Below are 454,067 nucleotides of genomic sequence, written 5' to 3'. Positions count from 1 at the left end.
GCCGTTCGGCAAGCCTGTCGATCGCTGCCCAAATCTGCTCGTGTGACAGCATCTTGCCTGATCCTGCGCCCGGCGCCGCTCTCCAATTGGCAGGAAGACTAACGCTAGGCTTTCTCATAGTAAAGGAAAAAGAGGAATAAAATCCTGTCCTGGAGTCAGGCGACCATCGCCATGTTGATCTTGCCGAGCTGGATGACGGCCTGCGTCCGGCTGTCGACGTTGAGCTTCAGGAGGATGGCTGAGACATGCGCCTTGATCGTCGCTTCGGAAACGCCGAGTTCGTAGGCGATCTGTTTGTTGAGCAGACCTTCACCGAGCATGGTAAGGACGCGGCTTTGCTGCGGCGTCAGCGTGTGCAGGCGGTGAATGAGATCGGCTACGTCCGGATCCTGTTCATGGCCGTCGCGATAATTCTCCGGCGTCGCAATGTCGCCGGCAAGCACCGTCTGGATGCTGCTGCGGATATCTTCGATGCCGGACGATTTGGAAATGAAGCCGGAAGCGCCGAGTTCCAGCGCGCGGCGGATTGTCGTCGCGTCGTCGGTTGCGGAAATGATGACGATCGGCAGGCTGGCGAATTCGGCACGCAGAGCCATCAGCCCGGAAAAGCCGCTGACGCCCGGCATGGCAAGATCGAGAAGCATGATATCGGCGTCCGGATGATCGGTTGCGGCAGCACGCGCGGCCGAGAAATCGCCGGCTTCCACGATCGCGTGCTGCCCCTCCATGCCGGTCACGGCCTGGCGCAGCGCATCCCGGAAAAGCGGATGGTCGTCCGCAATGATGATCGTCTGTTCCTGCATCGAAAACTCCCTCCCAAGAGCTCGATTTCATCCCCTCATGTGCGAGGCTTCGCGACACACATGCCTTCCGCTTCATATTACTACATCAAATCAGGTCTTCTGCGGAAGAGGCGCGGACTTTTCTTCCTCTTGGAATTGCTTCACCATGCCCATGAAGCTTTTCATCATTCGCTCCATGATGCTGATCGAGCGGTCGATCTCGGCATCGGTGGGCAGCGCCTTGTTGACGATGCTCTTGTTTTCGAGCGCAGTCACGCGGTCGGAAAGCCGGTCGAGTTCGTCGTCATAGGCTGCGCGCTCGTCCGCCGCCATGCGGCATACCAGCGAACCGTCCTTTTCCTCGCAAAGCGCCATCGCGCCCGTTTGCTTGTCGAGGCGGACGAAATGGTCGCCGCTTCGCTCGAGCTGGAAGCGCGCCGGGTCCGGCTCGGCCGCGAGCGCTGTCAGCGGCAGAAGAATTGCGGCAATCCCGATTGCGATCGTCTTCATGATATGATCCTCCGGATTTCTGTTGCGGCTATCCTGTTTTTGATGGGGGAGCCGTGGACATCGCCGTTCCTTTCCGGCAAAGCGCTCACCAACAGCATCAGCCATTGCATGAGGCCATCATGAGCGTGACACCCGTCGTTTACAAGATCGTGACCGAGGCTCTCTGGCAAGAAGCCAGGCAAAGCGGCGTTTTTCGCGGCGCAGGCATCGACCTTAAGGACAATTTCATTCATCTTTCGACGGAAAAGCAGGTGCGGCAGACCGTGGCGCTGTTTTTCGCAGGCCAGCCGGGTCTGCTGCTCGTTGCCATTGATGGCGGCAAGCTCGGCGACAAGCTGATCTTCGAGCCTTCCAGGGACGGCGATCTTTTCCCGCATCTTTATGCCGAACTGCCGCTTTCGGCAGTTATCTGGGAAAGGCCGCTGCCGCTCGATGATGCCGGACAGCATATCTTCCCGGAACTCCTGTCATGATTGGCGCCTTCAAGCACACGGCCCGCAAGGGGCTCTTCCTCTTCGATCCCGAAACGGCGCACGGCATGTCAATCGCTGCGCTGAAATCCGGCCTGGTTCCCGCCTGCCGTATTTCTCCCGATCCGCGGCTGGTGCAGACGGTCGCCGGCCTCACCTTCGAAAATCCGCTCGGCATGGCAGCCGGTTACGACAAGAATGCCGACGTGCCGGAGGCCCTCTTGAAGCTCGGTTTCGGCTTCACCGAGATCGGCACGGTGACGCCCAAGCCGCAATCAGGCAATCCGCGGCCGCGCATCTTCCGCCTGGTGGACGACGAAGGGGTTATCAACCGCCTTGGCTTCAACAACGAGGGCCATGACGCGGCCTTCCGGCGCCTGTCGGCGATCCGCGGCCAAGGCATTATCGGCGTCAACATCGGCGCCAACAAGGACAGCGAAGACCGCATCGGCGACTATGTGGCCGGCATCCGCCGCTTCTATTCGGTGGCGCGCTATTTCACCGCCAACATCTCCTCGCCGAATACGCCGGGCCTGCGTGACCTGCAGGCACGCGAGAGCCTGGCCGCTCTTCTGACCGCCGTGCTTGCCGCCCGCGATGAAGAGGCCGCGAGATCGGGCCGGAAAATCCCGCTCTTCCTCAAGATTGCGCCCGATCTCACCGAGGAGGGCATGGACGATATCGCCGCCGAAGCGCTCTCCCATGGGCTGGAGGGCCTGATCGTCTCGAACACGACGCTCGCCCGCGACGGTCTGAAGGATCAGCTGCAGGCTAAGGAAGCGGGCGGTCTTTCCGGCAAGCCGCTTTTCGAGAAGTCGACCGCGGTTCTCGCGAAAATGCGCAAGCGCGTAGGCGCAGCGCTCCCGATCATCGGCGTCGGCGGCGTCTCCTCGGCGGAGACGGCGCTGGAAAAGATCAGGGCAGGGGCCGATCTGGTGCAGCTTTATTCCGGCATGGTCTATGAGGGTCCGGGTCTTCCGGGCGAGATCGTGCGCGGCCTTTCAAAGCTCCTCGACCGTGAGCAGGTCTCGTCGATCCGCGAACTGCGAGACACGCGCGCTGATCACTGGGCGACCCGAAGCCTCGGATAGGCCCGCCGCTTTGCCAGCATGGACCAGGAAGAAGCCGCGAAGAGCTGGAAGGCGTACATCGACAGACACGGCCCGCAAGGTGCGGATCAGAATGTCAAGATTGAGCGCGAAGAGACCCGCCAGTCAATGCTGCGAGAAGATTTCCGCGCGACTTGGCCGATCGGCGGCTTTGCACCTTCTGAGAACGGGGAAGGGCCGGCCAGCGCACCGGCCGTCACGCCCACCATCGTGTCCCGGGCCACGCCGGCCGTTGGTCAGCACCTGCAGGAAAAACACGATTCCGCCTTGCCAGCGCCCGAGCACGAAACCGGGGATCGCGTAGTTCGCGAGAGCTGAAGGGGCGGCAAGGATCCGGATGGCGAAATAGATGCACGTTAGCTGCGCGACCGCCGATTCTGGCCACATGAACTTGAGCCCGGCCGAAATGAACAGGGATCAGCTTTCGATTGACAGCGATGGCTGCCTTGGGGCGAGGTGCTCGGATCCTTCCTTTGAGCTCGGCAAACTCGTCGCCGCCTTCACGGAGGCACGCTTGGATTTTCCGGTTATATTCGCCACCCCGACGGCAATATGGACTTATGCTATCTCTAGGGTGGCAACCTGTGCCTCTGCCTTCGTCAGGGACGACTTTCGCTGCTCGGAACTTACGTTGACCCCGTCGGCAGCGATGACCTCAGGATTGGCGATGCCGATGAAAGCCAGCACGCTCTTCAGATAGCTCAGCGTGTGCTCGAAGTTCTCGGCTGGTGAGCCCGGTCCGTAGAAGCCGCCGCGCGCCAACGCTATGATGACGCGCTTGTTGCCCACCAAGCCTTCGGGTCCCTTTTCGGTGTACCGGAAGGTCTTGCCGGGGACCGCGATGCGATCGATCCACGCTTTGAGTTGGCTAGGCACGCTCAAGTTATACTGGGCTACGCCGAGAACGACTGTGTCGGCTGCTAGAAACTCTTCCAGAACGGCTTCGCCAAGCGCAAGGTCGGCCTGAAGTGCGGCATCGTGGCCGGCTTTCAAGCCTCCCCTGACCACGGCCGTGTAGCTGCCCGAGAGGTGCGGGATGGGCTGAGCTGCAAGGTCTCGGTAGACCAAGTCAATGGTCGGATCGAGACTCTTGAGCCGTGCGACCACTGCCGCCGAAAGCGCGCGGCTGACGGAGTTTCCGCCGAGAATGCTGGAATCGAGATGCAGAAGGGATGGCATCGATGAACCTCACATTTGGGATTAGCAGGGATGAAAATGAACGAGCCGGGAGCCTCGATCGATCTCAAAGTGAGATAAAAGTCATTTCGACGATATAGTCAAGATGGTATATGGTATTCGCCTAAAATGGGCTCGCGCCCGCTTTCGATGGCCTCAACGGGTGAGAGAGCTAATTTTCAGAACGGCTCGGCCGGCGGCATTTCTCGATTAAAATGTTCGCCCCTACGGGAGGGGTGGAGCGAGTCAAGGCCAACCCGCAATTGCGCTATAAAGTCAAAACGACTATATAGTCATAACGACCCGAGTGGTTTGCGGAACAGGTTGACGAATGGCGAAGATAAATCTGGAGCGCAGGGCGAAGATCGGGCGCGAAAGGCGGGCGAAGACGCGCGCGCAAATCGTCGAAGCGGGAGCGATGTTGCTTGCGGAAGGGCCTACCAAGGCCCTCACGGTGGATGCCGTTGCAGAGGCAGCAGGGGTCGCCAAGGGGACTTTCTACTATCACTTCCAGAACATTGAGGAGTTGGTTGCTGCGGTAAGCGTGCAACTCGGCCAGAGCTTCGACGACGTGCTGACGCCCGCCCGGACCGAGCTGCGGGACCCGATCGCGCGCCTGTCCTTCGCCTTCACGCAATCCCTGGAAAAAGCGATTTCAGATACCGGCTGGGCGCGGCTGGTAGTCCAGACGTCGAAAACCCCGAACGAGTTCGGCCGCAGTGTTCGCGACAATCTCAAAGCCGAGATTGCCGAGGCGATTGCCCAAGGGCGCGTGACAGTGCAGGACCCGGAGCTGGCTGCCGACATTTTCGTGGGAATTTGGCTGCAGGTGACACGTGGCATTCTCGAGCGAGTCGCCCCACCTGAATTGTCCAACCAGGCTCTTGAGGCGGCACTTCGGGCCATCGGGGGTGCCCAACTTAAGAGCCGGAGTCTATGAGGATTCTGGTGAAGCTGTCCGTGTCGGCATGATGGAGTGCGGACTATGCTACGCGCCGCCGGGTTTGCCCTCGCAAAACAGTCCGAAAACGCGAAGTTTGGTCCGCACCGTATACTCGTTACTTCGTCGAGCTTCGAGAGGAGCTTTCCAACATAGGAGCGGCTGGCAAGCGCACGAGCACCGACTTTGCCTCCTCAGCATTGAGGCCGATCGCGCGCAGCATCGCGCCGATGGCCGCCTCACGGTCGAGCGAGGACAGCCTGCCTTCGCCGAGCGCGCGCAGGATCTGGAGCATGATCCCCACGACAATCTCCATTTTCAGCTCCGCAGACACTCCGTCGTCCGGCAACGCCTTCGAGAACTGCTGCAGGTCTTCGAACAGGCGGCGGCGGGCCATCTCGCCACCCTTCGGAGCCACCGCCGCCAGTCTTGCGACGACACTGGCCCATCGAGGGTCGTTGAGAGCCTTGTCGATGAACGAACAACACCCGAAGGCAATCCTTAGAGCAGGCTCGGCGAGGGAGACCCGGCCCGGCTGCAGCAGTTCGTCGAAGGAATGCACCAGTTCTTCGGCAACCGCTGCGGTCACTGCCTCCAGGCTGTCGAAATGAACGTAGAAGGTTCCCTTGGCGACGCCGGCCTCCTTGACGACGTCATCCACTGTAACAGATTCCACCGCCTGCCTAGCAAACAGCGAATTGGCAGCAGCAATAAGCTGCGCGCGAGTTCTCGCGCGCTTTTCGCGCCCGATTTCGGCGCGTCGGATCGGATTGACTTTGGCCATGGTACAGACAACCTCAAACTGGATCATGCAAATAGGTCATATTGACCAGAATGTCCAGTTACGAACCGATGCGCCGCTGTGAGCCAAACCCGGCGCCGTCTACGCAAACGCACTGCGTCATATTTCATCCGCGACCACCATCATTCGAAGACTACGGATGCTGGTGGCAGGCTGGTCCGTGAGAGCTTCGGCCATGTTTTTTGCCTGCACAAATGCACGACGTTCATATTGACAATATAGTCGAGTTGACTTATTAGTCATATTGAGATGGAGGCCACTCAACAGGCCGGGCTTCCTATTGATCAAACCCCTACAACCTCGATCCTTTCGAGCGGAGGCTTTCATGCGCCCGTCATCCGGTCAGTTCCTTTGTGTCTGTGTTGCCAGCCTTTGTCTCTCTGGCCGTTGCGAAGTCGGCGGGCTTGCAGTGGCGGCCACTCTCACCCTGGTCTTCCTACCGGCCTTCTATGTCGCCGTGAATCACTTCCGGGAGACGGGCGAGCCGGCGACAGATCCTGGTCGGCTCGCGGCGCCTTCTCTCGCACTCCTGCACTGAGGGAGCAGAGCCATGCCGGAGATCCAAACGTCTCTCCTTGACCGCTTTCTTCGATCGGATGCCCCGATCTACGCTGCGCCAGGTGAGAACAAGCGCGACTATGTAGACAAGATGCTGCTTGCCGCGTTGCAGGAAGCGCAAGTGACGGCGCGCTCCTATGACACAAAAGCGCAGATCGTTGGCGCCGGCTATATCCTGGCGCTCAATCTGGTGCTGCACTTCGGCGATCTCCTGCCGACACGTGCACCGCTCGGCCCCCTGTTCTACGCCGTGGTCTGGGGTGTCGTCATTCTGCCGATCCTGCAGTTCGGGCACGTGCTCTATCCGAGCCGGACTCGCGCGGAAAAGGAACTGCTCGCAAAAACCTCGGGTGCTTCCCATCAGCGCGTCTACTATGTCGATCCCGACACTTTCGCCGATCTCCAAGATCTAGTCCAACAGGCCCTGAGGTCCGACTGGACCTCGGTGCTCGGCGCCGAATTGCTCAAGACATCTCGCGTCAGGATCATCAAGCAATTGCGCTTTCGGCGGGGCCTTATGATGGCAGTCGTGTCTTTCATCGTCCTCGGCGGCGAGCAATTTATTCGAAGCCTCGCCATCGCCTGACAAGGAGCGGCAGGCGGGGACGAGCATCTGCGGTGATAGGTCCCGCGTGGCTCGGGATCGATGACACGAGCATAGTGAATTCATCATCATGCCATCGGCGTCGAGCGCCATGATGTCGGAAGCGCCGGCACGGATCGCCGCATCGAGGGCAGTCCCCGGCTGGCTGTCGGACTTGATCTGCGCGCTCAGGCCGATGGCGCAGAGTTCGCCCACAAGCTCCTTCAGGTCGGTGCCGGGCCTGAGCTGGAAGCCGAGATCGCCCAACGCCTTTTGCTCGGCGTGCCGAAGAACGATGTTGTGGTGCTCATAGCCGATAGACAGATAGCGTTCGCCATCATGACCGGTCGCGGTTTCGCTCATGCCGATAGTTTCGGCATAGTGATCCTTAGCGCACAGGATATCGGGTGTTTCCAGCGCGATTCATCCCAGCTGGAACACTCTACGGGCGAATTGTTTCTGCAGAAATTCGCTCCCAAGCAGAAGCCGTGGTAGGCAACGCGAACTGCGTTTCCGGCAGCGAGGGTTAAAACGAATACCCCACTTTGACGGCGGCGCTGACCAGATCGTTGTCCGTAAAAATTCCGAACGAACCCGAAGCATCCCCGAACTGGCGGTAGCTGATGGCGGTGGTTATTTTCACCTGATCCTTCGTGTAGATCGCGCCAAGCGTGGCGCCCCACAAACCGTCAGTCGCATCGAGCGGCCCGTCAGCCGATACGTCAGTTGAGGGCTCGTATGTCAGAGTTGTGAATCCCGACCATTGTTCGCTGAACATCTGTGCCACGCCGAGCGTGTAGGTCGTCGTGTCGTTGAAGTGGACGAGCGATCCCAATGGATAGCCCGGCGGATTGATCTTGTGTTCGCTCCAATCGGCCCAGCGAACCGTCGCGAAGAGCAGGGTGCTAAGGCTGATCGGAGCCTGGAGATGGAGGTTGACCGATTGCGGGGTCTCGACTTCTGTAGCCCCTTCATAGGCGCCTGAGGTGTCGAAATCGTAATCGATCGCGGAATTGTATGTGACTGCGACCCGGACATGGCTCTGCGGGATTTCAAAGGCCGCCCCGACCACGTAGCCCGCCGCCCAGGTGTCGTCAAAAGTGACGTTGCCAAAACCGGCGGGCACGCCGCCTACGAAAACAGCAACATCGGTGTCGCCGCCCATACGTTGCAGTCTGGGTCCGCCGAAGACACTGAAACGTTCTGTGAACTTGTAACGCAGCAAGCCTGTGACTGCGATCGACTCAACCTTTCCAGACAGGCCGGACAGCGGCCCGCTATCGTAGTCGAGTCTGCGCCCATAAGGATTGTCTACGATGACCGCTCCTGAGAATTGTTCGTTGATATCGGCCTTGAAGGCGCCATTGTAGAATGGAACCGTGGGCGCCGTATCGCCCGAAGCAAACGGGGGCCCGACGGCAATGATCTGCCCTCCCACGTTCGGACTGCCAAAGCCGAGCCCGAATTCGACGTAGCGTCCCGTCTCGAAAAGGGCTTCATTCGGCTGCCCCAGAAGATCGAAGCCTCCTCCCGTCGCCGGTGTGACGAAAAGACAGCTGAAAAATCCGGTCAACAAATTAGTAGTTCTCATGCGGGTCTCCCTCCTCCGAGACGTCTCGCCTTCCCAAAGCCCAAGCAAATGGGCATTTCTCATTTTGCCTGCAGCACCGGCGCCTTGCCTCCAACCAGCCGACCGCTCCAGATCAAGGGGCTAGACCAGGAGGCGACCCTCAAGCCCTTCACACCTTCGCCGATCGGGCTGTGGTCGGGCGGCGACTGGGTGCGCGTCCTGGTCCCGCCGAGATCACGCGTCCACGACTTCGAGCAACTGCCTGCCAAAATCGACGGCGCGGTCATCGGTGCGCATTTCGGCGCGCAAAATGTCGCCGGGCGCGAGGTAGCGTGTGTGGGCAGTCGCTTCTTCGACGATCGCATCCTTCCGCTCCGAATCCTTGAAGAGCTTGGTCGTCAGAATCTGGGCCAGGGCGGCATTCGCTTGCAGGATCACGCCGCCCGGCGTCCCGGTCAGGACGAGATCGCCCGCAGACAGGTCCATCAGAGACCCAATGTCGTTGAGGCAGGTTTCCGGGCGAAAGACGAAGTCCCGAGTATGGGCCGACTGCCGCAGTTCGTCGTTCAGCCAGAGACGGATCTCAATCCTGTCGAGGAGATCCGCTACCTCGTCCGCTTCCGGAATGACCAGCCAAGGACCACAGGGGCACAACGTACGGGCGCTTTTGCCGCGGAACCACTGCAAGAAGGCTTCGCCGAACATGACGTCGCGGGCTGACACGTCGTTACACAGGACGAGTCCGCCGATGAAATCGCCGAGCGTCTCGCGGGTGACGTGGTCGCCTGCACCTAATGGTCGCTTCAGGACAAGCCCGAGTTCCACTTCGTAGTCGAGCATCTGACATCCGGCCGGCCGGATAACGGGATCGAACGCTCCCGACAGCGAGGAGGCGGCCTTCATGAAGAGCAGATTCTTCTGTCGTGGCGCATGCCCCGATTGATCCGCGTGATCTGCATAGTTCAGACCCTGGCAGATGATCTGCGCCGGCGCTGTGACGGGGCTCAGAATGTTTGCAGAGCTGATCGGGAACCGTTCAGCGCCTGCCAGCATCCTGAGCTCTGCCGGAGGAAGGCGCAGGATGTCGGCGGTCGACACGAAGGTGCCCTCGAGCGGGGCGATCTCTTCTCCGTCCAAAAATCCCCACAAGGGTTCTCCGCCGATCGTAAATCGGGTCACTTTAACTACCATTTCATTTCCTTTCTTTGGAGGGGCCGCTTCTAAAGCGGCTCGAATGTCCGCTCGCAGCGCCATTTGAAGGGCGTAGCGCGGTCAAGCGCGGTCCTTGCCGTTAAGGTCTCCGTATCGCTCGCGATAATTCTCGATCGTATCCATCGCACCGCAGAATTCGACATTGTGCCAGTCGGGATCGTAGAGGTAACAGGCCACGTTGCCGCCGGTCTCACCATCACCCAAAGGCGGTTCGCTGTTGTGGCGGACTGGACCGTAGTTCAGGGGGAATCCTTCGGCCTGCTGTTGCTGGGCAAAGGCCAGGACATCCTCCAGTCGGTTTCCTTTTACCTCGAGCGCGAAATGGAAGAAGCTCATGCCCGAAGGTACGGTAACCATGCCTGAGGGATCGTATTCCTCGACGAGTACAAGGCATTCCTCGTGGTCAGTTGCACTCATGTAGCAGCAGCTAATGCGCCAGCCCTCCTTGAACGGATGCGGTTCCGGCTTACAGGTGCGGCTGTGGATCATGCCGGCAACTTGCTCGTACCAGGCCCGGCTTTGCGCGATGTCGCGCACGTAGATGGAGAGCTGCCCGATATGAGAAACGAGGGAAGGCTTGAAGACGCCGTAGTCCTCAGTCTTGTTGGAGAACCGCCGCTTCGTCAGCGTCGGCCACAACAGCACCATTTCGCGAAACCATTTCCGCTTCAGGAGGCCCGAGAAGCGTAGCTTGAATGGGGGTAGGACGTTCGGCGGAACAAAAGCGGTGTTGCTCATCTGCTGGGCTCCTCAATAATCTCAATCCAGTGCTTGTCGGGGTCCCGGAGGCAAAAGGCAGACGAGGCCGGGCGCGCGGAGGCGAGCATGCGCCCCTCTCGGATCGGCAAGCCCATCTCTCGTGCGCGCCGTTTGACGTCGTCGAATGCCTCTGCGTCCTTCACTGCCAGCGTGAAGTGCAGCATGGAATTGTTGTCCATCTTCAGCTTGTGATGCTTCACCAGGCAGATGTCGTGATGGTAGAAGCCGAACGAGAAGAAATGCATTTCCTGCTGCGACAAACGCATTGCGGCGCTGCTGTCTGGATGGTTGAGAGCGGAGAACTGCAGGTCGAAGAGCTTGATATAGAAAGCCTTTGAGCGTTCCAGGTCGGTAACGTAGAAGACGTGGTGTTGAAGGTTGGTGACGGGGATCCGAGTTGGAGCATTCATGATTGGGCTCCTGACTGCTGGTTTGACCAAGAGAATGCTGGCGCGCCGATCTCGTAACGGGCATGATTGATCGCCATGATTGATGTCCTTTTCTTCTCGCGAACTTTCAGAGGAATTGCGCCTTAAAGGCGTAGTGACCCAGTTTTTCGCGGAGGGGGCCTGGATCGCCCTCGGTTGCAATTCTTGCCAGCAGCCCGAGCCGGACGTCTTGAACGACCGAAAGCGATTCGAGCTTCACGCCGGACGACGCCGCCTCCTGACGTACGACATCCTCGATCTCCAGCATCGACAGTGCTGGTTTGAAGATCTTGCCGACGGGTGTGACGGGCAGCGCGGCCAGGATCCGGACCGATTTGGGATGCGCAGCACGCTCGGGAATACGCTCGACGGCATGGGCAAGCAGGTCCGCCTCCGATGCCGTCGTCGCCGGCTTCAACTGAACATAGAGGACCGGGAGTTCTCCGGCGCGCTCATCGGGCCGTCCCACCGCTGCGGCGAGTTGCACCGCCGGGTGATCCTGCATTGCATTTTCGATCAGCTTGGGATCGATGTTATGGCCGCCCCGGATAATGAGCTCCTTCTTGCGACCCGTCAGCCAGAAGTAGCCGTCCGTGTCCTGGCGTGCGAGATCGCCGGTATTCAGCCAGCGCTCGCCACCAATCTCGAGCCAGAGCCCCTTGTTGTGTTGGGCATTGATGTAACCGGCAAAGACATTCGGCCCGCGGATCGCGAGCACGCCGACCTCTTCCGTCCCCGCAAATCCGGTGAAGCAGCCAGAATCGTCAAGTCTGACCACCGCCATTTTCTGGTAGGGAAGACGCAGGCCGATCGAACCGATGCGTCGCTCGCCTTCCGGCGGATTGACGCTGGAAACACACGCGCCTTCCGTCAGGCCGTAGGCCTCCAGAATGCGGATTCCGATCGTCTTTTCGAAATTGCGGAACAGTTCCACGGGCATCGGAGCCGCGCCGCAAAAACCGTAGCCGACGCTCGAAATGTCGCGGTCGCCGACCGGCACCTGCAGCAGTTCCGAATATACAGTCGGAACGCCCGAGAAGGCCGCGACCCGATAGTGTTCGACGATCTCCCAAAAGGACGGAATAACGCCCTCTCCGCGATAGCCATGCGGCGTGCCCATGAGGACATGTCCGCCTTGCGACCACGGGATGAGGCCCGTCACCAGCTGTCCGTTGACGTGGAAGAGCGGTAGGCCGCAGAAGATCGTCTTGCCCGGTGCGAACACACTCCCGATAAAGGCTTGGGTGGACCAGGCGTCGAACACTTCCGACAAATGGGCACGCGCGGCGATCTTGGGCAGTCCGGTCGTGCCGCCTGTGCAGAAGTATGAAGAGATCTCTCCGGGACGGGGCATTTCGAAGGTCAACCCGTCGCCGCGTTCCGCGGCAATTTCCTGACGCAGGCTGAGAACGGGGATGGAGCGGCCGTCGACACGTAGAGCCTGCGAGCGTACCTTCGTCGCTTCCTCGGCGGTGCCGTGGAGATACGGTTCGAAACTGACGGTCAGAATTCCTTGCAGGTCCGGCACATTCGCCGCGGCCTTGATCGCCTTCTGCCAGATGTCGGTTCCCGGAAAGGGGGCCAGAGTAACGAGCCATTTTGCCTTCCCGGCTATGAGGAGCTCGGAGATCTGTCCCGCTTCAAGCAGAGGATTGATCGCGAAGGCGATGCCCGCCGCCTCGCCGCCCCAGATCACGAAATGCGCTTCGGGCAGATTGGGCAGCATGAAGGCCACGACGTCGTCGCGGCCGATTCCCAGCCGCCGCAGGGCATTAGCTGTCCTCGTGATGTCAGCGAGGAGCTCGCCATGCGTCCAGACGAAGGGATCACGAAAGTTGTCGGAGCGCAGAAAGAAGGACAGGGCAAGCTGATCCGGCGCGATAGCGGCGCCGCGCGCAAGCATCTCGTAGGTGCTTGCCGGGAGGTTACGCTCCGGCAGCGGGATTTGCTCGAATGCCTCGACATCGGGCAATGCGACAATGGGGCGACCATCGCCACCAGGGGTTGTTGCGAGCATAGTGATCTTCCTCCCTATAGGTCCGCGCCGGCTCTCTTGGACAGCGGCAGCAACTCCAAATTAGCGATGCGACGAGCTTCCTCCGGCTCGATCTCAAGTGCCCGGAGCACGAACTCCGCCGCGTCGGATCCGGCGCCAGGTCTTATGGCCCTGCAACACCAGAAACACTGCAGAGAGACCTGTGCCGGCAATTATCGAAAGCATTGAGAGGGCCCGTTCCGCAGGGCCTCAACACTGAAGGAAATCAAGTCTTCGGGCGTAATGAGCGAGCGCCTGGAATGGAAGTTCTTGATAGCTTTCGGCTCCCAGAGTGCCGCAGTTGACCCGCAAAGGCATTCGGCGGCCCGTAGACTGTCCTGTTGTCGAAATTCCCGTGCACGGACACCCTCTTCGACAAGTTCAGCGACGACGTCCACTACGCGTCTTGCGTGTACCTCGAAAGCGGGCCAGCGCTCGTCATCGGCGACCGTGAGCAGCTCGAATATCTTTTCCTCATCCCGCATGAGAGCAAGAACACGTCTATGCAGCCCCAGCATGAACTCTCGGAGCGTTTCTGCACTGGTAAATCTTCCCGAGTCCGGTTGCATGACGGGAAAATTGTTTTCGAGCACTTGCGCAACAAGCTCGTCGTACAACGCCAGTTTGGACGGGAAGAACCTGTAGACATTTGCTGGCGACATTTTGAGGTAGCTCGCGATGTCGCGCACGTTCGTTTTCCCGGATCCATAGATCGCGCACAAAGTCTCTGCCGCACTGAGAATGCGGGCAACGTTCGTTCCCTGGCTCTCCTGCCGGCTTGTTCGCCGGTGGGTCATGTCCGAGCGGCAATGATCGCTATCAAGCATCGGCGTCCCTCCGCGCGTCTGCGGCGCCGGGGCGGGTCACCCTCAGTTCGCCCAGATAGACGCTCTCGGACAGGACGCAGTCACGCCAGACGCTGCCATGGGCATGGGATACTTCGACACGATATGTGGCGTCATCCCCGGCCAGATTGTCGAAGCGAAAGTCTCCGAAGCCGTCGGTGACTGTCTTCGTGAGAACCTTGCCTCTCTGAGACAGGGTGACCTCCGCCCCTTCAAGACATTCCACCGCCCCGGCGATGTCGACGCTGACGCTGCCGCCGATGAAGCATGTCTCCCACCGTTCCAAACCCCGGTACCAGACGCGCGGCTTGGTCCCAAGCTCGGGCTTTTGCACCTTGAGCCCCTCGGTGGCCGCCATCCGCTCCATGGCGGCGTCACTGAGCTTCACCGCCTCGAAGACCTCCGTCGGACAACTCTGCTGGCAGCGAGGCTGCTGCCAGCCCTGATCGAGCAGGTGGGCGTCGAAGATCCAGGTCTGCGGCACCTGCTGCTCCTCGTTCCAGACGATTGCCCGGTACGGGCACGAGCCGAGAATGTCCTTGCGGCCCCGAGCCTTCTCCGGATCAATAATAACGATGCCGTCGTCGCGTTTGCGAATGGCGTCGCCCGCATATTGCATGCAAGGCGCGTCATCGCAGTGGTTGCACATCACCGGCAAATAGGTGGTCTCCACCATGGGCACACTGCCCTGCGCTCGGCGCAGGATGCGGATCGTGCTCTCACCCACGGCAGCGGCCGGCGCCGAATAGCCGGGAAACTCGTTGCCGACATGTTCGTCCCGGTCCGCGATCACGCAATTATAGCAGTTCTCGCAGCGGCCGACGTTGATGATCAGGTTCCACTTGCTCAAGACTTCCTCCTACGCCGCGCAGCCATCTTGAAGGCGTCCGCGTTCTGCCACTTCTCGATTTGCACAAGGCAGGAATTGGGAGCCATGCTGCTGGTTCCGCGGGTCTGCGATCGGTCCGAGGTAAGGACGTTCAGGCAGCCGCCGATCTCGATGGTCTCTCCCGCAAGTTCGATAAGCTGGAACTCGGCGCTGGCCTCATAGGACTTGACGACGCCTGGTGTCACGAGGGGCGAAATGTCCGCGGCGCAGATCACGGCGCCGCGGTCGTTGAAGATTTTCACCAGGTCACGATGGGCAATGCCCCGGGCGGCGGCATCGGTCGGGTTGAGACGCAGCAACCAGAAGCGATGGCCAGCAATCTGGGCACGATGGTCCTCCACCTGATTGACCGCGCTGTTCTTGCCGTCCATGCTGGTATGGAAGCTGTAGCGGCTGTGCGTGGCGATCATCTGCAGCGGATAGCGCTCCGTCAGCTCGGTGGTGCGCAGCCCTTCCCAGGAGTGAATGTAGCGATTGACCGGTGGCCGGTCCGGATTGTCCGCCGTGTTCCGCTTGAGGACCTCGGGCACGAATTCCAGCTTGCCGCTCGGCGTCTGCAGGCCCATGCCGAACTCTTCGGCATACTGGGATGGCATCGGAAGCGGTTCCGGCAGATCCTTGCGCCTGCCCTCGGCGAACCAGCGCATGTCGACGGGCTGGCGCAGCTCCGGCTTTTCGGGCGGCACGACGTAGTAGCCCTTGCGACAGAATTTCTTCCAGGCAATTTCGCCGGGCAGATCCGACGAATCGAACACCCGCTTGACCCAGTCGAGCTCGCTGCAGCCCTCGGTGAAGACGGCGCCAAGGCCAAGCCGGGTCAGGATGGCAGTGAATATCTCGTAGTCAGACTTCGACTCGCCCAAGGGCTCGATGCACTTATGCTGGAGTGTGATGACGCGATGGTTGACGACATTGACGCCGTGATGGGCGTAGCCTCCAGAATTCGCCCATTCTCCGATGTCCCAGCGCTCCAGTGAAGTGCAGGCCGGCAGAATGATATCGGCAAACTGGGCCTCGCCCTCCATCCAGATGGACTGGTTAACCACGCACTCGATGCTCTCGTGCCGATAGGCGTCTACCCAGCGCCCCGATCGAGTCACGGTGCTCAGGGACGATCCGCCGTAGCGGTAGATCATGTGAATCGGCGAGTAGCCCGGCATGGGATAGGTGAAGGGCGCGAACTGGGCCTCCTGGGCCATGCCGTCCCAGAGATAGCCGGTGGCCTCGCCGTTGATGATCGCGTCGGGCAGTTGCTGGCGCGGCACCATCTGCTTGACGGGATTCATCGTCAGGATGTGCGGCATGCGCTGATAGTTGTTCACCGCATTGCCGGTCCACGCCAGGTCACCGGAGATCCCTCCGTCGGCATAGCCCGGAAAATAGAAATGCAGGTCGTGGGGGACCCCGATCTGGAGACCGCCGAAATTGACGCCCGGCTTGCCCCAGCCCTGCATCGCCATCATCATGATCATGCAACGCGCCCATTGCGCACCGGTCGCCCCGCGGCTTGCACCGCCGAAGCCAGTGCCCGTCATGCCGACGGCAAGATAGACCTTCTTGCGGCCCCACTTGCGCGCGAGGGCGCGCACATCCCTGGCAGGGATGCCGGTCTCGGCCTCCTGCCATTCGGGGCTCTTGGAAACGCCATCGGTTTCGCCCAGCAGGTACGCCTTCCATTCCTCAAAGCCGGTGGTGCGATTGGCGACGTACTCCTCGTCATAAAGGCCTTCCGTGATCCAGACATACATGATCGCATGGGCCAAGGCTGCGTCGGTCTGAGGTCGGACGGGAAACCAGCGTCCGCCCAGCAACTGGGCTGTCGGATTGCAATGCGGGTCGATATGAACGAACTCGATTCCGAGTTCCTTGGCCCATAGACGACGCGTTGTGCCCTCAAACCCCGCATAGGCTCCATTGGTGCTTTCGGGATCGCAGGACCAGAAGACGATCATCTCGGCTTCCTTGAGGCAATCCTCCACCCCGCCATAGCCCGCAGGCACGCCGACCCGCATTGAGTTGCCGAAATGGTGCATTGCGCCCCAGTACCAGCCCTCCCAGCTGTCCGGGTTGGCGGCAACCCGGGTGAAGCCGATCAGGTTGGCGAACCGCATCAGCGAGCTCAGGTAATAGCCCACATTGCCCCACTGGTGGTGGGACGACATCGGGAACGTGATGGAACCCGGCCCATGAACGCGCTTCTGCCGATTGATCTCCGTGGCGACGATGTCCAGCGCCTCCTCCCAGCTGATCCGCACGTAGCCGGATTTGCCGCGGTTTTGGGGATTGCGTTCGCCATTGGGATCGAAATCCATCCGCTTCATCGGGTGGAGGATACGCTTGTCCGAATAGACCAGGGATTTCATCGTCAGGGCGTGCGGCGCCACCAGCGCCCGGCGGGGCGGACTGAACTTGCGGCCGCGAGCCTCGATCACCCAGGTGGATGGATCGGTTACGTCGAACTCGATGGGCGTAACCCGCAGGATGCGGCCATCCTTGACGTAAACGAACAGGGGACCACCGTTGGTGCAGGTGGTGTAGCGGAGGCTGCCATCGGGCATCGGCGTTCCCATGGACAGGCCGGCGGTCTCGCTCATGTTGAGCGTCTGCGTGAACCAAACAACGAGCTCGTCCGGCCCGGTGGTCACCACCTTGAAGTTCTTGGCCGCGTGGATGATCTCGCCCTGATCACGATTGGGAAGCAGCAGTTTCAGGGCCGTCGATACGTCCTTGAACGTCATGTTCACTTGCGCCTCGGCCGCCGCGCCCGGACGGGACCGGAATTTGCCGCTCCGGACCTCGACGATGCGACCGATGCTCCCGTCCTGGAGGCCGATCCATGCGACGATGTCGCGCTGTCTCAGCCGCTCCCGGAACGCAGGGACGCAGGAGGCTGTGCGGTTCAGCACTTTGGGCAGGGCAACAAGGATGGTCCTCAGAACCTGCCGGTTCATTCTAGATTTTAAGGCTAGCATGTCGTGGCGGTCCGCGAGCCGAAATGTTCGATTGGGGGGCCGCAGAAAAACGGTCTGATCGCGGCATCGCGCGAGGCTTGCAGCTTCATTGATGGTTCTCCTCCCAAACCCATTCCTCAATATTGACTATAAAATCATAATGACGATCTAGTCAATTCGAAAAAAGAGGGAACCGAACGGATTGGAGGAATGACGGCATGAGCAGGCCAAAGAGACGCCCGCGTCAATACAGCCCCAGCGTCGAGCGCGCCAATGTCTCGTCCGCGGTCGCACCGCTCAGCCCTATCTCCGCCTAAGCGCCAAATCGACTTTTGCCAGTGCCCATTTTTGCATTCCACCATTGCGTGACTCTCATATTGACGATATAGTCGTTTTGACTTATTTATTCAAATTGAAATCCAGCCGGTCCCATGCAGGCGGCGAACGCCACGTGGTCACGCTCAATGAAAGGGAAAGCATTCGATGAACTTTCAGCCCCAGAAGGAATTCCGAACGGCAGAACGGCGTCTCCCTTTCGAATGCATTGCGTTGGTGTTGCAAGGCGGCGGTGCGCTCGGAGCCTACCAGGCCGGCGTCTACGAAGCCCTTTCGGAAGCCGACATTCATCCAGATTGGGTTGCCGGCGTCTCCATTGGAGCCATCAACTCCGCGATCATCGCGGGAAACGAGCCGTCTGAACGGGTTGAAAAGCTGCGGACCTTCTGGCGCGAGATCACTGCCAATCCACTTCTCGACTGGACTGCTGCCGCAGACGCTCTCGCTCCCAGAGGCAATCTGCCGCGCGCGCTCTTCAATCAATTCAGTGCCGCCTGCGCGCTCGTCGCCGGTGCCCCGGGCTTCTTCAGCCTGCGACAGCCTGTTCCCTGGCTGTACCCGGATGGCGCCACCGGGGGCACGAGTTTCTACGAAACCAAGCATCTGAAGAGCACTCTCGAGCGGCTTGTCGACTTCGACCGCATCAATGCTGGCGGTATGCGCTTCAGCGTCGGCGCCGTGAACGTTCGAACAGGAAATCTCGTCTACTTCGACAATGAGACGCATACGATCCGGCCCGAGCACGTGATGGCCAGCGGATCGCTTCCGCCCGGCTTCCCTGCCGTTGAGATCGAGGGCGAGTTCTACTGGGACGGCGGCCTCGTTTCCAACACGCCGCTGCAGTGGGTGGTCGAGCAAGGGCCGCGGCAGGACACGATTGCCTTCCAGGTCGACCTCTGGAGCGCGCGCGGTGAGATTCCCTTCAACCTTGCCGACGTCGCGGCGCGGCAAAAGGAAATCCAGTATTCGAGCCGTACGCGCGCCCATACCGACCAGTTTAAGCAATACCAGCGCGCCCGACACACGCTCGCGAACCTTCTTGCAAAACTGCCCGCAGACCTCGTCGGCGGTGAGGAGGCGAGGATGCTGAGCTCAATTGCAGACCACAAGGTCTACAAGCTAGTCCATCTGATCTACAACTCGAAGCAGCATGAAACGCACTCGAAGGATTACGAGTTCTCGCGGCTGTCCATGGAAGAGCATTGGCGGGCTGGTTACTTCGACGCTGTGCGCACTTTGCGCCATCCAGAGGCGCTCCGTCGGCCGGACAATCAGGACGGGGTTGGCACCTACGACCTTGGTTTCGACGGGCAGGAATAGAGGTCAGCCACCGCAAAGCGACTGACGATCCCCGTCGCGCCCCCTGAACGCAAACGAGCCGCTTGATCCAAAGGAATTTCAGCCATGCACGAAGACACTGTCCGGGCGAGAGCTTTCGCCATGCCCCTGACCAGCCCGGCCTATCCGGCCGGCCCTTATCGCTTCCGAAATCGGGAGTATCTGATCATCACATATCGCACCGATCCGCAGAAACTGCGCGACCTCGTGCCGGAGCCGCTTCAGGTGTGCGAGCCTCTCGTCAAATTCGAGTTCATTCGCATGCCGGATTCGACCGGCTTCGGCGATTACACGGAAAGCGGACAGGTCATCCCGGTCTCGTTCCGCGGACGCAAGGGCAGCTACACCCATTGCATGTTTCTCAACGACCATCCGCCGATTGCCGGCGGACGCGAGTTGTGGGGCTTTCCCAAGAAGCTCGCGAGTCCGACTCTTCGCACCGAGACCGACACGTTGGTGGGCACGCTCGACTACGGCCCGGTCCGCGTTGCGACCGCTACAATGGGCTACAAGCATGGAGCCGCCGATCTTTCAGCGGTGAAGACCTCACTCGGCGAACCGAACTTCCTCCTCAAGGTCATCCCTCATGTCGACGGCACGCCGCGCATCTGCGAACTCGTGGAATACCACCTGGAGGAAATCAATCTGCAGGGCGCCTGGACCGGCCCGGCGGCCCTGAACCTCTGGTCCCACGCACTGGCCCCTGTGGCCGAGCTGCCGGTGCTGGAAGTGGTATCGGCGGTCCATATCATCGCAGATCTCACGCTCGCGCTCGGGAGGGTCGTGCATGACTACCTCGCGGAAGCCGAGCCTCGATATCGGAAAGGAAGAGCCTATGAACTCGCAGAATGAAACGTCATCGAACAAGCGCGCCGAGTGTGCCGGGGGCCGGCTTCTGGACAAGGTCGCAGTGATCACCGGAGCCGCGAGCGGCATCGGCAAGGAGATTGCGCTCACTTTCGCTCGCGAGGGCGCAAGAGTGGTCATTGCGGATCTTGATCAGAGCGCGGCCCAACAAACGGCGTCCGCGATCGATCCGACAGGCAAACGCGCGCTCGGGGTAGGCATGGATGTCAGCAACGAGGAGCAGGTGGAAAGCGGAATGGCACGGGCGATCGAAGCCTTCGGACGGCTCGACGTCCTGGTCAGTAACGCCGGCGTGCAGATCGTCGCGCCGCTCGTCGAGTTCGAGTTCGAGAAGTGGAGGAAGTTGCTTTCCATCCATCTGGACGGAGCCTTCCTGACCACCCGTACCGCATTGCGGCAAATGTACAGGCAGAAGAGCGGCAGCATCATCTATATGGGGTCCGTGCATGCCAAGGAGGCATCGCCGCTAAAGGCTCCTTACGTTACCGCCAAGCACGGTCTCATCGGGCTGGCCAAGGTCGTGGCCAAGGAAGGGGCCGCTCATGGTGTCCGCGCCAACGTGATCTGCCCCGGCTTCGTACGCACGCCGCTTGTCGAGAAGCAGATCCCCGAGCAGGCGCGCGAGCTCGGAATTTCTGAGGCGGACGTGGTCAAGACCGTGATGCTGAAGGAGACGGTCGACGGCGAGTTTACGACGGTGCAGGACGTTGCCGAAGCAGCGCTGTTTCTAGCGGCCTTCCCATCGAACGCGCTGACCGGTCAGTCGATGGTGGTCAGCCACGGATGGTTCATGCAGTAGCGGGTTCGCAGACGAGCATCGAGCGCGCCTATCGCGCCCGTCCTCCTGGGAGAATCGACCTCGCTAGTCGCACTGTTTTGCATGCACAAATACGCGCCTGCGAGGCATTCAATTTTCCTTCGATTGCGGGCGCCGATATCGCTGCAGAAACATCCGAATCGTCTCGTCAACGACCTCGTCGGCCGCCAAGGGTAGGCCTTCGCGACCGATCATCCAGGGCCACAGCGATATCTCGTTCAGCATCCCCATGAACTGGTGAGCCGCAAGCATCGGATTGCGGCAGTCCAGGATCTCCAGTGCGGTCAGATGGGCGAGGTAGTGCACAAGTCTCTCAGTCCGAGGCTCCATCACCGCGGCGAACTCCTCGGCGATCCAAGGAAACTGCCGGGAGTCGGCCACCACCATTCGAAGAAACCCGCAGTATTCCGGCTTCTTGTGAAACTCCAGAATCGCGCGCGCGATGACACGTAGCACGTCCTCGACGTCGCCGTCAGGTTCGATGCCGGACGGAAACGCATCCTCGAGCTGTCCCGATACCCTGAGGAGCATCTCCCGGAAGATTTCCTCCTTTGTTTCGAACTGGTTGTAGAGCGTCCGCCGCGCTACGCCTGAGGCTTTAGCCAAGTCGTCCATGCTCACTGAACCGAACCCCCGGTCCAGAAATAGCCGCCCGGCCGCCTCGATGATCGCCTCCCTCGACCCGCCCTGCCGGGCTTTCGCGCCGGCTTCGTTTGAACCAGTGTGAGTATCCATAACAATCCCCTAGCACAATGAGTGCATTCACAATGTACTGCACGGTCTAGTGCATCTCAAGGGCCGGATGCGTCGCCGATCCGGCCCATCGCGCTGAACCTGTGCCGTCACCATTTCGAACAGGCTCTAGTTCCCGCCCGGCGCGGTGCTGTAATCAGACGGCGGAGTTTCGCCCGTGACCACGATATTTTCCGGGATCTTGTATGCGATCCGCAGGTTGGCCGCGGCTGCCTGAAGCCAACCGACCGCACCTTCCATGGTCCATGCCGTGCCATCCGGCGGCAGGCTCTCAAACAGGCCCACCATCAGCAGATTCACAGACGGCGCGCTCCCGTTGCCGCCCTGATTCGATGTGCCTTGCCGACCGCCAACGGATGCCTCGGAGCTGCCCTGATTATAAGAACCTGAAGAAGTCCCGCCGGAAGAACCCGAGGCGGTGGCGTAAGACGCACCCGACGAGGTGCCGTCAGACGAACCCGAAGAGGACGAATTCGAGTAAGTTGAGCGGGAGGAACCCGACGACGTGCCGCCGGACGATCCTGAAGAGGACGAACTGGAGTAAGTTGAGGGAGAGGAGCCCGTGTAAGAAGACCCCGACTGAGATCCGTAATCATATGTGTTTCCGCTACCGCCCGAAGCGATCGCGGCACCAGTGGTCACTCCGACCGCGTATCCGCCGAGGGCGTAGGCTGCGCGGCGATAGTATCCACGACCATAATGGTCTCCGTCTCCATAGTCTCCGCCGCCATAGCCTCCGCCGCCATAGTCTCCGCGGCTATAGAGTCCACGGCCAAAGTATCCGTTGCCGTTACCAGAGACTTTGATATCGCCAGAACTGTTCACCGTGAGATTGCCTGAGTCCTTTGCGATGATATTGCCTCCCGTGTTGGCGAAGGTGCGGTTCGCCTTGATGTTACCTCCGGAGTGCAGCGTGTTGCGGCTGATATTCCCGGGTAAACCGTTCCCTCCGCGGCCAGCCCCTTCCGCCAATCGCCCCTTTGCGCCACCGACATTTGGCGCATGGGTGGGGCGATTCACCGGCGGACGGTTGTGGGCGCTCACCGGCGGACGGCCGTGGCTGGCCACCGGTGGACGGTGCGGGCGCTCCACCGGCGGGCGGTGCAGGCGCTCCATGGGCGGGCGCGGTGGCCCACCCATCGGCGGACGCGGCGGGCCCCCCGGCGGCGGACCGAACTGGGCAAACGCGACGCCCGAATTTGCCGCCGTTACTGCAAGAAGAGCGACGAAGGTTCGTTTCAGATGGTTCATCACTGGGTCCTCTTAGTTGCCGGCGCAGCGGCCGCAGTCAGCTCGATCTTTTTTGCACCGGCGGGCGGTTGAAAGGAGAATTCGGACTCGGATGGGCGGGCTTTGGTGCTCCAGCTGGTGAATTCCGCGATGAAACTGGGTTGGCCCGGGAGCAGCCGGTAGGTGACAGCGAGGCGACGTGGTGTGGCAGCGCTATTCTTCTCGACCCACAACTCCAGATCGATGCCAGACTTCTGATGGAAAAACAGATGCCGACATTCTACTCCGTCGACATTGGCCGTCCCGACCTGCCAGGCGGAGACAGCATCGCTCAACAGCAGTTTGTCCGGAGAGTCCACAAAGAAGCCGCCGAGCGGAAAATCAACGTTGATCTTGTCTACCACCTCATTGAGTGCCGACGGTATATCGCCGGACGCGGCAATCACCGCGTACTCCTTGCTGTCGGGGAAAAAGATTGAGGCCGCCTTGCCGTTGTAGAATAGATTGTGCTTGCCGTCGTCGCCGGCAACCTCGACGGCGATTCGATTAGGACGACGCACGACGATCTTCATCGTGTGGAAGACGTGAAGCGGCTGTCCGGATTCGCCTAGATAGACCCTGATGGTTCTCGCCGTAATCGACTGTTCCTTGGCCAGGAGCGTCTTTCCCATCTGCGACACGGCGGTGGCTGCTTCATCGCTGATCGCCGGCTTGAGCGGCGGAGCCGGTTCAGCTGCTCGGGCTATCGGCAACGCGGCGAACCCTACAAAGACGCCGACCGCAGCGGCCCGACTGGCATTCCCAAAGATCATCGTCTTCAGCGCTGGCCACCGCGGGGACAGACCAGTCGGCGCGCTGCTGGCGTGCCGCGCAGGTGTCCGGGCCTTCAGGAAGACCTCGTCTGAACCATTGCAAACTTTCATTCCCAATACCTTTCTATTGCTATCGTTTGCACTACAAAGTGCATAATGTGTGCTATACTGCACAGTGCAGTGCATTGCAAGGGGCAGTTTTTGCTGGCAAGTCGATCCGGCCCGCAAGCCGAGCCTCCCGTCATTTCCTGCGGAAGGCAGTGCTAGTGCGGTATCCGATCATGCTGCGTCACGTCAGGCGTTTGCGAAGAAATTGGCGCATTCGTCGGGTGTGAATTGATCGATGATGAGGCCGATGGCGCGCTTCAGACTTTAATCAATTGATATAATGAAAGAATTTTATTGCGGGGCAAGATTCGAACGTGCTGCCTTCAGGTTGGTGGACCACGATGGCCCGGCCTGAACCACCCGGGGGCGAAGTTATGTCGGCACGAGATACCAGTATGCAAGCGATGTCCCGGATCGTCAGTGGGAGTATATAGCACCTTTCATGCCCGCGCCCCGACCGCACAAGACGGACTTGCGTGAGGTTGGAACGCTCTCCTTTATACGCGTCGACAGGCTGCCAGTGCCGGATGCTGCCGGCGATTTTCCGCCCTGCTCAACGGTCCAGCGGTATTTCTATGATGGCGTGCGATGGGCCTGTGGTTCCGGATCAACGATCATCGCGATATGGAGACGCGAGAACTGGAAGGCTAGCAAGCCTCTCCGACGACCGGCGCAATCGACAGCAGAGTACCAAAACCGCGCAAAGCGCCGGCATCTGTGGTTTTGATGGGGCAGGAAGATCAAGGGCCGCAACCGCTACATGCATTCAGAGCACGCGGAGGCTGATGAACCGGCGGTTGGCTTCGACGCGGTCAAGCAGGGCGACGGCAGCCAGCGTGGCAATTGCGATGAGGCAGGAACCCAATCCAAGGACAATCATTGCTGTATCCTTAACGACATCATCTCATACCTGAAGGTACGTTTCATGGCGTCTTCATCGCTGATCGCCGACCTGGACGGCGGGAACCGGCAGGTCCTTCAAAGCAGCATTGTCGAGCATGGCTTCCGCCAGGAGCCGCTTCAGCTTCGTGTTGGACGGTGGAACCGGTTCCTCTGCTCGGCCTATCGGCAACCCGGCAAATTCCACAAGAACGCCGAGCGTAGCGGTCTGAACAGCATTCGGTAAGATGATAGTCGTCAGCGCCGGCCACCGCGGCAACGAGCCGCGATCGACGGCCGGATCCGAGGCGATTGCACGGCGCCGGGCCTTCAGGGCGGCCTCGTCTGGACCATTGCAAACTTTCATGCCGATACCTTTTCAACTTCTATCAGTTGCACTATCAAGTGCACGGCAAGTGATATACTGCACGGTGCAGTGCAATGCAAGGCGTATTCGCTGACATTAAGCGGTCATGCGCTACAACGGGTCGAGCTCCCAGGGACCGGACAAGCCGTTGGCCGTCATCGCGGCTGGCCGGGCTTCATTTCCGTAGGGCACGATGGTGACGCCGGTCGCGCTTATGTCCATGGCCCGGCGGAACTCGCGGGATTCGAAAGCGCCGCTTTCATAATGTCGCTCCGGCTCGCTTTAGATCAGCGGCGTGTCGGTGGTGTGCCGGGCTCGTACTTCATTAATTGTGGTAGATCTCGGTGCCAAGAACCCTAAGGCATTCCCGCAAGAAAGCGGCAAGGGCTGTCCAGCCCTTTGGTGACATGCTCGCTTGCGACGCTTTATTCCAGGCCCGCAGCCTTCAGCCGAACTTGAGGCCAAACTCCTTGCGAACGTCCGACGCGGGCCTAGGCGCGAACCAGAGAGATATTCCCGTTCTATGCTCGAAAATCGATAATGTATCAACGGGAACATCGGCCGTCGGCCGGCAGCTCTTACCCGTCGCTAGGGGCTCGCTACAACTTTCAGCGCGATCGCGACGATGTCTTCGGCGAAGCTCGCGTCGAGTGGGCGATGTCCGACCAGCAACCGGTAGAAAACAGGTCCGTACATCATATCGAGCAGCACCTCGAGGTTTTGCGGCAGCATGATTTCTCCTCGAGCGGCTGCCTCGATCAACAAGGCGCGACCCGCCTCGCGGCTCGAGAGAATGACCTGGTTGCGGAAGGCCTTGGTGAATTCGCTTTCGGGGTCGGCGGCCGCGAGCGTCATGGCGATTTGGCGCCCTCTGGTGGTCGCAAAAGCCTGGATCAGCGATCGCATTTGCACAGTCAGCGCCGATCGCAAATTTGTGGCGTCTTCTTCGATGGCGCCCGAATCTCCGGACATCAGCGCAGCCATAGCGAGTTCGCAAGCGTTCGCCCATTGCCTATAGATCGTCGGCTTGCCTACGCCGGACTTCGAGGCAACCGCCTCGACGGTGAGACGGCCGAATCCATCCTCGATCAGTATGTCGTGCGCGGCTTTCAGGATTCTCGCCCGGGCCAATTGGCTTGGCGGTCTTCCACGCCGTTTCGGTAGGCTCATGTGCTCTTGACTCAATTAATTATGAAACGTAACGTAATGTAATCATATGCCAGCGGCAAGGGGCCCGGCCATGTCCACCTCGATCCAATCCCTGACGCCTTATCTCATCGTCAAGAATGCTCGGGAAGCGATTGCTTTCTATGGCCGCGCCTTCGGGGCCGAGGAGCTTTTCCGGCTGACCGACCCACATGACGGTCGGATCGGCCACGCGGAGCTCAAGCTCGGCGAAAACATGGTCATGATTGCCGACGAGTATCCAGACTTCGGCGCACTGAGCCCCGATACGATCGGAGGCTCTCCCGTAACCTTCCACCTCGCAACTTTGACGGTCGACGCAAATCTTGCCCGGGCCGTCGGAGCGGGGGCCGTCGTTCTGCGTGCCGCCGCAGATCAGGCCTATGGCGAGCGCGTCGCCATGGTCGTCGATCCATTCGGTCACCGGTGGATGCTCTCGCAGAAGATCGAAGTTGTGGCGCCTGAAGAAATGCAGCGCCGCTGGGACGAGGAGACCGGGGCGTGAACGCGGCCGACGGAAATCGAAGCGAAGGAGGCGGCGGAGCGGGGTGTGGCAGTCCGTCGCACCGCTGCTGCGACGTGATCCTTCTCGAGCCGGGAGAGGGGCGGCGCTACGAGCTCGGCCCGCTCACGGGCGTGTTCAAGGCCGATGAAGCCGAGACGGAGGCCGCCTATTCCGTGTCCGAGTGGATTCTCGAGACTGGCCTGAAAGGTGTCGGCGGACACAGCCATGCAGCAAATGACGAGGTTTTCTACGTGCTTGAAGGTGTGCCGGAAATCCTCGTCGGCGACTGCTGGCGGCGGTGCACACCGGGCACTTTCCTGCGAATCCCGGCCGGCGTCGTCCACGATTTCCGAAACCCCGGCGAGACGACCGCCAGGCTGCTCAATCTTTTCATACCCGGTGGATTTGAACGCAATATGCCCGAGATCTCCACTTGGTTCGTCGCTCAGGAACCGGTTTAGGGCGGCTGAAAAGGGGCCCATTTCTCCTTTCGCGGGGCGACCATGCGGAACCTTCGCTTCAACTTCCTGCATGCGGCTTTAGATCCTGTTGCAGTTAGTCAGCGATTTCCTAAGTGCGCGGAGTGGCTCAACTGGTTCCACCACGTGCATGGCGTGCCGTCCGCGATATTCCTGCCACAACAGCGTCAGCCACGCCCTTTCGCTTCAGTTCACTGGCGATCTTTCCCCAGTCAGGCCCGTGCATGTCCTGGGGCGGGCGGCCGCGACGATGAAACAGGCGACGCTGCAAAAAAGCGTCCTCGTCAAGCCCAGGCGGCAACGGCCAGCCCGTCAGCCCGGCCTCACGCGCCTGCAACAGATCGGTCGAAATGGTCGTTTTGGCGAATTTCAGCCGTTCCGATCTCGCACGAACGGAAAACCCTATCCTTGCGACGGTCTCAGCATCTATCGAATGTCCTTTACACTCGTAAGCCTCGCCAGCTTCCGTCTCGCCATTCACTGGCCCCTCTGGACCAAGAATGGCAAAACGGCGCGTGCGAGAGTCGATCTCTTTATCGCCAAAAGACTGTCCGGGATTTAATGGAATTCCTGTCCGCGAAATACCGAAACCCGCATTCGGCGACGATCTGCGCGAGAAGCAGCTGGTCCGGGTACTGCCTAGCTACTGCATGGTCGATATCGGCGTCGTGGCCGTCTATCCCGGCCGGCGGCATCTCAACGCGAAGGAGCGGGTGATGTTCGACTTTCCAGCGGAAACATCACGAGGGTTGCCAGCCTCGGATCAAGGACTTCTAAACCCCCGTATAAGTCATCCCCTCCTCTTCGCTACCCGATCCTTCCTCCCGATCAATAGGCAGGTCGGGCAGCGTCCTGCTAGGGTCAGGGTACTTCCTCCCGCAGGGCCGCAAGCTATGAAAGGGCGCTTCGGGACGTGGAGCCGCCCGGACAGACGGAGACGCTATTCGTAGCGGAACTCGATCGAAGGGAAAGCTTCGAATCGAGGTGCGGATCATGGGCAAGGCAGCGGCTATTTTCTTTGCAGTCGTGAACGCTGGCTCCGGCAGTGGCGCATGATGCGACGCCAACGGCGGCACAGCCGCACGGATGGACGTATCCGTTTTCGTGCTGCAGCGGATGGATTGCCGCGAGATCCACGATCAAGGGGTTCTCGAAGGCCCGGCTGGCACGTCGCCACCACGCACGAACCATCGCTTACAATGACAAACGTATTGGGCAATCGCCCGATGGCGAATTCCACCAATGTGCGAAGGGCGCCAAGTTTGAGCTAGGCGACCATACGCTTTGCCTATTCGTTCCGAACAAGGAGCGTGATCATGACCGCGCCTTTGAGAATAACAGAAGCTCAGGAAACCTTCCTTGCTTATATGTCGTCATGGGGGCCAATCGGCACGGACATAGCCTTTAGCATCGAAGACGCAGCTACGGACCTCGGCTACCGTCATCGCCGCTCGATCTATTACCTCTACTACCAGCTTCGCGACATGGGCTTGGCCCAGATGCTGAAGGGCGAGGGCTATAACGGCAAGACGGCGTTCCGATGCTATGCGAGGCCGGAAGACTGCGAAGTCGTCATTATCGCGCGCAAGGGCAGGGCGAAGGGATCAACCAATCCCGTTCAAGCCGGCAAGCCCAAGAAGCTGAAGGCAAAAGCCCGCAAGGTCAAGACTAAGCCCGCTCCCAAGCCATCGCGTCCAAAACTCATCTCATATGTTGGTTGCGTCGGCCAGCCGGAATGGAACCGCATATGATCCGGCTTCATCTTCCGTTTCCGCCATCCGTGAACCCGCTGGAGGCCAACGGCGGCGCTCGTCGCGGGGGGCATAAGACCAAAGCCCGTGACGACTGGGTAAAGCTCGCCTCGACCGCGATCAAGGAAGGCCATCGGCTTCGGTCTGGCCCCTACAGCCTGTATATCTGCCTAGAGGCTCCGGATAAGCGCGCTAGGGTGTCCGTTTCTCATTTCGCCCGACAACAATGGCGCGTCATGACTATGAATCAGCTTCGGCCCGCCTCAGTCGTCTCGCGGTGGAGAGGGTCCAGGCCGACGGCCTTCACTCTTCGCAGAGACCTGCACTAGATGCGAGAGGTTCAGCCAGCCGTTCGCCCCATTAGTTTCCCAACATTGCCATTTGGTCGGCATGCCTTGCGCCAGCGGGTTCGTCTCGTTCGAGAGGCAGAGTGAACAGAAACACTGCCCCACGAGGTTTATTCGCGGTGGCCCATAGCCGGCCCCCGTGAGCCTCGATGATCGAACGGCAGATCGCCAGGCCCATACCCATACCGGTGGATTTGGTCGTGTAGAAGGCCTCAAAAAGGCGGTCCATACTTTGCGGGTCCAGGCCTGGACCCGAGTCGCGCACCCCGACGACCACGCCTCCTGAGGCCTCTGTCTCGGTGCTGATCAGCAACTCGCGCTCTTCCTCATTAATGCCGCTCATCGCCTCAATGGCGTTCATGATCAGGTTTAGGATCACCTGTTGCAGCTGAACGCGATCCCCTTCCACGGACGGGAGGCTCGCCGCGAATTCGGTCTGCAGCGTGACGCCTTGCCGGAGCACTTCGCTGCCGGTCAAGGCAATCACGTGACCAATGGCTTCATTGAGGTCGAACTGCCCCTTGCGAGGGGGCTCCTTCTTGACCAAGGCGCGGATCCGGCCAATGACATCGCCGGCCCGATTGGCGTTCTCGACGATCCGGCCGAGCGCCTGAGCCACCTCATCCAGATTCGGCGGATAGGTACCGAGCCAGCGCAAGGCCGCCTGCGCGTTGGTAAGCGACGCGGCGAGCGGCTGGTTGACTTCATGGGCGATGGAGGCTGTGAGCTGCCCCATGGTGGCGACGCGGTTTGCGTGGGCCAGTTGCCCCTGCGCCTCGCGCAAGGCTTCCTCGCTCTTGCGTAACGCCTCTTCCGCCTGCCGGCGCTCCGTCAAATCGAGGACGAAAGAGACACCTTCATTCCTGCTTCCTTCCAACATTGCACCGCCGATCAGCACGGGCAGACGGCTGCCATCTTTCCGAAAGTACTCCTTCTCGAACGGTTGGACTGCCCCGATCAGCTTCAGCTCTGCGACGGTCCGTGCGTCGCGGTCGCGCCATTCGGAGGGCGTCAGGTCCGTCCAGCATAGCCGACCCGAGGCAAGATCCTCTCGGTCGTATCCCACCATGCGGAGGAACGCGTCGTTAGCCTCAAGAATGCGACCTTCGATATCCCAGATGACGATCCCGATGATGTTGGCCTTGACGAGGCGACGGATCCTGGCTTCGCGTTCAGCGAGATCGCGGTAAAGCCGGGTATTCTCCAGTGAGATCGCTGCCTGAGAGGCGAGCAGCTTCAGCACCGCGATCCGGGCCGGCGCGAAGACCCGAGGGGCGAGGTTGTTCTCAAGGTAGAGTACTCCGGTCAGTTGGCCCTGGTTGAGCAACGGCACACAGAGAATGGAACGAGCTTGGTGCTGACAGATGTAGGGGTCCGCGGAAAATGAATTCTGAGCTGTGGCGTCGCTGAGAACCACGCTTTCGTTTGTGCGCAAGACATAATGAAGGAGCGATTCCGGCAGCGTGATCGCAGTCACGATCTCGTCGCGCAGCTGCACCGCGACCGTGTCGCCGACGGTCGTGGCCTCCGCCGTGATCCGTGACTCACCGCCACGCGGCAGGATCAACAGGCCGCGCTCGGCGCCCGCCTGCTCAACGGCGGTGCGCAAGATCGTGTCGATCAGCTTTTGAAGGACAATCTCGCCCGACACGGCTTGCGAAATCTTGATAACGGTTGCGAGATCGAGTTGCTCGATCGGTGCACCAATGGTGCTGGTTGGAGCAGGAGCGCGTTCTTCCCCTCTCAGGTCAGGATAAAGTTGGTCGAGTTGCCGCACCTTACCGTCGGCGCCCCAGCGCAGATAGCAGCCTCGCGCGTTGCGCAGATAGAGACGAGTGAAGTCCTCGAAACCTCCCTGCGCATAAAAGCGGGCGGCGAGTTCATATGCGAGGGCTTCATGATGAATGAAGCCGTTGGCACGCGCCGAGCGGATCGCTTGTTCGTAAAGCCGCACGGCGTCGATTTCGCGGCCTTCAAGGCGTGCTATCTCGGCGCCGACCAGCGCGGCTCGGTTCTCGAAGTTCTCCGGGCAATTCTTCGCATAGATCTGTAGCTGTCGGTGGTGGGCGACCAGAGCCTCCGTGTGCCGCGCCCGCTGGTCAGCCACAGCAGAGTCGCAGCATGCGGCGCGGGCCAAGGCACCATAGAAATGATGTTCTGGCGTTTCTTCGAAATGAGACACCGATGTCCATGGTAGCCTCTGCGCCCGCAATGACGCATCGACGGCCGCCTCATAGTCGCCCGCAAAGAACCGCGCCTGGAGTTTTCTGACGAAGTAGCAGGTTTCCGCAAGAATCAAATTCGGATCGTCGGAAAACCGGCGTTCGATCTCAACTTCGTCAAATCCGTCGTCGTCGAAGGAGCCGAATTTCCGGGTCAACCCGCGCAGCGTCCGGACGAGGCCGAGTTGCGCGCTGGCGAGGTCTATGACGAACTGGAACCGCACCTTCTGCGCAAACGCAAGGCCAATCTCCGCTTGGCGTTGCACTTCCATAAGCGGATCTCCCGCCGCCAGCAGGTTGGAATTCAAACTGGCATAGCTGTATCCGGCAAACGTGAGGTCGCCGCTCTGGTTGGCAATTTCAAGCGCTCGCCGCAAGATGTCGCGGCCGGTTCGGACATGTTTCGTCCACGGTATGACGTGGGCCCCGAAGTCTTTATAAGTCCTGGCTTGGAAGCGCTTCAGCTCGCGCTCGTCGACCAGTTGGCAGCCAACCCGACCGAATCGATATCCGGCCGCATAGTCGCCAAAGCGGGGCCCGGCAATATAGCCAAGCGACACATAATGGTAGCAGGAGCCGTCGCTGTTGCCTCGCTCGAGGCTCAGATTAACCGCCAGGCAGATCGCCATGCATGCAAGATTCGCATCAGTATGCCATACCGCCCCAACGAGCCGGGTGAGGATATCCAGCGCCGCGGAGGATGCCGGGTCGCTCATCAACGGCAGATCAACGAGCTCCTCGATCGCGCGGTTCCCGAGCTGCGACCAGATCCGGCCGTATTCTCGTTGCACTTCCTCGTCGACCGGATGCGGCGACCAGTCGATGCCGAGATGCTGCCTCAAGTAGTCGAGACCGACGGCGGCGGAGCGACTGGTCTGACCGAGCGCAGCATAGAGGTCGATGCGCAGGCAGGCGACAGCAGCCTGATCGTCGGAGCAGACAGCACAATTGGAAAGCTGTGCCAGCCGCTCCTCCGCGTCCGCCAGCGCGCCAATGAGGAACTCGCATTCGGCTCGGTTCAGCTCAAGCGCGAACACCAGTTCGTGCTGGCGCTCCCAGGCGTCTTCCGGCAGCAGTGTCGTGCCGGCGACAAAATAGTTGAGCGCCGAGGCGTATGCCGTCGAGGCCTTGGCGCGCTTGCCGGCCAGCAGATTGAACTTTGCCAGTTGCTCGCGCTCCTCAGCCGAGGTGATCAGTGCGGCTCCGCGATTGAGTTGGCTGACAATCTCGAAAACATAATCCTCAATCAGCTCCGGCGCAGTGTTCGCGGCAAGCAGTCTGCCTATGCGAAGGTGCAACTCGCCGCGTCGCTCCTCCGGGATCAGCGAATAGGCAGCTTCCTGAACGCGATCGTGGACGAACCGGTAGGCGCCTGCCAGACGCTCGAGCAGTTCATGAGCGACGGCAGGCCACAGGGCCTCGGGGACTTGCTCCTCCGGGGTTTCGAGGACGAGTGAAAGCCTCGTGGCATCTGCGATGTTTCCGAGACAGGCGAACTGCTGCAACGCCTTTCGCGTTTCGGGCGGCAGGCGCGCGAGCTTGCCGACCATGAGGTGCACGACGTTGTCGGTGTATCCCTTAGCGTGAATGCGCTCTAGATCCCAGGACCAGCATGCCGCGTCATGATCGAAGGTGAGCATTCCCTCTTCGGCGAGCGAAAACAGGAACTGACGGACGAAGAACGGATTGCCGCCGGTTTTGTCGAGCATCATCTGTGCGAGCGGGGCTGCACGCTCGGGCTGACAGTGGAGCGCATCCGCAATCAACTGCCGGAGATAGTCTTCAGTAAGCGGCGCAAGCGTGATTTCCGCGACCTTGCCGCCGGCGGTCTTGATCGCGTCAAGCTTCCGCATCAAAGGATGGGCGGCGGTGACTTCGTTGTCGCGATAGGCACCGATCAGCATGAGCTGCTGCAGATCCGACCGGGTCAGCAGATCCTCCAGCAGGTCGAGTGTCGCTGCGTCGAGCCATTGGAGATCGTCGAGGAACAGCGCTAGCGGATGTTCGGGCCGGGCAAAGACGCTGATGAACCGCCGGAATATCAGCTGGAATCGCCGTTGCGCGTCCTGTGGCGGAAGTTCAGCGACCGGCGGCTGGTCGCCGATGATGAGCTTCAGTTCGGGGACGAGATCGACCATCAGCTGTCCGTTGGGGCCTAGCGTCTCGCTCAGCGCCTCGCGCCACGGTGCCAACTCGGCCTCGCTCTTGGCGAGGAGCCCCTTGAGCAGGCCCTGAAAGGCCTGCGCCAGGGTCGCATAAGGGATGTCGTGCTTGTACTGGTCGAATTTGCCGGACGCGAACAGCCCCCGCGGCGGCACCAGTACTTTGTGGAGTTCATTGACCACCGCCGACTTGCCGATGCCGGAATAGCCAGAGACGAGCACCAACTCCGGCGCCCCGCTCAACACCACGCGGTCGAAGGCAGCGAGCAAGGTCTCGACCTCGCGTTCTCGCCCGTATAGCCTCTCGGGGATCAGCAGGCGGTCCGGGATGTCGCGTTCGCCGAGCGGGAATGCATCAATCCGGCACTGCATTTCCCATTGGCTGAGACAGCGGCTCAGATCGTGCTCGACGCCGCCTGCCGTCTGGTATCGCTCCTCGGCCGTCTTGGCGAGCAGCTTCATGACGATGGCCGAGACTGCCGGTGAAACATCCGCCGTCCGCTCGTTGGGCGGCATCGCCTGCCGTGCAATGTGGCAATGCACCCATTCCATCGGGTCGGAAGCGGCGAAGGGCAGGCTCCCGGTCAGCATTTCGTAGAGGGTCACGCCGAGCGCATAAAGGTCGCTGCGGGAATCGATCGAGCGGTTCATGCGCCCGGTCTGCTCGGGGGCCATATAGGCAAGCGTTCCGGCGATCACTTCGGGCGGCTCGGGCGCCTGCCGTTCGCGGGAGAGGCGCGAGGCGATGCCGAAGCCTGTGAGCCGCACCTCGGCGCCCGAGCCCGTTACCAGGATATTGGCCGGTTTGATATCTTTGTGGACCAGGCCGCGCTGGTGGGCCTTGCCGAGCGCAGCGGCGATGCTAATCGCGAGGCGCAGGAAAAGCTCCGGTTCCATTGCCGTTCCGAGCCGCCGGGCAAGCGGCTCGCCGCCCAGATCTTCAAGCACCAGCATGGTCCGGTCGCCTTCGCGCACCAACTCAAGCGGTCGCACCGCCCATGTGCTATCGAGCTCATCCTTCAATCCATATTCATGGTCGAGGCGTTCGAGGCTTGAGAGTGTCGGGTGCTCGAGGGCCGGAAGCACGACCAGTACCGGGTTCCACTTGCCGTCGGCGCCTCTGCGCCGTTCCCGGTGGAACACGCGATCACCATCCTCCCAAAGAACCTCCAAACTGCTATCTCCACCAACGCCGAAGAAAGAGGATGTGCTTAGTTGCCGACTTCGTTACCTCGCCTGTCTCATTGCACTGCCACTCTCGTTTCGGAGATCCGTCCACTCACATTGGCCAAAGTGAGCACATATGATGAACCGTAACCACTTCCCTGCCTTCTTACCACATCTCGCCTGTTCGTCCCAGCGGATCAACCGAGCGGCTATCACCCACCCCTTCGATGCATGGTCCGCGTCTGCTGACGAAAGACCGCCCAGCGGCGGCTGGACGGCCGGGCGGATCGTGGACCCGCAGAGCTTCGGAGGAGAGCGCGCCGTAGCTTGTTGGTAGCACGGGAGAAATTCGCTACCTGCCTGTCGTGAGGCAACGACTAGAGACTAGCGATTAAGAAGTCGACGGAAAATTATACCGTGGTTTCTTCTTGCGATACTTTGGAATACCGGCATCGAGCCATCCGCGAACTTCTGCACGGCGAGTGACATGTTCGTGGATCGGCAATACCACTCCTCGCTCCAGACGCGTCAGCAAGCTCAAGCAGGCACTGTCAACAACCATGGGCTACTGAAAACTATCCAAGCGTATAATGTCGTCTCCAGCCGCCTTGTCCTAGACTCGAACCTGAAACAAGGAGCGGTCATGATGGTATCCCCATACTGTGTCCCCCACGCGTCCTCGGCATCCAACACCAGGAAAGCCAGTGTATTGGTAGCGGATCCGGAAATCGACGTTTTTTCCCCTCTTGTTGCACGTCTCCTTTCTGAGGGATTGGCGGTTCGGCTGGCCACGAGCGTTGCAGGAGCCAAGGCGCAGCTTGAAAGCGACGTGCCCGATTTCGCATTGATTGAACTCAAATATGCTGACGGCAATGGTTTCGAGATCATCGAAGCGTTGGCAAATCGGGGCACTACACGCGTCGTGGTCCAAAGTATCTACTGCAACATCAGCACGGCGGTCCGCGCCGTCAGAGAGGGAGCCAGTGACGTTTTGCCGAAACCGATGGAGGTCGATATCGTGCTGGCCGTGCTGCTTGGACGAAATCTCGAATCTGCGCCGATACCCGAGACGATTTCGCGGCCCGAGGCCGTTCGCATCGAGCATATTAAGAGAATTTACGCCATGTGCGGGGCAAACGTATCGCGCACTGCGCGCACGCTTTGTATGCATCGAAGAAGTCTACAACGCATCATGGCGCGGGATTCCTTCTCACTAGAGACACCTTGAGTTTGGCTACCACCCCATGCGGAGATCGTGTTCGTCGTCAGCACGGGCCCCCCCACCGCCTAGAGGAAATCCAGGAAAAGTGTAGATCGCTTCGGTCCGGAATTGCATAAAAACAAAAGGATTAGTGCCGTTGTGGCAACTCCGTTTTGGCCGAAGCTGCGCTCGCGATGGCGCTCCGGCACCTCTCTGCGCTCATATTCCATCCGGCCGCCCGTATCGTTGACGAGGGTTGGTCCCCGGAATCGCACGGCATTCTCCCCCGACATCGCCATTGTTGATCACTCGCCTGCCATCTGCTCCTTCAGGTTTGTCTTTAACAACCCGAACTTGGCATGCTTGTAACCGTGAACCCCGCCAGCCCCACATGCCGTGGCGCGATCTTATAGGCAAATCCACTCGGTCGGTCTCGAGCGCGCCTTGTCCGCCATGCGAGAGGTCCAAAAAGAAGCCTCCCGGGGGTTGGGAGGCTCAAGGCGGGCCGATCGGGGGCGATACGGCCTGGGAGGCGGAAAGGAACCCCTACCATAGAGGAGGGCTCCAGCCCGGGCTATTGGCCGCCAGGAAGGATCGATTACCAATGAGGAGGGGGTGACCTATACGCGCGGCCAAGACCTTTATGAGTGCGTTTGCGGCTTTCCCTGCGCGATCATCAGCTTGTCAGCCATACGCGCGAGTTCGGGCAAGGACCTGGTACCCATCTTCTGCATGACCTGGCTGCGGTGAACCTTAACGGTAATCTCGCTCACGCCCAGATCGCCGGCAATCTGCTTGTTGAGCCGTCCGGTCACCACCAAAGCCATCACCTCGCGCTCCCGCGGGGTCAGGCTATCGAAACGCGCGCGCACCGTCGCCAACGCCTTTTCATTTTCAAGCCACACGCGGTCGCGCTCCAGGCCGACGTGAACGGCGTCGAGCAAATCCTGGTCTCGGAACGGTTTCGTCAGGAACTCAATCGCGCCCCCCTTCATCGCCTGGACAGACATGGGAATGTCGCCATGCCCGGTGATGAAGACGATCGGCAGCTGAATATTTTCTCGCGACAGCTCGAGCTGAAAATCAAGACCGCTTTGTCCCGGAAGCCGGACATCGAGCACGAGACAGGTCGGTCCGTTGGGGCGTCCAGACCTGAGGAAGTCGTCCACAGAGGCGAGGAGTTTCACGTCAAAACCGACGGAACGCAGCAGACTGCCAAGCGCCTCGCGGATATCCGGGTCATCATCGATAACAATGACGGTTGCCTCGGTCATCGCCAGCGCCTTCCAAGGTCAACCGAAAGTTTGGGACGTGCAGGATCTGCACCCACTGTAGCCGCAGCGGGCAAAGCCCAACCAGCAGAGCGCCAATGACGCGATGAGAACACTCCTCCTCTCTCCTTCGTCGCTGCCGAAACGGAGTTTTTTCACACACCAGAATGCGCGCTAATTACTTCGGCCACAAGGCTAAATGCGGGCTTCCCAAGAGCGCGCTTGGGCGTCCTGCGGTCTGCCATGGCGCGCCGATGCGCCACATGGCCGGCGTCTGCCGTCACAAGGGGACACGGGTGCAGCAAGTATCAGGGCGGCGCGAAGCAAGCAAACTCAAGCACTAGCGGCGCTGTGCCGCGTGAATCCGGCATATTAATGAGACGTCAGCGATGAGTTCGACCAGGCGCCGCACCGGGCCAAGCCGCAGCCAAAGCGCCTGGTGGTCGCGCCGCTATCCGACCATTTCGTCACCCTTCCACGCGGCGCAGTCGAGATCTTCCTCCCACTCACCTCCTGCATTACCGACTGGCCCGACGCGCCTGGTGCCGCTTTCGCAGGGCGCGTCGATCTCAAAATTACCTCGACTGTCTCATCTCCACGTTCCGGGCGCTGCTGGGCAGATGCCCCCACGTTGCCGCGAATCTTAGACAGCTATACTATCGTATAGCTTGCGATGCCTTTGTCGCCGTTGGATATTCAATCCATCCAGTCAAGCGCGCCACAACGCTAGTTCGGCAGACGCCGATCGGCGAAGTCGGGAGGCGGCAGTGCCAACCAAGAGACCTCTGATTGCGATCGTCGATGACGACGAGTCGATGCGCGAGGCTATCAAGGGGCTCATAAGGTCGATGGGATTTGATGCCGAGACCTTTTCATCCGCGGATGATTTCTTGAGGTTCCCACATATCCGCCGCACGGCTTGCCTGGTGACGGACATCAATATGCCCGGGATGAGCGGGGTCGATCTGCACCGCCGGCTCGTCGCGCTGGGCAAGAGCATTCCGACTGTTCTGATCACGGCCTTTCCGGAAAAGAATGTGCGCGCGTCTGCGTTGGGCGCGGACGTCGTCGGCTGCCTGACAAAACCGTTTGGCGAACAGGTCTTGCTTGATTGCATCCGTTCTGCGCTGGCTCTCAGTGGCGAGGGCGAAAGCGGTTCATGAGGTCGCAAAGACCTCTCCTAGGCAAAGCGCGCTGCACCTCCACTTCAATCCCTGCGGCGCCGACTTTGACCTTTCCAATCCTATCAGCCGGGTCTCCAAACTGGAATACCACTTTGACCTTCCGCCAAAGCCTCGCACAGCAAGGCTTCCTGCGCATCTGTAATCCCCCAGCCGAGGAAGCTTAAGCTCGATGGATTCCGACGATCTGGTGGAGCGGGTTAAACCAAAGGCGCAAATGAGCATGCCTAGAATTCAGAAAGTCTTCCGCAAGTATTATGGACCGAGATAACGCTTGGGACTAGCCTCTAACGTGCCAACTGAAGGGGAATGCCTGCAACCAAAGGAAGCGCAGTATGACTGACACGCTGGAGCAGAATGATCCTGCCATCGAAGAACTGATGAAAGACGCAATAACCAGCTACATGCTGGACAGTTTCGAAGTCGAGGATCGGTTGAAGGCGGCCGTCCAGAAGCTCGCCGTGGAACTGCTTGCTGAAGAGCTGGCTGCTCTGAGAAAGAAGGTTGCGAAGGCCAAGTCGTCGTATATTCAGGCCGCAGATGTGTTGACAGCGGCTTAAGGCTAAGGTCGGTCGAATATTTCCAGCCTCGGGCAGGAAGGTGTTTTACGAGCGCTGCACCCCAATCCTGGGCAATGTTGATTTGAGTGCGGAAATCACCCCTCGGTCGCCAGCAAAACATCACCCCAATACAAGCATCCTCGTCACAATGTCAGCAGGTCGCCGAGCGCGAGGCTTGGGACGTTTTATTAGGCACGCGGAGGACCTATCCAAACGCCTTCTGGCACCGTGGGAATACAATTCGCCAATCCGTCGAGCATGCCTTGCAAGACGTTCTCGCTCAGCTCCTCCATCTTTTCGCCGGGGCCGACGAGGCGGTCCACCAGCAGCAAAGTGAGTCCGTGCATTTGCGACCAGAATATTAGAATGGCCCCCTCAATCTTGCGTGTGTTTGCCGCGGTGTTTGGAATGAGACGCCCGAGCGCACCGTCGCATATCGCGCCTACAACGAGGTCTTTCATGTTGTTAGCGGCCGTTCTTTCGATTGCAGGGCGCCCATTGTCCTGACCGGCAAGATAACCGCCGAACATCAATCTGTAGAGCGCAGGATTGTTGACGCCGCCGCGAACATAGGCGCGCGCTATAGCTGCCAGCCGCTCGCGCGGACTGTCGAGTTCCTTCGTCGCATCGCTCATCTGCTTTGCTAGGAGCTCGAACCCTACCGCCGAGACGGCCGCCAGCAATTCACGCTTGTCGGCGAAGTGTTTGTAAGGGGCGTTATGACTGACGCCCGCTCGACGGGCGAGCTCCCGAAGCGAGAACTCTGTGCTTTGGGATTCGCTAAGGACATCGAGTGCTGCCCCTACGATCGCCCTGTGCAGGTCACCATGGTGGTAGGGGCGCTGCTCTGTGCTGGAAATGTCTTTGGTCATGACTGTCCATTTAGGTTTTCAAGTTGCGCGTGTCAACTTTCTTTCCCAAGTGATGTTGACAATGCCCACTCTTGTCCTTAAGTGGGCGTTGTCAACATCGGGCGATGCCCATTAACGCATCAGATTGGAGACTGCGAACGAACAACGCAGCTCTCTTTTGGTCGCAAACCCTACCGGAGCGAAACATGCAGTCCTTTCGATTGCTGGGAATTGGTCTCGCCTGCGCAGTACTGGCTGCCTGCGAAGACAAAGCTGAAGTGGCGCCGCCGCAGCAGCAGGTCCGCGTTGTTGCGGCGTCGGCGGCTCAGTATCAACCGGGTGCGGAGATCACCGGGGAGATGAAGGCACGGGTCCAGACCGAACTCTCCTTTCGCGTCAGCGGTCGAGTTCTCGACAGAAAGGTCGACGTCGGATCGCACGTCCACGCCGGCGACGTGCTTGCAAGGCTCAACGACACGGAACAGCAGGCGGACGTGAGCGTCGCCCGCGCCGCGTTGGAGTCGGCACAGGCCGTCGTTGCACAGAAGACGCTGGCGTTCGAACGGTCGAGGTCGCTCCTACAGTCGCAAGCGGTTCCTCGGGCGATCTTTGATGACGCCCAAAAAGAACTCTTGAGTGCGCAGGCTTCCCTCGAGGCCGCTGAGGCCGCGCTCGCGACGGCCGAGGACGCGCTGTCCTACACCGAGCTGAAGGCCGCCGCGGACGGCATCATCACGTCGCGCGGCATTGAAGCGGGGCAGGTGGTATCAGCGGCGCAGTCTGCCTTCACGCTCGCCCACGACGGCCCAAGAGATGCGGTGTTCGATGTCTTCGAGGCGTTCTTTCTGGATGGCCGGCCGCTGAAGGACGTCGAGGTCGCACCAGTCTCCGACCCCTCGCTGGACGTCCATGCCGCCATACGCGAGGTCTCGCCCGTCATAGACGCGAAGGCAGGCACGATCCGGATCAAGGTGGGGCTCCAGGAAGGTACGCCATGGCCGCTTGGAACGCCTGTAGTGGGCAAGCTGCGGGCCTCGCCGCGCGACGGAATCGTGCTGCCGTACACCGCGATAGCATCAGCCGAGGGCAAACCCGCCGTGTGGCTCGTCAACGCCCGAAACCAATCCGTTTCGCTCCGGAAGATCTCTGTCGGTCGGTACCGCCAAAGCGATTTCGTCGTCACGGGCGGCGTCGCCCCGCACGACCTGGTCGTGACCGAAGGCGGAAAGTTCCTCAAGGAAGGCCAGGCGGTCGCCTGGGATGGCAAGTGAGATGACCCTTAATCGCATATGCGCCTCTCTCCCGCTTCTTGTGTCGGTCTCGCTGCTTGTAGGCTGTGATCAAAACTCCGTCGCAGGAGAGGAGCCAGCTCCCCGTCCGGTCAAAGTCGTCATAGCCGCGGCCGAACGAAACCAGGCGGCAAGCTTGCCCGGGGTCGTACGAGCCCGTATCGAAACCGATCTGGCGTTCCGGACGCTCGGAAAAATGGTGTCTCGCAAGGTCGACGTCGGCGACCTGGTCCACAAGGGCGATGTCCTCGCGCAGATCGATCCTCTCAGTCTGCAGCTCGCGGTCAAGAGCGCGGAAGCCGATCTGCGCAACGCCCAGGCGCAGTTGGAGAACGCCGCGACGACGGAAACGCGCAAGCGAAGGCTCATGCAGAGCAATGCGGCAAGCATTGCCGATCACGATCTTGCCGAACAGCAGCTCAAGTCGGCTGCAGCCAATGCTGCGAAAGCAACGGCCAGCCTTGCCAAGTCGCGTGAGCAGCTAGGCTACGCCGAGCTGAGGGCCGAGTTCGATGGCGTCGTCACGGCCACGTCCGCGGAAATGGGCCAGACCGTCTCGGCGGGCCAGCCGGTCTTGAAACTGGCACGCCTCGAGCAGCGCGACGTGGTCGTCGACGTTCCGGAAGCGCAGTTCAGTAACATTCGTCTGGACGACCGGTTCAACGTCGCCCTTCAGCTCGACAGCACGATTCAAACCATTGGCGTCGTCCGCGAGATCGCGCCTCAGGCCGATCCCAACACCCGCACCTATCGGCTGAAGATCGCCATCGATCATGCGCCGGAGATCTTCCGTCTTGGCGCAGTGGCCACCGCGACACCGTTTGCCGAAGAAAGGAAGCAGGCGATCGCTCTGCCGGTCTCCGCCATCCGCGCCGAAGGTGGCGCCAGCCACGTGTGGGTGGTGGATCGATCGACAGCAAAAGTCACGCCGAGATCGGTTCAGCTCGATGGCCGGCCGTCCAACGCCCGTTCCGTCCGGGTCCTGTCCGGTCTGCGGGAAGGAGAAGAAGTCGTCATCGCCGGAGTCAACGAGCTCGTCGATGGACAAAAAGTGAAACTGGGACAGGAGCTACGCCCGTGAATAAATTCAACCTTTCGGACTGGGCGCTCGAGCATCGTTCTCTCGTCTGGTATTTCATGATCATGTTCGCAGTGGCGGGCGCCTTTGCCTACCTGTCGCTCGGCCGCGAGGAGGATCCATCCTTCACGATCAAGACGATGGTGATCCAGGCCCAATGGCCCGGCGCTTCTGCCGAGGAAGTGACACAGCAGGTTACGGACCGCATCGAAAAGAAGCTCCAGGAACTCGACAAGCTGGAACATACCCGCAGTATCACGACCGCTGGTCAGACGATCGTCTTCGTCGACCTGTTGCCGGATACAAACGCGCGGGACGTAAAGCCCACCTGGTCGCGTGTCCGCAACTTGATCGACGATATCAAACACGAATTCCCCCAAGGCGTGGTCGGACCCTTCTTCGACGATCAGTTCGGCGACGTCTATGGCAATATCTTTGCCTTCACGGGCGACGGCCTTAGTCAGAGAGACCTGCGCGATTTCGCCGAAGGTGCCCGAACGCAGATTCTCAAGATCCAGGACGTCGGCAAGGTCGACATCGTCGGTGCGCAGGATGAGGTGATCTATCTCGAGTTCTCCACCCGCAAGATCGCCGCCCTCGGCATCGACCGCGCCGCCATCATTGCCACGCTACAGGCGCAAAACGCCGTCACCCAGTCCGGTTTTGTCGAAACCGGGCCGGAGCGGGTCGCTTTGCGGGTCGGCGGACGCTTCATCTCCGAAGAGACCTTGCGTGGGATCAATCTTCGGGTAAACGACCGCTTTTTCCCGCTGACCGACGTCGCAACGATCACCCGCGGCTACGTCGATCCGCCGACGTCGCTCTTCCGCTTCAACGGAAAGCCCGCGATCGGGCTTGCGATTGGTATGAAGACGGGCGGCAATCTGCTTGCCTTCGGCGAAACGCTCGAAAAGACGATGAGCAAGATCGTACAGGATCTTCCGGTCGGCGTCTCCGTTGAACAGGTCTCTGACCAGCCGAAAGTGGTTGACGAGGCAGTGGGTGGCTTCACGAAGGCCCTGTTCGAGGCGGTCGCGATCGTGCTCGCGATCAGTTTCATCAGCCTCGGGTTCCGGGCCGGCCTCGTCGTGGCAATCGCGATCCCGCTCGTTCTCGGCATCACCTTTATGGTGATGCTCTATACAGGCATATCCCTGCAGCGCATCTCGCTCGGAGCGCTGATCATTGCGCTCGGCCTCCTCGTCGACGACGCCATGATCGCCGTTGAGATGATGGTGGCACGGCTGGAAATGGGTGACAGTCTCAAGAAGGCCGCCACTTACGTCTACACGTCCACGGCCTTTCCGATGCTGACCGGCACGCTCGTGACTGTCGCGGGATTCATCCCCGTCGCATTCAACAAGAGCAGCGCGGGCGAGTTCACTTTCACCCTCTTCGTCGTTATCGCCGTATCGCTTGTCGTCTCCTGGATCGTTGCCGTCCTGTTCACGCCTCTCATCGGCGTGACCTTGCTGCCGAAGACGATGAAGAAGCATGCCGAGCACAAGGGCCGGGTTGCGAAAGCATTCTCGAGCATGCTGCAATTGTGCCTGCGCTGGCGCTGGATAACGATCTTCGCAACAGTCGTTTTCTTCGCAGGATCGATCGTGGGCCTGACGATGGTGCAACAGCAGTTCTTCCCGAGTTCGGATCGGCCGGAACTGATCGTTGACTGGAATCTGCCGCAGAACAGCTCAATTGCCGAAACGAGCCGTCAAATGGCTCAGTTCGAACACGAGATGCTGGCCGGCAACCCTACGGTCGAGCACTGGTCGACATATGTCGGGAGAGGCGCGCCGCGCTTCATCCTTTCCTTCGACGTGCAGCCGGCTGACGTTTCCTTCGGTCAGACGATCATCGTTGCCAAGGGACTCGACGCCCGCGACAAGCTGAAGCAAGAAGCGGAAGCTTACCTTCAGAAAACCTTTCCCGGAACGGATGCCTATGTGAAGCTGCTGGAAATCGGACCGCCGGTCGGCAAGCCGATTCAGTACCGTGTGTCCGGCGAAAATCTGCAGACGGTGCGCGACTTGGCACAGAAGCTTGGATCGATCGTCGGCACTGATCCTTCCCTAAGGAACCTGGCCTTCGACTGGAACGAGCCGGCCCGCGTCGTGAAGATAGACGTGCTACAGGACAAGGCCCGACAGCTCGGCGTCTCGTCCCAGGATATCGCAATGGCGCTCAACACCGTCGTACAGGGAAACGCGGTGACGCAGGTCCGGGACAACATCTATCTGGTCGATGTCATCGGCCGTGCCGCAGAAAAGGAGCGCGGCTCGATCGACACCCTGCTTGATCTGCAATTGCAGAGCAGCAGTGGTCAATCCGTCCCACTGTCATCGGTCGCAACCTTCCACTATGAGCTCGAACAGCCGACGATCTGGCGGCGCGACAGAGCTCCGACCATCACGATCAAGGCCGGGATCGGCGATGCAACCCAGCCAGCGACCGTCGTGAAGGCGCTCTCCGACAAGGTTGCGGCCTTCGAAAAGACGCTGCCGGTTGGGTATTCCGTTGCAGTCGGCGGCGCAGTCGAAGAAAGCGCCAAGTCCCAGGGTCCCATTGCAAACGCGGCACCGGCCATGTTCGTCATCATGGCGACGCTCCTGATGATCCAGCTCCAGAGTTTCCACAGGCTCTTCCTGGTCTTCTCGGTTGCCCCGCTGGCGCTGATCGGCGTCGTCGTTGCGCTGCTTGCAAGCCATGCGCCGCTCGGCTTCGTCGCACTCCTGGGCGTGCTCGCGCTCGTCGGCATCCTCATCCGCAACTCCGTGATCCTGATTGTGGAGATCGAGGAATTGCAAGCCGCGGGAATGTCGCCCTGGAAGGCGGTGGTGGAGGCGACCGAACACCGCATGCGGCCGATCATGCTCACCGCAGCAGCCGCTACCCTGGCGCTCATCCCGATCTCGCACGAGATATTCTGGGGACCCATGGCCTATGCGATGATGGGGGGTATCGTCGTGGGCACGGCACTGACGCTCCTCTTCTTGCCGGCGCTCTACGTTGCCTGGTTCCGGATACCCCGTGAAATCGAGCAGCCCTGAAATGACAACAGCGCACTCGCTCCCTGGGCGCAATGCCCAGGGTCTCACCCTGCTTGGGTTCGCTCAGACGATCGCTGCCATCCGTCGCGCGTGCATCGGGCGAACCGTACCCCTTCTTCTAACCCTATGTCTCGTTGCATCGGGTTGCGCCAACCGGGTGCAGGATGTTCTTCAGCCTCTCGCCGTAGCCCCGACGGACACGAACCGGGTCACCATGCTTGTCGCCACGACGCGCAAACCGTCGCAAGATCCTGGCAAGCTCTATTCCGGCGACCGCGGGACGGCGATTTCCCTCAACAGCGTCGATGTGTCCATACCTCCCGACCGCAACCGCAAGATCGGGGAGGTGCAGTGGCCTTCACGAATGCCACCCAAGCCGGAAAGGGAGTTTGCGGTCACGGAGGTCGCGAAAGTCCAGTCCGAAGGCCAGGCCCTGGACTGGTACCGCAAGAACCGAAACTCCAGGCGCCAGGTCATCATCTTCGTACATGGATTCAACAATACCTATGCCGACGCGGTCTCCGCTTCGCGCAGATTGTCCATGACTCCGGAACCGATGCCGCGCCGATCCTCTTCACCTGGCCGTCACGGGGGCGCGCGTTCGACTACCTCTATGACAAGGAGAGCGCCAACTACTCGCGTCGGGCTCTTGAGGATCTCATCCTTCAGACCGCAAGAAGTCCTGATGTTCAAGACGTGACGATTCTCGCTCATTCCATGGGAGGCTGGCTTGCGGCAGAGGCGCTGCGCGGCGTCGCCATGCGCGAGAAATCAATCCCGGCGAAGGTCAAGAATGTCATACTGGCCTCGCCGGACATCGATATCGACGTGTTTCGTCGTCAATTCGTTGAAATGGGGCCAAAACGGCCGCATTTTGCAATCCTGACGTCGACACGCGACAAGGCCCTGGAGGTCTCCAGTTGGCTGTCGGGCGGGGTCGACCGCGTCGGTGGATCCGATCTCAGGCCCTATGCACCGTTGCTCGAAGAACTCGGCGTTTCCGTCATCGACACGACCGCCATCGCAACGAGCGATCCGCTCGGCCACAATGCCTTTGCCGACACTCCCGAGATCGTGCGCCTGCTCGGGCGGCGGCTGGCGGGACAGAGCCTGGATGGGGGAAAGGCGAGCGTGACGAACCAGATCGGAATGACTGCGGCCAATTTCGCCGGTTCGGCAGCGCGCGTAGCCGTTGCGGCTCCAGTCGCGGTCATCAATCCGGAGGCGCGCGAGGTCTTGAAGCGCGAGGTCTTGAAGCGGGAGGTTTCCTCGGGCGGAGAACAGATTGTGGACGGGCAGATTTCCTACTGAACCGTCGAGCCGCCTCCTCAGCTAGAAAGAACCATGGCCCAATAAGGTATGTTGCGGGAAGACGTATTGTGCGCAACGGCCACGCCGAGCCCGTTATAGCGTCCCAGCATGTTTTCGAGGTGGTGCTGCGAGTTGATCCAGGCCGTCACCACGGCCTCGACGCTCTGTTGGCCGGCGGCGATGTTTTCGGCCGCTGGAAGCTGCACGCCGCTTTTCGTCACGCGTGCGCCGAAACTGTCGGTCATGCCGATCAGGTGCTTCATCTTGCCGGCGCTTGCCATTCGCTTTGCCTGGTAGATTGCCGCAGCGCTTGCCGCCGGATCGACGCGAAGCGCCGTCAGGCCGTTTTTGGCACGAAGCTGGTTGACAAGCGGCAGCGCCGCCGCCGTCTCGTCCTCCCCGTCCGAAGGCGTGGAGGACATTCTGGGTGCGGTCGTGCAGCTTGCGACACCCGTCAGGAGGACAAGGCCCGAAATGCGCAGCAGATTGCGCCTGGAAAGATCGATGGATGTCATGTTTACCGGCGGAAGTTGAAAAGTCGGATGATAATGAAGATCGGAATGACGACCGTTGCGCCAAGCAGCAGATAATCGCCGATGCGGCCGAGAGCCGAAAAACCCCGGTACCAGATCTCGCGGATAAAATCGCGGATGCTATAGACGAGGTCCAGCGGCGCCCATCCGAAAACGGTCATCACGAAACCGACAATCAGTGAAACGACCAAGAGCTTCACCAATGTGCGGCCGAGCGAGTCGCCCAGAAATTTGTTTACCTGATCGGACATGCGCCATCTCCTGTTTGCCCTGAAATACGGTTGCGGCGCGTCGCCCGCAAGCCTTTTCCGGAACTGGCCGTTCCGCCTCTGAAATAGGACTTGAGTTTTTTTGTGGCCGCCGCCAAATGCGCAGGCATTCAACGGGCCACATCATGCAGCAAAGCCAGCTTTCCTCCGGCGACGTCATCGCCGACCGCCGCGCCGACTATGCGAAAATGCTTAACGAGGGCGGCGAGCCGGATGCGGCCGCTGAACTGATGGAGCAGGCGCTGGAACTGACGCCCTTCTGGGCTGCCGGCTGGTATCGCCTTGCGAGCTACCGGGAGACGGCCGGCAAAGTGGAATCCGCGATCGAAGCCTATCGCAAGACGCTGGCGCTCGATCCCGAGGATATTTTCGGCGCAAGCCTAAAGCTCGCCGTGCTCGGTGATTCCGAAACGCCGGACCGGCCCCCGAGCCGCTATGTCGAGCGGCTGTTTGATGATTATGCCGCCCGTTTCGAAACCTCGCTCGTCGAAAAGCTGGACTACAGCGTTCCGCAGAAACTCGCAGCACTTGTCGCCGCCACCGGCCGCAAATATTCGGTGGCCGTTGATCTCGGCTGCGGCACCGGCCTGCTCGGTGCGGAAATTTGCGCCCGTGCCGGGCGGCTTGAAGGCTACGACCTCTCGCAGAACATGCTCGCCAAGGCCGAGGAGAAAGCAACCTACGATCACTTGGCCCAAGCCGACCTTTCTCTTGCGCCAGAAGGCTCAGGCATCTTTGCGGATGGCGCAGAATATCGCGCTGATCTGATCGCGGCTGCCGATGTGCTCATGTATCTCGGCAATCTCGAAAGCGCCTTCGCAATCGTCGATCGCCTCGCCGCATCCGGTGCGGATTTCGCCTTCTCGGTCGAAGACGCGGGCGAGGGAGACGGTTTTCATCTCGCGCCGTCGCTGCGCTACGCTCACACGGAAGCCTATGTTCGCAGCCTTTGTCGCCGTTACGGTTTCGAAATCATCGAAACCGTCAGAACCACGATTCGAAAGGATGGCGGCAAACCGGTCGCCGGCATTCTATTCCTTGCACGGCGATAGCCTTTCGCGCATAAATATTGCGATTTGAAAATAGGTCAGCATTGCTTACATATTTCGCTTGCTCGCAAGTGCGAAAAGCTCGATAATTCCCTTCATTAGCTGACCGGCGCCGCGGAAGAACAAGCAGGAACGCCTCAGCCTGATCACCATCCACAATCCGTCGCGCGGGGACTTCTCCGGCGATTTGACCTCTTCTGCTGTTGGAGATTGCCGCCATGGCTCAACGCATCGGTGCCCTTGGTTTCTGGAACACCAGCGCAACGCGCCATACGCCGCTCGAAGATGTGCAGGGCATATTCTCCGGCAGCCTCGTGTCTGCGCTCGGCCTTTACGTGCTCGCCAGTGCCGGGCTTCTCACCGGCAGTACGGCCGGCATAGCCTTCCTGCTGCACTATACTTTCGGCGTGAATTTCGGCCTTGCCTTCTTCCTGCTCAACCTGCCGTTTTTTTATCTCTCCTGGAAGCGTCTCGGTATCGCCTTCACGATAAAGACCTTTGTCGCCATCGGTCTCACATCGGTGCTTGCCGATGTTCAGTCGCGTTTTTTTGAGATTTCCAGCATCCATCCAGCCTGGGCAGCGCTACTGGGCGGCCTGCTGCTCGGCTTCGGCCTCCTTGCGCTTTACCGCCACCGCGCCAGTCTCGGCGGCGTCGGCATTCTCGGCATCTACATGCAGGAGCGTTTCGGCATCCGTGCCGGTCTCGTGCAGCTTTCCGTCGACATGTGTGTTCTTGCCGCCGCTTTTTTCGTCACCACGCCGCCGGTGGTCGTCTATTCCGTTCTCGGCGCTGTCGTCCTCAATCTTTTCCTGACCATCAACCACCGCGCGGATCGTTACATCGCGCTGTAGGCCCCGAAGCGGCAGTTCAATCATAAACAAATCGTAACTTGCCTCCTCTCAGGCTGAGAGCGACACTCGCCCCGCGCCGGATAGATGAGGTGAAGACATGTCAGAGTTGGAAAAACTTATCAGACGCCGCATGAACGAGGAGTACGCCAAGGGCTCCTCGGCGGAAAAGATCGCCCAAGTCATCCGTGAGATTATCAATAACTTCGATGGATCAGGTGCGCGTAGCAGCTGATCGACATTTTTGCCGACCCGATTTTCATCGGGTCGGTCGCTTCAAGCAGTGCCTCAAGCTTTTTGCTGTGGGCAAAATTCCTCACGCAGCCTTCGCCGGCTGATCGATCGGATGCTGGCTGCGGAAGCCGACGGCCAGCCGGTTCCAGACGTTGATCGTGCCGATCGCCACCGTGATCTTGGTGATTTCCTCCTCGCTGAAATGCGCCTTGAGGGCTTCGAAGTCCGCATCCGGTGCGCCGGTCTCCGCGATCTTCGTGACGGCATCGACCCAGCCGAGCAGGACGCGTTCCTTCGCGTCGTAGACCGGCGATTCCTTCCAGGCGCAGATCAGGTTGATCCACTGTTCGCCAAGGCCATCATGGCGGGCTTCCTTGACATGCATGTCGACGCAGTAGGCGCAGCCGTTGATCTGCGAGGCGCGCAGCTTGATGAGGTGGATGAAGCGGCGCTCGAGGCCGGAGCTCTGGACATATTGCTCCAGGGCGGCAACCGCCTTGTAGGCTTCCGGCGAGGCCTTTGCGAAGTTGAAACGTGCCTGCATTAATTTTCTCCTTTGGGTTATGGCTCAGTAAGCCTTTTTGCGTTCGTGGGTCTCAAGGAATGCGCAGCCGCGTGCGGCGATCCCGCCATCATCTGCGGCGGAGAGCTCGGTCAGGATGTCGGCGACACTGATCTTGGCGAGTTCGGTGCGGTAGGCGCGCTCGGCTTTCTGCATCGCAGCGCTGATCTGGCAGGGCTTGGCGAAATAGCGCTGCGGCAGCGGGTTTGGCCCGCGCTTTCGGATTTCAGCACAGCGGAAAGCCGGTGCCGGCCCTTCAACGGCAAGCACGATATCGAGCAGGGAAATGTCCTCTGGCACTTTCGCAAGCTTATATCCGCCCTTCGGCCCCGGCACCGTGTCGAGAATGCCCGCGCCGGATAGCGCCTGCAGGTGCTTCAGCAGGTAACTCGTCGAAACGCCATGAAACTCTGCGATCGCAGCCGCCGACAGCACGCCGCCTTCCGAAAGCCCGGAGAGCATCGCGACGCTGTGGATCGCCTGTTCGACGCCGTCACCCATTTTCATGCGGGGTCCTCTTCAATTCGTGGATAAAAAATATCCACGATTAGTAGATGTGTCAACAGCCGATCGAAATCCTGCTTGCCAAGCCCGAATGGCCGGATAGAACAACCGAAATACCAAGGGGAAACCAATGGCAGAAAAAGCCGCTCTCGCCGGACTCGTGAACTCGTCGTCGGACAGGCACTCGCTTTTCGATGACGCACAGGGACTTGTGGCGGGCAGCATGCTCGCTGTGCTCGGCGTCTCGCTTCTCTCCAGCGCTGGCCTTCTGGCAGGCGGCACGGCGGGCATGGCATTCCTGTTGCACTACGCGACGGGCTGGAGCTTCGGCCTCTGCTTCTTTGCGGTGAACCTGCCGTTCTATTATCTCGCCTTCCGCCGTCTCGGCCCCGCCTTCACAGTCAAGACTTTTGTGGCGATTGCACTGACCTCCGTGCTTTCGGAAATCGCGCCACGTTTCATCGGGCTCTCGCACGTCGATCCCGTCGCCGGTGCTCTCTTCGGCGGCCTTGTCATCGGCGCGGGCATGCTGGCGCTTTTCCGCCATCGCGCAAGCCTCGGTGGCATCGGCATCCTGGCGCTTTACATCCAGGACCGCTTCGGCTGGCGCGCGGGCTTGGTACAGCTCGGTTTCGATGGCCTTGTCCTGGCGCTCTCCTTCTTCGTCGCCAGCCCCTTCATCATCGCCTGCTCGGTGCTCGGCGCCGTGGTGCTCAACCTCACGCTCGCCATCAACCATCGCAAGGACCGCTATATCGCCATGTGAAGCGCGGCCGCTCTTCTATTTCACGTCGGTTTCATTACCTTTGTCCCGTGGACCAGATCGATACCGAAGCCCGCGCCGCCTTGCCCGCCCCCTTTATCCGCTGGTTCGCGGAAAAGGCTTGGCGGCCGCGCGCTCATCAGCTGGAATTGCTGGCCCGCGCCGAAGCAGGCGAGAGCACGCTGCTGATCGCGCCGACCGGTGCCGGCAAGACGCTTGCCGGTTTCTTGCCGGCGCTGACCGATCTCACCCGCCGCGGCAAGCGCCGGCCGGGTGCCGGCTTTAAAGGCATCCACACGCTCTATGTTTCGCCACTGAAGGCACTTGCCGTCGATATCGAGCGCAACCTCATGAAGCCGGTAGGGGAGATGGGCCTGCCCGTCACCGTGGAGAACCGCACCGGAGATACGCCGAACGCCAAGCGACAGCGCCAGAAGCTCAATCCGCCCGATATCCTGCTGACGACACCGGAGCAGGTCGCGCTTTTGCTTGCCAACAAGGAAGCCGAACGCTTCTTCAAGGACTTGAAATATGTCGTTTTCGACGAGCTCCATTCGCTGGTCACGTCAAAGCGTGGCCACATGCTCTCCCTTGGTCTTGCCCGGCTACGCCGCCTCGCGCCGGGCCTCAGCACCATCGGCCTCTCCGCCACGGTTGCCGAACCGATCGACCTTCAAAAATGGCTGGTTGCGCAGGAGGAGGGCAGGGAACGACACGCCGGTCTCGTGACCGTCGAAGGTGGCGCCCAACCGGATATCTCGATCCTTTCGACGGATGAGCACATCCCCTGGGCCGGCCATTCCGCCAGATACGCGATCCCCGATATCTACAGGCAGCTGACCGAGCACCAAACGACGCTGCTTTTCGTCAACACGCGATCGCAGGCCGAAATGCTTTTCCAGGAACTCTGGACGGTCAACGAGGAAAACCTGCCGATCGCGTTGCATCACGGCTCGCTCGATGTCGCCCAGCGCCGCAAGGTGGAGGCCGCGATGGCGGCCAACAGGCTGCGTGCTGTCGTCGCCACCTCGACGCTCGATCTCGGGATCGACTGGGGCGATGTCGATCTCGTCATCCATGTCGGTGCGCCGAAGGGTGCCTCGCGCCTTGCCCAGCGCATCGGCCGTGCCAATCACCGCATGGACGAGCCCTCCAAGGCGATTCTCGTTCCCGCCAACCGTTTCGAGGTCATGGAATGCCAGGCAGCCCTCGACGCCAATTATATCGGCGCACAGGACACCCCGCCCGTCGGCCGCGGCGCGCTCGATGCGCTTGCCCAGCACGTGCTCGGCATGGCCTGCGCCGAACCATTCGATATGCTGGAACTCTACGATGAGGTGAGGAGCGCTTCGCCCTATGCCGATCTCTCTTGGGAAACCTTCGAGCAGATCGTCGATTTCGTCGCGACCGGCGGCTATGCGCTGCGCACCTACGAACGATATGCGCGCATCCGCAAAACGAAGGAGGGCCTCTGGCGTGTTTCCAATGCGCAGGTTGCCCAGCAGTACCGCTTGAATCTTGGCACCATCGTCGAAAGCCCGATGCTGAACATCCGGATGGTGAAGCGCGGCGAGACAGGCAAGATTGGCCGCGGCGGCGGCACCCTCGGCAAGGTGGAGGAATATTTCCTCGAACAGCTTTCTGCGGGCGACACCTTCATCTTCTCCGGCAAGGTGCTCCGCTTCGAAGGCATCCGCGAAAACGAGGCGCTTGTCTCGCAAGCCTTCTCCTTTGATCCGAAAATCCCGTCCTATGCCGGCGGCAAGTTTCCGCTTTCGACCTATCTTGCCGATCAGGTGCGATCGATGCTCGCCGATCCCGACCGTTGGCACCATCTTCCGGATCAGGTCCGCGACTGGCTGTCGCTGCAGAAGGACAAGTCGATGCTCCCGGAGCGCGACGAACTGCTGATCGAGACTTTTCCGCGCGGCAGCCGCGCCTACATGGTGGCCTATCCATTCGAGGGCCGCCTCGCGCATCAGACGCTCGGCATGCTGCTCACCCGGCGCCTGGAGCGGGCCGGCGCCAAGCCGCTCGGTTTCGTCGCAACGGACTATTCGCTCGGCATCTGGGGGCTGGAAGACATGGGCCTGATGATCCGCAACGACCGTCTCAGCCTTTCCGATCTCTTCGATGAGGATATGCTCGGTGACGATCTTGAAGCCTGGCTCGACGAATCTTTCCTCTTGAAGCGCACCTTCCGCAATTGTGCCGTGATTGCAGGCTTGATCGAGCGCCGTCACCCTGGCAAGGAAAAGACCGGACGGCAGGTTACGGTGTCGGCCGATCTGATCTACGACGTGCTGCGCAGCCACGAGCCGGACCATATCCTGCTACAGGCGACGCGCCAGGATGCTGCGAGCGGCCTTTTGGATATTTCCCGGCTTGGCGATATGCTGAGACGAATCAAGGGCCACATTACGCATCGCGCGCTGGATCATATTTCCCCGCTCGCAGTGCCGGTGATGCTGGAGATCGGCAAGGAGCCTGTTCACGGCGAGGCCCACGATGCCGTGCTCGCCGAAGCGGCCGGGGATCTGATCGCCGAAGCTATGGCTTGATAATGCAGGGTAGACGAAATTGATGAACCGCCTGGCGCTTGCGCGTGAATTGAACGGATTGGTTCCGATGCCGGGCGTCGAAACCAGTGTTCATGGCGTTGCGGCCGTCTGCGATCCGCTCGGCGCGCTCTACCTGCCGGATGCCGGCATCCTCGTCGTTTCCGACCTGCATCTCGAAAAGGGTGCCGCCTTCGCCCGTCGCGGCATGCTACTGCCGCCCTACGACACGCTGGCGACGCTGACCGTGCTCTGCGCCGTCATCACCCGCTACAATCCGAAGCTTGTCGTCTCCCTCGGCGACAATTTCCACGACCGCGTCGGCTCAGCGCATCTACCGGATACTTTCCGCTCCCTGATCGACAACATGGCCCGCGGCCGCGAATGGATCTGGATCAACGGCAATCACGACCCCGACGGCACGGTCGATCTGCCCGGCTCTTCGGTCGATGAAATGCACTATGCCGGCCTGACCTTCCGTCATGAGCCGAAAGGCGGGCTGCAGAGCGGTGAAATCGCCGGTCACCTGCACCCCGCAGCCACCGTCCGCCGCCGGGAAAAAGCCGTCCGCCGCCCCTGCTTTGCCACCGACGGGGCCCGCCTCCTCATGCCCGCCTTCGGCGTCTTGACCGGCGGACTGGATCTCGGCCACAAGGCGTTGACGGGCCTGTTCGACAGGTCGTCCCTAGTCGCTCATCTCCTGGGGCGGGATCGGATTTATTCGGTGAGATTCGGGAATTTGCGCAGCTGAAGTTGAGCGCCCGCCCTCGTCCATCGAGGCCCCTTCTGGCACCTCAGGATAAGGGCTCTCGCCGCCGTTGCTTTTCGATAGACAATGCTGCGCTTACTCCAAGGGCGAAGCCCCGAAAGACGACAATGGCCACCACGCCATAGAAATCGGAGCTCAATTACAGCCCTGCAACTGCCGCTGATAGGTCGCTGCCATATCGGCGAACCTTTGTGCCGTCTTCTGCAACTGCGCATTCGAGCGCCAGTCGCCGCGCTTGTAACCCTTCGGCCCCGAATAGTAAGCGATGTAGAGCCTATAGGCGTCGTTGAGCTGGATGCCCGTCGCCTGGCTGTTGCTGTAGTGGTACCAGCCGATGAAGTCGATCGCGTCGGCGAAATTGGTGCGCCGCGCAGCCCAATTGCCGGTCGCCGACTGATAGTGGTCCCAGGTGCCGTCGAGCGCCTGCGAATAGCCGTAGGCGGTCGACGGACGCGTCCAGGGAATGAAGCCAAAAAGCTTCGTGCGCGGCGGGCGGGCGTTCGGCTGGAAACCGGATTCCACATACATCGTCGCCATCAGGATCGGCACCGGCACGGCGTATTTCTTCTCGGCGCGCTCGGCCGCGTGCTGCCAGTTGCTGAAGAAGCCGTTGCGCTGTTCGAAGACAGCGCAGATGTTTCTGGTCTGGCGAGGCGCCGTGGCGCAGCCAGCAGCGAGCGCCAGCAACACCAGGGCGAGAAGAGTACGGGTACGCAAAACAGAACCTCTCGTTTTCGAGAGATTACTAACTCGTAAATCTTAACACTCGGTTTTTAGTCAAAGGCGAACAAGCACTCCGCACCGAGGCTTGCCCCGCTGCCGCAAGCGCCGGGTCTCATCAGCGGTAGACCAGAACCGGGGTCTTTGAATGGGCGAGCACCTTCATCGTCACGCTGCCGACCATGAATGCGGTGAAGCCTTCGCGTCCGTGCGATGCCATGGCGATCAGGTCGCAGCCGCGCTGCGCGGCTGTGTCGATGATGGCCTTCGCGGGTTCGTGGCTGGTCACCTGGGTCGTATGGCAATCGACGCCATGCGTACTGGCCCGGGCACCCGCATCCGCCAGGATCCGGTCTGCTGCTTGCTGGCTGTGCCGGCCATATTCTTCGCGCGTGGATTCCAGCTGATCGATATTCGTGGAAAAGATATGGAACGGTTCGACGACGGTCAGGACCGTTGCCTTGGCGCCGATCTCCTTGGCAAAGGCAAGCGCCTTTTCAAGCGCATCGGTGGAAAGCTGCGAACCTTCGGTCGGGATGAGAATGTGTTTGTGCATGGGCTGGCTCCTCCTTCAACGCTCGCATATTGACGGAGGAACCAGCCTAACACGTTGATCTGCATCAAACTGTCGCGAATGTCGGCGTCAGGCTGCGCTCGCCGGTTCGTAACGCAAGATCACCGCGCCGGTCTTCAACGGTGTCGCTTCCAGCAGCCTCAGCGGTCGTTGCGCCGTCGCCGCCTTGAAGTGCGGATTGCCCGCGCCGAGAACCACCGGCACCAGGCAGATGCGGATCTCGTCGACAAGACCGGCCTTCAGCATCGCGTCGCAGAGTTCGGCGCTGCCGAAGATGAAAATCGTTTTGCCGTCCTGCTCCTTGAGCCTTTGAAGCTCGCAAACCGGATCGCTGACGATGCGGGCATTGTTCCAGCCCGGCTCTTTCATCGTCCGCGACACGGCGATCTTTGCGGTGTTGTTCATGTATTGCTTGATGTTGTCATCGTCTTCCGCCGTCGGCCAATAGGCGGCCATGCCCTCGTAGGTCTTCCGACCGAATACGAGCAGGTCGCCTTCCTCGCCCAATTGTTCGGAGTATTTCCGCAGTTCCGGCCCCCAGACCAGATTGTGGAAGTCGATGTCCCACGGCTTCGTGCCTTCGAAGTAGCCGTCGAGTGTCATCAGATTCCAGACAACAAGCTTTCTCATGTCGATTTCCTCCATCCGATAGTCAATCCATACCAACAGCACCGGTTGCAATCAGCAACTGGTTGAAAGTTAGATAAACCGATGGCAAAATGCAAGTGGTTTTTTTAGGAGAATGAGAAATGGACGACCTTCACCGCTCCGGCTGCCCGATCAATCTGACGCTGGAAATCCTCGGCGACCGATGGAGCCTGATCGTCATTCGCGACATCATGTTCGGCAATCGCCGTCACTTCCGCGAGCTGCTGCAGAATTCGCAGGAGCGCATCGCCTCGAACATCCTTGCCGACCGCTTGCGCCGCCTCGTGGACAAGGGCTTGCTCACCCGGGAGGACGATCCCACGCATAAGCAGAAAGCCATCTATAGTCTCACCGAAATGGCGATCGACCTCGTGCCGCTCTTTGCCCATATGGGCGCGTGGGGCCGCAGGCATCTGCCGGTGTCTGAAGAGCTCTCCATTCGCGCCGAGTTGTTGGAAAATGGCGGCCTGAGCCTTTGGGAGGATTTCATGGATGAATTGCGGGCCAAACACCTGGGCAAGCAACTGCCACCGGGAACGCCCTCGGTGCTCGGCCGTCTGACCGAAGCCTATCTCGACGTCCTTGCAAAAAAGAAAAAGTCCGCCTGATCAATCCTTGCGGAAGACGATGCTTGCGCCCCAGCCGGTCACGATCGCCAGGAACACGGCGAACATGCCGTAGGGAATCGGCTGTTCATGAGCCGCATCGGTGAGCATCTGCTCGATACCGGTCTTGATGACGCGCAGCGGCACCGACTTTTGCGTCACGAACACGCCGCTCTTGAAGAGATAGGCACGCACCGTATGCACGCCGTTCGGAATGTTGGCCGGCAGGCGAAGGCTTGCCTTGAAAAGATTGGAACTGACGAAGCGCACGCCGGTCGGGTCGCGCTCGTAGAGCCCGCCGGTCTGCTGCAGCCGCCGGAATGCGGTGCGGAACTCGCCGAGGCTGCTGCCGTCTCCGACGAAGCCGACGGGCGTCAGTGGAATATGGTCGATGCCGATCCCCTGATCGGTGAGGTCGAGCGGGGTCACGACGTCGTCGATCGAGCGCGAGCTCGACATCGAATAGGAATGCGGCACGCCCTCGAACGTCATCGAGTCGGTATTGATCCAGATGCCGAAGACGCGTTCCTTCTTGCGCACCGTCGCATCTTCGCGCGGCCCCTCCAGAACGACGACGACGTCGTATTGGCCAACAGCAAGCAAAAGGTTGTCGGTATTGGTCAGCGCCCCGAAGATCGTCAGGTCCGCGCCGCGGAAATCGGACGTGATGGCGATTTCGCTACTGGACGTGCCGATCTCCAGCCCCTCGCGCTCTTCTTCGGAATTCTGTCCCGGCAGCAGCATCTGCGCTGCGGCAATCCCCGGCAGCAGGCAGAAGAGACCGAAAAGGCAAAGGCGCAGCCGCTTCATCAGTACGCCCCCATCACGACGGAATAGATGTCCGCGGGCGTCACGACCAGCGCCACCGCCAGGCGGATGCCAACGGCGAGAACCAGTAGCCCGAGCAGCGCCCGCAATTGTTCGCCGCGCAGTTTCTGGCCGACGCGCACGCCGTATTGCGCGCCGACGACACCGGCCACCATCAGGATGAAGGCAAGCACGATATCGACGGAAAAGTTCGTCGCAGCCTGCACCACGGTTGTGTAGGCGGTCACGAAGATGATCTGGAACAGCGATGTGCCGACGACGACATTGGTCGGGATGCGCAGCAGGTAGATCATCGCCGGCACCATGATGAAGCCGCCGCCGACGCCCATGATGGAGGTCAGGATGCCGATCCCAAAGCCGAGCGCGACGATCGGGATGACGCTGAGGAAAATCTTCGATTTCTTGAACCGCACCTTCAGCGGCAGGCGGTGAACCCAGTGGTGATGTCCGGGCCTGCGCGGTGTCGGCGGTACGTTCTTGGCCGCCCGACGCATGGCGTTGATGCTTTCGAGTAGCATCAGCCCGCCGACGGCGCCGAGGAAGATGACGTACATCAACGAGATGATGAGATCGAGCTGACCGACCCGTCTCAACAGCGAGAAGATCCAGATGCCGATCGTCGCCCCCGCAAGACCGCCGACAAGCAATACACTCCCGAGCTTGACGTCCAGCGTCCCGCGCCTGAAATGCGTGATCGCGCCGGAGATCGAGGAAGCGACAACCTGGTTTGCGCCGGTCGCCACGGCAACCACGGGCGGAATGTTATAGAAGATGAGGAGCGGCGTGATCAGAAAGCCGCCGCCGACCCCGAACATGCCGGACAGGAAGCCGACGGCCGCACCCATGCCGAGGATGATGAAGATGTTCACCGACAATTCTGCGATGGGCAGATAGATTGTCACAGCCGACCCCGAATTATGAACTGCCCCGCCGGGCAGGTATCTTGCGTCCCGTTCGAATGGCGCATCATACGGTGAAATCGTTGCCAGAGGCTTTCGATAAACGACATGCGATCCGCGCATTACGCGAGCGATAAGTTCCGATTAATTGGGCTTTTTTCAGATTTTTTGACGATGGCGCGCGAGGAGTTTTGTTCGCCGGAGAATACTTAGCCATTACGCTAAGTATTCTCCGGCGATACTTAGCCTCAGGGATCAGCATTCAGAACAGCTGAGCGGCATCTTTCTCGCGCTTGCGGACCCGACACCCCGTGCAGTGCTCGGCCGTTCAGGCGAAGGCCGGGTCAGCATCAGTGACCTCGCGGAGCCGTTCGACATGGCTCTCTCGTCCTTCAGACAGCGCCGACCGCAACATGCACGCCGAAATGGGCTCCCACGATGGCTGGGGCACGGTTATCGAGCAGCTTGCAAGGCAAGTCGACAACCGCGCCTGAGGGCTATCGCATCGTCACTGCCCGGCCCGTGCCAGCCCGTGCGCCACGAGCCGGTCGATGATTTCGGCATAACTCACGCCGCTTACCGCCATTGCCTTGGAATACATGCTGATATCGGTGAAGCCGGGGATGGTGTTGATCTCGTTGACGAGGAATTGCATGTCCGGTGTCAGGAAAAAGTCGACACGCGCCATGCTGTCGCAGCCGACGGCCCTGAAGGCCCTTGCGGCCATATCCCGCATGCCGGCCTCGACCTCCAGCGGCAGTTCTGCCGGTATTTTCAGCGCTGCGCCGTTCTCATCGATATATTTCGCATTGTAGCTGTAGAAGCCATGGCTCTCCCCCGGCACGATCTCGCCCGGCCGTGATACGAAGAGGTTGCCTGCCGTATCCTCCAGCACGCTAAATTCGATCTCGCGCCCACGAACGAACTCCTCCGCAAGCAGTTTGCGGTCGTGCCGGAAGCCTTCCGCAAGCGCCCCGTCGAATTCCTGGCTGGCATGGACCTTCCTGACGCCGACCGATGAACCCTGCCGCGCCGGCTTGATGAAGAGCGGCAGGCCGAGTTCGTTTTCCAGCGCGGCGAAGGGAGGCTGTGCGCCCTCGTGAATTGTCACGGAGCGGGCGATCGGCACCCCGGCCGCCTTCATAAGTTGCTTGGCGATGTCCTTGTCCAGCGCGGTCGCCGATCCGAGAATGCCGCAGCCGGCAAGGGGCACGCGGGCAACCTGCGCAAGGCCCTGCACGGATCCGTCCTCGCCATGCAGGCCGTGAAGGACCGGAAAGAGGATGTCGATCGTTGGCAGTTCGTAAGCCGATCCGCCAGCGGGAATTGCAAACATACGTCCGCGTCCGCCCGGTACGAGGCAGACCTCGGCTCCCCTTTCCGGTTTCGCAAGCGCACCATCGTCGAAGCTGCTCAACAGCCATTGTCCTTCGCGGGTGACGAAGACAGGAATGGCGTCGTATTTTTGAGGCTCCAGCGCGCGCATCACATTCGTAGCCGAAAGCACCGAGACATCGTGCTCGCTCGAGCGTCCGCCGAAGAGCACGGCAATGCGCAGTCTGTTTGAGGCCTCGATCATGTAAATTCTCCGGCATGACTTGGTGTTGAAAAGGCTCAGAAGCCGACGGCGATGCCGCGGTTGGCGAAGAAGCGGTCGAAGACGGCAAGCGGCAGCGTCACATGCGCCTGGCTTTCGGGATTGTGTCCTGAAGGATTGTGGAAGCGGATGACCTCGGGCGAGGCGGCCGTCACCAGCACCAGATGGCCGCCCTTCGATGGCGGCTCACGTTCTGGCCAGCGGATTGCGTGATGCACCGAGGCGATGAAGAACTGCCGCTTCGAAAGAAGTTCGGGAATGGCGCCCGTATCGACATTCGTCATTGTCTCCGCGCATAGCCCGAAACGTTCGGTGACGAACTTGACGAAAGGCGCATAGATCAGCCCCTTGATCGAGGCATCGGCCTCATTGACGACATAGCCGCCATAGGCCGCGCAGCTGCGGGCAAGATCGAGCGTCGGATGGTGTTCACCGCGCGCGGCAAGGATCATCTTCAGGCAGGCCATCCCGCAGACATTGACGGCCCAGCGGGCATATTCCTCGATCGTCTGCGCGCCGGAATGCCGCCACAACGGATCGCGCATGAGCGCCGCAGAGCCCTCCGCCATGACCGGCAGCGTCATCTCGGGCGTTTCCCATTGGCTGAAATAGGGCACTTCGGCCCGCTGAATATTCACGAATCCCCCATTGGTGATCAAATCGCGCCGGGAAATTCCACAAGCAAAACGACCCTTTTGCGGCGGACGCAAAGGGTCGTTCAAAATTGCGGTATAGGAAAATGCCACAAGAGCCGCAGTTCTTCGCCGACGTCAGGGAGAATCTTGTTAACGTCCGGTTGCCTCAGCCGGATTTGTTCAGGCAAATATCTGACGCGTATCACGCTCCTTGGCGATTGCTCTCGATCGACGGCCCCGTGAGCTGACGGACGTAGAAGCAGTGCTCAATCCCGATCAGTTTCGAACGCTTTCGTTGTCCTTCCGTCAAGCTTTTGTCGTGTTCTTGGCGTTGCGCTCCAGGAGCGCCTTTACCGTGTCGTCGTTGATCCTGCCGCTCGGCTCCTGGCCGACCGACTTCTGGAAGCTCTTGATCGCGGCGGTCGTCTTCGCGCCTATCTCGCCGTCCGGCGGGCCGGCGTCGAAACCGTTGTTGTTGAGGATCGCCTGAATGTTGCGGATCGCCTTCTTCATATCGACGGTCGAGGTCTTCGTGCCGTTGCTCGCCCAGCCGTCCGGGATTTCGATGCCGTTGGCCTTGTTGTCGAGCGGCTGCGGCTTCCAGGCGCTCGTTGCAGCCCGTGCCCTTTCAAGGTCGGCGGGCTTCATCGCCTTTGCCACTTCGTCGCGCTTGGCGCTGGCGTCCTTGTCGCCGCCCTGGGCGGCGATGGCGAACCACTTGTAGCTTTCGCCGAGGTCCTGCGCCACGCCGTTGCCGCGGGCGCAAAGGATCGCCAGGTTGAATTGGCTGTCGGTGATACCAAGATCGGCGGCCTTGGTGAACCATTTTGCTGCGGCCGTGTAATCCTGCTCGCCGAGCGCGCCGGAGGCGTAGAGCACGGCCAGATTGTGCATGGCGCTGGCATTGCCCTGATTGGCGGCCTGCTCGTAGAAGGCCTTGGCCTTGCCGATATCGCGCGAGACGCCGGTCCCCTTCTCGTACATGCTGCCGAGACGGTACTGCGCCGGAGCAAAGCCCTTGTCGGCGGCAAGCTGATACCAGTTTGCGGCCTGCGCCTGGTCGGCCGCCAGGCCGTTACGGCCCTCGGTATAGCGTGCGCCGATCTCGAAGAGCGCGAGCTGGTCGCCGTTGCGGGCGGCGTCTGCAAGCGCCTGCGGCTGAATAGTGTCCGGCACCGATATGGAAGGTACCGCGGGCGAGGCATTCGTGGAAGCGGGAACATCTTTGGGCGAAAACGCTGCAGCGTCCTGTGCCGGTGCGCCTGGCGTCAGCGTCGAGGCACCTTCGCCGTCGAGCGGTACGACGTCGGTCAGGTGACCGGCTGGTGCGGGCTGCATGGCTTCGGGCTCGGTCTGTGCCGTCCCTAAGGCGGGCGGCGTTGCGGCCTCGGTTTCTGCGGATTCCGTCAAAGTGGCGGCTGCGGTTGCTTCCACACTCTGTTCCGGCATGGCCGAACTATTGGCTGCAACGGGGTTCTGCGCTGCATCCGAAAGCACCGAGACTTCGGCCGGAGGCGCCTGTTCACCGCTGGTCAGCGTGCGGGCAAGGGGAAACGCCATGATGGCGAGCAGCACGGCGCCTGCAGCAAGTAGAAGTGGACGGCGGAAGCGGCTGAAGGCGCTGGCGCCGCCGGCAGGCTTTGGCGCCTTGGATTTCTTCTCCGCCTTGACCGGCTGGGCCTTTGGATCGGCTTCCATGGCGGCGGCCTGGGCTGCGCGGCGGGCGGCGGCGATATAGTCGGCGCGCTCGTTTTCCGTTGCCGGTTTCGGATTGTTGCGTGCCGCGGCCTGGCTGGCGCGCACTCGCTCCAGGATCTTCTTCACGTCCGGTGCGCCCGAGCCTGGCTCCAGCGGCTCGTTCGATGCTTCCTCGCCAGGCATCAGGTCGACCGGATCGATCGACGGCGCGGGATCGATGACGGTCCGCTCGACAGCCTTGGCCTTCTCCGTCTTCTTGCCCGGAATCAGCCGCTTGCCGAGTGCTGCAAGCAGGCTGCCTTTTGCGGTCGTGGCGGCTCGAGCGGGATTGGTTGCGGCTTCGATTGCGCTCGCGCTCGTATCGGCCGTAGGCACAACATGCGCAGGCACGGCAGGCTCGTTGACGCTTTCCGCCGTGCGCAGGAGCGGCGAGGTACCCTTCTGGCCGAACACGGCCTGCGTCTCGCTTTCCTCGGCACCGGCGGGGACCAGCGCGTAAGGATCGATCTCGAAATCGGCATTTGCGGCGGGCATTCGTGCGGTCGGACGGCTGCGGGTTTCCATGTCGTCCAGCCGGTCGGCGATCTGCACCAGCGTCTCGTGCAGCGCCTGGAACGTCTTGTGCGTGCGTTCATCGCTGCTGCGGCTAAGCTCTTCCAGATGCCGCAGGTCTTCGGCGAGTGCGTTTAGCGCCGACATATCGGCGGCTGGAACTCCGCCGACCTGAAGACCGCCGTTGCGGGAATAGGCCTCGACGACGGCTTCGGCCGCCTGGCGGGCCGCCTCGATGATGTATTCGTCGCTGGTCGCCATATAGTCTTCGATCGCGCCCATGCGGCGGTCGAGCTCGACGGGAATGCCGTCACCGCCGGCGCGCGGCGTGTTCATCAGCGCTGAAAGACCGGCAATCTGGTCTTCGAGGTTCTTCAGGGCTCGCGAATCCGTCGGCGGCGCCGCCGTGCTTTCCTCGAGGCGTGCCGCGATGTCGCTGAGGCGCCCCTCGATGCGGCGGAATGCGCCGTCATCGGTAGCCGCGCCAGGCGCAGGCTGCACGTCCATCTGGTCGATGCGGCGCGCAAGATAGTCCAGCCGTTCCGCCAGCGCGTCGTTGACTGCGCCGCTTTCCAGGGCGTCGATCTTGCGGGAGATGTCGGCGAGCGTGCCGTTGAGATCTGCCTGCGGAACCGTCTTGTGGGCCCGCTCGAGCATGAAGGAAAGCTGCTCGAGCCGCTCGTCGAGGCGTGCCGTCGCCTTGGTATTGGCGAGTTCCTCGACGCGCCGCGTCAGCATTTCCAGCCGGTCGGCAAGGCCCTCGGCGGGCAGGGCGTGGCTTTCCGCACTGCGGCCCACCATATCGATCTGCTCGGCCAGCGCATTCAGCCGGCCTTCGAGGCGATGCATCAGCGCCGGGTCGCCGCTTGCCGCGCTGCGCCCGCTTGCCGCGATCGCACGGCTGATCTCGTCAAGGCGCATATCCATAGCGGCAAACTGCTCGGCCATGGCGCGGTCATGTGGCTGGATCATGCTGCCGAATTGCTCCATCGCGGTGGCGATCGCAATCAGCTTGTCTTCCAGGGCGCGCACTGCCGGGCTCTCGCCCATGCCGCCGATATGGCGCTTGATATCGTCGAGCCGATAGGCGAGCGACACCAGCTCTTCCTGCAGGCCTGCCGTGTCCAGCGCATGCAGCTGGTTCTCGAAGCCGTCCCAGCGGTGTTCCATGTGGCGGATGGAATCCTCGCGGGCAAGCCCGTCCATCAGTGAGCGCAGCTCTTCGAATTCATTTCGCAGGCCCGCAGCCTCCGGGCCAGCCGAACGGCTGGAGAGCTGGTTGATGCTCTGGGCGAGCCGGCCCATGTCTTCGCGGATGTCGTCGGCGAAATGCCGGTCCTGCGCGCTCGTCTTGATCTCGCGCAGTTCCGTGCGCAGCGCATCCATCTCGCGCGCTACGCCATCCGAAATGTCGCGCTTCAGGTCCTGGCGCAGGTTGACGAGCGCCTGGGCAATCTCGGTCATCGTGTCGGGCGAGGTACCGTAAGCAGGTGCAGCCTGCGGTGACGGCATGCGCGGGGCCGATGCCGGTTCGCGGTAAAGTGCACGTTCGGCGGCTGCGCGTTCACGACCGGCATCGAGCGTGCGCTGGCGCTCGCGAATTTCTGCGAGCGGGTCAGGCCGCGCTTCCGGCCTCATGTAAGCCGGTTCGTAAGGTCTGCCGTAGGTTTCGCGCTCCGCGGCGGCCGGCTGCTGTCTCGGCTCGCGGCTTCCCTTGCCCATCAGCCCTTCGATGCGTGCCTCAAGCCCCTCGATCGTGCGGTTCAGCGCATCGAGCGACGCTCTGTCGGAATGCCGGGGGATATTGGATCGCGATCCGTTCATCTTCCTGCTCGCTTCGTCTGCTCGGGACCCTCGTCAGGGCCAGGCCTTTGGCTTGAGAGACCGTTCACCGGAGAGCAGTTTATTAGACTTTTCTCAACTTGAACGGCGTAGCGGCACTCCAAGTAAACGCGAGACTTGAAAAAGGAATGCGGATCACCACTGCTCACCCCGCACCTTTCACGAAACGTGGTAAACAAGCCGTTAACTTCCGTGAGAATTTTTTAATCTTTCGGTAAATCGGCACACATTTCGAGCTAGATGCGCCGCTCCTTGATGGTGTTCATCACAAAGCTGGTCTCAATCGTATCGACGCATTTCAACCGCGCGATCTTCTCCTTGATGAAGCGCTCGTATTGATCCAGCCCCGCGCTCATCACCTTCAGGACATAGTCGCGCGAGCCGGTGACGAGATGGCACTCGAGCACTTCGTCCCAGCTGCGTACGGCAGTCTCGAACATCTGGATCTCGTCCTCGTGCTGGCGGCTGAGCCGTACGGAGGCGATTGCGGTCATCGTCCAGCCTTCCGCGGTCGGATCGACCAACGCCGTGTAGCCCTTTATGACGCCCGTCTCCTCCAGCCGCCGCAGCCGTCGAAGACATGCGGAAGCTGAAAGCCCCACGCGCTCGGCAAGCTCGTTGTTGGTGATCCGCGCATCGGCCGTCAGTTCCTTCAGGATACGCCGGTCCATCTCATCGGCAATTTTCTGCGCCATATTTCAGATTGCTCCGCAGGAAGTTGCTTCCAAAGACATCCTCCTGCGCCAAATAGCAAGAACGTGCCTCCGCATTTGATATAATTTGCTGTTTCAGTTCCAATCCATCGGCCTGAGGAGACCGTCAATGACCGCGCCGCACCCTTCGAGAACCCATATCGGCAATCACGCGCTGCATCCGGAAACACTGATGCTGAACTACGGGTACGATCCGGAGCTTTCCGAAGGCGCGGTCAAGCCGCCGGTCTTCCTGACCTCGACCTTCGTCTTCAACACCGCCGAGGATGGCCGCGATTTCTTCGATTATGTGTCGGGCCGCCGCGAACCGCCGGCAGGCAAGGGTGCCGGCCTTGTCTATTCGCGCTTCAACCACCCGAACAGCGAGATCGTCGAAGACAGGCTCGCCGTCTATGAGCGGACGGAAAGCGGCGCGCTCTTTTCCTCCGGCATGGCGGCGATTGCGACCACGCTGCTTGCCTTCGTCCGGCCCGGCGATGCGATCCTTCATTCGCAGCCGCTCTATGGCGGCACCGAGACGCTGCTGGCGAAGACCTTCCTCAATCTTAGCGTTTCCGCCGTCGGCTTTGCCGATGGCGTCAGCGAGGCTTCGGTAAAAGCGGCTGCAGAAGAAGCTATGTCGAAGGGCAGGGTATCGGTGATCCTCGTCGAAACGCCCGCCAATCCCACCAACAGCCTCGTCGATGTCGCCATGATCCGCCGCATCGCCGATGCGATTGGAAAAACGCAGGACCACAAGCCAATCCTCGTCTGCGACAACACGCTGCTCGGCCCGGTCTTCCAGCGCCCGATCGAACATGGCGCGGATATCTCGCTCTATTCGCTGACCAAATATGTGGGCGGCCATTCGGACCTCATCGCCGGCGCCGTCCTCGGCCCCAAGGCGGTGATCAAACAGGTGAAGGCGCTTCGCGGCTCGATCGGCACGCAGCTCGATCCTCATTCCTGCTGGATGCTCGGGCGCTCGCTGGAAACGCTGCAGATCCGTATGGAGCGGGCTAACAGCAATGCGCGCGCCGTTGCCGATTTTCTCCGCGACCACCCGAAGGTCGACAAGATCCACTATCTGCCCTACCACGATCCGGAATCGCCGCTCGGCCGCACCTTTGCCGCGCAGTGCACGGGCGGCGGCTCCACCTTCTCTTTCGATATCAAGGGTGGTCAGCCGGCCTCCTTCAAGTTCCTGAACGCGCTGAAGATCTTCAAGCTTGCCGTTAGCCTCGGCGGCACGGAATCGCTCGCCAGCCATCCGGCCGCGATGACCCATTCCGGCGTTCCGGCAGATGTGCGCCAGCGCATCGGCGTTCTGGAATCGACCATCCGGCTGTCGATCGGCATCGAGCATCCGGACGATCTGATCGCCGATCTGGCGCTCGCTCTGGACGAAGCTTAAGGGGCGGCGTCAGGCGGCCGCCGTCTCGCGCACATCATCGAGCAGGAAATGCGCGACGATGTAATTCGTCCTGTAGTGCCTGCCACTATCGGAGGTGTTCTCGATACTGCCGCCGTCAGCCGGGTGCCAGGCATGGTAGTGCGGATTGGTGGTGATCAGCGTGATCGCCTTGCCGGCGAATTTTCCGCCGAGCCGGTAGCGGGCTTCCGCCAATGGCCAGATGCGCTCGTAATCCTCCATCGGAATGCGGACTTTCAGGGCCTGCCTGCTGATCGCCTCGCTGGGCGATCCGTCCTCATGGACGACCGCCGGCAGCGTCAGCGTCACTTCCTCTGCGCCGTCCAGGATGGAATTGAACTCCTCAGGCCACATCCGTCTCATGAAATCGCTCCTCCCAGGGCTCTCTTCGGTTAGCCAGCGAAATGTAGCGTGTTCGCCCGCAGAAGCAAACGCTGCTTTCAGCCAGCGATTGCCAGCCAGCGATTGCCAGTCAGCGATTGCCAGTCAGCAGGCCAGGGCTGCGCGCCGCATTCTTCAGCGCCCTCTCCAGCGACCGGAATATCCTCGGATCATCCGACTGGGCGACATTGAAGCGAAGGAAACTGCGTGCTGTCTGCGACAGACTGAAGGCATTGCCCGGCGCTAAGACGACGTTGTCGGCAAGGCAGGCTTGCGCGATATCGGCAGCGTCTATGCCGTCCGGCAACTTACACCAGACAAACATGCCCGCCTGCGGCCTTATCCATGGCGTGATGCCGAGCGGCGCAAGGCGCGCTGCCGTCTCGTCCATCGCTCTTGAAAGGCGAACGCGCAGTGCATCCAGATGTTTGCGGTAGCTGCCATCCTTCAAAAGCAGCAGGATCAATTCGGACGAGAGCCGCCCGCCGCCGATGCTTGTCGCCATCTTGAGGTCGGTGAGCGGCTCGATCCAGTCCGGTCTCGTGGCTATGAAGCCGCAACGGACAGAGGCAGAAAGCGTCTTGGAGAAGCTGCCGATATGGACCACACGCTCCAGCCCGTCGAATGCGGCGAGACGAGGAGCCGGCTCATGCTCGAGATCGGCGAAGATATCGTCTTCGATGATTGTCAGGCCGGCGCGTTCGGCAAGCTTCAGCAGGCGGTGTGCCACAACAGGTGAACAGGTGGCGCCTGTCGGGTTATGGATTGATGAGTTGGTGATGTAGAGCCGCGGCCGGTGCTCGTCGATCGCCCGCTCGAATGCCTCGATATCCGGCCCGCTGGGCGTCATCGGAACGCCAATGGCGTTTGCCCGGTGAGCGCGCAACAGTGCATGGAAATTGAAATAGCAAGGGTCGTCCACCAATACGCCGTCACCCGGCTCGATCAGAAAACGGCACAGAAGGTCGATCGCCTGCGTGCCCGATTCCGTAAGAATGATGTGGTCGGGAGCTGCTGCAATGCCGCGCTCGCCCATGCGGCGCGAGAGCAGTTGCCTTAGCTGCGGCAGCCCAAGCGGCGTTCCATAATCTGCGAGTACCCGCCCTTCGCCGCGGGAGATCGCGCGAAGCGCCTTCCGTATTGCTACCTCCGGCATCCAGCTTGCCGGCAGCCAGCCGCATCCCGGCTTCAGCAGTTCGGGTGCGTCTTCAAGTGACTGTCGGTAGACCCACAATGGATCGATCACCCGATCGAGCTTCGGCCCGATCTCGGAAAGCGTAAGCGGCGCAAGCGGGCTCGAAACGTAGAAGCCGGAACCCGGCCGCGAACGGATCAGGCCTTCGCCGGCCAGCCGTTCATAGGCTTCCACGACAGTCGAAGGCGAGACCTGCATCGTCTTTGCGAAGGCGCGCACCGAGGGCAGGCGGGATCCCGGCACGAGCCCGCGAGCTGCGATCCGGCTGCGGATTTCCGCCATGACGCCTTCTATGCGCTTGCCGCCGCTCTCGCGCTTCGCCGACTGTTGATCCATCTGTACTGCATCCGTATCCATAACAGTTTGTGGTGATTGTATAGCACTGTCTCTGGCGGTTCCAGCTCTTGCGGTCGATAGCGATGAAAACGCGGGAGCATGGCGATGGACAGGACAGGCGGCTGGGTCAACGGGTTTTTGGGAGTATTGATCTTCAGCGGATCGCTTCCGGCGACGCGCGTTGCGGTTGCGAATTTCGATCCGCTCTTCCTTACCGTCGCCCGCGCCGCGATCGCTGGCATACTTGCCTTATGCTTGCTGCTCGCCTTTCGCGAAAAGCGTCCTGACCGCACCGATCTTGTCTCGCTCCTTGTGGTGTCTCTGGGCGTGGTCATCGGCTTTCCGCTGCTCACCGCATTTGCGCTGAAGCATATCACTTCGGCCCACTCGACAGTTTTCATCGGCCTTCTGCCACTGGCGACCGCCGTCTTTGGCGTGCTGCGCGGGGGCGAGCGCCCACGTCCGGTCTTCTGGCTGTTTTCCTGTCTCGGCAGCGCCATTGTCGCCGGCTTTGCGCTGATGCGCGAGGATGCCGCATCCTCGGTCGGCGATCTCTTGATGCTTGCGGCGATCATCGTCTGCGGCCTGGGATATGCGGAAGGGGGCCGGCTGTCGCGCAAGCTGGGCGGCTGGCAGGTTATTTCCTGGGCGCTCGTTTTCTCGCTGCCGGTCATGCTCGTGCTGTCACTCGTCGTCATGCCGCCGTCCTTCCCGGATGCAGCAAGCACGTCTTGGATCGGTCTTGCCTATGTCTCCCTCTTCAGCATGCTGATCGGCTTCATATTCTGGTATCGCGGCCTTGCGCTCGGCGGTATAGCGGCCGTCGGCCAACTGCAATTGCTGCAGCCCTTCTTCAGCCTGGCACTTGCGGCTGCGCTGCTTCATGAGAAGGTGAGCCTAAGCATGTTTGCTGTCACGCTGGCGGTCGTGGCCTGCGTTGCTGGCGCGAAGAAATTTGCGCGATAGGGCAGCGGGCGGAACTACGGCTGGCCGCACTCATCCGGCATCCCGCTAGCCGCGGAATGCCGCTTCAAGCTTCGCGACATCGAGCTTGACCATCTGCAGCATGACTTCGGTCATGCGTCGCGCCTTGGCCCGGTCCGGGTCGGCCATCATCTCGCCGAGCACGCGCGGCACGACCTGCCAGGAAAGCCCCCAGCGGTCCTTAAGCCAGCCGCATGCCTCCTCTACGCCGCCGTTTTGCAGGAAGCCATCCCAGAGCCGGTCGATCTCGGCCTGCGTCTCGCATGCGACGACGATCGAAAAGGAATGGTTGAGCGGATCGAGCGGCCCGGCTTCCAGCGCCGTGAACTCCTGATCGCCAAGTCTGAACTCGATCACCTTGCAGCTGCCCTCCGGCCCGCTGGGCGTATCTGCAGGAACCACGGTCGTGCGCTGAATGGAAGAATTAGGCACCATAGAGACATAAAATTCGACGGCTTCCTTTGCGTCCTTTTCGAACCAGATATTCGTGCTGACCTTGGTCATTGGAGAGTCTCCTCGTCTATTTGCTGACACTGTTTGACAGCCGAAGGACGTTTCACGCCGAGGTCATGCGACAGCTGTAAAGATTCTTTCCCACTAATTTGCCCGAATGCAGAATTTGACGTTTACGCAAACGTCAATATTTTGTATGAGACTCTCAAATGCCGGTCCCGTCCGGTTGCCGAATTGGAGGAATTCGAACAATGCCAGTCTATAAGGCTCCGGTTAACGACACGCTGTTCGTGCTGAACGACGTGCTAGGCATCGAGCGCTACAACAATCTGCCGGGTTTTGCCGATGCGACGCCGGATATGATCGAGGCCATTCTGGGCGAGGCGGCAAAGGTGGCAGAGGAAGTGCTCTTCCCGCTGAATTATTCCGGCGATCAGGAAGGCTGCAGGCGGGCGGACGACGGCTCGGTCACGACGCCGAAGGGCTTCAGGCAGGCTTACAAGACCTATTGCGAAGGCGGCTGGACCGGTCTTGCCGTGCCGGAGGAATTCGGCGGCCAGGGCCTTCCCTACACGCTGCATGCCGCAGTCGGCGAATATACCTCCGCGGCGAACATGTCGCTGATGATGTATCCGGGGCTGACGCAGGGCGCCATTGCGGCGATCGTCGTCCACGGGTCGGACGAACAGAAGCAGACCTATCTGCCAAAGATGGTTGCCGGCGAATGGTCGGGCACCATGAACCTCACCGAACCGCATTGCGGCACCGATCTCGGCCTGCTCCGCACCAAGGCCGTGCCGCAGCGTGACGGCAGCTACAAGATCTCCGGCCAGAAGATCTTCATCTCCGCCGGCGAGCACGACATGACGGACAATATCGTTCATCTCGTGCTCGCCCGCATCGAGGGCGCGCCGGAAGGCACCAAGGGCATCTCGCTCTTCATCGTGCCGAAGTTCCTGGTCACTGCCGACGGCACGCCGGGTGAGCGCAACGCCGTGTCCTGCGGCGCGATCGAGCACAAAATGGGCATTCACGGCAATGCGACCTGCGTCATGAACTACGACGAGGCGACCGGCTTCCTGATCGGGGAAGAAAACCGCGGCCTGAACGCCATGTTCGTGATGATGAACGAGGCTCGCCTCGGCGTCGGCCTGCAGGGCCTCTCGATCTCGGAAATCGCCTATCAGAACGCCGTGAACTACGCCCGCGAGCGCATCCAGGGCCGTTCGCTCTCCGGCCCGAAGGCGCCGGACAAAAAGGCCGATCCGATCATCGTTCATCCAGATATCCGCCGCACGCTGATGACCATCCGCGCCTTCAACGAGGCCGGCCGCGCGTTCCTCCTCTGGACAGCGCTGAAATCCGACATCGCCCACCGCTCCGCGAGCGATGCCGAGCGCCAGACGGCGGATGACATCCTCGGCCTCGTCACCCCGATCCTCAAGGGCGTGATGACCGACAAGGGCTTCGATCACGCCGTCATGGCCCAGCAGATCTTCGGCGGTCACGGCTATATCGAAGAGCATGGCATGAGCCAGTACGTGCGCGACGCCCGCATCGCGATGATTTACGAAGGTGCCAACGGCATTCAGGCGCTCGATCTCGTCGGCCGCAAGCTGGGTCTCAACGGCGGCCGCGCCGTCATGGCGCTCTTCAAGGAGATCGGCGATTTCTGCGAGGAGAACCGCAACGACGAGAAGATGACCTTCTTCACCAAGAACCTCAAGAAGGGCTTGAACGACGTGCAGGCGGCGACCATGTGGTTCATGCAGCATGCGATGGCAAAGCCTGACAATGCCGGCGCCGGCTCGACGGATTACATGCATCTCTTCGGTCTGGTCGTTCTGGGCTATATGTGGGCGAAGATGGCGAAAGCCGCAGAGGATGGCCTTGCGAGCGGCGATACGCCGCGCGAAAGCTATCTCAGGAACAAGCTTGTGACCGCCCGCTTCTTCATGGAGCGCATCATGCCGGAAACCGCGCTGCGCAGGGCCCGCATCGAGACAGGCGCCGAGACGATGATGACCTTGCCCGCCGAAGCGTTTTGATTTGAGTTGCCGCTTCTCCCCGCCGGGGAGATGGTAGCCCGAAGGACCGGCTGAGGGGGCGCGCCGCAGGCGTGGCTTCCTTCAGGCTCCGGCTTTGCCGGAGACCCTTATCGCCTCGCTTTGTTCGGCACTTCTCCCGGCTGGGGAGAAGGGAAGAGAAAGAATTCAACGGCCACCCGGCCGATAGGGAGATGAGACTATGACCGAGGTTTTCATTTACGATCACGTCCGCACGCCGCGCGGCCGCGGCAAGAAGGATGGCTCGCTGCACGAGGTGCCCTCCGTGCGCCTCGCCGCCAAGACCCTGGAGGCGATCCGCGACCGCAACGGGCTCGACACGAAGACGGTCGACGACATCATCATGGGCTGTGTCGACCCGGTGATGGATGCCGGCGCCGTCATTCCCAAGGCCGCAGCCTTCGAGGCCGGTTATTCGACGCACGCCCCCGGCATCCAGATCTCCCGCTTCTGCGCCTCCGGCCTAGATGCCGTAAACCTTGCGGCGGGTAAGATTTCGCAAGGGGCCGATGACATCGTGATTTCCGGCGGCGTCGAAAGCATGTCACGCGTCGGTCTTGGCATGTCTGGCGGCGCCTGGTTCATGGACCCGTCGGTTAATTTCCCCGCCTATTTCATGCCGCAGGGCGTCTCGGCCGATCTCATCGCCACCAAATACGGCTTCTCCCGCGACGACGTCGACGCCTATGCCGTCGAAAGCCAGAAGCGCGCCGCCAATGCCTGGGAAAAGGGCTACTTCAAGAATTCCGTCATTCCGGTGACGGACCAGAACGGCCTGACGATCCTTGCCCATGACGAACATATGCGCCCCGGCACCGATATGCAGGCGCTGGCCTCCCTCAATCCGTCATTCCAGATGCCCGGCGAAATGGGCGGTTTCGAGGCTGTCGGCATCCAGGCCCATCCGGAGGTCGAGCGCATCAACTACGTCCATCACGCCGGCAATTCCTCGGGTATCGTCGATGGCGCCGCTGCCGTGCTGCTCGGCTCCAAGGCCGGCGGCGAAACGATGGGCCTCAAACCCCGCGGCCGCATCAAGGCCTTCGCCAATATCGGCTCCGACCCGGCGCTGATGCTGACCGGCCCCGTCGACGTCACGGAAAAGCTGCTGAAGCGCACCGGCATGCAGCTTTCCGACATCGATCTCTTCGAACTTAACGAAGCCTTCGCCGCCGTCGTGCTGCGCTACATGCAGGCCTTCGACATTTCGCACGACCGGATGAACGTCAATGGCGGCGCCATCGCCATGGGCCACCCGCTCGGCGCCACGGGCGCGATGATCCTCGGGACCGTGTTGGACGAGCTCGAACGCCGCGATCTCAATACCGCGCTCGTCACGCTGTGCATCGGCGCCGGCATGGGCACGGCGACGGTGGTCGAAAGAGTTTAGCCGCGGCCTTTCGGGCGGCCCGCTCGCTTATGTCCGTCATCCTCGGGCTTGACCCGAGGATCCACCGCCCAGGGGCTGGAGGGTCGGGTCAAGTTCGACCATGACGGAAGAGAAAGGCGCCGTACAAGGCCGCACTACTGGAAGAGATTTCAAGGGAGAGGAGTCCCGCCATGAATACCTACAAGAACTTCACCGTCAGAACCGACGCCGACGGCATTGCGCTTGTCACCTGGGATATGCCCGGCAAGTCCATGAACGTCTTCACCGAGGAGGTGATGGACGAGCTGAACGCCATCGTCGATGCCACGGTTGCCGATACCGCCGTCAAGGGCGTCGTCATCACCTCCGGCAAGTCCACCTTCTCCGGCGGCGCGGACCTGTCGATGATCAAGTCGATGTTTACCCTCTACCAGCAGGAGAAGGCCGCAAATCCGCAGACCGCTGCGCAGAAACTCTTCGATCTCGTCGGCCGCATGACCGGCCTCTTCCGCAAGCTCGAAACCTGCGGCAAGCCCTGGGTCTCGGCGATCAACGGCACTTGCATGGGCGGCGCCTTGGAAATGTCGCTCGCCTGCCATGGCCGCGTTGCCTCCAATGCCAAATCGGTGAAGATCGCGCTGCCCGAGGTCAAGGTTGGCATCTTCCCGGGGGCCGGCGGCACGCAGCGCGTCGCGCGCCTGGCCGATGCCCAGTCCGCCCTGCAGATGATGACAACCGGCCAGTCGCTCTCTGCCTCCCGCGCCAAGGCCATAAATCTCGTGCATCAGGTGGTCGAGCCGGACCAGCTCATCCCGGCTGCCAAGCAGATGATCAAGGACGGCCTGAAGCCCGTCGCTCCTTGGGATGAGAAAGGCTTCAAGGCGCCCGGCGGCGGCATCTGGACGCCTGCTTCCGCACAGCTCTGGCCGGCCGCTCCCGCGATCCTGCGCCGCGAGACTGCCGGGAATTATCCAGGCGCGCTTGCCATCCTCAAATGCGTCTATGAAGGCCTGCAGGTGCCTTTCGATACGGCGCTGAAGATCGAGCAGCGCTATTTCACGCAGGTGCTGCAGACCACCGAAGCCTTCTCGATGATCCGCTCGCTCTTCATATCGATGCAGGAGCTCGGCAAGGGAGCCCGCCGCCCGGCAGACGTGCCCAAGACCGAGCTGCAGAAAGTCGGTGTCGTCGGCGCCGGCTTCATGGGCGCCTCGATCGCCTATGTTACCGCCGCCGCCGGTATCGACGTCATCCTGATCGATCGCGACATGGACGCGGCCAACAAGGGCAAGGCGACCGGCGAAGGCCTGGTAAAGGAGTCCATTGGTAAGGGACGTCTTACGCAAGAAGAGGGTGCCGCCATCCTCTCCCGCATCACCCCGTCTGCCGATTACGCCGATCTGAAGGACGCCAATCTCGTCATCGAAGCCGTCTTCGAAGATCGCGAGGTCAAGAAGGACGTCATCGAAGCGGTCGAGGAAGTGCTTCCTGAAGGCGCGATCTTCGCCTCCAACACCTCGACCCTGCCGATCACCGGCCTAGCGAAAAATTCCAAACGCCCTGAAGATTTCATCGGCATCCACTTTTTCTCGCCGGTCGAAAAGATGATGCTGACCGAAGTCATTCTCGGCAAGGAAACCGCTGACAAGGCGCTCGCCGTGGCGCTGGATTATGTCGCCGCCATCAAGAAGACGCCGATCGTCGTCAACGACACCCGCGGCTTCTTCGTCAATCGCTGCGTGCTGCGCTACATGGCCGAAAGCTATGACATGCTCATCGAAGGCGTGCCGCCTGCGATGATCGAGAACGCCGCCAAGATGGCCGGCATGCCGGTCGGCCCCTTGGCGCTGAACGACGAGGTCGCCATCGACTTGTCGCTGAAGATCCTCAGGGCCACGGTTGCGGACCTGGGAGAAAAGGCGATCGACCCCCGCCACATGGAGCTCGTTTCCCGCATGGTGGAAAAGGAAGGCCGCTTCGGCCGCAAGAACTCCAAGGGCTTCTACGATTACCCTCCGAAGCCCGCCAAGAAGTTTCTCTGGCCCGAACTCAAATCCTTCTACCCGCAGAAGAAGGCAGAGGACGTGGACGTCAACACCCTCAAGCAGCGCTTCCTGGTCACCATCGCGCTGGAAGCCGCCCGCACGGTCGAAGAAGGCATTGTCACCGACCCCCGCGAAGCCGACGTCGGCTCCATCCTCGGCTTCGGCTTCGCGCCTTATACTGGCGGCGCGCTCAGCTACATCGACGGCATGGGCGCCAAGAAGTTCGTGGAATTGTGCGAAACGTTAGCCGTTTCTTACGGACTGCATTTCAAGCCGACATCGCTGCTGAAGGATATGGCCGCGAAGGGCGAGACGTTTTATGGGCGGTTTGATCCGTATGCAAAGGGGAAGGAGGCGGCGTAAGCCGCCTCAATGGCTTGCGCTTGGTTTGTTAAGCCTCAGGGTGACGAAGCAAGGGACGCCGCCCTGCCCAGGAGACTTTTCATGGCCACTATCGCCGAAATCGTCGTCGAAGCTGAGACCCCCTCGCGCCTCGCCGCCTTCTGGGCGGCAATTCTCGATGGCTATCAGGTCCGTCCCTATGACGACGCCGAAATCGGCCGGCTGGCGAAGCTTGGGTTTGCGCCGGAGACGGACCCGACGGTGATGGTGGACGGTCCCGGCCCGTCGCTCTGTTTCCAGCGCGTCCCGCTGCGCGACTACAGCAACAACCGGATCCATCTGGATATTGCCGTCGATGATGTTCCAGCCGCAATCGAACGCATCACCGCGCTCGGCGGCAGCCTCCAGCGAAGGGAACCAGGCTATACGGTGATGAAGGACCCGGAAGGCAATCAATTCTGCATCGTGCCTGCGAGATAAAACGAGCCTTGCGCAGATCAGCAAAGGCCGTGTGCGCGATGCAAAGGAATGGAAAGCCGGCGCATGAAATGTCGGACGAAGTGAGGAACGCCGATGCGGGAGGACTGCGCATAAGGAACGAAAATTGCGCTCCGTCTCGTTCCGTCTTGCACTGGAGACAATTTTCGCGTAGAAGCGCGCACATCGATCTTGCTAGATGGACTTTGTTTCGGCCATTTGTGCCGTTCCTGGCGAACTTCCTCCAAAATCGGTCTTCATCGCGCGTCGGCCTTGGTCGGTGCGTTATCTTCTACGTACGATTTTTAAAGGATATCGTCATGAACACAGGTACCGTTAAGTGGTTCAACGCAACCAAGGGCTTCGGCTTCATTCAGCCGGATGACGGCGCAGCCGACGTTTTCGTCCACATCTCCGCTGTCGAGCGCGCCGGAATGCGCGACCTCCAGGAAGGCCAGAAGCTTTCCTACGAGCTCGTTTCCGACAAGCGTTCGGGCAAGATGTCGGCAGACCGTCTTCAGGCGGCCTGAGCCTCGCAAGGCATGAGAATATCATCTCCGGAACGTGACCACGGATGTACTGGCACGTTTCGTCGAGGTGGCAGGAAGGTCGGGTTAGCCCGGCCTTTTTTCGTTTGCGCGAAGCGTCCTGGATATCACTCCGCCGCGGCGCGCTTCAGCCCGGAAATCTGCGTGATGAAGGCGCGAAGGGCAGCCGGGCGCACCGGCTTGTGCTGGATGGCGATGCCGTGGCGCTCTGCCTCCGCCCTGACCTCGGGCGTCCGGTCGGCGGTCACCAGCAGCGCCGGCAGATCGGTCCCGAAGCATTCCCGCAAATTCAGGATCGCGGAGATTCCGGTCCCGTCGCCGAGGTGATAGTCCGCGATGATGAGATCGGGCGCGGGCTGACGCGTGTCGAAACCCGAAGCCGCGGCCAGGGAGTCGATAGCCTCCACCTCGCAACCCCAGCCGGAAATTAAGAGCCGCATGCCTTCGAGGATCTTCGGCTCGTTGTCGATGCAAAGGATTCTTAATCCCTTGAGCGGTTGCGGCAACCGATCGCTCGGCGCTGCGGAGGGCGCTGCGGCGCCGGCCTTGGAAACATCGAGCGGCATGACGATGCGGAAATCCGTGCCCTTGCCGTGCGTCGAATGCAGCTCTACCGGATGGTTGAGGACGCGGGCGATGCGGTCGACGATCGAAAGGCCGAGGCCGAGGCCGGAGGCCGTTTTGGCGCCTTCGTCGAGCCGCGCGAATTCCTTAAAGACCGTGCGGAATTTCGAAGGCGGGATGCCGATGCCGGAATCCATCACCTGGATCACCACCTGGTTTCCCCGCCGCCGGGCGCCGACCAGCACCTTGCCGGTCAACGTATATTTGATGGCGTTGGAAACAAGGTTCTGCACGAGGCGCCGCAGCAGGTTGGGATCGGAACGGACCCGTAGCGATGTCGGCATCACGACAAGCTTGAGCTTCTTTGCCCGGGCAATCGGCGCAAAATCGGTCTCGATGCGCTCCAGCAGGCCGGCCAGGGGCACGGATGTCAGCCGCGGCCGCATCGCACCCGTGTCAAGCCGCGAGATGTCGAGAACGGCCCCCAGAATGGTTTCGACCGATTCCAGTGCGGAATCGATATTGCGCACGATCGGCCCGTTTTCGGACTGCGCGATACGTTCGACGAGGGCGGAGGAGTAAAGCCGCGCCGCATTCAGCGGCTGCAGGATGTCGTGGCCGGCAGCGGCAAAGAAGCGGGTCTTGCCGATATTTGCTTCATCGGCGGCCGCTCGCGCCTCGCCGAGTTCGCGGTTCACCCGCGTCAGCTCCGCCGTTCGCTCGGCAACGCGCTGCTCCAGCGTCTCGTTTGCCTGCTTCAGCGCCTGGTCGGCCGCAACACGCTGGGTAATGTCGGTAAAGGTCGCCACGATGCCCTTGTCGGGCATGGCGTTGGACCGCACTTCGATGATCCGTTCGCCGCCGCCGAGAACGAGCGAGAAGGGTTTGTCGAGCGTCAGGAAATGCCGCACCGTCTGGCTGAGTTCGGCGGGTGGAACGTCACCGCGCTGGCTCAAGATCGCCACGATTTCCGAAAGCGGAAAGCCGACACGGCCGACATCCTCCGGCAGGTCGAGAAGCTGGCGGAAGCGCCGGTTCCAGATCGTCAGCTGGTTGGAGCTGTCGAAGACGGCAATGCCCTGGTCCATCTGCGAGAGCGCCGTCTGCAGCATGTCCTGGTTATATTGCAGCGCCTCGCTTGCCTGGTCGAGCAGCCATGCCGTGTCGGCGGAAGCGTCCTCGGTCTTCTGCAGGATCAGCGAAAGCACCAACCGCGCGGAGGAGGATCCGATGGCGCTGCCGAGCAGTTGTTCGGTGAAGTGGATGAGCGCCATGTCGGCCGGCTGGTCGTCCTCCAGCTTGCGGCCGGAATTCTGTTCGTATGTCGCAAGCGATCGCTGCATGCGCTCTTCGCCGAGATAGCGCGAGATTGCCGTTTTCAGGTCGCCGACGCTGATGCGGGTCTTCCATCCGCGGGTCGCAAATTGCGAGCGCGACTGCCCCTTCACGAAGATGCCTGCCTGGATGCGCTCTAGCGGACGGGCGTTGCGCGTCATCGAGCCGACGATGAAGAAGGCGGTATTGATAAGCAGGCTCATCGCTGTGGCGTTGACGAGCGGATCGGCATCCGCTGCTGCAAAAAGCGCCGTGCCCGGGAAGATGAAGCTGAGGAAAGCGGTCGCGACATAGGAATAATCCGGCCCGCCGAGCGAAGGCAGAAAGAGCAGGTAGAACCAGATGACGAAACCCGACGTAAGGCCGAGAATGGCGCCGCGTGCATTCGCACGCCGCCAGATAAGACCGCCGAAGAAGGCGGGTGCGATCTGTGCGATCGCTGCGAAGGACAAAAGGCCGATCGAGGCAAGGCCGGCCGTGCTGTCGGTCGAGCGATAATAGGCATAGCCGAGCAGCAGGACGGCGAAGATCGCGCTGCGGCGGATGTTGAGCAGGCTTTTCGCGAAGTCATCGCGCTGGCCGGCACGTCCGGCAAGCTTCCGGCGCAGGAAGATCGGCATGATGATGTCGTTCGACACCATGATCGAAAGCGCAACGGAATCGACGATGACCATTGCAGTGGCCGCCGAAAAGCCGCCGATGAAGGTGATCAGCGAAACGATCTGCATCTGCCCCGCAAGCGGCAGGGACAGTACGTAAAAGTCGGCATTGCCCGCGCCGCCGAAGGTCAGCAGGCCGCCGATCGCCACTGGCAGCACGAAGAGATTGATGGCGATGAGATAGAGCGGGAAGAGATAGCCGGCGAGCCGCAGCTGTTTTGCCGAGCGGTTTTCGACGACGGTGACGTGAAACTGGCGCGGTAGCATGATGATTGCGATGGCCGACAGCAGTATCAGCGTGATCCAGCGGCTGATCGGCGTCTTGTAGTCGAGGGTTGCGTTGACCAACTGGTTGTCCACGCTTTTCCGCCAAAGGTCGGCGGGCCCATCGAACAAGAACCAGATGACGCAGATGCCGGCGGTCAGGAAGGCGACGAGCTTGACCAGCGATTCCATCGAAACGGCGAGGATCAGGCCGTCCTGGTGCTCTGTCGCATCGGTATGCCGCGTTCCAAACATCACGGCGAAGCAGGCAAGCACCAGGGTTGCGATCAGCGGCAGGTCGAGGAAGTAGAGGTTGCCGCTGCCGATGCCATAATCCGAAGGATTGACCATCGCGGTGACCGTGCTGCTGATCGCCTTCAGCTGCAGTGCGATGTAAGGAATTGTGCCAATCAGCGAGATCAGCGCCACGATCGTTGCGACAGTGGGATTCTTCCCATAGCGGGCGGCGAGGAAGTCCGCGACGGAGGTAAGCTTTTCGGCCTTGGCAAGTTCGATGATCCGCCGCAGCACTGGCATGCCGAGCGTGAAGACGAGGATCGGGCCGATATAGATCCCGGCAAATTCAAGGCCGCGCTGCGAGGCGAGCCCGACGCCGCCGAAATAGGTCCAGGAGGTGCAGTAGATCGCAAGGCTCAGCGCATAGACGATCGGCCAGCCGCCGTCCGGTATGCCCAGCCTCTGGCTTCTACGGTCGCCGTAGCTTGCGACCGCAAACAATAGCAGCAGATAGCCGAAGGCAAACGCAATGATGACCCAGCCTTGAAGCATCGACCCTCCACCGGCGCACTCACCGCCGGTTCTCCCAAAAGACATCAAGACTAAGGGAAATCGTCTGTCTTGGAAATTGCGATGATCTAGGCATTAAGTCCAAGGCGCAGGAAGGTCCTGGTTGTTTCACTTTTGCATTTGAATAATCAATCAAGAGATGTAGCTATTTAAAACAACGGACTGTCCGTGAGAGCGCATCAGAGGGAGACAGATCGAATGCTCAACGAGTTCAAGGCCTTTATCGCCCGAGGCAACGTCATGGACCTTGCCGTCGGCGTCATCATCGGCGGTGCTTTCGGCGGCATCGTCAAATCGCTGGTCGACGATATCATCATGCCGATCGTCGGTGCCCTTTTCGGTGGTTTCGATTTTTCCAACTACTTCTTCGGTCTTTCGTCCGCGGTCAACGCGCCGACGCTTGCTGCAGCCCGCGCGCAGGGTGCTGTCTTCGCCTATGGCAATTTCATCACCGTGGTCATCAATTTCCTGATCCTTGCCTGGATCATCTTCCTGATGATCAAGGGCGTGAATATGCTGCGCAGGCAGGTCGAGCGCAACGAGCAGAAGGCCGCCGAAGAGGCGCCCCCGCCGGCCGATGTCGCGCTCCTCACCGAAATCCGCGATCTGCTGGCCAAGCGTCCGGCGGTCTGATCAAGGCATCGCAGCCCCGTATTTTGCGAGGTTGATTCATAACGAAAATCGATACGGCATCACGCATTCTCATGGGATTTGCGCCCGGTTTTGTTTTATGAAAGCGAAAACCGGAGATCTGCATGTCGATTATGAACAGCCTCAGCCCGCGCGCCGTTTCGGCGCCAGAAAGCGGGATCGTCGAAGTCGTCAATTATGCCCGGGGCCGCGATGGCCTGCTGCCGCTCTGGGTCGGCGAGGGCGATCTTCCGACACCGGATTTCATCAGCCGGGCGGCCATGGACGCGCTGACAGCGGGAGAGACCTTCTATACCTGGCAGCGCGGCATTCCGCAGCTTCGTGACGCGCTATCCGACTATTACGCCCGGCATTTCGGCATCAGCCTGCCGGCGGAGCATTTCTATGTCACCGGCTCGGGCATGCAGGCGATCCAGATTGCGGTGCAGGCATTGACGTCGCCGGGCGACGAACTGGTCTATCTGACGCCCGCCTGGCCAAATATCGCCGCTGCGCTGGAAATTGCCGGTGCCTGCTCGGTCGGGGTTGAGCTTCAGTTCGAAGGCGGCAAATGGGCGGTCGATCTCAACCGCATCGAAGCAGCAATCACCCCGAAGACAAGAGCGCTGTTCATCAATACGCCATCCAATCCGACTGGGTGGACCGCGACGAAGAGGGATCTCGCTGACATCCTTGAACTTGCCCGAAAGCACGATCTCTGGATCATGGCGGATGAAATTTACGCGCGCTATTTCTACGCCGGCACCCGTGCGCCTTCTTTCCTTGATATCATGGTAGCGGGCGACAAGGTCATGTTCGTCAATTCCTTCTCGAAGAACTGGTCGATGACCGGCTGGCGTGTCGGCTGGATCGTGGCGCCGCCGGAAACGGGGCAGGTGCTCGAAAACCTGATCCAATATTCGACCTCGGGCGTTGCGCAATTCATGCAGAAGGGTGCGGTGGCAGCCCTCAACGAGGGCGATGGGTTCGTCGAGGCCAATATCCGGAAGGCGGCTCTTTCGCGCGACATCCTCTGCGATGCGCTGATTGCCACGAACCGCGTCGAGACGTTGAAGCCGGACGGTGCGCTCTACGCCTTTCTGAAGGTTGACGGCGTCACCGACAGCCGCAAAGCAGCGCTGGATATCGTCGACAAGACGGGTGTCGGCCTGGCGCCCGGAACCGCCTTCGGCGCAGGCGGCGAGCTTTTCCTGCGAGCCTGTTTCCTGCGCGATCCGCTACAGGTCAAAGCAGCAGCCGACAAGCTCTGCGATTACATTCTGAAGCTTTGACGCTCAAGGCCCGGCCGTCGCAGCCGGGCCATTTTGACGTCGGAAACGGTCGTTCGCTAAAATTGTAGCAAAGGCGGAAATCAGCTTCTAACCACAGCAGCAAACTTACCGGTTCAAAGGCGTCCGAACGGGTGCCTGATAAGAATATCTGAAAGGAAAAACCGCGTCAGATGCCCTGTCCGATTAAACAGGGAACGGGACATGGCAATTTTGGTGACAGGCGGCGCCGGCTACATCGGCAGCCACATGGTTTGGGCACTGCTCGATGCAGGCGAGAACGTCGTCGTGCTCGATCGCCTTTCCACCGGCTTTCGCTGGGCGGTCGCGCCTGCTGCGCGCTTCTATCTTGGGGATATCGCCGACGCCGAGCTCCTGAAGACGATCTTCATCGAGAACGACATCGAGGCGATCATCCATTTTGCAGGCTCCGCGGTGGTTCCGGCTTCGGTTGCCGATCCGCTTTCCTATTACGACAACAATTCCGGCAAGACGCGTGCGCTCTTGAGCGCGGCGATCGCTGCCGGTGTGCGCCATTTCGTCTTCTCTTCGACGGCGGCGGTCTACGGTCCGCAGAAGACTTCCGATCCGGTCAAGGAAACCGCGCCGCTCAACCCGGAAAATCCTTATGGCCAGTCGAAGCTGATGACGGAGTTCATGCTGCGCGACGCTGCTGCAGCCTATGATTTCGACTATGTGGCGCTTCGCTACTTCAACGTTGCAGGTGCCGATCCGCGTGGCCGTGCCGGACAATCCACGAGCGGCGCGACGCACCTCATCAAGGTCGCCTGCGAGGCAGCCTTCGGCAAGCGCGACAGCGTGCATGTCTACGGCATCGACTATCCGACGCATGACGGCACTGGCGTGCGCGACTATATCCATGTCACTGATCTTGCCGAGGCTCACCTCAAGGCGCTGCAGCATCTGCGCAAGGGCAAGGGATCGTTGGTTGCGAATTGTGGCTATGGTTCCGGCTATACGGTGCTCGACGTGCTGAACATGGTGGTGCGCCTGCACGGCCACGCGTTCAAGATTCATATGGCGCCACGCCGCCCGGGCGATGCCGCAAGCGTCGTCGCCGACGCCACCTTGGCGCACCGCGTCCTGGACTGGACACCGAAATACGATTCGCTGGAGACGATCGTCCGCAGTGCACTGGACTGGGAGCTGGCGCTGATCAACCGCAGGGTCGGGGATCTGCACGGAGTGCACCGTGCCCTTGCCGCGGCTTCCTTCTAAACGCGATTACCCCTGTTTTTCGACGCAAAGTCCACTGGAACGAAGCGCTCCCTCTGTTTATTGATGGGAGGTCAATCGAGGGTGGACGAAGGACATGCAGAACAATCACGAACGGGAAGTCATTATCGAACGGCGCGGCACGGCGGGGATCATCCGCCTCAATCGGCCGAAGGCGCTGAACAGCCTGACGCTCGGCATGGTGCGCATGATCGATGCGGCGCTCGACGAATTCGCGGATGATGACGGCGTTGCAAGCGTGGTGGTGACGGGTGAGGGCGATCGCGGCTTCTGCGCCGGTGGCGATATTCGCAGACTTCACGAAAGCGGGTGCTCGGGTTCTGAGCTTGCGGAGTCGTTCTGGCGCGAGGAATTCACCCTCAACCACCGCATCGCAAGCTACGCTAAACCCTATGTCGCCCTGATGGATGGTATCACCATGGGCGGCGGCGTCGGCCTTTCCGCACACGGGCGGCACCGCATCGTGACGGAGCGGACGAGGCTTGCGATGCCGGAAACCGGCATCGGCTATTTCCCGGATGTCGGAGCGACCTGGCTGCTGCCGCGCATGCCCGGCGAGACGGGAACATGGGCAGGATTGACCGGCCAAGAGCTGAATGCGGCGGATGCCATCTATGCCGGCCTTGCCGATTTTGAGATCTCGTCGTCGCGGCTGCCGGATGTCATCGACGCGTTGGCTCGGCTGCCGGTCGGGTCATCGCCGGTCGCTTGCGAGGCTCTGCTGAAGCATCTTGGCGGCAAGGCGAGCGAAAGCCGCCTGCAGGCCGTTCGGCCGTTGATCGACCGGGCCTTCTGTTTCGATCGCATCGAAGAGATTCTGGACGCGCTCGCCGCTGTCGAAGGCGAATTCTCCGCCAAGACACGCAAGACCCTGCAGACGCGCTCGCCGACGAGCCTGAAATTGACTCTGCGTCTGCTGAGGGAAGGACGCCAGAGCGTCAATCTCGCCGCCTGCCTGAACCGCGAGTTAGCGGCCTGTATGCAGATACTGAAATGCGCCGACTTTTACGAGGGCGTGCGGGCGGCAGTGATCGACAAGGATCGGAATCCGAAATGGTCGCCTTCGACCATCGAGGCGGTGAACGCAGAGGTGCTCGCGCCGTTCTTCAAACCGGCCGATCGCCCTCTTGTCCTCTAGCGCCACATACCGCGCATGCGGGCGCCGACATCGATTCGGACTTGGCGCGCCTGTTGCGCTGAGGCGCTTTCGCTCTTGACCTGCGGCCAGCCGCAGACCTCGAAAAATTGCAGCAGCGTCGCCGGGATGAAGCGGGTGCGCGAGGCATAGACATGGCGGTCGCCCTGCGCATTCTGCCCGTGCGTGAAGAAGCGCTGCGGAACGACGAGATCGAGATTGTCCCTGGCGCGCGTCATCGCGACATAAAGCAGGCGCCGCTCCTCCTCTATTTCCGCGCTGGTGCCAACGCCGAGGTCCGACGGAATGCAGCCGTCGACAACGTTCAACATGAAGACCTTGGTCCACTCCTGACCCTTGGCCGAATGGATAGTCGAGAGGATCAGGTAGTCCTCGTCGAGCAACGGCACGCCCGCCTGGTCGCTGGTCGCATCCGGCGGATCGAGCGTCAGTTCGGTCAGGAAGCGTTCGCGCGACGGATAACCGCCGGCGATTTGCTCGAGCTGCAGGAGATCGGCCTGACGCGTTGCGGCATCCTCGTGCAGCCGCTCGAGATGCGGCTGATACCATTCTCGGACCAGGCCGATTTCGGCGGGCCAGCCGGCTTTCCCGGATCTCAGTTCCTGCATGACCGAAACGAAGGAGGTCCAATCCTCGCCGGCGCGTGGCGGGGTGGGCATGGCCGCGAGGGCCTGCAAGGGGCTTGGATCCTCCGCCATCTGGTCGAGTGCCCGCTGGGCCGTCGAAGGTCCGACGCCCGGCAGGATCTGCATCAGCCGGAAGCCGGCGACCCTGTCGCGCGGATTGAGCGCAAAGCGCAGGGCGGCCAGCATATCCTTGACATGCGCGCTGTCGAGAAATTTCAGACCGCCGAACTTCACGAAGGGAATGTTGCGGCGGGTGAGCTCGACCTCGAGCGCGCCGCTGTGGTGCGAGGCGCGGAAAAGCACCGCCTGGTTCTTCAGCCGCGTACCCTCTTCGCGGTTCTCCAGCACCTTGTCGGCAACATACCGGGCCTGGTCGGCCTCCTCGCGCACGGTGACGAGGCGCGGACGCTCGCCCGATTGCCGCTCCGTCCATAGGTTCTTGGTGAAGCGCTCCGAGGCAAGATCAATGACCGCATTGGCCGCAGCGAGAATAGGTTGCGTCGAACGGTAGTTGCGATCGAGCGTGACAATATTGGCTGCCGGGCTGAACGAGGCCGGGAAATCGAGGATGTTGCGGACTGTGGCGGCGCGGAAAGAATAGATCGACTGTGCATCGTCGCCGACGACGGTCAGCCCCTGTCCCTCGGGCTTCAAAGCAAGCAGGATGGAGGCCTGCAGGCGGTTCGTATCCTGATATTCGTCGACGAGCACATGATCGAAGCGGCCGCCGATATCCTCGGCGATCAGCGGTTCGGCAACCATCTGCGCCCAGTAGAGGAGCAGGTCGTCATAGTCGAGAACGTTCTGGGTCTGCTTGGCCTCGACATAGGCGGCGAAAAGTTCGCGGAGCTGCTTTTCCCATGCGCCACACCAGGGGAAGGCGTCACGCAGGACCACAGGCAGTTCCGTCTCCGAATTCACGGCCCGGGAATAGATCGCAAGGCAGGTACCCTTGGTCGGGAAACGGCTCTCCATTTTCGAGAAGCCGAGCTCGTGACGAATGAGGTTCATGAGGTCGGCGCTGTCTTCCCGATCATGGATGGTGAAGGCGGGGTCAACCCCGATCTGCTCGGCATAATCGCGAAGCAGCCGCGCGCCGATCCCATGGAAGGTACCGCTCCAGGCCAGCGCATCGGCCATGATGCCGGAATTGCTGCCAAGGACCTCAGCGCAAATCCGCTCGACGCGGCGAGCCATCTCGGAAGCCGCCCGGCGGGAGAAGGTCATCAGCAGGATGCGGCGCGGATCCGCACCCTGAACGATCAGATGCGCAACGCGGTGCGCCAGCGTATTGGTCTTTCCGGAACCCGCGCCGGCGATCACCAGAAGCGGGCCTGCAATATGGCTGCCGCCGGCAAGCGTGCCGTGTTCGACCGCCATGCGCTGCTGTGGATTGAGCTTTTCGAGATACATCCAGCCATCCGGTTGGCGCCCGCACGCAATGACGGCGCGGACAGATTAGGCGTTCCTTGAATGTTCTCGATAATGATTCCTGTCAAGCGCAAGCTTTAGTGAACGGCGGACACCACTTCCTGCCGCATGAGTTTCAAGCTCCGATCTGGCTGGAGAATGTAGGTTTCCCGCACCCGGTTGCCGCTTGAATTGTAGAAATTGTTGTAAACGGCGCTGCCGACGGGTGATTTAGTCAGTTTTGTTCGCGGCTGCCCGCCATAGGTCAAGCTGTCCGGGAATGGGCGTGGGCTCCGATGCGCCGGAGGATGTGCAGGCACAGAGCACAACCGCCGCGAGAATTGCCGAAACGATCACTTTCATTGAACTACTCGGCTGTCGATCCATTGCATATGGGCCACCTGCTGCCACACGCAAGAGTGGTTTCAAAGACAATGCTTGACGTCCCCATCAGCTCGTCGTGCCGGTATGCAACGGAAGACCGATTTGGAGCATCAAAGCCGCTGCTAGTGCGGCGACCGGTCAGTTCGGTTCTGGCTGCTGGATCGTCTCCGGTGGCGTGTCGTCTTTTCCCCCGCCCTTGTCGAAAGGTTTGACCACCAGGATACTGAGAATCGAGGCGATCATCGCTGCAATAATGATAAGCATCAGTGTTCTCATGGAAATTTCTACTTCGAGTAACGTGATTTGGGACAATTCAATTAAACTTTTTCAAGCGAAAAGAAAGTTCCAAAAGATTCGCGCGAGCATGCACAAGAAAAAGCGGGAACAAAAATTGCGTCTCACGTGTTTGATCGTCTGAATTCAACGTCGGAGACTGTTATGAGGACGACATTCCGTCTGGGCGCTGCCACCCTTCTTGTTGCATCCGCCGCATTTGCCACACCTGCATCCGCCTCACTTAAAACCGATATCGATTATTATTCGGCATTGCCGCAGGATCAGATTGCGCTCAATGAGTATACCAGCGCGCCTGCCTGTGAGCCGGCCGACGACGCGCATTATCTGCCATCCTTCATCCGTGCTCCGGACGGCACCATCATCGGCGTCGGCTATCTCGAGATAGAAAGCGACAGCAGCTGCTGAAGAGCAACAAAATGGGGTTCCGCCTGGACGAGGCTCGCCTGCGCATGGCTGAGGGAACGAGACTCTGACCATCATCATGATGGCTGGGGTGTTGATGAGTAGCGAGCGCTGGTGTGCAACGAGTTTAGAAAGGTTTCCAGCCTGTCCTGCTTCAACAGTTAAATGAAAATGAACAACCTTGCCTGAACGGCACAGGGCAGCAATTTCCGATTACAGTCAGCCGCACCCGTCAGTGCAGCTTCAGCTTAGCTTCTTCCGCCGCCGCCAGAAACTCGGCGCGGGCCTCCTCGGCGGTCTTGCGTCCATCGAGCGCCGCGCGGCAAACACTGCGGGCCTTAAGATAACGAAGCCCGCGGTTTGCGGGCCAAAGATCGGTAAGGCATTTCAGTGCATCGAACGGGCCGTTCACAGTTCGCGCATCGGCATTTTCGAAGCCGACCTTGACCGGATTTCCCCATCTTTCCGTTGCCATAGGCGTATTCCTCCAGCGTTTACGCCAAAACGCGCATCCAGCCCTTTGCGTTCCCCTAGCAAGGACCCTGCACAGGGATATATTAGCGGGATATTTGTCGCCGGCAATCGGGTTTGATATGGCAGATGCGGGAGTTGCGACGGAGAATTGAATTCTTTGGCAGAAATGATGCCGCCGGACCGGTCACGCCTGAAGGGTGACCGCTCGCTTTTTTGCAATCAGGGCGCTCTTAAAGCCGGATTGGCGTCTCGCGACCTTAGCGAGGAAGAGGCGGGCAGCCGAGCCCGGAGGTCCCGCTGGCCGCGTCGTCCTGCTGGCCCGTTACATTCGCGCAGCCAGGCGATGACGGGATCGCAGGGTTGACGCCGCTTGGGTTGATGGTACTGCCGCTCCTGTTCAGATCGACGGCACCGGAATTGATCGTGCTGTTGGTAATGCCGGGATCCGTTCGGGTCGTGCCCGAGCCGGTATTGTTGGGAGTGGGAGCTATTGTGGTTCCGCTATCCGCCAGAAGTGACGTAGCTCTCGGCCGCCTCGTCGAAGGTGATCATGGCGTGCTTGCCATGCACGCTTTCGTCTAGGAGGCGCGCTTCCGCCTTGATGCGGATTTCTTCTGCCGTTCTTCGATCGCTCGTGCCAGTAGACTCGAAAACGCTTTGTCCGCGGATCGTGTCACGGATGTAGTAGTTTTCAGAGCCGGGCCGGGTGATGAGCTTGAGAGGCTTCGTTTCTTGTTCCAGATCTCGACGAGATCGCTATCCGTGAAAAGGAAGTCGCGGCCCGATATGGTGCACAAACCCGCCGCGCGCGCAACTTTGGCGACGGCGCGCGGCGTCATATGCAGTCTCTCCGCCGCTTCGTGAAGGTCGTAGATGATTCCGAGGCGACCGGGTGTCATATTTTCACGCCTCCTCGCACACCATTTTCAGGCCACCGTTGTGCCCGGCCCCAGTTCGGTCTTTCATCCAAGCCGAACCAATAACCACAATTGGCGCATCTGTGCCATGGCGGCAGTCGGCCCTAATCGGGCAGCCTCCGCGAGTTGTATTTGACTGCTCCCTGGGGTTTCATGCGGCAAGCATCCGTTTTCTGCCTGCAGCAAAATTCCGATGTCCCTTGCCTGCAACAGCCATCGTATAGGAGGCTAACCAGTATGAAAGATGTCGTCGCGTTGGTTACGGGCGCAAGCCGCGGTGTCGGCCGCGGGATTGCGCTGTCGCTGCTCGCCGAGGGAGCCACGGTCCACGTTACCGGCAGGACGCGTTCCGAGGCGGAAGCAAGCCTGGGAGGTAAACGCGCGGGATCGCTGGAGGGGCTTGCGCTTGAGGCTGCGGCATTATCCGGACGACTAGTCGTTCATCATTGCGACCACAGCAACGACGCCGAAACCGAGCGCGTGGCTGAAGAGATCAGGGCCGCCAACAGGCTGGACATTCTGGTGAACAATGCATGGCCCGGGTATGAAAACATGGTCGAGGATGGCGATTTTACCTGGCCGCGCCCTTTCTGGGAGCAGCCCGTCTGGCGGTGGGACGCAATGATCGGCACCGCCCTGAGGGCTGCTTTCATGATGTCGCGCGCAGTGGCGCCGACGATGATCTCGACGCAGCGCGGTCTGATCGTCAATATTTCATTCTGGGCAGCTCAATTCTACGACGGCAACGCGATCTACGGCATGGCCAAAGCCGCCGCCGACAAGATGGCCGCGGACTTCGCACATGAATTGCGTCCACATAAAGTCGCCGCCGTCGCACTCTATCCCGGGCTGGTACGCACCGAAGCCGTCATGCAGAACGCCGAATATTTCGACTTGTCCAACTCCGAGTCCCCGAGGTTCATCGGCCATGTCATCGCCGGACTTTGGCGGGACCCTGCGCTGATGTCGAAATCCGGGCGTGTCCTGGTCGCGGCAGAGCTGGGTCGGGAGTATGACATTGCCGACGTCGACGGCTACAGACCTGTTCCCCTCAGCGCGGCGGACTTTGTGAAAAGCTGAAATCCTGTCGGTCTTTTCAACGACCCGGTTAGTCGGCTGATCTTTCAAACAGTTCGTGGAAAACCTTGACGCTCCGCCGAGGCGATCTTGCACGTCTATTTTCTCCTGGCTCCGTCTGCCGCGGCCTGGAGCGACGCTCTGGCCTTATACCGCCTTCTTCGCGATCAGTAGCAATTGACGTGAGGAAACTTCCACAGCACCGATATCAAATCCGAGGCTTCTGGTGGCTCTACTATGGGCCTAAATGAAGCCTTTAATTCCAGTGCAGCATGGCGCAAATTGTGGGACATTCGGAACCAAAAGTATAATAGTTTCGTTGACGAAAAAATTGTCCCACGTTTCTGCAAGTCTATGATTTCTCGCGCTTGCCGGACACCTCTTCTGACTCCCATACGGCGTTTCAAACCTCGCCGGACGCTACCCGGCGAGGGGACTTCTTAGTGAAACGCCGCCTTGATTTTGCTCAAGGTTCTCGAAGCTTCCCAAGCTGCTGCTTGTCGGCGTTCGGCCAAAGCGGCCAATCACTCAGCTAAATATAGTGTCGGCTTCGCGCCTTGTCGGCCGTTCGAGGCGGCGATAGACATTCTCAGAAGCCGACGTTCGTTCAGCTTTGCTAAGATTATCCGTTACGTCATCGTGTCGGTCGCTCGAAACAATGATTTTGTCTTCACTTTCCGGAGAACGGAGGTTTTAATTTTATGGGAGCTGCTTCGAAGTCGGTCCTGGATCGCGGAAGGGGACGTGACATGGTGGATTCTGATCGGATCGACAACCTGATCGCAGCGGTGCCCCCCGCCTTGGCGCTTGGCGCCGGGCTAGACCTTGGCATCTTCACCCAACTTGGTGGCAGCGCGGTGACTGCTGACAGCCTTGGGGCCGTGCTCAAAGTCGAGCCCGACCGTCTGTCGCGGCTCCTCTACGCGCTCGCCAGCATCGGTCTCCTCGAAGTCAAGGATGGCCAATTTCGCAACGGAGCCGAAGCGTCCGCCTTCCTCGACGCGTCCAAGCCGACCTATCGCGGCGGCGATCATGCGCTCCTGCGCGAGCTTTGGGGAGCCGATCTGCTAACCGCAGAGTCGCTGCGACAGAACCGGCCGGCTGCGCTGCACGACTTTTCCGAAGCGGGGCCTGAGGCCGCGGCGGCGTTCAGCCGCATGCTCGCACCGGGTGGGGTGATTTTCGGCCGACATCTGGCCCAGGAGATAGACCTCTCGGCGATCGGTTCGGTGATCGACATCGGTGGGGGGCCCGGGACCATTCTCGTTGGCCTTCGCGAGCGGCGGCCGCAGATTGCGGCGACGCTGATGGAACTCCCAACGGTCGCAGCGGTCGCGCCAGATATCCTGTCAGAATACGGTGCCAACGACGTGGTTGTCGAAGAGGGGGACATAACTGTCGCGCCATCGAACGGTCGGCACGATCTGGCGATCCTGAAGGCCGTCGTCCAGGTCCTTCCGCCGGACCAGGCGCGCAGTTCGATCCTGAACGCGGCGCGTTGCCTCACACCCGGAGGCGAGATCGCAATTGCGGGGTGGGGTGTTGTCGATGACGACCGCCTTGGCCCGCCTGAGGGTGTCTTTCTGAATCTCACCTTCTTGAACCTCTATCGCCACGGCGAATCGTACACCGAAGGTCAGTATCGTGCGTGGATGACCGAGGCTGGATTGCGGGATATCTCCAGGTCGCGCCTGACGGACGGCTCCACGTTGTTTCGTGCGCGCCTCACGGGCTGATCGTGGCTGAATGGTTGGTTTCGGACGCAAGGCACTCCGAGGCGCGAAGCTAACTTTACCACACCAAACGCCCCATTCCCGTTCCCAGTGAGATCAAGACGGACGGCACCGACGCACTCATTGCCATCGACAAAAATCAGCGGAAGATGCTCCGGCTTTCTGTCGTCAGGATGGTGATCGTCGTATCCAGACAATCCGGGCAGATCGAACAGCACATGCCGTCGAATCTGATGATACGCCTCCCATTCAGATTCGCTCGATACCCGTACTAGCTTCAAATCAGCAGCCTCTCGCAGTAGAACGATTATAGGGGCGGTCCATCGGGGCGCAATGACCGCAATTGGCGCGCGAAGCCGCCAAGGTACCAAGGCCTTCTATCACCCCTTGGTCGGCTGGGACCTCAAACTATCGCGGGAGGGAACCAGCCTCGTACATCTCCCCGTACTGGTCGCTCGGGGGGATCGGCTTGATGATATCGATAAGGACCCCATTCGGGTCGGCTGTTATAAAATGCCTCTGGCCAAATTCCTCATCCCGAAGCTCAAGACGGATGGGCAGGCCCGCTTTCAACAGCCTCTGATATGATCCGTCTACGTCCTCAACCTCGAAATTGAGTAGCAACCCCGACGCTTTGCCTCGAGCCCCTTCTGGGATCGTGCTGTGACTGCCGTCGAGCACAGCCAGGGCCACATGTTCGCTGTCTTTGGACTGCAGATGAACATACCAATCTGCTGAAAACTGCGCTTCGAAGCCAAAGTGTTCGATGTAGAAGGCTGCTGTCGCGGCGACGTCATCCGTCATAATGACCGGGTAGTAGCTCGTTGTCTTCATGGCTTTCGCTCCTGATCAACATCAATTACATTCAATCTGCATGTTTATAGAAACATTCTGCCTGTATGTAAAGGAATGCCGATGGCACGCAACAATCGAGAACGGACAGATGCCACTCGGACAGCACTGCTGGATGCCGCCAGAGCCCTCTTCGTGGATAGAGGCTATGCCGAAACCGCGACTCCGAATATCGTCGCTGCAGCGAACGTGACGCGCGGCGCACTCTACCACCACTTCCCGGACAAGAAGGCACTGTTCACCGCAGTGGTCGAAAGGGAAGGCGCTGCCGTAGCTTCCGAAATAGAGAAGCGCTCGTCGGCAACGTCCTCTGCGCGTGATGCAATCCTCGCTGGGGCGGCCGCATACTTCGACGCGATGGCCGTGCCAGGGCGGACCAGGCTTCTGCTGCTGCAGGCTCCGGCTCTCGTCAACGAGGATCAGGTCGAGAGCACTCTCAGGAGCGGGCTCTCGGCACTCTTGGCAACTTCAGGGTCGCTGGGCCTCGTCGACCCACTGACGGTCCTTCTTTCGGCCGCGTTCGACCGGGCGGCACTCGAAATTGATAGGGGCCGGAAGAGGTCGGACTACGAGGAGGCGATCGTAACGTTGATCGACGGCCTCGTGGATTGAACGTCCGCGTACGGGTCGAGACGTTCGTCTGCAGTCGGCCAAGAGCGGCCATTCCTGTCAAAGGAGTCATCGTCGAAATGCGCTTGACTTTGTTATACGCATCTTGTATGCAACATGCTTATGACAACCAATTCAGCCAGCGGCGCTGCCGCGCTCCAGCGAGGTGATGCAGCGCAGGATGTCGTTTATGCCTGGCTGAAGCAGCATGTGCTGACACTGCCGCGCCATGAGACGACGTTCCTCACAGAGGCGCAGGTCTGTCGGGAAACAGGCGTCTCGCGAACCCCGGTCAGGGAGGCGTTTCTGCGACTGGAGGCCGATGGCTTATTGCGGATTTTGCCCAAGAAGGGGGCATATATCGCGCCGATCACCGAGATTGAGGTTGACGCGATCATGCAGGCACGCGGCCTAGTCGAGGAATGGTGCGCACAGCAGGCAAGCCGCTTCGGGGTGGACTTGGCCGCTGAGTTGGACCGCCTGATCGCTCAGCAGGAGAAGGTCCGAAACGATCGCGTCGCGTTCATCGAAAGCGACCGAGAATTTCACCGGGCGATCGTGAGGGCTGCGGGCAATCCTGTTCTGGCGACCTTCTATGAGAGCCTTCGCGATAAACAGGTTCGAATGGGGGTCCATGCGATCTCTGTCGGCAGACGCGTTGACGAGGTGCTGTCGGAGCATCGGGCAATAGCGCAGGCTATTCGGACCTCTCAAGCGGACGAGGCCGCCGCGGCGGTCGGGGTGCATTTGGCTCGGACTTTGGCAGCATTGCGGGCACCTACACTCGGCGACTGGTCGCCCGGCTCGCGCGCGGTGGTATAGGCTCGCAGCTTGCGGCCAGGTTAGCAAAGAACGCAGAAATTACAGGATTGGCAATCAGATAGATCAAATCGACATCGGGGGAAGCCATGGAACCGGTCATGGACGTGCGTTCATTCAGGCAGGCTTTAGGGCAGTTCCCGACTGGGGTATGCGTGGTCACCAGCACGATCGGCGCGGAAAAACTCGGCGTCACGATCAGTTCGTTCAACTCGCTGTCGCTCAACCCGCCGCTGATCCTTTTCTCCATTGATCGCCGGGCCGCCAGCCTTTCCCAGTGGGCGCAGGCGGAGGGCTACGCGATCAACGTGTTGTCTGAGAACCAGGCGGATTTGTCGAGCCGATTTTCCAAGCCGCTTTCCAACAAATGGGAAGGGATCGCCTGCGAGACGATAGTCGGGCATGGTATCGTCCTTCCAGGAGCTGCAGCAGTGTTCCACTGCGCGCCTTGGGCTGCCCATGACGGTGGCGACCATCTGCTGTTCATTGGCAGAGTGACATCATTCCAATCGTTTTGGGACCGCCGGCCGCTCGTGTTCAGCAAGGGCCGATATGCCGCGCTAGAAAGTGAGAGGCACAACGAAGCGTCCTGGCCACTAGCCATGCACTATTGAGGGGGATGACATGTTGAAAACGGGTTCAGAGCATATCGAAACCCTGCGGGATGGCAGGCACGTGCTCATCAACGGAAAGCCCGCCGACGATGTCACGATCCATCCGGCCTTTTGCCAATCCATACAATCAGTGGCGCGGCTCTACGATTTCCAAAGCGCCGAGCAGAATCGCTCCCTCATGACATACGAGGTGAACGGCGTCGGCACTGCAAGCCGCATTTGGCAGATGCCTGGCAACCATGCGGAGCTGGTGGAGCGCCGAAGAGCGCTGGAGACCTGGGCAACGTTGCATTGCGGTTTCCTTGGCCGTGCGCCGGACCATGTCGCGTCCTGTCTGGCCGGCATGATGATGGGAATTGAGGTCTTTCAGGCCTACGATCCGAAGCGAGCCGACGCCCTTGCCGACTACTATCGATACGCCCGCGATAACGACCTTTACCTGACCTACGTGATCATCAACCCTCAGGCTGACCGGTCGAAGAGCGCAAGCCAGCAGCAGGACGGCACCTTGACGGCCGGCGTTGTCGACCAGGACGCGGAAGGTCTGACAATCCGCGGCGCAAAGATGTTGGCGACAGGCGGCATCATGGCCAACGAGGTGATCGTCACTTGTATCCAGCCGCTTTCACAAGGAGACGAGCCCTATGCAGTCTCCTTCGCAGTGCCCATGAATGCAGCCGGGCTGAAGATCATGTCCCGCAAGTCGTATGAAGAAAATGCAACCAGCGTTTTCGACAATCCGCTCGCCAGCCGCTTCGATGAGAACGATGCGATCCTTTATTTCGATGACGTTAAAGTGCCGTGGGATAGGGTTTTCATCAACCAGGACATCCACATGTGCCAGCAGCAATTTCATGCGACGCCCGCCCATGTCCTGCAGAATTACCAGGCACAAATCCGCCTGATGGTGAAGATGCGATTTCTTCTGGGGTTGGCACATCGCATCACCGAGACCAACGGCATCGTCAATTTCCCGCAGGTGCGCGAAACGCTCGGTGTCCTGGCGGCCCAGAGCGCGATGGTCGATGCGCTGGTGCATGCCATGGAGGTCAAGGGACGAAACTTCGGTGCCTACTTCGTCCCGGATGCGCACACGCTCTATTCGGCTCAGGTACTCACGCAGAAGCTCTATCCGGAAGTGATTTCGGCACTGCGTGAACTGGCCGGCGGCGGACTGATCATGCTGCCCTCAAGCGTCGAAGATTTCGCCGATCCCCAACTCAGGGCTCTGATCGAGAAGACCCAGCAATCACCATCCACGAGTGCCGAAGGGCGGGTGAAGCTCTTCAAGCTGGCCTGGGATGCGATCGGCTCCGAGTTCGCCTCGAGGCATACCCAATACGAGATGTTCTATGCGGGCGCGAACTTCGTCACCAGGAATCACAGTTATAGAACGTGCGACTGGCATTCCGGCACCCGATTGGTCGATCAGATGCTTGATTCCTATTCGCTCGAAAACGAACTTGGAGCCCTCGCGGCAGTGGCGGAATGACCATGCACCCGTCCACACTGAAAGAGCACAAGGAATTCCATCAGGTGGACATGGGACAGGGGTGGCATGTCCCTCCTGGCTACCCGGAGGGAATAGAGCAGAAAATACTGGCGGGGCGGCTTGACGAAGTGAAGGGCGAAGGCAACCGGACACGATTGCTGCGTTTCCTACCGGGCGCGCGCACTGAAAAGCCGTTCGTGCATGACTACTGGGAAGAGGTCTATCTTCTCGAAGGCGACCTCATAGTCGGCGACAGGTCCCCCGAAACATATCCTGCTCATACCTACGCATGCCGTCCTCCAGGGGTCTTTCATGGGCCATTCAAATCAGAGATGGGCTGCTTGCTGCTGGAGATTCACTATTATGAGACGACATTGAGATAACCACTTCTGGCGCGGGGGCGACCACCGGCTTTCGCCGATGGTCAGGTCGTCATAACATGATCTGCTCGGCAATCCGCAAAGCGTCATCCACCTCTACGCCGAGATATCGAACGGTACTTTCGAGCTTGGTGTGACCGAGAAGGATTTGGACCGCCCGTAGATTGCCTGTCTTTTTGTAGATTTGTGCCGCCTTTGTCCTTCTCATAGAGTGCGTGCCGTAGGCGCTCGACTCTAGCCCGATACTCGCGACCCACCTGTGGACGATCCTGGCATACTGCCGTGTCGAGATGTGCTGCGATGTCTGTCGGCGGCTTGGAAATAGATAACTTCCGCCATTCCTTCGAACGAACGGGAGCCAAGCTGCCAATGCAGTTTTCGTCTGCTCCGTCACCTCGAACTGGACTGGACGTCTCGTCTTTTTCTGAATGATTGTTGCGCGATCTCTGATCGAAGCACCTGACCAAAGGTCTTCAATCCTTAATCGGACGAGATCACATGCGCGGAGCTTGCTGTCGATGGCGAGGTTGAAAAGTGCCAGCTCACGGGTCGCACCGCTCATTTCGAGCCGAACCCTTATTGACCAGACATTCCTGGGTTGGAGCGGACGCTTTTGGCCGACGAGTCCAAGAACGCTGGGAACACAACACAACAGATTCCATGATTATGCCTCCGCCGCTCCTCCCACCTCGTCGCCGCTTTGGGCGGGACGGACAATAGCATCTTCGGTGGTTCCCGGCCCTCTGCGGACATCAGCTTTTGTTATCCCGTTGTCTTTGGGAGACCAGCCTTCCCTTGTGGTGACATAGACGAGATTTTTTTGGGCGTTTTCAGATACCCGAGGGATTGCACCGATTCTTTTTGCGACGGCGATGGAGGCATAATTTTCAGGATGAATGATGTGGACTGCTTCCATCCAACCAAGCTCTTCAAACGCCCAAATTAAGCAGCGAGTTGCCGCCTCAGTGGCGTATCCTTTGCCCCAAACGTCGCGACTGAACGCCCAGCCAATCTCAGGGCCTACGCATCCGGGAGGGAACCACGCGCCCGCGCGGCCTATCCAACGACCCGTCGCCTTCTCGATTACCGAGAAATTGCTATACCCCTGACCGCTCCAAGCCCCTGCGAAAAGGCATAGATTGCGCCACGCACCTGTAGCATCTTGCGGGCCGCCGATGAATCTAGTGAACCTCAGCGTCGGAGAGAAACACGGTCCAAGCAGGGAGATCAACCGCGCTGGGATGCCGCAACAGCAGACGCTCTGTTTCTATCATTTTGTCGCCTTTGGGAGTTGCCGTGAACGACCGCATACCGCCGCTACAAGACATAACGATGACCGCTCATGGCGCTTCGCTGCCATTGCGATGGTCGCCAGTCGTGCCGAAGCGGCCATCCAAAGGCCGCCGATGGCACCAGTCTCGTCAAATCGACGCGCCACGAGATCGAGTTATAATTGGCGAATCCGCAAAAATCTGCAATGCTGACGGGAACGCCAGGCAACGATGAGGGACTGATGTCAGGCCGAACAATTGACTCACGGAAACCTCGTCGAAAGCCATATATCGACAGCTCTATGCACACTACGGTTGCCATGCGGTTTATGGCGCAATCTAGGTAGACGCACAGCCTTCGGAACCAGCATTCGTCAAAGCAAACTTTCCGCAAAATGGCTCTGAAGCGATTCCGCAGACGGCTATATGTGTGAACATCCCGAGAACCGACTGCGCCGATTTTGCACGGATTTCCTGTGCAATTCGCGTTCCGTTCCGCGCTTTCGTGTGGTTCTGCGCACGGCCATCGCACTATGTCCGCCTGTCATGCTATTGTTTTCTTTGGGGAAAACTGGTGCTGCCGAGTGGGATTGAACCACCGACCTCACCCTTACCAAGGGTGTGCTCTACCACTGAGCTACGGCAGCAGGACCAGGACGCATGAGCCGGACGGCTGCATTGCGTGAACGGGGGGCCTATTGCCACAGCTTCTTGATAAGCGCAAGCCGCAAATTCCAACTTCGCATGTATTAAGGCCAAGGCCCTTTTTGCGTGAGGCGGAATCCGCTAAACATCAGGCATGGACGACAAGATGGAAAATGCCGCAAAGGGCCGCAAGGCAGTGATCGAAGAGCAGGCGAAACTGCGCCGCGAACGCGCTGCCGAAAAGCTTCGCGAAAATCTCGCCCGCCGAAAACAGCAGACACGGGCGCGCCGCTCGGGCCAGGCGGATGAGACAAATGGGCTTCCTGCCGCAAAAATGGACGAATCGTAATGTTCGTTCACGACGAATTGAAGCCTACCCGGAATTCGTCTAAAGACCCCCATCCCTTTTAAAGGCAGAACTTTCAGAAAGGCGGGCACAGCCCGTAAGCCCATATGGATCGTATCAGAATTGTCGGCGGTAATGAGCTCCATGGCATCATTCCGATTTCCGGCGCTAAGAATGCTGCCTTGCCGCTGATGATCGCCTCGCTTTTGACCAGCGATACCTTGACGCTCGAAAACGTCCCTCATCTGGCGGATGTCGAACTTTTGATGCGCATCCTCGGCAATCATGGCGTCGACGTTGCCGTCAACGGCCGCCGCGAGCGCCAGGAAGACTCCTATGCACGCACGATCCACTTCACCTGCCGCACCATCGTCGATACGACCGCGCCCTATGAGCTGGTCTCGAAGATGCGCGCTTCGTTCTGGGTCATCGGACCGCTGCTCGCACGCGAAGGCCATTGCCGCGTCTCATTGCCGGGCGGCTGCGCCATCGGCACGCGTCCGGTGGATCTCTTTCTCGAAGGACTTGCAGCGCTCGGCGCGAACCTCGAAATCGACGGTGGCTATATCAACGCGACGGCACCCAACGGAGGCCTGATCGGCACGCGCTACACGTTTCCGAAAGTTTCCGTCGGTGCGACCCATGTAGTGATGATGGCGGCAACGCTTGCCCGCGGCACCACGATCATCGGCAATGCCGCTCGCGAACCGGAAGTCGTCGACCTCGCCAACTGCCTGAACGCCATGGGCGCGAAGATTTCCGGCCAGGGCACCTCGACGATCACCATCGAAGGCGTGCAGTCGCTTTCCGGCGCGCGCCACCGCGTCCTGCCGGACCGCATCGAGACCGGCACCTATGCCATGGCCGTCGCGATGACCGGGGGCGACGTCGTTTTGGAAAACACCGATGCAGCTCTGCTCGAAACGGCATTCGAGACCCTCCGCCGTGCCGGTGCGGAAATCTCGCCGACCAACAACGGCGTGCGCGTCAGGCGCAATGGTGCCGGCATCAGGCCGGTCGATGTCGTGACCGATCCGTTCCCTGGCTTCCCGACGGACCTGCAGGCGCAGTTCATGGCACTGATGACGCGCTCGTCGGGCATTTCGCATGTGACGGAAACCATCTTCGAAAACCGCTTCATGCATGTGCAGGAGCTTGCCCGCCTCGGCGCGAAGATTTCGCTTTCCGGCCAGACGGCGAAGATCGAGGGCGTGCCGCGGCTGAAAGGCGCTCCGGTGATGGCAACGGACCTTCGTGCTTCCGTTTCGCTGGTGATCGCCGGTCTTGCCGCCGAAGGCGAGACCATGGTGTCGCGCGTCTACCACCTCGATCGCGGCTTCGAGCGGCTGGAAGAAAAGCTCACCCGCTGCGGCGCGCTCGTCGAGCGCGTCAGCGAATAGGAAAGGGCGGTTCTACGCCCTTTATTCCGGTTGCGCATTTAGCCGCGGCATCCTATTTCCGTTGTCGAACGCATTGCCATCCCGGCGGTGCGCGATAGACCCTGGGGTTTTGCCTGCATGACCGATTTGAAGCTTCTTGCGCTCGACAGTGAAGACCTTGCCGTGGTCTCCGCCCATATGCAGGACAGCGTCTTCAAGGTCGGGGACATGGCCTGGTCGCCGCGGGACGGGCAGTTTTCGATAGCCGCCAACCGCTTTGTCTGGGAAGATGCCCTCAACAAGCGCAAGGGCTTTGAGCGCCACCGGGCGGCGCTGATCTTCAAGCGCGTTCTGGCCGTCCGCTCGACCGGGATCGACCGCGAGCGGCGGGACGATGTACTGTCTCTGCTGTCCGTCGGCTTCGAACAGAAGGGCGAGGGGCCGGATGGCACGATCGAACTGACGCTTGCCGGCGCAGCCGAGATCGTCCTCGACGTCGAATGCATCGAAGTGCAGCTTGCGGATATCGGTGGCGCATGGGAAACCGCCTCCAAGCCTCGCCACCCCGGTGCGTGAAGACTTCCCCGCGTCGAATTGAGAAGGAATATCTGCGTTGGCAATCTGGCTGGATCAGGCATTGGACGGTTTCGAGCAGCGCTTCGCCGCGTTTCTGACAACCAAGCGGGAAGTTTCAGAAGACGTGAACGCGGCCGTGCGCACGATCATCGACGACGTGCGCGCCCGCGGTGATGAAGCGCTCGCCGAATATTGCAAGAAGTTCGACGGCATCGATTTTGCCGACGTGCCGATGCGCGTGAGCGAAGCGGAAATCGATGCCGCGGTGGAAGCAGTGCCTTCCGAAGTGCTCGGCGCGCTGAAAGTTGCGGCCGTCCGCATCGAATCCCATCATCGCCGCCAGTTGCCGAAGGACGATATCTATGAGGATGCCATGGGCGTCGGGCTCGGCTCGCGCTGGACGGCGATCGAGGCGGTCGGCCTTTACGTGCCGGGCGGCACGGCAAGCTATCCGAGCTCGGTGCTGATGAATGCGGTGCCAGCAAAGGTCGCAGGCGTTGAGCGCATCGTCATTGCGGTGCCGGCAACGGGCGGTGCGGTCAATCCGGCCGTACTTGCTGCGGCCAAGCTTGCCGGTGTTTCGGAAATCTACCGTGTCAGCGGTGCACAGGCTATTGCCGCTCTTGCCTACGGCACGGAGACGATCGCACCGGTCGCAAAGATCACCGGCCCCGGCAATGCCTATGTTGCCGCCGCCAAGCGCCACGTGTTCGGCACGGTCGGCATCGACATGATCGCCGGCCCGTCGGAAGTGCTGGTGATCGCAGACAAGGACAACAACCCGGACTGGATCGCCGCTGACCTTCTGGCCCAAGCCGAACATGATGCAAGTGCCCAGGCGATCCTGGTCACCGATAACGCCGAATTCGGCAAGGCCGTCGAAGCTGCCGTCGAGCGGCAGCTGAAGACTTTGAACCGTGCGGAAACCGCCGCCCGCAGCTGGCGTGATTTCGGTGCGGTCATCCTGGTGAAGGACCTTAAGGATGCGATACCGCTTGCTAACCGCATCGCCGCTGAGCATCTGGAGCTCGCGGTTGCCGATCCGGATGCGCTGCTCGACGGAATCCGCAATGCCGGCGCGATCTTCATCGGCGCCCATACGCCGGAAGTGATCGGCGATTATGTCGGCGGCTCGAACCATGTTTTGCCGACCGCGCGCTCTGCCCGCTTCTCTTCCGGCCTTTCCGTGCTCGACTTCGTCAAGCGCACCTCGATCCTCCGGCTCGGTCCACAGCAGCTTCGCGATCTCGGTCCGGCGGCGATCGCCCTCGCGGTCTGCGAGGGCCTCGACGCCCATGCGCGATCGGTCGCGATCCGTCTCAATCTCGAAAGGTGAGGCATGGCGAAGGGCGACTTCCGGCTCTCAGATATCGTCCTTGACGATACGATCGGCCGTTCGACGCCTGATGTCGAGCACGAGCGCGCCGTCGCGATCTTCGATCTCATCGAGGAAAACAGCTTCGAGCCAGTCGGTCACAGCGGCGGACCCTACCGGTTGAAGATTTCGCTGGTCGATTCCAAGCTCGTCTTTGCGATCACCACGGAAGACGGACGGGATGTTGCGACCCATATCCTGTCACTGACCCCCTTCCGCCGGCTCGTGAAGGACTATTTCATGATCTGCGAAAGCTATTACGAGGCGATCCGCTCTGCCTCGCCAAGCCGCATCGAGGCGATCGATATGGGACGGCGCGGCATCCACAACGAGGGGTCGCAGACATTGAAGGACCGGCTTGCCGGCAAGATCGAGGTCGATTTCGACACGGCGCGGCGCATCTTCACGCTCGTCTGCGTGCTTTACTGGCGCGGATGACGGCGATGGCGCCGGCTCCGACCACGGCAGAAGGAAAGGCGCCCGGCGCGATTCTCTTCATGTGCGGGCTGAACGCCATCCGCTCGCCGATCGCCGAAGTGATCGCCCGTAGCATCCTGCCCAAGAATACCTATATACGTTCTGCAGGCGTTCGCGCCGGCGAGCGCGATCCATTTGTCGATGTCGTGCTCGATGAAATCGGCCTTTCGCTCGGGCGTCGCCAGCCGCAGACGCTTGACGAACTCGAGGATGACTACTTCGATCTCATCATCACGCTCTCGCCGCAGGCCCATCACGCCGCGCTGGAACTGACGCGGTCGAGCGCCGTCGACGTGATCTATTGGCCGACGATGGATCCGACGGTCACAACCGGGACCCGCGAGCAGATTCTCGACGCCTACCGTGAGGTGCGTGATCACCTTGAGATGCTCATCGAAACACGGCTCGCCAGGAGAAATGGCATCGCCGCGCAATCGGCGTGAAACAAAAGGAAGAAAGCCCGATCAACAAGGTTCACAAATGACCCTTGATTGTGTAGTTTCCGCGAAAATTTTAAGGCGGCCAATGCCGTCATCTCAACCGACAGGAAGAAAACCTTTATATGCCTAAAGAAGAAGTCCTCGAATTCCCGGGTATTGTGACCGAACTTCTGCCGAACGCGACCTTTCGCGTGAAGCTCGAAAACGAGCACGAAATCATCGCCCACACGGCAGGCCGCATGCGCAAGAACCGCATCCGCGTTCTTGCCGGCGACAAGGTTCTTGTGGAAATGACGCCTTACGATCTCACGAAGGGCCGCATCACCTATCGTTTCAAATAGGCTTGGCCCGGAAGCCCCAAGGGCTTCCGTTTCCGGTCGAGGGTCCATGGCGCTCACATACAAGCTCATTCTGGCTTCCGGCTCGCCGCGCCGTGTCGACTTGCTCAACCAGGCAGGCATCGAGCCCTCGCGCCTGATGCCGATGGATATCGACGAGACGCCGAGGAAATCCGAGCATCCGCGTTCGCTTGCCCGGCGCCTGTCGACGGAAAAGGCCGAAGCGGCTCTTGCCGCGATCAAGACCGACATGGCCTGGAAGGGCAGCTATATCCTTGCTGCCGACACTGTGGTTGCCGTCGGCCGCCGCATTCTCGGCAAAGCCGAGTTCGCCGACGAGGCTTCCGCCTCGCTGCATCTGCTTTCCGGCCGCAGCCACTGGGTTTATACCGGCGTCTGCCTGGTGACACCCGACCGCAAGATCCGCCAGAAGATCGCCGAGACGAAGGTGCGTTTCAAGCGCCTTTCCGGTTTCGAGATCGAGAACTATCTTGCCTCTGGCCAGTGGCGCGGCAAGGCGGGGGCCTATGGCATCCAGGGGCTGGCCGGCAGCTTCGTGCAGAAAATGGTGGGCTCCTACACCAATGTCGTCGGTCTGCCGCTTTATGAAACAATCCTGCTGCTGACCGGCGAAGGCTTCGACGTGCATAGCCGGTGGCCTGAGGGCTGAGCCCGGAGGAGGATCACCGTGCCCGAAGAGAATAAAACCACCGCCAAGGTCGAGCCGCTGCGCAAGACGCGCCCTTGCCCGGAATGCGGCAAGCCCTCGCACCGCGATCACTACCCTTTCTGTTCGAACCGCTGCCGCGAGGTCGACCTCTCCCGCTGGCTGAATGGCGCCTATGCCATTCCGGTTGCCGAAGACGAGAAGACGGCGGACTACGACGACGAAGAGTAGCGCGGAAATCCACAGCGAACCCATTCAATTTGCTTGTGAATCCGCAAAAAATCTCCGGCTGGCAAAAAACTGTCATTTGATGCTTGCCATGGCCGGACAAGATGCTATAACCCCGCTCGCTTCCGGGGCGAACCAAGGCCCCGCACTTCTTTCAACGAAGAATGTTCTGCGAAGCACGGATGCCCAGATAGCTCAGTTGGTAGAGCAGCGGATTGAAAATCCGCGTGTCGCTGGTTCGATTCCGGCTCTGGGCACCATTTCTTTTTCTGACATGTTGAAGTCTCCTTGTTCGCCTGAGCAACCACGATGGTCGATAAGACCGGTTTTTATGCATGTGAAAGTTTTGCTCTAGAGATGATCTTGTAGACCAGCATCATACGAGGTGGGGCGAGCGCGAGACTCCACCCACTTGCCGATCCCCACCCCCGCAGCCTTCCCCGTTGCCATGCACGCCGTCAGCAAGTACCCGCCGGTCGGGGCTTCCCAGTCAAGCATTTCTCCGACGGCGAAAAGGCCGGGAATGGCATTCAGCATGTAGCCAGCGTCAAGCGCGCTCCATTCGATGCCACCGGCGCAGGATATGGCCTCAGTGATGGGGCGGGGGCGAGTGATAGGGATCGGCAGGGATTTGACGTGGCTTGCGAGCTTCGATGGATCCTGAAGGTCGGCTTCGTTTGCGAGTTCGCGCAAAAGGACGGTTTTGACGCCGTCGAGGCCGGCGCCTTTGCGGAGGCGGTTGGAGAAGCTGCCCTTCCTGTCCTGCCGGGCGAGGTCCTTTGCCAGGCGCTCAGTGCTGCGGCCGGGCGAGAGGTCGATAAGCAGAAAGGCGGGCTTGCCGGTTTCGAGCGCGTCGCGAAGTGCTGCGGAATGGGCGTAGACAAGGCTGCCTTCGATGCCGTGGCGGGTGATGACGAATTCGCCGGGGAAAGTGCCGGCGGGCGAGGTGGCGGTGACGGATTTGAGCGGCGCGCCGGCGAAACGGTCGCGAAAGGTTTCGCTCCAATCGACGTCGAAGCCACAATTGGCGGGGCGGAACGGCGCGATGTTCACGCCCTTTTCCTCAAGCCACGGCACCCAGGCGGCGTTCGAGCCGAGGCGCGGCCAACTGGCACCGCCAAGCGCCAGCAAGGCGGCATCAGGGTGGATGACAAGATGGCCTTGCGGCGTTTCAAACGCGTAGCCGCCGTCTTCGAAGCCGGTCCAGCGGTGGCGTGTCAGGATCTCGACGCCCTGGGCTTCCAGACGCGCGATCCAGGCGCGCAGCAGCGGCGAGGCCTTCATGACTTTCGGGAAGACGCGGCCGGAGGAGCCAGTGAAGATCTCGGTGCCAAGCCCTTCCGCCCAGGCGCGGATGTCGTCGGGCTTGAAGTCGTCCAAGGCCGGGCGCAGCCGGTCGGACGCTTTGCCAAAGCGGGTGATGAATCGCGCATAGTCTTCCGAATGGGTGATATTGAGGCCGGTTTTTCCGGCGAGCAGGAATTTGCGCGCCACGGTGGGCATCGCTTCGTAGATGGTGACGGCGTGCCCGGATGCCGAGAGGACCTCGGCCGCCATCAAGCCCGCCGGTCCGCCGCCGATGATCGTGATCTGTTTTTTCTTCATGGCTCGCCTGATACAGGATTCATACCCGCGCGTCTCCGGATTTGCGGGAAGCGCGTTCGTTGCGGGCGACCGGCAAAGCCGCTACTTGAGAAGCATATCAACGGAGTGTTCCGGCATGACCGACCTTAAGGCAAGACCAAGACCCACGGGCGCCACCGCCGTTCTCGGGCGCACCGGCTTTCCGCATGTCACCTCGGCGACGAAGGGTGAGCTCGACATCGTCACCAGCCCGTCGCAGCCGGGTTTTAATCCACTGGACCTGCTTTACTCCTCGCTTTCCGCCTGCCTGGTGCTGAGCGCGCGCATCGCCGCAAGCCAGATGGGCGTTCTCGACAGGATCACTGAATTGACAGCTGACGTGACCGGGGAGAAGGCGACCGAAGGGCCTTCTCGCGTCGAGATGTTCAATATCGTCTTCGCCATCAAGGGCGATATCGACGAGGAGACGCGGCAAAAGATCGCGCATGCGGCGGAGGAAATCTGCACGGTAAGCAATACGATGCGCGGCAATCCGCAATTCGCTACCGCAATTTCCCGCTGAGCCGCTGGGCTGTCGAATACTTTTGCCTGCCTTTGTCGTTCCTGCGCTATCGTCGGTGGCCTTCATCTGGTAATTCGCTGCCGATCGCCGCTTTCATAGCTTGCGGCGCAGAAAGCATCGAGATCATGTCGCAGGCCGCTTCCGCAACCGTCGAAACCGCACCTTCCAATCGCCTTGCCCTGGCGGCACTGATCCTTGGCGGGGCGGCGATCGGCGGCTCGCCGATCTTCGTGCGACTGTCGGAAGTCGGGCCGATGGCCACGGCGTTCTGGCGCGTCGCACTCGCCCTGATACCGATCTTCATCTTCTCGCTGATTAAGGGTAAGGATGCCGGGCCCAAGCCAAAAAGGCTTTCGGACTATGCGCTTCTGGTCCTGCCAGGTGGGATCCTCGCCATGGATCTTGCTGCATGGCATCTGTCGATCACGATGACATCAGTTGCCAACGCGACGCTGCTGGCAAATCTTGCGCCCGTCTTCGTCACGGTCGTCGGCTTCCTGTTCTTCCGAGCGGCGGTGACGCGGCTCTTCGTTCTTGGCCTTGCACTGGCATTGGCCGGCGTCATCATCCTGAAGGGCGGGCCTTCGGCATTTGGGAACGGGGATCTGCTGGGCGATGGCATCGCGATCGTCGCGGCGTTGTTCTATGCCGGATATATCCTTGCGATCGGCAGGCTCAGAAGCCGGTTCGATACCATCCGCATCATGCTCTGGAGTACGGCGTCTGCGGCGGTCTTCGTATTTCCGCTGGCTTTCGCCTTCGAGGATCAGATCTGGCCGGCCACGGCGTACGGCTGGGCGATGGTTTTCGGTCTCGCCTTCATCAGCCATGCAGGCGGGCAAGTGGCGATCACTTATGCGCTCGCCTATCTGCCAGCCGCCTTCTCCTCGCTGACGCTGCTGCTCCAGCCCGTCGTCGCGGCAATTCTCGCCTGGATGCTGCTCAACGAAGCGATCGGCCCGATGCAGGCGATCGGCGGGGCAGTCGTGCTCGCCGGGATCATGATCGCCCGGCGAGGCTGACGGGATCAGGCGACTGCGGCAGGCCGCACGCGGCGGGCGTCGAGGATGGCGAGCGCCTCGTCGACAGTTGCGGCAAGGGCTGCCTTTTCTGTGTTGCAGGTGCCCCAGGCCTCGATGAAGCTGCTCGTCTTGCCGTAGCTGTTGTCCAGCACGCAGTGATCGGCGCCGATCAATACGCACATGATGTGGCCGTGCATGCGGTCGGTGATGACCTGGCGCGCCGAGCCGAGCAAGGCCACGCCGCGATCGAAACGCTGCTGTGCGCGCTCGCGATAGGCAAGCTCCGTCATGCGGGCACGTCCGCCGATTTTCCCGGACATCAGGCCCTTCAGGATCGCAGTATGCTTGGTTTGCCGCTGGAAATCGGCGGGCTCGTCCGGCCAGTCGGATTTGACGGTGCCGGGACGTCCCGTGGCAGCGGTGAGATCCTGCGGAGTTCCGACTTCCTGATCTTCGCGGAGGTTGAGCAGCAACTCGTGCTGCGGCGCCGGGCGCGCGACCGGGCCGATGCAAAAGGCCATGTCCGGGCAAAGGCGCGTTTCGCATTGGAACCAGCGGCGCGCGAATTCCAGGCTTTTCTTGTCGCGCACCAGGAGCGTAAAGTTGCCGTGCTGCTCGATGGCGCGGGCCGTGCTGTCGATATTGGCCTGCTCCTTGAAATGGATCGTCTGCGGCATCTGGACGATCGGGCGGCCCTTGAATTTAGCCAGCATGCCTTCGCGGAACTGGCGATAGCCGGCCCATATGTCGCCGAAATTGCCGCCGCCGTGCAGGAAGATGCGGCCGTTGCCAATTGTCGCGAGCATCCGCTCCTCATCGTAGGTCGGAATCTCAGTCACATAGGCCGGCCGCGTCTTGCGGCGGTCGAAATAGGCGAGCTCCCCGAGCCAGATGGCGCTGTCGCCGATATTGTAGTGGTTGGGGAAATCCAGCAGCGCGAAGCGCTCCGCCGGATCGACAAGATCGGAGAGGTTGTTTGCGATCAGACCCTGAAGGCGGTTGATGATCGTAATGTTGGTTTCCTGCATAAAAGCTCCTGTTTGCTGGCTCGGCGGCGAAGCTAGGCCTCAGCCCGTTTGCCGAACGGCAGCAGCGACTTGCCGAGTGCGATATAGGGACGGATGGCCTTTCTGCCGAAGATCGGCAGAAAGGCCAGATAGATGACGGCACCAAGGCCGATGCTGAGGCCGAGTGACAGCCAGCGGCTTTGAAGATACCCGGCGATGTAGGGATGGGCGAACCAGACGCAGAGGGCCATGACGGCGCCGCCGCAGAAGGGAAGGGCGACCGCCTTGAATGTGCCGGCCGCATCGATCCCGGCATATCTGCTCAGCACATATTGCTGGTAAGGCATCGTTAGCCAGGCCCGCAGCACATAACCTGCCGCAACCGCGTAAATGCCGTAGGGAACAAGCAGCCAGGTGAGGATCAGCGTTACCGCAAGCTGGAGCGCGGCCACCGAGAGGATCGATTCCGCGCGGTTAACGGCCGAGAGCGCCGAGGATGCGAAGAAGTTCGTGACGAAAGGCACGGACATCAGCACCAGCACGGTGGCGATATCGCCGGCATTGCCCCATTTGTCTCCAAAGAGCAGGGCGATCATGTCATTCGACAGCGCGCCGAAGCCGAAGAGTAACGGGATCGTGCCGAGTGCTGCGGCACCGACGATCTTGTTGTAAGCGTTGCGGAATGCGGTGCGATCGTTCTGCAAGCGCGACAGCGTGACCAGCGAAACACTGCCGATGGGCGCCAGAACAGCCTGACCAATCAGTTCGATCAGCCGCCAGGCGATGCGATAACGGCCGACTTCGACGGCGCCGTACCAGCGGGAAATGAAGATATCCTGCACGCGGGCAAGCAGCATCCACATGAGCTGCGTCACCACGAGACTAACGCTGAAAAGGAAGACCGAACGGAATTTTTCGAGATTGAATCGCAGGCGCGGCATCCACGGGTAAGACACCCAGCCAAGGACGACGGTGACGGCCGCATTGACGGCAGTCTGCGCCACCAGCGCCCAAATGCCCCAGCCGAGATAGGCGCAGATGACAGCCGTGGTGCCGGAAAGGAGGCTTGCGGCGATGCTCTGCGCTGCAAGGCTCTTGTGACCGAAGTCGCGCGCAAGCCGCGCATTGTGGATGACTGCAAGCGACGAAAGGGGCAGCAATGGCGCCAGCCACTGCAGGATACCGGCTACCGAAGGATCGCGGACGAATTGGCCGTAATAGGGAGCGAAGACGAAGACGAGCAACGCGACGACGGCGCTGAAGGCGACCGTTGCCCAGAAACAGGTATCGGCAAGTTCCTCGTCGAGATCGAGCTGCCGGGTAATCGCATCACCGAGGCCGGCATAGGCAAGCACACGGCCGATCTCGACGAAAAGGCTGGCGAGCGCGAAGGTCCCGAAATCGGCAGGCCCAAGGATGCGGGCAAGGATGACGAAGATGACGAAGGTTGCGACTGTGCTCCACGCAACGCGGATCACCGACCAGAGGACGGACAGCGCGGTCTTTTTCTTCAGGTCGGCATGCACAACTGCATTATCTGCCATTCAGATTCCAATCGAATGTGGCACTGCCGGCGGTGAGGATCAGCGGCGGATCGCCGTTGGCGCCGCGGCGCGTTTGGCGCTCCGCCAATAGGCGAGCATGCCGGTGATATTGTCGCGAAGCTGGCGGCGGTAGGTAAGCCCCATTTCCTCGCTCATTTTCCGGCCACTGATCAGTTCCTTGAACGCTTGGCGGATGTCCCAGCGCAGCATGCCGCGCATGTTGGAGCGCCGGTCGAACATGTATTTCGCATAGAGCGCGCCGTTGCCGAAGGCATAGCCCGCATGCAGGTGGTGGATGTCCTCGATCTTGCGGCGGCCATGGAAGTGCTTGACGACGAGATCGGGAAAATATTCGACGCGGATGCCGGCGTTGGAAGCGCGGTGAATGTAATCCGTATCCTCGCCGGAGCGGAACCGCGAGCCGGCGCCGAAGAGCGGATCGAAGAGACCGATCGTTTCGCAAAGCGCCTTCGGGAAGGCCATGTTGCAGCCATGGATGAAGCCGCCCGCGTGAAGCTCGCTGGTCAATACGGCGGGCTCGAGTTCGGTCTTGATGGTGACGGGAAGATCGCGCGCATCGCCAAGCTCGACGCGTCCGCCGCGCATGACGATCTCCGTATCATTGGCGAAGACCGCGTCGATGGCCGTGAAGTAATCTGGGAACACTTCGCAATCGTCGTCCGTAAAGGCAAGGATACGGCCGGTGGCGGCGGCAATCCCTGTATTGCGAGCATTGGCAAGGCCGGGTAGCGTTTCGTAGATGAGATTGGTGTCGATCGGCGCCGAGGCCGCCCATTTGCTGAAGACATCCGAGGTGTCATCGCTCGACCCATTGTCCACGAAGACAAGTTCAAGGCGTAGATGGCCCGCCTGCCGCGCGGCGGTGGCGATGGCATCCAGGCAGTTCAATAGGCCATAGGCCCGATTTCTCGAAGAGATGATCAGGCTGATGTCAACAGGCCGAGGAGGCATTCGTTTCCCCTTCTGTGATCAATGTCCAGGCGAAGATAGGCCGCACATCGAGGTTCGGCAAGGATTTTTTGCAGTGCAGCAAAATAGAACAGATGCTGAAAAAATAGAAGAAATGAGGTAATTTGTTGACGAAGATCTTTTGTTCGGCGGTGGGTAGAAAATCCAATGAAGAAACATGTAATTATAATTTACAATTATTGTATTTAATGACTTAACGTATAGCCATTAGCAAACGTGGCCGTGTTTTGTTGTTTTTATATCGTGAATAAATCGTAATTTTATCTGATAAAAATTCAAATAATATTTGATCTCAATAAGATTAGATGTTTCCGTTTTCATTGAAGCAAATGCAGAGATCCGCGAATTGAGTGATGGCGACAAGAGTTGAGCAGAAATGCCCCTGCCGATAAAGATACGGTTGAAAACACATCTGGACTAAACTCGCTGAAGGAAGTCCGTTCCAAGAAATCATCACACATCGGAAGTCTTTCTAAGTGCTATTGTGGGACGCTAGCTTGGCGGTCTTTCTGCAGAAGCCACTTCTGGATGATTGGCACATCGGCATCGCCGAGGTCATGGCCGCCAAAGATGACGTCCGAATCGACGGTCGCGCCGGAGCTTTTCAGCCGTGTCCGAAGCTCGTTCGCATATCGCCCATAGGCGTCTGTCTTGCCGCTGATGACGAGCAGATCCGTGCCCGTAAGGTCGGCATGCGGATAGTCCGTCAGCACCGGCATAGAGCGCAGCAGCACCGCGCGATGTATCAGGCTCGGATGCAGGTAGAGCAGCGAGTTCAGAAGATTGGCGCCGTTGGAATAGCCGACATAGACGATTTTCTTCGGGTCGAGGCCGTAGGATTTGACGGCGTTGTCGATAAAGGCGGCGAAGGCTTCCGCCTCGTTCTTGATGTCGTCCTGATCGAAGGAGAACGGCGTTATGCGCTTGTACCAGCGCGGGAAACCTTCTTCCGTCGCGCGGCCGCGCACGCCGAGCAGTGTTGCGCGCGGCGCCACCTTATGCAGCAGCGGCATCAGCGTCGTCTCGTTGCCGCCCGATCCGTGAAGCAGCACGAACACGCTGCCATCCGCATCCGGTGGCGTATAGAAGCGGTGGACGAAAGGCAGATCGCGATAGTTCACGCGAGGCTCACCGGGCATGGAAAACTGCGGCAGGACGACTTTCAGGTCCTCAAGATTGGTGATCGCATCCTTTGGCGGCAGGAAGAGCTTGGAGCCGAGGGTTTCGGCCGGCTCGTCGACGGTCATGCCGGGCTTGTCCGTTGCAAGCTCGGCCAGCGTGCCACCGGGCTCTCGGGCATAGAGGGAGCGGAAATATTTGCGGTCATGCGTGCTGGTTGCCGAGGAGTTCGTCTTTTCTAGCGCTTCGTGAACCGTCGACAACTGTGCATCGTCGGTGGCGCGGAAGGCCACGTGATCGACCGTGCCTGTTCCCGGCGCACCGGACCAGAAGCCGCGGGCATTGCGGACATCGATCACGTCGCCCGACTGCGAGACGAGACGATCAATCGCGCCCTTGCTCACCTGGAAGCGATAGCCGAAGTGACTTTCGAGGAAGCTGCGGCTCTCCTCGGGCACTTCCGTCAGCATGGTCGCGCCGCGGATGCGCTGCACGGCGTGCTCCACCGGCACCGGACCGCCATGCCAGGGGGCGGCACTCTTCAGTTCCCTGTTCCCGGTAAGTTTCAAAATGATGTTATCGGGATCCTTGAGGCGCAGCACCGTCTCGCCGAACTCGTCTCCTGGCCCTTCCATGCGCAGGCCGAAACTCATTGCCCGCGTGAGCCAATAGCCGATGCTCGTAGGATCGATGGCAAGCGCGATCTCGCTGATTTGACCGAAGCCGGCGCGTCCCGGCGAACCATCTTCCCAGGCGAGGAAGGTGACGAGCGAACCGGGCGTTCCGACAGCGTCGCCATAGAAGAGATGCAGCTGCGTCGCGTCCTCGAACCCGGCCGTCTGCTTGACGAGCCGCAAGCCCAGGAAGCCTGCGTAGAAATCGACGTTCGCCTGCACTTTGCGGGTAATCGCCGTGACGTGATGTATTCCAGAAACCATCGATAGCAGTCCGGATTGGATCGGTGTGGCGAGTAATGCCAGAACGAGAGCTGATGCGAAAGTCATGCTAGTACCGTGGGAGATTGCCTTGATTGTTCTACACATAAAACGAACGAATCGCCGCGTGGTTGCAGTTCCAACGTATCGACTTCCTCCAATGCTGCTTCCAGTTGCTGCAGGGTTGGCGGCTTCACCATATAAGCGAGCGCGCCAAGCTCCTTTGCTCTTTGAATATCGCCTTCGTCGCTTGACGTACTGAGGATGCAGACCGGAATCCCGGCGAGCCGCCTATCGGCTGCAAGCGCATTCAGGACCTCGAAACCGTCCATGAGCGGCATGTTGATGTCGAGCAGCATCAGGTCCATCGGCGGCTGATCGGCTATTGCGGCACGCTGCTCGAGCAGCAGCATCGCTTCACGACCGTTGTTTGCGACATGGAGATTGAAGCTGACTTTCTCGCGGCGCATGAGCTTCAGTTTCAGAAGTTGTATGTCGGCTGGGCTGTCTTCGACAAGCAGCACCTCGGCAAGCCTGCCCGCCCCCTCCGTCACCTGTTCGTAATGTCGGACGCTGTGAGCAGCAGGCATGGCCGCGGGGGCTGCGGCGGCTGCCTGCGCAAGGGGTACTTCGAGGATAAAAATCGCGCCATCATCGCGCGCCTCGCACCAGATCGCACCGCCATGCAATTGCGCGATGCGGCGGCAGATGGCCAGACCGAGGCCGGTTCCCTCGATGCCGCGGCCGACGAGCCGTTTGAACGGCTGGAAAATCAGCTCACGATGGGCGGGATCGATGCCGGGGCCGTTGTCGCAGACGGAAAGCCGGCATAGGCCGCTATCTGCTGTCGCCGCGATCCTGATTTCCGGTATGCGGTTCTCGCAATAACGGATGGAATTCGAAACGAGGTTTTGCAGAAGCTGGATCAGTAACGTCGCGTCGCCCATCACTTCGGGCAAGTCTGCCCGGCTGATCACTGCCTGGCGGCTTTCGATTTGCCGATGGAGATTATCCTCCACCTGATCCAGCACCGAGGCGAGCGAGACAGGCTTCAGCTCCAGCTCGCCGGAGGCCTCGAGCTTGGTGAAGCCCGAAACCTTGACGATCAGATCCTCCATGTGATCGGCAGCGCTCAGCACATAGTCGAAAAGCTCGCGATCCTCAGGCAGCAGCGATGGCGAACCGTGCAGGATCTTGCTGAAGGACTTGATTGTTCTCAGCGGTTCTTTGAGGTCGTGCGCCATCGCACGGGTGAAAATTTCAAGGGATTGGCGTTTCTGCTCCAGCTTGGTCTCCAGTGCGCCGTGCATGATGGCGTTCTGAATGCAGCGGTGCAGCCCTTCTGGTGAAAGCGCATCCTTGGTCAGGTAGTCGCGTGCGCCGCTCTTCATCACCTCGACGGCAACCGCCTCGTTGCCCTGGCCTGTCAGCATGACGACATTGGCGGAGGCATCGAGTTCGAGGATTTGCGCTAGCACTCCGAGGCCGTTGCGGCCGGGCAAAGAGTAATCGAGCAGGATGCAGTTCGGCCGTTTGCGGGTGATCATCGCGAGACCCTGATCACCGGTCTCGGCCTCTGCCAGCGTGTAGGTCGTACCCGCTATACGGCCCAGCATGCGACGGTAGAAATCGCGGTCGTCCATATTGTCGTCGATGATCAGTACCGAGCAGACTTCTGCCAATCGTCACTCCTCCAGGGGCAGTATGGCAATCTCGAACCAATATTCCTTCAGCCTTTGTATGGCTGCAAAAAGGCCGTCCAGATCGACGGGCTTTTGCACATAGGTATTGGCGCCGAGGGCATAGCAGCCCTCGATGTCGCGCTCGTCGTCGGAGGTCGTCAGGATAACGACCGGTATCTTATGCCAGTGCGTATTGGATTTGATCGCCTCCAACGTCTTGCGGCCGTCGAGCCCCGGCATGTTGAGATCGAGCAGGATCAGACCTGGCCGCGGACTGATGGTTGCCAGCATATCGAGAGCCTCTTGTCCCGAAGCCGCCCAGTAGATCGGGTTGCGCAGGTTCGTGCGCTTGAAAGCGCGCATCGTCGCTTCGAAGTCGTCCTCGCTGTCCTCAACGATGAGGATCGGTTGCGTATCACGCTGCTGCATTCTGCTCCTCGCGCTTCCTGCCCAAAGTGAAATAGAACGTCGTGCCCGCGCCGACCTCCGATTCCAGCCATATCTCGCCGTTGTGGCGGGCGATGATCTTGCGGACGAAGGTCAAGCCGGCGCCTGTTCCGTCATCCGAATCCTGCGATTTTTCCAGGCGTTTGAAAATGCGGAAAATATCCTCGTGGAATTCCTTGGGTATGCCTTTGCCGTTATCTTTAACGAAGAAGACGTTGCGCGCCGTCGTGCCGTCCCTAGCGACGAGGTGTTCGAGATAGCCGATGCTGACGAGCGGATGAGGTTTGTCGTTGTACTTGATCGCATTGGTTATAAGGTTGCGGAAGACTTCCGTGAGCCGCAGCGCATCACAGACGACTTCCGGCAATTGGCCATCGATGACAACCTTGGCATGGCGCTCCTCCAGAAGCAGCTCCATGGTGGCGATCACATCCTTGATGACAAGATTGATGTCGGTTCGCTTCACCGCAAGCTGCTGCCGGCCGATCCGCGAAAAATAGAGCAGGTCGTTGACCAGCTTCTCCATACGCTGGCTGAGCCGCACCAGGCGATTGAGGCGCCGTACGCCATCCTCGTCGAGGAGGCCTTCGTAGTCCTCCAACAGGAAGCGCGAGTGGTTGTGAAGCCCACGCAGCGGCTCCTTCAGATCATGCGAAGCAATATAGGCGAACTCGTCGAGGTCGTGATTGCTCCGCTCCAGATCGGCGGTATAATCCTCAAGTTGCGCCAGCGTCGTCTTCAGCCGCTCCTCCTGGGTCACGCGCTCGCTGATATCGCGCACAATGCCGACGAAGGCCTTCGTTCCGCCGCTCTTCACCTCGCTGACGGAAACATCGAGCGGAAAGGCGGCGCCATTCTTGCGCCGTCCGGAAACCTTGCGCGTGGTGCCGATGATGCGCTGCTCGCCGGTTTCGGCATAGTGGCGCAGATAGCCGTCGTGCTCCGAATGATACGGTTCGGGCATCAACATCTTGACATTTCTGCCGATCACTTCTTGCGGCGTGTAACCGAACATCTGCTCGGCCGCCGGATTGAAACTTAAGATCGTTCCCTTTTCGTCAATCGTGAGCACCGCGTCCGGCGTGCTGCGCACCAAGGCGCTGAAGCGGATGCGTTCGGTCTCGAGGTTCAGCCTGTTGCGCACGTAGTAAAATACGAGCAAAGCAATCAGCCATAGCATGACGAGGGTGATCGCCCGGTTCGTGACCTCCTGCCAGAAGCCTACGCTGTCGTGGCGCACGGCAAAGAAGCCGAGCAGGACGAGGATGGTGCACACGAGGGCGAAGAGAAGCGACGCCTTGCGGTTTCTGAACCAGAGAGCGGTCAGCACCAGTGGCACGTAAAGAATGCCGTTCGCCACACCAAGCGGCGTATAGAGGTCTGCGGTAAGCCCAGTGAAGCACACGAGTGCGGGAACCCACAGCGGTACTCGGCCACGGCTTTCGGGTTGCCGCCACCAGGCACTTGCGAGCAATCCGCCGCCGAATAGCACCATGCCGATCGCCGTTGGCAAAGCCATCGTTGCATAAGGCCCCCAGCGATAGCCCTGTTCCGCATTGGTGACGTAGCTGATAAGGGCGATCATGCCGAGCGTCATGACCACATAGCTCACCAATTCCTGGACGAGCGGCGCTCTTGCGGCTCTCCAATTCTGAGCGGCGATCAGCGACAGGTTGCCCATCAGGAAAATCACGGCCGTATTCGGTCCCATGCCGCCGCCGATCTGCGCGGCGAAATCGGGCGATATAAGAATATCGGTCAACAGGCGGTCGATGTGATGAACGGTGCGGCCGAAGATAGTGATCTCAATCAGCCGGGCGAGCGCGATGACAACGACGAACACCGAAAGTGCTGTTGAAGGCACCGACACCAGCCGCCGGCCTGTAGCGGAAGTGGCAAGGGCGCCGCCGGACAAAACAAAGCAGAGTGCCGTGTTGAACGCCATCGACGGAAAATCGGGAACGACCGAAATGATGACTTCGAGCTGCAGCAGCCAGCCGGCCAGCGCGGTCAGTCCGAGAAGGGCAAGCAGAGAGCCGATACCGATGACGGCGGAGCGATAGCGCTTCCGATTTATCTGCGGATCGTCCTGCAGTCCTGCCGCCGCTGCTTTCCACACGTCGTCACACCTCCCCAGTCGCGTGCCAATTTTTTCCGAAAACCCAAAAGACACAATAGGAAAACGCATGGTTGCGCGACTGATTCATCGGTGGGCGGTCTGCCGCTGCTATCGATTGGAGGAAAATGCGGCTAGTGTTGCGAAAACGCACAATCGAGAAGCGTTCCGAGACCGCTGGATGCGAGCACCGATGCCAGTCATATTTTATATCGATGACAGCAGGGATGATCTTTTCTACCTCGACTATATCCGCAAGAAAGAGGGGATCTCTGTTGATCTTTTCTGTTTTGCAACGGCCGAGGCGGGTCTTGCCGCCCTGGAGCACCGATTTGCCGAGCGCGACGCGCTTCCGGACGTGCTCATCGCCGATCTCTATATGCCCCTCGATAGCGGCCTTGCGCTCATCGCGCGGCTTCGAGCGGAAGCCCGGTTCAAAACGATGCGGCTTTGTGTCTGCAGCGGATCGGATGCCGAGGAAGATCGGCAGCGCGCTTTGGTTGCCGGTGCTGATTCCTATCTTCAAAAACCCCTCGACTTTGCGGCGATTTTTCGTCCCCAAACGTCGCGCTGAAGGGAAGACGGCGCGACAAAGCTGCAGATCCGGCTTTGGCGCTGCTGGAAACTGCGATTGACAAGGTCGTTTCAGAATTTCAAAATACACAACCATGGGGAAGAGGAGTGATTGAGCACTGAGAGAGCCGACCGACCCACATTCGCCGCCACGAATTTCAGCCAACCCCTTAGCTGGATGGATCTATCAGCTCTCTCGCGCTTACTCCGGCACTTCTTCCGCTCTTCATGGATGGTGAACAACGAAATTGCGATACCTAGGTAAGAACTACGACTATCCTGTGTATCACTTGCGGTTGAGAGAATTGATGTCGTTTCCGCTTTCAGGATATTGGGGTCCCCATCCCTTTATCCTCATCAATTGTCTCGAGATTCTTCTAACTTCTCGCATGCAGGACGTATATCCCAAGATTTCGGGATGAAGATAACTTCCGGAGGTTCGACATAAGGATTTTGCTGGAATGACCAACGCTGCGGCGGTTCCATTTCACACAGGGCCCGAGCTCAGCCGGGCGATCAATCGCACCGACTTTTTCCGCCTCTTCAAGGCGGCGGCACAGCACTATCACTTCGATAACTTTGCGCTTGCTCGGATTTCCGAGGCAAACGCACCCTTCGGCGAGCGCGAAGTCGTCATCACCAATATTGCCGAACGCAGGGTCCCGCTTTTCCTCAAGATGCTCAAGGAGGCACTGGGCGCGCTGAAGGCAAAGACCGCGCAGTTCCTGACGACGCCGGTCTACGGCAAGAGCGGATCGGTCGGGGCCGACCTCGTATTCAACGAATTCAATGGCAATACCTTTCTGCTCATTCCTCTCTTCACGCCGGAGGGGCGGCGCTACTGTCTCGTGCTCAGCGGCATGCGGTCTGAGCCCGATCAGGGAGAAATTGCCGACGTTCTGCTCGATGCCATGCGTATTTTCGACAAACTTTACGAGGAAATCTTGACGCAGGAGATGTCAGGGCGCCTGACGCAACGGGAGGCGGAAATCGTCAAATGGACCAGCGAAGGCAAGACGTCAGCCGAGATCGCGATCATACTCGGATTGTCGGAGCACACCGTCAATTCTCATATCACGGCCGCCGCCAGGAAGCTTGATGCGGTGAACCGCGTTCATATGGTGGCGATTGCCCTCAGGAATGGTTTGGTTTCGTGACCGGGGAAAACAGCATGAGCGCCGAAGCGATTGCGGGCGATGCCGTCAAGGTCCTATTCGTGGATGACGAATTCGTCGAGTTCAGGTCGCTGAAGAAGAAGATTGGCAGCCTTTCCGAGCCTGCCGTCGACGTCGAATATTCGCAGTCCATCAGCGACGCGCTGGAGAAGGTCAAGGGCGGCCGGTTCGATCTCATTCTGCTCGACAACCGACTGCTGCCGAATGCCGATTTCCGCGAGACGGTGCCCGAGCTTCGCGGCATCGGCTACACAGGACCAATCGGCGTCGTTTCAACGGACATTTCGGATGGCTATTTCCAAGAGTTTCCGGACTATGGCGTCGATTTTCGTATCGGCAAGGATGAGATCGACGCGCGGACGCTGCAATATATCATCCGCGAATTCGTGAAATACGACCTGCCCGACTTCTGGAAGGACGACTACACGATCTGATCGAGTTCAGGCGGGCAGCCGGATAGTGAAGCGGCTCCCCGTGTGGTCCGAATGGCTGAGTATCAGCTCGCCGCCAAGCGCGCCTAAGAGTTCGCGCGAAGCCGTCAGTCCCAGGCCAGGGCCGGTCACGGCGTCTGGCTGAGGCAGTTTCCAGAAAGGTTCGAATATCCGCTCCTGATGGACCGGCTCGATGCCCCGCCCGTTGTCGGAAATATGGATCAGCCAATCGCTGCCGCTCCTTTCTGCCGCCAGTTCGATACGGGGATCCGCCGCACCCCGGTAAAGCAGCGCATTGGCGAGAACGTTCTTCAGCACGGTTGACAGAAGGGCCGCATCACTGTTGAGGATTGGAAGCCTGTCACGGGTGATACGCGCGTCATGGGCACCCATCTCGGTCTTCAATTCCGTCCAGAGACCGTCGACAAGCGGGCCGAGTTCCACCGGAGCTGGCGAAACCTGCGGCGCGCCGGCAGCAAAGCTCATCAGCGCCTTGGTGAGGCGTTGCGCAGTCTGGGCTTTCTGAAGGATCGCCGTGAGGCTTTCGAGCTGTTCGCTATCGAGCTTCTCGCCGAGCTCATCCAGGAGGATTTCCGCATACATCGCGATGTGCCGAAGCGGCGATTGAAGGTCGTGTGAAGCCGTCGCCAGAAAACGCCTTATGCGCTCCTCGCTGGTGCTCGAAACAGCAGTTGGCGTTGGATCGGATGACATTGAGACGCAACCTCTCGCTTCTTTGAAGTGAAAATAGAAAGAGGGCGCCGGTTCGGCAACCGGCGCCCTCTCGGAATGTCTGTGTCGAAGATTAATTAGCCGATCGACTTGCGCGGCTCGGTGGCTTCCGGCGGAATGATTTCCGGCTCGGCGCCAGCAGATGCCGCCACGGCCTTGGCGTGGCGGCGGCGCCAGTCGCCGAGGAAGAGCAGGATCGGCGCTGCGATGAAGACCGAGGAGAGCGCGGCGACGGCAATGCCGAACACCATCGGGATCGCAAAGCTCTCGACCGCGCTGCCACCCCAGATCGCCATCGGAAGCATGGCGAGGAAGGCGGTGGCGGAGGTATAGAGGCTTCGGCCGAGCGTTTCGTTGATCGATTTGTCGATGAGTTCGCGAAGTGGCATCGACTTGTAGAGGCGCATGTTTTCACGCATGCGGTCGTAGACCACGACCTTGTCGTTCACCGAATAACCGACCAGCGTCAAAAGGGCCGCGATGGCAGTGAGGTTGAAGTCGAGCCCGGTAAGCGCGAAGAAGCCGATGGTCTTCGTCACATCGAGGATGAGGGTGGCGATGGCGCCGACCGCAAATGGCCATTCGAAGCGCGCCCAGATATAGACAAGCATCGCCAGGCTTGCGAGAACGACCGAGAGAATACCGGCGACCGCGAGCTCGCCGCTGACCTTCGGGCCAACGACTTCCGTCCGTTCGATCGTTGCCGACGGATCGATCTTGACGATCTCTGCCTTCAGCTGATTGACGGCCGTCGTCTGCGCTTCTTCGCCGCCCGGCTGGCGCTCGGCCCGGATAAGCACGTGGTTGCTGTCGCCGAAGGATTGCAGCGCCACTTCGCCGAGGCCCAGTGCATCGAGGCCTTCACGGAAGGAGGCAAGATCGGCGGGCTGTGCCGTCTTTACTTCCAACTGGATGCCGCCGCGGAAATCGACGCCATAGTTGAGGCCCGGCGTGACGAACAGCACGACGGAAATGATGGAAAGGGCGGCGGAAAGCGCAAGGCCGAAGAAGCGCGCTTTCATGAAGTGAATTTGCGTTCCGTCCGGAACGAGGCTGATCGGAAGCAGCGGCTTGATGTTGATGACCTTCATCTTCGTGCGACGGACGATTGCCATCATCGCGACACGGACGATGGAAACGGCGGTGAACATGGAGATCATGATGCCGAGGCCCATGGTCACGGCGAAGCCGCGAACCGGGCCGGAGCCGAACCAGAACAGCAGCACGGTGGCGATCAGCGCCGTCATGTTACTGTCGACGATGGTCGAGTAGGCGCGGCTGAAGCCGGCGTCGATCGCGGCGAATGCGCCGCGGCCCTTGCGGGTTTCTTCACGGATGCGCTCGTTGATCAGAACGTTCGCATCCACCGCCAGACCGATGCCGAGGACGACACCGGCAATGCCGGGCAGGGTCAGCGTCGAGCCGATCAGCGTCAGGCCGGCGAAGGTCAAGATCACGTTCAGGAACAGCGCGACGTTTGCGAGCAGACCCCAGCCGCCATAGAGGAAGAACATGAAGCCGACGACCAGTGCGAAGCCGATGAGGCCGGAGGTCAGACCCTTCTTGATCGCGTCACCGCCGAGATCGGCGCCGACGGTGCGTTCCTCGATGACGGTGAGCTTGGCGGGAAGGGCGCCGGCGCGCAGCATTGCCGCAAGCGTGGTGGCGCTTTCAGCCGTGAAGCTGCCGGAAATCTGGCCGGAGCCGCCGGTGATCGGTTCGCGAATGACGGGCGCGCTCAGCACCTTGCCGTCGAGGACGATGGCGAATGGATTGCCGACATTCTGGCGGGTAATATCCGCAAAGCGGGTTGCGCCGGCGCTATCGAAGCGGAAGCTGACGATCGGCTCGCGCGTGTTTTGGTCGAAGCCGACGCGGGCGTCCGAAAGGCGGTCGCCGGAGATTTCGACGCGGTCTTCCACCGGATAGGTGTTGCCCTGCTCGTCTTTCATCATGGTCACGCCGGGTGCCGGAGCGTTGTTCGGGGCAAGCATGTGGAACGTCATCTTGGCCGTGGAGCCGAGCAGCTGGCGCAGGCGGGTCGGATCCTGCGTGCCGGGAAGCTGAACGAGGATACGGTTTGCGCCAACGCGCTGGATCGTTGGCTCGGCGACGCCGACCTGGTCGACGCGCTGGCGGATGACCTCGAGGCTCTGCTCGACGGCGGAGTTCACGTTCTGCGTGATACCTGCCTCTGAAAAAGTCATCGTGACGTTGTTCGTGCCGCTGGCAGCGATATCGAGGTCGGACTGACCGGCGGTAAGGCCGACGCCCACAGGGTTCGCCAGCGTCTGCAGATCGGTGATGGCAGCGTCGCGCTGCGTCGGGTCCGTCAGCGTCACGATGATCTGGTTCTGGTTGCGGGCGACCGAGCTGGTCGCAACACCCTTTTCGCGCAGCACGCGGCGGGTATCCTGCAGGAGCGATTGCAGGCGTTCCTTCGTCAGTTCCGATTCATCGACTTCGAGAACAAGGTGGGAGCCGCCGCGGAGGTCGAGACCAAGAGAGACCTGATCGTGAGGCAGCCAGGAAGGTATGCGGTCGAGGACGTTTTGCGGCAGGACGTTCGGCAACGCCGTGAGAATGCCGAAGAGGATGATCACCGTGTAGGTGAGCACCAGCCATGGTGAGGTGCGCATGTCGTTGTATTCCTTGAATATGCATATACCGGCGCGGTGCGCTGGCGGTGTGTCATGTGATTTTGTAAAGGCGCGATGGTCGCGATATCAAGCAGCGGGCGGGGCTCGCGGCTGATTGCCCGGCAGAGCGGCCGGACGAAGAGCAGTATCGATCGGCGGCAGAGCCGCAGGCGGGCTCCACTCTGCGAATTCGAGATGCGGCGGTACCGGCACGGGGACCGGGCCAAAATCGTGAAGCGTTTGTTTCGGCGCAACCTTACGATCGGCGGCGAGAATGCCGCGAACCGCCTCGCGCGCGGTCAGCTGGGGCGGCTGGGGTTCCTTGCCGGGCAAGATCAGCGCATTGTTGTCTGAGGCTGCGGGACCGAGAATGAGATTGCCGCCGATGAGAAGGCCGATATAGGCGGCAATCGCAAGGACGAGCGAAACCGCGATGCGGGCGCTTAACCGGCGTGCATCGAATCCTTCGCCGCCATTCTTTGCGATCTCGCTCTCAAATCGGCTCAAAAGCGTAAAAACCCGTCATTCACTCTCGGACGGCGCTGCGGCCGTGCCCGGAATTGTATCAGTCCCATGCCCATCTTCATAGGCCGGACTGTCATGATGCACTTGGGCGAGCCGGTCAACCATTCCCATGGCGATTTCTCGCTCGCCCATGATGACGGTATCGGCGCCGTACTGTTTCAACTCGTCGACTTCGGCGTCCGAATGGGCGCGGGCGACGATCAGGATCGACGGGTTCACGCTGCGGCCGTATTCGGCAACACGGCACGCTTCGAAGGCATTCGGGATGGCAATCACCAGGCTGCGCGCGCCAGGAAGATTGGCGAGATCGAGCACTTCGCGGGCGCCGGCATTGCCGAGAACCGTCTCAACGCCCTGCGCAGCAAGCTCTTCGATCCGCTTTTCGGAATCTTCGATGACCAAGAAAGGTGTGCTCGAAGACTTCAGGTTCTGGCCGACGATGCTGCCGACGCGGCCGTAGCCGACGAGGATGGCGTGGCCGGAAAGCGACGTCGGCTGGATTTCGTCTTCGGGTTCGGCGGGCTCGATGGGTTCTTCGGCGGCAGCGGTTGTATCGACTGGAGCCTCCTCCCGCTTCGGACGGTGGAAAAGCGGGCGCATGCGGTCGCAGGCGAAGAAGAGCAGCGGGTTGAGGATGATCGAAATGAGTGCGCCTGCAAGGACGAGATCGCGGCCTTCTTCCGGCAGCAGGCCGAGATCGACACCGAGGGCGGCAAGGATGAAGGAGAATTCGCCGATCTGTCCCAGGCTGGCGGAGATCGTCAGTGCCGTACCGGCCGGCTTCCGAAAGAGCAGCACGATGAGAAAGGCGGCGACGGACTTACCGATGACGATGATGAAGACGGTTGCCAGGACAGGCAGCGGCCTTTCGACCAGGATGTGCGGATCAAAGAGCATGCCAACGGAGACGAAGAAGAGCACAGCGAATGCGTCGCGAAGCGGCAGGCTTTCCTGGGCGGCGCGATGGCTGAGTTCGCTTTCTGCAAGCACCATGCCCGCAAAGAAGGCGCCTAGTGCAAGCGACACGCCAAAGAGCTTCGCGGCGCCGAAAGCGACGCCGAGCGCGATGGCGAGCACGCCGAGGCGGAAGAGTTCGCGCGAGCCGGTATGGGCGATCCTGTGCATCGTCCAGGGAATGAGCTTGCGGCCGAAGACAAGCATCAGGGCGACGAAGAGTGCCACCTTCACCAGCGTCATGCCAATGATGCCGGAAATGCCGAGATCGAGCCCGAACAGGCGGTTGAGGCCGGCCGAAAGCGGCTCGACCGGCGCATGTTCACCGCCGCCGATGCTGGCGGCTGCGGGTATCAGCACGAGCGCGAGGACCATGGCCAAGTCCTCCACGATCAGCCAGCCGACGGCGATCTTGCCGCGTTCCGTTTCCACGAGGCGGCGTTCCTGCAGCGCCTTTAGGAGAACGACGGTCGAGGCGACGGAGAGTGCGAGGCCAAAGACGAGACTGCCGCCGGTTGACCAGCCCATCAGCGCGCCGAGACCCCAGCCGAGCAGGGTCGCGAAGGCGATCTGGGCGACGGCTCCCGGCACGGCGATGCCGCGAACCGAAAGCAGGTCCTTGAGCGAGAAGTGCAGGCCGACGCCGAACATCAATAGGATGACGCCGATTTCGGCAAGTTCGGGCGCGAGATCCTGATCCGCCACATAGCCGGGGGTGTGTGGACCAACGAGAATGCCGGCAACGAGATAGCCGACAAGCGGCGGCAATCTCAGGCGGTTGGCGATGGCGCCAAGGATAAACGCCAGCACGAGCCCCCCGACGATCGTCGAAATCAAAGGCGTGTCGTGCGGCATCGCTCTCTCCCGGTCTGGAATTCCTGATCAAAAAGTGACATATATGGCTTATATTGACCAATATGGGTGGATTGAGATCATGGGTCAAGGCGCAAAGGAGACTATTCTCACGCCTGCTTTATGCCGGGCAGCACGCGGTTTGCTCGATTGGACGCAAGCCGAACTCGCCGGCAAGGCGTCGGTTTCGCGCAGTACAATACGCGACTACGAAGGGCAGAACCATGAAATCCACCGCGCCACCGAGGCCCAGCTACGCCTGGCCTTCGAGGACGGCGGTGTTCGCTTCGTTGAAATCGAAGGGGCGGGGACAGGGCTTTGCCTGCCTCCCGCGGCCAGTCTTTAGCTCTGCGGTCCAAGGCAGCTTGCAGGCGCTTTGTATGCATTGATCGTCCTGCCGCGGTAGTAGCCGTCGGCCGGCTGCCAGCTTTTGACCAGTTCCGGTGCCGCGGCTGCGCAGGTCAGTTCGTTGCGCGTGACGAAGAGAACCTGATCTTGCACATCCGCCGGCAATGCGAAGTTCTGCTCGTAGTAATTGCCCGGGAAGCCGGCGGGTGGACGCGAATAGATCTTGAGCGGTTCGTTCCTGAGCGTATGGAACATGTCGGCGACGAAATCGCGATTGTCGGTGACGACGATCCCAAGTCCGGCCTGCTTGGCCAGCACACCGACTTCGCGGCTGATTTCGCTGCGGCCGAGATAGCGTTTCATCACTTCATTACCGCCCGGAAGGATCAATTGATGCGCAAAGATCGTCGCAAGCGGAAAAAGGAAGCTCGCAACGCCGCCGACGACGAGCGAAATGCGCAAGCCCTTCGGCCATAGCTGCGTGAGCACCAAGACGGCGAGGACCGTACCTGCGACATAGGCCGACACGCCCCAGTTCGCCTCGGCCTTGGCGACAAAGGCCTGCAGGGTGATCAGCAGGACGACCGGCATGGAGAGCCAGATGAGGAGCTTTTCCTTCTCGCCGCTCTTGCCTTTGATCATGCGCCAAGTCGCCCAAAGCATCGCGAAGAAGACGATCGGCCCGACGACCCCGAACTGTGCGGCGAAGAATTCAAGCGCGCCGCCAAAGTTCAGCTGCATCTGGTCCCACTTCGCGATGTCTTCGGTGTGGCGCACTGTGGTCGCGTCATGGGTGACGTTCCACCACAGGTTTGGTGAAGCGACGGCAAGCGCGGCGGCGACCGAAATGAGGAAGTCGCGCCAGGCAATCCGCGCAGCCGGTACCAGAAGCAGCGCGATCAGCCCACCGGGAACGATGAAAAGGATCGCGTATTTCGACAGGAAGGCGCAACCGAAGGCGACACCCATGACGAGCGCAAGTGCGCCCGAGCGCTTCTCGGTCAGACCGAAATAGGCCCAGAGCCCGATCGTCATGAAGAACAGGAGAACGACATCGGTGGAGAAGAAGACGGAGGAGAGCGCGACGGCAGGCATCGTGATGTAGATGACACCGGTCCAGCCTTCAATTTCGGGACCTTCAACGCGCTTTGCGAACTGCATCAGCAGCAATGCCGTGGCCATATGCACGAGAGGCCCGCAGAGCCGCACCCAGAAGATGTCGGTTGAGCCGGCAATCTCCGTCATCGACCGGATGAACCAGGCGATCATCGGCGGCTTCGAATAATAGCCGAAGTCGAGATTCTGCGACCAGAACCAGTATTGCGCCTCATCGACGAAGAAATCCGTCGTGTCGAAATGCAGCATCGCAATACGCCACAGGGTGACGGCGAGAATGATGAAAAGGCCGGTTCTGGCAGTCATGAACAACTTCCGCTGAGCTTGAGGCGCCTGCGATACATCAGAGGAAGAGGGCTGCCAACGGGCGGCGCAAGAAAGCCGCACTATGCCGCAGGCGGCAACTGCATTCAGAGCACCCGGAGGGTGAGGCTGCCGCGATTGGCTTCGATCCGGTCGAGCAGGGCGACGGCGGCCAGCGTGGCGATCGCGATGAGGCAGGAACCCAGTCCAAGAACAATCATTGCTCTATCCTTAACGACATCATGTCATGTCTGAGGTGCCGGATATAGCATGGACCTTGCGCAGGACTTGTAGCGCGCCTGCAACTGCGCCGGACTATTTCGTTGAACGTGTTCGAAATGCTTGGAAAGGGCGGTTTGTTAAAACACCTATTAACCTTCAAGCAAGGAATTAACCATAAACATTGCGAGACACGTCGGAATGGGAAGATGTTTGCTCGTTCCCACCAGGCATGAAGCCGTCCCGCCGTACCGGCTCGATCCGGTATCCATCTCTTTTCCGAAACAGATTTGCTGATCGGGATACTTCCGCCCTCCGGTTTGCGCCGGTGGTGACACAGGTCGTTTCCCTGCATTGCGCTCATCGGATGGAGCACAACGGTTTTTCACCGGACCTTGTCCGGAATGTGGTGGGGATAGGCATTGGGGCAGGACATGCCATCAGATCAGGCCAGGGGCGCGCAGGCAGGCAGCCTTCGCGATCGCCTGCGCTTTGCCGGTCTCGATGCCGCGCAATGCGAGGCGGTGCGCCGTCACCGGCCGATGCTCGAAGCCCGGCTGAAAAGCGGCCTTCGCGACCTGTTCCAGCGCTTCCAATCTTTCCCGGACGCGGCCAGCAATTTCCAGAACGAGCGCCAGCTTGATCGCCTGCACGATCTTCAGTCCTCCCACTGGGACGTGCTGACCGATGCGCGCTTCGACAGTCTCTATGCAGAGCGCGTCAAGGTTCTTTCCGACAGCGAAAATAAGATGGGGCTTGATCCGCGCTGGCACGTGGCTGGCCATGGCGTCGTGCTGGAGCATCTCATTTCCGGTCTTGCAGGCGAGCTGGCAGGCAAGCCGCTTTTGCCGGGCGCCAAGCGCCGCGCGAAAGAAATCTCCCAGATGATGACGGCCATCATCCGCCTCGTCATGGTCGATGTCGAAATCGCCGTTTCGCTGCGCTTCAATGCACTGCGTGCCTCCCAGCAGCGCGCACTTGCCGAGCAGCGTGAAAACGACAAGGCAGAGATCGCGCGGATTTTCGGTGACGTGGTCGAGGGCCTCGCGGCCCGCGACCTGACCGTGCGTGCAGCCACCGATGGCGACGATGCCTACGCCGATACCGCCGGTTCGCTCAATGCGGCGCTCGATGGCATTCAGGCGGAATTTGCGGCAATCAGCGAGCGCACGGCAAAAGCCGAACTCTCCATGCGTTCGCTCGCGGCTGCCTCCCAGGGCTTTTCGGGCGATGCAGCCGGTCATTCGCGGCAACTCATGACATCGGCAGCAGTGCTCGAAGCAATCGCCGGAAGTGTCCGCAACGGCGCATCGGAAAGCCGCGCTGCGGAAAAGGCCGCGGCCTCCACCCGCTCGGCGGCGGAAGAGAGTGGCCAGGTCGTCGGCCACGCCATCAGCGCGATGGCGGATATCGAGCAGTCCGCCGAAAAGATCGGCCAGATCATCGGCGCAATCGACGAGATTGCCTTCCAGACGAACCTGCTGGCGCTGAACGCGGGTATCGAAGCCGCGCGTGCCGGCGAATCCGGCCGCGGCTTTGCGGTCGTGGCGCAGGAGGTACGGGCGCTTGCTCAGCGTTCTGCCGAAGCCGCTCGCGAAATCAAGACGCTTGTCACGACGACCAAGGCGCAGGTCGATGCCGGCGTTCAGATGGTCGGCCGCACGCAGGATTCGATTGGCAACATCGTGCGGCAGGTAACCGGCATCAATGCGGCAATCGCAACGATTGCAAGCCAGACGGGCGAGCACGCCGCAAGCCTCGACACGGTGACGGCTGACGTCAAGGCGCTTGGCGGGCAGGTTGCCGACAGCGCGGCATCAGCCAACCGCGCAGCCGAAGGCGCCGATCATCTGCACACCGTGATCCTCGAACTGGGGCAGACGATCCGCGCGTTCCGCATCGCCCGCGAAAACGCCCGTATCGAGGCCGCTCCGCTCCGCGCTTCCCGCCAACGCAGTATCGAGATCGCGGCCCGTCCCGCCACGCTGGACGAGCAATTCGACAGCGAGGATTTCGGGCTTTCCCGTCCGGCTGTGAATTTCGGAGGCGGCCGAAATGTTTACTAACCTATCGGAATATGAGCTCGCCTCATTTTTGCGGGCACGGGACAAGGGGACAAGGAAAAGCTGATGGCAGCAAAGAAGAGTGGGAAGACGCTGAATTTGGCGGCGGTGCTTGACCTCAACGAGGCTTCGGCCTTGCGCGACAAGCTTATCTCGGTGCGTGGCAGCGATCTTTCGATCGATGCGTCCGCCGTTGAGCGTCTCGGTGGCCTGTGCGCTCAGGTTCTGATGGCTGCGGCGAAGACCTGGAAGGAGGACAAACATTCGTTCACCTTCACGAAAGTGTCCGATGCATTTCACAAAACCATGCAGCTGGTTGGCGTCGACATCGACCACCTGCTTGCCAAGGAGATCCGGCAATGAAGAAAAAAGTGCTTACGGTGGATGATTCACGGACCATCCGAAACATGCTTCTCGTGACGCTCAACAATGCGGGCTTCGAGACGATCCAGGCCGAAGACGGGGTTGAAGGCCTTGAAGTCCTGGAAGAATCCAACCCGGACGTCATCGTGACCGACATCAACATGCCGCGCCTCGACGGTTTCGGCTTCATCGAAGGTGTTCGCCGCAACGAGAAGTATCGGGCGATCCCGATCCTGGTGCTGACGACCGAAAGCGACGCTGAAAAGAAGAACCGCGCCCGCCAGGCCGGCGCCACCGGCTGGATCGTCAAGCCGTTCGACCCTGCCAAGCTGATCGATGCCATTGAGCGCGTAACCGCTTAAACCCAGGATTCTCTCCTATGGATATGAACGAAATCAAAGAGATCTTTTTCCAGGAATGCGAGGAACAGCTCGCCGAACTGGAATCCGGTCTCATGAAAATGAATGATGGCGATCGCGATCCGGAAACCGTCAATGCGGTGTTCCGTGCCGTCCATTCGATCAAGGGCGGTGCCGGCGCCTTCGGTCTGGACGATCTCGTCGCCTTCGCCCATGTGTTCGAAACCACACTTGATTGCGTTCGTTCCAACAGGCTTGAGCCGACACAGGATGTCCTGAAGGTCATGCTGAAATCGGCCGACGTGCTTGCGGACCTCACCAATGCCGCCCGCGACGGCGGCAGCGTCGACGAGAGCCGCAGCCGCGGTCTGGTGAAGGAACTGGAAGCGCTGGCGAACGGAGAGCTGCCATCTCCTTCCACAGCCGCCGAAGCGCCGGCGCCGAAACCTGCCGCAAAGGCGCCTGCGCCTATCCCCGTGGCGGAGGCCCCTAAGGCGGCCGATGACAGCGGTTTCCAGCCGATACCCTTCTCCTTCGATGATTTCGGCGGCGAGGAAGAGGCCGGCTCCGGTCTTCCGGTCTATGAAATCACCTTCAAGCCGCGCTCCGACCTCTATTCGAAGGGCAACGACGCCACGCTGCTGCTACGCGATCTCTCCCGCCTCGGCGAGATGAGCAGCTGCTGCAACATGGACGACCTGCCCGGCCTCGACGATCTCGATGCCGAAGGCGCCTATTTCAGCTGGAATATCACGCTGACGACGGACAAGGGCGAGGATGCCATCCACGCCGTGTTCGAATTCGCCGAATGGGATTGCGATCTGGCCGTCAAGGCGGTCGAAGCCGCAACCTCTGTATCGTCCAACGACGAACTTCCGATGATCCCGGTTCCCTTCGACCTTTCGATTCTAGATGAGGGTGCCGCCGAGGAACCGGCGGAGCCGAAGTCGGATGCTGCAGCTGCCGTTGCCGCCGCCGAGACGGCCTCAAACGTCACCCAGATGGCGGCCGCCGCCGCTCGCATCGAAAAGAAGGAATCCGCCGCTTCGGCTGCCGCAAGTGCTGCCGCCGCTGCCCAGAACAATGCCGCAGCCGGTCAGACGATCCGTGTCGACCTCGATCGCGTCGACCGCCTGATCAACCTCGTCGGCGAGCTGGTCATCAACCAGGCGATGCTCTCCCAAAGCGTCATCGAGAACGACACGACCGGCACATCGTCCATCAACATGGGTCTCGAGGAGCTGCAACAGCTCACCCGCGAGATCCAGGACTCGGTCATGGCGATCCGCGCGCAGCCGGTTAAGCCGGTCTTCCAGCGCATGTCGCGCATCGTTCGCGAAATCGCCGACATGACGGGCAAGACCATCCGCCTGATCACCGAAGGTGAAAACACCGAAGTTGACAAGACGGTCATCGATAAGCTGGCCGAGCCACTGACGCACATGATCCGCAATGCGGTCGACCACGGCATCGAAACGCCGGAGAAGCGTGCAGCAGCCGGCAAGAACACCGAAGGCACGGTTCGTCTGACGGCAAAACACCGGTCCGGCCGCATCCTGATCGAGCTCGCCGACGATGGTGCCGGCATCAACCGCGAGAAGGTTCGCCAGAAGGCAATCGACAACGATCTGATCCCCGCCGACGCTAACCTTTCGGACGAGGAAATCGACAACCTGATCTTCCTGCCCGGCTTCTCGACGGCCGACAAGATCTCCGACATTTCGGGCCGCGGCGTCGGCATGGACGTCGTCAAACGCTCGATCCAGGCCCTTGGCGGTCGCATCAACATCACCTCGCGTCCGGGCCATGGCTCCGTCTTCACAATGAGCCTGCCGCTGACGCTCGCCGTCCTCGACGGCATGGTGGTCACGGTTGCCGGCCAGACGCTTGTGGTACCGCTGACCGCCATTGTCGAAACACTTCAGCCGGAAGCTGCTGCGATCCATTCATTCGGTGCGAACCATCGTCTGATCTCGATCCGTAACAGCTTCTGCCCGCTGGTCGATGTCGGCCGCATCCTGAACTTCCGAGCAACCCAGGCAAACCCGGTCGAAGGCGTCGCACTGCTGGTAGAATCCGAAGGCGGCGGTCAGCGCGCACTCATGGTCGACGCGATCCAGGGCCAGCGTCAGGTGGTCATCAAGAGCCTCGAGGCGAACTATACGCATGTGCCGGGCATCGCTGCGGCAACGATCCTCGGCGACGGGCGCGTGGCGCTCATCCTCGATGTCGATGCCGTCGTCGGCGCCTCGCGCGGCCAGGCACTGAAACCCGAAATGTCGTTGGCAGCAGCTGGATAGGGTCATGTCGTACGCCGTGAAAAATCTGAGCCAGGGGGATCGCGAGCTCATCGCGTTCCGCATCGGCGACCAGGAATTTTGCGTGAACATCATGTCGGTTCGCGAAATCCGCGGCTGGACGCCGGCAACGGCCATGCCGCATTCGCCGGCTCACATGAAGGGCGTCATCAACCTGCGCGGCGCGGTGCTGCCCATCATCGATCTATCGGCGCGGCTCGGCATGAAACCCGCCGAGCCGTCGGCACGCCACGTCATCATTGTCGCGCAGGTCCGGCGCAAGGTCGTCGGCCTGCTCGTTGACGCGGTCTCGGACATCCTCACCGTGACCGACGACAACATTCAACCGACGCCGGAAATTTCTTCCGACATAGAGCGCCAGTTTGCCCGGGGCATTCTTGCGATCGAAAAGCGGATGATCTGCCTGGTCGAATTGGAAGCCCTGTTCCCTGATACCGAAAGCGAAGCTGCATGAATGCGTTGAGTGCAAAAGATCTCAGGCAGGGGAATCCGGACGAGGTCCTGGCGAGCGGCGAATATCCGCTGACGCGCCGTGACCTCATGGAAATCGCCGCGATGATCTACTCGGATGCAGGGATTTTCCTGAACGAGACCAAGGCTTCGCTGGTCTATTCGCGTCTTTCCAAGCATATCCGCAATCTCGGCCTTTCAGGCTTCCGCGAATACTGCTCGCTGGTTTCTTCGCCGGCAGGCGCCGCGCCGCGCCGCGAAATGCTTTCGCATCTGACCACCAACTTCACGCGCTTCTTCCGCGAGAACCATCACTTCGAGCACCTGCGCGACCACGTGCTGCCGGAGCTTCTCAATCGTGCCAAGACGGGCGGGCGTGTGCGCATCTGGTCGGCTGCATCTTCCGACGGGCAGGAGCCTTATTCGATTGCGCTGACGGTGCTTTCGATGATGCCCAACGTCGCGGACTGCGACTTCAAGATCCTTGCGACCGATATCGACCCAAAGATACTCAATCTCGCTCGCGCCGGATGCTACGACGAGACGGCTCTCGAAACCGTATCGCCGGCCATGCGCAAGCAGTGGTTCACGGAAGTCAACGTGGATGGGCGACGCAAATTCCAGGTCGATGACCGCGTCAAGCGCCTGATCACCTACAACGAGCTGAACCTGATGGCGCAGTGGCCCTTCAAGGGCAAGTTCGACGTCATCTTCTGCCGCAACGTCGTGATCTATTTCGACGAGCCGACGCAGATGAAGATCTGGTCGCGCTTTGCCGAACTGCTGCCGGAAGGCGGCCATCTTTACATCGGCCACTCCGAGCGTGTTTCCGGCGAAGCAAAGCACGTCTTCGACAATATCGGCGTTACCACCTATCGCCACACTACAAAAGGATTGGGGAGAAAGGGATGAGCGCACCGGCAAGAGTTCTCGTCGTTGACGACTCCCCGACGATGCGCGGGCTGATCAGCGCCGTCCTCAGTTCCGATCCGGACGTCAACGTCATCGGCCAGGCGGGCGACGCGCTGGAAGCACGCGAGGCGATCAAGAAGCTCAATCCCGATGTCGTCACGCTCGACATCGAGATGCCGAACATGAACGGCCTGGAATTTCTCGAGAAGATCATGCGGCTTCGCCCCATGCCGGTCATCATGGTCTCCACCATGACGCACCGCGGCGCGGAGGCGACGCTCGCCGCGCTCGAGATCGGGGCCTTCGATTGCGTCGGAAAGCCTGCCCCCGGCGAGCCGCGTCCCTTCGGCGATCTGGCCGAGAAGGTCAAGGCTGCCGCGCGCACGCAGCGCCAGTTCGTGCAGCCTCAAGCAGCTCCGGTTCCGCCGGTATCGGTCGCCGATTTCCGGGTCGGACGCAAGATCGTCGCGATCGGTTCATCGACGGGCGGCGTCGAGGCGCTGATCACCGTGCTGCAGAAGTTTCCGGCGAACTGCCCGCCGACGGTCATCACCCAGCATATGCCGCCGACCTTCACGAAAAGCTTTGCCGACCGCCTCAATCGCCTCTGTGCTCCGGTCGTTGAAGAAGCGACGGATGGCGCACGTTTAGAGATTGGTAAGATTTATCTGGCACCAGGCGGGGAACGTCATTTGCAGGTCGCGAATGCATCCGCGCCCAGTTGCCGTCTCGTCGAGCGCGATCCGGTAAACGGCCATCGCCCCTCGGTCGACGTTCTCTTCGATTCCGTTGCCGAACTTGCCGGACGCAATGCGGTCGGCGTGATCCTGACAGGCATGGGCCGCGATGGCGCGGCTGGCCTCTTGAAGATGCGCCATGCCGGCGCGCGCACTCTCGGACAGAACGAAAAGACCTGCGTGGTCTATGGAATGCCGCGAGTGGCCTATGAACTCGGTGCCGTTGAGCAGCAGCTGCCACTGAATGCCATCGGCGAAGAAATACTGAAAATGACAGCCGCCCGAAAGGAAGGGACAGAATAATGTCGATTGCGGAGAAAATCAAAGTTCTGATCGTCGACGATCAGGTCACGAGCCGGTTGTTGCTCAGCGATGCGCTGACCCAGCTCGGTTTCAAGCAGATCACGGCTGCCGGCGACGGCGAGCAGGGCATGAAGATCATGGCCCAACAGCCGCATCATCTGGTGATCTCGGACTTCAACATGCCGAAGATGGATGGTCTCGGTCTGCTGCAGGCCGTACGCACCAATCCGGCAACCAAGAAGGCGGCCTTCATCATCCTGACTGCGCAGGGCGATCGTGCTCTCGTGCAGAAGGCCGCCCAGCTCGGCGCCAACAACGTGCTTGCCAAGCCCTTCACCATCGAAAAGATGAAGGCGGCGATCGAAGCCGTGTTTGGAGCGCTGAAATGAATGTCGAGGCAGCAGCCCGCCGCGTTCATATCATTCAAGGCGAATGGAAGGTCCTGAATGATCCGACCGCGGTTTTGACGACCATCCTTGGTTCGTGTGTGGCTGCCTGTCTGCGCGATCCCGTGGCCGGTGTCGGCGGTATGAACCACTTTCTGCTCCCGGGCACCGGTAACACGCCGATGAGTGGCGGCGACGCGACGCGCTATGGCGTTCACCTGATGGAATTGCTGATCAACGGCCTTCTGAAGCAGGGCGCGCGCCGCGACCGCCTTGAGGCCAAGATTTTCGGCGGGGCGAAGACGATCTCGACTTTCTCCAATGTCGGCGAACAGAACGCCGCCTTCGCCATGCAGTTCCTGAGGGATGAAGGTATCCCCCTCGTCAGCTCCAGCACCGGTGGCGAACACGGCCGCAAGCTGGAATACTGGCCGGTTTCGGGCCGCGCGCGCCAGTACCCGCTGACCGGCGCTGAAACGCAGAAGACGGTGGCTCTCGAACAGCGCCCTGTCGCACCCCAGAAGCCCGTCGAAACAAGTATCGAATTTTTCTGATGACAAGGATCTCTCTATGACTTTCAGTGGAACGATAGAGCCTTCGCCGGTCGAAGCGCTTCCGGATATCCTTATGCGTATCGTTTCCGAACTGCACGATGTCGCCTATCTCATCGAACGCATCGAGCCGCAGCTTCTCGAAATCGGCGGCGCCGATATTCTGCACTCGCCCGATAGCATGAAGATCATGCAGGGCATCGATCTTGCCGTTCAGAAGACCCGCGGCCTTGCTGAATTCATTGACACGATCACCGGCGAGATTCCGCAGAGCTGGGCTGTTGACGTTGCGACCGCACTCAGCCTGGTCAAACTTGCCGAAATGCAAAAAGCGCTCGGCGGTGCCACCCGTCACGGCCATTCCCAGCCGCTCAGCAAGGCGGCCGGCGACTTCGATTTCTTCTGATTTTCAAGCCTCCGAACCTGCCCTGACGAAACGCTCGCACAAGTTTCGCCGTCTATCAACAAATGAGGCAATAAGCCTGTTTTGTCTTTGACGGATCGTGCGAGAACAGAATGAATCTGTTAAATCAATTAGTTCAGCTCATTAAGAACTTAGGTTCGCTGGGGCGGACACGCTTGTTGGCGCTCGCTGGCGTTGGCGTTTTTTCAATTGCAATTATCTTGGCTGCTGCCCTTTTCGTCAACAAGCCGGCGCAGGAAACGCTCTATGTCGGCCTTGACACCCCTGACCTCAACCAGATCAGCATGGCTCTTGCGGAAGCCAATATCGGCTTCCAGGTTGGTTCCGACGGCTCAAGCATTACTGTGCCTGCCGGCATGACGGGCAAGGCCCGCCTGCTGCTTGCCGAGCGGGGCCTGCCGAACAGCGCGAACGCAGGCTATGAACTCTTCGACAATGTCGGTTCCCTCGGCCTCACCTCCTTCATGCAGGAAGTCACCCGCGTGCGTGCGCTCGAAGGCGAGATTGGCCGCACCATCCAGTCCATCTCAGGCATCACCGCTGCTCGCGTCCATATCGTTATGCCTGAAGTCGGAAACTTCCGTAAGGCGGAGCAGAAGCCGACAGCCTCCGTCATGATCCGGGCGAGCGCTGCGGCAGGCCGAAGTGCCGCCACCTCGATCCGCCACCTCGTCGCCTCGGCCGTGCCGGGGCTTGATGTCGATGACGTGACGATCCTTGATTCCGCCGGCCAGCTGCTCGCATCTGGCGACGAGGCGAGCAACAGCTCGCTGAACCGCTCTCTGAACATCGTCCAGAACGTCCAGCAGGAAGTCGAATCGAATATCGACAAGGCGCTGGCTCCCTTCCTTGGCATGGATAATTTTCGCTCCAGCGTAACTGCCGATCTCAACACGGATGCGCAGCAGATCCAGGAAACCGTCTACGATCCGGAATCAAAGGTGGAGCGCTCCGTGCGCACGACCAAGGAAGCCTCACAGTCGCAGCAGAAGCAGTCCGATAACGCAACGACCGTCGAGCAGAACATTCCGCAGGCCGCCCCCGAGCAAGGTGGCAGCAATAGTCCGGAATCGCAGGATAAGTCGGACAAGAAGGAAGAGCAGACAAACTACGAGATCAACAGCAAGACGACGGCCACGACGCGCAACAGCTACGAGATCGAGAAGCTCTCGATCGCCGTCGTCGTCAACAAGGGCCGTATCGCCCAGATGGTCGGCGAACCTGCCGATCAGGCGAAGATCGATGCTTATCTCGCCGAAATGCAGAAGATCGTCTCGTCGGCAGCCGGTATCAGTGCTGATCGCGGCGACGTCGTCACGGTGACGGCCATGGACTTCCTCGAGAACCAGCTTCTCGAAGATGCCGCCGGCGGCGTTCGCGTCCTCGATATGCTGAGCCGCAACCTGGCCGGCATCATCAACTCGCTCGCCTTCCTGGGCGTCGCCTTCGTGGTGGTCTGGATGGGCGTGCGGCCTCTGGTGCGCAGCATCAGCGGTGGCGGTGCGGCAGTCATCGGCGACACGTCTTCAGAAAGTGTTGGCCTGGAGCTGCCTGATTTCGCACCGGCCGGTGGAGGGGCTGCCGGCGGCGCGCTCATGGACGGCTTCGGTTCGGACTTCGGCTTCGACAGCACGGAGGACCTGCTCAGCCTGGGCGACGACGACGGAAACTTCAACCGCCGCGTCAAGGAAGGCCCGGAGCGGAAGCTCGCGCGAATGGTCGAGATCAACGAGGAACGCGCCGCGAAAATCCTCAGGAAATGGGCGGTGGACAACGCCGCCTGAACGAAAGGCCGGGAGACCGGCCTTTTTTAACGTCTTCATCCGCCCGGCAAATCACGGATTTGTTATCTAAAGCTGCCGCGCGGGACATTTTTTGCACAAGATTGAAACGGTGCTCGATTATTTCCAGATCGAGGCGAGAGCGGAAGTTTTTTCCTCACATAAATAAAAGGAAATCGCTTGGTAGGAAGACTGTTAGAGCCGATAATTTTCTCTATAAATACATATTCATATGCGACGCGCCACAGTGGCGGATTTTTTCTCACTACACGAATTAATGTTAGTTAGGTTTAAAGTATATATGAATTGTGGCGCAGAAATACTTAGATGGTGACTCGACCGAAAGGCGTGGTGTATTGCGATATTGAGAGAATCACCATAGGTTCCAACCATCTAATCAAGCGATGTCTGGGCGCGAATCACGCGCACGGAAAGCGGCAAGAGTAAATCCCAAGAACTCGGATATGGTAGTTTCTATCGTCTGACTTACCCTTGGGTGATTCGTTTAGTCATTGCCGCAGGCCGCGTCGGCCCTGCGCAGATAATGCCTTGCAGGATCGGGCACTCAGCCGCGGGACGTTGCCTATGGACATGCACATACTGCTTAAGGGCGAAAATCAGGCCGCGAACTTCGTTGGTCTCCAGGCTGTCAATCTTTGCTCTCGCCGGGAGCTCATTGAGCAGCTCAGCGAAATCGCCGGCAGCGGGAGGTTGCAGGTCGCGCTTCGCACCCTGACGGACTACGTTGGAGCGTCGCATTACCTGCTTTCGAGATCCGACCTCATCCAGGAGGCCGGTCTCGATTTCATCGTGTCCTCGGACTGGCCGTTCGATCTCGTCAAGGATCTGGCGACGTCACTGACAAGCAGCTATGCACGCACCACCGAGCTGGAAAAGTGCATGCAGCTCTTCCAGCCAAATTTTGCTCTTCTGCCCGACAATGCCGACGTGCCGGATGGCGCCAGCCGCCAGTATTGTTCCTTGACGTTAAATGTCGGCCGTTCGCGGCTGTTGCTGATGTTCCTCTTCGATGACGGCTTCATCCTGTCGCCGGAGCGGCTGAGGGACGTGGGACTCCTTGCAAGTTATCTGGCAAGTTCGCTCCGGTGCGGGGGCGCCCGGGCCGAGCGCGATTTTGAGCTGACGGAGCGGGAGCTCGAATGTCTCTTCTGGATCGCCGAGGGCAAAACCAGCGATGAGATCGCGATGATCCTGGGCATCTCCCGCAATACGATCAACAACTACATTACGAGCGTCATGCGAAAGACGGCGACGAAAACTCGCTCCGAGGCCATAGCGTTTGCGGTGAGAAATCATCTCGTCTAAGGGGAATACATGGGGCATTCGTCAAGCAGGGCGATGGGTAGTACGGAACACATACGCAGCGTGCGCCTGAACAGGATAAGCAGCCGCTCCGACCTCTTCCCGCGGCTGGTCGCGATGCAGAAGCTGGCGGATGCCCAGAATTTTGCAGTCTACCGGATGAGCGGCTCAGGTCTGCCGGCGAAGCAGCGTCTGGTCTGCGAACTGGAGAACTGGGGACCTTCGGCAGCGGCGGCCGCAAGCAAGGCCCTTGTGGACGCTTATGGCGATGCGCTGCTGGACCATATCGAGAAATCCCTTTTGCCGCTGTCCTGGGCCGGCGCACATGACCGCGCCGCGCCCGGCTCAGCCGATTTCGCGCCGTTCATGGCGCGTCTGAAGGATGGCATTCTGCCATTTTCAGGCCTCGCTTTTCCCGTGCGGCTCGGTGCTGCAGGAAATGGCTTCGTCGTCTTCACCGGCGATCACCTTGATTCCGCCGGCGACATGATCGTCGAGCTTCATGGCCGTAGCTGCCAAATCATGATGGATCTGCTGTCGCTGGACGAACGCCGCGCGGCGGCGGCGGAAGCGTTGAGCGAACGCGAGATCGCTTGCCTGCAGCTTGCCGGCGACGGACGCATCAGCGAAGAGATAGCTGACAAGCTCGGGCTTTCGGTTCATACGGTGAATGCTTACCTCGGCTCGGCGACGATCAAGCTGGATTCGGTCAATCGCATCCAGGCAATCGCCAAGGCCATTCGCCTCGGCTACATCAGCTGACACGCCCGGCGCGGGCGGACGGGCCGGGCTCTTTATGCCTGATGTTTGCAAGATCGATCAGCCGGCTAACGCCTGCAGCGGCCGGGTGTTGTACCGGCTTTCACGCAGGCTGCGTTCGAAAAAGGCCGTGTTCACGTCTGGATCGGCGGACGGTTCATGGAAGGCGATGTGATTGATCTCGATGCCGGCATGCTCCTCCGCCAGGGTCAGCTGCGCATAGACCGTCACGCCTTGCGGCTTGATCTCGAGATCGAGGACGACCTCGGGCTTGCCACCCCATTCCAGCGTGTAATTGCCTCCAAGGCCGAAATTGACCGTGCCGGGATGAAAGAAGAGCTCCGCCGCCGAGGCCACCAGATCGGCGATGCTGCCGTAATACTCGAAGCGCAGCAGCGAAATTAGATCCGAAGCGTCGAGAAGCCGAAGCTCGGTCGCAACCGGGCTGATGGCTTCGGCAAGAATTCTTTCACGCTGAGAAGAGTAGGGGCATTTCTTCATTCGGCTTATCTTACCCGTTTGTTCCTGGCGTCGGCGGCGTAAACCCGGTGAATGAGCTCTGCCACTGCCTTGTAGAATACTGACGGGATGACACTATCGATCGAGACTTGCGCAAACATGGAGCGTGCAAGCGGCGGATCTTCGAAAACCGGAATTCCGTTCTTTTCGGCTATCTCTCTGATTTTCAACGCAATGAGGTCCTGACCCTTGGCGAGAACCACAGGCGCGTCGTTTTCTTCGCGCACGTAGCGCAGGGCCACGGCATAGTGCGTGGGGTTGGCGATGACGAGCGTTGCGCGCTCGACATTGGCAATCATGCGGCGGCGGGCACGGTCTCGCATCAGCGAGCGCTGGCGGCCCTTCACGAAGGGGTCGCCCTGAGCCTGCTTGTTTTCTTCCTTTACTTCATGCCGCGTCATCTTGAGCTCGGTGAACCAGTGATGCCGCGACCAGAAGAAGTCTGCGATCGCAACGACGGCTGTCGCAAAAAGCACGACCAGCACGATCTTGCGCATGATCGTCATTGTCCGGTCGAAAAAGGTTTGCGGGTCGGAGAACATCGCATCGATCGCGTTGAAATATTCGCTCTTTAGCACGAAGAACATGATCACGCCGACGATCAGGATCTTGAAGAGCGATTTGCCGAATTCGATCAGGCCGGGCAGGCTGAACATGCGCGAAAAGCCCTTGGCCGGCGAGATGCGCGACAGCTGCGGACGGATGCGTTCGAGAACCGGAGTGGGCAAATTCTGGCTTATGGACGCTACGACGCCGAAGATCATGAACAGCAGCATGGCCGGTGTAAGAAGCACAGCGCTCACCCAGCCGAGATGAACGAAGAGTGACATCGCGTCCGGCCCGGTCTCGATCTTCCACTGGTCCGGCTGCTCGAAGATGTCGCGAAGCGATTCGCTGACCCGGCTGATGCCGTCGGGCAGATAGAAGGTCAGATAGATGAAGGTCGCAAGAACGGTGGCAAAGATGGGCACTTCGCGCGAGAAGGGCGTATTGCCTTTCTCGGCAGCGTCGGCCTGCTTTTTCGCTGTCGGGGCTTCTGTTTTGCTGTCCTTGTCTTCATCAGCCAAGTTCGCGGCCCTCCATCAATGGAAAGGGCCGCAGCAAGGCGCGGCCCGTTCCAAAAAGCGTAGTCTCGTGGTGCATCGCGATCAACGCCGTGAGCGGCCTCTCGTCCGGTTGTCAACAGAAGCAGAAGCTTAGGCGGCTGCCGGCGCTTCGCCCTCCGTCTCCTTGAGCTGGATCTGGCCGGAATTTGCCAGACGAATCGCTTCCTGGGCGACAGCACGCCGCGCAATGGCGATCTCGCGCGGATTGATGCCGACAGTGCCGCTCTGCAGATCCGATTCGATCATTCGTCGCTGGCGCGGACTGATCGACGAGAGAACGGCTTCGCGGATTTCGGCCGACGCGCCGCGCAAAGCCATGGTAAGAATGTCGGCGGAGATATCGTTGAGCAGCATGACACGGCTGCGCTGCGGCATGAAGAGAATGTCGTCGAAGAGGAAGATCTTCGGGCGAACCTTGTTGACGGATTCGCGGCTGATCGACTCCAGCGAAGTTAGCAAGGTATCGACCTGCGGCTTGTCCATCTCGTTCATGAGTTCGGCAACCTTGTTCGAGCCGATCGAATTCTTCTCGGCCTCGACCTCGGCCAGCAACGTCATCACCTGCTTTTCGATGATCTGCGCGACCTTGGGGCTGACGGATTTCAGGTTCACGGTACGGTTCATGATGTCCGCGCGGCGGCTGTCCGGAAGCTGCATCAGCACCTTGGCGCCGAAGGAAGACGGCATCATCGAAAGGATATAGGCGACGGTCTGCGGATGTTCGCGCAGCAGGAACTTGCCGATGAAGGCCGGATCGCCCTCGCCGAGGCGGTCCCAGATTGAGGTTTCGTATGCCTGGAACGCGGTGCGGCGGCCGAGTAGGCTGTCCACCTCGTCCGGTGTCAGGCCCTCCTCGAGAATGCTCTCGATGGCCTTGGCATTGTCCATAAGGCCGGCGCCTTCGGTGAAGAGATCTTCGAATTCGGCTACCAGGCCCAGAAGCTCATCCGGCGGAATGGCCCGCAGAGCCTGTGCGGAGGAAATAATCGTCTGCAACTCGGCCTGCGTGAAATACTTCAATAGCCGGCCTGCGACACCCTTCCCCATAGCGAGGAGTACAGCCGCTGCCTTTTCAGCCTGGGTCAACGGTTTCCCGGCAAGTGCGCCGCCGAAATCGTCAAAGTCCATCATGGTCTAACCTCTCCGCCCCTAACCGGGGTCAGGCTTTTCTTGTGCTCAAAACTTCTATCAGTTTAACACCGAAGCGGGTGTCGTCATTCTCCAGGACGGTGATTTCGCCACGTGCGATCTTGCGGCCGTTCACCATGATTTCAACCGGCTCGCCGATCTTCTTGTCGAGGGCGATGGTCGCGCCTTCGTTGAGGTTCATCAGGCCCGAGACCTGCATGCGGCTGCTGCCGAGCATGATCTGGACGTCGATCGGAATGTCCATGATCAGTTCGAAGTTCGAAGACAGCGCGCTGCCGAGCGGTGCCGGTTCGGCGCTCGCCGCGGACAAGCCGGTATCACCGAAATCCGAAGAGCCGCCAAAGTCGCCGCCGCCGAAATCGCTGCTGTCGAACGATGTCTCGGCTGCGCCATCGCTGCCGAAATCACCGAAGGCCGACAAATCGGTGCCGGTTCCGGCGCCGAATGCATCGGCTTCTTCGCCCAACTGCGCAAGCCCGCCGTCTGAATCCTGCTTCAGAACCCCGCGGAGATCATCGATCGCCTGGTCGAGGTCAGCTTCGTTGCCCGGAAGCTCCAGTGACAGATCGTCGTTCTGCTGTGTTTTCTTCGTAGCCATGAAATCACTATTCCAGTTGAAACTTGCCTCAAACTGCCGTCGCAGCCGGGGGAGGGGAACCGATTAATTCATTAAATGACGGATGAGCTCGTCGTCGGAGCTGATCGTATCTTTGACCCGGACCGTATAATTTTCGCCCGAACGCCCGAACTCGCACACATACAATTCCTTGCTGTTGGCACTGACCTCGACACGGACATCGCCAGTGTCGCGGAACGGAATGACATCGCCCGGCGCAAGCTTGGAGATGGTGCGCAGCGTCAGATCCTGAAGGCGGATTTTCGCGTCGAGCGTCACATGCGAACGGTGGACCTGTTCGGTGAGCTGTTCGGTCCACTGCGTGGACTTGGTGGACTGGTTCGTTGCCTTCGGTGCGGAAATCTGCGTCTTCAGCAGGGGCCCTTGGGGGACGATCACCGAGAACTCGGACGTGATGCCCGAAAGCGTGATTGACATGTTGATGGCCGAGGCGAATTCGTCCGGCGTATCGCTGGAGGGATGGGCGCGGAAATCGTGCGGATGCGGCGGCTCAAGGTTCGGTTCGAAACCGCCCGGTGCATTGACGGCGGAACGGAAGACATTGGCGATCTTCTCGAAAACCATGACCGCAAGTTCAAGCTCGATGACCGAAAGCGACCTCTCTGCCGGCTGCTCGATCGTATCGGACGCAGCCCCAAGCAGGTTTTCCATCAGTGTGATGACGAAGCTGTTGCCGCAGGCAAAGGTGATATTCTGCGACCAGTTGCGCAACGTCGCCTCGACGAGGGTCACGTTGGCGTCGAGGTCGGCTATCAGATCGTTCTTGTAGCCGGAACTGCAGCCGAGATAGGCCACGGCGATGTCCAGCCCGGTTTCGCTCTTGAAGATATCCGGCAGGAATTCGCCATAGACCTCCGACAATGAAGCGCAGAGCTTTTCTATGGTCGCCCGGTCGCCGAGGCGTCCCGTCAGCTTCGCAAGAAGGACCGAATCCATTGCCGGCCGTTGAGGGGAAAGGTTGCTCATGGTCGTTTAGGCCGCCTTGTTCTCGCCACCCGGGTTCATCATTTCCTGCTCGACCGCGTCGATTGATGGACGCTCGTAAGCAGAAATCGTCTTGCGGCCGTATTCGAGGGCAACCTGCGGTACGGAGCCGTTCATGTAGGCAAGCAAGGTCTGCTTCACGATGACATAGAGGCGATGCTGCTTCGTGCGCACGACCTTGATCTGGGAGACGAGCGGCGAGCAGAGGCAATAAGACAGCAGAATCCCGAGGAAGGTGCCGACGAGCGCCGAACCGATCAGGTGGCCGAGGACTTCCGGCGAATCGTTGATGTGCGCCATGGCCTTGATGACGCCGAGAACGGCGGCGACGATACCGATCGCGGGGAAAGCGTCACCCATGATCTGGATAGCGTGATAGGGCTTCATCTTGTCGTGCAGGATCGTATTGATCTCTTCGTCCATCAGAGCCTCGATCTCATGCGAGCGGGCATTGCCGATAATGATCAAGCGGACGTAGTCGCAGATGAATGCCGTCAATTCCTTGTTCTTCAAGATCGTCGGAGCTGACAGGAAGATCGAGGATTCGGCCGGATTGTCGATATGCGCCTCGATCTCGTTGCGTGATTTCGTGCGAAGGTCGCGCATCAGCGAATAAAGGACACCCAGCGTATCGAGGTAATTCCGCTCCTTGGGCACCGTATGCTTGAAGGCTTCACCGAGTGCCTTTCCGGAATCCTTCACCACCTTCATCGGGTTAGCCATGATGAAGCTGCCCAGGCCGGCGCCGCCGATGATGACGAGTTCGAAAGGCTGCCAGAGTGCGCCGACATGGCCACCCATCGCCATGAAGCTGCCAACGATGCAGCCGCAGGTAATCACAAATCCGATAATGATATTCATCGTCAGTCCAAACCTGAACGTTGTTTTCAACCTCAGGGATAGGGTTGCTGGCTTGCGTGAGGCTGATGGTCGGCACGTTCGGCCCGCATTCTGCATGCCAGCTTCGCACAAGGATTTGCCGTCAGGTTCAAGGTGACGAATGGACCGATTCGTTCGTTTTTGAGGTGCGCCGCCTCAGCGATACCGTGGTCGAACAAGCGACAGGAACCCCGGTCTTCGTTCCGTTAATCGCCAATACCAGGAGCCTACCATGCAATCCGGTCTTTATGTTTCCCTGTCGTCTCAAATGGCACTCGAAAAGCGCCTGACGACAATCGCGGACAATATGGCGAACGTGAACACGACCGGATTTCGCGGGACGGAAATCAAGTTCAATCAGTTGCTGAGCGACACCGACAACAAGCTGAACGCAAAGGTTGCCTTCGTCTCGCAGGGCAACGACTACCTATCCGGCGACAGCGGCGAGCTGCAGCACACCGGCAATATGCTGGACTTTGCGATCAAGGGCGACGCCTGGTTCGCACTGGATACGCCGGCGGGCCAGGTTCTGACCAAGGACGGCCGGTTCACCATGAAGGACACGGGCGAGCTTGTGTCGATCCGCGGATACCCGGTTCTCGACGCTGGCGGCGCGCCGATTCAGCTGAACACGGCAGGTGGTGAGCCCAAGGTCGGCAATGACGGCATGATCTACCAAGGCGGCCGGCAGGTTGGCTCGCTCGGTCTCTTCGAAGCCGATATCAGCAAGGGTTACCTCCGCTATGAGAACAGCGGGGTCATGACCACGGAGACGCCGCGCGCCGTCACCGACCGGTTCAATATCGGCATCGAGCAAGGCTATCTCGAAAACTCCAACGTCAACGCGATGCACGAAATCACCCAGCTGATCGAAGTCAACCGCGCCTTCGAGAGCATCGCCTCGCTGACGGCTGACAGCGAAAGCTCCTTCAACGAGGCCATCAAGACGCTGGGTGGCAGCCGTTGAGCAAAGGTTTGACGGATGACCAACATGCCGCTGACTGAAGACGCGCTTTCGCCGAAGCTGGATCATCTGGCCGGCCTTGTCAGCCGCTATACCAAGCCGGAACATGCGGTCGCACATGGCGGCCATGTCCAGACGATCGCCGCCGGCCACTATACGGTAAGCGGTCTTTCCCGCCACGTCCGTCTCGGCGAATTTGTCGCTCACAAGTCGGCGACCGGCATCCATCTCGGCGAGGTCGTCCGCGTCGAGCCGGAACTGGCCTATGTCTGCCCGATCGAACCGGGTGAGCCGATCGGCATTCATGACACGGTCATCCGCAAGGGAGCTTTTCGAATATCGCCGGCCGAAAGCTGGTGCGGCCGGACAGTCAATTCGCTTTGCGAGCCGATCGATGGCCTTGGCCCGATCGTCGAGGGGCTCGATCGCCGCTCGATTTCCAATACCGCGCCGCCGTCGATGACCCGCAAGCGTGTCGAGAAGGGCTTCCGCACGGGGGTGCGCGCCATCGATATCTTTTCGCCGCTATGCCACGGCCAACGCCTCGGCATCTTCGCAGGCTCCGGCGTCGGTAAATCCACGCTCCTCTCGATGCTCGCCAAGGCCGATGCCTTTGACAGGGTGGTCATTGCGCTCGTCGGCGAACGCGGCCGCGAAGTGCGCGAATTCATCGAGGATACGCTCGGCGAGAACATGAAGAAGTCGATCGCCGTTGTCGCGACCAGCGACGAGAGCCCGATGCTGCGCAAGATGGCGCCGTTGACGGCGGTGACGATCGCCGAACATTTCCGCGATCAGGGCGACAACGTTCTCCTGATTGTCGACAGCGTCACGCGCTTTGCCCACGCAATCCGTGAAGTGGCGACGGCATCCGGCGAGCCGCCGATCGCCCGCGGCTATCCCGCATCCGTTTTCACCGAGCTGCCGCGACTGCTCGAGCGTGCGGGTCCCGGCCCGGAAGGCACAGGAACAATCACCGCAATCATCTCGATCCTCGTCGATGGCGACAATCACAACGACCCGATCGCCGACTCGACGCGCGGAATTCTCGACGGCCATATCGTCCTGCAGCGTAGCCTTGCAGAGGAGGGCCGCTATCCGCCAATCGACCCGCTGGCTTCCATTTCGCGCCTTGCCCGCAAGGCGTGGACGCCGGATCAGGAAAAGCTCGTCTCGCGCCTGAAGGCGCTGATCCATCGCTTCGAGGAAACGCGCGACTTGCGCCTGATCGGCGGCTACCGACCGGGGGCCGACCCGGATTTGGACATGGCGGTCAAGCAGGTACCAATTATTTACGATGTTTTGAAACAGTCGCCGGGAGACCGCGAGTCGGCCGATGCCTTTGCTGACCTGGCGGCAGCGCTCAAGACGGCTGCCGGGATTCCGAACCAGCCATCGACAATCCCGACGAGACCCAGAGGCTAGTTTTGACCACCTTCGACGATGATGACGAGCGCATCGCTCCCTTGAAGCCACTGGATAAGCGACAGGCGCTGATGCTCGACCGTGTGCTGACCGTGACCGGGCTTGCGCTCGCAGGTGCGGCGGCGTTTTTCCCATGGTATGTCTTCTTCAACGAGGACAAGTTCAGCATCAAAGTCGAGCAAGGTGATCGGAGCCGTGACCTGCCGGACTGGCCGGAGCGCAACGTTTTCAGCGTCTCGCCGCTTGCGATGGTCAACAAGAACGAGGTGGAGAAGAAGCCCGCGCTTCCCTTCGACCCGCTGACGACCGCGACGGTTTCGAATGTCGGCAGGGAGAACAACAAGGGTATCATGCCCGACGACCAGCCGTTTCCAGCCGTTTCCGGTTTCAAGCTGCTGCATGTCGCCAACGGCCGCGCGCTTATCGAGGATTCCTCGGGCATGTATGTCGTGCGCGTCGGATCGATCCTCCCGGACGAAAGCCGTCTTGCCACGCTGGAAGAGCGTGACGGCAAGTGGGTGATCGTCACGTCCAACGGTGAAATCTACCAGAACAATTGATCGCGGTTGCTGTGATCGGTGGAGGCTCCGCGCGTGCGACGGGGTCTCTTTCCTTTCGGCGCTACCATAAAGATAGCTTCGGCGAGAGCCGAGATTCTCCGTAAGTCTGACGCAAGATTGCCGCCCTAGGGTCCTCTCAGTAAAAACGGAGAGTGCCCATGCAACCGATTCAACTTTTCGACTTGGCTTCGCGGCAGGCGGAATGGCTGACGATCCGTCAGGAGGTTGTGGCCGGCAATATCGCGAATGCTAACACGCCGAAATTTCGTGCCAAGGACGTGACGCCTTTCGAGGCCGTGCTCGACAAGGCCGATATCACCATGGCCCGCACCAATCCGGCGCATCTCAGCGGCAACGATTTCAGCGCCAGCGGCGGCATCGACGTCAAGGAAGCTGCACTCGACCAGGAAATCGGCGTGCAGGAATCGGGCAATACCGTCGGCCTTGCGGAGGAACTGTCCAAGTCCGGCGAAATCAAGCGTCAGTACGAGTTGAACACCTCTTTGGTGGGCTCCTTCCATCGCATGATGTTGATGACCGTAAGGAAGTAATGTCGTGGATCCCTTGTCAGCAGCAATGAAGATCGCAGGTTCCGGGCTCGAAGCGCAGTCGACGCGTTTGCGCATCGTCTCGGAAAACATCGCAAACGCCCGTTCGACCGGCGATACGCCCGGCGCCGATCCCTATCGCCGCAAGACGGTCACGTTTGGCGAGGAGGTCGATCGCGCCGGTGGTGTGACGACAGTCGGCGTCAAGAAGCTCGGCGTCGACGAATCCGATTTCACGACGGAATACGACCCAAGCAATCCGGGCGCCGACGAGCGCGGCGTCGTCAAGCTGCCGAACGTCAACATGCTGGTCGAAATGGCGGACATGCGCGAAGCCAACCGTTCCTATGACGCCAACCTGCAGACCATCAAGCAGACCCGCGACCTGATCTCGTCCACGATCGATCTCCTGAAGAGCCAATAATGATCAACAACGTACAGAACGTCAGCTCTCTTTCCGTAACGCGCGGCCTTAGCAGCGTTGCGACCGAGAATTCCTCCACGCCCCCTTCTGCCGCCGACAGCGCCAAGAACGACCAGAGCTTTGCGGCCGTTCTCGGAAACATGGCAACGCAGGCCGTAGATACAATGAAGGGCGCCGAAAGCATGTCCTTCGCCGGCATCAAGGGCACGGCGACGACCCGCGAAGTGGTCGATTCCATGCTGCAGGCAGAGCAGACCCTGCAAACCGCAATCGCAATCCGTGACAAGGTCGTGTCGGCCTTTCTCGAAGTCACCAAGATGCAGATGTAACTGGATTTAAGGACGAACCGATGAGAGCGCTCGCCATTGCGGCTACGGGTATGGATGCCCAGCAGACTAACCTCGAAGTGATCGCGAACAACATCGCGAACATCAATACGACAGGCTTCAAGCGTGCACGCGCCGAGTTCACCGACCTTCTCTACCAGACCGAACGCGCCAAGGGCGTCGCAAACCGCGCCAATCAGGCGATCGTTCCGGAAGGCGCCAATATCGGCCTCGGCGTGCAGACATCTGCGATCCGCAACCTGCACATTCAGGGCGAGCTTAGCCAGACCGGCAACGATCTCGACGTGGCGCTGATCGGCAAGGGTTTCTTCCAGATCGAGGCCCCGGACGGCACAACGCTCTACACACGCGCCGGCGCTTTTAACAAGAATGACCAGGGCCAGCTCGTCACCGTCGATGGTTATGAAGTCGTCCCGGGCATCACGATCCCGACCGGTTCGACGGAACTGACAATCAGCCGGTCCGGTGAAGTCACCGCAAGGCTCCCGGGCCAGACGGATCCGACGACGCTCGGCCAGCTGACGCTTGCAAGCTTCGTCAACGAAGCCGGCCTTCAGCCGCTCGGCGACAACCTTTTCCAGCAAACGCCGGCCTCCGGCGACCCGGTTGTCGGTACGCCGGACGAAGAGGGCTTTGCGTATATGAAGCAGGGCTACCTGGAATCGTCGAACGTCGATCCGGTGAAGGAAATCACCGAGCTGATATCGGCCCAGCGCGCCTATGAAATGAACTCCAAGGTCATCACCACGGCCGACGAAATGGCCTCCATCGTCAGCAAGAACCTGAAGTAAAGAGGAAAGGGCCGAACATGATGTTTCGCCGGGCGAGAAATTTCGCCGCTTTGACGGCATTGGCCTCGGTTGCGATCGCAGGCAGCTTCATGCCCGGTGCCGCGAGCGCCGGCATGGGCTATGCGGTCGTGCCGACGGCCATCATCTATCCCGGAGAAACGATCAGCGGCGGCCAGCTTCAGGAGGTCGAAGTCACCAATCCGAACCTTGCGAGCGGCTATGCAAAATCCATCGACGAAGTTCGCGGCATGATCTCGAAGCGCACGCTGCTGCCGGGACGGACGATCCCTGTCTCGGCGCTGCGCGAGCCTTACACCGTCACCCGCGGATCGCAGATTCGCCTTATCTTTCGTATCGGCGCGATGACGATCTCGGCGGCAGGCTCGCCGCTCGAGGACGGCTCTACCGGCCAGGTCGTTCGCGCCCGCAACATGGATTCAGGCGTCATCGTCAGCGGCACCGTCCTTGCCGACGGCACCATACACGTGGCGGCAAAATGAAGATTGTCTCTCGCATTTTTATCGCACTCGCGGCCCTTTCCATGTGCATGGCGCATGTGACGCCGGCATTTGCGCTGACCTCGCGCATCAAGGACATCGCCTCGCTGCAGGCCGGACGCGATAACCAGCTCATCGGCTACGGTCTCGTCGTCGGTCTTCAGGGCACGGGCGACGGCTTCCGCGCTTCACCGTTCACCGAACAGTCGATGCGCGCCATGCTGCAGAACCTCGGCATTTCGACGCAGGGCGGCGAATCCAACGCGAAAAATACGGCGGCGGTCATGGTCACGGCGAACCTTCCGCCTTTTGCGAGCCCCGGCAGCCGTATCGACGTCAGCGTCAGTTCGCTGGGCGACGCGACCTCGCTGCGTGGCGGCACGCTCGTCATGACGTCGCTGTCGGGCGCCGACGGTCAGATTTATGCCGTCGCGCAAGGCTCCGTCGTTGTCTCCGGCTTCCAGGCGCAAGGCCAGGCTGCAACGCTGACCGAGGGTGTCACGACGGCAGGCCGCGTTCCGGGTGGCGCAATTATCGAGCGGGAGCTTCCCTCGCACTTCAAGGATTCCGTCAATCTCGTGCTGCAGCTTCGCAATCCGGATTTCTCGACGGCCGTGCGCATTGCCGATGTGGTGAACGGCTATGCGGCTGCCCGCTTCGGCGGTCCGGTCGCGGAGGCGAGGGACGCGCAGGAAGTTGTCGTCCAGAAGCCGCGTGTGGCGGACCTGACGCGATTGATGGCCGATATCGAAAATCTCGTCGTCGAGACCGATACGCCGGCGAAAGTCGTGGTCAACGAGCGCACTGGCACGATCGTCATCGGGGCGGACGTCCGCGTCTCGCCGGTCGCGGTCAGCTACGGAACCCTGACCGTACAGGTTACCGAGCTGCCGCAGATTATCCAACCGGAACCCTTCTCGCGCGGCGTCACAGCCGTTCAGCCGCAGACCGATATCGCCGCGCAGCAAAATGGCGGACGTGTCGCGATCCTCGACGGTCCGAACCTCCGGACCCTGGTTGCAGGTCTCAACAACATCGGCGTCAAGCCGGATGGTATCATCGCAATTCTGCAGGGTATCAAGTCCGCAGGCGCCCTGCAGGCGGAGCTCGTACTGCAATGATCGGCTCGAAGTTCGACTTCAAAATCCCTGAACTGCTAGGGAAGCTCTCGTTACCGGCTGCCGTGGCTGTCCTTCTTTCCATTCCCGGAGCCTTTGCCCAGGAAGCCGCAAGACCTGCCGGGGACCTGAGCTCGGAAGAGGAAATCAAGCAGTTCTGCACCAACATTGCCGATCCGGCGCGCGACCAGCGCTATCTGCTGCAGAAGCAGGAACTGGAGAAGCTGCGCGCCGATATCGACGCCCGCATGGCAGAGATGGACAAGCGCAAGGCCGAGTATCAGGACTGGCTGAAGCGTCGCGACGACTTCCTCAAGCAGGCCCAGGCCGGCCTTACCGACATCTTCAAGAACATGAAGCCGGATGCTGCGGCGTTGCAGCTTCAGGAAGTCAAGATCGAGGTCGCGGCGGCGGTGATCATGCGGCTCGGCTCGCGTCAGTCGAGCCTGATCCTGAACGAGATGGACCCGCTGAAGGCGGCCGTCATCGCCAACATCATCGCAAGTGCGTCCGATCCCAATACGTCGAAGGATCCCTCATGAACAAGCGTTTCCCGGCTGTCATGGCCGCTGTTGCCCTTCTAGCCGGCTGCCAGTCGCCGCAGGCTGTGAGGGAGATCGGCCGGGCGCCTGCCATGAGCCCGATCGGCAGTGGCCTTGCTTATGGCCAAACACCGCAGATGGCGCTTTATCCGAAGCAGCCGCGCCAGGTAGCGCAGGGCTATTCGCTGTGGAGCGATTCCCAGGCGGCCCTCTTCAAGGATGCGCGAGCACTCAACGTCGGCGACATTCTGACGGTCAATATCCAGATCAACGACAAGGCGACGTTCGACAACGAAACCAATCGCAGTCGCCAGAATTCGAGCGGGCTCAATTGGGATGTGCAGGCCAACATCTTCGGCTGGAACCCGACCTCTCAGACGGACATTACCTACGGTTCCGACACGAGCACTGACGGCAAGGGCAAGATCGAGCGTTCCGAAAAGCTGACGCTCCTCGTCGCTGCTGTCGTCACCGGCATCCTCGAAAACGGCAACCTCGTCATCAGTGGTTCGCAGGAAGTCCGCGTAAACCAGGAAATCCGCATCCTCAATGTTGCCGGTATCGTGCGCCCACAGGACGTCGATGCCGAAAACCAGATCTCCTACGAGAAGATCGCCGAAGCCCGCATCTCCTACGGCGGCCGCGGCCGCCTGATGGAAGTGCAGCAGCCGCCGCGCGGCCAGCAGGCCATCGATCTCTTCTCGCCGCTCTAAGGCCGGATGACCATGGCAGACGCAGAAGAAACCGACGGCAAACCGAAAGCGAAATCCGCCATGCTGATCATGGCAGCGGGGCTGCTCGCGCTCACCGTTCTCGGTGCCGGCGGCGGCTGGGTCGTCGGCACGATGATTGCGCCGAACGTCAAGAGCGCCGAGCAGGCGGAGGCGGCACAAACGGCTTCGGCCAGCGGCGAAGAGAAAAAGGAAGGCGAGGGCGGACTGCCGCATATTTCCACCGAGGCGAACAACGTCGTCCAGCTTGAGCCGATCACGTCGAACCTCGCCTATCCCTCGGAAAACTGGGTCCGCCTCGAAGTGGCTCTGCTCTTCAACGGTCCGCCGGATGTGAGAGTGGCCGAGGAGATCCACCAGGATGTCCTGGCTTATATCCGCACCGTTTCCCTTCAGCAGATCGAAGGGCCTCGCGGCTTTCAATATCTGCGGGATGACATACAGGAACGTGTTGACCTGCGTTCGCAAGGACGAGTATCGAAGGTCATGTTCAGGACCTTTGTCATCGAATGATTCGATTCATAGTTTTCTTCGCTGCCATGATGGCGGCGCCGGAATTGGCGGTTGCCCAGCAGCTGCCGACAGATCTCTTGAACATACCCGTCGATGGCTCCGTCGCCGCCTGGATCATCCGTACCTTCGGCCTTCTGACCGTCCTTTCGGTCGCGCCCGGCATCCTGATCATGGTGACGAGCTTTCCGCGGTTCGTCATTGCCTTTTCGATCCTGCGCACGGGCATGGGGCTTTCTTCCACCCCTTCCAACATGATCCTGCTTTCGTTGGCGCTCTTCATGACCTTCTATGTCATGTCGCCAACCTTCGATCAGGCCTGGCAGAGCGGCGTGCAGCCACTGCTTTCCAACCAGATCAACGAGCAGGAGGCCGTACAGCGCATTGCCGAGCCCTTCCGCACCTTCATGGCCGCCAACACGCGCGACAAGGATCTGGCGCTCTTCGTCGACCTCGCGCGTGAGCGCGGCCAGACCGTCCAGACCGGTGCCCAGATCGACTACCGTGTTCTTATTCCGGCTTTCATGATTTCGGAGATCCGGCGCGGGTTTGAGATCGGCTTCCTGATCGTCCTGCCGTTCCTCGTCATCGACCTGATCGTTGCAACGATTACTATGGCGATGGGCATGATGATGCTGCCGCCGACCTCGATCTCGCTGCCGTTCAAGATCCTGTTCTTCGTGTTGATCGACGGCTGGAACCTGCTGGTCGGCAGCCTGGTGCGATCCTTCAGCTAATCCCCGCTAACGAATTCCGATCGGCCGGCACGGCCGCAATGAAAAACCGCCGGGCATGCACCCGGCGGATTCCTTTATCTTCTAGAGCGGTCATTCCGCCGAGTAGAACGGCTCTGTACGCTGCGGCAAAGCCGGCACGTCGATGTGATCAGGATCAAGGCCGTTCCTGGCGCGCTCAGCCATCATTTCATAGGCTGTTTCCAGGTGATGGCAGAAGCGCTCCGCATCGAAAAGCGGCATGATAGGGCCGTTGGCTTTCAGGCGCGCCTTGTACTCGGCGATCTTTTCGGGATTTTGCGCCAGCTCGACGGCAAGGTCTTCATAAGCCTTCAGGTCCGGGGCAACGAGTTCGGGCAGGCCGATGGCGTGCTGCAGGCTCTCGCTGACGCGCGACGCGAAGTTCGTGCCCTTGACTGTCAGGACCGGCAGACCGCCCCATAGCTGCTCCGATGTGGTGGTGTGACCATTGACCGGGAATGTGTCGATGCCGATGTCGGCTGCCTGCTGGCGGGTGATATGTTCTTCGTAGGTCACACGCGGGCAAAAGATGATGCGCCTTTGCGGGATGCCGGCCTCCTGGAACCTCTTCGAGAGATTTGCCTGGTTCCGCGTGCCGTTGGACATGATCCAAAGAACGCTGTTGGGCGCGCGCTTCAGGATACGGCACCAGATGTCGATCGTCTCGGCGATGATTTTGCGGTTGCCGTTGAACGAAGCGAAGATGAAGGCATCTTCAGGCAGGCCGAGCTCGGCCCGCGTGATCGGCTTCGGTTTCGGACGGTTCGTCGGGTCATTCGGCTGGTAGCTTTCCGGCATCCGGCAGAATTTCTCATGGTAATAAGGCTTTGCCGCATCCGGAAGGACGAAGCGGTCGCCGATGACATAGTCGAGATCGATGTTGAGCGTGCTGCCCGGAAAACCGAGCCAGGCGACATGAACAGGTGCCAGCGGCAGATTGAAAGACGACGCCCGACTGCCGGCGGTGTGGCCCTTCAGGTCGACCATGATGTCGATGTTATGTTCGCGAACGATGGCAGCGATTGCTTCATTGGAAAGGCCGTACACATCGACGACCTTTCCCCAACGGCTGCGGTCGGTCGTGTTCTTCGCCAGATGCTCAGGCTCGGTGTGGCAGAACAGCGTAATTTCGAAGCGGCTCGTATCGTGCAGTTCGAGGATGCGCTGCAGGAGCTTCATCGTCGCGTGGTGGTCCCAGAAGTCCGAGGACATATAGCCGACGCGGATCTTGTCGGACCAGGTGTGCGGCATTTTCCGCCGCATGGCGACGCGTTCTGGATTGAGGGGGGTCGTACCGATCGTGGCAAACCGGTTCAGGCTCTCGTCGCCGTTCCAGTGAAGATGGTAGAACGGGTTGTCCTTGCGAAGCACGTCGAGATCGCCTTTGGCGATGCGCTCGATGATCGGAGCGCTGTGTTTGTCGGTTTCGTCGAAATCGTTGAACTCGCGCAAGAAGACCAGATAAAGAAAGCGGAAAGCGATATTGCCGGGGTACCGCTTGAACAGATTGCGCGCGAGCATCTGGTTGGTCTGATCATGCAGATCGTCGGTCAGAAGCAGGGCGGCGAGCCTGGAGTGGTCCGGATTGGAGCTTTCCGACAGCACTTTCTTGAACGGCTTTACGATGTCGCGCTGCTGGCGGTTCAGGTAGATCGAGGTCAGGATATAGGCGAGCTCCGCGTCATCCTGCGCCTTCGAAAGATTGCGCATGCCGATCAGCAATGCGTCGTCTTCGTTCCCGCACTCAAAATGCAGACGTGCGGCTTGCTTGTGGTATTCGTAGGCGTTCGGGCTGTCGTATTGAGCAGCAAGCGCATAGGATCTTGCCGCATCTGCCTTGAAGCCCAACTGCAGAAGGTTTTTTGCAAGCAGCGCGTAGGTTTTGGCGTCCTGTTGGCTGTCGATGAGCTGGTTCAGTGTTGCAAGCGATTGGGTATAGCGGCCCATCTGGTAGTCTTTGGAGGCTGCCGAAAACGAAACTTTGCTGTTCAAAACCAACTCCGTGCGGAAATATCCGTTTGAATGTCGCCGTTAAGGGTCGCGCCCACGGCGCCGCAAAGGCGCAATTATCCCAACCCTGGTTCATCGCATATTGCCGGGCGAAGCTTGCTTGAAACAGGTGGCCGGTGAATGCGCACTACGAAATATTTTTAGCTTGATATTACAGATATTTACCGTGCATTAACTACGCCTGCTGTCCGCGTTCGGGCACTGCTTCGTTTTTAAGAAGTTGGCAAGCATTGGCTGCGAGATTGCTCCCCGACATGACGGGTTTGGGCCAAGAACACAAGGCACCGAGGGGCATGAAGCTGCTCCGTCATCGCCGGTAAGCAGTCCGGTAATGTCCTCCTTTTGTATCTAGTTTTCTAGGGGACAGACTTATGACAAGTATTAATACCAACAATTCTTCCATGGCAGCTCTCCAGACGCTGCGTAACGTCAACAAGGGCCTGAACCAGACTCAGAACCACGTTTCGACGGGTCTGCGCGTCGGCTCGGCTTCCGACAACGCTGCTTACTGGTCGATCGCAACGACCATGCGTTCCGACAACAAGGCGCTTTCGGCCGTTTCCGATGCTCTCGGCATGGGTGCCGCCAAGGTCGACACCGCTTACACTGCGATGGACAGCGCCATCGACGTTGTTTCCGAAATCAAGGCCAAGCTGGTTGCCGCGACTGAAAACGGCGTCGACAAGGCGAAGGTCCAGGAAGAAATCAGCCAGCTGCAAGCGCAGTTGATGAGCATCGCTCAGTCGGCTTCCTTCAATGGCGAAAACTGGGTTGCCGGCGCAAACAACACCACGAAGAGCGTTGTTTCGTCCTTCGTTCGCGACGGTTCGAACGGCGTCTCGGTCAAGACCACCGACTACAAGCTCGACAACACCTCGGCCGGCAACGTCCTGTTCGGCATGAGCGGTGGCTCGATCGAAACCTCCACCGGCATCCTCGGCACCTCGACGGGCGCAACCGGTTCCGTCTATTCGATGGACATCACCAACTTCACGCTGGGCCAGATCTCGACGGCTCTGTCCAACGTCGAATCCGCACTGAAGGCGATGACTTCGGCTGGCGCCGAGCTCGGCTCGCTCTCCACCCGCATCGAACTGCAGGACGATTTCGTCTCGGCCCTGAGCGACTCGATCGACTCCGGTATCGGCCGTCTCGTCGATGCTGACATGGAGGAAGAATCCTCCAAGCTCAGCGCCCTGCAGACGCAGCAGCAGCTGGCGATCCAGTCTCTTTCGATCGCCAACTCCTCTTCGCAGAACATCCTGTCGCTCTTCCGCTAAGAGCGGTCGAAATCGACAAGCACGAGTTTTCGCGGCCGGGTCATCCCGGCCGCGAAATGTTTTAAGAACAGGTTAATCAAACTCCATTTAACATTCAGAATTCATTAACTAAATTTCTTTTTCGACTTCAGTATTCCTTAACCATCTTGCTGTTTCCTAGGCCCATCGAAACGGCGAGTTAACCTTAATGGATACGGTTAACAGGCATGAGGCTGATCGCTGTGGGCCGGCTAAAAATTCCGGAATGTCCCTTCCTTGTTTTTCCTGCCAAAGGGGCAAATAGACATGACGAGTATCGTTACCAATAACGCTGCAATGGCAGCTCTCCAGACTCTCCGCGGCATCAACCAGGGCCTCGGCGAAACCCAGGATCATGTTTCGTCCGGCCTGCGTGTCGGCAAGGCCGCTGACAATGCCGCTTACTGGTCGATCGCAACGACCATGCGTTCCGACAACAAGGCGCTTTCGGCTGTTTCCGATGCTCTCGGCCTCGGTGCCGCCAAGGTCGACACTGCCTATGCTGCGATGGACAGCGCCATCGACGTTGTTTCCGAAATCAAGGCCAAGCTGGTTGCCGCGACTGAAAACGGCGTCGACAAGGCGAAGGTCCAGGAAGAAATCGACCAGCTTCAGGAACAACTGCTGAGCATCGCTCAGTCGGCTGCCTTCTCCGGCGAAAACTGGGTTGCCGGCGCAAACAACACCACGAAGAGCGTTGTTTCGACCTTCGTTCGCGACGGTTCGAACGGCGTGTCGGTCAAGATGACCGACTACAAGCTCGACAACACCTCGGCCGGCAACGTCCTGTTCGGCATGAGCGGTGGCACGATCGAAACCTCCACCGGCATCCTCGGCACCTCGACGGGCGCAACCGGTTCCGTCTATTCGATGGACATCACCAACTTCACGCTGGGCCAGCTCTCGACGGCTCTGTCCAACGTCGAAGCCGCACTGAAGGCGATGACTTCGGCCGGTGCCGAGCTCGGCTCGATCTCCACCCGCATCGAAATGCAGGACGATTTCGTCTCGGCCCTGAGCGACTCGATCGACTCCGGTATCGGCCGTCTCGTCGATGCTGACATGGAAGAAGAATCCTCCAAGCTCAGCGCCCTGCAGACGCAGCAGCAGCTGGCGATCCAGTCTCTCTCGATCGCCAACTCCTCTTCGCAGAACATCCTGTCGCTCTTCCGCGGCTAACAGGTCGAAGAACATACACCTGCCGGCTCGTCCGGCAGCCCACGATAGGAAGCCGCGCTTTGTTGGAGCGCGGCTTTTTCTGTTGGCGTTAACTATTCGTTAACCATTTTGGCGTCTTCTGCGCTCAACGAACCGGCGGGTTAACCAATATTGATTTTCGGTTAACAGGCATGAAAGCTGACCGCCGCTCCCGGTAGTCCGGAATGTCCCTTTCCCAATATATGCCAACAAGGGGCAATCATTTTATGACCAGTATTTTGACCAATGTCGCTGCAATGGCCGCTCTCCAGACGCTGCGGGCCATCAATGACAGTCTGGAGGAAACTCAAAATCATGTTTCATCCGGTTATCGCGTAGAAAAGGCAGCCGATAATGCCGCTTACTGGTCGATCGCAACGACCATGCGCTCAGACAATAAGGCACTTTCGGCCGTCTCCGACGCTCTGGGTCTCGGTGCCGCCAAGGTCGACACTGCCTATTCTGCGATGGACAGCGCCGTCGACGTGGTGACAGAAATCAAGGCCAAGCTGGTTGCCGCGACCGAGAAGGGTGTCGACAGAACGAAAATCCAGGAAGAGATCAAGCAGCTGCAGGCGCAGCTCCTCAGCATTGCGCAATCCGCATCCTTCTCCGGCGAAAACTGGGTCGCAGGCAACGAAACGAAAAGCGTTGTCTCCTCCTTCGTCCGCGACGGCAACGGAAACACCTCGGTTACGACCACCGACTATAAGCTCGACTCCTCGTCGACCGGCAACGTTCTGTTTGGCGTGAGCGGTGGCGCAATCGAAACCTCGTCGGGCATTATCGGCTCTTCGAACGGGACCATCGGTTCAATCTACTCGATGGACATCACATCCTTCGGAACGGACGGGATTTCGCTCGCTCTGACGGCCGTCGAACTCGGCCTCGAGGCGATGACGAGGGCAGCCTCGCAGCTTGGCTCGATCTCGACACGCATCCAGCTACAGGAGGATTTCGTCTCAGCGCTGAGCGACTCGATCGACTCGGGTGTCGGCCGTCTCGTCGATGCAAACATGGAAGAGGAATCCAGCAAGCTGACGGCATTGCAGACGCAGCAACAGCTAGCGATCCAGTCGCTGTCGATTGCGAATTCCAGCGCGCAGAACATTCTCTCGCTCTTCCGCAGTTAAGCTTCAGGTTGAAGCTAAGCCGGGCCCAGATCCTGGCAAGCGGCGGCTTTCGGCCCCAATAACAGACAGCAAGTCGCGCCGTTATGGCGCGATTTCGATTTTGGAAATCAAGAGCTTGCGTCAAGCTTGCCGGTGCGGTCGGCGGATGCGTTCAACCTCTTGCCGTCAAGGTAAATGTCGGGTTAATCTCATTGTAGAGTTGATTTGTTTGCGACATACCGGCCTGGAGGGACCAGCCGGCGGCATGAAGCCAGTTAAGTCGCTGCCGGCAATCCGGCCTGTCCCATTCATATTATTTCAGGGATTAATCGATGGCCTACACGATCACAGACGTAGGCGCGTTGAACGTGCTCACTGTTCTTCGCGGCGTTAGCAAGGAAGCCGACACCGTTCAGCGGCAGGTTTCGTCGGAGCTGCGCGTCGAGACTGCGGCGGACAATGCCTCCTCATGGGCTTCCGCCACGACCCTGCGGTCGGACGAAAACGCGTTGAAGACGGTCGGCGATGCACTAGGTCTCGGTGCCGCGAAGGTCGATACCGCCTACACGGCAATAACCTCGCTTATCGACGTGGTCTCGGAGATACGCAAAACCGTCGTATCGGCGACCGACCCCGCCAATGATCGCGACAAGCTCAGCGTCACGATGGAGCAGTATAAGTCACAGCTGGAAAGTGCCGTGAATTCCGTCAACTTTTCCGGTGAGAACTGGCTGTTGAACCGAGATGCGACGGCACCAGTGCAACGGTCGGTCATCGGCGGCTTCGTGCGCGGTCCGAACGGTGAATATTACCCGCAGAATATTACTTACCCGGCAGGCGAGACGATCATGATCGACACGAACAACGCCAGCCGCGGACTTCTGACGAAATCGATCAACGCCGATCCAGACGCAGTGCCGGCCCGCAATTACTATCTGCTCGACGTGGGTTCGACGACGTCAGCGGCAGGTAGCGAAATAACGATCTCCACAAGCTCGACGTCGCAGGACCTGCAGGACATGCTGACGGTATTGGACAACATCCTCTCCAGCCTCAATGCCACCGCCGCGGGCCTTGGCACGATGAATTCCCGCATCGAAGATCGGCAGGATTTCGTCGCCACGCTTTCGACGTCGCTGAAGACAAGCATCGGTGCCCTTGTCGATACTGATATGGACGAAGCGTCGGTCCGCCTGTCCGCAGCTCAAACGGCACGTGATATGGCAACCGAAGCACTTTCTGTCATGAATACGTCCGCGAGCAAGGTCCTGATCCTGCTCGAGTAGCGTCGGCCTGAACGGCAGGCGCAGAGCCTGCCATTCATCCTCGCACAAGTTTGGGTTTCTAGTCTGAAGAAGAAACGCTGTTTGAGCCGTGCGAAGACTGAAGAATGCCTTCGCGTCCGTTGCCGGCGTAAGTGTTTGGTTCGTAAAGGCGGGACGCGCATGTCGAATTTGATTGCAGATGCCGGGTGGTTTGAATGAGCGCCATGCTTTCTCGGTATTTGAAGGACTTCGGTGAGACGAAACCTGCCGCTCCGGTCGTCGATGAGGACAACTTCGCCGACGACGTCTTCGCCGGCTTTCCGGATATCCCGCAAGAGGCTGCGGTCGATGTCGAAGCCGAGCGCCGTGAGGCCTATGGCGAGGGCTATGCCGCAGCGACGGCCGAGCTGACGCAGAGATACGAGTTGGAGGCGCAGACGGTCGCGCTTGTGCACCAGCGCGAGATTGAAGAACTGACGGCAAGGTATGAAGAAGAGACGGCAGCGGTGATTGCACGCCGCCTCGATGAGATCGCAGCGCAGGTCGCAAATCTCGTAAGTGCGGCAACCGCCAAAGCGATTGCGCCGATGCTGACGGAAGCCCTTGCCGTCCAGGCGGTCTCAAGTCTTGCAGCCTTGCTACGCGAAGCGATCCTGGAAGGAGCAGCAGGTTCGATGACGGTCAAAGGCCCGGCGCGGCTTTTCGAATTGCTGAAGGCCGAAATGGGTGAAAGGCCGGATCTGCTGCGTCATCATGAATGCGATGATGCCGATCTCTCTGTTGAAGTGGGCGATTCCGTTTTGGTTACGCGCATTTCCGCCTGGTCTGCCAGCCTGAAGAAGGTCCTTGAATGAGTGAAAGCGAAAACCATCACCACGGCCGGAACGAAGTCATCATCGTCAAGCGGCATGGCGGCGGCGATCATGACGGCGCGCATGGCGGCGCCTGGAAAATCGCCTATGCCGACTTCATGACCGCCATGATGGCGTTCTTCCTCGTCATGTGGCTGGTCAACGCGGCCAACGAGGAAACCAAGGCCTCCGTCGCCACCTATTTCAATCCGATCAAGCTTGCCGATGAGAAGCCCACTGAGAAGGGCTTGAAAAAGCCCGTCGACCAGGCCGATGGCGATCGGAAGCAGGACAAGTCGAAGCAAGAGGAAGAAGAACCCACCAAAGGCGCGTCCGCCGCCAATGGTGACGACCAGACGTCGACTTCAGGCGACCAGAGGAATTACTCCGAAGCCGATTTCTTCGAGAACCCCTATTCGGTTCTTGCCGAAATCGCCCAGGAAGTCGGCCAGCAAGCAAATGTCAGCGCGAAAGGCGAGGGCGGAGCAAGCGATTCAGGTCCCGCAACCGGGGCTGATGGCGGAAAGGCGTATCGCGATCCGTTCGATCCGGATTTCTGGACGAAACAGGTCGAGGTCACGCATGCCGACAAGGCCGAACAGGCCGCAGCCGACGAGGCCGACCCCGAACAGAAACCCGATGCGACGGAACTGGCGAAGGAGGCGCTCAAGCCTGCAACAGCGGATGAGGCGTCCGCCGCAGCAGGCGAAGCGCAGGACAAGGGCGCCCCCTTGCCGGAAAAATCGGGTGAAGCCGCAGCCGAGGCACAAAAGCCCGGCCAACAACAGCCTGCCAATGCACTGAAGCTTACCGACGAGCAGAAACAGGCCGAGGACCTCCAACGGGAAATCGCCAGGCAGATCGGCGGTATTGCGGGCAAGCTTGCAGAGGGTTTGACCGTCACTGCAGCAGAGGGCGGCCTGCTCGTCAGCCTGGCCGACCAGGACGACAGTTCCATGTTCAATATCGGCTCGGCCATTCCGCGTAAGGAAATGGTGCTGGCGATGGAGAAGATCGGCGAAATCCTGAAGAGCCGTCAGGGCGCAGTCATGATCCGCGGCCATACGGACGGCCGTCAATATAAGGGTGCCGACAATGAGAACTGGCGTCTTTCCATGGATCGTGCGCAGGCAGCCTATTACATGCTCGTTCGGGGCGGGCTGGACGAGAAGCGCGTCTCCCAGGTTTCCGGCTTTGCCGATCGGAGGCTGAAGTCGCCCGACGATCCATTCAATGCTGCCAACCGCCGCATCGAAATCCTGGTTCAGGCGGATCAAGGATAGTCTCATGGCGCGCCCGCAGCACCGGCATCTTCTCCTTGCTCTCGGACTGGCGATCGCTTCGCCAACCGTCGCTGCGGGCGAGGATCAGGCGAACCTGGCGCCGTACAAGATGTTGCGTTCGCTGCAGTTCGTACAGGACTCGGTCGCTCTCGGCGATCATTCGGCGGCGGAGATGCAGCGCTTCATGCTCGGCACGATCGATCAGCGCCTGCGCAGTGCGGATGCCTCAGTCTTCGATGACGACCGCAATGTCGATGCCGCACTCGTCTATGCCATGAGCGGCGGCAATCCGGCCACGCTCGAATATCTGATTGCCCGGGACGTGAACGGCTATTTCGACAATCGCGTGACCGATGTCCTGCGCAAGTACCTGAGCGGCAAGGGCCTGCTCGTTGCAAAGACACTGGTCGACACCGCAAATGAGTACCGCGACAAGAAGATCGGTCCCTATCTCGCGCTTGTCGGCGGCAACGTCATGGTGGCGCGAAGCCCGGACGAAGCGCTCAAGCTCTATGATCAGGCGCGGCTCTCGGCGCCGGGAACGATCGTCGAAGAGGCGGCCCTGCGCCGCTCGGTGGCGATTTGCGTCGAGGCGGGTCTCCGTGACAAGGGCCTTGCCTATTCGCAGCGGTATGTGCGGCGGTTCCTGCATTCGCCCTATGCGAGCCAGTTCGCCGATCTTTTCGTCAAGCTGATCGTCGACCACGACCATGTGAAGACGGAGGATATCGTCAGCATCGTCTCCTTCATGGACGAGTCGCGGCGGCGCGAGGTCTATCTGCGCATTGCGCGCGCCGCCGGTATTGCCGGCAAGGCGGAGCTTGCAAGGACGGCGGCCGCATACGCGCAATCGCTTGCCGGCGAACCGAACAATGCGCTCGGCGCGCTCGCGGATTTCTACGGCAACATGGCCTTAGTCTCCACGCCCGACGTGGGGGCGGCCGCAAAGAGCATCGGCAGCGTTGCAGACAGCGAGCTCTCCCCGCGCGACCGCGCGTTACGCGCCGCAGCCAAAACAATCGCCGAACAGGTGCTGCAGCCGCCGGATCCGGCAAGCCTGACACAAGCGTCCGGTTCTAAACCTGCTAATGAAGAAATTACTTCTGAACAGGCAGCCGTATCGACGGCCGACGGATCCCAGCCCGCAGAGATCGCGGCGCCCTCCGAGCCTGCTGACGATGGGGCGGCGCCGGCGTTGATGCGGCACGGTGCAGAGCAGGTGGCTGATCCCTCATTCAAATCCTTTGTGACGACGAGCCGTTCGAAACTCGATGAAATCGACGGTCTCTTGAGCCAAGAGAGCAATTGAAATGATCGATATGAGCGTTTTGGGGGGAGCGGCCGCAACCGAGGCGTCGCCAGCCGCCAGAGGCAATGGTCCGGCAGCCAAGGGCGGCGACGCTGGCAATGGCGGCTTTTCGGACGTGCTCTCAAAGGCAGGAAACAGTCCCCAAAACAGCACCGGCGGCGAACCTGCAGGGACCCCTGCGGCTGATGACGCTCAAACAGAAGTCGAGGAAGGCGCCGCCGGCAGTATCGCTCTTAATTTGCGCGCTCGCAGCAAGCCGATGATCGCTCTTAGCGATGCATCGTTGAAACAACAGGCCGCGACGCAGCCGGAGACGGTTGCGATCGTCACGGGCAAATCCGGCAAGGATCAGGTGAAAAGCCGCGTCGATACGGCTTCGGTAAAATTCGACGTCAAGGAAGACGCCGGCGAGGTCGCGGAAGATGCACATGTCGCAAAAGACGGAAAATCGGCAAAGACATTGGAAAACAAGACCGGAACCGATGAAGGCACTCCGTCGGATGCGACTTCTGTCTCTGATGCGCTCGGCCTTTTGAACAAGGATGCCACGGACACTGTGATCCCGGCGGCATTCCTGGCTGCAGCCCAGGTAGCGAAGGACAATATGGCCGGTAAGGAAAAGGATGCCGGCCGTGGCACTGGTATTGCGCCTGCGGCCGATGCGCTGGCGGCGATCAGCGCCAGCGACGTGCAGATGCCTGCCGTGGACGACGCAGTCAATCTTGATGGAAAGACGTTCCGTTTGAGCCGCGCGGACGGGCGCGGCGAGTCCATGGAGATGCATATCGGTGCTGACCAGGAAGCGTCCGCCGCCAAGGCGAAGAGCGATATCGAAAACGTCACGGTTCTCGATTCACGCCGATATATCGGCCTCGCGCAGAATTCCGCATCCGTGACCGCTGCAATCCTTGGCGACAGGGAGTGGACGGGTGCGATGCAGCCGAGTTCGGCACTGTCGAACGCTGCCGAATGGACGAGCACCGGGAAGGTCGTCAACACCCTGAAGATCCAGATGACGCCGATTGACCTCGGCCTCGTGACGGCAACGATGCGCCTTTCCGGCGATGCCCTGAACGTCGATCTGAAGGTCGAAACCGCTGCGGCCTATCGACAGCTCAAGGAAGATCACGGCAAGATCATCGAGGTGCTTCGCAGCCAGGGTTATGCCATCGACAACGTCACGATCAGCATGGCGCCGGTCGAAAAGCCCGACGCGGGGAACCAGGCAAATGCGCAAGAGCAGTCTTCCCAGCAACAATCTCTGCAGCAGGGGCAGGGCGGTGAAGCGCGCGAGCGCCACGCCCAGACGGCACAGCGCGGCAATGGAGGCCTTAATGGGGCAGGGCAGACCAATGTTGAAGATGTTGCTTCTGGCGCCGCTGACAGCGGCGCTTCTGGCAGCGTTTACCTCTGAGGCGCGCGCTTCCAACGGTGCCTGCGAAAGGGAAATCCTCTCTGCTGCCGCCAAATACGGCATACCGGAAGGCATTCTCTATTCCGTGGGCCTGACGGAAACCGGACGCAAAGGTTCGCTCTATCCTTTTGCGCTGAACATAGAAGGCAAGGCAGTCTTCCCGCCTTCCGAGGTGGACGCCATGAGGCAGTTCTATTCGGCGCGAAAAAGCGGTGCAAAGCTCATCGACATCGGCTGCATGCAGATCAACCACTACTTTCATGGCGAGAATTTCAGCTCGGCGGAAGCCATGTTCGACCCGCACCGCAATGTCGAATATGCGGCGAAGTTCCTTCGCAATCTTCACGACCGGCATGAAACCTGGACGATGGCGGTAGCCAGATACCACGCCGGACCAAACAACGACCCTGCGCAGAAGCGATATGTCTGCCGCGTGATCGCCAATCTCGTCGCTACCGGCTATGGCAAGTGGACTCCCAATGCGAGTAACTTCTGCCATAACTGATGCAAGCAAAAATAGAAAAATGTGAACAAAACGGAATCGTGCCATAATGTGGCAGGAATTGGCCGAAAATTGGGTTCACAAGACCTAATTTACCATCTGTTAACTTTTCCACGAAATTTTTGTGTGCATAACCGACAAGGCATACTACATATAGAGCAAATCGGGCCCCAGTTCTTAATCAACTATTAATTCCTGCCATTAAGTTCCAGCAGCTTGTCCCAGATTCGTGCGATTCGTACCCATAGATCATCGAGGTGCCACACTGATTCGGAGGCGGACGAATGATCGTAGTGGTTGATGAGCGTGAGCTCGTGAAAGATGGTTACACATCACTGTTTGGCCGTGAGGGCATTCCCTCGACGGGCTTTGATCCAAGCGAATTCGGCGAGTGGGTGCAAACGGCAGCGGATTCCGATATCGCGGCTGTCGAAGCTTTCCTGATCGGCCAGGGCCGGCAGACCTTGGAGCTGCCTCGGGCGATCCGGGATCGCTCCCAGGCGCCGGTGATCGCGGTCAGCGACCAGCCTTCGCTCGAAAACACCCTTGCACTTTTTGATTGCGGCGTCGACGATGTCGTCCGCAAGCCAGTGCACCCCCGTGAAATCCTGGCGCGCGCCGCTGCAATCCGCCGCCGCCTGAAAGCGATTTCGACCCACACCGATATCGGCGCGATCCGCGTCTTCTCGGACGGCCGCGATCCGGAAATCAACGGTGAAGTCTTTGCGCTTCCGCGCCGCGAACGCCGCATTTTGGAATACCTGATTGCCAACCGCGGCCGCCGCGTCACCAAGACCCAGATCTTCAACGCCATCTACGGCATCTTCGACGAGGAAGTCGAAGAGAATGTCGTTGAGAGCCATATCTCCAAGCTGCGCAAGAAGTTGCGCAAGAAGCTCGGCTTCGACCCGGTCGATTCGAAGCGCTTTCTCGGCTACTGCATCGACTGGAACTGATTTTCAGCGGCGGGCCCGGCCCGCGGAAACGTGCCGTTCAATATTTCGATCAGGCAGCTCCGCTACAGACAGCTTCACGCAAGGCCCGCCAAATACTCTCCAAGCTATCAAGGAAAACGAGGTTTTCAGATGAGCATTTTTGGCAGCATGAAGACGGCAGTGTCGGGGATGAACGCACAGGCAAACCGCTTGAGCACCGTTGCCGACAACATCGCGAATGCAAATACCACCGGCTACAAGGCTGTCTCGACGGCCTTCTCCTCGCTCGTCCTGCCGTCCACGGCAGGCAACTACAATTCCGGTGGTGTGCAGACGTCCATCCGTCAGGCTGTTTCCGACCAAGGCGACATCTCCTACACGACTTCGGGCTATGACCTCGCCATTTCCGGCGACGGCTTTTTCATCGTGCAGGGCGCCGACGGCACGCCGGTCTTGACCCGCGCCGGTGACTTCACGAAGGACGACGAAGGCAACCTCGTCAACTCGGCGGGCTTCACGCTGATGGGCTATCCTTATGGTTCGTCCGCTCCGGCCGTCGTCGTCAACGGCTTCGACGGCCTCGTTCCGATCAATGTCCTCGGCGATCAGAAACTGGAAGCCGTGCCGACGGCGAATGGGACGTGGACGGGCAACCTCAAGCCATCTTCGCCCATCGAAACCACTGCGGCTGACCTCCCGAGCGCAAACAACGCAACGGCCACATCCGATACGCAGAAATATTCGATCGTCACCTACGACAAGCTCGGCAGCAAGGTGATGTACGACATCTACTTCACAAAGGTCCCGGTAACGACCGTGGCGCCGCTGCCGCCGACCGGCACCGCCTACGAATGGGAAATGGCTGTCTTCCGCAACGCCGACAAGGCCGCGACCGGCACGAGCTCCTTCCCATACTCGTCCGCCGCCGTTGACGTGAAGCGGGTATATTTCGACAGCTCGGGGCAGATGCTGACGGATGCAACGCATACCGGCACCACGGACATCATCGATCCGGTGACGGGTCTCACCATCAATATGAGCCTCGATCTCTCGCAGGTCGGCGACAGTTGGTCCGGCACTGGTAACGTTGATGGACAGGGCGCAAACTCGCCGGTCGATATCACCATCGACGCCGATGGTGTGGTGTACTCGAAATACGACGACGGCAGCACCAAGCCCGTCTTCCAGATCCCGCTCGCAAACGTGCCGAGCCCCGATCTTTTGACGCTGATGTCCGGCAACGTCTACTCAGCGAACGGCAGGTCCGGCGTCACCGTCACCGGCTTCCCGCAGACGAGTGGCTTCGGCAAGATCCAATCGGGCGCGCTTGAAGGTTCGAACGTCGATATGGCGGGCGAGCTCACGGAAATGATCGAGTCGCAACGCAGCTATACGGCAAACTCGAAAGTGTTCCAGACGGGTTCGGACTTGATGGACGTCCTCGTCAATCTCAAGAGATAAGTAAGGTAACGGCTAAGCCATGTCGCTCACTTCCGCACTTAATACGGCACAGGGCATATTCAACAATACAGGCGCTCAAAGCAGCGTCGTATCGAACAATATCGCCAATGCCGGCAATAAGGATTATGTGCGTCGGCAGGCGATGCTCACCACCTCGTTGAACGGCGCGCAGGTGGTCAAGATCAACCGTGCGCAGGAGGATGCTCTCCTGCGCCAGTACCTGAAGAGCAATTCTCAAGACAGTGCCCAGCAGACCCTTTTGAACGGCTTGGAAGACATCAAGTCCGTCATCGGCGGCAACGACTACGAGACGGCGCCCTCGACCTACCTTGCGGTCTTTCGTGACAAGCTTAGCGCGTTCAGAGCCGCACCGAACAGCACGATTGCCGGCCAGGGCGCCATCACGGCGGCGCAGGACGTCGTCAACTCGCTCAACAATGCGACCAACGCTGTCCAGCAGGTGCGGATGAATGCGGACAAATCGATTGCAAATTCCGTAGAAGAGCTGAATGAGCTGCTGGCGCAATTCGAGACCGCAAACAACGCCGTCAAGTCTGCCACGTCCGCCGGTGCCGATCCGTCGCAAGCGCTCGACCAGCGCGATGCCCTGCTCAAGCAGATTTCGGGGATCGTGGGAGTCACGACCGTCTCCCGCGATAACAACGACATGGTGCTGTATACCTCGGACGGGGTGACGCTCTTCGAGACCATTCCGCGCGCGGTGACTTTCAAGCCGACCCAGAGCTACGGCGCCTCCACGGACGGCAACGGCGTTTACATCGATGGCGTGGCGCTCGCTAAGGGTTCGGGGGGCACGACGTCGGCGCAGGGCAGTCTCCAGGCGCTTCTCCAGCTTCGTGACGAAGTCGCGCCGACGTTCCAATCCCAGCTCGACGAAATCGCCAAGGGTCTCGTTTCGTTATTTTCGGAAACGAACACGGCCGGAACCAGCACCCTGCCGGGTCTCTTTACCTGGACGTTGCCGAGCGGGCTTGCGGGCGGAACGCCGACGACGGCCACGATCATCGACGGCATTGCTGGTTCCATCACGGTCAATCCGGCGGTGGTGACCTCGCTGGGCGGCGATCCGATGAAGCTGCGCGACGGATCGATCAACGGCGCCGCGTTCAATCAGAACACCGCGGCCAATGGCGGCTACACCGCGCAGCTCGACAAGCTCTACACGGCCATGGGCGCCAAGATGGATTTCGATCCGGGGGCCGGCGTCATCGGCTTCAACTCGGTGACGGGTATCGACTCCAACGTCAGCATCATGGATTTTTCGTCTAACTCGATCGGTTGGTTCGAGCAGTACCGCAGCGACGCGAGCGGTGCCACGGAGAACACGGCGGCAGCGCTTTCGCGATCCGACGAAGCCTATTCCAACGAGACCGGCGTCAACCTGGACGAGGAGCTGACGCTGCTTCTCGACATCGAACAATCCTACAAGGCGGCGACGAAGATTTTGAACGCCATCGATGAAATGTTGAAGTCATTGCTGGATATAGCGAGTTAAGCCATGAAGAGCTCCTTTATTTCTAGTTCAGCCATTCAGAACGCGATGCGATTGACGATCCGCCAGTCGCAGAACCAGATGGTCAAGGCTTCGATTGAAGCCACCACCAAAACCTACGCCGATATCGGCGTATCGCTCGGCATCGACGCGGCCAAGAGCGTAAACTATGCGCGCGAGCTTGACCGGATCTCCTCGTTCAAGGACAGCAACTCCACCGTCAATCTCCGTCTCGAAATGTCCCAGAGCGGGTTGGCCGACGTGCAAAAGGCGAGTGATGCCCTGGTCAAGAATCTGACGGCGCTCAAGGGAAGCCAGGCATCGACCGCCATCACCGTTACCCTCCAGTCCTCGGCGGCGGCACTTTCGCAGCTCATGGACACCGGCAACATGATCACCGGCGGCGAATACCTGTTTTCCGGTGTCAATACGGACGTTCCGCCGCTGACGGATCGCAGCGCGACCGTTGAAGCCGATATCGTCACTGCGCTGAACACTTACGCGACCGGGCTTTCCAAGCCGGTCAGCGCCTTGACGGCGGCTGAAATCGATACCTTCATGACCAGCACAGTGGAGCCGATGTTCAGCGCTGCGGCATGGACGGACCCGACCACAGGCTGGTCCAAGGCTTCCAACCAGAACATGACGAGCCGGATCAGCAACTCGGAAGTCATCACATCGTCCACCAACGCCAATTCAGACGGCATGCGCTACCTCGCCATGGCCACGGTAATGACGAATGCGCTGATCGATCAGGGTCTTGGCACTGATGCCATGGACGCGGTTTCCTCGCGCGCCATCGGCTATGCGGCGCAGGCAACCTCCGGCCTCGTGACGCAGCAGAGCCAGCTCGGCCTGTCGCAGGAGCGCGTCGAGAAGGCAAACGACGCTCTCGATGCCCAGGCAGCGATCATCAACAACAAGGTCGTTGACCTCCAGGGAGTCGACCCTGCCGAAGCTTCGACCCTGGTCAAGACCTTGGAAACGCAGCTCGAAACGGCTTACACGATCGTATCGAAAATACAGCAGCTGAGCCTCGTGAACTACCTTTGATGATCAAAGGCGCGCAATACAAAGAAGGATGCATGAATGTATCAATTCTCTTATGCCGAGGTCATGCAAGACTCGGTGACCGACGCGAAAGAGCGGGAGCGGCAAGTTCTCGACCGGTCAATCGAATTGCTCTCGCTGGCGCGCGACAAGGAAAAGTACAGCCGGGAATCCGTTGAGGCACTGTTTTACACCCGGCGTGTTTGGGTGAGTTTTATCGAGGATCTCAAGCATCCCGACAATCAGCTACAGATCGAGCTGCGGGCCAACCTGATTTCGATCGCAATCTGGATTTTGAAGGAATGCGACAAGATCAGGCGGCGCCAATCGAGTAACTACCAAGGCATTATCGACGTTACCACCATCATCAGGGATGGACTTAAATGAAAAGTACACTTCGCATTTCGCTAAAAGCCGGAGAGAGAATCTTCATCAACGGCGCGGTTTTGCGCGTTGACCGCAAGGTCGCGCTGGAATTCCTGAATGATGTGACGTTTCTTCTTGAAAACCATGTTCTTCAGCCGGAAGACGCCACGACGCCGCTGCGCCAGCTCTACTTCATCGCGCAGATGATCCTGATTAATCCGGAAGGCAAGGAGCAGTCGACGGCGATGTTCCGCAGGTCGATCACCATGCTTTTGACCTGCTTCAAGAACGAAGAGGTTCTCGCCGAGCTGAAGCGCATCGATGGCCTCGTCTCGACGGGACGCGCATTCGATGCCCTGAAGGCGATCCGCGCGCTCTATCCGACCGAGGACGGCATCTTGAACAACCAGGAAATGCACCCGGCGATGGTCGAGCAAATCCGCAAGGAGATCGCACCATGGCGGTAGACGGCGTTTCCAGCGTCGGCACGACGTCGACCACGCAGACTGCGCAGCAGAAGGCAACGCTCAACTACGACAACTTCCTGCAGTTGCTCATCGCGCAGATGAAGAACCAGGATCCGACGGATCCGATGGACGCCAGCGAGCAGATGTCGCAGCTCGCAAGCTTCTCGCAGGTCGAACAGACGATCCAGACCAACACGAAACTGGACACGCTGCTCGCAAGCTCCAGCCTCACCCAGGCAGGCAGCTATATCGGCAAGTACATGACCAGCGCCGACGGCACCGTTAAAGGCACTGTCGCCTCGGTCAAGGTGTATTCCGACGGAATTATCGCGACGACGACGGACGGGAAGAGTATTCTCGTGCAGGCGGGAATCACTCTCGCGGATGAAGCGCCGACCTCAGACACGTCGTCGTGAACTGACTTGCAATAAACGCAATAATGGTCCGGCTACTGCGGGGCGGACCGAAAGGCGATATGAGGTTGCCTGACGATGAATGAAGCCGATGCACTCGACCTTTTTCAGGCGGCGATCTGGACCGTTTTGATCGCAGCCGGCCCTGCGGTCGCGGCTGCCATGATCGTCGGCCTCGTCATCGCGCTGATCCAGGCGCTGACGCAGATCCAGGAAGCGACGCTCACCTTCGTTCCAAAGATTGTCGCCGTCCTCATTACCGTCGGCATTTCCGCACCGTTCGTCGGTTCCCAGATCTCCATTTTCACCGACATGGTCTTCTCGCGCATCCAGTCCGGCTTCTGAGCTACCTTCGCGCAAGCTTCGCCGGTTAATTCTCGATCCGAATTGGGCAGGGCATACCTGCCTCCTCTCATGAAGAGACGGAATCGAAATGGCGCAACCACCTGCACTCCCCCTTCCGAAATCTGCTCCGAGCCTTCGTGATGTCGGTTTTGCCCTCGGCATCATGGTCATCATCTGTGTGCTCTTCCTGCCGATTCCGCCGTTTCTGATCGACTTGGGGCTGGCGTTTTCGATCGCGTTTTCCGTTCTGATCCTGATGGTTGCCCTGTGGATTCAGAAGCCTCTCGAATTTTCGTCCTTCCCGACCATCCTGCTGATCGCGACCATGACGCGACTGTCGCTGAACATTGCAACGACGCGCGTGATCCTTTCGCATGGCAATGAGGGACATGACGCTGCCGGCGGCGTGATCGCCGGCTTTGCAAGCCTGGTGATGTCCGGCGATTTCGTGATCGGTCTGATCGTGTTCCTGATCCTGATCACCATCAATTTCATTGTCATCACCAAGGGTGCGACGCGTATCGCTGAAGTCGGCGCGCGTTTCACCCTGGATGCCATCCCCGGCAAGCAGATGTCGATCGACGCCGATCTTTCCGCGGGCATCATCGACGAGAAGGAAGCGCAGCGCCGTCGCAAGGAGTTGGAGGAGGAAAGCTCCTTCTTCGGCGCCATGGACGGTGCCTCCAAGTTCGTCCGCGGCGATGCGGTCGCCGGCCTCCTCATTACCTGCATCAATATCTTCGGCGGCATCATCATCGGCTATTTCCGTCATGACATGCCGATTTCCGAAGCGGCCGACGTTTTCGTCAAGCTCTCGGTCGGCGACGGCCTCGTCGCCCAGATGCCGGCGCTTATCGTTTCCTTGGCGGCCGGCCTTCTCGTTTCACGCGGCGGCACCATCGGCTCGACTGACCAGGCCGTCGTCAATCAGCTGAGCGGTTATCCGCGCGCGCTTTCCGTTTCCGCCGTGCTGATGGCGGTTCTCGGCCTGATGCCCGGCCTGCCGACAGTCCCCTTCATGTTCCTCGGCGGCCTCATGGCGTTCGGCGCATGGTTCATTCCGAGGCAGATCGAAGCGGAGAACAAGGTCCGTCGCGAGCAAGAGGAAAAGAAGGTCGTTCAGACCAAGGAGCTCGAAAAGGACTCCGTCAAATCGGTCCTGCGCACCTCGGAAATCGAACTCGCGCTCGGCAAGATGGTGTCGACACGCCTCCTCGGCGCACATCAGGAACTCGCCTTCCGCGTCGGCAAGATGCGCAAGAAATTTGCAACGCAGTATGGCTTCGTCGTCCCGGAGATCAAAGTCACCGACGATATCAGCATTCCCGAGAAGTCCTACCAGATCCGCATCCACGGCACGACGGTGGCATCGAACGCACTGCGTGTCGGCGAAGTCCTGGTCGTCACCGGCTCCGGCCGCAAGCCGCGCATTCCAGGAGACGAAATCCGCGAACCGGCTTTCGGCATGCCGGCGGTTTCCATTCTTGAGGCTTTCGCCGAGGACTTGAAACGCGAAGGTTTCCAGCCGATCGACAATGTCTCGGTGGTCCTCACCCATATGAGCGAGGTTATCCGCAACAACTTGCCGCAGCTTCTCTCCTACAAGGACGTAAAGGTTCTGATCGACCGCCTCGATCCCGAATACAAGAAGCTCGCAGACGAGATCTGCACATCGCATATGTCCTATTCAGGCCTGCAGGCCGTCCTCAAGCTGCTGCTTGCCGAGCGCGTTTCGATCCGCAACCTGCATCTGATCCTGGAAGCCGTGGCCGAGCTCGCGCCACATGTGCGCAAGACCGAGCAGATCGTCGAGCATGTACGGATCCGCATGGCGCAACAGCTCTGCGGTGACCTGGCGGACAATGGCGTGCTGCGCGTCCTACGGCTCGGCAGCAAGTGGGACATGGCCTTCCACCAGGCGCTCAAGCGCGACAACAAGGGCGAGGTCGTCGAATTCGACATCGACCCGCGTAGCCTTGAGGAGTTCAGCGAGCAGGCAACGAAGGTTATCCGTGAATTCATGGACCGCGGCTTGCCATTCGCCCTTGTCACATCGCCGGAAACACGCTCCTATGTGCGCATGATCATCGAACGGCTGTTCGCCACGCTTCCGGTTCTTTCGCACGTCGAACTGGCCAAGGGCATCGAGATAAAGATTTTGGGCTCTATTTCATGATTTCCGACCCGCAAGGGACTGTTCTGGCGCTCTTCCTGGTTTTCTGCCGGATCGGCGGCTGTGTCCTTGCAATGCCAGGCTTTTCTTCGGCGCGCGTGCCGGAACTGCTGAGGGTCTTTGTGGCCGGCGGCCTTTCGATCGCCATGCTGCCGGTTCTTTGGGATACGGTTTATCCGGCCGTCAGCAACACCGGCGCGACCTATATCGGGCTCATCGTCAGCGAATCGCTGATCGGCGTCATGTACGGCTTGCTGGCGCGGCTCTACACGCTGGGCTTCCAATTCGCCGCCAGCATCATCGCCATGATGGTCGGATACACCTCACCGGGTGCGGCAGATGTCATCGAGGATTCGGTGGAAACAAGTCTCTCCGGTTTCATCACCTTTGCCGGAATGATGATCCTCTTCATGATGGACTTCCATCACATCGTGTTCCGGGCGCTGATCGATTCCTACACTACGATGCCCTTCGGCGGCATTGCCGATATGCGCGCCAATCTGATTTCGCTCACCGATACGCTGCAATCGACCACCTACATCATGCTACGGCTCGCAAGCCCTTTCCTCATCTACAGCATGATGTTCAACGTCTCGATCGGCTTCATCAACAAGCTGGCGCCGCAAATTCCGGTGTACTTCATCTCGACGCCCTACATGCTGCTTGGCGGCTTATTCCTGTTCTATTTCTCGGTTGCTGCCTTGATCAGCCAGTATGCACAATCTTTCCCAAGCGTGTTTATCGGAAGATAGCGGATGGCGGAGAAGACCCGTTCGGAAAAACTGAAGCGGCTTGTCGCAGTCCAGCGGCATCTGGAGCAGATGGCGCAGTACGACCTTGCCGAAACGAGCCGCCAGCGCGCCGAGGTCAACCAGTCGATCGACAATGTCGTCATGGCGCTCGGCTCCATGGATCCGGTCCATCGTGCGTTTTCGCAAAGCTATGCCGACCGGTTCGAGCGGCTGAGCACCAAGGACAAGCAGCTGACCGGCATGGAGCAGCTGCACGAGATGCGCCTGCAGCGCGAGCGGGCCAAGGGCGACCGGCTGGCAGAGGGCATGAAGGAAGCCCTTGAAGCCGAACGGCGCCAGGCAGATGACAACGCCGTCTACGATGTCATCGATCAGAAATTTGCAACACCAGCCTCCAGCAAGCTTCAAAAACCATAATCCCCACAACTTAATTTAGAGGATTGTGACATTGGCTATTTCACCCCCGAGTGATCTGGTCCTGGATGTTGTCAAAGCCGCCGACCCGATGGAGGTTCAGGTGGCCCAGGAGAAATTGAAAGCGAGCCGCGCGGCCTTTCGGGCTACGGGCCTTGCCGAAAACGGCGATGGCTTTTCTGCCAAGGTCGACGTGCTTGACAGCGCCACCGGCCTCGACAACGTCAAGAATCGCGCCAAGACTGAAGAGATTCCGGAAACCTACCGGAAGTTCGAGGCCATGGTGCTTCAGAATTTCATCAAGAACATGCTGCCGAGCGACAGCGAACAGATCTACGGCAAGGGCGCTACCGGCGACATCTGGAAGGGCATGATGGCCGAGCAGCTTGGCAACGTCATCTCCGAAGGTGATGGCGTCGGCATAGCCAAGCAGATGTATCACGAAGCGCTTCGCAAGAAGGAAGGCGCCATCGTGAACGCGTCGGCGGACCAGGATGACCGCAAGGTCGCCTTCAGCATGATCGACGAATTCCAGCGCAAGACATTCGGCACGCCAACGGCGGATGCCAAGATCAATGATGAAGCATAACCGAGGATAAAATGGAAATCATCTCGAACGAATATCGTATCAAGTCGGTCCTCGGCCGCCTGGAAATGATCATTGACAACGAGAACACGCGGATCGGCAGCGACCCGCAGTTCGATCTCAAGGTCTCGAATGCGCATAAGAGCCGCTGCCTCTATGAACTGTCGATGCTCTTCCGTGATACGGATCCGGCCGAGCTTGCTGCGTCGCATCTGGAACAGCTTCACGGGCTGAAGCAGAAGCTGACGCTGAACGCGCGGCGCGTTGAGGCACATCTCGAAGCCGTTCGTGCGGTTGCCGACCTGTTGAAGAATGCCGTTCAGGATGCGGATGCCGACGGCACCTACTCCCAGGAACAGTTCGTCGCGCGTGATGCCGGATGGTGAAGCTCGTCCTGACAGGCATCTGGGTCTGCGCCATCACGCTTGCTTCGGTCTATTTCTCCGTGAAGCTTGCGACAGCGCCGGCCCCGCCGGCTGATGGTTCGAAGCAGAGCCAGCTTGAGCTTGTGAAGGGCGAGACAATCACCGTACCGATCATCGGCGACGGCGCGGTGACCGGCTACTTCCTCGGCCGCGTGTCCTTCATGATGAACAAGGACACGGTGAAGGGTATGACCCTGCCTCTCACCGAAATGACCACCGACGAGCTTTTCACCCTGCTCGTCGGCAATAAGATGGTCGATATCAGCAAGCTGAAATCCTTCGACCCGCAGGCCTTCCGCGACGCGATCAAGAAAGGCATGAACGAGAAACTCGGCGGCGAATATGTTACCGAGGTCATGCTGGAGCAGCTCGACTACCTTTCCAAGGAAGACGTGAAAGCCAACGCCTCCGGCCAACAGAAGAAAACGGCCGATCCGGTCAAGATCATCGAGCCCCCGCCACCTGAAGCTGCGAGCGCTGCTCACTAGTTTCGCCGGCATCGTCTGCGCCGTAAAGGTGAAGCGCAAAGCCGGTTGCGCCCGGTTCGCCGAGCTCAGGGCGTAGCTGCATGGCGGGGATCAGATAGTCTCCGCCATTCTGCTGACGATAGGGGATAGCTGGGGTGGACTCGAGCGTGCGCATCCTCTCACGCAGGCGCTCGGCTGCGAATTCGAAGCCGGCTTCATCCAGACCGTCGACCCTGTAAGCCACGAAAGGCGGAAGAACGTCATAGCCCGGGTAGTAGAGGATTCCATGATTGATCGGGAAGAGCAGGTCGTCGATCGGTCCGTTGACCCCGCGGGTCGAGTAATGTTCCTCCCAGCCGCCGGCAGTCACAATCAACATGGCCCGCTTGCCGGCCAGAGCTCCTTCGCCATAGCGGTCGCCCCATCGCTTGTCGCTGTGCTCGCCGACGCCGTAGGCGAACCCATAGGCAAAGACCCGCTCGACCCAGCCCTTGAGAATTGCCGGCATGCTGAACCACCAAAGCGGAAACTGGAGGATCAGCATATCGGCCCACAGGAGCTTGTCGATCTCGGTTTGGACATCCTCGGTCAGCGCACCAGTTTCGAACGCTCTCTTGGATGCAGCGACAGGTATGAAGCGCGTACCGGTTGCCAGCGACGGAAAGTCGGCACGGTCGATCTCGGATTTCCAGCCCTCGGCATACAGGTCGGACACGCGCACCTCATGGCCCTGGGCCTCGAGCTCCTTGATGGCAACGTCTCGCAGTGCCCCATTGAGCGAGCGCGGTTCGGGATGGGCGAAGACAAGCAGAACCTTCATGGTCAGTGATCCTTTGAGGGTGAGAACTGACCCATAGGTAGACAGGTTTTAAAACATCCACTAGATGTATGTAATGCATAAGATTATGCCGAATAATGGATAATTCAGACATTACGCTGGAACGTATGCGAACCTTCGTCCGCGTTGCCGAACGCGGCAGCCTGTCGGCGGTTGCGCGCGAGTTCGGAATCGGTCAGTCGACGGTCACACGGCATTTGCGGGAGCTTGAGGAAGCCGTCGGCGTGCCTCTGCTGACCAGGACCACCCGGCGTGTCGCGCTGACCGATGAAGGTAGCCGATATTATGCCAACAGCGTCCAGATCCTGCGCCTTGTCGAACAGGCCGGCGATGAGGCGCGGGGCACGCGCGGTGCGCCGGCCGGCACGATCCGGATATCCTGTACCGCGGCTTTTGGGGTTCTGCACGTCAGCCGGCTGATCTTTGCGTTTCAGGACCGCTATCCCGATATCGGAGTCGACCTCAGCCTTACCGATGAGCGGGTCGACCTTGTGCGGGAAGGCGTCGATATCGCGCTTCGCTTGGGCCCGCTCACCGACAGTTCAATGAAGCTTCGGGCGCTCGGCCAGTCAAGGCGTCTGCTGGTCGCATCGCCGGACTATCTTGCAGCGCGGGGGAGGCCTGCTGCCCCGCAGGATTTGCTCGGTCATGAAGGCATCCGCATGTCGAACGTCGCAGGAAGCGACATGCTCGCTTTGCGAGGGCCGAGCGGCGAAAACTATGCCGTGCCCTTTGAAGGGCGCTTTCGGGTCGACCATGGGCTTGCTGCCCGCGAGGCCATTGTCGCCGGGCGCGGCATCGCACCTACCCATCAATGGCTTGTCGACGATCTCCTGACGGCTGCCAAGCTTGAGGTGATCCTGGCGGACTATTCGCTGCCGCCTGTCCCGCTCAGCATGCTGATCGTCCCCGAACGCGCCGGCGTTGCCCGGGTCCGGCTGCTGGTCGACTTCCTCGTCGAGCAGATCAGCGGCATTCCGGGGATCGAAAAGCCGCAGCCGAAGCGTTGATCGTCAGCATCAATGGCGCTCCGGTACAGTTTTGCTTTGGCGCACAAGCTTAACAAAGCCTTGAAAGCGGCGGCGGAATTCGAACGACTTTTCTAAGAGTTGTTTGAAACCCACCTGCTATAGCTCGCTTCATATCCCTGATGCAGCATTCGGGACTTGCTGCAGGCGGGCGGGTGCTGCCGGTTCGTAAAAACCTGCTGGTGCGGAATGTATCTTGTGTTTTCCGGGATGTCGGGTGCGTGAAGCACCCTGGCTGGAGGTTGGAATGAACCTGATCGCGAATTTCGCGGTTCTCGCATCGCGCCGCACGATCTTCGACGTGCCGGTGTGCGACCTCGGATGGGACGACGCGCTCGTCTTTATCAACGAGCTTGCCTCCTTTCCTGTCGGCCAGACCGTCATTTCCTTCGTCAACGCTCACAACATGCTGATGACGCTGCGCGATAGCGAATACCGGGATATCCTCCTGCAAAATCTCGTCCTGCCGGACGGCATCGGCCTGAACATCGCTTCCAAGATAGCGCATGGGGCGCCGTTTCCTGCCAATCTCAATGGCACCGACTTCGTCCCCGCGTTTCTGACTTACATGGAAAATCCGCGCCGTGTCGGCCTGATCGGCGGCAGGCGCGAAGTCGTCGAAAAAGCCGCAGCGAACTTCCGCAAGCATGCGCCCTGGCACGAGTTCATCGTCATTTCGGACGGTTATTTCGACAAGGAGAACCCGACGGAGCTCATTGACGAGGTTGAGCGCCAGGCCCTCGACATCCTGATCATTGGCATGGGAACGCCGCTGCAGGAGAAGTGGGCGCATCATCACATTCGCCCCGACCATGCCCGGCTTGTCCTGACCGTCGGGGCGCTCTTCGATTTTATCTCCGGAGTTGTTCCTCGCGCTCCGGAAACCGTTCGCATGATACGGCTGGAATGGGCCTACCGGATGCTGCAGGAACCGGCCCGTCTCTGGCGGCGCTATGTGCTCGGCATCCCGGTCTTTCTGTTTTACGTGATGCAATACCGCTTCAATCGCCGCAAGCGCATCCTTAGGCAGGCGGGCAACAACAGTGTTCCCTTGCCGTTACCGCAGGAACAGAGCGAGGCGGTTCGCTGAGACCGTGTTTCTTGCCTCACGCAGTTAACCATTTCTTTGCCATGAAAATTTAGAGTGCCTTAATCATCCGCTTCCTACGGGCGGCTCGGCTCGTGCGCATGAGATATGGCGTCATGTATGACAGCAGGTTAAAAGGCAGCATTGACAGGCGCCGACTGGCAACGGCGGCGCAAGTCGATGCACGTGGCCGAAATCTCGAAATCCTGCCCGTTCGCCCTTCGGAGGCCGAACTGCTGAGGGTGATCGGAAAAGCACTCGAAGAGCAGCGCCTGCAGCGGAGCGCACCGCCCGAACCGCCGCACCTGGTCGATCGCATCGAGACAATCCTCGAAACACGGCTGCGTGCCGCAAACGATGTCCGTCCTCCAGAGCCGCCGCAGTATAGACTGGCGGCGCCTGTAAAGGCCCGGCAGGTAGATTTAGCAGATCTCAGCGCTCGTCCCGTCCGCCGCCGCAGTTTGGCGAAGCTGATAGGCACAATCGCCGTTACTGCCTTGGTGGGCGCAGGCGTCCCCTTGCTGATGCCGGCCGAACCCGCGCATTACGCGGCGGAGGCGGCATTTCATGTGCAGGCGGCCAAAGCCGAGCGCGGCGCCGTGACCGCGGCAGCCGTGAAACGCCTGCTTTCCGGCCGCACCATGTCTGCCGCCGTTGGGGCGTTGAAGCTCGATCGCGATCCCGAGTTCACCGGCGGCCAATCCACGATCGGTGTAGCACTCGATCTCCTTTCGGGCAGTGGTGCAGCGGCCGATGCGGCCTCGCGCGCGGAAGCGGCGCTTGCAGGAATGGTCGAGGCCAATGCGGATGGAACGCAGGGCACAGTCCGTCTGAAAGTCACGACGTCCGACGGCGCGAAGTCTTTGCATATCGCTTCCTGGCTTTCCGATATGCTGACGTCCAGCGGCCCTCCTGCATCGGCGGAGGCGGGCGCCGGGTTGCGCAAGGCCTATGAGGATGTGAAGGCGCAGCTGGCCGCCTTCACCGCAAGCAGCGGCGAAGGCAATGTCAAAGTCGCAAGTGATCTTCAGCAGCGCATCAACCAGCTTGACGCCGATCTCAAGATCGCCGAGCAGCGGATCACGCTTGCCAAGCAAGAGACCGATCGTCTCAAGGCGGCCAAGCCCGGCGATGTGCTGAGCGGTTCCTTGCCGCTCGAAGCGATCTCGCCTGCGCTGCAGGACGCGCGCGACAAATACGTCACCGAGAAGGCGACGCTGTCGCTGCTTTCGAACGAGCTCGGTCCGCGCCATCCGCGCCGTCTCGGACAGCAGGCTGTCGTTGACGGCCTGAAGGACAAGGTTGCGAAGGAGTTGGCTCGCCAGTCCCAAGACGCAAATGCCGCTCTTAAGGCAGCCGCAGAAGCACGAAAGACGCTGAACGATCAGCGCAACACGCTGATCGCACAGAGCCGGGACACCGGTGTAGATCTCGCCAAACTGACCGAACTGCGCGACAAGACAGAGGCGGCGAGATCGCGTATGGCAGATGCCGTTACGGCGACGGCTTCCATCGCCGCTTCGATCACTGCTGCCAAACCGATAAAGACCACTGCCGTTGCCGCCGGACCCGGACTGCCGGTTCGCTCTGCCGTCGGCGCTGCACTCGCAATGGCGATCGGTCTTGCAGGCATGCTTGGTTTGCGCTTCTTGCGACAGCGTCCCGCACGTGCCGCGGAAACGCTAACGGTCCCGGAACAGCCGGAGGTGGCAGCCGGCGAACTCGAACTGCTGCGCGATCGGCTCGCCGGCCTGCGCGACAGGCTGCAATCCCACGGCGCCGGCCATCGTTGATCTCGGCCGCGGCATCATTGCTCTTGCATTTGCCGCTTTTAAACAGGATACGGCGTTCTGAGGCAAACGGCGCAGCTGGCGAGAGCCTAGCTTGCGCGTGAGGCAGTGCAGGAGAATCGCGTGACGACAGTGATCGATGGCAAGCAGGTAGCCGCTTCGATAATCGAAACAGTAAAGATGGCGACGGCTTCGCTGGAAAAGCAGAGCGGCGTGAAGACGGGCCTTGCCGTTGTGATCGTCGGCGACGATCCGGCAAGCCATGCTTATGTCAATTCAAAGAGCAAAATGGCCAAGGAATGCGGCTTCAAGTCGGTACAGCACACCCTGTCGGCCGACACGACGCAGGAAGAGCTTGCCGGGCTCGTTTCGTCACTCAACGCCGATCCCTCGATCCATGGCATCCTCGTACAGCTGCCGCTGCCGAAGCATCTAAACAGCGAGCCGATCATCCAGTCGATCCTTCCGGAAAAGGATGTCGACGGGTTGCACGTCGTCAATGCCGGCAAGCTTGCGACTGGCGACCTTGAAACCGGCCTCGTCTCCTGCACGCCGGCCGGTGCCATGGTTTTCGTCCGCCGAATGCATGGCGAGGACTTGTCTGGGCTGAACGCAGTCGTCATCGGCCGATCGAACCTCTTTGGCAAGCCGATGGCGCAGTTGCTGCTCAATGCCAATGCCACGGTGACAATTGCCCATTCGCGCACCAAGGATCTACCCGCCGTCTGCCGCAACGCCGATATCCTGGTGGCGGCCGTCGGCCGCCCGCAGATGGTCAAGGCCGATTGGGTGAAGCCCGGCGCCACCGTCATCGATGTCGGCATCAATCGCATCGCCGCACCGGAAAGGGGCGAGGCCAAAACACGGCTGGTCGGCGACGTCGCCTTCGAGGAAGCATCGAATGTCGCCGCGGTAATCACCCCGGTTCCAGGTGGCGTCGGCCCGATGACGATCGCCATGCTGATGGCCAATACCGTCATTGCCGCGCATCGCGCCGCCGGCCAGACGCCGCCGAAGTTTTGAGGCCTATCGCGGTTCGGGGCCGGTCGAGGCCCTGACGATCAGCTCCGCTTTCCACAGCTCGTGCTCCGGATAGGAGCCGATCTCTTTGACGGTGCCGATCAGGCGCTGCGCAATCCGGGCGCCGGCGGCACGAAGAGACGAGCGCGTTGTCGTCAGCGGGACCGAAAAATTCTCCGGTTTCAGAAGCGGCAGCTCGTCGTCATGGGCGATGAGCGAGATATCCTCACCGAGCTTCAGGCCGGCCTGGTTCAGGGCGCGGATCGCGCCGAGTGCGAGCACGGTGCTGGAACAGAGGACGGCGGTCGGACGCTCCGGCATCTGCAGAAACTGCTCCATCGCGATCAGGCCTTGCTCGTCGGTCATCAGTGAGTGACTGACGCAGTTTTTGGAAAGCGTCAGTCCCCGTTCCGACAAGGCGGCGACCACGCCGTTTTTCCGGCGGATCGCAAAGTCGAGATGCGCCGGGCCGTTCATCAGCGCGAATCGCGTATGGCCGAGCTGCAACAGGAGTTTCGCCGCATCGTAAAAGGCGGTTTCGTTGTCGATATCGAGATAGGGATAATCCGGCTCCGACCCGAACGAGCGGCCATGCACGATGAACGGCATCGCCAGCGATTTCAGCATCGCCAGGCGCGGGTCGTGAGCGCGCATAGAGGCAACGAAAAGCGCATCGACATTGCCGCTGATCGCGAGGCGGCGAAGTGCAGCCACTTCATCGTCGGGGTCCGATGGCATGATGACGAGATGGAAGTCCTGCCGAACGGCCTCCTCTCCGAGGCCGGCCAGGAACTCACCAAAATGTATATCCGATTGATGGCCAGGCGCCATCGGCATCACTAGTCCGATCGAACCCGCCTTGCCCGTCGCGAGACGCTGAGCCGCCTTGTTCGGCCGGTATCCCGTTTCCTTGACGGCGCGAAGCACACGTTCGCGCGTCGCCTCGTTGACTTCAGGATAGCCATTGAGTGCACGGCTGACGGTCGTCTGCGAAAGACCAAGCAATTGCGAGAGCTGTTTGAGATTCACCTGCCGCGTTTCCTCCTCAGCGCCCTCAACACACGCGTCCCTGTGTCCAAAGCGCTTTCAATTATGTAGCAAGTCCGGCGCTTGACTCAAGAAAAATCGCTCCATATTCACCTCCAGGTGCCGCTGCAATGGGCAATGCAAGCGTCTCGTTTCGCGGTATTTTTGAAATGGCTTGACTCTTTTCTCCCGAAAGTGAAATGAGTGTCAAAGCGCTTTGAAATTTGCCCTCGGGAGGTTGGGAAGCGCCGTTGGGATTGTGATGGGAGGTTGATCACATGAAGAAAATTCTTTTGATGGGCGTTGCCGTAACGGCGCTGTTTGCCGGGGCAGCTTCCGCTGCCGATCTGAAGTTTCCTCCAGGTCAGGATACGAAGTTCAACTGGAAGAGCTATGACGAGTTCAAGGCAGCTCACGCCGATTTGAAAGGCGAGCCGCTGACAATCTTCGGGCCGTGGCGCGGTGAGGACGAGGCCTTCTTCCGCAGCATTCTTGCTTATTTCACCGAGGCGACGGGCGTCGATGCCACCTATTCATCCTCCGAGAACTACGAACAACAGATCGTTATCGATACGCAGGCGGGCTCGCCTCCGAACGTCGCGATCCTGCCGCAGCCCGGCCTCCTGGCCGACCTCGCCAGCAAGGGGCTCCTGACGCCGCTTGGCGAGGAGAATTCCAAGTGGGTGAAGGACAATTACGGCGCGGGCGACAGCTGGGTCGGCTACGGCACCTACAAGGGCAAGGACGGCAAGGACGGCTACTATGCATTCCCTTACAAGGCCGACGTGAAGTCACTTGTCTGGTATGTTCCGGAAAACTTCAAGGAAGCTGGATATAAGGTTCCGACCACGATGGAAGAGCTCCATGCCCTGACGGACCAGATCGTCAAGGACGGCGGCGTTCCATGGTGCATCGGCCTCGGCTCCGGCGGCGCGACCGGCTGGCCTGCGACCGACTGGATCGAAGACATCATGCTGCGCATGAACAAGCCGGATGTCTATGACAAGTGGACCACGAACGAAGTGAAATTCACCGACCCGGCCGTCGTTGCCGCGATCGATGAATTCGGCAAGTTCGCCAAGAACGAGAGCTATGTCGATGGCGGTGCTGCCGCCGTTGCCTCGACCGACTTCCGCGACAGCCCGAAGGGTCTCTTTGCGGTTCCGCCGAAGTGCTACCTGCACCATCAGGCTTCGTTCATCCCGTCCTTCTTCCCCGAAGGCACGAAGCTCGGTCAGGACGCCGACTTCTTCTATATGCCGACCTATGCGGCGCATGCCGACCTCGGCAAGCCGGTTCTCGGTGCCGGCACGCTCGTCTCGATCACCAAGGATTCGAAGGCCGCCCGCGCTTTCGTCGAATTCCTGAAGACGCCGATCGCGCACGAGGTCTGGATGGCGCAGTCGAGCTTCCTGACGCCATACAAGGGTGTGAACACCGCCGCCTATGCCAACGAGCAGATGAAGCGGGAAGGCGAGATCTTGACGACGGCCACGACCTTCCGCTTCGACGGTTCGGACCTGATGCCCGGCAAGATCGGCGCGGGCGCCTTCTGGACCGGCATGGTCGATTTCGTCGGCGGCAAGTCTGCGGAAGACACCGGCAAGGAAATCCAGTCCGCCTGGGACGCCATCAAGTAATCGCGATAGCCGGTGCCGCGGGAAACCCGCGGCATTGCTGGCACGAATGACCGGACCGGCAGGCCCGGTCAACGCCGGATGCTGTGATCAAACGCATAAAGAAGTTGACGGTAACGGGTGTCGACCCTTCAACATAGGCAAGGGTAGCACGGGGAGGGACGAATGCTGTCGCAGATAGTTTCCGCGTTGGGCGTTGTGGTGGTGGCGGTATTCGCCTGCTCGGCCTATTTTTATTTTTCGAACAAGATTCTGGATCTGGCGCTACCCGTGAAGGATGGCGACATTCGTTCCGCGGCGCGCAATCTGAACCGCCGCGCGATGATCCGCCCCTGGCTCTTTCTCGGGCCGGCACTGTTTTTGCTGATCGTCTATCTTGTCTACCCCGTCGTGGCGACCTTAATCCTCTCCTTCCACGATCGCTCCGGTGAGCAGTTCGTCGGATTTGCAAATTACCAGTGGGCTTTCGGCGATCGTGAATTCCGCCAATCCATCTTTAATAATATTCTCTGGCTCGCCGTCGTTCCGGCGGCCTGCACGTTCTTCGGCCTGGTCATCGCAGTGATGACCGACCGCATCTGGTGGGGCAACATCGCCAAGAGCATCGTCTTCATGCCGATGGCGATCTCCTTCGTCGGCGCATCCGTCATCTGGAAGTTCATCTACGAGTTTCGCGGCGGCAACGACACCCAGATCGGGCTCTTGAACGCGATCGTGCAGCTTTTCGGTGGCACACCGCAGGTGTGGATTTCGGTGCCCTTCTGGAACAACTTCTTCCTCATGGTGATCTTGATCTGGATCCAGACAGGATTTGCCATGGTCATCCTCTCCGCAGCGCTGCGCGGTATTCCGGAAGAAACCATCGAGGCCGCTGTCATCGACGGCGCCAACGGCTGGCAAATCTTCTGGCGCATCATGGTGCCGCAGGTCTGGGGGTCGATCGCCGTCGTGTGGACCACCATCACTATTCTCGTACTGAAGGTTTTCGACATCGTTCTGACCATGACCAACGGTCAATGGAACTCGATGGTTCTTGCCAACCTGATGTTCAACTGGATGTTCCGCGGAGGCGGCGATTCCGGCCGAAGCGCCGTCATCGCCCTCATCATCATGCTGGCCGTGACGCCGATCATGGTCTGGAACGTCCGCCGCGCCAATCGCGAGCTGGGGGGCCATTGAGATGACGCTTGCCAGAGATTTCTTCAAGATTGGCCCCGCTCGCCTTTTTGTCCACTTCGTCGTTCTGGTCATCGTGATCGTGTGGCTTATTCCGACGCTCGGCATCTTCATCAGCGCGCTGCGAGACAAGGATCAGCTCGTCGTCTCCGGCTGGTGGACAGCCTTCGCCGGCTCCTCCCGTACCGTGGCATCCCGCCTTGGACAACCCGACCAGCAGAAGCAGGAGGGCGCGACCTATGTGATCGCCGGCAATGTCCTGGAAGGCCAGGAAGGACGTTCGGTCAGAGCCTTCGGCACGCGTGTCCAGCAGCCCGCTGCCTACAGCGCTGGTGAGACCGCTGACCTCGGCGACGGCGTCTCGCTGCTCGTCAACAGCGACGGCAGTTACCGCTACATAAAGAGCGCCCCCTTCGGCCCGGACGACGGCGGCCGGCGCGTCTACGTTTCGATCGCAACGCCGCCGGAATTCACGCTGCAGAACTACCGGACGGTTTTGACGGGCGAGGGCATCGGCCAATCCTTCATCAATTCGCTGACGGTGACGATCCCGGCGACCATCATTCCGATCCTCATAGCTGCCTTTGCAGCCTACGCCTTGAGCTGGATGGAGTTCCCGGGCCGCGCACTGTTGATCGCGCTGGTCGTCGGCCTCATCGTCGTGCCGCTGCAGATGTCGCTGATCCCGCTGCTGCGCCTCTACAATATGGTTGGTGCGGCTTTCGATGCGCCGTCCAAGACCTATCTCGGTATCTGGCTGGCGCACACGGCTTTCGGGATGCCGCTGGCCATCTACCTGCTGCGGGCCTATATCGCAGGGCTACCAAAGGAGATTATCGAATCCGCGCGTGTCGATGGCGCAAGCGATTTCGAAATCTTCGTCCGCATCGTTTTGCCTCTTTCTTTCCCCGCACTTGCATCCTTCGCGATCTTCCAGTTCCTCTGGGTGTGGAACGACCTGCTTGTTGCCATGGTCTTCCTCGGCACCGACAGGCAGCACCTCGTGCTGACCGGCGCGCTGAACGCGCTGCTCGGCTCGCGCGGCGGCAATTGGGAAATCCTAACGGCTTCGGCCTTCGTCACCATCATCATACCGCTGCTCGTCTTCTTCGGGCTGCAGCGCTATCTGGTGCGCGGCCTGCTCGCCGGTTCGGTCAAGGGGGGCTGATCATCATCCCAACACGACACATCCCGCAGGAACAGACATGAGCATAGCATCTCAAACCACTTTGACGGTCGACAAGGACTGGTGGCGCGGTGCGGTAATCTATCAGATCTACCCGCGCTCCTTTCAAGATTCAAACGGCGACGGCATCGGCGATCTGAAGGGCATCACCGCCCGCCTGCCGTATGTAGCAAGCCTCGGTGCCGACGCGATCTGGATTTCGCCCTTCTTCACCTCGCCGATGCGCGATTTCGGCTACGACGTTTCGGACTACGAGAACGTCGATTCGATCTTCGGCACGCTGGTGGATTTCGACACGATGATTGCCGAGGCCCATCGCCTCGGCATCAAGGTGATGATCGACCTCGTCATCTCGCACAGCTCTGACCAGCACCCCTGGTTTGCCGAAAGCCGTTCCAGCAAGACGAACGCAAAGGCGGATTGGTATGTCTGGGCGGATGCAAAGCCGGATGGCGCGCCGCCGAACAACTGGCTGTCGATTTTCGGCGGCTCGGCATGGGCGTGGGATCCGCGACGCATGCAGTATTATCTGCACAATTTCCTGACCTCGCAGCCCGACATGAACCTGCACAATCCGGAAGTACAGGACCGGTTGCTCAATGTTGTCCGCTTCTGGCTGACGCGCGGCGTCGACGGCTTCCGTCTCGACACGATCAATTTCTATTTCCACGACCAGCAGCTGCGCGACAATCCGGCGCTGCCGCCCGCCCGCCGCAACGCTTCGACCGCGCCGGCGGTGAACCCCTATAATTTCCAGGAACACATCTACGACAAGAACCGGCCGGAGAACCTGGAGTTCCTGAAGCGCTTCCGCGCGGTTCTGGAAGAGTTTCCGGCAATCGCGGCCGTCGGCGAAGTGGGTGACAGCCAGCGCGGCCTGGAGATCGTCGGCGAATACACCTCCGGAAACGACAAGATGCATATGTGCTATGCCTTCGAGTTTCTCGCCCCCGATCCGCTTTCGCCTGAGCGTGTCGAAGAAGTGATGGAAGATTTCGCCGCCGCAGCGCCTGATGGTTGGGCCTGCTGGGCATTCTCCAATCACGACGTCATGCGTCATGTCAGCCGCTGGGGTTCGCTCGTCGCCGATCATGACGCATTCGCCAAGCAGTATGCCTCGCTGCTGATGACCCTGCGTGGCTCCGTCTGCCTTTATCAGGGTGAGGAGCTCGGCCTGACCGAAGCCGATCTTGCCTACCAGGACCTGCAGGATCCATACGGCATCCAGTTCTGGCCGGAGTATAAGGGACGTGACGGCTGCCGCACGCCTATGGTCTGGGACTCGCAGGTTTCCCAAGGTGGCTTCTCGACCGTCACGCCGTGGCTGCCGGTGCCGGTCGAGCATATCCTGCGCGCCGTCAGCGTGCAGCAGGGCGACGAGAATTCCGTGCTCGAGCACTACCGCCGCTTCCTCGCCTTTCGCAAGCAGTATCCGGCGTTTGCCAAGGGCGAGATCGAATTCGAGCAGCCGCAAGGCGATGCGCTTGTCTTCACGCGCATATACGGCAACGAGCAATTGCTCTGCATTTTCAACATGAGCCCGGTGGAAATCAACGTCAGCTTGCCGATGGGAGAATGGCAGGCATTGACGGGACACGGTTTCACCAGCAACAACTACGGCGACAAGATCGATATTCCGGCTTGGGGGGCGTATTTCGCCCGTCTCGCCTAAGGATCAGGAGGGGAGCATCAAATGACTGGACTTACTCTAAAGGAAATCCGTAAATCCTACGGCTCCGTGGATGTCCTCCACGGCATCGACCTGGAGATCAACCAGGGTGAGTTCATCGTCTTCGTGGGGCCGTCGGGTTGCGGCAAGTCGACGCTGCTGCGCATGATCGCCGGCCTTGAGAACATCACGGGCGGCGAGATGTATATCGATGGCCAACTCGTCAACGACGTCCCGCCGTCGAAGCGCGGCATCGCCATGGTGTTCCAGTCCTACGCGCTTTATCCGCACATGACGGTCTTCGACAACATGGCTTTCGGCATGAAGATCGCCGGCGAGAGCAAGCAGGAGATCGATCGTCGCGTGAGAGCCGCCGCCGAAAGCCTGCAGCTCACCAATTATCTCGACCGCCTGCCGAAGGCGCTCTCCGGTGGCCAGCGCCAGCGCGTTGCGATCGGCCGCGCCATCTGCCGCGATCCGAAGGTCTTCCTCTTCGACGAGCCGCTGTCGAACCTCGATGCAGCATTGCGCGTCGCGACCCGTATCGAGATCGCCCGCCTCAATGAGCAGATGGCCGATACCACGATGATTTACGTCACCCACGACCAGGTCGAGGCGATGACGCTTGCCGACCGTATCGTCGTCCTGTCGGCCGGCCATATCGAGCAGGTCGGCGCACCGCTGGAGCTTTACGAGCGTCCGGCAAACCTCTTCGTCGCGAAGTTCATCGGCTCTCCGGCCATGAACATCATCCCCTCTACCATAAGTGATGCCGGTGCCGCCACGACGATCACGCTCAAGGGCGGCAGGTCGGTCACGCTCGACATTCCGACCGCGGCTTCCGAAAAAGGCAAGACGGCAAGTTTCGGCGTGCGCCCTGAGGACCTGCAGATCGCCAGTGGCGACGACTACATCTTCGAAGGCGAGGTCTCGATCGTCGAAGCGCTCGGCGAAGTCACGCTACTTTATATCGAAGGCCTGGTGCCGGGCGAGCCGATCATCGTCAAGCTGCCGGGCATCACCGACACCAAGAAAGGTCAGAAGATGAGGTTCGCTGCTGATCGCTCGAAACTGCATCTTTTCGATGCCGAAGGTCACACTTACGGAAGGTAGGAGACTATTTTGGGGCGGTTCTTTGTGAGCGCCTGAAACGTAGCGATCATCACTTTCTGTTAAACATCCGCTGCTAGCTTTCCTCTTATAGTTTCAAGGGGAATCAGGGTCGTGGGTGCATCCAATCCATTGCCAGCAGGGCATTTTCTCAACAAGGAAGAATCCTTCATGTACGACCGCGAACAGCGGTTCAAAATGGAGGATACGATGAACGCTGCGCGGATCGAGTACACCGAAAAGGGCGTCATGCATATGGCGTCCCGGCGCTGCGATATCATACGAATTTCGATGAGCAGCGCGATCCTGGCGATCCTGACGCAGTTCACCTTGCCGAAGCAGTTTTATCTGGATATTCCCGATGCACGCATCACCAAGGTCGGCTGCATGCTGATGCGGGTGAACACCAACAACACCATCGAGGTCCGCTTCCTGCGCCTGCTTTCGCAGAAGGAAATGAACAAGATTTTTGTCTACAGCACGCATCCGGCGCATCGCGACCACGTTCTAGACGTTCGCGCCTGATCGGACATTTCTGGAATTGCACAAGCCCGCGATCCGTTCGCGGGCTGTTTTGCGTCAGTGGAAGAGCACGCTGGCGCCGTGGTCCGAGGCGCCGACGGCGCGCCGGAAGGGAGCGAAGAGCTCGCGGCCCATGCCGAATTCATTGTCCGAAAGATCGGCCGTCACCGGCTCGCGGTCCGCCAGGGTGGCGGCATCAAGGAGGACTTCCAGCGTGCCGCGGATCGCATCGAGCCGGATGATGTCGCCGTCCTGTATGCGGGCGATCGGCCCGCCCTCGACGGCCTCCGGCGTGACATGGATCGCAGCCGGAACCTTGCCCGACGCGCCGGACATGCGTCCGTCCGTGAGCAGGGCGACGTGGAAGCCGCGGTCCTGCAGTACGCCGAGCGGCGGCGTGAGCTTGTGGAGCTCCGGCATGCCGTTTGCCTTCGGCCCCTGGAAGCGCACAACCGCCACGAAGTCGCGGTTGAGCTTGCCTTCCTTGAAGGCGTCCTGCAGCTCTTGCTGGCTATGGAAGACGATCGCCGGTGCCTCGATGATGTGGCGGTCCGGCTTGACCGCGGAGATCTTGATGACTGCCTTGCCGAGATTGCCGCGCAGCATCTTCAGGCCGCCATTCGCCTGGAAAGGCGTTTCGATGCTGGCGAGCACCTTGCCATCGTGGCTCTTTTCCGGTGCCGGTTCGCGAACGACCGTGCCGTTGTCGCCAAGGCGCACGTCGATCGTATAGGCTTCGAGACCCTGGCCGGCAACCGTGCGCACGTCATTGTGCAGCATGCCCTTCTTCAAAAGCTCCTTGATGAGGAAGCCCATGCCGCCTGCGGCGTGGAAATGGTTCACATCCGCCAGTCCGTTCGGATAGACGCGGGCAAGAAGCGGGATTTCCTCGGAGAGTTCGGCAATATCTTGCCAGGTGAGCTGGATGCCGGCAGCGCGCGCCATGGCGACGAGATGCAGCGTGTGGTTCGTGGAGCCGCCGGTTGCGTGCAGGCCGACGACGCCGTTGACGATGGAGCGTTCGTCGATCATTTCGCCGGCCGGCGTGAATTCGTTGCCGAGCGCGGTGATCGCCAGAGCGCGCTTTGCCGCCTCGCGCGTCAGCGCTTCGCGCAGCGGCGTGCCCGGATTGATGAAGGACGAGCCGGGCAGATGGAAGCCCATGATCTCCATCAGCATCTGGTTGGAGTTTGCGGTGCCGTAGAAGGTGCAGGTTCCCGGGCCGTGATAGGACTTGGACTCGGCCTCGAGCAGCTCGGCGCGGCCGACCTTGCCTTCCGCATAGAGCTGGCGCACACGAGACTTCTCGTCGTTGGGCAGCCCGCTGGTCATCGGCCCCGCCGGCACGAAAATCGAGGGCAGGTGGCCGAAGGAGAGGGCCGCGATCACGAGGCCCGGCACAATCTTGTCGCAGACGCCGAGGAAGAGCGCCGCATCGAACATGTTGTGCGACAGACCGATGCCGGCAGACATGGCAATCAGGTCGCGGGAAAAGAGCGACAGCTCCATTCCCGGCTGGCCCTGCGTGACGCCGTCGCACATGGCCGGAACGCCGCCGGCGACCTGGGCAATGCCCCCAGCTTCCGCCGCAGCTTCGCGGATGATCGCCGGATAGGTCTCGAAAGGCTGATGGGCCGAGAGCATATCGTTGTAGGCGGTGATGATGCCGAGATTGGGCACGCGGTCGCCTGCCAGTGCGTCCTTTTCGGAGGGGGAACAGATCGCAAAGCCGTGGGCGAGGTTGGCGCAGCCGAGTATCGATCGGCTCACACCCTTGGAAGTCGCGGCCTGCAGGCGTTCCAGATATCGCTCGCGCGTCGGCTTTGATCGTTCGACGATGCGGGATGTGATCGCGGAAATGCGTGCGTTAGCGGACATGGGAGGTATCCTGCCTTGGTTGCTCAAAAGTTTTCGTTCGGCGGCGCTGCCCGAAGGCTTGGTCTTACGGCGCCCAGTAGATTTCGACCGGGGAAGCCGCCCGGCGCAGAACGGCCCGGATCGGCATCTCGGCCTCTTCTCCGGCCTCTTGCGCTTTCGCCAGCGTATCTTTCTTACCCGCGCCTTCGATGTGAAGCACCAGGAGCCCGGCATCCTGAAGGCTGGAGAAGGTGAAGGTCAGGCGCGGTTCGCCGGCGCCTTCCGCTTCCATCGTGATGATCCCGCGCGGCGTCGCTGGATCGAGCGCGGCGGCAAGGTTGTCGCCGCCGGGAAAGAACGATGCCGTGTGGCCGTCGCCGCCCATGCCGAGGATCACCACATCGAACGGGTTGCCAATCGCTTTCGTTTCGGCAGTCGCAAGCTTTGCCGCATCGTCGGCAGAGCCTGATTTTTGATAGAGCGGCAGGAAGCGCGCCGCCTTCGCCTTGTTCTGCAGCAGATTGTTTGCGACCAGCAGATGGTTCGAACGCTCATTGTCGGCGGGAACGAAGCGCTCGTCAACAAGCGTGACGGTCACCTTGCTCCAGTCGAGGTCGCGGACGGAGAGCTCCTGGAAGAAGGCCTTCGGCGTGGAGCCGCCGGAAACGGCGATGCTGGCCGCTGCGCGGGCTGTGATCGCTGCAGAAAGCCGCTCCGCGACCTTGTCCGCAAGGCCGTTTGCAAGTTCCGCTGCATTGGAAAAAGCATGCAAGGTTGCTGCCATCGCTCGCGATCCTAGATGTTGTCGTGCCAGGTGCGGCCTTCACGCTCGATGAGCGCGATGGCCTGGCTTGGGCCCCAAGTGCCGGCGGTATAGCCTTGAACGAGCTGGCCGGTTGTTTCCCAACCTTTGAGCATCGGGTCCACCCACTGCCAAGCGGCTTCAACTTCGTCGCGGCGCATGAAGAGCGTCTGGTTGGAGCGGATGACGTCCATCAGCAGACGTTCATAGGCGTCCGGATTGCGCACATTGAAGGCTGACGCAAAGCTCATATCGAGCGAGACGTTGCGCAGGCGCATGCCGCCCGGGCCGGGATCCTTGATCATCAGCGACTGCTTGACGCCTTCGTCCGGCTGCAGGCGGATGATGAGCTGGTTCTGGTTGATGCGGCCGGCTGCCTGGTCGAAGATTGCGTGCGGGATCGGCTTGAAGGTAATGACGATTTCCGACATGCGGCCGGTAAGGCGCTTGCCGGTGCGGATGAAGAACGGAACACCCGCCCAGCGCCAATTGTTGATCTCAGCCTTGATGGCAACGAAGGTTTCCGTGTTCGAAACGCCGCCTTCGAGCTCTTCGAGGTAGCCCTTGACCGGGCCGCTGCCAGAGGCGCCGGCGCGGTACTGGCCGCGCACGGTGACCTGCTCGACGTTGGAAGCATCGATCGGCTTCAGGGCACGCAGGACCTTCAGCTTTTCGTCGCGGACCGCCTCGGAATCCATCGATGACGGTACTTCCATGGCGGTCAGGCAGAGGAGCTGCAGAATGTGGTTCTGCACCATGTCGCGCAATGCGCCGGCGGTGTCGTAATAACCGGCGCGGCCTTCGAGGCCCACGGCTTCGGCAACCGTGATCTGCACGTGATCGATGTAATTGGCGTTCCACAGCGGCTCGTAGAGGGCGTTCGCAAAGCGCAACGCCATCAGGTTCTGCACCGTTTCCTTGCCGAGATAGTGGTCGATGCGGAAGATCTGCTCTTCCTTGAAGACACGGCCGATCGTATCGTTGAGCGACAGTGCCGAGGAAAGGTCGCGGCCGATCGGCTTTTCGACGACGATGCGCGTCGACTTGGTGATCAGCTTGTGTTCGGCGATCTTCTGCGAGATGTCGCCAAAGATGCCGGGTGCGACGGCGAGGTAGAAGGCGCGGACGCGGTCCTTGCCCTCGTCCAGCAGCTTCTTCAGCTGATCCCAGCCGCCGTCAGAACGGGCGTCGACGGAGACGTAAAAGAGGCGCTTGCAGAATTTCTCGACTTCCGCCTCGTCATACTCGCCCTTCTTCAGATGCTCCTTGAGGGCATCCTGCGCGAACTTGCGGTATTCGTCATCGGAAAGCGGGCTGCGAGAAGCGCCGATAATGCGCGTCGGCTCGGTGAACTGGCCCTCGATCTGGCGGTGATAAAGGGCGGGAAGGAGCTTGCGCTCGGCAAGATCGCCGCTGCCGCCGAAGACGACATAATCAAAGGGTTCGACGGGGATGATCTGGCTACTCATGAGCTCTTCTCTCAATCAGGCTGGTTGCGGCCTTTTAATCTAATCGATTTAAAAAAGCCAGTGTGCGATGCAATGAATCTGTCGGGTCTCGGTTTTAAAGCGAATTGCCCCGGGAGGAAATCCCGCAATCGCCCTTAAAACTTGTCGCGCAGCGCGAACCACGACAAGGCGAGGAATAGCAGCGGCGCGCGCATTGCCGCGCCACCGGGAAATGCCGTAATATCGAGCGCCTTGAAGAGCTCGAGATCGGCGGATTTTCCAAGCACCGTTTCTGCATAAAGTTTGCCGCAGTAATTTGACAGCATCACCCCGTGGCCCGAATATCCGCCGATTGAGGTGACGCCCGGCATCACTTCGCGCACGAATGGCTGGCGCGGCATCGTTATGCCGACGCTGCCGCCCCAGGCATGCGTGATCTCGATGTCCCTGAGTGCCGGATAGATTTCGGCGATCTGGCGGCGGATATGTGTGCTGATATCGCGCGGATTGTCGGCTGTATAGGCTTCCCGCCCGCCGAAAAGCAGCCGTCCATCCTTGGACTTCCGGAAATAACGCACGACGAAACGCGAGTCGGCGACGGCTTCCCCTCCGGCAAGCACGGCAGGATATTTGTCGAGCGGCACGGTTGCGCCGATGAAGGAGCGGATCGGCATGACATGGCTTGCCGTCACCGGCTCCAGATTGCCGATATAGCCGTTGCAGGCAATCAGCGCGCGGGAGGCGACAATTGTTCCCTTCGGCGTTTCGATCGTCACCTTGCCGCCGCCCTGGCCGATTGCGGTCGCCTTGGTCATCTCGAAAATCTGCGCCCCGGCATTGGCCGCAACGCGCGCCAGCCCGATCAGCAGCTTCAGCGGATGAATGTGGCCGGTGCCGGTGTCGCGCACGCCGCAGTAGTAGCGTTTGGAGCCGAGGCGTTCCTGCGTCTCTTCTCTGTCCATGAACCGCAGGTGCGGATAATCGTAACGAAGGGCTGCGATCTCGGCATTTTCGTAATAGAAGCGCTTGTAGCTTTCCTTGTGCGAGACGTTCATCTGGCCGGGCATGAATTCGATGTCGATCTGATGTTCGGTCGCAAAATCGAGCAGGTGTTTCTTGGAAGCCTCCGCAAGATCGAAGAGCGCTTTGGAACGCTCGTAGCCGATCTTCTCCTCCAGTTCCTCCGGCCACCAGCGTTGGCCGGTGCCGAGCTGCCCGCCGTTGCGACCGGATGCCCCGTCGCCGAAACGGCAGGCATCGATCAGCACGACCGAGACGCCAGCTTTCGCCAGATTGTATGCCGCCTGCAAGCCGGTATAGCCGCCGCCCACGATGGCGACATCGCATGTCTTGGATCCGTCAAGCTCGGGATAGGTCGGCCGCTCGCCCACCGTCGCCTGGTACCACGAAACGCCCGGCGCGATGGGGCTCTGCCAGTTTTCTTGCACCGTCATGCGGCGGCCTCCTCACACGTTGAGCAGCAGGAATTCGCGTTCCCAGGGGCTGATCACCTGCATGAAGGTTTCGAACTCTCCCCGCTTCACGCCTGCATAGAGGCCGATGAATTCCTTGCCGAACACCTCCTCGAATGCCGGTTCGTCTTCCAAGAGTGCCACGGCTTCGAGCAGGCCACGCGGAAGGTCGATCGACCCTTCATTGGCTGCGTCCTCGGTCGGTGCCGTCGGCTCGATCTCCTTCATGATGCCGAGAAGGCCCGATGCCAGCGAAGCAGCCAGGGCCAGATAGGGGTTGGCATCGGAACTCGGCAGCCGGTTTTCGACGCGCCGTGCCTGCGGGTCGGAAACCGGCACGCGGAATGCGGTGGTGCGGTTGTCGTAACCCCAGGCGTTGTTGACCGGGCAGGACATGTCCGGCGCAAGGCGCCGGTAGGAGTTGACGTAGGGCGCCAGCATCACAAGTGCGCTCGGCACATATTTCTGCATGCCGCCGATGAAGTGGAAGAACTCCTTCGACGCCGATCCGTCGGAATTGGAAAAGACGTTTTTGCCGGTCTCGATGTTGACGACCGACTGATGGATATGCATCGCCGAGCCCGGCTGACCCTGCATCGGCTTCGCCATGAACGTCGCATAGATATCGTGTTTCAGCGCAGCCTCGCGGATGGTGCGCTTGAACATGAAGACCTGGTCGGCAAGCTCGATCGGGTCGCCGTGGCGCAGATTGATCTCGAGCTGCGCTGGGCCTTCCTCATGGATCAGCGTATCGATCTCGAGGCCCTGTTTCTCGGAAAAATGGTAGATATCGTCGATCAGTTCGTCGAACTCGTTGATGCCGGCGATCGAATAACCCTGGCCGCCGAGGATCGATCGGCCCGATCGGCCCTTCGGCGGGCGCAACGGATAATCCGGGTCGTCGTTGTTGGCCACGAGATAGAATTCGATCTCCGGCGCGACGACCGGTTTCCAACCGCGTTCGGCGTAAAGTCCCATGATCCGCTTGAGGAGGTTACGCGGTGTATAGGGAACCTCCTCGCCTTCCGAGTTGACGATATCGCAGATCACCTGCGCCGTCGGATCAGTCTCCCAAGGAACGACGGAAAGCGTCGAAAGATCGGGCATCAGCTTGAGGTCGCTGTCACGGGGCTCGTAGCGGAAGCTCTCGGTCTCCTCGGGATATTCGCCGGAGATCGTGTGGCGATAGATCGCCGAGGGCAGGGCCAGCGACGTATTGGATGTGAATTTTGATGTCGGCATCATCTTGCCGCGCGGAACGCCGGCGAGGTCCGGGGTGATGCACTCGATGTCCTCGATGCCGCGTGCGCGAAGCCACTGCGCCGCTTCCTTCCAGTTGGCCACACCGCGCGAAGATCCGGGTTCTGGGGGAATTTTCGTAGAGGCAGGCACGTTTCTGGCAGGTTTCAGCGTCGTCTTCTTGGGTGACATGACACACATGTTCGCGGTTGATCGGAAGGTCATCATAACTGGAGTTTGGCAATTGGCGAGGGGCAGCAGCGTTGACTTTCGCCATTTGATAGAAAAAGAAGGCGCCACTCACAGAAGGGAAATGGGCTTGAGACTGAAGAGCGACGTGATCGTCATAGGCGCAGGCGCCGCCGGAATGATGTGCGCCATCCGCGCCGGGCAGCGCGGCCGCTCCGTGGTCGTTCTCGATCACGCGAAAGCGCCGGGAGAGAAAATCCGCATCTCGGGCGGCGGCCGCTGCAATTTCACCAATATCCATGCCGGACCGAAGAACTTCCTGTCCGCCAATCCGCACTTTTGCAAATCCGCCCTTGCACGCTTTACGCCTGCCGATTTCATCGCGATGGTCGAGGGCCACGGAATTGCCTGGCACGAAAAGTCGCTCGGCCAGCTCTTCTGCGACAACAGTGCCAAGGACATCATCCGGATGCTGCTCGAGGAGATGCGGGCGGCAGCTGTGCAGCTGCGGTTGCAGACCGAAGTCCTGGCCGTTGAAAAAGACAGCGACGGCTTTCGCGTCAGGACGTCCGAAGGCGAATACGAGTGCGCCTCGCTCGTCGTGGCGACCGGCGGCAAGTCGATACCGAAAATGGGTGCGACGGGTTTTGCTTACCGCATCGCCGAACTGTTCGGTCTCGCGCTCGTCGAAACGCGACCGGGTCTCGTGCCGCTGACGCTCGATCCAGTCCTATTGGAAAGCATTGCGCCGCTTTCGGGGATCTCGGCGCCGTCCGAAATCCGGCATGGAAAAACCGGCTTCCGCGAGGCCCTGCTCTTTACCCACCGCGGCCTTAGCGGCCCGGCAATCCTGCAGATATCCTCCTATTGGCGGGAAGGGGATGAGATCGCGATCGAAATCGAGCCGGACGTCGACCTTCTAATGCATCTGAAAAAAGCCAAGCAGGCGAACGGCCGCCAGTCGGCCCAGACGGCGCTCGGTGAAATCCTGCCGAAGCGGCTGGCGCAATATCTGACGGAACGGGAAGCCATTTCCGGCAACATGGCCGATCTCTCGGACAAGGGGCTTATCCGTCTCTGCGATGCGGTGCAGAACTGGAAGATCAAGCCCTCCGGCTCGGAAGGCTATCGCACCGCCGAAGTGACGCTTGGAGGCATAGATACGGCTGGGCTCGACTCCCGCACGATGCAGGCAAAAAGCATACCCGGCCTCTATTTCATCGGCGAATGCGTCGATGTGACGGGATGGCTCGGCGGCTATAATTTCCAATGGGCCTGGGCCTCGGGTTTTGCCGCAGGTGAATCCTTGTAGGCAGGAATCTGGAGCAGGAGATTCAAGACTCGTTAAGAAGGTTGCGCCATCGTGTCCCAATGGCCGTTAGGAAAGAGCTTTCTAAATTGCGCTTTACCGGCAAGCCGTTTTGATGGATTGTTGGTTCTTGAACGAAGTGAGGATCTTTGCATGAACAGGAACGCACGACGCGCCCGCGCCATCGCAATCGCTCAGGCGAAGCCTGACACGAAGCTTGCGACTACCCGCTTCCTTATGCTCGCAACCGGTGCAACGGCGGCACTTGTGAGCATCCTGATCGTTCACGTCTTCTGACACATCCCTTTCGTCATACTTTTTGCGCTTTGTCCTTATGCGGCAAAGTGCTTTGCGGATCGATGTTGCGGGAAGACACGATTTCAAACGGTTCAGCTTATCTGAATATTAAGACATCTTCTGTCACATTCCCCGCGAATGTTTGGGCATCGCCGCTTTTGTGCCGGAGATGATTTGGCAATGATTGCCGCCTGACCCCTCGGGTTCCCCAGTGTCCCACAATCAGCTCGATGCACTCGGCCGGCGCCGATTTCAGCCGGTGGGAGGAGTGGTGTATGGAAGGCCGGTATCGCCATGTTTATTGACAAGATCCTTTCGCGCTTCAAGATCAAGACCAAGGTTTTGATCTTCGTCCTGCCTTTCGTGGTCGCCATTTCCGCCGTCGGCCTGACAGGCCTCTATGCCTCCGGCCTGCTGCAGGGCCGCATGGAGATTTCAAACAGCGTCCTCCAGTCGCTAAGTGGCTTCAAGGATCTGTATGGCTCGATGGGCGATTTCCTGCAGATCACCAACCAGGAAGCGCGCGACAAGCTCTACACCGACATCAAGACGCAGCGGGATACGCTGAAAGCCACCCTGAACCAGATCGGAGACAATGGTGGCCGCGAGAACCTGCAGGCCGCGTCGGACGGCACGGCGGGGATTGCGGATACCGTCGGCAAGCTATGGTCTCTTCATGAACAGGAGATGGCGCTTCGCAAGTCGATCGATGACGCACAGAAGACGTTGATCAGCAGCCGTTTCAATGTCAACTACGACGCACAGCAGCTCCAGGAAAATATCCGCAACGACGAAGGCAAGGCCACCGCGACGCTCCGCGCCGCCGATCGGCTGTTGAAGGGTGGCGATACGCTTGCCTCCGTCATGACTGCCTTCAACAAGGCGCAGGCTCCTGCCGACAAGCTGAAGGTCGTCACCGACGCGATCCCGCAGATCGCCAAGGCGCAGCGCCTCATCGAAATCTCTGTGCCGCAGAACCAGAAGAGCATGACGCAGTCGATTGCCCAGACGATCAACGACCTGAAGACGCAGGCGGCAGCGCCTGACGCGGCGACCGATGAAGCGATTGCCAACCTTGGCCGCCTTGTTTCCCGCTTCCGCCAGATGTCAACCTATACGCAGTTGACGGCTACGCAGATGATGCGGGAAGCGACGACGACGTTCGTCGAGCTCGACGGCCGCATCGCTCAGACGAACTCCGTTCTCGAAGACACTCGCCGTCTTGAGACCTCGATCTATTCGCTGCAGCTGGTGCTCGGCGAATTCACCGCCAAGCCGAACCCTGACAACCGCGTTCGCCTGCATCAGGAAATCACGACGCTTGGCACCAACCTCAACACGCTGCTTGCGAGCGCCAAGGGCATGGACTTCGCCGAAGACATCGTTGCCGCCATGTCGCCCGCACTGGCTTCCATGGACAGCGACGGCGAAAAGCTGGTCGCCACGATCGGTCAGCGTACCACTGACTATGCAGCCGCCCGTCAGCAGCTCGATAGCGTCTGGGGCCAACTGACCACCTTCGCCGAGCTGCAGAAGCAGTCGGCAGGAACCGAGCGCACGCAGGCAAACAGCATCTCCGTTCTGACCACCGGCCTCGGCATCCTCGTCTCGATCGTCGGCGGCTTCGCCCTCGTGCTGACGCTGCAGCGTCCGATCGGCCAGATCACTGCCGCCATGCGCCGCATTGCCGACGGTGCGCTAGATACCAGCATTTCCGGTGAGAGGCGGTTCGACGAGATCGGCGACATGGCCCGCGCCCTCGGCATCTTCAAGGAAAATGCGCTCTCGAAGATCCGCATCGAGGAAGAAAGCGAAGAAGAGCGCGCAGCCGCCGAACAGGAGCGCCAGCGCAACGATGCCGAAAAGCGCGAGATGGATCGCCAGATCGAGTTTGCCGTCACCGAGCTTGCCGCCGGCCTCGAACGTATGGCGCAGGGCGACATTTCGACCACGATCGAAACGCCGTTCATCGGCCGTCTCGAGCAACTGCGCCAGGATTTCAACGGCTCGATGCTGCGCCTCCAGGCAACGATGAGCCAGATCCGCGACAATGTCGAAATGATCCAGGGCAACGGCAATCAGATGGCTCAGTCCGCCGAAGATCTCGCAAAGCGCACGGAGCATCAGGCGGCTTCTCTCGAGGAAACGGCGGCCGCTGTCGATGAGATCACCGTCACCGTCCGTTCGTCGGCGGCGCGCGCCAAGGATGCCGACCAGGTCGTTCGCGAGGCCAAGCGCAGCGCCGACGATTCGGCAACCGTCGTCAGCAACGCCATCGACGCGATGACCCGCATCGAGGACGCATCGCGCCAGATCGAACAGATCATCGGCGTCATCGACGAGATCGCCTTCCAGACCAACCTGCTAGCGCTGAACGCCGGTATCGAAGCCGCGCGGGCGGGCGATGCAGGCAAGGGGTTTGCAGTTGTTGCCATGGAAGTCCGCGAACTGGCGCAGCGTTCCGCCGCTGCCGCGCAGGAAATCAAGGGCCTGATCAACAAGTCGACGACGGAGGTCAGCTCAGGCTCGCAGTTCGTGCAGGAGACCGGTACCGTGCTTGCAAAGATCAGCGCGCAGATCGTGACGATCAGCCAGCATGTCGAGATGATCGCCCGTGCAAGCCATGACCAGTCGAGTGCACTGCAGGAAGTCAATGCGACCGTCAATCAGATGGACCAGATGACCCAGCAGAATGCCGCGATGGTGGAAGAGACGACAGCCGCGAGCCGCGAACTTGCCGGTCAGGCGGATGCGCTTCTCGGTCTCGTCCAGCAGTTCAAGATCGACGGCGAAGGGTCGGACGCAGCGTTCTATCGCGCGGCGTAAATTCCGCCCCATCTTGCAATTCGCGAAGCGGCTTCGGTCTCCGGAGCCGCTTTTCCTATGGTTGCAAACCGGCCATACCGGTGCGGCCAATCCGGCAGGCAGGAAAGCGCTGTCAGCAAGCCAGTGGCGACATCTTATCAGGCAAGCCGACTGCGAGAAAAATCCTTAACGCTTTTCTCTTACTCTTACCTTGGTTGTACTCACCGGAGGTCTTCATGCCGCGATTCTTTTCGACGTCCATCGTGCGTCAGGTGGTTGCGATCACGCTTGCTCTTCTCGCCATCAGCACCGCGGCGATCGTCGCTGTCACATATCACAATCTTAGCCGATACGTGATGGAAAACGCCATTTCGGACGCAAAGGGCGCAAGCCGCACGATGGCGGTACTCTATGGTGCGGCGGATGCGAACGCGGCTGTCGGCGTGACGGGGGATGAGCTTCTCGCCGTGACGGAAGATGGCATTCCCGAATTCAAGGACCATACCCTCGTCGATCGCACGGCCCAGTCGATCGCCGGTGTCGCGACGGTCTTTGAGAAGCAGGGCAATGACTATGTCCGCGTTTCGACCAACGTGAAGAAGGAAGATGGCAGCCGCGCTGTCGGCACCAAGCTTGCCGCCGATCATCCCGCGCAGCCGGTTCTCGCGAACGGCAAGGCCTACTACGGTCCGGCGCAGCTCTTCGGGCGGAATTTCATGACCGGCTACTTCCCGGTCAAGAGTGCCGCCGGCGCCAATATCGGCATCCTCTTCATCGGCATTCCGATGGAAGTCTATTTCGCCCGCATCAATCACCTGCAGACTATGGTTCTCGGCGTCGGCGCTGCCGTCATGCTGCTTGTCGGCCTGCTTGCCTTCTTTGCGATCCGCGCCTGCGTAAAGCCGCTGTTTGCGCTGACGCAGACCGTTCATTCGATCTCCGCCGGCAATCTTGAAGGCACAATCCCCTGCCTCGGAAAGAAGAACGAATTCGGGGAGATAGGACGTGCTTTGGCCGCCTTCCGCGACAGCGCCCGCGCCCAGCAGGATCTCGAGGCGCAGGCCGCGGAACAGCGGGCGCTGAGCGAAGCCGAGCGTGCCCGCAACGACGCCGATAAGCGTTCGCTCGACGGTCAGATCGACTTTGCTGTGAACCAGCTTGCGGCCGGCCTCGGACGCCTCGCTAAGGGCGATGTCTCACAGACGATCGAGACGCCGTTTGTTGGCCGGCTGGAACAGTTGCGCGTCGATTTCAACGCATCGCTTGTCCGCCTGCAGGATACCCTCGTGCAGATTCGCGAAAACGCCGATGCCATCCAGCGCAATAGCGGCGCGATGCTGACATCAGCCGGCGAGCTTTCCAAGCGAACCGAAGCGCAGGCCGCCAGCTTGGAGGAAACGGCAGCTGCCGTCGAGGAGATCACTGTGACCGTGCGCTCGTCTGCGGGGCGCGCTCGCGAAGCAAACAACGCGGTCACTGCCACGAAGAAGACCGCCGACAGCTCCGGGGTCGTCGTCAGCGAGGCCGTGGCCGCCATGGGGCGCATCGAGCAGGCTTCGCAGCAGATCGAACAGATCATCGAAGTCATCGACGACATCGCTTTCCAGACGAACCTTCTCGCCCTCAATGCCGGTATCGAAGCGGCGCGCGCCGGCGAGGCGGGCAAGGGCTTTGCGGTTGTCGCACAGGAAGTCCGCGAATTGGCGCAGCGCTCGGCAGATGCCGCCCGCGAGATCAAGGGTCTGATCGAGAAGTCCAGCCAAGAAGTGACGGCAGGCTCTGCGTTGGTACAGAAAACCGGCAGCGTGCTCGCCTCGATCAGCGAGGAGATCATTGCGATCAGTAAGCACGTCGAAACCATTGCCACGGCGAGCCAGGATCAGTCGGCGGCGCTCCAGGAGGTCAACGGTTCGGTCAATGCCATGGACCAGATGACCCAGAAGAACGCTTCGATGGTCGAGGAAACCACTCAAGCAAGCCGCCAGCTCGCCGACGAGGCCGACACACTAATGAGCCTGCTGCAGCAGTTCCGCATCGAAGCGTCGACACAGTCTCATGGCCGGGCAAGGCGGGCAGCCTGATCGGGCTTGCAGCTTGAAGGAATGGAGGATCGCGCCGGAAGGGCGCGCTCCTTCTGCTTGTTGAGGCTGATGCTTGTAAGCCACGCGGTGAAGCTTACGAAAGGCGAGCTTCCAAGATCCCTGTAGAAGTCGTCCTCAGTCCTCTCACGCTTCTGGATTGGCCGGCAGTTCTGCGAAAGGCCGAGGAAATTGGCAATCATGATCTGCTCGATCATTGGTGATGTCCTCCGTTAAAGACATCCCTTCAAATACACATCAAAAATCGCTTCATAAACATCGAAGATCCGGCTATGTTTTTCATCAATGAAAAATACCCCGTGGGACTCCTATCAGCTTTTCCTGCAGGTCGCGCGCCGCGGCGGACTGACCGGTGCGAGTGTCGCGAGCGGCTTGAGCCCGGCCACGGTCGGCCGGCGTATGCTTGAACTGGAGCAGGAAACGGGACGGATGCTCTTTGCCCGCAGCCAGACCGGCTACCGCTTGACGGCCGACGGTCAGACGCTCCTCGACCATCTCCAGGAGATGGAAGCGGCGGCCCGGAAAGTCGATGCCTGGCGCCAGGCCGGCGAGGGCGGCGCTACGGTAAAGATCGCAGCCGGGACCTGGGTGGCCTGGCTGCTGACAGAAAACTTCTCCGCAATCCGCATGCCTGCCGACGCTTTCAACATCGTGCTGACGATCGGAGAGGCAAGGGCCAATCTCGCCTACCGCGAGAGCGATATCGGCATCCGCGCTTTCGAGCCTGACGAAGCCAATCTCGCCGCTCGGCTTTTGGGCGAAGTCGCTTATGCCGTCTATGTCCGGCGCAATGCCGGCGAGTTGGAAAACCGATGGATTGCGGTCGCTGAGGATGAGGCCATTTCTGCCTATCTCCGCTGGCCGTACCGCCAGACGCCGGAGCCGATCGTGGCGACGGTCAACCGGCCCCGGTCACTGCCGGACCTCGTCCGTGCCGGTGCGGGAAAGGCCGTGCTCCCCTGCTTTGTGGGTGATCTTGATCCGGAACTGCAACGGCTCGGCGGCGAGCTCGCGGAGCTGCGCCACCGGCAATGGATCGTGCTGAACAACGAGGATCGCCATCGGCCGGAGATCCGCACTGTCGCAGATCGTATGACGAAGCTGCTGAAAAGCTATGCCGATCTTTTCGCCGGCAAGCGCGCCAGCCGCAGCTGAATACTACGGCATCAGACGCCGCACAAGCGCGACCTGGCTGTTCACGCCGAGCTTGGAATAGATGTTCTTCAGATGCGTCCGAGCCGTCTCGTAGCTGATGCCATGCAGCTTGGCCGTCTCGCGCGGCGACAGACCCGCGGCGATGGAGGAGGCTATCCGCAGTTCGGCAGCAGTCAGTTGCAGCTTTGCAGGCAAATGATCGTTCAACTCGGGGCATGCAACGGGTATTCGCTCGATGACGACTGCTGCGGTTGGCCCCTGCAGGAACTCGGTCATGAAATCGGAGGTGAGACGCACGAGCGTGCATTTGAACGAGGCGCAGGGAGAACTGAACCTTGCGGTGAACGGCTCTGCGGCGGCTGGGGGGCGGTAGCGTGAAAAAAGGGCGAGATGCTCAAGGAAATCCCGATCGCTGGAACTCAGACGTCCTGTTGGCGTGACGCTGATCCCGGCATCTGTGGCGAGCATCTGTTCCGCGGCAAGATTCATCGATCTGATCTGGCGGCCTTCGCTGATGTAGATGAGCCCGACGCCGATCGCGTCGAACAGCGAACGGCCCGTCTCATCGCCTGCTTTGTCCCGGCGCATGAAATCGAAGGCCCGCTGCAAATGCGGCGCAAGCCGCGTCAGCAGATCGGCGTTGATCCGGTTGAAGCCGGTGTCGGTGCTCGATGTCAGCGTCGACAGATTGAAGGACCGGTTGTTCTCGCGAAGGATCGTCACGCCAATACTGCTACGGCAGCCGATACTACGCAGAAAGTCATTGTAGAATTCCGTTTTGACGAGCTCGGCATGCGGCAGCATCTGGTCGGCGATGACGCCGAGGCCGACTGGCCGGACGGCTGCCTTCGGCATCCATGGGTTTATGGTGCAATAATACCGATTGTAGCCTTCTAGGCCGGTATCGTCCAAGCCTGAGCAGAGCGAAAAGGCACCGGCGCCTGCCACGCTGTCATGGTAGAAGAGCGTCGTCTTCGCATCAGGCATTCTCGTGTTGAGGGTGTCGAGAAAGTCCTGCCAGTCCGTTTCGCCAAACAATGCGCCATAGACCAGGTCGGTTAGAGATTCAAGATTGGCGTCAGTCGTGGTGGGCATCCGGCGCCTCAAATGAGCGGATGCTTATTATGCCCGCCTTTCGTGACAGTGACAATTACGTCGAATAACGCAGATGGCGGCGCCGGAGCGGCGCCGCCATCTCTGATCCTACATCCTGTTGGCGACGACGACGGGGATCAGGAGATCGCCCCAATTGCCGTCTCCTCCATGGTGGCGGGCGGAGCGCACGAGCTCGACCGACACGCCGGCCTCGACGGCCTTCATCACGGACTGATTCAGCCGGTGCAGGTCGTTTGCGAGCATGCGGATCGTGGCCTGCTGATCGGCGCTCATGGTGGAGGATTGTTCTTCCGCTCTTTCGCGGACACGTGTGATGGAAGCCATGGCTTTTTCTCCTTTGGTGTGGCTACTCGGCTGCGGGTTTGAACTGGGCATGTTCGGTCGATTCCTTCATTGCGGTCGTAGAGGACTTGCCGCCGGTAATGGCGAGCGAGACGGCATCAAAGTAGCCGGTCCCGACTTCGCGCTGGTGCTTGGTCGCTGTGTAGCCCTGAGCCTCGGCGGCGAACTCGGCCTGTTGCAGTTCCGAATAGGCAGCCATCTGCCGGTCCTTGTAGCCGCGCGCCAGTTCGTACATGCCGAAGTTCAGCTGGTGGAAACCAGCGAGCGTGATGAACTGGAATTTGTAGCCCATCGCGCCGAGTTCCCGCTGGAACTTGGCGATCGTCGCGTCATCGAGGTTTTTCTTCCAGTTGAACGACGGTGAGCAGTTGTAGGCAAGCAGCTTGCCGGGATAGACCTTGTGAACGCCCTCGGCAAAGCGTCGCGCCTGCTCCAGATCCGGCTTGGAGGTCTCGCACCAGATGAGATCGCAATGCGGCGCATAGGCAACGGCACGGGCAATGCAGGGCTCGAGGCCATTGCGCACGTGATAGAAGCCTTCGACCGTGCGCCCGGCATCGTAGTCGACGAATGGCCGATCGCACTCGTCGATGTCCGAGGTCAGAAGCTTTGCCGCTTCCGCATCCGTACGGGCGATGACGAGCGTGGGAACTCCCATGACGTCTGCGGCAAGCCGCGCCGCGTTGAGATTGCGGATGTGGGCTGCGGTCGGAATCAGCACCTTGCCGCCGAGATGCCCGCACTTCTTTTCCGATGCCAGCTGGTCCTCGAAGTGGACACCGGCAGCGCCAGCTTCGACATAGGCCTTCATGATCTCGAAGGCATTGAGCGGTCCGCCGAAGCCGGCTTCGGCATCGGCAACGATGGGCGCAAACCATGTTTCGACGGAAAGTCCCCGATCCTCCGATGTCTCGATCTGGTCGGCGCGCTGAAGCGTGCGGTTGATCCGCTTGGCGAGTTCTGGTCCGGCATTGGCGGGATAAAGTGATTGGTCGGGATACATCGCCGAAGCTGTGTTCGCATCGGCCGCGACCTGCCAGCCGGACAGGTAGATCGCCTTCAGTCCGGCACGGACCATCTGCATTGCCTGGTTGCCAGATAGCGCTCCGAGCGCATTGACGAAATCATCCTGATGCAGCAGTTGCCACAGCCGGTTCGCCCCCATCTCGGCAAGCGAATAGCGAAGTTCGACGGAGCCCCGCAATCTCTTGACGTCCTCGGGCGAATAGGGCCGCTCGATACCGTTAAAACGGCCTGCCGGAGCATTGCGGATAAGCTTGTCAAATTCTGTCACGATTTTCTCCTTCGCGATAAACATGGCCTTGTCAGCTATGTGACATAATTTACAAAAACACTCAGAATGCCAGGAAAAGCTTGATTTTTAGGAAGGAATTGAGGTTAGGTTGCCGGAGCATTTACAACGTCATTTTGTAAATTTGTGAATGGTTGTAAATTCGTTTCGATACGGGGAGATGTCGAATGGTCGAGCGGAAGATATTTGCTGGTCCGAAAGTTCGCCGGATTCGCAATGGCCTGGCGGTCACCCAGACGGCGATGGCTGAGGCATTGGGAATTTCGCCATCCTACCTCAATCTGATCGAGCGCAATCAGCGGCCATTGACGGTGCAGCTCCTCTTGAAGCTGGCGTCGGTCTACAAAGTCGACCTTGAGGAGCTGCAGAGTGAGCCTGGAAACAATCTTGCGCAATTGCGCGAGGTTTTCGCCGATCCTTTGCTTTCGGGCGAACTGCCCGGAGACCAGGAACTCATCGAAGTCGCAGAAGCCGCGCCCAATGTGGCAAGCGGTGTCGTGAAACTCTATCGCGCCTATCGCGAGCAGGCTATGCGGCTTTCCGATTTGACGGTCCTGATGGCGGGAGAGGGGCAGGCGCCGGCCGCTGGCGCGCGGCTGCCGGCAGATGAAGTGCGCGACGTGCTGGAGCGCCGTTCTGCCTATTTCGGCGCGCTTGAAGAGGCTGCTGAGGCTTTCTTCGTCACTCTGCCAGCGGGGGAACGCGCGCAGGTTCTGAAGGACTGGCTGCAGAAGGAGCGTGGCATCAGCGTCCGCATCCTGCCGGTGCACGTGATGCCCGATTTGCGTCGCCGCTTCGACCGGCATTCCATGCGGCTTTTTATTTCGGAGCGCCTTGCGGCTTCCGATCAGCTCCAGGAGATCGCAGTCGAGGTCTCAACGCTCGCGCTTCGCGAGGCCATTGCTCGAGAACTGGAAACACTCAGCCTCTCGACGCAGGAGGCGAGGCGCATTGTCCGCTTCGAGCTCGCGCGTTACGCAGCACTTGCGCTGATGATGCCTTATGATGCGTTCCTTTCCGCAGCAAAAGCATCGCGTTATGACATCGATATTCTTTGCGCGCGCTTCGGCTGTTCGTTCGGCCAGGCTGCGACACGGCTGACGATGCTGCAGCGGCCAGCCAATGCCGGCGTTCCGTTCTTTGTCATGGAGGCCGATGCCGCGGGCCATCGGCTGCGGCGGGGAGGAGCGGCAGGTTTTCCCCACGCGCGCTTCGGCGGCGGCTGTCCAAAGCTCAACATCCACGCCGCCTTTCTTCAGCCGGGCCAAGTTCTGGCCGAGGCTGCCGAGATGCCGGATGGCTCCGCGTATCTTACCATAGCGCGGACGCTTGAAGGGCCGCATGCACCCTTTGGCGAACGGGTCCGGCGTACAGCACTTCTGCTCGGCTGCGATATCGCGCTCAAAGACAGCACTGCCTATGGCCAGGCCCTCTCGGCGACCCTGCATCCGGTTGCAATCGGGCCTGCCTGTCGCCTCTGCGAAAGGAAGGGCTGTCTTGCGCGCGCCGAACCGCCTGTCACTCGCCCGCTTGGGTTAGATGAGATGGTAGCAGGGCTCAGCGCCTTCGACTTCCAGTGACCGGTGAAATCATTGAGAGTGCAGGATTTTGCGCTTGTCGCCTCACAAAATCCTTTCTAGTCTACCCGAAAATCCAGAGGGAAGCGGTGTCCGGGGTGATGCCTGCAAACGCTTATAATAAGAACGGACAGGAGATAATATGAGGTCAAGAATCGCAAGACTTGCGGCCACGGCCGTCGTTGCCGCTTTTGCTGCAGCGCCGGGCTTTGCGCAGGAGCGTGTCGTCAACGTCTATAACTGGTCGGATTATATCGACAGTTCCATCCTCGAGGATTTCACCAAGGAAACCGGCATCAAGGTCGTCTACGACACCTTCGATTCCAATGAGACGCTTGAAACCAAGCTTCTTGCAGGCGGGACCGGCTACGATGTCGTCGTTCCGACCGTTTCCTTCATGCAGCGCCAGATTGCTGCGGGCGTTTATCAGAAGCTCGACAAGTCGAAGTTGCCGAACCTGAAGAACATGTGGGACGTGGTGATGAAGGGCGTCGCCACCTTCGATCCGGGCAACGAGTACAGCGTCGACTACATGTGGGGCACGACCGGCATCGGCTATAACTTGGACAAGGTGAAGGCCGCGCTCGGCACTGACGAAAAGCCGGACTGGGATGCTCTTTTCGATCCGGCCAAGGCCGCTAAGCTTAAGGATTGCGGCATCTATATGCTGGACTCGCCGACGGACGTCATTCCGTCCGTTCTTGCCTATCTCGGCCTCGATCCGAACAGCAAGGAGCCGGAAGAGCTGGAAAAGGCACAGGATGTCCTGCTCGCCGTCCGTCCCTTCGTGCGCAAGTTCCACTCCTCCGAATATATCAGCGCGCTTGCCAATGGCGATATCTGCATTGCACTCGGCTATTCGGGCGACGTGTTCCAGGCGCGCGATCGCGCGGCCGAGGCAAAGGCCGGCGTGAATGTCGACTATTCCGTTCCTTCCCAAGGCGCGCAGATCTTCTTCGACGTCTTCGGCATCCCGAAGGATGCGCCGCATGTCGAAGAGGCGCATGAATTCATCAATTACATGATGAGGCCGGAAGTTGCGGCCAAGGCATCGAATTTTGTCTTCTATGCCAACGGTAACAAGGCATCGCAGCCGCTGCTGGACAAGGCAGTGATTGATGATACGGCGATCTATCCGACCCCGGAGATCATGGCTAAGCTCTTTACGGTGCCGCCGCTCGATCCGAAGACACAGCGTCTCGTGACACGAATCTGGACCAAGGTCGTTACCGGCCAGTAGTTAAGGCTCCGGCCCGGGTGGAAACGCCCGGGCCTTTTCTTGACGACTGCCCGCCGTGGGGAGGGCCGGTTCTCAAATCATGTCTTGGGGAACAAAATGAAGTCACTTGGCAATATTCGCCGCACCTTCGCGCCTTGGGCCGATCCGGCTTCCAAGCCGTTTATCTCCTTCAAGAACGTGACGAAGAAGTTCGGCAACTTTACCGCCGTGAATGACCTGTCGCTGAATATCTATCATCGCGAATTCTTTGCATTGCTCGGCGCATCGGGCTGCGGCAAGTCGACATTGTTGCGCATGCTTGCGGGCTTCGAGCAGCCGACCTCCGGCGAAGTGATCCTCGACGGCACGAACCTGGCAGGTACTCCGCCCCACAGGCGGCCGGTCAACATGATGTTCCAGTCCTATGCGCTCTTCCCCCACATGACGGTCGAGAAGAACATCGCTTTTGGCCTCCGCCAGGACGGCATGCCGAAGGACGAGATTATCGAGCGCGTTATGCAGATGCTGAAGATGGTGAAGCTGGAGCAGTTTGCCTCCCGCAAGCCGAACCAGCTTTCGGGCGGTCAGCGACAGCGCGTGGCGCTCGCCCGCTCGCTTGCCAAACGCCCCAAAGTACTTTTGCTCGACGAACCGCTCGGTGCACTCGACAAGAAGCTGCGCGAGGAAACGCAGTTCGAGCTCATGGACCTGCAGCAGAACCTCGGCCTCACCTTCGTCGTCGTGACGCACGACCAGGAAGAGGCGATGACGATGGCGGATCGCATCGCCGTCATGAGCCACGGCAAGGTCATCCAGGTGGCGACACCGGCCGAAATCTACGAGGCCCCGAACTCGCGTTTCGTTGCCGATTTCATCGGCGATGTGAACATCTTCGACGGCCAGGTGGCTTCCGCCGGGACCGGTATGGTCGAGATTGCCGTCGACAGCGGCCTCACCATCAAGGTCGCGACATCCGATAAGCCTGCGAAGGGCAGCAATGCCGGCTTTGCGATCCGCCCTGAAAAACTGAAGGTGCTTCGTCATCCGCCGCCGAACTCTTCGGTCAATGCCGCATCCGGCGAGCTTTGGGATATCGGCTATCTCGGCGATATGACGGTTTTCCATGTCAAGCTGAAGAGCGGAAAGGTCGTGAAGGCTTCTTCGCTCAATGCGCAGCGTGCGGTCGATGATCCTTTCACATACGATCAGGAAGTCTGGATCTCTTTCGCCGAAGATGCCGGCGTGCTGCTGAGGGATTGACCATGGGCAAGCTCGGTTCCGCGATCTACAGCCGCCTCGTGATCATCGTCCCCTATGCTTGGCTGCTCATCTTCTTCCTCGCGCCGTTCTTCATCGTCTTCCGCATCTCGATGTCGGCAACGGCGATCGCGATGCCGCCCTACACACCCGTCTTTTCGCTCGGCGATGGCTGGACCGGCTTCTGGGACAAGGTATCGACCTTTTCCTTCGAAAATTACAGTTACCTCATCGACGATCCGCTGTATTTCAACGCCTATGTCTCGAGCGTCGTTATCGCCGCGATCTCGACATTCCTGACACTGCTCATCGCTTATCCGATCGCCTATGGCATGGCGCAGGCCCCTCGCAGCATCCGCCCGACACTGCTCATGCTCGTCATCCTGCCGTTCTGGACAAGCTTCCTGATCCGTGTCTACGCCTGGATCGCGATCCTGAAGCCGGAAGGCCTGCTCAATCAGGTGCTGCTGGCCACCGGGATCATCGACAGTCCGCTCATCATCCTGAACACCAACATCGCGGTCTATATCGGGATCGTCTATTCCTACCTGCCGTTCATGGTTCTGCCGCTCTATTCATCGCTGGAAAAGATGGACGGGACGCTTGTCGAGGCCGCGCACGATCTCGGCTGCACGCCGATCATGGCCTTTTGGCGCGTGACGTTCCCGCTTTCGCTCCCGGGCGTTATCGCCGGCTGCATGCTGGTTTTCATCCCGGCCGTCGGCGAATTCGTCATCCCCGACCTGCTCGGCGGATCGCAGACGCTGATGATCGGCAAGACGCTCTGGAGCGAGTTCAATTCGAACCGCGATTGGCCGGTCTCCTCCGCGGTCGCAACGATCCTGCTGTTGATCCTGGTGATCCCGATCGTCTTCTTCCAGAACGCGCAAGCCAAAGCCGACGAGCAGGGAAGGTAAGCCATGCTGCAATGGACCCGCTTCAATATCGTCTCGGTCACGCTCGGCTTTGCCTTCCTCTATCTGCCGATCGTCCTGCTCGTGATTTTCTCGTTCAACGAATCGAAGCTCGTCACCGTCTGGGGCGGCTTCTCGACGAAATGGTACACACAGCTGCTGTACAATCAGGCTTTACTCGACGCTGCCTGGGTGACGGTGCGCGTGGGCGTGCTCTCCGCCACGCTGGCTACCATCCTCGGCACGCTCGCCGCGCTCACGCTCGTGCGCTACACGCGGTTTCGCGGACGCATGCTCTTCTCCGGAATGGTCTATGCGCCGCTCGTCATGCCCGAGGTGATCACCGGGCTTTCGCTGCTGCTGCTGTTTGTGGCGATTGGCTTTGACCGCGGCTTCTGGACGATCACGCTGGCGCATACGACGCTGACGATGTGCTTTGTCGCCGTTGTCGTGCAGTCGCGCCTGGTGAGCTTCGATCATTCGATCGAAGAAGCGGCGCAGGACCTCGGCGCTCCCCCCGTCCGGACCTTCTTCGAGGTGACGCTGCCGATCATTGCGCCCGCCGTCTTTTCGGGCTGGATCCTGGCATTCACCTTGTCGCTCGACGACCTCGTGATTGCGAGCTTCACGTCAGGCCCGGGCGCCACGACCCTGCCGATGAGAATCTATAGCCAGGTGCGCCTCGGCGTGACCCCGGAAATCAATGCGGTCTGCACGATTCTGATCGGTATCGTAACGGTTGGGGTCATCTGCGCCTCGATCGTCTCCAAGCGCCGCGAGATACAGCGGGAACGCGATGAGCGTGCGGCAGCCAACGCGCCTTGAAAATCACTGGACGCCGGGTGGCTGCTGATTGATCAGCGGAACCGGCGAAATCACCGGGTTCGGCCAAGAGCCGCCGACGAAGAACGGCAGAAGCGGCAACACTGCCTTCTTGGCGTCATCGGTCGCCTGCAGCGATCCCGAAAGGGCCAGTCCGTTGGATTCGTACGGGATGATGCCTGAAAGGGTCAGCGTCTCGTCTGTACCTTGAACGCTGACGCCGCGAAGCTCGGCCGAGCCATCCGCGAGAGCAGCAGCCACATCGATCCGATTGAATTCGAAAGCGCGGCCCGAAACGGCGCTCAGCGGGAAAAATTTCTGCTGGGCGGCCTGGCTTCGGATGGCTTCCACGTCAAGGCGGGCGATCGAGCCCGCATTGCCCCGGAATGCAAGCTGTCCGCTGACGTCGGCAGCGCCTGCCGTCCAGATCGGCTTGTTGGTTTTCAGCGAAATGTCGAGCGATCCATTCGCGAGCGGTAATGGGCCTTTTAACTGCAGGCGTTCGATCAGCCCAGCAAAATCGGCACCGCGGATCGAGACCTGCAGCTTGCCGCCGCCGTCGAAATTCCCGCGCATTGCCTCCAGATGCGCCGTCATCTCTCCGCCTTCGAACTGGCTGTCGCCGATATCGAATTTGGCTTCGTTGCTGGAAACGATGATACTTGCCCCGACATCGAAGAGCTGGAAGGGCGGAAGCTGCATTTCCTTGGCGGAGAGCCTGAGATCGACATCAAGCTTCTGCAGCGGACCGCCATCTTCCGGCGCGCCCGCTTCGCCCGCGGCCAGGCGCAGAGTAAAGGCGTCGAAGAAGGGCTTGAGGTTCATACGGTCGAAGGCCAGCGTGCCGCCAAGTCTTGCCCGCGCGTTTGTGCCAATGGAGATGTCCATGACGCCGGTTGCATTCGCATCGTTGAGCCCAAGCGCAACTCGGTTGAAGCGCAGGCCGTTGGAGGCGGAAAATATGTCGCTCTCGATCGAAAACGATCTCAGCGTCTCAACGTCCGGAATGGATTTGCCGGACCAGGCCAAAAGCGCAGGCAGGTCGGGAATATTGACCGACACGGTGCCGGATAGTCCGGCAAGGCCTGAGATACCGCCGATACCGGTGAATTCTGCTGTCATGAGCTTGGAGGTAAGTGCGGTTTTGATTTGAGCAACCTTGCCGCCGAAGATCAGCAGCGGGCTATTGGACGAGAAGTCAAGCTTCAAATCTTCGCCGCTCGTTCTCGCCATCAGCACCGCCGTCATCGGGCTTGAAAGCCGCGGCCAGGTGATATCGGCGGTTACGCCTTGGAAATGATAGGTCTTGCCACTTGCAAGATCGGCGACATTGAGCGTGCCGTCTTCGACGGTGATCGCACCGATCGTCGCATCAAGCCTTTGATCGAGGACTTCGGCTCCACCTTCCTGGCGCGCGTTGGTGATCGCCTTCGCAAGCTGCCCGGCATAGGTCCAGTCGATCAGCCCCTGTTGGTCGCGGGTGAGGGAAAGATTGGGGCGCAGCAGGTGGAATTCATGAAAGCGGGCGCTGCCGCGGATGGCGTCGATGAGGCTGAAATCGGCCGAAAGGCTCTCGATCGTGCCGAGCAGCTTGTTGCCGCTCTTTTCGGGCTGGCGGATGGTGATCTGGTTCAGCGTAATGCGCGGTGTCGGCCAGAATTCGAGAACTGGCGTGCCCTTGATCTCGGCCTGATAGCCGGTCCATTTCGACAAAACGTCCTCGATGCCGGAGCGCACCAATCCGCTCGAAACGAGATAAGGGGCGGCAACACGAAGCGCCACGAAAACGATGGCGGCGAAAAGGATCAGGCTGGTTGCAATTCGCGCAAAACCCGGCAGCCAGCGGGAAACGGGTATCATCTTGCGCCGCCATTTTGGTTGTCTTGACGTACCCATAAGCTCCGCCAGTATTTTCAGCTGCTTATCCGTTAGCTATCGATTTCGCCGGATATATGAAACGAAAGATATATGCAAATCTTCGAGAGGCCTGCGTCTGAAGCGATGCACACTTTATAATGCGGTGCAGCATGGTATATAGCGGATAATAGGGAGGAGATTGAATGAGTGAGACCGTGCCGCTTTGGGTGCCTTCGAAAGAGTCGATTGAGGCAAGCCCGATGCATGCCTTCGTGCAGCGCTGCAACGCCGAGTTTGGTCTGGAGTTCGAGACCTATTTGGACCTTCATGCCTGGTCGATCGATGAGCCCGAAAAGTTCTGGACCTCGGTTTGGGCGTTTTGCGGTGTGAAGGGGGAGCAGGGCGCACGAGCGCTGGCCGACGGCGATCTCATGCTCAAGGCTCGTTTCTTTCCTGATGCGAAGCTGAACTTTGCCGAGAACCTGCTTTCGGGCGAAGGGGCTGCTGACGCGATCGTCTTCCGCGGCGAGGACAAGGTCGAATATCGCTGGTCGTGGGCCCGGCTGCATGCGCTCGTATCCCAGCTGCAGCAAGCCTACCGCGCGCTCGGCATCGGCGAGGGGGACCGCATCGCCGCGATGATGCCCAACATGCCGGAGACGGTCGCCTGCATGCTGGCCGCCGCCTCGATCGGTGCCATATGGTCGTCCTGTTCACCGGATTTCGGCGAACAGGGCGTGCTCGACCGCTTCGGCCAGATCGGCCCCAAGCTCTTCATTGCCTGCGACGCCTATTGGTATGGCGGCAAGCTGCAGGATGTGAAGTCGAAAGTTGCTTCGGTGGCAAGGAGCCTCGCTGCTCCGGTCGTGATTGTCCACTATGCCGGCGATGCCGCAGCGGTTGCGAGAGAGACTCCGAAGGCGAAGACGCTGGAAGAATTCATCAAACCTTACCAGCCAAAAGCCGTCGAATTCGTGCGGCTTCCCTTCGCGCATCCGCTTTATATTCTCTTCTCCTCCGGCACCACCGGCGTGCCGAAATGCATTGTTCATTCCGCTGGCGGCACGCTTTTGCAGCATCTGAAAGAGCATGTGCTGCATTGCGGCCTGAAACGTGGCGAGAAGCTCTTCTATTTCACCACATGCGGCTGGATGATGTGGAACTGGCTGGTGAGCGGCCTTGCCGTGGGTGTCACGCTTTGCCTGTTCGACGGCTCGCCCTTCGCGCCGGACGGCAATGTGCTCTTCGACTATGCGCAGGCTGAAAACTTCGCGGTCTTCGGCACTTCCGCGAAATATATCGACGCGGTGCGCAAGGGCGGGCTGACGCCGCGTACCACTCATGATCTTACGAGCCTGCGTCTCATGACATCCACGGGATCGCCGCTTTCGCCCGAAGGCTTCACTTTCGTCTATGAGGGGATCAAGGAAGACATCCAGCTAGCCTCCATATCGGGCGGTACGGATATCGTCTCATGCTTCGTGCTGGGCAATCCGCTGCAGCCGGTCTGGCGCGGCGAAATCCAGGGGGCGGGCCTCGGCCTTGCCGTCGACGTATGGGATGATGAAGGTAAGCCTGTGCGCCAGCAGAAGGGCGAACTGGTCTGCACCAAGGCCTTTCCGTCGATGCCGGTCGGCTTCTGGAACGATCCGGATGGCGCGAAATACAAAGCGGCCTATTTCGAGCGCTTCGAGAATGTCTGGTGCCATGGCGATTTCGCCGAATGGACGGAGCATGGCGGCCTTGTCATTCATGGCCGCTCCGACGCGACGCTCAACCCCGGCGGTGTGCGCATCGGCACCGCCGAGATCTACAATCAGGTCGAGCAGATGGACGAGGTAGCCGAAGCGCTTTGCATCGGCCAGGATTGGGAGGACGACGTCCGAGTGGTGCTTTTCGTTCGCCTCGCGCCGGGCGCCGCGTTGACGGACGACCTCGTCAAGGCCATCAAGACCCGCATCCGCACCGGGGCCTCGCCGCGCCATGTGCCGGCGAAGGTCATCGCGGTCCGCGATATTCCGCGCACCAAATCCGGCAAGATCGTCGAGCTTGCGGTGCGCGAGGTCGTGCACGGACGGCCGGTGAAGAACAAGGAGGCGCTCGCCAATCCCGAGGCGCTCGACCTTTTCGTCGGACTCGAGGAATTGCGCGTCTGATTTCAATCAAATGCACCGCAAACTATAGGCTATCGTTTGATAGTTTCTGCCGCCTGGAAACCTTTCGTTAAGAAAGGTTGGTCAAAGGTAAAGGCAATCGGGGCTGCGCATGAACGAAGCAGCTTGCCTGCGGGCTCCCGAAACATGAGGTTGATCGACTATTCTCTTGTTGAACAGCACCAAATTCCAGGCAGCCATTCGCGGCTGCCTTTTTTGATTCAGCCTGCCAGCACGCGCTGCGACGGGAAGGTGACCTCAACGAGCGTGCCCTCGTTCGGCGCCGAATTGATCGAGAAGATCGCCCGGTTTGCATCCACCATCGCCTTGGTCAGCGGCAAGCCGAGACCCGTACCATCGCCGCGGTGGCGCGACTGGGCGGAAACCTGCCTGAACGGCTTCATCGCTTGGTCGAGTTCGCCGCGCGTCATGCCGATGCCGGTATCGCGCACACGCAGCACGACACTGCCATTGGCTTCATATGACGTTGAAACCACGATCTGACCGCCTGACGGCGTGAAGCGGATGGCGTTGGAAAGGATGTTGAGAGCGATCTGCTTGACGGAGCGGAGATCGGCAACGACATTCGGCACCGACTGCGACAGCGCCGTACGAATTATGACGCGTTGTCCGTTTGCCTGCGGCTGGACCAGAGCCACGGCCTCCGAAATCGCCTCGTTGAGGCCGACGGATGCGAAATCGAGATCCATCTCACCCGCTTCGATCTTCGAGATATCGAGCAGATCGTTGACAATATCGAGGACATGGCGGCCCGAGCGGCCGATGTCGTTTGCATATTCGATGTAGCGCGGATGGCCGATCGGACCGAAGCGCTCGCTCGCCATCATGTCCGAGAAGCCGATGATGGCGTTGAGCGGCGTGCGGATTTCATGGCTGATGCGCGCGAGGAAATCCGTTTTGTGGGCATTCGCCGTTTCGGCGGCGCCCTTCGCATTTCGAAGCTCGTCCTCGGTGCGCTTCCACTGAGTGATGTCGCGGATAACGGCGCAATAGCCGCTCGAGGAGGTGAGCCGGCCCATCGTCATGAACAGCGGAACAAAGCCGCCGGATGACTCGCGGCCGATCACCTCACGCCCGTCGTTCAGAACGCTTGCGACGCTATGGCCGGAAAGGCCGTTCAGATAGTCGAGCACCGCCTTCTGGCTCTCATGCGCAAAGAGCATCACGAAGGGTTTGCCGCGGGTCTCTTCCTCATCATAGTTGAAAAGCGCGCTTGCCGAGCGGTTCATCGATCGGATATCGCCTTCTGCGCCGATGACGACCACGCCGTCCGTCGCCGTTTCCAGGATGGAGCGGAGTTCTTCCACCTCGACCTGCAGCTTGGCGACCTTTTCGATCATGCGGTCGGAGCGGATGTCCGCGCGGGTTTCTTCGTTTTGAGCCGGCGCAACGTCGCTTCCCTCGACAGGCATCAGCGCCAGCATGAGCGCGCTGGATTCTTCCCAGCGGATCGATTGCAGGCGGGCGGTGACCGGCACGAGCGAGTCGTCGGCCGTCACGAGCACCATTGCGCCCGGGCGGCCCGCTTTTTCATCCAAGTCGCGGCGTTGAAGCAGCGCGTCGATCCCGCCCACATCGCTGAGATCGTCAAGCGAAGCATAGCCGGTCAGACGCATGAATTCGGGATTGGCGTGGATCAGCGCATCGCCGGCATGGACGAGCACGGCAACCGGCAACTGGTCGACGGTATTGGCCGATAGCCCGTCCGTCATCTTCACCCGCGGCGGGATGGCACTGTGCAGCACTTCGATCGGGCTGAAGGTTTCGTGCAGGCCCTCGGTGGCATCGTCCTCAGTCGGCTCGGGCGTCTCGACGTGCTCCGCTGCATCGGCCGGTTTTTCGGCGGCCGTGCTCGCGCTCTCGAAGATTGCCTCGTTCGGCACGCCTTCGGATGCACCTTCTGCCGGCTCTGTGGGAGCCGGGCTCTCTGCACCATCGGGCTCTGTGGGAGCCGGCTCATCGTCGCGAACGCCGAAAGCTTCCAGGCGTTTGGCGATCTCGCGGAAGTTTGCCTGCTCGGCCGCGCTCAGCGCCGGACCTGCACCATGGAGTTGAATGATCTTGTCCGTCAGCCGGCGGCTCGGCGTTTCCACCACGCGCAGGACGGGCGGCTCTTCGCGAGACGCGGTTTCGAAGGCCGCCTCGGGCTCCGGTGCGGCTTGCGGCACGTCCGGCTGGGGCTGCACGTCGGATGCCTCCGGAGCAGCCTCCTCCGGCGACTGTTCGGGGCCGGCCGTGTCGCGGCCGAAGGCATCGGCGCCGAGCGTCAGACCGAGCGCCAGCGGATCCTCGGTTGCATCGGAAAGCCGGACAACGCCAAAGCCGCGGAAGCCGTCGAACTCCCGGTTGCGCGTATAGGTCGGCAGCGCGGCGAGGTCGACGGGAACGATCAGGCTCGTCCCCTCGATCGGCCAATGGATCGTCTTGCCTGACCATGTATCCCGGCGCTCGAGCGCTTCGGCGATCTTGGCTTCGGGATCGAGGTTGAAGAGTGCCGCGATGTCGGAAAAGGCAACGCCAATGATGTTGGCTGCGTGTGGACCGACGGCATCGGCGAATTCACCCGACACTTCGCTGAAGTGGCCGTCGGCGTCGATCTTCCACACAAAGCGCGTCGCGCGGCTGTTTGGCTTGAACGCAAAGCCGTTTGCTGTCGGCTGGGCGGCCACCTTGTCTTGGCCGCCATCTTCGGTTTCGTGCCCCGGATTGCTTCCGGCAGGTTCGATCTCGCGCCGCACCTCGGCATCGGCAGGCTCTGTCCTGGTCTGCGCGTCCACTGTGTCGTCGCCGGCCGGCTCCGCGCGGTCAGCGAGCGGCATCTCGGGTTCGGAAAGGATAAGCTCTTCCGGTTCTTCGTGATCGATGAGCGGTTCATCTGCCGCTTCGGCTACGGGCTTGGTTTCCTCGCCGTCGACAATCTCCAGCGCTTCTTCGACGTCCTGGATATGCGCAACTGCATTGAGCGCGTCGTCGAATCTTTCGCCCTTCGGCTCGTCGATATGGTTAACGGCGGCTGTGGATAACGGCTCTTCTGGCGCTGTTGCGTCGATCGGGTCGAGATTGCCAAGCACGGTCTCGACGGCAAAGAGAAGATTGAGCGCCGGCTCGTCGCTGAGCTTGCCGACGGCAGCGGGCAGGTAACCCTTGCCGGTTGCGACCGGGCGCTTGACGAGCCGGTCGGGATGGGCGCCTGCAAGGTTGGTCAGCGTTTTGGCGGTCTGCTGGGTGATGCCGAGCGACGCAAAGCCGGGCGAGGACGCAATGACTTCGCCTTCCGCTCCGATCACGGCCATATGCGTATCGGGATCGTCGAGCCCCTGTAGCATTCGCGCTGCGGTTTCTGCGGCAGGAAGCGGTTGTGAAGAAACGGGAACCGAGAACAGAATGCCGCGCTCGCCGGACGAAAGCCCGATCATTTCGGCAGTTGCTTGGGCCGGAGCTCGCCGGAAGCCCTTGGCGATCCGGATCACCAGGCTTCTGGTGTCGCCGATCGCGGCGAGCTGGCGAGCGGTCGTCTCGATCTGGCGGAAGGTGATGTCGGCGCGATTCACGCCCTGATCGAGAAGGTCATAGACGGCGATCTGGCTGAACAGTTCCGCGCCGGCGCCATTGGCCCAGAGCAGGCGGGAAAGGTCGGCCGAGAAAAGCACCATTGCTTCGCCACGCGAAAAGCGTTCCCGCACCCGTTGATGCACGGCAATGTCGATGAACGGGTATTGGACTGCGGGCATGTCGGAACCTTGTCCCTTTCGGCCTCTTCAAAAATTAACAGTCTATTAATAACGACGCGCCGGAAATGGGTCCAGCGCAGGGGTCGGGTTTCGGGCGGAAAGGTTAATTCGTTGTGCGACGCACAATTATGTTGCAATGCACAATGGAATGCCTTATATAAGATATATCCAAACTATCCAGGCGTTGTTCGCCTGAACCCAAGGAGCTTAATTCGATGGCTAACATAAAGATCGACGACGTTTTTTCAATGTCCTCCTTCGACCCGTCCAAGTTCGCCGAATCCTTCCGCGACTTCGCGGAAAAAGGCGCCCAGCAGTCACGTGAAGCCTATGCCAAGATGAAGGCCGCCGGCGAAGATGCCGGCAAGACCCTCGAAGCCACGGTTCAGACCGCGCAGGCCGGCACGGTCGAAATCGGCCTGAAGGCGATCGACGCACTCCGCACGAATGCTGAAAATTCCCTCTCGCACATGGAAGCTCTGCTCGGTGTGAAGTCGATTGCAGAACTCGTCGAACTTCAGACCGCTTTCCTGCGCAAGCAGGCGGAACTGACCGTCGAGCAAGCGAAGTCGATGCAGGAAACCTCCAAGCAGGTTGCCGAGAAGCTCGCAAAGCCCAGCAAGGAAGCCGCCGAAAAGGTCATGGCCTCCTTCAAGGCTGCCTGATCCGTTACGAGCGCAATCAAACAAAAGGCTGGACCGTATGTCCGGCCTTTTTGTACATTGAGGGGAGATAGGGCTTGAATTAATTTCCAAGTCCTCGTATGTGACCCCCGTCGCGCCAGGCGCGATTTGTGCGGTTGTAGCTCAGTTGGTTAGAGCGCAGGTTTGTGGCACCTGAGGTCGGTGGTTCGAGACCACCCAACCGTACCATTCCTCTCAAAAAACCGAAATTCGGCAGATCCGCTTGGGCCGTCCGGCTTGTTATCTGCTGAACTATTGCCCTCTGGCACCGGCTCCCTATCTAGCCACCGCAGCGAAGGTAAACTTTGTGTTATATTGCGTTGCAAAATGTGAGCCGGAATGTCATTTTGTGCCGGGGGTTACATCAGAGTGCTTTTAGAAGGAGACTTTAATGTCCATTTCTCTCAAGAATCTGGATGAATCCAAAGCGACGGTGGTTTCCGCGATGAATGTTGCCGCCGAGGTCAGGAAAGCGCGTGAGGCTGTTGGTTACAGCGTCGATGATCTGGCGGTCACCTGTGGGCTTGTCACCAATGAAATCATCGAAATCGAGAATGGGGAAAATGCCGATCCTGCCAAGTTGCGGCGCATTGCTGCCGCCTTGCAGGTTCCGCCGTCCGATTTCGTTCCTCTGTAAGGCTACACTGTGAACGAACTAAAAAGCCGGTCAATTTTGACCGGCTTTTTTTGGCTTTGCGCCATGCCCTCCGAAATGATGGAACCTGCCCATCCTCCCGCCGTTTTACAGACGACGGGAGAGAATGAGAATGTCAAAAACGCTTCTTTACGGTGCAACCAAGGTCGAAGAGACGGACGGCGCTCAGGCGCCGGTCGCAAGCCTCGAAGAGTTCCGGTGGAAGAGCCGGGTTCTGGTCATTTTCGCCGACAAGGACAATAGCCGCGCTGCGCGCCAGGAAAACCAGCTGCTTGCCGATCGTACCGGCCTGGGTGAGCGCGACATGGTCATTCTCAAGATTTCTGGCAGCACGGTCAAGCCGATCTTCGGCGCAGGCGGCAATTTGAATGAAAGGGCGCTTCGAAAGGAGCTTGGGGCTCCCGAGGCTGGTGAATTCGCAGCCGCCCTTGTCGGCAAGGATGGAACGGTGAAGCTCAAGGTGAGCGAGCCGATGAGCAACGGCGAACTCTTTGCCATCATCGACAGCATGCCGATGCGTGCGGCCGAATCCCTGAAAACCGACAAGTGAGCAATCGAAGACGGAAGGAGCAGGATGTCCGTTCCCAACGAACCTATCCCCGATCAGCCGCCGATGCCAGGGCCTGGCTGGAAACCGGAGCCGCCTGTCAAGGAGCCGGATCCCGATCGCCTGCCGGACGAGACGCCCAATCCCAATCCGGACGAAAACGAAGAGCCAGCAAAGCAGGCCGGTGGTCAGAGAAATATCTGACGTTCCGCGCCGACCAGTTCCTGAAGAAAGTCGGCGACGGTGCGTACGCGCACCAGATCGCGGGCGCTCTCGTGATAGGTCGTCCAGTAGGCACGCCGGATCGAGACATCGGGCAGGATACGAACCAGTTCGTCATACTGCCGGGCGATGTAGTCGTGCAAGATGCCGATTCCAGCGCCGGAACGCACCGCTTCGGTCTGACCGGTCGCCGAGGAGATCTCAAAGCCAGCGCTCCAGTTGCGCATGACCTCTCCGGTGAAATTAAGCGATTGAGAGAAGAGCAGGTCCTCGACATAACCGATGCGGCGATGCTGCTTGAGCGCCTCGTTGTTGTCGGGCAGGCCGTTCTGTTCGGCGTAGCCGCGCGAGGCATAGAGCCCCAGCGTATAGTCGGTCAGCTTCGAGGATACGAGGCGCCCCTGTTCGGGCCGTTCCAGCGTGATGGCGATGTCCGCCTCGCGTTGGGATAGCGAAAAGGAGCGCGGCACTGGCACCAACTGGATTTTCAGCTCTGGATGACGCTCGATCAGCCGTCCGATCCGCGGGGCCAAAAAGGAAACGCCGAAGCCGTCCGGCGCCCCGACCCGGACGGTGCCAGCGATAGCCGTGTCGGTGCGGCCGAGGTTGGCCTGCGCGGCGAGCATCTCCGTCTCCATCCGCTCTGCCGAGGCGAGGAACACTTCGCCTTCGGCAGTCAGTTCGCAGCCATTGGTGCGGCGAGTGAAGAGGCGAGTCTTCAGGGCCTCCTCGAGCGACGTCACGCGCCGCGAGAGGGTAGCGTGGTTGAGCCCCAGCCGCTTGGAGGCGGCAAGGATCTGCCCCGTTCTGGCTACGGCGAGGAAGATGCGGACGTCGTCCCAGTTCATGTTCTTGTGTCCTTGCTGCCAACCTGCGTCGCCAAATGATCGCCGGTCTTACCCCGCAGAATGATGGGATCGACATCAATGAGTGACAGCGACCGGACCATGCGGGCGCTCGCCGTCTTGTACTTGAGGAAATGCGGCATTCGGAGATGCGCTTCGTAGTCCTCCTGGCTGGCATAGACTTCGAAGATGCAGATTTTTTCCGGATGATCCTTGATCGAGACCGCGTATAGGGTCAGCACGCCTCGTTCGGACGCGACCGACGCCTCGATTTCATCAGCCAGGAGCGCACGATAGGCATCGAGCTGGGCAGGGTCTATCTCCAGTTCCGCCATTCTCACGACACGTTTGCCGCTCATCGATGGACGACCTCCTCTTGAGTTCGGCCCCTTGCGCGCGGCTGTCCAGGGTTGCGCCTTGAGAAGGCCTGCTGGAGGAGTGCTCGCAGTTGGAGCTTCAATTTTTGCACAACGGTTGCTTATCGCATTGCATTGATTTGTGCAAATTGAAGTGCGATTATGCACCATCAACGGAAATCAAAGAGGAGGCACATCCATGCGTGAGATCGGTCATTTCATTGGCGGCAAGCATGTTGGGGGCAAAAGCGGCCGCAGCAGCAACGTCTACAACCCGGCAACCGGTGAGGTTCAGGCGACGGTGGCGCTCGCAAGCGTCGAGGAAATCCGTGCCGCGGTCGAAAACGCCAAGGCGGCGCAGCCGAAGTGGGCCGCAACCAATCCGCAGCGCCGCTCCCGCGTCTTCTTCAAGTTCGTGGAACTCTTGAACAAGCATATGGACGAGCTTGCCGAGCTGCTCTCCAGGGAGCACGGCAAGACTGTCGAAGACTCCAAGGGCGATATCGTCCGCGGTCTTGAAGTCTGCGAATTCGTCTGCGGTATCCCGCATCTGCAGAAGGGCGAATTTACCGAAGGCGCAGGTCCGGCGATCGACATGTATTCGCTCCGCCAGGCCGTCGGCATTGGCGCTGGCATCACCCCATTCAACTTCCCAGCCATGATCCCGATGTGGATGTTTGCGCCGGCAATCGCCTGCGGCAACGCCTTCATTCTCAAGCCCTCCGAGCGCGACCCGTCCGTTCCTCTGCGTCTGGCCGAACTGATGATCGAAGCCGGACTTCCGGCCGGCATCCTGAACGTCGTCAACGGCGACAAGGCCGCCGTCGATGCGATCCTGACGGACCCGGATATCGGCGCCGTCTCCTTCGTCGGTTCCACGCCGATCGCCCGTTACGTCTATGGCACTGCCGCCATGAACGGCAAGCGTGCCCAGTGCTTCGGCGGCGCGAAGAACCACATGATCATCATGCCGGATGCCGACTTGGACCAGGCCGTCAACGCGCTGATGGGCGCAGGTTACGGTTCGGCTGGCGAACGCTGCATGGCGATCTCGGTTGCGGTTCCCGTCGGTGAGGAAACCGCAAACCGCCTCGTCGAGAAGCTGACCCCGAAGATCGAGTCGCTGCGCATCGGCCCTTATACCGACGACAAGGCCGACATGGGACCGCTCGTCACCAAGGAAGCCTATGCCCGCGTCAATAGCCTGATCGATCGCGGCGTCGAGCAGGGCGCGAAACTCGTCGTCGACGGCCGTGGCTTCAAGCTGCAGGGTTATGAAGACGGCTATTTCGTCGGCGGTTCGCTGTTCGATCACGTCACGCCTGACATGGACATCTACAAGACCGAAATCTTCGGACCTGTGCTTTCAGTCGTCCGCGCCAAGAACTACGAAGAGGCCCTCGATCTGCCGATGAAGCACGAATACGGCAACGGCGTCGCCATCTATACCCGCGACGGCGATGCCGCCCGCGACTTCGCCTCGCGCATCAATATCGGCATGATTGGCATCAATGTTCCGATCCCGGTTCCGCTCGCCTATCACTCCTTCGGCGGCTGGAAGGCCTCCAGCTTCGGCGACCTCAACCAGCACGGTACGGACTCGATCAAGTTCTGGACCAAGACCAAGACCGTCACCGCCCGCTGGCCGTCAGGCATCAAGGACGGCGCCGAATTCGTCATGCCGACCATGAAGTAGTATCGAAAAGCACGTGAATACCGATTGGGGGCCACCACGGCCCCCAATTTTGCGATTTTAAGTTGTTAAATTTTCATACGCATGCTTCTCAGCTTGAGGAAGACTGGCTAGTTTTCGCCCAGACGCCGGATCGGCCGGCGAAGGGGTAGGGAAACAGCGAATGCTTTTTAAGAACCAGATGCTGGCGGACACGCCGGCAAATCCGTTTCAACGCGCGAAATTCACGGGCAGCGCTTCGGAGTATTTCGGCATCTGGATCGTGAACGTGCTTCTTACGATCGTCACGCTCGGTATTTATTCGGCCTGGGCGAAGGTTCGGCGCAACCGGTATTTCTATGGCAATACGGTCCTGCTCGGACGCGCGTTCGAATATCATGCGACCGGCAAGCAGATTTTCATCGGCCGTTTGATCGTCTTTGCTGCCATCATCATCGTCAACGTCATAACCACCATCAACCCGCTCTTTTCGCTTGTCACGACGTTGGCCATCTTTGTCGCGTTGCCTTGGCTGATCATGCGGGGCATGCGGTTCAATGCCCGTGTCACAAGCTACAGGAATGTTCGGTTTGACTTTGTAGGCGGCGCCGGCGGCGCCTTCGTCGCGGTCATTCTCGCAAGCCTGCTGGCGGCGATATCCCTCGGCCTGCTCGCGCCGTTCGCCAGCCGCTGGCTCAACCGTTATGTATTTAACAACCTGCGCTACGGCGACCGTACGTTCCATACCGATCCGCGTATCGGCTCACTCTATCGGGCTCTCGTGATCCCGGCGCTGATGGTTGTCGTTGGCGGCATCATCCTCGCGGTCATCGGTTTGGGCGCGGCAGGTGCAGTCATGCCGCTACTCGATGGTGCGCAGACTGACGAGCGCGAGGCGACGGCTGCGATTGTTGGATTGCTCTATCTGGCGCTTTTCGGCGTCTTCATCGTTTATGGCCTGGCAGCCCTTGTCTATCGGGCAGCGGTTCACAACATCGTCTGGTCATCTATGACCATCGATGGGCGTCACCAGCTCAGAAGCGATCTGGGTCGCGGACGTTATGCCTGGATCGCTCTGTCGAATTTGCTGGTAACCATCTGCACGCTCGGCTTGATGCGTCCTTGGGCGGCGGTGCGTCAGGCACGTTACATTGTCGAGCATACCGCAATCCTTGTCGATGGAGAGATAGATCAGGTTGTCACCGCCGTGGAAGCACGCGGAGCGGCGATCGGCGCGGAATATATGAGCATGGAAGGATTCGACTTTGGCTTCTGAGGAGGAAGTCATTGCACATGGAGATTGGTATCCGCCGAACTCCAACGGATCGATTGTTGCGCAACTGGTTTCGCGCAGTGGGGAGGTCATTGCCCAGGCAAACGAGGGGGCGGTTCATTCGGCCGCCCCCTTCGCGGCCTTGTCGTTCAGCTCTCGCGTCGGATCGATCCCGCGCCGGGTCACGTTTCCCGACCGTTCGGTGTTCGAAACACGCGACAATGACGCCGTGGACGCCTTTCTCCGGGCACGGGGAAGGAAGGCAGTCAGCCGCGCCTATCATCTGGAAAGGTTTCATCCGCGCATTCTGCTATTTGCTCTCTGCGTTGTTCTGCTGGCATTCGGCACCTATCGTTTTGCGCTTCCGGCAATGGTCGAGGTTGCAGTCCTCGTTACGCCTCCAGTTGTGCCGCAGCTGATTTCATCCGGTGCCATCAACGCGCTCGACAATACCGCCTTTTCACCGAGCCGCCTGTCTGCGAATCTCCAGCAAGACATCCTCGAGCGCTTCGAGCGCGTGTCAATTAATGCGCAGGGTGGTGTCAGGGGTTACAAGCTGAATTTCCGCTCCGGCGGCCTGATCGGCCCGAATGCTTTTGCGCTGCCGGACGGCAATATCGTCCTGACGGATGAACTCGTGGAAATGGCAGGTGGCGACACCGAAATGATTGCCGCCGTTCTTGCCCATGAGATCGGCCATGTCGAGCATAAGCACAGCCTGCGTCAAATCTATCGCGCCGCCGGCATCGCAGGCTTGGTAATGCTGATTGCCGGAGACGTCGGCTCAGGTGTTGAAGATGTCCTGACCCAAGGCGGTGGATTGCTGGCGCTTTCCTACTCGCGATCAGCCGAAAGCGAAGCAGATCGCAGGTCCGTCGAGCTGATGAGAAGGTCCGGTATGGACCCGGCCGCGATCGTGCGCTTTTTCGATATGATCGAGACGAAACTTGGCGACCACTCCGAAACCAGCATGCTCTCCACGCATCCCGGTACGCCAGAAAGGAAAGAAGCCATCCTGAAATACGCCGGAAACGCTAACTGAAATGGCGCGGCTGCGGCTAGCTGTGCAAACGTGAATGTAAATTTCATATTTTGGAATTGTTCAAAACTACGAAAGCCACTATATAGCATCCATACGAGTATCCAGCCCGCGCGATTCAGGAGAACGGCATGCGATTGACGAAGCAGACCAACTATGCGGTTCGCATGTTGATGTATTGCGCTGCCAATGAAGGACGTCTGAGCCGGATTCCCGAAATTGCCAAGGCATACGGGGTTTCTGAACTCTTCCTGTTCAAAATTCTGCAGCCGCTGAACAAGGCAGGCCTGGTTGAAACCGTCCGGGGCCGCAACGGTGGCGTCCGGCTTGGCAAACCGGCGAAGGACATCAGCCTCTTCGACGTCGTCAAAGTCACTGAAGACAGTTTTGCGATGGCCGAGTGCTTCGAAGACGGCGCGGTCGAATGCCCGCTGGTCGACAGCTGCGGTTTGAACTCGGCGCTGCGCAAGGCGCTCAACGCTTTCTTCGACGTGCTGGCTGAATATTCGATCGACGATCTCGTGAGGGCGCGCCCGCAGATCAACTTCCTTCTCGGCCTGACTGGCGAAGATTACCGCAAACCCGCCATCAGCGCTCCGGCTGCCTGACGCCTGACACGTAATAGTCGAATAAGCCTCGTCGACCGCAGCCGCAGCATGCAGCTGCGGTTTTTGCGTTTAGCTCCTCCGGATTGAACGCCGAGTGGCTTTTTCGTGTATCCAAAAAGCGCGAAATTATACCAAAAGCGACAAAAACTCAGCTCCTTACGTCCGATTATTTCCAAATGAGGCCGATTTTTGACGGAAAATTTCTAAAGTTGTCCAACTGGAAAAATTTTCTGCAGATACCGTTGCTTTCAGCAAATAAATATCGTTCCATCGGCCCGCCGATCGGGAATATTTGTGCTCGATCTCCAAAGATCAAAAAAGAACAAACCTGGGAAACAAAATTATGAAAAAGCTCTCCGTCCTGCTGGCAGCGACGGCCCTGGCTTCGGTCATGGCGACGTCGGCCTGGTCAAAAACCCTTGTCTATTGCTCTGAAGGTTCGCCGGAAGGCTTCGATCCGGGCCTCTACACCGCAGGCACGACCTTCGACGCGACCTCGCGCACCGTCTACAACCGCCTCGTCGAATTCAAGCACGGCAGCACCGAGATCGAGCCGGGTCTCGCTGAAAGCTGGACCGTTTCCGACGACGGCACGGTTTACACCTTCAAGCTGCGGTCGGGCGTCAAGTTCCAGACGACCGAGTTTTTCACGCCGACGCGCGATCTCAACGCCGACGACGTCATTTTCTCCTTCGAGCGCCAGCTGAAGGCCGACAATCCGTGGAACAAGTATGTCGAAGGCGGTTCCTATGAATATGCCGCCGGCATGGGCTTCCCGGAGCTCATCAAGTCGATCGAGAAGGTCGACGACCTGACGGTCAAGTTCACCCTGGCGCATCCTGAAGCACCCTTCATGGCCGACCTCGCCATGGATTTTGCTTCGATCCTGTCGAAGGAATATGCAGACAAGCTAGCGGCTGACGGCAAGATGAACCAGATGAACCAGATGCCGCTCGGCACCGGTCCGTTCACTTTCGTCGCCTACCAGCCGGATGCCGTCATCCGCTACAAGGCCAACGAGAGCTACTTCAAGGGCAAGGAAAAGATTGACGATCTCGTTTTCGCGATCACCTCCGACGCTGCCGTCCGTGCGCAGAAGCTGAAGGCCGGCGAATGCCACATCATGCCGTACCCGAATGCTGCCGACGTAGCCGAATTGAAGAAGGACGAGAACCTGACCGTCATGGAACAGGCCGGCCTCAACGTTTCCTACGTTGCCTACAACACGCTGGTCCCGCCGTTCGACAAGGTTGAAGTCCGCAAGGCTCTCAACATGGCGATCAACAAGCAGGCGATTATCGATGCCGTCTTCCAGGGCGCTGCAGCGGTTGCCAAGAACCCGATCCCGCCGACGATGTGGTCATATAACGATGCCGTCGAAGACGACAAGTATGATCCGGATGCGGCAAAGAAGATGCTTGCCGATGCCGGCGTCAAGGATCTCAAGATGAAGCTCTGGGCGATGCCCGTCTCGCGTCCGTACATGCTGAATGCTCGCCGCGCAGCCGAACTGATGCAGGCCGACCTCGCAAAGATCGGCGTCGAAGTTGAGATCGTGACCCATGAATGGGCCGAATACCTGAAGCTCTCCTCCGCCAAGGACCGTGACGGTGCCGTTATCCTCGGCTGGACCGGTGACAACGGCGATCCGGACAACTTCATGGATACGCTCCTGGGCTGCGACGCGGTCGGCGGCAACAACCGCGCGCAGTGGTGCAACAAGGAATTCGACGACCTGATGACCAAGGCCAAGACGACGGCAGATGTTGCCGAGCGCACCAAGGCCTACGAGCAGGCTCAGCTGATCTTCAAGAAGGAAGCTCCCTGGGCAACGCTCGACCATTCGCTCGTCTTCATTCCGGTCAGCAAGAAGGTTTCCGGCTTCGTCCAGGATCCGCTCGGCTACCACCGCTTCGACGGCGTCGACATTTCCGAATAACAAGAATTATGCAAGAATGCCCGGCTAACGCCGGGCTGGCCGGCGGTCAGGTTCCCTGACCGCCGGAAACTATTGGAACATCTGCCATGTTGCGATTTCTCATCGGGCGCCTCGCGGTCCTGATCCCAACATTCCTCGGCGTCACGCTCATTGCCTTCTCGTTCATCCGCATGCTTCCCGGCGATCCAGTCATGCTTCTGTCGGGTGAACGCGTGATGGCGCCTGAGCGTCACGCCCAGATCATGCACGATCTCGGTTTCGACCGACCCATGTACATCCAGTACTTCGATTACCTCGGCAAAGTGCTGCAGGGCGACTTCGGAACGTCGATCGTCACGAAGCGCCCGGTTCTCGGTGATTTTGGTGCGCTCTTCCCGGCAACGCTCGAGCTCTCGCTTTGTGCCATTCTTCTGGCGGTCTGTCTTGGCGTGCCCGCCGGCGTCTTTGCCGCCGTCAAGCGAGGCACGTGGTTCGACCAGAGTGTGATGGGGGTCGCCCTTGTCGGCTATTCGATGCCGATCTTCTGGTGGGGCCTGCTGCTCATCATCTTCTTCTCCGGCTATCTCGGCTGGACGCCCGTTTCGGGCCGCATCTCGCTCATGTATTTCTTCAAGCCGGTCACCGGCTTCATGCTCATCGACAGCCTGCTGTCGGGCCAGGCGGGCGCCTTCCGCTCCGCCGTCAGCTATCTCATTTTGCCGACGATCGTGCTTGCCACCATTCCGCTTGCCGTCATCGCGCGCCAGACCCGCTCGGCGATGCTCGAAGTGCTTGGCGAAGACTATGTGCGGACTGCCCGCTCCAAGGGCTTGAAGCCACTTCGAGTCGTTGGCGTGCATGCACTGCGCAACGCCATGATACCGGTTGTGACGACCATCGGTCTGCAGATCGGCGTCCTTCTAGCGGGCGCGATCCTGACCGAGACGATCTTTTCCTGGCCCGGTATCGGCAAGTGGATGGTCGATTCGGTGTTCAAGCGGGACTATGCGGTTGTCCAGGGTGGTCTGCTGCTGATTGCCGGCATCATCATGCTGGTCAATCTGATCGTCGATATCACCTATGGCTTCATCAACCCACGTATTCGGTATTAGGAGCGGTCCCGTGAGTACGACAAACATGCAGACCGGCACGGTCGCAGCAAAAACCGCCCACCCATCGGCTCTTGCGGAGTTCTGGTATTATTTCTCGCGAAACAAGGGCGCCGTGATCGGCCTCGCCGTTTTCGTCCTCATTCTCGTCGTGGCGCTATTTGCGCCGCTCGTTGCGCCGCATGCACCAAACGAGCAGAACCGGCAGATGCTGCTTCTTGCTCCGTTCTGGATGGAAGGCGGCAGCTCGTCCTTCCCGCTCGGGACGGACGCTGTCGGACGCGACATTCTCTCGCGCCTCATCTATGGCGCGCGCTTCTCGCTCTTCATCGGCGTTGTCGTCGTGACGCTCTCGGTGATCGCTGGTGTGCTGATCGGCCTCGTGGCCGGCTATTTCCGCGGCCGCATCGATATCGCCATCATGCGCCTGATGGATATCATCCTCGCCTTCCCGTCGCTGCTTTTGGCCCTCGTCCTGGTCGCGGTCCTTGGCCCCGGCCTCATCAACGCGATGATTGCGATCTCCATCGTCAACCAGCCGCATTTCGTGCGCCTGACGCGTGCCTCGGTCATGGCCGAGCGTGAGAAGGAGTATGTCATCGCATCGCGCGTCGCCGGTGCCGGCACCTTGCGGCTGATGTTCAAGACCATCCTGCCGAACTGTCTCGGGCCACTGATCGTCCAGGCGACGCTCGCCTTCTCGGCAGCGATCCTCGATGCTGCGGCTCTCGGCTTCCTCGGCATGGGCGCCCAGCCTCCGACACCCGAATGGGGCACAATGCTCGCCGAAGCGCGAGAGTTCATCCAGCGCGCCTGGTGGGTCGTAACGTTCCCGGGGCTTGCCATCCTCGTTACCGTTCTTGCCATCAACCTGATGGGCGACGGGTTGCGCGATGCGCTCGATCCCAAGCTGAAGAGGTCATGATGCCACTTCTCGATATTCAGAATCTGACCGTCGAATTCCAGACGTCTTCCGGTCTCTTCCGCGCCGTAGACGGCGTATCGCTCAGCTGCGACAAGGGCGAGATCCTCTCGATCGTCGGCGAATCCGGCTCCGGCAAGTCCGTTGCAATGCTCGCCATGATGGGCCTTCTGCCCTGGACGGCGAAGATCACCGCTGACCGCATGACTTTCGACGGCAAGGAACTCATCGGCATTTCCGGCCGACAGCGCCGCAGGATTATCGGCAAGGACATGGCGATGATCTTCCAGGAGCCGATGTCGAGCCTGAACCCATGCTTCACGGTCGGCTTCCAGCTTGGCGAGAGTCTGCGGGTGCACATGGGTCTGAACCGCAAGGAGCGCCGCGAGCGCTCGATCGAGCTCCTGAACCTTGTCGGCATCCCGGCGCCGGAAGATCGTCTGTCGAACTTCCCTCACCAGATGTCCGGCGGCATGAGCCAGCGCGTGATGATCGCCATGGCGCTCGCCTGCAATCCGAAGCTCTTGATCGCCGACGAGCCGACGACCGCGCTCGACGTGACGATCCAGGCGCAGATCCTCGATCTGCTCGTGCGCCTGCAGAAGGAGCAGGGTATGGCGCTGGTATTGATCACCCACGACATGGGCGTCGTCGCCGAAACTGCCGAGCGGGTGCAGGTTCAGTATGCCGGACAAAAGGTCGAGGAGCAGCCGGTCAAGGCACTCTTCCGCGACCCGCATCATCCCTATACCGCCGCATTGCTTTCCGCCCTGCCGGAGCGTGCCCAAGTCGGCCAGCATTTGCCGTCGATCGCCGGTGTCGTTCCCGGCCAGCATGACCGCCCGCGCGGCTGTCTCTTTGCGCCGCGCTGCGGCTATGCGACGGTCGAATGCGATCGTGGCGTCGTCCGCCAGGGGACGGAACTCGGCCTCGCACTCTGCAACTATCCATTGAAAGACGGCAAGCCGCTCGGTCATCCCGGCGTGATGCCGAAGCAATCCGCTGGAGACTTCGTATGACCGGCGCCGTTCTCGAGGGCAAGGATCTTGCCCGTTTCTACACTGTCAATCGCGGCATGTTCAAATCGGAGGCGACCGTCAAGGCGCTGAACGGCGTGAGCTTCAGTCTCTATTCCGGCAAGACGCTTGCCGTCGTCGGCGAATCCGGTTGCGGCAAGTCGACGCTCGCGCGCCTGGTCACGATGATCGAAGACCCGACGGCAGGCGAACTGCTGATCGACGGCAAGCCAGCTCGCGTCGGCGACCGGAGTCTCCGCAGCCAGGTGCAGATCGTTTTCCAAAATCCTTACGGATCGCTCAATCCGCGCCAGAAGGTCGGTGCGATCCTCGAGGAGCCGCTAAAAATCAACACCGATCTCGATGCCGCACAGCGCCGTCGCAAGGCAGAGGAAATGATGGCGCGCGTCGGGCTGCGGCCGGAACACTACGATCGATATCCGCACATGTTCTCCGGTGGCCAGCGCCAGCGTATCGCGATTGCCCGCGCCCTCATGCTGCGGCCGAAGGTGCTGGTGCTCGACGAGCCGGTTTCGGCGCTCGACCTGTCGATCCAGGCGCAGGTGCTGAACCTGTTGATGGATCTGCAGAAGGAAATGGGGCTTGCCTATCTCTTCATCTCGCATGGTCTTTCGGTCGTTCGCCATATCGCCGACGATGTGATGGTCATGTATCTCGGCCGTCCGGTCGAGACAGGGCCGGCGGCCGAAGTCTTTGCGCACCCGCGTCATCCCTATACGGCGGCACTTCTGTCGGCGACGCCGATCGCCGATCCTGATCGCGCCAAGAGCCGCATCCGTCTGCAGGGCGAGCTTCCCTCGCCGCTAAAGCCGCCAACCGGCTGTCATTTCAACCCGCGTTGCTGGAAGGCGCAGGACTATTGCCGTCGGGTGGAGCCTGAACTAAGTGGAGAGGGCGAACAAAAATACGCCTGTCATTTTCCACTCGACTGAACGGAGGCAGGCGACGACGGAGGACGGAATGCCGGAGCGGACGAACAAGGCCCATGCAATCATCGTCATGGGCGTCAGCGGCTCCGGAAAATCCTCAATCGGCGAGAAACTGGCGGAGGCGCTCAGTCTTCGCTTCATTGAAGGCGACCAGCTTCATCCGGCATCCAACGTCGAGAAGATGTCGAAAGGCATTCCACTGACCGACGCGGACCGCATGCCCTGGCTCGACCTCATCGGTGAAGCCATGAAGGCGGCTCTTGCAAAAGGCGATGGCGTCATCGTCTCCTGCTCGGCGCTGAAGCGCATCTATCGCGAGCGGCTGCGGGTTGCGGCCGGCGGCAATCTCTTCTTCGTCTATCTCGAAGGTTCGAAGGAGCTGCTGAGCGAGCGCATGGGGCATCGCTCGGGTCACTTCATGCCGACGTCGCTGCTTGAAAGTCAGCTCGAAACGCTGGAAGTGCCGACCGGCGAGCCAGGGGTCGTAACGGTGGGTATCGACGACACGATCGAAGACATCGCCGAGGAAGCCCGAAAGAAGCTAGCGCCGCTCGGCGTTGCCTGAGCACGATCTATTGACGGCCTCTTCGAAGCGGCCATCTTTGAGTGCTCATAGAAGTCCAGTGCCCGGAGGACTTGCCTTGAACAGGGCCGAACTTTCCACGATTTATCGCGGCTACATCGCCTGCCTGAACGCGCGGGACTGGCAGCAGCTGAGGCGCTTCGTCGGCGACGATGTGCGCCACAATGGCCGGCGGCTTGGCCTGGCAGGCTATCGGGCGATGCTGGAGCGGGATTTCGAGGAGATTCCCGATCTTCGTTTTGACGTCCAGTTGCTGACGTCCGACCCACCCCTTATTGCATGCCGGCTGGCTTTCGATTGCACGCCGAAGGGAACGTTTCTCGGCCTTCCAGTCAACGGACAGAGAGTCTTTTTCACCGAAAACGTCTTCTATCGCTTCGATCGGGAAAAGATCGATGAGGTATGGTCGATCATCGACAAGGCGGCCATCGAAGCACAACTCTGATGAAAGCCGCCACGTCTTGTCGTGCCGCTACGGATTGAAGCGCTGCGGAGAATAGGCGGAAATATTGATGAACGGCGTCTCGCCGGTGATCAGTTCCGCCAGCACGCGACCGGTCACCGGCCCGAGCGTCAGGCCGTGGTGCGCGTGCCCGAAGGCGAACCACAGGCCGTTGTGCCGCGGCGCCTTGCCGATGATCGGCATCATGTCCGGCGTGCAGGGGCGCGCGCCCATCCACGGCTCTGGATCGAGCCTGCGTCCGAGCGGGAAGACGGTACGGGCGACCTTTTCCGCGCGGTCGAGCTGAACCGGCGTCTTCGGCGCGTCGAGTGCTGCGAATTCCGCACCGGTGGTCAGCCGGATGCCGCGGTTCATCGGCGCGAGGAAATAGCCGCGCTCGGCATCGAGCGTCCAGTTGTTGAGGACGGCATTGCCTTGCGCCGCATAGTGCATGTGGTAGCCGCGCTTGACCCCAAGCGGAAAGGAATAGCCGAGCCGCTTCGTTGCAACCGCAGCCCAGGGGCCGAGCGCCATCACCGCGTCGTCTGCCTCGATCGAGCCTTCGGACGTCATGATTTTCCAGCCGGAACCCGACTGGCCGAGCGAAACGGCGTCGCCGACAACAAAGCGGCCGCCAAGGCTTTCGAAATAGCTGCGGTAGGCGGCAGTCAGCGCTTGCGGATCAAGGACCGACCAGGGATCGCGCCAGCGGATGCCGCCGGCGAAGGTCTTCATGAGGCTAGGCTCCATGCGGGCAATATCCGCGGAAGACAGCGTTTCATAGCTGACGCCGAATTCCTTCTGCCAGCTTTCGGCCTCAGCAAGCTCTTCGTCGCGCTTTACTTCGGTCCGGAAGATCTTCATCCAGCCATCCTTGCGGATCAGCTGTTCTGCATGCGACGCCTCGATCAGGTCCTTGTGCTCCAGGATCGAGTTCTCGATCAGCGGCGCATAGGCACGGGTGATCATCTCATGGCGCCGTGCATTGGAGTTCCACCAGTACCGGGCGAGGAAGGCGAGCTGGCCCGGGAGGGCCTTCAGGTGATAGTGCGCGTCGATGCGGTTGTTGAGCGCGTAGCGCAGCAGCAGTCCGATCTGTTGGGGAAAGCCGTAAGGCACGACACCTTCACGCTGGATCAGTCCCGCATTGCCGTACGAGGTCTCGCTGCCGGGATCCTTGCGGTCGATCAGCGTCACTTGCCGTCCACGCCGTTGCAGATGAATTGCCGTCGAAACACCGACGATGCCGGCACCGAGCACGATTGCGTTCTTGGTCATTTTTCCCTGCAGCCCACTGAATTCCAAGGGTCGAAAATGCCCTTAGGATTGCAATGGCGCAATTGAAAAATCGCATTTTATTTCAAAATCATTGCCGTTTTGAGTGCGGCATTTTCGGCACGGATGCGGATGGCGAGCATGAGCGCGTTCAAGATCGTGAAGGCCGCCGCGTAGAGCGGCATGCCGAAGGCAAGCGGCAGGACCGCGATCTCCCCTGCAACGATCGCATAATTCGGATGCCGGATGAAGCGATATGGCCCGCTACGGACGAGCGGCGCCTCCGGCAGAACGACGATCCGCGTCGTCCACCGCTCCTTGAGTGTGGCGAGCACCCAGAGGCGGAGGATTTGCAGCAGCATGAAGATGCCGAACCAAACAAGGTTCACCGGCCTCTCCATGGCGAGCAGCCACAACCCGCCGATCCAGGCGGCATGCAGCGCGACCATGTAGGGGTAGTGTTCCGCCCCGGTCTCGCGTGCGCCTTTTGCAAGAAGCGCGGCCGTGTTGCGCCTGGAGAGAACAAGTTCGCCGAGCCGCTGGACCGTGACGAAGGTCAAAAGCGCGATGGACGCAAGCATCATGCCGTCCTCCGCAGCGTAACGCAGCTTGCGGAAAATCCCGGTCCCATGGCGATCATCGCAGCGCGGTCGGGCAGGCCGGCGCGGATTGCGCGTTCCAGCACGAAGAGGACGGTTGGCGAGGACATGTTGCCATAGTCGGAAATCACGTCGCGCTCGTGATCCAGCGAACCGGGCGCGAGCGAAAGCGCACTTTCCATTGCTGCCAGCACCTTGGTTCCGCCCGGGTGGCATATGAAACGGTCGATATCCTGACGCGACAGGCCATTGCGGGCAAGGATCGCGTCGACAGCGGGACCAAGCTCCGTCTCCGCGAAGGGTGGCAGCGACTGTGCAAGCACGATGCCGAAGCCTGCGTCGTCGATCTTCCAGCCCATAATATCGAGCGTGTCGGGAAACAGATGTTCACCGCTCGACTCCACTTCGGCGATGCCGTCTCCACCATTGCGAAGCACGCAAGCTGCGGCACCATCGCCGAAGAGTGCGGTTGCGATGATATTGGGCCGCGTCAGCTCGTCCAGCCGGAAGGCGAGGGTGCAGAGTTCGATCGTCACGAAGAGCACGGTCCTGCCCGGTTTGCCCTTCGCCAGACGCGACGCGATGCCGAAGCCCGAGACGCCGGCAGCACAGCCAAGCCCGAACACGGGGACGCGCTCTGTATCCGCCCGAAAGCCCATCTTTCCGGCAAGCCGCGCATCGAGGCTCGGCGTTGTAAACCCGGTGGAGGAGACGGTGACGACACAATCGATGTCGCTTGCCTGCAGATCGGCCTGCCGCAGTGCATTGGTCGCCGCTTCGATGAAGAGGCTGCTTGCGACCTCCGCATAGGCCTCCATCCTGTCCTGCCAGCCATGCGGCTCGTCGAACCATGAGAGCGGCCGCGCCGCATGCCGCTTGGTAATGCCCGCATTGTCGAAGACGCTCGCAAGATGCCGAAAGTCCTGGAAGCGGCGGGCAAAGAGGCGGGCCGATGCCTCGGCTGCTTCTGCCTGGGTGATGATGTGTTCGGGCACTGCAATGGCGAGGCTCAGAAATTTGACCGTATCGTTCACGGCATTCTCCTTTTGCCGGCGGTAAAGCGGAGAACACCTCTGAAGGCGATTTATTCGTACCGGTTTCGTCACGAAAAGGTGATGCAAAAATGCCTTGCGCCGTTCGAATAAAATGCCGGACAGGCGTGTTCTTTCGCGGCAACGTCATTTTCCCGGAGATATCCCATGACGACCACGATTGTCCGTATCGCTTCTCTCGTCCTCGGCGGCTGCATCGCCGCTTCCATGCTTTCCACTCCCGTCTTCGCCGTCGGTGGCGGTGGCGGTGGCGGCGCGAACACGCCCACCTGCAAAAAGGGTCAGATCTATGACAAGAGATCGAAGCAGTGCGTGAAGCAGCAGGGCGCCAATGTGACGGATGAGAACCGCACCGACTATGCCTATTCGCTGGCAAAGGCCGGCCGCTATGAAGAAGCGCTGGCGATACTCGACACCGTCAAGGATCAGAACAATGCGGAAGTGCTGAATTATCGCGGCTACGCCACCCGCAAGCTCGGCCGAACGGACGAAGGCATCTCCTATTACCTTCAGTCGGTCAAGCTCGATCCCCAATATGCGAAGGTTCGTGAATATCTTGGCGAAGCCTACGTCGTCAAGGGCCGCATCGATCTCGCCAAGGAGCAGTTGAACATGATCAAGGCGATCTGCGGCACGGGTTGCGAGGAATACCAGGACCTCAACGCTGTAATCCTCGATCCGTCGAAGTTATGAAATCGAGGCGGGCGCGTGGCAGGAAGGAGGGATGATCGAATGCCGGTCGCGCGCGCCGCATTTCGTGCCTATAGTCGCCTGGAAACGGGATTGCCGCTTCGGCTGGCGATCCCCGGAAGACGAACTGGGGCGGAGGCGGCCATCGCGAGCGAAGCGGACATCAGGAAAGGCCTGACGGAGAACCTTGCCAGGCTCTGGCGTTATGGTCTCGTGCTCTCGCGGCAGCGCGATGTGGCCGATGACCTCGTGCAGCAGACCTGTGTCCGGGCGCTGGAACGCGGCGGGCAATTCCAGCAGGGGACACGGCTCGATCGCTGGCTGTTTTCGATCCTGCATTCGATCTGGTTGAACGAGATCCGTTCCCGCAAGGTCCGCCAGGGCAAGGGCTTGGCTGATCCGGAGGAAGCGCTGGTCTTCGATGGAGCCCGCGACACCGAAACGCACGTCATGGCAAATCAGGTGCTGCTGCAGGTGGACGCGCTGCCCGAAGCACAGCGCAGTGCCGTCTTCCTCGCCTACGTGGAAGGGCTCTCCTATCGCGAGGTGGCGGATGTATTGGCCATACCGATCGGAACCGTGATGAGCCGGCTGGCGGCAGCACGTGCGACGCTTTGCGGAGCCATTTCGGACGAGGGACGGCAATGAGCAACGACATCAAGATACCCTCTGACGAAGAACTGACGGCCTTCATCGACGGCGAACTGCCGTCGCAGGATGCTGCGCGCATCGAAGCGCTCGTCAATGCCGACGAACGCGCAGCCGCCAGGCTGGAATTCCTGTCCCACAGCAACCTGCCATTCAAGGAGGCCTTCACCCCGCTTCTCGCCGCCGCGCCGCGGGCGAGCCTCGAAACGATGCTTGCCGCAATTCCCACACAGCGGGAAAGTAGGGGCTCAAGCTTTGCCAGCCGCCGCGGCTTTCTCGGCGCGCTTGCCGCTTCGGTGGTCGTCGGTGTCATTGCAGACCGCGCCTATCTCGGCATCAGCCGCAGCCTTTCGCAGGACGAGGGGGCCGCCGAATGGCGCGCTGTCGTCGCCCAATATATCTCGCTCTACACGCCGGACACGCTGGCAGGTCCCGTTCCGCCTGCAGATGTGCAGAGCGTTCAGCTTGCCCAGATCGACCGAAAGCTCGGACTTGCACTTTCCCCCAGGATGGTTGCTTTGCCGGGGGTAGACTTTAAGCGCGTGCTGCTCCTGGAATATGACGAAAGACCGCTCGCTCAGATCGCCTACCTTGATCCCGAGACCGGCCCGATGGCGCTCTGCATCATCCGCTCGGACAAGGGCGAAAAGGCCCCGGACATCGAAGGCCGCGAAGGCATGAACGTCATCTACTGGTCCAGCCGGAGCTATGCCTTCATGTTGATCGGCCATGCCCCGGCAGACCGGATGCGGGAAATCGTCGATAACCTCAGGTCAAAATTGACGGCATGAACGCCGTCCCGCCATCATGATGACCAGATTGCATGGTGTTGCCGATCATCTCGATACGACAGGGACCGGCATTTCAACATGGATTGGATCAATCGTTACATCGACGAGCCGCTGCTTTCCGGCGCGGCGCGTACGCTGCGGGCTTGGCATGTTTACACCGCGCAGCATCCGGATCGTTTGGAACCGGTGTGGAACCTGGCGGCGCTTTCGTTCCTGGCAATGGCAAGCCGGTACACTCTCTCCGGTCAGCCTCTTGTCCTCAGCCTCGCGGCGTTGTTGATGCTGGCTCTGCCGTCCATCTGGAAGCTGGCTTCCTCCGCAAGGGTGGGACGGGGCGACTATGACGCGCGGCGTTACAAATCGCTGCGAGCCCGAGCGATCAGCAAGCGTGAGGCGGAATGGTCTCTGCGGATGACCGTTCTCTTCGCCTCGGCCGGGCTGCCGTTCGTGACGCGCATTGATGAGCCCATCGGATCGGCGTTCATGGCTGGCGCCTGCATCTGGTTCGTGCTCACCGCGCCCGTGAAGTTCTATCTCGAAGCAGCAGAGCCGCCCGCCCCCGACGAAGGCGACCGCACGCATCAGGGCATCATTCAGTTCGGCTGATGCCCGGAAACCGGGCCTTTGGGAACCAATTGCCAAGGGTAGCCGTTGATAGATCAGAATCGAAAGAGGAGTTCACCATGCTGTACTACGCTTTGGTATTTCTCGTCGTAGCCCTGATCGCCGGCGTCCTCGGATTTGGCGGGATTGCAGGCGCTTCGGCGTCCATAGCACAGGTTCTTTTCTTCATATTCCTGGTGCTGTTCGTCGTATCGCTCGTCATGCGCCTGATGCGCCGCGAATAGTGCGACGAAATGAGATGTTTGAAAAACCCGGCGTCGTAGCGCCGGGTTTTTTGTGCCGAGAGCGTCCGTGTTATCCGGCATCAGGCGCGACCCCGAAATAGATCTTAATGCGGAAAAACTTGCGACAGCCTCGCCGCCCCGTGCCATAAGGCCACCGAAAAACTTTTCTGGGTCCTTATCGCATATGATTCGTATCGAAAACATCAGCAAGCAGAACAGCCACCGCATCCTCTTCATCGAGGCGACCGCAGCGCTCAACAGAGGCGACAAGGTGGGCCTCGTCGGTCCGAACGGTGCCGGCAAGACGACCCTTTTCCGGATGATCACACAGGCGGAGCACCCTGACGAGGGACAGGTATCCGTCGATAAGGGCGTCACCATCGGCTATTTCAACCAGGATGTCGGCGAGATGGAGGGCCGCAGCGCCGTATCCGAGGTGATGGACGGCGCCGGCCCCGTGAGCATCGTTGCTGCCGAATTGCGGGAGCTCGAGGCTGCCATGTCGGACCCCGAACAGGCCGACGACATTGACAAGATCATCGAGCGCTACGGCGAGGTCCAGGCGCGCTACGAGGAGCTGGACGGCTATGCCCTGGAAGGACGTGCGCGCGAAGTTCTGGCCGGTCTGAGCTTCAGCCAGGAAATGATGGACGGCGACGTGGGCGCACTGTCCGGCGGCTGGAAGATGCGTGTGGCGCTTGCCCGAATTCTCCTGATGCGTCCGGACGTTATGCTGCTTGATGAGCCGAGTAACCATCTGGATCTGGAAAGTCTGATCTGGCTGGAGGAGTTCCTGAAAGGTTACGACGGCGCGCTGCTGATGACCTCGCACGACCGCGAGTTCATGAATCGCATCGTCACCAAGATTATCGAGATCGATGGCGGCAACCTGAACAGTTACTCCGGCGACTATGCCTTTTACGAGCAGCAGCGGGCCCAGAACGAGAAGCAGCAGCAGGCCCAGTTCGAGCGCCAGCAGGCGATGCTCGCCAAGGAAATCAAGTTTATCGAGCGCTTCAAGGCCCGCGCCTCGCATGCTTCGCAGGTACAGAGCCGCGTGAAGAAGCTGGAGAAGATCGACCGGGTGGAACCGCCCAAGCGCCGCCAGGTCGTCTCATTCGAGTTTCTGCCGGCACCGCGCTCGGGCGAAGATGTCATCAGCCTGAAGAACGTGCACAAGAAATACGGCAGCCGGACCATCTACGAAGGGCTGGATTTCATGGTACGGCGGCGCGAGCGCTGGTGCATCATGGGCATCAACGGCGCGGGAAAGTCTACGCTTCTGAAGCTGGTCGCGGGTTCGGCGGAGCCGGATGAAGGAAACGTCGCTCTCGGTGCCAGTGTGAAGATGGGATATTTCGCGCAGCACGCCATGGATCTCTTGGACGGCGACCGCACCGTACTCCAGTCACTGGAAGATAAGTTCCCGCAAGCGGGGCAGGGCTCACTGCGAGCGCTGGCGGGTTGCTTCGGATTTTCCGGCGACGACGTCGAGAAGAAATGCCGCGTGCTCTCGGGCGGCGAGAAGGCGCGGCTCGTCATGGCAATGATGCTCTTCGATCCGCCGAACCTTCTCGTGCTGGACGAGCCGACAAACCACCTGGATCTGGACACCAAGGAAATGCTCATCAAGGCGTTGTCCGAGTACGAGGGCACGATGCTGTTCGTTTCACACGACCGGCACTTCCTGGGCGCTTTGTCCAACCGGGTGCTGGAACTCACCCCCGACGGCATTCACCAGTATAGCGGCGGCTACACGGAATATGTGGCGCGCACCGGTCATGAGGCGCCTGGCCTTCGCAGTTGAGTCGAGTGCAATAAGGACGCGCGCGCCTAAGCGCGCTCTTCCCATATTTTCGCCAGTTCGACGATCGTCTTGACCGCTTTCTCCATATCTTGTCGGCTGACCCATTCGAGCGGCGAGTGGAAGGCGTGGCCGCCCGCGAAGATATTGGGACAGGGCAGGCTCATGAACGAAAGCCGCGAACCATCGGTTCCGCCCCGGATGCTGCCGCGCACCGGCTCCATTCCGGCGCGCCGGATTGCCTCGACGGCGTTGTCGATGATTTCCGGATGGCGGTCGAGGATGGCCTTCATGTTGCGGTACTGCGGCTTGACTTTGAAGCCGTAAGAGGAGCCGGGATAGTCCGCCATGACCTGCTTTATGATCCTCTCCAGCATGGCTTCCTTGGCTGCGAGGCCATCGTCATTGAAGTCACGAACGATAAGGTTGAGGGCTGCTTTTTCCATCGAGCCTGTGACGCCCGTCGGGTGAACAAATCCCTCTCTGCCTTCGGTCGTCTCCGGCGCCAGATTCTTCGGCAGCCGGCTGATGATTTCGCCAGCGATCTTGATAGCGTTTTCCATCTTTCCCTTGGCGAAGCCGGGATGGATGGCCACACCTTGAATGGTGATCTCGACGCCATCGGCGGAGAAGGTCTCGTCTTCGATATGCCCTGCCGTCTCGCCATCCATGGTGTATGCGAACCGGGCGCCGAGCTTTTCAAGGTCGACCTTGTCGACGCCGCGGCCGATTTCCTCATCCGGCGTGAAGAGGATCTTGATCGCCCCGTGCTTGATATCCGGATTGTCGACGAGGATTTGCGCTGCCGTCATGATCTCGGCAATGCCGGCCTTGTCGTCGGCCCCGAGCAGCGTCGTACCGTCGGTGGTTATGATGTCGTTGCCGATCTGGTCGTTGAGCGCCGGATTGTCGGCGACGCGAATGATCTGCTGCGGATCGCCTGAAAGCCTAATGTCGCCGCCGCTGTAGCTCCGCACGATTTGCGGCTTGACATTCGTTCCGGTGAAGTCCGGTGCGGTATCCATATGCGAACAGAAGCAGATGACTGGCACTGGCTTGTCCACATTGGACGGAATGGTCGCATAGACATAGCCGTGTTCGTCGAGATGCGCATCCGAAAGCCCGATTGCCAGCAGTTCCTCGACCGGCATACGACCGAGATTCTTCTGCTTGTCGGTGGAAGGCTGCGTCGACGACGTGGGATCCGATTGCGTGTCAATAACGACATATCGAAGGAAGCGATCGGTAACAGTATCGGTCATAGGCTCAAGTCCAGTGCATGATCGTCAGCGATTGACTGCTGTAACCTTCATCCGCGTTGCGGTGAAGGCCTTTTTTGCCTGGCGCCTGTGTCAGCGGGCGCAGGCAGGCTTCGTATGGCGGGCATTGACGATCAGTCGGAACTTCAGAAGCAACGGAGGGCAGGGCTAGTACTGCTACGTTTTAAGATACGCAAGCGGCAGGGCGCCAAAAGGAATGGCTTGTTGGGGAATCTCTTGACCGTGATGCGGACCTTCATTGGCCGACACCGCCACTGGTAAGTGGACGTTGAGCGGAACCCGAGTCGCTGCCGAGCTCGACCTCTGGAAATGACCGGCGCAGGTGGGCGCATGCCGGCCGCTGCCAAAGCCGATTGCCTGCAGTCGTATCGACCTCTCATGTGGTCGCGCACCCAATGTCCCTACCAGCCCGGACAGCTCAATCCCCCGGCAGGGTGAAGACCGCGCAGGGATCGGCGATGCCACGCAATGCGTGTTCGCCCAATGGAATCAAGGTTGTTGTCGTCTCCTTGGCGACAGCGCCCGAGATGAGTACGCTGTGACCAAGGGGCTTGCAGAGCCCTTCGAGCCGGCTGACCAGGTTGACCGCCGGGCCGATGGCGGTAAAGTCCAGCCGATCGGCAGCGCCGATATTGCCCCATAACATCTCTCCGAAATGCAGCGCCATGCCGAATGGCAGCGATGGCAGGCCCTGCGCCTGTCGCGTCGCATCGAGATGAGCCATGCCGGCGCGGGCGGCGGCGACCGCGCGCAGCGCCGCGTCGCAAGCCTCGCCCGGCGCGCCGGCGGCCGGGAAGATCGCTAGCACGCCGTCGCCGATGAACTTCAGCACTTCGCCCCCGAAAGCATGTACCGCTCCAGTGACGCGGTCGAACCAGGCGTCGAGGGCAGCGATCATGACGGAGGGCTCTGTCGCTTCAGACAGCGCTGTGAAATCGCGCAGATCGGCACAGAGCAATGCGGCGCGGATGGTCTCGCCGGCACCCCGGCAGAGCGCGCCGGCCTGCACCTGCGCGGCGCTGCGTCGGCCCAGATAGGCCTCAAGCAGCGTTGCCAGCGCCGCCCGTGCGGCCAGCGCGGCCAGGGGAGCGGCGGCAAAGCGCGAGGCCTGTCGCAGCCGGTAGACCTCGGCGGGATTGAATGGTCGGCACCCGGCCCAACCCAGCACCGGGCTGTCCGGAGCCGGGCCGACTGTCTCCTCCAGCACGGGGCCAAGTCCGACAAGCCAGCTGTGTCCGGCCTGACCGGGCGGGCCGCCGGCAAAGCCGAGCGCCTCGATCACTATTGCGGTTTCGGCCCGCCATAACCAGGTGCGGCGGGCGATGATCGGATGCGGCACGGCAAGCGTCAGGGCTGCGCCGGCCAGCGGCAGGCCGTCGGCGACCAACCGGCCGCCGAGCTCGGCCAGGAACGATTCGGGGTCGAATGAGGCGCCAGCCTCGTCGACCAGCCAGGCGAGGGGGGCGGGCAGATCCATGCCGCGATCATGCCACGGGGGCCGGAGGCTGTCATCCACGCCGTGGCGAGGGGATGTCCGCCTGGCTATGTCGGAGGACATCCGCGACAGGACGTCATCGAGGAGAGGCGTGCGCGGACGAAGCTGCGGACGGCTGACCGTTGCCTGGCGCTCGCCTCAAGGCGGCGTTTCGGGAGCGGAGTTCAGTCATATCTGCCATGCATCGGATCCGGGCCCGGGTCGCGTCCGGCTGCCACTTCGACCAGCCGGCCGAGGTAGTGAGCCCAGCCTTCCGCATGGCCGGCGCATTGTTCGGCATTGGGCAGGCCAGTGTGGGTCAGGCGCAGCAGCGTCCCGTCCGGCTGCTCGATCAGGTCGATCTCGACCAGGCTCGACCCCGGCGGTACGATTTCGCTGCCGTCCCAGCCGAAACTGTAGGCCAGACGGTGCACCGGCACTACCTCGCGAAAGGAGCCGCGGGCGAAGCGAGCGCCGGTGACGTTGACCAGATAGATCCCCCCAGGCTGCGGCTCGATCTCCGCCTCAGTACCCATCCAGCGCAGGATTTTCTCTGGATCTGTCAACAGGGCAAACACCGCCGAGGGCGGCGCCGGGATATGCGTCTCGCGACGAACGACAAGGGCCTCTTGCATTGGTCTCTCCTGTGTTGCTATTGCCTGCCACCGTTTGAGGCGCAGAATGGATGTCCCGCTTAGCGTGAGACAGCATGTAGGCAAACGCTCACCCGCAACAAGGGCGCCGGCCACCGCTTGCGATGGCACTGCCAGATGGTTGCTGGTTACACCACCGGGCGCCGCATCTTTTACGTCCATCAATACTCATCGTGCCGGCGTAGCTACTCCATCGGGAAGTTAAAACCGTCCTCATCACGGCCTTTCGACACGAGGTCAAGGTACTGGTAGGCGCCATTGACCATGTCGATGCCCTGCTCATAGCAGAAATAGGTGTGGAATAACGGGCCTTCCTCGTCCTTGTAGAAGACGCTGGTCTCAAGGCGCGCTTTCAGCCACCCCTCGTGCGAAACGATTTGATTCTGCACAGTTATTCCCCTGTTCGTTGGTGCTTTGCGGGGTAAAAGCCGGGTCGGGACGGCAGGTTGCGCTTCGCAGGCCGGAGATCAGCTTCAGCCAGGGCGCCAAATGAAAGGCGCTCATCAGCAAGTACATCGGGACCATTCCACTCAGCGGTGACGTATGAGACGCGGCAGAGCAGATCATGTCCGCACCGCCAAAGACCGCTGTCAACAGCGCCATGACCGCGAAGGTCGGCGCCGCCGCAAGGGATAGCCAATCCGCGGCACCGAGGGCCGCCAGGTTGCCGCTTTCGCCGGCGGAGCCCAAAGTTTCACGCCGAGCAGCAATCATTGTTGTGACCCCCCGGGCGAAATTGCTTGTCGTACTTGTCGTGGTGGCGCCACCAGATGCCGTGCTCGTTGCGCCCCATAGGAGCACGGTCGAGCCATTGGTACATACCCCACAGGCCGTCCAGACCGCGCGCATAGCTGGAATAGGTATGGTAGACGATGCCATCGTCGAGCACGAATGCACTGAGGCCCGGCCTGTCGCGCGTATATGTGGCAACGTCGGCTCCGGTCATGGCTGCGATCTGCGCGATCGGCCCCTCGCTGCCACGCAACTGCCATTCTTGAACGGTTTTTCCTGGAAGTGGCTCAGGTGCCGGCGGCTCGCGATGGAAATTGTATTCTATGCTGCCCTCGCGCTGCTGCTCTTCAGTGAACCAGACGCCGAAGTCACGGTTGAAGTCGCCGCCGTTCGACGACGCCCAGGAAAAGGTCCAGCCCATCCGCCGCTTGAATCCCTGCAGTGTTGCGAGCGGTGCGCGCGAGACCGCCGAGAAGGCGACATCGTGGTTCTCGAGATGGACGACGATGCCGTTGAATCCATCGGCGATCGAAGAGCAGGACGGGCAGCCGGCCGTATAGTCGGGGCCGAACATGAAGTGATAGACGAGAAGCTGCGAGCGGCCCCTGAATAGATCCACCAGCTTGGCGCTCCCTTCTTCGGTCTCGAACCGGTACTCCTTGTCGATCCGAACCCAGGGCAATTCCTGACGCCGCAACGCCAATGCGTCGCTTCGCCGTGTCAGCTCTTTCTCATCCTTGAGCAGGTCGAGGCGTGCCGACAACCACTCTTGGCGTGTTCCGGTTATGTGTGCCGTCATCGTTCTTCTCCAATGGCTGTCTGTCGCCGTCCCATTTTTCGGTGCGGCGTGTTGCTTGCTGGTCATGAATAGACTAGGGCCGGATATCGAATGGTGGGAGTTACAAGTGTGACGGGATTCCGATGGACTCGCTGATCACTGCCGCAGCACGCGCCCTCGCCGCAGGTGATCCCCTCGGCGCATTGAAGCGGGTCGCCCTGCGCGACGACGCACCAGCACTTGCGCTCAGGGGTATTGCGATGGCGCAGCTCGGCGATCTCGTCCGGGCCACGGCTCTCCTCAAGAGTGCGGAGCGTGCGTTCGGCCGCAAGGAGGCGGTGGCGCGCGCAAGGTGTGTCGTCGCCGAGGCAGAGATCGCACTCGTCTCGCGCGATCTCACCTGGCCTGCCAAGGCGCTCGACGCAGCGCGGGCGACCCTCGAAGTCCACGGCGACCGCATCAATGCCGCGCATGCACGGAATGTGGAGGTCCGGCGCCTGCTCCTGATCGGCCGCCTCGACGAGGCCGAGCGCATGCTGGCTACGCTCGACCAAGCACCGCTCCCGCCCGCGTCGAGGGCCGCCCATGAGTTGGTTGTTGCAGGGATCGCAATTCGGCGTCTCCAGACGAAAGCGGCGGGCGAGGCTCTCACACGGGCCAGGCACGCCGCCAGCGAGGCAGACATCCCTGCGCTCACGGCGGAGGTAGAACGAGCATCCCTCCTCCTGATAACGCCCGCAGCGCGCCTGGTTGCGCGTGGTGAGGAACGCCCGCTCCTGCTCGAGGAGATCGAAGCGCTCCCGGCATCCGGTGCGCTTGTTGTGGACGCGTGCCGGAATATCGTGCGGGACGACCGGCTGGCCGTCCCGCTCGCGACGCGCCCGGTATTGTTCGCGCTTGCCCGTGCGCTGGGCGAAGCCTGGCCTGGAGACGTGTCGAGGGGCGCGCTCATCGCACGCGCATTCCGGGGAAAACATGCCGACGAATCCCATCGCGCGCGACTGCGGGTCGAGATCGGGCGGCTGCGCGCGGAGATCCGAACGCTTGCAGATGTGAAGGCGACGAAGCGAGGCTTTGTGTTGGCGCCGCGCCGGGCTTGCGAGATCGCTGTGCTGGCGCCGGCCGTCGAAGAGCAGCATCCCGCGGTGCTCGCTTTTCTCGCCGACGGCGAGTCATGGTCGAGCTCAGCGCTTGCGATTGCGCTCGGAGCCAGCCCGCGCACGGTACAGCGGGCGCTCGAGCACCTTGCCGCAGCAGGCAAGGTGCAGTCTTATGGTCGCGGGCGGGCGCGTCGCTGGATGACCCCGCCCGTGCCGGGATTCCCGACGATCTTGTTACTCCCCGGTCCGCTGCCGGGTGATTAAGATCAGGGCCTGAACCGAGTTGAAAACCTGAAAAGACAGGGTGGAATCATGAAAAGATCCGCAGCCGAAATTCTCCGTGAATATGGACCTTTTCCGGGTGCCGAGCAGGTGCACGGCGTTACCTTCGACGGCCGGCACGTCTGGTTTGCGTCCGGAGACAAACTGAACGCTCTCGACCCGGCGAGCGGAGAGACGGTGCGCTCCATTGATGTTGCCGCGCACGCAGGGACCGCCTTCGACGGCGAGCACCTGTTTCAGATTGCCGAGGACCGCATCCAGAAGATCGACCCGAAGACCGGCCGCGTGCTCGCCACGATCCCGGCGCCCGGCGGCGGCGACTCTGGCCTTGCCTGGGCCGAGGGCACGCTCTGGGTGGGGCAATACCGAGATCGCAAGATCCATCAGATTGATCCCGAGACAGGAGCGGTTCTCCGCACCATCGAGTCCAGCCGCTTCGTCACGGGGGTCACCTGGGTTGACGGCGAACTGTGGCACGCCACTTGGGAAGGAGACGAGAGCGAAGTCAGGCATGTCGATCCTGAAACGGGGGAGGTCCTGGAAGTGCTCGCCATGCCGGCCGGTGTGAGTGTCTCCGGGCTCGAAGCCGATGGCGGCGATCGGCTCTTTTGCGGCGGCGGGAGCAGCGGCAAAGTGCGGGCCATCCGCCGGCCGAGGTGAGATACGCCGCGGTGCCGGGACACATGCTGACTAAACCGACGAGTGGTCGAACCGGCCTCACGGACGACAAGCGTATTGCGTCAAAACGCGACCCGGAACACCCAAAAAAACAAGGATTTAAGGCTGCACGGGGATGCAATGCTAGGATTGTTCCCGTCCCCTCAACGAAGTTCCTGGCATTCGATCAGTTCAATCCGACCCTTGCCCTTGATTTCCACGAAGCCCAGTGAGCGCCCGCGACCCCGCTCGCGAATGCGATGCCACGTGGCCCCGCTGGTCGCTACAGTCCCAGGGCTAGCATGGGCTGCGATCCGTGAGGCCATGTTTACCGTGTCGCCCCACAGGTCGAACACATATTGCCGCTGCCCGATGATTCCCGCCACAACTGGACCGAACTGAACGCCGACTCGCACCTCCCATTTGGGCTCGATGCGGCGTGATGCCGTCACCATGTCGAGTCCGCATTGCAAGCTGGCAAAAACTGGATCTGGCATGCGATCAAACAGGCCGGCCGTAGCCATAAAGGCGTCGCCGATTGTTTTGATCTTCTCCATCCCATGCCGACGGACGATTCGTTCGTATTCGCCGATCAGCGCCTGAAGATCCTCCACCACTTTCTCTGGCGGATTCTCATCGCAATAGGCTGTGAAGCCAACGATATCACAAAATAGCACCGCGACTTCATTGTATCGGCGGGGCCGAACCTCATTGGTCGCTTTGAGCTCGCGCACCGCGCCGGCGGGTAGGATGGCGTACAGAAGCTCGTCGGCTCGGCGCTTTTCGCTTTCGATTTGCTGTGTATATACCGCCTCTTGGTCGCGCAGGCTCTTCTTTTCAAGGCACGCGGCCACGCGGGCGCGCAGCAGGACCGCGTTGAACGGTTTGGCCAGATAATCCTCGGCGCCGAGGCTGATGCAGCGCGCCACACTGTCGATCTCATCGACCGCCGATATCATGACGACCGGAATGTTGCGCAGCGTTGTGTCGGCCTTCAGGTGCTCGAGCACTTGGTAACCGTCCATTTCCGGCATCGTAATGTCGAGCAGTACGAGGTCGAACGGTCTCGTTGCCAGTATTTCGAGCGCCTCCCGTCCGTTGCTGGCGCATTCCACGTTCCGGTAGCCTTCTCGCTTCAAGCGCTCGGTCAGCGTAAAGCGATTGTCCTCGTTATCATCGACGACGAGCAGGGCAGGTCCAACCTCACTCATGGCATCGACTCCTTTGGGAGCAGGGCCTTGATCTTTCCAAGCAGGCGCGCGAAGTCGACGGGCTTGGTATCGAAGTCATCGCACCCGGCTGCCAGTGCTGCTTCGCGATCGCCAGCCATCGCGTGCGACGAGAGTGCGATCACGGGAATACCCCGCGTCTCAGCCAATGCCTTGAGACGTCTTGTCGCCTCCCAGCCGTCGAGGACGGGAAGGCTTAAGTCCATCAGGATTAGCGCCGGGGCGTCCGATCGTGCACGCGCCACGCCCTGATCGCCATCGGTGGCGACGACTACCTCGTAGCCTTTGCGTCTTAGTCGCGCGGACAGCATGTAGACGTTGTCCTCATTGTCCTCGACATAGAGGATCCTAACCATCACGGCGATCCTTGTCAGGTGAGCTTCGTTTGACAACGTATCGACCAACCATCTTGCGCAATTCCTCCAGAAGCTCGTCGCGGCTGAAGGCGGTCTTAGCGAGCACGCGCTCGACGCCGCCGTTCAGACGCCGGTGGTCTTCCTTGCCAAGGGTCGCCGCCGTCACAACCACGACCGGCATCGCCTTGAAGGCAGGCTGCTTTCGCAGTTCGACAAGGAACTCGAAGCCGTCCATTTCCGGCATGATGAGGTCGAGAATGATCAGGTCCGGAGGCGCGCGGATGAGCCGTTCCAGCGCGATCCGGCCATTCTCGGCCTCGTCCACATTGCAACCCTCGGCACTCAGTATGCGACGCCATTGCTGGCGCGTGTTCTCATCATCTTCGACGATCAGAACACGAAGCGCTGGGCTGGGCGCGCCCGACCAGAATTTGGCGATCAGTTTCCTGAGCGCGTCGCGGTCGATCGGCTTCATCATGTAATCGGCGGCACCGAGCGCGTACCCTCGATTCCTGTTATCGGCCATGGTGAGCATCACCACGGGGATACTCGCGAGCTCAGGATCCGCCTTCAGTTCCTGCAGGACGCTCCAGCCGTCGCAGCCCGGCATGAGCACGTCAAGGGTGATGAGCGCGGGTTTCACCTGCCGGGCCAGATTAAGGCCTTCGGCACCGTCCCTGGCCGTCACGACATCGCAACCTTCGCGGGCAAGAAACCGGCGCATCTGGTCCCGCACCGCCTTATCGTCATCAACGACGAGGACCACGTTCGAGACGAGGCGAACGTGATCATCGGCGGCGACCGCGGTGGCAGAGGCCGGCTCTTGCAGCGTGGGGCCTGCGTCGATTGCCGACGGCAGCCACACCGTGAACTTGGTACCGGCGCCGGGAGTGCTGTCCACAGTGATCTGGCCATCCATCGCGCGACACAGGCGTTGGCTGATGGCAAGCCCTAGCCCAGTGCCGCCGTACTTGCGGGTGGTGGAGCTGTCGGCCTGACTAAACTCCTGGAACAGGTTCGTCATCTGCTGCGGCGTCATGCCGATGCCAGTGTCGGAGACGGTAAATATGACGCCACCCCCTCCATCATCCTTCGCGCAGGTGGCCCCAATCGTCACTTGGCCGTTCTCGGTGAACTTGCAGGCGTTACTCAACAGGTTGAGGAGGATCTGGCGCACACGAAGCTGATCGGCGCGCATGCTACCAATGTCATCCGGGCAGCGGATGATGATCCGGTTGCGGTTTTTCTGCGCAAGGGGATTTGCGGTTGTGGCGGCATCTTGAACCATTCCTGCGATATCGAACTCCTCGATATGCAATTCCAGGCGGCCGGCCTCGATCTTTGACAGATCGAGGACCTCATTAATGAGCTTGAGCAGATGCTTGCCGGCGCGCGAGACCCGCTGAAGCGGTTCGATCAGTTCGCCCTGGCCGGCTTCGCTGGCATCTTCCTGCAGCATTTCGGTAATGCCCAGGATGGCGTTCAGCGGTGTGCGCAACTCGTGGCTCATGCTGGCAAGGAACTTGCTCTTGGCCTGTGTCGCCGCCATGGCCGCGTCGCGGGCGATCTCGAGCTCCGTTTCATGCCTCTTTAGCTTGCTGATATCGGTGTAGACCGCGACCGTGCCGCCGCCGGTAATGCGCCGCTCATTTACCTGAATCCACTGGTCATGGCTGCGATGTTGAACCAGTGTCTGCTTAGGGTTGCAGTGTGCCTCAAGGCGCGCGGCGAGCCATTCTTCCTCCCGGCCTTTCGCATCCTCGACGAGGCCCTGTTCCACCGCCTTACGGACAATCGTCTCAAATTGCGCACCCGGCACGACGGCATCGGCTATGCCGGGATAGAGGATTTCCCTATAGCGGCTGTTGCACAGAACAAGCCGGTCCTCAGCATCGTAAAGGGCGAAGCCCTCGGAGATGCTCTCGATTGCATCGACGAGTCGCTGACGCGCTTCGGCGACCTCACGCAGGTTTTTTTCCTCGACCTCGACTGCAGTGTCACGGAACAACAAAAGCGCCTTGGCCATGCGGCCGATCTCGTCGCGGCCTGTGGCAGGCAGTGGTGCCCGAAGATTGCCGCCGGCGATGGCAAGCATGCTTTGGCTCAGCCCCGACAAGCGGGCAAGAAGATTGCGGTCGACATACAACCAGACGATCAGAACTGAACTTAGGAGGCTCAGAATGGCTGAGCCGAGAACAACACCGGTACCGTAGCGCTGGACGATCGTAGCTTCACGACCAGCCTCGGTGATGTCGCGGTTAGCCGCAGCTACCAAGCGATCCACGGCAACGGTCAAATTACGCGAGAGCTGAGCGTTCTCGGCCAAAAGCTTCCCGCCGTTTGCGAGTAATGCGAGCTCATCCTCACGCGCCCGTGCAATGCTCTTCGGCCCGTCGATCAGCCCCTCGAACTCGTCAACGCGCTGACGGAACCGCGTCCGCAGCTTCTCATCGATCTCCGATGTCACCGCCGCAAGCGACTCGACCGAGCGGCGCAGCGGAAACGACATCAGCGCCAGGTCGCCGGGCGTCGGCGCAACGGCCGTTTTGAGCAGCGCTTCGTTGATCGCGGAAATCTCCCGTTGTGCCTTCTGTTGCGGGATGTAGGCGGAGATTGCCTGTGCAAGCTCTGTCGTAGCCGCCGCGCGTGCTTCGGGTGGTACGGCGGCATCCGCCACGGTTACACGCCACTGGGGGACCTTGGAGTTCATCACCAGGATGCCGGGTGCCACGAGACGCTCGCTTGCGACTGTCGTAGCCGACAAGCGGCCCAGCAGTTCCTCTTTGCGTGCAACCACACCGAGGCGAGCGGCGACGAGATCGTTGAGAGCGTTGAGATTGCGCCTCAGGCCAATCACTGCGGCTTCGATCTCCGCTACCGCCGCCGTGCTTGCCGCGGTGTCTTTGAGCGCGGCGAGCAACTCTTCGAGGCGCGACATCTCCACACCGATCGCAGCCGAGACCTCGTTGTGTTGAACCGTGCTGGTCGTAGCAAGTACGGCCGGCGTAGTGGCGGCGACCCGCTCAGCTTGACGGGAGAGCTCGAGCGATGCAAGCGCAGAGGGGACCCGGCGCTCCGTGATCCTCTCGACGACCTCGCCCACTTGCAGAAAGGCATACACGGCTGCAGCGGTTGCGAGCACCGCGAAGGTGCTGATACCAAAGAAAGCAAAGAGTAAGCGGCCACGTATGCCGAGACGTTCAAACATCGCGGCGACCCATCGATCCGGCTGATGTGGTCAACATGGCCCGCACAGCTTTTTTCTCGAACGCGATCGGCAGTGATCAGCGTTGCGTTATTCCAATGGCACGTATTCGCCACCCCTCCAGATATACCATACCCAGCTCTGAACCGTGAGGTCGCCCTTGTCGTCAAAGTCGATACGGCCCAATACAGTATCGAACGAGTGGCCGCGCAATGAAGCAATCACCTCGCGCACCTCCAGTGAACCGGCCTCCTTGAGCGCCTGCGCCCAGGCCTGAACGGCGCCGTAGCTCAGCAGCGTATAGCCTGCGGGTTCGAAGTTTTCTGCACGAAACCGCTCCACCACCGGGGCCGCTTGGGGGGTTCGCCGGGCGTCCGCGGAGAACGTGAAGAGAGTGCCCTCAGCGGCTGGACCGGCGATCAGCGCAAATTCCTCGGTCGCCAGGGCATCGCCTGAAATGAACTGAACCGCGTAGCCTTGGTCGTGCGCAGCGCGAACCATCAGCGCAACTTCAGCATGATAACCGCCGACATATACCACGGCGACCTTTGCAGCCTTTAGTGCAGCGATTTCAACCGAATAGTCGTTCTTCGCTGGACTGTACGCCTCGTAGATCGTGTCGGTCATGCCCCGCTTGTTCAACTGCTTTTTGGTCTCATCGGCAAGGCCCCTGCCATAGGTGGTGCCATCGTGAAGGATCGCAATTTTCTTGTTGCCCCAATGATCGGCCAGATAGTTGCCGGCCACGACGCCTTGCGCATCGTCGCGACCAATGACGCGGAACACGTTGGCACGGCCTTGCTCGGTCAGCAGTGGATTGGTCGACCCCGGTGAAATCTGCAGAACCCCCGCCGCCTCATACACCTTTGATGCCGGGATTGAGGCTCCAGAGCAGTAGTGCCCGACGACGAGAACCACACCGTCGGCCACGAGTTTCTTGGCGACGGCTACCGCTTGCTCTGGATCGCAGAAGTCGTCGACCGCGATGAGCCGCACCCGCTGGCCTAGGACGCCGCCCGCCGCATTGAGATCGGCCACGGCCATCTCTGCGCCACGCTGCCCCTGTTCGCCGATCCACGCGAGCCGTCCGGTCATCGCCGCTGAAACGCCGATCAGTATCTCAGCCTGCGCGGAATAACTGACCACGGCTGCAAGTGCGAAAACTGCGACGGCGATTCGGTGCATGAAACAGCGCTCCGCCTTGATACCAATCTTGTGCACGAGAGCGGTTCCGCATGCGCAGCGGCGCCTCTGTCATGATGTGGCACTCGCGACCCGCCGCGATCAGCAATCTGCTGTTCCAGAGGCCTAGTCGCCATGCCTCAAAATATACCATGCGGCGCTGAGGAGTGATATGGCCTTTGGTGTCGATGGCGCTGAGTAGGGCACGTTCATGGCGAGCACATGAGCGGCTCCGTCGCGAAGAGGACCTGCAGTGGGGCTTGCCGAGCGGAACTGCCGAATTTCGCGACGTCTGTCGTATCGTGGGCGCGGCTTGCATGGAGCAATGAAGTGGAAGCCGCGATGAGGGAGGCGGCGAAAAAGGGACTGCCAAAACCTGCCATTATCTGAGACAATTACCCGGGGAGGATTACCTCTATAGCTCTCAGCCGCAGAGGGCGGTTTCGACCCTGTATCCCGTCGAAACATCCTTGGATCCTTCCCCGTCCGCAGCGCTGAGTTGGCTGTCGGCAAGCATCTAGCGAACATCATTCATGTTTAGCAAACGCGAGCCAGGAGCACTTTACATGGTAACGTGGAAACCCGATCCAAGTTTTTATCCGTCACCGCGAATGGCTATGAAGGCTGCGCCGGAGACACTTGCCTATGTCGTCGCCTTCGATCCGACGCGAGCGGTTCCCGACGAACTCGCCGTCGTTGATGTCGATCCTCAATCAGCCTCCTATAGTCAGATCGTCACATCGCTTGCGATGCCTAATGTCGGCGACGAGTTGCATCATTTCGGCTGGAACGCCTGTTCATCCTGCCTTTGCCCGAATGCGCCGCATCCGCATGCAGAGCGCCGCTATCTGGTGGTACCTGGATTGAAATCCTCGCGTATCCATATCATCGACACCAAGCCCGATGGGCGCAGGCCATCGATCGTCAAGGTCATCGAACCCGGCGAAGTCGCCGACCGGGCCGGCTACTCCAGGCCGCACACCGTTCACTGCGGACCAGAAGGCATCTATGTCGCAGCACTTGGCAATGCCGAGGGTAAGGGACCGGGCGGCGTGTTCCTCATGGATCACGAGACATTCGAGGTGCGCGGACAGTGGGAAATGGATCGCGGACCGCAACAGCTGTCCTATGACGTCTGGTGGCATCTGGGCCACGACACACTCGTCACCAGCGAGTGGGGTACGCCGGATACGTTCGAAAGCGGCCTGATCCCCGAAATCCTGCTCGGCGCGAAATACGGCCGCCGTCTGCACTTTTGGGATCTGCATAAGCGCAAGCACCTGCAGACGATCGATTTCGGTGACAAGTATCAACTCGTATTCGAGCTTAGACCTGCGCATGACCCGACCAAGGCCTATGGTTTTGTCAACTGCGTTCTTAGTCTTGAGGACCTCTCCTCCTCGATTTGGGTCTGGCACCGCGACGGCACCCAATGGGCGGTGACAAAGGTGATCGACATTCCGGCCGAGCCTGCCGATCCAGACCTGTTGCCGCCGATGCTGAAGGGTTTCAATGCCGTGCCACCACTCGTTACCGACATCGACCTTTCGATGGATGACAGATTTCTCTACGTGTCGTGCTGGGGAACCGGCGACCTGCATCAGTACGATGTTTCCGATCCGTTCAAGCCGAAACTGACTGGCAAAGTTCGGATCGGCGGCATCGTTTCGCGCGCCTCACATCCAGGAGCGAAGAATGGCGCGCTGAATGGCGGACCGCAGATGGTCGAGATCAGCCGTGATGGTCGCCGTGTCTATTTCACCAACTCTCTCTACGGTGCGATCGACGAACAGTTCTATCCCGATGGCGTTTCCGGCTGGATGGTGAAGCTGGACGCGGTGCCTGACGGCGGGATTGCATTCGACGAGAAATTCTTTGTCGAATGGCCAAAATCGCATCGCCCGCACCAGGTCCGCCTCCAGGGTGGGGATTGCTCGTCAGATTCATATTGTTATCCGTAAGGAGCGAAGGTTAGCCGGATGAGGCGCCTATGAACGAACTCTGGCCATGGATTTTGTTGGCGGGACTTGGAGCCTTTCATGGTCTCAACCCGGCGATGGGATGGCTGTTTGCCGTGGCGCTTGGCGTTCATCGGCAGAGTTCTGCCGCCGTGGTTCAGGCAGTGCCCGCCATCGCCGTCGGACACGCCGTGTCGGTCGCACTGGTGGCTGGAGCCCTGGTCGCGGCCGGTCTTTTCGTGAACCAGGATGCTGTGCGCACGGCTGCGGGAGTCGGCCTCATAGGCTGGGCTGTCTGGCATCATTTCGTCGGACACGGGCGTCGAGTTCGTATCGGCATGCGCACGGGGCTTGCCGGCCTGGCGTTCTGGTCGTTCCTGATGGCGACGGCCCATGGGGCCGGACTGATGATCCTGCCAGCGTTGATACCACTTTGTCTTTCGGATTCCCCATTGCGCGAAATCGGCGGGGATGGGTCTGCCGCCATCGCGATCGCCGCGGTCGGGGTCCATACACTTGCGGCGGTTACAAGTCTCGTTGCCCTGGTGGTCTATCGCTGGATCGGGCTCGAGATATTGCGCATCGCCTGGCTCAACGTGGATCTCGTATGGACGCTGGTACTGCTTGGCACCGGTTCCATGCTGCTGGTCGTCTAGCGAACACGAGGAAGATGCGCTGAAGTCAGGAAGCAATCCGTGCGGTGTTCTTCGATCGGCTTGGCATCGCAAGCGGGACATCCACGAGGCGAAGATAACGCTACGTCGTTGACATAATGAGGTCGGTTCACGACCTGGGTGTGATTGGCTGGGGAACATTGATTCTCACATCATTTCAAATGCTTAGCGAGATCGCCTTTGAATTCCCTCTGTTTTTCCGTCGCGGGCGACCGTGGATGCCATCTTTGTGCCCCGGCGCAGGGCCTCACTCAACCGGCGCGCGGAAACGGAAATAATTTCCGCTCTTGGGGCCTAAAGCGAGCCTCGCACGTCAGGGTCCGAATCGGGTGGCAAGCGGAAGTCCAGCGTGAACGCGCGGAATAGTTGCTTTGCTGACTTGAGCCGACATTGGGTTGCGCAAGCTGTATCGGCTGATCTTGGCGACCGAGACCAACGTCGGCGCTCACGCACAGGGCCCGCTCTTGAAGCCAGTGGCCAGCGGGCTCTACGCCGATAATGGGCGCTTTCCAGAATGACCGGAGCCGCGCGGCAACCGCTGACCAAACCCTACTAACCCTGGCCAGCAGTGCAATCGCCTTTACGATTCGACCAGGATCACCAAGGACTCTGGCACCACTCCATCGAAGGCCATCGCATCCGCGGCTTCCTTGCTCTGCATAGCCTTCATCATGGCGTCCATGTCCGGAACGTCCATAAGAACGGCCACCCGAGACGGATTTTGTGGATCTACAAATGTTCGTATGTTGGTCACGCCGAGCGGACCAAAAAGCTCTTTGCGCTTTGGCGAGTCGAGCCAGTGCTTCGTTCCCTTTGAGATGTTATGGTGGCCAATGACTGTCGGCATTGCATCCTCCTATCGTAACGGCGAGGGCCGGCATCAACCAAGGGTGCCAAGATCCATCGCCGTCGAACCACGGAGCGCCGTTTTGGTTGGACTGTCAATTATTTCCGTTAAGGGCGCGGAAGCCCGATTCGGAGAGGGCGTTTCTTGCGGACGGTTCGACCTCAATGAACCAGGATCGCCGGTCACGCGGCTGTGGCTATTACCATGTGACATGCGCAAACAGCCGGACAACAACTGCAAGGCCCGCGTGGCAGATATCGGGATCCGGCGCGGGGGTCGGAAAGGGCAGTTGCGGGCGTAGGGCTGCCATTCATGATCCGGCGGGCCAAGGTCGTCTTCGGGTCGATTCCAGCCGCTAACCTTGAAATGCGTTGCGTCGACTTCTGCGCCGAAAGCAGACAATCGTCTCGGCCGTTTTGCGTCTCGGATATATCCTGATTGAGTCTCGCGGTTGTTCATCACGAGTCATACCTCTCCGACAAGCAAGTATAAGCGCGAAGTAGCAGCAATCGTAGTTGCACGCATGGCAATTGCGCCTCGACAGGTTGCATATTTTAACGCATGCTCATGGATGGATCTAACTTGCGCGTCAGGGGCAAAGATGCGGCTGTTTGTCTTATCCGTCGAATTGCAAGCTGAATTATCGTGGGGCATCGATCGGGACGGAAACGCGATCGGGTCGTGCAGTTTCAAATCGGAGGTCGGTGACCTCGCGCGGTTCGGTGTCTTGGTTCTGAACAAAGGAAGGGTGGGCCGTCGCCAGATCATTCCGGAAGCGTGGTTCGACGTAGCAACCAGGAGAAGCACCGGCGACGTGATCGACGCGAACAATCGCTATCAGAATGCCGGCTGCCCTCTGGCATACCGGTACTTCTGGTGGTTCCGACGTGGCGTCTCTGACTTCACTGCGATCGGTCGGGACGGCCAGTTCGTCCACATCTACCCGGACAGTGGGATCGTCATCGTCCAGATTAGCGATTGGAGGGCCTGGAGAAATGGACCAGCAAGGCAGTGTCTGACCTTCCAGGCCCATGACGCTTTGGTGCGCGCCGCCGTGAAGGCGCAGGAAGGCGCTCACACCGTATCTTTTGCGCCGAAATAGTCATCGTTCAATCAAGTGCAACATTTGGGAAAGGGCATGCGCATGTCTCAAACGCCCAGGAAATCCAAAAAAGCCCTGACGAAGCCGGCAACCGCTGCCGCGAAGACCAAGACCCCAAAGACGAATGCATCTTCCTACACTCCTGCTGGAACGGTGAGCACGTGGGAGGACGATCCTGAAACGGCTGTGGGTCTGACGGTGCCAACACCGGATCTTTCCAAACTTCCCCTTGCGTTCTCGTTCCCAGCGGGGGGGCCGCCGCCTGCCGTCTACGCACACGGAACGTCCGAGTTCCGTTATTGGGCCACCGCGGCCGCGTTGAGGCGAGGCGCCGACTATTGGGCGCAACGGGTACCGCTGACGCAATGGCAAGGGGGGCCGAGCCTCAACGTCGTGCTCGACAACGGATTCGACCTCGACGCCAACTACAATCGGACTGCGTTGAACTTCTTCCACGGTCCGGGTGCGATTGGAACGGTCTTCACCTGCGAAAGTCCCGACGTAAGCTGTCACGAAGTGGGCCACGCCGTGCTTGACGCGTTCATGCCCGAGCTATGGGACGTCGCCAGCAAGGAGATCGCGGCCTTTCATGAGTCCTTCGGCGACATCAGTGCCTTGATGTCGGCTATCCAGATTCCGTCGCTGCGGACCGCTGTCCTCGCCGTCAGTGGCGGAAACCTGTACACGACGTCGCGTCTCTCAAGGCTCGCGGAGCAGCTCGGAACCGCTCTCCGCGCGCAGGATCCTGATCTGGCCGAGGCGGACTGCCTGCGCAGTGCGGTCAACTCGTTCAACTATCAGGACCCGATGACGCTCCCGAGTGCAGCGCCCTTGTCGCAGCTTTCGTCGAAGCCGCACTCCTTCTCGCGTATTTTCACGGGCGCCTTCTTCGAGATTCTCGGGGTTTCGCTCGCCGCGAAGGCGGCCAACCCGGGGGCACCAACCGAGACAGAGTTGCTTGCCGTCGCCGACGACCTCGCCGGATTTCTCGTTCAAGGTGTGAAGTGGTCGTCGCCAGTCGTCACCAACTGCTACGCCCAAGTCGCTGCAAACATGGTAATCGCGGCCCAGGCAGACCCGACCTATTCGTCGATTGCCAGGGGCGTGTTCGTGGGGAGAAGCATCCTTTCCCTGCAATCCGCGTCCTCGCTGCCAATGATGGCGAAGGTCAAGTCGCTCACCGCGGCGGCAAAATCGGCTAGGGCCGAGCGAGAGCCCCTACCGATGGTCGGGCTGCCGGCGTCCCAGTATGGCATCGACGGCGTGCTCTTCGTGGAGGCCGCGGCCGAGCCGCGCGAATTTGTCGTGACGTCCGCCGGCTTCAATGCCGAGCCAATCGCACCCCCGAGCGGAACTGCGGCGGCCAAGGCCTTCGTCGACGACCTCTTCATGAGTGGCCAGATCGACTACGGCACGGTCGTCGACCCGGAGCGCCGGCTGGTGCGCAACCACAAGACCAAGACCCACGCACTCGTCAAGGTCGACGGGGGCGCGCGCCTTGAGCGCCGACTTTTCAACTGCGGCCTCTGCGCGCGCGGCGTCAGCCACTAGAAAGGAACAACTGGGTGACGCAGCAGGAAACCCGCCAGACCAAACCGTCGTCGTGCCCAACGACGAGCCATCCAAGGCATTCGTCAAAGGGCGCGTCGAGCGGGGGGAAGTGGTGCCGCCCACGCCCGACGGAGAGCTTCCGCGGCGCGCTACCCACATCGTCGTCGGCAGGACCCACGAAGGGCGGCCGATCGTCAAGTGGTCGGTCAGCGGCAGTACGGGCACACCGTACCCCGATCTTGCATCCTCTATCTTTGCGGTGGATCAGATGAAAGCAAATCAAGTGACGGCTTGGCTCTCGCCTCCCATGCCTTGGCCCCTTGATCGCGTGCGAAAGAGATCGCCTCCTCAAACGATCTCTTGGCCGCAGCGGGCCGATCCGTCTGCCTCAGCAGTTCTCCTCTTAAGCGAAGCAGCTCGGGCATGTAGTAGTGCTCACCGGTACGCCCTGCGAGCTTCAGCCCCTGGTCAAGGGCGGCTGTCGCCTCGTCAATCCGTCCCATTCGAAGGTAGCTATCGGTAAGCACGCCCAGATAGCATGTCTTATCGACCTCCTGATCGCCCATGTTATCGCAGATCTGCTTCATCTGTGCGAGGCAGGAGGAGTCCTGGCTGCTTGCGGCCTTGACCCACCCGGAAAAAAACGAAGCGAAGTTGAGCCAAAGCTGAAATCCGTTGCGTGTCGCGAGTGGCACGAGTTCGTCCACCAGCCTCGCGAGCGTCGCTACATCCTGGCGAAGAGACATCAGTATGCAGCCGTTGCCCAGATACGCAGCGAGGCGGTAGTCCGCTTGCCCGCGGGTCTCCATTTCAGCCGCGTGGAACAATTCCATGGCCGTGTCGGCCTCCCCAAGTATTTGCAGCGTCCACGAGAGATAGAGCATCGACATGCTTGGAAAGTCACTTCCGACCTCATGGGCATGCTCGCGGTGCTCGAGAGCCTCCAGCAATACCTCTCGTGCCTGCGGAAACCTGCCGCGCGCGAAAGCGCACATGCCCCCGAACTGCAGTCCGAGTACAAGAGCTTTAATATTGCTATCCCTGCGGCCAATCTCCTTGAGCTGGTTGCTCGCCCATTCCGCGTCCGAGAACCGGGCGGAGTTGAACGAAGTGCCGAACAGGCCATCCAGTGCCCGGATTGCCGCCTCCGGATCTCGGGTAGCCTCGCTAAGTCGCATGACGTTCCGGTACGCGTCGCTGCCTTCGTCGGTCATGTATCCGTATGGCGCGTAGACCTCGCTCGAGAGACCGACGACATGAGCGAGCGTCTTCAGGTCGAATTCCCGGCCGATCACAGCCGCAGTCTGCGCGACCGCCTTGACCGCGCCGAGCTTATCCAGACGAGACATGAGCGCGGACTGGAGTGAGATGGGGACGGCTACGTCGCTCTCCGCCTTCGTCTCGGACGGGTCGGACGAATGGGCAGCAAGCATAAGGGCCGACTGGGCTAGTTCCTCGAGATAGGGGGGAACACCTTCGGCTTTGCTGAGAAGCGTCGAGACGACGCCGGAAGACAGATGGCCCCCTTCGACGACATGCTGGACGAACTCGCCAGCCTCCCCCGGGAGAACCGCTCGAGAGCAAGGTGCACAGTGACGGCTTTGTCGAACTCGGCCCTCGTCCGGCTTTCGCGCGAGGTCACCAGGAGGAGCACCGGAAACTGCGCGACGCCGTAGGCGAGCGTCTGGAGGAGCTTGCCGGAGGAAGGGTCGATCCATTGTTCGTCCTCCACAAAGAACATCAGGGGCCTGGCGCTCGCCAATTGCCGAAGCCAGTCCGAAAACACTTGGCTGATCGCGGCCTCCTGTTCGGACGCGGCGAGCCTGGACGGCTCGTAATCCGGTTCAACCGCCAGAAACCGTGTGAAGATCGGATACGAGATCGACAAGGGGACGGTGCTGGCCGACAGAGCGGCCCGCAGCCTCTCAGACGGCAGCGGCGTGTCCTCCGTAATGCCAACCTCCTGCTTGAGCAGTCTCAAGAACGGAAAGAGCGCGCTGTTGGTGAAGGCGGGGGCGCACTGCGCAACGAGCGCCTTCTATCCGGGAAAGCTTCTTCCAACCTCGTAGAGCAGGCGCGATTTACTGATCCCCGCCTCGCCGCTTATCAATGCGATCCGCCCGTTGCCGTCAGCTCGCACGGCGTCCCAGAGGGTCCCGACTGCCTGCAACTCGCTCTTCCTCCCCACCAGCGGCGTCGATTGGAGTTCCCCCGCAAAGCGGTATTGCCTCGCAATCGGCTTGAGGGCGCGACAGATGTGAATGGGACCGCTAAAGCCCTTCAGGGTCTTCCCGCCGACATCGGCGTACTCGAAGGCGCCCGCCGTTGTTTGGTAGGTGTTCTCGTCGACATAGATGCCGTTCGGTACGGCTATCGCCTGAAGTCGGTGCGCGAGATTCGGGACATACCCGAACGCCACCGTTGAAATCCCGGCAGGCGCACCCTCAATATCGCCGACGACGACCAGACCGCTTGCGACCCCAATCCTCACGCCAAGGCGCAAACCGTCCGGCGTCTCTATCTGTGGAACGGTCGCCACGATGTCGAGCGCCAAGTGTATCGCGCGCTCGCCGTCGTTCTCCTCCGCCGCAGGGAAGCCGAACAGGACCTGCAGCGCGTCACCGACATAGTTGGAAACGAAGCCCCCGTGCGACCTTGCAAGCCCGCTGCAGCGCGAAAGGAATGTCTGCGTGAGCTGGCTGAAGTCCTCAGGGTCGTCGAGCCGACCATGTCTCCCACCAGGATCGTTAACTGCCGCCGTTCGACTGGAGTCCGATCACCCCCGGGCTGCCGCGCCGAACTGCCGAGCGCAGCAATCGCTGCAAGCAGCTTGCGGCGGGGGCCTATGGGGACGCAGAGTTCGCGCAGATCCTGATCAGAAAGCAGCGCGAGCGTGTTGAAGTCGATCTGCGCATCGACGAATTTGTCCGCCAAATGCGGCAACCCGATCTCGGCCATGAGGTGACGTCGTTCATCGCCGGACCCACCCAGTTGAAACAGAGCTGCAACTCAACTTGCGCATTTCTTCAGTTCAAGCTACTCTCCTAACCGATGTCATTCAACAACTTGAGTTTATTCTAGGCGCGGCCGCATGGTGTGGCCGCGTATACTTGCAGTGCTGCGAGAACGTTTGGTGCGGTCCGTTGGTAGTGCATGGTTATGGAATGGCGTAGGGAACGGGCCGGACCTGCGGCGGGCAGCACAGAGGGGGTCAACGTGAAAGCATTTACGTTTTACGGGGCTGTAGCCCTTCTCTCGCTGCTTGCGGCCTCGCCTGCATTCGCGGCCAACGAATGCCCCGGGGCAAGCCAGATGCCCTGGAGGGACTACCGCGGCGGGTCATTAGTCGCGCCCACGCCGGAGGAGCGGCGCGACGTGATAGACCTGCTCAGCCAATATGCATGGACGATGGACAACCGCGATTTCAACGGGCTGGCCGCTTTGTTCGTAGACACGGGGCAGTACTTCCACTGCGACCCGGGCAATGTGAATGCCGTGCTTGCCGTTTCGGCAGGGTCGCTGGCAAACGAATTCCAGAAGATGTTCGCCAACCTCGCCGCTTCGAACTCCAGCGCCACCCGGGTGCTGAGCAGCATCCTGATTGGGAAGAGGGACGGCAGCACCTTCGAGGTTGCTATGACGGTCCAGGTGACCATTGAGACGATCGGGGTCAGCGCGGCACAACTCGACTACACGGCCAGGCTATACGCAACGATCACAAAGGACGGCGATTTGATGAAGTTCGTTATCCTCAAGGTCGCTCCCTCCCAGTCCGGGATTCAGGCCAGCGCGCGTTGATCATCTGTGCCGGCGGCAAATGAGGGAAGGAAACGTGGGGCGCCTCGTCCATCTTGCCGCGGCGATTGCGGTCGCTGTTTTTCTGCCCGTTGGCTGGGAGATCCGCGCTCTTCGGGAACTGCACGCTAGGCCCCTCGAGGAAGCGGGACCCTTCTCAGCTCCTGACCCAAAAGCCGCAACAGCCGTTACGCAAACCGTGTCGTCGTACGACCTTCTTCTTCGGTGGAACGGCGACGTGTTGTGGGCTCCGGCGACGGCGAGCACCGATCCGGTGACCAAATTCGGCGACGAGGCCAGATCGGTGTTCGGCCCCATACCGGACGGCGTCTGCACGGGGCCGAACTCCAGACCGGTCGGTCTCGAGGTTGACGGAAACGCTGTAAGGCTGGAACCAAATCCCTCCAAGGCAGGCGCTCCGCTCGAATTTGCGCACCGTGACGTCGAAGGACGCCTGGTGAAGTGGACGACTGTCGTCGACCGCTGCGACAAGCCTTCGCTCGCCGGGGACGTGACTTTCTGTGCAATGAACTCGCGGGTCGGCCGGATCACGCGCAACCATGTGCAGTGGCTGTTCCTATGCCGGAAATCGTCCGAGAGCCTGGAAATCGAGGCGGATTCCTACTGGACGGAGACGGATCCACGGTTCTCCCGCTACAGCGCGATCGGGTTCAACGACGTCACGGGTGAAATCGCATTCCTCGACGGCCGGAAGGACCGCTCCGTCTTCGACTGGAGGGACCGCTTCCCCCCACCCGGCGGGACATCCTACGGAGACGCTGCCGGGCGGCGCGCTGCTGAAGAGCTATACGACGGCAGTGCCAAGGTCGATTGCGTGCTCTGTCATGACAACAAGAAACCCACCGTCATCGATCCGCACATGCAGCAGGCGAGGGTCGGCTATTTCGAGAGCAGGCACGATCCGCGCGCCGTGTTCAGCATGGGTAACTTCCTTCCGGGCCGCGTCTCGAGGCAGGACCTGCCGTTTCGCGTGATTGGTTCGGGATACGCGGCCGTCCATGCCGGCACGCTGCTTGACGCCAGGTCCTTCTTGATCGACGGGCATCCGTGCTCGGACTGCCACAGCCTTACGACGCTGGAGTCAGGGCGCCGTTTCGCCGCCGACGCCACTGGGAAGACGCCTGTCATCGCGAGCGCGACGGTGATGCAGAACGCGGCCCTCTTCGCACAAAAGGTAGCCCTCGGGCTCGTGCAGAACCACAGGACCGAATGGGCCTCCGCCTTTGGAGCGGGCAGGATCAGCCCATGGATGACACCTGAGCATGGTGGCAACCTATGGAAAGGCGTGCGAGCACTCAACGACGAGGAATGGTTGCGTCTCAGCCAATGCGCTTGGGGCCTCGGGGGAAGCGAATGTGGATACAGGCCGTTGTTCACCCAGTGCCCGCCCCCGGGCGGCGGCAGCGACACCTTCGTGCCAGCGGACTTTTCGGCCGACGTCCGCTCTGACCCCGCCGCTGCGAGTGGTTCGCAAAAGATCCTGCGCATTTCCTGGAAGTACCTGAACGGCTACGGCTACGTGCCAGCCCGCGACGACGTACGTTTCAACGTGGCATTCGCGACGACGGACGTGCCGCTGGACCGCGGACCACCGGCTCAGCAGGAATATCCAACGATCGACGAGGCGAAAGGAATGGGCTTCGTCGCTGCGGCAGGAGGCGTCGGCCGCTCGGGATCGGCGACGCTCTTGGAAGACGCTTCCTTCGTCGGGCACAAAAAATGGACAGATCCCGTGCCGTCCAACGTAGCTCGATTGTATTCGGTGGATGTCCCGGCGTCATGCGGGAAGCGGTATCTTTTTAGGATCGTGCCCAAGCGCTTCTGCTTCGACAATTCGGACATCCGGTTCAGTGAAGCAGAATACCTACTCTACAAGGACATAGATTGCGGCAGATAGACCGGACGAGGTTGCTACCGCGTTGCTTCCTTTTTGCTTCAGCCCGCCAGTCTTTCAGCAGGTTCCACGCGATACATTATCTTTTTGGCCCAGAACCGCGGCGGGTCAGATTCTCGACCTCGTGACGCACGGCCATGATGAGTGCCCTGTCTTCTCCCGAGAGCTTGTCCATCGCGCTCGATCGACGTGGGCATCACATGTGGGCTACAGTTCTGGGCATCAGGTCGCCAGTGATGCCAAAACGATATCCGGCACGACTGGAAAATCAAGGAATTAAGGGCTTTTAGGGAGAATTGGCTGGGGAACCTGGATTCGAACCAAGATCGACGGAGTCAGAGTCCGCTGTTCTACCATTGAACTATTCCCCAGCAGGGCGCGGCCGGCAAAGCGGCTCCGCTGGTGTGCGGCGCTTATAAACAAAAGCCGGAGGAATGCAAATACTGTTTGGAAAAATTTCTGCACCCTAATCGGGTGAGGTTAAGCAGGTCTCGATTTTTGAATCCAAAAAGAATTTGGCGATTTTGCATCGCGCTGGTATTCTCGCGGCAACGCAAAAATCTAATGAGCGCCTGCTGCATACCGTCATGGACTTGCGCGGCGCGTGGAAAACGAACGTGGAAGACCCCGAAGGCGGCGCAAAGCCGCAATTTGACGGGGCGTCAGCGGCGGTGCGCAGGGACGGCAAGAAATCCCGGCGCCGGAAGGGCAAACGGGGCGGTCAGTCCCGCAACGCGCCCAATGCCGCTTCGCAGGCCCCCTCCGAGACATCCGGAGAGGCAGCGCGCCCGATGGAAGCTGCAGCCGGGAACCCGGCCCGCAAGCGCAAACGACGCCGCCGCGGTAACGGCGGCCAGCGGCATGACGGCGCATCCTCAGCAATCCAGCAGCATGAAAAGCCGGCTTCGGCCGCGCAGGCGGATGGCGACGCTTCATCCAGCCGCCGCAACCGGCGCAAGCATCGTGGAAAGCGCGGCCTGCAGGGCCGTCCGCTGGCGCCTGGCAAGCCCGTCGGCCAGCCGGGGATCGCTGCCCTGCCTGGCGCCATTGCCAGGGATCCTGCCATTGCACGAGCCGCAACGATCGCAAAGGCCAATGGGCATTCCGACCCTCGAAACGATGGCTTCAATCGCGGCGGCCGGCCGCCTGAACGCGAGCGCCGCGATCACGCCGCCGAGCATCCCTGGCCCGACGAACTTTATGCCGCGCTCGACCTCGGCACGAACAACTGCCGCCTGCTGATTGCCCAGCCCACGCGGCCGGGTCAGTTCCGCGTCGTCGACGCTTTTTCGCGCATCGTGCGCCTCGGCGAGGGGCTTGCCGCGAGTGGCCGCCTTTCCAACGAGGCGATGGACCGCGCCGTCGATGCGCTGCGCGTCTGCGCCGGAAAGCTGAAAAGCCGCGAGATCCGCCGCATGCGACTGATCGCCACCGAAGCCTGCCGTCAGGCCGCAAACGGCGCCATTTTCCTCGATCGCGTCGTTGCCGAAACCGGCCTCGAACTCGAGATCATCGACCGCGAAACGGAAGCCCGCCTTGCCGTATCCGGCTGCTCGTCACTGGTCGGCCGCGAAACGCGTTCCGTCGTGCTTTTCGATATCGGCGGCGGCTCCTCGGAAATCGCGGTCATCCGTATCGGCGAGAATCGGTTCAGCCGCCTTGCCAATCACATCACTCACTGGACCTCGCTGCCGGTCGGCGTCGTTACGCTTTCCGAGCGCCACGGCGGGCAGCATGTGACGCCGGAGAGCTTCGAGAGCATGGTATCGGAGGTGGGGGGCATGCTTGCGCGGTTCGACTGCCCGGAGATCGAGGTCGCACATTCCGGCGATTTTCACCTGATCGGCACGTCCGGCACGGTGACGACGCTGGCGGGCGTTCACCTCGACCTGCCGCGCTACGACCGCCGCAAGGTGGATGGCATCTGGCTTTCGGATGACGAGGTTTCAGCCATGCAGGCGAAGCTTCTCTCGTGGGATTTCGAGAGCCGCGCCGCCAATCCCTGCATCGGGCCGGACCGCGCTGACCTGGTGCTCGCCGGCTGTGCCATTCTGGAGGCGATCCGGCGCCGCTGGCCGAGCCCGCGCATGCGCGTCGCCGACCGCGGCTTGAGAGAAGGCCTCTTGACCGACATGATGGCGGACGACGGCGTCTGGCGGCGCCATCGAAACCGCCGCGGCCAGCGCGCAAGGTAGGGACAGAATGACCAAGGCACCGATCGCGGGCAACCGCACTGGCCGCAAGCTCGGCCAGCGCGTCAAGAAGAAGAAGCTCAAGGCCTCTTCGCGGCAATGGCTGCAGCGCCATATCAATGATCCCTACGTACAGCGGGCGCAGCTTGAGGGCTACCGGGCGCGGGCTGCCTTCAAGCTTCTGGAGATCGACGAGAAGCACAATATCCTCAAAGGCGCGCGCCGCATCATCGACCTTGGCGCCGCACCGGGCAGCTGGTCGCAGATCGCCGCAAAGGTGACGGGCTCGACCGACGAGGATACCCGCGTCGCGGCCATCGACTTTCTGGAGATGGCGCCGCTTCCCGGCGTGAAGATCCTGCAGCTCGACTTTCTCGATCCGGACGCGCCGACGAAACTGATGGAAGCGGTCGGCGGTACGCCGGATCTGGTGATGTCCGACATGGCGGCCCCCACGACCGGCCACCACCGTACGGACCATCTGCGGACGATGCATCTCTGCGAAGTTGCCGCGCATTTTGCCGTCGACGTTCTGGGCGAAGGCGGACATTTCCTCGCCAAGACCTTTCAGGGCGGCACGGAGCGCGAATTGCTCAACATGCTGAAGCAGCATTTCCGTCAGGTGGTGCACGTCAAACCGGCTTCCTCGCGTGCCGAGTCGGTCGAGATGTTCCTGCTGGCGAAGGGCTTCAAAGGCCGCAAGCCGGTCACGGACGCTGCGGACGCTTGATCTTTGGCTTCGTCTGTGGCGATGATGGCGGCTTGCAGGATTGGAATGCCACGATCGGATGCTACTCTACGTCACTCTCGGAACCAATGACATCGAGCGCGCCCGGCGCTTCTATGACGCCGTTCTGCCGGTGCTCGGTTACAAGCTTCAGCGTCTCTCTGACGAGGAGATCGGCTACTCCGCCGATGGCGACACTCGCTCGCGCCTCTGGATTGTCACGCCGTTCAACCGCCGCCGTGCCGCCGCCGGCAACGGTTCGATGATCGCGCTCAGCGCTGAAACGCGCGCTGATGTCGATGCGTTCTACGCGGCGGCACTCGCGGCAGGCGGTGCTGATGACGGCAAGCCTGGCTTGCGCTCCTATCATGCGAATTTCTACGCCGCCTATATTCGCGATCCCGAGGGCAACAAGCTTGCCGCCGTCTGCGAAAAGCCGGAATAGCAGGGCTTATTTCACCGCTTGTTGCTCGGTCTCGATGGCCGGGCCGATCCGCTTGGCACGATGGCCCGAAACCAGCGCCCCTGCATCCCTGTCCATCCGGATGAAGGGGATCATCGCCACGACCGTCAGTCCGGCGATGACGTAGAAGGCCAGATGGAAGTCGGCGACCTGCAGTGCCTCGCCGCGAAAATAGATGGATGTCTCGAGGATCGCCGCCGCCACGGCAACGCCGAGCGCGAGGCTGATCTGCTGCATAACAGAGCTCATCGATGTGGCCTGGCTTGCTTCTCGATCCTCAATGTCCGCAAAGGCCAGCGCGTTCACGCCGGTGAACATGAACGATCGCGAGAAGCCGCCGATGAGCAACACCGTGATGATGACGAGATGCGGCGTTGCGGGTGTGAAGAAGCCTGTCGTGATTGTGACGATCGTTGTGACCGCGGCTGCCGAAAGAAGCGTCGTGCGAAAGCCGGTGGCGGCGAAAACACGCCGCGCCATGAATTTGGTGGTGATCGCGCCGATAGCGCCGGAAAAGGTGATGAGGCCGGACTGGAACGGTGTCAGGCCAAAGCCGAGCTGCAGCATCAGCGGCGTCAGGAACGGCATGGCGCCGACGCAGATGCGGAACAGGTTGCCGCCCGTCGTCGCAGTGCGGAAGGTCGGATTGCGGAAGAGATTCAGGTTCAGGATAGGGGCTGGGTGACGCTTGGCGTGACGCACATAAAGATAACCGCAAAGGAAGCCGGTCAAAGTGGATGTGACACCGATGGCCGGCGGCAGCGCCGGAAGGCTTACCACCGAGAGGCCGAAAACGACACCCGCGGCGGAAAGCGAGGTCAGTATGAAACCGGTGAAGTCCAGTTTCGGCGGCATGGTTGCTTCAACCTCCGGCAGAAAGATTGTTGCAAGCCAGACGCCGATGATTCCGACCGGCACATTGATCAGGAAGATCCAGTGCCAGCTGAAATAAGTGGTGATGAAGCCGCCGAGCGGCGGACCTGCGAGCGGACCGACAAGGGCGGGAATCGTCAGCAACGCCATGGCCGAAACCAGTTCGCTCCGCTGGGTGGTGCGCAGGAGAACAAGCCGGCCGACCGGCGTCATCATCGCGCCGCCCATGCCTTGCAGGAAGCGGGCGAAGACGAACTCGACCAGATTGGAAGATACTGCACAGAAGATCGAGCCTATGACGAAGACGCAGATCGCAAGCCGGAAGATGCGCTTGGCACCGAACCTGTCCGCCATCCAGCCGCTGACTGGAATGAAAACGGCAAGCGATACCATGTAGGAAGTCAGCGCCAGTTTCAGCGTAATCGGCCCGACATGAAGGTCGCTGGCGATTGCGGGCAGCGCGGTCGAAATGACGGTGGAATCCATCTGCTCCATGAAGAGCGCGACGGCGAGGATCAGCGGAACAATGCGGTTCATAGGCAAAAGCCCTGGGCGACTCTTGGGAGGATGGCTCGCGAGCCCGTGCTGTGTAGTCCCAGTTGCTGCCTCTGCCAATCCCTGAAACTGCGGGAGTTAAAGGTTTGCATCACGTGTGCGTGAGACGGCGGTTCCCGGCAACTTTTCCTTTCAAAATCGACATAGTTTCGGGCCGCCGCCGCAGCAGGAATCCCGGACGGAGAGCCAGAGGGCCCCGCGCGGCGCGACCACCGCCGTTATTGGCGAACGGATATATGGCAATGAAGCGGCCAAGCTTTTTGCTGCAGGCATTTTCGGCCGGCTATTTAAGAACGGGCTACCGTTTTGTGCCGAAGACCTACCAGTTCGACATCTGATCCAGGCGCATGGCTGCCATTACGCGCCCGGTGCATGCGCCGGGCGTTTTGCTATTCCCTTCCTGTCATAGACGTGTTACGAGCCCTCGCCAACTTCCAAAGCAACCCTTGCACACCGCCGGTGCGGACGATTCGTTCCGGGTGGGTCGCATTTTTCTTAATTGAAGGAAATTGGCCATGGCTCGCATCATAGAAACGGCAACTGGAGCGGACGCGCTCACCTTCGACGACGTGCTCTTGCAGCCCGGTCACTCCGAGGTCATGCCCGGTCAGACGAACATCGCAACGCGCATCGCGACCGATTTCGACCTGAACATCCCGATCCTCTCCTCCGCAATGGATACCGTCACCGAAAGCCGATTGGCGATCGCCATGGCGCAGGCCGGCGGCCTCGGCGTCATTCATCGCAATCTGACTCCGATCGAGCAGGCTGAGCAGGTTCGGCAAGTCAAGAAGTTCGAAAGCGGCATGGTCATCAATCCGGTGACGATCGGCCCGGATGCGACGCTTGCCGAAGCGCTGTCTCTGATGAAGACGCACGGTATTTCCGGCATTCCGGTCGTTGAGAAGTCGGGCCGCCTCGTGGGCATCCTGACCAACCGCGACGTCCGTTTTGCCTCCGATCCGGCCCAGAAGGTCCACGAGCTGATGACGCGGGATAACCTCGTCACGGTCAAGGAGAATGTCGATCAGCAGGAGGCCAAGCGCCTGCTGCATTCACACCGCATCGAAAAGCTGCTGGTCGTCGATCCGGAAGGCCGCTGCGTTGGCCTCATCACCGTCAAGGATATCGAAAAGTCGCAGCTGAACCCGAACGCTTCCAAGGATGCGCAGGGCCGTCTTCGCGCTGCCGCCGCCATCAGCGTCGGCGATGATGGCTTCGAGCGTGCCGAACGCCTGATCGAAGCCGGTGTCGATCTGCTCGTCGTCGATACTGCGCACGGCCATTCGCAGCGCGTTCTCGATGCCGTCACCCGCGTCAAGAAGCTGTCCAACTCGGTTCGCATCATGGCCGGCAACGTCGCGACCTCGGACGGCACTAAGGCACTGATCGATGCCGGGGCCGACGCCGTCAAGGTCGGCATCGGCCCAGGCTCGATTTGCACGACGCGCATTGTCGCCGGTGTCGGCGTGCCGCAACTCGCCGCCATCATGTCGGCTGTCGAGGCCGCGCGCGCTCAGGATATTCCGGTCATAGCCGACGGCGGCATCAAGTTCTCGGGCGACCTTGCCAAGGCGATGGCTTGCGGCGCTTCTGCCGTCATGATCGGCTCGCTGCTCGCCGGTACCGATGAAAGCCCGGGCGAAGTCTATCTCTATCAGGGCCGCTCCTTCAAAGCCTATCGCGGCATGGGATCGGTCGGCGCCATGGCGCGCGGCTCGGCAGACCGCTACTTCCAGGCTGAAGTCCGAGACACGCTGAAGCTCGTGCCGGAGGGCATCGAAGGCCAGGTTCCTTATAAGGGTCCGGTCTCCGGCGTCCTGCACCAGCTCACAGGCGGCCTCAGGGCAGCGATGGGTTATGTCGGCGGCAAGGATATCAAGGAGTTCCAGGAACGCGCGACCTTCGTGCGCATCTCCGGCGCCGGCCTTCGCGAGAGCCATGCCCATGACGTAACGATTACCCGCGAGAGCCCGAACTATCCGGGCGTAGGCGCCTGATCGTGACTGCGGGCAGCCGGATACCCTCCTGGATGATCGGGCTGCTTGCCATTCTCTGCCTCGCAGCGTTGGCATGGACGACCTTCGGCTTCGTCCTGCCATTCCGGCATGAAACCGGCGAAACGGTGCTCGACACCTATTTGACCGGCTATGGTCAGCCCACGGTTACCGCCATGCAGAATGTGCTGAGCGAAAACGATGTCGCGCGTGCGCTGCTGCGGAGCATGTATCTTGGGCCGGAGCTCGTCCTGCCGGCGCTGGTGACGATGCTTCTCTTCACGATTGTTCTAAAGCTCCAGCCGGGCGGCAGCTATTTCGGCAAACCGATGCATCCAGCCTTCATCAGGGCGATCTACGCTCTTCCATTCATCTACTGCTTAGCCGATTATGCCGAGAATCTCTCCAGCCTGATTGCTTTCGGTGACAGCAGCGCCGCGGCATCCGCCGCCGCGTTACTGCCCTGGATGACAAAGCTGAAATTCGCAGCACTCGCCGTCTCGGCAATCGTCATCCTTCGTTTCGTCCTGATCCGTCTGACACCCGGCAGTGTGAACGGGCGATAGGCTGGAAAGTGCCGGAACTTTCCTCTACTGCTTTGAAAAATATGAGAGAACTCGCAGAGGGGACACCATGACCGGCTACGAAATGTTCTGGCCCATTATTGCCCATGTCGCGCTTGTCTATGGCCTCTACATGCTGCTCAGCGTCCGCCGCCGCAAGGCGGTGCAAGCCGGCGATGTGAAGCTTTCGGACTATCGCGAAAACCGCAGCGAGCCGCCGGAAAGCCTTTTCGTCAGGAACAGCATCGCCAATCAGTTCGAGCTGCCGGTTCTCTTTTATGTTTGCTGCATCCTTCTTTACGTTACCGAGGCCGACAATCTGGGCGCCCTCGTGCTCGCCTGGATCTTCGTGGCATTGCGGTATGCCCACGCTTTCGTGCACGTGACGAGCAACCGCATGCGCTTCCGCAGTCCGCTCTTTGCTGCCGGATACGTGGTGCTTGGTGCCATGTGGGCGTGGCTTGCCGGCTGGATGGCCTTCAGCGGGTAACGCAGTTTTGTTCCTGCGTTATCGTAGGCTGGCCTATCTTCTCTCCTCGGGCTTTGGCTCAGCGAGGAAATGAGGAGGTTCACATGGACAAGCCGGAAATCACGCAGGCGATGATCAACGCCTATGACGAATACACGCATCTGACGCTCGACCGCCGCAGCTTCATGGACAAGCTGACGAAGCTTGCAGGATCGGCGGGTGCTGCCGCCGTCATCGCACCGATGCTTGCAGCAAACAAGGCGAGTGCGGAAATGGTCCCGGCCAACGACGAGCGGCTGAAGGCGCAGGATGTCACTTATCCCGGCGGCAGCGGCGAGATGAAGGGCTATCTGGTCGAACCAAAGGAGGCATCTGGAAAGCTAGGCAGCGTTATCGTCATTCACGAAAATCGCGGCCTCAACCCGCATATTCGCGACGTCGCCCGCCGCATGGCGCTGGAAGGCTTCGTGGCGCTGGCGCCGGATTTCCTCTCGCCGCTCGGCGGTACGCCGGAGAATGAGGATCAGGCGCGGGAAATGTTCGGCAAGCTTGAGGCTGCCGCAACTGTCGCGAATGCCGAAGCGAGCCTCAAATACCTGAAGACGCTTCCTTCCGCCAATGGCAATGTCGGCGCCATCGGTTTTTGCTGGGGTGGCGGGGTCGTCAACAATTTCGCGACGCAATCGCCGGAGCTGAAGGCAGGCGTCGCCTATTACGGTGCGCAGCCGAAGTCTGGCGTGCCCAACATCAAGGCGGCGCTGATGCTGCACTATGCCGGTCTCGACGACCGCATCAATGCCGGCATCGACGCCTACAAGAAGGAACTGGAAGCAAACGGCAAGAGCTTCCAGATCTTCGTTTACGACGGCGTCAACCATGCCTTCAACAACGATACGTCCTCGGCGCGCTACGACAAGAAGGCGGCCGATCTTGCCTGGAGCCGCACCGTCGAGTTCTTGAAAAAGAGCCTGGCCTGATCAGGGTGCAACCGCCGCGATCGTGCTGCTTTTGAAAAACAGCACGGCTAATGGCTCGATACGATCCTTGCCCAGCCGGCGGCTGCCGAACAGTTGATCCACAGCTTTGGGCAACCAAATCGGGGCTTATCACCCCGATTTTCATATGCTTCTGGCGTCAGTTAAAATGCGAGCTTTTCGATTTACGGCGCATGAATACCTGCGTGCCATATCGCTCAGATGCGCCGGTTTGAGCCATCTTCCGCCGCTCAACGATAATTCATGGGAACGATATGAGCGCGCAGGGTATGGATCGCATCGGCCTTCGCCGGAAGCCGAAGCAGGAACGCAGCATCCAAAGACTCGATCTGATCCTCGCCGCCGCCGCAGAGCTGATCGCGCAAAAGGGCGTCAGCGCCATGCGCATGACGGAGCTCGCCGCTGCCGCCAAGGTGCCGATCGGCTCGGTCTATCAATACTTCCCCGAAAAGGCGGCGATCGTCAAAGCGCTCTTCGACCGGCATGCGGCCGCAGTCCAGTCGAAAACGGCCGTCATGTTCTCCAACGTCCAGTCCCTCGATGAAGCACTGGATCTGATCTCGGTGATGATCGACTGGTACTATAACGAATACCGCAACGACGCCACCTATCTCGCCGTCTGGATGGGAACGGAGACCGATCAGGATCTCTTGCAGCTCAACATCCAGCACAGCAATCGCGTGGCCGAAATTTTCCTCGAGGCGATAAAGCGCATCGCCCCGGAGATGCCGGAAGTCGATATGCAAGCGCGCACTTACCTTTTCAGCCATCTGATCGGCGCGTCGATCCGCCTTGCGGTCAAGAGCGAAGAAAAGCTAGCAAAAAGGATGCTGGACGAATGGAAGCACGTCATCCGCGCTTCGCTTTTCGCCGAAGCGGCCTGAAGTCTACCAGCTCGGCACCATGTTGGCAGCCTTCAGGCGCGGATACTGCCGCGCATAGGCCGTCTTCACATCCGGTTCCAGATTGTCGTCGACCACCGCAGGCGTGATGTTGTCGAGGCAGGCGGTGATATGCGCCGTGATCGCATTCATCAGCGAGATTGAGACCCCCGGACGCTTCATGATGCCGATCTGCACCGGCGGCAGGGCGGGGAAGCCGTCAGCCTGGCTCAGAACCTTCATGCCTGTCCGCAATGCCGATTCCGGCATAACCGAAACTGCCATGCCGGCAAGCACGGCAGCGGCAACTACCGTGCATGACCAACTTGTGAAGAGGATCTGATGCTCGCGGCCCACGGCATCGAGCGCCGAACAGGCAAGTTGCCGCCACTGGCAATCGCGGCGTCCGACAGCAAGCGGCACAGGAGCGTCGTCACGGATCGGGTGGTTTGCGGAGCCGACCCAGCAGAGCGGCTCGGTTCTGACGACGTCGGACATGCGTTCCCGTGGGTTATGCGTCACCAGAGCGATGTCGAGCTCGCCCTTGTGCATGCGTTCTGCCAAATCCACCGAAGGCTCGCACACGATGTAAAGCTCCACATTCGGATGGGTCTTGGCGAAACGGCCGATGATCTCCGGCATGTAGCGGTCGGCGTAGTCGTCCGGCGTGCCGATGCGCAGCATGCCTTCGAGGCGGTTGTCGTCGAAAGCGGCGATTGCCTCGTTGTTGAGGCGGATGATACGGCGGGCGTAATTCAGAAGCTTCTCGCCCTCCACCGTCAGCCGGTTGCCACGGCCATCTTTGATGAAGAGCTGCTTGCCGATCCGCTCCTCGAGGCGGCGCATCTGCATCGAGACGGCGGATTGCGTCTTGTAGACGCGATCGGCCGCCTTGGTGAAGCTGCCGGAATCTATAATGGCGATGAAAGTCTGCAACTGGTCAATATCAAGAGGCGCGGACATGGGCTCACCTATAACGATTGCTGATAATAACCATTAGAAACATTCGTTGGACTGATCAATAGGTCTTTGGCATCTTCGGGATGCAAATCAAGCAAAGTGACGGACAGACACCCTGCTGTCCTGCCCAGGTTTCAGCCCGCCTTCCCGCTCGACCTCGCGGGAGGGGTGGGCTGTTGCGCCCGAAAGAAAGGAGAGTTCGATGCGCATGATTGACCAGACAGTAGAACTCGACTGTGCCAAGCAGCCCGCGACGTTTTCCCAGCGTCTCGGCGGAACCCTTGCGCCGCTTACGGCTCTCTTTCGCGCATTCCGCAATCGCAGAGCGATCAACGGCCTGAATGACCTCGACGACAATCAGTTGCGGGATATCGGCCTGACGCGGGCCGACGTTACCGCCGCCCTGTTGACGTCGACCTTCTTCGAGGATCCGTCGGCACATCTGACGAACTCGGCGCGCCGCCGCTGGCGCCTCGCGATATTCCGTTCCTACATCGATTAGGAGCGGCCAGTTTTCCCCGCAGGGTGATAGCCAATAGCCCTGCCGCTTGACCCGGTGACCGGCTTTCCCAAGCCGTCTCCGGGTTTTTTTACGTCTTGGAGGACGGCTGGCCCGTCTTAGGCAGATATGTCTCGAAGATTGCTTCCATGCTTTTCTGATAGCCCCTCTGCACCTCAAGCCCGCTGTCGAACATCGTGTTGAGTATCTTCAGATAATTCTCTGCCTGTTCCTTCGCCTCTTCCTTCGGAGGCTCCGGCGCCTTTTGCGCCACCGGCTGATTGAGGCTCCCCATCATGTCCTGAAAGGCCTTGGCGAAAGGATTGTCGAGGAACGGATTGGCCGGAGCCTTCTTGGATTCTGGCCGCGGCGTGCTGAACATCACCTGCATCGCCTGCGTGAACGGATTGTCGAAGATGCTCGTCTCGGGTGCCGTTTTCGGCTTTGGCGCAAAACCGGTGCTTTCCAGCCATTTCTGGATCGTCTCGCCCATCGCGGTATTGACGAATGGGTTGACGGGCGAGGCCATCTGCCCGGTCGCTTGCTTGAAGAGTCCGCCCATCAGCGTATCGGCCATCACCGGCAGCATCTGCTTGTAGATCTCCTGGCCGATGCCGGTCATCTGCGCAGCTTGTGCGGCGACGGCGCGCGAAACCTCCTTAGAGCCAAAAAGCTGGCCGAGGATATTGTTGCCGTCGGAGATGCCCTCCGGGGTGAAGGCTTTCGTCATGTCCTCGAAATATTTGGCATAGTTGCCGGATGCGACCGCCTGCATCAGGCCCATGAAGTCATAGGGATTGCTCGTGCTGCGCTTCAGCCCGGCGGAAAAGGCGGGCATCAGCGCCGCCATCGCCTTGGTCGCCTGTTCCTGGGCAAGGTTGAACTGCTTGGAGATGGCGTCCATCGCCGCGCCATTCTGCGCCTGCATCATCATGTCGAAGAGTGGCAACATGACAGTTCTCCCCCGCTTTCTAGTGCTTGTGAATCGCCACTATAAACGGAAATCGGAATGCGCAAACGGCTTTTTGCCGAAGGGTTCAGTACTGATATTCCTCGAAGACCGGCTCGACGGAGTGCTGCCAGCGGCCGTTGTAACGCGCCAGCAGGTCCTCGGCGAGCGTGGCTTTTTTCGCCATTACCTCGTCGAGCGGCGATAGGAAGATGCTCTCGTCCTGGCCTTCCTTGTTCAGCCGGTTGCGCGACTTCAGACCCGCCTTTGAAATAGCGATGACCTCGCGGGCGGTTTCATAAAGGGTGTTGCCGCGAAACTCGGCCTTGAGGCCGGCCGTGGGAACGGCATCGCGCAGCGCGCTGACTTCGACAAATGTCCAGTTCTTCGTCAGCTGATCGGCCGCATCGAGCGCCGCTTCGTCATATAGGAGGCCCACCCAGAAGGCGGGCAGGGCACAGATGCGGCGCCACGGGCCGCCGTCTGCACCGCGCATCTCGAGGAAGCGCTTCAGGCGAACGTCGGGGAAGAGTGTCGAAAGATGGTTCGTCCAGTCGCCCATCGTCGGCTCCCACGCGGCGACCTCGCCTTTCAGCGCGCCGTTCATGAACTGGCGGAAGGTGACGTGGGTACAGTCATGATAGTGGCCGTCGCGGACGATGAAGTACATCGGCACGTCGAGCGCCCATTCCATATAGTGCTGGAAGCCGAAGTCGTCGCGGAAGGTGAAATCGAGCAGGCCGGAGCGCCGGTTGTCCGTGTCGCGCCAGATGTCGCCGCGCCAGGAAAGCATGCCATTCGGCTGACCTTCGGTGAAGGGCGAGGACGCGAAAAGCGCGGTTGCCAGCGACTGAAGTTTCATCGACACGCGCATCTTCTTCTGCATGTCGGCTTCGGAGGAGAAGTCGAGGTTCACCTGGATCGTACAGGTGCGGTACATCATGTCGAGGCCCTTGGTGCCGACCTTCGGCATGTAGCGGGTCATGATGTCGTAGCGGGATTTGGGCATGCGAGGCGTCTCGGCGAGCGTCCATTTCGGGCTGCCGCCGATGCCGAGGAAGCGGATGCCCATCGGCTCTGCGATTTCGCGCAGCGTCGCGAGATGCGAATTGGATTCCCTGCAGGTCTCGTGGATCGTTTCCAGCGGCGCGCCGGAAAGCTCGAATTGGCCGCCCGGCTCGATAGAGATTGCGCCCATACCGCGCTGCTCGGCAAGGCCGATGATATTTTCGCCGTCCATGATCGGATCCCAGCCGTTCTTTGCCTGAAGGCCCTTCAGAAGGGCTGAGATGCTGGCTTCGCCGGCATAGGGAACCGGGTTGTTGTCCGCACGGAAGAAGGCGAACTTCTCATGCTCGGTGCCGATGCGGAAGCGCTCCTTCGGCTTGTTCCCCGCAGCAATGTAATTGGTCAGCTCCTGCACCGAAGAAATCGGTGTCTGGTCGGTGGTATCGCGAGCCATTCAACGTAACCTGTATTCTGGGGAACGCCCGGTAGCCCCAGGCAATTGGAAGGGTGATTAGTGCCGGTCTCACGTATGTTGCAAGTGAAATTCTTTCAACGACGCATCAAAAAAATAGCAGGCTGTCTCAACGGAGCCTGATTTGAAGGTTAATTCCAGTCGCCGACCGCCGCCTGAATCACCGCCATGGCCGCAACCGCAGCCGTGTCGGCGCGCAGGATACGCGGCCCGAGCGGAATGGCCGTGACGAAATCGAGGCCGCTCAGCCGCGCGCGCTCCTCCTCGGAAAAGCCGCCCTCCGGCCCGACGAGAAGCGCAAGCTGCTTTTCCTCGATCCTCGAAAGCAGTGGCAGGGGGTTTTGTCCTGCATCGCCCTCGTCGCAAAATATGATCCGCCGCTCTTGCGGCCAGTTGTCGAGTAGATCGAAGAGCTTCACCGGCTCGGCAACTTCCGGGATGGCGAGGATGCCGCATTGCTCTGCCGCCTCGACAGCATTGGCCCTCAGTTTATCGAGATTGGTGATCTTGCCCTGCACATGTTGCGTCATGACCGGCTGCAGCACGCCGGCGCCCATCTCGACCGCCTTCTGCACGAGGTAGTCCAGGCGGCCGACCTTCAGCGGCGCAAAAAGATAATGCAAGTCGGATGGGGCCGGCTGCGGCCGGGTCTGCTCGGTTGGCGTCAGCACAATGCGCTTGCGGGTCGGAAAGGAAAGGCTCGCCTTCCATTCTCCGTCTCGGCCGTTGAATACGAGGATCTCGGCGCCGTCCGTCATGCGCAGCACATTGGCGAGATAGTTGTACTGGTCGGAACTGGCCTCCACCGCGGCGCCCGGCGACAAGGAGGCATCGACGAAAAGCCGCTGCATGCGGAAATTGGCGCGCATCTCAAACAATCCCGATCAAACGAAGAGGGCGAACATAACCCAATAGAGCAACGCCGCAAGCGCCGCCGACACAGGCACGGTAATGATCCAGGCGGCAATGATGGTCATGAAATGCGAGCGCCGCACAAGATAGCGGCGGCGCGCCTCATGAACGTTCGGATCTTCCGGTTCGTCGATCGCCCAGGCCTCGGCCTTGCTGCGCAAATATTCGATGCGGCGCTTGGAATTGCGCGTATACCATTCGCGGAAGAAACCGACGCCGAAGACGGCTCCAACGGCGATGTGCGTCGTGCTGACTGGCAGCCCGAACCAGGACGCGACGATGACGGTGAAGGCCGTCGAGAGTGCGACACAATAGGCCCGCATCGGATTGAGTTTGGTGATCTGCTCGCCGACAAGGTGGATGAGGCGCGGGCCAAATAGCAGCAGACCGACGGAAATACCGAGGGCACCGATCAGCATCACCCAAAGCGGCGGTGCGTCACCGCCGGATGAAAGGCCCGATGTCGAACGCACGATCGCCGAAAGCGGGCCGATGGCGTTCGAAACATCGTTGGCGCCGTGTGCGAAGGAGAGCAGCGCTGCAGAGCCAATCAGCGGGAACTTGAAGAGAATGCGCAGCGAACTGTTGCGGTTTTCGAGGCCTTGCGATTGCCGCGCGACGATCGGCATTGACGCTGCCCAGGCAACGAGGCCGGCAGATAATCCGAATGCAAGGATTGTCGGTGACGAAAATCGCCCGGCGGGCGTAAGCTGCAAGATCATATAAGCCGCAAAACCGCCGGTCATCATGGCAATCAGCGCCGGAACCCAGCGCCGTGCTGCCGCGATCTTGTCGTCACGGTAGATGATCAAGGTCTTGACGAGGTAGAGCAGCCCAGCGGCGATCACACCGCCGATCAGCGGCGATGTCATCCAGCTTGAGGTAATCTCGACCATGACGCGCCAGTTGACGGGGTCCGGTCCGACAGCGGCAATTCCGGCACCGATCACCGCGCCGACGATGGCATGTGTCGTCGAGACGGGCGCGTTCAGCCAGGTCGCAAGATTGATCCAGAGCGCTGCGGCCATCAGCGCGGCCATCATGATCCAGGCAAGCAGGCCTTCGGGAACCTGTACGGCATCGATGATGCTCGACGAGATCGTCTTGACCACCGCGCCGCCGGCAATCGTTGCTCCAAGAACCTCGAAGGCTGCCGCGATGACGAGAGCCTGTGTCATCGTCATGGCACGCGCACCGACGGCGGCGCCGACATTGTTCGTCACGTCGTTCGCGCCGATGTTCATGGCCATGTAGGCAGCAAGCGCAGCAGCAGCGATGACGAGAACGGCGCCCTGCCGGTCGAAGACGTAGACGCCTGCAAAAAGCATGGCCAGACCGAGGAAGATCAGGCCGAGGCCCGGGGCGACCAGCTTGCGCGCGACGAACTTCGCCGCGTCCTCGGCATGGCTGATTTTGTCGAGGTCCTTGTCGAGCGTTCGCTTCGTAAGAACGGGAGTTCGGCTGGGCATGCTGTTCCTTGGGGCAAATCCTGCTTTAGCGCCCCATTATCCTAGTAGCGCAAGAAGGCAGGAATCATTCCGCTGGAATCTGCCTGGGCAAGCTTGCCTGAGGCCGCTCGCTCATCCTTCGCTTGAAGAGCAGGAAGAGATCGCGCAGCTCCGGCTCGTTGACGCGCTTGACCGCCTCGTCGCAGGATACCCACTCGATCCTACGTTCGCCCTTTTCCTTGAAGTTCTTGGCGACATCGGTGACCTCAAGCACATAGACCTGAACCTTGCAGGTTACTTTCAGTCCGTCCTTCAGCATCTTCGGATAGGTGTAGGAGCCGAGCGGCTCGTCTTCGACAACGCCACGCGCGCCCGCTTCCTCATGGGCCTCACGGGCCGCAACTTCAAAGGAGCGCTTGCCGTTCATCGGCCAGCCCTTTGGAATGACCCAGCGGCCCGTATCGCGGCTCGTCATCAAGAGAACCTCGACCTCACTGGTCTTTTTCCTCACCCGGTAGCAGAGGGCAGCATATTGCAGTCGCGGCGGGCGACGGAACATCAGCTGCACATCAGAAGCCAGTCGGGCTAGAATCGTCAATTGTCGGGTCACCTTTTAAAGTCTGCCTCAGGAATCACTAATATAAGTTTCGCATGGAAAGCTTGCACGGTCCATGCGCCATTCGACGGTATAGGACATGATCTACAACTTCGAATAAGGAAATTCGTTGCCGTTGCGCTTCGGAATTCCGTCAGATCGTGTTCTGATTCCGTCCTTGCACAGGTGTTCAATATGCTGCCGACCGGTCTCTCATTCAATGCCGGGTACATTTGTTCCTCCGGATTCTTTCAAGATATGGTGACCGTGCGTCTTCCGTTGCTCAACTCTCGTGCTTTGCCTAAAGTTCCCAGTAGGGAACCGGGCCATACAGGTCGGCGAGATAGTCGATGAACAGGCGAACCTTGGCCGGTAAAAACTGCCGGCTCGGGTATATTGCAGAAAGCGCCAGGTTGCGGGAGCCCTCATAGGCCGGCAGTACCTGCACGAGATTGCCGCTCTTGAGTTCATCACCGATATCCCAGGTGGAACGCAGCGCGATGCCGAGCCCCGCGATCACCGTCTCGCGGATCACCTCGCTGGAATTGGTGACGAGCATGCCCTCCGGCCGCAGGCTCATCGCGCCGTCCGGTCCTTCAAGCCGCCATAGGTCGTTGTTGTGCGCCGGCAGGCAGCGATGGTTCTTCAGGTCGTCGATGCTTTGCGGCATCCCATGCATGTTGAGATAGGAAGGGGCGGCACAGAGCAGGCGCCGGACCGGCGCGAGCCTTCGAGCGACGAGGCTGGAATCGGTGAGCTCGGCAATGCGGATTGCCAGGTCGAAGCCGCCGCCGACGATATCGCTTAGTTCATCCGTCAGCACGAGGTTGATCGCAAGCTCCGGGTGTGCGTCCATGAACGCCTTGAGATGCGGCGCGATATGCATGCGGCCGAACGAAGTGGGTGCCGAGATCTTTAGCGTGCCGTGCATCAGCGCCGAGCGGCCGGAGATGTAATGTTCCGCTTCCTCCAGCCCGGCGAGAATGCCGAGCACGCGATCGTAGAAACCCTGACCGGCCTCGGTCAGCGAAATCTGGCGGGTCGTGCGTTGCAAGAGACGTGTTCCAAGCCTGTCTTCCAGCCGTTTGATGCGCTTGGAAACGACGGCCGGCGAAAAGCCGAGCACGCGCCCGGCAAGCGACATGCTGCCGGTCGAAACGACCTTGGCAAATATCTCGAGATCACCCAGATTTGTCATATTGGCTTTAGACTTTTTCCCTTTTGGCATAAATGCCTAGCATTTGCGCCAGTTTCGGGAAAGTGCTAAGCCAAAGAACCGGTTGTCGTGGAGTGACGCTCCGGTCTCGCCGCCATTCGTCCGAAGGAAGCGCGCCATGTCCGACGCCATCTCGTTTCTCGCTCCGCGCGCCGATGTGCTGGCCCGCCGCCGCCAGATCGTCGGCGATCTCGTCGACTTGCTGCCGCCCGAATGTCTCATTCACGAGGCGCGAGAACTCGTGCCCTTCGAAACAGATGCCTTCGTTGCCTATCGCCGGGTGCCGCTTGCCGTCGCATTGCCACGCACCACCGTCGAAGTCGCAGCCGTGATGAAATATTGTTATCGCTACGGCATTCCGATCGTACCGCGCGGGGCGGGCACGTCGCTCTCAGGCGGCGCCATCCCGCAGGAGGATGCGGTCGTAATCGGCCTTTCGAAGATGAACCGCATTCTGGAAATCGATTATCAAAACCGGGCAGCCGTCGTCCAGGCGGGCGTCACGAACCTCAATATCTCCGAATCCGTTTCCGCGGATGGTTTCTTCTACGCACCCGATCCCAGCTCGCAGCTGGCATGCACCATCGGCGGCAATATAGGCATGAATTCCGGCGGTGCGCACTGCCTGAAATACGGCGTCACGACCAACAATCTGCTCGGCGTGAAGATGGTGCTGACGGATGGAACGGTGATCGAGCTCGGCGGCAAGGCGCTGGATTCGGGAGGTTACGACTTGCTGGGTCTGGTCTGCGGCCACGAGGGACAGCTCGGCATCGTCACCGAAGCGACGGTCCGCCTGATCGCAAAGCCCGAGGGTGCGCGGCCCGTGCTCTTCGGCTTCGACAGTTCCGAGGAAGCCGGCTCCTGCGTCGCCGATATCATCGCGGCGGGCATCATTCCCGTGGCGATCGAGTTCATGGATAAGCCGGCGATCGAGATATGCGAGGCCTTTGCCCATGCGGGATACCCGCTCGATGCCGGTGCGCTGCTGATCGTCGAGGTCGAAGGCTCCGAGACGGAGATGGACGGCATCCTGAAAAACATCGTCGAGATCGCCCGCCGTCATGGCGTAAGATCCATTCGCGAGAGCCAGTCGGCGACGGAGGCGGCACAGATATGGAAAGGTCGCAAATCCGCATTCGGGGCCACGGGGCGGATTGCGGACTATATCTGCATGGACGGGACGGTGCCGCTCAGCCAGCTTTCCTATGTGCTGAAAAAGACGTCGGAGATCGTCGATCGCTACGGCCTGCGCGTCGCGAACGTCTTTCACGCCGGCGACGGCAACATGCACCCGTTGATCCTTTTCAATGCGAACGATCCGGAGGACGCAGCGCGAGCCGAGGCCGCCGGCAACGACATCCTGAAGCTCTGCGTCGATGCCGGCGGCTGTCTCACCGGCGAACATGGCGTCGGTATCGAGAAGCGAGACCTGATGCGACATCAATTTTCCGACGTCGATCTCGCTCAGCAGATGGCGGTGCGATCTGCCTTCGATCCGGGCTGGCTGCTCAATCCGTCCAAGGTCTTCCCGCTTGATGGGCGCGCCGCCGTATGACCGATTTTCTGCCGGAGACGGAAGAGGCCGCAGCCTCGATTATTCGTGAACACGCGGCCGCGGGTTGGGCGCTTGCCATATGTGGCGGCAATACCCGCTCGGGCTTCGGCAATGCTGTGGCGACGAAGGACCGGTTGCGTTCGACCGGTCTGACCGGCATCGTCTCGTACAATCCCGGCGAGATGGTCATGACCGCACGCGCCGGAACACCGCTTGCAGAGGTCGAGGCGGCGCTTGCGGAAAACGGCCAGATGCTGGCGTTCGAGCCGATGGACCACCGCCCGGTCATGGGCACGTCCGGCGAGCCGACCATCGGCGGCGTCTTTGCCGCCAACGTCTCCGGTCCTCGCCGCTTCGTAGCAGGCGCGGCACGCGACAGCCTGCTCGGCATCCGCTTCGTCAACGGCAGAGGCGAGATCGTCAAGGCGGGTGGGCGGGTGATGAAAAATGTCACCGGCCTCGATCTCGTCAAGCTTCTCGCCGGTTCGCACGGCACGCTTGGCTTTTTGACGGAAGTCACCTTCCGCGTGCCGCCCCGGCCGAAAACGGAAGAGACGATCGTCGTATCCGGCCTCAATGATGCGGAAGCAGCCGCTGCGATGGCCGCGGCGATGGCACAGCCGGTCGAGGTCTCAGGTGCAGCCCACCTTCCCTTGACCGTCGCCTGGAAATTCCTCGGCGGCAAGCTGCCGGAGGGCGAGACGACCGCTCTCAGGATCGAAGGTTTGCCTGGCTCCGTCGAAGCGCGTGCTGAAAAGCTGGCGTCGGCGATGTCGGCCTTCGGCACGGTCGCGAGATTGGGCGAGCCCGCCAGCCGCCAGCTCTGGCGCGAAATATGTGATGTGCTTCCTTATGTCGATGGAACGGTTCGCCCGGTCTGGCGCATCTCCGTCGCTCCGACCATCGGCCACCAGCTCGTCGCCGCCCTCCGCCTCGAAGCCGGCGTCGATGCGTTCTACGATTGGCAAGGCGGCCTGGTCTGGATGCGGATGGAGGCCGATCCGGAGTCGCAGCTCATCGGCCGTTTCATCAAGGCGCTGGGCGGCGGCCACGCCACGCTGATCCGGGCAACTGACGCGGCGCGCGCCACCTTATCGGCGTTCCAGCCGCAACCCCAGGCCGTCGCGCAGCTGTCGGCGCGGGTAAAGGAGAAATTCGATCCGGCGGGGATACTCAATCAGGGAAAGATGGGGTGATATGATGGCCGGTATCCGCTTGTGGCAGCACCCCTTTGTTCCCCGACGGGACATCTCCCCCGCAAGGTGGCAGATTGGCAATGCATCTCGTGCGCTCTTTCCGCTCTGGTCCAACGTCGACGGCAAGACCGTCTCACTCGATCGTCCCCTTTGTGCGGGAGGTAACCGGAAGGACGGAGGAGGGTGCGCCTCCCCACGGCAGGGAGTTGCCTGATGCAAACCAACTTCACCGCCGAGCAGCTAACCGACCCGCACGTCGCCGCATCCGAGAAGATTCTGCGCAAATGCGTACATTGCGGTTTTTGTACCGCGACCTGTCCCACCTATGTGACGCTCGGCAACGAGCTCGACAGCCCGCGCGGCCGCATTTATCTCATCAAGGATATGCTGGAAAACGGCCGGGCCGCGGATGCCAAAGTGGTTACACATATCGACCGCTGTCTCTCCTGCCTGGCCTGCGTGACGACGTGTCCCTCCGGCGTCGACTACATGCATTTGGTCGATCATGCCCGGGCCCATATCGAAAAGACCTATAAACGTCCTTTCATGAACCGGTTCACGCGCGCCATCCTGGCGGCGGTGCTGCCCTATCCGAGCCGCTTCCGCCTGGCGTTGAAGCTTGCGAAGATCGGTAGGCCGCTCCAGGGCCTGATGCGTGCGCCGGCCTTGAAGCCCTTTGCCGCGATGCTGGCACTTGCGCCGAAACATATTCCGGCGCCATCGCCCTTCTCGCTGCCGGCGGTCCATGCTGCGAAGGCGGAAAAGCGCGGCCGGGTCGCGATTCTGACTGGCTGCGCTCAGCCGGTCCTCGATCCCGCGATCAACGAGGCGGCGATTAGGCTTTTGACCCGCCTCGGCATCGAGGTCGTAGCGCCCGCCGGCGAGGTCTGCTGCGGCTCGCTGGTGCATCACATGGGCCGCGAGGAGCAGGCGCTTGCAAGCGCCCGGGCGAACGTCGATGCGTGGATGCGCGAGATCGAGAAGGGTGGTCTGGACGCGATCATCATCACCGCCTCCGGCTGCGGCACCACGATCAAGGATTACGGCCACATGCTCCGTCTTGATCCCGCCTATTCAGAAAAGGCGGCAGGCGTGGCGGCATTGGCGAAGGACATAACAGAATTCCTGGCATCGCTCGACCTGCCTGCCAATGTGCCGAAGGGCCTGACGGTCACCTATCATTCTGCCTGCTCCATGCAACACGGCCAAAAGATCACCATGGCGCCGAAACAACTTCTAAAGGCGGCCGGCTTCACGGTGCGCGAACCGGCAGAAGGCCATCTCTGTTGCGGTTCGGCTGGAACCTACAACATCATGCAGCCGGATATCTCCGCGGCGCTGAAGGTGCGCAAGGTGAAGAACATCGAAGCGACGAAGCCGGATGTGATTGCGACCGGAAATATAGGCTGCATCACGCAGATCGCGACCGGCACAGCGATTCCGATTCTGCATACGATAGAACTGCTTGATTGGGCCTATGGCGGCGATATACCGCAAAAATTAAGAGGTTTTCCGTTAGCGTGAGTCGGGCCGGTTTTCGGCCGGTCACGGAGTTCAGCGCTATGCGTCGTACAGTCATATTGCTTGCAGGTCTGCTTGGCGCGGCAGGGGCCGCTCACGCCGACAGCCGTTTCTTCTGCTCAACGGACGATAATAGCGCGCGGTTCACGATCGAAAGCGGCTTTCAGGACGAGGCCGGCCATAGGCTCAATCATTTCCGCGGTGCGCTGATCGTCAAGAACAACTCGGTTCCCGAGGTCTTCAGGAAACGCGTATTCGATTCCAGCAAGCTCACGAATCGCTGGTCGCATGATGGTGAACTCCGCCTCGAGATTTTCGATGATGGCAGCGAAGACGCCAAAGACCAGTCACTGAGCCTCGTCATTCTGGCCGAAGGTCGAGGGAAGACTTTTTCGGGCACCTACGGACTGATGGTCAGCAGTGATGGAAAGCCGTTCACCGCCAGCGGCAAGGTCAGCTGCGGTTCCAAGTGAGCCGTAACGACTTGAACGGGCCGCAACAATCTCAGCTGACGTCAATATGGAAAGGGCGGCACAAGGCCGCCCGTCGTTATCACGTAAAAGCAACGTATCAGCCGCCTCCGAAGATGGTGCGCAGCACGTCGATGCCCCTGTCCTGGAAGGCGACGTTGCCTTGCTTGTTGCCGGGGCCGATGACGATCACCTTCGTGCCGACCGGCGCGCGCGAATAGAGATGAATGACCTCATTATTCATCATTCGGATGCAGCCGGAAGACATGTTGAGGCCGATCGTCCAGGGCTGATTGGTGCCGTGGATGCGGAAAATGGTGTCGCGTCCGCCCTTGTAGAGATACATGGCGCGTGCGCCCAGCGGATTGTCCTCGCCGCCCTCTTGAAAAGCGGGAATGATATGGCCCTTGCGGGCTTCGCGGATGCGCATCTCGGCCGGTGGCGTCCAGCTCGGCCATTCTGCCTTGCGGCCGACCTTGACGACGCCCGACCAGCCGAAGCCATCACGGCCGACACCGATGCCGTAGCGCGTGGCGCGGTTCTTCGATTCGACGAAGTAGAGATACTTGTTGTTGGTATCGACGATGATCGTCCCCGGTGCTTCGTCGGTCACGAGCCGCACGAGTTTGCGCTTATACTGCGGCTTGACGAACTTCGACTGCGCGACGCGGACGACCGGCGCAGCATCGTGCGCTGGTTGGGCAACGGCGGGCATTATTGCGACGGAAAACGCAATGCCGGCGGCCATAAGGCCGGAGGCGACTTTCAGCATGATTGATTCCCCTCAAAAGCAAGATCGGGCTGAAGCTACCTGAACTTCAGCCCGATTCAAGATCAGTTGCCGCCGCCATTGCACTTTTCGAGTATGCTGGCGGGATGTTCTTGCAGAGCGCAACTAAATCCGGGCGTTACATGACGATAACCCGCGTGCCCACGTTGACGCGTTCGTAAAGGTCGACAACGTCTTCGTTGCGCAGGCGGATGCAGCCGGACGAGACGGCGCTGCCGATCGTCCAGGGTGCGTTGGTCCCGTGGATGCGGTAGAGCGTCGAGCCGAGATACATGGCGCGCGCGCCGAGCGGGTTCTCCGGGCCGCCATCCATGCGCGCAGGCAGATAATGGCCCTTCGCGGCTTCGCGGCTGATCATGTCGGAAGGCGGCGTCCAAACCGGCCATTCCGACTTACGGGTGATCTTGTGCGCACCGGCCCACTCGAACCCCGGCTTGCCGACGCCGACGCCATATCGCCGGGCCTTGCCGTTTGCCATCACGAGATAGAGAAAGCGGTTATTAGTGTCGATAACGATCGTGCCCGGCCTTTCCTTGGTTTCGTAATCGACCATCTGCGGCAGATATTGCGGCTCGATTTGATGGCGGATCACCGGCACTCCGGGACGAACGGCCGCAACCTGCTGCACGGCCGGTGCCCGGCGGAAGAACCGGCGCTGGAAGAAGCCGCGCTGCTGCACGGCCGGGCGCTGGTAGACGACAGGACGAACGGCGCCACCGAGCTGGTTGAGCCACGGCGCGGTAAGATCGGGGCTGAGAACGACCGGCGGGCGGCTCGCATAACGATCGTCGCCGAGCGCTGGCGAGACAAGAAGGCCGATCAGGCCGGCGGCAATCAAGACGGATTTCATCATCGGACGGACTCTCTACAAATGACCGAGAATGCATGAGGGTGGCATTTCTGCCTGACAGAATGCTGCCATCATCCCGCCAGCGAATGGTAAAGATCGATTCATTAAAAGCCGGCCTTCGCAATAAACTTTTCGTCAGGGTTACTCTTCGGTTTGGAAACAAGGTTTCTAAATGGTAAAGCCGAATTCTGAGCGCAGGAACGGCGGAGAAGAATGAGCGAATCGGGTATCATCACCGGCGACGACGGCAAGAGCCGCTGCCATTGGCACGCGAATCTCCCCGACTACAGGCGCTATCACGACGAAGAATGGGGCCGGCCGGTGACCGACGATGTCCGCCTCTTCGAGAAAATCTGCCTCGAGGGTTTTCAGTCCGGCCTCTCCTGGCTGACGATCCTGCGCAAGCGCGAGAATTTCCGCGCCGCCTTTGCGGGCTTCGATTTCGAAAAGATTGCGCTCTTCGACGAGCGGGATGTCGAGCGCTGCCTTGCCGATCCCGGCATCGTCCGCCATCGCGGCAAGATCGCCTCGACAATCAACAATGCACGGCACGCGATCGATTTGAGGGCCGAATTCGGCTCGCTCGCGCATTATTTCTGGAGCTATGAGCCGCAACTCCACGAACGTCCGGCCCTCGTCGACCGCCAGCATGTTGCCGCCAATCCGACGACGCCGGTGTCGGTAAGGATATCGAAGGATTTGAAGAAGCGCGGCTGGACCTTTGTCGGTCCGACCACAGTTTATGCCTTCATGCAGGCAATGGGTCTCGTCAACGATCATATCGAAGGCTGCTTCTGCCGTGCCGAAGTGGAGGCGATGCGCGCGGCATTGGTACGCCCGTGAAAGTGTGGGTCGGAACCGTTGCGGCAGTCCTATTGTCCACCACGGCGGCATTTGCTCAGGCGCCGCAACTCGACCCTGGCGAAAAGCTCGAGAAGTTGCAGTTTCCGGCCGTTACCATGCAGATCAAAGGCTGGACCAAGTTCGGCAACAGCGATGTCTATACTCTGCCGGTGCGCGCCGGTCAGCGCGTGAAGATCAGCTTCACGACCAAGAGCCAATTCGCCTTTCTTGCGATCTTCGACCTTTCGAAGACGGATGACGAAGCTTTCTTCGGCACCGACGAGGATGGCACGACGCTTGATGTGACCGTAAAGGAAAACACCACGTGGTTTCTGCGGCCCTATTATTCCAAGGTCTCGCCTCGCCGTGGCCTCGGGGCGCCTTACACGCTGCTAGTCGAGCCGCAGCCAGTCGGCGAGCCGCAGCCCGCGACACCGCAAGAGCCTGAGCGCCCTTCACTCTTTCCGCCGGCACCTTCGAAGTCCGGCACTGGCGAATAGGTCAAGATAGTTCGCCGAGCAAGCTGCCAAGCTCGCCAAGGTGGGCGATCTTGCGAAAGCGTGGCGCATCCTTCGGTTCGTCGACGTGCTCCAGAACCCAGGTCAGTTCATGCGGCACGAAGACGCCGTAGCTTCCGGCGGCGATCGCCGGCACGATGTCGGATTTCAGTGAGTTGCCGACCATCATCGCCCGCTCCGGACCATCGCCGACCTTCGAGAAAACCCGGCGATAGGTGACTGCGGTCTTCTCCGAGACGATCTCGACGGCATCGAAGAAATCTCCGAGGCCTGATTGTGCGAGCTTGCGTTCCTGGTCGAACAGGTCGCCTTTGGTGATCAGCACGAGCAGGTAATTTCCGGACAACGCTTCAAGCGTCTCGCGCACATGCGGCATGGTCTCGACCGGATGGGACAGAAGATCGCGGCCCGTATCGAGAATTTGGGCAATCACGCTCGTTGGAACCTTGCCTTCGGTGATTTCGATCGCCGTCTCGATCATCGACAGCGTGAAGCCCTTTATGCCGAAGCCATAGTGGCTGAGATTACGCTTTTCGGCCTCCAGCAGGCGCTCCGAAATCTTCGGACCCTCGGCGAAATCGGCGAGCAATTCCCTGAAGTGCTCTTCGGTCAGCCGGTAGTATTGTTCGTTCTGCCAGAGCGTATCATCGGCATCGAAACCGATTGTCGTCAGCGGATGTGTGCTCATCTCAAGCTCCTGCAATCCATGAAGCAATCTATTGAGCGGCCGCGTCGAGACAAGGGCCTTTGCTTTTTCGTCGCAGCACGTTGCAGCGGCGTTGAAAAGCAGAGGATCGGCATTAGGTAAATATTGCCTACCCTGCAGCCAGCCACGGCTGTGCCTGACGCGTGCAGGCCAATAATCAAAAAATAGCGTTCCAGCAGTCCGCAAGCGGCCGCTTGCGGCCGACACAAGGAAATTTCTCCATGCGATACAATCAACTCGGAAATACGGGACTTTTCGTCTCGGAAATCTGCCTCGGCACCATGACTTTCGGCGAGGCGGTCAGCGGCACCATGTGGGGTTCCATTGCCGATGTGGACCAGAAGGCGGCAGTCCAGATCGTCGAGCGCTCGCTCGCTGCCGGCGTCAATTTCATCGACACCGCCGATGTTTATTCCTCCGGTGAATCCGAAAGGCTGCTCGGCCAGGCGCTGAAGAACCTCGATGTCCCGCGCAAGGACGTCGTCATCGCCACCAAGGTTTACGGCGTGATGGGCGACAAGCCGAACGATCGCGGCGCATCGCGCGGTCACATTATGGATTCCGTCGAGGCCAGTCTGAAGCGGCTGCAGACGGACCATATCGATCTCTACCAGATCCACGCAACCGATCCCGTCACCCCGATCGACGAGACGCTGCGCGCTTTCGATGATCTCATCTCGCGTGGTCTCGTGCGCTATATCGGCGTTTCCAACTGGCAGGCGTGGCGGATCGCCAAGGCGCTCGGCATTTCCGAGCGCCGCGGCTTCGCACGCTTCGAAACCGTCCAGGCCTACTACTCGATCGCCGGTCGCGATCTCGAACGGGAGATCGTGCCGCTGATGAATGAGGAAAAGATCGGCCTGATGGTCTGGTCGCCGCTTGCCGGCGGTTTACTCTCCGGCAAGTATGGCCCCGGTGCGCCCGGCAACGGCGAGGGCCGCCGCGCCAATTTCGACTTTCCGCCAGTGGACAGGGACAAGGCCTGGGCCTGCGTGGCCGTCATGCGCGAAATTGCCGAGAAGCACGGCAGCAACGTCGCAGCCGTTGCGCTCGCTTATGTCCTCGCAAAGCCGTTCGTAACCAGCGTCATCATCGGCGCGAAGCGCATCGATCAGCTCGACCAGAACCTTGCCGCCGTCAAGCTGAAGCTCGATGCCGGCGACATGCACAAGCTCGACGAGGTCAGTGCGCTTTCGCCGGAATATCCAGGCTGGATGCTGGCCCGCCAGGGTGCCGCCCGCCGCCCGGAACCGTTTGAGCCGAACGCCTGAGAACGAACTGAAAACGCCGGTGCGGGAATGAACTGACCCCCGAAAGCTGGACAACAACCTTCGGGGGTTTTTGCTGATGCCTTACTTGCCGTGGGCTTTCAGCCAGGCGTTCATGTCCGCGATCTCCGCTTCCTGAGCCTTGATGACGGTTTCGGCGAGCTTGCGGATGTTCGGGTCCTTGCCGTATTGCAGCTCGATCTTTGCCATGTCGATCGCGCCCTGATGATGCGGGATCATACTGCGGACAAAATCTGCATCGGTATCGCCGGTCATTTCAATCGCCATATCCTTGTGCATCTTGGCGTTCGCCTCGGCAAAGGCCTGGATTGAAGGACCCTGGTTGCCCACCGGCTTGCTCATGTCCATCTGCATATCCGTATGCATCGGCATATCCTGATTCATGTGCATCGGCTTATCCTGGGCAAGCGCTTCCTGGACGAGCGCTGGGGCGGCGAAGGCGAAGGCTGCGGTAAGGGCAAGAATTTTCAGAGACATGGGACTTCCTTCCTCTGTCTGACATAAGTGCTTTTGCACGGGCAGATACCGCGCGATCGGTATGCGGAAAATATTGTCAGACAAGGCGGGGAGGTGGCGCCTGCGGTGCAGGGCGAAGATCGGCGAGGCCATGTGCAACGGCCGGTGAGGGATAGGCGAAGATAGACCTCGCGCTTGTATCGATCGTCAGCGGTGGAGGAACGATAAGACATACCGCGCAGAAGGCCATATGAGCCGTGTCGCCTGTTGCGCAGGGATCCTTGGCTGCGCCGGTCTCATGCCCGGCCGTATCCATGCCGATCATATCGTGATGCGTTTCGGCCAGGACGGGCTGTTGCATCGACGCGCACATAGGACAGCCCACCAGCGCGGACATCGCGCTGTAGAACAGCCAGCCGAAAAGCATCGTCGTAATGGCGAAGACACGCATGCCATCAAGATAGGCTCGCCCGGCAAGCAAGCCAAGCGACCCGTGTGCGAATTTCAAAGCTTTGCCGCCTTGCGCAGCGCCCCTGCCACCCCTTGCCGGTCGCCTTGGAGTGGTCTTCGGTCCATTCGGGATTATCGGAGACGTTTAATTCAGTAGGCGGCAATGACCTTGTGAACGATCTGGTAGTCAGCGCTTTCCTCGCCGATCGGTGCGACCGGCCATGACCAGCTGGCGTTGGCCGCAGGTGGCAAGACGCCATGCAAAAGCTCGGTCTCCTCGTGAGTTTTGCCGTGGCGGTCGATGACGGTGTAGGAGATGTCGGTCAGAAGGCAGGTTCGGCAGGGCAAGGCGGCCAGATCGGAAAGATGAGCGTCGATCAGCCGAGCCACGGTGTCATCCGGCATCCGGCCCGGCTCTTCCGCCTCATAGCGCCGCTTCGCGCCGCGGCCGATTTGCGACAGCAGATTCGCCGAGACCGCGAAGTCGAGATAAGGCACCGACCGCAGGAAGCCGAGCGGCACCACCTCCTTCCCTGCCGCGAGATCGTCATAACCGCAGAGATCGCGCTCGATGAGCCGGACATTGCGGTAGCCCTTCATCTTCAGCCAAAGGCGCACCGAAGCGACGTGCACGAGATCGACAAGAACGACCGTATCGAAGCACTTCGAAAGCTCCTTGATCGGCACGTCGCAAAGCAGGCCTGAGCCGAGCACGACGACCGTGCGTGTCTCGCGAAGACCGTCCATCGCGGAGAGGATGGCTGTGCGGCTGTTTTCTTCATGCTCCGCCCAGGCCCGGCTGCAGCGCCTGGCGCGGGACCAGAGGTTGATGGAATAGCGGATGAACCTGCGGTTCGCCTTGCTCGTGACAGGCAACGTCGCGAGATAGTGAAGTGCCTCGATAATCATGGTCGTTCCCGCAATTCGGTGGGCTGTCCTTCGATCTTCGATTCTGGCCTGCGCTTCAAGCCCCTTCGCCCTTGCCGCTATCGTCCCAATCCGCTAGGAAACCGCCACTGTCACGATTGAGCGGAATGCGTTGGAAATGAACGAGAAGCAGAAGAAAACACAAAAGCTCAAGGCTCGCTTGCCGCGCGGCTTCGTCGACCGTTCGGCCGCCGATATCCGCGCCGTCAACGAGATGACCGCGAAGATCCGCGAAGTCTACGAGCATTATGGTTTCGATCCGGTCGAAACGCCGCTCTTCGAATATACCGATGCGCTCGGCAAATTCTTGCCGGACAGCGACCGCCCGAACGCGGGTGTCTTCTCGCTGCAGGACGACGACGACCAGTGGATGAGCCTGCGCTACGACCTGACGGCGCCGCTCGCCCGCCATGTCGCGGAGAATTTCAACGAGATCCAGCTACCCTACCGCACCTATCGCGCCGGCTACGTGTTCCGCAATGAAAAGCCAGGTCCCGGCCGCTTCCGCCAGTTCATGCAGTTCGACGCCGACACCGTCGGAGCGCCAGGTGTTCAGGCCGATGCCGAAATGTGCATGATGATGGCCGACACGCTGGAAGCCCTCGGCATCAAGCGCGGGGATTATGTGATCCGGGTAAACAACCGCAAGGTTCTGGATGGCGTGCTGGAGGCGATCGGTCTAGGCGACGAGGACAGGGCAGGACAGCGCCTCAACGTGCTGCGCGCCATCGATAAGCTCGACAAGTTCGGCCCTGATGGCGTGCGGCTGCTGCTCGGCGAAGGCCGCAAGGATGAATCTGGTGACTTCACCAAGGGCGCGGGGCTGACTTCGCAGCAGATTGATCGGTTACTTGACTTCATCAATATCTTGCAGACGGCAGAAACGGCACTCGGTTCACAGTCGTTGGTGCAAAATCCAGTGGCCGGTGCCGAGATTGATGGAGGGGCAATTTTTGAGACGCTTCACAACAACTTCAAAGATTCTCCCAAAGGCATTGAAGGGGTCCTTGAGCTAAAGCAGATTTGGCAATTGGTTGAAGCAGCGGATTACGGTCCAGATCGCATCAAGATCGACCCCTCGGTCGTCCGCGGCCTCGAATACTACACCGGCCCCGTTTACGAAGCCGAGCTGCTCTTCGACGTGACCAACGAAAAGGGCGAAAAAGTTGTCTTTGGCTCAGTCGGTGGCGGTGGCCGTTATGACGGCCTTGTCTCCCGCTTCATGGGCCAGCCGGTTCCGGCAACCGGCTTCTCGATCGGCGTTTCGCGCCTGATGACGGCGCTGAAGAACCTCGGCAAGCTTGGCCAGAGCGAGGTCATCGAGCCGGTGCTCGTTACAGTCATGGATGGCCAGGATATGGATGCTTTGGGCCGCTACCAGCGCATGACGCAAGAGCTGCGCGCCGCCGGCATCCGCGCCGAAATGTTCCAGGGCAACTGGAAGAAGTTCGGCAACCAGCTGAAATATGCCGACCGCCGCGGCTGCCCAATCGCAATCATCCAGGGCGGCGATGAGCGTGCCCAAGGCGTCGCGCAGATCAAGGACCTTATCGAAGGCAAGCGCTTGTCCGGTGAGATCGAGGACAATGCCAGCTGGCGCGAGGCGCGTGTGGCGCAGGAGACCGTCGCCGAGGCCGATCTGGTGGCCAAGGTGAGGGAAATCCTGGCGGCTCAGGCGGAGGATCGCGCGAGGGCGGGCGGCAATGGGTAATTTTCCCTTCGCCAACTCCTCCCCACACGGGGGAGGGGCTTTGAGCGCCGCCCTCCTGCCCAACGCAGCATTCGCTTGGTCGACTGCGTTTATCTCTTTCGGCGATCGCTTCGGGTCAGTCCTTCCCCCTTGCGGGGAGGCGTTGAGGAGGGGACTTTATTTGGGAGCCACCCCATGGCCCTGATCAACCTCCCCGTTTTCGCCAATGACCTCCTGGACGAATTTGCCGCCCGCAACACGGAACGGATCGATACGCCGGTCATCCAGCCGGCCGAGCCCTTCCTCGACATTGCCGGCGAAGACCTCCGCCGCCGCATCTTCATGACGGAAAGCGAAACCGGGGCCAGCCTCTGCCTGCGGCCGGAATTCACCATTCCCGTCTGCATCCGCCACATCGAGACGGCAACCGGCACGCCGAAACGCTATTCCTATCTCGGCGAAGTTTTTCGCCAGCGCCGCGAGGGGGGAAACGAATTCTATCAGGCGGGCATCGAAGACCTTGGCGACATCAATATCGCCAGCGCCGACGCCCGCGCGATCGGCGATGCGACTGGCATCCTGGCGCGGCTTCTTCCTGGCAAACGCCTCACGGTCACGCTGGGCGATCAGGCCGTCTTCGAAGCCGTGGTCCAGGCGCTCGGCCTGCCGCTCGGATGGCAGAAGCGGCTGATCCATGCCTTCGGCAATATGGGCCAGCTTGAAGCGCTGCTCGCAAGCCTCGTCAGCCCGCAATTCGCGACTGATCTGGATGACGATGTTGCACGTCTGATCGCCGCCGGCGACGAGGGAGCACTCATCGCCCACATCGACGCGACGATGCACAGAACAGGCTATTCCTCGAACGCCAGCCGCTCGCCGGCTGAAATCGCCCGCCGGCTGAAGGAGAAGCTCGTCCTTTCGGAAACGCGCCTCGATGATGCGGCCTTCCGCGTGCTGGAAGAGTTCCTGTCGCTGAGGGTGCCGCTCATCAATGCGTCGGCCGCTCTGGCCGGTTTTGCTGATGCGGCCGGGCTGAACCTCGGCAATGCGCTCTCTCGCTTCGATGGCCGGGTGGCCGCCCTCGGCAATGCCGGGATCGACCTCGCCTCCATCGATTATCGCGCCGCCTTCGGCCGCCCGCTCGATTATTACACCGGCCTTGTCTTCGAGGTGGGCATCCAAGGTTCGTCTGCCGTGCTCGCAGGCGGCGGACGCTTCGACAGGCTGTTGACGCTGCTGGGCGCCAAGGACCGCATTCCGGCCGTTGGCTTCTCGCTCTGGCTCGACCGCATCGAAACGGAAAGGGCGGCCCTATGACCATCACCATCGCGCTGCCCTCCAAGGGCCGGATGAAAGACGATGCCTCGACACTCTTCGAGCGCGCCGGCATGAGGATCATCGCCGTCGGCAATGACCGCTCTTATCGCGGCCGCGTCGAGGATTGGGACGACGTCGAGATCGCCTTCCTGTCGGCCTCGGAAATATCCCGCGAACTCGGCAACGGCACCATCGATTTCGGCGTGACCGGGGAAGACCTGGTGCGCGAAGGGCTGGCGGAAGCCGACAAGCGCGTCGAATTCTGTGCCTGCCTCGGTTTCGGCCGCGCCGACGTTGTGGTTGCCGTTCCTGAAATCTGGCTCGATGTCGACACCATGGCCGATCTCGGCGATGTCGCGGCCGACTTCCGCGCCCGCCATGGTCGCCGTTTGACCATCGCAACCAAGTATTGGCGGCTGACGCAGCAGTTCTTCTCCAGCCAGCATGGCATCCAGCTCTACCGCATCGTCGAAAGCCTTGGCGCGACGGAAGGGGCCCCGGCCTCCGGTTCCGCCGATATCATCGTCGACATCACCTCGACGGGCTCCACCTTGGGCGCGAACCATCTGCGGGTACTGAACGACGGTGTGATCTTGCGCTCGGAAGCCTGCCTCGTCCGTGCCCGCAAGGAGAGCCACGCCGGCGAGCCGTCCGTGGCGAGGATCATAGAGGCGGTGCGCAGCGCCCTTTGATTTCTGCAAAGAACCAAACGAACAACCCGCCGTCTTCCGACGGCGGGTTTCTCGTACTTGGAAGGATGTTGCGCGCTTAGACGGCGACGGCATATGCGCCGCGGCGTGCGTCCAGCGAATAGGCGCCCGGGCCGAAGGTGGCGAGGAGGATATAGGCGCCGGCAAGCGTCAGGTTCTTCATCAGCATGATCTGGTTGAGCACGTTGATCCAGCCGTTGGCTGCAGCCGGAAAATCCGGAACGTTGATCGTGCCGCTGTGGAAGACGAGGCCGGTGAAGGCACAGAAGAGGGCGAGCGCCCAGCCGACGATACGGGTCTGGAAGCCAACGAGGACGGCAAGCCCGGCAAGAAGCTCAAAGAGTCCAGCTGTATAGGCCAGAAGCGTTGCGGCAGGAAGGCCGGCACCGCTGATCATACCGGCCGTACCGGCCGGATCGGTGAGCTTGCCGAAGCCGGACATGATGAACATAAACGAAAGCAGGATGCGGGCGACAAGAAGGACGATGTTGTTGGTATTCGACATGGACGCGATCTCCGTTTGAATTGCTCTGGAGGTCCCCGTGCCCCGGCACCGTTGAACCCCGATTGGCCGGTGTTGTCGCCTTTTTTGGTTGCGATGAAAAGATAAACAAAAGAGGATGGTTTGTTCACTAATCTGAAACGACCACTCTGGTGAGCGGCTTGTCTTTTGCGGCGCCGGTCTTCTATGTTCGGCCACCAACTCCCAGGAGAAAACGGCATGGCAGACCTTTCCGCATTTCCGATCACCAAGCGCTGGCCGGCGCAGAACCCGAATGTTATTCAGCTTTATTCGCTGCAAACGCCGAATGGCGTGAAGATACCGATCGCCCTGGAAGAGCTCGGTCTGCCTTACGAGCCGCATTACATCGCCTTTGGAACCAACAATCAGAAGTCTCCCGAATTCCTCTCGCTTAATCCGAATGGCCGCATACCGGCGATCATGGATCCGAACGGCCCGGGCGGGAAGCCGATCGGTCTCTTCGAATCCGGCGCGATTCTCCTTTATCTCGCGGAAAAAACCGGCCAGCTCCTGCCCCCGGATGCTGTTGGGCGCTACGAGACCATCCAGTGGGTGTTCTTCCAGATGGCGGGCATCGGCCCGATGTTCGGCCAGTTCGGCCATTTCTACAAATTCGCGGCCGACAAGGTCGCCAACAATTCCTATCCGATGGAGCGTTACCGCGACGAGGCCAAGCGGCTGCTGAGCGTACTGGAAGCGCGCCTTAAGGGACGGCAGTGGATCATGGGCGACGCCTACACCATCGCGGACATCACCACATTCCCATGGATCCGCGGCGCCGATATCTTCTACGGCGGTCGGGAAGTCCTGGACTACGCGAAGTTTCCCTCCGTCATGGACTGGCTCGAACGCTGCATCGCGCGTCCGGCAAGCGCCAAGGGTCTGAACATCCCTGTGAAGCCGGAGTAATCCTGCTTAAAGAAAGGGGCCGGTCGCAGGAACGGCCCTTAAAATTAGCGGCTTTGTGGGAATCTTTATAGCGATCGTTCTTTATTGCCCATCAGGGACATGCTTCGAGCGCCCCCGCTGATCAGGCAAGATCAAGCCCAATGGGGGCCGCAGCTAACATGCAAATGAGTCCGGAATTGGCGATCATTGCCGAGATACCGCGCGGCCGCTTCCCCTATGCAGACGCTCGGCTGACCGATAGAAGCGACCGCTTCGGGCTTTTTCGCGAAGTAACCGCTCGGCGCGGCCATGTGCGCTTGGAGCCGGCTCCGGAAGTGTGATTCCTGCTCCCCGAAAATCGGAGCACAAATCATGCGGCATGAACTCAGTACCAGGGCCGGTTTCAGCATCAGCCTTTCTCTTAGGATGCTTGCGCTTGTTGCCGACTTGTCGTCTCGTTTGCCCCTTCCAGCTTGAAGCGCGGAAAGATGAAGACCCCTGCCATTCTGCCACTGAATTTTTCCTCCACTCCGCTCGATTCACCCATGCAGAAAACCGGCTGGCGCAGGCCGTTCGGCATCATGATCGTTGTGGAAAAGCAGAAAGACGATGAAAGTGTCGTGGCTTGCTCGAAAAGCGCGAGGATATGCCCCCGATCTTTCGGATCATAGCAGCGCAGCAGGCTCAAAAGGCCGCATTCCTGTGCCGAAAGGCCATGCAGGGTGCTGCTCCAGTCGCCGAGGCGGATGATTCCGCTTGAAAAGTCGCCGGCCCAGGCCTCGGAGACCGAAAATTGCGCAAGCATCTCCTGACTACGATGGGTCAGGTCCAGCGAGCCGGGCATCAGCGGGGCGGCAACAGTTGCTTTGGCGATCTTAAACAATGGGTTCCCCGGTTCGGGCGCAGTCTCTGCTGCGCTGAGGTCAGAGCGAAACAGGGTCATACAGCGCCAGGCATCATGCCTGCGGTCTGGAACCTCGACCGCCGGCGGGGCACTGAGGCTTGCTCTTGCTTGTCACGAAACCGTTCGCCGCCGAAAATTCGCGCAGGTTAAAACGGCGTTCCGGCCTCGCTGGCGGTTGAAAACGACTTCGAACGCACAAATTGCAGCGTGGATTTATAGGAGCTTTTCGCCAAACGGCAACGGCTTTTTCGGGGGGTGAAACCTCGTTCGGCCAAGACGGTTCAACCGGCTATTTTGCCGGATAACGTCGCGTGGGAAGTACAAGAAATCAATTTTGTGATGGATCGTGCGGGTTTCACTCCGCAAAGAAATGGTTTTTGCCCCGCAAATGCCTCTTTAAGCCGCCCCTCACACCGTTGAGCAACGCCGATTGCATCTATTCCGGCGGTCTCCATGCACTGATGCAGTTGGGGGTGTAGAAATAGCCGCCAGTAATCAAATAATTCCCATTATCAAGCCAAGGCTGATGATACTTCACCAGCAGGGAGGCTCGACCTCGAATTTTGTCCAAGAAGGTAGCTGGTTGATATTCATCGCCTGGCACCTCCCAGCGATTGGGGAAGGAATACTCCGTGCGGATGCTTTCGTTGATGCCGCCTCTTTCGCGAAGAACGATTTGGAGCTCATTCGGTTCAACACGGTGCCATCGCCAAGCGGCGATACCCTCGGTGCAAACTCCGCTGTAGTTGAAACCCGCCTTAACGAACACGACAAGGAGTACCGTCGTCGCAAGCATGAACAAGACACTTATGAGGGTGGTGAACCGACGCTTCATCAGCTTCCCTTATGACCATCAGTTAGATCACGTTAGAACTTGCCACTTTTCGTTGCAATCTGTTCGGGTGACCGCTCTTGGAGCCAAATCCGAACATTTGTTGAAAATCTGGCGGCGCAAGCTTCGAGAAAGCTCCGAGCTGGTGGCGGCAACAGGACAAGCCAAGTTAAGCGTTGTGCCAAGTCAACGGCTTGCCCTGCGCGTGCGCAGCTGCGAATCGCGCTCAAAAGAAAAGGGCGGCCCGAAGACCGCCCTTCCTGAACTGAACCGGATGGCTCAGATGCGAGACCTCAGTCTCACATCATGTCCATGCCGCCCATTCCGCCCATGCCGGCCGGCATTGCCGGAGCGTCCTTCTTCGGCAGCTCGGCAATCATGGCTTCCGTGGTGATCAGCAGGGAAGCAACCGAGGCTGCATTCTGCAGAGCCGTACGGACGACCTTGACTGGATCGACGATACCCATGGCGATCATATCGCCATATTCGCTCGTCTGGGCGTTGTAGCCGTAGTTGTCGTCATTCTTGTCGAGGATCTTGCCGACGACGATCGAAGCTTCGTCACCAGCGTTGTCAGCGATCTGGCGAACCAGCGACTGCAGCGCCTTGCGAACGATGTTGATGCCGGCTTCCTGATCGTCGTTCACGCCCTTGGACGTGATCTTGACAGAGGAACGGAGCAGGGCAACGCCGCCGCCCGGGACGATACCTTCCTGAACAGCAGCGCGCGTCGCATTGAGGGCGTCGTCGATGCGGTCCTTCTTTTCCTTCACTTCGACTTCCGTCGAGCCGCCGACGCGGATGACGGCAACGCCGCCTGCGAGCTTGGCAAGGCGTTCCTGCAGCTTCTCGCGGTCGTAGTCGGAGGTGGTTTCTTCGATCTGCGCCTTGATCTGTGCAACGCGGCCTTCGATGTCGGACTTGGCGCCGGCGCCGTCGATGATCGTGGTGTTTTCCTTGTCGATCGCGATTTTCTTTGTGCGGCCGAGCATGTCGAGGGTGACGGACTCGAGCTTGATGCCGAGGTCTTCGGAGATCACCGTACCACCGGTCAGGATCGCAATGTCCTCGAGCATGGCCTTGCGGCGGTCGCCGAAGCCCGGAGCCTTGACGGCAGCAATCTTCAGCCCGCCGCGCAGCTTGTTGACGACGAGCGTTGCAAGCGCTTCGCCTTCGACGTCTTCAGCGATGATCAGCAGCGGCTTGCCGGTCTGAACCACGGCTTCGAGAACCGGAAGCATCGACTGCAGGTTGGAGAGCTTCTTCTCATGCAGAAGGATGTAGGCGTCGTCGAGGTCAGCAACCATCTTTTCCGGGTTGGTCACGAAGTACGGGCTGAGATAGCCGCGGTCGAACTGCATGCCTTCGACGACTTCGAGTTCGGTTTCGGCGGTCTTGGCTTCTTCGACGGTGATGACGCCTTCGTTACCGACCTTCTGCATGGCTTCAGCAATGTCGCGACCGACTTGGCTGTCGCCGTTTGCGGAGATCGTGCCGACCTGCGCAACTTCTTCCGACGTGGAGATCTTCTTGGCCTTAGCCTGGAGATCCTTGACGACTTCAGTAACGGCAAGATCGATACCGCGCTTGAGATCCATCGGGTTCATGCCGGCTGCAACGGCCTTGTTGCCTTCGCGAACGATGGCCTGAGCAAGAACGGTTGCGGTCGTGGTACCGTCACCGGCGATGTCGTTGGTCTTCGAAGCGACTTCGCGGACCATCTGGGCGCCCATGTTTTCGAACTTGTCGTCCAGTTCGATTTCCTTGGCGACCGAAACACCGTCCTTGGTGATGCGCGGCGCGCCGAAGGACTTGTCGATGATGACGTTACGACCCTTCGGGCCGAGCGTTACCTTGACTGCGTCGGCGAGGATATCGACGCCGCGCAGCATCTTTTCGCGGGCGGTGCGGCCGAACTTAATTTCTTTAGCTGCCATTTTGAAAACTCCTGAGAAGGGTTGTCAGCGATTTCGGGTAAAAAGCGACCGGCTGGATCAGCCGATGATGCCCATGATGTCGGCTTCCTTCATGATCAGAAGGTCTTCGCCGTTGATCTTGACTTCTGTGCCGGACCACTTGCCGAACAGAACGCGGTCGCCAGCCTTGACGTCGAGAGCGACGACCTTGCCAGACTCGTCACGAGCGCCGGAACCGACGGCGACGATTTCGCCTTCCTGCGGCTTTTCCTTAGCGGTGTCGGGAATGATGATGCCGCCTTTGGTCTTTTCTTCGGATTCAACGCGGCGAACGACGACGCGGTCGTGAAGGGGGCGGAAGTTGGTGCTTGCCATTGTCTAATCCCTCGATCAAATGACATTCGCAGGCCGGACGGCCCACATGGATAAGTGTTAGCACTCTCCGTTGAGGAGTGCTAACGCCGAGCATTTAGGGATGGCTCCAGAAGGAGTCAAGAAGACCCATCACGGAATTTTGCGCCGGAATTGTGAAGAGGGCAGGAATTGTGCGAAGCATCGCCCGATTCGACGCGCATCGGTTGTCTGAGCTTGGGAAGGCCCGCTCAGGCTGTCAGCGGCGTGGCGTTCATCTCGTGGAAGGTCCGACGGTTTTTGCTGGCGATCGCCCGAAAATCCCTTGCCATCGCGGCATGCCTTTGCAATGTCACGCCTGACTGAAAGCAAATCGGGAAATCGAATGGCCAAGCGGATTGGAAGTTTAGCGGAGATCACCAGCCAGTATGATGCGGTGTTTTGCGATGTCTGGGGCGTGCTGCACAATGGCGTCGATCCTTTCCCGACGGCCGCTGCCGCTTTGGAAGCCGCGCGCGGCGATGGGCTTGCCGTCATCCTCATTACCAATTCGCCGCGCATTGCGCCTCAGGTCGTCACCCAGCTTCGCCAGATCGGCATCCAGGACGGCGCCTATGACCGGATCGTTACCTCTGGCGACGTCACCCGCGGCCTGATCGCCGAAGGCCCGAAGAAGGTGTTCCTGCTCGGCCCGGATCGCGATCTGGCCATCATCGAAGGTCTCGGCGTCGAGCGCGTCGATGCGAAGGAAGCTCAATCCGTGGTCTGCACCGGTTTCTTCGACGACGAGACGGAAAAACCGGAAGACTACACGGATATGCTCAAGGATTTTCAGGCGCGCAACGTGCCCATGGTCTGCGCCAATCCGGACCTTGTCGTTGAACGTGGTCACCGCATCATCCCCTGCGCCGGCGCCATGGCTGCCTATTACCACCAGTTGGGCGGCGAGATCCGCATCGCCGGAAAGCCGCACGCGCCGATCTACGACGCCGTGCTGGCAACCGCGCGCGAACTCCACGGCGAGTTCCCGAAAAGCCGCATTCTTGCCATCGGCGACGGCATGCCGACGGATGTGCACGGCGCTCTCGATTACGGCCTCGATCTCCTCTATATCAGCGGCGGTATCCACGCGAAGGAATACACGCTGAACGGCGAGACCGACGAGGCGATCCTGCATGCCTATCTTGAACGCGAGAAGGCCGCGCCCAAGTGGTGGATGCCGCGCCTCGCATAAGAAGAAGCCCGCCGATGACCGTTTTTCACCGCAATGAAACCCGCGAACTCTTGCCTACCCACCTGAAGGGCGGGGTGATTGCCATCGGCAATTTCGACGGCGTTCATCGCGGCCATCAATCGGTGCTGAAGCGCGCGCTGGAAATCTCGAAAGAGCGGGACATCCCGGCGCTGGTGCTGACTTTCGAGCCGCATCCCCGCACGGTCTTCAGGCCGGAAACACCGGTCTTCCGCATCACGCCTGCACCCCTGAAGGCCCGCATTCTGGAAGCGATCGGCTTCAACGCCGTCATCGAATATCCCTTCGACCGCGAATTCTCGCAGCGCTCGCCGGATGACTTCATCCACGGCATCCTGAAGGATTGGCTGGGCGCCTCCGAAGTCGTCACCGGCTTCGACTTCCATTTCGGCAAGAATCGCGAAGGCGGCCCGGCCTTCCTTATGGATGCCGGCCATAAATACGGTTTCGGCGTCACGCTGATCGACGCCTTCCGCGACGAGAATGCCGAGGTCGTCTCATCGAGCCGCATCCGCGAGTTGTTGAAGGAAGGCGATGTCAGCGAGGCCGCCGCGCTGCTTGGCTACCGCTACACCGTCGAGGCTGAGGTGATCGGCGGCGAAAAGCTTGGCCGCGAGCTCGGTTTTCCAACCGCAAACATGCAGCTTCCGCCGGAGGCCGAACTTGCAGCCGGCATTTACGCCGTCCGCTTCCGCCTGGACGATGGCAAGCTCTACGACGCGGTTGCGAGCTACGGCCGCCGCCCGACGGTGATCGAAAACGGCGCGCCGCTGCTGGAGACCTATCTCTTCGATTTCAACGGCGACCTCTACGGCCGGACCTGTTCCGTCTCCTTCTTCGGCCACCTGCGGCCTGAACTGAAGTTCGACGGCCTGGAACTGCTCGTCGAGCAGATCAAGCGTGACGAGCAGGAGGCGAGGGCGCTGCTTGCGGGTGTCCGGCCGCTCGGCGAACTCGACCTGAAGCTTTGTTTCGTCTGATGCCGCGACGCCGGTTGGCGCGGCCTCAAATCCCTCTTCCTTTTCCCGGCAAAAACGCCTATGAACCGCCGCTATGGATAAAGTCCGGCTGTCGAGTGCGATGCGAATTATCGGCCCGGCCTTCCGCGCGCGCTAAGCCGCCGGAAGGTCCGGGTTTTTGGCGCTTGGGCAAACGAGCGCTTCCGTCATCAGACATTTTTGAAGCCGTCGCGCCTTGAAGGCGCCCAGAAACGATTGCTGAAACATGACCGACACAGCCGAAAAGATCGACTACTCGAAGACCCTCTACCTGCCCGAAACCGACTTCCCGATGCGCGCCGGTCTGCCGCAGAAGGAGCCGGAAATCGTTGCACGCTGGCAGCAGATGGGCCTCTACGGGAAGCTGCGCGCATCCGCCGCCGGACGCGAGAAGTTCGTCCTCCATGACGGCCCCCCCTATGCGAACGGCAACATCCATATTGGCCACGCGCTGAACAAGATCCTCAAGGACGTCATCAACCGCTCGTTCCAGATGCGCGGCTTTGACGCCAACTACGTTCCCGGCTGGGACTGCCACGGCCTTCCGATCGAATGGAAGATCGAGGAGAAGTACCGCGAGAAGGGCAAGAACAAGGACGAAGTTCCGATCAACGAATTCCGCAAGGAATGCCGCGACTTCGCCGCCGGCTGGATCAAGGTGCAGTCCGAGGAGTTCAAGCGCCTCGGCATCGAGGGCGACTTCGACAATCCCTATACGACGATGAACTTCCACGCCGAATCGCGCATTGCCGGCGAGCTTTTGAAGATCGCGAGAAGCGGGCAGCTCTACCGAGGCTCCAAGCCGGTCATGTGGTCGGTCGTCGAGCGCACTGCGCTGGCGGAAGCCGAAGTCGAATACGCCGATGTCGAAAGCGACATGATCTGGGTGAAGTTCCCCCTCGCGGAAGGCCCCGCCGCTCTGGCCGGCGCCTTCGTGGTTATCTGGACGACGACCCCCTGGACGATCCCGGGCAACCGCGCGATCGCATTTTCGTCGCGCTACCCCTATGGCCTCTACGAAGTTGCGACCGCCGAGAACGACTTCGGCCCGCAGCCCGGCGAAAAGCTGATCTTTGCCAAGCGCTTGGCGGAGGAATCCGCTGTTAAGGCGAAAGTGACCTTCAATTTCGTTCGCGATATTAAAGCGGATGAACTTGCCGCCGTCACCTGCGCGCACCCGCTGCACGGCCTCGGCGGCGGTTATGATTTCAAGGTGCCGCTGCTTGATGGCGAGCATGTGACCGATGACGCCGGTACCGGTTTCGTCCATACCGCCCCCAGCCACGGTCGCGAGGATTTCGATGCCTGGATGGACAATATGCGGGAGCTCGAAGCGCGCGGCATCTCGTCCACGATCCCGTTCCCGGTCGACGATGCCGGCTTCTTCACCATCGACGCGCCCGGCTTCGGCCCGGATGCGGAAGGCGGCGCGGCGCGCGTTATCGACGACAGCGGCAAGAAGGGTGATGCCAATGAGCGCGTCATCAAAGCGTTGATCGCCCGTCAGTCGCTCTTCGCACGCGGCCGCCTGAAGCACTCTTATCCGCATTCCTGGCGCTCGAAGAAGCCGGTCATCTTCCGCAACACGCCGCAGTGGTTCGTCCATATGGACAAGGAGCTCGGCGACGGAACGACACTGCGCTCCCGTGCGCTGAACGCGATCGATGAGACCCGCTTCGTACCGGCTTCCGGCCAGAATCGCCTGCGCGCCATGATCGAACAGCGCCCGGATTGGGTGCTTTCGCGCCAGCGCGCCTGGGGCGTGCCGATCTGCGTCTTCGTCGACGAGCAAGGCCTGATCCTGCAGGACGACGAGGTCAATGCCCGCATCCTCGAAGCCTTCGAAAAGGAAGGCGCCGACGCCTGGTTCGCCGAAGGTGCGCGTGAGCGTTTCCTCGGCAAGAAGGCGAACGAGCCGTGGAAGCAGGTCATGGATATCCTCGACGTCTGGTTCGACTCGGGCTCCACGCACACATTCACGCTGGAAGACCGCCCGGACCTTAAATGGCCAGCCGATCTCTATCTCGAAGGCTCGGACCAGCATCGCGGCTGGTTTCATTCCTCGCTGCTCGAATCGGCCGCTACCCGCGTCCGCGCACCCTACAACGCCGTCCTTACCCATGGGTTCACCATGGACGAGAAGGGCGAGAAGATGTCGAAGTCCAAGGGCAACGTCACTGCGCCGCAGGAAGTTATGAAGGACGCCGGTGCGGATATCCTCCGCCTCTGGGTCATGACCTCCGACTACGCGGACGACCTTCGCGTCGGCAAGACGATCATTCAGACGAATGTCGATGCCTACCGAAAGCTCCGCAACACGATCCGCTGGATGCTTGGCACCCTCGCCCACGACAAGGGCGAAGTGATTGCACTCGCCGATTTGCCGGAACTGGAGCAGCTGATGCTCCACCGCTTGGCCGAGCTCGACGAGCTCGTGCGCGAGAACTACGATGCCTTCGACTTCAAGAAGATCGCCCGCGCGCTGATCGACTTTGCCAATGTCGAGCTCTCGGCCTTCTATTTCGACATCCGCAAGGACACGCTCTACTGCGATGCGCCGTCGAGCCAGCGGCGCCGTGCGGCTCTCCATGTCATCCGCAATATCTTCGATTGCATGGTGACCTGGATGGCGCCGATGCTGCCCTTCACGATGGAAGAGGCGTGGCTCTCGCGCGATCCGTCGGCGGTCTCGGTTCATCTCGAGCAGTTCCCGGTGATCCCGCCCGAATGGAAGAACGAGGCGCTGGCCGGCAAGTGGAAGAAGGTCCGTGCGATCCGTTCGGTCGTCACCGGCGCTCTGGAGATCGAGCGCAAGGATAAGCGGATAGGCTCGTCGCTGGAAGCAGCGCCCGTCGTACATGTCACGGACAGCGTGCTTCGCGCTGCTCTTGATGGGCTGGATTTCTCGGAAATCTGCATCACCTCGGACATTGCCGTCGACGGCGCCGAGGGGCCGGCCGCAGGCTTCCGGCTGCCGGAAGTTCCGGGCGTCAGCGTCGAGCCAGCTCTTGCCGAGGGCACCAAATGCGCCCGCTCCTGGCGTATCACCAAGGATGTCGGCTCCGATCCGCAGTATCCCGATGTATCGGCCCGCGATGCTGCTGCATTGCGCGAACTCGGATTGTAATACTGAAGAAAATTGCCGGATGAATTGCTCTTTTGCAGTTCATCCGGTAAAAGCTGCCTGAAAATGGCCGGATTTTTACGTCAGGGGGACGATCATCCGGTAGGGCGATGATTGCACCGGCATGGCTGGAAGGGTTTTCATGTTAGCGACGCGTTGGTTCCGTGTAGGCGCTTGCCTGGCTGTTGTTGTGGCGGCGGGCTCGATAGCTTCCGGCTGCAGCCCGACCTACGGTACAGGCACGACGGCGATGGAGCAGCTTGGCGACGATATCGGCCAGTCCGTGTCTTTGGCTCCCCGCGAGCCGAAGAACAAGGGCGTCAAGTACACGCCGCGCCCGACGCTGGTCTTGCCTGCCCAGGCTTCCAGGGAAGCCCTGGTCGAGCCGCAGCAGACAATCGCCAGCAAGGAAAATCCGCAGTGGGTCGAGTCGCCGGAAGAAACGCGTGCACGCCTCGTCAAGGAAGCCGACGATAACGAAGACAAGTACACCTATGTGTCGCCGCTCGCCAAGAACGGCGTCGAAGGCGGTCGCCAGACCACCGAAGCGCAGACCAAGGCCTACCGCGAAGCCCGCGCCCTGCAGAAGGGGGCCTATCTCGATCAGCGCCGCTACATTTCCGATCCGCCGTCGACCTATCGTCAGGTCGACGATCCCGCCAAGCTGGAAGATCTTGGCGAACCCGAGCTCAAGAAGGCAAAGCAGCGCAAGAAGGATGCCGCAGTTGCCGGTACCGGCAAGCAGTGGTGGAACTTCCTTCAGTAAGTTCAGGCCATCTCAGGCTTGCCGCGCCGCAAACCAGCGGCGAACGAGCGCGATGTGCGCAATCTGACATCCGAAAAGAAAACAGCCGGTGAAAGCGAGCTCGTTTCCGCCGGCCATGCCGCTTGCGATCAGCAGGATGAAGACGGCGATGTCAAGTGGGGCACGGAGCCGGAGGCCATGAACCGGTGCGCCGACCAATTCACCTTGCCCCGAAAAGACCATTGCATCGGGATTTTCTCTGCACCCGGCGCGACCGCCCCCTGTAAGCCCGGGCCGCGAGCGCGACTATGGCGGCGAGAGCAAGAATGACTAGGGGTCATGGAAGCTCTCTCTTTTCGACAAAGAACGTCCTGAGAATGTCCGCTGATTCCGTTTCGTTCAAACCGGAATAGACCTCCGGCGCGTGATGGCAGGTTGGCTGGGCGTAAAACCGCACACCATTGTCGACTGCCCCGCCTTTGGGATCTTCGGCGCCGTAATAGAGCCTGCGGATGCGCGCAAACGAGATGGCCGCGGCACACATGGTGCAGGGCTCCAGCGACACGTAGAGGTCGGCGCCAACTAGACGCTCTTTCCCCAGGACTTCGCAGGCCCTGCGGATCGCAGCCACTTCGGCATGGGCCGTGACGTCGTTGAGCTCCCGCGTCCGATTGCCGGCACGCGCGACGACGGCGCCATCGAGCACTACCACGGCTCCGATCGGCACTTCGCCGCGCTCGCCCGCTGCTCGCGCTTCGTCAAGGGCCATCTCCATAAACCGATTTGTCTTCACGATCCGGCAATTTCCCACTTAACCGCAAGGGCGCGACCTGATAGACAGGCCCCAAAAGGCAGGCAAACAACAAATGACATTCAAAGACAAGCCAAAACGGCCGGGCGGCAAGCCCTCCGCGCACGATGCGCGGCCGAAAACCGAAGGCAAACCGGCAAGAAGCTCGGCGGCCCCCAAGGCTGCAGCCGCCGAGATCGAAGGCGAAGCCAAGGCCGAACGCATCTCCAAGGTCATGGCGCGCGCAGGGGTTGCCTCGCGTCGCGACATCGAGCGCATGATCATGGAAGGCCGCGTCACGCTAAACGGCAAGACGCTCGATACGCCGGTGGTCAACGTGACGCTTTCCGATAAGATCGAGGTTGACGGCGTGCCGATCCGCGGCACCGAGCGCACGCGCCTCTGGCTCTATCACAAGCCGGCCGGTCTGGTGACCACCAATTCCGACCCGGAAGGCCGCCCGACGGTTTTCGACAGTTTGCCAGAAGAGCTGCCGCGTGTCATGTCGATCGGCCGGCTCGACATCAATACCGAAGGTTTGCTGCTGCTGACCAACGACGGCGGTCTTGCCCGCGCGCTCGAACTGCCGACCACCGGCTGGCTCCGCCGCTACCGCGTGCGCGCCCATGGCGAGATCGATCAGGAAGCGCTCGACAAGCTGAAGGACGGCATTGCCGTCGACGGCGTGCTCTACGGCTCCATCGAAGCGACGCTTGACCGCACCCAGGGTTCCAACGTCTGGATCACCATGGGTCTTCGCGAAGGCAAGAACCGCGAAATCAAGAATGTGCTCGGCGCGCTCGGCCTCGACGTCAACCGTCTCATCCGCGTTTCCTACGGTCCGTTCCAACTCGGCGATTTGCCGGAGGGCCACGTCGTTGAAGTGCGCGGACGCACGCTGCGCGATCAGCTTGGCCCGCGCCTGATCGAGGACGCCAAGGCGAACTTCGATGCCCCGATCTATAACGCGCCTGCCCTTGCTGCCGAGGAAGAGGTGGAAACGCGGCCGGAGAAGCGCGAGCGCTCCTGGAAGCCTGAGGACAAGCGCGAGCGTGCTTTGAGCCGTCTCGACACCAAGCGCGACGATCGCCGTGATGACCGCCGGGATGGCAGGCGCGGAGGCGACCGCGATGTCGGCCGCAAGGAAGACGACCGGCCCAAGCGCCCAGCGCTTGGCAGCCGCAGAAACGCCAACGTCTGGATGGCGCCCGGCGCCCGTCCGCTCGGCGAAAAGGCAGCCGCCAAGGCCGCGAAGAATGCCCAGACCGCCCGCAAGCGTGGCGAGAAGCCGGGCAGCAGTAAGCCGCAGCCTTCCAACTACGGCGACGACCGGCCACGCGTGCAGATCAACCGCGCCCGCGACGAAGAAGGCGAGTGGATCCGCTCCAGCGAAGTTTCGCCGAAGTCCAAGGATGACGGCGAGGGTTTTGGCCGCAAGCGCTCGTCCGGCGATCGTCCTGCACGCCCGGATCGCGGTTCTGGCGACCGTCCGGCTCGTGGCGACCGCCCTTCACGTGGGGAGCGGCCCTTCGGCGACAAGCCCCGTGGCGACCGCACACCACGTGCTGAGGGTGACGACCGTCCCCGTTCTTTCGGTGACCGTCCGGCTCGTGGTGACCGCCCGTCCGGTGACCGTCCTCCGCGTGGGGATCGGCCTTTTCGCGACAAGCCCCGTGGTGACCGCAGACCACGCGAAGAAGGTGACGAGCGTCCTCATGCCTTCGGTAATCGTCCGCGCGCTGCCCGCAGCGCTCCCGGCGAGGGCCGCTCCGAACGTCCGCGCGGTGAAAGGCCGTTTGGCGATAAACCTGCGGGCGACAAGCCCCGTGGCAAGAGCTTCGGCAAACCGGGCGGTGGTTCAAAGAATTTCTCAAGCAAGCCTAAGGGCGATCGGCCGGGCGGTGGCAAGCCTTCGGGCGCGCCGTCGCGTGGTGGACCGAAAGGAAAGGGAATGACGCGCGGTGCGGATCGTCGGCGGTGAGTTTCGCGGACGGCCGCTCGCCGTACCGAAATCGAACGACATCCGGCCGACTGCCGACCGGACGCGTGAGAGCCTATTCAATATCCTGAGCCACGCCTATTCGGAATGCCTCGACGGCACCCGGATTCTCGATCTTTTTGCCGGCACGGGCGCCGTCGGCCTTGAAGCCATTTCGCGCGGCTGCCGTCATGCGCTCTTTGTCGAAAACAGCGTCGAGGGCAGGGGGCTTCTCTGGGAGAATATCGATGCGCTCGGCCTCCACGGCCGCACCCGCATTCTGCGGCGTGACGCCACCGACCTGGGTCCCGTCGGCAATCTCGAGCCCTTCAGCATGCTTTTCGCCGATCCACCCTATGGCAAGGGTCTGGGTGAAAAGGCGATGGCAGCTGCCGCCAAGGGCGGCTGGCTCGCCCCGGGCGCGATTGCCGTTCTCGAAGAGCGGTCGGATGTTGCCGTTTCAGTTGATCCTTCCTATCTCTTCCTCGAAGATCGCATCTTTGGCGATACAAGGGTTCATTTCTTCCGCTACCAGCCTGAATAAGGGCGGCGGGTTATCCGGAGTTGAGTTGTGCGGCAGGCGGTTATTGCGAATAACGAAATGCCTGTTGCGAGCCGCATGCCGACGGTGGCCATCGCCTTCGGCGGTGGCGGTGCCCGTGGGCTCGCCCATATCCACGTGATCGAAGCCCTGGACGAGCTCGGCATCCGGCCCGTTGCGATTTCCGGCGCGTCGATCGGCGCCATCATGGGTGTGGGTATGGCGGCCGGCATGAGTGGCGAGGCGATCCGCGAGCACGCGCTGATGACGGTCGGCAACAAGACGGCTGTCGTCAGCCGCATCTGGGGTCTCCGGCCGCAGACGGTCCGGGACGCCGTCGCAAAGGGCATCCGTATCGGCCAGTTCAATCTCGAGCGTATCCTCAAGGCCTTCCTGCCGGCCGGCCTCCCCGATCGCTTCGAAGATCTGCCAATTCCAATGAATGTCATCACGACCGACTACTACGGTCAGAGCGAAGTCATCATCGGCGAAGGAGCGCTGTTTCCGGCGCTTGCCGCATCGTCTTCCATCCCTGCAGTCTTCATGCCCGTTCGCCTCCACGGCCGGGTGATGATCGATGGTGGCATCAGCAATCCGGTCCCCTACGAGTGCCTGATGGATATTGCCGACATCGTCATCGGTGTCGATGTCGTCGGTGCGCCGGAGGGCGATGGCACACATATTCCGAACCGCATGGAAAGCATTTTCGGTTCCGGCCAGCTGATGATGCAGACGGCAATTACGCTGAAACTCAAGCTCCAGCCGCCGCATATCTTCCTGCGCCCGGCCGTCGGCCGCACTGGCGTGATGGATTTTCTCAAGGCGCGCGAGGTACTGGCGATGTCTGCGGGCGTCAAGGATGAACTGAAGCGCGCACTCGATCAGGAATTCGAAGCCCGCCTCAGAGTCTAGGCATCCGCTGTCACGTCAGCCGTTCCTGCTAGCGGATCTTCGCTGAAATCCATCGTTCGCTTGGGCTTCACCAGCGGTTCCGGCCGGACTGGCTGGGAAAAGAGCATGTCGCGGCCCGCCTGCAGCCCACCGGTCACCTGAAGCGCCAGCCGCTCCTCGTCGCGCTTGCGGATATCCTCGCCGATCTCCAAGGCGTCCGCATCGTCCACCCCGAGCGCCTCAAGCGTGCGGCGGCCAAACAGCAGGCCGGATTCCAACGTTTCGCGGAGCTCGTAGTCGACATTGCGATTCCTGAGGGCGATCGAATGGACACGGTCGTAGGAGCGCACAAAGAGTTTCGCGTGCGGATATTCGGCCTGCACCAGGTCCACCACCTTGTCGGTGATTTCCCGCTTCTGCGTGCAGACGACGACGATCTTCGCCCTGTCGATGCCGGCCGAGCGCAGTACGTCCTTGCGCGTTCCGTCGCCGAAATAGATACGGAAGCCGAAGGAGGACGCCTGGCGGATACGGTCCGCGGAGAAATCGATGACCGTCACGTCGCGCCCGCCCGCGAGCAGGATCTGCGCGGCGATCTGGCCGAAACGCGAGAAACCGACCATCAGCACATCGGCCCCCGCACCCTCGAAGTCCTCATCGAGCTCCTCCTGATCCTCGCCTTTCAGCATACGTTTCGAAAGTCCTGCCCCGAGCGGAGTCAGCGCCATCGACAGAGTAACGATGGCGACCAGAAGCGATGCCGTGCTGAAGGGCATCAGTCCCGCCGCACCGGCAGTCGTGAACAGCACGAAGCCGAATTCGCCGCCCTGCGGGAGCAGGAAAGCGATGCGGATGGCGTCGTCGTGCGAAGAACCGCTCACCCGGCAGAGGCCGTAGATGATCACAGCTTTGACGGCCATCACGATCGGCACCGCGACGACGATGAAGAGCGCGTTGTCGAGTAGCACGTCCAGTTCCAGCGACAGGCCGACCGCCATGAAGAAGATGGCGAGGAGCACGCCGCGGAAGGGTTCGATATCCGCCTCAAGCTCGTGCCGGTAGGAGGATTCGGCGAGCATGACGCCGGACAGGAACGCGCCCATCGCCATGGAAAGCCCGGCAAACTGCATTAGGCTCGCCGATCCCATGACCACGAAAAGCGCCGCGACGATCATCGCCTCGCGTGCTCCGGTCCTTGCAATCACCTGGAAGAGCGGCGTCAGAAGATAGCGCCCCATGACGATCATCGCGCCGACGGCACCGACCGCGATCGCAAAGTCCATCAGCGGCGTGTTGCTACCGGTTCCACCGTCGAGAATGGTGATCAGCGCCAGGAGCGGCACGATGGCCAGGTCCTGGAAAAGCAGCATCGAAAAGGAGCGCTGCCCGTATTTGGTGTTCACCTCGCCAACATTGTCGAGGATCTGCATCGCAAAGGCAGTGGAAGAAAGCGCCAGCCCAAAGCCCGCAACGACGCTTCCCCGCCAGTCGAGCACGCCGGAGAAATAGGCAAGCCCCGTCAGCGCCAGTCCCGTCAGCATCACCTGCGCGGTGCCGAGCCCGAAGATGTCACGCCGCATCTGCCAGAGCCGCGAGGGCTTGAGCTCGAGGCCGATGATGAAGAGCAGGAAGACGACGCCGAGCTCGGCAACACCCAAAATCTGCTCGCCGTCGGTGATGCCATGAAATATCGGACCGATAACGACGCCGGCGGCAAGATAGCCGAGCACCGTGCCGAGCCCGAGCTTCTTGAAGATCGGGGCGGCAACGACCGCGCCGCCGAGCAGCAGGATCGTTTCGGAAAAGAGGGCATTGGGGGCGGACATGTCGCGCAGTTTCTTTCAATGGCGGGAAGCGCGCAAGCTGCGCGAAAAAGAATCGGCGGCCGCGGCCTTGATGCTTTCGGAAGTGCACAATAAATGGAAGCCCAAGGAAAGGCCAAATCATGTCCTCAGAAATAGATTCCTCGACACTTCTTTCCCGTGCAAGCCAGTTGATCGATCTTGCCAGGACGGCCGGCGCCGATGCCGCCGATGCGGTTGTCGTGCGCTCGCGCTCGCAATCCGTCAGCATCCGCCTCGGCAAGGTCGAAGGCACGGAATCGTCTGAGAGCGACGATTTCTCGCTGCGCGTCTTCGTTGGCCGGAAGGTCGCGAGCGTTTCCGCCAATCCCGGCTTCGACCTGAAGGCGCTCGCCGAACGCGCTGTCGCGATGGCAAAGGTCTCGCCTGAAGATCCCTTCGCCTGCCTTGCCGACGAGCAGAGGCTTGCTAAGTCCTATGCCGATCTTGAGCTTTTCGACCCGACGGAAGTTTCCGCCGACATGCTGCGCGAGGCAGCGCTCGCGACCGAGGCCGCCGCACTTGAGATCAAGGGTGTCACCAACTCGTCCGGAGGCGGAGCCTCCGCTGGTTTCGGGGGGCTGGTTCTCGTCACCTCGCACGGCTTCCAAGGCAGCTATATGGGCTCGCGCTTCGGCCGTTCCGTGAGCGTCATTGCCGGCGAAGGCACCGGCATGGAGCGCGATTACGATTACGACAGCCGCCTTTATTACGCCGAACTCGACGATGCCGCCGAAATCGGCCGCCGCGCCGGCGAACGTGCCGTCAAGCGCCTCAATCCGCGTCAGGTCGATACCGGCAAGGGCGTCACCGTCGTCTTCGATCCGCGCATTGCCCGCGGTTTCGTCGGCCACATCGCTGGCGCCATCAATGGCGCGTCCGTGGCGCGCAAATCCAGCTTCTTGCGCGACAAGATGGGCCAGCAGGTGTTGAAATCCGGCCTTTCGATCACCGACGATCCGCTGATCGTCCGCGGCCCGTCCTCGCGTCCTTTCGATGGCGAAGGCATTTCCGGCGAGCGGCTGGTGATGATTGAGGACGGCGTCCTGAAGCATTGGTTCCTTTCGACTGCGACGGCGCGTGAAATCGGCATGGAAACCAATGGCCGCGGCGTGCGCAGTGGTAATTCGGTGACGCCTGCGTCGACGAACCTTGCGCTGGAACCGGGTGATATCTCGCCGGAAGAGTTGATCCGGAGCGTCGGGAACGGCTTCTACGTGACAGAGCTTATCGGCCAGGGTGTCAATATGCTCACAGGCGAATATAGCCGCGGCGCGACCGGCTTCTGGATCGAAAACGGCGAACTGACATTCCCTGTCTCCGAAGTGACGATCGCCTCGAACCTCAAGGAGATGTTCATGCGCGTGACACCCGCAAACGACATCGATCGCAAATATGGCGTAGCGGCCCCCACCCTGGCGATCGAGGGAATGACGCTTGCGGGACGCTAGCGCGCCGCGACCTTGTTGGAATTGGATTGATGCAATGTGTGACGTTCGAACGGCCCGCTGGCAAAGCGATCTCGAATTGATCGCCGATGCCGCAAAGCAGGCGGGTGATGTTGCTCTCGGTTTCTTCAATCAATCGCCGGAAGTCTGGTGGAAGAATGAAGGCCGCTCGCCCGTCAGCGCTGCCGATTTCGCCGCCAACGAAAAGCTGGAATCCATCCTGCGCCTCGCCAGGCCGGATTACGGCTGGCTTTCCGAAGAGACCGAGGACAGCGCCGCCCGGCTGTCGGCCGAGACGCTTTTCGTCATCGATCCGATCGACGGCACGCGTGCCTTCCTCGGCGGCTTGGATCTCTGGTGCGTCAGCGTCGCCGTCGTCCATCGCGGCAGGCCGGTTGCCGGAGTGCTCTACGCTCCCGCCCTCGACGAGCTGTTCGAGGCCGTCGAAGGCGGTGCCGCGATGAAGAATGGCGAGCCCATCGCCGTATCGGCCAACGGACCGGATACCGTCAGTCGTTTTGCGATCGGCGAAGACATCCTGAAGGCGTTCCCCGATCCCTTCCGGCGGAAAATCGAAAGGGTGAAGCATGTGCCCTCGCTTGCCTATCGCATCGCGATGGTCGCGGACGGCCGTCTTGAAGGTACCTTCGTCAAGCGCAATTCGCACGACTGGGATCTTGCCGCAGCCGATCTCATCCTCGAACGCGCCGGCGGGCGGCTGACCGATCTCGATGGACGCGCGGTCCTCTACAACCGTTCTGAGGTTAGTCATGCCGAGCTTTGCGGTGCTGCCGGCCCTCGCGTTGCGGAGTTTCTAGAAGGGCTTGCTGAAATACGAAGCAGTTGACGTTTGCGTCAAAATCCCGCAGATGAAAGCGCGGAGGAGACCAGAAGAGAAAGAGAAGAAAATGACGGAATCTGGCGGCAAAAAGCAGCTCTTGCATCTCGTATTTGGCGGCGAACTGGAAAGTCTGACCGATGTTCAGTTCCGCGATCTGAATGATCTCGATATTGTCGGTATTTTTCCGGATTACGCCTCGGCGCTAGGGGCCTGGAAGGCCAAGGCGCAGTCGACCGTGGACAACGCGCATATGCGCTACTTCATCGTCCATATGCATCGCTTGCTCGATCCACAGGACAAGGCTGGAAATAACTAATTTTTCAGCATTTTACGCGCCGGATGCCGCCCATTCGGCCGTCTTTGCGCATCGTTAGAGACGCGCCACAGGCGATTGACGCATTCTGAACAAATTACTCGGTCATTCCGGCCGCAACAATAATTGGGGAATGGGTTTGATGTCGATCATCGCTGATCGGAGGCATTTTAGATGAGTTCGCCAAGAGCGCGGTTCGCGCTGGGCGTCTATCGGACGGCAGGGGTCATCGCCTCTCCGATCGTCGGCGCCTATCTCGCCTACCGAACTGCGAAGGGCAAGGAAGAGCGTGCGCGCCGCACGGAGCGCTTTGGTTATGCCAGCGCAAACCGGCCGCAGGGTCCGCTCGTTTGGTTCCATGCTGCGAGTGTCGGTGAGACAAACGCCGTCATTCCGCTTATCCGCGAAATCCGCCGCCGCGACATTCATGTGATCCTGACGACGGGCACGATCACCTCGGCAAGGCTCGCCGCCGAGCGCATCGGCAATGAGGCGATCCATCAATATGTACCACTCGACCTGAAACCGGCCGTCAGCCGCTTCCTCGAGTACTGGCAGCCAGATTGCGCCATCATTGCAGAGTCGGAAATCTGGCCGGCGACCGTCATGGAACTCGGCCGCCGCCGCATTCCGCAGATCCTCGTCAATGCGCGAATGTCGGATCGCTCCTTCGCGCGCTGGCAGCGTCGAACGGCCATTGCCGAGGCGCTGTTCGAGAACCTCGCGCTTGTGATCGCGCAGTCGGATATCGATGCCGAGCGTTTTCGCGATCTCGGGGCAAGGCACGTGACGACCTCCGGCAATCTCAAGGTCGATACGGACGCACCGCCTTACGACGCATCCGTCCTCGCCCGCTATAAGAAGCAGATCGGCGATCGCAAGACATGGGCTGCGATCTCGACTTTCGACGGCGAGGAGAATGCTGCGGCGGTCGTTCATCGCACGTTGAAGGAGCGCAACGGCCAACTGACGATTATCGTGCCGCGCCATCCCGAGCGCTCCGACGAGATCGAAGAAATGCTCGTCAAGCAGGGCCTCAAGGTTGCTCGCCGCACGCGCGACGACGTACTCTCGCCGGATGTCGATATCTTCCTCGGCGATACGATCGGCGAAATGGGTCTTTACCTGCGGATGACGGAAGTTGCCTTCGTCGGCCGTTCGCTCTTTGCCGAAGGCGGACAAAATCCGCTCGAACCCGCCATGCTGGGCTGCGCTGTGCTTTCCGGCAGCAATGTCCAGAACTTCCGCGAAGCTTATCAGAAGCTTGCCCGTCGCGGCAGCGCCCGCATGGTGCGCGATACCGAGATGCTGGCCAAGGGCGTCCATTATCTGCTCATCAACGGCGAGGCGCGGCGTAGCATGATCGAGGCCGGCGTCACGGCTGTGCAGGAAATGCGCGGCGCACTGACGGCGACGGTGAAGTCTCTCGAGCCTTACATCAATCCGCTGACGGTGAAGGCAAGACTGCTGCCGAGGTCGGTGGCAGAGGGCTGATGGAAAAGATGACGATTGCGCAAATCAAGGGCATCCTCTTCGACAAGGACGGCACCCTGCTCGATTACGATGAGAGCTGGCTGCCGGTAAACCGTGAATTGGCGCGCATCGCCTCGCAAGACGATCTGGCGCTAGCCGACCATCTGTTGCTGGCGACCGGGATGGACCCGGTGACCGGCCATATCGTGCCCGACAGTCTACTGGCTGCCGGCAATACCCGGCAGATCGCCGAGGGGCTGGTTGCGGCCGGTTCCAGGGTCGATGTCATGGAACTGACGATCAAGCTCGACTCTCTCTTTTCCCATGCCGCCGACTTTTCCGTACCGGTCACCGATCTTGCCGCCTTCTTCGGCCGCCTGCACCGCCGCGGCTTCAAGCTTGGCATTGCGTCCAGCGACAACGAGCGCTCCATCCGCCAGACGGCGCAGCGTTTCGGTTTCGCTGAGTTCGTGGACTACATCGCCGGTTATGACAGCGGCTTCGGCAGCAAGCCGGACGCTGGAATGGTCCTCGGCTTCTGTAAGGCGACCGGGCTAGAGCCGGCACAAGTGGCGGTCGTCGGCGACAACAATCACGACCTGCACATGGGCCACAATGCCGAGGCCGGCCTCAAGATCGCCGTGCTGACGGGCACCGGCTCGCGGGAATCGTTGGCTGCCGCGTCCGACTATTGCCTCAACGATATCACCGAACTCGAAGGCCTTTTGCCGAACCTGCAATTGGCATGATTGCCTACTACGCGCGGCCAGTCATTCTTGCCGTGCCGGCACTCCCTTACTCTCGCTGATCTCTGCACGCGTCCAGCCGCCCCATGTCCATGGCGCGGAAGACTCTTTCGCACCGTGGCTTGATTCCTGTGCCAAGCACCGGAAATGAGGACGGTCGGGGAGCAAAGCTTGCTTTTTCTGCAAATTTGCCCTTTCTTTCCCGCCAGTCGAGGGGGTAGCCGGTGGCCCGCAAGGCACCGGAGGAAGCATAGGGCGGCAGTTATGGTATCCGAAGCGCCGCCGTTTTGGTGGACGAAAGCTGATTGGCGGGCATGGGTGCTGTCGCCTTTTTCCTTCCTGTATGGACGGATCGCCGGCTATCGCATGACGCATGCGCGCCGCGCTTCCGTTCTCGTTCCCGTCATTTGCATCGGCAATTTCACCGTAGGCGGCGCCGGCAAGACGCCGACAGCGCTGACGATCGCTCGCGCCGCCAAGGCCAAGGGGCTGCGGCCCGGCTTCCTGAGCCGTGGCTATGGCGGTTCCCTGGACGTCACTGTGGTTGTCGATCCCGCTCATCATCGCGCCGTTGCCGTTGGCGACGAGCCGCTGTTGCTTGCTCGCGAGGCGATGACCGTCGTTTCCCGCCGCCGCGTCGAAGGCGCCGAGCGGCTGGTCAGGGAAGGGGCCGACCTCATCATCATGGATGATGGCTTCCAAAGCGCGCGGCTAGCGATCGACTATGCGCTGCTCGTCATCGACACGACGCGCGGCCTGGGTAATGGGCACACGGTTCCGGGCGGTCCCGTGCGCGCGCCGATCTCCGTGCAGATGCGCTATGCCAGCGCGCTCCTGAAAGTGGGAAAGGGCAATGCCGCCGATGCGATCGTCCGCATGGCTGCCCGCGCCGCCAAACCCTATTTCACCGCATCGCTGAAGGTTTGCGGCGAAAGCGACCTCGCCGGCCGGAAGGTGCTGGCTTTTGCAGGCATTGCCGATCCGGGCAAGTTCTTCCGGACGGTGGAGTCACTCGGCGCCGAAATCGCGATCGGCAGATCCTTCGGCGACCACGAACACCTGAGCGACGACGAGATGGCGGACCTGCTGTCGACCGCCGAACGCGACGACCTGCTGATCGTCACGACCTCGAAAGATTTCGTGCGGCTTGCCGGCCACCATGGCAAATCGGAGGAACTCGCCGCCAAATGCCGGGTCATCGAAGTCGAAATGGCGTTCGAAGACCCACAGGCACCCGGCCTCATCATCGATCGTGCCATAGAGGCCTGCCGGGAGCGGCGGCTGAGAAAAAGCCGAAAGGGTGAGTCTACGGGCGCGACGCGTTGAAATCCGTTAACGATCACCGCGCATGAATGGTCGGGCGGCCGAACGGCGGCTCGTTCACGATCGTTTCCTAAATCAGCGCTTCTGGTTCGGCAGAACGCCGGCGCGCTTGTCGGCTTCGAGCGAAGAAACGACATCGGCATAGGGTTCCTGGCGCGCAACGCTCCAGTAGCGTAGCTCGTCGAGCGGGATATGCTTGCCGGTCATGGCGCAGATAACATAGGAACCCGGCGACAGGATCTGGAAATCTGCATCGAGATAGCGGATCTTCGCCTCGCGGTTTCCGTTTCCTTCAAACAAGTTCATCCTGCTCCGTTCCCTGTTGCCTTCGACTGCCAATATCGCGGCGAAGGCATTATTGCCAGCGTTTTCAGCTGCGTCCGAACAGCCGCTCGATATCCGACAGCTTCAGTTCGATATAGGTCGGCCGCCCGTGGTTGCACTGGCCGGAGCCTGGCGTCACTTCCATCTGCCGAAGCAGCGCATTCATTTCCTCCGGCCGGAGCCTGCGGCCGGAGCGCACCGAGCCGTGGCAGGCCATTGTCGCGGCGACATATTCGAGCTTGGCCGAAAGGCCAGAGGCCGTATCCCATTCGGCAATCTCGTCGGCAAGCTGGCGGATGAGGCCCTGCGCATCGACCTCACCCAGCATGGCCGGCGTCTCGCGCACGGCAATCGCCCCCGGCCCGAAGCGCTCGATTGCAAGCCCAAGCTCTTTGAGGCCTTCGGCATACACCATCAGCCGGTCGCAATCCTCTTCCGTCAGGTCGACGATTTCCGGGATCAACAGCACCTGTGATGGCAGCTGTTTCGATTGCAGCGCCTTTCGCATTGCCTCGAACACCAGCCGCTCATGTGCGGCGTGCTGGTCGACGATGACAAGCCCGTCATCGGTCTGCGCGACGATGTAGTTCTCGTGGATCTGCGCGCGCGCAGCGCCGAGCGGGTAACGCGACGGCGGTTCTTCGGCTGGTCGGGGCTGCTGCCATGCCTGCGCCTGCGGTTCGGCGCGCGCAGCCGGCATGCTCAGCCCTTCGAAGGACGCCTGCGGCCTTTCGCCAAATCTGCCGGTTGCCGTCTGAAACGGACGCGATGGGGAGGTCTCGGCCGACCATGCGGCTTGCGCTGGCCGCTGGTAGCCCGGCTGGAAACCCGACCTGAAGGAGCGCAGCATACCCTCCGCGCCAGTCGTTGCCGCCCGGCTTCCGTCACGCGCCAGCGCCTCGCGCACCGCGCCGACGATCAGCCCGCGCACGAGGCCCGGATCGCGGAAGCGCACGTCCGACTTGGCCGGATGCACGTTGACATCTACCAGCGCCGGATCGAGCGACAGCGACAAGACGGCGACCGGATAGCGTCCAGCCGGGATCGTCTCGGCATAGGCGCCGCGGATCGCCGAAAGGATCAGCTTGTCCTGGACCGGCCGGCCGTTGACGAAGGCATATTGATGGGCGGAGTTGCCGCGGTTGAAGGTCGGTACGCCCACAAAACCGGTGAGAGCGATGCCTTCGCGCTCAGCGTCGAGTTCGATCGCGTTCTCGCGGAATTCCTTGCCGAGCACCTGCGCCATGCGCGCCAAATGATCCTCTCCGGTTGCCGGAAATTCAAGTGTGCTGCGATCGGTGCCGGACAGGACGAAGCGCACGCCGGGAAAGGCGATCGCCATGCGCTTGACGACTTCCGTGATGGCCGCCGCTTCCGCCTTCTCTGTCTTCAGGAACTTTAATCGCGCAGGTGTTGCGAAAAAGAGATCGCGCACTTCGACGATCGTGCCCGGATTGGAGGCCGATGGCCGCAGATGCAGGACCTTGCCGCCCGCGACGGCAATCTCGGTGCCGCCCCCACTATCCTTGCGGCGGCTGGAAATACTGAGCTTCGCCACGGAACCGATGGAAGGGAGCGCTTCGCCACGAAAGCCGAGCGTGCGGATATCGTCGAGCGTCGTCGAAATCTTCGAGGTACAATGCCGCTTCACGGCAAGTTCCAGGTCGGCTGCATCCATGCCGGAGCCGTTGTCGCTGACCCGCAGTAAGCCTTTGCCGCCGCCGGACGTCGCGATCTCGATACGGGTCGCGCCGGCATCCAGTGCATTTTCGATCAGCTCCTTTGCCGCGCTCGCCGGGCGTTCGATGACTTCGCCGGCGGCGATCTGGTTGATGAGCGTTTCGGAGAGTTGTCTGATGGCCATGCGCCATTTTCGTGGATTCGCGGGTCCGAGGGAAGGGCGAAAACGCTGCGCCGTTGGACCATGTGTTTTCCCCGTGAATTGGGGTGCTTAACGTTAAGCCGCCGTTAGGAGAAAGCTGGCATTTTGATCGCACACAACCAGACAGTGCTATGAAATCGGACAGATGTGGGACGTGAAGGAATGAGTGCCGGCTTCGAAAAGGCGGACGCATCATCCGTGAGCGATGAAATGCCGGCCGAAATCGACCTGCCGGCTGCGCTCTTCGATGCCTTTTCGGACGGTCTCTCGGCCGCCCTCATCATCTACGACAAGAACGATCAGATGATCTTCGCGAGCCGCCAGGTGCTCGATTTTTTCCCGATTTCGTCCGTGATGCTGAAGCCTGGAACCCGGCTTCGCGATTTTCTCGGCGCCGTCTACGACACCGGCGTGCGTCAGCAATATACGGCCAGGCAGCCGGGCATACCGCTCGGCCGCGAGGATTGGCTGTCCCAGAAGATTGCCTCTCATTGGCGCGAGCGCTTCGAAATCGTCGAGCGCCATGGCAGCGACCGGTGGATCCGTCTGATCAAGCGTCGTCTGCCGAGCGGCTATTGCGTATCGATCATTTCCAATATTTCCGAGGAGAAGAAGCGTGAGGAGCAGTGGCGCGCCGATCTCGAACGCGTGCAACTGACCGAGGATATACTCGACAATCTGCCGTTCCCGCTCTTCGTCAAGGATCGCAACCTCACCTACGTCGCCGTCAACATCGCCTTCTGCGAGAAATACCAGACGACTGTCGAGGAGGTGCTCGGCCGCAAGAGCGGGGATCTCTTCTCTCCCGAAATCGCCAAGCGCTTCGAGGAAAGCGACCGACATGTTCTGGAAACCGGCGAGATGTCGGTCGTGCGGCAGCGGCAGGTCGCCCGCGACGGTTCAGAGCGCGACATCGTCAGCCGCAAGCACCGCATCGGCAAGCCGGGACGCTATTTTATCGTATCGACGATGCAGGATCTGCCGCGCGACGGCGCCGATCTCGACGAATTCGACCAGGCAACGTCTGTGACCACCTCCAGCAGTCAATCCTATCGCCGCGCCTATGTTCCCCTGAATGGCGATCACGAGCGCCGGCCGCCGGCTGCGATGGAAACGATCGTTCCAGAGAATTTCTCCGGCCGCAAGATCCTGGTCGTCACCGGCGACCTCGCTGCTGAAACCGCCGCGCTCCGCACGCTCGCGAAATACGGCTTCGAGGCCTGCTCCGTTCGCGGCGAGGACGAGGAAGAGCGCTTCCTTGAGATCGCAACCTCGTCCGGTATCGCGCTGGATCTTCTGATCGTCGACAATCAGATGGGAATGCGCTGCCTGGAACTTGCCGGACAATACGGCATCCCGGCGTTGGTCATGGACGGTTTCCAGCTTGCCAACGAGCTCACCTTCCAGATCGCCCGCCACTTCAACCGCAACAACCGCACCGCGCCGGAAGGCGAGGCCGATTGGGAAATCAATACCTCTTCCGAGATGGATTTCCTGGAGGTGCTTGTGGCGGAAGACAATGACATCAATCAGATTGTCTTTTCCCAGATACTGGAAGGACTGGGTTACCGCTACTTGATCGCAGCCAGCGGCGACGAAGCAGTGCGCCTCTGGGCTGAGTACAGGCCGCAAATCGTGCTGATGGACATTTCCCTGCCGGGATTGAACGGTTTTGAGGCGGCGCGCATGATCCGTCAGATGGAAGACAACCACCCGCGTAAGACTCCGATCGTCGGGGTCCTGACGCAGGCATTCGAGCGGGATCGCGCCGAATGCGCGAAGGCCGGTATGGATGACGTCATCATGAAGCCGGTCAGTCCGGACATACTGGAAACGCTGTTCCAGAAGCATCTAGCTGCCGAGCCAATGCGGGCGCGCGTCTGAGCGCCGTCAACTCCTCAAATCTGGGGCATCTGAGCCGAACGGGGCCGGTTTACTATCGGTTTGTTAAGACTTGCCCGCCATTCTTGCGGGAAGGAGTGACGAAATCTCAGGTTGAATAATGAAGCCGGCGGACATACCCTTCTTGCCTGTGAGCCAGAATGAGCTTCAGGCCATGGCTTACACCGATCCGCTGACCGGACTCGGCAACCGCCATCGCATGCGCGACAGGGTCAGTCAGATCTCCATGGAACGCGCAAACGATCCAGCTCCCTTCACCATCGGCATCGCCAACCTCGATTCCTTCAAGCCGATCAACGACCTTTTCGGCTCTGGCGCCGGCGACGAAATTCTCTGCCAGGTCGCGCACCGCCTGAAAGCATGTATTCCGGATGGTGCGCTTGTGACCCGCCACGACGGCGACGAATTCGCTTTCGTGCTGCCGCTGATCTTCGAGCGCGCAAGCGCTGAAAAGTTCGGCCAGATGATCCGCGAGGTGCTGTCGGCACCCTATGATCTCGGCGACCGTAACGTGCGGCTTTCCGCCTCCTTCGGCTTTGCCATCTACCCTTTCGCCGGTGCGGAGTTCGATGAGCTTTTGAAAAGCGCTGAAACCGCTCTCTATCGCTCGAAGCGCCGCGGCCGCAGCCAGATTACCGTCTATTCGCGGGAGATCGCGCAGGAGATGAAGCGCGCAACGCAGCTCGAGCAGGCGCTTCGAAATGCCATCATCTCGGACGCCATCGACGTGCATTTCCAGCCGATCGTCTCTCTGTCGAACAATCAGGTGGTCGGCTTCGAGGCCCTGGCGCGCTGGAACGATCCGGACCTCGGCTTTGTTTCGCCGGGCGTCTTCGTGCCGCTCGCCGAAGAGCGCGGCTTCATCGACGCGCTGTCGGAAACCTTGCTTAGAAAGGCTGCCGAAGTGGCGCTCTCCTGGCCGCGCGAACTATTCCTGTCGTTCAACCTGTCCTCCGCCCAGCTCATGGATCCAGGCACAAGCAGCAACGTGCTCTCCATCCTCGGCCGCGTCGGCTTGGACCCGCACCGATTGGAATTGGAAATTACCGAAACGGCGGTCATAAGTTCCACCGATACTGCCCACCGCATCCTTTCCGATCTGCGGCAGGCAGGCGTGCGCATCTCGCTCGACGATTTCGGCACCGGTCAATCGAGCCTCGGGCGCCTTCGCGACTTCATCTTCGACAAGGTGAAGATCGACCGCGCCTTCGTCTCGCGCATCAATTCAGACCGCGCCTCCGAGCATATCATCAAGGCGATCCTGACGATGTGCGAAGGTCTCGATCTCGATGTGGTTGCCGAGGGTATCGAAGATTATTCGGAGGCCGTGAAGCTGCGGTCGCTCGGTTGCGGCATGGGGCAAGGGTACCATTTCGGCAAGCCTGCCGATGGCATCGCGACATTGCGCTTCCTCCACGAAAACTATTACGACTCGGCCGCGATCGATCGCGTGTCGGCCTGAGGCCTGCGCAAGCCGCATCAATGGCATTTCACGCCGTCAGACGTCGCAATCTGTCCCGCGCGGCCATGATCTTTTTTGCTCAGGCACCTGACGTTGACCTCCAGCGGTGATTGATACCCTTTGATCTCTCCGTAGAAAAACGGCGGCGCCCCGATTGGGGCACCGCCGCCTGCACTATACGCGCTGCGCAGGATTATTTATTGGTCGAACCGGTAGCCGTCGGGTCTGACGGCATCGTGCCCGTAGGCGCCGGAGCCTTTTCAGCGGCCAGAGCCTGCAGGGTCTTGAATTCCGGAGCGGCCTTCAGAGATTCTGCCGTTTCCGAAGTCGTCAGCTTGAGGCTGCCGTCCTGCGTGTTCTGGGCAACGGTGATCTTGTCCATCGGCACCGCAACGTTCTTCTCACCGATACCAATGAAGCCGCCAACACCGATGACCGCAGCAACCAAGCCGCCATCCTTCTTCATGATCAGGTCGTTGACCTCACCGATGCTTTCGTTCTCACCGGTATAGACAGACTGGCCAATATAGGAATTGGCGCTGATCTGGTCGGCACCCTGTTCCGTCAGGTATGCGCCTGCCTGGGCCATATCAGTCGACGGAGCCGGAGCCGGAGCCTGGGCGGCGTCACCAGCCGGAGCGGTTGCATCAGGCATCTTTGGTGCTGCCGGGTCGGCCGGAGCCGTCTGGGTGGCATCGGGGGTGGCCGGCTGCGGTGCAGTCTGCGAGAACGCCGCCGGCGCGAAAGCCGTGGCAAACAAGGCGCCAGCGGCAACGGTCGTCAGAAGTTTGCGTGTCATTTCGAACCTACCTTTGTGTTCCTCGATTGGTCTTAAGCGCGGCCGCCGGTTTGTTCTTTGGCGTCTTTTTCCGTGCCGGTTCAAAAAGGAAAATGACTGGATAGGCTTTTAGTTCCGGGAACGAACACGGAAAGTTCGATGATTTTCATGGAATTTTATCGAAATGCGTGTGGTTTTGACGACCACAACAAAGCGCGGGCCGCTTATTCGATATTTCACGAGAGGCTTTCGGTGCGGGAGGCCCCGCAGCCAATGTCGCCGGTTTCAGAAGCACCTAAGATCCGGGCAAGAGCAGCGCGAGCGGCGCGGCATTCATCGCCTCCTGAGGACCGAATAACGGGACCTCAGTTGAAAAGGTCCATCGAGCAGCCTGGTCAATGCGCCTCCATGGCGGACAGGCTCAAAGCTCACGCAATTGCCGCAACGGCGAGCAAGCCGTTGGCGATCTATAACGAAATCGTTTGCTCGCAATCGTGTTCCTGCCGGAACGAAGATGGACTGAAGGCATTCGCCGTCAGCTTCCTTGAAACGTCGACGTTGCGTTTTTCACAGCACGTAGACTGGGTCGAAAACGCCTTTTACCGTCACACCAAGCTCCAGCAGCGCACCCGCTTGCGGCTGCGACGAGCGTGCAGTGTCGTCGAGTCCTTCCCAGGCGGTCGTTACCGCCAGCCGGTCCGCATTGACGCCGATAAAGGCTGGGCAGGAGGGTTGTGCGGCAGGAACCTTGTAACGGGCGATGCGCAGGCCGTCCGGGCTGTACCGGTCGACGACACCTGCACCCCAGCGTGCGTTCCAGATATAGCCATCCGAATCGCAGACGGAACCGTCGATGCCGCCGGGATCATCCATGCTGTCGACCATGACGATCGGCTCGCCCGTCGGAAGTCCGGTCTGTGGATCGACCATGACACGCATGAGACGGCTGATGCGGGTGTCCGTGTAATAGCCGATCGTGCCGTCGGGCGAAAAGCAGATTGAATTGGGAATGCTGATGCCGCTGAAGATCTTCGTCACCCTGCCACCGGCGACGTGATAGATCGCGCCTGCCTGGGGCTCCGCCCGTTTGCTCATCGTGCTGATCCAGAGTGCGCCGGATGGGTGCGTGCGGCCGTCGTTCGAGCGGTTTTCCGGGTTGTCGTTTTCGAATGCGGCATAGAAGGTCAGATTGCCGCTGCCAATATCGCGGACGAACAATCCTTCTTCGGTTGCGAGCAGCTGGCGGTTTGCGTCGATGCGTGCAAGCACGCTCGCCATCATCGGAAGCGGATGGACCTTCTTTTCCTCGGTGCTGAGGTTCAGTTCGTGCAGTTCCTTGCCGAGAATGTTGAACCACCAGACGGTGTCGGTATCCGGATCGTAGGTCGGGCCTTCGCCAAGTACCGAACTGGTATTGCAAAGCGTCTTGCCCTCGAACTCGTAAATCTCAGTCATATGCCTACGCTCCTACGGCTGCGTCATAGGCGTAAATGGTGGCCTTGGCGCGCTCGGCAACCTCTGCGGCTGTCATTCCGGGCTTGTAAATGCTGGTGCCGAGGCCGAAGGCCAGAATGCCCGCTTTCGTGTATTCCGCGAAATTTCTGTCGGAGACGCCGCCGACCGCCGCGATCACCAGTTCGGGCGGCAAAATGGCGCGGATGGCTGTGATGCCCGAAGGACCGAGCACGCTGGCAGGGAAGAACTTCAGGCCGGTTGCCCCGGCGCGGGCGGCAGCGAGCGCCTCGGTCGGCGTGAAGACGCCTGGCATCGAGACCATACCGTAGCTGCGCGCACGAATGATGACGTCAGGCTCGACATTCGGGGTGACGAGCAGCTTGCCGCCGGCATTATGAAGGCTGTCGACAGCATCGACCGTCAATACGGTGCCCGCGCCGATCAGGCATTCCGGCGGCGCCGTTTTCGCAGCGATCTCGATGGATTTGAAGGGCTCGGGCGAGTTCAGCGGGATTTCGATCGCTGTGAGGCCGTTCTCGATCAGCGCGCTGACGACGCTTTCGGTTTCTTCCGGCTTGATGCCGCGGAGAATGGCGATGAGCGGACGCTTCATGGAGGGGAAGGGAATGCGGTTGATCATGAAAATTTCCTCAATTCGGCCAGATAGCTTCGGCGGCGGCCGAAAGCCCTCGGCGCACGGCCGTGTCGGCATCGATGACTGTGTACTTTAGAGACAGGAACTTGAAGGCCGTTTCATAAATGCCTTGGAGGCGGCCCGACGCGACGAGCGTGACAGGCGTGTCGTTCGGTGCGTCGGATAGCGCACCGGCGATTTCAAGCCCGATCAGCGTGCCGGAAATCCTTGCCTGCGCGCCGGCCGCCGTCAATCCGTGAAGAAGTTGGCCCGAGCGGGCGGTAAAGAGAAGGTTCGACGCCATGGCGGGCTGCCTGAAAGCGGTCGAGACCGCCGCTTTGAAGGCGGAACTGTCTACTTGAGCCTCCTCAGCGCTCGCAACGGCATGCGAGAGGATCGTATGCTTGCTGATCGCGTCGAAGAGCTCACCGGTCATGAAGGTCGAAAACCCGATCACTTCGCCGTCCTGAACATGAACCCATTTCGAGTGCGTGCCTGGCATGCAAATGGCCTGCAACCCCCTGCTGTCGGGGCCAAGTGCGCCAAGCAGCTGCGTTTCCTCCCCGCGCATGACGTCGGGCGATGTCTTGTCGCGCTGGGCAAGGCCGGGGAGGATACGGATATCCCGGCTTTGGCCCGGAACGGAAACCGCGCCGGTGAGGATCGAGGAAATCGACGCGGGAACATCGATATAGCCCGCCTCGACCCAGCCCTGCTTGGCCCCGACCATGCCGCAGGCGATGACCGGCACGTTCTGTGGGACCGACAGTGCGGCAAGATGCGACGCCAAGACATCGGCAAAGCCGGTCTTGGCCGCCGTCGTCATGCCTTCGCCGCTGCGGCGTTCGCCGAGAATGCTGCCGTCCTTGCCGATCAGCCAGAGCCTGAAACTGCTCGTACCCCAATCCACCGCGACATAAATGGGATCTGTCATCAGAAAATACCTCCGTCGACAATCAAGGACTGCGCCGTCACCGCGGCCGCGCAGTCGGATGCAAGAAACAGACAAGGGCCGACGATCGCGTCGCCGTGCAGGACCTTCTTCAGGCACTGCCGTTTGATGGTCTGCGCAATGCCGTCTTCGGTCAGCCAGAGCTTCATCTGCCGCTCGGTCACGATCATGCCCGGTAAAATGCAGTTGACGCGGATATTGTCGGGGCCAAGCTTGCCCGCAAGGCTCTTGGTGAGACCGATCACGGCGGCCTTGGCCGTGGAATAGGCCGGGAAGTCCGGCATGTTCAGGAGAAAGGCGATCGACGACATGTTTATGATCGCGCCGCCACCTGCCGCACGCATGGAAGGCGCTACGGCCTGGGCGGTGAAGAAGACATGGCGGAGGTTTGTCGCCTGATTGTTGTCCCAGTATTCCTCGGTCACCGTATCGAAATCATGCCGGTCGTCCCAGGCAGCATTGTTGACGAGAACGGTGATCGGCCCTGATTGCGCGACCACCGCATCGACCGTCTGCCGGATCGCGCCGATATTGCGAAGATCGGCCTTGAAGAAATGCACCGGATGCTCCGAATCACGGGAAAGTCGCATGGCAAGTTCGCGGCTTTCCGCTTCGGCTATGTCGATGAAGGAAACCTTCGCGCCCTGCCGGGCGAAGCCCTCGACGATCGCGGCGCCGATACCGGAGCCACCGCCTGTCACGAGCACGCAACGATCCCTGAATTCCGGAAACTGCGCGACTACGCTCGTCACCGTATCCTCCCGATTTTCCATTATTTGGAACACAATTTGACTATGTGGAATTATCTGACTACGCTGCCATTCGTGTCAAGGCCGACGGTAGGCGATCAATGGCTCCACGAAAAGATATATCGAGAGAAAGTCAAACGGGGACATTGGGTAAGTCGATGGCGCTGCTCGAGCTCGTGACGCATGCCGAACATCCCATGCGCTTTACCGATATTCTCGCGCTCGCCGGCCAGCCTCGCGGCACGCTGCACCGCCAGCTCGGCCATCTCGTCGAGGAAGGGCTTTTGGAGTTCGACGCAGACGGCCGCTATGCGCCGGGGTTAAGGCTTCTCGATCTGGCGTCGCGAAGCTGGGCGAAGAATGAGTTCCGGCTGATTGCCGAACCGCACCTGAGGCACCTGCAGCAGATGAGCGGTGAGACGGTCCATCTGGGCGTCCTGCGCGAAACCTCGATTATCTACCTCGACAAGATCGAAGGCCAGCAGTCTGTTCGCATGTATTCCCAGATCGGCAATGCCTCGCCCGTCTATTGCACCGGCGTCGGCAAGGTTGCGCTTTCGATTTTGCCGGATGATGCCCTGGAGGCGCTGGTGCGTAGTCTCTCCTTCCATAGCTACACTCCGCAGACCTTGGTCTCGGCCGAGGCATTGCTGAGCGAGGTAGCGCAAATCCGCAAAGCCGGCTTCGCCTTCGACCGCGAGGAGCATGAGCAAGGTATCCGCTGCGTCGCGGCGCCAATCCGGATGGAGGATGGAAAGTTTGCGGGCGGCGTTTCGATCACCGGTCCGGCTTACAGGCTGACCCTTGAGCGTCTCGAAGAATGGGCTGCGCCCTTAAAGCAGACGGCGGAATGCATCGCGGATGCGATGCGCGTCCGTCTCGGCCCGCGCCGATAGCAGTCTACGTGGCGATGCAATCGGCTGGACGCTCCCGCAGAGCACGCTTATGATAAGTGCGATATTGAGATTTGGCTGCGAATCACGCCAACTGCGGCAGTTTGTTAAAACGCATAGTCCCTTCGGCCATTGTATTTCGGCCAGGTTGTTTTTTATTTCATGCGGGCGCGTGTTGGCTTGCAGGCACACATCGATCTGAAACGGCGCCGCCGCTCTTGAGAAGACGAAAAAGCAGATGACAGCACTGTCACGGGCATCTTTCGATGCAGATGGATATATTCAGGAAATCGCGGGCCTGAAGACCCAATTCGATATCTTCCGCTTCATGAAGCGCCTGACGGAAGCCTGCCGAAGCCGCGCGTTCATGGTCCTAAACCTGCCGCCGGTCACGTCATTCGAACTGCAAAGCGCGACGGTGATCACCAGTTGGCCGGCCGAGCTGCTGGCCCTTTATGATCAGGAAAACCTGCTTGTGAGCAGTCCCGTCATACGCCGCCTGCGCACGTCGTCGATCCCCTTTTTCGTCGACGTGACCAAGGGCCATAGGAGGGATGACGGGAAAGCGGCGATGGCCGTGTCGCTTTTCGAGCGTTTCAAGATGATGCGCTGCGCCTTTTTCCCGACGCACGAGCCATCGGGCATGCGCGGCGCAGTCTCGTTCGCCGGTGATCGTGAGCCCTTCGCGTCGGAAGAGATGCGCGATCTTTCCTATATCTCGATCCATGTCTTCGACAGGCTTGCCGAAATCCGCAGTCTCGATACGCGTATGACGGATGCGCTGACGGACCGCGAAATCGATTGCTTGAACTGGACGGCGGCGGGAAAGACCAGTGCGGAAATCGCCGATATCCTCAACCTCTCGGAACATACCGTCAACCACTACCTGAACCGCGCAACGAAGAAGCTCGACACGGTCAACCGGACGCAGGCGGTCGCCAAGGCGCTGCGCATCGGCATCATCAAGTAACCCTGCTGAAAATATTGGCAGTTTGGCTCAAAAGATGGGCAGGGCCGCGTCTCGCTACTCTCCGTCGTTTACCGGCCCGTCGCCCCAATTCGCCCGTCGCGCCCATTTGAAGGTGGCGCCGTCGCGTTTGGAGAAGGTCCGCTCGCCTGCCGTCCCGTCGCTTTGACAGAGTTTCAGCCTGATCACCCCGCCCGAGCCCTGAGGGGGTGCGATGATGCGAGCCTGGGGAGCCTCGCCTGCAAAACGGCTTGCGGCGATGAAAATATACTTCTCGTCCTCCCACGGCACGTCCGCATCCTTGACCAAGCGGTGCATTCTTGAGCGGGCGACCCGGCGCGAAAAATGACACCAATCTGGCCGCGCGAGAGGACAGTGCGAGGCATGCGGGCAGGGCGCGATCAGATGCGCCCCTTTTGAAAGCAGTAGGTCACGCGCGGCGAGGATGCGGTCCCAACCGGCCGGCGTTCCGGGTTCGATAATGACGATCGTGTCGAGCGTCAGCGCCCAGAGCTTATCGATCGACGCGTCGATCTGATGCGGCTCTATCTCATCGAGCACATAGGCGATAGTGACGAGATCGGCGGGCGCAATTTCCGGCAACGCCTTGATAAGATTGCCATCCAGCCATTCCGTTTGAAGGTCGAGCCGCTCCGAGAGGCTTCTTCCTACGTTGCGGATCGCATCGCTTGCTTCCACCATCACGGCGCTTTTGATTTCCGGCCAGCAGTCGGTGGCCGCCCAGAGTGCCGAGCCTGGACCGGCTCCGATATCGACGAAATACTCAGGGGCGAAATCGGGCCGGGCTTCCGAAATCATTTCATAGGCGGCGCGGATTGCGGCATATGTGGCGGGCAGCCTGGCGGCGAGATAAGCCTTGGCTGCAAGGCTATCGCTGATGTGGAAACTGCCGTCGCGCAGTTCCTGGCGATAGCGGCTGGAAAGGCGTGCCGCGGCGCGCTTCAGCCCATCGAGCGGCTGGCCCTCCAGCATCTCCTCCACCTGTTCTCGCAAGATCCTTGGCAATTCCATCGCTGTCGCCCGCATTGACCGATCACGCCATACAGCCGGGTGCGATCCATGCCAAGCGGCATATGAAGTGCTTGCCGATCATCATCTGGCACGAGCCTTGCTTCTCATTCCGCAGAGGTCCAGAGGGGACTTTGGAAGAGCGCCAAAAAAGAACGGCGCCATCGGCAACCCGCCGTCGGCAGCGTTGATGCATGTCTCCCGCATCCGTGCCGGCGGCGGTTGTTGCCTTTTTGTAACGGCTTTCCCGTGATGTCGCTCCAACCCCGTGGTCTGGGGTGATTTTTCCTCTGGTCATTTCCGGACATTGTTCTACTTCGACCTGCATTGCGCCGGGTATCGGGCAGACCGTTGCGGCCATCGGGGCGAAAGCCCGGCGGACCAGATGGCCGCAACGGATTTCGATAGAGCGCGATTTCCGTTGCCCTTGATGCGGATTTTGTTTGGCGAAGCCGCAGCCCTCCACTATCTACGTCTCTTCAAAGACGATGCGTGAGGGTGGAATGACGGACGTCACCAAGGAACAAGTTCTCGAAACGCTGAAGACCGTGCGCGGTCCCGATCTCGAACATAATATCGTCGAGCTCGGCATGGTTTCCGATGTCTTCATTTCAGACGGCAAGGTCTATTTCTCGATCACCGTTCCGGCCGAGCGCGCCAAGGAGCTTGAGCCGCTGCGTCTCGCGGCCGAACGCGTCATCAAGGAACTGCCCGGCGTCAAGGGTGCGCTCGTGGCGCTGACCGCCGACAAGAAGGCGACCTCTGCCTCCGCGCCTGCCGCCCGTCCTGCTGCCCATGCCGTGCACGGCCACGAAGGCCATGCCCACGCGCCACAGCAACAGCCGCCGCGCGCCGGCAAGATCGGCGTTCCCGGCATCAAGTCGATCATCGCGGTCGCCTCCGGCAAGGGTGGCGTCGGCAAGTCGACGACGGCCGTCAATCTCGCGCTCGGCCTGCAGGCGAACGGTCTGCGTGTCGGCATTCTCGACGCCGACATCTACGGTCCCTCCATGCCGCGCCTTTTGAAGATTTCCGGCCGGCCGACGCAGATCGACGGCCGCATCATTAATCCGATGGAGAACTACGGCCTCAAGGTCATGTCGATGGGCTTCCTCGTCGATGAGGAAACTGCGATGATTTGGCGCGGCCCGATGGTGCAATCGGCGCTGCTGCAAATGCTGCGCGAAGTCGCCTGGGGCGAACTGGACGTGCTTGTCGTCGACATGCCGCCCGGTACCGGCGATGCACAGCTGACGATGGCCCAGCAGGTGCCGCTCGCCGGCGCCGTCATCGTCTCCACGCCGCAGGACCTTGCATTGATCGATGCCCGTAAGGGGCTCAATATGTTCCGCAAGGTGGAGGTACCGGTTCTCGGTATCGTCGAGAACATGAGCTATTTCATCGCGCCCGATACTGGCACCCGCTACGACATCTTCGGTCATGGCGGCGCGCGCAGGGAGGCCGAGCGCATTGGCGTGACCTTCCTCGGCGAGGTTCCGCTCACGGTGAGTATTCGTGAAACCTCGGATGCCGGCACGCCGCTTGTCGCCTCCGAACCGAACGGCATCGTTGCGGGCATCTATCGCGACATCGCGTCGAAGGTCTGGGAACAACTCGGCGGCCAGCCGCAGCGCCAGGCGCCGGCGATCATTTTCGAATAGGTTTCGGCGCGCCGCATGCCCCAAATTGTGGGGGAAATGTGGTGATATTGCCCAGTTCACCTAAGATGACTTGATTATTTCACAGCTTTCCGTCATATGGCCCGCCGTCGCCATGATGGCGGTTTCTGCGGATGCTCGATGATGGCCGCCCTTGCTTGAAAAGTTTCGGCCAGCCTGCATGTTCGGAGTTATCTTGTCGATCGAAGGATTGGTGGACTGCGATGCGGTTGAGCAGAATGCATGGCCGGGGTCTGACCGGATGCAGCTGGAGTTGTATGAACCTTATTCCGCGTCCGGTAAGATCGAAGACTATTAGCCTGTACGGCGCCGTGACGGCTGCCATTCCAGTGAAAGGCTCTCGATGAAAAGCGCAGGCATTGCAGGACGTGCCGGCGGCTGGAGCAACGCCCGGTGATCACTGCTTATTGTTCAAATTGCAAGTCGGTCGAAATCCGTGACCTATCGCACGCCGCGGAGTTTCCGGACGATGTGGTATGGATCGATATGCTTGAGCCAACCCGTGAGGAGGAACTCTACGTCGAAAAGATCGTCGGCATCGAGGTTCCGACCCGCGACGATTTGAAGGATATCGAGCCGTCCGCACGCCTCTATACCGAGAATAATGCGGTCTACATGACGGCTTCGCTGGTCTGGAAAGCTGAGACAGAGGCCCCGACGCTAACGGATGTTGCCTTCATTCTCGTTGGGAACCGGTTGATCACCATCCGCTACGCTCATCCGAAATCCTTTGCCCTGTTCATCGCCGCCCTTCATCGCGTGCCGGAAGAGTGGCGCAGCGGTGCCGCTCTCCTTGCCAAGTTGCTCGAGACGATCGCCGACAGGACTGCGGAAATTCTCGAACTTTCGGTCGCCCGCATCGATATCCTTTCGACGCACGTTTTCGGCGACCGCGCCAGAAAGGTTCGCAAGCCTTCGAACTATCTCGAGGAGAAGCTTCGCGATATCGCCGGCCACCACCGCCTTGTCAGCAAGGTGCGCGAGAGCCTCGCCTCGCTCTCACGCCTCATGACCTTCTTTTACACCATCCCCGCAGTTCAGAAGGACCAGGCGACGAAGGAACTGTCGCGCACCGTCTCGCGCGATATCCAGTCGCTGACGGAGCATGCGTCCTATATCGCCGGAAACATCACCTTCCTTCTCGACGCCTCGCTCGGCCTCATCAACATCGAGCAGAACTCGATCATCAAGATCTTCTCGATCGCATCCGTCGTCTTCTTGCCGCCCACCCTTGTCGCATCCATTTACGGCATGAATTTCGAATTCATGCCGGAACTGCACTGGGTCGCGGGTTATCCCTCTTCGCTGGGCCTGATGGTGATGTCCGCCATCATTCCGTTCTTCTTTTTCCGATGGAAAGGCTGGCTCTAAGGAGCCTGTTGTCACTTTATGTCCGACGAAAGCCATTCACACGATCGCCACGTGACGCCGCGCAAACTCTTCTATCTTACGCTCGGCTCCGTCGGCGTCGTCTATGGAGATATCGGTACCAGCCCGCTCTACGCATTCCGCGAAGCGCTGAAGCCGGTCGCGCACGATGGGATCACCCGCTTCGAGATCATCAGCCTTATCTCGCTGATGCTCTGGGCACTGACGATCATCGTCACCCTCAAATATGTCCTGCTGCTGCTGCGCGCCGATAACGAAGGCGAGGGTGGAACACTCTCCCTGCTTGCCCTGTTGATGAAGACGGCGAACGGACACACCGCATTGCTGCTTACACTCGGCATGGCGGGTGCGGCACTGTTTTTAGGCGACGCGATGATTACGCCGGCGTTGTCAGTGCTGTCTGCCGTGGAAGGCGTTAAGCTGATGGCCCCGAGCCTGTCGGCCTATATCGTGCCGATTTCGGCGGCCATTCTTGTCGTACTATTCGTTTTCCAATCGCACGGCACCGGCGTCATGGCCCGTTTTTTCGGACCGATCACCGCGCTCTGGTTCATCGTCATGGCGATTGCCGGCATTTCGCATATCTCCGACGACTACGGGATCTTGGCAGCCTTCAATCCGTATTATGCCGTCAGCTTCCTACTCGACGAGGGATTCTTCGGCATCGTTGTTCTGGGTGCGGTCTTCCTGACGGTTACCGGCGCCGAAGCGCTTTACGCCGACCTTGGCCATTTTGGTCGCCGCCCGATTCAGTGGGCCTGGTTTGCGCTGGTCTTCCCTGCGCTCGCGCTGAACTATCTCGGCCAGGGCGCACTCGTCCTCGGCAATCCGGAGGCGATGTCCGACCCCTTCTATCTCATGTTCCCGAAGTGGGCGCTGCCTTTCGCCGTCATACTGGCGACGGCTGCAACGATCATCGCCAGCCAGGCGGTCATCACCGGCGCCTTTTCGCTCGTGCGCCAGGGGATCAACCTCGGTTTCCTGCCGCGCATGGAGATCCTCTTCACATCGGAGACCAATACCGGGCAGATTTTCCTGCCGACCGTCAACACTGTGCTCTTCCTGGGCGTCATGTTCCTGGTGATCACGTTCCAGACGTCGGAAGCTCTTGCAACGGCTTACGGCATCTCGGTCACCGGCGCGATGGTCGTCACCACAATCATGACCTTCGAATTCGTACGGACGCGCTGGAACTGGTCGGTTTCGATCGCAACGATCGTTTTGTTACCGCTGCTTGTGCTGGAACTGATTTTCCTCGGAGCCAACCTGCTCAAAATCCACGACGGCGGCTATATTCCAATCCTCATCGCCACCGCCTTCATTGTTGTCATGTGGACCTGGCGCCGCGGCACGGCGCTCCTCATGGAAAAGACCCGCCACACGGATATTCCGCTGCCTTCCTTTGTCAGTTCCATCGAGCGCAAAAGCGACCACTCGCCTGCCCACGTGCCGGGCACTGCGATTTTCCTCACCAGCGATCCGGAATCGGCGCCCGCAGCCCTGCTTCACAATCTAAAGCACAACCACGTCCTGCATGACCGCAACGTCATTTTGACGATCCGCACGGTCAACAAGCCGCGCGTTGCGAACTCTGAACGCTACAAGGTCGAGCAGGTTTCCGAGCGCTTCTCGCGTGTCGAACTGCTCTTCGGCTTCATGGAAACGCAGAACGTCTCCCAGGCGCTTGCAGCACTCAGAAAGACCGGGCTGAAGTTCGACATCATGACGACCTCCTTCTATCTCGGCCGGCGCAAGCTGGTGCCGGATGCGAAATCCGGAATGCCTTACTGGCAGGACCGGCTCTATATCGCGCTCGCCAACGCGGCAGCAAACCCCTCCGACTACTTCCGCCTTCCGGCGAACCGCGTAGTCGAACTCGGCTCGCACGTCATCATCTGACACGCTTTCCCTACTCTTCTCCCCGCCGGGGAGAAGACGAAAAACCGCTCAGGGATGAATTCTGGAACACCGCATTAACCAAGCATCAAGGTTAATGGGTGATTTTCGTCTGACTGTTGAAGCGTCCCGTGTCCGGAGTCTGGCGTTGCGTCGAAATCGCGTTGTCCGCAGCAAGCTGCGTTTTCTCCCTCAGAGCTGGATTTCACCCGCCATCTTCGGCGTTTGCGGGTGGCTCGCATTCCCCACAATCACATCGCATGCCGATCTCGCCGCCATGCTCGCCGGGCTTGATCAAAGCCGCGACAACTGGCGCATGGTGATGACAAATTCCCCGGCAGGCTCCATTCATCAGGCCGAACTCGCTTTCGCGGATCCAATCGTGACGGGAACGATCGCGGCCGGCGCGGGCATGGTTCTTCCGGATGGCCGCAAGGTTGCCTTCGTCGCGAAAGGCAAGGGCCACGAGGAAACGCCGGACGAAGAACGCGTCAACCGCGGAACGAAGAAAGGCCGCATCGTCGCCGTCGAGAAGATGCAGCCGCCGAAGGATTTCTCCGCCGGCTCCATTCTCCAGCGCACGCAGCTCCTTTTCCAGCCGAGCTTCGACATCAAGGACAAGTCCGCCTTCGTCAAGCCGAAGATCATGGGCAAGGAAATCGAGATCGCCACCAGTTTCTACAGGAAGCAGCCGGTCATGCCGGAGCCCGGCGTTCCGGCGATGCTTGCAGGCCTCGTCACAAGCAACAAGGCCGACGTGCTGGCGACCGCCTATGCGCCGGCAGCCCCGGACTACGCGCGTCAATCACCCTTCGACTCCATCCTCGCCGATCAGACAAATGACGGCCGCTTCGTTCCACAGATCGGCGCGGGCGATCACGCATGGGCGGCGAGCATCCTGCCTGCCAGCGTGTTTTCGGCACGCGAGCAGCAGTGCCTTGCATCCGGCATCTATTTCGAAGCTCGAGGTGAATCGGTAAAGGGGCAGGCAGCAGTCGCGCAGGTCATCCTCAACCGCGTGAGGAACCCCGCCTATCCGAAAACCATCTGCGGCGTCGTCTACCAGAACGAAGACTGGCGGAACCGCTGCCAGTTTTCCTTTGCCTGCGACAACATCCGCGATCGCGTGAACTCCGAAAATCACTGGCGCGTTGCCCGCGACGTCGCCATGGCGGTTACGGCCGGCAAGATCTGGCTTCCGCAAGTCGGCTCCGCTACGCATTATCATGCCGTCTATGTCCGGCCGAATTGGGCAAGGACCATGGAAAAGGTCGGTCGCATCGGCCTGCACGTCTTCTACCGCACCTATGGCGGCGGCTGGAGCTGAGGAAAAGCCGATCCGGCAGCGGATTTCCCCGCCGATCAACGGCTTCGAAAGCGGATTCTTTCGCTCGAATTTTCAAGGCGGTGGGAAATTCGGATCAAATCATTGATTCGGAACGATAATTTTATGGCTGGACATAAGCTCTCTACGCCTTGACTATGGTTTCCCCTAAAACTATGTTGCGCGCGACTTCAGAACGGGCCGAAAGGTTTTCACACCTTGTGTCCGTTGTCCTGAAAACCGGGGTAGCGGGGATCGCGGACAGCGGAAGACGAGGAGGAAGCCATGGCGGATGACCGCGAGGAAAGTCTTGAAAAGCGCCGTGCGCAGCTGGGAGCGAAGCTCAAAGCCAAGCGCATAGATGCGGGAGAGGACGAGGCGAACGAAGCCCGCGCCGAGGTAAGCCGCAAAGGCTATGCTGAGGCGATGAAGCTTTCGAGCGAGTTCATTTCCGCTATCGTCGTCGGTGCCCTTCTTGGCTATCTTTTGGACCGTTTTGTCGGCACGGCGCCTTGGGGGTTGATTGTTCTTCTGCTTCTCGGATTCTGTGCCGGTGTTTTGAACGTTCTTCGTGCTGCGGGAAAGGTTGCAAAACCGGAGCCTGGAGAGGCCGAAAACGGCAAGAAATAGGGCAGGGCGCCTGGCGTTTTGTCCAGTGTGATGATCCCGCGTTCGCGGGCCAAAGAAGAGAGAACAAGCGGTGTCTAACGATCCGACCCATCAGTTCCTGATCCAGAAGATTGTACCGATCGAAATCGGCGGAATTGATTTCTCCTTTACCAACGCTTCTCTCTTCATGGCGGCATCCGCTGCAGTCGCCGCAGGCTTCCTCTATTTCTCGACGTCAAACCGCGCGATCGTTCCCGGCCGCTCGCAGTCGGTCGCGGAAATAACTTACGAATTCATCGCCGGAATGCTGAAGGAAGGCGCAGGAACCAAGGGGATGAAGTTCTTCCCGCTGGTCTTTTCGCTCTTCATGTTCGTGCTGACGGCCAACCTGCTTGGCATGTTCCCGTATTTCTTCACGGTGACGAGCCAGATCATCGTCACCTTCGCCTTGGCGCTGCTCGTCATCGGCACGGTTCTCGTCTACGGCTTCTATAAGCACGGCTTCCATTTCCTGAACGTCTTCGTGCCCTCGGGCGTGCCAGGCATTCTTCTGCCGCTGGTGGTGGCGATCGAAATCATCTCCTTCCTGTCCCGCCCCATTTCACTTTCTGTTCGTCTTTTCGCCAATATGCTCGCCGGTCACATCACGCTGAAGGTGTTCGCAGGCTTCGTCGCCTCGCTTGGAGCCCTCGGTGCAGTCGGTGTCGGCGGTGCCATTCTTCCCCTCATCATGACGGTCGCCCTGACCGGTCTCGAGTTCCTCGTCGCCTTCCTCCAGGCTTACGTCTTTGCGGTGCTGACTTGCATGTACCTCAACGACGCAGTTCACCCGGGTGGCCACTAAGGATACCGACATTGACGTCAAAGGGCGTCAGTCAATTCGCCGCAACAACCATTTCAAAGGAGTTCAACATGGAAGCGGAAGCAGCAAAGTTCATCGGTGCAGGTCTGGCTTGCTTTGGTATGGCCGGTACGGCTCTCGGCCTGGGCAACATCTTCGGCAACTACCTCGCCGGCGCGCTGCGCAACCCGTCTGCTGCTGACAGCCAGTTCGGCCGTCTGGTTTTCGGCTTCGCCGTTACGGAAGCTCTGGGCATCTTCTCGCTGCTCGTCGCTCTCCTTCTGCTCTTCGCCGTCTAATTTCGGTGGATTGAGGGATCACGGCCTGCGACCAGCAAGCCGTGATCCTTCGTATTTGCAGTACACCTGGAGGTGAGCATGTTTTTTGTGACCCCGGCCTATGCTCAAGAAGCTCCGGCGGGAACGGCAGAACCGGGTGCAGCGCCCGCCACGGACCCGCATGCCGCTCCGGCGCCCGGCGAGGTCCATACCGAGACCGGCGTTCCCGGCGGCGAGCATGGCGGCGGTGTTTTCCCGCCTTTCGATTCGTCGACTTACGCATCCCAGCTTCTGTGGCTGGCGATCACCTTCGCCGTTTTCTTCTTGCTCATGCAAAAGGTCATTACGCCGCGCATCGGCGGTATCCTCGAGCAGCGCCATAAGCGCATCTCGCAGGATCTCGACGAGGCAAGCCGCCTGAAGGCGGAGGCCGATGCGGACGTTGCAGCCTATGAAGCTGAACTCGCTGCGGCCCGCGCCAAGTCGAACTCGATCGGCACTGCCGCGCGCGACGCCGCCAAGGCCAAGGCCGAAGAAGATCGTCGCGCCGTCGAAGCCAGCCTCTCCGAGAAGCTGAAAGCTGCCGAGGGCCGCATCGCCGACATCAAGGCGAAGGCATTTGCAGACGTCGGCACGATTGCCGAGGAAACGGCCGCTGCCGTTATCGAACAGCTGATCGGCGGCACAACCACCAAGACCGACGTTGCCGCTGCTGTCGCAGCCGCTAAGAAGGAGGCTTGATCGATGGAATTTGATGCAACTTTCTTCGCTTTCGTCGGCCTCGTCCTGTTCCTCGCCCTCGTCGTCTATCTGAAGGTTCCGGGCATGATGGCAAAGTCGCTCGACGACCGCGCCGACCAGATCCGCAACGAGCTGGCCGAAGCCAAGCGTCTGCGCGAAGAGGCTCAGCATCTGCTGGCCGAATACCAGCGCAAGCGCAAGGAAGCGGAAGCGGATGCTGCGCATATCGTCGCCGCTGCCGAGCGCGAAGCCGAGATGCTGACTGTCGAGGCGAAGAAGAAGACGGAAGAGTTCGTCGCCAACCGCACGGCCCTTTCGGAACAGAAGATCAAGCAGGCGGAAGCCGATGCGATGAAAGCCGTCCGTTCGGCTGCCGTCGATCTGGCGATCAGCGCGGCCGAAACGGTTCTCGCCACGAAGGCCGACGGCAAGGTCCAGGCCGACCTCTTCAAGGGTGCCGTCGGCGAAGTGAAGACGCGCTTGAACTGAGCGTTCTTTGAAGTAGATCTGGAAAGGCCCCGGCATCGGGGCTTTTTTTATTGGCGGCCGTGCGGCTGCCAGAGAGTTTGCTGGTGCTGAATAAGAAGGTTCCGGACCGATCTTGCGTGACGGGCTTGTATGGCGCGCCACGCGTCCATGGACCGCGAATGTGCATTCTCTCTTTGGCCACCTGAAGCAGTGCGGCTTCGATTCAGCGCCGCGATCTGCAGGCTATGATGAGAATTTCGAGCGCGTGACTTTTATTGAGGGCGAGTGCGGCGACCTCGACAGTGCCCAAATGCGCTTGGAGACGGTACTGACTTCTGCTACATCCGCGTTCATCTGGATAAAATCGCGGCCGGACTCATGGCCACATGATCGAACCGGCAACAAGCCGAAGGGGGGAATCCTGCCACAAAGCCGCCGCTCGATGGTCGGGAGATCGCCTTCCTATTGCCGCACCGAAAACGCCTGAGAGTCACATTGTCGCCGGATCGTTCCTCAACCCTAACCGGCGGCCAAGGCAGTATGTCGCCGTCCACGCCACCACAGAGGAATGAATATGATCACTCGTTATACCCCTGTTGCATCGTTGACCGCTGCAGCTCTCAGCTTGATGTTTCTCAGCAACCCCGCGTCCGCACAGCAGGCAGCTCCAGCGCAGCAACCGGTTCAAGCGCAACCAGAAAGCAAAGGCGCGGCCGCAGCCGTCAGCGATCAGAAAATCGAGGCCTTTGCGGTCGCCTATCTCCAGGTTGACCAGGTTAGGCAGGAATACTCGGCCAAGATCGGAGCAACACAGGACACGGCAGCGAAGCAACAGCTGCAGACCGAAGCCAGTAAGCAAATGGTTCAGGCCGTGGAAGCCTCTCCAGGCATCTCGCTAGATGAGTACAATTCAATTCTGACCGCCGCGCAGAACGATCCGGCACTCGTCAAGAGAGTTCAGGAAAAGCTCCAGGAATCTGCGCCCGCGCAGCCGGCGCCCGCGAAGCAGCAGTAAGCTGTGCGCCGGGACTGCACCTCAAGCTGGTGCTGTTCTGGTTCCATTGAAGCGGTCTGAATGACCGCTTCAATCACCACGTGCGAGGTCAAGATGCTGCTTCCATGAAGCCAGAGTACAGAGTTCGACAGGCCTGCAGCGGCAGCAGTTAGTCCTCCAGCAGTTCATCCATCGTAGCGCCTTCGGTGCCGTCCTTCTTCAACGGCCGGAAACTCATGCGGTGAAGCGAGCAGGGACCATGCCGCTCGATGCCGGCGCGGTGCTGCGCCGTGCCATAACCCACATGCGCGGCAAAGCCGTAATCGGGGAAGACGGCATCGGCACGCGCCATCATCCGGTCGCGGGTCACCTTGGCAACAATAGAGGCGGCGGCGATCGAGACCGAGCGCGCATCGCCCTTGACCACCGCTTGACCTGGGCACACCAGCCCCGGCGGCACGTCGAGGCCATCGGTCAGCACGTAGCTTGCTGGGATGGCAAGGCCGCAGATTGCCCGGCGCATGGCGTCAAGGCTCGCTTTGCGGATATCCGTGAGGTCGATCTGTGTGGAACTCGACGACGCGATGGAAACCGTCGCGGTTGCCAGGATCTGGACGAAAAGTTGTTCGCGCCGTTGCGCCGAGAGCTGCTTGGAATCATTCAGCCCGTCCGGAATACGCCTGGGATCGAGAATGACCGCGGCAGCGACGACAGGCCCGGCCAGAGGGCCGCGCCCTGCCTCATCGGCGCCAGCGACCGGCCAGTGACCGGCCTTGCGTGCCTTCAGTTCCAGCTTGAAGTCCGGGACGAGCGGCACCTCTTCGAAAAGCAGAGGAGAATCGGGTGACGTGCGAGGTTTCATGCGGCTGAACCTCGCACGCCAACCCGATTTCCTGCAAGCCCCCGGATCAGGCGGCGTACCGGGGGCTTTGGCCGCGAAACGGGCAGGGAGCCGTTCGCGGCGGCAAGAGGCCAGGGCGGCGGCCTCCTGCGGGTAACTCGTTATGGCATTCGCCGGGCGGCCTCAGGAACGCCCGCGTTCGGACGGGCGACTAAAGCAGCGAAAGCTGCACGCCGCTGCCATCCGGCGGCACGAAAAGATCGTCGCGAAGCGGCATGCTGCGCCTCGTCATGCCGAGCCGCTTCGTCGCCATCTCGAAGCGGCGAGCGAGCTGCCAGGCATAGGGGCCGGCGCCTTTCATGCGCTTGCCGAATTCGGCGTCGTAATCCTTGCCGCCGCGCATCGAGCGGACAAGCGACATGACGTGCCGGTAGCGATCCGGATAGTTCTGCAGCAGCCAGTCGCGGAAGAGCGGAGCGACTTCCAGCGGCAGGCGCAGGATCACGTAGCCCGCCTCCAGCGCACCGGCAACCTTTGCCGCGTCGAGAATGCGTTCCAGTTCGTGGTCGTTCAGCGCGGGGATCATCGGAGCGACCATCACCGAGGTCGGGATGCCCGCCTCTGTCAGGGCCTGGATTGCCTCCAGTCGGCGCGGCGGCGTTGCAGCGCGCGGTTCCATCGCACGAGCGAGCTTGCGGTCGAGCGTGGTCACCGAAAGCGCGGCACGCACAAGGCTCTTGGCTGCCATCTCCTGCAGGATATCGATATCGCGCAGAATCAACGCCGACTTGGTGACGATCGAGACCGGATGGTTCGCCTTGTTCAGCACTTCGAGGATCTGCCGCATGATGCGCCATTCCTTCTCGATCGGCTGGTAGGGATCCGTATTGGTTCCGATGGCGATGACCCGCGGCTTGTAGCCGGGCTTCGCAAGCTCGCGCTCCAAAAGCTTGGCCGCATCCGGCTTGGCAAACAGCCTGGCTTCGAAATCGAGGCCCGCCGAAAGCCCCATATAGGCGTGCGTCGGCCGGGCGAAGCAGTAGATGCAGCCATGTTCGCAGCCGCGATAGGGATTGATCGAACGGTCGAACGGAACGTCCGGCGACTCGTTGCGGGTAATCGCCGTGCGCGGCTTTTCGATCTGCACTTCGGTCTTGAAGGGGGGCAGTTCTTCCAGCGTCTGCCAGCCGTCGTCGAAGGCCTCTCGGTGCATCGGCTCGAAGCGCCCGCTGGGGTTCAGTCCGGCCGCGCGGCCGCGACGCCGGTCGACCTCGATGCGAAGGCCCGAAGAGGCGATCATCGCTTCGGCAACATCCGCCGGATTGGCAGGCGCAAACGCGGCCTGCCCTGCAAGGGACTGTTCGTTCATCCGATTCTCCAGGGACCAGGCCATTGCCTTCGTCCGTCTTGATGATTAAATTCCTATCGAGAAAAAGAGAACAATGCAAGAACAAAATAAGGAAAGTCGCGCTGGCAAATTTTTGTGCGGCGCTTTATAAATAGGCAATGTTGACGGTTGTTCTGGAGTGCCAGGATCAGGAGCCTGAGCTGGCGCAGACTTTATCGGTGCTGGTGGCGGGTGCAGTCGAGGGGCTTGTAAGCGACGTGATCGTGCTCGATCACGGCTCGCGCGACGGTACATCCAGGGTGGCGGACGCGGCTGGGTGCCGGTTCCATTCCCAATGGGATATCAAGGATGTGTTGCGCTCGGCCCGCGGCGAGTGGCTACTTTTCGTCGAACCTGGCGCCCGGCCGCAGACCGGTTGGATAGACGAGATCGCCGAATATGTCGCCCTCAACAAAGTTCCGGCGCGTTTCACCGCTTCGCGCGGATACAAGCGCCCGTTTATCCAGCGGGTGGGCCGGTCGCTGCCGCCGCTGGAACTCGGCCTTCTCGTGCCGAAGAAACACGCGATTGCCGCCGCAAGAAGCGGAATGCGCCTTTCGGAATTTGCCAAGGGGCAGAAGCTGCGCAAGCTTTCCAGCGAACTGATTCCCTCCTGGGTAGCACGCGCCGCACGATAGCGCGCAGACTTTTCAGCATTCGCGCTAAAGATGGCGCCCGATACGATTTCGCGCTATAATTCAGCCATGGCGCCGCCCGAGCGCCCCGCTTCTTGGCGGCCGACCATGGAATGCCGACAGACGGCAGAACAGGTCACAGCGGAAGTCTCCTCTTCTGCCGGGTTTCCGGCGAAAGGAGGTGCGTCATGAAACGCAATATGATCCGCGGCCTGTTGGCCGTCATATTGACGACATTGGTGATCGCGCATCCGCATTCGGCAGCATCGCAGATGATGCGCAGTTGCGCAGGCCGATCCGAGGTCGTCAAGTTCCTTGACAAGAATTTTGCCGAAAAGCTCACCGCGGTCGGACTGATCAACCAGAACGCCATTCTTGAGGTCTATGCCGCCAAAAGCGGCACCTGGACACTCATCATAACGGATGTTCACGGCGTCAGCTGCTTCCTGCTGTCGGGTGACAGCTGGGAAACGATACCCACTCTGCCGGGCTTGGATACATAGCGAACGCAGGCTGCTGCCCTGGCGCGCCGGGCAGCAGCGCGCCTTCTACTTCCCCACGCCGCGCTTCATGTGCTCGTCGAGCCGCGGCATGATCTCCACGAAATTGCAGGGCATGTGGCGGTAGTCAAGCTGCGGCTTCAAGATGCCGTCCCAGGCGTCCTTGCAGGCGCCGGGCGAGCCCGGGAGCACGAAGATGAATGTAGCCTTGGCAACCCCTGCCGTTGCCCGCGATTGGATCGTTGATGTGCCGATCTTGTCGTAGGAGACGCGGTGGAAGACCGCCGAGAAGCCGTCGATGCGCTTCTCGAAAAGCGGCTCCAGCGCCTCGGGCGTCACGTCACGGCCGGTTAAGCCAGTGCCGCCGGTGGTGATCACGACGTCGATGCCGTGGGTCTCCGTCCAGGCGTTGACCTGGGCTGCGATGGCCGCCTTGTCGTCGCGCACGATGGCGCGGTCCATCAGCTTGTGGCCGGCCTCGGCGATCCGCGCCACAAGCGTGTCGCCGGATTTGTCGTTCTTTAGCGTGCGCGTGTCCGAAACCGTCAGCACGGCGATGCCGACGGGAATGAACGGCCGCTCTTCGTCGATACCTGTCATCACCTGTCTCCCGAAAGCGTTTCCGTCGCCTGGAAATACCAGTCCGGCCGTTCTCTGTGAAGTTTTGCCGCGGCCGCTCCGGCTGTTTCAATCGAGCCGAAGATGCCGAAGCAGGTTGCGCCGGAGCCGGACATGCGGACAAGTCTTGCGCCTGCATCCTTCAACGCGGCCGACACATCCTCGATCTCGGGAACAAGCTTGCGGGCAGGCGGCTCGAGATCGTTCCGGTTGGCCCCGATCGCCGCCAGCCAGTCGTTGCCCCGCAAGGCAAGCGGCGGGTTGTTCTTCGCCGTCAGCAGCCGGAATATCTCTGGCGTCGAGACCGCCTTCAGCGGATTGGCCAGCACGACCGCAAAAGAGGGCAAGGCAACGGGCTCGATCTGTTCGCCAATCCCGCGCGCAATCAGCGGCCGGCTCGCAAGGCACATGGGAACGTCGGCGCCAAGTCTGAGAGCGATCGCCGACAGCCTCCCACCGGGTAGGCGGAGGCTCCAAAGCCGCATGAGGCCGCGAAGCGCGGCTGCCGCATCCGCGGAACCGCCGCCGATACCAGAGGCGATCGGAAGGTTCTTTTCGAGATGGATATGGACCGGCGGTGCATGGTCGCCCTGCGCCAGCGCTGCCTGCCGAAGCATGTCACGCGCCTTGAGCACCAGATTGCTGCGGGAATCGATGTGGAGAGCGGGGCCGAACCGTCCGCTGATCGTGAATTTGTCCGATGGCGAAGCGGCAAAGCCCAGCCTGTCGCCGTGGCCGGCAAAGGTCACAAGCATGTCCAGCAGATGATAGCCATCGGCTTTCTGGCCCGTCACGTGCAGGGCAAGATTGATCTTAGCGAGAGCATCTTCAGTAACCGCGAAGCCGCCGCTCATGCCCGCATCAGGCATGGGTTGTCAGGACTTCTTGTCGGCTGGCGGCGGCGTAACAGGCGCCGGATCCGGCTGCTTCTTGTCGGCCGCCTCGGCGTCGTCGTTGTCCGACGTCAGACCGTTCGCGATCTTGTCCTTGATTCTCGGAATCTCGGTCTCTTCCGGTGCCGAACCTAGCGCCCGGTTCCACTGATAAACGGCCTCGAGCTTGCGTCCGACGCGCCAGTAGGCGTCGCCCAGATGGTCGTTGATCGTCGCATCACCGGCCTTGATCTCGGCGGCCTTTTCCAGTTCGGCAACTGCATCGTCGTAACGGTTCAGGCGGTAATAGGCCCAGCCGAGCGAGTCGATGATGTAGCCGTCGTCCGGACGCAGGTCGACGGCCTTCTTGATCATCGTCAGGCCTTCGTCGAGGTTGCGGTTCATGTCGATCCATGAATAACCGAGATAGTTGAGAACCTGCGGCTGATCCGGATTGAGGTCGAGCGCCTTGCGGAAGTTCGGCTCGGCCTGGTCCCATTTCTTCAGGCGTTCATAGGCGATTCCGCGCTGGAAGAAGACCGTCCAGTCGGCGCGGCGCGGCAGCGGGCCGATCACCTCCACCGCCTTGTCGTAATTCGCCGCCATTTCCGCATAGTCCTTGGCGTCGGAAAGCACGCTGCCATAGGCGAGATAGGAGCGGACGTCCTTCGGGTCAGAAACGATCAGCGCCTTGAGGTGTTTGCGTGCCTCGTCGGTCTTGCCGCCCTGTGCCAGCGCAAGGCCGAGCTGAAGCTCGGAGATGCGTCGCATCGGCGAGTTTTCCGGCACGCGCCTGTAGAATTCGATGGCACGGTCCGTCTGTTCCTGTTTTTCAGCAATGCCGCCTAGAAGGACCAGCGTATCGGCGCTGTTCGGGTCAAGCGTATTGGCCGTCTGCAGATAGAGCGAGACGATGTCTTCGGCGCCGTCGCGATTCAACGCGCTGCCGATGGAGAAAAGCACGGCGGCAGCGCCCTGCGCGGCGTTGCGCACCTGCTGTTCCGGCTTTTCGCCCTTCTCGATGCTCTGGCGCAGCGCATTCAGCGGCGCATAGTTCGGCAGCATGTTGTCACCGACCGAGATCGCGTCGAGCGCCTTCTGCTTGTTGCCCTGGGATGCTTCGAGGCGGGCAAGCGCCATGACAGCGCGCATGAAGGTGTCGGGTGCGGTCGCGCCGCCATCCTTGTCCAGCACTGCGTCGTTCAGATGTCTGCGCGCGGCCGCCACGTTGCCGGTTACGATCGCAATTGCGCCCGCATGATAGTTCTGGAAGATGCCGAACCATTCCGGGCCCTTCATCTTCTCGACCATCGAAAGAGCTTCCTTGTTGCGGCCGGCGCCGGCGCGCGCCCAGGCGAGCAAAAGGTCGTTCATCATGCGGTCGAGGTCGTTCGGGCCGTCATATTTCAGGATCGCTTCGGCCGTCTTGAACTCGCCGCGGCGAATCGCGTCCATGCTGCGCACGACTGTTGTGATGCGCTCGACGGAAGGATCCTTCTTCAGGTCGTTGGCATATTTCACGCCATCTTCGATATTGCCGTTCAAAAGCAACGAGATCATCAGGCGCTGGCGGATCTCCGGGTTGCCCGGCTCGATCTGGAGGGCCTTCTTGTAGAGCTCGATTGCCGTCTTGTAGTCGTGATCGACATCGGCCGTGCGGGCAGCGAGAAATGCGCCTGCGAAAGTGCCGACCGTATCCGGGTCGAAGATCACGTTCCTGGCGGCATCGTCCGTCTTGGCCGCTTCTTCGGCATTCACGCCGCCAAGCGCGCCGAGCGAAATGACCGCTGCGAGCGCTGCGCTCGAAAGAAGACGGATGGCATATCTCTGCCGCATTAGAAAACCTTTCATCAGGGCAGCCGATTCATCCGGCCGGCTGCGAAATCAGTTGAAAAGACTGATTCACAATAGGATGGCTTTTTTGAAGCGGCCCTGCAAGAAAATCAGCCCGCGATCAAGGACCTTTGATCAGTTGACCCGCTCGATGCAGAAATCGATCACTTCCATGAGGGCCGATTTCCAGGCCGTTTCGGGGAGCGGCGCCAGCGCGTCGCGGGCGATCGTGCCGTAATGGATAGCTCGCGAGATCGTGTCGTTCAGCGTGCCGTATTTGGTGATCAGGCCGAGGGCCTTTTCGAGGTTGGCATCGCTGCTGTTGCCGCCTTCGATCGCATCGCGCCAGAAGGCGCGCTCGTCCTGCGTTCCGCGGCGGTAGGCGAGGATGACGGGAAGCGTGATCTTGCCTTCACGGAAGTCGTCGCCGACATTCTTGCCGAGATCCGCAGCCTTGCCGCCGTAATCCAGCGCGTCATCGACAAGCTGGAAGGCGAGGCCGAGATTCATGCCGTAGGATTTCAGCGCATTGCGGCCTGATTTGCCGGCGTCTGCGACGATCGGGCCGACTTCGGCAGCAGCGGCAAAGAGTGCTGCCGTCTTGGCCCGGATAACGGAAAGATAGTCGTCCTCCGTCGTCTCCATGTTCTTGGCGACCGAAAGCTGCAGCACTTCCCCTTCGGCAATGACGCAGGCGGCCGACGAGAGGACATCGAGCGCATCGAGTGAGCCGACATCCACCATCATGCGGAAGGCCTGACCGAGCAGGAAATCGCCAACGAGAACGCTCGCCTGGTTGCCCCAGATCGTGCGCGCTGTTGATTTGCCGCGGCGTAGATCGCTTTCGTCGACGACGTCGTCATGCAGCAGCGTTGCCGTGTGCATGAACTCGACGCTGGTCGCGAGCTTGACATGGTTTTCGCCTCTATAGTCGAAGAGACAGGCCGATGCGAGCGTCAGCATCGGGCGCAGGCGCTTGCCGCCGGAAGAGATCAGGTGATTTGCGACCTCCGGAATCATCTGAACGTCGGAACCGGCCTTCGAAAGGATAAGCTGGTTGACCCGCTCCATGTCCGCCCGTGTCAAATCGACCAGCGGCTTGACGGATGCCAGTTTGTTTTTGCTTTCTTCAAGCGGTATGACCACGCCCAACGACCCGGACTCCTGTTCATTCTTTGGGATTGACAATAGAAAGGGGCGATTGAAGCGGCAAGGGGTGAATTGTCGCGCAACACAGAATTGAAAGGGAATTGACCGCAAATGCATGAACTTATCCGCGCCAATGACCCTGTTCTATTGTCCTATGCGCAGAGTCTTCTGAAGGATGCGGGAATTCACTGCTTTGTCGCGGATCAGGATATGAGCATTCTTGAGGGCTCGCTCGGCATGCTGCCGCGCCGTCTGCTCGTCGAGGAGGAGCGAGCCGATCAGGCCCGCCGCATCCTGACGGATGCCGGTCTCGCCGGCGAATTGCGTATCGCGAAATGATGTGGCCATGAACGGCGCTTCCGACACGATCGATGCCTTCCATCGCGGCGGCTTTTACATCGTCCAGCCGAAGGGCAGGGGGCACCGTTCGGGCATGGATGCCATGCTGCTCGCAGCGCTCGTTGCCGATGACCGTGCAATCAAGGTTGCCGATCTTGGCGCCGGCGCCGGTGCTGCCGGACTGGCCGTGGCCTGCCGGCTGCAGAAGGCGCAGGCCGTGCTTTTCGAACGCTCTTCGGAAATGGCCGATTATGCCCGCCGAAGCATTGCCTTGCCGGAAAACGCCCATGTGGCAGGTCGCGTTTCGGTCGTCGAGGCGGATGTGACGCTCACGGCAAAGGCGCGCAACGACGCGGGCCTTGCCGACGAGGTCTTCCATCATGTCATCATGAACCCGCCTTTCAACGACGCGGCTGACCGGCGAACGCCGGATGCGCTGAAGGCTGAAGCGCATGCGATGACGGATGGTCTTTTCGAAAGGTGGATTCGTACCGCCGGCGCGATCATGATCCCCGGCGGGCAATTGTCGCTGATTGCGCGGCCGGAATCGATCGCCGACATCATCACCGGCTGCGGCAGGCGCTTCGGCGGCATCGAGATTACCGCCATCCATCCGCGCAAAGGTGAGAATGCCGTGCGCATCCTGGTGACGGCGATCAAGGGGTCGCGGGCGCGGCTTTCATTGCGCGCACCCCTTATCATGCACGAAGAAGGAACGCATAAATTCTCCCCCTTCGTCGACGATCTGAACAATGGCCGCGCGGCCTATGCAAGGCTTAGCCGGTCACGAAGTCGATAAGCAGCTTGATGTTCAATCCGGCGATCACCACTGCGATCACATAGGCAATAGTGCTCAGCCAGCGCGGCGCGACGAGCTCGCCCATCTTCGCCTTGCTGGCGGTGAACATCACCAGCGGGAAGACGGCGAAGGAAAGCTGCAGGCTGAGCACGACCTGCGTCAGGATCAGCAATTGCGCCGTGCCCTGGTTGCCGTACCAGATCGTCACGATCGCTGCCGGCACGATTGCGATGGCGCGGGTAATCAGACGGCGCACCCATGGCTGGAGCTTGATCTTCAGGAAGCCTTCCATGACGATCTGGCCCGCAAGCGTCGCCGTCACGGTCGAATTCAGGCCGCAACAGAGCAGGGCGATGCCGAAAAGCGTGGGTGCGATTGCAAGCCCAAGCAGCGGTGACAGCAGCGAGTGCGCCTCCCCGAGTTCGACGATGTCCGTCCGGCCGTGGGCGTTGAATGCGGCTGCGGCCAGGATTAGGATCGAGGCGTTGATCAGCAGCGCAAAGCAGAGCGCAAAGGTCGAGTCGATCGTCGCATAGGTCAGCGCTTCCCGTTTTTCCGGCACTGTGTGGCCGTAGGCGCGGGTCTGCACGATGCCGGAATGCAGATAAAGATTATGTGGCATGACGGTCGCGCCGAGAATGCCGAGCGCCAGATAGAGCATTTCCGGGTTGCTGACGATTTCCGTCGTCGGAAAGAAGCCCGTGATGACGGCACCCCATTGCGGGTCGGCGAGGAAGATCTGTACGCCGAAGCACAGCGCAATGACGCCGAGCAGCGTGATGATGAATGCTTCGATCCAGCGGAAGCCGAGCTTTTGCAGATAGAGGATAAGGAAAACGTCGAGCGCCGTAATCAGCACGCCGAGTTCCAGCGGAACGCCGAAGATGAGGTTGAGGCCGATTGCCGTGCCGATCACCTCGGCAATGTCCGTCGCGATGATTGCGATTTCCGCAAAGGCCCAGAGCGGTACGGAAACGAATTTCGGGAAGGCGTCCCGGCAGGCCTGCGCCAGATCGCGGCCAGAAGCAATCGCAAGCCGGGCACAAAGCGATTGCAGCACGATCGCCATGAGGTTCGAAAGCAGTGCCACAGTCAGCAGCGCGTAGCCGAATTTCGAGCCGCCGGCGAGCGAGGTCGCCCAGTTTCCGGGGTCCATATAGCCGACCGCGACCATGTAGCCAGGGCCGGCAAAGGCGGCAATCCGCCGAAGTTTCGATCCCGGGCGGCCTGTGCCGATCGTGCGATAAACGTCTGAAAGCGAGGCTTCTTCGCGGTCGTGTCGCCAGCCACCCTTTGGAGTACGATTCAAAACATCCATATGATTACCGCTTTTTCGACCAATGCCGCGCACTATGCCCGATTAGAATGATAATGCAAGTCATTCGCAAATGAAAAATCGGATGCATGTTGGGAAGGTGGCCCATTGCGTTTGCTGCTCCATTGCATACATGGATTGCGATGCCGAGAGCGAGAAGGATTTGAAATGGCCGGATTTTTGAGAAAACTGGTACCGAAGCGTTTCCGCAAGGAAGGGGTGATCATCCCGGTCGTCAGGCTTCAGGGCGCAATCATGAGCGGCGGCGGCCAGTTCCGCCCGATACTCAATCTCGCCAATGTCGCACCGGTCTTGGAAAAGGCCTTCTCTGACAAGGAAGCTCCCGCCGTTGCCATTGCAGTCAATTCGCCGGGCGGTTCGCCCGTTCAGTCGCGGCTCATCTTCACGCGCATCCGGGAGCTTGCCCGTGAGAAGCAGAAGAAAGTGCTGGTCTTCGTCGAGGATGTGGCGGCCTCCGGCGGCTACATGATCGCGCTTGCCGGCGATGAAATCATTGCCGACCCGACCTCTATCGTCGGTTCGATCGGCGTCGTTTCCGGCGGCTTCGGTTTCCCCGAACTCCTGAAGAAGATCGGCGTCGAGCGCCGCGTCTATACGGCCGGCGAAAATAAGGTCATCCTCGATCCTTTCCAGCCTGAAAAGGAGAAGGACATCGAATATCTGAAGACCCTTCAGCTCGAGATTCACGAGGTCTTCATCACCATGGTGCGCGAACGCCGCGCCGGCAGACTGAAGGATGACGAAACCGTCTTTTCTGGCCTATTCTGGAGCGGCACGCGCGGGCTCGAACTCGGCCTCGTCGACAGCCTCGGCGACATGCGCCAGGAACTGAAGAGGCGCTACGGCCCGAAGACCAGACTGCAGCTCGTCACCGCCGCCCGCAGCCTCTTCGGCCGGCGGATACCGGGTGTCTCGCCCGTCTCGATTGATGGCTTGGCATCAGGTCTCGCGACGGGACTTGTCGAAGCGGCGGAAGAAAAGGCATTGTGGAGCCGCTACGGACTGTGAGAGGAGAAGAAAAAGGGAGATGGCGCAGCTTATAACAATCATAATCCTGGTCGGCGCTGCCTGGTGGCTCTACCGCCGCTTCATCTCCGATGCCAAGCGCCTGCAGGAAAAATCCCGCCGTGCCGAGAAGGAGCGTCAGACCGGCGCCGTCGGCACGCTTGTCAAGGATCCGGTGACCGGCGAATACCGCGTCAAGCGGGAGGATGAATGATGGTGACCGCTGAACAACGCGGGCAGGCTCTCGAACGAATACCCGCTGTCCGGCTGCAATTGCCGGCCGACTACAAGTTCGATCGCAACGAGGCGAGTTCTCGCAAGGGTGGCGTGCTTAACTCCGCTCGACAGTGAAGCAAAGAACCGCTTTATCTGAAGCCGGAATTGCCCGGAGCCCGGGGTGAATGTCGTTTCTTATGGTTCGGTATGGGGAAGTCCCTCAACTTCTCTGTGAAGGCTACGATTTCATCGATTTTCGCCTGCGCTCTCCACAGTTCCGATAGTTTGAAACTAAAACGGTGATATTAAGCATCGGTCATTGACCTCCTCCTCAAGCCGCATCCGGGCGATACCCCTGCCAATGACATCGGATGCGCTTGGAAAACGCCCGATCTCGACGAGCACATCAGACAGGTGGCCGTTGTCTCGACGTTCGTGACGGAACTCCTTCCAAAACATGGTCCGATCATACTTATGTATTGACCCTTGTCCTCTCCCATGGCACCTGTCCGGCAAAAATACGCAACCGGTGGCTTGTCTCCATGTCTGCATCGATCCCCGACCATATGAACCCGAAGCGCTCGTTCCAGGCGCTCATCCTGACGCTTCATAACTACTGGGCGGACAAGGGTTGTGCGGTTCTGCAGCCCTATGACATGGAGGTCGGCGCCGGTACGTTTCATCCGGCAACCACGCTGCGCGCGCTCGGCCCGAAGCCGTGGAAGGCTGCCTATGTCCAGCCGTCGCGCCGTCCGTCGGACGGCCGCTACGGTGAAAACCCCAACCGTCTGCAGCATTATTACCAGTACCAGGTCATCTTGAAACCGAACCCGCCGAACCTGCAGGAGCTTTACCTCGGCTCGCTGGCGGCGATCGGCCTCGATCCGCTGCTGCACGACATCCGGTTCGTCGAAGACGACTGGGAAAGCCCGACGCTCGGCGCCTGGGGGTTGGGCTGGGAGTGTTGGTGCGACGGCATGGAAGTCTCCCAGTTCACGTACTTCCAGCAGGTCTGCGGCATCGAATGCGCGCCGGTTGCTGGCGAACTGACCTATGGCCTCGAGCGTCTGGCGATGTATGTGCAGGGCGTCGACAACGTCTACGACCTGAACTTCAACGGCCGCGAAGGCGACGAAAAGATTAGCTACGGCGAAGTCTTCCTGCAGGCCGAACAGGAATACTCACGCCACAACTTCGAATTCGCCAATACCGAGATGCTGCATCGCCATTTCATCGATGCGGAGAAGGAGTGCCAGGCGCTTCTCGCCGCCGGTGCGCCGAGCGACAATGCCAATCAGCTGCTGCACAAGTGCGTATTTCCGGCCTATGACCAGTGCATCAAGGCAAGCCACGTGTTCAACCTCTTGGATGCACGCGGAGTGATCTCGGTCACCGAGCGTCAGAGCTATATCCTGCGGGTGCGCACGCTCGCCAAGGCTTGCGGTGAAGCCTTCCTGTTGACGGATGCCGGCGGCATTAACATCGCCAGGGCCGCCGCCTGAGAATGCCGCTTAGCGGCGGTGGTCGGACCGTAAGACGACGCGCCGGGGTGCCGGCCGTGGGGTCTTTCGGAAGACGACAAGGGATGTGATCGCCGACAGGCTCAATAGGAAGATTGCTGCGCTCATTGTCGATTATTCCTCGTCATGAGTTGCAAGTGCACCGTAACAAGCCGGCACAATAAGGAAGATACAACCGGATATATGTGTGCGGTATCGTGAGATTTCGCTAGTCGCTGATGTAAACCTCAGCCCGGAAATGCGGGATGACAATCCAACGGAAGCCGCATAGTCTCCGTCCAAATTTTGCGTCGTTGCGGGGGATTCGCGATGTATATCGTTCTCGGTGTGATCGTTCTGATCGCTCTTTATCTTGTCTTTATCTATAACGGTCTCGTCCGCGCCCGGCAGATGGCCGAAGAGGCCTGGTCCGGCATCGACGTGCAGCTGAAGCGCCGCGCCGATCTGATCCCAAACCTCATCGAGACCGTCAAGGGTTACGCTACCCACGAAAAGAGCACGCTGGAAGAGGTCGTTGAGCTGCGCAACAAGGCGCAGGCGGTGCCTTCTGGCGATGTAGCGGGCAGGGCGCAGGCCGAAGGCCTTCTCGGCCAGGCGCTCGGCCGTGTCCTGGCGCTAGCCGAAGCCTATCCGGACCTGAAGGCGAACGAGAACTTCTCCGAGCTTCAGGCCTCGCTCGAGACCATGGAAAGCGAAATCCAGATGGCCCGCCGGTATTATAACGGCGCTGCCCGTGATCTTAACGTCAAGGTTGAAAGCTTCCCCTCCAACCTGGTCGCCGGGCAGTTCGGCTTCCAGAAGCGGGAATATTTCGAGATCACCAACGAGGCCGACCGCGCCGTTCCGGCCGTCAAATTCTGATATGGGCGTTTGCCTTTGCGCAAAAGCTGCTATGAGCAGGGCCGGTCAAGGCCGCAGGGCGGCTAGCGCAATGGACGGAATAGACGAGCGTCATGAGCAAGGACAAGAAACTCACCATCATCCCGGCTAAGGCTCCGCTCGTGGGGCGCGCCGTGCCGCCGGGCTCGAAGTCGATCACCAACCGCGCACTGCTCCTGGCTGGCCTCGCCAAGGGGATCAGCCGCCTGACCGGCGCGCTGAAGAGCGACGATACGAGCTACATGGCGAATGCCCTGCGCGCCATGGGCGTCGTCATCGACGAACCCGACGATACGAGCTTCGTCGTCACCGGAAGCGGCAAGCTGCTTCCGCCGAAAGCGCCGCTCTTCCTCGGCAATGCCGGCACGGCAACACGCTTTCTGACGGCCGCTGCCGCACTTGTTGATGGCACTGTCGTCGTCGACGGTGATCAGCACATGCGCAAGCGTCCGATCGGTCCGCTGGTTGATGCGTTGCGGTCACTGGGAATAGATGCGACGGCCGAAACCGGCTGCCCGCCTGTAACCGTGAAGGGCACAGGCCGCTTCGAGGCGAGCCGGATCGGGATCGATGGCGGTCTCTCTAGCCAGTATGTGTCAGCGATGCTGATGATGGCGGCCGGAGGCGACCGCCCGGTGGATATTGAACTCCTCGGCGAGGACATCGGGGCCCTCGGCTACATCGATCTCACGACCGCCGCGATGCGAGCCTTCGGCGCCAAGGTCGAGAAGACGAGCGCGGTCACCTGGCGCGTTGAGCCGACCGGCTACACGGCGGCCGATTTCGTCATCGAGCCGGATGCGTCGGCGGCAACCTATCTCTGGGCTGCCGAAGTCCTGACCGGCGGTTCCATCGATCTTGGCGTGCCGAACGGTGCCTTCACGCAGCCGGATGCGCGCGCCTATGAGATGATCGCCAAATTCCCGCGCCTGCCGGCTGAAATCGACGGCTCGCAGATGCAGGACGCGGTTCCAACGCTCGCAGTCCTTGCCGCCTTCAACGAAACGCCCGTCCATTTCGTCGGCATTGCCAATCTGCGTGTCAAGGAATGCGATCGCATCCGCGCGCTGTCGACCGGCCTGACGCAGATTCGCCCGGATCTGGCACGCGAGGAAGGCGACGATCTCATCGTCCAGTCTGATCCGTCGCTTGCCGGAAGGCGCCTTCCTGCCGAGATCGACACTTTTGCCGACCACCGCATCGCCATGAGCTTCGCGCTCGCCGGGCTGAAGATAGACGGCATCACGATCCTCGATCCGGACTGCGTCGGCAAGACGTTCCCTGCCTATTGGCGGACACTGGCAGGACTGGGCGTCAAATATGCGAACGAGGGCTGACATTATCTGAGGCGGCAGCGCGCCGCCGGCGGGAGAGGTATGATGATCCGGCGGCTTTTCGGCCTTTGCTTCATTCTGTTTCTGGCGTTTGCAGCATATGGCGCAAGCGCCGCGGAGGTCATCAACTCCTTCGCGTCGGATATAAAACTCGAAAAGAGCGGCGCCATGACGGTGACGGAGACCATCACCGTCAATGCCGAGGGCAATCGGATCCGGCGCGGGATCTTCCGCGACTTTCCGCTGACTTTCGTCGATGAAGAAGGTCGCCGCCGCAGCGTCGACTTCGATGTTGTATCGGTGAAACGCGACGGCAATGACGAGCCGTGGAAGACGGAATCCATCTCCGGCGGCATCCGCATCTATGCTGGGTCGGAAGACGTCATGCTTCCACCAGGCCGCCATCAATATTCCTTCACCTACACTACCAATCGCCAGATCCGATATTTCGCCGATCACGACGAACTCTATTGGAATGTGACCGGTAACGGCTGGATCTTCCCGATCATGGCCGCGACCGCGACCGTGAACCTGCCGGATGGCATCACCGCAACCGATACGAATGTCTTCACCGGTGCGCTTGGCGCAAAGGACAAGAATGCCCGCATTTCAGGCGACAGTACCCGGCCGGTCTTCTCGACGACCACGCCGCTCGATGCCAACGAAGGTCTGACGATTGCCGTCAAGCTCCCGAAAGGCGCGATCGATCCGCCGAGCCAATCCGACCAGAACATCTGGTGGCTGAAGGACAACCGCGACTATTTCATCGGTTTCGGCGGCCTCCTCCTTGTTTTCCTTTACTACACCCGCTCCTGGCTGAAGGTCGGACGCGACCCTTCCCGTGGCGTCCTTGTGCCACGCTGGGATCCTCCCGAAGGCATCTCGCCGGCGCTCGTCAACTACATCGACAACAAGGGCATTTCAGGCGGGGGTTGGACGGCGCTTTCGGCAACGGCGCTGGACCTGGCGGTTCGCGGCTATGTCATCCTTGAAGACCTCAAGCAATCGATCATCGTACGCCGCACGGAAAAGCCGGTGGGTAAGGAGAAGCTGGAAGCCGGCGAAACCAGCCTCCTGAGCGCCGTCGCCAACAAGGGATCGCTGACGATCGACAAGGCAAACGGCGAACGCGTGAAATCGGTCGGCCAAAACTTCCGCTCGGCGATCGAGCGGGAACATCGCGGCAAATACTACAATTCCAATATCGGCTATACGACTGGCGGCATCGCGCTCAGCGCTGCCGCACTTATTGCGCTCTTCGTTTTCGGCACGCTGGAACCCGACGCGATCGTCCTGATGATCATCCCGATCGTCGTTTCTGTCTTCGTCGCCATCTTCGTGGCCGGCTTTGCACGGTCGTTCCGTCCAGGCCAGTCCCTGGGCGGCAAGATCGCCGCCGTGATCGCGATTGCCGTCATCGTTTTTGTCGGCTTCAGCATCATTTCATCGCTGGCTCTGGCGCTTTTCTCCACACTCTTAGAATTCCACGAGACGCCGATGCTCTTTGCCGTCGGCGGCATCGTGCTGCTCAACCTGCTCTATGTCTTCATCATGGGTGCGCCGACGCCGCTTGGCTCGAAGATCATGGATGGCATCGACGGCCTTCGTCAGTATCTGACGCTTGCCGAGAAAGACCGGATGAACATGGCCGGTGCGCCGGAAATGTCGCCCCAGCATTTTGAGAGGCTGCTGCCCTATGCAGTTGCGTTAGGTGTCGAGAAGCCCTGGACGCGCACCTTCGAAACCTGGCTCGCGGTGGCCGCTGCCGGTGCGGCTGCGGCCTATGCCCCGTCCTGGTATTCCGGCAACTTCAGCAGCGGCAGCTTCTCCGACCGCATCGGCGGCTTCTCGTCGTCGATGGCGTCCACCATCGCCTCGACCATTCCCTCGCCTCCGCCCTCCAGTTCCTCTTCCGGTTTTTCCGGTGGCGGCGGTTCTTCGGGTGGTGGTGGGGGAGGCGGCGGGGGTGGCGGCTGGTGAGCTTTCCCGCTTGACCTTTGGCGTCCCGCCCCTTAACCGCCAGACAGAAAACGGAAAGGATCAGGCATGAAGGTTCTGTTGATCGGCTCGGGCGGACGCGAGCATGCGCTTGCCTGGAAGCTGGCACAATCGCCGCTAATGACGGAATTCTATGCCGCGCCGGGCAACCCGGGTATTGCGGAACATGCGAGGCTCGTTTCCCTTAAGATTGAAGATCACGAGGCAGTCGCGGCCTTCTGTGCGCAAAAAGCGATCGACTTTGTCGTCGTCGGCCCCGAGGCGCCGCTGGTTGCCGGCCTTGCCGATCACCTGCGAGCCGATGGGCTGACGGTCTTCGGTCCTTCCGCTGCAGCAGCCCAGCTCGAAGGTTCCAAGGGTTTTACCAAGGATATCTGCGCCCGCTACAACATCCCGACCGGTGCCTACCAACGCTTCAACAACGCTCCGAAGGCAAAGGCCTATATCCGCGAACAAGGAGCGCCGATCGTCGTCAAGGCGGATGGTCTTGCCGCCGGCAAGGGTGTGACGGTGGCGATGACCGTTGAGGAGGCGCTTGCCGCAGTTGACGATTGCTTCGAAGGTGCGTTCGGCGCAGCCGGCGCCGAGGTCGTCATTGAGGCTTTTCTCGACGGCGAAGAGGCAAGTTTCTTCTGCCTCTGCGACGGCAGGAACGCCCTGCCGCTGGCGACCGCACAGGATCACAAGCGTGTGGGCGAGGGTGATACCGGCGTCAACACCGGCGGCATGGGCGCCTATTCGCCGGCTCCGGTGATGACGGCCGAGATGATCGAGCGGACGATGAAGGAAATCATCGAGCCGACGATCTACGGCATGGCCGAAAGCGGTTATCCCTTTTCAGGTGTTTTCTTCGCCGGGCTGATGATTACGGCAAAAGGCCCGGAACTTATCGAATATAATGTCCGCTTCGGCGATCCTGAGTGCCAGGTACTGATGATGCGCTTGAAGAGCGATCTGCTGCCGCTGCTGCTGGCAGCGGCCGAAGGCACGCTCGACAAGGTCACAGCCGAGTGGAGCGACGATCCGGCGCTGACCGTTGTGATGGCCTCTAAGGGTTATCCAGGCCCCTACGAGAAGAACACCCCGATCCTCTCGCTGCCGGAGGCAGGCGTCGGCGCGAAAGTGTTCCATGCCGGCACGTCTTTGAGGGACGGCGAGCTTGTCGCGACCGGCGGCCGTGTGCTGAACGTGACCGCCACCGGCCGAACAGTCGGCGAGGCGCAGAGCCGCGCCTATGCGCTGCTCGACAAGGTGGAATGGGAAAACGGTTTCTGCCGCCGCGATATCGGCTGGCGGGCAATCGAGCGCGAAAGAGCTTAACTCTGGCCCGAAATCAGGTCAGTTCCCTAAATTTTTACCCTTTCCCCTGACGGGATGGAAATAAAGACGCGCTATTCTGTTCCCATAGTAAGTCGGAGCAGTTTTCATGCGTCAATTCATTCTCGGTGCGGCAATTCTTCTGGCAGCCGGTTCGGCGATGGCCTCCTCGATCGAGGTGATCGGCAAGACACCGCGCACCGGCGGCGAAAGCATCGTGACCGAGACCTGCACGACCTGCCCGCCGCTGCAAACGACCGAACGCAAGAAGGATTACACAGTGCCGGCGTTGCCGCCCGGCGCCATCCAGGCCAGCGCGCTCCGCGATGTGGCTGGAGAGCAGAAGCTCTACCGTACCGAAGGCTGGATGGGGGGCTCGCCCGTCGTTTTCGTGACCAAGGCAACTCCCGAAGTCCTGGCCGCCTTCAAGGTGACGGTCCCTGTCGACGGCATCGACCCGACGGCAACGACCTCCGTCATCGGCGGCGATGCGAAGCCTGTTATTGCAGGTATGTCCGCCCCTGCGGAACAAACCGCGCCGCTCGACGTTTCCGACTTTAAGCTAAGGATGTGATTTTAGTTCCCTGCCCCTGACCCGGCCAAAGTTTTGGTCGTACGGGGTCCGCCGTATGGCGGATTGAATGCGCTCCTGAAGAGAAGCAGGGGCGCATTCTCTATTTCAATTGATTTTAAAGTACTCATGCAACTGGCGTAATCATACAACAAACATGATTCAGTTTTGGTGTTGCTAATCTTTGGCAACGCCAAAATCGTTAAGTGATCGTTCAGTCATTCACAATAATTTTACCGAGGGCCGGAGTAAGCATGATTGTGCTTGCTGAACGTGCGTAGTGACACGCGCGAAGGGACGGGAGTTGACCGATCCGGTGTTGCAAATTCACCTTTTTCGCGAGACATTCATGAAAAACCTAAAGATTTCAAAACAACTGATATTGCTGGTGACGGGCCTGATGGCCGTCTTTGCGATCGCTATCAGCCTGCAACTCAAATCGTCTGCCGATGGCATCTACAACGAGCGCTACGAAATGCTGCGCACGGAAGTGGAATCCGCCGTCTCCATTCTCAAGCTCTATCAGACCAGGGTCGATGCTGGTGAGATGACGCTGGAAGATGCCAAGAAGCAGGCCTACGCCACGCTGACCGGCATGAAGTATGATCCAGACGGTTACTTTTTCGGCTATGACTACGACATCAACATCGTCTTTCACTACGACAAGACGAAGGTCGGCCAGAACGTGAAGGGCCAGCCTGACGTCAAGAACCATTTGTATCGCGAGGAACTCGTCAAGCTCGGCCAAAGCGGCGGCGGTATGACGGATTATTATGCGAGCAAGCCGGGCGAGCCTAAGGATGCGACTTTTCGCAAGACCGCTTATGCGCTCGACTTCGCGCCTTGGAAGATCGTCGTCGTGACCGGCGTCTACATGGATGATCTCGACGCGCAGGTGCGCGACAGGATTATGACGGCGCTGCTCGGCAGTCTCGTCCTCTTCGCTGTCGCGATCATTGCCGCCTATTTCGTCATCCGCGGTATCTCCAGGCCACTTTCGGATGTCCACGCAGCCCTGAAGGCCGTCGCCGACGAGGATCTGTCGGTCACCATCCCGCATGTCGATATGGGCAACGAAGTGGGCATGATGGCCAAGGCCACGAAGTCGCTTCAGGAGAAAATCCGCGAAAGGCAGACGCTGTCCCTGCGTCAGGTCGAGCAGGAAATGGCACTTAGCGCCGAGCGTGAAAACAATCTTCGCCAGCAGCAGGAAGACGCCCGGATGCAGGCAAACGTCGTCACAACGATCGGCCAGGCGCTGGAAGATCTCGCCCGCGGCGACCTGACCGTGCGCTGCGGCGATCTCGGCCAGAAATACGCAGCCCTTCGAGACAACTTCAACGATGCGCTGTCGCATCTCGAGGCCGCCATGGCCAAAGTCAGCGCCAAGGGAAGCGACATCGGCAACAGCAAGGAAGAGATCCGCCGCGCCTCGAATGAACTGTCGCAGCGCACTGAGCGCCAGGCCGCCAGCCTGGAGGAAACCTCGGCTGCTCTCGACGAGCTGACCGTCGCCGTCCGCCAGACTGCGGAAGGTGCAAACGAGGCCGCCAAGCGCGTGCATGCCGTCAGCACCGAAGCGAGCCGCAGCGATGCCGTCGTCACCGAAGCGATCGAGGCGATGAGCGGTATCGAAAAGTCGGCCGACGAGATCGGCAAGATCATCGGCGTCATCGACGAGATCGCGTTCCAGACCAACCTTTTGGCGCTGAATGCCGGTGTCGAGGCGGCACGCGCTGGCGAGTCCGGCAAGGGTTTTGCGGTCGTCGCCCAAGAAGTCCGCGAACTTGCCCAGCGCTCCGCCGCTGCTGCCAAGGAGATCAAGGATCAGATCGCCCGTTCCTCCACCCAGGTCGATCACGGCGTCCGTCTTGTCGGCGAGGCCGGCGAAGCGCTGAAGCGCATTTCGAATCAGATCAAGGCTGCGAACGAGATCGTCGGCAAGATCGCCCACAGCGCTTCTGAGCAGGACACGACGTTGCGCTCGATCTCGTCTTCGATGAACCAGCTCGACTCGGCAACGCAGCAAAATGCCGCGATGGCCGAAGAGACGACGGCATCGGCAGAAACGCTTGCGGCCGATACCGACGAATTACTCGGCCTCATCCACGGCTTCCGCGTCGGCGGCGCGGGTCACGCGGCAACCGCCCCGGCGCGCCGCGCGGCATGAGCTTGAACACCCCCACCTTCATCACGCATACGAACAGCCGCCGGGGAAAATCCGGCGGCTTTGTCTGCGCCGTTGCGGCAGGCAGCGAGTCGATAGACTGGTACATATGGACCATCCGGATTTCGCCATTCCCGAGAGCGATCGATTGCAGGTAGAACGCATTCAGACCGGCGTTCGGCGCGAAACGGTTGGTAAAGGTGATGAAGGCACTGGCGGGTGCATAAGGACATGCCTTTTGATCAGACAGGCGTCGCGAGGCTTTCCACCAGCCGGTCGATTTCTCGGTCCGAGAAGACTTGGATTCCCGCACGCTTCAGCAGGGCAGCTGTAACACCAATGCCGTCCCGCGGCGTTCCGCTGAAAGACCCATCATAAATGAAACCGGAACCGCAGGAGGGGCTGCCGTCGATGAGCAGCGCATGGGTGCAGCCTGTCTCCTGAGCCAGCCTGAGCGCATTCTGCGCCGCTTCTCGGAATGCAGCCGTCACATCGCCTCCGGTGATCTCGAACACCACGTGCTGCTCCAGACAGAACGTCCTTGCCACTCGCGCCGCCCTCGATTTCCGCCGGCGGCCGCGGCACCGGCATGCCTGCCGACATCTCCGGACAGATCGTCACCAACCTGCCCTCCGCCCGCCAGCGCTCGAGCGCCGGATGTGCCAGCGGCTTCGCCCGGCCGTCATAACGGACGGCATGGCCCATGAGGCAGGCGCTGACGAGGATTTTGGTGGTCATGATTGTCTGATAGCGCGAGCGCTGGTGAATGACCAGTGGGATGCCACTCATCCCTGTACCTGCCGCAGGGATCCAGCAGCGCCATGTCTACCGGGCGCGAGAGTTATTCAAAGGAGGTTTCGAGGTTGCCGCGAGCGCCGCGGTTGGTCCGAAACCGTTACCCTGCGATCTTCGAGAAGTCCGCAACCGTCCCCGTCGCCTCGCGGATCAGCCGCAACAGGGCGAGGCGGTTGGCGCGGATCGCCGCGTCCTCGTCGTTGACGAGCACGTCGTCGAAGAAGCGGTCGACCGGGGCGCGAAGCTTCGAAAGCGCCTCCATTGCCGAGCGGAAGTCTTCGCTGGCGATGGCGGTGGAAGCCTCGGTCGAGGCTTTGGCGATGGCGGCGAAGAGCTCCTTTTCGGCATCCAGCCGCAACAGCTTTTCAGAAACGCCGTCGGCGATAACGGTGCCCTTCTTCTCCTCGGCGGCCAGAATCTGCGTGGCGCGCTTGGTGCCGACCAAGAGGTTCTTGCCGTCTTCCGAGGTAATGAAAGCCGTCAGCGCCTCGACGCGGCGGGCGATCATGAGAAGGTCGTCGGCCTCGGATGTGACGACGGCATCGATCAAATCGTAGCGGGCACCCTGGTCGCGGAGATAGACCTTGAGGCGGTCGTGGAAGAAGGAGAGGAGGTTGATTGCCAGCTCATATTCTTCTTCGATTGTCTTTGGATGGCCGTCAGCAAGATATTTCCTGCAATATTTGATAGCTTCGCGCTGTTCTTGCACGAGCCTCTCGTGGTCGAGTCTTTCGCTATCCTGTTGGATTTTAAGCTCAAAGAGTCTTATCGAAGCTTCATGGCTAGCGATGGCCACAGCCCATTCGCTACGAAATGCAGAGCGAAACAGTGGGATGAGGGATGCTCTGATTCCCCGTTCCAACAGCAGCCGTATCGATCCTAGCGCTGCTCGTCTTAATGCGAACGGATCCTTCGAACCGGTTGGCTTTTCGTTTATTCGCCAAAACCATACAAGCGTGTCGATCTTGTCAGCAAGCGCTATGGTTATGGCAACATTGTCGGTAGGCACTCGGTCGGTGGGACCCTGAGGCTTATAGTGGTCCTCCAGTGCTGCCGCCACTGGTTCATCTTCGCCTTGCAGCAGCGCATATTTCTTCCCTATTGCACCCTGCAGTTCAGGGAATTCGCCCACGACTTCAGTTCGCAGGTCCGCCTTTGCCAAGGCTGCTGCTCGGCTAACCTTTAGGGGATCTGCATTGACGATTTTACCGATTTCGCCGGCAAGGGTGCGAATGCGTGTTACCCGCTCGCCCTGCGTTCCGATTTTCGCGTGGAACGTCACATGCAGCGCATCGAGCTTCGCCATCCGCTGATCGAGCGGCTTCCTCAGATCAAGCTCGAATTTCTTCGCCGAAGCCTCCAGCGTTTCGAGGTCCGGCAAGTTCCCCTGGTCGCGCTTCCAGAAATGTAGCGCGTCGGAAAGGCGGGCGCGGACGACTTTGCCATTGCCATGGATGATTTCCTTGCCGCCGTCGGTCGCCTCAACATTGGAGACGAGGATGAACTTGTTCGAAAGCGTCTCTTCGCCCTGTTTGCGCGTTACGAAACACTTCTGGTTCGTCTTGATCGTCAGCCGGATGATTTCGGAGGGGATCGAGAGGTAATCCTCCTCGAAGCTGCCCATCAGCACTTGCGGCCATTCGACGAGACCGGAGACTTCCTCCAGCAGACCGTCGTCCTCGACGAGTTCCAGTCCGCCGGCAAAGGCGATGTCGCGTGCATCATGCAGGATGATGTTCTTGCGCCGCTCGGCATCGAGGATGACCTTCGCTTTTTCGAGGCTCGCGGCATAGTCGTCGAAACGCTTGACGGTGATGGCGTCTGGCGCATGGAAGCGGTGGCCGTAGGTCACATTGGAGGCGACGATGCCGTCGATCTCGAAGGGGATGACGGAGGTTTCCTCATGCTCGGTGCCGAAAGTGCAAACGATCGATTGCAGCGGGCGCACCCAGCGCAGCGAGCCAGGTTTGGAGGACGCCTTGCCCCAGCGCATGGATTTCGGCCAGGGGAAATCGCGGATGATGCCGGGCATCACGTCGCCGATGATCTCTTCCGCAGCGCGGCCGGGCTTTGAAATCACGGCAATGTAGAAATCGCCCTTTTTTGGGTCGCTACTCACCTGCGCCTCGGAAATCGAAGAAAGGCCAGCGCCGCGCAAAAAGCCTTCGATCGCCTTATCGTTGGCATCGGTGCGCGGGCCCTTGCGCTCTTCGCGCACATCGGCGGATCGGGCGGTCAGTCCGCGGATATCAAGCGTCAGGCGGCGAGGCGTCCAGTATTCGCGGGCGCCCTCATAGGAAAGTCCTGCCTCCACCAGCGCATCGGTGACGAGCTTCTTCAGGTCGCCGGCAGCCTTGCGCTGCATGCGGGCCGGAATTTCCTCGGAGCGAAGTTCTAGAAGCAGATCGGGCATGTCACTTTTCCTTGCCTCCTTTAGGGAGGACGGTCCAAAACGGTCGCCTCTGCTACCAAAGAATGCCGCATCTGCACAACCGCAAAAACGGGAAATCCAGGCGCGCGAGCCAGGCGAGGAGGCAATCGCCCTTCTGCGCGGCGCCGCCCCCCGCATCCGCCCTGCCAGGGATCTTCCGTCTGAGGGTGAAGGAGATGAGGCCGCTACGCTTTGTCGTCCTTTCTCCCAGGCGGCGAAAAGGTGGCCCGAAGGTCGGATGGCTGCGGGTGCTAACTTTATGAAGGGCGTCAGTCTGCTGTGGAAAGCTCTGCCGGGCATTGCCTTGCCGCTTTTCGCCGCTATGGTCCCGCTACCTTCGTTAGTTCAGGGAATCCCATGGCCGCAGACCTCCGCTCGCTTGCCGCACTCATCGCCTCCGAAATCAATGCCCGGCCGGACCAGGCCAAAGCCGCGATCGAGCTGCTCGACGAGGGCGCGACCGTTCCCTTTATCGCGCGCTACCGCAAGGAAGTGACTGGTGGCCTGGATGATACGCAGTTGCGCAAACTGGCAGAACGCCTCGTCTATCTGCGCGAACTGGAAGCCCGCCGCGACACGATCGTCGAATCGATCGCCGGCCAGGGCAAGATGACCGACGAACTGATGGGCAAGATCGCTGGCGCCGCCACCAAGGCGGAGCTCGAGGATCTCTACCTGCCCTACAAACCCAAGCGCCGCACCCGTGCCGAAATCGCCCGCGAGCGCGGCCTCGGACCGCTCGCCGACGCGATCCTCGCCGATCGCTCGAAGGGACCGGCGGTGCTGGCGGAGGACTATATCACTGCCGATGTGCCGGATGCGAAGACGGCGCTCGAAGGCGCACGCGACATCGTCGCCGAAGGCATTGCGGAAAATGCCGATTTGCTCGGCAAGCTCCGTGCCCATATGCGCAGCGCCGCGTTTGTGAAGGCCAAGGTCGTGGATGGCAAGCAGACGGCCGGCGAGAAATTCTCGGACTATTTTGACCATTCGGAGCGCTGGGCGACCGCGCCCGGCCATCGCGCGCTCGCCATGCTGCGCGGCTGGAACGAGGAAGTGCTGACGCTGACGATCGAGGCCGACGCCGAGATCGCCTCTCCCAACAAGCCTGTCGAGCGCATGATCGCTGCTGCCTATGAAATCGGCACGAGCCGCCCCGGCGATCGCTGGCTGATGGATGTCGCAAGCTGGGCCTGGCGCGTCAAACTTTCCATGTCGCTGTCTCTCGACCTGATGCGCGAACTGCGCGAACGCGCCGAAGAGGAGGCGATCCACGTCTTTGCGCGAAACTTGAAGGATCTGCTGCTGGCGGCGCCTGCCGGCTCGCGCGCCACGATGGGCCTCGATCCGGGCATCCGCACTGGCGTCAAGGTCGCAGTGGTCGACGGCACCGGCAAGGTCGTTGCGACCTCCACGGTCTATCCCTTCCAGCCCCGGAACGACGTGCGTGGCGCTCAGGCAGAACTCACCGCGCTGATCCTTAAGCATAATGTCGAGCTGATCTCCATCGGCAACGGCACTGGAAGCCGCGAAACCGAAAAGCTAGTGGCCGACATGCTTGCCGATCTTGCGGGCGCAAAGCCCACCAAGGTCATCGTTTCGGAAGCCGGCGCGTCGGTCTATTCCGCCTCCGCGACCGCCGCAGCTGAATTTCCGGATCTCGACGTGTCGCTGCGTGGCGCGGTTTCCATCGCCCGCCGCCTGCAGGATCCGCTGGCCGAACTTGTCAAGATCGAGCCGAAATCGATCGGCGTCGGACAGTATCAGCATGACGTCGACCAACAGAAGCTGTCGCGATCGCTGGACGCTGTCGTCGAAGACGCGGTGAATGCCGTCGGCGTCGATCTCAACACGGCTTCGGCGCCGCTGCTCTCACGCGTTTCCGGCCTCGGCCCATCGATTGCCGAAGCCATCGTCGTCCATCGCGACCAGAACGGTCCCTTCGAAAGCCGCCGCGACCTGCTCAAGGTCGCGCGTCTCGGCACGCGCACCTTCGAGCAGGCGGCAGGCTTCCTGCGCATCCCGAACGGCAAGGAGCCCCTCGACGCGTCATCGGTGCACCCGGAAGCCTATGGCGTGGCAAAGAAGATCGTTGCCGCCTGCGGCCGCGACCTGCGGTCGCTGATGGGCGATAGCGCGGCGCTGAAATCGCTTGATCCGCGGCAGTTCATCGACGAGAAGTTCGGCCTGCCGACGGTCAAGGATATCCTCGCCGAACTGGAAAAGCCCGGCCGCGATCCTCGCCCGAGCTTCAAGACGGCAACCTTCGCAGAAGGCGTCAACGAAATCTCCGATCTCAAGCCCGGCATGATGCTGGAAGGCACGGTGACCAACGTTGCGGCTTTTGGCGCCTTCGTCGATATCGGCGTGCATCAGGACGGCCTTGTGCATGTCTCGCAGCTTGCCGACCGCTTCGTCAAAGATCCTCATGAAGTTGTGAAGGCTGGCGATGTCGTCAAGGTGCGTGTCGTCGAGGTCGATGCAAAACGCAAGCGCATCGGTCTTTCGATGCGCAAGGACGATGGCTCCTCGGCTCCAGCGCCACGCGGCGAGCCCCGTGGAAATCAAGGCGCGCGGCCGCAACACGACCGGCGTCCGGCTGTCGCGAAACAGGAAAGCCAGGGCGCCTTCGGTGCTGCTCTTGCCGAGGCCATGAAGCGAAAATAATAGCTTAACGGCAGGCATTGCAAAAATGTCACAGTTTGGCAGCCTTGTTGCGGAACTGCCAAATACGGCGCTTGTGTGGCGGAAGAGAGCGACTAAGTTTAACCCATATCATCCTGTCACACATGCGAGGCCTTTCATGGCGTCGGGATTTTTATCAATTGTCCAAAAAATCATCCGCAAGGGTAATCTGAAGCTCACGCTGGCCAATGGCGAGACATATGCAATTGGCGATGGCACCGGAGATCTGGTCGTCGTCCGCGTTGCCGACGAGGAGGCGGAGAAGCTTATCCGCCGCGACCCCACCCTCAAGCTCGGCGAAATGTACATGGAGGGCCGGTTCGTACTTGAACAGGGCAACATCTACGACTTCCTTTCGATGGTGAAGCAGAACACCACGAACGAAATCTTCGATATTCCGATGGCCGCACTTCTGGTCGGCCGCATCGCCCTGCAGCAGCTGAAGAGCCGGCTGCCGGTCAATCACAACAAGCGCAATGTCGCGCATCATTACGATCTGTCGGAAAAGCTTTTCGAACTTTTCCTTGACGAGGACTGGCAATATTCCTGCGCCTATTTCGATCCGCCAGGCATCAGCCTGGAGGAAGCACAAGCCGCCAAGAAGCGCCATATCGCAGCCAAGCTTCTGCTGGAGCCCAACCAGCGTATTCTGGAAATCGGCTCCGGCTGGGGCGGGATGGGGATGTATCTGGCAGAATCGACGGAGGGCGTTGACGTCACCGGCATCACGCTCAGCGAAGAGCAGCTGAAGATCTCGCGCGAGCGCGCCCAAAAGCGCAGTCTCGCCGATCGCGTCCGCTTCGAGTTGCAGGATTACCGCACGATGACAGGCATGAAGTTCGACCGCATCGTCTCGGTCGGCATGTTCGAGCATGTCGGCATCGGCAATTTCAACAATTACTTCCGCAAGGTGCATGAACTTCTCGCCGACGACGGCGTCATGCTTCTTCATTCCATCGCCCGGCCGAAGCCGAGCTTTGCGACAAATGCTTTCATCGAGAAATACATCTTCCCGCAGGGCTACATCCCGTCGATCGGCGAGACGGTGCCTGCAATTGAGAAGGCCGGGCTGCTGATCCGGGACATCGAGGTCCTGCCGCTGCATTATGCCTATACGCTCCGCCATTGGCGCGAGCGCTTCATGGCGCGCAAGGCGGAAGCCGTCGCCCTTTACGACGAGCGCTTCTTCCGGATGTGGGAATTCTATCTCGCCGGCTCCGAAATAGGATTCCGCTGGGACGAACTCTTCGTCATGCAGATCCAGGTTTCCAAGAACCAGTATTCAACACCGGACAACCGCAATTACATTGCCGCGAACGAGGCGAAGCTGAAGGAATTCGAGGCCACACGGCCCCCCTTGGAAAAGGTTGTCTTCTGATATCGCGGCGCAGCTTCGGCCGCGGTTTTCTACAAGGAAAGGCGTGCAGATGAGCAGTGCATTTCCCGAAATCCATCTTGTCCGTCACGGCGAAACAGAATGGAGCCTCTCCGGAAAACATACCGGCAGGACTGATATCCCGCTGACCCCGAATGGCGAGACGGCCGCCCGCAAACTCGGCGATCGCCTCAAGGGACTGGTTGTCTCGGCGGTCTGGTCGAGCCCTTCTCAAAGGGCGACGAACACCTGCGCGCTTGCCAATTTCGGCGCAGATGCCGCAATCAAGCCCGATCTCGCCGAATGGGATTATGGTGCCTATGAGGGCATCACGACGAAGGAAATCCTCGCGGCCCGCCCCGGCTGGCAGCTCTTCCGCGATGGCTGCCCGGACGGAGAAATGGCCGCAGATGTCGGCGCAAGGGCGGACCGTATCGTCCGCGAGCTTCGCCAAGCCGGCGTGCCGATCCTGATCTTCTCCAGCTCCCACTTCCTTCGCGTGCTCGCCGCCCGCTGGCTCGGGCTGCCGCCGGAAGACGGGTCCCGCTTCGTCCTCGATACTGCAAGCATCAGTATCTTAGGCTATGAGCACGATCTGACGGAGCCGGTGATCCGGCGCTGGAACCAGCGGTAAGAGGCTGTCGCGCTTTGGAGCGCGTGATGAACGTTTGAATTTAAAGCTTGTTTCGAGTTCAAGCTTCGGAGCTGCCTATGCGAACACGTCTCGACGATTTCATCAGCAGGATTTCCGCACAGAGGGACATTCTCGATCACATCGCGGCAAGGCAGGCAAGCCTGCCCGATGGACCGATACTAGAAATCGGCCTCGGCAATGGCAGGACCTACAGCCATTTGCGGGTGCGCTTCCCGGATCGGCACATCATTGCATTCGACCGTGAAAACGGTGCGCATGGAAGCTGCCGGCCCGATGACGGCGATGTCGTCATCGGCGACATCAGGGAGACTTGCCTGAGTTATACTGGCACGAAGGCAGCCGTCGTTCATGCCGACATTGGAACCGGCTATGCGGAGCAGGACGCAATCATCCGCGAGTGGTTGCCGTCCCGCGTGGTCGCGGTGCTGACCCTTGGCGGATTTGGAGCAAGCGGCCTGGAATTGAAGCATCCCGACCTGGAGGAAATGCCGCTACCTCCGTCCGTCGAGAAGGGCCGTTATTTTCTCTATCGGCGAAGATGAACGCGGAGGCAGGCCACGCTGCTATTGACCCGCGCCTTCGCCCGTCGCTAGATGGCCGCATGCAACAGATTGGCGGCTTTAACGGGCGCGTTGCCGATGCGCCTTCGGACAATTGGGTTTACCGGATTTTGCCTCCGTGGCTCTGGCCCTATGCGCAGCTGGCGCGCTGGGACAGGCCGATCGGCTGGCAACTCCTGATGTGGCCCTGCTTCTGGTCGGTGACGCTTGCCGCAAATGTGGCGGCGGGACAAGGCCTGTTTTCCGGCTCGCAGACGCTGTTTCACCTGGTTCTCTACTTCATCGGCGCCGTCGCCATGCGCGGGGCAGGCTGCACCTATAACGATCTGGTCGATCACAGGATCGACATGGAGGTCGCACGCACCCGCTCGCGTCCCCTGCCTTCGGAACGCGTCACGCGCACCCAGGCAAAGATCTTCATGGTGCTTCAGGCGCTTGCCGGTCTGCTCGTGCTTCTGCAGTTCAACTGGTTTGCAGTCATTCTCGGCATGCTCTCGCTCGCCATCGTTGCGCTCTACCCGTTTGCCAAGCGCTTCACAGACTGGCCGCAATTTTTTCTCGGCCTTGCCTTTTCCTGGGGCGCGCTGATGGGCTGGGCTGGCATCTTCGGAGGCCTGTCTTTCGCTGCGATTGCGCTCTACCTTTCTTCCGTCGCCTGGACGATCGGCTACGACACGATTTATGCGCATCAGGACAAGGAAGACGACGAATTGATCGGCGTGCGTTCCACCGCCCGGCTTTTCGGCGATCGGACGCGGCAGTGGCTGATTGGCCTTTATGGCGCAACACTGATCCTGATGCTGCTCGCCTTTGTTTTTGCCGGCGTCGGTTTCTCGGCCTATCTCGGGCTGCTGATTGCCACCGGCATGTTCGCCTGGCAGATCGCCAGGCTCGACATCAACGACGCGACGCAATGCCTGGCGCTTTTCCAATCGAACAACCGTGTCGGGTTGATCATCTTTGCCGGACTGTTCGTCTCGCTGCTCTTTGGGCTTCCCTGATTGAAACGAAAAACCCGGCGCTAGGCCGGGTTTCAGATTGGGTCACTTGCCGAATTCTTAATTGCGGGCGATAATTTCCTTGCCTTCGATCTTCATTGTCACCCCGAGCTTGCCGGTCGTGCGGCGTACGAGGAAGCGCGGACGGCGATTGGCGAAATAGGAATGGCGTCGGCGCGGTTTCATGTGACTGGTACGCAATTCGCCGAGGTGCTCCTCGAGAGGGCGTGCAATGCCGTCGGCCTCCACCATCAGCATCGGAATGCGGTACGCCTCCGACCAGCCCCGCCAGTCGGCCGCGATATCGGAGAGATCGTGGGCGACAAGCAGCGGAATGCAGAGATCCGGGTCTTCGTGGTGCAATTCCAACGTTACGGTCACTTCCCCGTTGCCGTGGTCGATCGCCCGGGCTGCAACGCCTTTGAAGGCGCGCTTCGGCAGGGCAACGGAAAGCGGCAGGCCGCTGGAGGGAAGGGTCTTGCGGAGGATGGCGCCGCGCTCATCGATCGTTATGCTGACGTCACTTGTGGAGTCGTGGATGGCGTAGCTGACCTGCTGGGGAAAGCGCGACGGATCGAGACGCAGTGTCGTTCCAGCCCAAGCGGGCTTCATAACGGTGTTGTTCATGTTCATTTCTACCCTTGTCTTACCTGAGAGCCGGTTTCCGGTCTTCTCCTCGGGGCTTTTTCGCCCTCTACGCCTCGACAATAGGCGGGGCCTCTTCCGGACCACTTAAAATTTGCGGTTAAGAAAACTTTGCCTTCCCCGATGGTTATCAAAAACCAATGTGGCAAGGTTTCCGGACCATGAACGGACCGGCGAGGATGGCTGCGCCAAAGCGGGACAGCGTCAGGTAAGTCTCGGGTAAGCTTTACATGGCAAAATGCGCGCAGGATCCTGCATTATTCTTTTAGGTTTTGCTGTTTAAGGGCGCATTCATGATTTCCGCCTCCGTTGCCTATGCGATCATAAGTCGCGACCCGAAGACGAGTCTTGACCGCATTGCCTCGCAGGCGACGGTCAAAAGGGACGCGGAATACTACGCCGAGAATATCAACAAGGTGAAGGACGTCGACGACTTCCTGGGCAACTACAAGCTCTACAGCTACGCGATGAAGGCCTATGGCCTCGATGACATGACCTATGCCAAGGCCTTCATGAAGAAGGTGCTGGAAAGCGACCTGACCGACCCCGACAGTTTCGCCAACAAGCTTTCGGACCAGCGCTACAAGCAGTTTGCGGCGGCGTTCAATTTTAATGCGCCCAAGCCCGATGCGCAGACCGATGCGCAGGAAGACGACCTGATCGACAGGTACAACGCATCCTTCACCGATCAGGAAAAGCAGGCGATCAAGGACACCGACTATTACAGCGCGGCGATCGCTGACGTGCAAACAGTCGATGATCTCGTCAACGATACGCGGCTGCGTACCTATGTACTGAAGACGTTCGGCATCGATACGACCTACGCGTCCAAGCAGTTTCTGCGGGATGTGCTGACCAGCGATCTCAACGATCCGAACAGCGTGGTGAACCTTCAGGGCGGTGAGAAGTACCAGGCGCTCGCGGCGCAGTTCAATTTCAATGCAGACGGCACGGTGAATGGCGCTGTCCAGACTGCGACCCAGAAAAACACGGTCATGGAGCAGTACAATCTGAATTCGTCGACCGTCATTGTCGACAACGACGTGTTTCCGGATATCGTCTATACGACGAAGGCTGCTGCCGATTACAACAAGACCTATTACGAATCCAAGATCAAGACGATCACCAACGTTGACAGCCTCATCGCCGACGAGCGCCTGACGGACTACATCAAGGCCGCTTACAGTCTTGGCCCGAGCAGCTTCGGCACGGACTTGAGCGACACTGCCTTGAGGCAAATTCTCGTCGATCCGGCCTATGCCAATACGATGGGTGCCACGGCTGTCTATCAGGCCTTCAGCTTTGAGGCGGATGGAAGCGTCCTCGGGCCTGACGGCCCGCAATCGGATTCCCTGATCCAGGCAACTTCCGTCAACTACATGGCCCGCTACGACGACGAGGCGAAAGCGGCCATCGAGGAAATCGTCGCCAACTACAAGACACGCATGTCCGATACCAGGACGCTGGACAATTTCTCCGACGTCGACAGCATCAACGATTTCCTGAAAACCAACAAGACCGGCGATCTAGACAAGACGAACGACGATTTGCCCGACCTCTATCAGGTTGCGCTTCAGGCTTACGGCTTGACGGAAGAGGAACTGTCGAAATCCGCCATGCGCAAGCTGCTCGCAAGCGATCCGTATGACCCCGAGGGTTATGTCGCGTCCTTCAAGGACGACCGCATCACCCAATTGGCGAGAGCCTTCAATTTCGATGGCGAAGGCAATGCGTCGATCCAGCTGCAGGCCCTGTCGCCCGCCGCGATGGCCAAATATGCGACGAACTATAAGTCGCATGTCACCATGCTGATGAAGGACGGTCCCCTGAAGGACAAGGCATCCAAAGATGCGACCGAGGAAGTCGACTATTTCGCCAAGACCATGGAATCGGTGCAGTCTCTCGATGATTTCCTGGAGGACGACCGGTTGACCGGTCTCATTCTCAAGTCTGTCGGTCTCGATCCGAAGGACTACGACGAAGAGACGCTGCACAAGATTTTCACATCCGATCCCGACGATGCAAACAGTTATCTGAACACCAAGGCGGACTCGAAGTTCAAGAACGTCGTCGCCGACTTTAACTTCGACACGGCCGGCAATCTCACGCGCGCCAAGCTCGGCATCGTCCAGGATCAGGGTGCGCTCGATCGCACGCAGGATGCCTATCTGCAACAGACGCTCGAGACCCAGGAAGGCGAGACGAATGATGGCACGCGCTTGGCGCTTTACTTCGCCCGCAAAGCGCCGGATATCACCTCGCTCTACTCCATCCTAGGCGACAAGGCGCTCTTCCAGGTCATCACCACCGCCTACAACCTGCCGAGCCAGATCTCCAGCATGGATGTCGAGAAGCAGGTTGCGCTTCTCGAAAAGTTTGTGGACCTGAAGGATCTTGGCGACTCGAAGAAGGTCGACAAGTTGGTGAAGCGGTTCACGGCGATGTACGACATTCAGAATGTCACGACCCAATCGCCGGCGCTGCAGATTCTGACCGGTGGCGGTTGAGCCGCCACGTTCTTACGCCACGCTTACCACTTTGCCCGGGTTCATGATGTTTGCCGGATCAAAGGCACGCTTGATGCGGCGCATCAGGTCGATCTCGATGGCGGGGCGGATGGCGGCGAGCTCGTCGCGCTTGAGCTGGCCAATGCCGTGCTCTGCCGAGATCGAGCCGCTGTGTGCCAGAACGATGCCGTGCACAATCTCGTTCATCTCATGCCAGCGGCCGATGAAGGCGTCCTTGTCGGCGCCGAGCGGCTGGGAAATGTTATAATGGATATTGCCGTCGCCCATATGGCCGAATGCGCATATGCGGGCGCCGGGCATTGCTGCCATCACGGCGTCGCCGGCCTCCTGCATGAAATGCGGGATCTTCGAAACCGGCACAGAAACATCGTGCTTGATCGAACCGCCTTCGGGCTTTTGGGCCTCCGACATGCTCTCGCGCATATGCCACAGCGCCTTCTGCTGCGCGACAGATGAGGCAATCGCCGCGTCTTCTACCAGCCCCGCCTCAAAACCCTGTTCGAGTAGCGCATTCATCATCCGCTCGGCGGTTTCCGCCGAATCCGAGGTCGAGATGTCGATCAGCACATACCACGGGTAAGCTGCTTCCAGCGGATCGCGCACGCCCTCGATATGTTTGGCGGTGATCTCGACACCGAACCGCGGCATCAGCTCAAAGCCGGTCAGGGAGGTGCCGCAGAGGCTGCCCGCTAGATTGAACAGGGCAAGCGCCTCCTCCACGGAGTTGAGTCCTGCAAAGGCGACCTGATGGCCGAGCGGCTGCGGGTAAAGCTTGAGGACGGCGCCGGTGATGATGCCGAGCGTGCCTTCGGCACCGATGAAGAGATCGCGAAGGTCGTAGCCCGTATTGTCCTTCTTCAGGCGGCGAAGGCCGTCCCAGATTTCGCCGGTCGGCAGCACCACTTCGAGGCCAAGGCAAAGCTGGCGCATGTTGCCATAGGCCAGCACCGCCGTTCCGCCGGCATTCGTCGAGAGGTTGCCGCCGATCCGGCAGGAGCCTTCGGCGCCGAGAGAGAGCGGGAAAAGTTTACCATGCGCCTCGGCCGCCTTCTGCACCTCGGCGAGGATTGCGCCGCCGTCGGCAACCAGCACGTTCGCCACCGGATCGACGTCGCGGATCCTGTTCATCCGCTCAAGCGAGACGATGATGTCCGACTTGCCCTCGCGCGGCGTCTGGCCGCCGACGAGGCCGGTATTGCCCGTCTGCGGTACGACCGCAGTGCCGGTTTCCGTCGCAAGCTTGAGGATGGCGGAAACCTCCTCGACATTCGCGGGCTTGAGCAGGAGAGGGGAGGAACCGTGATAGAGGCCTCGGTTCTCAATCAGGTGCGGGGCAAGTTCGGCCTTGCTGCGTAGCGCATATTTCTCCCCGACGATTGCGGCGAAGCGGTCGAGAAGTTCGGGCAAGACGCTGGCGCTCATCGAGCTCATTCCTTCCTTGTTATTCGCGCGGCGCGGCGGCACGCCGCAAACGGTCGTTGATCGCTTCGCCAAGTCCCTCGTCCGGTATCGGCGAAAAGGCGATCGTTGCTGCGCCGCTGGCATCGGCCTTCTTCATGTAGTCGAAAAGATTGGCAGCCGCCTCCGCCAGATCGCCACAGGGGCTGAGGTTGAGCACGATGGCGGCATCGCTCGCACCCGCGACATCGGCCGCGCCGAAGGCAATCAAAGCCTCGTCGCTTTTAACAGCCCCGGCATCGAGACGGACATTGGCACCGGGCGCATAATGCGAGGCGAGCATGCCGGGAGCCTCGATTGCTGCGGATGCCTTGCCGGCACGCCGCAGCCGCTTGCCGGCGATGCGCTCGATCTCGGAGGCCGCAAGCCCACCGGGCCGCAGCAGTTTCAGTTCGCCGTCCTCGACCTTGACGATCGTGGATTCGACGCCGACGGTGCTGGCGCCTGCATCGACGATGAGCCGGATCTTGCCGCCGAGATCGGCGTCGACATGCGCTGCGTTGGTGGCGCTGATTCTGCCCGATGTGTTGGCGCTCGGTGCGGCTAGCGGTTTGCCGAAGGCGCGGATAAGGTCGCCCGCAAACCCTTTCGGCACGCGGATACCAACCGTATCCAGACCGGCAGTTGCCAGCGCATGGATCTGGCTTTCCGCCTTCAAGGACAGAACGAGCGTCAAAGGCCCTGGCCAGAAGGCTTGCGCCAGTGCGCGCGAGACCGGATCGAACTCCGCATATTCTTCCGCCATCGCCAAATCGCTCATATGGCAGATCAGCGGATTGAAGCGGGGGCGGCCTTTGGTCTCGTAGATACGGGTTATCGCCACCGCATTGGTGGCATCGGCAGCAAGGCCGTAGACGGTCTCAGTCGGAATGGCGACCGGAAAACCTTCCGAAAGCACCGCCGACGCCATTTGCAGCGCTTCATGTCGATGTTGTGCGATGTCGATTATGCGTGCCATGTGCCGCCCGTTGTTCCAGGCAGTCCCATAGGCCTTTGAAAGCTTGCGATCAATATCAGAGCTGGCGGATGATTTCGCGAAGCTGTTCGTCGCGGGCGCCAAGCAGAAGCACATTCCTGATCGCCACCTGCGGATCGTCGGTTCTGAAGAGCACGCCGTTGCCGCGAATGGAGCGGTCGATCGTCATTTTCTCCGGCGTATGCTCGCCGGGCTTGATTGCAACCGCGAAATACATGCGGGAATATTTGATATCGATGTGATGGAAGAAATTGTCGTTGTCGCCGATGTCTGCGTAGAAATTGGCGATATAAAAGGCCCAGCTGACCTCCTCGTAGCGGGCGAATTTTGTCCGGGCAGCCGTGACATGGCAGTAACCGAGATGCGGCCTGTCGGCGAGCGTCCGGTGGAACACCATCTTGGGGAACTGGATCGTGCGGTGGAAGCCATTGATCTGCTGATGCGCCTTGATGCCTGCCGTCTGCAGTTTTCGGCCGGTTTTCTCGCTTACTTCGCGGTAGCTCAGGTAGCGGCGTTCTTCGGCGAGCCAGTGCGCGCGATCGCGGGTGATCTTGCCGGTGCGGAGAAATTCGGAATGCGGCGCTGCAGACTTCATGTCCTGCGGCCCGGCATCTCCTTTGGCGTCGAAATAGCGAAGTTTCGCCATGGCTCGCATTCCATTGCTTTGTCCGATAGGGGAAACATAGGAGTTTATGCTTAATGGCCAGTTAAAGCGCACGATGGCCGGAGCGTGTGGCGAAAGGGCGTCGCAGATGCGATAATGACGGCGAATGCAGGTGAATTCTGCTGTCAGGTTTGCGTTTGTCGGATGTCGCATTTGAAGGCTATGTGGCGGAGGCCGAAAATCGTGTTGCCTCACCACGCTGTCGTCAATTTCGAAGCCGATGTCGCATTACAACCAAGCGGCAGTCATGGCCGGTGTTTAAATGACCCCATGATAGTTCTCCCGCATGGAAAAGAAGCGGGCGCTTCCATCCCGCCTTCGTGGCGGCAGCCTATGGCACGAGGATAAACAGATGGATATTCGCAGCAACGTTTTGCGGCAGCTCAAGAACCGGCGCTCAGGCTTCAGCCTTGAGCAGCCTTTCTATATCGACGAAGATTATTTCAAGCTCGATATGGAGATGATCTATTATCGCGACTGGCTGTTCATGGGCCATGATTGCGAACTGCCGAAGCCAGGCGCCTATTTCACGGTTCAGATCGGCCAGTATCCCGTGGTCATCGTACGCGGCCGCGACAACGTCATCCGTGCCTTCCACAACAGCTGCCGCCACCGCGGTTCGCGTGTCTGCACCAAGGAGCACGGCTCGTCGGTCCGCCTCGTCTGTCCCTATCACCAGTGGGCTTATGACCTTGACGGCAAGCTCGCCTTCGCCCGCCACATGGGCGATGATTTCGACAAGAGCGGCTACAGCCTGAAGCCCGTGCACTGCGAGAGCTTTGCGGGCTACATCTTCATCTGCCTGGCAGATAAGGCACCGGACTTCCAGCCGATTCGCGACATGGTCAGCCCCTATCTGCTTCCCCACCGTCTGAGCGAAGGCAAGATCGCCTTCCAGAGCACCATAGTCGAGAAGGGCAACTGGAAGCTTGTCTGGGAAAACAACCGCGAGTGCTACCATTGCGCCGCCAACCATCCGGAGCTCTGCCGCACCTATCCGGAAGCCCCGAGCGTCACTGGCACGGACGGTGGCGCCGACGACCCGGAAATCGCCGGTCACTGGGCGCGCTGCGAGGCGGCGGGCCTTCCGAGCAAATTCCAGATCTCGCCGGACGGCCAGTTCCGCACCGCCCGCATGCCGCTGATCGAGGATGCCGAAAGCTACACCATGTCCGGCAAGAGTGCCGTCAAGCGCCCGCTTTCGGAGGATGTGAAGATCGACCGCATCGGCACCATGCTGCTCTTTCACTATCCGACGACCTGGAATCACCTACTCGGCGACCACGCGATCTCGTTCCGCGTCCTACCGCTCAGCGCCAACGAGACAGCCGTTACGACGAAGTGGATCGTGCACAAGGACGCCGTCGAAGGCGTGGATTACAATCTCGAGGAACTCACACACGTCTGGACGGAAACCAACGATCAGGACCGCCGCATCGTCGAAGAGAACGCCTTCGGCATCCACTCGCCGGCCTATGAGCCCGGTCCCTACTCGATGCTCCATGAAGGCGGCGTCATGCAGTTCCTCGAATGGTACTCGAACTTCATGGTGAACCGCCTCCAGGGCGATCAGGCGAAGCTTTCCGACGTCGCCTGAGTTTTTCCGTTCCAATCGCGGAAAATGAACCGGTTAATCCCCGGTTCATTTGCGTTCCGGTAAAAACTCGATCCATGCCGAACGGCGCGTGTTGGGAACATTTTCCGCACTCATACGTTACAGGCGAGGCCAGATTTCGCGCTTGGGGATTGGAGAATGCAATGAATGTGCTCAGTAAGAAAATTGCCAGTGCGGTCTTTTCCGCAGCTGTTGTCCTGACGAGCTTCGTGCCGTCGCAGGCCGTTCAGATGCCGGCAGCACCGCAGGTGGAAAAATCCTCGGACGTGCAGAACGTTCAGTATCGCCGTTACTATCGCCCGGACTATCGTCCCGGATACTATCCCGGTTACCGTCCCGCATATCGCTCTGGTTACTATGGCGGATATCGCGGCTATCGCTATTCGCGCCCCGGCTATCGTCACTATAACGGCTACTGGTATCCGCTGGCTGCTTTCGGTGCCGGCGCGATAATCGGTGGCGCGATCGCCTCGCAGCCGCGCTACGTCGCTCCGCCGGCCTATAGTGGCGGCGGCGGTCACGTCGCCTGGTGCGCAAACCGCTACCGTTCGTACCGGGCTTACGACAATACGTTCCAGCCTTACAACGGCCCACGTCAGCAATGCTATTCGCCTTACAACTAAGGCCTAGTACGATTTTGAACCGAAAAGCCCGGCAGCACTGCCGGGCTTTTCGATATTGAGTATAGATGCCGCCAGCTCACGTCGAAAGGACAGTACAGCGGTGGCTCCTTTGCGCCAGAGAACGAACCCGCCGGCCGCAAAGGCTTCGTCCGACTCGATCGGGCATTCGAATTGTTGCTAGAGCGGGGTGCTCACCTCGACGAGGTTGCCGTCCGGATCCTTGAAGTAAACGGACAGGATTTAGCCCGTCGCTCCGTCACGCTCGCCCGGCTCGTCTAAAATCTCTATGGCAACATCATTTACACAAAGTACATATGGTCGAGTGCACGCAGTTTCATGTTGTGATCTTATTCTTCTGCGTGACGAAGCGCGAGCCGGCACGGCAGAGCCTGCAGCCATCCATTGCAGCCATGCTGCGTATTTCGATATGCGTCCATGGCAAGCAGTGCAGCGATTTTTCCTGTCAAAGAATATTGACCCGCTTGAGCAGCCACCAGGCAAGCAGGACCGAAGCGATAAGGAGCGCCACCGCGTATTCCGTACCGCCAGGTCCTTCGGCGAAGGGTAGATTGGCCGTATTCATGCCGAAGAAGCCGGTCACCAGCGTTGGCGGCAGCAGGAAGGCGGTCATGATCGAAAGGATGTAGAGATGACGGTTGGTCTCGGAGGACTGCTTCGAGTCGATTTCCTCGTGCAGCAAGCGGGCGCGTTCCTGCAATGCATAGATATCGTGGTCGACCGATTCCAGCCTGCTCGTTAGCCGGCCGGCAATATCCTCGAAGCCGAAGGGCATCTCGTCCTCGTCGGAGGCCGAGGCACGCCGCATGAGCGTCAACACGTTTCTGAGGTGCCGGTGGAGGCGTACGATTGTGCGGCGTGCCGGCGCCAGCCGCCGCCGCTCATCGCGCGAAACGTTGTCGTAGACGAAGTCTTCGATGAGGTTCAGTTCTTCGGTGAGCTCCATGACAACGGAAATCAGCGTGCGCTGAAACTCGATCACCAGCAGTTCGAAGAGGTCCACCGGCCGGGAGAATTTTGCCGGATTCTTTTCGATCATCGCGCGTGCCCGCTCGACACTGCGCAGCGGCTGCAGACGGGTGGTGATTATGAAGCGATCGGCGATCACGAAATGCAGCCAGCCGAGATCGTTGGTATCCTGATCGAATTCACGCTGGCAATCGATGAGCGTGCCGTAGAGCATCTGCTCGTCCACGGTAAGCGCAGCATGCGTATCGCGCGTTGTGAGAGCCGTCTTGGCATCTTCGGAAAGGCCGTCCAGCGTTTCGAGCAGGGCAGGGACGCGCGCATCGGCGAGGTTGAGATGCAGCCAGTAAAAGCCGTTGCCGGACACCAGTTCTGCCGGAAACGCGCTGTTGTGCAGGCGCACTGCCTTACCGCTTCCTGCCGGAAAACTGTAGGCCCAGACGAGGCCGGGTATATTGGCGGGCAATGTATCCATCGGTCGCGATCCTTTTGATGCGATCAGTCTGTTTAGAGATTCTCCATGACGGTTGTTTGTGCAAGTGTGAAGACCTGCGAGTGGCAAGATATCGTCAATTCTGAAACGCCGAATTCGAAATTGACGTTTACGTAAAAATCAATTAGCTCTTCCACCGGAGGCTTTGGAACCACGGTTCCGTTTGAGATGCGAGGAGATGATATGTACAAGGCGCCCGTCGAGGACATCGCGTTTACCCTGAGACACGTCGCAGGGCTAAGCGAGGCGATCGATAAAGGCCTGCTCGGCGACCTCGGCGAGGATCTGGTCGATGCGATTCTGAACGAAGCCGGTCGTTTCGCGACGGAAGAAATCGCCCCGCTGGCCGAGATCGGCGACAGGCAGGGTGCTCGTCTGGTTGACGGCGAAGTCAAGACCCCGGACGGCTGGGCGAAACTCTATCAGGATTGGATCGCAGGTGGCTGGAACGGACTGACGGGCCCCGAGGAACATGGCGGCCAGGGCCTGCCCAACATGCTGAACGTCGCCGCTCTTGAAATGTGGAATTCCGGCGCCACGGCCTTCGCGCTCTGCCCGACGCTGACGATGGGTGCGGTCGAGGCGCTGAGTGCCCACGGCAGCCCGGAACTTCAGCAGAAATACCTGGCGAAGCTCATCTCCGGCGAGTGGACTGCCACCATGAACCTCACCGAGCCGCATGCAGGGTCGGACGTCGGCGCGCTGAAGAGCCGGGCCGAGCGGCGCGATGACGGCACCTATCGCCTGTTCGGCCAGAAGATATTCATCACCTGGGGCGAGCACGACGCTACGGACAACATCATCCATCTCGTCCTCGCCCGCGTGCCTGATGCACCGGCCGGCACGCGCGGCATTTCGCTGTTCCTGGTGCCGAAGTTCCTTGTCAACGACGATGGCTCGCTCGGTGGCCGCAACGACGTCTTTTGCCATTCGCTGGAACACAAGATGGGCATCCACGGATCGCCCACCTGCACGATGATTTATGGCGACGGCAGGTTCGGCGGCGACAAGGGGGCGGTCGGCTGGCTCGTGGGCGAAGAGAACAAGGGCCTCAACTGCATGTTCACGATGATGAACAACGCCCGTCTGACGGTCGGCATGCAGGGTGTCGCGATCGCCGAAGCCGCGACGCAGAAGGCGATCGCCTATGCCATGGAGCGCACGCAGGGCAGGGCGCCTGGCTGGAGCGGCAGCGGCATGAGCCCGATCATCGAACATCCCGACGTTGCCCGCATGCTGCTGACGATGAAGGCGCTGACGCAAGGTTCCCGCGCCATCTCCTATGCCTGCGCCCATGCGATCGACATGTCTCATCGCGCCAGCGGAGACAAGCAGCATTGGCAGGAACGCGCTGCGCTTCTGACGCCGATCGCCAAGTCCTTCTCGACCGATGCCGGCGTCGACGTCGCCTCGCTCGGCATTCAGGTCCATGGCGGCATGGGCTTCATCGAGGAGACGGGCGCTGCCCGCTTTCTGCGCGACGCTCGGATCGCGCCGATCTACGAAGGCACCAACGGAATCCAGGCGATCGATCTCGTCACCCGCAAGCTCCCGCTTTCGAACGGCGATCACGTGAAAGGCTTCCTCGCCGAACTCCGCGATATCGCCGATCAGGTGCGCAGTTCCAATATCGAAGGCTTTGGCGAAACGGCAACGCGGCTTGATTCGGCCGTCGCCGATCTCGAACAGGCAACCGGCTGGCTTTTAAAGGTGCAGGTAGATGGCAAGGTGACCGAGGCCCTTTCGGGAGCGACGCCCTATCAGCGCCTCTTCGGGCTCGCCCTGACCGGCTCCTACCTCGCCAAAGGCGGGCTTGCCAGGGTCTCTGACGATGCGCACGAAAGCCGCATTGCGCTTTGCCGCTTTGCCGCCGAAAATCTGTTGTCGGAAACCGCAGCCTTGAAGGATCGCGTCATCAACGGCGCAGATAGTCTCGCCGCTGCCCGCATTGCTCTTGCCTGAGGATCATTCATGTCCGACCACATCATCGTCGAACAATCCGCTGCTCATCCCGGCGTACAGATCATTCGCTTCAACCGCCCGGAAAAGAAGAACGCGATTACCCGCGCCATGTATGTGCGAATGACCGAAGCGCTGAAGGCGGCGAATGAGGACATCACCATCCGCGCGACGGTCTTCCTCGGCACAGAAGGCGCTTTTTCCGCAGGTAACGATATCGGCGACTTCCTCGCGGCGGCCACGGGTGGCTCGCTTGGCCGGGAGCTCCTCGATTTCCTCAATGCGCTCGTCAATGCCGAAAAGCCGCTGGTTTCCGGCGTCGATGGGCTGGCGATCGGCATCGGCACGACGATGCACATGCATTGCGATTTGACGGTCGCCTCCGACCGCAGCCAGTTTCGCACACCTTTCGTCGATCTGGCGCTCGTGCCCGAAGCTGCTTCCAGCTTGCTTGCGCCGCGCATCATGGGTCATCAGCGCGCCTTCGCCCTGCTTGCTGCGGGTGAAGCATTCTCCGCGCAGGAGGTAAAGGATGCCGGGCTGGTCTGGAAGGTTTGCTCCGCGCCGGACGTTGAATCCCTAACCCTTGCGGCCGCCGCAAAACTCGCCGCCAAGCCGCCGGAAGCCTTGAAGATTGCTCGCAATCTCATCCGCGGCGACCGTGCCGAGATCGTTGCGCGCATCGATGACGAGGCCCGGCATTTTGCCGCACAGTTGAAGAGCGCCGAAGCCCGTGCGGCTTTCGAGGCCTTCATGCGCCGCTGATCCCGGACACGGGATTTTTGCTAGATTTTAAGCCTGTTTTAAGTAACCCCTAATAATCAGGGGGTGACGAGTTGATCCATTCGGTCGTCCGGGCGCATGAGGCGCTTTGCGCATCCTTGTCTCCATGAGCCCTCTGCCCGTTCAGCGCTCCCGCCCCGCGTTCCTGCGCGGCGACGCGACGGCAGACGATCCGAAAGGAACGCATCTTGAAAAAGAAGACGAATTTGATGACGCGCATCCTTGTCGCTGCGTCCGCCGTCGTTCTCGCGGCCTTTGTCGCCTTTTCCTCTTATATCAATTCGGTGCAGCGTAGCGTCACGACGGCCTCGATCGAAGCGAATATCCAGTCTTCCGGCGAGCAGGCTGCACGCAGCCTTGCCAACTGGATGAACGGTCGCGTCACGCTGACCGCGATGGTCGCGAACGCCTCCGCAAAGGCTGCCGATCCCGCCGGCGTTGTCAGCGTGCTGCAGAACGACGTCCTGACGAAGCAGTTCGTCAGTACCTATCTCGGCGATGAACAGGGCGTGTTCACGTCCTGGCCGGACCTGCCGCTCCCGGCGGATTACGATCCGCGCAAGCGCCCGTGGTATCAGGACGCAGTCAAGGCCGATGCGCCCGTCCTGACCGAGCCCTACACCGACGCCTCGAGCGGCGATCTCATCATCAGCGCGGCCATACCGGTCAAGCGCGACGGCAAGCTCGCCGGCGTGGTCGGCAGCGATTTTTCGCTGGATACCATGGTGAAGATGATCAAGGAGATCGATCTCGGCGGCCAGGGCATGGCTTTCCTTGTCAACAAAAGCGGCCAAATTCTTGTCCATCCGGATGCCAAGCTTGTTACCAAGACGCTTGCCGATGCCTTCCCGGACGCGACGCCGTCGATCGGTCCCGGCCTGGTCGAGAGCGAATTCGACGGCAAGCCGGTTCTCGTCAGCTTCCGGCCGGTTGATGGCCTGCCGACGGTCGAGTGGCATCTCGGCTTCGTCGTTGACGGCGACAAGGCCTTCGCGTCCCTGAACGAGTTCCGCATTGCCGCGACCATCGCCACGCTTCTCGCCGTTGGTCTGATGATCGTCGCCATGGCTTGGCTGCTGCACGGTCTCGTCATCCGCCCCGTCACCGCCATGACGGCTGCGATGCAGAATCTGGCAGCCGGCAATCTCTCCGCTTCCATTCCCGGTGAGGAACGCCGCGATCAGATCGGCTCGATGGCCGAAGCGGTCGCAGTCTTCAAGAACAACGCAATCGATCGCGAGCGCCTGGAAGGCGAGGCCGAGACCAGCCGCGCACTGAGCGAGCGCGAGCGGCAGGACCGCGAGGCGCAAAAGGCGCTGGAGGCGGCAGAAATCCGTACCGCCGTCGACGCGCTTGCGGATGCGCTCGGAGCGCTTTCGGAGGGTAATGTCGCCCACCGCATCGAAACGCCGTTCGCCGCGCATCTCGACCGCCTCCGCAGCGACTACAACACGGCCGTCGGCAAGCTGCACGCGGCACTCCAGACGGTCGGCCGCAACGCGCATGCGATCGATGCCGGTGCGTCGGAGATCCGCACTGCTGCCGATGGCCTCGCCCGCCGCACGGAGCAGCAGGCAGCGTCAGTCGAAGAGACTGCCGCAGCACTCGAGGAGATCACGACCACCGTCAAGGACACTGCCCGCCGCGCCGAGGAAGCAGGCAATCTCGTCAACCGCACACGCGTCGGCGCCGAAGAATCCGGCGAGATCGTCCGCAAGGCGGTCGATGCGATGAACGGCATCGAGCAGTCGTCCGAGCAGATTTCGAACATCATCAGCGTCATCGACGATATCGCGTTCCAGACCAACCTTCTGGCGCTCAATGCCGGTGTCGAAGCCGCACGTGCAGGCGAGGCAGGCAAGGGGTTTGCCGTCGTCGCGCAGGAAGTTCGCGAACTGGCGCAGCGTTCCGCCAAGGCAGCCAAGGAGATCGAGAGCCTGATCACGGCCTCGAACTTCCAGGTTCGCTCCGGTGTGACGCTGGTCGGCGATACTGGCAAGGCGCTGGAGGCGATCGTTCTGCAGGTGCAGGAAATCAGCCGCCATGTCGGCGCCATCGTCACGGCCACCCGTGAGCAATCGACCGGTCTCCACGAGATCAATATGGCCGTCAACACAATGGATCAGGGCACACAGCAGAACGCTGCAATGGTCGAAGAGCAGACAGCGGCAAGCCACGGCCTGGCAACCGAGGCCGCAAAGCTGATGCAGCTTCTGGCGCAGTTCACCCTACAATCCGGGACACCCCAGATGACGGCTCCGGCTAACCGCCGCGCTGCCTGATCCCTGCGGCTTCAAACCAAAAGATGCCCGCGTTGTGCGGGCATTTTTGTTCGCGCGGATCGAAATGGCGGCTCAGCGAGAGCCCGGGCCAATTTTTTCCAGCGTCGCCACCACCTCGACATGCGAGGTCCAGAGAAACTGGTCAATCGGCGTGACGCCGGTGATCCGGTAGCCGCCCTCGATGAGAATGGTGAGGTCGCGCGCCAGTGTCAGCGGATTGCAACTGACAGCGGCGATCTTCTTCACTGTCGAACGGGCGAGCTCGCGGCACTGGAACTCCGCTCCGGCGCGAGGCGGATCGAAGACCACCGCGTCATAGACTTTCAGTTCTGACGTCATCAGCGGGCGGCGGAAGAGATCGCGTTTCTCGACGCTGACCGGCTTCAGCCCTTGTGCTTTGCGCGCCGCCTGGTCGAGCGCGACGAGCGCCTTCTCCTCGCCATCGACGGCATGCACGCGTCCGATCCGGGCAAGCCGAAGGGAAAAAGTGCCGGCGCCCGCAAAGAGATCGGCGATGCGCTTTGTCTTGGCGAGATGGGCAAGTACCAGCTCGGCCATCGTCTCTTCGGCGGGCTTCGTCGCCTGGGTGAAGCTGCCAGCCGGCGGCGAGACCTGCACACCGCCGAAGTCGACGATCGGCTTGGATGGCTCGACCAGGATTTCGCCATTCAGCGAAACGCGCGCGATGCCGCGAAGGCCAAGCACGGTTTCAATCGCCTTACGCCGCTGTGGGTCCGGCATCTTCTTGATCCCGTCGACGGCGAGATCAAGCCCGGAAAGTGTTTCGAGAACCGAAATGCGAAAGGCCTCGGCGCTGGTCGCAAGTGCTGCGCCAATTGCCTTGATCGCCGGCAGCCGTGCAAGGATCGCCGCCGACGAGATAGGACATTCCTCGATCGCAACGATATGGTGGCTTTCGGCCTGGTTGAAGCCGATCAGCATATCCTTCTCGGTCTTGCGTGCCGCAAAGACGACGCGCCGCCGCTCGCCGGGATGTGCAGGGACGAGTTCGCCGACCTCGGAGGATATGCCCTTCGATTTCAGTGCGTCGATCACCAGCTGTCGCTTGAAGGTCCGGTAGGGCTGATCCGCCATGTGCTGCAGCGTGCAGCCGCCGCAAGTTCCGTTGACACCGTCCGGGCCGAAATGGCGGCAGGGCGGCTCCTGCCGGTCGGCCGAAGGCTTGGCAATCGACATGATCGTGCCGTGGTTCTTGACGCGCGCGATCGCCACGCTTTCGCCGGGCAGCGAGAAGGGCACGTAGATCGGGCCATCCGCGCCGTCGGCAATGCCGTCGCCCTGGCCGCCGAGTTTCTGGATGGTGACTGTTTCGGTGCTCACGGCTTCGTTCCTGCGAGTAGAAATTCCTGATTGCCGTCGCCCCCGGCGATCGGCGAAGCGATGAGCCCAAGGCTCTTCCAGCCCATGTCTTCGGCGAACCAGCGCTCGAGCTCGGCGGCGACCGCAGGCGCGCAGGAGGGGTCCTTCAACAGTCCGCCCTTGCCGATCGCTTCGCGTCCGGCTTCGAATTGCGGCTTTACCAAAAGCGCTGCAATGGCGCCACGCTCGGCGATCTGCAACGCAGGCGCCAGCGCGAGCTTCAGCGAAATGAACGAAACATCCGACACGACGAAGGTGGTTGGCCGGCCGATATCCTCTGCCGTCAAATTGCGGGCGTTCAGCCCCTCGATATTCGTGACCCGCGGATCGCCTGCGATGCGCGGATGCATCTGCCCGTGACCGACATCGATGGCGGTCACATGTGCCGCGTCGCGCTCCAGCAGCACTTCAGTGAAGCCGCCTGTCGAAGCGCCGATGTCGAGACAGTGGTGGCCCGCCGGACAAAGATGGAAATGATCGAGCGCCGCAATGAGCTTGAGCGCGGCACGGGAGACGTAATCCTGCGCCGGGTCATCGACCTCGATTACGGCGTCCTCGGCAAAGAGGGCGCCCGGCTTTGTCACGACAGCGCCGCCAACCTTCACTGTGCCACGGCTTACGGCATCGCGTGCCCGCGAGCGGCTGGAAAAGAGGCCGAGGCTCACGAGAAGCTGGTCGAGGCGCTGGGTATTCTGATCGGACATCGGCTGTCCATGACCGGCAAAGCCGCTGCTTGCAAGCCTTTTGTTGCCGCCGCCGCAGATGAGATGAGGGCTTTCGAGGAAATGCGAAGCGCGTGGAAACAATTCCTCCCCAAAATTTGGGCAGTACAGATTAAGCAAATTTAAAGCCGATGCCCGTAGTTTCGCGGTGATTGCAGCGGTCCGCCCGGGCCGTTCCCTGCCATGATGGCATCATAACCTCCACCTGCAGATCATGTTTCAGTTTTATTCGCTTTGCCGCTGCGTCTCGCGCGGCTTGTATCGCCGTTTTTGTCAGGAGAGTTGACCGGTGTTCGCCAACATGTCCTTGAAGGGAAAGCTTGCCGCAACCTTTGCCGCGCTGATTCTCATCTTCATTTCCGTCTCAGCCTATGTGTACAGCAAGGCAAACGCCTCGGCTGCGGCTGCCGCCGAACAGGAGAAATCGGAGCTCCTCGTCAATCACATCGACGACGCGCTGCAGGCGATGCTGGAGCAGGCCGTCAACCTGCGGGGCTTCATCCTCTTCCGCAGCGACAGCACCTATGGCGATATCTTCGCCAATCGCGAGCGCATGCTAAAGGCGATTGCTGCCGCCAAGCAGACAGCTGCAGGCGAGGCGGAACTGATCGGGATGATCGACGGCATGCAGAAGGCGGCCGATCTCTATTTTCACGAACTTGCCGAACCGCAGGCCAGGGCCCGCAAGGAAACCGAGATGCCGATCGCAGACGTGGTCAAGATCGGTGTTAACGCCACGAAGGGACAACTCGACGGCTTCCGTCAGGCCTCCGCCAAGATCAAGGCTGTCGCCCGCGAAAAGTCGGCGGCCTTTGCCGCAACGCAGCTCGACGCCAACAAGGATCTGACCTTCACCCTGATCGTCGGTGGCATCGCTGCATCGCTTGCCGCAGCCGTGCTTGCCTGGCTTCTATCGCGTACCATCGCGCAGCCGATCGTCGGCATGACCGTCGCCATGGGCCGCTTGGCAGCGGGCCATAACGATATCGACGTGCCGGCGCTCGACCGCGGCGACGAAGTCGGCCTGATGGCGAAATCGGTGCTGGTTTTCAAGGAGGCCGCAATCGAAAAGCAGCGTCTTTCCGGAGAGACGGACCGCATGCGCGACGAGGCCGAGCGCCAGCGTCAGCTCTCCGACGAGGAGAAGGCCCGCGAGGCAGCCGAGATCCGCTTTGCGATCGACAGTCTGGCGGGCGGTCTTTCGAACCTCGCCAACGGCGATGTCGCAAGCCGGATCGCAACGCCCTTCTCCGCTCACTTCGACAGCCTGCGAAACGACTTCAACCATGCCGCTGAAAAGCTTCAGTCGGCACTCCAGGCGGTTGGCCGCAATGCCTCGGCGATCAATGCCGGCGCCGGCGAAATCCGCTCCGCCGCCGACGACCTCGCCCGCCGTACCGAACAGCAGGCTGCTGCTGTCGAGGAAACCGCCGCAGCTCTCGAAGAGGTCACGACGACCGTCCGCGACAGCGCCAAGCGCGCCGAAGATGTCGGCCATCTGGTCGAGCGTGCGCGTCTCGGTGCCGAGCGCTCCGGCGATGTTGTCCGCAAGGCCGTCACTGCCATGCAGCAGATCGAAAAGTCCTCGGGCGAGATCAGCAACATCATCGGCGTCATCGACGACATAGCCTTCCAGACGAACCTTCTTGCCTTGAACGCGGGCGTCGAGGCCGCCCGTGCAGGTGATGCGGGCAAGGGCTTTGCCGTCGTTGCCCAGGAGGTGCGTGAACTGGCCCAGCGTTCCGCCAACGCCGCCAAGGAGATCAAGGCGCTGATCACGACCTCAGGCGACCATGTCAACACCGGCGTCTCGCTTGTCGGTGAAACCGGCAAGGCGCTCGCCGAGATCGTGAGCGAAGTCCAGGAGATCAACCGCCATATCGGCGCGATCGTCACCGCCACGCGCGAACAGTCGATCGGCCTGCAGGAGATCAACACCGCCGTCAACAATATGGACCAGGGCACGCAGCAGAATGCTGCCATGGTTGAAGAACAAACGGCGGCAAGCCATGCGCTGGCTCAGGAAGCCAACGCGCTGGACGCCTTGCTGCAACAGTTCAAGCTCGGCCAGGCCGCACCGGCGGCCGCGCCCCGTGCCGCGCAGTCAGGCGCCCGCCCTGTTGCATCGCCCGCCCGCGCGCTGACCAGCAAGCTCGCCAGTGCCTTCGGCGGTAAGGCGGCAACCGCCGCAGCCGTCCAAGACGATTGGACGGAGTTCTAAGAACGCTGATCGATCTGGAATATGAGAGGGGCGGCCGATTTGGCCGCCCTTCTCGTTTGTTGCGTGCTAAATGCCCTGGATGCCGCCGATCCGCTCGACGTCGCGTGTGGTGGTATAAGGTGAACCGGACATAGTCGCCGCTCAACTGGGACGGGCTGTCGTAGCCGACGCGAAATCCCGCTTCGGCCGCCCGCGCGGACACCTGCGGCTAACCTGCCGCCGCCTGGGTGCGGCGGCATCCGGATGGAAAGAAGTAGATTGTAGCTTTGTGGAGCCTGCGCGTTGCCGAAGGCTCCGGATGGCGTCAGCCCGCAACCCCCACGGCCGCGCCGTGGCCGAGTGTCCGGAAGACGGTGGAAACGATGCCTGCGCGGTCGAGACCGGCATGGGCGTTCATCACCTCTGGTTTCGCCTGCTCCATCCAGATATCGGGCATGGTGAGCGAGCGGACCTTCAGGCCGCTTTCAAGCAGGCCTTCCATCGCGAGGAAATGCAGCACATGACTGCCAAAGCCGCCGATGGCGCCTTCTTCGACGGTGATCAGCATTTCGTGGTGGCGGGCGAGCTGGCGAATCAGGCCGTGGTCCAGCGGCTTGGCGAAGCGCGCATCGGCAACGGTGGTCGAAAGGCCGGCAGCCTCAAGATCTTCGGCCGCAAGCAGGCAGTCCGCGAGCCGCGAGCCGAAGGAAAGCAGCGCAACCTTGGTACCTTCCTTGACGATGCGGCCCTTGCCGATCTGCAAGATTTCGCCGCGCGCCGGCATTTCGACGCCGACACCTTCGCCGCGCGGATAACGGAATGAAATCGGGCCGGCGTCATAAGCCGCCGCCGTGCGCACCATATGCTTCAGTTCCGCCTCGTCGGCCGCAGCCATGACGACGAAACCGGGAAGCGTCGCAAGGAATGTCGTGTCGAACGAACCCGCATGGGTCGGGCCGTCGGCGCCGACGAAACCAGCGCGGTCGATCGGGAAACGGACCGGCAGGCCCTGGATTGCGACATCGTGGACGACCTGGTCGTAGGCGCGCTGCAGGAAGGTGGAATAGAGCGCCGCAAACGGCTTGTAACCCTCGGTGGCCAGGCCGGCCGCGAAGGTGACGGCATGCTGCTCGGCGATGCCGACATCGAAACAGCGGGCAGGGAAGACTTCGGCAAGCTTGTCCAGGCCAGTGCCATTCGGCATGGCCGCCGTGATGCCGACGATCTTGCCGTCGAGCGTTGCCTCCTGCACCAGCGCCTCGGCGAAGACGCTCGTATAGCTCGGCGCATTCGGCTTCACCTTGGCCTGCGCCCCGGTGATGACGTCGAATTTGTTGACGCCGTGGTACTTGTCGGCGGCGGCTTCGGCAGGCGGATAACCCTTGCCCTTCTGCGTGACGACGTGGATCAACACCGGACCTTCGGCGTTGTCGCGCACATTGCGCAGCACTGGGAGCAGATGCTCGAAGGAATGACCATCGATCGGGCCGATATGGTAGAAGCCCATTTCCTCGAACATGGTGCCGCCGGTCACGTAGCCTCGCGCGTGCTCGACGGCGCGGGTCAGCGCCCGGTCGACTTTCTTGCCGAGATAAGCCGTCAGCTTCTTGCCGAAATCGCGAAAGCCCATATAGGTCCGTCCGGAGGCGAGGCGGGCGAGATAGGCGCTCATGGCACCCGTCGGCGGGGCAATCGACATATCGTTGTCGTTGAGGATGACGATGAGCCGCGCATCGAGCGCGCCGGCATTGTTCAGCGCCTCGTAAGCCATGCCGGCTGACATGGCGCCGTCGCCGATGACGGCAATCACGCGCCGGTCTGTCTTGCTGAGTTCGGCGGCGACCGCCATGCCGAGACCCGCGGAAATCGAGGTCGATGAGTGCGCCGCCCCGAAGGGATCGTATTCGCTCTCGGCGCGCCGCGTGAACCCGGAAAGGCCGCCTTCCTGACGCAGCGTGCGGATCCGCTCGCGGCGGCCGGTAAGGATCTTGTGCGGATAACACTGGTGGCCGACGTCGAAGATCAACCGGTCCTCGGGCGTATCGAAGACGCTGTGGATGGCGATCGTCAGTTCGACGACGCCGAGACCCGCGCCCAGATGACCGCCGGTGCGCGAGACCGCATCGATCATCTCGTCTCGGACTTCGCGCGCAAGCTGCGGCAGGTCACGATCCTCGAGCTTGCGCAGGTCGGCGGGATATTTGACCTGGTCGAGCAGCGGGGTTTTCGGCTGATGTGTCACGGGCGGGAGCTCTTTCTTATGGTTCTTGCTTTGCTTATTCGATTAGATTGCGGCAAAACAAGTGCATTTCAAGAACCGCAACCCCATAATTCTAAGGGAGTTCATCCTTCAGGCAAAGGCACGAATTCCTCTTCGTCCCCCGGAACGATGTCGAAGCGGCCCGTGCGCCATTCCTCCTTCGCCTTCTCGATACGCTCCTTGGAGGAGGAAACGAAGTTCCACCAGATGTACCGCTTCGAATTCAGCGCCGCACCCCCAAAGAGCATCAGATGACAGCCCGCAGGACCTGCCTCAAGCGTGATCGCGTCGCCTGGCCGGAAGACGAGCAGCTGATCCGCGGCAAAGCGGTCGCCGGCGATGATGACATCGCCCGAAAGCACATAGGCTGCGCGCTCTTCATGGGCGGCGCCGAAGGGGAACCTGGCGCCTGGTTCAATATCGAGGTCGGCATAGAGCGTGTCCGAAAACACCTTGACCGGCGACGTCATTCCTTCGAAGGAGCCGATGACGACGCGCCCTCTCACGCCACGTTCATCGATCAGCGGCATCTCGCTTTTTTCCGTATGGGCAAACGAAGGGTCGATTTCTTCCTTGTCGTCCGGTAGCGCCAGCCAGGTCTGCAGGCCTGACATCAGCAGCGGGTGACCACGCAGATTGTCGGGCGTGCGCTCCGAATGCACGATGCCGCGCCCGGCCGTCATCAGGTTGATGTCGCCGGGCCGTATCACCTTCTCGGTACCAAGACTGTCCATATGCCGGATTTCGCCATCGAAAAGGTAGGTGACTGTCGACAATCCGATATGCGGATGCGGCTTCACATCCAGCGCTTCGCCAGGCTTCAGAATCGCCGGTCCCATCCGGTCGAAGAAGATGAACGGCCCCACCAGCCGGCGTTGCCGCGTCGGAAGCGCCCGCCGCACCTGAAAACCGCCGATATCACTGGTGCGCGGAATGATCAGATTCTCGATGGCGTCGCAGGCGAAGGCGTCGCCGGGCAGCGGGTCTTTACCGGGGAAGAAGGACATGGCGGTTCTCCGAGCACGAGGGCGCGACCAGCAATAGCGCCTGGCGCGCCGCCGCGAAAGGGTTCATGTTCTTCAGATGGCGGTGAAGCCGTTATCGACGAAGAGATGGGCTCCGTTGACGAAGCTGGATTCGTCGCTCGCCAAATAGAGCGCCGCCCTCGCGACATCTTCCGGCTCGCCGATCCTCCCCTGCTGCGCAGCAATCGCGGCGTCGGAAACATCGACGCCAAACGCCTTCAAGTCGGCCACCTCACGAAGGCCGTGCGGCGTACGGATGAAGCCGGGGCAGACTGCATTGCAGCGGATGTTGCGGTCGCGGAATTCCACCGCAATCGCTCGCGCGAACATATGCACTGCACCCTTGGTCGTGTCATAGAGCACTTCCATCGGCGTCGCGGCAACGGCGGAGATGGACGAGGTACAGACGATCGATCCGCCGCCTGCCGCGATCATCTTCGGCAACACGGCCTTTGTCATCAGGAACATCGAGCGCACGTTGACGGCATGCAGCCAATCCCATTCCTCAAGCGTCGTTTCCAGGAACGGCTTGATGACGATGGTACCCGCATGATTGAAGAGCACGGTAACGGCGCCATAGCGCTCCTCGATACCGGCAACGGCCATGTTCACCGCTTTCTCGTCGGAAACGTCGGCAATCCAGTAATCCGCTTCACCGCCTGCATTCCGGATGGCCGTGGCGGTCTGCGCCGCCGCCTCGCCATTGCGGTCTATGATCGCGACACGAGCGCCTTCGGCCGCAAACAGCGTTGACGCTGCGCCGCCCATGCCGGTCGCACCGCCCGAGATGATGGCAACCTTGCCCTTCAGCCTATCCGTCATTCTGAACTTTCCCTCTGCTGTTGGTAAGGGATGTTAGACTGACGATTTGCTTCCGGCCAGAAGTCTTGGGAGAATGTTTTGCCGGATCACGCCCCGTCCAGCGGCTCCGTTCCCTGCGGTTTGCCGGCGCGGTCGAGCCGGATCTTCTCGATGCGGTTTTCGGCAGCCGAAAGCAGCGTCTCACAATGCTTCTTCAGCGCTTCGCCGCGCTCGTAGATCTCGATGGATTCATCGAGCGCCACGTCGCCGCGCTCCAAGCGGGCGACGATACTTTCGAGTTCGGCAACCGCCTTTTCGAAGGAAAGACCGGAAACCTCCGGCTTGGCGCTGTCAGTCATACTCAACCCTTCATCAATCGAAGCACATGCAGGCCTGCCGATTCGGCAAGCCCTTCCAGATCATAGCCGCCTTCCAGCAGGCTGACGACCCGGTTGGAGGCGCTTTTGTCGGCTATCTCCAGCAATCTTCCGGTCGCCCAGTCGAAATCCTCGCCGACAAGATTGATCTGCGCCAAGGGATCGCGGTGATGCGCGTCGAATCCGGCAGATATGATGATGAGGTCAGGCCGGAAATCGACAAGCGCCGGCAGTACGCGCGATTTGAATGCCTCGCGGAAATGATCGCTGCCGACATTCGGCGAAAGCGGCGCATTGATGATCGTGCCATGCTTGCCGCTTTCGTCCTTCGCTCCCGATCCCGGATAGAGCGGCATCTGATGCGTCGAGCAGAAGAGCACGGAGGCGTCGTCCCAGAAGATATCCTGCGTGCCGTTGCCGTGGTGCACGTCCCAATCGACGATCGCGACACGCTCGGCGCCATGGCGTTTCTGGGCGTGGCGCGCGGCGATCGCCGCATTGTTGAAGAAGCAGAAGCCCATCGCCGTCATCTTCTCTGCGTGATGCCCCGGCGGGCGGGCGGCGACGAAGACATTGTCGGCCTTGCCGGTGAAGACGTCATCCACCGCAGCCATGGACGCACCGACGCCCGTCAACGCCGCCTGCAGGCTCTTCGGGCTTGCATAGGTATCGGCCTCGATCTGGTTGATCTCGCCGTCCTCTTCGGGGATCTGGCGCAGGATGGCGCGCAGATGTTCCTCGGGATGGGCAAGCAGCACGGCCTCCTCGTTCGCCTGCGGCGCCTCCTTGCGCTCCAGCCGCGCGAAATTCGGATGGCCGAGCGCAACGTTGATTGCCCGCATCCGGTCCGGCCGCTCGGGATGGCCCGCGGGTGTGACATGTTCGAGAAAGATCGGGTGTTCGTAAAGGCGGGTGCTCATGCGGATACTCTTATCGCTTGCCCCAGTCATGATCCACAGCAGATGGCGCGAATGCCGGCAATTTCAACATAGGAGCGGTGTCGTGCGCATGTCACCTCCACCGTTTACTTCGGGCTGTGGCGCCATTAGTCTTTCAGCAGGGAAGTGAGGATAGGCAGACAGATGGCAAAATCAGCGCGCTCGAACGTAGCGGAAATACGTGTGCCGTTTCGGGATGTCGACATGCATGGTGAGATGTTCATCTCGTCCTATATTTCCTATGCCGAATCCGTACTTGCAAATTTCTGGCTGACGCGGCCGGAAGTGGAAGGCGAGCCAATTTATACTGCAAGCAAGATTTCCTGCATCCTGCATCGGCCCTTGCACTACGATGAACTGGTGGAATTCACCACCGCGGTCGACAAGATCGGCGTCCGCTCCGTCGGCTTTCTGATTGCCGTTCAGGCGGAAGGCGAACGCGCCGCCGAGGTCGAGATCATCTGGCAAGCACGCAATCGCGAAGACCTGTCGCCGGCCGCGCTCCCTGAAGAAACGCGCGACTGGCTTTACACCTTCGTTGATTAGGCTCCGATCCTAAGCACGTGCAGGCAGCAACGGATAGCCAACCATGACGGCGCGGCCGGCGAGCGCTGCGACGAACGCCTTGATGACATCGCCGGGGACGAAGGCCATCGAACCGACGAACGCCTGTTGCAGGCCGACGCCGGCAGCGACCGCGAGATAGGCGATCCCGAAAGCATAGAGAACGACAATGCCGCCGATCGCGGATGCGAGGAAGAAGCCAACCGTCTGCACGAGGCCGGACTGCTCGGCCTTCACCAGGCGCTCGGCGACATAGCCGGTGACGAAGGCGGCAAAGAGCCAGCCGATGAGGAAGCCGGTCGTCGGTGCGGCAAATGCCGCAAGGCCGCCGCGGCCGCCTGAAAGCACCGGAAGGCCGATCGCGACAAGAACAAGCACGATCAGCACGGCGATCGCGCCGCGGCGCGCGCCGAGCACGACGCCTGCCATCATGACGCCAAGCGACTGCGCGGTGATCGGCACCGGAATGAAGCCGAGCGTAATCGGCGGCAGAATGCCGAGCGCCACTATGATTGCGGCAAAGAGGGCTGAGAGAACGAGGTCGCGGGTGCTCATCATGGGCTCCGTGGTTACAGAATGTTAACTGACATGCCGCCGAACGCCGCGCGCGTCAATCGCTGCGGCAATATTATCCGCATCTCTGAGCGTGAGGATGATCAACGGCGCAAGCACCGTGACGGGCCGCACCTTAATGCCGCGGGCTGTATGCGCCTCCTTGATCGCCTGGTAGCGGCCAAGGATTTCCGGCACGAAACGGACGACGAGACCGACCGCAAGCCCGACATCGTTCGCCGCCACCAGGCCGGCCCGCTCCAGTGGGCGGGCAAGCAGCGTGATCTCGTCGATGAACTCGCTGATCGTCGTTGTTGCCGTCACCGCCGCCGCAAAGAGCATCAGTGCCGTCAGCCGCAGCAGCGCCACGACCGCGCCATGCCAGGGATTGAAGGCGAGGCTGAAAAGTGCCACGACGAGGATCGTCAGCAGCACGGCCTTCAGCCGTGCAGTCGCCTGCCCGAAAGGCAGGCCGAGGCTAAAATAGACGGCCCCTGTTATCAGCACGCCGAGCAAAAGCAGCGGAATGTTGCGGGTGGTGAAGAGAATGACGCCGAGGATCGCGAGAACAAGCAGCTTCGAGCGCGCCGGGAGCCGGTGCATGATGCTGGTTCCCTCGACATACAGCGATTGCATCAGGCGATAATCTCCCGGTAGCGCGCAATTGCCTCGGCCGCCGGCGCATCGGCGGCAAGCCTGCCCTCGTGGAAGAGCAGGACGCGGCCGAAATCCGCGACCAGTTCCAGATCATGGCTGATCACGATGGCGTTTTCAGGCAGTCCCTCGATGATCTTCTGCACCAACGCGCGATTCTTGAGATCGAGCTGATTCGTCGGCTCGTCGAGGATCAGGATATCCGGGCCGGTCACTAGCACCGCGGAGAGGGCGGCGATCTGCAACTCGCCGCCAGAAAGCTCGTGCGCCCGCCGCGCTGCCAGATGGGCGGCACCGAAGCGGCCGAGTACAGCTTCAACCTTCGCTTCGATCTCGGCCTTCGAGAAGCCGCGGCCCTTCAATCCGAAGGCAATGTCGTCACGCACGATCGGCAGGATGATCTGGTTCTGCGGCTGCTGGAAGATGAAGCCGACATCCGCAAGGGCCGAATGGGATTCGGCTGTGTCGCGGCCATTGACGATCACGCGTCCGGCTGTCGGCTTCGTCAGGCCATTGATCAGCCGCGCGAAAGTGGTCTTTCCCGAACCGTTGAGGCCGATGACGCCGATGCGGTTTTCCGTGAGAACAAGGGTCAGCGGCGAGAGCGCTTCCCGCGCGCCATAAGCGACTGCAGCCCCTTCGAAGCGGATCTCCAAATCATTCCCCTGTCACAATCCGATGCTGCTTCTATAGCCGCAGCGTCAAAAGTGCAAAACCGGGTGGCTAGGAACATTTTCCCGAATATGATGTGCCCATGACGAATCTCTTTTCGAACAGCGATGCCCGCCGCGTCTTCCTCGCCAAACAGGGCCTTAGCTCTCCGCCGAACCGCGCTCTGACAAAGGCCGGGCTGCTGCGGCTGATCCACGACATCGGCTTCGTGCAGGTGGACAGCATCCAGACGGTGGAGCGGGCGCATCACCAGATCCTCTTTTCCCGCAACCAGACATACAGACGCGAACACCTGACGGCGCTCCTGGAGAAGGACGGCGCGCTGTTCGAACATTGGACGCACGACGCCTCCATCCTGCCGAGCGCCTTCTTCAAATACTGGAAGCACAAATTCCGGCACCAGGAAGAGGTGCTCGTCGAGCGCTGGCGCAAATGGCGCGGCGAGGGTTTCGAGCATGCCTTCGACGAGACCTACGAGCGCGTGGCGCGCGACGGCGCGATCATGGCGCGCGAGATCAAGGCCGACGGACACACCTCGGGCGGCTGGTGGAACTGGCATCCCAACAAGACCGCGCTCGAATATTTCTGGCACACCGGCAAGTTCGCCATCGCCGGCCGCTCCAATTTCCAGAAGATCTACGATCTGGTCGAGCGTGTCATTCCCGCCGAATTCCGCGATCCGGAAGTAAGCCGAGAGGAGTTTGTCGATTGGGCGTGCCGAAGCGCGTTGAAACGGCTCGGTTTTGCGACACACGGCGAGATCGCCGCCTTTTGGAATCTGCTGTCGCCGGACGAGGCGAAGGCCTGGGTTGCAACCCATCGCGACGAACTGATCGAGATCCTGATCGAGCCGGCGCTCGGCGGCAAGCCGCGCCCCTCCTGGGCGCTCGCGGATTTCCTTTCGACGCTGGATGACTATCTCGAGGCTCCCGCGCGCATTCGCGTTTTGAGCCCCTTCGATCCGATGATCCGCGACCGCAACCGCACCGAGCGCCTGTTCGGCTTCTTCTACCGCATCGAGGTTTTCGTACCTGAGCCGAAGCGCGAATACGGCTATTACGTCTTCCCGCTGCTCGAAGGTGACAAACTCATCGGCCGCATCGACATGAAGGCCGACCGCAAGAAGGGGACGCTGGATGTGAAGCGGCTATGGCTGGAGCCCGGCGTGAAGGCTTCTTCGGGACGGATGGAGAGGCTGCGAGCGGAACTGGAGCGCGTGGCGAAGTTTGCGGGGGTGGAGAAGGTTGAGTTTCTCAAGGGGTGGAGGGGCTAGCCGCGTGTCTCTTTCCCCAACGGGGAGCGGTGCCGGAGCCTAGCTCGGCACGAGATTGTCGGAACGCCCCTCATCCGGCCCGGCAGGCGACCTGTCTCCCCCGGAGAAGGGAGCCTCTCACCAGATCTCCGTCTTCGAAATCTTGATTCCAAATCCCTCCAGGCCGACATAGTGTCGCTCGCGGCTGGTGAGCAGCCTGATCGAACTGACGCCGAGGTCTTTCAGGATCTGCGCGCCCAAGCCGATTTCCAGCCATTCGCTTTCGCGGCTCTTGGCTTCGGCGTGGGCTTCGCGGCCCTGGCTGCGGGCCTTGCGGCCGTTGTCGTAGTGGCCCACGCCCACGGAGCCTTCACGGAGGTAGACGATGATGCCGCGGCCTTCCTCGGCGATTTTTCGCATGTAGTGGTCGACCGGGCTTTTCTTGCCGAAGAGGTCCTCGGCGACATTTTCCGGGTGCAGGCGCACCGGGATGTCGATGCCGTCGCGTATATCGCCGAAGACAACGGCGAGGTGCTGCATCGGATCCCAGGGAAGCGAATAGGTGTGCGCCTTGGCCTTGCCGAACGGCGTCTCGATATCGAAGCTGGCGCCGAGTTCGATCAGCGTTTCCTTGCGCTGGCGATAGGCGATGAGGTCTGCGACCGAGACGAGCTTCAGGCCATGCTTTTCCGCAAAATCGATGACCTGCGGCCCGCGCGTCACCGTACCGTCGTCATTAACGAGCTCGCTGATGACGCCGATCAGCGGCAGTCCAGCGAGCCTGCAAAGATCGACGGCCGCTTCCGTATGGCCAGAACGCATCAGAACGCCGCCTTCGCGGGCAACGAGTGGAAAGATGTGGCCGGGCCGGACGAAATCGCTCGCACCGACATTCGGATTGGCGAGATTGCGCACTGTCAGCGTGCGGTCGTCGGCGGAAATGCCGGTCGTGGTGCCGTGCTTGAAATCGACGGACACGGTGAAGGCCGTCGTGTGCGCGGAGTCGTTTTCGGCCACCATGGCGTTGAGGTTCAGGCGCTTCGCCTCTTCTTTCGGCATGGGCGTGCAGACGATGCCGGAGGTATGGCGGACGATGAAGGCCATCTTTTCCGGTGTGCAATGGACGGCGGCGACGATCAGGTCGCCTTCGTTCTCCCGGTCGTCGTCATCCATGACGACGACGATTTCGCCGGCTTCGAAGGCCCGGATGGCATCGACGACGCGCTTCTGGTCATAAGGCATGAGACAGTTCCTATTTCAGCCGGCCGGTCTGGCCGCGGTCGCGGAGGTAGTGATCGGCGATGGCGCAGGCGACCATGGCTTCGCCGATCGGCACGGCCCGGATGCCGACGCAGGGGTCGTGCCGGCCCTTAGTGCGGATATCGACATTGTTGCCATCGGTATCAATCGAGCGTCGCTCGGTGAGGATGGAGGAAGTCGGCTTGATCGCAAACCGCGCGATCACCGGCTGACCGGTCGATATGCCGCCTAAAATACCGCCGGCGTGGTTGGAAAGAAACAGCGGCTTGCCGTCATTGCCCATGCGCATCTCGTCGGCGTTTTCTTCGCCGGTGATCTCGGCGGCGCTGAACCCGTTACCGATCTCGACGCCCTTCACGGCATTGATCGACATCAGCAGCGAGGCTATGTCCTGGTCGAGCTTGGCATAGATGGGCGCACCGAGCCCGGCTGGAACACCTTCAGCTACGACTTCGACGACGGCGCCGATTGAGGAGCCGTGTTTGCGGATGCCGTCAAGATATTCCTCCCATACGGGGACGATCTCAGCATCCGGCGAGAAGAAGGGATTTTGATTAACCTGATCCCAATCCCAGTTCTGGCGGTTGATCTTGTGCTTGCCGATCTGCACGAGAGCTCCATGAACTTTCATGTTCGGCACAACGAGACGGGCAATCCCGCCGGCCGCGACACGTGCGGCGGTCTCGCGGGCGGAGGAGCGGCCGCCGCCACGATAGTCGCGGATGCCGTATTTGACGTCATAGGTATAGTCGGCGTGGCCGGGGCGGTATTGCCGGGCAATCTCGCCGTAATCTTTGGAGCGCTGATCCGTGTTCTCGATCGTCATCGCGATCGGCGTTCCGGTCGTAGTCATCGTCTCGCCGTCGGCATCCAGCATCACGCCGGACAGCACCTTCACGAGGTCCGCCTCGCGGCGCTGCGTCACGAAACGCGACTGGCCGGGCTTGCGCTTGTCGAGCCAGGCCTGAATGTCTTCCAGCTTGAAGCGCAGGCCGGGAGGGCAGCCGTCGACGACGCAGCCGAGCGCCGGGCCGTGGCTCTCGCCCCAGGTTGTTACACGGAAGAGATGACCGAATGTATTGTGCGACATGTGTTCCGACCACGCGCGGCAACCCGCGCCATTCTCCAAAATGCGCGACACTCATAGGCCAAAAAGAGGTTGGGGCAAAAGCCTTTCTTTTCGCGAAATCCACGGGAGGAAGAAATGGCGTTTCCGCAATTTGCGATCGATGCGGGTTTTGGACGTCATCGGCATTCAGAAATGCCGCGGCGCCTTCATCATCCTTCCTCAAATCTCGGCGCTCGGTATGGCAAGTTCCCTCGCCGCGTTTACGGGGAGAAGCGTTAGGGCGAGGGGCTCAAATCATGCGATGGAGGGCGGGGGCAAAATCGCAAACAGCTATTTCAGCCCCTCAGGAAGCGAGTCGCCATGCCGCACCATCGGCTGCGGCGGCCGTGAAGTCGTCGAAGGAGAGGGGACGGGAGAAGGCGTAGCCCTGCAGCAGGTCACAGCCAAGATCGCGCAGCATATCGGCATGCGCGATCGTTTCGATCCCTTCCGCCACCGTTTCGACGCCGAGGGAGCGGGCGATGTCGATGATCGAGCTTACCAGTGCGCGCTCCCGCGGAGAGTTGAGAATCGGCTGCACGAGCTGGCGGTCGATTTTCAGCCGTTTCGGCTTCAGCTTCAGCAGGCTCACGATCGATGTATGGCCGGTGCCGAAATCGTCGATTTCGATGTCGATGCCGAGCGCCTTGATGCGGTCGAGGTTGTGAGCTGCCACATCCTCGCTCTCGTCGAGGAAGATCGATTCCACCAGTTCGAATGAAAGCTCGCCCGGGCGTATCTGCAGGTCGCTCAGGGATTCGAAGAGGCTACCGTCATGCAGCCGCCGCGCTGAAACATTGACGGAGACCTGCGGCACTGAAACGCCGAGTGCTGCCCAACGCATCTTGTCCTTCAGCGCGGTTTCGAGAACGATGCGGTCCAGCGCCTGCACCACGTTGATCTCGTCGGCGATGCGCAGGAACTTGTCCGGCGTCAGCAGGCCGTGGGCGGGGTGGTTCCAGCGCACCAGCGCTTCGACACCGGTGAGCCGCATTGTCCGCGCGCAAAATTGCGGCTGGTACCAAGCGGTGAATTCACCATTCTCGATCCCGGCAAGGATCTCGTCGGCGACGCGCTTGCTGTTGATGATGTCGGCCTGGAGGTTCTGGTTGAAGAATTCGTAGCGGTTCCGACCCAGGCTCTTTGCGCGGTAGAGGGCGATATCGGCGTTGATCAGCACCTTGCGCGCGTCGACATGGATGCCGTTCGCAAGCGCGATGCCGATCGAAACGCCGCAGCGGCAAGGGAAGCCCTGGAAATTGACGGGCTGGCGCATTTCTTCGATGATCCGGCCCGCCAGCGCGGCCATATCCTCGTCGCTGACATCGAGTGCGAGGATGACGAACTCGTCGCCGCCGATGCGCGCGACGACATCGCTGCCGCGAACATTTTTCGAAAGAACCTTCGACGCATGCACCAGCATCGCGTCCCCGGCTGCGTGGCCGAGCGTGTCGTTGATCTGCTTGAAGCGGTCGAGGTCGATGTGGAGGATTGCGAATTTCTGCCGCTGCGACCGGCTGCCGGCCGTCAGGTTTTCGAGCGCGATGTCGAGCTTGCGGCGGTTGGCCAGTGCCGTCAGCGGATCATGCAGCGAATTGTGCTCGATACGATCCTTGGCAAGTTCGAGTTCGATATTCTTAGCAACCGCTTCGTCCTTCGCAGCCTTCAGCTCGGCGGTCAGCAGCGCATCTTCCGTGACGTCGAGCGCTACGCCAATGAGCTTCAGCTGACCTGTCGCCGTCTGGTGCACCTTGCCGGTCGAGCGGACGTAGCGAATGCCGCCGTCCTCGGCCGGCACGCGGCAAATGAGCGTGTGCTTGTCGCCGAGCTGCTTGAAATGCCGTGCGCTTTCCAGTGCAAGAGCTCGATCTTCCGGGTGAATGCAGGAAAGCCATACATCCTGGGGCATGAATCCCTGCCGTGGTTCCAGCCCGTAGAGCTCGTGCATGCGTTCGTCCCAGACCGAGCCGGCAGTGCCGAGCGTCGTTTCCCAGATGCCGCATTGATAGGAATCGAGCGCCAGATCGAGTCGGGTTGAAAGTTCGGCAAGCTGCGTCTCGCGGCGGGAGAGCTCGTCCAGTGCCAGTTCCAGCTCGGCATTCTTGATATCGCTGTTTTCTTTTGCCTTGCGCAGCATATCGGCTGCCTCCGCGTCTGCAGTCACGTCCGCGACGATACCGATCGTCCTGCCGGTTCCGCCCGCATCCGTGTAGAAGGAGCCCACCGAGCGCAGATACCGGATGCGGCCGTCCGAAAGCCTGATACGGTACTGCGCCGTGCAGGACGTGCCTGCCAGGCTGCAGTTGAAAAAGTGCGCCTCGGCGATTGGCCGGTCTGCCGCCACGATTGCCTCGAGCCAGCTTTCAAGCGGATGGCTGCCCTCGCCGGCAGGTTGGCCGTGAAGGCCCGAGGCGCGCGTGTCCCAGTAAAGGCTGTGGCCGTGATCCTGCAGTTCCCAGATGCCGATATTGGAAGAATCCAGCGCCAGGTTCAGCCGCTGCGAAAGTTCGAGCAGCTTCGTTTCGCGTGCCTCGAGTTCGTTGACATTGCGGGTGCGCTCGCCAAGAAGCAGGGTCGCGAGGAAGATCGGCACGATGATGACGCAGCCGGCCGCGATGATGATCAAGCGAAGCTGAAGCTGGTTCGGCGGAGCTTCGTTCCATCCGGTCGTCGGCACGGCCGAAAGCTCCCAGCGCCCGCCCGCAAAGGCGATCTTGCGGCGGAACGGCTGCTTGTCGAGTACATCGGCGCTTCCGAAGAAGGGAAGGGCGCGTTGCTCGGTCGCAGTCCCCAGGTCGCGCACCGCGATCGAAAGATGGTCGAGATGCGGGTAGCGTTCCTGGTTTTCGCTATTGCGCGCGGGTTTGAGGCCAGTGTTCTCGTAGAACATATCCTGGTCGATCATGACTTCGACTGCACCCCAGATCTTTCGCTGCCCGCTCTCCTTGATGAAGATCGGGAAGAAGATCGCGAAAGCATCCCTTCCGCTGCCGATCTTGACCGGGCCGTAGAAACGCGCCTGTTGGTCCCCCGTATTGCGCCCGACGGACTGGCGCAGCATCAGCATTTCACGCACATCCTTGCCGATACGGCTCTTGCCGGACTGCGGCGGGAAGACGTTGCCGACGACGAAATCGGGCGCGACGGCGATGCTGACGAAATGGGGATTCTGGATGAGCAGCCAATTGATCTGGCGCTCCATTTCTTCATCGTTGGCTTTCGCGCTCATGGAAATCATGTTGGACAGATCGCGGACGACGGTGACGTCCATATTGATCTGTGCCGCCATGCGGGCGCGAATGAGGTTCGTCTCGTTTTCTGTGCGGATCTGCACCTCTCGCAGATAGGCCGCAGTATTCGCACGGTCGAGCGTGAAGCCGACCGCAACGACCACAAATGCGACGAGGGTCGAAACCAGCAGTGAGACCCAGGTATTCTTGAGTACCCGCCGCAACTGAATATTGGCGCCCAGCCGGAAAAGCAAAATATGTCCCCCTGTTCGCCGGAACTCTAGGAGGAACCGGTTAATTTACGATTTCCTGATGGTTCATCTTTGCGGCTTGCAATTCAGAGCACTCTGATGGTTAGCGGCTGTTCTTGATTGTTGTTAAAATGCTATTCATCAATGAGGCGCGGAAAGCCATTCTTCCGGGCAATTTTCGCCATATTCAGGAGCTTATCTGTGTTTCACCGGATTTTTGCGTCGAGTTTCAAGAGGGTTGCCGCGATGCGTTTTTTTGTTGCCACGCTGCTGGCCACAGCAAGTTTCCTGTCGCCCATCAGCAGCTTTGCGGAAAGCGCCGACGTCGAAGCGACCATCAAGAAAGTCGACATGAACAGCCTCAGCCTGACACTCGATGACGGCAAGACATATCAGGCGCCCGAGGAGTTCAACTTCGATGGGCTTAAGGCCGGTGTGAAAGTGGTGATCTTCTACACGGAAGTGGACGGCAAGCGGGTGATCAACGACCTCGATATCGTGCAGTAAGTAGAGACTATATCCAGCCGATCAGTCTTTTCGCGGTGTCGATCTTCAGGATTCGGTCCTGCGGAATTTCTCCCTCGGCAGCCTCGTGCTTCGGCAGATCAGCGATCATCTTGAAGAGGCTGCGGATGACGCCACCATGTGTGACGCAAACGGTCGGGCGCTCGACGGAGTTCAGCCATGAGCGGATCCGCCACGACATGATCTCGTAGCTTTCGGCATAGTCGCCCGGCGGGATGAAATCCCATTTGTTGACATTGCGCTCGATGATGCGATCGCGCTGGGTCGCCTTCAGTTCCCGGATGGTGAAGCCTTCCCAGTCGCCGAAGGAAACTTCGACTAGCCGGTCGTCGCTGCGGTAGTCCTTGGGCGGCAGGCCCATTGCCGTGCGCATGATCTCCATCGTCTCGCGCGTGCGCTGGAGCGGGCTTGCGACGAAATCGAAGGAAATGGCTTCGACCCTGAGGATCTCGGCCATGTCGATGCCGTTCAGCCGCGCCTGTTCGCGGCCAATGACATTCAGCGGAATATCCTTCTGGCCCTGCAGACGGCGTTCGGCGTTCCAGTCGGTCTGACCATGTCGGACCACATAGATGAGCAAGGCAGATTCCGCTTGATTGGACTTCGATCAGTCCTTGATAACTGAAATATCCGGCGCGTCTACCGCCTTCATGCCGATCACATGATAACCGCTGTCGGCGTGGTGCACTTCGCCGGTCACCGAACGCGAGAGGTCAGACAGCATGTAAAGGCCGACATCGCCGACGTCTTCGATAGTGACTGTGCGGCGGAGCGGAGCGTTATACTCGTTCCACTTCAGGATATAACGGAAATCGCCGATGCCTGACGCTGCCAGCGTCTTGATCGGGCCTGCCGAAATCGCATTGACGCGGATGTTCTTCGGTCCGAGGTCGACGGCGAGGTACTTGACGCTTGCTTCGAGCGCAGCCTTTGCAACGCCCATGACATTGTAGTTCGGCATGACCTTCTCGGCGCCGTAATAGGTGAGCGTCAGCAGCGAGCCGCCCTCCGTCATCAGCTTCTCGGCGCGGCGTGCGACGGAGGTGAACGAGTAGACGGAAATCTGCATCGTCTTGGAAAAATTGTCCGGCGAAGTATCGACGTAGCGGCCTGTCAGTTCGTCCTTGTCCGAGAAGCCGATCGCGTGAACGACGAAATCGATCTTGCCCCACATCTTTTCGATATTCTCGAAAACCGCATCGATGCTCGCTTCATCACTGACGTCACAGTGGCCGGCGAGTACGCCGCCAAGTTCCGCAGCCAGAGGCTCGACGCGTTTTTTCAGAGCATCGCCCTGATATGTAAAGGCAATTTCGGCGCCCTGTGTATGAATGGCTTTGGCAATGCCCCACGCAATCGAACGATTGTTGGCGACGCCCATGATGACGCCACGCTTGCCTGACATGAGGCCTGTTGCTTGAGCCATATTTTGCCCCCTAATGAACCAAATGGAAATTGCCTATGGCATAGGCCGTTAATCGGTTCAAGATTGCGGGCAATCATCAACTGTTAGGGATCGTAACAAAGGGTGCGCTTGTCACGAAAATTTCATAGAAACAGCCCTTCGCGCATGCTTCTCATGAGATCCGTGACCTTATCATCCGGCTTTTCCCACAACATAATGCGTAGCTCGACGATCAGGTCGCCCTTTCCGCCTGTGTCGTCGGGCAGGCCCTGGCCGGAGATTCGGATCGTTTTGTCGGATCCTGACCAGGCGGGAACGGTGACGTCGACCGGCCCGTTCGGTCCGTCGATGCGCGCTTCGGTTCCAAGCACGGCATTCTCGATCGTCACCGGCAGCACGGTACGCAGGTCGAAGCCATCGACGGTGAAACGCGCATCGGATGCGATGTGGATGCTGACGACCGCGTCGCCTCGCTGCATGTTCGGCAGCTTGTACCCGTGGCCCTTCAGCCGGACCTGATGGCCCTCGCGTGTCCCGGCCGACAATGCAAAGCTTGCCTCGCGGCCTTCGCCGAGCTGCGCCGTGGTCCAGCTGCCCTTCAATATATCCTCGATCGTGACCGTTACCTGCACGAATTGATCCGGGGCCTTTTCCGGTGCGGGCGCGCTGCCGGTAAAGCGGCGCACAAGCGATGTCAGGATGCTCAAGGGCTGAAGAATGCCAGCGGCCGCAACCGTCTCCGTGCCTTCTTCCTCGGGCTTTACAGCTTCTGCTTCGAGTTTGCCTGCCTCCGCCTCCGTCCGCTTGCCGGCATTTGCCCGTGGAGGCGTCGCGCTGGCGCTTGCAGCCTTGGCCTGCGCGCCAAAAATGCGCTCGACCATGTCTTCGGCGGATTCCGGGCTGACGTGTTGCTGTCTTGCCGCCTTCGCCGCCTTCTGCGCGTTGGCGCGGGCGAGTTCTTCCATCACCCGTTCGGCATTCGCCTGCGCGGCCTTCGCCCGGACTGCCGCCTCGCGGGCCGCCTGGCGCTGCTGCATGATCGTCTCGCCGTTCATTCGCGCCTCTGCCATTCGTGCCGCCGTATCGAAAAGGCTGCGCTTCTTGGGATCCTTCAATGTCTCATAGGCACGACCGACCTCGGCGAAACGAGCCGTTGCCGTCGGATCGCCCTGGTTGTGATCCGGATGAACGGCCTTGGCCATGTTGCGCCAGGCCGCCTTGATCTCGTCTGTCCCTGCGTCCTGAGGAACGCCCAAAATCTTGTAAGGATCGCGCATTTAATAACCGCCGGTGTTGCGATGCGACGTGCCTGTCCTTGCCCAGCACCCCGAAGCCCAATGACCACTCTCCGAGCGCCTTCCGGTCCATTTCAGAGGAACCGAAACACGCGTCTATGAGCCGATCGTGCGTCAGAGTTACTAATCAGTCCTTATTTTTGGGGAGGGGAAGGCGGCTTTCGCCGCAAATGGTTAGCTTTCTGCTAAGCATTGCGGCTGCGGTCCGGCTGCGGTTAATCATGTCTTGAAGCGGGTCAGCCTTCCGGCTGGAAGCTCAGCAGTTGCCAGTTGCCGCCGCCGACGAGGCAGGTCTTGCCGTAGAATTTGGCAATGCCCGCATAGGAGTGCCGCGTCGTGCGGAACTGGCGGCAGACCTGGCCCTGGTCGTTGTTTTCGACGATCGTATCGATGACGCCGGCGCTGCCGGTGGAGGAATTCGCCCAGGGCAGCGGCTGGCCGGCCATCCTCTGGATGTCGGCAGAGGTGACCGCGTTGCGAACCGTCATTTCGTCGGAAAGCGTATCGGTGCTCGGCGGCGTCTGCGGCACGGTTCCGGTGGCAACTGAACGGTCCACCTTCGAATCGCTCAGGAAGTCAAAACCGCCCGTCATGCAGCCGGAAAGCGGCAGCACCGCCGCCCCGATGACGAGCAACGTGGCACAACGGCACAGCAGGCCCTTTGTATGGCGATTTGACTTTGCTATGACTTCCACCCTGCGTCCTGTCCAGTCGTGAAAAGCTGGGCATTAAACCGATAAACCCGGGGCATTTGAGCTAATATGTCGGCAAATGAGTTAATAAGCGGTGACTTCACCGAGCGCGACGAGCCATTCAAGCTTTTCTCGGAATGGCTGAAAGATGCCGAAGGTTCCGAGATAAACGATCCGAATGCGGTAGCGCTTGCGACGGTCGATGAAGATGGCCTTCCCAATGTCCGCATGGTTCTCCTGAAGGGATTCGATAGCGACGGATTCGTCTTCTACACCAATTTCGAGAGTCAGAAAGGCCGCGAAATCTTGGGGCAGAAAAAAGCGGCCATGTGTTTTCACTGGAAAACGCTGCGACGGCAAGTGCGCGTGCGCGGTCCTGTGGAAATCGTGACCGACGAGGAAGCCGACGCTTATTTCCAGACGCGCGCGCGCGGCAGCCGCATCGGCGCCTGGGCATCCAAGCAGTCCCGCCCGCTGGAAAGCCGTTTCGCGCTGGAAAAAGCCGTGGCCGAATATACGGCGCGTTATGCCATCGGCGAAATCCCGCGGCCGCCCTACTGGTCGGGTTTCCGCATCAAGCCGGTTTCGATTGAATTCTGGAAGGACCAAAACTTCCGCCTGCACGACCGCATCGAATTCCGCCGCCAGGCCCCGGAAGGCGATTGGGAAAAGGTAAGAATGTATCCTTAAGCGGTTAACGGCCCATCAGCTTCAGCGGGATGCCGGAGGCGAGTGCGGAGACATAGCGTGGCTTCTGGTAAAAGCCATTGAGAGAGAGCCGCGGCAGATAGGTGGTGCTGCCAGGCAGGTCCGCTCGCATGACGCCCGGCCGGGTCGTCACGGCGACCTTGAAGCTGAGTTCGGCTGCGATTGCCGCCTCGCGACGGGTTGCTGCTTCGGGGGTGCCATATGGGAATGCGAAGGTTTCCGGCCGTTTGCCGGTAATCGCCTCTACATGGTCGGCGGAAAGCGCCATTTCCTCCCGTATTTCGGCTTCCGGAAGCCGCGCGAGCGCGCGGTGGCTGACCGTATGGGCGCCGATGGACGCGAGGGGGCTTGCGTCGAGGAGATTGAGTTCCGCCGCGCCCATCACGAGATCGTCGACGAGTTCGGCTGGATCGATCTCATGGCGACGGGCGAGCGCATCGATCTTCGCAACAGCCGAGGCCTCGTCGGTGCCGTGGACATGGGCTGCGAACCGCGAGAATGCCGCATGCTGATCGGCCAGTGTGAAAAGCGTGATGCTCTCGTCGCCTCCGCCGAAATCGAAGTGGACCTTTTCGGCCTTCCGCAGAACGGCGGCTAGCGTCTCCCACCAGATCGTGTGCGTGCGCTCCGTCAGACCCTTTGCCACGAACACGGTAAAGGGTGCCTCGTGCTTTTCGAAGATCGGATAGGCGTGAACGAGGTTGTTGCGGTAACCGTCGTCCAGGGTAAAGGCTGCAAAGGGATGGTCGCCGGCCGGTCCGGAAAGCAATGCCGGAATCTTGTCCAGCGCGACGAAACGGTACCCGTCATGCGCAAGCCGCGTCAGTGCAGCATCGAGAAATGCCGGCGTGATTTCGAGGTGTGCGTTCGGCTCGAAAGCATGCGGCTCGTGCGGCCTGACATGATGCAGGGTGAAGATCACACCGCGCCCGCGCGCGCTGCGCATGAGCCGGAGAGCAGCGATGAGATGCGCAGCTTCGAGCCCGCCGGTAATGGCGATCCGTTTCGCGCGACTTTTCCACAGCCTGTGCATTCCGCCTCCCTGAAGACGGGCGAGCCTATCAATTATGGTGTTAATCGTTGTTGAACATTGCATTTTCGGGTGAAATCTTTACGTTCCGTTCACCAAGAGCAAAGAAAATTCAAAAAATCGGTGTCCGTTGCCTCAAAGTCGCGCCAGATTAGCGGCTTCTGTCGCAGAACGGGACATGTTTTGGCTTCGCCGCAGTCGGCACGTGTATTGAGGGGACTTCATGAAAAGGTTGTTGGCCGCATTTCTAGCTGTGACGCTTGCCGTTTCGGCACCGATCGCGGCCATGGCCGGCAGCGCCTCCCTCATTCTCGATGCCCGGACAGGCAAGGTTCTCGCGTCCGAGAACGGTGATGTGCTGAACCACCCGGCGTCGCTCACCAAGATGATGACGCTCTACCTCACCTTCGAGGCGCTGAACCGCGGCAAGATCACCTGGGACACGCCGATCGTCATGTCGAAATACGCAGCCAGCCGCCCACCGACAAAGCTCGGCGTGAAGGCGGGCGGAACGATTACCGTGCGCGAAGCGGTCTATGGGATGATCGTTAAATCCGCGAATGATGCCGCGGCCGCGGTGGGTGAAACGCTTGCGGGCTCCGAAAGCAACTTCGCCCGCGTAATGACGCAGAAGGCCCGTCAGCTCGGCATGAGCCGTACCGCCTTTTATAACGCTTCCGGCCTGCCGGATAAGCGGCAGGTGACGACAGCCCGCGACATGTCCACCCTCGGCGTCGCGCTGCTCAAGCACTATCCTAGGGAATACCAGCTCTTTTCGATGACGGCGTTCACCTTCCGCGGCAAAACCATCCGTGGCCATAACAACCTGATGGTTCGCTACCAGGGTATGGATGGCATCAAAACGGGTTACACGAACGCCTCCGGTTTCAATCTTGTGAGCGCCGTGCGCGACGGCAACCGCCGCGTCGTCGGCGTTGTTCTCGGCGGCCGCACGGCCCGCAGCCGCGATGCCCAGATGGCCGCACTACTCGACAAGTATCTCGGCCGCGCTTCCAGCGGCGGCAGGCTGCTTGCAAGCGTCGGCGCCAAGCAGCCGGTCGAAGTCGCCTCCGCCGCCGATACGGATGCGCCGCTTGCAACTGCGGCGCCACGAAGCGAAGGCGAAACCGGCAACGCTCCTTTCGCGCTCGGTTACTCTGACACGGCAGCCGTTCCCTTGGAACGTCCCGCAGCACTTGAGGAAATGGCCAATGCTGGCAAGCCGCAGCCGTCGACCCGCGGCTGGCAGATCCAGATTTCCGCCGCTCCAAGCGCCGATGCTGCCCGTGCGCTGCTTGCACAGGCAAAGTCCGAAGGCGGCACGGCGCTGAAATCCGCAACGCCCTATACCGAAGCCTTCGGCACCGGCGCCAATGCCATCTACCGCGCCAGTTTCGTCGGGTTCGACAGTGAGCAGGCCGCCACCGCCGCCTGCGAAGCCCTCAAGAAGCGCTCATACGACTGCGTGCTGCTCGCCAATCAAGGCTAATTCCGAACACCCTTCGGTGGACAATCCAGACGAATCGGCATTCTCCTGTTTTGGATACAAAAGGAGAACGCCGATGCTTGCCGATCTCGCGGAAAAGTTCGAATCCTCTTCCCGCCGTTATGCTGAAGTGCACGGCATCGAAAGAGATCCGGACTGGTATCTCCTGAAGCTGCAGGAAGAAATGGGCGAACTCACGCAGGCGTGGAACCGCATGAGCGGCAGGGGCCGCCCGAAAGGCAAGGCGCCGGACGAACTGAAGCAGGACCTCGCCGACGAGACGGCCGACATCCTCGGCCACATCCTGCTTTTCGCCCGCCAAAACGGCATCGACCTCGCACTAGCGATCGAGCGGAAGTGGCTGTTTAGGCCGTAAGCTAGGTGCGCTTCAGGGACGAAGCCTTGCCGCGTCGCAAGTTCTCGGTGATCCATCACTGGCACTGTTCTTTGGTCAATAAGGCGCTGCCTCGATCGAATTTTGCCTGGCAAGCATGACATCGCCGTCCGTCTCAGCAGGGGCCGACGAGTGTCGAGGGTAGCGCTTCTAATTCACTCTCATCGAGATAAAAAGAATCCCTCGCTAACCGCTCGGTTTCGATCTTCAAATTAGCAATAGCGCCTGGCGAGGCCTCGAAGCGAGTTTCATGCGCCGAACACCCAGGTAAGGCGATATCAATTTCACCAGGAACTTCTGCCGCCAAACATTACTCCTTCACTGAGACCTTGGTCCGGTGGACGATCGCTAGACCGCTCTGCGGTAGAACTTGTTGTCCACGGCCATCAACGGGAAGGAGCGGGGAAGGTCGCTGCGCTTGATCTCAGTGAAGCCGTTCTTCTCGTAAAAGCGATGCGCGGCGAGGAATCTGTCGGTCGTGCCGAGGAACATCTCGTGAATGCCGTGTTCTTTGGCATGGGTAAGGAGCGTGTCGAGCAGCTTTGCGGCAACGCCGTGCCGGGGGCCGCGCACGGCCGCGGCGACGAACATCTTGCGCAGCGCTGCCCGGTTGTTGCCGATATCCTTGAGGCCGATCGTGCCGACGATGACGCCGTCAAGCTCCGCGACCCAGAACTGGCCTTTGCCGGACTGGTAGAAATCCGGGATGACCTGCAGATCAGGTTGGTCGTCGGCTGTGATCGCGAACCCGAATTCGTCGCGCTGGATCGGCAGGATGACCGAAAAGACCCCATCGATGTCAGGGGGGGCGAAGGGTCTGATCTCGATCTCGCTCATCGCCACCTCCGGATCGTTAGGCTTTCGTGCCGCCGACGGTCACCTGGTCCATGCGCAGATGCGGCTGTCCGACGCCGACCGGAACCCACTGCCCGGCCTTGCCGCAATTGCCGATGCCGGTGTCGAGCTTCATGTCGTTGCCGATCATCGAGACGCGCTTCATCGCATCCGGGCCGTTGCCGATCAGCATCGCGCCCTTGATTGGTGCGCCGATCTTGCCGTTCTCGATGAGGTAAGCCTCGGTGCAGCCGAAGACGAACTTGCCGGAGGTGATGTCCACCTGGCCGCCGCCGAAGGAGACGGCATAGATGCCCTTCCTCACGGAAGCGATGATCTCTTCCGGCGTCTTGTCGCCGCTCAACATGTAGGTGTTGGTCATGCGCGGCATCGGCACATGGGCATAGCCCTGGCGGCGGCCGTTGCCGGTCGCCTGCATGCCCATCAGCCGGGCGTTCTGCCGGTCCTGCATGTAGCCGACGAGCTTGCCGTTCTCGATGAGCACGTTGTAGCCGGAGGGCGTGCCCTCGTCGTCGATGGTGATCGAGCCGCGTCGGCTGTCGATCGTGCCGTCATCGACCACGGTGACGCCCGGTGCAGCCACCATCTGGCCAAGCAGGCCGGCGAAGGCCGAGGTCTTCTTGCGATTGAAATCGCCTTCGAGGCCATGGCCTACCGCTTCGTGCAGCATGACGCCCGGCCAGCCGGAGCCGAGAACGACATCCATTGTGCCGGCCGGCGCTTCGATCGCTTCGAGATTGACGAGTGCCTGACGAAGCGCCTCGTCGGCACCGTACTGCCAATTGCCCTCGGCAATAAAATCGCCGAAGCCGATGCGTCCGCCGCTGCCATAGGAACCGCTTTCCTGCCGATCGCCTTCGCCAACGATGACGGAGATGTTGATGCGCGTCATCGGGCGGATATCGCGAACGCGATGACCATCGGCGCGCAGGATATCGACAACCTGCCAGCTTGCGGCGACCGACGCCGTCACCTGGCGCACCTTGTCGTCCTTACCGCGCAGGTAAGCGTCGATATCGGTCAGGACTTTAACCTTCTCTTCGAAGGTCGGCGAGCCGATCGGGTTCTCGTCGCCGTAGAATTTCTTGTTGGTGCGCTGGGGCGCTGCGGCGTAGCTGCCGGAATAGCCCTTCGTGACCGCTCCGACGGCCTCTGCCGCGCGCTTCAGCGCCGCAACCGAGAGGTCGCCTGCATGCGCGTAGCCGACCGCTTCGCCGGCGACGGCGCGAAGGCCGAAACCCTGCTCGGTATTGAAGCTTCCGCCCTTGAGGCGGCCATTGTCGAACATCAGCGATTCCGCCTGCGCATGCTCGATGAAGAGCTCGCCGTCATCGGAGCCGGAAAGCGCCTCGGCAACGTGTTTGCGCATCGTCGTTTCGTCGGCGTCGAACAGCGTCAGCAGGTCGGTATTCATAGTTGTATTCTCCGCTTCGAAGCAGAAACGCTTCCAGGCCGATGTAGGTCCGCAGAGCTGTTCGAGCAAGCCCTCATCAGGGCAGGGCGTCGTAGCCTTCTGCAAAGCCCTTGAGGTCGACCGGAATGCCGATGCCTTCTTCGGGCGTCTGGAAGACTATGAACGTGGCGCTGGTGCCGCTGCGAAATGTCTTGAGCAGCTCGTCCTCGAGCACGACTTCGGCGTAGCAGCCGTCGGCAAAGCAGCGCACGAAATAGGCGCGGCCGATGTCCTTGCCGTCGACATTGAGGCCGAGGCCGTTCGGTAGCAGGACACCGAGCGGCGCCAGAACGCGGAGGATTTTCGACTTGCGGTCGGCGGTCTTCAGCACGACGACCGAGAGGCCGACCTCCGGCCGGTCTTCGGCAATCACGTTCTGCATCAGCGCGCATTGCTCGGCCGAAGCGCCAGCGGGCTTGTCGCAGACGACGGACCAAGCGCCGTGGTTGGACTTCACGGTTCCGGGGGCCTGCGGCTGGCTTTGTCCGGGCGTTGCCTGCTGCGGGCGATCCGGTTGCGCTGGCGCCGGCTGTACCGGCGCCGGTTGCTGGGCAGGCGGCTTCGGCGCAGGCTGCTGCTGGGCAAATACGGGGGTTGTCGCCGCGGCTGCGATGCTGGTGGTCAGGATAAGCGACCGCGCGAGGGAACGGAAACCCATGGAAACCTCTGGAATTCGAATCAGTGCCGCTATTGTTGAAGGCCGCCATCGGAAATGAAAAGCCCCGCCCCGTCAAAACCGGGGGACTACGGCAGAAATAGGACCTTTCGCCGATATTGTCGGAAGGGCAGATTGGTTACAGCCGGTCTTTTTCATATGACCATGAAAATCTTCAGCAATGTTTTGCCCTGACTGCGGAATTTGACTTTAGGCAAAAATGCCGCATAGACAATCGCTCTGGCCTGTTGCGGTAGATGCCAAACTGTGGTTTGAAGCGCTGAAGATGGCAAGGATTCTGCGTTCGATTTGTGGCAGATCAAGCGCTCGAGGGAGATACTAAGGTGATTAAGAAGGCTTATGCAGCACTGGCCGCGCTGGTCTGTCTGCTTTTTGCTTCCGGCAGTTTTGCCGATCAGCCGCTGCCGTGGCAGGCAACGCTGCAGCCGGCGGCAACGCCGATCATGCGGGAAATCCGCTGGTTCGAACAATATACGCTGTGGTTCATCGTTCCGATCACGCTTTTCGTTCTCGTGCTGCTGATCGTCGTCTGTTTCAAGTTCCGCGCCAGCGCCAATCCGGTGCCTTCGAAGACAAGCCACAACACGCTGATCGAAGTCATCTGGACCGTCGGGCCGGTTCTCATTCTTCTCTTCCTTGCCGTTCCGTCGTTCAATCTTTTGACGGCGCAGCTCACCCTGCCGGAAAACCCGGATGTCACGCTGAAAGCGACCGCCACCCAGTGGCAGTGGAATTATGAATACGCAGGAACCGGCGAGACGCCGCTGACCTTCGATTCCTTCCTTCTCAAGGATCCGGATCGCGCAGCTGCCGGCAAGTCCGACCTCGCCACCTATCCGCGTCTGCTCGCCGTCGACAACGAAGTGGTTCTGCCGGTCAACAAGACGGTCCGCGTTCTCGTGACTGCCGCTCCGACCGACGTCATTCACGCCTTCGCCATGCCGTCCTTCGGCATCAAGATTGACGCCGTTCCCGGCCGTTTGAATGAAACCTGGTTCAAGACGGAGCGGGAAGGCCTCTTCTACGGCCAGTGTTCCGAGCTTTGCGGCAAGGACCACGCGTACATGCCGATCGCGATCCGCGTCGTCTCCGAAGACAAGTACAAGCAGTGGCTGACGGCTGCCGCTTCTGATCTTCCCGGAGCCTACAAGGCTCTCATGGCTGCCACCGATGGTCCTGCAAAGACCGTCGACGTCGCCGAAAACGTTCAGTAATAGAAGGGGCTCGGGACAATGGCTGGACCTTCCGCTCACGATCATTCTCATGATCACTCGCATGACGCTCATGCGCATGACGATCATCACGACCACTCGCATAAGCCGAGCTTCGTCAACCGCTGGTTCTTTTCGACGAACCACAAGGACATCGGCACGCTCTACCTGATCTTCGCGATCATTGCCGGCATCGTCGGCGGCGCGCTCTCTGTTGCCATGCGCATGGAGCTTCAGGAGCCCGGCATCCAGATCTTCCACGGCCTGGCCTCGATGGTCTATGGTTACGAAGGCGACGCCGCCATCGACGGCGCCAAGCAGATGTTCAACATGTTCACGACTGCGCACGCGCTGATCATGATCTTCTTCATGGTCATGCCCGCGATGATCGGCGGTTTCGCCAACTGGATGGTGCCGATCATGATCGGTGCGCCGGACATGGCATTCCCGCGTCTGAACAACATTTCCTTCTGGCTGATCGTTCCTGCCTTCCTTTTGCTCGTGCTTTCGATGTTCGTCGAAGGCCCGGCGGGCGCTTACGGTGCCGGCGGCGGCTGGACGCTCTATCCGCCGCTTGCCACCTCCGGTACGCCCGGTCCGGCGGTCGATCTTGCGATCTTTGCGCTACATGTGGCGGGAGCCTCCTCGATCCTCGGTGCGATCAACTTCATCACCACGATCCTGAACATGCGCGCTCCAGGCATGACGCTGCACAAGATGCCGCTCTTTGCCTGGGCCGTTCTGATCACGGCCTTTCTGCTGCTGCTCTCGCTGCCGGTTCTGGCAGGCGGCATCACCATGCTGCTCACCGATCGCAACTTCGGCACGTCGTTCTTCGCGCCGGAAGGCGGCGGCGATCCGATTCTTTACCAGCACCTGTTCTGGTTCTTCGGTCACCCGGAAGTCTACATCCTGATCCTGCCAGGTTTCGGCATGGTCAGCCACATCATCTCGACCTTCTCGCGCAAGCCGGTCTTCGGCTACCTTGGCATGGCATATGCCATGGTCGCGATCGGTGCCGTCGGCTTCGTCGTCTGGGCCCACCACATGTATACGGTCGGCCTGTCGCTGGATGCGCAGCGCTACTTCGTCTTCGCAACGATGGTCATCGCCGTTCCGACGGGCGTGAAGATCTTTTCGTGGATCGCAACGATGTGGGGCGGCTCGATAACCTTCCGCACGCCTATGATCTGGGCGATCGGCTTCATCTTCCTGTTTACGGTCGGCGGCGTGACCGGTGTTCAGCTCGCTAACGCCGGTCTCGACCGCTCGCTGCATGACACCTATTATGTCGTGGCTCATTTCCACTACGTTTTGTCGCTCGGCGCCGTCTTCGCCATCTTCGCAGGCTGGTACTACTGGTTCCCGAAGATGACCGGCTACATGTACAACGAGTTCGTCGGCAAGCTGCACTTCTGGGTCATGTTCATTGGGGTCAACCTGGTGTTCTTCCCCCAGCATTTCCTCGGCCTTGCTGGAATGCCGCGCCGTTACATCGACTATCCGGATGCATTTGCCGGCTGGAACTACGTTTCCTCGATCGGCTCCTACATCTCGGCCTTCGGCGTGCTGATCTTCCTCTTCGGCGTCTTCGAAGCCTTCGCCAGGAAGCGCATCGCCGGCGACAATCCGTGGGGCGAGGGTGCCACGACGCTCGAATGGCAGCTGCCTTCGCCGCCGCCGTATCACCAATGGGAACAGCTCCCGCGCATCAAGTAAGATGCCGATATTCCAGGCGCCGCATGCAAATGCGGCGTCCGGCCTTGAAGAATGCAGGACGGACGCATGAGGGTCATAAACAATCACGAGGTACTTGTGGACGACGGCGAACATCTCCTGTCGGAAGCCAGTGCGCGCGATTATTTCGAGCTTCTGAAGCCGCGCGTCATGTCGCTCGTGGTCTTCACGGCTTTTGCCGGCCTCGTGCTGGCACCCGGCCACATCAATCCCGTGCTCGGCCTGATCTCGATCCTCTGCATTGCCATCGGCGCAGGCGCCTCGGGTGCGCTCAACATGTGGTACGATGCCGATATCGACGCCATCATGACCCGCACCGCGCGCCGCCCGATTCCGGCAGGTCGCATCACGCCGAAGGAGGCACTGGCCTTCGGCCTGATCCTCTCCTGTTTTTCGGTCGTCATCCTCGGCCTGGCCGTCAACTGGCTCTCGGCGTCGATCCTCGCCTTCACGATTTTCTTCTACGTCGTCATCTACACGATGTGGCTGAAGCGTTCGACGCCGCAGAACATCGTCATCGGCGGTGCCGCCGGCGCCTTTCCGCCGATGATTGGCTGGGCCTGCGTGACGAATTCGGTGACGATCGAAAGCACCGTCCTGTTTCTGATTATCTTCCTCTGGACGCCGGCGCATTTCTGGGCGCTGGCGCTGTTCAAGATGCGCGATTATGAGGCCGTCGGCGTGCCGATGCTGCCGAACGTATCTGGCGAGCGCGCCACCAAACACCAGATCGTCGCCTATGCCGTATTGACGGCGGTGTGCGGCGTAGTTCCGTCCTTCCTCGGCTATGCGAGCGCCGGATACGGTCTTGTCGCTGCATTGCTCGGCGCGGTGTTCATTTACTGTTCCATCGCCGTCTGGCGCATGCCGGATGGCGATCCCAAGATGATCCCGGCGAAGAAGCTTTTTGCTTTCTCTATCTTTTATCTCTTCGCCATCTTTTCTGCCCTGTTGATAGACCGGCTCGCTTCCATGCTGGTCTCCCATGCAGGAGGTCTCTGATGGAAACGGTCAAGCTGACGGAAGCGCAGCGCAAGTCGCGCCGCAACCGGAACATCGCACTCGGCCTCACGCTTGCCGGCCTTTGCGTTCTCTTCTACGCCATCACCATCGTGAAGTTCACCGGGCACGGAGGCTGAACCGATGAGCGATACCGTAAACGTACAGGACAAGCAGGGCCGCAACAACGGCGCCGTCGTCTTCATGTGCGTGAGCTTCGTCATCGGTATGGCTGCGATGAGCTATGCCGCGGTTCCGCTCTACCGCATCTTCTGCCAGATGACGGGTTACAACGGCACCACGCAGCGCGTCGATCAGGCGTCGAGCGTCATCCTCGACCGCAAGATGCGCGTGACCTTCGACGCCAATGTGGCGTCGGGCCTGTACTGGGACTTCAAGCCGGTGCAGCGCGAGGTTAATCCGCGCATCGGCGAGACCATCCAGGTCAATTTCGTGGCGGAGAACAAGTCGAACGAGACGCAGCGCGGCCAGGCAGTCTTCAACGTGACGCCGGGCGAGGCGGGCGTCTACTTCAACAAGATCCAGTGCTTCTGCTTTACCGAAACGGATCTGAAGCCGGGCGAGAAGCTGGAAATGCCCGTGGTGTTCTACATCGACCCGGATATTACCAAGGCCGTCGAGTCGAAAGACATCCACACGATTACGCTGTCATATACGTTCTACCCAAAAGAGGGACCGAAGCCGGTGGCTTCGAACGAGGGTGGAGCGCAGAAGGTTGAAAAGAAACTTTGATTGAGGATCGTTTCCGGCTATGCCGGAGGCGAAGCGAAGGAAGACATCCGGGGATCTGACATGGCCGATGCGCATCAGAAAAATCACGACTACCACATCATCGACCCAAGCCCGTGGCCGATTCTGGCGTCGCTTGGCGCCTTCATCGTAACATTCGGCGGCGTCGGCTATATGCGCTACCTGAACGGCGGTTCGTTGCACCTCTTCGGTGTCGAGTGGGCCCAACCCTGGCTGTTTTACATCGGCCTCGTAGTGATCCTCTATGTCATGTACGGCTGGTGGGCCGATACGGTAAAGGAGGCCCATGAGGGTGCCCATACCCGCGTCGTCTCGCTGCATCTGCGCTACGGCATGATCATGTTCATCGCCTCGGAAGTGATGTTCTTCGTCGCCTGGTTCTGGGCCTATTTCGACGCCAGCCTCTTTGCGAACGAAGCGATCCAGGCGTCGCGCCTCGCCTATACTGGTGGCCAGTGGCCGCCGAAGGGCATTGAGGTTCTCGATCCCTGGCATTTGCCTATCTACAACACCGTCATCCTGCTGCTGTCCGGCACGACGGTCACCTGGGCGCATCACGCCCTGCTGCACAATGATCGCAGAGGTCTCATTCAGGGCCTGACGCTTACCGTCCTGCTTGGCGTCCTCTTCTCCGGCGTCCAGGCTTACGAGTACATGCACGCGCCCTTCGCATTCAAGAACTCGATCTACGGCGCCACCTTCTTCATGGCGACCGGCTTCCACGGTTTCCACGTGCAGATCGGAACGATCTTCCTGCTGGTCTGCCTGCTGCGCGCGCTGCGCGGCGACTTCACGCCCAAGCAGCACTTCGGTTTCGAAGCCGCCGCCTGGTACTGGCATTTCGTCGACGTCGTCTGGCTCTTCCTGTTCTTTTGCATATACGTCTGGGGCGGCTGGGGCGCCCCAGTCGCGGCAGGCTGATGGACCGATAGAAAATCAGAAAGGCGGGAGCCATCGGCGCCCGCCTTTTTTCATCGCTACCTTGACGCAGCGATCCGCTCGAAGGCCGATGGGTCCGCAATTCCGAGATCGAGTTGGTGCCGGATCGCCTCTGCGCATTCATATGGCGTCAGCACCGAGGTATCGAGCTCGAGATCGTAGATACCCGGCCTGTGCACCTCCTCCTGCCAGCGCCGCACGGGATCCGGAACAGGGACCTCGCCATTGCCTCTTTCATAAAGCTTCTCGCGCCCGGGCTCGTCGATGTCGCGGCGCTTCATGATGACGTCGAGCGGGCAGAGCACACCGACGAAGAGAACCGGGAAACCTTCAAGTCGCCGGGCGCAATCGGTGAGAATCCCGAGTGGCTGCGAATAGGCGTCGTGGTGACCGAGGTCGGCGACGACATTCAGCCCGAGCCCGGCATGGATGGCGATGGACTCGTAGAGTGCCGCGTAGAAGAACGGCACCAGCTCCTCAAGATCGGGGCGCTCGCCGCCGGGGCGGAGGCCAATGCCCGGCAGGTAGCGGGCCGGCGTCGCGGCATTGTAGACGTCGACGCCGAGGTTCATCCATGGTCCTTCGAACTGCTGTTGAATGGCTCTCGCGATCGTCGTCTTGCCGCTTCGCGGCGCCCCGTTCAGGATCACGATCTGGCCTGCAGGGTTCTCGTTGCTCATCGGCGTCTTCTTCTGTTTGGCGCGAATCGCTGAGGCGAAATCGCGCAGCTATTTCCTTTCGTCCTGCAGATACTTTATGGGAGAGTTAAGGCGCGGCTGAAAATGATCTCCAGCCGAAAGGAAGGCGATGAGCGAAGACAGTGCACATTTTCCCCCTGTGGATCCCGTAAGGACCGGGATGCGGGGCTGCTGCCCGCGCTGCGGACAGGGAAAATTGTTCGATGGCGTGCTCGCGGTGAAGCCACGCTGTGCCGCCTGCGGCCTCGATTATTCCTTTGCCGATTCGGGCGATGGCCCTGCCGTCTTCGTCATTCTCATCGTCGGCTTCATCATCATCGGCTCCGTGCTCTGGCTGGAGGTGAACTATTCGCCGCCGATCTGGCTACACATTCTGCTGTTCGGTCCGTTGACGATCGCTCTTTCGCTGGTTGCGCTACGCTGGTGCAAGGGCATCCTGATCGCCATGCAATACCGCCACAATGCCCGTGAAGGACGCATTTCCAGTGACTGATATCCATGCCGTGGCTGCGCGCCGCAGGCTGCCGGTCTTCACCGGCATTGCCGTGCTGATTGCTCTCGCCGTTCTCGTTTCGCTCGGCACCTGGCAGATGGAGCGCCTGCATTGGAAGGAGGGGCTGATCGCCGATATTGCGCAGCGCCGCGCCTCGGCGCCGGTGTCGCTCGCCGATATCGAGCGGATGCTTGCCTCGGGCGACGACATCGAATACCGGCCCGTCACAACAACCGGCCGTTATGTCAACAACAAGGAGCGACACTTCTTCGCCACCTGGCGCGGCCAGACGGGCTATTACATCTACACCCCGCTTGAGCTTGCCGGCGGGCACTACCTCTTCGTCAATCGCGGCTTCGTTCCTTTTGAGAACAAGGAGCCGGAAATGCGCATGCAGGGCCAACTGACCGGAGAGCAGACGGTCACCGGCCTGGCGCGCAACAAGCTGCCTGGAAAGCCTTCGTGGCTCGTACCGGACAACGATGTCGCTAAGAACATCTTCTACTGGAAAGACCTCGACGTGATGGCCGCAAGCACCGGTCTCAACAAGGCAAGCGTCTTGCCCTTCTTCGTCGATGCCGATTCGGCGCCCAACCCGAAAGGCCTGCCGATCGGCGGCGTCACCGACGTCGACCTGCCGAACAACCACCTGCAATATGCCTTTACTTGGTATGGCCTGGCGGCGGTGCTAGTCGTGATCGTCGCGATCTCGTGGTACCGCGGGCGCGGCAAGCCGGCCTCGCAATAGTATCGCTTCAATTCCTTCTTATATTGGGCTAGACAGCCCTATCCCAGATGACCGGACGTGACATGAACATAGCGGCGAAACCTCCATTGAAGATCAGGCTTTGCGGACCGCGCGGCTTCTGCGCCGGCGTCGACCGCGCCATCCAGATCGTCGTGCTGGCGCTGAAATCCTATGGCGCCCCCGTCTATGTCCGCCACGAGATCGTCCATAACCGCTACGTCGTCGAGGGACTGGAGGCCAAGGGCGCTGTCTTCGTCGAAGAACTCGATGAAATTCCGGCAGAGCACCGCGCCCAGCCCGTCGTTTTTTCCGCGCACGGCGTCCCGAAGTCCGTTCCGGAAGATGCGAACGCCCGCAATCTTTTCTATCTCGATGCCACCTGTCCGCTGGTTTCCAAGGTTCACAAGCAGGCGATGCGGCATAATCGCCTCGGCCGCCATGTCGTGCTGATCGGCCATGCCGGTCATCCGGAAGTCATCGGCACGATGGGTCAGCTTCCCGAGGGCTCGGTCTCGCTGATCGAGACGGTCGAAGACGCCGATGCCTATCAGCCTGCCGATCCCGACAATCTGGGCTACGTGACCCAGACGACGCTCTCGGTCGACGACACGGCCGGCGTGATTGCGCGTCTCGAGCAACGTTTCCCGAAGCTGACCGCGCCTGCCGCCGATTCGATCTGCTATGCCACGACCAACCGCCAGGAAGTGGTCAAGCAGGCCGCACCCGGCTGCGACCTCTTCATCATCGTCGGTGCGCCGAATTCCTCTAACTCCAAGCGCCTTGTCGAAGTCGCGCTGAGGGCAGGGGCAAAGAAGTCGATCCTCGTGCAGCGCGCCGCTGAACTGGACTGGAACGACATCGGTGCGATTTCGACGCTTGGCCTATCCGCCGGTGCCTCCGCGCCGGAAGTGATCGTCAACGAGATCATCGAGGCCTTCCAGGCGCGTTTCGACGCCAGGGTGGAGCTTGCGGAGACCGTCCAGGAAAACGAGCATTTCCTAGTCAACCGGGAACTGCGCAACATCGAGCTGACGACGGCCGACATGGCTTTTGTGAACGGGGATTAGGGGCTTGGAGCGTGCCGCTTACCCTCCTCTGCCGTGCCGGGCATCTCCCCCACAAAGGGGGACATCGGCTCTAGCACCGTCTCGGGCAATCGCGACGAAAACGATAGATTGCAAGGCAAGACGCATGCTTCCAATCTCCCCCCTTGTGGGGGAGAAGTCACGAAGTGACAGAGGGGGGTATCCCCATGCGCTTCACCACTCCCCTTAGCGTACTTAATGTGAGAGCCCTCCTTGGCAGTCTATACCGATATTTCAGAAGACGATTTGAAGTGGTTTTTGACGGAGTATGATGCCGGCACCCTGCTTTCCTACAAGGGAATTGCGGAAGGCGTCGAAAATTCCAACTTCCTGCTGCACACCACCAAGAATCCTCTGATCCTGACGCTCTACGAAAAACGCGTCGAAAAGGCCGACCTGCCGTTCTTCCTCGGCCTGATGCAGCATCTCGCCGCCCGCGGCGTGTCCTGCCCGCTGCCGCTGCCGCGCAAGGATGGTGCGCTGCTCGGCACGCTTTCAGATCGTCCGGCAGCGCTCATTTCCTTCCTCGAAGGCATGTGGCTGAGGAAGCCCGAAGCCAAACATTGCCGCGAAGTCGGCAAGGCCCTGGCGCAGATGCATATCGCCGGCGAAGGTTTCGAACTGAAGCGGCCGAACGCGCTGTCGCTGGACGGTTGGAAGCTGCTTTGGGATAAGTCCGAGGTGCGCGCCGACGAAGTCGAGAAGGGCTTGTCCGCCGAAATCAGGGGCGAGATCGATTTCCTCTCCGCCCACTGGCCGAAGGACCTTCCGGCCGGCGTCATTCATGCCGATCTCTTCCCCGACAATGTCTTCTTCCTCGGCGATGAGCTGTCCGGCCTGATCGATTTCTATTTCGCCTGCAACGATCTGCTTGCCTACGACGTCTCGATCATTCTCAACGCGTGGTGCTTTGAAAAGGACGGCGCCTACAACATCACCAAGGGCACTGCCATGTTGGAAGGCTACCGGAGTGTTCGGCCGCTCAACAGTGGCGAACTTGCAGCGCTTCCTGTGCTTGCGCGTGGTTCTGCGCTCCGTTTCTTCCTGACCCGCCTCTATGACTGGCTGACGACGCCGGAAGGCGCAATGGTCACCAAGAAGGACCCGCTCGAATATCTGCGCAAGCTGCGCTTCCACCGGCAGGTCGCATCGGCTGCCGAATACGGGCTTTCGGCATGAAGCACGTCGAGATTTTCACCGACGGCGCGTGCTCGGGCAATCCCGGTCCTGGCGGTTGGGGCGCGATCCTTCGTTATGGCGACATTGAAAAGGAGCTCTCCGGCGGCGAGGCGGAGACAACCAACAACCGCATGGAGTTGATGGCGGCGATTTCGGCGCTCTCGGCGCTGAAGACACCCTGCGAGGTCGACCTCTATACCGACAGCGCCTACGTCAAGGACGGGATTTCCAAGTGGATTTTCGGCTGGAAGAAAAACGGCTGGAAGACCGCGGACAAGAAACCGGTGAAGAATGCCGAGCTCTGGCAGGCGCTGGAGGAAGCCCGCAACAAGCATAAAGTGACGCTCCACTGGATCAAGGGCCATGCCGGCCATCCGGAAAACGAGCGTGCCGATGAACTGGCGCGCATGGGCATGGCGCCGTTCAAGAAGCGGTAGGGCGGCAACTCCGGGGAGGCGATATTGCGCATCATTTCGCTGAATGCCTGGGGCGGCAAGCTGCATCGGCCGCTGATGGACTATCTCCGAGCTGCTGAGGCGGACGTGCTCTGCCTCCAGGAGGTCACCCGTTCCGTCACCGTCAAGAGCGACTGGCTGGAATATCGCGATGGCAGCCACATCCTGCCGCAGCGCGCCAACCTCTTCGAGGAGATCAAGGCAGTTCTTCCGGAGCATGACGCCTTCTTCGCCCCGACGGCGAGAGGCGAGCTTTTTGATGACGAAAACCGCGTGCCTTCGGAATTCGGTATTGCGACGTTCGTGCGTCGGTCGGTTGCGGTCATCGGCCACGCGGTGGATTTCGTCCATGGCGATTTCTCAGCAGATAGCTACGGAGAGCATCCGCGCGCCCGCAACGCTCATGCCATTCGCCTTTTCGACTATGGGGCCCATCAAGCGATCACGATCGCCCACCTGCATGGCCTGCGTGACATGGCCGGCAAGGGCGATACGCCCGCACGCCGCGGTCAAGCCGATGCGCTGGTCAGCCTGATCGGGCAGACCTGGCGCAAGGGCGAGCGTCTCGTCGTCTGCGGCGACTTCAACGTGCTGCCAGGAAGCGTCATGTTCGATGTGCTGGGTGGACTCGGACTGACCGATCTCGTCACTTCCCGCGGCTTCACGGATACGAGAACATCGCACTATACTAAAGACGAGCGCTTTGCGGACTATATGCTGGTGACGCCTGAAGTCGGCGTCTTGAGCTTCGACGTCGTCGGGGAACCGGAAGTGTCCGACCATCGGCCGCTCCTGCTGGACATTGAGTAGCTGTCAGCGCGGGTTGCCTCCGATATCGACGCCTCGTCGTTATTCAGAATGTGAAACTGCTTAAATTGTGGGCATTGCAACGGACTGGTTCGCGGTCCAGGTGGGAAAGCCGTTGTAAATGAAGCATTTGCGAAAATTGGCATATGGCTTGCTTACCCGTCTTGTATGCAAGATAGCCATACATCCGAAAGCACACAGAGCAACATAGAAGAGGCCATCGTTTCGGGCATTCTTTCCGCCCGGATCCGGCCCGGCACGCGGCTGAGCGAAAACCAGCTGGCGTCAGTCTTCGGCGTTTCGCGCACCCGTGTGCGCGAGGCGATGATGAGGCTCGAAACGCGCGGCATCGTCACCGTGAGCCCCCGGCGAGGCTGGTTTGTGGTCGAGCCGTCCGCCGAAGAGGCGATGACCGTCTACGAGGCAAGGCGCGCTATCGAATCCGGCCTGCTGCGTGGCATGCGCGCGCTGACGGACGAAGGCCGCACGGTTCTCGTCTCCCACCTGGAGGAGGAAAAGGCTGCGATGGCTGCAGGCGACCGCCAGCGCCTGACCTGCCTCATGGGCGACTTCCATATCCGCATCGCCGAACTCGGCGGCAACCCGATCCTTGTCGACATCCTGCGCGATCTCACTGCCAGGACAATCCTGATTTCGATGCTCTATCAGTCGGAATTTCACGCAGTGCAATCTCATGAGGGGCACTGCCGCATCTTCGGGGCCATGGCAGCAGGCGATTTCGTCAAGGCCGCCGAGCTCTCCGTCGAACATCTGGACGAGGTGGAAACGGGCCTGGACCTCACGACCCGCCCGGACCCACTGTCGGAATTGCGCAGCTCCCTGTCGCTCCCTCCCAGGACCGTGTCTTCCCGACCCTCAGGCACACGAAAAACCGCAACTTCAAAGGAGAAATGAACACATGCTGACAAGAAGAACATTCTTTGCAATCGCAACGCTCGCAGCCGCTGTCGGCTTCGGTTCCGCTTCCCATGCCGATGCGCTTGCCGACATCACCGCGCGCGGTACGCTGCGCGTCGCCGTCCCGCAGGATTTTCCGCCCTTCGGCAGCGTCGGTACCGATATGGCGCCGATGGGCTATGACATCGACATGGCCAATCTGATTGCCGAAAAACTCGGCGTCAAAACCGAGCTCGTGCCGGTCACCAGCGCCAACCGCATTCCCTATCTGCAGACGAACAAGGTCGACCTGGTTATTTCCAGCCTCGGCAAGAATCCGGACCGCGAAAAGGTCATCGATTTCTCCACGGCCTATGCTCCCTTCTATAACGGCGTGTTCGCGCCAGGCGATCTTTCCGTCGCGAAGGTGGAGGATCTTGCCGGCAAGACGATCGGCGTCACCCGCGGCGCCGTCGAAGACCTCGAACTGACGAAGATCGCGTCTGCCGATGTCACGATCAAGCGCTACGAGGATAACAACGGCACGATTTCCGCCTTCCTCTCCGGCCAAGTCGAGGCTGTTGCAACCGGCAACGTCGTTGCCGCCGCCATCCTTGCCAAGAACCCCCCGAAGCGGCCCGAACTGAAGTTCCTGATCAAGAACTCGCCCTGCTACATCGGCCTCAGCAAGGAGCAGCCTGCGCTTCTCGAAAAGGTGAACGGCATCATCGCCGCCGCCAAGACCGATGGTTCGCTGAACGCCATTGCCAAGAAGTGGCTCGGCGCCGACCTCCCGAAAGACCTCTAAAACCCGTCCAGCATGGTCATCCCCGCGCCGCGGGGGTGACCACTCGTCGGTATTCAAAGAGGGGACAGTGTCTTGAGCTACCATTTCGAATTCGGTTGGCTGCTTCAATATTACCCGCAGATCGTCAAGGGCATCGTGATCACCATCGAGCTGATCTCGATCGGCGGCGTGCTTGGCATTTTGCTCGGCACCTTCTGTGCCTGGGTGCGCGCTCTCGGCCCGGCTTGGCTGAAGCCCGTCGTTGCGGCCTATGTCGAGCTGATCCGCAATACGCCGTTCCTGATCCAGCTCTTCTTCATCTTCTTCGGCCTGCCGTCGCTCGGTCTGCAGCTTTCCGAGCTGACGGCCGCCAATCTTGCCATGATCGTCAACCTCGGGGCCTATAGCTGCGAGATCATCCGCGCCGGCATCCAGGCGACGCCGAAGGGGCAGTTCGAGGCAGGCGCAAGCCTCGCCATGACGCCGTTCGAAACCTTCCGACATGTCGTTCTCGTGCCGTCGCTCCAGCGCATCTGGCCGGCACTCTCCTCGCAGGTGGTGATCGTCATGCTCGGCTCCTCCGTCGTGTCGCAGATCGCCGCCGAGGACCTGACCTTTGCCGCCAACTTCATCCAGTCGCGAACCTTCCGCGCCTTCGAAGCCTACATCGTCTCGACGGCCATCTATCTGGCGCTGGCGATCCTGCTCCGGCAGCTGCTGGTGGTGGCCGGCGGGTTCATCTTCCCGAGGAGGCTTGTCCGATGATCGAGTTCACACTTTGGGATATCCTGCGCAACCTGCTGCTCGCCACGCGCTGGACGGTTCTGCTCTCGCTCGTTTCCTTCATCGGGGGCGGCGCGGTCGGGCTCGGCCTGCTCTTCCTGCGCATCAGCAAGCGGAAGTCGCTGCGGGCGCTTGCAAAATACTACATCGAGCTTTTTCAAGGCACGCCACTCCTGATGCAGCTCTTCATCGCCTTCTTCGGTCTCGGCCTTTTCGGCATCGACGTGCCGGCATGGCTTGCCGCCGGCTTGGCATTGATCCTCTGGACCGCTGCCTTCCTCGCCGAAATCTGGCGCGGCTGCGTCGAAGCGGTTGCGAAAGGCCAATGGGAAGCCTCCGCCAGCCTCGGCATGGGGAGGCTGCAGCAGATGCGCTACGTCATCCTACCGCAGGCGCTGAGGGTCGCCGTGCCGCCGACTGTCGGCTTCTCCGTCCAGGTCGTCAAGGGAACGGCGCTCACTTCGATCATAGGATTCGTCGAACTATCGAAGGCAGGCACCGTCGTCACCAATGCCACCTTCCAGCCCTTCACTGTCTACGGGCTCGTCGCTCTTATCTATTTTGCGCTTTGCTGGCCTCTATCGAAGAGCAGCCAGATCCTCGAAAGGAAGCTCAATGTCGCTCATCGAAATCACTGAAGTCCGCAAGAGCTACGGCACGAACGAAGTGCTGAAGGGCATCAACCTGGATGTGGAGCCGGGCGAGGTCATTGCCATCATCGGCAAAAGCGGTTCGGGAAAATCAACGCTGCTGCGCTGCATCAACGGCCTCGAGACCATCACCCAAGGCTCGATCTCGGTAGCCGGCGCCCAGCTTCTGGACGACGAACTGCATCTGAAGGCGCTCAGGCTGAAGGTCGGCATGATCTTCCAGCAGTTCAATCTCTTCCCCCACCTGACGGCCGGCGGCAATGTCATGCTGTCGCAGTCGGTCGTCAAGAAGACGCCGAAGGCTAAGGCTGAAGCGGTCGCCCGCAAGATGCTCGACCGCGTCGGTCTCGGCCACAAGTTCGATGCCTATCCCGACGAGCTTTCCGGCGGCCAGCAGCAGCGTGTCGCGATTGCCCGGGCGCTTGCCATGCAGCCGATCGCGCTGCTGTGCGACGAGATCACCTCCGCGCTCGACCCGGAACTCGTCGCCGAGGTTCTCGCTGTCGTGCGCGAGCTTGCCTCCGAGGGCATGACATTGCTGATGGTGACGCACGAGATGAAATTCGCCCGCGACGTCTGCAGCCGGGTCGTCTTCATGCACCAGGGCCGCGTCCACGAAATCGGCCCGCCGGAAGAAGTCTTCGCCAACCCGAAGACCGCCGAACTCAAGCAGTTCCTTGGCGTGCATTAGGGAGGGGTTCCATCGCGTGTGCCATCCCGCCGCCTCGATGATCAGTTGGGTGATCTCATCGGGATGGGCGAGCAGCGAGAGGTGGCCGGCCTACAGTTCGATGGTCTTGGCTCCCATGCGCTTGGCCATGAAGCATTCGAGGTCTGGATTGATCGTGCGATCTTTCGTCGAAACGGCATACCGGCTTGGCTTCGAACGCCAAGCCGCCTGGGAGGTCTTGCCCGTAAGGGGAGCCTTTTTGAATGGCTCCTGGACTGCATAAAGCATCTTCGCCCTTGCTTCCGGTAGGTCGCCTGCGAAATCATGCAGGACTGCCGCCTCGCTAAGGCGCCCTTCGTCACCACCGAAAACGATGCCTGCGGAGGCCGGTGGCGTGGGAAATGTCTTGGCCAGTGCGACATGAGCCTCGCCCGCATCAGGCGCCCGCGCTGCGACATAAACGAGTGCACGACACGTTCCAATGCATGCCGGCTTCAGTTACGATCATCCCGGCGGAGGAATGCCCGACCAAAACCGTTGGGCCATCCTGCCGTGCCAGCACCCGCTGAACGCAGGATACCGCAGGCAACGAGAGCCCTTGAGCCTTCCGAGAAACCGGGCGCCTTCAGCTCTTGAATCGCGCCGCCTCTTCAGACCCGCGCGTCGCGTCTCCGGCGCTGTAGGAGTGAGCACCGGCGCCGGCGAGTTTGCCGCCGTCGACGATCAGATATTCCTCGCGGATCGGCTTGCCTTCGAACCAGCATTCGAGGATTTCCCGCGTGCCAGCGGCGTAGCGCGCCTGGGCGGAGAGCGACGAGCCCGAAATATGCGGAGTCATGCCGTGATGCGGCATCGACCGCCAAGGATGGTCTTTCGGTGCTGGCTGCGGGAACCACACGTCGCCGGCATAACCGGCGAGCTGGCCGCTCTCGAGCGCCCGCGCGACGGCATCGCGATTGCAGATCTTGCCGCGCGCTGTGTTCACCAGGTAGGCGCCGCGTTTCATCTTGGCGATCATCGCTTCGTCGAAGAGGTTTTCCGTCTCCGGATGCAGCGGCGCGTTGATCGTGACGACATCGCAGACAGGTACCATCTCAGCTGGCGTCTTGTGGAAGGTAACGCCGAGTTCCTTCTCGACTGCATCGGGAAGCCGGTGGCGGTCGGTATAGTGCAGCTTGACGTCGAACGGCTTCAGCCGGCGAAGCACCGCGCTGCCGATCCGCCCGGCACCCACCGTGCCGATCTCCATTCCCTCGACATCGTAAGAGCGCGCGACGCAGTCGGCGATGTTCCAGCCGCCTTTCACGACCCACTGATAGGAGGGGATATAGTTTCGCGCGAGGCTGAGGATCATCATGACAACATGTTCGGATACGCTGATTGAGTTGCAGTAGGTCACCTCTGCGACAGTGATGCCGCGGTCCATCGCGGCCTGGAGATCGACATGGTCGGAGCCGATGCCGGCAGTGATCGCCAGCTTCAGCTTTGCCGCCTTCGCGATCCGCTCGGCGGTCAGGTAGGCCGGCCAAAAAGGCTGGGAGATCACGATCTCGGCGTCGGCAAGCTCGCGTTCGAAGACGCTGCCGGGACCGTCCTTGTCCGAGGTCACGACCAGATTGTGCCCCTGGCTTTCGAGAAACTTCCTCAAGCCCAGTTCGCCGGAGACGCTCCCCAACAGGGCGCCCGGCTGAAAATCGATGGCCTTCGGGGTGGGAAGCGTCTGGCCGCCGGGATAGTGTTCGAGTTTCGGCAGGCCATCCCGCGCGTAGGCGCTCGGATATCCATCGACCGGATCGTCATAGAGGACGCAAACGACCTTTGCCATTTCCATCTCCCTTCAATTGAAAACGAAGGGGGAGGCCTCGAATTCTTCAAGGCTGCCGGTCAAGGCGGACGAACAGCAGGGCAATGTGCTCTGTTGAATGATCTGTGGCCAGCAGGCTCGCTCGCAGCGCTCCCGCGTTCGTAATTGGCACCAGTTAGGAAAGGTGGAGGAGCCGGACTTGGTTTCAAGTAGAGCCGTCGGGAAGTCACCGCAATCCCCTTGCCCTCTGCCTCGTTCCCTCTATTCTGCCGGCAACGCCATAGGAGACCAACATATGATCCTGCATTGCGTATTGCTGCGGCTGAAGGCTGCTATGACGGGCGAGGAGAAGCAGGCGTTGCTCGAATCGGTCGTGGCGCTGAAGCAGGTGATCCCGGGCATCCTCGATCTCAGATATGGCCCAAACGTCTCGCCGGAAGGGCTGCATGGCGGCTTCGTCGACGGCTTCGTGGTAACCTTCGAAAATGTCGAGGCGCGGGATGCCTATCTCGTGCATCCCGAGCATGTGGCCGTCGGCGAGCGCATCGTCTCCTCGACGGACGGAGGCCTTGCCGGCCTCCTGGTCTTTGATTTCAATCTCTGAGGGAAGCCGTAGGGCCAATCAGCTCGACTTTGCCATCGCCGCGGCGATCTGGTCGACATTGTATCGGAACATCTTCTCGTAGGTCGGCGCCGGTCCCTTCGCATCCGAAAGCGACTCGACATAGAGCTCGCCGCCGGGTTCCGCACCTGTTGCCTGTGCGACCTGCCTGACGAGTCGGGGATCGTTCGAGTTTTCGAAGAAATAGCTCTTCACGTGTTCGGCCTTGATCTGCTCGATCAGTTTGGTGACGTCTGCGGCAGACGCCTCCGTTTCAGTTGACATGCCCAGCGGCGCTAGGAAGCTGACATTGTACTCGCGGCCGAAATAGCCGAAGGCGTCGTGGCTCGTCAGCACTTTGCGCCGGTCGTCCGGAACCGTGTCGAATTTGGAATGGGCATAGGCGTCAAGCGCGTCGAGCGTCTTCGTGTAGCGCTCAGCATTGGCCTTGAAGATGCTGGCGTCCGCCGGATCGGCGGCCGATAGCGCCTTCTCGATATTGGCGACCCAGACCTTCACGTTGACCGGACTGTTCCAGATGTGGGGATCGGTGACGGTCTTGCCGTCCTCCTCCATCGTGCGGGTCTTGATGCCGTCGGAGACGGTGACCGGCGTCCCCTTGTAGCCGGAAGCGGAAATCAGCCGGTCCATCCAGCCCTCCAGGCCTTCGCCGCTGACGAAGGTTACCTGCGCGGCCTTCAGATGCTTGGCGTCGGCAGGCGACGGCTCGAACTCATGGGGGTCGCCATTCGGGCCGACGAGGCTCGTGACGTTCACGTGGTCGCCGCCGACTTGGCTGACGACATCGGCAAGCACGGTGAAGGAGGCAACTACCTTCAGGGCTTCGGCGGAGGCTGGTGCGGACGAAAAGGCGATCATCGCGGGAAGGGCCGCGGAAAGAAGCAGTCTGCGGGAAATCATCGAAGTCTCCTTGAGTTCAGCCCGTAAGACGCGGGCGCGGAAAGAGGCGCCGGGCAAGGCCCGACGGCGCGAAGAGGATGGAAAGCCCGTAGATCGCCGCCGCCGTCATGATGATGGTCGGACCGGAGGCGAGCTCGAGATGGTAGGAGGCGATAAGCCCGAGATAGCCGGAGAAGGTGGCGCTAATCACCGCGATCGCCATCATCGACGGCAGGCTGCGCGACCAGAGCTGCGCAATTACCGCCGGCAGCATCATCAATCCGACGGCCATCAGCGTGCCAAGCGCCTGGAAGCTGGCGACGAGGTTGAGCACGACGAGCAGCAGGAAAAGCACATGATAGACAGGTCCCCGGCCGCCGACGGCTTTGAGGAACCCCGGGTCGAAGCATTCGGCCACCAGCGGCCGGTAGATCGCGGCGAGAACGACGAGCGTGGTCGAGGTGATCGCGCCGATCTGGACGAGGGACGGAGCGTCGATCGCCAGAATGGTGCCGAAGAGCACATGCAGCAGGTCGATATTCGATCCGCGCAGCGAAACGATCAGCACGCCGAGCGCCAGCGACGCGAGGTAGAAACTTGCGAAGCTGGCATCCTCCTGCAGCACCGTGGTCCGGCTGACGATGCCGGAAAGCAGCGCGACGGAGAGCCCGGCGATAAGGCCGCCGATGCCCATGGCGGTCAGCGACAGCGATCCCGCAACGAGGTAGCCGATCGCCGCACCCGGCAGCACGGCGTGGCTCATCGCATCGCCCATCAGGCTCATGCGCCGTAGCATCAGGAAGACGCCGATCGGGCCGGCGCCGAGACCGAGGCAGAGGCAGGCGACGAGCGCGCGGCGCATGAAACCGTAATCCGCAAACGGCGCGAGGAAGATGTCGTAGGCCGTCATGCCGCATGCTCGCAGGCTCTCGCATCTTCGTCCCAGCGCTCGGCCATGGCGCGCGCCTTGTGAAGATTGGCGGGCGACATGACGTCGCCGGTCGGCCCCCAGCCGATCAGCGTCCGCGCGATCAGCAGCGTCTCCGGGAAATGCGCCCGCACTTGGTCGAAGTCGTGAAGCACCGCAATGACGGTCCGCCCGTCGCCGTGCCAGCGCGCGACGATATCGAGCAGGTCCTTTGTCGTGCGGGCATCGATGGCTGTGAACGGCTCGTCGAGCAGGATGAGCTTGGCATCCTGCAGCAACAGCCGGGCAAAAAGCACGCGTTGGAACTGCCCGGCCGACAGCGAACCGATATGGCGTTTCTCGAAACCTTCGAGCCCGACTGCGGAAAGCGCTTCGCGAGCCTTGCCGGTCTCATGCGCCAAGACGCGCCCGAAGGCGCCGCTGCTACGCCAAGCGCCAAGCAGCACGGCGTCGAAGACCGAGATCGGAAAGCGCCGGTTGATTTCGGCCGCCTGCGGCAGGTAGCCGAAATCCGTGCGTTGCAGCCTATGGGAAATCCGCCCCTCGGCGGGCCGCAGCTCGCCCATAATGGCTTTCAGAAGCGTCGATTTCCCTGCACCGTTCGGCCCCGCGATCGCCGTCAGACTGCCTGCGAGAATGGAGCCGGAAACATGATGCACCGCTGGGTGACGATCATAGGCGACGGTCAGGTTGTCGAGGGTGATCAGCGCGCCGCTCATGGCAGGACGATTGCCCAATGGATCGCCGTCCAGAGTGCCCCGACGAGAACGAGCACGCAGGCGACGCGGGACACAGCAGAGGGCAAGAGCAGACCGGAGGCGAAAGGCAATCTCTTCATAGGTGACGCTTCAGAAATGTAATAACATTACCAGTTATGTTATAACGAATATGGCAAATTGACGGCAATGGCAAGCCGGCAAAAACAAAAGCGCGGATACCAATGCGGACTGGAAGAAAAAAGGCTTGTCCTTGTCATGTTGCAACCAATCAGCCCTAGACAATGTCGCTTTTTTAGCCGGAAATTCCGCGGGAGGAGGGCTCATGGACGAGAGCGCTTTGATCGCTCAGATTAGGACACGTGCCCTTTCTCGGAGAAAGCTATGGTCGAGGGACCACTGACGCATTTAGCGATGTTGATCTGTTAGCCATTGTCCGTTCCGATGATGCTGATGGGCGCCGGTTGCTTGCCAACTCTGCGATTCTGTTAAACCGCACGGGCGTTAGGCCGACTCTCCGGTGCTTCCCGGTCAGCCTGCCGCAATGGGGGGCCTTCGTTTAGCAAAAGACGCATGCAATCTGCGTTACTGACCTCACGAAGGCGCCATAATCGGCCTAGTGGCAGGGGGAGGATCTTCCTGCGAGCATTCCTGAATCATTCAGGTTTAACAATGCGTATCGCCCGAGTTCCAATCCTTGCGCTGGTAACGCCATCAACGGCGACGGGCTCAATCTCCGTTCCAGTTTCAGCGTCGAGGAACCGTGTCAGTTTGCCACCGCCACGGTGCTTGCGTCCCCATGCGCCGATCATGAAGAGCACCGGTAGAAAGTCGAGTCCGGCAGCCGTCAGCACGTATTCTTCCCGTGGGGGCCGCTCCAAGTAGCGCCGCTTTTCTAGCAAACCTTCCTCCGTCAGCATGGCGAGACGACGTGTCAGGATCGTGGGTGCAATGCCGAGACTTTTGCGGAACTCGTCAAAACGAGTGAGCCCTGCATTCGCGTCCCTGAGGATCAAGATGCTCCACGCGTCGCCGACCAATGCCAGGCTGCGCGCGATGGGGCACGGTTCATCTAAAAGATTCTGATCATTCATATCATTTTGATAGTGACTTACTTTCGAAATGATACTAACACTATAGTGACAAACAGTCCACCCCGTAACAGGAGAATTGAAGTTACATGAGCAATACGGAACGCGGCATAGCCTTGGTCACAGGCGCATCATCAGGCATTGGGCTGGCTACGGCCAAAGCCCTGAAGCGCGCCGGCTATCGCGTGTTCGGAACCAGCCGAAAAGCGGTAGCCGAAACGGTAGACGGTGTTACGATGTTGATCTGCGATGTGACCGATGACGCTTCTGTTCAGAAGATCGTGGATGAGATTGTAAGCAGAGCTGGACGCATCGATTTGCTCGTCAACAATGCCGGCATTGGCTTGCTCGGCGGCGCCGAGGAATCCTCACCTGCGCAGGCTCAAGCCTTGTTCAATGTGAATGTCTTCGGCGTTCTCCGCGTGACAAATGCGGTGTTGCCGGTCATGAGACGCCAACGCATGGGCAGAATCATCAATATGAGTTCCATCCTGGGCCTTATTCCGTCGCCCTATAATGCTCTTTACGCATCGACCAAGCATGCGATCGAAGGATATTCGGAATCGCTCGATCATGAACTGCGCACGTTCGGCATTCGGGTTGTGCTTGTCGAGCCTGGCTTCACCCGCACGTCGTTTGAAGAAAACCTCACTAGGCCCGATCGGTTACTGCCCGTTTACGACACGGTTCGCGCTCAGATGGAGGGACAAATGCGGAGCGGCGTGGAAACCGGCGACGCCCCCGAAGTTGTGGCAGAAGCCGTCGTGAAAGCCGCCGCTGATCCCGCGCCGAAAAGGCGCTACACCGCGGGAAAACTGGCGGGCCAAGTCAGCCTCATGCGTCGTTTCCTGCCGGAATTCCTGGTCGACAAAAATCTACGAAAATACAATAATCTACCGGTCTGAGGCGGCTGGGTTCGGCCGCCTCTCCACACCTTCTCTGTGGCCGTCTCAGAGCTGCTCTATCATCGTGGCCGCACCTGAGATCGTGGCTTGGCCGGGGCTCTCCTCGACGTTCAGCGATTTCACGACGCCGTCTTCGACAAGCATCGAATAGCGCTTTGAGCGCACCCCAAGGCCGCCGGCGGAAAGGTCAGTGTCCAGGCCGAGCGCCTTGGTGAAGCCGGCGTCCCAGTCGGCGAGGAAGTGGATCTTGCCCATGCCGCCGGACTGTTCGGCCCAGGCGCCCATGACGTGCCAGTCGTTGACGGAGAGAACGGCGATATCGTCGACGCCCTTGGCGAGGATGGAATCGCGGTTTTCGAGATAGCCCGGCAGATGGTTTAGCGAGCAGGTCGGCGTGAAGGCGCCGGGTACGGCGAAAAGCACGACACGCTTGCCTTTGAAGAGCTGATCCGTCGAAACCTCGACTGGTCCGTCGGCCGTCTTTTCCTTGAATGTGGCTGCAGGAAGCTTATCGCCGATCGCGATGGTCATAGGATTCTCCTTGGTGTTTACAATTGCGGTGGGGGCAGCTGCGGGGTTGCCGCCGACTATAAAAGCCGATCAGTCAAAGGCAAGCGGCGTCTCCATGGCGCGGCCGTCGTCGATGATCAGAACGCTCCAGCTTTTGCGGGCGATTTCATAGTTCTTCGGCAGCTTATCGACGGCAATCGACGTTGAAAAATTCTTTCCGTCGCGCTTGCTCATCAGCTTCCTAGTGAAGACATATCCGTTTGGCCCCGTGAGGATTACCTCCGGTGCGGTGTCGCCGCCGTCGGGCAAGGCAACTTGCAGCCAGAGCTCTTTCATGTCCTCAGAGAACTTGTGGGAGATCACCTTGAACTGCGACGACGGCTTTTCCGGCAGGGAGGCCTCGGCATTCCTGAGGATCGCTTCCTCTTCCGGCCGGGACTGATTGGCGGCAGCGATGGGAAGTGAGAATTCGGCCTGGAACGGAATGCAGATATCCTTGCAGATGCCGATGAACGCGCTCGCCTTCAGTTCGAGCGACCGGGAGGCGTCTTTCGCCGAGAAGGTCAGGGGCAGCGAAACGGGCGCGTCATAGGCGATGTCGTCTGTCTTACCGTCGACGAGATGTTTTGGCACGGGATAGCGGATTGCCGTCAGCGTGATGCCGCTTTCCGGCGCGACCGTGATCTGGGGCGGTATTCCGCTGTTGCCGGGCTCGCGCCAATAGGTGATCCAGCCGGGCTTCGGCTCGATCTGCAGCGCACCGCGCATCGTGCCGTCGCGGCCGGGCGGCAGCGCGATCAGCCGCATCCGGCCGCCCTCATTGTCGATCCAGCCGCTCATCTCGGCGCGCGCCGGCCCAAGCGAACCGGCCAGCGCGGCGGCGCAGATGGTGGCGTTCAGAAACTGGCGAAACCCGAGAAAAATAATCGTCATGGAACAACGGTTTATCGAAAATCGCCTTTCGCTGCCAGAAGTTCGGCCATCTAATTCTTCATTTTCAGTTGATTGATCTGCGGCATTGCCCCATGTTTCTTTTATAGGGCTGTTGGTAACGGTCTGGCAGCAGGAGGAAGTATGTCCTTATCCACGCTGAAAAACAGACGGGAACGCGGCTTTTTCGACGGGCAGTTCCTGATTGCCATGCCGGGGATGGAAGATAGCAACTTCTTCCGCACGGTCATCTATATCTGCGCCCATTCCGATGCCGGTGCCATGGGCTTCATCATCAACCGCGCCCAAAGCCTCACCTTCACGGACGTGCTGCTGCATCTCGAAATGGTCAACGACCAGGAGCCGATAGTCCTGCCGGACCATGCCCGGGATTTCCCGATCCAAACAGGCGGTCCCGTGGAAAGCGGCCGCGGTTTCGTGTTGCATTCCGATGACTATATAAGCGACTCCAGCATCCCGATCAGCGACGATATCTGCCTGACGGCGACGCTCGACATCGTCCGCGCGATTTCCAAGGGCGGCGGGCCGAAGAGGGCCACGATGATGCTCGGTTATTCCTCCTGGGGTGCCGGCCAGCTAGAAATGGAAGTTGCCAGCAACGGCTGGTTGACCTGCGCGGCCAATGAGGCGTTGATCTTCGACCGCAATCTGGACGACAAATACGAGCGCGCTCTCGCGGGCATGGGCATCACGGCCGCCATGCTTTCCGCCGAAGCCGGACATGCGTGATATCTAATCCAGGAACGATTTCGTTAACGTGACGTTGTCTTCCGGCAAGCGTGCCAGATGGCGCGCCGCCGAAATGCCTGTTGCGTGGCGCGCAGCAGGCATTTTGGTTCGTCACCATTCGTCGAGGTAATCATGAGGCTCTTCGCCTGCGATAATTGCGACCAGGTCGTCCACTTCGACAACCGCCATTGCGTCCGCTGCAATCATCGCCTGGGTTTCCTGCCGGATGATCTCTCCGTGCACGCGCTCGAGCCGCGCGATGAAATGCAGTGGCAGCTCGTCGCACGTCCGGAGCGCAGGATCCGCTTCTGCGCTAATGCCGGTCTTGATATCTGCAACTGGCTGCTTGCGGATGAGGACGCCCATGATTTTTGCATCGCCTGCCGCCACAACCGGCTGGTGCCGAACACCGGAACCCAGGACGGCATCGCCCGCTGGCGCCGTATCAGCCAGGCGCAGCGCCATCTGTTCTATTCGCTGCTGCGCTGGAACCTGCCGCATCCGGATCGCGAGGAAGATCCCGTCGGCGGCCTCGTTTTCGATTTCCTCGAAGATACGGTTCAGAACGACGGCAATATCCTCCCGGCGATGACCGGACACGAGGAAGGCCTGATCGCCATCCGTGCGGCGGAAGCCGATGACGCCACCCGCGAGCAAGCGCGCACCATGATGAAGGAGCCTTACCGCACGCTGCTCGGCCACTTCCGCCATGAGGCCGGCCACTTCGTCTGGAACAAGCTCGTGCGGGACAGGAACGGCTTAGATGCCTTCCGCGCCGTCTTCGGGGACGAACGACAGGATTATGGCGCAGCCCTTCAGAGCCATTATGTCAGCGGTCCGCCCTTCGGCTGGCGGGAGAGCTTCATCAGCGCCTATGCATCCTCACATCCGTGGGAAGATTTTGCCGAGTGCTTTGCGCACTACCTCCACATCGTTGATACGCTGGAAACGGCCCGCGCCTTCGGCATCGCCATCGATCCCCGCGGCCATGAGGAAATGGCCTCGGAAGTGGATTTCAATCCCTACAGGGCGGAAAGCGCTGAACAGCTCGTCAGCGCCTGGGTTCCGCTCAGCGTCGCGATCAACGCCATTCAGCGCAGCATGGGCCAGCCGGATTCCTATCCCTTCGTGCTATCGCGGGCCGTCGTCGCGAAGCTGGAATATCTGCACAAGCTCATTCAGGTCGCGTCCGCGATGTCGCGGAAGGCTGCGGCGTAGCCCATCATCCGCTTGCGGCCCCTTCTCCCCGACGGGAAGAAGGGGCATGCGGTTAACGCTCGCAAAGCTCTCGGTTGTATCGACGACATAGCGGGCATCTCGGCTTTCCTCTCCATTCGGGGAGAGGACAGGGGTGAGGGGTAGTCGCCAGCATTGATTTGAAAAGACCTAAGCCCGCTTCGTCAGTGGAAAGCGTTCCTTCAGAAGGCGCAGCACGGAATCAGAGCCCATCGGCGGGCCGAAGAGGTAGCTTTGCCCGTAGCTGCAGCCCATCTTGGCGAGTTCGATAGCATCCTCGTTGGATTCGATGCCTTCGGCGACCACCTGCATCTCCAACTCGCGCGCCATGGAGATGACCGACCTGAGGATGGTCGCCTTCTTGTCGCTGTCATCGCGAACGAGCGCTTTGTCGAGCTTGATCGTGTCGAAGGGGAAGCGGGTAAGATAGGCAAGCGACGAGTAGCCCGTGCCGAAGTCGTCGAGCGCCAGTCCGAGGCCAGCTTCCTTGAGCTTCTGCAGCACAAGCCGTGCCTGTTCCGGATTTTCCATGACCATGGATTCCGTCAGCTCCAGCTTCAGGCGCGACGGCTCACAATGGGTCTTCGAAAGAACCGAGCGCACGTCGTCATAGAGTTCGTTGTTGAGGAGCTGCACGCTCGACAGGTTGATCGAGACGAAGATCGGCAGCTCGCCGGTCTGGTTCTGCCAGGCCATCAGGTCGCTGGTCGCCTGTTCGAGCGCGAACATGCCGAGCGGTCCGATGATGTCCGACGCCTCGGCGATCGGGATGAATTCGGACGGCGGGATGTTGCCGCGCTTCGGATGCTCCCAGCGCATCAGCGCCTCGAATCCGGCAATCTCGACATCCTCCAGCCGCGCGATCGGCTGGTAGACCATCGAGAGCTCCTTGCGCTCGATGGCGCGGCGGAGATCGGATTCGAGCTGCAGGCGGTCGGCGCCGAAATCGCGGAAGGCGGGGCGGAAGGGTTCGACGCGGTTGCCGCCGGCGCGCTTAGCACGATACATGGCGAGCTCGGCATCGCTCAGCATTCCGGCCGCGTTTTCCTGCTGGTCTACCCAGGAGGCGAGACCGGTCGAGGCCGTCAGAATAATTTCGCGATTGCCGAAGTTGATCGGCACCATGATCGCCTTGCTGACGGCATCAGCAAAATCGGCGACCTTCGCTGGATCGCGCTCTGAAACGAGAATGAGACCGAACTGGTCGCCCGCAATGCGCGCCAGCGTATCCTGCGGCTTCAGCAGGCGACGCAGGCGGCGGGTCAGCGCGATCAGAATGTTATCGCCGGCTGCGACGCCAAGCGAATCGTTCACCAGCTTGTAGCGGTCGATATCTATCACCATCACCGTCGGCCTGAGCGTTTCGCCGCCGGGCGCAAGCGCCAGCACCGATTGCAGGCGGTCGATGAAGAGCTGGCGGTTCGGCAGACCAGTGAGATTGTCGTGCAGTGCATCATGCAGCAGCCGCTCGACGGAATTCTTCTGCTCGGTGACGTCTACGATCGTGCCGACGCAGCGGATGATCTCGCCGTTCGA

At 60.5% G+C, this 454,067-nt stretch carries 425 protein-coding genes, 4 tRNA genes and 12 pseudogenes (2 of these 441 running past the window's edge); 263 read left to right on the top strand and 178 right to left on the bottom strand.

Annotated elements, in window-relative coordinates; translation table 11 throughout:
- The 3 genes from BLP23_RS04730 to BLP23_RS04720 all read right to left on the bottom strand — a co-directional run.
- Positions 1-52, bottom strand: partial view of a S24 family peptidase gene (locus BLP23_RS04730; protein WP_092583733.1) — the start only. 614 nt of this gene lie to the left of the window's left edge; only the first 52 of its 666 coding nucleotides appear in the window; it begins with the start codon at positions 50-52; its stop codon lies off the left edge, out of view.
- Between the two features lie 103 nt (positions 53-155).
- Positions 156-803 carry a response regulator gene (locus BLP23_RS04725; RefSeq protein ID WP_022713601.1) on the bottom strand — a complete coding sequence of 216 codons (648 nt, stop codon included), beginning with the start codon at positions 801-803 and terminating at the stop codon, positions 156-158.
- Between the two features lie 90 nt (positions 804-893).
- Positions 894-1,292: a hypothetical protein gene (locus BLP23_RS04720; protein ID WP_092583732.1), complete on the bottom strand. Its 399-nt coding sequence runs from the start codon at positions 1,290-1,292 to the stop codon at positions 894-896.
- Positions 1,293-1,411: 119 nt separating this feature from the next.
- Here BLP23_RS04720 and BLP23_RS04715 point away from each other — a divergent pair, with 119 nt between their 5' ends.
- From BLP23_RS04715 to BLP23_RS35050, 3 genes are read left to right on the top strand one after another with little or no spacing between them, the layout of a single operon-like run.
- On the top strand, positions 1,412-1,765 hold the full coding sequence (locus tag BLP23_RS04715; protein WP_092583731.1) for a DUF952 domain-containing protein: 354 nt from the start codon (positions 1,412-1,414) through the stop codon (positions 1,763-1,765).
- Entirely contained in the window at positions 1,762-2,853 is a 1,092-nt protein-coding gene (locus tag BLP23_RS04710) for a quinone-dependent dihydroorotate dehydrogenase (RefSeq protein ID WP_092583730.1), read from the top strand. Before BLP23_RS04715 ends, BLP23_RS04710 begins: the two co-directional genes overlap by 4 nt.
- A gap of 18 nt (positions 2,854-2,871) precedes the next feature.
- The gene (locus BLP23_RS35050; protein WP_092583729.1) at positions 2,872-3,189 is read left to right on the top strand and encodes a hypothetical protein; all 318 of its coding nucleotides are present in this window, start codon (positions 2,872-2,874) and stop codon (positions 3,187-3,189) included.
- Between the two features lie 240 nt (positions 3,190-3,429).
- On the opposite strand, the gene BLP23_RS04700 is transcribed toward BLP23_RS35050, so the two are convergent.
- A complete protein-coding gene (locus BLP23_RS04700) occupies positions 3,430-4,050 on the bottom strand; it encodes an FMN-dependent NADH-azoreductase (protein ID WP_092583728.1) in 621 nt (206 codons plus the stop codon).
- Positions 4,051-4,378: 328 nt separating this feature from the next.
- Here BLP23_RS04700 and BLP23_RS04695 point away from each other — a divergent pair, with 328 nt between their 5' ends.
- The gene (locus BLP23_RS04695) at positions 4,379-4,987 is read left to right on the top strand and encodes a TetR/AcrR family transcriptional regulator (RefSeq protein ID WP_092583727.1); all 609 of its coding nucleotides are present in this window, start codon (positions 4,379-4,381) and stop codon (positions 4,985-4,987) included.
- Positions 4,988-5,105: 118 nt separating this feature from the next.
- On the opposite strand, the gene BLP23_RS04690 is transcribed toward BLP23_RS04695, so the two are convergent.
- On the bottom strand, positions 5,106-5,771 hold the full coding sequence (locus BLP23_RS04690; protein ID WP_092583726.1) for a TetR/AcrR family transcriptional regulator: 666 nt from the start codon (positions 5,769-5,771) through the stop codon (positions 5,106-5,108).
- 568 nt (positions 5,772-6,339) lie between these two features.
- On the opposite strand from BLP23_RS04690, the gene BLP23_RS04685 reads away from it, so the two are divergent.
- Entirely contained in the window at positions 6,340-6,933 is a 594-nt protein-coding gene (locus tag BLP23_RS04685; RefSeq protein WP_092583725.1) for a Pycsar system effector family protein, read from the top strand.
- A gap of 523 nt (positions 6,934-7,456) precedes the next feature.
- On the opposite strand, the gene BLP23_RS04675 is transcribed toward BLP23_RS04685, so the two are convergent.
- The 8 genes from BLP23_RS04675 to BLP23_RS04640 all read right to left on the bottom strand — a co-directional run bounded on the left by BLP23_RS04675 (position 7,457) and on the right by BLP23_RS04640 (position 17,619).
- Positions 7,457-8,521, bottom strand: coding sequence for an OmpP1/FadL family transporter (locus BLP23_RS04675; RefSeq protein WP_092583724.1), 1,065 nt, complete (start codon positions 8,519-8,521; stop codon positions 7,457-7,459).
- A gap of 213 nt (positions 8,522-8,734) precedes the next feature.
- Positions 8,735-9,691: a fumarylacetoacetate hydrolase family protein gene (locus BLP23_RS04670; protein WP_092583723.1), complete on the bottom strand. Its 957-nt coding sequence runs from the start codon at positions 9,689-9,691 to the stop codon at positions 8,735-8,737.
- A gap of 81 nt (positions 9,692-9,772) precedes the next feature.
- Positions 9,773-10,450: a VOC family protein gene (locus BLP23_RS04665; protein ID WP_092583722.1), complete on the bottom strand. Its 678-nt coding sequence runs from the start codon at positions 10,448-10,450 to the stop codon at positions 9,773-9,775.
- Positions 10,447-10,881, bottom strand: a complete 435-nt coding sequence (locus BLP23_RS04660; RefSeq protein WP_092583721.1) for a VOC family protein — start codon at positions 10,879-10,881, stop codon at positions 10,447-10,449. Before BLP23_RS04660 ends, BLP23_RS04665 begins: the two co-directional genes overlap by 4 nt.
- A gap of 106 nt (positions 10,882-10,987) precedes the next feature.
- Complete coding sequence (locus tag BLP23_RS04655) at positions 10,988-12,916, bottom strand: acyl-CoA synthetase (RefSeq protein ID WP_092583720.1); 1,929 nt, start codon at positions 12,914-12,916, stop codon at positions 10,988-10,990.
- Positions 12,917-13,107: 191 nt separating this feature from the next.
- On the bottom strand, positions 13,108-13,761 hold the full coding sequence (locus tag BLP23_RS04650; protein ID WP_233426628.1) for a TetR/AcrR family transcriptional regulator: 654 nt from the start codon (positions 13,759-13,761) through the stop codon (positions 13,108-13,110).
- Entirely contained in the window at positions 13,754-14,629 is an 876-nt protein-coding gene (locus BLP23_RS04645) for a 4Fe-4S dicluster domain-containing protein (RefSeq protein WP_092583719.1), read from the bottom strand. Before BLP23_RS04645 ends, BLP23_RS04650 begins: the two co-directional genes overlap by 8 nt.
- Positions 14,626-17,619: a molybdopterin-dependent oxidoreductase gene (locus BLP23_RS04640; protein ID WP_092583718.1), complete on the bottom strand. Its 2,994-nt coding sequence runs from the start codon at positions 17,617-17,619 to the stop codon at positions 14,626-14,628. Before BLP23_RS04640 ends, BLP23_RS04645 begins: the two co-directional genes overlap by 4 nt.
- 483 nt (positions 17,620-18,102) lie before the next feature.
- Here BLP23_RS04640 and BLP23_RS04635 point away from each other — a divergent pair, with 483 nt between their 5' ends.
- The 3 genes from BLP23_RS04635 (at position 18,103) to BLP23_RS04625 (ending at position 20,959) form a co-directional block, all read left to right on the top strand.
- Positions 18,103-19,275 carry a patatin-like phospholipase family protein gene (locus tag BLP23_RS04635; protein WP_092583717.1) on the top strand — a complete coding sequence of 391 codons (1,173 nt, stop codon included), beginning with the start codon at positions 18,103-18,105 and terminating at the stop codon, positions 19,273-19,275.
- A gap of 84 nt (positions 19,276-19,359) precedes the next feature.
- The gene (locus BLP23_RS04630) at positions 19,360-20,145 is read left to right on the top strand and encodes an acetoacetate decarboxylase (protein WP_092583716.1); all 786 of its coding nucleotides are present in this window, start codon (positions 19,360-19,362) and stop codon (positions 20,143-20,145) included.
- The gene (locus tag BLP23_RS04625; protein WP_092583715.1) at positions 20,129-20,959 is read left to right on the top strand and encodes a 3-hydroxybutyrate dehydrogenase; all 831 of its coding nucleotides are present in this window, start codon (positions 20,129-20,131) and stop codon (positions 20,957-20,959) included. The genes BLP23_RS04630 and BLP23_RS04625 overlap by 17 nt, the downstream gene beginning before the upstream one ends.
- Positions 20,960-21,067: 108 nt before the next feature.
- On the opposite strand, the gene BLP23_RS04620 is transcribed toward BLP23_RS04625, so the two are convergent.
- The 3 genes from BLP23_RS04620 to BLP23_RS04610 form a co-directional block, all read right to left on the bottom strand.
- Positions 21,068-21,712, bottom strand: a complete 645-nt coding sequence (locus BLP23_RS04620; RefSeq protein ID WP_092583714.1) for a TetR/AcrR family transcriptional regulator — start codon at positions 21,710-21,712, stop codon at positions 21,068-21,070.
- Positions 21,713-21,838: 126 nt separating this feature from the next.
- A complete protein-coding gene (locus tag BLP23_RS34295) occupies positions 21,839-22,981 on the bottom strand; it encodes a hypothetical protein (protein ID WP_233426627.1) in 1,143 nt (380 codons plus the stop codon).
- Positions 22,981-23,772, bottom strand: coding sequence for a DUF2092 domain-containing protein (locus BLP23_RS04610; RefSeq protein ID WP_233426626.1), 792 nt, complete (start codon positions 23,770-23,772; stop codon positions 22,981-22,983). The genes BLP23_RS34295 and BLP23_RS04610 overlap by 1 nt, the downstream gene beginning before the upstream one ends.
- 499 nt (positions 23,773-24,271) lie before the next feature.
- Between BLP23_RS04610 and BLP23_RS04605 the strand changes: the two are divergent.
- Positions 24,272-24,643: pseudogene (locus tag BLP23_RS04605) on the top strand (transposase); the annotation flags it as partial.
- A 171-nt stretch (positions 24,644-24,814) separates the two neighbouring features.
- Here BLP23_RS04605 and BLP23_RS34925 read toward each other — a convergent pair.
- The 3 genes and pseudogenes from BLP23_RS34925 to BLP23_RS04595 form a co-directional block, all read right to left on the bottom strand.
- Positions 24,815-25,126, bottom strand: coding sequence for a hypothetical protein (locus BLP23_RS34925; RefSeq protein WP_267890067.1), 312 nt, complete (start codon positions 25,124-25,126; stop codon positions 24,815-24,817).
- A 325-nt stretch (positions 25,127-25,451) separates the two neighbouring features.
- Positions 25,452-25,535: pseudogene (locus BLP23_RS34285) on the bottom strand (protease); the annotation flags it as partial.
- A 179-nt stretch (positions 25,536-25,714) separates the two neighbouring features.
- Positions 25,715-26,296, bottom strand: coding sequence for a TetR/AcrR family transcriptional regulator (locus tag BLP23_RS04595; RefSeq protein WP_208603120.1), 582 nt, complete (start codon positions 26,294-26,296; stop codon positions 25,715-25,717).
- A gap of 70 nt (positions 26,297-26,366) precedes the next feature.
- Here BLP23_RS04595 and BLP23_RS04590 point away from each other — a divergent pair, with 70 nt between their 5' ends.
- Positions 26,367-26,816, top strand: coding sequence for a VOC family protein (locus BLP23_RS04590; protein WP_092583711.1), 450 nt, complete (start codon positions 26,367-26,369; stop codon positions 26,814-26,816).
- Positions 26,813-27,277, top strand: a complete 465-nt coding sequence (locus BLP23_RS04585) for a cupin domain-containing protein (RefSeq protein ID WP_233426625.1) — start codon at positions 26,813-26,815, stop codon at positions 27,275-27,277. Before BLP23_RS04590 ends, BLP23_RS04585 begins: the two co-directional genes overlap by 4 nt.
- 153 nt (positions 27,278-27,430) lie before the next feature.
- On the opposite strand, the pseudogene BLP23_RS34280 reads toward BLP23_RS04585, so the two are convergent.
- Positions 27,431-27,772, bottom strand: a pseudogene (locus BLP23_RS34280) (IS21 family transposase); the annotation flags it as partial.
- A gap of 839 nt (positions 27,773-28,611) precedes the next feature.
- Between BLP23_RS34280 and BLP23_RS04575 the strand changes: the two are divergent.
- Positions 28,612-29,046, top strand: a complete 435-nt coding sequence (locus tag BLP23_RS04575) for a hypothetical protein (protein WP_092583710.1) — start codon at positions 28,612-28,614, stop codon at positions 29,044-29,046.
- 360 nt (positions 29,047-29,406) lie between these two features.
- On the opposite strand, the gene BLP23_RS04565 is transcribed toward BLP23_RS04575, so the two are convergent.
- Positions 29,407-34,950, bottom strand: a complete 5,544-nt coding sequence (locus BLP23_RS04565) for a trifunctional serine/threonine-protein kinase/ATP-binding protein/sensor histidine kinase (RefSeq protein WP_092583708.1) — start codon at positions 34,948-34,950, stop codon at positions 29,407-29,409.
- 703 nt (positions 34,951-35,653) lie between these two features.
- On the opposite strand from BLP23_RS04565, the gene BLP23_RS04560 reads away from it, so the two are divergent.
- A complete protein-coding gene (locus BLP23_RS04560; protein WP_167363826.1) occupies positions 35,654-36,172 on the top strand; it encodes a response regulator transcription factor in 519 nt (172 codons plus the stop codon).
- A 614-nt stretch (positions 36,173-36,786) separates the two neighbouring features.
- Here BLP23_RS04560 and BLP23_RS04555 read toward each other — a convergent pair.
- Positions 36,787-37,419: a response regulator transcription factor gene (locus tag BLP23_RS04555; protein WP_092583706.1), complete on the bottom strand. Its 633-nt coding sequence runs from the start codon at positions 37,417-37,419 to the stop codon at positions 36,787-36,789.
- Between the two features lie 764 nt (positions 37,420-38,183).
- Between BLP23_RS04555 and BLP23_RS04550 the strand changes: the two genes are divergently transcribed.
- Both BLP23_RS04550 and BLP23_RS04545 read left to right on the top strand, forming a co-directional pair.
- Positions 38,184-38,579 carry a response regulator transcription factor gene (locus BLP23_RS04550; protein WP_092583705.1) on the top strand — a complete coding sequence of 132 codons (396 nt, stop codon included), beginning with the start codon at positions 38,184-38,186 and terminating at the stop codon, positions 38,577-38,579.
- Positions 38,580-38,932: 353 nt separating this feature from the next.
- Positions 38,933-39,157, top strand: coding sequence for a hypothetical protein (locus BLP23_RS04545; protein WP_092583704.1), 225 nt, complete (start codon positions 38,933-38,935; stop codon positions 39,155-39,157).
- A gap of 188 nt (positions 39,158-39,345) precedes the next feature.
- Here BLP23_RS04545 and BLP23_RS04540 read toward each other — a convergent pair whose 3' ends face one another.
- Positions 39,346-40,029, bottom strand: coding sequence for a TetR/AcrR family transcriptional regulator (locus tag BLP23_RS04540; RefSeq protein WP_092583703.1), 684 nt, complete (start codon positions 40,027-40,029; stop codon positions 39,346-39,348).
- Between the two features lie 185 nt (positions 40,030-40,214).
- On the opposite strand from BLP23_RS04540, the gene BLP23_RS04535 reads away from it, so the two are divergent.
- From BLP23_RS04535 to BLP23_RS04520, 4 genes and pseudogenes are all read left to right on the top strand, one after another.
- Positions 40,215-41,279, top strand: a complete 1,065-nt coding sequence (locus tag BLP23_RS04535) for an efflux RND transporter periplasmic adaptor subunit (RefSeq protein ID WP_092583702.1) — start codon at positions 40,215-40,217, stop codon at positions 41,277-41,279.
- 1 nt (position 41,280) lies between these two features.
- Positions 41,281-42,378: an efflux RND transporter periplasmic adaptor subunit gene (locus tag BLP23_RS04530; RefSeq protein WP_092584270.1), complete on the top strand. Its 1,098-nt coding sequence runs from the start codon at positions 41,281-41,283 to the stop codon at positions 42,376-42,378.
- Entirely contained in the window at positions 42,375-45,425 is a 3,051-nt protein-coding gene (locus BLP23_RS04525; protein ID WP_092583701.1) for an efflux RND transporter permease subunit, read from the top strand. Before BLP23_RS04530 ends, BLP23_RS04525 begins: the two co-directional genes overlap by 4 nt.
- 1 nt (position 45,426) lies before the next feature.
- Positions 45,427-46,736 (top strand): annotated as a pseudogene (locus BLP23_RS04520) (alpha/beta hydrolase).
- Between the two features lie 17 nt (positions 46,737-46,753).
- On the opposite strand, the gene BLP23_RS04515 reads toward BLP23_RS04520, so the two are convergent.
- The gene (locus tag BLP23_RS04515) at positions 46,754-47,251 is read right to left on the bottom strand and encodes a CAP domain-containing protein (protein ID WP_092583700.1); all 498 of its coding nucleotides are present in this window, start codon (positions 47,249-47,251) and stop codon (positions 46,754-46,756) included.
- Between the two features lie 2 nt (positions 47,252-47,253).
- Positions 47,254-47,520, bottom strand: a complete 267-nt coding sequence (locus tag BLP23_RS04510) for a DUF6460 domain-containing protein (RefSeq protein ID WP_022718289.1) — start codon at positions 47,518-47,520, stop codon at positions 47,254-47,256.
- A 143-nt stretch (positions 47,521-47,663) separates the two neighbouring features.
- On the opposite strand from BLP23_RS04510, the gene BLP23_RS04505 reads away from it, so the two are divergent.
- The 3 genes from BLP23_RS04505 (at position 47,664) to BLP23_RS34920 (ending at position 49,673) form a co-directional block, all read left to right on the top strand.
- Entirely contained in the window at positions 47,664-48,590 is a 927-nt protein-coding gene (locus BLP23_RS04505) for a class I SAM-dependent DNA methyltransferase (RefSeq protein WP_092584269.1), read from the top strand.
- A gap of 215 nt (positions 48,591-48,805) precedes the next feature.
- Positions 48,806-49,441 (top strand): YitT family protein, encoded by a 636-nt coding sequence (locus BLP23_RS04500; protein WP_092583699.1) that lies wholly within the window; start codon positions 48,806-48,808, stop codon positions 49,439-49,441.
- Between the two features lie 97 nt (positions 49,442-49,538).
- Positions 49,539-49,673 (top strand): hypothetical protein, encoded by a 135-nt coding sequence (locus tag BLP23_RS34920; protein WP_267890066.1) that lies wholly within the window; start codon positions 49,539-49,541, stop codon positions 49,671-49,673.
- A gap of 81 nt (positions 49,674-49,754) precedes the next feature.
- Here BLP23_RS34920 and BLP23_RS04495 read toward each other — a convergent pair whose 3' ends face one another.
- Both BLP23_RS04495 and BLP23_RS04490 read right to left on the bottom strand, forming a co-directional pair.
- Positions 49,755-50,216: a carboxymuconolactone decarboxylase family protein gene (locus BLP23_RS04495; RefSeq protein WP_092583698.1), complete on the bottom strand. Its 462-nt coding sequence runs from the start codon at positions 50,214-50,216 to the stop codon at positions 49,755-49,757.
- Positions 50,217-50,240: 24 nt separating this feature from the next.
- Positions 50,241-50,741, bottom strand: coding sequence for an RrF2 family transcriptional regulator (locus BLP23_RS04490; RefSeq protein WP_092583697.1), 501 nt, complete (start codon positions 50,739-50,741; stop codon positions 50,241-50,243).
- Between the two features lie 127 nt (positions 50,742-50,868).
- Between BLP23_RS04490 and BLP23_RS04485 the strand changes: the two genes are divergently transcribed.
- Genes BLP23_RS04485 through pdeM form a run of 3 tightly spaced genes read left to right on the top strand, consistent with a single transcriptional unit; the run spans position 50,869 to position 54,810 of the window.
- On the top strand, positions 50,869-51,504 hold the full coding sequence (locus tag BLP23_RS04485; RefSeq protein WP_092583696.1) for a YitT family protein: 636 nt from the start codon (positions 50,869-50,871) through the stop codon (positions 51,502-51,504).
- 47 nt (positions 51,505-51,551) lie between these two features.
- On the top strand, positions 51,552-54,062 hold the full coding sequence (locus BLP23_RS04480) for a ligase-associated DNA damage response DEXH box helicase (protein ID WP_092583695.1): 2,511 nt from the start codon (positions 51,552-51,554) through the stop codon (positions 54,060-54,062).
- Between the two features lie 22 nt (positions 54,063-54,084).
- Positions 54,085-54,810: a ligase-associated DNA damage response endonuclease PdeM gene (gene pdeM, locus BLP23_RS04475; RefSeq protein WP_092583694.1), complete on the top strand. Its 726-nt coding sequence runs from the start codon at positions 54,085-54,087 to the stop codon at positions 54,808-54,810.
- Positions 54,811-54,963: 153 nt separating this feature from the next.
- Here the strand turns inward: pdeM and BLP23_RS04470 are convergent, their stop codons facing one another.
- From BLP23_RS04470 to BLP23_RS04460, 3 genes are all read right to left on the bottom strand, one after another.
- Entirely contained in the window at positions 54,964-55,545 is a 582-nt protein-coding gene (locus BLP23_RS04470; RefSeq protein ID WP_022718280.1) for a transglycosylase SLT domain-containing protein, read from the bottom strand.
- 121 nt (positions 55,546-55,666) lie between these two features.
- A complete protein-coding gene (locus BLP23_RS04465; protein WP_092583693.1) occupies positions 55,667-56,104 on the bottom strand; it encodes a universal stress protein in 438 nt (145 codons plus the stop codon).
- Positions 56,105-56,191: 87 nt separating this feature from the next.
- Positions 56,192-56,752: a dihydrofolate reductase family protein gene (locus BLP23_RS04460; protein WP_092583692.1), complete on the bottom strand. Its 561-nt coding sequence runs from the start codon at positions 56,750-56,752 to the stop codon at positions 56,192-56,194.
- A gap of 119 nt (positions 56,753-56,871) precedes the next feature.
- Here BLP23_RS04460 and BLP23_RS04455 point away from each other — a divergent pair, with 119 nt between their 5' ends.
- Complete coding sequence (locus BLP23_RS04455; RefSeq protein WP_092583691.1) at positions 56,872-57,378, top strand: winged helix-turn-helix transcriptional regulator; 507 nt, start codon at positions 56,872-56,874, stop codon at positions 57,376-57,378.
- Here the strand turns inward: BLP23_RS04455 and BLP23_RS04450 are convergent, their stop codons facing one another.
- Together BLP23_RS04450 and BLP23_RS04445 are read right to left on the bottom strand one after the other, a co-directional pair.
- Positions 57,379-58,185 (bottom strand): TIGR02186 family protein, encoded by an 807-nt coding sequence (locus BLP23_RS04450; RefSeq protein WP_039843867.1) that lies wholly within the window; start codon positions 58,183-58,185, stop codon positions 57,379-57,381.
- Entirely contained in the window at positions 58,185-59,105 is a 921-nt protein-coding gene (locus BLP23_RS04445; protein ID WP_092584268.1) for a sulfite exporter TauE/SafE family protein, read from the bottom strand. Before BLP23_RS04445 ends, BLP23_RS04450 begins: the two co-directional genes overlap by 1 nt.
- A 235-nt stretch (positions 59,106-59,340) precedes the next feature.
- Between BLP23_RS04445 and BLP23_RS35195 the strand changes: the two are divergent.
- A pseudogene (locus BLP23_RS35195) lies at positions 59,341-59,496 on the top strand (transcriptional regulator); the annotation flags it as partial.
- 114 nt (positions 59,497-59,610) lie between these two features.
- On the opposite strand, the gene BLP23_RS04430 reads toward BLP23_RS35195, so the two are convergent.
- The 4 genes from BLP23_RS04430 to BLP23_RS04415 all read right to left on the bottom strand — a co-directional run bounded on the left by BLP23_RS04430 (position 59,611) and on the right by BLP23_RS04415 (position 66,121).
- On the bottom strand, positions 59,611-60,681 hold the full coding sequence (locus BLP23_RS04430) for a D-alanine--D-alanine ligase family protein (RefSeq protein WP_092583690.1): 1,071 nt from the start codon (positions 60,679-60,681) through the stop codon (positions 59,611-59,613).
- Positions 60,682-60,716: 35 nt separating this feature from the next.
- On the bottom strand, positions 60,717-61,331 hold the full coding sequence (locus BLP23_RS04425; RefSeq protein WP_092584267.1) for a C39 family peptidase: 615 nt from the start codon (positions 61,329-61,331) through the stop codon (positions 60,717-60,719).
- A 309-nt stretch (positions 61,332-61,640) separates the two neighbouring features.
- Positions 61,641-65,408: a peptidoglycan-binding protein gene (locus BLP23_RS04420; RefSeq protein ID WP_092583689.1), complete on the bottom strand. Its 3,768-nt coding sequence runs from the start codon at positions 65,406-65,408 to the stop codon at positions 61,641-61,643.
- A gap of 254 nt (positions 65,409-65,662) precedes the next feature.
- Entirely contained in the window at positions 65,663-66,121 is a 459-nt protein-coding gene (locus BLP23_RS04415) for an Lrp/AsnC family transcriptional regulator (protein ID WP_092583688.1), read from the bottom strand.
- 127 nt (positions 66,122-66,248) lie between these two features.
- On the opposite strand from BLP23_RS04415, the gene BLP23_RS04410 reads away from it, so the two are divergent.
- Positions 66,249-67,532 carry a cystathionine gamma-synthase family protein gene (locus BLP23_RS04410; RefSeq protein WP_092583687.1) on the top strand — a complete coding sequence of 428 codons (1,284 nt, stop codon included), beginning with the start codon at positions 66,249-66,251 and terminating at the stop codon, positions 67,530-67,532.
- A gap of 9 nt (positions 67,533-67,541) precedes the next feature.
- Here the strand turns inward: BLP23_RS04410 and BLP23_RS04405 are convergent, their stop codons facing one another.
- Positions 67,542-67,913 (bottom strand): hypothetical protein, encoded by a 372-nt coding sequence (locus BLP23_RS04405; protein ID WP_092583686.1) that lies wholly within the window; start codon positions 67,911-67,913, stop codon positions 67,542-67,544.
- A 109-nt stretch (positions 67,914-68,022) separates the two neighbouring features.
- Positions 68,023-69,462, bottom strand: coding sequence for an aminotransferase-like domain-containing protein (locus BLP23_RS04400; RefSeq protein WP_092583685.1), 1,440 nt, complete (start codon positions 69,460-69,462; stop codon positions 68,023-68,025).
- 105 nt (positions 69,463-69,567) lie between these two features.
- Here BLP23_RS04400 and BLP23_RS04395 point away from each other — a divergent pair, with 105 nt between their 5' ends.
- Positions 69,568-70,428 carry a DMT family transporter gene (locus BLP23_RS04395; protein WP_092584266.1) on the top strand — a complete coding sequence of 287 codons (861 nt, stop codon included), beginning with the start codon at positions 69,568-69,570 and terminating at the stop codon, positions 70,426-70,428.
- Between the two features lie 45 nt (positions 70,429-70,473).
- Here the strand turns inward: BLP23_RS04395 and BLP23_RS04390 are convergent, their stop codons facing one another.
- On the bottom strand, positions 70,474-70,950 hold the full coding sequence (locus BLP23_RS04390) for a VOC family protein (protein WP_092583684.1): 477 nt from the start codon (positions 70,948-70,950) through the stop codon (positions 70,474-70,476).
- A gap of 200 nt (positions 70,951-71,150) precedes the next feature.
- Here BLP23_RS04390 and BLP23_RS04385 point away from each other — a divergent pair, with 200 nt between their 5' ends.
- The 5 genes from BLP23_RS04385 (at position 71,151) to BLP23_RS04365 (ending at position 77,728) form a co-directional block, all read left to right on the top strand.
- Positions 71,151-72,947 carry an acyl-CoA dehydrogenase C-terminal domain-containing protein gene (locus BLP23_RS04385; RefSeq protein ID WP_092583683.1) on the top strand — a complete coding sequence of 599 codons (1,797 nt, stop codon included), beginning with the start codon at positions 71,151-71,153 and terminating at the stop codon, positions 72,945-72,947.
- A gap of 199 nt (positions 72,948-73,146) precedes the next feature.
- Entirely contained in the window at positions 73,147-74,355 is a 1,209-nt protein-coding gene (locus BLP23_RS04380; RefSeq protein WP_092583682.1) for an acetyl-CoA C-acetyltransferase, read from the top strand.
- A gap of 170 nt (positions 74,356-74,525) precedes the next feature.
- Positions 74,526-76,742 (top strand): 3-hydroxyacyl-CoA dehydrogenase NAD-binding domain-containing protein, encoded by a 2,217-nt coding sequence (locus tag BLP23_RS04375; protein WP_092583681.1) that lies wholly within the window; start codon positions 74,526-74,528, stop codon positions 76,740-76,742.
- 81 nt (positions 76,743-76,823) lie between these two features.
- Entirely contained in the window at positions 76,824-77,201 is a 378-nt protein-coding gene (locus BLP23_RS04370; protein WP_092583680.1) for a VOC family protein, read from the top strand.
- A 317-nt stretch (positions 77,202-77,518) separates the two neighbouring features.
- Positions 77,519-77,728, top strand: coding sequence for a cold-shock protein (locus tag BLP23_RS04365; protein ID WP_022718262.1), 210 nt, complete (start codon positions 77,519-77,521; stop codon positions 77,726-77,728).
- A 125-nt stretch (positions 77,729-77,853) separates the two neighbouring features.
- Here BLP23_RS04365 and BLP23_RS04360 read toward each other — a convergent pair whose 3' ends face one another.
- Positions 77,854-81,357: a PAS domain-containing hybrid sensor histidine kinase/response regulator gene (locus tag BLP23_RS04360; protein WP_092583679.1), complete on the bottom strand. Its 3,504-nt coding sequence runs from the start codon at positions 81,355-81,357 to the stop codon at positions 77,854-77,856.
- Between the two features lie 216 nt (positions 81,358-81,573).
- On the opposite strand from BLP23_RS04360, the gene mscL reads away from it, so the two are divergent.
- The 4 genes from mscL to BLP23_RS04340 all read left to right on the top strand — a co-directional run bounded on the left by mscL (position 81,574) and on the right by BLP23_RS04340 (position 85,689).
- On the top strand, positions 81,574-82,008 hold the full coding sequence (mscL, locus tag BLP23_RS04355; RefSeq protein ID WP_092583678.1) for a large conductance mechanosensitive channel protein MscL: 435 nt from the start codon (positions 81,574-81,576) through the stop codon (positions 82,006-82,008).
- A 122-nt stretch (positions 82,009-82,130) separates the two neighbouring features.
- Positions 82,131-83,297 (top strand): pyridoxal phosphate-dependent aminotransferase, encoded by a 1,167-nt coding sequence (locus BLP23_RS04350; protein ID WP_092583677.1) that lies wholly within the window; start codon positions 82,131-82,133, stop codon positions 83,295-83,297.
- Positions 83,298-83,498: 201 nt separating this feature from the next.
- Positions 83,499-84,533 carry a UDP-glucose 4-epimerase GalE gene (gene galE / locus BLP23_RS04345; protein WP_092583676.1) on the top strand — a complete coding sequence of 345 codons (1,035 nt, stop codon included), beginning with the start codon at positions 83,499-83,501 and terminating at the stop codon, positions 84,531-84,533.
- Between the two features lie 94 nt (positions 84,534-84,627).
- A complete protein-coding gene (locus BLP23_RS04340; RefSeq protein WP_092583675.1) occupies positions 84,628-85,689 on the top strand; it encodes an enoyl-CoA hydratase/isomerase family protein in 1,062 nt (353 codons plus the stop codon).
- Here the strand turns inward: BLP23_RS04340 and BLP23_RS04335 are convergent.
- The 3 genes and pseudogenes from BLP23_RS04335 to BLP23_RS34915 all read right to left on the bottom strand — a co-directional run bounded on the left by BLP23_RS04335 (position 85,686) and on the right by BLP23_RS34915 (position 88,391).
- Entirely contained in the window at positions 85,686-87,746 is a 2,061-nt protein-coding gene (locus BLP23_RS04335; protein WP_092583674.1) for an ATP-dependent helicase, read from the bottom strand. The genes BLP23_RS04340 and BLP23_RS04335 overlap by 4 nt on opposite strands.
- A 95-nt stretch (positions 87,747-87,841) precedes the next feature.
- Positions 87,842-88,106, bottom strand: a pseudogene (locus tag BLP23_RS34275) (hypothetical protein).
- Between the two features lie 159 nt (positions 88,107-88,265).
- Positions 88,266-88,391: a hypothetical protein gene (locus tag BLP23_RS34915; RefSeq protein WP_267890065.1), complete on the bottom strand. Its 126-nt coding sequence runs from the start codon at positions 88,389-88,391 to the stop codon at positions 88,266-88,268.
- Positions 88,392-88,565: 174 nt separating this feature from the next.
- Here BLP23_RS34915 and BLP23_RS04325 point away from each other — a divergent pair, with 174 nt between their 5' ends.
- Entirely contained in the window at positions 88,566-88,829 is a 264-nt protein-coding gene (locus tag BLP23_RS04325; RefSeq protein ID WP_092583673.1) for a hypothetical protein, read from the top strand.
- Positions 88,830-89,058: 229 nt separating this feature from the next.
- On the opposite strand, the gene BLP23_RS04320 is transcribed toward BLP23_RS04325, so the two are convergent.
- Positions 89,059-89,301 carry a DUF982 domain-containing protein gene (locus tag BLP23_RS04320; protein ID WP_039843888.1) on the bottom strand — a complete coding sequence of 81 codons (243 nt, stop codon included), beginning with the start codon at positions 89,299-89,301 and terminating at the stop codon, positions 89,059-89,061.
- 359 nt (positions 89,302-89,660) lie between these two features.
- Between BLP23_RS04320 and BLP23_RS04315 the strand changes: the two genes are divergently transcribed.
- The 3 genes from BLP23_RS04315 to BLP23_RS04300 all read left to right on the top strand — a co-directional run bounded on the left by BLP23_RS04315 (position 89,661) and on the right by BLP23_RS04300 (position 93,030).
- Positions 89,661-89,882 (top strand): hypothetical protein, encoded by a 222-nt coding sequence (locus BLP23_RS04315; protein WP_139187031.1) that lies wholly within the window; start codon positions 89,661-89,663, stop codon positions 89,880-89,882.
- Between the two features lie 572 nt (positions 89,883-90,454).
- Positions 90,455-91,297 carry an SDR family NAD(P)-dependent oxidoreductase gene (locus BLP23_RS04305; RefSeq protein ID WP_022713340.1) on the top strand — a complete coding sequence of 281 codons (843 nt, stop codon included), beginning with the start codon at positions 90,455-90,457 and terminating at the stop codon, positions 91,295-91,297.
- A gap of 746 nt (positions 91,298-92,043) precedes the next feature.
- Positions 92,044-93,030, top strand: a complete 987-nt coding sequence (locus tag BLP23_RS04300) for a methyltransferase (protein WP_092584265.1) — start codon at positions 92,044-92,046, stop codon at positions 93,028-93,030.
- Between the two features lie 405 nt (positions 93,031-93,435).
- On the opposite strand, the gene BLP23_RS04295 is transcribed toward BLP23_RS04300, so the two are convergent.
- The gene (locus BLP23_RS04295; RefSeq protein ID WP_074067875.1) at positions 93,436-93,861 is read right to left on the bottom strand and encodes a VOC family protein; all 426 of its coding nucleotides are present in this window, start codon (positions 93,859-93,861) and stop codon (positions 93,436-93,438) included.
- 81 nt (positions 93,862-93,942) lie between these two features.
- Between BLP23_RS04295 and BLP23_RS04290 the strand changes: the two genes are divergently transcribed.
- The 5 genes from BLP23_RS04290 (at position 93,943) to BLP23_RS04270 (ending at position 97,796) form a co-directional block, all read left to right on the top strand.
- Entirely contained in the window at positions 93,943-94,491 is a 549-nt protein-coding gene (locus BLP23_RS04290) for a TetR/AcrR family transcriptional regulator (RefSeq protein ID WP_092583671.1), read from the top strand.
- A gap of 120 nt (positions 94,492-94,611) precedes the next feature.
- Complete coding sequence (locus tag BLP23_RS04285) at positions 94,612-95,310, top strand: GntR family transcriptional regulator (protein WP_092583670.1); 699 nt, start codon at positions 94,612-94,614, stop codon at positions 95,308-95,310.
- A gap of 86 nt (positions 95,311-95,396) precedes the next feature.
- Positions 95,397-95,921 carry a flavin reductase family protein gene (locus BLP23_RS04280; protein WP_092583669.1) on the top strand — a complete coding sequence of 175 codons (525 nt, stop codon included), beginning with the start codon at positions 95,397-95,399 and terminating at the stop codon, positions 95,919-95,921.
- A 10-nt stretch (positions 95,922-95,931) separates the two neighbouring features.
- Positions 95,932-97,413: a 4-hydroxyphenylacetate 3-hydroxylase family protein gene (locus BLP23_RS04275; protein ID WP_092583668.1), complete on the top strand. Its 1,482-nt coding sequence runs from the start codon at positions 95,932-95,934 to the stop codon at positions 97,411-97,413.
- A 2-nt stretch (positions 97,414-97,415) separates the two neighbouring features.
- Entirely contained in the window at positions 97,416-97,796 is a 381-nt protein-coding gene (locus tag BLP23_RS04270) for a cupin domain-containing protein (protein WP_092583667.1), read from the top strand.
- Between the two features lie 49 nt (positions 97,797-97,845).
- Here BLP23_RS04270 and BLP23_RS04265 read toward each other — a convergent pair whose 3' ends face one another.
- The 3 genes from BLP23_RS04265 to BLP23_RS04255 all read right to left on the bottom strand — a co-directional run bounded on the left by BLP23_RS04265 (position 97,846) and on the right by BLP23_RS04255 (position 99,711).
- Complete coding sequence (locus BLP23_RS04265; protein WP_233426624.1) at positions 97,846-98,355, bottom strand: tyrosine-type recombinase/integrase; 510 nt, start codon at positions 98,353-98,355, stop codon at positions 97,846-97,848.
- 102 nt (positions 98,356-98,457) lie between these two features.
- Positions 98,458-99,024: a GNAT family N-acetyltransferase gene (locus BLP23_RS04260; protein WP_167363824.1), complete on the bottom strand. Its 567-nt coding sequence runs from the start codon at positions 99,022-99,024 to the stop codon at positions 98,458-98,460.
- A 612-nt stretch (positions 99,025-99,636) separates the two neighbouring features.
- Positions 99,637-99,711: transfer RNA gene (locus BLP23_RS04255), tRNA-Thr, on the bottom strand.
- Between the two features lie 164 nt (positions 99,712-99,875).
- Between BLP23_RS04255 and BLP23_RS04250 the strand changes: the two genes are divergently transcribed.
- From BLP23_RS04250 to BLP23_RS04205, 10 genes are all read left to right on the top strand, one after another.
- Positions 99,876-100,058, top strand: a complete 183-nt coding sequence (locus BLP23_RS04250; protein ID WP_376773784.1) for a hypothetical protein — start codon at positions 99,876-99,878, stop codon at positions 100,056-100,058.
- A 104-nt stretch (positions 100,059-100,162) separates the two neighbouring features.
- Positions 100,163-101,455, top strand: coding sequence for a UDP-N-acetylglucosamine 1-carboxyvinyltransferase (gene murA, locus BLP23_RS04245; RefSeq protein ID WP_092583664.1), 1,293 nt, complete (start codon positions 100,163-100,165; stop codon positions 101,453-101,455).
- A gap of 117 nt (positions 101,456-101,572) precedes the next feature.
- Positions 101,573-102,010 (top strand): DUF2948 family protein, encoded by a 438-nt coding sequence (locus BLP23_RS04240; RefSeq protein ID WP_022718250.1) that lies wholly within the window; start codon positions 101,573-101,575, stop codon positions 102,008-102,010.
- Positions 102,011-102,047: 37 nt separating this feature from the next.
- Positions 102,048-103,346 carry a histidinol dehydrogenase gene (gene hisD / locus BLP23_RS04235; RefSeq protein WP_092583663.1) on the top strand — a complete coding sequence of 433 codons (1,299 nt, stop codon included), beginning with the start codon at positions 102,048-102,050 and terminating at the stop codon, positions 103,344-103,346.
- 3 nt (positions 103,347-103,349) lie between these two features.
- Positions 103,350-103,823 carry a UPF0262 family protein gene (locus tag BLP23_RS04230; protein ID WP_092583662.1) on the top strand — a complete coding sequence of 158 codons (474 nt, stop codon included), beginning with the start codon at positions 103,350-103,352 and terminating at the stop codon, positions 103,821-103,823.
- Entirely contained in the window at positions 103,820-104,305 is a 486-nt protein-coding gene (locus tag BLP23_RS04225) for an arsenate-mycothiol transferase ArsC (protein WP_407691763.1), read from the top strand. Before BLP23_RS04230 ends, BLP23_RS04225 begins: the two co-directional genes overlap by 4 nt.
- A 119-nt stretch (positions 104,306-104,424) precedes the next feature.
- On the top strand, positions 104,425-104,643 hold the full coding sequence (gene infA, locus BLP23_RS04220; protein WP_003545338.1) for a translation initiation factor IF-1: 219 nt from the start codon (positions 104,425-104,427) through the stop codon (positions 104,641-104,643).
- 46 nt (positions 104,644-104,689) lie between these two features.
- Positions 104,690-105,310 (top strand): Maf-like protein, encoded by a 621-nt coding sequence (locus BLP23_RS04215; protein ID WP_092583660.1) that lies wholly within the window; start codon positions 104,690-104,692, stop codon positions 105,308-105,310.
- A gap of 18 nt (positions 105,311-105,328) precedes the next feature.
- On the top strand, positions 105,329-105,538 hold the full coding sequence (yacG, locus tag BLP23_RS04210) for a DNA gyrase inhibitor YacG (RefSeq protein WP_092583659.1): 210 nt from the start codon (positions 105,329-105,331) through the stop codon (positions 105,536-105,538).
- Between the two features lie 181 nt (positions 105,539-105,719).
- Positions 105,720-105,795, top strand: a tRNA-Phe gene (locus tag BLP23_RS04205).
- A gap of 91 nt (positions 105,796-105,886) precedes the next feature.
- Here BLP23_RS04205 and BLP23_RS04200 read toward each other — a convergent pair.
- Complete coding sequence (locus BLP23_RS04200; RefSeq protein WP_092583658.1) at positions 105,887-107,140, bottom strand: TIGR03862 family flavoprotein; 1,254 nt, start codon at positions 107,138-107,140, stop codon at positions 105,887-105,889.
- 115 nt (positions 107,141-107,255) lie between these two features.
- Between BLP23_RS04200 and BLP23_RS04195 the strand changes: the two genes are divergently transcribed.
- Both BLP23_RS04195 and BLP23_RS04190 read left to right on the top strand, forming a co-directional pair.
- Positions 107,256-107,681: an OsmC family protein gene (locus BLP23_RS04195; RefSeq protein WP_092583657.1), complete on the top strand. Its 426-nt coding sequence runs from the start codon at positions 107,256-107,258 to the stop codon at positions 107,679-107,681.
- A gap of 125 nt (positions 107,682-107,806) precedes the next feature.
- Positions 107,807-108,703, top strand: a complete 897-nt coding sequence (locus BLP23_RS04190; RefSeq protein ID WP_092584264.1) for a DMT family transporter — start codon at positions 107,807-107,809, stop codon at positions 108,701-108,703.
- 5 nt (positions 108,704-108,708) lie between these two features.
- Here BLP23_RS04190 and BLP23_RS04185 read toward each other — a convergent pair whose 3' ends face one another.
- The 7 genes from BLP23_RS04185 to BLP23_RS04155 all read right to left on the bottom strand — a co-directional run bounded on the left by BLP23_RS04185 (position 108,709) and on the right by BLP23_RS04155 (position 118,546).
- Positions 108,709-109,731 carry a polysaccharide pyruvyl transferase family protein gene (locus BLP23_RS04185; RefSeq protein WP_092583656.1) on the bottom strand — a complete coding sequence of 341 codons (1,023 nt, stop codon included), beginning with the start codon at positions 109,729-109,731 and terminating at the stop codon, positions 108,709-108,711.
- Between the two features lie 32 nt (positions 109,732-109,763).
- Positions 109,764-111,254, bottom strand: coding sequence for a lipopolysaccharide biosynthesis protein (locus BLP23_RS04180; RefSeq protein ID WP_092583655.1), 1,491 nt, complete (start codon positions 111,252-111,254; stop codon positions 109,764-109,766).
- A 39-nt stretch (positions 111,255-111,293) separates the two neighbouring features.
- Positions 111,294-112,226, bottom strand: a complete 933-nt coding sequence (locus tag BLP23_RS04175; protein WP_092583654.1) for a glycosyltransferase family 2 protein — start codon at positions 112,224-112,226, stop codon at positions 111,294-111,296.
- Between the two features lie 497 nt (positions 112,227-112,723).
- Complete coding sequence (locus BLP23_RS04170; RefSeq protein WP_208603119.1) at positions 112,724-114,367, bottom strand: VOC family protein; 1,644 nt, start codon at positions 114,365-114,367, stop codon at positions 112,724-112,726.
- The gene (locus BLP23_RS04165) at positions 114,364-115,980 is read right to left on the bottom strand and encodes a response regulator (protein ID WP_092583653.1); all 1,617 of its coding nucleotides are present in this window, start codon (positions 115,978-115,980) and stop codon (positions 114,364-114,366) included. The genes BLP23_RS04170 and BLP23_RS04165 overlap by 4 nt, the downstream gene beginning before the upstream one ends.
- A gap of 3 nt (positions 115,981-115,983) precedes the next feature.
- Positions 115,984-116,409, bottom strand: coding sequence for a response regulator (locus tag BLP23_RS04160; protein ID WP_022718654.1), 426 nt, complete (start codon positions 116,407-116,409; stop codon positions 115,984-115,986).
- A complete protein-coding gene (locus tag BLP23_RS04155) occupies positions 116,396-118,546 on the bottom strand; it encodes a PAS domain-containing sensor histidine kinase (protein ID WP_233426623.1) in 2,151 nt (716 codons plus the stop codon). Before BLP23_RS04155 ends, BLP23_RS04160 begins: the two co-directional genes overlap by 14 nt.
- 190 nt (positions 118,547-118,736) lie before the next feature.
- Between BLP23_RS04155 and BLP23_RS04150 the strand changes: the two genes are divergently transcribed.
- The 3 genes from BLP23_RS04150 to BLP23_RS04140 all read left to right on the top strand — a co-directional run bounded on the left by BLP23_RS04150 (position 118,737) and on the right by BLP23_RS04140 (position 120,725).
- Complete coding sequence (locus BLP23_RS04150) at positions 118,737-119,117, top strand: response regulator (protein WP_092584262.1); 381 nt, start codon at positions 118,737-118,739, stop codon at positions 119,115-119,117.
- 460 nt (positions 119,118-119,577) lie between these two features.
- On the top strand, positions 119,578-120,273 hold the full coding sequence (locus tag BLP23_RS04145) for a response regulator transcription factor (RefSeq protein WP_092583651.1): 696 nt from the start codon (positions 119,578-119,580) through the stop codon (positions 120,271-120,273).
- 14 nt (positions 120,274-120,287) lie between these two features.
- Complete coding sequence (locus BLP23_RS04140) at positions 120,288-120,725, top strand: response regulator (RefSeq protein WP_092583650.1); 438 nt, start codon at positions 120,288-120,290, stop codon at positions 120,723-120,725.
- Between the two features lie 6 nt (positions 120,726-120,731).
- Here the strand turns inward: BLP23_RS04140 and BLP23_RS04135 are convergent, their stop codons facing one another.
- The 4 genes from BLP23_RS04135 to ybaL all read right to left on the bottom strand — a co-directional run bounded on the left by BLP23_RS04135 (position 120,732) and on the right by ybaL (position 126,427).
- Positions 120,732-121,436 (bottom strand): sensor histidine kinase, encoded by a 705-nt coding sequence (locus BLP23_RS04135; protein ID WP_092583649.1) that lies wholly within the window; start codon positions 121,434-121,436, stop codon positions 120,732-120,734.
- Between the two features lie 95 nt (positions 121,437-121,531).
- On the bottom strand, positions 121,532-124,093 hold the full coding sequence (secD, locus tag BLP23_RS04130) for a protein translocase subunit SecD (protein ID WP_092583648.1): 2,562 nt from the start codon (positions 124,091-124,093) through the stop codon (positions 121,532-121,534).
- An 87-nt stretch (positions 124,094-124,180) separates the two neighbouring features.
- Complete coding sequence (locus BLP23_RS04125) at positions 124,181-124,600, bottom strand: hypothetical protein (protein ID WP_092583647.1); 420 nt, start codon at positions 124,598-124,600, stop codon at positions 124,181-124,183.
- A gap of 15 nt (positions 124,601-124,615) precedes the next feature.
- Positions 124,616-126,427: a YbaL family putative K(+) efflux transporter gene (gene ybaL / locus BLP23_RS04120; protein ID WP_092583646.1), complete on the bottom strand. Its 1,812-nt coding sequence runs from the start codon at positions 126,425-126,427 to the stop codon at positions 124,616-124,618.
- 34 nt (positions 126,428-126,461) lie between these two features.
- On the opposite strand from ybaL, the gene BLP23_RS04115 reads away from it, so the two are divergent.
- Positions 126,462-126,770: a helix-turn-helix domain-containing protein gene (locus tag BLP23_RS04115; RefSeq protein ID WP_208603118.1), complete on the top strand. Its 309-nt coding sequence runs from the start codon at positions 126,462-126,464 to the stop codon at positions 126,768-126,770.
- Here the strand turns inward: BLP23_RS04115 and BLP23_RS04110 are convergent.
- Positions 126,767-128,194, bottom strand: a complete 1,428-nt coding sequence (locus BLP23_RS04110; RefSeq protein WP_092583645.1) for an ArnT family glycosyltransferase — start codon at positions 128,192-128,194, stop codon at positions 126,767-126,769. The genes BLP23_RS04115 and BLP23_RS04110 overlap by 4 nt on opposite strands.
- A gap of 650 nt (positions 128,195-128,844) precedes the next feature.
- Here BLP23_RS04110 and BLP23_RS04105 point away from each other — a divergent pair.
- From BLP23_RS04105 to visR, 13 genes are all read left to right on the top strand, one after another.
- Positions 128,845-130,476, top strand: a complete 1,632-nt coding sequence (locus tag BLP23_RS04105) for a globin-coupled sensor protein (protein WP_092583644.1) — start codon at positions 128,845-128,847, stop codon at positions 130,474-130,476.
- Between the two features lie 63 nt (positions 130,477-130,539).
- Positions 130,540-130,836, top strand: coding sequence for an STAS domain-containing protein (locus BLP23_RS04100; RefSeq protein WP_092583643.1), 297 nt, complete (start codon positions 130,540-130,542; stop codon positions 130,834-130,836).
- Positions 130,833-131,198, top strand: a complete 366-nt coding sequence (cheY1, locus tag BLP23_RS04095) for a chemotaxis response regulator CheY1 (protein WP_003570362.1) — start codon at positions 130,833-130,835, stop codon at positions 131,196-131,198. The genes BLP23_RS04100 and cheY1 overlap by 4 nt, the downstream gene beginning before the upstream one ends.
- Before the next feature lie 17 nt (positions 131,199-131,215).
- On the top strand, positions 131,216-133,495 hold the full coding sequence (locus tag BLP23_RS04090) for a chemotaxis protein CheA (RefSeq protein ID WP_092583642.1): 2,280 nt from the start codon (positions 131,216-131,218) through the stop codon (positions 133,493-133,495).
- A gap of 4 nt (positions 133,496-133,499) precedes the next feature.
- Positions 133,500-133,967, top strand: coding sequence for a chemotaxis protein CheW (locus BLP23_RS04085; protein WP_092583641.1), 468 nt, complete (start codon positions 133,500-133,502; stop codon positions 133,965-133,967).
- Positions 133,964-134,875, top strand: coding sequence for a protein-glutamate O-methyltransferase CheR (gene cheR / locus BLP23_RS04080; protein WP_092583640.1), 912 nt, complete (start codon positions 133,964-133,966; stop codon positions 134,873-134,875). Before BLP23_RS04085 ends, cheR begins: the two co-directional genes overlap by 4 nt.
- On the top strand, positions 134,872-135,915 hold the full coding sequence (gene cheB, locus BLP23_RS04075) for a protein-glutamate O-methylesterase CheB (RefSeq protein WP_092583639.1): 1,044 nt from the start codon (positions 134,872-134,874) through the stop codon (positions 135,913-135,915). Before cheR ends, cheB begins: the two co-directional genes overlap by 4 nt.
- Positions 135,915-136,304, top strand: coding sequence for a response regulator (locus tag BLP23_RS04070; RefSeq protein WP_022718672.1), 390 nt, complete (start codon positions 135,915-135,917; stop codon positions 136,302-136,304). The genes cheB and BLP23_RS04070 overlap by 1 nt, the downstream gene beginning before the upstream one ends.
- Positions 136,301-136,855: a chemoreceptor glutamine deamidase CheD gene (cheD, locus tag BLP23_RS04065; RefSeq protein ID WP_092583638.1), complete on the top strand. Its 555-nt coding sequence runs from the start codon at positions 136,301-136,303 to the stop codon at positions 136,853-136,855. Before BLP23_RS04070 ends, cheD begins: the two co-directional genes overlap by 4 nt.
- Positions 136,856-136,871: 16 nt before the next feature.
- On the top strand, positions 136,872-137,258 hold the full coding sequence (gene cheT / locus BLP23_RS04060; protein ID WP_092583637.1) for a chemotaxis protein CheT: 387 nt from the start codon (positions 136,872-136,874) through the stop codon (positions 137,256-137,258).
- 110 nt (positions 137,259-137,368) lie between these two features.
- Positions 137,369-139,060, top strand: a complete 1,692-nt coding sequence (fliF, locus tag BLP23_RS04055; RefSeq protein ID WP_092583636.1) for a flagellar basal-body MS-ring/collar protein FliF — start codon at positions 137,369-137,371, stop codon at positions 139,058-139,060.
- 582 nt (positions 139,061-139,642) lie between these two features.
- Entirely contained in the window at positions 139,643-140,383 is a 741-nt protein-coding gene (gene visN, locus BLP23_RS04050; RefSeq protein ID WP_092583635.1) for a transcriptional regulator VisN, read from the top strand.
- Between the two features lie 9 nt (positions 140,384-140,392).
- Positions 140,393-141,142: a transcriptional regulator VisR gene (gene visR, locus BLP23_RS04045; protein WP_092583634.1), complete on the top strand. Its 750-nt coding sequence runs from the start codon at positions 140,393-140,395 to the stop codon at positions 141,140-141,142.
- A gap of 57 nt (positions 141,143-141,199) precedes the next feature.
- Here the strand turns inward: visR and BLP23_RS04040 are convergent, their stop codons facing one another.
- The 6 genes from BLP23_RS04040 to motA all read right to left on the bottom strand — a co-directional run bounded on the left by BLP23_RS04040 (position 141,200) and on the right by motA (position 146,395).
- On the bottom strand, positions 141,200-141,640 hold the full coding sequence (locus tag BLP23_RS04040; RefSeq protein ID WP_092583633.1) for a hypothetical protein: 441 nt from the start codon (positions 141,638-141,640) through the stop codon (positions 141,200-141,202).
- A 5-nt stretch (positions 141,641-141,645) separates the two neighbouring features.
- Positions 141,646-142,725 carry a flagellar biosynthesis protein FlhB gene (flhB, locus tag BLP23_RS04035; RefSeq protein ID WP_092583632.1) on the bottom strand — a complete coding sequence of 360 codons (1,080 nt, stop codon included), beginning with the start codon at positions 142,723-142,725 and terminating at the stop codon, positions 141,646-141,648.
- Positions 142,726-142,854: 129 nt separating this feature from the next.
- A complete protein-coding gene (gene fliG, locus BLP23_RS04030; protein ID WP_039843959.1) occupies positions 142,855-143,895 on the bottom strand; it encodes a flagellar motor switch protein FliG in 1,041 nt (346 codons plus the stop codon).
- A 28-nt stretch (positions 143,896-143,923) separates the two neighbouring features.
- On the bottom strand, positions 143,924-144,511 hold the full coding sequence (gene fliN / locus BLP23_RS04025; protein WP_092583631.1) for a flagellar motor switch protein FliN: 588 nt from the start codon (positions 144,509-144,511) through the stop codon (positions 143,924-143,926).
- A gap of 63 nt (positions 144,512-144,574) precedes the next feature.
- A complete protein-coding gene (locus tag BLP23_RS04020) occupies positions 144,575-145,516 on the bottom strand; it encodes a FliM/FliN family flagellar motor switch protein (protein ID WP_233426622.1) in 942 nt (313 codons plus the stop codon).
- A gap of 6 nt (positions 145,517-145,522) precedes the next feature.
- Positions 145,523-146,395, bottom strand: coding sequence for a flagellar motor stator protein MotA (gene motA / locus BLP23_RS04015; RefSeq protein WP_022718683.1), 873 nt, complete (start codon positions 146,393-146,395; stop codon positions 145,523-145,525).
- A 250-nt stretch (positions 146,396-146,645) separates the two neighbouring features.
- Here motA and flgF point away from each other — a divergent pair, with 250 nt between their 5' ends.
- From flgF to fliP, 13 genes are all read left to right on the top strand, one after another.
- The gene (flgF, locus tag BLP23_RS04010; protein ID WP_092583629.1) at positions 146,646-147,380 is read left to right on the top strand and encodes a flagellar basal-body rod protein FlgF; all 735 of its coding nucleotides are present in this window, start codon (positions 146,646-146,648) and stop codon (positions 147,378-147,380) included.
- 15 nt (positions 147,381-147,395) lie between these two features.
- Positions 147,396-148,802 carry a flagellar protein export ATPase FliI gene (gene fliI, locus BLP23_RS04005; protein WP_092583628.1) on the top strand — a complete coding sequence of 469 codons (1,407 nt, stop codon included), beginning with the start codon at positions 147,396-147,398 and terminating at the stop codon, positions 148,800-148,802.
- Between the two features lie 2 nt (positions 148,803-148,804).
- A complete protein-coding gene (locus BLP23_RS04000) occupies positions 148,805-149,362 on the top strand; it encodes a flagellar protein (RefSeq protein WP_092583627.1) in 558 nt (185 codons plus the stop codon).
- Between the two features lie 158 nt (positions 149,363-149,520).
- Positions 149,521-149,913 carry a flagellar basal body rod protein FlgB gene (gene flgB, locus BLP23_RS03995; RefSeq protein WP_092583626.1) on the top strand — a complete coding sequence of 131 codons (393 nt, stop codon included), beginning with the start codon at positions 149,521-149,523 and terminating at the stop codon, positions 149,911-149,913.
- A 4-nt stretch (positions 149,914-149,917) separates the two neighbouring features.
- Positions 149,918-150,334 carry a flagellar basal body rod protein FlgC gene (flgC, locus tag BLP23_RS03990; protein WP_092583625.1) on the top strand — a complete coding sequence of 139 codons (417 nt, stop codon included), beginning with the start codon at positions 149,918-149,920 and terminating at the stop codon, positions 150,332-150,334.
- Positions 150,334-150,663 carry a flagellar hook-basal body complex protein FliE gene (locus tag BLP23_RS03985; protein ID WP_092583624.1) on the top strand — a complete coding sequence of 110 codons (330 nt, stop codon included), beginning with the start codon at positions 150,334-150,336 and terminating at the stop codon, positions 150,661-150,663. The genes flgC and BLP23_RS03985 overlap by 1 nt, the downstream gene beginning before the upstream one ends.
- Before the next feature lie 20 nt (positions 150,664-150,683).
- Entirely contained in the window at positions 150,684-151,472 is a 789-nt protein-coding gene (gene flgG / locus BLP23_RS03980) for a flagellar basal-body rod protein FlgG (protein WP_092583623.1), read from the top strand.
- Positions 151,473-151,489: 17 nt separating this feature from the next.
- The gene (gene flgA, locus BLP23_RS03975; protein WP_092583622.1) at positions 151,490-151,972 is read left to right on the top strand and encodes a flagellar basal body P-ring formation chaperone FlgA; all 483 of its coding nucleotides are present in this window, start codon (positions 151,490-151,492) and stop codon (positions 151,970-151,972) included.
- A complete protein-coding gene (locus BLP23_RS03970; RefSeq protein ID WP_092583621.1) occupies positions 151,969-153,090 on the top strand; it encodes a flagellar basal body P-ring protein FlgI in 1,122 nt (373 codons plus the stop codon). Before flgA ends, BLP23_RS03970 begins: the two co-directional genes overlap by 4 nt.
- A complete protein-coding gene (locus BLP23_RS03965; protein WP_092583620.1) occupies positions 153,087-153,629 on the top strand; it encodes a MotE family protein in 543 nt (180 codons plus the stop codon). Before BLP23_RS03970 ends, BLP23_RS03965 begins: the two co-directional genes overlap by 4 nt.
- A complete protein-coding gene (gene flgH, locus BLP23_RS03960) occupies positions 153,626-154,342 on the top strand; it encodes a flagellar basal body L-ring protein FlgH (protein ID WP_022718694.1) in 717 nt (238 codons plus the stop codon). Before BLP23_RS03965 ends, flgH begins: the two co-directional genes overlap by 4 nt.
- 60 nt (positions 154,343-154,402) lie before the next feature.
- Positions 154,403-154,873: a flagellar basal body-associated FliL family protein gene (locus tag BLP23_RS03955; protein WP_407691768.1), complete on the top strand. Its 471-nt coding sequence runs from the start codon at positions 154,403-154,405 to the stop codon at positions 154,871-154,873.
- A complete protein-coding gene (gene fliP, locus BLP23_RS03950) occupies positions 154,870-155,607 on the top strand; it encodes a flagellar type III secretion system pore protein FliP (protein WP_022718696.1) in 738 nt (245 codons plus the stop codon). The genes BLP23_RS03955 and fliP overlap by 4 nt, the downstream gene beginning before the upstream one ends.
- A 90-nt stretch (positions 155,608-155,697) precedes the next feature.
- Here fliP and BLP23_RS03945 read toward each other — a convergent pair whose 3' ends face one another.
- The gene (locus BLP23_RS03945) at positions 155,698-157,572 is read right to left on the bottom strand and encodes an O-linked N-acetylglucosamine transferase, SPINDLY family protein (protein WP_092584261.1); all 1,875 of its coding nucleotides are present in this window, start codon (positions 157,570-157,572) and stop codon (positions 155,698-155,700) included.
- Between the two features lie 434 nt (positions 157,573-158,006).
- On the opposite strand from BLP23_RS03945, the gene BLP23_RS03940 reads away from it, so the two are divergent.
- The 23 genes from BLP23_RS03940 (at position 158,007) to BLP23_RS03830 (ending at position 179,254) form a co-directional block, all read left to right on the top strand.
- Entirely contained in the window at positions 158,007-158,915 is a 909-nt protein-coding gene (locus tag BLP23_RS03940; protein WP_022718698.1) for a flagellin N-terminal helical domain-containing protein, read from the top strand.
- 285 nt (positions 158,916-159,200) lie between these two features.
- Positions 159,201-160,112: a flagellin N-terminal helical domain-containing protein gene (locus tag BLP23_RS03935; RefSeq protein WP_074066685.1), complete on the top strand. Its 912-nt coding sequence runs from the start codon at positions 159,201-159,203 to the stop codon at positions 160,110-160,112.
- A gap of 245 nt (positions 160,113-160,357) precedes the next feature.
- A complete protein-coding gene (locus tag BLP23_RS03930; protein WP_022717169.1) occupies positions 160,358-161,263 on the top strand; it encodes a flagellin N-terminal helical domain-containing protein in 906 nt (301 codons plus the stop codon).
- Between the two features lie 311 nt (positions 161,264-161,574).
- On the top strand, positions 161,575-162,528 hold the full coding sequence (locus tag BLP23_RS03925; RefSeq protein WP_092583618.1) for a flagellin N-terminal helical domain-containing protein: 954 nt from the start codon (positions 161,575-161,577) through the stop codon (positions 162,526-162,528).
- A 194-nt stretch (positions 162,529-162,722) separates the two neighbouring features.
- Positions 162,723-163,361 carry a hypothetical protein gene (locus tag BLP23_RS03920; RefSeq protein WP_092583617.1) on the top strand — a complete coding sequence of 213 codons (639 nt, stop codon included), beginning with the start codon at positions 162,723-162,725 and terminating at the stop codon, positions 163,359-163,361.
- Positions 163,358-164,641 (top strand): MotB family protein, encoded by a 1,284-nt coding sequence (locus tag BLP23_RS03915; RefSeq protein WP_092583616.1) that lies wholly within the window; start codon positions 163,358-163,360, stop codon positions 164,639-164,641. The genes BLP23_RS03920 and BLP23_RS03915 overlap by 4 nt, the downstream gene beginning before the upstream one ends.
- A 4-nt stretch (positions 164,642-164,645) precedes the next feature.
- Positions 164,646-165,950, top strand: a complete 1,305-nt coding sequence (gene motC, locus BLP23_RS03910) for a chemotaxis protein MotC (protein WP_092583615.1) — start codon at positions 164,646-164,648, stop codon at positions 165,948-165,950.
- Between the two features lies 1 nt (position 165,951).
- The gene (locus tag BLP23_RS03905; RefSeq protein WP_092583614.1) at positions 165,952-167,364 is read left to right on the top strand and encodes a flagellar hook-length control protein FliK; all 1,413 of its coding nucleotides are present in this window, start codon (positions 165,952-165,954) and stop codon (positions 167,362-167,364) included.
- On the top strand, positions 167,306-167,869 hold the full coding sequence (locus BLP23_RS03900) for a transglycosylase SLT domain-containing protein (protein WP_092584260.1): 564 nt from the start codon (positions 167,306-167,308) through the stop codon (positions 167,867-167,869). The genes BLP23_RS03905 and BLP23_RS03900 overlap by 59 nt, the downstream gene beginning before the upstream one ends.
- Before the next feature lie 281 nt (positions 167,870-168,150).
- Positions 168,151-168,822, top strand: coding sequence for a transcriptional activator Rem (gene rem, locus BLP23_RS03895; protein ID WP_022717176.1), 672 nt, complete (start codon positions 168,151-168,153; stop codon positions 168,820-168,822).
- A gap of 129 nt (positions 168,823-168,951) precedes the next feature.
- Entirely contained in the window at positions 168,952-170,262 is a 1,311-nt protein-coding gene (locus BLP23_RS03890; RefSeq protein WP_092583613.1) for a flagellar hook protein FlgE, read from the top strand.
- A 19-nt stretch (positions 170,263-170,281) separates the two neighbouring features.
- On the top strand, positions 170,282-171,778 hold the full coding sequence (flgK, locus tag BLP23_RS03885; protein ID WP_092583612.1) for a flagellar hook-associated protein FlgK: 1,497 nt from the start codon (positions 170,282-170,284) through the stop codon (positions 171,776-171,778).
- A gap of 3 nt (positions 171,779-171,781) precedes the next feature.
- Complete coding sequence (locus BLP23_RS03880) at positions 171,782-172,828, top strand: flagellar hook-associated family protein (protein WP_092583611.1); 1,047 nt, start codon at positions 171,782-171,784, stop codon at positions 172,826-172,828.
- A gap of 36 nt (positions 172,829-172,864) precedes the next feature.
- Entirely contained in the window at positions 172,865-173,212 is a 348-nt protein-coding gene (flaF, locus tag BLP23_RS03875; RefSeq protein ID WP_022717180.1) for a flagellar biosynthesis regulator FlaF, read from the top strand.
- On the top strand, positions 173,209-173,658 hold the full coding sequence (gene flbT, locus BLP23_RS03870) for a flagellar biosynthesis repressor FlbT (RefSeq protein ID WP_092583610.1): 450 nt from the start codon (positions 173,209-173,211) through the stop codon (positions 173,656-173,658). The genes flaF and flbT overlap by 4 nt, the downstream gene beginning before the upstream one ends.
- Entirely contained in the window at positions 173,649-174,074 is a 426-nt protein-coding gene (gene flgD / locus BLP23_RS03865) for a flagellar hook assembly protein FlgD (RefSeq protein WP_074066695.1), read from the top strand. Before flbT ends, flgD begins: the two co-directional genes overlap by 10 nt.
- A gap of 75 nt (positions 174,075-174,149) precedes the next feature.
- Complete coding sequence (gene fliQ / locus BLP23_RS03860) at positions 174,150-174,416, top strand: flagellar biosynthesis protein FliQ (protein WP_022717183.1); 267 nt, start codon at positions 174,150-174,152, stop codon at positions 174,414-174,416.
- 88 nt (positions 174,417-174,504) lie between these two features.
- Positions 174,505-176,592, top strand: coding sequence for a flagellar biosynthesis protein FlhA (flhA, locus tag BLP23_RS03855; protein WP_022717184.1), 2,088 nt, complete (start codon positions 174,505-174,507; stop codon positions 176,590-176,592).
- Entirely contained in the window at positions 176,589-177,341 is a 753-nt protein-coding gene (locus BLP23_RS03850) for a flagellar biosynthetic protein FliR (protein WP_074066697.1), read from the top strand. Before flhA ends, BLP23_RS03850 begins: the two co-directional genes overlap by 4 nt.
- Positions 177,342-177,344: 3 nt before the next feature.
- A complete protein-coding gene (locus BLP23_RS03845; protein ID WP_092583609.1) occupies positions 177,345-177,758 on the top strand; it encodes a hypothetical protein in 414 nt (137 codons plus the stop codon).
- A gap of 31 nt (positions 177,759-177,789) precedes the next feature.
- Positions 177,790-178,344, top strand: a complete 555-nt coding sequence (locus tag BLP23_RS03840; RefSeq protein WP_092583608.1) for a rod-binding protein — start codon at positions 177,790-177,792, stop codon at positions 178,342-178,344.
- A gap of 11 nt (positions 178,345-178,355) precedes the next feature.
- Entirely contained in the window at positions 178,356-178,727 is a 372-nt protein-coding gene (locus BLP23_RS03835; RefSeq protein ID WP_039843988.1) for a hypothetical protein, read from the top strand.
- A complete protein-coding gene (locus BLP23_RS03830) occupies positions 178,721-179,254 on the top strand; it encodes a hypothetical protein (RefSeq protein ID WP_092583607.1) in 534 nt (177 codons plus the stop codon). The genes BLP23_RS03835 and BLP23_RS03830 overlap by 7 nt, the downstream gene beginning before the upstream one ends.
- Here BLP23_RS03830 and BLP23_RS03825 read toward each other — a convergent pair.
- Positions 179,211-180,053: an NAD(P)H-dependent oxidoreductase gene (locus tag BLP23_RS03825; RefSeq protein WP_092583606.1), complete on the bottom strand. Its 843-nt coding sequence runs from the start codon at positions 180,051-180,053 to the stop codon at positions 179,211-179,213. The two genes, BLP23_RS03830 and BLP23_RS03825, sit on opposite strands and share 44 nt — an antisense overlap.
- Positions 180,054-180,148: 95 nt before the next feature.
- On the opposite strand from BLP23_RS03825, the gene BLP23_RS03820 reads away from it, so the two are divergent.
- The 4 genes from BLP23_RS03820 (at position 180,149) to folD (ending at position 184,999) form a co-directional block, all read left to right on the top strand.
- Entirely contained in the window at positions 180,149-181,081 is a 933-nt protein-coding gene (locus tag BLP23_RS03820; protein ID WP_092583605.1) for a LysR family transcriptional regulator, read from the top strand.
- Between the two features lie 265 nt (positions 181,082-181,346).
- The gene (locus tag BLP23_RS03815; RefSeq protein WP_092583604.1) at positions 181,347-182,189 is read left to right on the top strand and encodes a WecB/TagA/CpsF family glycosyltransferase; all 843 of its coding nucleotides are present in this window, start codon (positions 181,347-181,349) and stop codon (positions 182,187-182,189) included.
- A gap of 113 nt (positions 182,190-182,302) precedes the next feature.
- Entirely contained in the window at positions 182,303-183,979 is a 1,677-nt protein-coding gene (locus BLP23_RS03810) for a GumC domain-containing protein (RefSeq protein WP_092583603.1), read from the top strand.
- 120 nt (positions 183,980-184,099) lie between these two features.
- Entirely contained in the window at positions 184,100-184,999 is a 900-nt protein-coding gene (gene folD / locus BLP23_RS03805) for a bifunctional methylenetetrahydrofolate dehydrogenase/methenyltetrahydrofolate cyclohydrolase FolD (protein WP_092583602.1), read from the top strand.
- A gap of 3 nt (positions 185,000-185,002) precedes the next feature.
- Here folD and BLP23_RS03800 read toward each other — a convergent pair whose 3' ends face one another.
- Positions 185,003-186,025: a LacI family DNA-binding transcriptional regulator gene (locus tag BLP23_RS03800; RefSeq protein ID WP_092583601.1), complete on the bottom strand. Its 1,023-nt coding sequence runs from the start codon at positions 186,023-186,025 to the stop codon at positions 185,003-185,005.
- Between the two features lie 275 nt (positions 186,026-186,300).
- On the opposite strand from BLP23_RS03800, the gene BLP23_RS03795 reads away from it, so the two are divergent.
- The 6 genes from BLP23_RS03795 to BLP23_RS03770 all read left to right on the top strand — a co-directional run bounded on the left by BLP23_RS03795 (position 186,301) and on the right by BLP23_RS03770 (position 193,325).
- Positions 186,301-187,662 carry an ABC transporter substrate-binding protein gene (locus BLP23_RS03795; RefSeq protein ID WP_092583600.1) on the top strand — a complete coding sequence of 454 codons (1,362 nt, stop codon included), beginning with the start codon at positions 186,301-186,303 and terminating at the stop codon, positions 187,660-187,662.
- Positions 187,663-187,824: 162 nt separating this feature from the next.
- Complete coding sequence (locus BLP23_RS03790) at positions 187,825-188,838, top strand: carbohydrate ABC transporter permease (protein ID WP_092583599.1); 1,014 nt, start codon at positions 187,825-187,827, stop codon at positions 188,836-188,838.
- A 1-nt stretch (position 188,839) separates the two neighbouring features.
- Positions 188,840-190,003 carry a carbohydrate ABC transporter permease gene (locus tag BLP23_RS03785; protein WP_092583598.1) on the top strand — a complete coding sequence of 388 codons (1,164 nt, stop codon included), beginning with the start codon at positions 188,840-188,842 and terminating at the stop codon, positions 190,001-190,003.
- A 37-nt stretch (positions 190,004-190,040) separates the two neighbouring features.
- Positions 190,041-191,693 carry a beta-galactosidase BglA gene (gene bglA, locus BLP23_RS03780; RefSeq protein ID WP_092583597.1) on the top strand — a complete coding sequence of 551 codons (1,653 nt, stop codon included), beginning with the start codon at positions 190,041-190,043 and terminating at the stop codon, positions 191,691-191,693.
- Between the two features lie 21 nt (positions 191,694-191,714).
- Positions 191,715-192,803 carry an ABC transporter ATP-binding protein gene (locus BLP23_RS03775; RefSeq protein WP_092583596.1) on the top strand — a complete coding sequence of 363 codons (1,089 nt, stop codon included), beginning with the start codon at positions 191,715-191,717 and terminating at the stop codon, positions 192,801-192,803.
- Positions 192,804-192,971: 168 nt separating this feature from the next.
- Positions 192,972-193,325, top strand: coding sequence for a hypothetical protein (locus BLP23_RS03770; RefSeq protein ID WP_092583595.1), 354 nt, complete (start codon positions 192,972-192,974; stop codon positions 193,323-193,325).
- 54 nt (positions 193,326-193,379) lie between these two features.
- On the opposite strand, the gene edd is transcribed toward BLP23_RS03770, so the two are convergent.
- From edd to BLP23_RS03745, 5 genes are all read right to left on the bottom strand, one after another.
- Positions 193,380-195,200, bottom strand: a complete 1,821-nt coding sequence (gene edd / locus BLP23_RS03765; protein WP_092583594.1) for a phosphogluconate dehydratase — start codon at positions 195,198-195,200, stop codon at positions 193,380-193,382.
- 64 nt (positions 195,201-195,264) lie between these two features.
- On the bottom strand, positions 195,265-195,963 hold the full coding sequence (pgl, locus tag BLP23_RS03760; RefSeq protein ID WP_092583593.1) for a 6-phosphogluconolactonase: 699 nt from the start codon (positions 195,961-195,963) through the stop codon (positions 195,265-195,267).
- An 11-nt stretch (positions 195,964-195,974) separates the two neighbouring features.
- Complete coding sequence (gene zwf, locus BLP23_RS03755) at positions 195,975-197,450, bottom strand: glucose-6-phosphate dehydrogenase (protein ID WP_022717204.1); 1,476 nt, start codon at positions 197,448-197,450, stop codon at positions 195,975-195,977.
- Positions 197,451-197,584: 134 nt separating this feature from the next.
- On the bottom strand, positions 197,585-198,883 hold the full coding sequence (locus BLP23_RS03750; RefSeq protein ID WP_092583592.1) for an NAD(P)/FAD-dependent oxidoreductase: 1,299 nt from the start codon (positions 198,881-198,883) through the stop codon (positions 197,585-197,587).
- A gap of 12 nt (positions 198,884-198,895) precedes the next feature.
- Positions 198,896-200,332, bottom strand: coding sequence for a glutamine synthetase family protein (locus BLP23_RS03745; RefSeq protein WP_092583591.1), 1,437 nt, complete (start codon positions 200,330-200,332; stop codon positions 198,896-198,898).
- Positions 200,333-200,453: 121 nt separating this feature from the next.
- Here BLP23_RS03745 and BLP23_RS03740 point away from each other — a divergent pair, with 121 nt between their 5' ends.
- The 4 genes from BLP23_RS03740 to BLP23_RS03730 all read left to right on the top strand — a co-directional run bounded on the left by BLP23_RS03740 (position 200,454) and on the right by BLP23_RS03730 (position 206,821).
- A complete protein-coding gene (locus BLP23_RS03740) occupies positions 200,454-201,641 on the top strand; it encodes a BaiN/RdsA family NAD(P)/FAD-dependent oxidoreductase (protein WP_092583590.1) in 1,188 nt (395 codons plus the stop codon).
- 150 nt (positions 201,642-201,791) lie between these two features.
- The gene (locus tag BLP23_RS33585; protein WP_167363823.1) at positions 201,792-201,935 is read left to right on the top strand and encodes a hypothetical protein; all 144 of its coding nucleotides are present in this window, start codon (positions 201,792-201,794) and stop codon (positions 201,933-201,935) included.
- Positions 201,936-202,229: 294 nt separating this feature from the next.
- Positions 202,230-204,761, top strand: a complete 2,532-nt coding sequence (locus BLP23_RS03735) for a methyl-accepting chemotaxis protein (RefSeq protein ID WP_092583589.1) — start codon at positions 202,230-202,232, stop codon at positions 204,759-204,761.
- Positions 204,762-204,976: 215 nt separating this feature from the next.
- A complete protein-coding gene (locus tag BLP23_RS03730; RefSeq protein WP_092583588.1) occupies positions 204,977-206,821 on the top strand; it encodes a methyl-accepting chemotaxis protein in 1,845 nt (614 codons plus the stop codon).
- On the opposite strand, the gene BLP23_RS03725 is transcribed toward BLP23_RS03730, so the two are convergent.
- Positions 206,794-207,036 (bottom strand): hypothetical protein, encoded by a 243-nt coding sequence (locus tag BLP23_RS03725; RefSeq protein WP_092583587.1) that lies wholly within the window; start codon positions 207,034-207,036, stop codon positions 206,794-206,796. The two genes, BLP23_RS03730 and BLP23_RS03725, sit on opposite strands and share 28 nt — an antisense overlap.
- An 88-nt stretch (positions 207,037-207,124) precedes the next feature.
- Between BLP23_RS03725 and BLP23_RS03720 the strand changes: the two genes are divergently transcribed.
- Positions 207,125-207,994, top strand: coding sequence for a LysR family transcriptional regulator (locus tag BLP23_RS03720; RefSeq protein WP_092583586.1), 870 nt, complete (start codon positions 207,125-207,127; stop codon positions 207,992-207,994).
- Positions 207,995-207,997: 3 nt separating this feature from the next.
- Here the strand turns inward: BLP23_RS03720 and BLP23_RS03715 are convergent, their stop codons facing one another.
- The 3 genes from BLP23_RS03715 to aceA all read right to left on the bottom strand — a co-directional run bounded on the left by BLP23_RS03715 (position 207,998) and on the right by aceA (position 210,770).
- Positions 207,998-209,089 carry a helix-turn-helix transcriptional regulator gene (locus BLP23_RS03715; protein ID WP_092583585.1) on the bottom strand — a complete coding sequence of 364 codons (1,092 nt, stop codon included), beginning with the start codon at positions 209,087-209,089 and terminating at the stop codon, positions 207,998-208,000.
- Between the two features lie 108 nt (positions 209,090-209,197).
- Positions 209,198-209,434 carry an SMc00767 family acetate metabolism repressor gene (locus tag BLP23_RS03710; RefSeq protein ID WP_092583584.1) on the bottom strand — a complete coding sequence of 79 codons (237 nt, stop codon included), beginning with the start codon at positions 209,432-209,434 and terminating at the stop codon, positions 209,198-209,200.
- A 22-nt stretch (positions 209,435-209,456) separates the two neighbouring features.
- Positions 209,457-210,770, bottom strand: a complete 1,314-nt coding sequence (gene aceA, locus BLP23_RS03705; RefSeq protein ID WP_407691762.1) for an isocitrate lyase — start codon at positions 210,768-210,770, stop codon at positions 209,457-209,459.
- 161 nt (positions 210,771-210,931) lie between these two features.
- Between aceA and BLP23_RS03700 the strand changes: the two genes are divergently transcribed.
- From BLP23_RS03700 to BLP23_RS03680, 5 genes are all read left to right on the top strand, one after another.
- Positions 210,932-212,344, top strand: a complete 1,413-nt coding sequence (locus BLP23_RS03700) for a helix-turn-helix domain-containing protein (RefSeq protein WP_092583583.1) — start codon at positions 210,932-210,934, stop codon at positions 212,342-212,344.
- Between the two features lie 139 nt (positions 212,345-212,483).
- A complete protein-coding gene (locus tag BLP23_RS03695) occupies positions 212,484-213,581 on the top strand; it encodes a polyamine ABC transporter substrate-binding protein (RefSeq protein ID WP_092583582.1) in 1,098 nt (365 codons plus the stop codon).
- A gap of 96 nt (positions 213,582-213,677) precedes the next feature.
- The gene (locus tag BLP23_RS03690) at positions 213,678-214,820 is read left to right on the top strand and encodes an ABC transporter ATP-binding protein (protein ID WP_092583581.1); all 1,143 of its coding nucleotides are present in this window, start codon (positions 213,678-213,680) and stop codon (positions 214,818-214,820) included.
- Between the two features lie 2 nt (positions 214,821-214,822).
- Entirely contained in the window at positions 214,823-215,734 is a 912-nt protein-coding gene (locus tag BLP23_RS03685) for an ABC transporter permease subunit (RefSeq protein WP_092583580.1), read from the top strand.
- A 3-nt stretch (positions 215,735-215,737) separates the two neighbouring features.
- Complete coding sequence (locus tag BLP23_RS03680) at positions 215,738-216,556, top strand: ABC transporter permease (RefSeq protein ID WP_092583579.1); 819 nt, start codon at positions 215,738-215,740, stop codon at positions 216,554-216,556.
- A gap of 3 nt (positions 216,557-216,559) precedes the next feature.
- On the opposite strand, the gene BLP23_RS03675 is transcribed toward BLP23_RS03680, so the two are convergent.
- The gene (locus BLP23_RS03675) at positions 216,560-218,449 is read right to left on the bottom strand and encodes an AsmA family protein (RefSeq protein WP_092583578.1); all 1,890 of its coding nucleotides are present in this window, start codon (positions 218,447-218,449) and stop codon (positions 216,560-216,562) included.
- A gap of 164 nt (positions 218,450-218,613) precedes the next feature.
- On the opposite strand from BLP23_RS03675, the gene BLP23_RS03670 reads away from it, so the two are divergent.
- Positions 218,614-220,566: an acetoacetate--CoA ligase gene (locus tag BLP23_RS03670; protein ID WP_092583577.1), complete on the top strand. Its 1,953-nt coding sequence runs from the start codon at positions 218,614-218,616 to the stop codon at positions 220,564-220,566.
- 218 nt (positions 220,567-220,784) lie between these two features.
- On the opposite strand, the gene BLP23_RS03665 is transcribed toward BLP23_RS03670, so the two are convergent.
- Positions 220,785-224,315, bottom strand: a complete 3,531-nt coding sequence (locus BLP23_RS03665) for an ATP-binding protein (RefSeq protein ID WP_092583576.1) — start codon at positions 224,313-224,315, stop codon at positions 220,785-220,787.
- A gap of 215 nt (positions 224,316-224,530) precedes the next feature.
- Between BLP23_RS03665 and BLP23_RS03660 the strand changes: the two genes are divergently transcribed.
- The 5 genes from BLP23_RS03660 (at position 224,531) to BLP23_RS33580 (ending at position 226,404) form a co-directional block, all read left to right on the top strand.
- Positions 224,531-224,980 carry a phasin gene (locus tag BLP23_RS03660; RefSeq protein WP_039844018.1) on the top strand — a complete coding sequence of 150 codons (450 nt, stop codon included), beginning with the start codon at positions 224,531-224,533 and terminating at the stop codon, positions 224,978-224,980.
- A 130-nt stretch (positions 224,981-225,110) separates the two neighbouring features.
- A tRNA-His gene (locus BLP23_RS03655) sits at positions 225,111-225,187 on the top strand.
- A gap of 202 nt (positions 225,188-225,389) precedes the next feature.
- On the top strand, positions 225,390-225,635 hold the full coding sequence (locus BLP23_RS03650; RefSeq protein ID WP_022717225.1) for a helix-turn-helix domain-containing protein: 246 nt from the start codon (positions 225,390-225,392) through the stop codon (positions 225,633-225,635).
- Between the two features lie 130 nt (positions 225,636-225,765).
- Positions 225,766-226,203 carry a DUF4174 domain-containing protein gene (locus BLP23_RS03645; RefSeq protein ID WP_092583575.1) on the top strand — a complete coding sequence of 146 codons (438 nt, stop codon included), beginning with the start codon at positions 225,766-225,768 and terminating at the stop codon, positions 226,201-226,203.
- 24 nt (positions 226,204-226,227) lie between these two features.
- Positions 226,228-226,404 carry a hypothetical protein gene (locus tag BLP23_RS33580; RefSeq protein WP_092583574.1) on the top strand — a complete coding sequence of 59 codons (177 nt, stop codon included), beginning with the start codon at positions 226,228-226,230 and terminating at the stop codon, positions 226,402-226,404.
- On the opposite strand, the gene BLP23_RS03635 is transcribed toward BLP23_RS33580, so the two are convergent.
- On the bottom strand, positions 226,389-227,270 hold the full coding sequence (locus tag BLP23_RS03635) for a LysR family transcriptional regulator (protein ID WP_092583573.1): 882 nt from the start codon (positions 227,268-227,270) through the stop codon (positions 226,389-226,391). The two genes, BLP23_RS33580 and BLP23_RS03635, sit on opposite strands and share 16 nt — an antisense overlap.
- Positions 227,267-227,626 (bottom strand): putative quinol monooxygenase, encoded by a 360-nt coding sequence (locus BLP23_RS03630; RefSeq protein ID WP_092583572.1) that lies wholly within the window; start codon positions 227,624-227,626, stop codon positions 227,267-227,269. Before BLP23_RS03630 ends, BLP23_RS03635 begins: the two co-directional genes overlap by 4 nt.
- Before the next feature lie 196 nt (positions 227,627-227,822).
- Here BLP23_RS03630 and BLP23_RS03625 point away from each other — a divergent pair, with 196 nt between their 5' ends.
- The 11 genes from BLP23_RS03625 to BLP23_RS03575 all read left to right on the top strand — a co-directional run bounded on the left by BLP23_RS03625 (position 227,823) and on the right by BLP23_RS03575 (position 239,158).
- Positions 227,823-229,319, top strand: coding sequence for a CoA-acylating methylmalonate-semialdehyde dehydrogenase (locus BLP23_RS03625; protein WP_092583571.1), 1,497 nt, complete (start codon positions 227,823-227,825; stop codon positions 229,317-229,319).
- 160 nt (positions 229,320-229,479) lie between these two features.
- Positions 229,480-230,571, top strand: coding sequence for a YjgN family protein (locus BLP23_RS03620; protein WP_233426621.1), 1,092 nt, complete (start codon positions 229,480-229,482; stop codon positions 230,569-230,571).
- Positions 230,561-231,610, top strand: coding sequence for a M48 family metallopeptidase (locus BLP23_RS03615; RefSeq protein ID WP_092583570.1), 1,050 nt, complete (start codon positions 230,561-230,563; stop codon positions 231,608-231,610). The genes BLP23_RS03620 and BLP23_RS03615 overlap by 11 nt, the downstream gene beginning before the upstream one ends.
- Before the next feature lie 128 nt (positions 231,611-231,738).
- A complete protein-coding gene (gene rirA / locus BLP23_RS03610) occupies positions 231,739-232,215 on the top strand; it encodes an iron-responsive transcriptional regulator RirA (RefSeq protein ID WP_022717231.1) in 477 nt (158 codons plus the stop codon).
- A gap of 343 nt (positions 232,216-232,558) precedes the next feature.
- Positions 232,559-234,154: an ABC transporter substrate-binding protein gene (locus BLP23_RS03605; protein WP_092583569.1), complete on the top strand. Its 1,596-nt coding sequence runs from the start codon at positions 232,559-232,561 to the stop codon at positions 234,152-234,154.
- A gap of 86 nt (positions 234,155-234,240) precedes the next feature.
- A complete protein-coding gene (locus BLP23_RS03600) occupies positions 234,241-235,245 on the top strand; it encodes an ABC transporter permease subunit (RefSeq protein WP_022717233.1) in 1,005 nt (334 codons plus the stop codon).
- Positions 235,246-235,270: 25 nt separating this feature from the next.
- On the top strand, positions 235,271-236,167 hold the full coding sequence (locus tag BLP23_RS03595) for an ABC transporter permease subunit (protein WP_092583568.1): 897 nt from the start codon (positions 235,271-235,273) through the stop codon (positions 236,165-236,167).
- Complete coding sequence (locus BLP23_RS03590; RefSeq protein WP_092584257.1) at positions 236,167-237,183, top strand: ABC transporter ATP-binding protein; 1,017 nt, start codon at positions 236,167-236,169, stop codon at positions 237,181-237,183. Before BLP23_RS03595 ends, BLP23_RS03590 begins: the two co-directional genes overlap by 1 nt.
- The gene (locus BLP23_RS03585; protein ID WP_092583567.1) at positions 237,180-238,133 is read left to right on the top strand and encodes a peptide ABC transporter ATP-binding protein; all 954 of its coding nucleotides are present in this window, start codon (positions 237,180-237,182) and stop codon (positions 238,131-238,133) included. Before BLP23_RS03590 ends, BLP23_RS03585 begins: the two co-directional genes overlap by 4 nt.
- A 28-nt stretch (positions 238,134-238,161) precedes the next feature.
- A complete protein-coding gene (locus BLP23_RS03580; protein WP_092583566.1) occupies positions 238,162-238,695 on the top strand; it encodes a gluconokinase in 534 nt (177 codons plus the stop codon).
- 76 nt (positions 238,696-238,771) lie between these two features.
- Positions 238,772-239,158: an ester cyclase gene (locus BLP23_RS03575; protein ID WP_092583565.1), complete on the top strand. Its 387-nt coding sequence runs from the start codon at positions 238,772-238,774 to the stop codon at positions 239,156-239,158.
- Between the two features lie 27 nt (positions 239,159-239,185).
- On the opposite strand, the gene BLP23_RS03570 is transcribed toward BLP23_RS03575, so the two are convergent.
- From BLP23_RS03570 to BLP23_RS03560, 3 genes are all read right to left on the bottom strand, one after another.
- Positions 239,186-240,433: an NAD(P)/FAD-dependent oxidoreductase gene (locus tag BLP23_RS03570; RefSeq protein ID WP_092583564.1), complete on the bottom strand. Its 1,248-nt coding sequence runs from the start codon at positions 240,431-240,433 to the stop codon at positions 239,186-239,188.
- Between the two features lie 77 nt (positions 240,434-240,510).
- Complete coding sequence (locus tag BLP23_RS03565) at positions 240,511-241,014, bottom strand: isoprenylcysteine carboxyl methyltransferase family protein (RefSeq protein WP_092583563.1); 504 nt, start codon at positions 241,012-241,014, stop codon at positions 240,511-240,513.
- On the bottom strand, positions 241,011-242,063 hold the full coding sequence (locus BLP23_RS03560; protein WP_092583562.1) for a type III polyketide synthase: 1,053 nt from the start codon (positions 242,061-242,063) through the stop codon (positions 241,011-241,013). The genes BLP23_RS03565 and BLP23_RS03560 overlap by 4 nt, the downstream gene beginning before the upstream one ends.
- Before the next feature lie 165 nt (positions 242,064-242,228).
- Here BLP23_RS03560 and BLP23_RS03555 point away from each other — a divergent pair, with 165 nt between their 5' ends.
- The 6 genes from BLP23_RS03555 to BLP23_RS03530 all read left to right on the top strand — a co-directional run bounded on the left by BLP23_RS03555 (position 242,229) and on the right by BLP23_RS03530 (position 246,865).
- Complete coding sequence (locus BLP23_RS03555; protein WP_092583561.1) at positions 242,229-242,774, top strand: tetratricopeptide repeat protein; 546 nt, start codon at positions 242,229-242,231, stop codon at positions 242,772-242,774.
- Positions 242,775-242,813: 39 nt separating this feature from the next.
- Positions 242,814-243,419, top strand: a complete 606-nt coding sequence (locus BLP23_RS03550; protein WP_092583560.1) for an RNA polymerase sigma factor — start codon at positions 242,814-242,816, stop codon at positions 243,417-243,419.
- Positions 243,416-244,210 carry an anti-sigma factor family protein gene (locus tag BLP23_RS03545; RefSeq protein ID WP_092583559.1) on the top strand — a complete coding sequence of 265 codons (795 nt, stop codon included), beginning with the start codon at positions 243,416-243,418 and terminating at the stop codon, positions 244,208-244,210. Before BLP23_RS03550 ends, BLP23_RS03545 begins: the two co-directional genes overlap by 4 nt.
- Positions 244,211-244,288: 78 nt before the next feature.
- Entirely contained in the window at positions 244,289-244,816 is a 528-nt protein-coding gene (locus tag BLP23_RS03540; RefSeq protein WP_139187030.1) for a hypothetical protein, read from the top strand.
- Positions 244,817-244,893: 77 nt separating this feature from the next.
- The gene (locus BLP23_RS03535) at positions 244,894-245,058 is read left to right on the top strand and encodes a DUF1328 domain-containing protein (protein WP_022717247.1); all 165 of its coding nucleotides are present in this window, start codon (positions 244,894-244,896) and stop codon (positions 245,056-245,058) included.
- A 184-nt stretch (positions 245,059-245,242) separates the two neighbouring features.
- Positions 245,243-246,865, top strand: a complete 1,623-nt coding sequence (locus BLP23_RS03530) for an ABC-F family ATP-binding cassette domain-containing protein (protein ID WP_092583558.1) — start codon at positions 245,243-245,245, stop codon at positions 246,863-246,865.
- A 26-nt stretch (positions 246,866-246,891) separates the two neighbouring features.
- Here the strand turns inward: BLP23_RS03530 and pepT are convergent, their stop codons facing one another.
- The 5 genes from pepT to BLP23_RS03500 all read right to left on the bottom strand — a co-directional run bounded on the left by pepT (position 246,892) and on the right by BLP23_RS03500 (position 251,800).
- Complete coding sequence (pepT, locus tag BLP23_RS03525; protein ID WP_092583557.1) at positions 246,892-248,124, bottom strand: peptidase T; 1,233 nt, start codon at positions 248,122-248,124, stop codon at positions 246,892-246,894.
- Positions 248,125-248,560: 436 nt separating this feature from the next.
- Positions 248,561-249,619: an adenylate/guanylate cyclase domain-containing protein gene (locus BLP23_RS03520; protein ID WP_092583556.1), complete on the bottom strand. Its 1,059-nt coding sequence runs from the start codon at positions 249,617-249,619 to the stop codon at positions 248,561-248,563.
- A gap of 182 nt (positions 249,620-249,801) precedes the next feature.
- A complete protein-coding gene (locus BLP23_RS03515; protein WP_022717253.1) occupies positions 249,802-250,251 on the bottom strand; it encodes an SRPBCC family protein in 450 nt (149 codons plus the stop codon).
- A gap of 203 nt (positions 250,252-250,454) precedes the next feature.
- Positions 250,455-250,658: a DUF899 family protein gene (locus BLP23_RS03510; RefSeq protein WP_233426620.1), complete on the bottom strand. Its 204-nt coding sequence runs from the start codon at positions 250,656-250,658 to the stop codon at positions 250,455-250,457.
- A gap of 305 nt (positions 250,659-250,963) precedes the next feature.
- Positions 250,964-251,800 (bottom strand): DUF899 domain-containing protein, encoded by an 837-nt coding sequence (locus BLP23_RS03500; RefSeq protein WP_092583554.1) that lies wholly within the window; start codon positions 251,798-251,800, stop codon positions 250,964-250,966.
- 122 nt (positions 251,801-251,922) lie between these two features.
- Here BLP23_RS03500 and BLP23_RS03495 point away from each other — a divergent pair, with 122 nt between their 5' ends.
- Both BLP23_RS03495 and BLP23_RS03490 read left to right on the top strand, forming a co-directional pair.
- A complete protein-coding gene (locus BLP23_RS03495) occupies positions 251,923-253,143 on the top strand; it encodes a helix-turn-helix domain-containing protein (protein WP_092583553.1) in 1,221 nt (406 codons plus the stop codon).
- Positions 253,144-253,191: 48 nt separating this feature from the next.
- Positions 253,192-253,821, top strand: a complete 630-nt coding sequence (locus BLP23_RS03490) for a Vgb family protein (RefSeq protein WP_092583552.1) — start codon at positions 253,192-253,194, stop codon at positions 253,819-253,821.
- Between the two features lie 161 nt (positions 253,822-253,982).
- Here BLP23_RS03490 and BLP23_RS03485 read toward each other — a convergent pair whose 3' ends face one another.
- The 5 genes and pseudogenes from BLP23_RS03485 to BLP23_RS03470 all read right to left on the bottom strand — a co-directional run bounded on the left by BLP23_RS03485 (position 253,983) and on the right by BLP23_RS03470 (position 259,793).
- Positions 253,983-255,029 (bottom strand): adenylate/guanylate cyclase domain-containing protein, encoded by a 1,047-nt coding sequence (locus BLP23_RS03485; protein ID WP_092583551.1) that lies wholly within the window; start codon positions 255,027-255,029, stop codon positions 253,983-253,985.
- Positions 255,026-255,403 (bottom strand): response regulator, encoded by a 378-nt coding sequence (locus BLP23_RS03480; protein WP_027513595.1) that lies wholly within the window; start codon positions 255,401-255,403, stop codon positions 255,026-255,028. Before BLP23_RS03480 ends, BLP23_RS03485 begins: the two co-directional genes overlap by 4 nt.
- A pseudogene (locus tag BLP23_RS34265) lies at positions 255,396-256,580 on the bottom strand (response regulator); the annotation flags it as partial. The pseudogene BLP23_RS34265 and the gene BLP23_RS03480, both read right to left, overlap by 8 nt.
- Before the next feature lie 162 nt (positions 256,581-256,742).
- A pseudogene (locus tag BLP23_RS34260) lies at positions 256,743-258,611 on the bottom strand (PAS-domain containing protein); the annotation flags it as partial.
- 87 nt (positions 258,612-258,698) lie between these two features.
- On the bottom strand, positions 258,699-259,793 hold the full coding sequence (locus tag BLP23_RS03470) for a branched-chain amino acid ABC transporter substrate-binding protein (protein WP_092584256.1): 1,095 nt from the start codon (positions 259,791-259,793) through the stop codon (positions 258,699-258,701).
- A 563-nt stretch (positions 259,794-260,356) separates the two neighbouring features.
- Here BLP23_RS03470 and BLP23_RS03465 point away from each other — a divergent pair.
- Both BLP23_RS03465 and BLP23_RS03460 read left to right on the top strand, forming a co-directional pair.
- Positions 260,357-261,751, top strand: a complete 1,395-nt coding sequence (locus tag BLP23_RS03465) for a selenium-binding family protein (protein WP_092583549.1) — start codon at positions 260,357-260,359, stop codon at positions 261,749-261,751.
- Positions 261,752-261,780: 29 nt separating this feature from the next.
- Positions 261,781-262,404, top strand: a complete 624-nt coding sequence (locus BLP23_RS03460) for a hypothetical protein (RefSeq protein ID WP_092583548.1) — start codon at positions 261,781-261,783, stop codon at positions 262,402-262,404.
- A 598-nt stretch (positions 262,405-263,002) separates the two neighbouring features.
- On the opposite strand, the gene BLP23_RS03455 is transcribed toward BLP23_RS03460, so the two are convergent.
- Positions 263,003-263,269, bottom strand: coding sequence for a hypothetical protein (locus BLP23_RS03455; RefSeq protein WP_092583547.1), 267 nt, complete (start codon positions 263,267-263,269; stop codon positions 263,003-263,005).
- A 601-nt stretch (positions 263,270-263,870) separates the two neighbouring features.
- Between BLP23_RS03455 and BLP23_RS03450 the strand changes: the two genes are divergently transcribed.
- Both BLP23_RS03450 and BLP23_RS03445 read left to right on the top strand, forming a co-directional pair.
- A complete protein-coding gene (locus tag BLP23_RS03450; protein ID WP_092583546.1) occupies positions 263,871-264,371 on the top strand; it encodes a serine hydrolase domain-containing protein in 501 nt (166 codons plus the stop codon).
- Positions 264,372-264,407: 36 nt separating this feature from the next.
- Entirely contained in the window at positions 264,408-265,922 is a 1,515-nt protein-coding gene (locus BLP23_RS03445) for a gluzincin family metallopeptidase (RefSeq protein WP_233426619.1), read from the top strand.
- Between the two features lie 248 nt (positions 265,923-266,170).
- Here BLP23_RS03445 and BLP23_RS34255 read toward each other — a convergent pair whose 3' ends face one another.
- The 4 genes and pseudogenes from BLP23_RS34255 to BLP23_RS34240 form a co-directional block, all read right to left on the bottom strand.
- Positions 266,171-267,136 carry a hypothetical protein gene (locus tag BLP23_RS34255; RefSeq protein WP_233426618.1) on the bottom strand — a complete coding sequence of 322 codons (966 nt, stop codon included), beginning with the start codon at positions 267,134-267,136 and terminating at the stop codon, positions 266,171-266,173.
- 233 nt (positions 267,137-267,369) lie between these two features.
- Positions 267,370-267,903: a hypothetical protein gene (locus tag BLP23_RS34250; RefSeq protein ID WP_233426617.1), complete on the bottom strand. Its 534-nt coding sequence runs from the start codon at positions 267,901-267,903 to the stop codon at positions 267,370-267,372.
- A gap of 57 nt (positions 267,904-267,960) precedes the next feature.
- Positions 267,961-268,572: pseudogene (locus tag BLP23_RS34245) on the bottom strand (adenylate/guanylate cyclase domain-containing protein); the annotation flags it as partial.
- 215 nt (positions 268,573-268,787) lie between these two features.
- Positions 268,788-268,880, bottom strand: a pseudogene (locus BLP23_RS34240) (hypothetical protein); the annotation flags it as partial.
- A gap of 258 nt (positions 268,881-269,138) precedes the next feature.
- On the opposite strand from BLP23_RS34240, the gene BLP23_RS03435 reads away from it, so the two are divergent.
- A complete protein-coding gene (locus tag BLP23_RS03435; protein WP_092584254.1) occupies positions 269,139-269,720 on the top strand; it encodes a hypothetical protein in 582 nt (193 codons plus the stop codon).
- Positions 269,721-269,754: 34 nt separating this feature from the next.
- Positions 269,755-271,635, top strand: coding sequence for a hypothetical protein (locus BLP23_RS03430; RefSeq protein ID WP_092583545.1), 1,881 nt, complete (start codon positions 269,755-269,757; stop codon positions 271,633-271,635).
- A 294-nt stretch (positions 271,636-271,929) separates the two neighbouring features.
- Here the strand turns inward: BLP23_RS03430 and BLP23_RS03425 are convergent.
- Positions 271,930-272,003: transfer RNA gene (locus tag BLP23_RS03425), tRNA-Gln, on the bottom strand.
- Positions 272,004-272,249: 246 nt separating this feature from the next.
- Here BLP23_RS03425 and BLP23_RS03420 point away from each other — a divergent pair.
- Genes BLP23_RS03420 through BLP23_RS03410 form a run of 3 tightly spaced genes read left to right on the top strand, consistent with a single transcriptional unit; the run spans position 272,250 to position 274,996 of the window.
- A complete protein-coding gene (locus tag BLP23_RS03420; protein ID WP_092584253.1) occupies positions 272,250-273,827 on the top strand; it encodes a Ppx/GppA phosphatase family protein in 1,578 nt (525 codons plus the stop codon).
- A 7-nt stretch (positions 273,828-273,834) separates the two neighbouring features.
- Positions 273,835-274,554, top strand: coding sequence for an RlmE family RNA methyltransferase (locus BLP23_RS03415; RefSeq protein ID WP_092583544.1), 720 nt, complete (start codon positions 273,835-273,837; stop codon positions 274,552-274,554).
- Between the two features lie 58 nt (positions 274,555-274,612).
- Entirely contained in the window at positions 274,613-274,996 is a 384-nt protein-coding gene (locus BLP23_RS03410) for a VOC family protein (protein WP_092583543.1), read from the top strand.
- Positions 274,997-275,002: 6 nt separating this feature from the next.
- On the opposite strand, the gene BLP23_RS03405 is transcribed toward BLP23_RS03410, so the two are convergent.
- On the bottom strand, positions 275,003-276,424 hold the full coding sequence (locus tag BLP23_RS03405) for a DHA2 family efflux MFS transporter permease subunit (RefSeq protein WP_092583542.1): 1,422 nt from the start codon (positions 276,422-276,424) through the stop codon (positions 275,003-275,005).
- Positions 276,425-276,957: 533 nt separating this feature from the next.
- On the opposite strand from BLP23_RS03405, the gene guaB reads away from it, so the two are divergent.
- The 5 genes from guaB (at position 276,958) to BLP23_RS03380 (ending at position 281,350) form a co-directional block, all read left to right on the top strand.
- A complete protein-coding gene (gene guaB, locus BLP23_RS03400; RefSeq protein WP_092583541.1) occupies positions 276,958-278,442 on the top strand; it encodes an IMP dehydrogenase in 1,485 nt (494 codons plus the stop codon).
- Positions 278,443-278,444: 2 nt separating this feature from the next.
- Positions 278,445-279,005: a hypothetical protein gene (locus tag BLP23_RS03395; protein WP_092583540.1), complete on the top strand. Its 561-nt coding sequence runs from the start codon at positions 278,445-278,447 to the stop codon at positions 279,003-279,005.
- Between the two features lie 67 nt (positions 279,006-279,072).
- Positions 279,073-279,492 (top strand): MAPEG family protein, encoded by a 420-nt coding sequence (locus BLP23_RS03390; protein WP_092583539.1) that lies wholly within the window; start codon positions 279,073-279,075, stop codon positions 279,490-279,492.
- Between the two features lie 83 nt (positions 279,493-279,575).
- Positions 279,576-280,448 carry a dienelactone hydrolase family protein gene (locus BLP23_RS03385; protein WP_092583538.1) on the top strand — a complete coding sequence of 291 codons (873 nt, stop codon included), beginning with the start codon at positions 279,576-279,578 and terminating at the stop codon, positions 280,446-280,448.
- A gap of 272 nt (positions 280,449-280,720) precedes the next feature.
- Complete coding sequence (locus BLP23_RS03380) at positions 280,721-281,350, top strand: TetR family transcriptional regulator (RefSeq protein WP_092583537.1); 630 nt, start codon at positions 280,721-280,723, stop codon at positions 281,348-281,350.
- 3 nt (positions 281,351-281,353) lie between these two features.
- Here BLP23_RS03380 and BLP23_RS03375 read toward each other — a convergent pair whose 3' ends face one another.
- Positions 281,354-282,310 carry a LysR substrate-binding domain-containing protein gene (locus tag BLP23_RS03375; protein WP_022717281.1) on the bottom strand — a complete coding sequence of 319 codons (957 nt, stop codon included), beginning with the start codon at positions 282,308-282,310 and terminating at the stop codon, positions 281,354-281,356.
- Between the two features lie 199 nt (positions 282,311-282,509).
- Between BLP23_RS03375 and BLP23_RS03370 the strand changes: the two genes are divergently transcribed.
- Positions 282,510-282,809: a DUF1127 domain-containing protein gene (locus tag BLP23_RS03370; protein WP_092583536.1), complete on the top strand. Its 300-nt coding sequence runs from the start codon at positions 282,510-282,512 to the stop codon at positions 282,807-282,809.
- An 88-nt stretch (positions 282,810-282,897) separates the two neighbouring features.
- Here BLP23_RS03370 and BLP23_RS03365 read toward each other — a convergent pair whose 3' ends face one another.
- The 6 genes from BLP23_RS03365 to BLP23_RS03340 all read right to left on the bottom strand — a co-directional run bounded on the left by BLP23_RS03365 (position 282,898) and on the right by BLP23_RS03340 (position 289,388).
- Positions 282,898-283,758, bottom strand: a complete 861-nt coding sequence (locus tag BLP23_RS03365) for a DUF937 domain-containing protein (protein ID WP_092583535.1) — start codon at positions 283,756-283,758, stop codon at positions 282,898-282,900.
- Positions 283,759-283,843: 85 nt separating this feature from the next.
- Positions 283,844-285,217 carry a glutamate--cysteine ligase gene (locus BLP23_RS03360; protein ID WP_092583534.1) on the bottom strand — a complete coding sequence of 458 codons (1,374 nt, stop codon included), beginning with the start codon at positions 285,215-285,217 and terminating at the stop codon, positions 283,844-283,846.
- A gap of 149 nt (positions 285,218-285,366) precedes the next feature.
- A complete protein-coding gene (locus BLP23_RS03355) occupies positions 285,367-286,104 on the bottom strand; it encodes a 16S rRNA (uracil(1498)-N(3))-methyltransferase (RefSeq protein ID WP_092583533.1) in 738 nt (245 codons plus the stop codon).
- A gap of 15 nt (positions 286,105-286,119) precedes the next feature.
- On the bottom strand, positions 286,120-287,616 hold the full coding sequence (locus tag BLP23_RS03350) for an inorganic phosphate transporter (RefSeq protein ID WP_092583532.1): 1,497 nt from the start codon (positions 287,614-287,616) through the stop codon (positions 286,120-286,122).
- Positions 287,617-287,680: 64 nt separating this feature from the next.
- Positions 287,681-288,193, bottom strand: a complete 513-nt coding sequence (locus BLP23_RS03345) for an NUDIX hydrolase (protein WP_092583531.1) — start codon at positions 288,191-288,193, stop codon at positions 287,681-287,683.
- Positions 288,194-288,491: 298 nt separating this feature from the next.
- Positions 288,492-289,388 (bottom strand): LysR family transcriptional regulator, encoded by an 897-nt coding sequence (locus BLP23_RS03340; RefSeq protein WP_092583530.1) that lies wholly within the window; start codon positions 289,386-289,388, stop codon positions 288,492-288,494.
- 136 nt (positions 289,389-289,524) lie between these two features.
- On the opposite strand from BLP23_RS03340, the gene BLP23_RS03335 reads away from it, so the two are divergent.
- The 4 genes from BLP23_RS03335 (at position 289,525) to BLP23_RS03320 (ending at position 294,154) form a co-directional block, all read left to right on the top strand.
- Positions 289,525-290,964 (top strand): FAD-linked oxidase C-terminal domain-containing protein, encoded by a 1,440-nt coding sequence (locus tag BLP23_RS03335; RefSeq protein WP_092583529.1) that lies wholly within the window; start codon positions 289,525-289,527, stop codon positions 290,962-290,964.
- Positions 290,961-292,160 carry an FAD-binding protein gene (locus tag BLP23_RS03330; protein ID WP_092583528.1) on the top strand — a complete coding sequence of 400 codons (1,200 nt, stop codon included), beginning with the start codon at positions 290,961-290,963 and terminating at the stop codon, positions 292,158-292,160. The genes BLP23_RS03335 and BLP23_RS03330 overlap by 4 nt, the downstream gene beginning before the upstream one ends.
- A gap of 213 nt (positions 292,161-292,373) precedes the next feature.
- On the top strand, positions 292,374-293,684 hold the full coding sequence (glcF, locus tag BLP23_RS03325) for a glycolate oxidase subunit GlcF (protein WP_092583527.1): 1,311 nt from the start codon (positions 292,374-292,376) through the stop codon (positions 293,682-293,684).
- 38 nt (positions 293,685-293,722) lie between these two features.
- Entirely contained in the window at positions 293,723-294,154 is a 432-nt protein-coding gene (locus BLP23_RS03320) for a hypothetical protein (protein WP_092583526.1), read from the top strand.
- A gap of 97 nt (positions 294,155-294,251) precedes the next feature.
- Here BLP23_RS03320 and BLP23_RS03315 read toward each other — a convergent pair whose 3' ends face one another.
- Both BLP23_RS03315 and BLP23_RS03310 read right to left on the bottom strand, forming a co-directional pair.
- Entirely contained in the window at positions 294,252-294,923 is a 672-nt protein-coding gene (locus BLP23_RS03315; protein WP_092583525.1) for a L,D-transpeptidase, read from the bottom strand.
- A gap of 136 nt (positions 294,924-295,059) precedes the next feature.
- Entirely contained in the window at positions 295,060-295,794 is a 735-nt protein-coding gene (locus BLP23_RS03310) for a L,D-transpeptidase (RefSeq protein WP_092583524.1), read from the bottom strand.
- 210 nt (positions 295,795-296,004) lie between these two features.
- Between BLP23_RS03310 and BLP23_RS03305 the strand changes: the two genes are divergently transcribed.
- Positions 296,005-296,634: a DNA-3-methyladenine glycosylase I gene (locus BLP23_RS03305; protein ID WP_092583523.1), complete on the top strand. Its 630-nt coding sequence runs from the start codon at positions 296,005-296,007 to the stop codon at positions 296,632-296,634.
- Complete coding sequence (locus tag BLP23_RS03300) at positions 296,631-297,134, top strand: PPC domain-containing protein (RefSeq protein ID WP_233426616.1); 504 nt, start codon at positions 296,631-296,633, stop codon at positions 297,132-297,134. The genes BLP23_RS03305 and BLP23_RS03300 overlap by 4 nt, the downstream gene beginning before the upstream one ends.
- A 1-nt stretch (position 297,135) precedes the next feature.
- Here BLP23_RS03300 and BLP23_RS03295 read toward each other — a convergent pair whose 3' ends face one another.
- Positions 297,136-297,840: an HAD family hydrolase gene (locus tag BLP23_RS03295; RefSeq protein WP_092584252.1), complete on the bottom strand. Its 705-nt coding sequence runs from the start codon at positions 297,838-297,840 to the stop codon at positions 297,136-297,138.
- A 239-nt stretch (positions 297,841-298,079) separates the two neighbouring features.
- Here BLP23_RS03295 and BLP23_RS03290 point away from each other — a divergent pair, with 239 nt between their 5' ends.
- Entirely contained in the window at positions 298,080-299,129 is a 1,050-nt protein-coding gene (locus tag BLP23_RS03290) for an aldo/keto reductase (RefSeq protein ID WP_092583521.1), read from the top strand.
- Between the two features lie 81 nt (positions 299,130-299,210).
- Here the strand turns inward: BLP23_RS03290 and copM are convergent, their stop codons facing one another.
- The 3 genes from copM to BLP23_RS03275 all read right to left on the bottom strand — a co-directional run bounded on the left by copM (position 299,211) and on the right by BLP23_RS03275 (position 300,962).
- Positions 299,211-299,624, bottom strand: coding sequence for a CopM family metallochaperone (gene copM, locus BLP23_RS03285; RefSeq protein WP_092583520.1), 414 nt, complete (start codon positions 299,622-299,624; stop codon positions 299,211-299,213).
- A 76-nt stretch (positions 299,625-299,700) separates the two neighbouring features.
- A complete protein-coding gene (locus BLP23_RS03280) occupies positions 299,701-300,054 on the bottom strand; it encodes a hypothetical protein (protein ID WP_092584251.1) in 354 nt (117 codons plus the stop codon).
- A gap of 149 nt (positions 300,055-300,203) precedes the next feature.
- The gene (locus BLP23_RS03275; RefSeq protein ID WP_092583519.1) at positions 300,204-300,962 is read right to left on the bottom strand and encodes a hypothetical protein; all 759 of its coding nucleotides are present in this window, start codon (positions 300,960-300,962) and stop codon (positions 300,204-300,206) included.
- A 136-nt stretch (positions 300,963-301,098) separates the two neighbouring features.
- Between BLP23_RS03275 and hisS the strand changes: the two genes are divergently transcribed.
- The 3 genes from hisS (at position 301,099) to hisG (ending at position 304,679) form a co-directional block, all read left to right on the top strand.
- Complete coding sequence (gene hisS, locus BLP23_RS03270) at positions 301,099-302,691, top strand: histidine--tRNA ligase (protein WP_092583518.1); 1,593 nt, start codon at positions 301,099-301,101, stop codon at positions 302,689-302,691.
- A gap of 174 nt (positions 302,692-302,865) precedes the next feature.
- Positions 302,866-303,987, top strand: a complete 1,122-nt coding sequence (locus BLP23_RS03265; protein ID WP_092583517.1) for an ATP phosphoribosyltransferase regulatory subunit — start codon at positions 302,866-302,868, stop codon at positions 303,985-303,987.
- A complete protein-coding gene (gene hisG / locus BLP23_RS03260) occupies positions 303,984-304,679 on the top strand; it encodes an ATP phosphoribosyltransferase (RefSeq protein WP_092583516.1) in 696 nt (231 codons plus the stop codon). The genes BLP23_RS03265 and hisG overlap by 4 nt, the downstream gene beginning before the upstream one ends.
- A 76-nt stretch (positions 304,680-304,755) precedes the next feature.
- Here hisG and BLP23_RS03255 read toward each other — a convergent pair whose 3' ends face one another.
- Entirely contained in the window at positions 304,756-305,202 is a 447-nt protein-coding gene (locus BLP23_RS03255) for a DoxX family protein (RefSeq protein WP_092583515.1), read from the bottom strand.
- A 216-nt stretch (positions 305,203-305,418) separates the two neighbouring features.
- Between BLP23_RS03255 and BLP23_RS03250 the strand changes: the two genes are divergently transcribed.
- Positions 305,419-306,129 (top strand): glutathione binding-like protein, encoded by a 711-nt coding sequence (locus tag BLP23_RS03250; protein ID WP_092583514.1) that lies wholly within the window; start codon positions 305,419-305,421, stop codon positions 306,127-306,129.
- A gap of 400 nt (positions 306,130-306,529) precedes the next feature.
- Here BLP23_RS03250 and BLP23_RS03245 read toward each other — a convergent pair whose 3' ends face one another.
- From BLP23_RS03245 to groES, 4 genes are all read right to left on the bottom strand, one after another.
- The gene (locus BLP23_RS03245; protein ID WP_092583513.1) at positions 306,530-306,991 is read right to left on the bottom strand and encodes a hypothetical protein; all 462 of its coding nucleotides are present in this window, start codon (positions 306,989-306,991) and stop codon (positions 306,530-306,532) included.
- A gap of 457 nt (positions 306,992-307,448) precedes the next feature.
- Positions 307,449-307,847 carry a hypothetical protein gene (locus tag BLP23_RS03240; protein WP_092583512.1) on the bottom strand — a complete coding sequence of 133 codons (399 nt, stop codon included), beginning with the start codon at positions 307,845-307,847 and terminating at the stop codon, positions 307,449-307,451.
- Positions 307,848-308,143: 296 nt separating this feature from the next.
- Positions 308,144-309,781, bottom strand: coding sequence for a chaperonin GroEL (groL, locus tag BLP23_RS03235; RefSeq protein ID WP_092583511.1), 1,638 nt, complete (start codon positions 309,779-309,781; stop codon positions 308,144-308,146).
- A gap of 57 nt (positions 309,782-309,838) precedes the next feature.
- Positions 309,839-310,135: a co-chaperone GroES gene (groES, locus tag BLP23_RS03230; RefSeq protein WP_004675403.1), complete on the bottom strand. Its 297-nt coding sequence runs from the start codon at positions 310,133-310,135 to the stop codon at positions 309,839-309,841.
- A gap of 361 nt (positions 310,136-310,496) precedes the next feature.
- Here groES and BLP23_RS03225 point away from each other — a divergent pair, with 361 nt between their 5' ends.
- From BLP23_RS03225 to BLP23_RS03210, 4 genes are all read left to right on the top strand, one after another.
- Positions 310,497-311,345: a TIGR01459 family HAD-type hydrolase gene (locus tag BLP23_RS03225; RefSeq protein ID WP_092583510.1), complete on the top strand. Its 849-nt coding sequence runs from the start codon at positions 310,497-310,499 to the stop codon at positions 311,343-311,345.
- Positions 311,346-311,359: 14 nt separating this feature from the next.
- Entirely contained in the window at positions 311,360-312,343 is a 984-nt protein-coding gene (locus BLP23_RS03220) for a bifunctional riboflavin kinase/FAD synthetase (protein WP_092583509.1), read from the top strand.
- A gap of 244 nt (positions 312,344-312,587) precedes the next feature.
- Complete coding sequence (ileS, locus tag BLP23_RS03215) at positions 312,588-315,488, top strand: isoleucine--tRNA ligase (protein WP_092583508.1); 2,901 nt, start codon at positions 312,588-312,590, stop codon at positions 315,486-315,488.
- 139 nt (positions 315,489-315,627) lie between these two features.
- A complete protein-coding gene (locus BLP23_RS03210) occupies positions 315,628-316,251 on the top strand; it encodes a hypothetical protein (protein WP_092583507.1) in 624 nt (207 codons plus the stop codon).
- A gap of 316 nt (positions 316,252-316,567) precedes the next feature.
- On the opposite strand, the gene BLP23_RS03200 is transcribed toward BLP23_RS03210, so the two are convergent.
- On the bottom strand, positions 316,568-317,005 hold the full coding sequence (locus BLP23_RS03200) for a nucleoside deaminase (protein WP_092583505.1): 438 nt from the start codon (positions 317,003-317,005) through the stop codon (positions 316,568-316,570).
- Positions 317,006-317,096: 91 nt separating this feature from the next.
- On the opposite strand from BLP23_RS03200, the gene BLP23_RS03195 reads away from it, so the two are divergent.
- Genes BLP23_RS03195 through BLP23_RS03185 form a run of 3 tightly spaced genes read left to right on the top strand, consistent with a single transcriptional unit; the run spans position 317,097 to position 320,451 of the window.
- The gene (locus tag BLP23_RS03195) at positions 317,097-319,001 is read left to right on the top strand and encodes a pseudouridine synthase (protein WP_092583504.1); all 1,905 of its coding nucleotides are present in this window, start codon (positions 317,097-317,099) and stop codon (positions 318,999-319,001) included.
- Positions 318,982-319,542 (top strand): 16S rRNA (guanine(966)-N(2))-methyltransferase RsmD, encoded by a 561-nt coding sequence (rsmD, locus tag BLP23_RS03190; protein WP_092583503.1) that lies wholly within the window; start codon positions 318,982-318,984, stop codon positions 319,540-319,542. Before BLP23_RS03195 ends, rsmD begins: the two co-directional genes overlap by 20 nt.
- Before the next feature lie 57 nt (positions 319,543-319,599).
- Positions 319,600-320,451 carry a patatin-like phospholipase family protein gene (locus BLP23_RS03185; RefSeq protein WP_407691761.1) on the top strand — a complete coding sequence of 284 codons (852 nt, stop codon included), beginning with the start codon at positions 319,600-319,602 and terminating at the stop codon, positions 320,449-320,451.
- On the opposite strand, the gene BLP23_RS03180 is transcribed toward BLP23_RS03185, so the two are convergent.
- Positions 320,448-322,256: a monovalent cation:proton antiporter-2 (CPA2) family protein gene (locus BLP23_RS03180; RefSeq protein ID WP_092583501.1), complete on the bottom strand. Its 1,809-nt coding sequence runs from the start codon at positions 322,254-322,256 to the stop codon at positions 320,448-320,450. The genes BLP23_RS03185 and BLP23_RS03180 overlap by 4 nt on opposite strands.
- A 119-nt stretch (positions 322,257-322,375) precedes the next feature.
- Here BLP23_RS03180 and BLP23_RS03175 point away from each other — a divergent pair, with 119 nt between their 5' ends.
- The 6 genes from BLP23_RS03175 to lpxK all read left to right on the top strand — a co-directional run bounded on the left by BLP23_RS03175 (position 322,376) and on the right by lpxK (position 328,418).
- Positions 322,376-323,722 (top strand): TldD/PmbA family protein, encoded by a 1,347-nt coding sequence (locus tag BLP23_RS03175; RefSeq protein WP_092583500.1) that lies wholly within the window; start codon positions 322,376-322,378, stop codon positions 323,720-323,722.
- Positions 323,723-323,756: 34 nt separating this feature from the next.
- Positions 323,757-324,566: a 3'(2'),5'-bisphosphate nucleotidase CysQ gene (locus tag BLP23_RS03170; RefSeq protein WP_092583499.1), complete on the top strand. Its 810-nt coding sequence runs from the start codon at positions 323,757-323,759 to the stop codon at positions 324,564-324,566.
- Positions 324,567-324,627: 61 nt separating this feature from the next.
- A complete protein-coding gene (locus BLP23_RS03165; protein WP_028739857.1) occupies positions 324,628-324,876 on the top strand; it encodes a DUF4170 domain-containing protein in 249 nt (82 codons plus the stop codon).
- A gap of 171 nt (positions 324,877-325,047) precedes the next feature.
- Positions 325,048-326,367 carry a lipid IV(A) 3-deoxy-D-manno-octulosonic acid transferase gene (gene waaA, locus BLP23_RS03160; RefSeq protein WP_092583498.1) on the top strand — a complete coding sequence of 440 codons (1,320 nt, stop codon included), beginning with the start codon at positions 325,048-325,050 and terminating at the stop codon, positions 326,365-326,367.
- 8 nt (positions 326,368-326,375) lie between these two features.
- Positions 326,376-327,095: an HAD family hydrolase gene (locus BLP23_RS03155; protein WP_092584250.1), complete on the top strand. Its 720-nt coding sequence runs from the start codon at positions 326,376-326,378 to the stop codon at positions 327,093-327,095.
- Positions 327,096-327,356: 261 nt separating this feature from the next.
- Positions 327,357-328,418: a tetraacyldisaccharide 4'-kinase gene (gene lpxK / locus BLP23_RS03150; RefSeq protein ID WP_092583497.1), complete on the top strand. Its 1,062-nt coding sequence runs from the start codon at positions 327,357-327,359 to the stop codon at positions 328,416-328,418.
- A 72-nt stretch (positions 328,419-328,490) separates the two neighbouring features.
- Here lpxK and BLP23_RS03145 read toward each other — a convergent pair whose 3' ends face one another.
- Positions 328,491-328,721: a DUF2093 domain-containing protein gene (locus BLP23_RS03145; RefSeq protein WP_022716573.1), complete on the bottom strand. Its 231-nt coding sequence runs from the start codon at positions 328,719-328,721 to the stop codon at positions 328,491-328,493.
- Positions 328,722-328,785: 64 nt separating this feature from the next.
- On the bottom strand, positions 328,786-330,603 hold the full coding sequence (gene mutL, locus BLP23_RS03140; protein WP_092583496.1) for a DNA mismatch repair endonuclease MutL: 1,818 nt from the start codon (positions 330,601-330,603) through the stop codon (positions 328,786-328,788).
- Positions 330,604-330,783: 180 nt separating this feature from the next.
- Between mutL and BLP23_RS03135 the strand changes: the two genes are divergently transcribed.
- Positions 330,784-332,505 carry a response regulator gene (locus tag BLP23_RS03135; protein ID WP_092583495.1) on the top strand — a complete coding sequence of 574 codons (1,722 nt, stop codon included), beginning with the start codon at positions 330,784-330,786 and terminating at the stop codon, positions 332,503-332,505.
- A 115-nt stretch (positions 332,506-332,620) separates the two neighbouring features.
- On the top strand, positions 332,621-333,985 hold the full coding sequence (locus BLP23_RS03130; protein WP_092583494.1) for a putative bifunctional diguanylate cyclase/phosphodiesterase: 1,365 nt from the start codon (positions 332,621-332,623) through the stop codon (positions 333,983-333,985).
- Positions 333,986-334,178: 193 nt separating this feature from the next.
- Here the strand turns inward: BLP23_RS03130 and BLP23_RS03125 are convergent, their stop codons facing one another.
- The 5 genes from BLP23_RS03125 to BLP23_RS03105 all read right to left on the bottom strand — a co-directional run bounded on the left by BLP23_RS03125 (position 334,179) and on the right by BLP23_RS03105 (position 338,556).
- On the bottom strand, positions 334,179-334,784 hold the full coding sequence (locus tag BLP23_RS03125) for a PRC-barrel domain-containing protein (RefSeq protein ID WP_092583493.1): 606 nt from the start codon (positions 334,782-334,784) through the stop codon (positions 334,179-334,181).
- A 546-nt stretch (positions 334,785-335,330) separates the two neighbouring features.
- A complete protein-coding gene (locus BLP23_RS03120; RefSeq protein ID WP_022716567.1) occupies positions 335,331-336,218 on the bottom strand; it encodes an SMP-30/gluconolactonase/LRE family protein in 888 nt (295 codons plus the stop codon).
- A 4-nt stretch (positions 336,219-336,222) separates the two neighbouring features.
- Positions 336,223-336,855: a 2-dehydro-3-deoxy-6-phosphogalactonate aldolase gene (locus BLP23_RS03115; protein ID WP_092584249.1), complete on the bottom strand. Its 633-nt coding sequence runs from the start codon at positions 336,853-336,855 to the stop codon at positions 336,223-336,225.
- 13 nt (positions 336,856-336,868) lie between these two features.
- Positions 336,869-337,786 (bottom strand): 2-dehydro-3-deoxygalactonokinase, encoded by a 918-nt coding sequence (locus BLP23_RS03110; protein ID WP_092583492.1) that lies wholly within the window; start codon positions 337,784-337,786, stop codon positions 336,869-336,871.
- On the bottom strand, positions 337,786-338,556 hold the full coding sequence (locus BLP23_RS03105) for an SDR family NAD(P)-dependent oxidoreductase (RefSeq protein ID WP_092583491.1): 771 nt from the start codon (positions 338,554-338,556) through the stop codon (positions 337,786-337,788). Before BLP23_RS03105 ends, BLP23_RS03110 begins: the two co-directional genes overlap by 1 nt.
- Positions 338,557-338,654: 98 nt before the next feature.
- Here BLP23_RS03105 and BLP23_RS03100 point away from each other — a divergent pair, with 98 nt between their 5' ends.
- Both BLP23_RS03100 and BLP23_RS03095 read left to right on the top strand, forming a co-directional pair.
- Complete coding sequence (locus BLP23_RS03100; protein ID WP_092583490.1) at positions 338,655-339,449, top strand: IclR family transcriptional regulator; 795 nt, start codon at positions 338,655-338,657, stop codon at positions 339,447-339,449.
- Between the two features lie 235 nt (positions 339,450-339,684).
- Positions 339,685-340,416: a helix-turn-helix transcriptional regulator gene (locus BLP23_RS03095; RefSeq protein ID WP_092583489.1), complete on the top strand. Its 732-nt coding sequence runs from the start codon at positions 339,685-339,687 to the stop codon at positions 340,414-340,416.
- Positions 340,417-340,470: 54 nt separating this feature from the next.
- Here BLP23_RS03095 and BLP23_RS03090 read toward each other — a convergent pair whose 3' ends face one another.
- Positions 340,471-341,445 carry a small ribosomal subunit Rsm22 family protein gene (locus BLP23_RS03090; protein WP_092583488.1) on the bottom strand — a complete coding sequence of 325 codons (975 nt, stop codon included), beginning with the start codon at positions 341,443-341,445 and terminating at the stop codon, positions 340,471-340,473.
- Positions 341,446-341,945: 500 nt separating this feature from the next.
- Between BLP23_RS03090 and apbC the strand changes: the two genes are divergently transcribed.
- The 10 genes from apbC to BLP23_RS03040 all read left to right on the top strand — a co-directional run bounded on the left by apbC (position 341,946) and on the right by BLP23_RS03040 (position 351,682).
- On the top strand, positions 341,946-343,103 hold the full coding sequence (apbC, locus tag BLP23_RS03085; protein ID WP_092583487.1) for an iron-sulfur cluster carrier protein ApbC: 1,158 nt from the start codon (positions 341,946-341,948) through the stop codon (positions 343,101-343,103).
- A 411-nt stretch (positions 343,104-343,514) separates the two neighbouring features.
- Positions 343,515-344,492: a magnesium transporter CorA family protein gene (locus BLP23_RS03080; protein WP_092583486.1), complete on the top strand. Its 978-nt coding sequence runs from the start codon at positions 343,515-343,517 to the stop codon at positions 344,490-344,492.
- Positions 344,493-344,510: 18 nt separating this feature from the next.
- Positions 344,511-346,409: a potassium transporter Kup gene (locus tag BLP23_RS03075; protein WP_092583485.1), complete on the top strand. Its 1,899-nt coding sequence runs from the start codon at positions 344,511-344,513 to the stop codon at positions 346,407-346,409.
- A 145-nt stretch (positions 346,410-346,554) separates the two neighbouring features.
- Positions 346,555-347,733, top strand: coding sequence for a cell wall hydrolase (locus BLP23_RS03070; protein ID WP_092584248.1), 1,179 nt, complete (start codon positions 346,555-346,557; stop codon positions 347,731-347,733).
- Between the two features lie 282 nt (positions 347,734-348,015).
- Positions 348,016-348,360: an AtpZ/AtpI family protein gene (locus BLP23_RS03065; RefSeq protein ID WP_074066842.1), complete on the top strand. Its 345-nt coding sequence runs from the start codon at positions 348,016-348,018 to the stop codon at positions 348,358-348,360.
- 70 nt (positions 348,361-348,430) lie between these two features.
- Positions 348,431-349,183 (top strand): F0F1 ATP synthase subunit A, encoded by a 753-nt coding sequence (locus BLP23_RS03060; RefSeq protein WP_092583484.1) that lies wholly within the window; start codon positions 348,431-348,433, stop codon positions 349,181-349,183.
- Between the two features lie 68 nt (positions 349,184-349,251).
- Complete coding sequence (locus tag BLP23_RS03055; protein ID WP_027507791.1) at positions 349,252-349,479, top strand: F0F1 ATP synthase subunit C; 228 nt, start codon at positions 349,252-349,254, stop codon at positions 349,477-349,479.
- Positions 349,480-349,557: 78 nt separating this feature from the next.
- Positions 349,558-350,199 (top strand): F0F1 ATP synthase subunit B, encoded by a 642-nt coding sequence (locus BLP23_RS03050; RefSeq protein ID WP_092583483.1) that lies wholly within the window; start codon positions 349,558-349,560, stop codon positions 350,197-350,199.
- A 3-nt stretch (positions 350,200-350,202) separates the two neighbouring features.
- Positions 350,203-350,688 carry a F0F1 ATP synthase subunit B gene (locus tag BLP23_RS03045; RefSeq protein WP_092583482.1) on the top strand — a complete coding sequence of 162 codons (486 nt, stop codon included), beginning with the start codon at positions 350,203-350,205 and terminating at the stop codon, positions 350,686-350,688.
- A gap of 553 nt (positions 350,689-351,241) precedes the next feature.
- A complete protein-coding gene (locus BLP23_RS03040; protein ID WP_092583481.1) occupies positions 351,242-351,682 on the top strand; it encodes a DUF4168 domain-containing protein in 441 nt (146 codons plus the stop codon).
- Between the two features lie 148 nt (positions 351,683-351,830).
- Here BLP23_RS03040 and BLP23_RS03035 read toward each other — a convergent pair whose 3' ends face one another.
- Both BLP23_RS03035 and BLP23_RS03030 read right to left on the bottom strand, forming a co-directional pair.
- Positions 351,831-352,523 (bottom strand): ribonuclease HII, encoded by a 693-nt coding sequence (locus BLP23_RS03035; RefSeq protein WP_092583480.1) that lies wholly within the window; start codon positions 352,521-352,523, stop codon positions 351,831-351,833.
- Positions 352,524-352,713: 190 nt separating this feature from the next.
- Positions 352,714-353,871: a PA0069 family radical SAM protein gene (locus BLP23_RS03030; RefSeq protein WP_092583479.1), complete on the bottom strand. Its 1,158-nt coding sequence runs from the start codon at positions 353,869-353,871 to the stop codon at positions 352,714-352,716.
- 137 nt (positions 353,872-354,008) lie between these two features.
- On the opposite strand from BLP23_RS03030, the gene BLP23_RS03025 reads away from it, so the two are divergent.
- Together BLP23_RS03025 and BLP23_RS03020 are read left to right on the top strand one after the other, a co-directional pair.
- Entirely contained in the window at positions 354,009-354,527 is a 519-nt protein-coding gene (locus tag BLP23_RS03025; RefSeq protein WP_092583478.1) for a glycosyltransferase family 2 protein, read from the top strand.
- Positions 354,528-354,712: 185 nt separating this feature from the next.
- Positions 354,713-355,027: a hypothetical protein gene (locus BLP23_RS03020; protein ID WP_074066849.1), complete on the top strand. Its 315-nt coding sequence runs from the start codon at positions 354,713-354,715 to the stop codon at positions 355,025-355,027.
- Between the two features lie 45 nt (positions 355,028-355,072).
- Here BLP23_RS03020 and moaB read toward each other — a convergent pair whose 3' ends face one another.
- The 4 genes from moaB to BLP23_RS03000 form a co-directional block, all read right to left on the bottom strand.
- Positions 355,073-355,624: a molybdenum cofactor biosynthesis protein B gene (gene moaB, locus BLP23_RS03015; protein ID WP_092583477.1), complete on the bottom strand. Its 552-nt coding sequence runs from the start codon at positions 355,622-355,624 to the stop codon at positions 355,073-355,075.
- Positions 355,624-356,511: a 4-(cytidine 5'-diphospho)-2-C-methyl-D-erythritol kinase gene (locus BLP23_RS03010; RefSeq protein WP_092583476.1), complete on the bottom strand. Its 888-nt coding sequence runs from the start codon at positions 356,509-356,511 to the stop codon at positions 355,624-355,626. Before BLP23_RS03010 ends, moaB begins: the two co-directional genes overlap by 1 nt.
- A 6-nt stretch (positions 356,512-356,517) precedes the next feature.
- Complete coding sequence (locus tag BLP23_RS03005) at positions 356,518-358,350, bottom strand: tetratricopeptide repeat protein (RefSeq protein ID WP_092583475.1); 1,833 nt, start codon at positions 358,348-358,350, stop codon at positions 356,518-356,520.
- Between the two features lie 132 nt (positions 358,351-358,482).
- Positions 358,483-359,499 (bottom strand): polyprenyl synthetase family protein, encoded by a 1,017-nt coding sequence (locus BLP23_RS03000; RefSeq protein ID WP_092583474.1) that lies wholly within the window; start codon positions 359,497-359,499, stop codon positions 358,483-358,485.
- Between the two features lie 108 nt (positions 359,500-359,607).
- Between BLP23_RS03000 and BLP23_RS02995 the strand changes: the two genes are divergently transcribed.
- Positions 359,608-359,835, top strand: a complete 228-nt coding sequence (locus BLP23_RS02995; protein WP_028739850.1) for a putative signal transducing protein — start codon at positions 359,608-359,610, stop codon at positions 359,833-359,835.
- Between the two features lie 7 nt (positions 359,836-359,842).
- Positions 359,843-360,634, top strand: a complete 792-nt coding sequence (locus BLP23_RS02990; RefSeq protein WP_092584247.1) for a tRNA1(Val) (adenine(37)-N6)-methyltransferase — start codon at positions 359,843-359,845, stop codon at positions 360,632-360,634.
- Here BLP23_RS02990 and BLP23_RS02985 read toward each other — a convergent pair.
- Positions 360,612-361,952, bottom strand: a complete 1,341-nt coding sequence (locus BLP23_RS02985) for an Nramp family divalent metal transporter (RefSeq protein WP_092583473.1) — start codon at positions 361,950-361,952, stop codon at positions 360,612-360,614. The genes BLP23_RS02990 and BLP23_RS02985 overlap by 23 nt on opposite strands.
- A gap of 165 nt (positions 361,953-362,117) precedes the next feature.
- Here BLP23_RS02985 and BLP23_RS02980 point away from each other — a divergent pair, with 165 nt between their 5' ends.
- From BLP23_RS02980 to BLP23_RS02940, 10 genes are all read left to right on the top strand, one after another.
- A complete protein-coding gene (locus BLP23_RS02980) occupies positions 362,118-362,978 on the top strand; it encodes a S49 family peptidase (RefSeq protein ID WP_022716538.1) in 861 nt (286 codons plus the stop codon).
- A 19-nt stretch (positions 362,979-362,997) separates the two neighbouring features.
- A complete protein-coding gene (locus BLP23_RS02975; protein ID WP_039844147.1) occupies positions 362,998-363,189 on the top strand; it encodes a membrane protein in 192 nt (63 codons plus the stop codon).
- Positions 363,186-363,326: a hypothetical protein gene (locus tag BLP23_RS33575; protein ID WP_167363822.1), complete on the top strand. Its 141-nt coding sequence runs from the start codon at positions 363,186-363,188 to the stop codon at positions 363,324-363,326. Before BLP23_RS02975 ends, BLP23_RS33575 begins: the two co-directional genes overlap by 4 nt.
- Before the next feature lie 407 nt (positions 363,327-363,733).
- Positions 363,734-364,693 (top strand): glycine--tRNA ligase subunit alpha, encoded by a 960-nt coding sequence (locus BLP23_RS02970; protein ID WP_092583472.1) that lies wholly within the window; start codon positions 363,734-363,736, stop codon positions 364,691-364,693.
- Between the two features lie 327 nt (positions 364,694-365,020).
- A complete protein-coding gene (locus BLP23_RS02965; RefSeq protein ID WP_092583471.1) occupies positions 365,021-365,572 on the top strand; it encodes a LemA family protein in 552 nt (183 codons plus the stop codon).
- Positions 365,573-365,664: 92 nt separating this feature from the next.
- Positions 365,665-366,927 (top strand): 3-phosphoshikimate 1-carboxyvinyltransferase, encoded by a 1,263-nt coding sequence (locus tag BLP23_RS02960; protein WP_092583470.1) that lies wholly within the window; start codon positions 365,665-365,667, stop codon positions 366,925-366,927.
- A 42-nt stretch (positions 366,928-366,969) separates the two neighbouring features.
- Positions 366,970-368,904, top strand: a complete 1,935-nt coding sequence (locus BLP23_RS02955) for a DUF2207 domain-containing protein (RefSeq protein ID WP_092583469.1) — start codon at positions 366,970-366,972, stop codon at positions 368,902-368,904.
- Positions 368,905-368,970: 66 nt separating this feature from the next.
- Positions 368,971-370,242, top strand: a complete 1,272-nt coding sequence (gene purD, locus BLP23_RS02950; protein WP_092583468.1) for a phosphoribosylamine--glycine ligase — start codon at positions 368,971-368,973, stop codon at positions 370,240-370,242.
- Between the two features lie 106 nt (positions 370,243-370,348).
- Positions 370,349-370,813, top strand: coding sequence for a plant virulence effector HPE1-like domain-containing protein (locus BLP23_RS02945; protein ID WP_092583467.1), 465 nt, complete (start codon positions 370,349-370,351; stop codon positions 370,811-370,813).
- 346 nt (positions 370,814-371,159) lie between these two features.
- Complete coding sequence (locus tag BLP23_RS02940; protein WP_092584246.1) at positions 371,160-372,980, top strand: methyl-accepting chemotaxis protein; 1,821 nt, start codon at positions 371,160-371,162, stop codon at positions 372,978-372,980.
- A 239-nt stretch (positions 372,981-373,219) separates the two neighbouring features.
- Here the strand turns inward: BLP23_RS02940 and BLP23_RS02935 are convergent.
- Positions 373,220-373,715, bottom strand: a pseudogene (locus tag BLP23_RS02935) (DUF523 domain-containing protein).
- 157 nt (positions 373,716-373,872) lie between these two features.
- Positions 373,873-376,185: a glycine--tRNA ligase subunit beta gene (gene glyS, locus BLP23_RS02930; protein ID WP_092583466.1), complete on the bottom strand. Its 2,313-nt coding sequence runs from the start codon at positions 376,183-376,185 to the stop codon at positions 373,873-373,875.
- Positions 376,186-376,560: 375 nt separating this feature from the next.
- Here glyS and BLP23_RS02925 point away from each other — a divergent pair, with 375 nt between their 5' ends.
- From BLP23_RS02925 to ubiA, 5 genes are all read left to right on the top strand, one after another.
- Positions 376,561-378,870 (top strand): Tex family protein, encoded by a 2,310-nt coding sequence (locus BLP23_RS02925; RefSeq protein ID WP_092583465.1) that lies wholly within the window; start codon positions 376,561-376,563, stop codon positions 378,868-378,870.
- Between the two features lie 136 nt (positions 378,871-379,006).
- Complete coding sequence (locus tag BLP23_RS02920) at positions 379,007-380,266, top strand: SAM-dependent methyltransferase (RefSeq protein ID WP_092583464.1); 1,260 nt, start codon at positions 379,007-379,009, stop codon at positions 380,264-380,266.
- A 49-nt stretch (positions 380,267-380,315) separates the two neighbouring features.
- Positions 380,316-380,897, top strand: coding sequence for a histidine phosphatase family protein (locus BLP23_RS02915; RefSeq protein ID WP_092583463.1), 582 nt, complete (start codon positions 380,316-380,318; stop codon positions 380,895-380,897).
- Between the two features lie 77 nt (positions 380,898-380,974).
- Positions 380,975-381,460 carry a class I SAM-dependent methyltransferase gene (locus tag BLP23_RS02910; protein ID WP_092583462.1) on the top strand — a complete coding sequence of 162 codons (486 nt, stop codon included), beginning with the start codon at positions 380,975-380,977 and terminating at the stop codon, positions 381,458-381,460.
- Between the two features lie 59 nt (positions 381,461-381,519).
- Positions 381,520-382,479: a 4-hydroxybenzoate octaprenyltransferase gene (gene ubiA / locus BLP23_RS02905; protein ID WP_092584245.1), complete on the top strand. Its 960-nt coding sequence runs from the start codon at positions 381,520-381,522 to the stop codon at positions 382,477-382,479.
- 57 nt (positions 382,480-382,536) lie between these two features.
- On the opposite strand, the gene BLP23_RS02900 is transcribed toward ubiA, so the two are convergent.
- Positions 382,537-383,103: a DUF6101 family protein gene (locus BLP23_RS02900; RefSeq protein ID WP_092584244.1), complete on the bottom strand. Its 567-nt coding sequence runs from the start codon at positions 383,101-383,103 to the stop codon at positions 382,537-382,539.
- Positions 383,104-383,414: 311 nt separating this feature from the next.
- Between BLP23_RS02900 and BLP23_RS02895 the strand changes: the two genes are divergently transcribed.
- The gene (locus BLP23_RS02895) at positions 383,415-385,628 is read left to right on the top strand and encodes a DUF1217 domain-containing protein (RefSeq protein ID WP_092584243.1); all 2,214 of its coding nucleotides are present in this window, start codon (positions 383,415-383,417) and stop codon (positions 385,626-385,628) included.
- A 12-nt stretch (positions 385,629-385,640) separates the two neighbouring features.
- Here the strand turns inward: BLP23_RS02895 and BLP23_RS02890 are convergent, their stop codons facing one another.
- Genes BLP23_RS02890 through BLP23_RS02880 form a run of 3 tightly spaced genes read right to left on the bottom strand, consistent with a single transcriptional unit; the run spans position 385,641 to position 388,729 of the window.
- Positions 385,641-387,071, bottom strand: a complete 1,431-nt coding sequence (locus BLP23_RS02890) for an FAD-binding oxidoreductase (RefSeq protein ID WP_092584242.1) — start codon at positions 387,069-387,071, stop codon at positions 385,641-385,643.
- Between the two features lie 19 nt (positions 387,072-387,090).
- Complete coding sequence (locus BLP23_RS02885) at positions 387,091-388,065, bottom strand: L-threonylcarbamoyladenylate synthase (protein ID WP_092583461.1); 975 nt, start codon at positions 388,063-388,065, stop codon at positions 387,091-387,093.
- Positions 388,066-388,120: 55 nt separating this feature from the next.
- Positions 388,121-388,729: a DUF6656 family protein gene (locus BLP23_RS02880; RefSeq protein ID WP_092583460.1), complete on the bottom strand. Its 609-nt coding sequence runs from the start codon at positions 388,727-388,729 to the stop codon at positions 388,121-388,123.
- Positions 388,730-389,099: 370 nt separating this feature from the next.
- Here BLP23_RS02880 and BLP23_RS02875 point away from each other — a divergent pair, with 370 nt between their 5' ends.
- Positions 389,100-390,344: an aromatic ring-hydroxylating oxygenase subunit alpha gene (locus BLP23_RS02875; RefSeq protein WP_092583459.1), complete on the top strand. Its 1,245-nt coding sequence runs from the start codon at positions 389,100-389,102 to the stop codon at positions 390,342-390,344.
- A gap of 161 nt (positions 390,345-390,505) precedes the next feature.
- Entirely contained in the window at positions 390,506-390,985 is a 480-nt protein-coding gene (locus tag BLP23_RS02870; protein WP_092583458.1) for a BA14K family protein, read from the top strand.
- A gap of 463 nt (positions 390,986-391,448) precedes the next feature.
- Here the strand turns inward: BLP23_RS02870 and BLP23_RS02865 are convergent, their stop codons facing one another.
- Positions 391,449-392,444, bottom strand: a complete 996-nt coding sequence (locus BLP23_RS02865; protein WP_092583457.1) for a transporter — start codon at positions 392,442-392,444, stop codon at positions 391,449-391,451.
- Positions 392,445-392,645: 201 nt separating this feature from the next.
- Between BLP23_RS02865 and BLP23_RS02860 the strand changes: the two genes are divergently transcribed.
- From BLP23_RS02860 to mcpU, 3 genes are all read left to right on the top strand, one after another.
- The gene (locus BLP23_RS02860; protein ID WP_092583456.1) at positions 392,646-394,424 is read left to right on the top strand and encodes an acyl-CoA dehydrogenase family protein; all 1,779 of its coding nucleotides are present in this window, start codon (positions 392,646-392,648) and stop codon (positions 394,422-394,424) included.
- 9 nt (positions 394,425-394,433) lie between these two features.
- Complete coding sequence (locus tag BLP23_RS02855) at positions 394,434-395,186, top strand: crotonase/enoyl-CoA hydratase family protein (RefSeq protein ID WP_092583455.1); 753 nt, start codon at positions 394,434-394,436, stop codon at positions 395,184-395,186.
- A gap of 206 nt (positions 395,187-395,392) precedes the next feature.
- A complete protein-coding gene (mcpU, locus tag BLP23_RS02850) occupies positions 395,393-397,486 on the top strand; it encodes a methyl-accepting chemotaxis protein McpU (RefSeq protein WP_092583454.1) in 2,094 nt (697 codons plus the stop codon).
- 72 nt (positions 397,487-397,558) lie between these two features.
- On the opposite strand, the gene BLP23_RS02845 is transcribed toward mcpU, so the two are convergent.
- On the bottom strand, positions 397,559-398,827 hold the full coding sequence (locus BLP23_RS02845) for a class I SAM-dependent RNA methyltransferase (protein WP_092583453.1): 1,269 nt from the start codon (positions 398,825-398,827) through the stop codon (positions 397,559-397,561).
- Entirely contained in the window at positions 398,824-399,570 is a 747-nt protein-coding gene (locus BLP23_RS02840; protein WP_092584241.1) for a TlyA family RNA methyltransferase, read from the bottom strand. The genes BLP23_RS02845 and BLP23_RS02840 overlap by 4 nt, the downstream gene beginning before the upstream one ends.
- A 319-nt stretch (positions 399,571-399,889) precedes the next feature.
- On the opposite strand from BLP23_RS02840, the gene BLP23_RS02835 reads away from it, so the two are divergent.
- Complete coding sequence (locus BLP23_RS02835) at positions 399,890-401,809, top strand: methyl-accepting chemotaxis protein (protein ID WP_092584240.1); 1,920 nt, start codon at positions 399,890-399,892, stop codon at positions 401,807-401,809.
- A gap of 304 nt (positions 401,810-402,113) precedes the next feature.
- On the opposite strand, the gene dxs is transcribed toward BLP23_RS02835, so the two are convergent.
- From dxs to BLP23_RS02810, 5 genes are all read right to left on the bottom strand, one after another.
- Positions 402,114-404,030 carry a 1-deoxy-D-xylulose-5-phosphate synthase gene (gene dxs, locus BLP23_RS02830; protein WP_092583452.1) on the bottom strand — a complete coding sequence of 639 codons (1,917 nt, stop codon included), beginning with the start codon at positions 404,028-404,030 and terminating at the stop codon, positions 402,114-402,116.
- Between the two features lie 101 nt (positions 404,031-404,131).
- Complete coding sequence (locus BLP23_RS02825) at positions 404,132-405,055, bottom strand: pirin family protein (protein WP_092583451.1); 924 nt, start codon at positions 405,053-405,055, stop codon at positions 404,132-404,134.
- Positions 405,056-405,127: 72 nt separating this feature from the next.
- Positions 405,128-405,895 (bottom strand): SDR family NAD(P)-dependent oxidoreductase, encoded by a 768-nt coding sequence (locus tag BLP23_RS02820; RefSeq protein WP_092583450.1) that lies wholly within the window; start codon positions 405,893-405,895, stop codon positions 405,128-405,130.
- An 86-nt stretch (positions 405,896-405,981) separates the two neighbouring features.
- Positions 405,982-406,233: an exodeoxyribonuclease VII small subunit gene (locus BLP23_RS02815; protein ID WP_022716503.1), complete on the bottom strand. Its 252-nt coding sequence runs from the start codon at positions 406,231-406,233 to the stop codon at positions 405,982-405,984.
- A gap of 2 nt (positions 406,234-406,235) precedes the next feature.
- A complete protein-coding gene (locus tag BLP23_RS02810; RefSeq protein ID WP_092583449.1) occupies positions 406,236-407,171 on the bottom strand; it encodes a histone deacetylase family protein in 936 nt (311 codons plus the stop codon).
- A gap of 162 nt (positions 407,172-407,333) precedes the next feature.
- On the opposite strand from BLP23_RS02810, the gene BLP23_RS02805 reads away from it, so the two are divergent.
- Entirely contained in the window at positions 407,334-407,735 is a 402-nt protein-coding gene (locus tag BLP23_RS02805; RefSeq protein WP_092583448.1) for an acyl-CoA thioesterase, read from the top strand.
- Between the two features lie 9 nt (positions 407,736-407,744).
- Here the strand turns inward: BLP23_RS02805 and BLP23_RS02800 are convergent, their stop codons facing one another.
- From BLP23_RS02800 to BLP23_RS02790, 3 genes are read right to left on the bottom strand one after another with little or no spacing between them, the layout of a single operon-like run.
- Positions 407,745-408,308, bottom strand: a complete 564-nt coding sequence (locus BLP23_RS02800) for a biotin transporter BioY (protein WP_092583447.1) — start codon at positions 408,306-408,308, stop codon at positions 407,745-407,747.
- Between the two features lie 24 nt (positions 408,309-408,332).
- Complete coding sequence (locus BLP23_RS02795) at positions 408,333-408,941, bottom strand: CbiQ family ECF transporter T component (protein ID WP_092583446.1); 609 nt, start codon at positions 408,939-408,941, stop codon at positions 408,333-408,335.
- Positions 408,941-409,615, bottom strand: a complete 675-nt coding sequence (locus BLP23_RS02790) for an energy-coupling factor ABC transporter ATP-binding protein (protein WP_092583445.1) — start codon at positions 409,613-409,615, stop codon at positions 408,941-408,943. The genes BLP23_RS02795 and BLP23_RS02790 overlap by 1 nt, the downstream gene beginning before the upstream one ends.
- 98 nt (positions 409,616-409,713) lie before the next feature.
- Between BLP23_RS02790 and BLP23_RS02785 the strand changes: the two genes are divergently transcribed.
- The gene (locus BLP23_RS02785; RefSeq protein WP_092583444.1) at positions 409,714-410,904 is read left to right on the top strand and encodes a winged helix-turn-helix domain-containing protein; all 1,191 of its coding nucleotides are present in this window, start codon (positions 409,714-409,716) and stop codon (positions 410,902-410,904) included.
- Between the two features lie 117 nt (positions 410,905-411,021).
- On the opposite strand, the gene ribB is transcribed toward BLP23_RS02785, so the two are convergent.
- From ribB to BLP23_RS02770, 3 genes are all read right to left on the bottom strand, one after another.
- Positions 411,022-412,125 (bottom strand): 3,4-dihydroxy-2-butanone-4-phosphate synthase, encoded by a 1,104-nt coding sequence (ribB, locus tag BLP23_RS02780; protein WP_092583443.1) that lies wholly within the window; start codon positions 412,123-412,125, stop codon positions 411,022-411,024.
- A 10-nt stretch (positions 412,126-412,135) separates the two neighbouring features.
- Complete coding sequence (aroC, locus tag BLP23_RS02775) at positions 412,136-413,233, bottom strand: chorismate synthase (protein WP_092583442.1); 1,098 nt, start codon at positions 413,231-413,233, stop codon at positions 412,136-412,138.
- A 322-nt stretch (positions 413,234-413,555) separates the two neighbouring features.
- On the bottom strand, positions 413,556-416,735 hold the full coding sequence (locus BLP23_RS02770; RefSeq protein WP_092583441.1) for a putative bifunctional diguanylate cyclase/phosphodiesterase: 3,180 nt from the start codon (positions 416,733-416,735) through the stop codon (positions 413,556-413,558).
- 243 nt (positions 416,736-416,978) lie between these two features.
- On the opposite strand from BLP23_RS02770, the gene BLP23_RS02765 reads away from it, so the two are divergent.
- A complete protein-coding gene (locus tag BLP23_RS02765) occupies positions 416,979-417,239 on the top strand; it encodes a DUF1344 domain-containing protein (RefSeq protein WP_092584239.1) in 261 nt (86 codons plus the stop codon).
- Positions 417,240-417,246: 7 nt separating this feature from the next.
- On the opposite strand, the gene BLP23_RS02760 is transcribed toward BLP23_RS02765, so the two are convergent.
- The 4 genes from BLP23_RS02760 to BLP23_RS02745 form a co-directional block, all read right to left on the bottom strand.
- Positions 417,247-417,837: a histidine phosphatase family protein gene (locus BLP23_RS02760; protein ID WP_092583440.1), complete on the bottom strand. Its 591-nt coding sequence runs from the start codon at positions 417,835-417,837 to the stop codon at positions 417,247-417,249.
- 27 nt (positions 417,838-417,864) lie between these two features.
- Positions 417,865-418,683, bottom strand: coding sequence for an enoyl-ACP reductase FabI (fabI, locus tag BLP23_RS02755; protein ID WP_039844179.1), 819 nt, complete (start codon positions 418,681-418,683; stop codon positions 417,865-417,867).
- A gap of 122 nt (positions 418,684-418,805) precedes the next feature.
- Positions 418,806-419,939, bottom strand: a complete 1,134-nt coding sequence (locus tag BLP23_RS02750; RefSeq protein WP_092583439.1) for a DnaJ C-terminal domain-containing protein — start codon at positions 419,937-419,939, stop codon at positions 418,806-418,808.
- 254 nt (positions 419,940-420,193) lie between these two features.
- Positions 420,194-420,652 carry an RT0821/Lpp0805 family surface protein gene (locus BLP23_RS02745; RefSeq protein WP_092583438.1) on the bottom strand — a complete coding sequence of 153 codons (459 nt, stop codon included), beginning with the start codon at positions 420,650-420,652 and terminating at the stop codon, positions 420,194-420,196.
- A 66-nt stretch (positions 420,653-420,718) separates the two neighbouring features.
- Between BLP23_RS02745 and pdxH the strand changes: the two genes are divergently transcribed.
- On the top strand, positions 420,719-421,339 hold the full coding sequence (gene pdxH, locus BLP23_RS02740) for a pyridoxamine 5'-phosphate oxidase (protein ID WP_092583437.1): 621 nt from the start codon (positions 420,719-420,721) through the stop codon (positions 421,337-421,339).
- A gap of 4 nt (positions 421,340-421,343) precedes the next feature.
- On the opposite strand, the gene BLP23_RS02735 is transcribed toward pdxH, so the two are convergent.
- Positions 421,344-422,390, bottom strand: coding sequence for a polysaccharide deacetylase family protein (locus BLP23_RS02735; protein WP_092583436.1), 1,047 nt, complete (start codon positions 422,388-422,390; stop codon positions 421,344-421,346).
- A gap of 220 nt (positions 422,391-422,610) precedes the next feature.
- Here BLP23_RS02735 and BLP23_RS02730 point away from each other — a divergent pair, with 220 nt between their 5' ends.
- The gene (locus tag BLP23_RS02730; protein WP_092583435.1) at positions 422,611-423,876 is read left to right on the top strand and encodes a D-alanyl-D-alanine carboxypeptidase family protein; all 1,266 of its coding nucleotides are present in this window, start codon (positions 422,611-422,613) and stop codon (positions 423,874-423,876) included.
- Between the two features lie 73 nt (positions 423,877-423,949).
- Positions 423,950-424,249 carry a pyrophosphohydrolase domain-containing protein gene (locus tag BLP23_RS02725; RefSeq protein WP_092583434.1) on the top strand — a complete coding sequence of 100 codons (300 nt, stop codon included), beginning with the start codon at positions 423,950-423,952 and terminating at the stop codon, positions 424,247-424,249.
- A 133-nt stretch (positions 424,250-424,382) separates the two neighbouring features.
- On the opposite strand, the gene BLP23_RS32975 is transcribed toward BLP23_RS02725, so the two are convergent.
- From BLP23_RS32975 to BLP23_RS02710, 4 genes are all read right to left on the bottom strand, one after another.
- Entirely contained in the window at positions 424,383-424,574 is a 192-nt protein-coding gene (locus tag BLP23_RS32975) for a hypothetical protein (protein ID WP_139187028.1), read from the bottom strand.
- Positions 424,575-424,615: 41 nt separating this feature from the next.
- The gene (locus BLP23_RS02720) at positions 424,616-425,104 is read right to left on the bottom strand and encodes a GNAT family N-acetyltransferase (protein ID WP_092583433.1); all 489 of its coding nucleotides are present in this window, start codon (positions 425,102-425,104) and stop codon (positions 424,616-424,618) included.
- A gap of 16 nt (positions 425,105-425,120) precedes the next feature.
- Positions 425,121-426,536: a metalloprotease TldD gene (gene tldD / locus BLP23_RS02715; RefSeq protein ID WP_092583432.1), complete on the bottom strand. Its 1,416-nt coding sequence runs from the start codon at positions 426,534-426,536 to the stop codon at positions 425,121-425,123.
- A gap of 76 nt (positions 426,537-426,612) precedes the next feature.
- A complete protein-coding gene (locus tag BLP23_RS02710; RefSeq protein WP_092583431.1) occupies positions 426,613-427,233 on the bottom strand; it encodes an invasion associated locus B family protein in 621 nt (206 codons plus the stop codon).
- 341 nt (positions 427,234-427,574) lie between these two features.
- Here BLP23_RS02710 and coxB point away from each other — a divergent pair, with 341 nt between their 5' ends.
- The 6 genes from coxB (at position 427,575) to BLP23_RS02680 (ending at position 432,890) form a co-directional block, all read left to right on the top strand.
- Complete coding sequence (gene coxB, locus BLP23_RS02705; RefSeq protein WP_092583430.1) at positions 427,575-428,465, top strand: cytochrome c oxidase subunit II; 891 nt, start codon at positions 427,575-427,577, stop codon at positions 428,463-428,465.
- 18 nt (positions 428,466-428,483) lie between these two features.
- On the top strand, positions 428,484-430,181 hold the full coding sequence (ctaD, locus tag BLP23_RS02700; protein ID WP_092583429.1) for a cytochrome c oxidase subunit I: 1,698 nt from the start codon (positions 428,484-428,486) through the stop codon (positions 430,179-430,181).
- Between the two features lie 66 nt (positions 430,182-430,247).
- Positions 430,248-431,201 carry a heme o synthase gene (locus BLP23_RS02695; RefSeq protein WP_092584238.1) on the top strand — a complete coding sequence of 318 codons (954 nt, stop codon included), beginning with the start codon at positions 430,248-430,250 and terminating at the stop codon, positions 431,199-431,201.
- Complete coding sequence (locus BLP23_RS33570) at positions 431,201-431,338, top strand: hypothetical protein (RefSeq protein WP_092583428.1); 138 nt, start codon at positions 431,201-431,203, stop codon at positions 431,336-431,338. The genes BLP23_RS02695 and BLP23_RS33570 overlap by 1 nt, the downstream gene beginning before the upstream one ends.
- A gap of 4 nt (positions 431,339-431,342) precedes the next feature.
- Positions 431,343-431,951, top strand: coding sequence for a cytochrome c oxidase assembly protein (locus tag BLP23_RS02685; protein ID WP_092583427.1), 609 nt, complete (start codon positions 431,343-431,345; stop codon positions 431,949-431,951).
- 60 nt (positions 431,952-432,011) lie between these two features.
- Entirely contained in the window at positions 432,012-432,890 is an 879-nt protein-coding gene (locus tag BLP23_RS02680) for a cytochrome c oxidase subunit 3 (RefSeq protein ID WP_028739838.1), read from the top strand.
- A gap of 56 nt (positions 432,891-432,946) precedes the next feature.
- Here BLP23_RS02680 and BLP23_RS02675 read toward each other — a convergent pair whose 3' ends face one another.
- Entirely contained in the window at positions 432,947-433,588 is a 642-nt protein-coding gene (locus tag BLP23_RS02675) for a chloramphenicol phosphotransferase CPT family protein (protein ID WP_092583426.1), read from the bottom strand.
- Positions 433,589-433,715: 127 nt separating this feature from the next.
- Here BLP23_RS02675 and BLP23_RS02670 point away from each other — a divergent pair, with 127 nt between their 5' ends.
- The 11 genes from BLP23_RS02670 to BLP23_RS02620 all read left to right on the top strand — a co-directional run bounded on the left by BLP23_RS02670 (position 433,716) and on the right by BLP23_RS02620 (position 442,181).
- Entirely contained in the window at positions 433,716-434,099 is a 384-nt protein-coding gene (locus BLP23_RS02670; RefSeq protein ID WP_092583425.1) for a DUF983 domain-containing protein, read from the top strand.
- The gene (locus BLP23_RS02665; RefSeq protein ID WP_092583424.1) at positions 434,092-434,847 is read left to right on the top strand and encodes an SURF1 family protein; all 756 of its coding nucleotides are present in this window, start codon (positions 434,092-434,094) and stop codon (positions 434,845-434,847) included. Before BLP23_RS02670 ends, BLP23_RS02665 begins: the two co-directional genes overlap by 8 nt.
- A gap of 62 nt (positions 434,848-434,909) precedes the next feature.
- The gene (gene ispH / locus BLP23_RS02660) at positions 434,910-435,914 is read left to right on the top strand and encodes a 4-hydroxy-3-methylbut-2-enyl diphosphate reductase (protein WP_092583423.1); all 1,005 of its coding nucleotides are present in this window, start codon (positions 434,910-434,912) and stop codon (positions 435,912-435,914) included.
- Positions 435,915-436,145: 231 nt separating this feature from the next.
- Positions 436,146-437,111: a homoserine kinase gene (locus BLP23_RS02655; protein ID WP_092583422.1), complete on the top strand. Its 966-nt coding sequence runs from the start codon at positions 436,146-436,148 to the stop codon at positions 437,109-437,111.
- On the top strand, positions 437,108-437,548 hold the full coding sequence (gene rnhA / locus BLP23_RS02650) for a ribonuclease HI (protein ID WP_092583421.1): 441 nt from the start codon (positions 437,108-437,110) through the stop codon (positions 437,546-437,548). The genes BLP23_RS02655 and rnhA overlap by 4 nt, the downstream gene beginning before the upstream one ends.
- A gap of 24 nt (positions 437,549-437,572) precedes the next feature.
- Entirely contained in the window at positions 437,573-438,376 is an 804-nt protein-coding gene (locus BLP23_RS02645) for an endonuclease/exonuclease/phosphatase family protein (RefSeq protein WP_092583420.1), read from the top strand.
- 165 nt (positions 438,377-438,541) lie between these two features.
- Complete coding sequence (locus tag BLP23_RS02640; protein ID WP_092583419.1) at positions 438,542-439,288, top strand: GntR family transcriptional regulator; 747 nt, start codon at positions 438,542-438,544, stop codon at positions 439,286-439,288.
- A 4-nt stretch (positions 439,289-439,292) separates the two neighbouring features.
- A complete protein-coding gene (locus BLP23_RS02635; protein WP_092583418.1) occupies positions 439,293-440,078 on the top strand; it encodes a transporter substrate-binding domain-containing protein in 786 nt (261 codons plus the stop codon).
- A 72-nt stretch (positions 440,079-440,150) separates the two neighbouring features.
- Positions 440,151-440,822 (top strand): amino acid ABC transporter permease, encoded by a 672-nt coding sequence (locus tag BLP23_RS02630; protein WP_022716465.1) that lies wholly within the window; start codon positions 440,151-440,153, stop codon positions 440,820-440,822.
- Complete coding sequence (locus BLP23_RS02625; RefSeq protein ID WP_074066911.1) at positions 440,819-441,478, top strand: amino acid ABC transporter permease; 660 nt, start codon at positions 440,819-440,821, stop codon at positions 441,476-441,478. Before BLP23_RS02630 ends, BLP23_RS02625 begins: the two co-directional genes overlap by 4 nt.
- On the top strand, positions 441,456-442,181 hold the full coding sequence (locus BLP23_RS02620; RefSeq protein WP_092583417.1) for an amino acid ABC transporter ATP-binding protein: 726 nt from the start codon (positions 441,456-441,458) through the stop codon (positions 442,179-442,181). The genes BLP23_RS02625 and BLP23_RS02620 overlap by 23 nt, the downstream gene beginning before the upstream one ends.
- 15 nt (positions 442,182-442,196) lie before the next feature.
- Here BLP23_RS02620 and BLP23_RS02615 read toward each other — a convergent pair.
- Together BLP23_RS02615 and BLP23_RS02610 are read right to left on the bottom strand one after the other, a co-directional pair.
- Positions 442,197-442,743: pseudogene (locus tag BLP23_RS02615) on the bottom strand (alpha/beta hydrolase); the annotation flags it as partial.
- Positions 442,744-442,785: 42 nt separating this feature from the next.
- Positions 442,786-443,985: an NAD-dependent formate dehydrogenase gene (locus tag BLP23_RS02610; protein ID WP_167363821.1), complete on the bottom strand. Its 1,200-nt coding sequence runs from the start codon at positions 443,983-443,985 to the stop codon at positions 442,786-442,788.
- A 274-nt stretch (positions 443,986-444,259) separates the two neighbouring features.
- Here BLP23_RS02610 and BLP23_RS02605 point away from each other — a divergent pair, with 274 nt between their 5' ends.
- The gene (locus tag BLP23_RS02605; protein WP_092583415.1) at positions 444,260-444,568 is read left to right on the top strand and encodes a Dabb family protein; all 309 of its coding nucleotides are present in this window, start codon (positions 444,260-444,262) and stop codon (positions 444,566-444,568) included.
- An 18-nt stretch (positions 444,569-444,586) separates the two neighbouring features.
- Here BLP23_RS02605 and BLP23_RS02600 read toward each other — a convergent pair whose 3' ends face one another.
- From BLP23_RS02600 to BLP23_RS02585, 5 genes are all read right to left on the bottom strand, one after another.
- The gene (locus BLP23_RS02600; protein ID WP_092583414.1) at positions 444,587-445,486 is read right to left on the bottom strand and encodes a metal ABC transporter substrate-binding protein; all 900 of its coding nucleotides are present in this window, start codon (positions 445,484-445,486) and stop codon (positions 444,587-444,589) included.
- Between the two features lie 16 nt (positions 445,487-445,502).
- Positions 445,503-446,375, bottom strand: a complete 873-nt coding sequence (locus tag BLP23_RS02595) for a metal ABC transporter permease (RefSeq protein ID WP_092583413.1) — start codon at positions 446,373-446,375, stop codon at positions 445,503-445,505.
- Positions 446,372-447,112, bottom strand: a complete 741-nt coding sequence (locus BLP23_RS02590) for a metal ABC transporter ATP-binding protein (protein ID WP_092583412.1) — start codon at positions 447,110-447,112, stop codon at positions 446,372-446,374. The genes BLP23_RS02595 and BLP23_RS02590 overlap by 4 nt, the downstream gene beginning before the upstream one ends.
- On the bottom strand, positions 447,109-447,231 hold the full coding sequence (locus BLP23_RS34910; protein ID WP_267890062.1) for a hypothetical protein: 123 nt from the start codon (positions 447,229-447,231) through the stop codon (positions 447,109-447,111). The genes BLP23_RS02590 and BLP23_RS34910 overlap by 4 nt, the downstream gene beginning before the upstream one ends.
- A gap of 534 nt (positions 447,232-447,765) precedes the next feature.
- Positions 447,766-448,203, bottom strand: coding sequence for a winged helix-turn-helix transcriptional regulator (locus BLP23_RS02585; RefSeq protein WP_092583411.1), 438 nt, complete (start codon positions 448,201-448,203; stop codon positions 447,766-447,768).
- An 86-nt stretch (positions 448,204-448,289) separates the two neighbouring features.
- On the opposite strand from BLP23_RS02585, the gene BLP23_RS02580 reads away from it, so the two are divergent.
- On the top strand, positions 448,290-449,105 hold the full coding sequence (locus BLP23_RS02580) for an oxidoreductase (RefSeq protein WP_092583410.1): 816 nt from the start codon (positions 448,290-448,292) through the stop codon (positions 449,103-449,105).
- 45 nt (positions 449,106-449,150) lie between these two features.
- Here BLP23_RS02580 and BLP23_RS02575 read toward each other — a convergent pair whose 3' ends face one another.
- Both BLP23_RS02575 and BLP23_RS02570 read right to left on the bottom strand, forming a co-directional pair.
- The gene (locus BLP23_RS02575) at positions 449,151-449,636 is read right to left on the bottom strand and encodes a peroxiredoxin (RefSeq protein WP_092583409.1); all 486 of its coding nucleotides are present in this window, start codon (positions 449,634-449,636) and stop codon (positions 449,151-449,153) included.
- A 69-nt stretch (positions 449,637-449,705) separates the two neighbouring features.
- A complete protein-coding gene (locus BLP23_RS02570) occupies positions 449,706-450,548 on the bottom strand; it encodes a protein-disulfide reductase DsbD domain-containing protein (protein WP_208603115.1) in 843 nt (280 codons plus the stop codon).
- Positions 450,549-450,689: 141 nt separating this feature from the next.
- On the opposite strand from BLP23_RS02570, the gene BLP23_RS02565 reads away from it, so the two are divergent.
- Complete coding sequence (locus BLP23_RS02565; protein ID WP_022716450.1) at positions 450,690-451,295, top strand: YqgE/AlgH family protein; 606 nt, start codon at positions 450,690-450,692, stop codon at positions 451,293-451,295.
- Positions 451,296-451,427: 132 nt separating this feature from the next.
- The gene (locus BLP23_RS02560; RefSeq protein ID WP_092583408.1) at positions 451,428-452,513 is read left to right on the top strand and encodes a zinc-binding metallopeptidase family protein; all 1,086 of its coding nucleotides are present in this window, start codon (positions 451,428-451,430) and stop codon (positions 452,511-452,513) included.
- 168 nt (positions 452,514-452,681) lie between these two features.
- On the opposite strand, the gene BLP23_RS02555 is transcribed toward BLP23_RS02560, so the two are convergent.
- Positions 452,682-454,067, bottom strand: the 3' end of a protein-coding gene (locus tag BLP23_RS02555; protein WP_092583407.1) for a sensor domain-containing phosphodiesterase. 1,527 nt of this gene lie beyond the right edge of the window; the window shows 1,386 of its 2,913 coding nt (coding positions 1,528-2,913); its start codon lies off the right edge, out of view — the gene reads right to left on this strand; the stop codon is at positions 452,682-452,684.

The sequence above is a fragment of the Rhizobium mongolense subsp. loessense genome (assembly GCF_900099775.1).
Taxonomy (GTDB): Bacteria; Pseudomonadota; Alphaproteobacteria; order Rhizobiales; family Rhizobiaceae; genus Rhizobium; species Rhizobium loessense.
Note: the sequence above shows the minus strand (reverse complement) of the source record. Positions and strands in the feature narration are given on the sequence as shown.

Bases quoted from the DNA above. Each gene is read 5' to 3' on its own strand.
- BLP23_RS02985 (WP_092583473.1), bottom strand. From the start codon at position 361,952: ATGGATGTTTTGAATCGTACTCCAAAGGGTGGCTGGCGACACGACCGC.
- BLP23_RS04710 (WP_092583730.1), top strand. From the start codon at position 1,762: ATGATTGGCGCCTTCAAGCACACGGCCCGCAAGGGGCTCTTCCTCTTC.
- BLP23_RS03720 (WP_092583586.1), top strand. From the start codon at position 207,125: ATGAAAAATACCCCGTGGGACTCCTATCAGCTTTTCCTGCAGGTCGCG.
- BLP23_RS03585 (WP_092583567.1), top strand. From the start codon at position 237,180: ATGACCGGCGCCGTTCTCGAGGGCAAGGATCTTGCCCGTTTCTACACT.
- BLP23_RS03455 (WP_092583547.1), bottom strand. From the start codon at position 263,269: ATGCCGACAGTCATTGGCCACCATAACATCTCAAAGGGAACGAAGCAC.
- BLP23_RS02675 (WP_092583426.1), bottom strand. From the start codon at position 433,588: ATGAGCAACGAGAACCCTGCAGGCCAGATCGTGATCCTGAACGGGGCG.
- BLP23_RS02840 (WP_092584241.1), bottom strand. From the start codon at position 399,570: ATGTCCGATCAGAATACCCAGCGCCTCGACCAGCTTCTCGTGAGCCTC.
- BLP23_RS04410 (WP_092583687.1), top strand. From the start codon at position 66,249: ATGACCGCGCCGCACCCTTCGAGAACCCATATCGGCAATCACGCGCTG.
- BLP23_RS03645 (WP_092583575.1), top strand. From the start codon at position 225,766: ATGTCAAAAACGCTTCTTTACGGTGCAACCAAGGTCGAAGAGACGGAC.
- BLP23_RS03850 (WP_074066697.1), top strand. From the start codon at position 176,589: ATGATTTCCGACCCGCAAGGGACTGTTCTGGCGCTCTTCCTGGTTTTC.
- BLP23_RS33575 (WP_167363822.1), top strand. From the start codon at position 363,186: ATGATGGTGACCGCTGAACAACGCGGGCAGGCTCTCGAACGAATACCC.
- murA (WP_092583664.1), top strand. From the start codon at position 100,163: ATGGATCGTATCAGAATTGTCGGCGGTAATGAGCTCCATGGCATCATT.
- BLP23_RS03680 (WP_092583579.1), top strand. From the start codon at position 215,738: ATGCTGCAATGGACCCGCTTCAATATCGTCTCGGTCACGCTCGGCTTT.
- secD (WP_092583648.1), bottom strand. From the start codon at position 124,093: ATGCGCACCTCACCATGGCTGGTGCTCACCTACACGGTGATCATCCTC.
- BLP23_RS34910 (WP_267890062.1), bottom strand. From the start codon at position 447,231: ATGAAGAGATTGCCTTTCGCCTCCGGTCTGCTCTTGCCCTCTGCTGTG.
- BLP23_RS04145 (WP_092583651.1), top strand. From the start codon at position 119,578: ATGACCAACGCTGCGGCGGTTCCATTTCACACAGGGCCCGAGCTCAGC.
- BLP23_RS04225 (WP_407691763.1), top strand. From the start codon at position 103,820: ATGACGGCGATGGCGCCGGCTCCGACCACGGCAGAAGGAAAGGCGCCC.
- BLP23_RS34920 (WP_267890066.1), top strand. From the start codon at position 49,539: ATGTCAGAGTTGGAAAAACTTATCAGACGCCGCATGAACGAGGAGTAC.
- BLP23_RS03495 (WP_092583553.1), top strand. From the start codon at position 251,923: ATGGACTCGCTGATCACTGCCGCAGCACGCGCCCTCGCCGCAGGTGAT.
- BLP23_RS04695 (WP_092583727.1), top strand. From the start codon at position 4,379: ATGGCGAAGATAAATCTGGAGCGCAGGGCGAAGATCGGGCGCGAAAGG.
- BLP23_RS04390 (WP_092583684.1), bottom strand. From the start codon at position 70,950: ATGACCAAGGTCAGCACGAATATCTGGTTCGAAAAGGACGCAAAGGAA.
- pdxH (WP_092583437.1), top strand. From the start codon at position 420,719: ATGTCGGCAAATGAGTTAATAAGCGGTGACTTCACCGAGCGCGACGAG.
- BLP23_RS02910 (WP_092583462.1), top strand. From the start codon at position 380,975: ATGCGAACACGTCTCGACGATTTCATCAGCAGGATTTCCGCACAGAGG.
- BLP23_RS04545 (WP_092583704.1), top strand. From the start codon at position 38,933: ATGACTGACACGCTGGAGCAGAATGATCCTGCCATCGAAGAACTGATG.
- BLP23_RS04240 (WP_022718250.1), top strand. From the start codon at position 101,573: ATGACCGATTTGAAGCTTCTTGCGCTCGACAGTGAAGACCTTGCCGTG.
- BLP23_RS03570 (WP_092583564.1), bottom strand. From the start codon at position 240,433: ATGACCAAGAACGCAATCGTGCTCGGTGCCGGCATCGTCGGTGTTTCG.
- BLP23_RS03480 (WP_027513595.1), bottom strand. From the start codon at position 255,403: ATGGTTAGGATCCTCTATGTCGAGGACAATGAGGACAACGTCTACATG.
- BLP23_RS03465 (WP_092583549.1), top strand. From the start codon at position 260,357: ATGGTAACGTGGAAACCCGATCCAAGTTTTTATCCGTCACCGCGAATG.
- BLP23_RS03375 (WP_022717281.1), bottom strand. From the start codon at position 282,310: ATGTCCGCGCCTCTTGATATTGACCAGTTGCAGACTTTCATCGCCATT.
- galE (WP_092583676.1), top strand. From the start codon at position 83,499: ATGGCAATTTTGGTGACAGGCGGCGCCGGCTACATCGGCAGCCACATG.
- BLP23_RS02725 (WP_092583434.1), top strand. From the start codon at position 423,950: ATGCTTGCCGATCTCGCGGAAAAGTTCGAATCCTCTTCCCGCCGTTAT.
- flbT (WP_092583610.1), top strand. From the start codon at position 173,209: ATGAAAAGTACACTTCGCATTTCGCTAAAAGCCGGAGAGAGAATCTTC.
- BLP23_RS03970 (WP_092583621.1), top strand. From the start codon at position 151,969: ATGAAGATTGTCTCTCGCATTTTTATCGCACTCGCGGCCCTTTCCATG.
- BLP23_RS03540 (WP_139187030.1), top strand. From the start codon at position 244,289: ATGGATTGGATCAATCGTTACATCGACGAGCCGCTGCTTTCCGGCGCG.
- ileS (WP_092583508.1), top strand. From the start codon at position 312,588: ATGACCGACACAGCCGAAAAGATCGACTACTCGAAGACCCTCTACCTG.
- ybaL (WP_092583646.1), bottom strand. From the start codon at position 126,427: ATGCCGCACGACACGCCTTTGATTTCGACGATCGTCGGGGGGCTCGTG.
- BLP23_RS04085 (WP_092583641.1), top strand. From the start codon at position 133,500: ATGTCGTACGCCGTGAAAAATCTGAGCCAGGGGGATCGCGAGCTCATC.
- BLP23_RS04495 (WP_092583698.1), bottom strand. From the start codon at position 50,216: ATGCAGGCACGTTTCAACTTCGCAAAGGCCTCGCCGGAAGCCTACAAG.
- BLP23_RS04400 (WP_092583685.1), bottom strand. From the start codon at position 69,462: ATGGATCAACAGTCGGCGAAGCGCGAGAGCGGCGGCAAGCGCATAGAA.
- groES (WP_004675403.1), bottom strand. From the start codon at position 310,135: ATGGCAAGCACCAACTTCCGCCCCCTTCACGACCGCGTCGTCGTTCGC.
- BLP23_RS03040 (WP_092583481.1), top strand. From the start codon at position 351,242: ATGATCACTCGTTATACCCCTGTTGCATCGTTGACCGCTGCAGCTCTC.
- BLP23_RS03065 (WP_074066842.1), top strand. From the start codon at position 348,016: ATGGCGGATGACCGCGAGGAAAGTCTTGAAAAGCGCCGTGCGCAGCTG.
- pepT (WP_092583557.1), bottom strand. From the start codon at position 248,124: ATGACCGATACTGTTACCGATCGCTTCCTTCGATATGTCGTTATTGAC.
- BLP23_RS03310 (WP_092583524.1), bottom strand. From the start codon at position 295,794: ATGATGAAATCCGTCTTGATTGCCGCCGGCCTGATCGGCCTTCTTGTC.
- BLP23_RS03180 (WP_092583501.1), bottom strand. From the start codon at position 322,256: ATGTCCGCCCCCAATGCCCTCTTTTCCGAAACGATCCTGCTGCTCGGC.
- BLP23_RS03630 (WP_092583572.1), bottom strand. From the start codon at position 227,626: ATGAGCGGCAAACGTGTCGTGAGAATGGCGGAACTGGAGATAGACCCT.
- BLP23_RS03735 (WP_092583589.1), top strand. From the start codon at position 202,230: ATGTTTATTGACAAGATCCTTTCGCGCTTCAAGATCAAGACCAAGGTT.
- BLP23_RS04535 (WP_092583702.1), top strand. From the start codon at position 40,215: ATGCAGTCCTTTCGATTGCTGGGAATTGGTCTCGCCTGCGCAGTACTG.
- waaA (WP_092583498.1), top strand. From the start codon at position 325,048: ATGAGTTCGCCAAGAGCGCGGTTCGCGCTGGGCGTCTATCGGACGGCA.
- BLP23_RS04670 (WP_092583723.1), bottom strand. From the start codon at position 9,691: ATGGTAGTTAAAGTGACCCGATTTACGATCGGCGGAGAACCCTTGTGG.
- BLP23_RS03925 (WP_092583618.1), top strand. From the start codon at position 161,575: ATGGCCTACACGATCACAGACGTAGGCGCGTTGAACGTGCTCACTGTT.
- BLP23_RS03660 (WP_039844018.1), top strand. From the start codon at position 224,531: ATGGCTAACATAAAGATCGACGACGTTTTTTCAATGTCCTCCTTCGAC.
- BLP23_RS03055 (WP_027507791.1), top strand. From the start codon at position 349,252: ATGGAAGCGGAAGCAGCAAAGTTCATCGGTGCAGGTCTGGCTTGCTTT.
- hisG (WP_092583516.1), top strand. From the start codon at position 303,984: ATGACCATCACCATCGCGCTGCCCTCCAAGGGCCGGATGAAAGACGAT.
- aceA (WP_407691762.1), bottom strand. From the start codon at position 210,770: ATGTTTATCGCGAAGGAGAAAATCGTGACAGAATTTGACAAGCTTATC.
- flaF (WP_022717180.1), top strand. From the start codon at position 172,865: ATGTATCAATTCTCTTATGCCGAGGTCATGCAAGACTCGGTGACCGAC.
- infA (WP_003545338.1), top strand. From the start codon at position 104,425: ATGCCTAAAGAAGAAGTCCTCGAATTCCCGGGTATTGTGACCGAACTT.
- BLP23_RS03665 (WP_092583576.1), bottom strand. From the start codon at position 224,315: ATGCCCGCAGTCCAATACCCGTTCATCGACATTGCCGTGCATCAACGG.
- BLP23_RS04405 (WP_092583686.1), bottom strand. From the start codon at position 67,913: ATGAGACGGATGTGGCCTGAGGAGTTCAATTCCATCCTGGACGGCGCA.
- BLP23_RS03095 (WP_092583489.1), top strand. From the start codon at position 339,685: ATGACAGCACTGTCACGGGCATCTTTCGATGCAGATGGATATATTCAG.
- BLP23_RS04725 (WP_022713601.1), bottom strand. From the start codon at position 803: ATGCAGGAACAGACGATCATCATTGCGGACGACCATCCGCTTTTCCGG.
- BLP23_RS03935 (WP_074066685.1), top strand. From the start codon at position 159,201: ATGACGAGTATCGTTACCAATAACGCTGCAATGGCAGCTCTCCAGACT.
- BLP23_RS03775 (WP_092583596.1), top strand. From the start codon at position 191,715: ATGACTGGACTTACTCTAAAGGAAATCCGTAAATCCTACGGCTCCGTG.
- BLP23_RS02590 (WP_092583412.1), bottom strand. From the start codon at position 447,112: ATGAGCGGCGCGCTGATCACCCTCGACAACCTGACCGTCGCCTATGAT.
- BLP23_RS03835 (WP_039843988.1), top strand. From the start codon at position 178,356: ATGGAAATCATCTCGAACGAATATCGTATCAAGTCGGTCCTCGGCCGC.
- BLP23_RS03290 (WP_092583521.1), top strand. From the start codon at position 298,080: ATGCGATACAATCAACTCGGAAATACGGGACTTTTCGTCTCGGAAATC.
- BLP23_RS04660 (WP_092583721.1), bottom strand. From the start codon at position 10,881: ATGAATGCTCCAACTCGGATCCCCGTCACCAACCTTCAACACCACGTC.
- BLP23_RS03355 (WP_092583533.1), bottom strand. From the start codon at position 286,104: ATGCGCGCCAATTTCCGCATGCAGCGGCTTTTCGTCGATGCCTCCTTG.
- ubiA (WP_092584245.1), top strand. From the start codon at position 381,520: ATGCAACAGATTGGCGGCTTTAACGGGCGCGTTGCCGATGCGCCTTCG.
- rirA (WP_022717231.1), top strand. From the start codon at position 231,739: ATGCGATTGACGAAGCAGACCAACTATGCGGTTCGCATGTTGATGTAT.
- BLP23_RS04090 (WP_092583642.1), top strand. From the start codon at position 131,216: ATGGATATGAACGAAATCAAAGAGATCTTTTTCCAGGAATGCGAGGAA.
- hisS (WP_092583518.1), top strand. From the start codon at position 301,099: ATGAACGAGAAGCAGAAGAAAACACAAAAGCTCAAGGCTCGCTTGCCG.
- BLP23_RS02670 (WP_092583425.1), top strand. From the start codon at position 433,716: ATGAGCGAAGACAGTGCACATTTTCCCCCTGTGGATCCCGTAAGGACC.
- BLP23_RS02965 (WP_092583471.1), top strand. From the start codon at position 365,021: ATGTATATCGTTCTCGGTGTGATCGTTCTGATCGCTCTTTATCTTGTC.
- fliQ (WP_022717183.1), top strand. From the start codon at position 174,150: ATGAATGAAGCCGATGCACTCGACCTTTTTCAGGCGGCGATCTGGACC.
- BLP23_RS03185 (WP_407691761.1), top strand. From the start codon at position 319,600: ATGCCTGTTGCGAGCCGCATGCCGACGGTGGCCATCGCCTTCGGCGGT.
- BLP23_RS02685 (WP_092583427.1), top strand. From the start codon at position 431,343: ATGAGCGATACCGTAAACGTACAGGACAAGCAGGGCCGCAACAACGGC.
- BLP23_RS04590 (WP_092583711.1), top strand. From the start codon at position 26,367: ATGTCCACCTCGATCCAATCCCTGACGCCTTATCTCATCGTCAAGAAT.
- BLP23_RS03280 (WP_092584251.1), bottom strand. From the start codon at position 300,054: ATGCGTGTCTTCGCCATTACGACGATGCTTTTCGGCTGGCTGTTCTAC.
- flgF (WP_092583629.1), top strand. From the start codon at position 146,646: ATGCAATCCGGTCTTTATGTTTCCCTGTCGTCTCAAATGGCACTCGAA.
- BLP23_RS02915 (WP_092583463.1), top strand. From the start codon at position 380,316: ATGAGCAGTGCATTTCCCGAAATCCATCTTGTCCGTCACGGCGAAACA.
- BLP23_RS04675 (WP_092583724.1), bottom strand. From the start codon at position 8,521: ATGAGAACTACTAATTTGTTGACCGGATTTTTCAGCTGTCTTTTCGTC.
- fliI (WP_092583628.1), top strand. From the start codon at position 147,396: ATGACCAACATGCCGCTGACTGAAGACGCGCTTTCGCCGAAGCTGGAT.
- BLP23_RS04295 (WP_074067875.1), bottom strand. From the start codon at position 93,861: ATGAAGACAACGAGCTACTACCCGGTCATTATGACGGATGACGTCGCC.
- BLP23_RS03710 (WP_092583584.1), bottom strand. From the start codon at position 209,434: ATGGCTTCCATCACACGTGTCCGCGAAAGAGCGGAAGAACAATCCTCC.
- BLP23_RS04485 (WP_092583696.1), top strand. From the start codon at position 50,869: ATGGCAGAAAAAGCCGCTCTCGCCGGACTCGTGAACTCGTCGTCGGAC.
- BLP23_RS04640 (WP_092583718.1), bottom strand. From the start codon at position 17,619: ATGAACCGGCAGGTTCTGAGGACCATCCTTGTTGCCCTGCCCAAAGTG.
- BLP23_RS04300 (WP_092584265.1), top strand. From the start codon at position 92,044: ATGGTGGATTCTGATCGGATCGACAACCTGATCGCAGCGGTGCCCCCC.
- BLP23_RS02575 (WP_092583409.1), bottom strand. From the start codon at position 449,636: ATGACCATCGCGATCGGCGATAAGCTTCCTGCAGCCACATTCAAGGAA.
- BLP23_RS04385 (WP_092583683.1), top strand. From the start codon at position 71,151: ATGCCAGTCTATAAGGCTCCGGTTAACGACACGCTGTTCGTGCTGAAC.
- BLP23_RS02940 (WP_092584246.1), top strand. From the start codon at position 371,160: ATGAAAAACCTAAAGATTTCAAAACAACTGATATTGCTGGTGACGGGC.
- BLP23_RS02890 (WP_092584242.1), bottom strand. From the start codon at position 387,071: ATGAGCGCCAGCGTCTTGCCCGAACTTCTCGACCGCTTCGCCGCAATC.
- BLP23_RS03605 (WP_092583569.1), top strand. From the start codon at position 232,559: ATGAAAAAGCTCTCCGTCCTGCTGGCAGCGACGGCCCTGGCTTCGGTC.
- BLP23_RS02585 (WP_092583411.1), bottom strand. From the start codon at position 448,203: ATGAATGATCAGAATCTTTTAGATGAACCGTGCCCCATCGCGCGCAGC.
- BLP23_RS03555 (WP_092583561.1), top strand. From the start codon at position 242,229: ATGACGACCACGATTGTCCGTATCGCTTCTCTCGTCCTCGGCGGCTGC.
- BLP23_RS04635 (WP_092583717.1), top strand. From the start codon at position 18,103: ATGAACTTTCAGCCCCAGAAGGAATTCCGAACGGCAGAACGGCGTCTC.
- BLP23_RS04320 (WP_039843888.1), bottom strand. From the start codon at position 89,301: ATGGCAACGGAAAGATGGGGAAATCCGGTCAAGGTCGGCTTCGAAAAT.
- BLP23_RS03785 (WP_092583598.1), top strand. From the start codon at position 188,840: ATGACGCTTGCCAGAGATTTCTTCAAGATTGGCCCCGCTCGCCTTTTT.
- BLP23_RS03790 (WP_092583599.1), top strand. From the start codon at position 187,825: ATGCTGTCGCAGATAGTTTCCGCGTTGGGCGTTGTGGTGGTGGCGGTA.
- BLP23_RS03170 (WP_092583499.1), top strand. From the start codon at position 323,757: ATGTGTGACGTTCGAACGGCCCGCTGGCAAAGCGATCTCGAATTGATC.
- cheR (WP_092583640.1), top strand. From the start codon at position 133,964: ATGAATGCGTTGAGTGCAAAAGATCTCAGGCAGGGGAATCCGGACGAG.
- BLP23_RS04200 (WP_092583658.1), bottom strand. From the start codon at position 107,140: ATGAAGAAAAAACAGATCACGATCATCGGCGGCGGACCGGCGGGCTTG.
- ribB (WP_092583443.1), bottom strand. From the start codon at position 412,125: ATGCCTTATGACCAGAAGCGCGTCGTCGATGCCATCCGGGCCTTCGAA.
- BLP23_RS04275 (WP_092583668.1), top strand. From the start codon at position 95,932: ATGTTGAAAACGGGTTCAGAGCATATCGAAACCCTGCGGGATGGCAGG.
- BLP23_RS03415 (WP_092583544.1), top strand. From the start codon at position 273,835: ATGACCAAGGCACCGATCGCGGGCAACCGCACTGGCCGCAAGCTCGGC.
- BLP23_RS04370 (WP_092583680.1), top strand. From the start codon at position 76,824: ATGGCCACTATCGCCGAAATCGTCGTCGAAGCTGAGACCCCCTCGCGC.
- BLP23_RS03965 (WP_092583620.1), top strand. From the start codon at position 153,087: ATGATCGGCTCGAAGTTCGACTTCAAAATCCCTGAACTGCTAGGGAAG.
- cheY1 (WP_003570362.1), top strand. From the start codon at position 130,833: ATGAAGAAAAAAGTGCTTACGGTGGATGATTCACGGACCATCCGAAAC.
- flgA (WP_092583622.1), top strand. From the start codon at position 151,490: ATGATGTTTCGCCGGGCGAGAAATTTCGCCGCTTTGACGGCATTGGCC.
- BLP23_RS03690 (WP_092583581.1), top strand. From the start codon at position 213,678: ATGAAGTCACTTGGCAATATTCGCCGCACCTTCGCGCCTTGGGCCGAT.
- BLP23_RS04280 (WP_092583669.1), top strand. From the start codon at position 95,397: ATGGAACCGGTCATGGACGTGCGTTCATTCAGGCAGGCTTTAGGGCAG.
- BLP23_RS34925 (WP_267890067.1), bottom strand. From the start codon at position 25,126: ATGAAAGTTTGCAATGGTCCAGACGAGGCCGCCCTGAAGGCCCGGCGC.
- BLP23_RS04040 (WP_092583633.1), bottom strand. From the start codon at position 141,640: ATGAAGAAATGCCCCTACTCTTCTCAGCGTGAAAGAATTCTTGCCGAA.
- BLP23_RS04350 (WP_092583677.1), top strand. From the start codon at position 82,131: ATGTCGATTATGAACAGCCTCAGCCCGCGCGCCGTTTCGGCGCCAGAA.
- BLP23_RS03620 (WP_233426621.1), top strand. From the start codon at position 229,480: ATGCTTTTTAAGAACCAGATGCTGGCGGACACGCCGGCAAATCCGTTT.
- BLP23_RS03445 (WP_233426619.1), top strand. From the start codon at position 264,408: ATGCGCATGTCTCAAACGCCCAGGAAATCCAAAAAAGCCCTGACGAAG.
- BLP23_RS03035 (WP_092583480.1), bottom strand. From the start codon at position 352,523: ATGAAACCTCGCACGTCACCCGATTCTCCTCTGCTTTTCGAAGAGGTG.
- BLP23_RS02720 (WP_092583433.1), bottom strand. From the start codon at position 425,104: ATGAGCGAGATCGAGATCAGACCCTTCGCCCCCCCTGACATCGATGGG.
- BLP23_RS03770 (WP_092583595.1), top strand. From the start codon at position 192,972: ATGTACGACCGCGAACAGCGGTTCAAAATGGAGGATACGATGAACGCT.
- BLP23_RS03600 (WP_022717233.1), top strand. From the start codon at position 234,241: ATGTTGCGATTTCTCATCGGGCGCCTCGCGGTCCTGATCCCAACATTC.
- visR (WP_092583634.1), top strand. From the start codon at position 140,393: ATGGGGCATTCGTCAAGCAGGGCGATGGGTAGTACGGAACACATACGC.
- BLP23_RS04375 (WP_092583681.1), top strand. From the start codon at position 74,526: ATGAATACCTACAAGAACTTCACCGTCAGAACCGACGCCGACGGCATT.
- BLP23_RS02870 (WP_092583458.1), top strand. From the start codon at position 390,506: ATGAATGTGCTCAGTAAGAAAATTGCCAGTGCGGTCTTTTCCGCAGCT.
- BLP23_RS02825 (WP_092583451.1), bottom strand. From the start codon at position 405,055: ATGTCCTTCTTCCCCGGTAAAGACCCGCTGCCCGGCGACGCCTTCGCC.
- BLP23_RS03045 (WP_092583482.1), top strand. From the start codon at position 350,203: ATGGAATTTGATGCAACTTTCTTCGCTTTCGTCGGCCTCGTCCTGTTC.
- pgl (WP_092583593.1), bottom strand. From the start codon at position 195,963: ATGGCAGCAACCTTGCATGCTTTTTCCAATGCAGCGGAACTTGCAAAC.
- copM (WP_092583520.1), bottom strand. From the start codon at position 299,624: ATGTCTCTGAAAATTCTTGCCCTTACCGCAGCCTTCGCCTTCGCCGCC.
- BLP23_RS03500 (WP_092583554.1), bottom strand. From the start codon at position 251,800: ATGACGGCACACATAACCGGAACACGCCAAGAGTGGTTGTCGGCACGC.
- BLP23_RS03075 (WP_092583485.1), top strand. From the start codon at position 344,511: ATGTCCGACGAAAGCCATTCACACGATCGCCACGTGACGCCGCGCAAA.
- BLP23_RS02855 (WP_092583455.1), top strand. From the start codon at position 394,434: ATGTCCGACCACATCATCGTCGAACAATCCGCTGCTCATCCCGGCGTA.
- BLP23_RS03120 (WP_022716567.1), bottom strand. From the start codon at position 336,218: ATGACTGAGATTTACGAGTTCGAGGGCAAGACGCTTTGCAATACCAGT.
- BLP23_RS03195 (WP_092583504.1), top strand. From the start codon at position 317,097: ATGACATTCAAAGACAAGCCAAAACGGCCGGGCGGCAAGCCCTCCGCG.
- BLP23_RS04650 (WP_233426628.1), bottom strand. From the start codon at position 13,761: ATGCTTGATAGCGATCATTGCCGCTCGGACATGACCCACCGGCGAACA.
- BLP23_RS03795 (WP_092583600.1), top strand. From the start codon at position 186,301: ATGAAGAAAATTCTTTTGATGGGCGTTGCCGTAACGGCGCTGTTTGCC.
- BLP23_RS04100 (WP_092583643.1), top strand. From the start codon at position 130,540: ATGGCAGCAAAGAAGAGTGGGAAGACGCTGAATTTGGCGGCGGTGCTT.
- BLP23_RS03005 (WP_092583475.1), bottom strand. From the start codon at position 358,350: ATGCGGCAGAGATATGCCATCCGTCTTCTTTCGAGCGCAGCGCTCGCA.
- BLP23_RS04460 (WP_092583692.1), bottom strand. From the start codon at position 56,752: ATGAGAAAGCTTGTTGTCTGGAATCTGATGACACTCGACGGCTACTTC.
- BLP23_RS33570 (WP_092583428.1), top strand. From the start codon at position 431,201: ATGGAAACGGTCAAGCTGACGGAAGCGCAGCGCAAGTCGCGCCGCAAC.
- ispH (WP_092583423.1), top strand. From the start codon at position 434,910: ATGAACATAGCGGCGAAACCTCCATTGAAGATCAGGCTTTGCGGACCG.
- BLP23_RS04490 (WP_092583697.1), bottom strand. From the start codon at position 50,741: ATGAAAATGGGTGACGGCGTCGAACAGGCGATCCACAGCGTCGCGATG.
- BLP23_RS02695 (WP_092584238.1), top strand. From the start codon at position 430,248: ATGAGGGTCATAAACAATCACGAGGTACTTGTGGACGACGGCGAACAT.
- BLP23_RS03050 (WP_092583483.1), top strand. From the start codon at position 349,558: ATGTTTTTTGTGACCCCGGCCTATGCTCAAGAAGCTCCGGCGGGAACG.
- flgD (WP_074066695.1), top strand. From the start codon at position 173,649: ATGGCGGTAGACGGCGTTTCCAGCGTCGGCACGACGTCGACCACGCAG.
- BLP23_RS04170 (WP_208603119.1), bottom strand. From the start codon at position 114,367: ATGACTTTCGCATCAGCTCTCGTTCTGGCATTACTCGCCACACCGATC.
- BLP23_RS02880 (WP_092583460.1), bottom strand. From the start codon at position 388,729: ATGGCGAAACTTCGCTATTTCGACGCCAAAGGAGATGCCGGGCCGCAG.
- BLP23_RS04380 (WP_092583682.1), top strand. From the start codon at position 73,147: ATGACCGAGGTTTTCATTTACGATCACGTCCGCACGCCGCGCGGCCGC.
- BLP23_RS02815 (WP_022716503.1), bottom strand. From the start codon at position 406,233: ATGACTGACAGCGCCAAGCCGGAGGTTTCCGGTCTTTCCTTCGAAAAG.
- BLP23_RS04140 (WP_092583650.1), top strand. From the start codon at position 120,288: ATGAGCGCCGAAGCGATTGCGGGCGATGCCGTCAAGGTCCTATTCGTG.
- BLP23_RS03545 (WP_092583559.1), top strand. From the start codon at position 243,416: ATGAGCAACGACATCAAGATACCCTCTGACGAAGAACTGACGGCCTTC.
- BLP23_RS02800 (WP_092583447.1), bottom strand. From the start codon at position 408,308: ATGAGCACCCGCGACCTCGTTCTCTCAGCCCTCTTTGCCGCAATCATA.
- BLP23_RS02885 (WP_092583461.1), bottom strand. From the start codon at position 388,065: ATGGCACGCATAATCGACATCGCACAACATCGACATGAAGCGCTGCAA.
- BLP23_RS02805 (WP_092583448.1), top strand. From the start codon at position 407,334: ATGGCAAAATCAGCGCGCTCGAACGTAGCGGAAATACGTGTGCCGTTT.
- BLP23_RS04250 (WP_376773784.1), top strand. From the start codon at position 99,876: ATGGAAAATGCCGCAAAGGGCCGCAAGGCAGTGATCGAAGAGCAGGCG.
- BLP23_RS04185 (WP_092583656.1), bottom strand. From the start codon at position 109,731: ATGCAGGAAACCAACATTACGATCATCAACCGCCTTCAGGGTCTGATC.
- BLP23_RS02875 (WP_092583459.1), top strand. From the start codon at position 389,100: ATGGATATTCGCAGCAACGTTTTGCGGCAGCTCAAGAACCGGCGCTCA.
- BLP23_RS04610 (WP_233426626.1), bottom strand. From the start codon at position 23,772: ATGATCTTTGGGAATGCCAGTCGGGCCGCTGCGGTCGGCGTCTTTGTA.
- BLP23_RS03010 (WP_092583476.1), bottom strand. From the start codon at position 356,511: ATGCCTGATGCGGGCATGAGCGGCGGCTTCGCGGTTACTGAAGATGCT.
- BLP23_RS03625 (WP_092583571.1), top strand. From the start codon at position 227,823: ATGCGTGAGATCGGTCATTTCATTGGCGGCAAGCATGTTGGGGGCAAA.
- BLP23_RS04150 (WP_092584262.1), top strand. From the start codon at position 118,737: ATGCCAGTCATATTTTATATCGATGACAGCAGGGATGATCTTTTCTAC.
- BLP23_RS03380 (WP_092583537.1), top strand. From the start codon at position 280,721: ATGAGCGCGCAGGGTATGGATCGCATCGGCCTTCGCCGGAAGCCGAAG.
- BLP23_RS02680 (WP_028739838.1), top strand. From the start codon at position 432,012: ATGGCCGATGCGCATCAGAAAAATCACGACTACCACATCATCGACCCA.
- BLP23_RS03470 (WP_092584256.1), bottom strand. From the start codon at position 259,793: ATGCACCGAATCGCCGTCGCAGTTTTCGCACTTGCAGCCGTGGTCAGT.
- BLP23_RS02710 (WP_092583431.1), bottom strand. From the start codon at position 427,233: ATGGGTTTCCGTTCCCTCGCGCGGTCGCTTATCCTGACCACCAGCATC.
- BLP23_RS04395 (WP_092584266.1), top strand. From the start codon at position 69,568: ATGGACAGGACAGGCGGCTGGGTCAACGGGTTTTTGGGAGTATTGATC.
- BLP23_RS03090 (WP_092583488.1), bottom strand. From the start codon at position 341,445: ATGGAATTGCCAAGGATCTTGCGAGAACAGGTGGAGGAGATGCTGGAG.
- BLP23_RS03350 (WP_092583532.1), bottom strand. From the start codon at position 287,616: ATGCCCAGCCGAACTCCCGTTCTTACGAAGCGAACGCTCGACAAGGAC.
- BLP23_RS04685 (WP_092583725.1), top strand. From the start codon at position 6,340: ATGCCGGAGATCCAAACGTCTCTCCTTGACCGCTTTCTTCGATCGGAT.
- BLP23_RS04265 (WP_233426624.1), bottom strand. From the start codon at position 98,355: ATGAGCGGTGCGACCCGTGAGCTGGCACTTTTCAACCTCGCCATCGAC.
- BLP23_RS02560 (WP_092583408.1), top strand. From the start codon at position 451,428: ATGAGGCTCTTCGCCTGCGATAATTGCGACCAGGTCGTCCACTTCGAC.
- BLP23_RS03360 (WP_092583534.1), bottom strand. From the start codon at position 285,217: ATGGCTCGCGATACCACCGACCAGACACCGATTTCTTCGGTGCAGGAG.
- BLP23_RS34295 (WP_233426627.1), bottom strand. From the start codon at position 22,981: ATGAACCATCTGAAACGAACCTTCGTCGCTCTTCTTGCAGTAACGGCG.
- BLP23_RS02600 (WP_092583414.1), bottom strand. From the start codon at position 445,486: ATGATTTCCCGCAGACTGCTTCTTTCCGCGGCCCTTCCCGCGATGATC.
- BLP23_RS04450 (WP_039843867.1), bottom strand. From the start codon at position 58,185: ATGAAGCGGCTGCGCCTTTGCCTTTTCGGTCTCTTCTGCCTGCTGCCG.
- motA (WP_022718683.1), bottom strand. From the start codon at position 146,395: ATGAATATCATTATCGGATTTGTGATTACCTGCGGCTGCATCGTTGGC.
- glyS (WP_092583466.1), bottom strand. From the start codon at position 376,185: ATGCCCGATCTGCTTCTAGAACTTCGCTCCGAGGAAATTCCGGCCCGC.
- BLP23_RS03650 (WP_022717225.1), top strand. From the start codon at position 225,390: ATGTCCATTTCTCTCAAGAATCTGGATGAATCCAAAGCGACGGTGGTT.
- BLP23_RS04335 (WP_092583674.1), bottom strand. From the start codon at position 87,746: ATGTATCTCGAAAAGCTCAATCCACAGCAGCGCATGGCGGTCGAACAC.
- BLP23_RS03945 (WP_092584261.1), bottom strand. From the start codon at position 157,572: ATGGGCCGCTATACCCAATCGCTTGCAACACTGAACCAGCTCATCGAC.
- BLP23_RS03580 (WP_092583566.1), top strand. From the start codon at position 238,162: ATGCCGGAGCGGACGAACAAGGCCCATGCAATCATCGTCATGGGCGTC.
- BLP23_RS04575 (WP_092583710.1), top strand. From the start codon at position 28,612: ATGACCGCGCCTTTGAGAATAACAGAAGCTCAGGAAACCTTCCTTGCT.
- fliP (WP_022718696.1), top strand. From the start codon at position 154,870: ATGATTCGATTCATAGTTTTCTTCGCTGCCATGATGGCGGCGCCGGAA.
- BLP23_RS04620 (WP_092583714.1), bottom strand. From the start codon at position 21,712: ATGGATACTCACACTGGTTCAAACGAAGCCGGCGCGAAAGCCCGGCAG.
- BLP23_RS03330 (WP_092583528.1), top strand. From the start codon at position 290,961: ATGACCGATTTTCTGCCGGAGACGGAAGAGGCCGCAGCCTCGATTATT.
- BLP23_RS02900 (WP_092584244.1), bottom strand. From the start codon at position 383,103: ATGAACAACACCGTTATGAAGCCCGCTTGGGCTGGAACGACACTGCGT.
- BLP23_RS04465 (WP_092583693.1), bottom strand. From the start codon at position 56,104: ATGCACAAACACATTCTCATCCCGACCGAAGGTTCGCAGCTTTCCACC.
- BLP23_RS03450 (WP_092583546.1), top strand. From the start codon at position 263,871: ATGCGGCTGTTTGTCTTATCCGTCGAATTGCAAGCTGAATTATCGTGG.
- BLP23_RS03815 (WP_092583604.1), top strand. From the start codon at position 181,347: ATGAACCTGATCGCGAATTTCGCGGTTCTCGCATCGCGCCGCACGATC.
- fliN (WP_092583631.1), bottom strand. From the start codon at position 144,511: ATGGCTACGAAGAAAACACAGCAGAACGACGATCTGTCACTGGAGCTT.
- BLP23_RS02920 (WP_092583464.1), top strand. From the start codon at position 379,007: ATGGCGTCGGGATTTTTATCAATTGTCCAAAAAATCATCCGCAAGGGT.
- BLP23_RS02625 (WP_074066911.1), top strand. From the start codon at position 440,819: ATGATCGAGTTCACACTTTGGGATATCCTGCGCAACCTGCTGCTCGCC.
- BLP23_RS02735 (WP_092583436.1), bottom strand. From the start codon at position 422,390: ATGCACAGGCTGTGGAAAAGTCGCGCGAAACGGATCGCCATTACCGGC.
- purD (WP_092583468.1), top strand. From the start codon at position 368,971: ATGAAGGTTCTGTTGATCGGCTCGGGCGGACGCGAGCATGCGCTTGCC.
- BLP23_RS03025 (WP_092583478.1), top strand. From the start codon at position 354,009: ATGTTGACGGTTGTTCTGGAGTGCCAGGATCAGGAGCCTGAGCTGGCG.
- BLP23_RS03725 (WP_092583587.1), bottom strand. From the start codon at position 207,036: ATGATCGAGCAGATCATGATTGCCAATTTCCTCGGCCTTTCGCAGAAC.
- BLP23_RS02795 (WP_092583446.1), bottom strand. From the start codon at position 408,941: ATGCAATCGCTGTATGTCGAGGGAACCAGCATCATGCACCGGCTCCCG.
- BLP23_RS04325 (WP_092583673.1), top strand. From the start codon at position 88,566: ATGAGGACGACATTCCGTCTGGGCGCTGCCACCCTTCTTGTTGCATCC.
- BLP23_RS04195 (WP_092583657.1), top strand. From the start codon at position 107,256: ATGACCGACCTTAAGGCAAGACCAAGACCCACGGGCGCCACCGCCGTT.
- BLP23_RS04655 (WP_092583720.1), bottom strand. From the start codon at position 12,916: ATGCTCGCAACAACCCCTGGTGGCGATGGTCGCCCCATTGTCGCATTG.
- BLP23_RS03250 (WP_092583514.1), top strand. From the start codon at position 305,419: ATGGCAGACCTTTCCGCATTTCCGATCACCAAGCGCTGGCCGGCGCAG.
- ctaD (WP_092583429.1), top strand. From the start codon at position 428,484: ATGGCTGGACCTTCCGCTCACGATCATTCTCATGATCACTCGCATGAC.
- BLP23_RS03700 (WP_092583583.1), top strand. From the start codon at position 210,932: ATGGTCGAGCGGAAGATATTTGCTGGTCCGAAAGTTCGCCGGATTCGC.
- BLP23_RS02595 (WP_092583413.1), bottom strand. From the start codon at position 446,375: ATGACGGCCTACGACATCTTCCTCGCGCCGTTTGCGGATTACGGTTTC.
- BLP23_RS03460 (WP_092583548.1), top strand. From the start codon at position 261,781: ATGAACGAACTCTGGCCATGGATTTTGTTGGCGGGACTTGGAGCCTTT.
- BLP23_RS03845 (WP_092583609.1), top strand. From the start codon at position 177,345: ATGGCGGAGAAGACCCGTTCGGAAAAACTGAAGCGGCTTGTCGCAGTC.
- BLP23_RS02865 (WP_092583457.1), bottom strand. From the start codon at position 392,444: ATGGATACATTGCCCGCCAATATACCCGGCCTCGTCTGGGCCTACAGT.
- BLP23_RS03685 (WP_092583580.1), top strand. From the start codon at position 214,823: ATGGGCAAGCTCGGTTCCGCGATCTACAGCCGCCTCGTGATCATCGTC.
- BLP23_RS33585 (WP_167363823.1), top strand. From the start codon at position 201,792: ATGAACAGGAACGCACGACGCGCCCGCGCCATCGCAATCGCTCAGGCG.
- BLP23_RS03225 (WP_092583510.1), top strand. From the start codon at position 310,497: ATGGCCAAGCGGATTGGAAGTTTAGCGGAGATCACCAGCCAGTATGAT.
- BLP23_RS03745 (WP_092583591.1), bottom strand. From the start codon at position 200,332: ATGTCACCCAAGAAGACGACGCTGAAACCTGCCAGAAACGTGCCTGCC.
- BLP23_RS02750 (WP_092583439.1), bottom strand. From the start codon at position 419,939: ATGCGCGATCCTTACAAGATTTTGGGCGTTCCTCAGGACGCAGGGACA.
- BLP23_RS04455 (WP_092583691.1), top strand. From the start codon at position 56,872: ATGGACGACCTTCACCGCTCCGGCTGCCCGATCAATCTGACGCTGGAA.
- BLP23_RS03155 (WP_092584250.1), top strand. From the start codon at position 326,376: ATGACGATTGCGCAAATCAAGGGCATCCTCTTCGACAAGGACGGCACC.
- BLP23_RS02860 (WP_092583456.1), top strand. From the start codon at position 392,646: ATGTACAAGGCGCCCGTCGAGGACATCGCGTTTACCCTGAGACACGTC.
- BLP23_RS03240 (WP_092583512.1), bottom strand. From the start codon at position 307,847: ATGAAGCGTCGGTTCACCACCCTCATAAGTGTCTTGTTCATGCTTGCG.
- BLP23_RS04700 (WP_092583728.1), bottom strand. From the start codon at position 4,050: ATGCCATCCCTTCTGCATCTCGATTCCAGCATTCTCGGCGGAAACTCC.
- BLP23_RS03370 (WP_092583536.1), top strand. From the start codon at position 282,510: ATGCGCATGATTGACCAGACAGTAGAACTCGACTGTGCCAAGCAGCCC.
- BLP23_RS04230 (WP_092583662.1), top strand. From the start codon at position 103,350: ATGGCGAAGGGCGACTTCCGGCTCTCAGATATCGTCCTTGACGATACG.
- BLP23_RS02820 (WP_092583450.1), bottom strand. From the start codon at position 405,895: ATGACGGATAGGCTGAAGGGCAAGGTTGCCATCATCTCGGGCGGTGCG.
- glcF (WP_092583527.1), top strand. From the start codon at position 292,374: ATGCAAACCAACTTCACCGCCGAGCAGCTAACCGACCCGCACGTCGCC.
- cheD (WP_092583638.1), top strand. From the start codon at position 136,301: ATGAATGTCGAGGCAGCAGCCCGCCGCGTTCATATCATTCAAGGCGAA.
- fabI (WP_039844179.1), bottom strand. From the start codon at position 418,683: ATGGCTCAAGCAACAGGCCTCATGTCAGGCAAGCGTGGCGTCATCATG.
- rem (WP_022717176.1), top strand. From the start codon at position 168,151: ATGATCGTAGTGGTTGATGAGCGTGAGCTCGTGAAAGATGGTTACACA.
- edd (WP_092583594.1), bottom strand. From the start codon at position 195,200: ATGTCCGCTAACGCACGCATTTCCGCGATCACATCCCGCATCGTCGAA.
- BLP23_RS02990 (WP_092584247.1), top strand. From the start codon at position 359,843: ATGAACGGCGCTTCCGACACGATCGATGCCTTCCATCGCGGCGGCTTT.
- BLP23_RS02765 (WP_092584239.1), top strand. From the start codon at position 416,979: ATGCGTTTTTTTGTTGCCACGCTGCTGGCCACAGCAAGTTTCCTGTCG.
- BLP23_RS02945 (WP_092583467.1), top strand. From the start codon at position 370,349: ATGCGTCAATTCATTCTCGGTGCGGCAATTCTTCTGGCAGCCGGTTCG.
- BLP23_RS03020 (WP_074066849.1), top strand. From the start codon at position 354,713: ATGAAACGCAATATGATCCGCGGCCTGTTGGCCGTCATATTGACGACA.
- BLP23_RS03675 (WP_092583578.1), bottom strand. From the start codon at position 218,449: ATGGGTACGTCAAGACAACCAAAATGGCGGCGCAAGATGATACCCGTT.
- BLP23_RS02610 (WP_167363821.1), bottom strand. From the start codon at position 443,985: ATGGCAAAGGTCGTTTGCGTCCTCTATGACGATCCGGTCGATGGATAT.
- lpxK (WP_092583497.1), top strand. From the start codon at position 327,357: ATGGTATCCGAAGCGCCGCCGTTTTGGTGGACGAAAGCTGATTGGCGG.
- aroC (WP_092583442.1), bottom strand. From the start codon at position 413,233: ATGTCGCACAATACATTCGGTCATCTCTTCCGTGTAACAACCTGGGGC.
- BLP23_RS03145 (WP_022716573.1), bottom strand. From the start codon at position 328,721: ATGAACTTGTTTGAAGGAAACGGAAACCGCGAGGCGAAGATCCGCTAT.
- rnhA (WP_092583421.1), top strand. From the start codon at position 437,108: ATGAAGCACGTCGAGATTTTCACCGACGGCGCGTGCTCGGGCAATCCC.
- BLP23_RS02785 (WP_092583444.1), top strand. From the start codon at position 409,714: ATGACGAATCTCTTTTCGAACAGCGATGCCCGCCGCGTCTTCCTCGCC.
- BLP23_RS03940 (WP_022718698.1), top strand. From the start codon at position 158,007: ATGACAAGTATTAATACCAACAATTCTTCCATGGCAGCTCTCCAGACG.
- BLP23_RS04135 (WP_092583649.1), bottom strand. From the start codon at position 121,436: ATGTCATCCGATCCAACGCCAACTGCTGTTTCGAGCACCAGCGAGGAG.
- flgK (WP_092583612.1), top strand. From the start codon at position 170,282: ATGTCGCTCACTTCCGCACTTAATACGGCACAGGGCATATTCAACAAT.
- BLP23_RS04625 (WP_092583715.1), top strand. From the start codon at position 20,129: ATGAACTCGCAGAATGAAACGTCATCGAACAAGCGCGCCGAGTGTGCC.
- mutL (WP_092583496.1), bottom strand. From the start codon at position 330,603: ATGGCCATCAGACAACTCTCCGAAACGCTCATCAACCAGATCGCCGCC.
- BLP23_RS03390 (WP_092583539.1), top strand. From the start codon at position 279,073: ATGACCGGCTACGAAATGTTCTGGCCCATTATTGCCCATGTCGCGCTT.
- BLP23_RS04340 (WP_092583675.1), top strand. From the start codon at position 84,628: ATGCAGAACAATCACGAACGGGAAGTCATTATCGAACGGCGCGGCACG.
- fliG (WP_039843959.1), bottom strand. From the start codon at position 143,895: ATGATGGACTTTGACGATTTCGGCGGCGCACTTGCCGGGAAACCGTTG.
- BLP23_RS03490 (WP_092583552.1), top strand. From the start codon at position 253,192: ATGAAAAGATCCGCAGCCGAAATTCTCCGTGAATATGGACCTTTTCCG.
- BLP23_RS03315 (WP_092583525.1), bottom strand. From the start codon at position 294,923: ATGCTGAAAGTCGCCTCCGGCCTTATGGCCGCCGGCATTGCGTTTTCC.
- BLP23_RS02955 (WP_092583469.1), top strand. From the start codon at position 366,970: ATGATCCGGCGGCTTTTCGGCCTTTGCTTCATTCTGTTTCTGGCGTTT.
- cheB (WP_092583639.1), top strand. From the start codon at position 134,872: ATGAGCGCACCGGCAAGAGTTCTCGTCGTTGACGACTCCCCGACGATG.
- BLP23_RS04105 (WP_092583644.1), top strand. From the start codon at position 128,845: ATGCCATCAGATCAGGCCAGGGGCGCGCAGGCAGGCAGCCTTCGCGAT.
- BLP23_RS03550 (WP_092583560.1), top strand. From the start codon at position 242,814: ATGCCGGTCGCGCGCGCCGCATTTCGTGCCTATAGTCGCCTGGAAACG.
- BLP23_RS04420 (WP_092583689.1), bottom strand. From the start codon at position 65,408: ATGAACGGATCGCGATCCAATATCCCCCGGCATTCCGACAGAGCGTCG.
- moaB (WP_092583477.1), bottom strand. From the start codon at position 355,624: ATGACAGGTATCGACGAAGAGCGGCCGTTCATTCCCGTCGGCATCGCC.
- BLP23_RS03275 (WP_092583519.1), bottom strand. From the start codon at position 300,962: ATGATTATCGAGGCACTTCACTATCTCGCGACGTTGCCTGTCACGAGC.
- BLP23_RS02895 (WP_092584243.1), top strand. From the start codon at position 383,415: ATGATTTCCGCCTCCGTTGCCTATGCGATCATAAGTCGCGACCCGAAG.
- BLP23_RS03100 (WP_092583490.1), top strand. From the start codon at position 338,655: ATGGCTCCACGAAAAGATATATCGAGAGAAAGTCAAACGGGGACATTG.
- BLP23_RS03335 (WP_092583529.1), top strand. From the start codon at position 289,525: ATGTCCGACGCCATCTCGTTTCTCGCTCCGCGCGCCGATGTGCTGGCC.
- pdeM (WP_092583694.1), top strand. From the start codon at position 54,085: ATGAACCGCCTGGCGCTTGCGCGTGAATTGAACGGATTGGTTCCGATG.
- BLP23_RS02565 (WP_022716450.1), top strand. From the start codon at position 450,690: ATGTCCTTATCCACGCTGAAAAACAGACGGGAACGCGGCTTTTTCGAC.
- BLP23_RS03820 (WP_092583605.1), top strand. From the start codon at position 180,149: ATGGATAATTCAGACATTACGCTGGAACGTATGCGAACCTTCGTCCGC.
- BLP23_RS03485 (WP_092583551.1), bottom strand. From the start codon at position 255,029: ATGAGTGAGGTTGGACCTGCCCTGCTCGTCGTCGATGATAACGAGGAC.
- BLP23_RS03110 (WP_092583492.1), bottom strand. From the start codon at position 337,786: ATGACAGATCCCATTTATGTCGCGGTGGATTGGGGTACGAGCAGTTTC.
- BLP23_RS03125 (WP_092583493.1), bottom strand. From the start codon at position 334,784: ATGACACGCAAACTTCTGACGACCGTTGCCGCTGGCGCCTTGTTTGCC.
- BLP23_RS03750 (WP_092583592.1), bottom strand. From the start codon at position 198,883: ATGACGGTGCAAGAAAACTGGCAGAGCCCCATCGCGCCGGGCGTTTCG.
- BLP23_RS35050 (WP_092583729.1), top strand. From the start codon at position 2,872: ATGGACCAGGAAGAAGCCGCGAAGAGCTGGAAGGCGTACATCGACAGA.
- BLP23_RS04270 (WP_092583667.1), top strand. From the start codon at position 97,416: ATGCACCCGTCCACACTGAAAGAGCACAAGGAATTCCATCAGGTGGAC.
- BLP23_RS04180 (WP_092583655.1), bottom strand. From the start codon at position 111,254: ATGGCAGATAATGCAGTTGTGCATGCCGACCTGAAGAAAAAGACCGCG.
- BLP23_RS04505 (WP_092584269.1), top strand. From the start codon at position 47,664: ATGCAGCAAAGCCAGCTTTCCTCCGGCGACGTCATCGCCGACCGCCGC.
- BLP23_RS04555 (WP_092583706.1), bottom strand. From the start codon at position 37,419: ATGACCGAGGCAACCGTCATTGTTATCGATGATGACCCGGATATCCGC.
- BLP23_RS03905 (WP_092583614.1), top strand. From the start codon at position 165,952: ATGATCGATATGAGCGTTTTGGGGGGAGCGGCCGCAACCGAGGCGTCG.
- fliF (WP_092583636.1), top strand. From the start codon at position 137,369: ATGAATCTGTTAAATCAATTAGTTCAGCTCATTAAGAACTTAGGTTCG.
- BLP23_RS02995 (WP_028739850.1), top strand. From the start codon at position 359,608: ATGCATGAACTTATCCGCGCCAATGACCCTGTTCTATTGTCCTATGCG.
- BLP23_RS03740 (WP_092583590.1), top strand. From the start codon at position 200,454: ATGGGCTTGAGACTGAAGAGCGACGTGATCGTCATAGGCGCAGGCGCC.
- BLP23_RS02640 (WP_092583419.1), top strand. From the start codon at position 438,542: ATGCAAGATAGCCATACATCCGAAAGCACACAGAGCAACATAGAAGAG.
- BLP23_RS03255 (WP_092583515.1), bottom strand. From the start codon at position 305,202: ATGTCGAATACCAACAACATCGTCCTTCTTGTCGCCCGCATCCTGCTT.
- BLP23_RS02970 (WP_092583472.1), top strand. From the start codon at position 363,734: ATGTCTGCATCGATCCCCGACCATATGAACCCGAAGCGCTCGTTCCAG.
- BLP23_RS02810 (WP_092583449.1), bottom strand. From the start codon at position 407,171: ATGAGCACCCGCCTTTACGAACACCCGATCTTTCTCGAACATGTCACA.
- BLP23_RS04175 (WP_092583654.1), bottom strand. From the start codon at position 112,226: ATGCCTCCTCGGCCTGTTGACATCAGCCTGATCATCTCTTCGAGAAAT.
- BLP23_RS02925 (WP_092583465.1), top strand. From the start codon at position 376,561: ATGGCCGCAGACCTCCGCTCGCTTGCCGCACTCATCGCCTCCGAAATC.
- BLP23_RS03320 (WP_092583526.1), top strand. From the start codon at position 293,723: ATGCGTCGTACAGTCATATTGCTTGCAGGTCTGCTTGGCGCGGCAGGG.
- BLP23_RS04415 (WP_092583688.1), bottom strand. From the start codon at position 66,121: ATGGCGCAGAAAATTGCCGATGAGATGGACCGGCGTATCCTGAAGGAA.
- BLP23_RS04540 (WP_092583703.1), bottom strand. From the start codon at position 40,029: ATGACCAAAGACATTTCCAGCACAGAGCAGCGCCCCTACCACCATGGT.
- BLP23_RS02975 (WP_039844147.1), top strand. From the start codon at position 362,998: ATGGCGCAGCTTATAACAATCATAATCCTGGTCGGCGCTGCCTGGTGG.
- BLP23_RS02960 (WP_092583470.1), top strand. From the start codon at position 365,665: ATGAGCAAGGACAAGAAACTCACCATCATCCCGGCTAAGGCTCCGCTC.
- BLP23_RS02730 (WP_092583435.1), top strand. From the start codon at position 422,611: ATGAAAAGGTTGTTGGCCGCATTTCTAGCTGTGACGCTTGCCGTTTCG.
- BLP23_RS04430 (WP_092583690.1), bottom strand. From the start codon at position 60,681: ATGATCGAGGCCTCAAACAGACTGCGCATTGCCGTGCTCTTCGGCGGA.
- BLP23_RS03635 (WP_092583573.1), bottom strand. From the start codon at position 227,270: ATGAACTGGGACGACGTCCGCATCTTCCTCGCCGTAGCCAGAACGGGG.
- cheT (WP_092583637.1), top strand. From the start codon at position 136,872: ATGACTTTCAGTGGAACGATAGAGCCTTCGCCGGTCGAAGCGCTTCCG.
- BLP23_RS04715 (WP_092583731.1), top strand. From the start codon at position 1,412: ATGAGCGTGACACCCGTCGTTTACAAGATCGTGACCGAGGCTCTCTGG.
- motC (WP_092583615.1), top strand. From the start codon at position 164,646: ATGGCGCGCCCGCAGCACCGGCATCTTCTCCTTGCTCTCGGACTGGCG.
- BLP23_RS03985 (WP_092583624.1), top strand. From the start codon at position 150,334: ATGATCAACAACGTACAGAACGTCAGCTCTCTTTCCGTAACGCGCGGC.
- bglA (WP_092583597.1), top strand. From the start codon at position 190,041: ATGAGCATAGCATCTCAAACCACTTTGACGGTCGACAAGGACTGGTGG.
- BLP23_RS03165 (WP_028739857.1), top strand. From the start codon at position 324,628: ATGACGGAATCTGGCGGCAAAAAGCAGCTCTTGCATCTCGTATTTGGC.
- BLP23_RS04500 (WP_092583699.1), top strand. From the start codon at position 48,806: ATGGCTCAACGCATCGGTGCCCTTGGTTTCTGGAACACCAGCGCAACG.
- BLP23_RS03590 (WP_092584257.1), top strand. From the start codon at position 236,167: ATGCCACTTCTCGATATTCAGAATCTGACCGTCGAATTCCAGACGTCT.
- BLP23_RS04070 (WP_022718672.1), top strand. From the start codon at position 135,915: ATGTCGATTGCGGAGAAAATCAAAGTTCTGATCGTCGACGATCAGGTC.
- BLP23_RS02580 (WP_092583410.1), top strand. From the start codon at position 448,290: ATGAGCAATACGGAACGCGGCATAGCCTTGGTCACAGGCGCATCATCA.
- mscL (WP_092583678.1), top strand. From the start codon at position 81,574: ATGCTCAACGAGTTCAAGGCCTTTATCGCCCGAGGCAACGTCATGGAC.
- BLP23_RS03930 (WP_022717169.1), top strand. From the start codon at position 160,358: ATGACCAGTATTTTGACCAATGTCGCTGCAATGGCCGCTCTCCAGACG.
- BLP23_RS03825 (WP_092583606.1), bottom strand. From the start codon at position 180,053: ATGAAGGTTCTGCTTGTCTTCGCCCATCCCGAACCGCGCTCGCTCAAT.
- BLP23_RS03535 (WP_022717247.1), top strand. From the start codon at position 244,894: ATGCTGTACTACGCTTTGGTATTTCTCGTCGTAGCCCTGATCGCCGGC.
- flgH (WP_022718694.1), top strand. From the start codon at position 153,626: ATGAACAAGCGTTTCCCGGCTGTCATGGCCGCTGTTGCCCTTCTAGCC.
- BLP23_RS02980 (WP_022716538.1), top strand. From the start codon at position 362,118: ATGGCCGGATTTTTGAGAAAACTGGTACCGAAGCGTTTCCGCAAGGAA.
- BLP23_RS04215 (WP_092583660.1), top strand. From the start codon at position 104,690: ATGGCGCTCACATACAAGCTCATTCTGGCTTCCGGCTCGCCGCGCCGT.
- BLP23_RS03515 (WP_022717253.1), bottom strand. From the start codon at position 250,251: ATGCAAGAGGCCCTTGTCGTTCGTCGCGAGACGCATATCCCGGCGCCG.
- BLP23_RS03200 (WP_092583505.1), bottom strand. From the start codon at position 317,005: ATGGAGATGGCCCTTGACGAAGCGCGAGCAGCGGGCGAGCGCGGCGAA.
- BLP23_RS04510 (WP_022718289.1), bottom strand. From the start codon at position 47,520: ATGTCCGATCAGGTAAACAAATTTCTGGGCGACTCGCTCGGCCGCACA.
- BLP23_RS04285 (WP_092583670.1), top strand. From the start codon at position 94,612: ATGACAACCAATTCAGCCAGCGGCGCTGCCGCGCTCCAGCGAGGTGAT.
- BLP23_RS02605 (WP_092583415.1), top strand. From the start codon at position 444,260: ATGATCCTGCATTGCGTATTGCTGCGGCTGAAGGCTGCTATGACGGGC.
- BLP23_RS03520 (WP_092583556.1), bottom strand. From the start codon at position 249,619: ATGGATCTGCCCGCCCCCCTCGCCTGGCTGGTCGACGAGGCTGGCGCC.
- BLP23_RS34255 (WP_233426618.1), bottom strand. From the start codon at position 267,136: ATGACCGACGAAGGCAGCGACGCGTACCGGAACGTCATGCGACTTAGC.
- BLP23_RS04690 (WP_092583726.1), bottom strand. From the start codon at position 5,771: ATGGCCAAAGTCAATCCGATCCGACGCGCCGAAATCGGGCGCGAAAAG.
- flgB (WP_092583626.1), top strand. From the start codon at position 149,521: ATGCAACCGATTCAACTTTTCGACTTGGCTTCGCGGCAGGCGGAATGG.
- BLP23_RS03595 (WP_092583568.1), top strand. From the start codon at position 235,271: ATGCAGACCGGCACGGTCGCAGCAAAAACCGCCCACCCATCGGCTCTT.
- BLP23_RS03030 (WP_092583479.1), bottom strand. From the start codon at position 353,871: ATGAACGAACAGTCCCTTGCAGGGCAGGCCGCGTTTGCGCCTGCCAAT.
- BLP23_RS04305 (WP_022713340.1), top strand. From the start codon at position 90,455: ATGAAAGATGTCGTCGCGTTGGTTACGGGCGCAAGCCGCGGTGTCGGC.
- flhA (WP_022717184.1), top strand. From the start codon at position 174,505: ATGGCGCAACCACCTGCACTCCCCCTTCCGAAATCTGCTCCGAGCCTT.
- BLP23_RS03410 (WP_092583543.1), top strand. From the start codon at position 274,613: ATGCTACTCTACGTCACTCTCGGAACCAATGACATCGAGCGCGCCCGG.
- BLP23_RS02570 (WP_208603115.1), bottom strand. From the start codon at position 450,548: ATGACGATTATTTTTCTCGGGTTTCGCCAGTTTCTGAACGCCACCATC.
- BLP23_RS04515 (WP_092583700.1), bottom strand. From the start codon at position 47,251: ATGACATCCATCGATCTTTCCAGGCGCAATCTGCTGCGCATTTCGGGC.
- tldD (WP_092583432.1), bottom strand. From the start codon at position 426,536: ATGAATACCGACCTGCTGACGCTGTTCGACGCCGACGAAACGACGATG.
- BLP23_RS03695 (WP_092583582.1), top strand. From the start codon at position 212,484: ATGAGGTCAAGAATCGCAAGACTTGCGGCCACGGCCGTCGTTGCCGCT.
- BLP23_RS03295 (WP_092584252.1), bottom strand. From the start codon at position 297,840: ATGAGCACACATCCGCTGACGACAATCGGTTTCGATGCCGATGATACG.
- BLP23_RS03135 (WP_092583495.1), top strand. From the start codon at position 330,784: ATGAGTGCCGGCTTCGAAAAGGCGGACGCATCATCCGTGAGCGATGAA.
- BLP23_RS04720 (WP_092583732.1), bottom strand. From the start codon at position 1,292: ATGAAGACGATCGCAATCGGGATTGCCGCAATTCTTCTGCCGCTGACA.
- visN (WP_092583635.1), top strand. From the start codon at position 139,643: ATGGACATGCACATACTGCTTAAGGGCGAAAATCAGGCCGCGAACTTC.
- BLP23_RS03920 (WP_092583617.1), top strand. From the start codon at position 162,723: ATGAGCGCCATGCTTTCTCGGTATTTGAAGGACTTCGGTGAGACGAAA.
- BLP23_RS03405 (WP_092583542.1), bottom strand. From the start codon at position 276,424: ATGAACCGCATTGTTCCGCTGATCCTCGCCGTCGCGCTCTTCATGGAG.
- BLP23_RS03890 (WP_092583613.1), top strand. From the start codon at position 168,952: ATGAGCATTTTTGGCAGCATGAAGACGGCAGTGTCGGGGATGAACGCA.
- BLP23_RS03175 (WP_092583500.1), top strand. From the start codon at position 322,376: ATGTCCTCAGAAATAGATTCCTCGACACTTCTTTCCCGTGCAAGCCAG.
- BLP23_RS33580 (WP_092583574.1), top strand. From the start codon at position 226,228: ATGTCCGTTCCCAACGAACCTATCCCCGATCAGCCGCCGATGCCAGGG.
- BLP23_RS03530 (WP_092583558.1), top strand. From the start codon at position 245,243: ATGATTCGTATCGAAAACATCAGCAAGCAGAACAGCCACCGCATCCTC.
- BLP23_RS04160 (WP_022718654.1), bottom strand. From the start codon at position 116,409: ATGCAGCAGCGTGATACGCAACCGATCCTCATCGTTGAGGACAGCGAG.
- BLP23_RS04020 (WP_233426622.1), bottom strand. From the start codon at position 145,516: ATGAGCAACCTTTCCCCTCAACGGCCGGCAATGGATTCGGTCCTTCTT.
- BLP23_RS03730 (WP_092583588.1), top strand. From the start codon at position 204,977: ATGCCGCGATTCTTTTCGACGTCCATCGTGCGTCAGGTGGTTGCGATC.
- BLP23_RS34915 (WP_267890065.1), bottom strand. From the start codon at position 88,391: ATGCTTATCATTATTGCAGCGATGATCGCCTCGATTCTCAGTATCCTG.
- BLP23_RS03305 (WP_092583523.1), top strand. From the start codon at position 296,005: ATGAGCGAATCGGGTATCATCACCGGCGACGACGGCAAGAGCCGCTGC.
- BLP23_RS03220 (WP_092583509.1), top strand. From the start codon at position 311,360: ATGACCGTTTTTCACCGCAATGAAACCCGCGAACTCTTGCCTACCCAC.
- BLP23_RS03955 (WP_407691768.1), top strand. From the start codon at position 154,403: ATGCTGATCATGGCAGCGGGGCTGCTCGCGCTCACCGTTCTCGGTGCC.
- BLP23_RS03880 (WP_092583611.1), top strand. From the start codon at position 171,782: ATGAAGAGCTCCTTTATTTCTAGTTCAGCCATTCAGAACGCGATGCGA.
- BLP23_RS04595 (WP_208603120.1), bottom strand. From the start codon at position 26,296: ATGAGCCTACCGAAACGGCGTGGAAGACCGCCAAGCCAATTGGCCCGG.
- BLP23_RS03210 (WP_092583507.1), top strand. From the start codon at position 315,628: ATGTTAGCGACGCGTTGGTTCCGTGTAGGCGCTTGCCTGGCTGTTGTT.
- BLP23_RS02835 (WP_092584240.1), top strand. From the start codon at position 399,890: ATGTCCTTGAAGGGAAAGCTTGCCGCAACCTTTGCCGCGCTGATTCTC.
- BLP23_RS04110 (WP_092583645.1), bottom strand. From the start codon at position 128,194: ATGACTGCCAGAACCGGCCTTTTCATCATTCTCGCCGTCACCCTGTGG.
- BLP23_RS04630 (WP_092583716.1), top strand. From the start codon at position 19,360: ATGCACGAAGACACTGTCCGGGCGAGAGCTTTCGCCATGCCCCTGACC.
- BLP23_RS03565 (WP_092583563.1), bottom strand. From the start codon at position 241,014: ATGATGCTTGCGTCCATCGCGCTTTTGACCTTCGTCACGGTCCAGCGG.
- BLP23_RS03915 (WP_092583616.1), top strand. From the start codon at position 163,358: ATGAGTGAAAGCGAAAACCATCACCACGGCCGGAACGAAGTCATCATC.
- BLP23_RS03670 (WP_092583577.1), top strand. From the start codon at position 218,614: ATGAGTGAGACCGTGCCGCTTTGGGTGCCTTCGAAAGAGTCGATTGAG.
- BLP23_RS03340 (WP_092583530.1), bottom strand. From the start codon at position 289,388: ATGACAAATCTGGGTGATCTCGAGATATTTGCCAAGGTCGTTTCGACC.
- groL (WP_092583511.1), bottom strand. From the start codon at position 309,781: ATGGCAGCTAAAGAAATTAAGTTCGGCCGCACCGCCCGCGAAAAGATG.
- BLP23_RS03715 (WP_092583585.1), bottom strand. From the start codon at position 209,089: ATGCCCACCACGACTGACGCCAATCTTGAATCTCTAACCGACCTGGTC.
- BLP23_RS03265 (WP_092583517.1), top strand. From the start codon at position 302,866: ATGGCCCTGATCAACCTCCCCGTTTTCGCCAATGACCTCCTGGACGAA.
- flgG (WP_092583623.1), top strand. From the start codon at position 150,684: ATGAGAGCGCTCGCCATTGCGGCTACGGGTATGGATGCCCAGCAGACT.
- BLP23_RS04290 (WP_092583671.1), top strand. From the start codon at position 93,943: ATGGCACGCAACAATCGAGAACGGACAGATGCCACTCGGACAGCACTG.
- BLP23_RS04665 (WP_092583722.1), bottom strand. From the start codon at position 10,450: ATGAGCAACACCGCTTTTGTTCCGCCGAACGTCCTACCCCCATTCAAG.
- BLP23_RS02635 (WP_092583418.1), top strand. From the start codon at position 439,293: ATGCTGACAAGAAGAACATTCTTTGCAATCGCAACGCTCGCAGCCGCT.
- zwf (WP_022717204.1), bottom strand. From the start codon at position 197,450: ATGAGTAGCCAGATCATCCCCGTCGAACCCTTTGATTATGTCGTCTTC.
- apbC (WP_092583487.1), top strand. From the start codon at position 341,946: ATGACGGACGTCACCAAGGAACAAGTTCTCGAAACGCTGAAGACCGTG.
- BLP23_RS03830 (WP_092583607.1), top strand. From the start codon at position 178,721: ATGGTGAAGCTCGTCCTGACAGGCATCTGGGTCTGCGCCATCACGCTT.
- BLP23_RS03365 (WP_092583535.1), bottom strand. From the start codon at position 283,758: ATGTTGCCACTCTTCGACATGATGATGCAGGCGCAGAATGGCGCGGCG.
- guaB (WP_092583541.1), top strand. From the start codon at position 276,958: ATGGCTCGCATCATAGAAACGGCAACTGGAGCGGACGCGCTCACCTTC.
- BLP23_RS04360 (WP_092583679.1), bottom strand. From the start codon at position 81,357: ATGCTTCAAGGCTGGGTCATCATTGCGTTTGCCTTCGGCTATCTGCTG.
- BLP23_RS04530 (WP_092584270.1), top strand. From the start codon at position 41,281: ATGACCCTTAATCGCATATGCGCCTCTCTCCCGCTTCTTGTGTCGGTC.
- BLP23_RS02620 (WP_092583417.1), top strand. From the start codon at position 441,456: ATGTCGCTCATCGAAATCACTGAAGTCCGCAAGAGCTACGGCACGAAC.
- BLP23_RS04190 (WP_092584264.1), top strand. From the start codon at position 107,807: ATGTCGCAGGCCGCTTCCGCAACCGTCGAAACCGCACCTTCCAATCGC.
- BLP23_RS03810 (WP_092583603.1), top strand. From the start codon at position 182,303: ATGTATGACAGCAGGTTAAAAGGCAGCATTGACAGGCGCCGACTGGCA.
- BLP23_RS04365 (WP_022718262.1), top strand. From the start codon at position 77,519: ATGAACACAGGTACCGTTAAGTGGTTCAACGCAACCAAGGGCTTCGGC.
- BLP23_RS03385 (WP_092583538.1), top strand. From the start codon at position 279,576: ATGGACAAGCCGGAAATCACGCAGGCGATGATCAACGCCTATGACGAA.